The 461,373-nt window shown below is 51.0% G+C and carries 429 protein-coding genes, 2 tRNA genes, 5 pseudogenes and 1 riboswitch (2 of these 437 only partly in view); of the genes and pseudogenes, 179 read left to right on the top strand and 257 right to left on the bottom strand.

Going from position 1 to position 461,373, the window contains the following annotated elements:
* A protein-coding gene (locus tag C5610_RS05920) for an NAD(P)/FAD-dependent oxidoreductase (RefSeq protein ID WP_105306363.1) crosses the window boundary here: on the bottom strand, positions 1-1,255 show its 5' portion. It extends 29 nt beyond the left edge of the window; the window shows 1,255 of its 1,284 coding nt (coding positions 1-1,255); it begins with the start codon at positions 1,253-1,255; its stop codon lies beyond the left edge, outside the window.
* A gap of 215 nt (positions 1,256-1,470) precedes the next feature.
* Between C5610_RS05920 and C5610_RS05925 the strand changes: the two genes are divergently transcribed.
* Positions 1,471-1,953 carry a DUF2267 domain-containing protein gene (locus C5610_RS05925; protein ID WP_105307715.1) on the top strand — a complete coding sequence of 161 codons (483 nt, stop codon included), beginning with the start codon at positions 1,471-1,473 and terminating at the stop codon, positions 1,951-1,953.
* A 49-nt stretch (positions 1,954-2,002) separates the two neighbouring features.
* Here the strand turns inward: C5610_RS05925 and C5610_RS05930 are convergent, their stop codons facing one another.
* Positions 2,003-2,218: a hypothetical protein gene (locus tag C5610_RS05930; RefSeq protein ID WP_105306364.1), complete on the bottom strand. Its 216-nt coding sequence runs from the start codon at positions 2,216-2,218 to the stop codon at positions 2,003-2,005.
* 144 nt (positions 2,219-2,362) lie between these two features.
* On the opposite strand from C5610_RS05930, the gene C5610_RS05935 reads away from it, so the two are divergent.
* A complete protein-coding gene (locus C5610_RS05935; protein WP_105306365.1) occupies positions 2,363-2,806 on the top strand; it encodes a CopD family protein in 444 nt (147 codons plus the stop codon).
* Positions 2,807-2,998: 192 nt separating this feature from the next.
* On the opposite strand, the gene C5610_RS05940 is transcribed toward C5610_RS05935, so the two are convergent.
* Together C5610_RS05940 and C5610_RS05945 are read right to left on the bottom strand one after the other, a co-directional pair.
* Positions 2,999-3,673, bottom strand: a complete 675-nt coding sequence (locus C5610_RS05940) for an FAD-binding oxidoreductase (protein ID WP_105306366.1) — start codon at positions 3,671-3,673, stop codon at positions 2,999-3,001.
* A gap of 59 nt (positions 3,674-3,732) precedes the next feature.
* Entirely contained in the window at positions 3,733-4,509 is a 777-nt protein-coding gene (locus tag C5610_RS05945; protein ID WP_105306367.1) for an MBL fold metallo-hydrolase, read from the bottom strand.
* A gap of 106 nt (positions 4,510-4,615) precedes the next feature.
* Here C5610_RS05945 and C5610_RS05950 point away from each other — a divergent pair, with 106 nt between their 5' ends.
* Positions 4,616-5,602 (top strand): GlxA family transcriptional regulator, encoded by a 987-nt coding sequence (locus C5610_RS05950; RefSeq protein ID WP_105306368.1) that lies wholly within the window; start codon positions 4,616-4,618, stop codon positions 5,600-5,602.
* A 5-nt stretch (positions 5,603-5,607) separates the two neighbouring features.
* On the opposite strand, the gene C5610_RS05955 is transcribed toward C5610_RS05950, so the two are convergent.
* On the bottom strand, positions 5,608-7,299 hold the full coding sequence (locus C5610_RS05955) for a putative bifunctional diguanylate cyclase/phosphodiesterase (protein ID WP_105306369.1): 1,692 nt from the start codon (positions 7,297-7,299) through the stop codon (positions 5,608-5,610).
* A 202-nt stretch (positions 7,300-7,501) separates the two neighbouring features.
* Between C5610_RS05955 and C5610_RS05960 the strand changes: the two genes are divergently transcribed.
* Both C5610_RS05960 and C5610_RS05965 read left to right on the top strand, forming a co-directional pair.
* Complete coding sequence (locus C5610_RS05960; RefSeq protein ID WP_105306370.1) at positions 7,502-9,643, top strand: TonB-dependent siderophore receptor; 2,142 nt, start codon at positions 7,502-7,504, stop codon at positions 9,641-9,643.
* Positions 9,644-9,654: 11 nt separating this feature from the next.
* Positions 9,655-10,893: a PepSY-associated TM helix domain-containing protein gene (locus C5610_RS05965; protein WP_105306371.1), complete on the top strand. Its 1,239-nt coding sequence runs from the start codon at positions 9,655-9,657 to the stop codon at positions 10,891-10,893.
* Positions 10,894-10,959: 66 nt separating this feature from the next.
* On the opposite strand, the gene C5610_RS05970 is transcribed toward C5610_RS05965, so the two are convergent.
* From C5610_RS05970 to ycaC, 3 genes are all read right to left on the bottom strand, one after another.
* Positions 10,960-12,186, bottom strand: a complete 1,227-nt coding sequence (locus C5610_RS05970; protein ID WP_105306372.1) for a DEAD/DEAH box helicase — start codon at positions 12,184-12,186, stop codon at positions 10,960-10,962.
* 98 nt (positions 12,187-12,284) lie between these two features.
* Entirely contained in the window at positions 12,285-13,196 is a 912-nt protein-coding gene (locus C5610_RS05975; protein ID WP_105306373.1) for a pirin family protein, read from the bottom strand.
* Between the two features lie 65 nt (positions 13,197-13,261).
* A complete protein-coding gene (gene ycaC / locus C5610_RS05980) occupies positions 13,262-13,888 on the bottom strand; it encodes an isochorismate family cysteine hydrolase YcaC (RefSeq protein WP_105306374.1) in 627 nt (208 codons plus the stop codon).
* 126 nt (positions 13,889-14,014) lie between these two features.
* Between ycaC and C5610_RS05985 the strand changes: the two genes are divergently transcribed.
* Both C5610_RS05985 and C5610_RS05990 read left to right on the top strand, forming a co-directional pair.
* Complete coding sequence (locus C5610_RS05985; RefSeq protein WP_105306375.1) at positions 14,015-14,920, top strand: LysR family transcriptional regulator; 906 nt, start codon at positions 14,015-14,017, stop codon at positions 14,918-14,920.
* A gap of 95 nt (positions 14,921-15,015) precedes the next feature.
* Positions 15,016-16,263: an amidohydrolase family protein gene (locus tag C5610_RS05990; protein WP_105306376.1), complete on the top strand. Its 1,248-nt coding sequence runs from the start codon at positions 15,016-15,018 to the stop codon at positions 16,261-16,263.
* Between the two features lie 3 nt (positions 16,264-16,266).
* On the opposite strand, the gene C5610_RS05995 is transcribed toward C5610_RS05990, so the two are convergent.
* The 6 genes from C5610_RS05995 to C5610_RS06020 all read right to left on the bottom strand — a co-directional run bounded on the left by C5610_RS05995 (position 16,267) and on the right by C5610_RS06020 (position 21,626).
* On the bottom strand, positions 16,267-16,656 hold the full coding sequence (locus tag C5610_RS05995; RefSeq protein WP_262340054.1) for a YdbL family protein: 390 nt from the start codon (positions 16,654-16,656) through the stop codon (positions 16,267-16,269).
* Positions 16,657-16,673: 17 nt separating this feature from the next.
* Complete coding sequence (locus C5610_RS06000) at positions 16,674-16,844, bottom strand: YnbE family lipoprotein (protein WP_105307717.1); 171 nt, start codon at positions 16,842-16,844, stop codon at positions 16,674-16,676.
* Positions 16,845-16,886: 42 nt separating this feature from the next.
* On the bottom strand, positions 16,887-19,190 hold the full coding sequence (locus C5610_RS06005; protein WP_105306377.1) for a YdbH domain-containing protein: 2,304 nt from the start codon (positions 19,188-19,190) through the stop codon (positions 16,887-16,889).
* 2 nt (positions 19,191-19,192) lie between these two features.
* Positions 19,193-19,984, bottom strand: a complete 792-nt coding sequence (gene dkgB, locus C5610_RS06010; protein ID WP_105306378.1) for a 2,5-didehydrogluconate reductase DkgB — start codon at positions 19,982-19,984, stop codon at positions 19,193-19,195.
* Positions 19,985-20,085: 101 nt separating this feature from the next.
* Positions 20,086-20,733, bottom strand: coding sequence for a DNA oxidative demethylase AlkB (gene alkB, locus C5610_RS06015; protein WP_105307718.1), 648 nt, complete (start codon positions 20,731-20,733; stop codon positions 20,086-20,088).
* Positions 20,734-20,738: 5 nt separating this feature from the next.
* Positions 20,739-21,626, bottom strand: coding sequence for a LysR family transcriptional regulator (locus tag C5610_RS06020; protein WP_262340055.1), 888 nt, complete (start codon positions 21,624-21,626; stop codon positions 20,739-20,741).
* 99 nt (positions 21,627-21,725) lie between these two features.
* Here C5610_RS06020 and C5610_RS06025 point away from each other — a divergent pair, with 99 nt between their 5' ends.
* Genes C5610_RS06025 through C5610_RS06035 form a run of 3 tightly spaced genes read left to right on the top strand, consistent with a single transcriptional unit; the run spans position 21,726 to position 24,102 of the window.
* Positions 21,726-22,364: a LysE family translocator gene (locus tag C5610_RS06025; protein WP_105306379.1), complete on the top strand. Its 639-nt coding sequence runs from the start codon at positions 21,726-21,728 to the stop codon at positions 22,362-22,364.
* Between the two features lie 36 nt (positions 22,365-22,400).
* Positions 22,401-23,285 (top strand): 6-carboxytetrahydropterin synthase, encoded by an 885-nt coding sequence (locus C5610_RS06030; protein ID WP_105306380.1) that lies wholly within the window; start codon positions 22,401-22,403, stop codon positions 23,283-23,285.
* Complete coding sequence (locus tag C5610_RS06035; protein WP_105306381.1) at positions 23,278-24,102, top strand: M23 family metallopeptidase; 825 nt, start codon at positions 23,278-23,280, stop codon at positions 24,100-24,102. Before C5610_RS06030 ends, C5610_RS06035 begins: the two co-directional genes overlap by 8 nt.
* A 26-nt stretch (positions 24,103-24,128) precedes the next feature.
* Here C5610_RS06035 and C5610_RS06040 read toward each other — a convergent pair whose 3' ends face one another.
* A complete protein-coding gene (locus C5610_RS06040) occupies positions 24,129-25,925 on the bottom strand; it encodes a M61 family metallopeptidase (protein ID WP_262340056.1) in 1,797 nt (598 codons plus the stop codon).
* Between the two features lie 54 nt (positions 25,926-25,979).
* Between C5610_RS06040 and C5610_RS06045 the strand changes: the two genes are divergently transcribed.
* The 4 genes from C5610_RS06045 to C5610_RS06060 are packed head-to-tail and all read left to right on the top strand — an operon-like array spanning position 25,980 to position 29,474.
* Positions 25,980-26,708 carry a flagellar brake domain-containing protein gene (locus tag C5610_RS06045; protein ID WP_105306383.1) on the top strand — a complete coding sequence of 243 codons (729 nt, stop codon included), beginning with the start codon at positions 25,980-25,982 and terminating at the stop codon, positions 26,706-26,708.
* 17 nt (positions 26,709-26,725) lie between these two features.
* Positions 26,726-27,817, top strand: coding sequence for a sensor histidine kinase (locus C5610_RS06050; RefSeq protein WP_262340057.1), 1,092 nt, complete (start codon positions 26,726-26,728; stop codon positions 27,815-27,817).
* Positions 27,814-28,641, top strand: coding sequence for a LytR/AlgR family response regulator transcription factor (locus tag C5610_RS06055; protein WP_105306384.1), 828 nt, complete (start codon positions 27,814-27,816; stop codon positions 28,639-28,641). The genes C5610_RS06050 and C5610_RS06055 overlap by 4 nt, the downstream gene beginning before the upstream one ends.
* Entirely contained in the window at positions 28,641-29,474 is an 834-nt protein-coding gene (locus C5610_RS06060; protein WP_105306385.1) for a DUF6279 family lipoprotein, read from the top strand. Before C5610_RS06055 ends, C5610_RS06060 begins: the two co-directional genes overlap by 1 nt.
* A gap of 40 nt (positions 29,475-29,514) precedes the next feature.
* Here C5610_RS06060 and pyk read toward each other — a convergent pair whose 3' ends face one another.
* Positions 29,515-30,945 (bottom strand): pyruvate kinase, encoded by a 1,431-nt coding sequence (gene pyk, locus C5610_RS06065; protein WP_105306386.1) that lies wholly within the window; start codon positions 30,943-30,945, stop codon positions 29,515-29,517.
* Between the two features lie 87 nt (positions 30,946-31,032).
* On the opposite strand from pyk, the gene msrB (C5610_RS06070) reads away from it, so the two are divergent.
* Positions 31,033-31,446 (top strand): peptide-methionine (R)-S-oxide reductase MsrB, encoded by a 414-nt coding sequence (gene msrB / locus C5610_RS06070; protein ID WP_105306387.1) that lies wholly within the window; start codon positions 31,033-31,035, stop codon positions 31,444-31,446.
* Here the strand turns inward: msrB (C5610_RS06070) and C5610_RS06075 are convergent.
* Positions 31,421-32,239, bottom strand: coding sequence for a DUF2989 domain-containing protein (locus C5610_RS06075; protein ID WP_105307721.1), 819 nt, complete (start codon positions 32,237-32,239; stop codon positions 31,421-31,423). The two genes, msrB (C5610_RS06070) and C5610_RS06075, sit on opposite strands and share 26 nt — an antisense overlap.
* A 101-nt stretch (positions 32,240-32,340) precedes the next feature.
* Between C5610_RS06075 and C5610_RS06080 the strand changes: the two genes are divergently transcribed.
* The 16 genes from C5610_RS06080 to C5610_RS06155 all read left to right on the top strand — a co-directional run bounded on the left by C5610_RS06080 (position 32,341) and on the right by C5610_RS06155 (position 53,594).
* The gene (locus tag C5610_RS06080) at positions 32,341-33,786 is read left to right on the top strand and encodes a glyceraldehyde-3-phosphate dehydrogenase (RefSeq protein WP_105306388.1); all 1,446 of its coding nucleotides are present in this window, start codon (positions 32,341-32,343) and stop codon (positions 33,784-33,786) included.
* A gap of 64 nt (positions 33,787-33,850) precedes the next feature.
* Positions 33,851-34,978, top strand: coding sequence for a M14-type cytosolic carboxypeptidase (locus tag C5610_RS06085; protein ID WP_105306389.1), 1,128 nt, complete (start codon positions 33,851-33,853; stop codon positions 34,976-34,978).
* A gap of 51 nt (positions 34,979-35,029) precedes the next feature.
* On the top strand, positions 35,030-36,706 hold the full coding sequence (locus tag C5610_RS06090) for an alanine/glycine:cation symporter family protein (protein WP_105306390.1): 1,677 nt from the start codon (positions 35,030-35,032) through the stop codon (positions 36,704-36,706).
* A 146-nt stretch (positions 36,707-36,852) separates the two neighbouring features.
* Positions 36,853-37,182, top strand: a complete 330-nt coding sequence (locus C5610_RS06095; RefSeq protein ID WP_105306391.1) for a hypothetical protein — start codon at positions 36,853-36,855, stop codon at positions 37,180-37,182.
* A gap of 10 nt (positions 37,183-37,192) precedes the next feature.
* The gene (locus C5610_RS06100) at positions 37,193-37,498 is read left to right on the top strand and encodes a YeaC family protein (protein ID WP_105306392.1); all 306 of its coding nucleotides are present in this window, start codon (positions 37,193-37,195) and stop codon (positions 37,496-37,498) included.
* 8 nt (positions 37,499-37,506) lie between these two features.
* Positions 37,507-37,977 carry a GAF domain-containing protein gene (locus C5610_RS06105; RefSeq protein WP_105306393.1) on the top strand — a complete coding sequence of 157 codons (471 nt, stop codon included), beginning with the start codon at positions 37,507-37,509 and terminating at the stop codon, positions 37,975-37,977.
* 3 nt (positions 37,978-37,980) lie between these two features.
* Positions 37,981-38,271 (top strand): hypothetical protein, encoded by a 291-nt coding sequence (locus tag C5610_RS06110; protein WP_105306394.1) that lies wholly within the window; start codon positions 37,981-37,983, stop codon positions 38,269-38,271.
* Positions 38,264-38,923: an RNA chaperone ProQ gene (gene proQ / locus C5610_RS06115; protein WP_105306395.1), complete on the top strand. Its 660-nt coding sequence runs from the start codon at positions 38,264-38,266 to the stop codon at positions 38,921-38,923. Before C5610_RS06110 ends, proQ begins: the two co-directional genes overlap by 8 nt.
* 29 nt (positions 38,924-38,952) lie before the next feature.
* Positions 38,953-41,016, top strand: coding sequence for a carboxy terminal-processing peptidase (gene prc / locus C5610_RS06120; protein ID WP_105306396.1), 2,064 nt, complete (start codon positions 38,953-38,955; stop codon positions 41,014-41,016).
* A gap of 119 nt (positions 41,017-41,135) precedes the next feature.
* Positions 41,136-42,518 carry a sodium-dependent transporter gene (locus tag C5610_RS06125; protein ID WP_105306397.1) on the top strand — a complete coding sequence of 461 codons (1,383 nt, stop codon included), beginning with the start codon at positions 41,136-41,138 and terminating at the stop codon, positions 42,516-42,518.
* A 12-nt stretch (positions 42,519-42,530) separates the two neighbouring features.
* Positions 42,531-43,991 (top strand): Na+/H+ antiporter NhaC, encoded by a 1,461-nt coding sequence (gene nhaC / locus C5610_RS06130; protein WP_105306398.1) that lies wholly within the window; start codon positions 42,531-42,533, stop codon positions 43,989-43,991.
* A gap of 13 nt (positions 43,992-44,004) precedes the next feature.
* A complete protein-coding gene (gene pepN / locus C5610_RS06135) occupies positions 44,005-46,614 on the top strand; it encodes an aminopeptidase N (protein ID WP_105306399.1) in 2,610 nt (869 codons plus the stop codon).
* A gap of 44 nt (positions 46,615-46,658) precedes the next feature.
* Complete coding sequence (locus tag C5610_RS06140; RefSeq protein ID WP_105306400.1) at positions 46,659-46,886, top strand: DUF2835 family protein; 228 nt, start codon at positions 46,659-46,661, stop codon at positions 46,884-46,886.
* 198 nt (positions 46,887-47,084) lie between these two features.
* Positions 47,085-51,929, top strand: a complete 4,845-nt coding sequence (locus tag C5610_RS06145; protein WP_105306401.1) for an NAD-glutamate dehydrogenase — start codon at positions 47,085-47,087, stop codon at positions 51,927-51,929.
* Complete coding sequence (gene pyrD, locus C5610_RS06150; RefSeq protein ID WP_187346282.1) at positions 51,929-52,945, top strand: quinone-dependent dihydroorotate dehydrogenase; 1,017 nt, start codon at positions 51,929-51,931, stop codon at positions 52,943-52,945. The genes C5610_RS06145 and pyrD overlap by 1 nt, the downstream gene beginning before the upstream one ends.
* A gap of 94 nt (positions 52,946-53,039) precedes the next feature.
* The gene (locus C5610_RS06155) at positions 53,040-53,594 is read left to right on the top strand and encodes a cell division protein ZapC domain-containing protein (RefSeq protein ID WP_105307722.1); all 555 of its coding nucleotides are present in this window, start codon (positions 53,040-53,042) and stop codon (positions 53,592-53,594) included.
* 115 nt (positions 53,595-53,709) lie between these two features.
* Here the strand turns inward: C5610_RS06155 and C5610_RS06160 are convergent.
* Positions 53,710-53,786, bottom strand: a tRNA-Met gene (locus C5610_RS06160).
* A gap of 191 nt (positions 53,787-53,977) precedes the next feature.
* Here C5610_RS06160 and rlmKL point away from each other — a divergent pair.
* From rlmKL to rmf, 5 genes are all read left to right on the top strand, one after another.
* Entirely contained in the window at positions 53,978-56,101 is a 2,124-nt protein-coding gene (gene rlmKL, locus C5610_RS06165; RefSeq protein WP_105306403.1) for a bifunctional 23S rRNA (guanine(2069)-N(7))-methyltransferase RlmK/23S rRNA (guanine(2445)-N(2))-methyltransferase RlmL, read from the top strand.
* 6 nt (positions 56,102-56,107) lie between these two features.
* Positions 56,108-56,338, top strand: a complete 231-nt coding sequence (locus C5610_RS06170; RefSeq protein WP_105306404.1) for a glutaredoxin family protein — start codon at positions 56,108-56,110, stop codon at positions 56,336-56,338.
* Positions 56,335-58,260 (top strand): ABC transporter ATP-binding protein, encoded by a 1,926-nt coding sequence (locus C5610_RS06175; RefSeq protein ID WP_105306405.1) that lies wholly within the window; start codon positions 56,335-56,337, stop codon positions 58,258-58,260. Before C5610_RS06170 ends, C5610_RS06175 begins: the two co-directional genes overlap by 4 nt.
* Before the next feature lie 3 nt (positions 58,261-58,263).
* Positions 58,264-59,994, top strand: a complete 1,731-nt coding sequence (locus C5610_RS06180) for a DUF3466 family protein (RefSeq protein ID WP_241970600.1) — start codon at positions 58,264-58,266, stop codon at positions 59,992-59,994.
* Between the two features lie 177 nt (positions 59,995-60,171).
* Positions 60,172-60,348: a ribosome modulation factor gene (gene rmf, locus C5610_RS06185; RefSeq protein ID WP_105306406.1), complete on the top strand. Its 177-nt coding sequence runs from the start codon at positions 60,172-60,174 to the stop codon at positions 60,346-60,348.
* A gap of 86 nt (positions 60,349-60,434) precedes the next feature.
* On the opposite strand, the gene fabA is transcribed toward rmf, so the two are convergent.
* The 3 genes from fabA to C5610_RS06200 all read right to left on the bottom strand — a co-directional run bounded on the left by fabA (position 60,435) and on the right by C5610_RS06200 (position 64,015).
* Entirely contained in the window at positions 60,435-60,947 is a 513-nt protein-coding gene (gene fabA / locus C5610_RS06190) for a bifunctional 3-hydroxydecanoyl-ACP dehydratase/trans-2-decenoyl-ACP isomerase (protein ID WP_105306407.1), read from the bottom strand.
* 76 nt (positions 60,948-61,023) lie between these two features.
* Positions 61,024-62,937 (bottom strand): Lon protease family protein, encoded by a 1,914-nt coding sequence (locus C5610_RS06195; RefSeq protein WP_105306408.1) that lies wholly within the window; start codon positions 62,935-62,937, stop codon positions 61,024-61,026.
* 166 nt (positions 62,938-63,103) lie between these two features.
* A complete protein-coding gene (locus tag C5610_RS06200; protein ID WP_105306409.1) occupies positions 63,104-64,015 on the bottom strand; it encodes a LysR substrate-binding domain-containing protein in 912 nt (303 codons plus the stop codon).
* A 105-nt stretch (positions 64,016-64,120) separates the two neighbouring features.
* Here C5610_RS06200 and C5610_RS06205 point away from each other — a divergent pair, with 105 nt between their 5' ends.
* From C5610_RS06205 to ttcA, 14 genes are all read left to right on the top strand, one after another.
* A complete protein-coding gene (locus C5610_RS06205; RefSeq protein WP_105306410.1) occupies positions 64,121-64,687 on the top strand; it encodes an FMN-dependent NADH-azoreductase in 567 nt (188 codons plus the stop codon).
* A 110-nt stretch (positions 64,688-64,797) separates the two neighbouring features.
* Entirely contained in the window at positions 64,798-65,874 is a 1,077-nt protein-coding gene (locus tag C5610_RS06210) for an efflux RND transporter periplasmic adaptor subunit (RefSeq protein WP_105306411.1), read from the top strand.
* Positions 65,867-68,992 (top strand): efflux RND transporter permease subunit, encoded by a 3,126-nt coding sequence (locus C5610_RS06215; protein WP_105306412.1) that lies wholly within the window; start codon positions 65,867-65,869, stop codon positions 68,990-68,992. The genes C5610_RS06210 and C5610_RS06215 overlap by 8 nt, the downstream gene beginning before the upstream one ends.
* A 135-nt stretch (positions 68,993-69,127) precedes the next feature.
* The gene (locus C5610_RS06220; protein ID WP_105306413.1) at positions 69,128-70,768 is read left to right on the top strand and encodes a methyl-accepting chemotaxis protein; all 1,641 of its coding nucleotides are present in this window, start codon (positions 69,128-69,130) and stop codon (positions 70,766-70,768) included.
* Positions 70,769-70,920: 152 nt separating this feature from the next.
* On the top strand, positions 70,921-72,357 hold the full coding sequence (gene ccoN, locus C5610_RS06225; RefSeq protein ID WP_105306414.1) for a cytochrome-c oxidase, cbb3-type subunit I: 1,437 nt from the start codon (positions 70,921-70,923) through the stop codon (positions 72,355-72,357).
* Between the two features lie 13 nt (positions 72,358-72,370).
* Complete coding sequence (gene ccoO / locus C5610_RS06230) at positions 72,371-72,982, top strand: cytochrome-c oxidase, cbb3-type subunit II (protein WP_105306415.1); 612 nt, start codon at positions 72,371-72,373, stop codon at positions 72,980-72,982.
* Positions 72,982-73,173, top strand: a complete 192-nt coding sequence (locus tag C5610_RS06235; protein ID WP_105306416.1) for a cbb3-type cytochrome oxidase subunit 3 — start codon at positions 72,982-72,984, stop codon at positions 73,171-73,173. Before ccoO ends, C5610_RS06235 begins: the two co-directional genes overlap by 1 nt.
* Positions 73,166-74,116, top strand: coding sequence for a cytochrome-c oxidase, cbb3-type subunit III (gene ccoP, locus C5610_RS06240; protein WP_105306417.1), 951 nt, complete (start codon positions 73,166-73,168; stop codon positions 74,114-74,116). Before C5610_RS06235 ends, ccoP begins: the two co-directional genes overlap by 8 nt.
* Positions 74,117-74,173: 57 nt before the next feature.
* Positions 74,174-74,671 (top strand): FixH family protein, encoded by a 498-nt coding sequence (locus tag C5610_RS06245; protein ID WP_105306418.1) that lies wholly within the window; start codon positions 74,174-74,176, stop codon positions 74,669-74,671.
* Between the two features lie 3 nt (positions 74,672-74,674).
* The gene (locus C5610_RS06250; RefSeq protein ID WP_105306419.1) at positions 74,675-77,080 is read left to right on the top strand and encodes a heavy metal translocating P-type ATPase; all 2,406 of its coding nucleotides are present in this window, start codon (positions 74,675-74,677) and stop codon (positions 77,078-77,080) included.
* Positions 77,077-77,253, top strand: coding sequence for a cbb3-type cytochrome oxidase assembly protein CcoS (gene ccoS / locus C5610_RS06255; RefSeq protein WP_105306420.1), 177 nt, complete (start codon positions 77,077-77,079; stop codon positions 77,251-77,253). Before C5610_RS06250 ends, ccoS begins: the two co-directional genes overlap by 4 nt.
* Positions 77,240-77,887, top strand: a complete 648-nt coding sequence (locus C5610_RS06260; protein WP_262340058.1) for a sulfite exporter TauE/SafE family protein — start codon at positions 77,240-77,242, stop codon at positions 77,885-77,887. The genes ccoS and C5610_RS06260 overlap by 14 nt, the downstream gene beginning before the upstream one ends.
* A gap of 75 nt (positions 77,888-77,962) precedes the next feature.
* Complete coding sequence (uspE, locus tag C5610_RS06265) at positions 77,963-78,889, top strand: universal stress protein UspE (RefSeq protein ID WP_105306421.1); 927 nt, start codon at positions 77,963-77,965, stop codon at positions 78,887-78,889.
* Between the two features lie 57 nt (positions 78,890-78,946).
* Positions 78,947-79,861 carry a tRNA 2-thiocytidine(32) synthetase TtcA gene (gene ttcA, locus C5610_RS06270; protein ID WP_187346283.1) on the top strand — a complete coding sequence of 305 codons (915 nt, stop codon included), beginning with the start codon at positions 78,947-78,949 and terminating at the stop codon, positions 79,859-79,861.
* Here the strand turns inward: ttcA and C5610_RS06275 are convergent.
* Positions 79,858-80,706 (bottom strand): glucosaminidase domain-containing protein, encoded by an 849-nt coding sequence (locus C5610_RS06275; protein WP_105306423.1) that lies wholly within the window; start codon positions 80,704-80,706, stop codon positions 79,858-79,860. The two genes, ttcA and C5610_RS06275, sit on opposite strands and share 4 nt — an antisense overlap.
* A 14-nt stretch (positions 80,707-80,720) precedes the next feature.
* Entirely contained in the window at positions 80,721-81,527 is an 807-nt protein-coding gene (locus C5610_RS06280; RefSeq protein WP_105306424.1) for a hypothetical protein, read from the bottom strand.
* A 79-nt stretch (positions 81,528-81,606) separates the two neighbouring features.
* Here C5610_RS06280 and C5610_RS06285 point away from each other — a divergent pair, with 79 nt between their 5' ends.
* The 6 genes from C5610_RS06285 (at position 81,607) to C5610_RS06310 (ending at position 87,774) form a co-directional block, all read left to right on the top strand.
* Entirely contained in the window at positions 81,607-82,200 is a 594-nt protein-coding gene (locus tag C5610_RS06285; RefSeq protein WP_105306425.1) for a pseudouridine synthase, read from the top strand.
* 46 nt (positions 82,201-82,246) lie between these two features.
* Positions 82,247-83,389: a tRNA 2-thiouridine(34) synthase MnmA gene (gene mnmA, locus C5610_RS06290; protein WP_105306426.1), complete on the top strand. Its 1,143-nt coding sequence runs from the start codon at positions 82,247-82,249 to the stop codon at positions 83,387-83,389.
* The gene (gene hflD / locus C5610_RS06295; protein WP_105306427.1) at positions 83,386-84,006 is read left to right on the top strand and encodes a high frequency lysogenization protein HflD; all 621 of its coding nucleotides are present in this window, start codon (positions 83,386-83,388) and stop codon (positions 84,004-84,006) included. The genes mnmA and hflD overlap by 4 nt, the downstream gene beginning before the upstream one ends.
* 62 nt (positions 84,007-84,068) lie before the next feature.
* On the top strand, positions 84,069-85,439 hold the full coding sequence (purB, locus tag C5610_RS06300; protein ID WP_105307725.1) for an adenylosuccinate lyase: 1,371 nt from the start codon (positions 84,069-84,071) through the stop codon (positions 85,437-85,439).
* Positions 85,436-86,599, top strand: a complete 1,164-nt coding sequence (locus C5610_RS06305) for a cupin domain-containing protein (protein ID WP_105306428.1) — start codon at positions 85,436-85,438, stop codon at positions 86,597-86,599. The genes purB and C5610_RS06305 overlap by 4 nt, the downstream gene beginning before the upstream one ends.
* 137 nt (positions 86,600-86,736) lie before the next feature.
* Positions 86,737-87,774: a Glu/Leu/Phe/Val family dehydrogenase gene (locus C5610_RS06310; RefSeq protein WP_105306429.1), complete on the top strand. Its 1,038-nt coding sequence runs from the start codon at positions 86,737-86,739 to the stop codon at positions 87,772-87,774.
* A gap of 17 nt (positions 87,775-87,791) precedes the next feature.
* Here the strand turns inward: C5610_RS06310 and C5610_RS06315 are convergent, their stop codons facing one another.
* Entirely contained in the window at positions 87,792-90,827 is a 3,036-nt protein-coding gene (locus tag C5610_RS06315; RefSeq protein WP_105306430.1) for an FAD-binding and (Fe-S)-binding domain-containing protein, read from the bottom strand.
* A gap of 39 nt (positions 90,828-90,866) precedes the next feature.
* The gene (gene ppsA / locus C5610_RS06320; protein ID WP_105306431.1) at positions 90,867-93,233 is read right to left on the bottom strand and encodes a phosphoenolpyruvate synthase; all 2,367 of its coding nucleotides are present in this window, start codon (positions 93,231-93,233) and stop codon (positions 90,867-90,869) included.
* 111 nt (positions 93,234-93,344) lie between these two features.
* On the opposite strand from ppsA, the gene C5610_RS06325 reads away from it, so the two are divergent.
* Positions 93,345-94,154: a pyruvate, water dikinase regulatory protein gene (locus tag C5610_RS06325; RefSeq protein WP_105306432.1), complete on the top strand. Its 810-nt coding sequence runs from the start codon at positions 93,345-93,347 to the stop codon at positions 94,152-94,154.
* Positions 94,155-94,186: 32 nt separating this feature from the next.
* Here C5610_RS06325 and C5610_RS06330 read toward each other — a convergent pair whose 3' ends face one another.
* From C5610_RS06330 to bioB, 7 genes are all read right to left on the bottom strand, one after another.
* Complete coding sequence (locus tag C5610_RS06330) at positions 94,187-94,984, bottom strand: DUF1338 domain-containing protein (RefSeq protein WP_105306433.1); 798 nt, start codon at positions 94,982-94,984, stop codon at positions 94,187-94,189.
* Between the two features lie 33 nt (positions 94,985-95,017).
* A complete protein-coding gene (locus C5610_RS06335; RefSeq protein WP_105306434.1) occupies positions 95,018-96,376 on the bottom strand; it encodes a class II 3-deoxy-7-phosphoheptulonate synthase in 1,359 nt (452 codons plus the stop codon).
* A gap of 91 nt (positions 96,377-96,467) precedes the next feature.
* On the bottom strand, positions 96,468-97,352 hold the full coding sequence (htpX, locus tag C5610_RS06340; protein WP_105306435.1) for a protease HtpX: 885 nt from the start codon (positions 97,350-97,352) through the stop codon (positions 96,468-96,470).
* A 71-nt stretch (positions 97,353-97,423) separates the two neighbouring features.
* Positions 97,424-98,122: a dethiobiotin synthase gene (gene bioD, locus C5610_RS06345; RefSeq protein WP_105306436.1), complete on the bottom strand. Its 699-nt coding sequence runs from the start codon at positions 98,120-98,122 to the stop codon at positions 97,424-97,426.
* A 24-nt stretch (positions 98,123-98,146) separates the two neighbouring features.
* Positions 98,147-98,947: a methyltransferase domain-containing protein gene (locus C5610_RS06350; protein WP_105306437.1), complete on the bottom strand. Its 801-nt coding sequence runs from the start codon at positions 98,945-98,947 to the stop codon at positions 98,147-98,149.
* A complete protein-coding gene (locus C5610_RS06355) occupies positions 98,944-100,095 on the bottom strand; it encodes an aminotransferase class I/II-fold pyridoxal phosphate-dependent enzyme (RefSeq protein WP_105306438.1) in 1,152 nt (383 codons plus the stop codon). The genes C5610_RS06350 and C5610_RS06355 overlap by 4 nt, the downstream gene beginning before the upstream one ends.
* Positions 100,082-101,131, bottom strand: coding sequence for a biotin synthase BioB (gene bioB, locus C5610_RS06360; protein WP_105306439.1), 1,050 nt, complete (start codon positions 101,129-101,131; stop codon positions 100,082-100,084). The genes C5610_RS06355 and bioB overlap by 14 nt, the downstream gene beginning before the upstream one ends.
* A gap of 108 nt (positions 101,132-101,239) precedes the next feature.
* Here bioB and bioA point away from each other — a divergent pair, with 108 nt between their 5' ends.
* Positions 101,240-102,550, top strand: coding sequence for an adenosylmethionine--8-amino-7-oxononanoate transaminase (bioA, locus tag C5610_RS06365; protein ID WP_105307726.1), 1,311 nt, complete (start codon positions 101,240-101,242; stop codon positions 102,548-102,550).
* 15 nt (positions 102,551-102,565) lie between these two features.
* Here bioA and C5610_RS06370 read toward each other — a convergent pair whose 3' ends face one another.
* Positions 102,566-102,931, bottom strand: a complete 366-nt coding sequence (locus C5610_RS06370) for a hypothetical protein (protein WP_262340059.1) — start codon at positions 102,929-102,931, stop codon at positions 102,566-102,568.
* 122 nt (positions 102,932-103,053) lie between these two features.
* Between C5610_RS06370 and asnS the strand changes: the two genes are divergently transcribed.
* Positions 103,054-104,454, top strand: a complete 1,401-nt coding sequence (gene asnS / locus C5610_RS06375) for an asparagine--tRNA ligase (protein ID WP_105306440.1) — start codon at positions 103,054-103,056, stop codon at positions 104,452-104,454.
* 72 nt (positions 104,455-104,526) lie between these two features.
* Here asnS and C5610_RS06380 read toward each other — a convergent pair whose 3' ends face one another.
* Positions 104,527-105,093 carry a nitroreductase family protein gene (locus C5610_RS06380; RefSeq protein WP_105306441.1) on the bottom strand — a complete coding sequence of 189 codons (567 nt, stop codon included), beginning with the start codon at positions 105,091-105,093 and terminating at the stop codon, positions 104,527-104,529.
* A gap of 112 nt (positions 105,094-105,205) precedes the next feature.
* Here C5610_RS06380 and sppA point away from each other — a divergent pair, with 112 nt between their 5' ends.
* The 3 genes from sppA to C5610_RS06395 are packed head-to-tail and all read left to right on the top strand — an operon-like array spanning position 105,206 to position 109,517.
* Positions 105,206-107,071: a signal peptide peptidase SppA gene (sppA, locus tag C5610_RS06385; protein ID WP_187346284.1), complete on the top strand. Its 1,866-nt coding sequence runs from the start codon at positions 105,206-105,208 to the stop codon at positions 107,069-107,071.
* Between the two features lie 37 nt (positions 107,072-107,108).
* Positions 107,109-108,137 (top strand): asparaginase, encoded by a 1,029-nt coding sequence (gene ansA / locus C5610_RS06390; RefSeq protein ID WP_105306442.1) that lies wholly within the window; start codon positions 107,109-107,111, stop codon positions 108,135-108,137.
* 36 nt (positions 108,138-108,173) lie between these two features.
* Positions 108,174-109,517: a sodium-dependent transporter gene (locus C5610_RS06395; protein WP_105306443.1), complete on the top strand. Its 1,344-nt coding sequence runs from the start codon at positions 108,174-108,176 to the stop codon at positions 109,515-109,517.
* Between the two features lie 9 nt (positions 109,518-109,526).
* Here C5610_RS06395 and C5610_RS06400 read toward each other — a convergent pair whose 3' ends face one another.
* The 17 genes from C5610_RS06400 to rluC all read right to left on the bottom strand — a co-directional run bounded on the left by C5610_RS06400 (position 109,527) and on the right by rluC (position 122,877).
* Positions 109,527-111,011: a bifunctional 2-methylcitrate dehydratase/aconitate hydratase gene (locus C5610_RS06400; RefSeq protein WP_105306444.1), complete on the bottom strand. Its 1,485-nt coding sequence runs from the start codon at positions 111,009-111,011 to the stop codon at positions 109,527-109,529.
* Between the two features lie 271 nt (positions 111,012-111,282).
* Positions 111,283-112,074 carry a TatD family hydrolase gene (locus C5610_RS06405; RefSeq protein WP_105306445.1) on the bottom strand — a complete coding sequence of 264 codons (792 nt, stop codon included), beginning with the start codon at positions 112,072-112,074 and terminating at the stop codon, positions 111,283-111,285.
* 33 nt (positions 112,075-112,107) lie between these two features.
* Positions 112,108-112,464, bottom strand: a complete 357-nt coding sequence (locus tag C5610_RS06410; RefSeq protein WP_105306446.1) for a hypothetical protein — start codon at positions 112,462-112,464, stop codon at positions 112,108-112,110.
* The gene (locus C5610_RS06415) at positions 112,430-113,308 is read right to left on the bottom strand and encodes a DNA polymerase III subunit delta' C-terminal domain-containing protein (protein ID WP_105306447.1); all 879 of its coding nucleotides are present in this window, start codon (positions 113,306-113,308) and stop codon (positions 112,430-112,432) included. The genes C5610_RS06410 and C5610_RS06415 overlap by 35 nt, the downstream gene beginning before the upstream one ends.
* Positions 113,305-113,925 carry a dTMP kinase gene (tmk, locus tag C5610_RS06420; RefSeq protein ID WP_105306448.1) on the bottom strand — a complete coding sequence of 207 codons (621 nt, stop codon included), beginning with the start codon at positions 113,923-113,925 and terminating at the stop codon, positions 113,305-113,307. Before tmk ends, C5610_RS06415 begins: the two co-directional genes overlap by 4 nt.
* Entirely contained in the window at positions 113,922-114,947 is a 1,026-nt protein-coding gene (mltG, locus tag C5610_RS06425; RefSeq protein WP_105306449.1) for an endolytic transglycosylase MltG, read from the bottom strand. Before mltG ends, tmk begins: the two co-directional genes overlap by 4 nt.
* Positions 114,944-115,720, bottom strand: coding sequence for an aminodeoxychorismate lyase (pabC, locus tag C5610_RS06430; protein WP_105306450.1), 777 nt, complete (start codon positions 115,718-115,720; stop codon positions 114,944-114,946). The genes mltG and pabC overlap by 4 nt, the downstream gene beginning before the upstream one ends.
* Before the next feature lie 87 nt (positions 115,721-115,807).
* Positions 115,808-116,047, bottom strand: a complete 240-nt coding sequence (acpP, locus tag C5610_RS06435; RefSeq protein ID WP_105306451.1) for an acyl carrier protein — start codon at positions 116,045-116,047, stop codon at positions 115,808-115,810.
* Between the two features lie 140 nt (positions 116,048-116,187).
* On the bottom strand, positions 116,188-116,925 hold the full coding sequence (gene fabG, locus C5610_RS06440; RefSeq protein WP_105306452.1) for a 3-oxoacyl-ACP reductase FabG: 738 nt from the start codon (positions 116,923-116,925) through the stop codon (positions 116,188-116,190).
* Between the two features lie 15 nt (positions 116,926-116,940).
* On the bottom strand, positions 116,941-117,861 hold the full coding sequence (fabD, locus tag C5610_RS06445; RefSeq protein WP_105306453.1) for an ACP S-malonyltransferase: 921 nt from the start codon (positions 117,859-117,861) through the stop codon (positions 116,941-116,943).
* A 9-nt stretch (positions 117,862-117,870) separates the two neighbouring features.
* Positions 117,871-118,848 (bottom strand): beta-ketoacyl-ACP synthase III, encoded by a 978-nt coding sequence (locus C5610_RS06450; protein WP_105306454.1) that lies wholly within the window; start codon positions 118,846-118,848, stop codon positions 117,871-117,873.
* 8 nt (positions 118,849-118,856) lie between these two features.
* Complete coding sequence (plsX, locus tag C5610_RS06455) at positions 118,857-119,882, bottom strand: phosphate acyltransferase PlsX (protein WP_105306455.1); 1,026 nt, start codon at positions 119,880-119,882, stop codon at positions 118,857-118,859.
* A 10-nt stretch (positions 119,883-119,892) separates the two neighbouring features.
* Positions 119,893-120,063 carry a 50S ribosomal protein L32 gene (rpmF, locus tag C5610_RS06460; protein WP_006955319.1) on the bottom strand — a complete coding sequence of 57 codons (171 nt, stop codon included), beginning with the start codon at positions 120,061-120,063 and terminating at the stop codon, positions 119,893-119,895.
* 16 nt (positions 120,064-120,079) lie between these two features.
* Entirely contained in the window at positions 120,080-120,610 is a 531-nt protein-coding gene (gene yceD, locus C5610_RS06465; protein WP_105306456.1) for a 23S rRNA accumulation protein YceD, read from the bottom strand.
* Between the two features lie 30 nt (positions 120,611-120,640).
* A complete protein-coding gene (locus C5610_RS06470) occupies positions 120,641-121,255 on the bottom strand; it encodes a Maf family protein (protein WP_105306457.1) in 615 nt (204 codons plus the stop codon).
* Complete coding sequence (locus C5610_RS06475) at positions 121,248-121,907, bottom strand: HAD family hydrolase (RefSeq protein ID WP_262340060.1); 660 nt, start codon at positions 121,905-121,907, stop codon at positions 121,248-121,250. The genes C5610_RS06470 and C5610_RS06475 overlap by 8 nt, the downstream gene beginning before the upstream one ends.
* Positions 121,908-121,929: 22 nt before the next feature.
* Positions 121,930-122,877, bottom strand: a complete 948-nt coding sequence (rluC, locus tag C5610_RS06480; protein ID WP_105307729.1) for a 23S rRNA pseudouridine(955/2504/2580) synthase RluC — start codon at positions 122,875-122,877, stop codon at positions 121,930-121,932.
* Between the two features lie 511 nt (positions 122,878-123,388).
* On the opposite strand from rluC, the gene rne reads away from it, so the two are divergent.
* Positions 123,389-126,382, top strand: coding sequence for a ribonuclease E (gene rne / locus C5610_RS06485; protein WP_105306459.1), 2,994 nt, complete (start codon positions 123,389-123,391; stop codon positions 126,380-126,382).
* A gap of 66 nt (positions 126,383-126,448) precedes the next feature.
* On the opposite strand, the gene C5610_RS06490 is transcribed toward rne, so the two are convergent.
* From C5610_RS06490 to gyrA, 11 genes are all read right to left on the bottom strand, one after another.
* Positions 126,449-126,790 (bottom strand): ComEA family DNA-binding protein, encoded by a 342-nt coding sequence (locus C5610_RS06490; protein WP_241970596.1) that lies wholly within the window; start codon positions 126,788-126,790, stop codon positions 126,449-126,451.
* Between the two features lie 81 nt (positions 126,791-126,871).
* The gene (pyrF, locus tag C5610_RS06495; protein ID WP_105307731.1) at positions 126,872-127,570 is read right to left on the bottom strand and encodes an orotidine-5'-phosphate decarboxylase; all 699 of its coding nucleotides are present in this window, start codon (positions 127,568-127,570) and stop codon (positions 126,872-126,874) included.
* A gap of 4 nt (positions 127,571-127,574) precedes the next feature.
* On the bottom strand, positions 127,575-128,729 hold the full coding sequence (lapB, locus tag C5610_RS06500) for a lipopolysaccharide assembly protein LapB (RefSeq protein WP_105306460.1): 1,155 nt from the start codon (positions 128,727-128,729) through the stop codon (positions 127,575-127,577).
* Between the two features lie 6 nt (positions 128,730-128,735).
* The gene (locus tag C5610_RS06505) at positions 128,736-129,017 is read right to left on the bottom strand and encodes a lipopolysaccharide assembly protein LapA domain-containing protein (protein WP_105306461.1); all 282 of its coding nucleotides are present in this window, start codon (positions 129,015-129,017) and stop codon (positions 128,736-128,738) included.
* A gap of 93 nt (positions 129,018-129,110) precedes the next feature.
* Positions 129,111-129,395 (bottom strand): integration host factor subunit beta, encoded by a 285-nt coding sequence (locus C5610_RS06510; RefSeq protein WP_105306462.1) that lies wholly within the window; start codon positions 129,393-129,395, stop codon positions 129,111-129,113.
* Between the two features lie 58 nt (positions 129,396-129,453).
* Positions 129,454-131,130 (bottom strand): 30S ribosomal protein S1, encoded by a 1,677-nt coding sequence (gene rpsA, locus C5610_RS06515; RefSeq protein WP_105306463.1) that lies wholly within the window; start codon positions 131,128-131,130, stop codon positions 129,454-129,456.
* A gap of 129 nt (positions 131,131-131,259) precedes the next feature.
* On the bottom strand, positions 131,260-131,949 hold the full coding sequence (cmk, locus tag C5610_RS06520) for a (d)CMP kinase (protein ID WP_105306464.1): 690 nt from the start codon (positions 131,947-131,949) through the stop codon (positions 131,260-131,262).
* 107 nt (positions 131,950-132,056) lie between these two features.
* The gene (aroA, locus tag C5610_RS06525) at positions 132,057-133,367 is read right to left on the bottom strand and encodes a 3-phosphoshikimate 1-carboxyvinyltransferase (protein ID WP_105307732.1); all 1,311 of its coding nucleotides are present in this window, start codon (positions 133,365-133,367) and stop codon (positions 132,057-132,059) included.
* 15 nt (positions 133,368-133,382) lie between these two features.
* Positions 133,383-134,483: a histidinol-phosphate transaminase gene (gene hisC, locus C5610_RS06530; protein WP_105306465.1), complete on the bottom strand. Its 1,101-nt coding sequence runs from the start codon at positions 134,481-134,483 to the stop codon at positions 133,383-133,385.
* A gap of 51 nt (positions 134,484-134,534) precedes the next feature.
* A complete protein-coding gene (gene serC, locus C5610_RS06535) occupies positions 134,535-135,623 on the bottom strand; it encodes a 3-phosphoserine/phosphohydroxythreonine transaminase (protein WP_105307733.1) in 1,089 nt (362 codons plus the stop codon).
* Positions 135,616-138,237 (bottom strand): DNA gyrase subunit A, encoded by a 2,622-nt coding sequence (gyrA, locus tag C5610_RS06540; RefSeq protein ID WP_105306466.1) that lies wholly within the window; start codon positions 138,235-138,237, stop codon positions 135,616-135,618. Before gyrA ends, serC begins: the two co-directional genes overlap by 8 nt.
* Before the next feature lie 213 nt (positions 138,238-138,450).
* Between gyrA and ubiG the strand changes: the two genes are divergently transcribed.
* The 6 genes from ubiG to C5610_RS06570 all read left to right on the top strand — a co-directional run bounded on the left by ubiG (position 138,451) and on the right by C5610_RS06570 (position 144,341).
* Complete coding sequence (gene ubiG / locus C5610_RS06545; RefSeq protein ID WP_105306467.1) at positions 138,451-139,200, top strand: bifunctional 2-polyprenyl-6-hydroxyphenol methylase/3-demethylubiquinol 3-O-methyltransferase UbiG; 750 nt, start codon at positions 138,451-138,453, stop codon at positions 139,198-139,200.
* The gene (locus C5610_RS06550; RefSeq protein ID WP_105306468.1) at positions 139,193-139,900 is read left to right on the top strand and encodes an HAD family hydrolase; all 708 of its coding nucleotides are present in this window, start codon (positions 139,193-139,195) and stop codon (positions 139,898-139,900) included. The genes ubiG and C5610_RS06550 overlap by 8 nt, the downstream gene beginning before the upstream one ends.
* A 283-nt stretch (positions 139,901-140,183) precedes the next feature.
* Positions 140,184-142,520, top strand: coding sequence for a class 1a ribonucleoside-diphosphate reductase subunit alpha (gene nrdA, locus C5610_RS06555; protein ID WP_105306469.1), 2,337 nt, complete (start codon positions 140,184-140,186; stop codon positions 142,518-142,520).
* 17 nt (positions 142,521-142,537) lie between these two features.
* Positions 142,538-143,671, top strand: coding sequence for a class Ia ribonucleoside-diphosphate reductase subunit beta (nrdB, locus tag C5610_RS06560; protein WP_105306470.1), 1,134 nt, complete (start codon positions 142,538-142,540; stop codon positions 143,669-143,671).
* A gap of 5 nt (positions 143,672-143,676) precedes the next feature.
* On the top strand, positions 143,677-143,940 hold the full coding sequence (gene yfaE, locus C5610_RS06565; RefSeq protein ID WP_105306471.1) for a class I ribonucleotide reductase maintenance protein YfaE: 264 nt from the start codon (positions 143,677-143,679) through the stop codon (positions 143,938-143,940).
* A 134-nt stretch (positions 143,941-144,074) separates the two neighbouring features.
* A complete protein-coding gene (locus tag C5610_RS06570; protein ID WP_105306472.1) occupies positions 144,075-144,341 on the top strand; it encodes a GrxA family glutaredoxin in 267 nt (88 codons plus the stop codon).
* A gap of 21 nt (positions 144,342-144,362) precedes the next feature.
* On the opposite strand, the gene hrpA is transcribed toward C5610_RS06570, so the two are convergent.
* The gene (gene hrpA, locus C5610_RS06575; protein ID WP_105306473.1) at positions 144,363-148,256 is read right to left on the bottom strand and encodes an ATP-dependent RNA helicase HrpA; all 3,894 of its coding nucleotides are present in this window, start codon (positions 148,254-148,256) and stop codon (positions 144,363-144,365) included.
* Between the two features lie 11 nt (positions 148,257-148,267).
* Positions 148,268-149,302 (bottom strand): isoaspartyl peptidase/L-asparaginase family protein, encoded by a 1,035-nt coding sequence (locus C5610_RS06580; RefSeq protein WP_105306474.1) that lies wholly within the window; start codon positions 149,300-149,302, stop codon positions 148,268-148,270.
* Positions 149,303-149,391: 89 nt separating this feature from the next.
* On the opposite strand from C5610_RS06580, the gene C5610_RS06585 reads away from it, so the two are divergent.
* The 3 genes from C5610_RS06585 (at position 149,392) to C5610_RS06595 (ending at position 152,938) form a co-directional block, all read left to right on the top strand.
* Complete coding sequence (locus tag C5610_RS06585) at positions 149,392-149,631, top strand: hypothetical protein (RefSeq protein ID WP_105306475.1); 240 nt, start codon at positions 149,392-149,394, stop codon at positions 149,629-149,631.
* A 211-nt stretch (positions 149,632-149,842) separates the two neighbouring features.
* Complete coding sequence (gene sbcB / locus C5610_RS06590) at positions 149,843-151,279, top strand: exodeoxyribonuclease I (protein ID WP_105306476.1); 1,437 nt, start codon at positions 149,843-149,845, stop codon at positions 151,277-151,279.
* Positions 151,280-151,321: 42 nt separating this feature from the next.
* A complete protein-coding gene (locus C5610_RS06595) occupies positions 151,322-152,938 on the top strand; it encodes a GMC family oxidoreductase (RefSeq protein ID WP_105306477.1) in 1,617 nt (538 codons plus the stop codon).
* A gap of 18 nt (positions 152,939-152,956) precedes the next feature.
* Here the strand turns inward: C5610_RS06595 and C5610_RS06600 are convergent, their stop codons facing one another.
* Entirely contained in the window at positions 152,957-155,290 is a 2,334-nt protein-coding gene (locus tag C5610_RS06600; protein WP_105306478.1) for an efflux RND transporter permease subunit, read from the bottom strand.
* A 1-nt stretch (position 155,291) separates the two neighbouring features.
* Entirely contained in the window at positions 155,292-156,473 is a 1,182-nt protein-coding gene (locus C5610_RS06605; protein ID WP_105306479.1) for a WD40/YVTN/BNR-like repeat-containing protein, read from the bottom strand.
* Positions 156,474-156,635: 162 nt separating this feature from the next.
* On the opposite strand from C5610_RS06605, the gene C5610_RS06610 reads away from it, so the two are divergent.
* Positions 156,636-157,988: a DUF1329 domain-containing protein gene (locus C5610_RS06610; protein ID WP_105306480.1), complete on the top strand. Its 1,353-nt coding sequence runs from the start codon at positions 156,636-156,638 to the stop codon at positions 157,986-157,988.
* Between the two features lie 109 nt (positions 157,989-158,097).
* Here C5610_RS06610 and C5610_RS06615 read toward each other — a convergent pair whose 3' ends face one another.
* From C5610_RS06615 to C5610_RS06630, 4 genes are read right to left on the bottom strand one after another with little or no spacing between them, the layout of a single operon-like run.
* On the bottom strand, positions 158,098-158,982 hold the full coding sequence (locus C5610_RS06615; protein WP_105306481.1) for an NAD(P)-dependent oxidoreductase: 885 nt from the start codon (positions 158,980-158,982) through the stop codon (positions 158,098-158,100).
* Positions 158,983-159,026: 44 nt separating this feature from the next.
* Positions 159,027-159,875: a diacylglycerol/lipid kinase family protein gene (locus C5610_RS06620; RefSeq protein ID WP_157982923.1), complete on the bottom strand. Its 849-nt coding sequence runs from the start codon at positions 159,873-159,875 to the stop codon at positions 159,027-159,029.
* 10 nt (positions 159,876-159,885) lie between these two features.
* Entirely contained in the window at positions 159,886-160,665 is a 780-nt protein-coding gene (locus C5610_RS06625; protein WP_105306483.1) for a methyltransferase domain-containing protein, read from the bottom strand.
* A complete protein-coding gene (locus C5610_RS06630; RefSeq protein WP_105306484.1) occupies positions 160,662-161,420 on the bottom strand; it encodes a Nif3-like dinuclear metal center hexameric protein in 759 nt (252 codons plus the stop codon). Before C5610_RS06630 ends, C5610_RS06625 begins: the two co-directional genes overlap by 4 nt.
* Before the next feature lie 146 nt (positions 161,421-161,566).
* Between C5610_RS06630 and C5610_RS06635 the strand changes: the two genes are divergently transcribed.
* Positions 161,567-161,935 (top strand): hypothetical protein, encoded by a 369-nt coding sequence (locus tag C5610_RS06635; protein ID WP_105306485.1) that lies wholly within the window; start codon positions 161,567-161,569, stop codon positions 161,933-161,935.
* A gap of 63 nt (positions 161,936-161,998) precedes the next feature.
* On the opposite strand, the gene C5610_RS06640 is transcribed toward C5610_RS06635, so the two are convergent.
* From C5610_RS06640 to C5610_RS06690, 11 genes are all read right to left on the bottom strand, one after another.
* Positions 161,999-162,253 (bottom strand): DUF3912 family protein, encoded by a 255-nt coding sequence (locus C5610_RS06640; RefSeq protein ID WP_241970610.1) that lies wholly within the window; start codon positions 162,251-162,253, stop codon positions 161,999-162,001.
* A gap of 93 nt (positions 162,254-162,346) precedes the next feature.
* The gene (locus C5610_RS06645; RefSeq protein ID WP_262340061.1) at positions 162,347-162,889 is read right to left on the bottom strand and encodes a DUF3833 domain-containing protein; all 543 of its coding nucleotides are present in this window, start codon (positions 162,887-162,889) and stop codon (positions 162,347-162,349) included.
* On the bottom strand, positions 162,886-163,428 hold the full coding sequence (locus C5610_RS06650; protein ID WP_105306487.1) for a chalcone isomerase family protein: 543 nt from the start codon (positions 163,426-163,428) through the stop codon (positions 162,886-162,888). Before C5610_RS06650 ends, C5610_RS06645 begins: the two co-directional genes overlap by 4 nt.
* Positions 163,425-163,934 carry a DUF2878 domain-containing protein gene (locus C5610_RS06655; protein WP_105306488.1) on the bottom strand — a complete coding sequence of 170 codons (510 nt, stop codon included), beginning with the start codon at positions 163,932-163,934 and terminating at the stop codon, positions 163,425-163,427. The genes C5610_RS06650 and C5610_RS06655 overlap by 4 nt, the downstream gene beginning before the upstream one ends.
* Complete coding sequence (locus tag C5610_RS06660) at positions 163,927-165,165, bottom strand: SAM-dependent methyltransferase (RefSeq protein ID WP_105306489.1); 1,239 nt, start codon at positions 165,163-165,165, stop codon at positions 163,927-163,929. The genes C5610_RS06655 and C5610_RS06660 overlap by 8 nt, the downstream gene beginning before the upstream one ends.
* A 33-nt stretch (positions 165,166-165,198) precedes the next feature.
* Positions 165,199-165,924, bottom strand: a complete 726-nt coding sequence (locus C5610_RS06665) for a DUF1365 domain-containing protein (protein WP_105306490.1) — start codon at positions 165,922-165,924, stop codon at positions 165,199-165,201.
* A 5-nt stretch (positions 165,925-165,929) separates the two neighbouring features.
* On the bottom strand, positions 165,930-167,204 hold the full coding sequence (locus tag C5610_RS06670) for an NAD(P)/FAD-dependent oxidoreductase (protein WP_105306491.1): 1,275 nt from the start codon (positions 167,202-167,204) through the stop codon (positions 165,930-165,932).
* 3 nt (positions 167,205-167,207) lie between these two features.
* Positions 167,208-167,936, bottom strand: a complete 729-nt coding sequence (locus tag C5610_RS06675) for an SDR family NAD(P)-dependent oxidoreductase (RefSeq protein ID WP_105306492.1) — start codon at positions 167,934-167,936, stop codon at positions 167,208-167,210.
* Complete coding sequence (locus C5610_RS06680; protein ID WP_105306493.1) at positions 167,933-168,370, bottom strand: nuclear transport factor 2 family protein; 438 nt, start codon at positions 168,368-168,370, stop codon at positions 167,933-167,935. Before C5610_RS06680 ends, C5610_RS06675 begins: the two co-directional genes overlap by 4 nt.
* Positions 168,363-169,781 carry a deoxyribodipyrimidine photo-lyase gene (gene phrB, locus C5610_RS06685; protein WP_105306494.1) on the bottom strand — a complete coding sequence of 473 codons (1,419 nt, stop codon included), beginning with the start codon at positions 169,779-169,781 and terminating at the stop codon, positions 168,363-168,365. The genes C5610_RS06680 and phrB overlap by 8 nt, the downstream gene beginning before the upstream one ends.
* A 23-nt stretch (positions 169,782-169,804) precedes the next feature.
* Positions 169,805-170,749 carry a YbgA family protein gene (locus C5610_RS06690; RefSeq protein ID WP_105306495.1) on the bottom strand — a complete coding sequence of 315 codons (945 nt, stop codon included), beginning with the start codon at positions 170,747-170,749 and terminating at the stop codon, positions 169,805-169,807.
* A 146-nt stretch (positions 170,750-170,895) separates the two neighbouring features.
* On the opposite strand from C5610_RS06690, the gene C5610_RS06695 reads away from it, so the two are divergent.
* The 3 genes from C5610_RS06695 to C5610_RS06705 all read left to right on the top strand — a co-directional run bounded on the left by C5610_RS06695 (position 170,896) and on the right by C5610_RS06705 (position 172,862).
* Positions 170,896-171,474 carry an LON peptidase substrate-binding domain-containing protein gene (locus tag C5610_RS06695; RefSeq protein WP_105306496.1) on the top strand — a complete coding sequence of 193 codons (579 nt, stop codon included), beginning with the start codon at positions 170,896-170,898 and terminating at the stop codon, positions 171,472-171,474.
* Between the two features lie 124 nt (positions 171,475-171,598).
* Complete coding sequence (locus tag C5610_RS06700) at positions 171,599-172,180, top strand: sigma-70 family RNA polymerase sigma factor (protein ID WP_241970594.1); 582 nt, start codon at positions 171,599-171,601, stop codon at positions 172,178-172,180.
* The gene (locus tag C5610_RS06705) at positions 172,173-172,862 is read left to right on the top strand and encodes a ChrR family anti-sigma-E factor (RefSeq protein ID WP_105306498.1); all 690 of its coding nucleotides are present in this window, start codon (positions 172,173-172,175) and stop codon (positions 172,860-172,862) included. Before C5610_RS06700 ends, C5610_RS06705 begins: the two co-directional genes overlap by 8 nt.
* A gap of 38 nt (positions 172,863-172,900) precedes the next feature.
* Here the strand turns inward: C5610_RS06705 and C5610_RS06710 are convergent, their stop codons facing one another.
* The 7 genes from C5610_RS06710 to thrS all read right to left on the bottom strand — a co-directional run bounded on the left by C5610_RS06710 (position 172,901) and on the right by thrS (position 179,849).
* A complete protein-coding gene (locus C5610_RS06710; protein WP_105306499.1) occupies positions 172,901-173,197 on the bottom strand; it encodes an integration host factor subunit alpha in 297 nt (98 codons plus the stop codon).
* Positions 173,198-173,200: 3 nt separating this feature from the next.
* Positions 173,201-175,588 carry a phenylalanine--tRNA ligase subunit beta gene (pheT, locus tag C5610_RS06715; RefSeq protein ID WP_105306500.1) on the bottom strand — a complete coding sequence of 796 codons (2,388 nt, stop codon included), beginning with the start codon at positions 175,586-175,588 and terminating at the stop codon, positions 173,201-173,203.
* A 24-nt stretch (positions 175,589-175,612) separates the two neighbouring features.
* Positions 175,613-176,593, bottom strand: a complete 981-nt coding sequence (gene pheS / locus C5610_RS06720; protein WP_105306501.1) for a phenylalanine--tRNA ligase subunit alpha — start codon at positions 176,591-176,593, stop codon at positions 175,613-175,615.
* A 134-nt stretch (positions 176,594-176,727) separates the two neighbouring features.
* On the bottom strand, positions 176,728-177,081 hold the full coding sequence (gene rplT, locus C5610_RS06725; RefSeq protein WP_053953835.1) for a 50S ribosomal protein L20: 354 nt from the start codon (positions 177,079-177,081) through the stop codon (positions 176,728-176,730).
* A 14-nt stretch (positions 177,082-177,095) separates the two neighbouring features.
* On the bottom strand, positions 177,096-177,293 hold the full coding sequence (gene rpmI / locus C5610_RS06730) for a 50S ribosomal protein L35 (protein WP_053953836.1): 198 nt from the start codon (positions 177,291-177,293) through the stop codon (positions 177,096-177,098).
* A gap of 74 nt (positions 177,294-177,367) precedes the next feature.
* Positions 177,368-177,913, bottom strand: a complete 546-nt coding sequence (gene infC / locus C5610_RS06735) for a translation initiation factor IF-3 (protein WP_105306502.1) — start codon at positions 177,911-177,913, stop codon at positions 177,368-177,370.
* Between the two features lie 22 nt (positions 177,914-177,935).
* Positions 177,936-179,849 carry a threonine--tRNA ligase gene (thrS, locus tag C5610_RS06740; protein WP_105306503.1) on the bottom strand — a complete coding sequence of 638 codons (1,914 nt, stop codon included), beginning with the start codon at positions 179,847-179,849 and terminating at the stop codon, positions 177,936-177,938.
* 171 nt (positions 179,850-180,020) lie between these two features.
* Here thrS and C5610_RS06745 point away from each other — a divergent pair, with 171 nt between their 5' ends.
* Together C5610_RS06745 and C5610_RS06750 are read left to right on the top strand one after the other, a co-directional pair.
* On the top strand, positions 180,021-180,899 hold the full coding sequence (locus tag C5610_RS06745; RefSeq protein ID WP_105306504.1) for a DMT family transporter: 879 nt from the start codon (positions 180,021-180,023) through the stop codon (positions 180,897-180,899).
* A gap of 199 nt (positions 180,900-181,098) precedes the next feature.
* Complete coding sequence (locus C5610_RS06750; protein WP_105306505.1) at positions 181,099-181,308, top strand: CPXCG motif-containing cysteine-rich protein; 210 nt, start codon at positions 181,099-181,101, stop codon at positions 181,306-181,308.
* Here the strand turns inward: C5610_RS06750 and C5610_RS06755 are convergent.
* A complete protein-coding gene (locus C5610_RS06755; protein ID WP_105306506.1) occupies positions 181,305-181,925 on the bottom strand; it encodes a riboflavin synthase subunit alpha in 621 nt (206 codons plus the stop codon). The two genes, C5610_RS06750 and C5610_RS06755, sit on opposite strands and share 4 nt — an antisense overlap.
* Before the next feature lie 30 nt (positions 181,926-181,955).
* Here C5610_RS06755 and C5610_RS06760 point away from each other — a divergent pair, with 30 nt between their 5' ends.
* From C5610_RS06760 to C5610_RS06770, 3 genes are all read left to right on the top strand, one after another.
* Complete coding sequence (locus C5610_RS06760) at positions 181,956-183,023, top strand: DUF3080 family protein (RefSeq protein ID WP_105306507.1); 1,068 nt, start codon at positions 181,956-181,958, stop codon at positions 183,021-183,023.
* A 41-nt stretch (positions 183,024-183,064) separates the two neighbouring features.
* Complete coding sequence (locus C5610_RS06765; protein ID WP_105306508.1) at positions 183,065-184,735, top strand: isovaleryl-CoA dehydrogenase; 1,671 nt, start codon at positions 183,065-183,067, stop codon at positions 184,733-184,735.
* 127 nt (positions 184,736-184,862) lie between these two features.
* Positions 184,863-184,939: transfer RNA gene (locus C5610_RS06770), tRNA-Val, on the top strand.
* A gap of 28 nt (positions 184,940-184,967) precedes the next feature.
* On the opposite strand, the gene C5610_RS06775 is transcribed toward C5610_RS06770, so the two are convergent.
* The 3 genes from C5610_RS06775 to C5610_RS06785 form a co-directional block, all read right to left on the bottom strand.
* Positions 184,968-186,428: a trehalase family glycosidase gene (locus tag C5610_RS06775; protein ID WP_105306509.1), complete on the bottom strand. Its 1,461-nt coding sequence runs from the start codon at positions 186,426-186,428 to the stop codon at positions 184,968-184,970.
* Complete coding sequence (locus C5610_RS06780) at positions 186,425-187,663, bottom strand: MFS transporter (protein ID WP_187346257.1); 1,239 nt, start codon at positions 187,661-187,663, stop codon at positions 186,425-186,427. The genes C5610_RS06775 and C5610_RS06780 overlap by 4 nt, the downstream gene beginning before the upstream one ends.
* Before the next feature lie 79 nt (positions 187,664-187,742).
* Entirely contained in the window at positions 187,743-188,765 is a 1,023-nt protein-coding gene (locus C5610_RS06785) for a LacI family DNA-binding transcriptional regulator (RefSeq protein ID WP_105306510.1), read from the bottom strand.
* 290 nt (positions 188,766-189,055) lie between these two features.
* Here C5610_RS06785 and C5610_RS06790 point away from each other — a divergent pair, with 290 nt between their 5' ends.
* Positions 189,056-191,341, top strand: coding sequence for a TonB-dependent receptor (locus tag C5610_RS06790; RefSeq protein WP_105306511.1), 2,286 nt, complete (start codon positions 189,056-189,058; stop codon positions 191,339-191,341).
* A 77-nt stretch (positions 191,342-191,418) separates the two neighbouring features.
* Here the strand turns inward: C5610_RS06790 and C5610_RS06795 are convergent, their stop codons facing one another.
* Both C5610_RS06795 and C5610_RS06800 read right to left on the bottom strand, forming a co-directional pair.
* Positions 191,419-191,742, bottom strand: coding sequence for a helix-turn-helix domain-containing protein (locus tag C5610_RS06795; RefSeq protein ID WP_105306512.1), 324 nt, complete (start codon positions 191,740-191,742; stop codon positions 191,419-191,421).
* Positions 191,743-191,745: 3 nt separating this feature from the next.
* Positions 191,746-192,141 carry a hypothetical protein gene (locus tag C5610_RS06800; protein ID WP_105306513.1) on the bottom strand — a complete coding sequence of 132 codons (396 nt, stop codon included), beginning with the start codon at positions 192,139-192,141 and terminating at the stop codon, positions 191,746-191,748.
* A 187-nt stretch (positions 192,142-192,328) separates the two neighbouring features.
* Between C5610_RS06800 and C5610_RS06805 the strand changes: the two genes are divergently transcribed.
* The 3 genes from C5610_RS06805 to C5610_RS06815 all read left to right on the top strand — a co-directional run bounded on the left by C5610_RS06805 (position 192,329) and on the right by C5610_RS06815 (position 193,851).
* A complete protein-coding gene (locus C5610_RS06805; RefSeq protein WP_105306514.1) occupies positions 192,329-193,327 on the top strand; it encodes an NADP-dependent oxidoreductase in 999 nt (332 codons plus the stop codon).
* Between the two features lie 79 nt (positions 193,328-193,406).
* The gene (locus C5610_RS06810) at positions 193,407-193,652 is read left to right on the top strand and encodes a helix-turn-helix transcriptional regulator (protein ID WP_105306515.1); all 246 of its coding nucleotides are present in this window, start codon (positions 193,407-193,409) and stop codon (positions 193,650-193,652) included.
* On the top strand, positions 193,642-193,851 hold the full coding sequence (locus C5610_RS06815) for a HipA N-terminal domain-containing protein (protein WP_158682669.1): 210 nt from the start codon (positions 193,642-193,644) through the stop codon (positions 193,849-193,851). The genes C5610_RS06810 and C5610_RS06815 overlap by 11 nt, the downstream gene beginning before the upstream one ends.
* Before the next feature lie 79 nt (positions 193,852-193,930).
* Here C5610_RS06815 and C5610_RS06820 read toward each other — a convergent pair whose 3' ends face one another.
* The 4 genes from C5610_RS06820 to C5610_RS06835 are packed head-to-tail and all read right to left on the bottom strand — an operon-like array spanning position 193,931 to position 196,264.
* Complete coding sequence (locus C5610_RS06820) at positions 193,931-194,614, bottom strand: DUF799 domain-containing protein (protein ID WP_105306517.1); 684 nt, start codon at positions 194,612-194,614, stop codon at positions 193,931-193,933.
* The gene (locus C5610_RS06825) at positions 194,614-194,967 is read right to left on the bottom strand and encodes a DUF4810 domain-containing protein (RefSeq protein WP_105306518.1); all 354 of its coding nucleotides are present in this window, start codon (positions 194,965-194,967) and stop codon (positions 194,614-194,616) included. The genes C5610_RS06820 and C5610_RS06825 overlap by 1 nt, the downstream gene beginning before the upstream one ends.
* Positions 194,964-195,290, bottom strand: coding sequence for a hypothetical protein (locus C5610_RS06830; RefSeq protein WP_105306519.1), 327 nt, complete (start codon positions 195,288-195,290; stop codon positions 194,964-194,966). Before C5610_RS06830 ends, C5610_RS06825 begins: the two co-directional genes overlap by 4 nt.
* Positions 195,291-195,292: 2 nt before the next feature.
* Entirely contained in the window at positions 195,293-196,264 is a 972-nt protein-coding gene (locus C5610_RS06835; RefSeq protein ID WP_105306520.1) for a CsgG/HfaB family protein, read from the bottom strand.
* Positions 196,265-196,527: 263 nt separating this feature from the next.
* Between C5610_RS06835 and C5610_RS06840 the strand changes: the two genes are divergently transcribed.
* Entirely contained in the window at positions 196,528-197,130 is a 603-nt protein-coding gene (locus C5610_RS06840; RefSeq protein WP_105306521.1) for an outer membrane beta-barrel protein, read from the top strand.
* A 45-nt stretch (positions 197,131-197,175) separates the two neighbouring features.
* Here the strand turns inward: C5610_RS06840 and C5610_RS06845 are convergent, their stop codons facing one another.
* The 4 genes from C5610_RS06845 to C5610_RS06860 all read right to left on the bottom strand — a co-directional run bounded on the left by C5610_RS06845 (position 197,176) and on the right by C5610_RS06860 (position 201,592).
* A complete protein-coding gene (locus C5610_RS06845) occupies positions 197,176-198,552 on the bottom strand; it encodes a HipA domain-containing protein (protein ID WP_105307736.1) in 1,377 nt (458 codons plus the stop codon).
* Positions 198,536-198,847 carry a helix-turn-helix domain-containing protein gene (locus C5610_RS06850; RefSeq protein WP_262339787.1) on the bottom strand — a complete coding sequence of 104 codons (312 nt, stop codon included), beginning with the start codon at positions 198,845-198,847 and terminating at the stop codon, positions 198,536-198,538. Before C5610_RS06850 ends, C5610_RS06845 begins: the two co-directional genes overlap by 17 nt.
* A 137-nt stretch (positions 198,848-198,984) precedes the next feature.
* On the bottom strand, positions 198,985-200,679 hold the full coding sequence (locus C5610_RS06855) for a methyltransferase domain-containing protein (protein WP_105306523.1): 1,695 nt from the start codon (positions 200,677-200,679) through the stop codon (positions 198,985-198,987).
* A 43-nt stretch (positions 200,680-200,722) separates the two neighbouring features.
* Positions 200,723-201,592 (bottom strand): WYL domain-containing protein, encoded by an 870-nt coding sequence (locus C5610_RS06860; protein WP_105307737.1) that lies wholly within the window; start codon positions 201,590-201,592, stop codon positions 200,723-200,725.
* 191 nt (positions 201,593-201,783) lie between these two features.
* On the opposite strand from C5610_RS06860, the gene C5610_RS06865 reads away from it, so the two are divergent.
* Positions 201,784-202,053 (top strand): hypothetical protein, encoded by a 270-nt coding sequence (locus C5610_RS06865; protein ID WP_126820027.1) that lies wholly within the window; start codon positions 201,784-201,786, stop codon positions 202,051-202,053.
* A 106-nt stretch (positions 202,054-202,159) separates the two neighbouring features.
* Here C5610_RS06865 and ssb read toward each other — a convergent pair.
* Both ssb and C5610_RS06875 read right to left on the bottom strand, forming a co-directional pair.
* Positions 202,160-202,501 (bottom strand): annotated as a pseudogene (ssb, locus tag C5610_RS06870) (single-stranded DNA-binding protein); the annotation flags it as partial.
* A gap of 234 nt (positions 202,502-202,735) precedes the next feature.
* Entirely contained in the window at positions 202,736-203,752 is a 1,017-nt protein-coding gene (locus C5610_RS06875; RefSeq protein ID WP_158682670.1) for a helix-turn-helix transcriptional regulator, read from the bottom strand.
* Positions 203,753-203,926: 174 nt separating this feature from the next.
* Between C5610_RS06875 and C5610_RS06880 the strand changes: the two genes are divergently transcribed.
* On the top strand, positions 203,927-205,330 hold the full coding sequence (locus C5610_RS06880; protein ID WP_158682671.1) for a purple acid phosphatase family protein: 1,404 nt from the start codon (positions 203,927-203,929) through the stop codon (positions 205,328-205,330).
* A 68-nt stretch (positions 205,331-205,398) separates the two neighbouring features.
* Here the strand turns inward: C5610_RS06880 and C5610_RS06885 are convergent, their stop codons facing one another.
* Positions 205,399-207,204 carry a phytase gene (locus C5610_RS06885; protein ID WP_262339790.1) on the bottom strand — a complete coding sequence of 602 codons (1,806 nt, stop codon included), beginning with the start codon at positions 207,202-207,204 and terminating at the stop codon, positions 205,399-205,401.
* A gap of 36 nt (positions 207,205-207,240) precedes the next feature.
* Positions 207,241-209,781: a TonB-dependent receptor gene (locus C5610_RS06890; RefSeq protein WP_262339791.1), complete on the bottom strand. Its 2,541-nt coding sequence runs from the start codon at positions 209,779-209,781 to the stop codon at positions 207,241-207,243.
* A gap of 199 nt (positions 209,782-209,980) precedes the next feature.
* On the opposite strand from C5610_RS06890, the gene C5610_RS06895 reads away from it, so the two are divergent.
* Positions 209,981-210,916, top strand: a complete 936-nt coding sequence (locus tag C5610_RS06895) for a GGDEF domain-containing protein (protein ID WP_262339792.1) — start codon at positions 209,981-209,983, stop codon at positions 210,914-210,916.
* Positions 210,837-211,925, top strand: a complete 1,089-nt coding sequence (locus C5610_RS06900; RefSeq protein ID WP_105306529.1) for a helix-turn-helix domain-containing protein — start codon at positions 210,837-210,839, stop codon at positions 211,923-211,925. Before C5610_RS06895 ends, C5610_RS06900 begins: the two co-directional genes overlap by 80 nt.
* Here the strand turns inward: C5610_RS06900 and C5610_RS06905 are convergent.
* Genes C5610_RS06905 through C5610_RS06935 form a run of 7 tightly spaced genes read right to left on the bottom strand, consistent with a single transcriptional unit; the run spans position 211,922 to position 221,269 of the window.
* The gene (locus C5610_RS06905) at positions 211,922-213,568 is read right to left on the bottom strand and encodes a sensor domain-containing diguanylate cyclase (RefSeq protein WP_105306530.1); all 1,647 of its coding nucleotides are present in this window, start codon (positions 213,566-213,568) and stop codon (positions 211,922-211,924) included. The two genes, C5610_RS06900 and C5610_RS06905, sit on opposite strands and share 4 nt — an antisense overlap.
* 33 nt (positions 213,569-213,601) lie before the next feature.
* Positions 213,602-214,306: a dUTPase gene (locus C5610_RS06910; RefSeq protein ID WP_105306531.1), complete on the bottom strand. Its 705-nt coding sequence runs from the start codon at positions 214,304-214,306 to the stop codon at positions 213,602-213,604.
* 41 nt (positions 214,307-214,347) lie between these two features.
* Positions 214,348-214,815: a DUF411 domain-containing protein gene (locus tag C5610_RS06915; RefSeq protein WP_105306532.1), complete on the bottom strand. Its 468-nt coding sequence runs from the start codon at positions 214,813-214,815 to the stop codon at positions 214,348-214,350.
* Between the two features lie 31 nt (positions 214,816-214,846).
* Positions 214,847-215,674 (bottom strand): Wadjet anti-phage system protein JetD domain-containing protein, encoded by an 828-nt coding sequence (locus C5610_RS06920; protein WP_105306533.1) that lies wholly within the window; start codon positions 215,672-215,674, stop codon positions 214,847-214,849.
* 34 nt (positions 215,675-215,708) lie between these two features.
* Positions 215,709-216,962 (bottom strand): hypothetical protein, encoded by a 1,254-nt coding sequence (locus C5610_RS06925; RefSeq protein WP_105306534.1) that lies wholly within the window; start codon positions 216,960-216,962, stop codon positions 215,709-215,711.
* Positions 216,963-217,589 carry a condensin complex protein MksE gene (locus tag C5610_RS06930; RefSeq protein WP_105306535.1) on the bottom strand — a complete coding sequence of 209 codons (627 nt, stop codon included), beginning with the start codon at positions 217,587-217,589 and terminating at the stop codon, positions 216,963-216,965. It abuts the gene before it with no gap.
* The gene (locus tag C5610_RS06935; RefSeq protein ID WP_105306536.1) at positions 217,586-221,269 is read right to left on the bottom strand and encodes an ATP-binding protein; all 3,684 of its coding nucleotides are present in this window, start codon (positions 221,267-221,269) and stop codon (positions 217,586-217,588) included. The genes C5610_RS06930 and C5610_RS06935 overlap by 4 nt, the downstream gene beginning before the upstream one ends.
* Before the next feature lie 197 nt (positions 221,270-221,466).
* Between C5610_RS06935 and C5610_RS06940 the strand changes: the two genes are divergently transcribed.
* Complete coding sequence (locus tag C5610_RS06940; RefSeq protein ID WP_105306537.1) at positions 221,467-222,336, top strand: DMT family transporter; 870 nt, start codon at positions 221,467-221,469, stop codon at positions 222,334-222,336.
* Here the strand turns inward: C5610_RS06940 and C5610_RS06945 are convergent.
* Positions 222,333-222,719 (bottom strand): thiol-disulfide oxidoreductase DCC family protein, encoded by a 387-nt coding sequence (locus C5610_RS06945; RefSeq protein ID WP_105306538.1) that lies wholly within the window; start codon positions 222,717-222,719, stop codon positions 222,333-222,335. The two genes, C5610_RS06940 and C5610_RS06945, sit on opposite strands and share 4 nt — an antisense overlap.
* Before the next feature lie 104 nt (positions 222,720-222,823).
* Here C5610_RS06945 and C5610_RS06950 point away from each other — a divergent pair, with 104 nt between their 5' ends.
* Complete coding sequence (locus C5610_RS06950) at positions 222,824-224,125, top strand: serine hydrolase domain-containing protein (protein ID WP_105306539.1); 1,302 nt, start codon at positions 222,824-222,826, stop codon at positions 224,123-224,125.
* Between the two features lie 47 nt (positions 224,126-224,172).
* Positions 224,173-225,564 (top strand): ATP-dependent RNA helicase DbpA, encoded by a 1,392-nt coding sequence (gene dbpA / locus C5610_RS06955; RefSeq protein ID WP_105306540.1) that lies wholly within the window; start codon positions 224,173-224,175, stop codon positions 225,562-225,564.
* A gap of 12 nt (positions 225,565-225,576) precedes the next feature.
* Here dbpA and C5610_RS06960 read toward each other — a convergent pair whose 3' ends face one another.
* Positions 225,577-226,470 carry a LysR substrate-binding domain-containing protein gene (locus C5610_RS06960; RefSeq protein ID WP_105306541.1) on the bottom strand — a complete coding sequence of 298 codons (894 nt, stop codon included), beginning with the start codon at positions 226,468-226,470 and terminating at the stop codon, positions 225,577-225,579.
* A gap of 113 nt (positions 226,471-226,583) precedes the next feature.
* On the opposite strand from C5610_RS06960, the gene C5610_RS06965 reads away from it, so the two are divergent.
* Positions 226,584-227,423 carry a DMT family transporter gene (locus C5610_RS06965; protein ID WP_105306542.1) on the top strand — a complete coding sequence of 280 codons (840 nt, stop codon included), beginning with the start codon at positions 226,584-226,586 and terminating at the stop codon, positions 227,421-227,423.
* Between the two features lie 61 nt (positions 227,424-227,484).
* Here the strand turns inward: C5610_RS06965 and eda are convergent, their stop codons facing one another.
* From eda to zwf, 5 genes are read right to left on the bottom strand one after another with little or no spacing between them, the layout of a single operon-like run.
* Entirely contained in the window at positions 227,485-228,039 is a 555-nt protein-coding gene (gene eda, locus C5610_RS06970; RefSeq protein WP_105306543.1) for a bifunctional 4-hydroxy-2-oxoglutarate aldolase/2-dehydro-3-deoxy-phosphogluconate aldolase, read from the bottom strand.
* A 13-nt stretch (positions 228,040-228,052) separates the two neighbouring features.
* Positions 228,053-229,057 carry a glucokinase gene (glk, locus tag C5610_RS06975; RefSeq protein WP_105306544.1) on the bottom strand — a complete coding sequence of 335 codons (1,005 nt, stop codon included), beginning with the start codon at positions 229,055-229,057 and terminating at the stop codon, positions 228,053-228,055.
* Positions 229,044-230,882, bottom strand: coding sequence for a phosphogluconate dehydratase (gene edd, locus C5610_RS06980; protein WP_105306545.1), 1,839 nt, complete (start codon positions 230,880-230,882; stop codon positions 229,044-229,046). The genes glk and edd overlap by 14 nt, the downstream gene beginning before the upstream one ends.
* A gap of 9 nt (positions 230,883-230,891) precedes the next feature.
* The gene (gene pgl, locus C5610_RS06985) at positions 230,892-231,569 is read right to left on the bottom strand and encodes a 6-phosphogluconolactonase (RefSeq protein ID WP_158682672.1); all 678 of its coding nucleotides are present in this window, start codon (positions 231,567-231,569) and stop codon (positions 230,892-230,894) included.
* 13 nt (positions 231,570-231,582) lie between these two features.
* Positions 231,583-233,037 (bottom strand): glucose-6-phosphate dehydrogenase, encoded by a 1,455-nt coding sequence (zwf, locus tag C5610_RS06990; RefSeq protein WP_262339795.1) that lies wholly within the window; start codon positions 233,035-233,037, stop codon positions 231,583-231,585.
* 161 nt (positions 233,038-233,198) lie between these two features.
* On the opposite strand from zwf, the gene hexR reads away from it, so the two are divergent.
* From hexR to C5610_RS07010, 4 genes are all read left to right on the top strand, one after another.
* A complete protein-coding gene (gene hexR / locus C5610_RS06995) occupies positions 233,199-234,059 on the top strand; it encodes a transcriptional regulator HexR (protein ID WP_105306548.1) in 861 nt (286 codons plus the stop codon).
* A 13-nt stretch (positions 234,060-234,072) separates the two neighbouring features.
* Positions 234,073-235,089 (top strand): type I glyceraldehyde-3-phosphate dehydrogenase, encoded by a 1,017-nt coding sequence (gap, locus tag C5610_RS07000; protein WP_105306549.1) that lies wholly within the window; start codon positions 234,073-234,075, stop codon positions 235,087-235,089.
* Between the two features lie 150 nt (positions 235,090-235,239).
* Entirely contained in the window at positions 235,240-237,882 is a 2,643-nt protein-coding gene (locus tag C5610_RS07005; protein ID WP_105306550.1) for a glycoside hydrolase family 16 protein, read from the top strand.
* A 30-nt stretch (positions 237,883-237,912) separates the two neighbouring features.
* Positions 237,913-240,894: a TonB-dependent receptor gene (locus tag C5610_RS07010; RefSeq protein ID WP_105306551.1), complete on the top strand. Its 2,982-nt coding sequence runs from the start codon at positions 237,913-237,915 to the stop codon at positions 240,892-240,894.
* A gap of 103 nt (positions 240,895-240,997) precedes the next feature.
* Here the strand turns inward: C5610_RS07010 and C5610_RS07015 are convergent, their stop codons facing one another.
* Both C5610_RS07015 and C5610_RS07020 read right to left on the bottom strand, forming a co-directional pair.
* Complete coding sequence (locus C5610_RS07015) at positions 240,998-243,529, bottom strand: glycoside hydrolase family 3 protein (protein WP_105306552.1); 2,532 nt, start codon at positions 243,527-243,529, stop codon at positions 240,998-241,000.
* Positions 243,529-244,800, bottom strand: a complete 1,272-nt coding sequence (locus C5610_RS07020; protein ID WP_105306553.1) for a sugar MFS transporter — start codon at positions 244,798-244,800, stop codon at positions 243,529-243,531. The genes C5610_RS07015 and C5610_RS07020 overlap by 1 nt, the downstream gene beginning before the upstream one ends.
* 129 nt (positions 244,801-244,929) lie before the next feature.
* Between C5610_RS07020 and C5610_RS07025 the strand changes: the two genes are divergently transcribed.
* Genes C5610_RS07025 through C5610_RS07035 form a run of 3 tightly spaced genes read left to right on the top strand, consistent with a single transcriptional unit; the run spans position 244,930 to position 248,647 of the window.
* Complete coding sequence (locus C5610_RS07025) at positions 244,930-246,303, top strand: GH1 family beta-glucosidase (protein ID WP_105307740.1); 1,374 nt, start codon at positions 244,930-244,932, stop codon at positions 246,301-246,303.
* Positions 246,297-247,634, top strand: a complete 1,338-nt coding sequence (locus tag C5610_RS07030; RefSeq protein ID WP_105306554.1) for a glycoside-pentoside-hexuronide (GPH):cation symporter — start codon at positions 246,297-246,299, stop codon at positions 247,632-247,634. Before C5610_RS07025 ends, C5610_RS07030 begins: the two co-directional genes overlap by 7 nt.
* Before the next feature lie 2 nt (positions 247,635-247,636).
* Positions 247,637-248,647, top strand: a complete 1,011-nt coding sequence (locus C5610_RS07035) for a LacI family DNA-binding transcriptional regulator (RefSeq protein WP_105306555.1) — start codon at positions 247,637-247,639, stop codon at positions 248,645-248,647.
* Between the two features lie 24 nt (positions 248,648-248,671).
* On the opposite strand, the gene katG is transcribed toward C5610_RS07035, so the two are convergent.
* Positions 248,672-250,837, bottom strand: a complete 2,166-nt coding sequence (gene katG, locus C5610_RS07040; RefSeq protein ID WP_105306556.1) for a catalase/peroxidase HPI — start codon at positions 250,835-250,837, stop codon at positions 248,672-248,674.
* 140 nt (positions 250,838-250,977) lie between these two features.
* The gene (locus tag C5610_RS07045) at positions 250,978-251,403 is read right to left on the bottom strand and encodes a DUF3293 domain-containing protein (protein ID WP_105306557.1); all 426 of its coding nucleotides are present in this window, start codon (positions 251,401-251,403) and stop codon (positions 250,978-250,980) included.
* A gap of 140 nt (positions 251,404-251,543) precedes the next feature.
* On the opposite strand from C5610_RS07045, the gene C5610_RS07050 reads away from it, so the two are divergent.
* The 6 genes from C5610_RS07050 to C5610_RS07075 all read left to right on the top strand — a co-directional run bounded on the left by C5610_RS07050 (position 251,544) and on the right by C5610_RS07075 (position 259,134).
* Complete coding sequence (locus C5610_RS07050; RefSeq protein ID WP_105306558.1) at positions 251,544-251,861, top strand: hypothetical protein; 318 nt, start codon at positions 251,544-251,546, stop codon at positions 251,859-251,861.
* 203 nt (positions 251,862-252,064) lie between these two features.
* Positions 252,065-253,684, top strand: a complete 1,620-nt coding sequence (locus C5610_RS07055; protein ID WP_262340066.1) for a BCCT family transporter — start codon at positions 252,065-252,067, stop codon at positions 253,682-253,684.
* Between the two features lie 51 nt (positions 253,685-253,735).
* A complete protein-coding gene (locus C5610_RS07060; RefSeq protein ID WP_105306560.1) occupies positions 253,736-255,592 on the top strand; it encodes a DUF294 nucleotidyltransferase-like domain-containing protein in 1,857 nt (618 codons plus the stop codon).
* 1 nt (position 255,593) lies between these two features.
* Positions 255,594-256,331 carry a 3'-5' exonuclease gene (locus C5610_RS07065; protein ID WP_105306561.1) on the top strand — a complete coding sequence of 246 codons (738 nt, stop codon included), beginning with the start codon at positions 255,594-255,596 and terminating at the stop codon, positions 256,329-256,331.
* A gap of 100 nt (positions 256,332-256,431) precedes the next feature.
* Complete coding sequence (locus C5610_RS07070; RefSeq protein WP_105306562.1) at positions 256,432-258,429, top strand: methyl-accepting chemotaxis protein; 1,998 nt, start codon at positions 256,432-256,434, stop codon at positions 258,427-258,429.
* A 96-nt stretch (positions 258,430-258,525) separates the two neighbouring features.
* The gene (locus tag C5610_RS07075; protein ID WP_410054406.1) at positions 258,526-259,134 is read left to right on the top strand and encodes a hypothetical protein; all 609 of its coding nucleotides are present in this window, start codon (positions 258,526-258,528) and stop codon (positions 259,132-259,134) included.
* A 13-nt stretch (positions 259,135-259,147) separates the two neighbouring features.
* Here C5610_RS07075 and C5610_RS07080 read toward each other — a convergent pair whose 3' ends face one another.
* The 6 genes from C5610_RS07080 to C5610_RS07105 form a co-directional block, all read right to left on the bottom strand.
* The gene (locus C5610_RS07080) at positions 259,148-259,405 is read right to left on the bottom strand and encodes a hypothetical protein (protein ID WP_105306564.1); all 258 of its coding nucleotides are present in this window, start codon (positions 259,403-259,405) and stop codon (positions 259,148-259,150) included.
* A 43-nt stretch (positions 259,406-259,448) separates the two neighbouring features.
* Positions 259,449-260,627, bottom strand: coding sequence for a 2-methylaconitate cis-trans isomerase PrpF (prpF, locus tag C5610_RS07085; protein ID WP_105306565.1), 1,179 nt, complete (start codon positions 260,625-260,627; stop codon positions 259,449-259,451).
* 11 nt (positions 260,628-260,638) lie between these two features.
* Positions 260,639-263,236 carry a Fe/S-dependent 2-methylisocitrate dehydratase AcnD gene (gene acnD / locus C5610_RS07090; protein WP_105306566.1) on the bottom strand — a complete coding sequence of 866 codons (2,598 nt, stop codon included), beginning with the start codon at positions 263,234-263,236 and terminating at the stop codon, positions 260,639-260,641.
* Between the two features lie 28 nt (positions 263,237-263,264).
* The gene (gene prpC / locus C5610_RS07095) at positions 263,265-264,389 is read right to left on the bottom strand and encodes a 2-methylcitrate synthase (RefSeq protein WP_105306567.1); all 1,125 of its coding nucleotides are present in this window, start codon (positions 264,387-264,389) and stop codon (positions 263,265-263,267) included.
* 110 nt (positions 264,390-264,499) lie between these two features.
* The gene (gene prpB, locus C5610_RS07100) at positions 264,500-265,378 is read right to left on the bottom strand and encodes a methylisocitrate lyase (RefSeq protein WP_105306568.1); all 879 of its coding nucleotides are present in this window, start codon (positions 265,376-265,378) and stop codon (positions 264,500-264,502) included.
* Complete coding sequence (locus C5610_RS07105; RefSeq protein WP_105306569.1) at positions 265,375-266,073, bottom strand: GntR family transcriptional regulator; 699 nt, start codon at positions 266,071-266,073, stop codon at positions 265,375-265,377. The genes prpB and C5610_RS07105 overlap by 4 nt, the downstream gene beginning before the upstream one ends.
* A 199-nt stretch (positions 266,074-266,272) precedes the next feature.
* On the opposite strand from C5610_RS07105, the gene C5610_RS07110 reads away from it, so the two are divergent.
* Entirely contained in the window at positions 266,273-267,043 is a 771-nt protein-coding gene (locus C5610_RS07110) for a TerC family protein (protein WP_105306570.1), read from the top strand.
* Positions 267,044-267,175: 132 nt separating this feature from the next.
* The gene (locus C5610_RS07115) at positions 267,176-268,729 is read left to right on the top strand and encodes a peptide MFS transporter (RefSeq protein WP_105306571.1); all 1,554 of its coding nucleotides are present in this window, start codon (positions 267,176-267,178) and stop codon (positions 268,727-268,729) included.
* Positions 268,730-268,808: 79 nt separating this feature from the next.
* Here the strand turns inward: C5610_RS07115 and C5610_RS07120 are convergent, their stop codons facing one another.
* The 5 genes from C5610_RS07120 to C5610_RS07140 form a co-directional block, all read right to left on the bottom strand.
* Complete coding sequence (locus C5610_RS07120; protein ID WP_105306572.1) at positions 268,809-269,270, bottom strand: hotdog fold domain-containing protein; 462 nt, start codon at positions 269,268-269,270, stop codon at positions 268,809-268,811.
* A 10-nt stretch (positions 269,271-269,280) separates the two neighbouring features.
* Entirely contained in the window at positions 269,281-271,089 is a 1,809-nt protein-coding gene (locus C5610_RS07125; RefSeq protein ID WP_158682673.1) for a tetratricopeptide repeat protein, read from the bottom strand.
* Positions 271,090-271,197: 108 nt separating this feature from the next.
* Positions 271,198-273,423, bottom strand: a complete 2,226-nt coding sequence (locus tag C5610_RS07130) for an NADP-dependent isocitrate dehydrogenase (protein WP_105306574.1) — start codon at positions 273,421-273,423, stop codon at positions 271,198-271,200.
* Between the two features lie 74 nt (positions 273,424-273,497).
* Complete coding sequence (gene gloA / locus C5610_RS07135; protein WP_105306575.1) at positions 273,498-273,938, bottom strand: lactoylglutathione lyase; 441 nt, start codon at positions 273,936-273,938, stop codon at positions 273,498-273,500.
* A 3-nt stretch (positions 273,939-273,941) separates the two neighbouring features.
* On the bottom strand, positions 273,942-274,418 hold the full coding sequence (locus tag C5610_RS07140) for a low molecular weight protein-tyrosine-phosphatase (RefSeq protein ID WP_262339801.1): 477 nt from the start codon (positions 274,416-274,418) through the stop codon (positions 273,942-273,944).
* A 77-nt stretch (positions 274,419-274,495) separates the two neighbouring features.
* Here C5610_RS07140 and C5610_RS07145 point away from each other — a divergent pair, with 77 nt between their 5' ends.
* Complete coding sequence (locus C5610_RS07145; RefSeq protein ID WP_105307741.1) at positions 274,496-274,717, top strand: hypothetical protein; 222 nt, start codon at positions 274,496-274,498, stop codon at positions 274,715-274,717.
* Here the strand turns inward: C5610_RS07145 and C5610_RS07150 are convergent.
* From C5610_RS07150 to C5610_RS07185, 8 genes are all read right to left on the bottom strand, one after another.
* Positions 274,714-276,468: a thiamine pyrophosphate-binding protein gene (locus C5610_RS07150; protein ID WP_105306577.1), complete on the bottom strand. Its 1,755-nt coding sequence runs from the start codon at positions 276,466-276,468 to the stop codon at positions 274,714-274,716. The genes C5610_RS07145 and C5610_RS07150 overlap by 4 nt on opposite strands.
* The gene (locus C5610_RS07155) at positions 276,465-277,649 is read right to left on the bottom strand and encodes an L-lactate dehydrogenase (protein WP_105306578.1); all 1,185 of its coding nucleotides are present in this window, start codon (positions 277,647-277,649) and stop codon (positions 276,465-276,467) included. The genes C5610_RS07150 and C5610_RS07155 overlap by 4 nt, the downstream gene beginning before the upstream one ends.
* Positions 277,642-278,319, bottom strand: coding sequence for a M48 family metallopeptidase (locus tag C5610_RS07160; protein ID WP_105306579.1), 678 nt, complete (start codon positions 278,317-278,319; stop codon positions 277,642-277,644). Before C5610_RS07160 ends, C5610_RS07155 begins: the two co-directional genes overlap by 8 nt.
* An 8-nt stretch (positions 278,320-278,327) precedes the next feature.
* Positions 278,328-279,158 carry an ion transporter gene (locus tag C5610_RS07165; RefSeq protein ID WP_105306580.1) on the bottom strand — a complete coding sequence of 277 codons (831 nt, stop codon included), beginning with the start codon at positions 279,156-279,158 and terminating at the stop codon, positions 278,328-278,330.
* A gap of 13 nt (positions 279,159-279,171) precedes the next feature.
* Positions 279,172-279,969 carry an undecaprenyl-diphosphate phosphatase gene (locus C5610_RS07170; RefSeq protein ID WP_105306581.1) on the bottom strand — a complete coding sequence of 266 codons (798 nt, stop codon included), beginning with the start codon at positions 279,967-279,969 and terminating at the stop codon, positions 279,172-279,174.
* A 70-nt stretch (positions 279,970-280,039) separates the two neighbouring features.
* On the bottom strand, positions 280,040-281,392 hold the full coding sequence (gene lysC / locus C5610_RS07175; RefSeq protein ID WP_105306582.1) for a lysine-sensitive aspartokinase 3: 1,353 nt from the start codon (positions 281,390-281,392) through the stop codon (positions 280,040-280,042).
* 51 nt (positions 281,393-281,443) lie between these two features.
* Positions 281,444-281,608: riboswitch (Lysine riboswitch) on the bottom strand.
* Between the two features lie 28 nt (positions 281,609-281,636).
* The gene (locus tag C5610_RS07180) at positions 281,637-282,698 is read right to left on the bottom strand and encodes a GGDEF domain-containing protein (RefSeq protein WP_105306583.1); all 1,062 of its coding nucleotides are present in this window, start codon (positions 282,696-282,698) and stop codon (positions 281,637-281,639) included.
* 67 nt (positions 282,699-282,765) lie between these two features.
* On the bottom strand, positions 282,766-283,815 hold the full coding sequence (locus C5610_RS07185) for an NAD(P)-dependent alcohol dehydrogenase (protein WP_105306584.1): 1,050 nt from the start codon (positions 283,813-283,815) through the stop codon (positions 282,766-282,768).
* A gap of 199 nt (positions 283,816-284,014) precedes the next feature.
* Between C5610_RS07185 and C5610_RS07190 the strand changes: the two genes are divergently transcribed.
* Together C5610_RS07190 and C5610_RS07195 are read left to right on the top strand one after the other, a co-directional pair.
* Entirely contained in the window at positions 284,015-286,864 is a 2,850-nt protein-coding gene (locus C5610_RS07190) for a ligand-binding sensor domain-containing diguanylate cyclase (RefSeq protein WP_158682674.1), read from the top strand.
* Complete coding sequence (locus C5610_RS07195) at positions 286,864-288,690, top strand: DUF885 domain-containing protein (RefSeq protein WP_105306586.1); 1,827 nt, start codon at positions 286,864-286,866, stop codon at positions 288,688-288,690. The genes C5610_RS07190 and C5610_RS07195 overlap by 1 nt, the downstream gene beginning before the upstream one ends.
* A gap of 13 nt (positions 288,691-288,703) precedes the next feature.
* Here C5610_RS07195 and C5610_RS07200 read toward each other — a convergent pair whose 3' ends face one another.
* The 4 genes from C5610_RS07200 to C5610_RS07215 are packed head-to-tail and all read right to left on the bottom strand — an operon-like array spanning position 288,704 to position 294,017.
* Complete coding sequence (locus C5610_RS07200) at positions 288,704-290,074, bottom strand: phospholipase D family protein (RefSeq protein WP_105306587.1); 1,371 nt, start codon at positions 290,072-290,074, stop codon at positions 288,704-288,706.
* A complete protein-coding gene (locus C5610_RS07205) occupies positions 290,074-291,243 on the bottom strand; it encodes a vWA domain-containing protein (RefSeq protein ID WP_105307742.1) in 1,170 nt (389 codons plus the stop codon). The genes C5610_RS07200 and C5610_RS07205 overlap by 1 nt, the downstream gene beginning before the upstream one ends.
* Positions 291,233-292,063, bottom strand: a complete 831-nt coding sequence (locus tag C5610_RS07210; RefSeq protein ID WP_105306588.1) for an AAA family ATPase — start codon at positions 292,061-292,063, stop codon at positions 291,233-291,235. The genes C5610_RS07205 and C5610_RS07210 overlap by 11 nt, the downstream gene beginning before the upstream one ends.
* Positions 292,053-294,017: a PAS domain-containing sensor histidine kinase gene (locus tag C5610_RS07215; protein ID WP_105306589.1), complete on the bottom strand. Its 1,965-nt coding sequence runs from the start codon at positions 294,015-294,017 to the stop codon at positions 292,053-292,055. The genes C5610_RS07210 and C5610_RS07215 overlap by 11 nt, the downstream gene beginning before the upstream one ends.
* Positions 294,018-294,108: 91 nt before the next feature.
* On the opposite strand from C5610_RS07215, the gene C5610_RS07220 reads away from it, so the two are divergent.
* Entirely contained in the window at positions 294,109-294,582 is a 474-nt protein-coding gene (locus tag C5610_RS07220) for a hypothetical protein (RefSeq protein ID WP_105306590.1), read from the top strand.
* 5 nt (positions 294,583-294,587) lie between these two features.
* Here the strand turns inward: C5610_RS07220 and C5610_RS07225 are convergent, their stop codons facing one another.
* Both C5610_RS07225 and C5610_RS07230 read right to left on the bottom strand, forming a co-directional pair.
* Positions 294,588-295,655: an alpha/beta hydrolase gene (locus C5610_RS07225; RefSeq protein ID WP_105306591.1), complete on the bottom strand. Its 1,068-nt coding sequence runs from the start codon at positions 295,653-295,655 to the stop codon at positions 294,588-294,590.
* Positions 295,656-295,662: 7 nt separating this feature from the next.
* Positions 295,663-295,986 (bottom strand): DUF3392 family protein, encoded by a 324-nt coding sequence (locus C5610_RS07230; RefSeq protein ID WP_105306592.1) that lies wholly within the window; start codon positions 295,984-295,986, stop codon positions 295,663-295,665.
* 159 nt (positions 295,987-296,145) lie between these two features.
* Between C5610_RS07230 and xthA the strand changes: the two genes are divergently transcribed.
* Both xthA and C5610_RS07240 read left to right on the top strand, forming a co-directional pair.
* The gene (gene xthA / locus C5610_RS07235; protein WP_105306593.1) at positions 296,146-296,958 is read left to right on the top strand and encodes an exodeoxyribonuclease III; all 813 of its coding nucleotides are present in this window, start codon (positions 296,146-296,148) and stop codon (positions 296,956-296,958) included.
* Between the two features lie 18 nt (positions 296,959-296,976).
* Positions 296,977-297,612, top strand: a complete 636-nt coding sequence (locus tag C5610_RS07240) for an energy-coupling factor ABC transporter permease (RefSeq protein ID WP_105306594.1) — start codon at positions 296,977-296,979, stop codon at positions 297,610-297,612.
* Here the strand turns inward: C5610_RS07240 and yfbV are convergent, their stop codons facing one another.
* Positions 297,613-298,047, bottom strand: coding sequence for a terminus macrodomain insulation protein YfbV (yfbV, locus tag C5610_RS07245; protein ID WP_105306595.1), 435 nt, complete (start codon positions 298,045-298,047; stop codon positions 297,613-297,615).
* Between the two features lie 199 nt (positions 298,048-298,246).
* Here yfbV and C5610_RS07250 point away from each other — a divergent pair, with 199 nt between their 5' ends.
* From C5610_RS07250 to C5610_RS07270, 5 genes are read left to right on the top strand one after another with little or no spacing between them, the layout of a single operon-like run.
* Positions 298,247-298,738: a PTS glucose transporter subunit IIA gene (locus C5610_RS07250; protein WP_105306596.1), complete on the top strand. Its 492-nt coding sequence runs from the start codon at positions 298,247-298,249 to the stop codon at positions 298,736-298,738.
* On the top strand, positions 298,735-299,079 hold the full coding sequence (locus C5610_RS07255; RefSeq protein ID WP_105306597.1) for an arsenate reductase: 345 nt from the start codon (positions 298,735-298,737) through the stop codon (positions 299,077-299,079). The genes C5610_RS07250 and C5610_RS07255 overlap by 4 nt, the downstream gene beginning before the upstream one ends.
* Position 299,080: 1 nt before the next feature.
* On the top strand, positions 299,081-300,229 hold the full coding sequence (dapE, locus tag C5610_RS07260; protein WP_105306598.1) for a succinyl-diaminopimelate desuccinylase: 1,149 nt from the start codon (positions 299,081-299,083) through the stop codon (positions 300,227-300,229).
* Positions 300,214-300,945, top strand: coding sequence for a M15 family metallopeptidase (locus C5610_RS07265; protein WP_105306599.1), 732 nt, complete (start codon positions 300,214-300,216; stop codon positions 300,943-300,945). Before dapE ends, C5610_RS07265 begins: the two co-directional genes overlap by 16 nt.
* Positions 300,909-301,118, top strand: coding sequence for a DUF2897 family protein (locus C5610_RS07270; RefSeq protein ID WP_105306600.1), 210 nt, complete (start codon positions 300,909-300,911; stop codon positions 301,116-301,118). The genes C5610_RS07265 and C5610_RS07270 overlap by 37 nt, the downstream gene beginning before the upstream one ends.
* A gap of 14 nt (positions 301,119-301,132) precedes the next feature.
* Here the strand turns inward: C5610_RS07270 and purC are convergent, their stop codons facing one another.
* The 3 genes from purC to dapA are packed head-to-tail and all read right to left on the bottom strand — an operon-like array spanning position 301,133 to position 303,847.
* Positions 301,133-301,846: a phosphoribosylaminoimidazolesuccinocarboxamide synthase gene (gene purC / locus C5610_RS07275; protein ID WP_105306601.1), complete on the bottom strand. Its 714-nt coding sequence runs from the start codon at positions 301,844-301,846 to the stop codon at positions 301,133-301,135.
* Between the two features lie 19 nt (positions 301,847-301,865).
* Positions 301,866-302,957, bottom strand: coding sequence for an outer membrane protein assembly factor BamC (bamC, locus tag C5610_RS07280; protein WP_105306602.1), 1,092 nt, complete (start codon positions 302,955-302,957; stop codon positions 301,866-301,868).
* Positions 302,957-303,847, bottom strand: a complete 891-nt coding sequence (gene dapA / locus C5610_RS07285; protein ID WP_105306603.1) for a 4-hydroxy-tetrahydrodipicolinate synthase — start codon at positions 303,845-303,847, stop codon at positions 302,957-302,959. Before dapA ends, bamC begins: the two co-directional genes overlap by 1 nt.
* Positions 303,848-304,014: 167 nt before the next feature.
* On the opposite strand from dapA, the gene bcp reads away from it, so the two are divergent.
* On the top strand, positions 304,015-304,488 hold the full coding sequence (gene bcp, locus C5610_RS07290; RefSeq protein WP_105306604.1) for a thioredoxin-dependent thiol peroxidase: 474 nt from the start codon (positions 304,015-304,017) through the stop codon (positions 304,486-304,488).
* On the opposite strand, the gene C5610_RS07295 is transcribed toward bcp, so the two are convergent.
* A complete protein-coding gene (locus C5610_RS07295; protein WP_105306605.1) occupies positions 304,485-305,555 on the bottom strand; it encodes an AI-2E family transporter in 1,071 nt (356 codons plus the stop codon). The two genes, bcp and C5610_RS07295, sit on opposite strands and share 4 nt — an antisense overlap.
* Before the next feature lie 135 nt (positions 305,556-305,690).
* Between C5610_RS07295 and C5610_RS07300 the strand changes: the two genes are divergently transcribed.
* Complete coding sequence (locus C5610_RS07300; RefSeq protein WP_105306606.1) at positions 305,691-307,139, top strand: M48 family metalloprotease; 1,449 nt, start codon at positions 305,691-305,693, stop codon at positions 307,137-307,139.
* Here the strand turns inward: C5610_RS07300 and C5610_RS07305 are convergent.
* Entirely contained in the window at positions 307,131-307,586 is a 456-nt protein-coding gene (locus C5610_RS07305; RefSeq protein ID WP_105306607.1) for a TlpA family protein disulfide reductase, read from the bottom strand. The genes C5610_RS07300 and C5610_RS07305 overlap by 9 nt on opposite strands.
* A gap of 97 nt (positions 307,587-307,683) precedes the next feature.
* Here C5610_RS07305 and arsC point away from each other — a divergent pair, with 97 nt between their 5' ends.
* From arsC to C5610_RS07320, 3 genes are read left to right on the top strand one after another with little or no spacing between them, the layout of a single operon-like run.
* Positions 307,684-308,031 carry an arsenate reductase (glutaredoxin) gene (gene arsC, locus C5610_RS07310; protein WP_105306608.1) on the top strand — a complete coding sequence of 116 codons (348 nt, stop codon included), beginning with the start codon at positions 307,684-307,686 and terminating at the stop codon, positions 308,029-308,031.
* On the top strand, positions 308,028-308,612 hold the full coding sequence (locus C5610_RS07315; RefSeq protein WP_105306609.1) for a flavodoxin domain-containing protein: 585 nt from the start codon (positions 308,028-308,030) through the stop codon (positions 308,610-308,612). The genes arsC and C5610_RS07315 overlap by 4 nt, the downstream gene beginning before the upstream one ends.
* A 6-nt stretch (positions 308,613-308,618) precedes the next feature.
* Positions 308,619-309,011, top strand: coding sequence for a DUF2069 domain-containing protein (locus C5610_RS07320; RefSeq protein WP_198678817.1), 393 nt, complete (start codon positions 308,619-308,621; stop codon positions 309,009-309,011).
* On the opposite strand, the gene hda is transcribed toward C5610_RS07320, so the two are convergent.
* The gene (hda, locus tag C5610_RS07325; protein WP_262339802.1) at positions 309,008-309,742 is read right to left on the bottom strand and encodes a DnaA regulatory inactivator Hda; all 735 of its coding nucleotides are present in this window, start codon (positions 309,740-309,742) and stop codon (positions 309,008-309,010) included. The genes C5610_RS07320 and hda overlap by 4 nt on opposite strands.
* Positions 309,742-310,830: a DUF2066 domain-containing protein gene (locus C5610_RS07330; protein WP_105306610.1), complete on the bottom strand. Its 1,089-nt coding sequence runs from the start codon at positions 310,828-310,830 to the stop codon at positions 309,742-309,744. Before C5610_RS07330 ends, hda begins: the two co-directional genes overlap by 1 nt.
* A gap of 162 nt (positions 310,831-310,992) precedes the next feature.
* Here C5610_RS07330 and C5610_RS07335 point away from each other — a divergent pair, with 162 nt between their 5' ends.
* A complete protein-coding gene (locus tag C5610_RS07335) occupies positions 310,993-312,282 on the top strand; it encodes an MFS transporter (protein WP_105306611.1) in 1,290 nt (429 codons plus the stop codon).
* Between the two features lies 1 nt (position 312,283).
* Here C5610_RS07335 and pgm read toward each other — a convergent pair whose 3' ends face one another.
* Both pgm and seqA read right to left on the bottom strand, forming a co-directional pair.
* Positions 312,284-313,924: a phosphoglucomutase (alpha-D-glucose-1,6-bisphosphate-dependent) gene (gene pgm / locus C5610_RS07340; protein ID WP_105306612.1), complete on the bottom strand. Its 1,641-nt coding sequence runs from the start codon at positions 313,922-313,924 to the stop codon at positions 312,284-312,286.
* Entirely contained in the window at positions 313,924-314,409 is a 486-nt protein-coding gene (seqA, locus tag C5610_RS07345; RefSeq protein WP_105306613.1) for a replication initiation negative regulator SeqA, read from the bottom strand. Before seqA ends, pgm begins: the two co-directional genes overlap by 1 nt.
* Before the next feature lie 113 nt (positions 314,410-314,522).
* On the opposite strand from seqA, the gene C5610_RS07350 reads away from it, so the two are divergent.
* From C5610_RS07350 to C5610_RS07380, 7 genes and pseudogenes are all read left to right on the top strand, one after another.
* On the top strand, positions 314,523-315,299 hold the full coding sequence (locus C5610_RS07350; protein WP_105307745.1) for an alpha/beta fold hydrolase: 777 nt from the start codon (positions 314,523-314,525) through the stop codon (positions 315,297-315,299).
* A gap of 77 nt (positions 315,300-315,376) precedes the next feature.
* The gene (locus C5610_RS07355; protein WP_105306614.1) at positions 315,377-315,592 is read left to right on the top strand and encodes a DUF2788 domain-containing protein; all 216 of its coding nucleotides are present in this window, start codon (positions 315,377-315,379) and stop codon (positions 315,590-315,592) included.
* A gap of 32 nt (positions 315,593-315,624) precedes the next feature.
* Positions 315,625-315,948, top strand: coding sequence for a LexA regulated protein (gene ybfE / locus C5610_RS07360; protein WP_105306615.1), 324 nt, complete (start codon positions 315,625-315,627; stop codon positions 315,946-315,948).
* A 3-nt stretch (positions 315,949-315,951) separates the two neighbouring features.
* Positions 315,952-316,482: a flavodoxin FldA gene (fldA, locus tag C5610_RS07365; RefSeq protein WP_105306616.1), complete on the top strand. Its 531-nt coding sequence runs from the start codon at positions 315,952-315,954 to the stop codon at positions 316,480-316,482.
* A 60-nt stretch (positions 316,483-316,542) separates the two neighbouring features.
* Complete coding sequence (fur, locus tag C5610_RS07370; RefSeq protein ID WP_105306617.1) at positions 316,543-316,989, top strand: ferric iron uptake transcriptional regulator; 447 nt, start codon at positions 316,543-316,545, stop codon at positions 316,987-316,989.
* 1 nt (position 316,990) lies between these two features.
* The gene (locus C5610_RS07375; RefSeq protein ID WP_105306618.1) at positions 316,991-318,031 is read left to right on the top strand and encodes a saccharopine dehydrogenase family protein; all 1,041 of its coding nucleotides are present in this window, start codon (positions 316,991-316,993) and stop codon (positions 318,029-318,031) included.
* Positions 318,032-318,147: 116 nt separating this feature from the next.
* Positions 318,148-318,750 (top strand): annotated as a pseudogene (locus tag C5610_RS07380) (IS4 family transposase); the annotation flags it as partial.
* 21 nt (positions 318,751-318,771) lie between these two features.
* Here C5610_RS07380 and C5610_RS07385 read toward each other — a convergent pair.
* A pseudogene (locus C5610_RS07385) lies at positions 318,772-319,595 on the bottom strand (ISAs1 family transposase).
* A gap of 117 nt (positions 319,596-319,712) precedes the next feature.
* Here C5610_RS07385 and C5610_RS07390 point away from each other — a divergent pair.
* Together C5610_RS07390 and C5610_RS07395 are read left to right on the top strand one after the other, a co-directional pair.
* Complete coding sequence (locus C5610_RS07390; RefSeq protein WP_105306620.1) at positions 319,713-321,245, top strand: integrase catalytic domain-containing protein; 1,533 nt, start codon at positions 319,713-319,715, stop codon at positions 321,243-321,245.
* Between the two features lie 344 nt (positions 321,246-321,589).
* Positions 321,590-321,907 carry a hypothetical protein gene (locus C5610_RS07395; protein ID WP_105306621.1) on the top strand — a complete coding sequence of 106 codons (318 nt, stop codon included), beginning with the start codon at positions 321,590-321,592 and terminating at the stop codon, positions 321,905-321,907.
* A 256-nt stretch (positions 321,908-322,163) separates the two neighbouring features.
* On the opposite strand, the gene C5610_RS07405 is transcribed toward C5610_RS07395, so the two are convergent.
* The 3 genes from C5610_RS07405 to C5610_RS07415 are packed head-to-tail and all read right to left on the bottom strand — an operon-like array spanning position 322,164 to position 326,996.
* Positions 322,164-322,487, bottom strand: a complete 324-nt coding sequence (locus C5610_RS07405) for a hypothetical protein (protein ID WP_105306622.1) — start codon at positions 322,485-322,487, stop codon at positions 322,164-322,166.
* Positions 322,487-326,485, bottom strand: a complete 3,999-nt coding sequence (locus C5610_RS07410; protein WP_105306623.1) for an RHS repeat domain-containing protein — start codon at positions 326,483-326,485, stop codon at positions 322,487-322,489. Before C5610_RS07410 ends, C5610_RS07405 begins: the two co-directional genes overlap by 1 nt.
* A 34-nt stretch (positions 326,486-326,519) precedes the next feature.
* Complete coding sequence (locus C5610_RS07415; protein ID WP_158682676.1) at positions 326,520-326,996, bottom strand: hypothetical protein; 477 nt, start codon at positions 326,994-326,996, stop codon at positions 326,520-326,522.
* A gap of 407 nt (positions 326,997-327,403) precedes the next feature.
* On the opposite strand from C5610_RS07415, the pseudogene C5610_RS07420 reads away from it, so the two are divergent.
* A pseudogene (locus tag C5610_RS07420) lies at positions 327,404-328,227 on the top strand (ISAs1 family transposase).
* A 24-nt stretch (positions 328,228-328,251) separates the two neighbouring features.
* Positions 328,252-328,503: pseudogene (locus C5610_RS13865) on the top strand (IS4 family transposase); the annotation flags it as partial.
* A 39-nt stretch (positions 328,504-328,542) separates the two neighbouring features.
* Here the strand turns inward: C5610_RS13865 and glnS are convergent.
* The 6 genes from glnS to C5610_RS07455 form a co-directional block, all read right to left on the bottom strand.
* Entirely contained in the window at positions 328,543-330,234 is a 1,692-nt protein-coding gene (glnS, locus tag C5610_RS07430) for a glutamine--tRNA ligase (RefSeq protein WP_105306625.1), read from the bottom strand.
* A 65-nt stretch (positions 330,235-330,299) separates the two neighbouring features.
* Complete coding sequence (locus C5610_RS07435) at positions 330,300-331,238, bottom strand: biotin-dependent carboxyltransferase family protein (RefSeq protein ID WP_105306626.1); 939 nt, start codon at positions 331,236-331,238, stop codon at positions 330,300-330,302.
* Positions 331,231-331,938 (bottom strand): 5-oxoprolinase subunit PxpB, encoded by a 708-nt coding sequence (gene pxpB, locus C5610_RS07440; RefSeq protein ID WP_105306627.1) that lies wholly within the window; start codon positions 331,936-331,938, stop codon positions 331,231-331,233. The genes C5610_RS07435 and pxpB overlap by 8 nt, the downstream gene beginning before the upstream one ends.
* A 1-nt stretch (position 331,939) precedes the next feature.
* Positions 331,940-332,719, bottom strand: coding sequence for a 5-oxoprolinase subunit PxpA (locus C5610_RS07445; RefSeq protein WP_187346258.1), 780 nt, complete (start codon positions 332,717-332,719; stop codon positions 331,940-331,942).
* 20 nt (positions 332,720-332,739) lie between these two features.
* Positions 332,740-333,135 (bottom strand): hypothetical protein, encoded by a 396-nt coding sequence (locus tag C5610_RS07450; RefSeq protein WP_105306628.1) that lies wholly within the window; start codon positions 333,133-333,135, stop codon positions 332,740-332,742.
* Positions 333,136-333,148: 13 nt separating this feature from the next.
* Positions 333,149-333,409, bottom strand: a complete 261-nt coding sequence (locus C5610_RS07455; protein WP_105306629.1) for a hypothetical protein — start codon at positions 333,407-333,409, stop codon at positions 333,149-333,151.
* A gap of 80 nt (positions 333,410-333,489) precedes the next feature.
* Between C5610_RS07455 and C5610_RS07460 the strand changes: the two genes are divergently transcribed.
* Complete coding sequence (locus tag C5610_RS07460) at positions 333,490-333,948, top strand: hypothetical protein (protein WP_105306630.1); 459 nt, start codon at positions 333,490-333,492, stop codon at positions 333,946-333,948.
* Here C5610_RS07460 and C5610_RS07465 read toward each other — a convergent pair.
* The 13 genes from C5610_RS07465 to sdhC form a co-directional block, all read right to left on the bottom strand.
* A complete protein-coding gene (locus tag C5610_RS07465; RefSeq protein ID WP_105306631.1) occupies positions 333,945-334,715 on the bottom strand; it encodes an SDR family oxidoreductase in 771 nt (256 codons plus the stop codon). The genes C5610_RS07460 and C5610_RS07465 overlap by 4 nt on opposite strands.
* Before the next feature lie 27 nt (positions 334,716-334,742).
* The gene (locus C5610_RS07470; RefSeq protein WP_105306632.1) at positions 334,743-335,825 is read right to left on the bottom strand and encodes a phosphotransferase family protein; all 1,083 of its coding nucleotides are present in this window, start codon (positions 335,823-335,825) and stop codon (positions 334,743-334,745) included.
* A complete protein-coding gene (locus C5610_RS07475) occupies positions 335,815-337,053 on the bottom strand; it encodes an acyl-CoA dehydrogenase family protein (RefSeq protein ID WP_105306633.1) in 1,239 nt (412 codons plus the stop codon). The genes C5610_RS07470 and C5610_RS07475 overlap by 11 nt, the downstream gene beginning before the upstream one ends.
* A gap of 96 nt (positions 337,054-337,149) precedes the next feature.
* A complete protein-coding gene (locus tag C5610_RS07480; RefSeq protein ID WP_105306634.1) occupies positions 337,150-338,115 on the bottom strand; it encodes a GGDEF domain-containing protein in 966 nt (321 codons plus the stop codon).
* Positions 338,108-339,103 carry a response regulator gene (locus C5610_RS07485; RefSeq protein WP_105306635.1) on the bottom strand — a complete coding sequence of 332 codons (996 nt, stop codon included), beginning with the start codon at positions 339,101-339,103 and terminating at the stop codon, positions 338,108-338,110. Before C5610_RS07485 ends, C5610_RS07480 begins: the two co-directional genes overlap by 8 nt.
* Before the next feature lie 181 nt (positions 339,104-339,284).
* A complete protein-coding gene (gene sucD / locus C5610_RS07490; protein ID WP_105306636.1) occupies positions 339,285-340,157 on the bottom strand; it encodes a succinate--CoA ligase subunit alpha in 873 nt (290 codons plus the stop codon).
* Positions 340,157-341,323 carry an ADP-forming succinate--CoA ligase subunit beta gene (gene sucC, locus C5610_RS07495; RefSeq protein ID WP_105306637.1) on the bottom strand — a complete coding sequence of 389 codons (1,167 nt, stop codon included), beginning with the start codon at positions 341,321-341,323 and terminating at the stop codon, positions 340,157-340,159. Before sucC ends, sucD begins: the two co-directional genes overlap by 1 nt.
* Before the next feature lie 138 nt (positions 341,324-341,461).
* A complete protein-coding gene (odhB, locus tag C5610_RS07500) occupies positions 341,462-342,997 on the bottom strand; it encodes a 2-oxoglutarate dehydrogenase complex dihydrolipoyllysine-residue succinyltransferase (RefSeq protein ID WP_105306638.1) in 1,536 nt (511 codons plus the stop codon).
* A gap of 13 nt (positions 342,998-343,010) precedes the next feature.
* Positions 343,011-345,815, bottom strand: a complete 2,805-nt coding sequence (locus C5610_RS07505) for a 2-oxoglutarate dehydrogenase E1 component (protein ID WP_105306639.1) — start codon at positions 345,813-345,815, stop codon at positions 343,011-343,013.
* A gap of 91 nt (positions 345,816-345,906) precedes the next feature.
* Positions 345,907-346,620: a succinate dehydrogenase iron-sulfur subunit gene (locus C5610_RS07510; protein ID WP_105306640.1), complete on the bottom strand. Its 714-nt coding sequence runs from the start codon at positions 346,618-346,620 to the stop codon at positions 345,907-345,909.
* Between the two features lie 13 nt (positions 346,621-346,633).
* A complete protein-coding gene (gene sdhA, locus C5610_RS07515) occupies positions 346,634-348,343 on the bottom strand; it encodes a succinate dehydrogenase flavoprotein subunit (RefSeq protein ID WP_410054416.1) in 1,710 nt (569 codons plus the stop codon).
* A 57-nt stretch (positions 348,344-348,400) separates the two neighbouring features.
* The gene (gene sdhD, locus C5610_RS07520; protein WP_105306642.1) at positions 348,401-348,748 is read right to left on the bottom strand and encodes a succinate dehydrogenase, hydrophobic membrane anchor protein; all 348 of its coding nucleotides are present in this window, start codon (positions 348,746-348,748) and stop codon (positions 348,401-348,403) included.
* Entirely contained in the window at positions 348,742-349,116 is a 375-nt protein-coding gene (gene sdhC / locus C5610_RS07525) for a succinate dehydrogenase, cytochrome b556 subunit (RefSeq protein WP_105306643.1), read from the bottom strand. Before sdhC ends, sdhD begins: the two co-directional genes overlap by 7 nt.
* Before the next feature lie 346 nt (positions 349,117-349,462).
* Between sdhC and gltA the strand changes: the two genes are divergently transcribed.
* Together gltA and C5610_RS07535 are read left to right on the top strand one after the other, a co-directional pair.
* Positions 349,463-350,743, top strand: a complete 1,281-nt coding sequence (gene gltA / locus C5610_RS07530; protein ID WP_105306644.1) for a citrate synthase — start codon at positions 349,463-349,465, stop codon at positions 350,741-350,743.
* A gap of 253 nt (positions 350,744-350,996) precedes the next feature.
* Positions 350,997-352,343, top strand: a complete 1,347-nt coding sequence (locus C5610_RS07535; protein WP_105306645.1) for a KamA family radical SAM protein — start codon at positions 350,997-350,999, stop codon at positions 352,341-352,343.
* 21 nt (positions 352,344-352,364) lie between these two features.
* On the opposite strand, the gene kdsB is transcribed toward C5610_RS07535, so the two are convergent.
* The 5 genes from kdsB to C5610_RS07560 are packed head-to-tail and all read right to left on the bottom strand — an operon-like array spanning position 352,365 to position 358,400.
* Positions 352,365-353,120, bottom strand: coding sequence for a 3-deoxy-manno-octulosonate cytidylyltransferase (gene kdsB / locus C5610_RS07540; RefSeq protein WP_105306646.1), 756 nt, complete (start codon positions 353,118-353,120; stop codon positions 352,365-352,367).
* Entirely contained in the window at positions 353,117-353,314 is a 198-nt protein-coding gene (locus C5610_RS07545; protein WP_105307747.1) for a Trm112 family protein, read from the bottom strand. The genes kdsB and C5610_RS07545 overlap by 4 nt, the downstream gene beginning before the upstream one ends.
* Before the next feature lie 10 nt (positions 353,315-353,324).
* Complete coding sequence (gene lpxK, locus C5610_RS07550) at positions 353,325-354,302, bottom strand: tetraacyldisaccharide 4'-kinase (protein ID WP_105306647.1); 978 nt, start codon at positions 354,300-354,302, stop codon at positions 353,325-353,327.
* Positions 354,303-354,304: 2 nt separating this feature from the next.
* On the bottom strand, positions 354,305-356,050 hold the full coding sequence (msbA, locus tag C5610_RS07555) for a lipid A export permease/ATP-binding protein MsbA (protein WP_105306648.1): 1,746 nt from the start codon (positions 356,048-356,050) through the stop codon (positions 354,305-354,307).
* Positions 356,051-356,108: 58 nt separating this feature from the next.
* The gene (locus C5610_RS07560) at positions 356,109-358,400 is read right to left on the bottom strand and encodes a DNA internalization-related competence protein ComEC/Rec2 (protein WP_105306649.1); all 2,292 of its coding nucleotides are present in this window, start codon (positions 358,398-358,400) and stop codon (positions 356,109-356,111) included.
* Between the two features lie 44 nt (positions 358,401-358,444).
* Here C5610_RS07560 and C5610_RS07565 point away from each other — a divergent pair, with 44 nt between their 5' ends.
* Positions 358,445-358,969: a DUF2062 domain-containing protein gene (locus tag C5610_RS07565; protein ID WP_105306650.1), complete on the top strand. Its 525-nt coding sequence runs from the start codon at positions 358,445-358,447 to the stop codon at positions 358,967-358,969.
* 7 nt (positions 358,970-358,976) lie between these two features.
* On the opposite strand, the gene C5610_RS07570 is transcribed toward C5610_RS07565, so the two are convergent.
* From C5610_RS07570 to C5610_RS07580, 3 genes are read right to left on the bottom strand one after another with little or no spacing between them, the layout of a single operon-like run.
* On the bottom strand, positions 358,977-360,206 hold the full coding sequence (locus tag C5610_RS07570; RefSeq protein WP_105306651.1) for a lipoprotein-releasing ABC transporter permease subunit: 1,230 nt from the start codon (positions 360,204-360,206) through the stop codon (positions 358,977-358,979).
* Complete coding sequence (lolD, locus tag C5610_RS07575; RefSeq protein ID WP_105306652.1) at positions 360,200-360,892, bottom strand: lipoprotein-releasing ABC transporter ATP-binding protein LolD; 693 nt, start codon at positions 360,890-360,892, stop codon at positions 360,200-360,202. The genes C5610_RS07570 and lolD overlap by 7 nt, the downstream gene beginning before the upstream one ends.
* On the bottom strand, positions 360,885-362,111 hold the full coding sequence (locus C5610_RS07580; protein ID WP_105306653.1) for a lipoprotein-releasing ABC transporter permease subunit: 1,227 nt from the start codon (positions 362,109-362,111) through the stop codon (positions 360,885-360,887). The genes lolD and C5610_RS07580 overlap by 8 nt, the downstream gene beginning before the upstream one ends.
* An 84-nt stretch (positions 362,112-362,195) precedes the next feature.
* On the opposite strand from C5610_RS07580, the gene C5610_RS07585 reads away from it, so the two are divergent.
* From C5610_RS07585 to C5610_RS07605, 5 genes are all read left to right on the top strand, one after another.
* A complete protein-coding gene (locus C5610_RS07585; RefSeq protein ID WP_105306654.1) occupies positions 362,196-362,819 on the top strand; it encodes a PilZ domain-containing protein in 624 nt (207 codons plus the stop codon).
* A 96-nt stretch (positions 362,820-362,915) separates the two neighbouring features.
* Positions 362,916-366,401 carry a transcription-repair coupling factor gene (gene mfd, locus C5610_RS07590; RefSeq protein WP_105306655.1) on the top strand — a complete coding sequence of 1,162 codons (3,486 nt, stop codon included), beginning with the start codon at positions 362,916-362,918 and terminating at the stop codon, positions 366,399-366,401.
* Positions 366,398-367,498: a CsiV family protein gene (locus C5610_RS07595; protein ID WP_105306656.1), complete on the top strand. Its 1,101-nt coding sequence runs from the start codon at positions 366,398-366,400 to the stop codon at positions 367,496-367,498. Before mfd ends, C5610_RS07595 begins: the two co-directional genes overlap by 4 nt.
* Before the next feature lie 32 nt (positions 367,499-367,530).
* Entirely contained in the window at positions 367,531-368,016 is a 486-nt protein-coding gene (locus tag C5610_RS07600; RefSeq protein WP_105306657.1) for a MarR family winged helix-turn-helix transcriptional regulator, read from the top strand.
* Positions 368,013-369,761: an ExeM/NucH family extracellular endonuclease gene (locus C5610_RS07605; RefSeq protein ID WP_105306658.1), complete on the top strand. Its 1,749-nt coding sequence runs from the start codon at positions 368,013-368,015 to the stop codon at positions 369,759-369,761. Before C5610_RS07600 ends, C5610_RS07605 begins: the two co-directional genes overlap by 4 nt.
* Here C5610_RS07605 and C5610_RS07610 read toward each other — a convergent pair.
* Positions 369,716-370,741, bottom strand: a complete 1,026-nt coding sequence (locus tag C5610_RS07610; RefSeq protein ID WP_187346259.1) for a hypothetical protein — start codon at positions 370,739-370,741, stop codon at positions 369,716-369,718. The two genes, C5610_RS07605 and C5610_RS07610, sit on opposite strands and share 46 nt — an antisense overlap.
* 47 nt (positions 370,742-370,788) lie before the next feature.
* On the opposite strand from C5610_RS07610, the gene msrB (C5610_RS07615) reads away from it, so the two are divergent.
* The gene (gene msrB / locus C5610_RS07615; RefSeq protein WP_105306659.1) at positions 370,789-371,931 is read left to right on the top strand and encodes a peptide-methionine (R)-S-oxide reductase MsrB; all 1,143 of its coding nucleotides are present in this window, start codon (positions 370,789-370,791) and stop codon (positions 371,929-371,931) included.
* Here msrB (C5610_RS07615) and asnB read toward each other — a convergent pair.
* The 5 genes from asnB to C5610_RS07635 are packed head-to-tail and all read right to left on the bottom strand — an operon-like array spanning position 371,928 to position 377,049.
* The gene (asnB, locus tag C5610_RS07620) at positions 371,928-373,943 is read right to left on the bottom strand and encodes an asparagine synthase (glutamine-hydrolyzing) (RefSeq protein WP_105306660.1); all 2,016 of its coding nucleotides are present in this window, start codon (positions 373,941-373,943) and stop codon (positions 371,928-371,930) included. The two genes, msrB (C5610_RS07615) and asnB, sit on opposite strands and share 4 nt — an antisense overlap.
* Positions 373,944-373,961: 18 nt before the next feature.
* On the bottom strand, positions 373,962-375,029 hold the full coding sequence (locus C5610_RS07625) for an aspartate carbamoyltransferase (protein WP_105306661.1): 1,068 nt from the start codon (positions 375,027-375,029) through the stop codon (positions 373,962-373,964).
* A gap of 4 nt (positions 375,030-375,033) precedes the next feature.
* Complete coding sequence (locus C5610_RS13685; RefSeq protein WP_262339803.1) at positions 375,034-375,156, bottom strand: hypothetical protein; 123 nt, start codon at positions 375,154-375,156, stop codon at positions 375,034-375,036.
* A 2-nt stretch (positions 375,157-375,158) separates the two neighbouring features.
* Positions 375,159-376,577, bottom strand: coding sequence for a sodium:solute symporter family protein (locus C5610_RS07630; RefSeq protein WP_105306662.1), 1,419 nt, complete (start codon positions 376,575-376,577; stop codon positions 375,159-375,161).
* Positions 376,570-377,049 carry a hypothetical protein gene (locus C5610_RS07635; protein ID WP_105306663.1) on the bottom strand — a complete coding sequence of 160 codons (480 nt, stop codon included), beginning with the start codon at positions 377,047-377,049 and terminating at the stop codon, positions 376,570-376,572. The genes C5610_RS07630 and C5610_RS07635 overlap by 8 nt, the downstream gene beginning before the upstream one ends.
* 228 nt (positions 377,050-377,277) lie before the next feature.
* On the opposite strand from C5610_RS07635, the gene C5610_RS07640 reads away from it, so the two are divergent.
* A complete protein-coding gene (locus C5610_RS07640) occupies positions 377,278-377,649 on the top strand; it encodes a 2-amino-4-hydroxy-6-hydroxymethyldihydropteridine diphosphokinase (RefSeq protein WP_105306664.1) in 372 nt (123 codons plus the stop codon).
* Positions 377,646-378,353 (top strand): SDR family NAD(P)-dependent oxidoreductase, encoded by a 708-nt coding sequence (locus C5610_RS07645; RefSeq protein ID WP_105306665.1) that lies wholly within the window; start codon positions 377,646-377,648, stop codon positions 378,351-378,353. Before C5610_RS07640 ends, C5610_RS07645 begins: the two co-directional genes overlap by 4 nt.
* A gap of 81 nt (positions 378,354-378,434) precedes the next feature.
* On the opposite strand, the gene acnA is transcribed toward C5610_RS07645, so the two are convergent.
* Positions 378,435-381,107 (bottom strand): aconitate hydratase AcnA, encoded by a 2,673-nt coding sequence (gene acnA, locus C5610_RS07650; protein ID WP_105306666.1) that lies wholly within the window; start codon positions 381,105-381,107, stop codon positions 378,435-378,437.
* 277 nt (positions 381,108-381,384) lie between these two features.
* Between acnA and tesB the strand changes: the two genes are divergently transcribed.
* Entirely contained in the window at positions 381,385-382,245 is an 861-nt protein-coding gene (gene tesB / locus C5610_RS07655) for an acyl-CoA thioesterase II (RefSeq protein ID WP_105306667.1), read from the top strand.
* Positions 382,246-382,467: 222 nt separating this feature from the next.
* Here tesB and C5610_RS07660 read toward each other — a convergent pair whose 3' ends face one another.
* Both C5610_RS07660 and udk read right to left on the bottom strand, forming a co-directional pair.
* Positions 382,468-383,676, bottom strand: a complete 1,209-nt coding sequence (locus C5610_RS07660; protein WP_105306668.1) for a NupC/NupG family nucleoside CNT transporter — start codon at positions 383,674-383,676, stop codon at positions 382,468-382,470.
* A gap of 11 nt (positions 383,677-383,687) precedes the next feature.
* Complete coding sequence (gene udk / locus C5610_RS07665; protein WP_105306669.1) at positions 383,688-384,320, bottom strand: uridine kinase; 633 nt, start codon at positions 384,318-384,320, stop codon at positions 383,688-383,690.
* Between the two features lie 193 nt (positions 384,321-384,513).
* On the opposite strand from udk, the gene C5610_RS07670 reads away from it, so the two are divergent.
* A complete protein-coding gene (locus tag C5610_RS07670) occupies positions 384,514-387,294 on the top strand; it encodes a M16 family metallopeptidase (protein WP_105306670.1) in 2,781 nt (926 codons plus the stop codon).
* Positions 387,295-387,368: 74 nt separating this feature from the next.
* Here the strand turns inward: C5610_RS07670 and C5610_RS07675 are convergent, their stop codons facing one another.
* Positions 387,369-387,824, bottom strand: a complete 456-nt coding sequence (locus C5610_RS07675) for a DUF3429 domain-containing protein (protein WP_105306671.1) — start codon at positions 387,822-387,824, stop codon at positions 387,369-387,371.
* 68 nt (positions 387,825-387,892) lie between these two features.
* Between C5610_RS07675 and C5610_RS07680 the strand changes: the two genes are divergently transcribed.
* Entirely contained in the window at positions 387,893-389,212 is a 1,320-nt protein-coding gene (locus C5610_RS07680) for a DASH family cryptochrome (protein ID WP_105306672.1), read from the top strand.
* Here C5610_RS07680 and C5610_RS07685 read toward each other — a convergent pair.
* The 4 genes from C5610_RS07685 to C5610_RS07700 form a co-directional block, all read right to left on the bottom strand.
* On the bottom strand, positions 389,209-390,120 hold the full coding sequence (locus C5610_RS07685; RefSeq protein ID WP_105306673.1) for a sensor domain-containing diguanylate cyclase: 912 nt from the start codon (positions 390,118-390,120) through the stop codon (positions 389,209-389,211). The two genes, C5610_RS07680 and C5610_RS07685, sit on opposite strands and share 4 nt — an antisense overlap.
* A gap of 26 nt (positions 390,121-390,146) precedes the next feature.
* Complete coding sequence (locus tag C5610_RS07690; RefSeq protein WP_105306674.1) at positions 390,147-391,736, bottom strand: EAL domain-containing protein; 1,590 nt, start codon at positions 391,734-391,736, stop codon at positions 390,147-390,149.
* Between the two features lie 62 nt (positions 391,737-391,798).
* Positions 391,799-392,416, bottom strand: a complete 618-nt coding sequence (locus tag C5610_RS07695; protein ID WP_105306675.1) for a DUF6436 domain-containing protein — start codon at positions 392,414-392,416, stop codon at positions 391,799-391,801.
* Entirely contained in the window at positions 392,343-393,827 is a 1,485-nt protein-coding gene (locus tag C5610_RS07700) for a methyl-accepting chemotaxis protein (RefSeq protein WP_105306676.1), read from the bottom strand. Before C5610_RS07700 ends, C5610_RS07695 begins: the two co-directional genes overlap by 74 nt.
* A 78-nt stretch (positions 393,828-393,905) precedes the next feature.
* On the opposite strand from C5610_RS07700, the gene C5610_RS07705 reads away from it, so the two are divergent.
* Complete coding sequence (locus C5610_RS07705; RefSeq protein WP_241970586.1) at positions 393,906-394,652, top strand: DUF5020 family protein; 747 nt, start codon at positions 393,906-393,908, stop codon at positions 394,650-394,652.
* A 6-nt stretch (positions 394,653-394,658) separates the two neighbouring features.
* Here the strand turns inward: C5610_RS07705 and C5610_RS07710 are convergent, their stop codons facing one another.
* The 4 genes from C5610_RS07710 to C5610_RS07725 all read right to left on the bottom strand — a co-directional run bounded on the left by C5610_RS07710 (position 394,659) and on the right by C5610_RS07725 (position 398,552).
* Positions 394,659-395,204 carry a porin family protein gene (locus C5610_RS07710; protein ID WP_105306677.1) on the bottom strand — a complete coding sequence of 182 codons (546 nt, stop codon included), beginning with the start codon at positions 395,202-395,204 and terminating at the stop codon, positions 394,659-394,661.
* Between the two features lie 107 nt (positions 395,205-395,311).
* Complete coding sequence (locus C5610_RS07715; RefSeq protein ID WP_105306678.1) at positions 395,312-396,670, bottom strand: MBL fold metallo-hydrolase RNA specificity domain-containing protein; 1,359 nt, start codon at positions 396,668-396,670, stop codon at positions 395,312-395,314.
* Positions 396,671-396,678: 8 nt separating this feature from the next.
* Positions 396,679-397,569 (bottom strand): aspartyl protease family protein, encoded by an 891-nt coding sequence (locus C5610_RS07720; RefSeq protein ID WP_105306679.1) that lies wholly within the window; start codon positions 397,567-397,569, stop codon positions 396,679-396,681.
* Positions 397,570-397,637: 68 nt separating this feature from the next.
* Positions 397,638-398,552, bottom strand: coding sequence for a M14 family metallocarboxypeptidase (locus tag C5610_RS07725; RefSeq protein WP_105307749.1), 915 nt, complete (start codon positions 398,550-398,552; stop codon positions 397,638-397,640).
* A 134-nt stretch (positions 398,553-398,686) separates the two neighbouring features.
* Here C5610_RS07725 and C5610_RS07730 point away from each other — a divergent pair, with 134 nt between their 5' ends.
* Positions 398,687-399,868 carry an MFS transporter gene (locus C5610_RS07730; protein ID WP_105306680.1) on the top strand — a complete coding sequence of 394 codons (1,182 nt, stop codon included), beginning with the start codon at positions 398,687-398,689 and terminating at the stop codon, positions 399,866-399,868.
* 82 nt (positions 399,869-399,950) lie between these two features.
* Positions 399,951-401,726, top strand: coding sequence for a diguanylate cyclase (locus C5610_RS07735; RefSeq protein WP_105306681.1), 1,776 nt, complete (start codon positions 399,951-399,953; stop codon positions 401,724-401,726).
* On the opposite strand, the gene C5610_RS07740 is transcribed toward C5610_RS07735, so the two are convergent.
* On the bottom strand, positions 401,723-401,863 hold the full coding sequence (locus C5610_RS07740) for a DUF3149 domain-containing protein (protein ID WP_105306682.1): 141 nt from the start codon (positions 401,861-401,863) through the stop codon (positions 401,723-401,725). The genes C5610_RS07735 and C5610_RS07740 overlap by 4 nt on opposite strands.
* Before the next feature lie 77 nt (positions 401,864-401,940).
* Between C5610_RS07740 and C5610_RS07745 the strand changes: the two genes are divergently transcribed.
* Positions 401,941-402,132, top strand: a complete 192-nt coding sequence (locus tag C5610_RS07745; protein WP_105306683.1) for a hypothetical protein — start codon at positions 401,941-401,943, stop codon at positions 402,130-402,132.
* Here C5610_RS07745 and C5610_RS07750 read toward each other — a convergent pair.
* Positions 402,129-402,992, bottom strand: coding sequence for a mechanosensitive ion channel domain-containing protein (locus tag C5610_RS07750; RefSeq protein WP_105306684.1), 864 nt, complete (start codon positions 402,990-402,992; stop codon positions 402,129-402,131). The two genes, C5610_RS07745 and C5610_RS07750, sit on opposite strands and share 4 nt — an antisense overlap.
* A gap of 91 nt (positions 402,993-403,083) precedes the next feature.
* On the opposite strand from C5610_RS07750, the gene C5610_RS07755 reads away from it, so the two are divergent.
* Positions 403,084-403,473, top strand: coding sequence for a BON domain-containing protein (locus C5610_RS07755; protein ID WP_105306685.1), 390 nt, complete (start codon positions 403,084-403,086; stop codon positions 403,471-403,473).
* A 22-nt stretch (positions 403,474-403,495) separates the two neighbouring features.
* Here the strand turns inward: C5610_RS07755 and C5610_RS07760 are convergent, their stop codons facing one another.
* Positions 403,496-404,008 (bottom strand): protein disulfide oxidoreductase, encoded by a 513-nt coding sequence (locus C5610_RS07760; RefSeq protein ID WP_157982917.1) that lies wholly within the window; start codon positions 404,006-404,008, stop codon positions 403,496-403,498.
* A gap of 38 nt (positions 404,009-404,046) precedes the next feature.
* A complete protein-coding gene (locus C5610_RS07765; protein ID WP_105306687.1) occupies positions 404,047-405,066 on the bottom strand; it encodes a zinc-dependent alcohol dehydrogenase family protein in 1,020 nt (339 codons plus the stop codon).
* A 185-nt stretch (positions 405,067-405,251) separates the two neighbouring features.
* Here C5610_RS07765 and C5610_RS07770 point away from each other — a divergent pair, with 185 nt between their 5' ends.
* Positions 405,252-406,121, top strand: a complete 870-nt coding sequence (locus C5610_RS07770; protein ID WP_262339804.1) for a LysR family transcriptional regulator — start codon at positions 405,252-405,254, stop codon at positions 406,119-406,121.
* Here C5610_RS07770 and C5610_RS07775 read toward each other — a convergent pair.
* On the bottom strand, positions 406,118-406,432 hold the full coding sequence (locus C5610_RS07775; protein ID WP_105307750.1) for an antibiotic biosynthesis monooxygenase family protein: 315 nt from the start codon (positions 406,430-406,432) through the stop codon (positions 406,118-406,120). The two genes, C5610_RS07770 and C5610_RS07775, sit on opposite strands and share 4 nt — an antisense overlap.
* A 72-nt stretch (positions 406,433-406,504) precedes the next feature.
* On the opposite strand from C5610_RS07775, the gene C5610_RS07780 reads away from it, so the two are divergent.
* Positions 406,505-407,962: an FAD-binding domain-containing protein gene (locus C5610_RS07780; protein WP_105306689.1), complete on the top strand. Its 1,458-nt coding sequence runs from the start codon at positions 406,505-406,507 to the stop codon at positions 407,960-407,962.
* Complete coding sequence (locus C5610_RS07785; protein WP_105306690.1) at positions 407,931-408,083, top strand: DUF2256 domain-containing protein; 153 nt, start codon at positions 407,931-407,933, stop codon at positions 408,081-408,083. Before C5610_RS07780 ends, C5610_RS07785 begins: the two co-directional genes overlap by 32 nt.
* Here C5610_RS07785 and C5610_RS07790 read toward each other — a convergent pair.
* The 9 genes from C5610_RS07790 to C5610_RS07830 form a co-directional block, all read right to left on the bottom strand.
* Positions 408,080-408,523 (bottom strand): GNAT family N-acetyltransferase, encoded by a 444-nt coding sequence (locus C5610_RS07790; protein ID WP_105306691.1) that lies wholly within the window; start codon positions 408,521-408,523, stop codon positions 408,080-408,082. The two genes, C5610_RS07785 and C5610_RS07790, sit on opposite strands and share 4 nt — an antisense overlap.
* Entirely contained in the window at positions 408,520-409,149 is a 630-nt protein-coding gene (locus C5610_RS07795) for an OmpA family protein (RefSeq protein WP_105306692.1), read from the bottom strand. Before C5610_RS07795 ends, C5610_RS07790 begins: the two co-directional genes overlap by 4 nt.
* Positions 409,150-409,238: 89 nt before the next feature.
* On the bottom strand, positions 409,239-409,808 hold the full coding sequence (locus tag C5610_RS07800) for a LemA family protein (RefSeq protein ID WP_105306693.1): 570 nt from the start codon (positions 409,806-409,808) through the stop codon (positions 409,239-409,241).
* 11 nt (positions 409,809-409,819) lie between these two features.
* Positions 409,820-410,851 (bottom strand): hypothetical protein, encoded by a 1,032-nt coding sequence (locus C5610_RS07805; RefSeq protein WP_105306694.1) that lies wholly within the window; start codon positions 410,849-410,851, stop codon positions 409,820-409,822.
* 56 nt (positions 410,852-410,907) lie between these two features.
* Positions 410,908-412,440, bottom strand: coding sequence for a histidine ammonia-lyase (gene hutH / locus C5610_RS07810; protein ID WP_105306695.1), 1,533 nt, complete (start codon positions 412,438-412,440; stop codon positions 410,908-410,910).
* The gene (locus tag C5610_RS07815) at positions 412,440-413,696 is read right to left on the bottom strand and encodes an AMP-binding protein (RefSeq protein ID WP_105306696.1); all 1,257 of its coding nucleotides are present in this window, start codon (positions 413,694-413,696) and stop codon (positions 412,440-412,442) included. Before C5610_RS07815 ends, hutH begins: the two co-directional genes overlap by 1 nt.
* A 102-nt stretch (positions 413,697-413,798) precedes the next feature.
* Positions 413,799-414,077: a PAS domain-containing protein gene (locus C5610_RS07820; protein WP_262339805.1), complete on the bottom strand. Its 279-nt coding sequence runs from the start codon at positions 414,075-414,077 to the stop codon at positions 413,799-413,801.
* A gap of 125 nt (positions 414,078-414,202) precedes the next feature.
* Positions 414,203-416,329 carry a S8 family peptidase gene (locus C5610_RS07825; protein WP_105306697.1) on the bottom strand — a complete coding sequence of 709 codons (2,127 nt, stop codon included), beginning with the start codon at positions 416,327-416,329 and terminating at the stop codon, positions 414,203-414,205.
* A gap of 220 nt (positions 416,330-416,549) precedes the next feature.
* The gene (locus C5610_RS07830) at positions 416,550-417,158 is read right to left on the bottom strand and encodes a DUF502 domain-containing protein (RefSeq protein WP_105306698.1); all 609 of its coding nucleotides are present in this window, start codon (positions 417,156-417,158) and stop codon (positions 416,550-416,552) included.
* A gap of 63 nt (positions 417,159-417,221) precedes the next feature.
* Here C5610_RS07830 and C5610_RS07835 point away from each other — a divergent pair, with 63 nt between their 5' ends.
* Together C5610_RS07835 and C5610_RS07840 are read left to right on the top strand one after the other, a co-directional pair.
* Positions 417,222-417,662, top strand: a complete 441-nt coding sequence (locus C5610_RS07835; RefSeq protein WP_105306699.1) for a YqaA family protein — start codon at positions 417,222-417,224, stop codon at positions 417,660-417,662.
* Positions 417,663-417,673: 11 nt separating this feature from the next.
* Positions 417,674-418,633: a D-2-hydroxyacid dehydrogenase gene (locus C5610_RS07840; RefSeq protein WP_105306700.1), complete on the top strand. Its 960-nt coding sequence runs from the start codon at positions 417,674-417,676 to the stop codon at positions 418,631-418,633.
* Here the strand turns inward: C5610_RS07840 and C5610_RS07845 are convergent.
* From C5610_RS07845 to C5610_RS07860, 4 genes are all read right to left on the bottom strand, one after another.
* Entirely contained in the window at positions 418,608-419,102 is a 495-nt protein-coding gene (locus tag C5610_RS07845; RefSeq protein WP_105306701.1) for a cytochrome b, read from the bottom strand. The genes C5610_RS07840 and C5610_RS07845 overlap by 26 nt on opposite strands.
* Before the next feature lie 86 nt (positions 419,103-419,188).
* The gene (locus C5610_RS07850) at positions 419,189-420,544 is read right to left on the bottom strand and encodes a histidine kinase dimerization/phospho-acceptor domain-containing protein (protein WP_262339806.1); all 1,356 of its coding nucleotides are present in this window, start codon (positions 420,542-420,544) and stop codon (positions 419,189-419,191) included.
* The gene (locus tag C5610_RS07855) at positions 420,535-421,197 is read right to left on the bottom strand and encodes a response regulator transcription factor (protein ID WP_105306702.1); all 663 of its coding nucleotides are present in this window, start codon (positions 421,195-421,197) and stop codon (positions 420,535-420,537) included. The genes C5610_RS07850 and C5610_RS07855 overlap by 10 nt, the downstream gene beginning before the upstream one ends.
* 14 nt (positions 421,198-421,211) lie before the next feature.
* On the bottom strand, positions 421,212-421,634 hold the full coding sequence (locus C5610_RS07860) for a tetratricopeptide repeat protein (protein ID WP_262339807.1): 423 nt from the start codon (positions 421,632-421,634) through the stop codon (positions 421,212-421,214).
* Positions 421,635-421,697: 63 nt separating this feature from the next.
* Between C5610_RS07860 and C5610_RS07865 the strand changes: the two genes are divergently transcribed.
* Positions 421,698-422,840: an RNA-guided endonuclease InsQ/TnpB family protein gene (locus C5610_RS07865; protein WP_105306703.1), complete on the top strand. Its 1,143-nt coding sequence runs from the start codon at positions 421,698-421,700 to the stop codon at positions 422,838-422,840.
* A 23-nt stretch (positions 422,841-422,863) separates the two neighbouring features.
* Here the strand turns inward: C5610_RS07865 and C5610_RS07870 are convergent, their stop codons facing one another.
* The 3 genes from C5610_RS07870 to C5610_RS07880 form a co-directional block, all read right to left on the bottom strand.
* Positions 422,864-423,379: a thermostable hemolysin gene (locus tag C5610_RS07870; protein ID WP_187346260.1), complete on the bottom strand. Its 516-nt coding sequence runs from the start codon at positions 423,377-423,379 to the stop codon at positions 422,864-422,866.
* A gap of 147 nt (positions 423,380-423,526) precedes the next feature.
* Positions 423,527-423,886 (bottom strand): diacylglycerol kinase, encoded by a 360-nt coding sequence (locus C5610_RS07875; RefSeq protein ID WP_105306704.1) that lies wholly within the window; start codon positions 423,884-423,886, stop codon positions 423,527-423,529.
* A gap of 27 nt (positions 423,887-423,913) precedes the next feature.
* Positions 423,914-425,809: a GGDEF domain-containing protein gene (locus C5610_RS07880; protein ID WP_105306705.1), complete on the bottom strand. Its 1,896-nt coding sequence runs from the start codon at positions 425,807-425,809 to the stop codon at positions 423,914-423,916.
* A 93-nt stretch (positions 425,810-425,902) separates the two neighbouring features.
* On the opposite strand from C5610_RS07880, the gene C5610_RS07885 reads away from it, so the two are divergent.
* Complete coding sequence (locus C5610_RS07885; RefSeq protein ID WP_105306706.1) at positions 425,903-426,367, top strand: DUF4199 domain-containing protein; 465 nt, start codon at positions 425,903-425,905, stop codon at positions 426,365-426,367.
* 40 nt (positions 426,368-426,407) lie between these two features.
* On the opposite strand, the gene C5610_RS07890 is transcribed toward C5610_RS07885, so the two are convergent.
* From C5610_RS07890 to C5610_RS07920, 7 genes are all read right to left on the bottom strand, one after another.
* Positions 426,408-428,789: a TonB-dependent receptor domain-containing protein gene (locus C5610_RS07890; protein WP_262339808.1), complete on the bottom strand. Its 2,382-nt coding sequence runs from the start codon at positions 428,787-428,789 to the stop codon at positions 426,408-426,410.
* 132 nt (positions 428,790-428,921) lie between these two features.
* A complete protein-coding gene (locus C5610_RS07895) occupies positions 428,922-429,485 on the bottom strand; it encodes a manganese efflux pump MntP family protein (RefSeq protein ID WP_105306707.1) in 564 nt (187 codons plus the stop codon).
* 55 nt (positions 429,486-429,540) lie between these two features.
* Entirely contained in the window at positions 429,541-429,927 is a 387-nt protein-coding gene (locus C5610_RS07900; protein ID WP_105306708.1) for a YchJ family protein, read from the bottom strand.
* A gap of 57 nt (positions 429,928-429,984) precedes the next feature.
* Positions 429,985-430,221, bottom strand: coding sequence for a helix-turn-helix transcriptional regulator (locus C5610_RS07905; RefSeq protein WP_316042200.1), 237 nt, complete (start codon positions 430,219-430,221; stop codon positions 429,985-429,987).
* A gap of 277 nt (positions 430,222-430,498) precedes the next feature.
* Entirely contained in the window at positions 430,499-431,269 is a 771-nt protein-coding gene (locus tag C5610_RS07910; protein ID WP_105306709.1) for an SDR family NAD(P)-dependent oxidoreductase, read from the bottom strand.
* A 95-nt stretch (positions 431,270-431,364) separates the two neighbouring features.
* Positions 431,365-433,005 carry a PepSY domain-containing protein gene (locus tag C5610_RS07915; protein ID WP_105306710.1) on the bottom strand — a complete coding sequence of 547 codons (1,641 nt, stop codon included), beginning with the start codon at positions 433,003-433,005 and terminating at the stop codon, positions 431,365-431,367.
* Positions 433,002-433,730 carry a PepSY domain-containing protein gene (locus C5610_RS07920; protein WP_105306711.1) on the bottom strand — a complete coding sequence of 243 codons (729 nt, stop codon included), beginning with the start codon at positions 433,728-433,730 and terminating at the stop codon, positions 433,002-433,004. The genes C5610_RS07915 and C5610_RS07920 overlap by 4 nt, the downstream gene beginning before the upstream one ends.
* 200 nt (positions 433,731-433,930) lie before the next feature.
* On the opposite strand from C5610_RS07920, the gene C5610_RS07925 reads away from it, so the two are divergent.
* The 4 genes from C5610_RS07925 to C5610_RS07940 all read left to right on the top strand — a co-directional run bounded on the left by C5610_RS07925 (position 433,931) and on the right by C5610_RS07940 (position 436,741).
* The gene (locus tag C5610_RS07925) at positions 433,931-434,143 is read left to right on the top strand and encodes a hypothetical protein (protein ID WP_105306712.1); all 213 of its coding nucleotides are present in this window, start codon (positions 433,931-433,933) and stop codon (positions 434,141-434,143) included.
* Between the two features lie 111 nt (positions 434,144-434,254).
* On the top strand, positions 434,255-434,764 hold the full coding sequence (locus tag C5610_RS07930) for an activator of HSP90 ATPase (protein WP_105306713.1): 510 nt from the start codon (positions 434,255-434,257) through the stop codon (positions 434,762-434,764).
* 24 nt (positions 434,765-434,788) lie between these two features.
* A complete protein-coding gene (locus C5610_RS07935; RefSeq protein WP_105306714.1) occupies positions 434,789-435,457 on the top strand; it encodes a hypothetical protein in 669 nt (222 codons plus the stop codon).
* Positions 435,458-435,499: 42 nt separating this feature from the next.
* Complete coding sequence (locus tag C5610_RS07940) at positions 435,500-436,741, top strand: SLC13 family permease (protein ID WP_105306715.1); 1,242 nt, start codon at positions 435,500-435,502, stop codon at positions 436,739-436,741.
* Here the strand turns inward: C5610_RS07940 and C5610_RS07945 are convergent.
* From C5610_RS07945 to C5610_RS07965, 5 genes are read right to left on the bottom strand one after another with little or no spacing between them, the layout of a single operon-like run.
* Positions 436,693-437,775 carry an MBL fold metallo-hydrolase gene (locus C5610_RS07945; protein WP_105306716.1) on the bottom strand — a complete coding sequence of 361 codons (1,083 nt, stop codon included), beginning with the start codon at positions 437,773-437,775 and terminating at the stop codon, positions 436,693-436,695. The two genes, C5610_RS07940 and C5610_RS07945, sit on opposite strands and share 49 nt — an antisense overlap.
* A gap of 29 nt (positions 437,776-437,804) precedes the next feature.
* A complete protein-coding gene (locus tag C5610_RS07950) occupies positions 437,805-438,158 on the bottom strand; it encodes a hypothetical protein (protein WP_126819921.1) in 354 nt (117 codons plus the stop codon).
* 47 nt (positions 438,159-438,205) lie between these two features.
* A complete protein-coding gene (gene arfB / locus C5610_RS07955; protein WP_105306718.1) occupies positions 438,206-438,616 on the bottom strand; it encodes an alternative ribosome rescue aminoacyl-tRNA hydrolase ArfB in 411 nt (136 codons plus the stop codon).
* Between the two features lie 18 nt (positions 438,617-438,634).
* Complete coding sequence (locus C5610_RS07960; RefSeq protein WP_187346261.1) at positions 438,635-439,153, bottom strand: DUF1543 domain-containing protein; 519 nt, start codon at positions 439,151-439,153, stop codon at positions 438,635-438,637.
* A 9-nt stretch (positions 439,154-439,162) separates the two neighbouring features.
* Positions 439,163-439,375, bottom strand: coding sequence for a DUF1653 domain-containing protein (locus C5610_RS07965; protein WP_105307755.1), 213 nt, complete (start codon positions 439,373-439,375; stop codon positions 439,163-439,165).
* Between the two features lie 78 nt (positions 439,376-439,453).
* Here C5610_RS07965 and C5610_RS07970 point away from each other — a divergent pair, with 78 nt between their 5' ends.
* Positions 439,454-440,254: an NAD-dependent protein deacetylase gene (locus C5610_RS07970; protein WP_105306720.1), complete on the top strand. Its 801-nt coding sequence runs from the start codon at positions 439,454-439,456 to the stop codon at positions 440,252-440,254.
* Between the two features lie 103 nt (positions 440,255-440,357).
* Here the strand turns inward: C5610_RS07970 and C5610_RS07975 are convergent, their stop codons facing one another.
* The 4 genes from C5610_RS07975 to C5610_RS07990 form a co-directional block, all read right to left on the bottom strand.
* Positions 440,358-441,368 (bottom strand): alpha/beta hydrolase family protein, encoded by a 1,011-nt coding sequence (locus C5610_RS07975; RefSeq protein ID WP_157982915.1) that lies wholly within the window; start codon positions 441,366-441,368, stop codon positions 440,358-440,360.
* A gap of 160 nt (positions 441,369-441,528) precedes the next feature.
* Positions 441,529-442,377 (bottom strand): acyl-CoA thioester hydrolase/BAAT C-terminal domain-containing protein, encoded by an 849-nt coding sequence (locus C5610_RS07980; RefSeq protein ID WP_105306722.1) that lies wholly within the window; start codon positions 442,375-442,377, stop codon positions 441,529-441,531.
* A gap of 29 nt (positions 442,378-442,406) precedes the next feature.
* A complete protein-coding gene (locus C5610_RS07985; RefSeq protein ID WP_158682677.1) occupies positions 442,407-443,120 on the bottom strand; it encodes a LytR/AlgR family response regulator transcription factor in 714 nt (237 codons plus the stop codon).
* Positions 443,113-444,120, bottom strand: a complete 1,008-nt coding sequence (locus C5610_RS07990; protein ID WP_105306724.1) for a sensor histidine kinase — start codon at positions 444,118-444,120, stop codon at positions 443,113-443,115. The genes C5610_RS07985 and C5610_RS07990 overlap by 8 nt, the downstream gene beginning before the upstream one ends.
* A 230-nt stretch (positions 444,121-444,350) precedes the next feature.
* On the opposite strand from C5610_RS07990, the gene C5610_RS07995 reads away from it, so the two are divergent.
* Complete coding sequence (locus C5610_RS07995) at positions 444,351-444,536, top strand: carbon storage regulator (RefSeq protein ID WP_105306725.1); 186 nt, start codon at positions 444,351-444,353, stop codon at positions 444,534-444,536.
* A 15-nt stretch (positions 444,537-444,551) separates the two neighbouring features.
* Here C5610_RS07995 and C5610_RS08000 read toward each other — a convergent pair whose 3' ends face one another.
* From C5610_RS08000 to C5610_RS08010, 3 genes are all read right to left on the bottom strand, one after another.
* A complete protein-coding gene (locus C5610_RS08000; RefSeq protein ID WP_105306726.1) occupies positions 444,552-444,893 on the bottom strand; it encodes a LytR/AlgR family response regulator transcription factor in 342 nt (113 codons plus the stop codon).
* Positions 444,894-444,895: 2 nt separating this feature from the next.
* Positions 444,896-445,273, bottom strand: coding sequence for a hypothetical protein (locus C5610_RS08005; RefSeq protein WP_105306727.1), 378 nt, complete (start codon positions 445,271-445,273; stop codon positions 444,896-444,898).
* Between the two features lie 122 nt (positions 445,274-445,395).
* Positions 445,396-445,956: a tyrosine-type recombinase/integrase gene (locus C5610_RS08010; protein ID WP_011234868.1), complete on the bottom strand. Its 561-nt coding sequence runs from the start codon at positions 445,954-445,956 to the stop codon at positions 445,396-445,398.
* Between the two features lie 658 nt (positions 445,957-446,614).
* Here C5610_RS08010 and C5610_RS08015 point away from each other — a divergent pair.
* From C5610_RS08015 to C5610_RS08035, 5 genes are all read left to right on the top strand, one after another.
* Positions 446,615-447,865 carry a TolC family protein gene (locus C5610_RS08015; RefSeq protein WP_006956205.1) on the top strand — a complete coding sequence of 417 codons (1,251 nt, stop codon included), beginning with the start codon at positions 446,615-446,617 and terminating at the stop codon, positions 447,863-447,865.
* Positions 447,866-447,868: 3 nt separating this feature from the next.
* Complete coding sequence (locus tag C5610_RS08020) at positions 447,869-448,981, top strand: efflux RND transporter periplasmic adaptor subunit (protein ID WP_105306728.1); 1,113 nt, start codon at positions 447,869-447,871, stop codon at positions 448,979-448,981.
* An 11-nt stretch (positions 448,982-448,992) separates the two neighbouring features.
* A complete protein-coding gene (locus C5610_RS08025; protein WP_105306729.1) occupies positions 448,993-452,190 on the top strand; it encodes an efflux RND transporter permease subunit in 3,198 nt (1,065 codons plus the stop codon).
* 62 nt (positions 452,191-452,252) lie between these two features.
* Complete coding sequence (locus C5610_RS08030) at positions 452,253-453,140, top strand: cation diffusion facilitator family transporter (protein WP_105306730.1); 888 nt, start codon at positions 452,253-452,255, stop codon at positions 453,138-453,140.
* A gap of 2 nt (positions 453,141-453,142) precedes the next feature.
* Positions 453,143-453,478 carry a YnfA family protein gene (locus tag C5610_RS08035; protein ID WP_053954052.1) on the top strand — a complete coding sequence of 112 codons (336 nt, stop codon included), beginning with the start codon at positions 453,143-453,145 and terminating at the stop codon, positions 453,476-453,478.
* 51 nt (positions 453,479-453,529) lie between these two features.
* On the opposite strand, the gene merR is transcribed toward C5610_RS08035, so the two are convergent.
* The gene (gene merR / locus C5610_RS08040; protein ID WP_011234880.1) at positions 453,530-453,973 is read right to left on the bottom strand and encodes an Hg(II)-responsive transcriptional regulator; all 444 of its coding nucleotides are present in this window, start codon (positions 453,971-453,973) and stop codon (positions 453,530-453,532) included.
* Between the two features lie 74 nt (positions 453,974-454,047).
* On the opposite strand from merR, the gene merT reads away from it, so the two are divergent.
* Genes merT through merA form a run of 3 tightly spaced genes read left to right on the top strand, consistent with a single transcriptional unit; the run spans position 454,048 to position 456,170 of the window.
* Entirely contained in the window at positions 454,048-454,398 is a 351-nt protein-coding gene (merT, locus tag C5610_RS08045; RefSeq protein WP_011234881.1) for a mercuric ion transporter MerT, read from the top strand.
* Between the two features lie 13 nt (positions 454,399-454,411).
* On the top strand, positions 454,412-454,711 hold the full coding sequence (gene merP, locus C5610_RS08050; RefSeq protein ID WP_034818174.1) for a mercury resistance system periplasmic binding protein MerP: 300 nt from the start codon (positions 454,412-454,414) through the stop codon (positions 454,709-454,711).
* 55 nt (positions 454,712-454,766) lie between these two features.
* On the top strand, positions 454,767-456,170 hold the full coding sequence (merA, locus tag C5610_RS08055; RefSeq protein WP_034818177.1) for a mercury(II) reductase: 1,404 nt from the start codon (positions 454,767-454,769) through the stop codon (positions 456,168-456,170).
* 142 nt (positions 456,171-456,312) lie between these two features.
* Here merA and C5610_RS13810 read toward each other — a convergent pair whose 3' ends face one another.
* The 8 genes from C5610_RS13810 to C5610_RS08095 form a co-directional block, all read right to left on the bottom strand.
* The gene (locus C5610_RS13810) at positions 456,313-456,453 is read right to left on the bottom strand and encodes a cupredoxin domain-containing protein (RefSeq protein WP_153849795.1); all 141 of its coding nucleotides are present in this window, start codon (positions 456,451-456,453) and stop codon (positions 456,313-456,315) included.
* Positions 456,454-456,498: 45 nt separating this feature from the next.
* Complete coding sequence (locus C5610_RS08065; RefSeq protein ID WP_034818180.1) at positions 456,499-456,765, bottom strand: DUF5676 family membrane protein; 267 nt, start codon at positions 456,763-456,765, stop codon at positions 456,499-456,501.
* Between the two features lie 103 nt (positions 456,766-456,868).
* A complete protein-coding gene (locus C5610_RS08070; protein ID WP_241970580.1) occupies positions 456,869-457,309 on the bottom strand; it encodes a hypothetical protein in 441 nt (146 codons plus the stop codon).
* Between the two features lie 214 nt (positions 457,310-457,523).
* Entirely contained in the window at positions 457,524-457,877 is a 354-nt protein-coding gene (locus tag C5610_RS08075; protein ID WP_105306732.1) for a cupredoxin domain-containing protein, read from the bottom strand.
* A 37-nt stretch (positions 457,878-457,914) separates the two neighbouring features.
* Positions 457,915-460,176 (bottom strand): heavy metal translocating P-type ATPase, encoded by a 2,262-nt coding sequence (locus C5610_RS08080; RefSeq protein ID WP_105306733.1) that lies wholly within the window; start codon positions 460,174-460,176, stop codon positions 457,915-457,917.
* 79 nt (positions 460,177-460,255) lie between these two features.
* The gene (locus tag C5610_RS08085) at positions 460,256-460,714 is read right to left on the bottom strand and encodes an ATPase (protein ID WP_092841979.1); all 459 of its coding nucleotides are present in this window, start codon (positions 460,712-460,714) and stop codon (positions 460,256-460,258) included.
* 27 nt (positions 460,715-460,741) lie between these two features.
* Positions 460,742-461,113 (bottom strand): cation transporter, encoded by a 372-nt coding sequence (locus C5610_RS08090; RefSeq protein ID WP_105306734.1) that lies wholly within the window; start codon positions 461,111-461,113, stop codon positions 460,742-460,744.
* Between the two features lie 57 nt (positions 461,114-461,170).
* Positions 461,171-461,373 carry the 3' portion of a P-II family nitrogen regulator gene (locus C5610_RS08095; RefSeq protein WP_006956222.1) on the bottom strand. Its footprint extends 136 nt past the window's final position, so only the last 203 of its 339 coding nucleotides appear in the window; its start codon lies beyond the right edge, outside the window; it ends in the stop codon at positions 461,171-461,173.

The following is a 461,373-nucleotide window of genomic DNA, read 5'->3' on the forward strand; positions in this document are numbered from 1 at the left end:
CCCCAATCATGTGCATACCGACCCGCTCGTAAACCGGTTCGCTGGTACCGCGGCGCACTTTATGGAAGAAGTACTTTTCAAAACCGACTTTAGCCCAGTGCACCCAACGGCCTGAGCCGGTCCAGTTCTGGTTGCGCGGCGGGTTTTGCGGTATCGCCAAAAACGCGATGCCGGTGTTGCCCATGTCTGCAAGGCAAAGCGCACTTAATGTCGGCTCTGCGGTTGCCGGTTCATGGTCTAAGGTGGCTTTGATGTTGGCGACGATGGCCGACGTCATGGATTCAATCATCAGCCCGGTTTTCGGCGCGCCGACGGGCACCGGCGTTTCCTCAATAGGGGGGATGGCGACACAAACACCGGCTGCGTATATTTCAGGATAAGCCAGTGAGCGCTGATGCGTGTCGGTTTTGACGAAGCCTTTCGGGTTGCATAAATCCGGCACTTCGGCGACGGCAGGTGAGCCTTTAAAGGCCGGTAAAAACATCGCCAGTTGAAACGGCAGTTGTTGGCTGCCTTTGCTGCTGCCGTCCTCGTTAAGTACGTCGAAGGATGCCTGATTGCTGGAAAACTCGGTCACCTTGGCGTTACAGATCCATTTTATGCCATGTTCACGGAATTTATGCTCCATTAAGCCTTTAGAGTCACCGACTCCGCCTAGCCCCATATGGCCGATGTACGGTTCGGGTGTGACAAAGGTGATGGGCACACGGTCACGAATTTTGCGTTTTCTCAGTTCATATTCCAGCGACAGCACGTACTCGTAGGCCGGCCCGAAGCAACTGGCGCCGGGCAGGGCGCCTACCAGTACGGGGCCTGGATTGTCGAGTAACTGTTGAAATGCCTGGTGCGCTTTTACGGCGTGGTCGGCGGTGCAAATGGACTGGGTGTATCCGCCTTCAGGTCCCGCTCCCGGAATCTGCTCAAAGGCCAGTTTGGGGCCGGTGCAGATCACCAAAAAATCGTAGCTTTTCTGAGAACCGTCACCGAGCGTCAGCTTACGGGCTTTTGCGTCAATGTGCTTGATGCCTGAGCTGTTAAAACCAATGTCATGCTTCTCAAAGATCGGCCCTATTGGCATCACCACTTGATCACGCATTCGGGAACCGAGCGCGACCCAGGGGTTGGAGGGAACAAAGTTAAACTCTTCGCCCTCATGAACCACGTCGACATCGACCGTGTCCGGCAACATTTCGCGAAGTTCAAAAGCGGCGGAAACACCGCCAAGCCCGGCACCGGCAACAATGACCCTACTCATCTCGAGACCCTTACCCAATCGTTATTTGTGTGTCTCATGACTATGTGCGACGGTTAAAAAATAGTCAATTTGTAATCTGTAAACGATTAATAAATAAACAGATTATTTGAGCGAGATCATCGGCGGCTTGTTGTCTGGTTTATTTTAGTTTAAAAATAAACTGCGATTAGGGTGCCGCTTAGTTTATGCGATAAATGATAAATAATGGAGAAACGATGCCTGTACCTCCCGAGTATTATCACGCGACAGAGCAGTTTAACCAGTTCATGGTAGACGCAAGAGATGCCTCTAATCTTGAGACAACCAATATGGCATGGAATATGGTCGTAGGTGTGTTTCAGGCATTTCGGCGACGCCTAACGATCGGTGACGCGTTGTGCTTTGCCAATTTTCTTCCCCCCGGTATTAGGGCGGTATTCGTCGCCGACTGGGACGCAAATGAAAAACGGGTGGCTTTTGGATCGGATGAGGAGTTGCTTAAAGAAATTAAAAGTGTGCGGCAGCAACATAACTTTTCGCCCAGCAATGCCAGAAGCGCTGTCGCTATTGCATTACGTCGTAACGTTGATGTTCAGGCATTAGAGCGTTTATTAAGAGATATCAGCGACCAAGCCTTTGAATTTTGGAAAGTTTCCGAACAGGAATTGCGTAATGCTGAAACTAACCGTAGTTTAAAAATCCAATTGAAAGACTTTTGATAATACAGCGCTGCTACGACGCAATGCAAAGCCATTGCGTAATCGCGCTTTAATTATTGACCTTATCCTGCCGTTTTAACACCTTCCGCACCTGAAAAATCACTGCGACGATGAACGCGATGATAAAGACGAAGAGGTTGTCGTCGCGAAAGGTCAGTTCGCCATTGATTATCGAGCGCATGATGCTACTACCTACGATAAAGCCACCGGCGATGAACAGTGTGCTGAAGAGGGTTTCTGTAATGTCTTTTTTATAAATTTTCATGGGCGAACTTATTATTGAGCTTATCGTTATTTTTAATAACGAAACTGTAGCAGAGTCGACGGATGAGTTTAAGGCTTAATAATCCGCTCATATTTTCTGTCACATAGTGGTACAGTTTAGCGGTGCAAAGCCAGAGAGGTCGCCATGTACGGTTTACTGTTATTGCTTCATATCCTTGCTGCCACCATCTGGACAGGAGGGCATATTGTTCTGTCTGTGGTGGTGCTGCCTAATGTACTGAAACAGCGTTCGCCAGAGTTGTTGCTAAGCTTTGAATCGGTCTATGAAAAGATTGGTATGCCGGCGCTGATTATTCAGATCATCACCGGCGTTATGCTGGCGCACCGGCTGTTGCCGGATGTCAGTCAGTGGTTTGATTTAAGTAACCCGGTCGCTTATCCCATCATGCTCAAACTCGGCTTGCTCGCACTTACCGCTGGTTTTGCGATAAACGCTAGGTTTCGTGTAATACCGAATCTTTCACCGTCAAACCTCAATGTGATGGCGTGGCACATTGTGTCGGTTACCGTCATTTCGGTGTTGTTTGTTGTTGTCGGCGTGTCATTCCGTACCGGTTGGTTTTATTGAGCGTCGTCGGAAACAGAGCCAGATGAAAGAATCCCCGGCCGAAGCCGGGGATAAACGTTGCGCTTTCTGGGAGAGGAAAGGCAATAGACCTGTAAATTGAAACTTGACGTTGAATTAAGTTTCGATACAGATCATAATGAGAATTGTTCCTATTTGCAACCCTCTTTTTAAAACTTTTTTGTTGTGGTTGATTTATTTCTCAAACACCAACGAATCTGGATCGGCACCGAGTTGCTTGAGCGCATCCATGATGCTGTTGTTAAAAGGCTCGGGGCCGCAGACGTAAAAGGCCTGGTTAACGTCTTTGATGTGTGTTGCCAGAAAGTCTTTATCAATATGACCGTTTAAAAACATCAAATCATCGGAGGGTTGCTGTTCGGTGATTACGTTAACGAACTGGTCGCCGAGCATACGCTCAAACTCTTCTCTCAGGATAATGTCCTGCTCGGTCTTATTGGAAAAAACCAGACGGTTGTTGCCAATCTCACCCTTGTTATGCAGGTCACGCAAAATCGAGATGAAGGGCGTTACGCCGGCGCCGCCGGCGAGGAACGTCCCTTCGCCTTTGTAGTTGATGGCCCCCCAGGGGTCGTCAATGATCAGCGCATCGCCTTTACCCAACGCACCGATTTGCTCGGTAACGCCGTCATGGTCAGGGTAGACTTTGATGATGAATTCGAGCCACGGGTCGCTATTTATGGAGGTGAAGGTAAAAGGGCGTTTTTCTTCTCGCCAACCGTCCCGGTCAATGGCTACTTCGGTGGCTTGCCCGGGGGTAAATTGGTAGCCATCGGGCTTGGGCAGACGGATCCGCTTAACGTCGTGCGTAACATCGCTGATGTCCTGAATTTCCAGTGTATAGCTCATGCTTTTCCCTTCCTTTTCGGTTGCTGTTTTTTTGTACACGGTGAGATCAGGGGAAAAGATCAAAAAACCTCCGAAATTGTTTCACCGTCGGCAGGTACATGAACTCGGTCAGCCCATGGTTGGTTGGCTACGGCGGCTTTTAATTGCTGCCGGGTAACCGGGCAATGATCCAGTGCTTCTAGGTGGTTAGCAATAATATGGCCGGTACTTAAGGCGCCAACTTCCAGTACATCGTCGACGCCCATAATGATGGGGCCACCAATATCAAATTGTGCGCCACCAGCGGGTAAGACGATGCAGTCCGGCTGTTGTAAGCTAATGCAACGGCGTACATCGTCCGTTAATAAGGTGTCGCCGGTGATGTATAAGCTCGGTCCGTTGGCTTGTTTAATGAGGTACCCAAAACCGTGCTCCATTAGCCGACCCACAATGCCGTCACCATGTACACAGGGGATAAGTTCGATACTGCCTTGAAAAAACGGGTTGCTGCGCGAGCAACTGAGCGGTTTTACGTTGAGCCCTTTCTTGGTGAGAAAAGGAGCGTCTTTCTCTGCGCAATAGGTTGGTATCTGACGTGCTCTGAGCCATTTGGTGGCTGCTCTGTCGAGGTGATCAAAATGGCCCTTTTGACAATGGGTGATTAAGCACGCGGTAACGCTATTCAGCAGGTTGTCGGCATTACTGGGCAGTGGAGCGGTTGGGTTTCGTACGCGTTTACTGGTGAGGTATTTAAGCGCTGGAATGGCGCCTTGGGGGGCTAACATGGGATCAACCAAGATAACCTCGTTGTTGTAATGAACGATGATGGTGGCGTTTCTAAGCTGAGTGATGGTCATGTTGGGTGCTCCGTGATTGATGATAATCCCATTGTATTTTTATTGAGCAGTGACCATAATGGCTGTTTATGACATTAATCATGCAATATCAGCCATGTGGTGACGAATGAAAGTGGGTCTGTTGGTTTATCCCGGCTGCATGGCATCTGGGTTGCTGGCGTTTGCAGAACTGCTGCAAGCCGCAAATAAACGCGCCGGAGCAGCAAGGTTTGATGTGGTATGGGCGGGGGTGAATACACCCTCCCTAAACCAACCTGTAGAGCTTCAGATAACCGATAACGGTGTCTGCGTGTCGGTTACGCCGACACTGTCGATGACCGATGATTCGTTGGATGCGATACTCGTGCCGGGATTCTGGACCGATGGTGAAGCCAATATCAGTCGGCTGTTGCAGAACTACAGTGACCTTGTTGACCAGCTTAAGCGCGTGCAGCCAAACATTCAGTTATGGGCCTACTGTTCGGCGGTCGGCTTGCTCGTCGATGCTGGCGTTTTGACGGGCAAGAAGGCGACGTCGACGTGGTGGCTGACGGACTTTCTTAGCGCCCGGAACCCTCAGATAATGTGGCGGTTTTCTCAGACTTTTGTGGCCGATGACGCTATCATGACCGCTTCAGGGGTTAATGGGTATTTGCCTATCGCCCAGGCGATTATCGAGCAGGAGCTGGGTCACAATCTGTTGCGGGACATTATTGACGTTATGGTGGTGCCTAAGCCTGAGAGTCGGGTAACGCCATTGCAGGCGGTTAATGTGATGGCCTTTGACGATCCGTTAATTCGGCAGATTTACGCATGGGTTGAGGAAACGCCTGCCAGTGCGCTGATGGTGTCTTTGCTGGCGAAGGTACTGAACACCACTGAACGGACTCTGGCCAGAAAGACCAAAGCGATAACCGGACTGCCGTGCGCGCATCTCATGCGGCTTGTGAAGATGCGGCAGGCCTCGGATTACCTTATCTACAGTTCCCAGGCCGTTAACCAAATCAGTGACTGCTTAGGTTTTACTGACGAAACATCGTTTCGACGGACATTTAAGAGCGTTACCGGCTACACACCGTCGGCGTACCGCCGGCAATTCGGGCGGTTTAGCTAGGGCGTTTAAAACTCATCCGGTTCAATTCGCGGCTTACCAAACAAATAGCCCTGGAAATATTCACACCCCATTGCCTGCAAGCGTTTGAATTGCTCCTGTGTTTCGACGCCCTCGGCGATCACGGCTAAGTTCATGCTGCGGCCGAGGCTAATAATGGTCTCGGTGAGTAACTCGCCTTTGCTGTGTTTATCGAGATCATTGACGAAGGCGCGATCAATTTTCAGCTCATCGAGCGGCAACTGTGTCAGGTAGGCCAAGGAAGCGTAGCCGGTGCCGAAGTCATCCAGCGAAATGGACAAGCCCAGAGCGCGTAGGGCTTCCATTTGCGCGACGATAAAGTCAATGTCGTCGGCAATCAGGCTTTCGGTTAGCTCAAAACGAAGATGATTCGGATTTGCGCCGGTGTGCTCGAGGATGTGTTGCACGCGCGAGAGAAAGTCGCCGCGGCGAAACTGCACGGAACTTACGTTGACCGATATTGTTAGGCTTTTGCGACCGGTTTGCTGCCATTGAACAAGCTTTTCACAACATTGTTGCAGCACCCAATCACCGATTTCGACAATCGATCCGGACGCTTCCGCAATCGCAATAAAGCGGCTGGGCGAGACCGAACCAAACTTAGGATGTTGCCAGCGTAGCAGCGCCTCAAAACCGATGACCTGTTGTTGTGTATCAACTTGCGGTTGCAGAGCCAGTGCAAGTTCCTGGTTTTCAACGGCGTGGTTGAGCGCCTGTGACAGCTGCAAGCGCTCTTTTACGATAGCCTCCATTTTTTGATCGAAAAAGCTGATTGCGGTGGTGTTGGATTGTTTTGCCGTTTTCAGCGCAATATCGGCCTGGCGTACCAGCTCATCCCCGGCTTGGTTGCCGGGGTGATGAAACAACGTGATGCCAATGCAGGCTTTAAATTGGTGCGTGTTCCCCTCGAGCATTAACGGGGTTTTTAGCTTATCAAGCAATTGAGCGGCCAGTCGCTCAGCTTCCGCGGCGGCAGCATCAAAGGTGGATGCCGAGTAGGGCAGTAAAACAACAAATTCATCTTTACCGAGGCGGGCAAGGTCATCGGCTGAGGCGATAAAACGTTGCAAACACGTTGCGCAGTGCACAAGTACGCGATCGCCACTGCTGTAACCCAGACTTTCATTGATACTGTGAAAATTATCGATATCGACAATCAGTAGCGCGGCCACCGAACGCTCGTTGTTGCCGTTGCGCATCATACTGGCGATGCGTTCAAGTAACAGACGTCGGTTAGGTAGATTTGTTAAAGGGTCATAGTATGAAAGGCGTTGTACCTCAGCTTCGGCTATTTCCAGCGCTCGCATATCAGCGTCCATACAAAACATGATCGGTTCATCGCCCGGCAAGGCCACGACCGTATGGCTGGAGTACACCGGGACGGTGCTGCCGTCTTTGTGTTTCAGGTTAAGCCGTGCCGGCGGGATGCCTTGTTTGTGCTCGAACATCCAGGCCACGGCCTGCTGAACTTCAGTGCGCTGGTCGTGGGGAATGATGAGATCGTACAGACTGTTACCCAACGCTTCGCTCGATGAGTAACCGTAGATTTTTTCTGACGCAGCGTTCCAATAGACCACCGTACCATCGGCGCGATAGCCTTGAATGGACATCGCTTGTGTGTCGTCAAACAGCCTGTGAAACCGAGCTTCACTCAGTTGCTTATCGCGGTTATGGATCATGAGCGTTTGCCGTTGTTTAAGATAAGACTAATGGGTAATGCTTTACGTAAGTGTAGAATATAATTAAGAAAACCGTTAACTGACCACAGCCATCGATGCGTTAGGCCCAATTTATGAATCTTGGATGAATACTCAATAATTGCACTTGTAATGCAAATCATTCTTATTTATGATCCTGCCAAATTTTCACAGGGGATAAAAAATGAGACTGAACAAGTGTTTTATTGCGCTGGCGTTGGCGGGTATGACGGCCACGCCGGTTTTGGCTCAGCAAAGCCAGCAGGACTCGGATAATAAGCAAACAGCCGAAGCCATGGAGCGTATTAATGTAAAAGGGCGTGCGCAAACGCTGTATCGACAAAATGAGAGCAGTGTTGCTACTCGCACCAATACGCCGATTGAGGAAATCCCGCAAAGTGTTCAGGTGCTTACCGAAGAGCTCATTAACGATCAGGCCGCGCGCCAAATCACCGACTTATACCGCAGTATCAGTGGTGTAAACGCATTCAGCTATTCCGGTGTTACCTTCCGTGGTTTCCGTCAGGATGAGATCTTATACGATGGCGTTCGCGGTGACCCGTTTAACGGTTTCTCGGTTCCGCAGCTGTTTAATATCGAACAAATTCAGGTGTTGAAAGGGCCAAGCGGAGCGATGTTCGGTAGCGGCCAGCCCGGCGGTATCATCAACTATGTGACTAAAAAACCAACGGCGACGGCTCAGCGTTCGGTTGAGCTGGCGCTCGGTAATTACGACTATCGCCGCGGTTCGGTCGAGCTTAGCGGGCCGCTGACCGACGACGCCAGTCAACGCTATCGCGCTGCGTACTACTACGACAATGAACAGCCGTTTCGTTACAACACCGAACAAACCAACGAAGTATTGGACCTTGGTTATGCCTTTGATTTGGGGCAAAGCAGTGAAATCATTCTGCAATTGACGGATTATCAGCAAGACTTTCAGGGCGCGCGTTTACGGGGTGTTCCGGTTGATGATAACGGCAACTTTGTCACTGAGCGTGAATGGAACCACAACGAAGCGAGTGATTTTCAGGACTTAGAAGCCACGGTTTATCAGGCGCGCATTAACCATGAGTTTTCGCTGAACTGGCGGGGCGATTTAACCGTTCGTCATTATGATAATACCGAGATTCAAAACTACCACGAACCCCGTGGCCTGGTGGATGCTGAGTACAATCCGGTCAGCAATCCGGCCGACGCGGTCTACACGGCACGTCAGTTCCGTAATCAGTATCGTGAAAATCAAGCGACCAGTGTGACTGCCAACCTGATCGGTGATCTGCGTCTGGGTGGTTTAGAGCACAAGTTGCTGATGGGCGCCGAAACCTACACCGCTGAAAATACCTTTATTGGCTCCTATGCTAACCCGGGTGAAGTCCCGTATCTGGAAATCAATCATCCGCAATACGGCTTGACGTCGGGGCCTTACTCAACGGATCTTGCCGCCGCCACGCCGAGCGAGTCGGAAAGTCAGCGGGACGGCTTCTATGTGCAGGATCAAATTACGTTCAATGACAAAGCCAACCTGTTGCTGGGCCTTCGTTACGATCAGTTCGACGACCAGTCTGGCGCTACGGCGTTTGATGATGGCGATTTAACTTACCGTGTCGGCGGCACGTATGAGTTTAGTGATTGGGTTCGGGCTTACGCACTCTATGGTACGGGCTTTTTGCCACAATCGGCCGGTAATCAGGATGCCGAAGTGGGTGGTCCGTTTGATCCGGAAGAGTCCGACATTGTTGAGCTTGGTGCCCGTTGGTCGCTGATGGATGATGCCATTCGGGTGAATACTGCCGTGTATGAGATTAACCGCGAGAATATTTTACAGGCAACGGATCGCGTCAGCGACGACGGCCGCACCATTTTGGGTAACGTCGGTAAAGTACGCAGCCGTGGGTTTGAAATCGATGTACTGGGCGATCTGACGGATAACTGGGTGTTGAACACCAACTATGCCTATAACGATGCGCGGGTGGCCGAAACATCGCCAAACGGCAGCATTACCAACTCGGTTGGTGATCGTTTTGTGAATGCGCCATTGCACCAGTTGGGAGTCTGGACACGCTATGACCTGCCGTTTATCGACTCGGCAATCAGTGGTGGTCTTGATTATGTCAGCGAACAGGTCAGCTTCTCCGGTCAGCGCGTGAAGCCTTACACGGTATTTGATATCAGCTGGCAGACCGAGTTTGATCAATGGTTGCTACAGGTCAATGTCAAAAACCTGTTTGACAAAGAGTATGCGTCGAGCGGTTTCTTAAGTCGTACCGGTCATTTCCCGGGTGAACCGCGTCGGGTTTACGCAAGCATTAAGTACCGCTTCTAACGGGATAGGCTATGACGAACCGTCAATGGTTTACATTGCATTCGTGGGCCGGCTTTGCCTTTGCCGGCCTACTGTTTCTGGTCTGTTTGACCGGGGTGCTGGCCACGCTCAGTTACGAAATTCAGTATCTGAGCGATGACAAATACCGTGCACTGGAAGCACGGGACGGTGCAGTTGCCTGGGCGCAGTTGGAGGCAAACCTGGCCAGGAATTACCCCGACAGCCATTTGCTGGGCGGTAAAGTGCATCAGCAACCGTATCTTGCGGGTGAAGCACGGTTAATGACGCCTGAAGGTTTTCGCTTTGTGTTTTTCGATCCCGCCAGCGGCAAAGTGCTGGGAGAAGGGCAGTGGGGTCAATTGTCCCGTTACTTGCGTGATATTCATATGTACTTGTCGATGGGAAGTATCGGTAAGTACCTTGTGACCCTGACCAGTGTGTTGCTGTTGATCTCCTTGGTCTCGAGCTTTTTTGTCTACCGAAAATGGTGGCGAGGGTTTTTAACGAAGCCCGGCAAACTGAGTTGGAAAAAGCGAACCGATTGGTCGTCTTGGCACAAATGGATGGGGCTGTGGGCCTGGTGGTTAATCGCAGTGATGGCGGTAACCGGTGCCTGGTACCTTGTCGAACGCATTATGTTTGATACCGGCGTGGACCACTATCCGTCAGCGCCGACGATTACGCATACTGAGGTTCAACGGCAGCAGCGTGCTCAGTCGCTGGCAGTGTTGGTTGAGGCTGCCCGGCAGGCTCGGCCTGATATGGATATTACCGGTTTTTATTATCCACACAATTATGATCAGGTGATGGCTTTTGTTGGCCAAAACGGCTCGACTCTGGTTCGGGATCGCGCTAATCGGGTGTACCTTGACCCGATCACGGCCGAGGTTGTAAGCACCCAATATGCCAGCGAGCTGGATCTGGTGGCGCGCATCGCTGATACCGCTGATCCCCTGCATTTTGGCAACTTTGCCAGCGGCAATTTGTCCGGTGTTACGGTGAAACTGGTCTACGCCTTGTTTGGCTTGATGCTGACCGGCTTGGTTGTTGGCGGTATGCGGATGCATTATCTGCGCACGCAAAGGCGTGATCCGAATACCGCGAAATGGCTTGGAATTACCGGCAGTTTCTCGATTGCGCTGAGCATTGCCGCGCTGATTTATACCACGATGGTATTTGATGAGTACGGAAACACATCGACGTCATTATCACCGCGTCTGGGTGATTTAATGCAGCAACATCAGCACTAGTTCTACCTTTCCACTCCCTGGAACGGTACTTGTTGCCCCGACATTCACGTGTCGGGGCTTTTTTCTTTACCGATTGCCGCGTGGTGACTTATTGCTAGCGTTGCGCGGTTTACGCGGTGGACGCTGCGTTTTCTTTGGGGGTGGCGTTTTACCGGTAAGTTCGACGTTGCTAAAACCTTCCAGTTTGCAACGTTCGATGGGCTGGCCGATGAGTTTTTCGATCGCTTTGAGAGTCTTAAATTCTTCGTCCATGACCAAAGAAATGGCGTGACCTACCTGACCGGCGCGGCCGGTCCGGCCAATACGGTGGACGTAATCTTCGGCAACTTGCGGCAGATCATAATTGATCACATAGGGCAGTTTTTCGATATCCAGGCCGCGAGCGGCAATATCGGTAGCAACCAGCACCTGTATTTTGCCGGCCTTAAAGTCGCTCAGTGCTTTGGTGCGTGCGCCCTGACTTTTGTTACCGTGAATGGCTGCCGCCAGAAAGCCGCCGCTGTCGAGTTGTTTCACCAGACGGTTGGCACCGTGTTTGGTGCGTGAAAAAACAATCACCTGAGGCAAGTTAAGGTCACGCAGTATTTGCATCAGCATGCGAGGCTTTTCGCTCTTTTCTGCGGCGTACATGGTCTGCTCAATCCGCTCGGCGGTGGAATTTGGCGGCGCCACAGAAACTTCGACCGGGTTATTGACCAGGCTTTTGGCCAACGCACGGATGTCGTCAGAAAAGGTCGCCGAAAACATTAACGTCTGGCGCTTTGTTGGTAACAGTTTGATGATTTTTTTAATGTCATGAATGAAGCCCATGTCCAACATGCGGTCGGCTTCGTCCAGTACCAACACTTCCAACTTTGGAAAGCGAATGGCGTTTTGCTGGTAAAGATCGAGCAGGCGGCCCGGGGTTGCGACCAAAATATCAACGCCTTTACGCAGTTTCATCATTTGTGGGTTGATTTTTACCCCACCAAAGACAACGGCATAATTTAGCGGCAGTCCGGCGCCATAGGTTGCAACACTTTCACCCACCTGCGCTGCTAGCTCGCGGGTGGGGGTAAGGATCAGCACACGCGCGGTATTGGCTTTAGCGCGTTCGTTGTCCTTTAACATTTCCAAAATCGGTAAGGTAAAACCGGCGGTTTTACCGGTCCCTGTTTGTGCCGCGGCCATTACGTCGTTACCGGCAAGTACCGGAGGAATCGCTTGTGCCTGGATCGGCGTTGGTTCTGTGTACCCCTGGCGTGTAAGGGCGGTAAGAATTTCAGGGCAAAGTCCGAGATCAGAAAAAGTCATGTATAAATGTGCAACTCAGTAGTGATAAGAACGGGTATTCTACCTCAGAGCAGCGCTCACCGCATTTTATTTCAGGTTTTGGCCGGCTGTAAGCCGCTTTAGGGCAACGGAATAAAGTCATCGGCGTCGCCCGGAATGCTCGGAAACTGCTGTTGCTGCCAACGTTGTTTGGCAGTTTCGATCAGGTTCTTGTCGGTTGCAACGAAGTTCCAATCGATGTACCGCGGGCCTAAGGAAGCGCCGCCGATAATGACCAGCCGGGTGTCGGATTGAGCGGTAACCGTTAGGATTTTATCGTTACTGAATACCGCCATGTGGTGATCGGCCATCGTAATGTTTGCAATCGCCAGATCACCCTGCACGATATAGAGCGCGAGTTCTTCAACATCAGGTAACTGCAGGCTTGCGCCCTGGTTAAGTTGGATTTCCGCATAGAGCGTTTCTGAGAAGGTGATGACTGGTGAGGATTGGCCAAAGGCGCTGCCAATCAGTATTTTTGCCTGGCCACCGTCAAAATTGATGTTCGGTAGACTCGTGCTGTCGTAATGGTGAAATGCCGGTTCACACTGTTCATGAGACTGGGGTAGCGCCAGCCACAATTGTAAGCCGTGAACGTGGTGAGGCTGTTTTGTCACTGCTGTGGTCTGTCGTTCTGAGTGGACGATACCATGGCCGGCAACCATCAGGTTAATGTCTCCCGGTAACACCGCGACATCCGTACCGAGTGAATCTTTATGTTGTATTTGCCCCTCGAATAAATAGGTGACCGTAGCCAGCCCAATGTGAGGGTGGGGTCTGACGTTGATACCGTCGCCGGCGGCAAATGTCGCTGGCCCCATGTGATCGAAAAATACCCATGGGCCGACGGCTTTCATGCCGCGTGACGGCAGAATGCGCTTAACCGAAAAACCACCTAGGTCACGGGCTTTGGGGCTGATGATCTGCCTTAGTGCATCACATCCGGATACCATCCGACATTCACTTTCTAACGATTTCGCCAAGTTGCTCATGCAGTGCTCCCTCGATAAATGCCGGAGAGGTGCTCCCCTCCGGCGGATTGGTTTCGACTGACCGCTTACTCGCCCTGGGTTAAGGTCGAGTAGCTTGAAATCAGGTTGCGATAATCTGGAATATGATTTGAGAATAGCTCACCCAGCCCCTCAATGTCATTGCGCCAGTCGCGGTGCAGTTCGCAGGCGGTGCCGAACCATGTCATTAACTGAGCGCCGGCCTGTGACATACGATCCCAGGCGGCATCGCGAGTTAATGGGTTAAAAGTGCCAGAAGCGTCGGTGACAACAAATACTTCAAAACCTTCTTCCAGCGCGGATAATACCGGGAAAGAAACACAGACTTCGGTAACAACGCCGGCAACGATGAGTTGCTTTTTGCCGGTGGCTTTAACGGCTTTGACGAAGTCTTCGTTATCCCACGCATTGATTTGTCCCGGGCGGGCAATGTATGGCGCATCCGGGAACATCTCTTTTAACTCCGGCACCAGCGGACCGTTGGGGCCGGTTTCAAAACTGGTGGTTAAGATGGTTGGTAAATTGAAGTATTTGGCCAGGTCGCCCAGCGCCAACACGTTATTTTTAAACTTGTCGGGATCGATGTCCCGTACCAGTGACAACAATCCTGCCTGGTGATCAACCAGCAGTACCGCAGCGTCGTCTTTGTTCAATCGATGATAAGTGAAGCTCATTTTGTATACCCTCTCGGTTAATAAACAGGTTTAGCTGAAATCCATTTCCATTAAATGATAGAACTGATACGCTGAATGAGTAGATGGCAAAAATAAGAAAGATTGTTCTAAAAATGGAACGCCAGTATGCAAGACCTCAATGACCTGTATTACTTTGTGAAAGTGGTGGATTACGGCGGCTTTGCACCGGCCGGGCGGGCGCTCGGTATACCCAAATCCAAACTTAGCCGCCGCATTGCGCGGCTTGAAGAAAACCTTAATGCGACATTGATTTACCGTTCGACCCGCAGTTTTCACCTAACCGAGGTGGGTCAAACCTACTTGCAGCACTGCCGCGCTATGCTGGTTGAAGCCGAGTCCGCACAGGAAGCCATTGACTCGTTACGCTCGGAACCGCGCGGCATCATAAAACTTACCTGTCCCATCGCTCTGTTGAACGCGCACATTGGCTGCATGCTGGCGGAATTCATGAACCGATACCCTGAGGTCGAAATCCAGTTGGAAGCTTCGAATCGCCGGGTGGATGTCATCGCCGAAGGTGTTGATATTGCCATCCGTGTACGCCCGCCGCCGCTGGAAGACAGTGATTTGGTGATGAAGGTGTTGTCAGAACGGACCTTATGCCTTGTCGCCAGCCCGGATCTGGTCAATCGGTTGGGGCGGCCTAAACACTTGCAGGACCTGGCGCAGTGGCCGAGCCTGGGGTTGGGAACACCACAAAAGCACTTTACCTGGTGCTGGACGTCGCCGACCGGAGAAGCGTTCGAGGTGCCGTTTAAGCCGCGATTTATCACCACCAATATGGTGGCGCTGAGGGATTCGGCGCTGGCCGGAGTCGGCGTTGTGCAGTTGCCAAAGCTGGTGGTTGCTCATCAGCTTAACGACGGTTCACTGGTTGAACTGTTACCGGACTGGAAGGCTCCGCCGGAAATCATTCATGTGGTATTTCCGTCGCGTCGGGGTCTGTTGCCGGCTGTCCGAACATTGATTGACTTTCTCGCCGAACGTTATCGCTCGTTTGATGAAGAGTAGCGGCAGCATACATAGCATTACAGTCTGTAACAGAATGAAGCACTCAGCTGGCGAGCAATTCTTTACAATAGCGCGACAACCAAAAGGAGTCGTGTATGTTTAAAGTATTTGCTTGCGTCACAGCTCTGCTGTTTACCGGCACCGCATATTCGCAAACCCATTACGTCAACGGACATTGGTGGGATGGTGATAAATTCAACCAGCAAGATTGGTACGAAGTCGATGGAAAGCTCACTCGCCATGCGCCAGAAAAGCTCGATAATCGTATTGATTTGCGTGGTGGCTTTGTCATCCCGCCTTTTGCTGAGGGACACAACCACAACCTTCAGTCGCCCTGGCTTGCTGAGAATTATTCCAAACACTACATCAACAGTGGCATTCTTTACGGCTTGATGATGTGTGGCAGCGCCACACCAGCAACCGCTCAAAAAACACGCACTGTTTTGCGGCAGCAACCCTTGAATATTGATTTGGTCAGTGCGTGCATTACAAGCTCAGATGGGCACCCGGTAAGAATGGCATTACAGCCGGACCCAAGCACGGGCAAAACTCGGCCGCTAGACGATATCTATGATAAGTCATTGATCATCATGGACGAGGTGGAAGACATTCGTGCAAAACTACCGCTGATAACCGCATCAGGTACGCGCACCGTCAAGATCATTTTGGTACATCATGAGGACGCCGGGCGCCGCAACAATGAAGAATATTTTGGCGTAAATGGTCTTAACAAGGAAGTTGTGCACGCGTTGGTGCCAACATTAAAGCAGGCCGGCTTGCGCGTGGCGGCACATGTTGAGTCCGCCGCGGATTTTGCCCTGGCGGTGAGTGCTGGCGTTGACATTATCGCCCATTTACCGGGTTATCATTTTTGGGAGGGGTATGAGCCATCAGCTTACCGGTTAACGGATGAGAGTATTCAGCAAGCCGCGCGGAAGGGCATACACGTGATCACAACCGCAAGCACGGCACGGCTGATCTATGGCGAGCCCAAAAACATCCCGGCGGGTGTGATTGAGAATCAACGGAAGAACTTAACAAAACTGCGTAGTAACGGCGTTTCTATCATCCTTGGTTCGGACAACTTTGCCGGTAATATTTTAACGGAGTATGACTATATAAAAGGCTTAGACGTATTTGGCGACCAGCAATTGCTTAACCTACTGACGCGCGATACCGCCCAAGCGCTCTTTCAGGATCTGAAAATTGGTGAGTTACGAGAAGGCTATGATGCCAGTTTTCTCGTCCTTAAGCGCAATCCTTTGCTGGATGCTGAAGCGCTGAGACAACCCTCAAGGGTTGTCTATCAGGGCGCGGTGTTAGTGACAAACGAAGGTGACTGAGCGCTAAGGTTTTTTCTTCCATTGCCCGTCGATTTTAATGTAGTGGCCGGATTGGGTGCGTTCGATGGCACGCTTTCCGGCCAACAGCTCTACGTCGGCAACGGCGATGTCGTTTTCGTCCGCAATGCGGGCGTATTCTTTGCGCCGAGCTTCATTGATCTGCTCAACAATCTGCCGTGCCTGCGCAGAATCCCGCACCACACCTAAATAGCCATTAGGCTGTTCGCCAACCCAGCCGTCTGCCTTGACCTGATGTAACTGATCCATTGCCTGTTGCAGGGTCAACTGTTGCAGTGCCACTGCTGGCTCGGAATAAGACAGACCCGACAGCGTAAGCAGGGCGATAAAAGCGGGCGTTGCAAGTTTTGGAAACATCTTCATGACGGATTTCATGTCACAATCCTTTGAAATTAAAATAAACCACTGGATTCGGAAATTACATCGTCGAGCGCTTTGTCCACCCGAACATAAATTTCATGTTCAATTTTGACGTTCAAATTGATCGTTATCGGCTCTTTCGGCGCAGCAACTTGCACGGTTGGTGTACAGGCTGTAAGCGTCAGGGCGGCGACAACGACCATGAGACCGTTGCTGAGTTGTATGCGTGTCATATCATCCTCTGATCAATTAACCTTCTGTTGGATACGTTTACGGATTGTGTCGCTGACGCTGTTGCTCAGCTGCAACCCTTTTATTAGCGCTGCTAAATCTTCTTCGAGGCGAATGTTGAGATTTACCTCGCGGCCATTTTCGACCTCTGGGTTATAGCCTTTTAAGCGTAACCCCAGGATGACGTTACCTTTTTCATCATAGTCGATCTCGCTGCTTAATTCCTCATAGTAAAAATTTTCCAACACGCTGGCGAGTGTACGCAGGCTTGGATTGCTGCCGACCGCTGAGCGCAATGCTGAGGAATCGACCGTCAAATGTCCCCCCGGCGCCACGGCGCTGAGGTAACCTTTGTCGACGGTTAATTGATTAGAGTGCCAAACCAGTGGCAAGGTTCCGGATACTTTGCCATCGATATCAATTCGGTCACTCGGGTATTGGCGCATCAGTTCGCCCAGATTGATTTGCTCGAACACCACCGGAATAAACAGTTGCTGATCCATTCGGTATGCTTGCTCCGGTAGTGACACTGAACCACCAAAGGCGTTGATTTGGTGCTGTGATAATACCATGACGGCCTGCGTCGGTTGCTGCAACGGCACGTCGGCGGTAAAGCTGGCCTGGATCGGACCGATCGCGAAACCTTGTTGAATACTGCCGAGATTGAGCGTCGCGGCGCTCAATTGCAGGTGTTTTGGGTTAAGCGTGAATGGCGAGCTCAGGTCGGTAGCGGCCAGGGCCACGGTATCGTAGATGAGATCGACATCCGTGATCGCCAGTTCGCCTTGCTTGGCAGCCCATTGTTGCGTTGTCAGATCCACCTCTAACGTTGCGGACGCCGCTGCTTTACCTTTGCTGAGTTCAAGCAACGGCGCGTAGTGATGGATCAGCCGTTGCCACCGGCGTTGAGCATTTGCCGCGTCAGGCCAGCTAAAGTCAGCTTGCCATTGCGAGCGCAACTGTTGTTGGGTATCGACTTGGGTGTTATGGCGAAGCGTCAAATCGTTAGCGACGGTTATTGCGCCGTCGGCATTAAGCTGTTGATTGGCGTAGTGAGCGTGCAGCGATGTCTTTACCGGAAAGTCCCGAAATGGCGTTAAGTTGACGCTATCGGTATCAATATTGAGCTTAACATCGGCCTGCGTCGCCAACGGCTGTTTAATGTTTATGGTGGCGTTTAATGCCGGCGAGTTAATCTTAAAAATGCCAAACTCTGTTGCTAATTGCGCCGATAATGTTCCATTGTGGTCAATGATAAGTGTCTCTGGAAACACTTTGAGATCCGCGTCAAGCTGTAACTGGCTGTCAGCGTTGCTCTCAATCTGTACGGCGGCGGTTACCGGCCAATGGGCTTTTGCGAACAACTGTTGGTGGTCCAGTAACGCTACGGACAGCTCATCACGACTGTACAGTTGCCAGTTTACCCGCTCGATGGTCTGCTGTTGCATGGGGGCCGGCAGTGGTTCGGGTACTATCGGCCAGGCGGTTAGTTGGCCCTGGCTGGTTAGCGTATAAGCGTGGACGATACCGTCTTCGATGGTCAGAGTTGCGTTGGCAGTCAGCTCGCTGGTAGCGATTGTGTTAACGCTAATGGTGGCTGGTTCGGTTACGCTCAATGACACTTGTGCCGACAGCGCGGATAGCAGTGCTGGCAGACTATCGGGCACGGTATCGGGGTTAAGTGTGCCGGTTAGGGTGACGTTGGGGCGGGTCGCGGACAACGAGCCGGTATCGACGGCGATCGCCGGCAGTGACAGCTGTCCGCCGGCACTTAGCGCACCGGTGTCAACCTGGTAACTCAGGCTGCTGTCGATGAAATCGTGTTTAAGCGACAAATCGACGCTATTTCCCTGACGTTTAATGACAATAGCGGCTTTTTCCGGTGCGTTAAGATTTGCCTTTAAGGTTACTTGTTGTTGCTCTTGGGTCCATTGCAACCGCGCTGTGATAGCACCGATTGCGCTGACGGCAGGGCCGTTAATGTGCAACGAGCGGATGGTGATGTGTTGCGGCAACCAGGTCGGTAACTTGGTTGTGAGCAGTGCTCCGAGCGTTGGTGGTTGCGTGCTGGTGGTGCCTGCCTGCGCTGGCTGGGTGAGTGTCAGCGACAACTGATCGATGATGACGCGCTGTTGTGACAGCTCAGCGACACGAATGGACCAGTCGCTGATGCCAGCGGCTGCCGCTCGTTGATTAACGTAAATATAAGCTACCGCAGCAGCGGTACTGACGATTAACAGCAATGTCAGTAACACGCTGCCGATGGCAGGCAAAAACCGTGTTGCAATCAGACGCCCGCCCAGACGCCACCACTTCATGGCTAATCCCAGTCAGGAGCAAAGCTGGGGTCGATGAGACGATCGCGCTGATCCAGTGCCTCAATATCGGCCATGTTTTCGTCGGTCAACTGCAATTGTTGTGCGTCGAAGTTACTGCGCAAATGCGACACCTTGGTGGTCGACGGAATGCTCACGTAGCCTTTATGCAACTCCCAGGCAATGGCAACCTGCGCCGGGCTGGCATCGTGCTCGACGGCAATCCGTTGTAAGGTGCTGTTGTCCATCACCGCGCCTTTCGCCAATGGCAGGTACGCTGTAACCTTGATGCCGTGTTCGGCACAGGCTTTGGTGACTTTGCGGTTTTGCATAAACGGATGTACTTCGATCTGATTGGTCAGAAGGTTATCGGCACCAACGTGATTTACCGCCCGGTTGAGCAGATCAACGGTAAAGTTGGACACGCCAAAATGCTTAATCAGTCCACGCTCCCGGGCTTCGGTGAGAGCATCGAGGGTTTCTTCCAATGGCACTTCGTCGTGGGGTGATGGCCAGTGAATAAGGGCTAAATCGATGCAATCCCGTTGCAGTTTGGAGGAGCTTTCTTTTAGGCTATCCAATACCTGTTGGTACTTCAGGCGTTCGTACCACACTTTGGTGGTGACAAAGACATCGCTGCTGTCGGTTTGTGCAAGTGCTTTACCCACATCAGCCTCGTTGTCGTAAAATTGCGCGGTATCGACGTGACGGTAGCCGATGTCGATGGCTTCTGTAACCAGGTCAGTCAGTGCCGGTCCGCTTAAGCGAAAGGTACCCATGCCAAAGTTCGGTAACATAAAAACTCCTTATTTTTCTCGCTGTTAATAAGGTAATACCCAATAACCCGAGAAAAAGTGCAATCCGTGTTGTATCACTATAGTTAGCGCCGTTACCGGCATCAAGATTGGGCCATGCGAAAGGTCAGATTTATCCGCACATTACCGGTGGCGGGGTGCTGGCCGTCGGCCAGTTTGGCGACGCCATGGTAGCGCAAGCGATCCTCGCCGCCCCACACCAGAACATCGCTGTGTTGCAATTCTATCCGTTGTGGTGAGCCGCCACGGGTGGTGTTGCCCCATAAAAAGGTCACCGGAAGGCCAAACGAGAAGGACACAATCGGCTGGCTAAAATCCGCTTCGTCTTTGTCCTGATGCAGCCCCATCGCCGCTCCCGGACGATAAACATTGATCAAACACACGTCTGGCGCAAACCCTTGAAAGCCGCACAACGTCGCCGCCTGGCGAGCCTTTGCCGCCAGCTGTGGAGGCATTTCAGGCCAGGTTTTTTGCGTAATGGGGTCGGTACGTTGATAGCGATAACCCTGTCGATCCGCAACCCAACCGTAGTGGCCGCAGTTGCTGCTGAGCACGGACATCGACTTCCCCCCGGGCGTGGTAAAGTGGCGCAGTGGTGATAGCCGCACGCAGTTACGCACCTCGTCAATCAGCTGGGTGGCTTGCGGCAGCAGCCATTGCTTGAGTAAGAAGCCGGCGCTGCTAAACTGCATGGGTTCGCTGGCCGGGCTGTCGAATAAATCGTTTTGCATAACGGTTATTTGCTGATCAGTTGCAACCATTTGGTGAAGGCGACTAACGCCACCGACTGTTGCCGCCGTTTGTGATAAAACACCGCCAGTTCGGGTTTGGTGGTTGCGGCAAACTGCGGGAACAAGGTCAACGACGGAAAGTGCGGCGATTGGCTATAGCGTTGGTCAACTAACGCAACCCGCGGCTGTGACTGGGTTAACTCCAGCGCCATCAACGTATCGTTGCTGTGAATCACCGGCGTTGCCCGCAAGTTGCTGGCGTAATGCTTCAAATAAGCGCTCTGATTGGGGCTGTCGCGGTTAACCAACCAGGGCGTCTGCCACAACCGCTGTTCGTCTTGTTCGTTAGAGCAGGGCACGAGCGTGATTTCGCCGAGCGGATGACGGCCAATGTGCTGATCACGGATCTGGGCTGCTGCAATCACTAAATCGAGGCTGTCGTGCGTGAGATTGGCGGTGAGCTCTGCCGTTTCGGCCGCATCCGGCGACTCGCTGCAGCCGACAAAATTCAGTTGAATGTGCGGATAAAGCGACTGAAAATCGGCCAATTGCTGATTGAGCCAAAATTTAAGCCGTGCCGTGGCAATGGCGACGGTTAACGTGGTCGTGTTATTATCGCTTAATTGGCGCGCTCTATCGAGGGTTTGATCCAATTGCTTAAAAATCGATTCCAGTTGCGGGGCAAGCTCAAGTCCGGCCGGTGTCAGTGAATGCACCCGGTTATCACGATGGAACAGGGTCATCTCCAACTGTTGCTCCAGTGCCTGAATTTGGCGAGTGACCGCCGCTTGGGTGACGCCGAGTTGTTGTGCCGCTTGCTTGAAACTGGCGCAGCGTGCAGCAACGTCAAACACACGCAATGCATTGAGCGACGGAGAAGGTTTTTTCGCCATATTGAGCCTCTAATCGCTGTTTTTCAGCGGCTTGCTATTAATAGTAAAGCGTAATTGTAATTAACTAAAAGTAAACTAACTTGCAGGGAGTCGCAAGCTTTGTCTTATTGGGGTGAATTTTTAACGATTGCTTTGGTGCATCTGCTGGCGGTTGCCAGCCCGGGGCCGGACTTTGCCGTGGTATCGCGTTATGCGCTCAGTTTTGGCCGCAAAGCGGGTTACTGGGTGAGCCTTGGCATTGCCGTTGGCATTATCATTCATGTCACTTACTCGTTGATTGGTGTTGCCGTTATCATCCACCAGAATGAGTGGGTGTATTTAAGCTTATTGATGCTCGGTGCACTTTATCTTGGTTACATTGGGCTCGGCGCTATTACCGCCAAACCTCGTGGCAGTGTCGGTGACGACGCCGATAGCGTAAGTTTACCGAGAAAGCGTAAAGCCTTTAGTGTGGGTTTTTTAACCAATGGTCTGAATGTTAAAGCGACGCTGTTTTTTCTCACCCTGTTTACCACGGTCATCAGCCCGGCAACGCCGTTTGCCGTAAAACTGGGTTATGGTATCTACCTGACCGTTGCGACCGGTGCCTGGTTTGTGTTTTTAACCTGGTTACTGACGCAACCGAAGGTGTTTAAAAAGTTGTGGCCGTACAGCCATTGGGTTGACCGCTTAATGGGTGCGATTTTAATTGCGCTGTCGTTGAGTTTGTTATGGGAGTGGCTGCAGTTAGTGCTATAATGCGGCTCAAAATACGGGTTTAGGTAGAACGTTTTAATGCAGTTATTTGTTAATGATCTTACGGTTATCGATTGCTCTTATTTGTGCCCGCAACGGGGCATCGTCGGCGAAAGCTGGATTGTCGATATTATTCTCGACGGTGCGCTAAACGAGCAGTCGATGGTGCTGGACTTCGGTCGCGTGAAAAAGCAGATTAAGCGCATCATCGATGATTCCGTTGACCATAAGCTGGTAGTACCGGCGGGTCACGCGTACACCAAGGTAACGCACACCGATGATGAAAGCTCGCACTGGGTTGACTTTATGCGACCTAACGGCAAGTCAATTCACCTTTACTGCCCGGCGGATGCTTTTGCTTATATCGATGCCGAAGAGGTTACTGCACTGACGGTGACCGATTATCTGCGCGCGGTGATAAAACGTGAGCTGCCGGGGAACGTTGAGGGCTTAACCTTGAGCTTGAGACCCGAGGCCATTGACGGTTTTTACTACCACTATACCCACGGTTTGAAAAAACACGATGGTAACTGTCAGCGTATCGCGCACGGTCACCGCTCAAAACTGCAAATCTTCCTGGACAATATGCGCCAGCCGGTGCTGGAAAAGCAATGGTCGGATCGCTGGGCCGACATCTATCTGGGTTCAACCGATGACCTCTGTGACGTCACCCAGATGCTGCGCTCTGCCGATGCCCGTCAGGCAGCAACCTCGGCCACTCATGTCGGGTACAGTTACACAGCGGATCAGGGCTTGTTCGAGCTCTGTGTTCCGAAAGCAGAAAACTATGTCATTGATACCGATTCAACGGTGGAGTGCATTGCTCAGTATCTGGCGGATACCATCAAGCAGCAGGTACCGCAGCAGGCGGTGCAGGTGCGGGCGTACGAAGGCGTTGGTAAGGGGGCGATAGCTTATGCGTAGTCTGATTGCCGGTGTGTTGACGTTGGTTGCCAGTGCACTGACGGGTGTGCCGGCTTTAGCGAACGACATTCCGTTAGCGTTGTCCGGTGAACGCACTCAGGGCGCGTTACTGCTCGGTAAAACTCATCCTGAGGCCGAAGTTCGTCTGAACGATAAGGACGTGGCGGTTACCCCGGACGGTTATTTTGTGATTGGTTTTGCCCGCAAAGCGGACTTACAGCAGACCGTAACGGTGACGCTGAACGGTCAGCAGCGCAGCGAGACGCTGACTCTGAGCGAGCGCGAATACAATATTGAGCGGGTGGATGGGGTGCCACAACGTACCGTTACTCCGGATCCTGAGCAGGTTAAGCGCACCAAGCGTGAAGCCGCAAAAGTCTGGCGGGCGCGTCAGCACCGCTCTGACCGGACAGATTTTTTAGCGCCGCTGATCAAGCCGGCGGAAGGCCGCATCAGTGGCTATTATGGTTCGCAGCGGATACTAAACGGTGAACCCCGCAATCCTCATTACGGCGAAGATATCGCCGCACCAACCGGCACGCCGGTAAAAGCCCCGTGGTCTGGCGTGGTGACTCTGGCGGAACCGGATCTGTTTTACTCCGGCGGCACCATCATTATTGATCACGGCTATCGGGTGAATACCACCTATTTGCACTTAAACTCGGTTGATGTCGAAGTCGGACAGACGATTGAGCAGGGCGATGTGATTGGTACCATCGGCGCGACAGGCCGCGCGACGGGACCTCATTTAGACTGGCGTGTTAACTGGGGCCAGGAACGCCTCGACCCCAGTTTGCTGTACAGTCTGTACGAATGACCTGTACGAATGATCAATCTGGTTGGTTACGCCCAGCGTAACCAACCGTTCAGATGTTCCGGCTTTTGCACACTGAGATGATAACTGGTCGCTTTGGGTTGTGCGAACGTCAGTTTAAGCGTCAGTAATTCATCCCGGCGGAATGCGTGCACGGTAACCGTATCACCGGGCACAAAACGGCTGAGTAGGGTATTGATGTTACTGTCAGTGGCCTGAATATTATCAATGGCGATGATGCGATCACCGGCGGACAGGCCCGCGTGGTAAGCGTTTTCGTCGTGATAGACCGACAGCAGTTCAAGCCCGTTGGCGTTGCCTTTATAACGCGCGCCCAAATTCACCGATGCCGGCTTTTCTACCGCTTTGCCGTTACTGCTGTTGTCATCAGCCGGCACAAAGCGGCGCGTGGTCACGCCAAAATTCTGCAACAACGATTCAACCGGCAGGCTTTCTTTACCGTACAGCGCCTGCTGCAAAAAGTCGCTGACATCGACGCCGGCGTACTGTTTTAAAAACTCTACGACGGTGTCATCGGCGGTACCGACGGCGGTTTTACCGTAAGTGTGCCAGAGATCCTTCATCACCTGCGCCAGGGTCAGCTGATGATCGGTTTGCAGACGCAGGGTCAAATCCAGACACAGGCCAATCAGCGCGCCTTTGGCGTAATAGCTGACGATGCTGTTCGGTGCGTTTTCGTTCTGCTGGTAAAACTTCGTCCAGGCCAGAAAACTCGACTCAGTCACCGATTGCTGGTATTGGCCAACGCCGCGCTCGACCCGTGCTAAGGTGTTGCCCAGCACTTTTAAATAGCGGTCGGCGTCAATGATGCCGGCGGCATGGGTGATGTAATCGTCAAAATACGAGGTCATGCCCTCGTAGAACCACAATTGTTCGGTGTAGCTCTCGCGATCCAGCTGATAGGGTAAAAACGCCTTAGGTTTTAAGGTCTTAACGTTCCAGCTGTGAAAGTACTCGTGACAGCACAGGCTGAGGAAGGTTTGATAATCGTCGGTCAGCGCGTGCTGCGCCTTGCTGATCAGGCTCTTCCGGCTGCATAGCAAGGCGGTCGAATTACGGTGTTCAAGTCCGCCAAAGCCGTCGCCGACCACCATGGTCAAAAAGGTGTAGGACGTAAACGGGGCTTCGCCGAACAGTTTGATCTGGTGCTCGCAGATGCGGGCCAAATCGGACGTGATCCGTGACATATCGGCGTAATGGCGTCCGCTCAGTACCAGTGAGTGTTTGATGCCGTGGGCAATAAACTCCTCAATGCTGAGCTCACCCAGCAGAAACGGGTAGTCGATCAGGGCGTCGTAATTTTCCGCTTCGAACGCTCCAAAACCGTGCGCGCTGCCCGACTTTCTCGGCATACCGGTGGCCAGTTTCCAGTCGGGCCGTTCATCCGGTGCGCTGACGCTGAGGGTCACCGGCTGTTGTTCCTGCCCGGCAACGGCAAGACAGAGGCTGGTGTTGTTGAAAAAGCCTTGTTGTTGGTCCAGGTAGGCAGCACGGACAGAAAGGTCCCAGGCGTAAACCTGATAATGCACGGTTACTGCGGTGCCGCTGTCGTCAGTGTCCAACACCCATTCGTTTTTGCTCTGTTGGTCTACACCAACGGACTCTTTGCCGCGTTCCGCGTACAAGCCGATGATGTGTTTGCTAAAATCGCGGATCAGATAACTGCCGGGGATCCAGTTGGGCAGCCATAACCGCTGCTGAGCGGCGGGGGTATCGATGGTGAGCGTTACTTCGAACAGATGGCCCTTAAGATCCATCGGGCTGACGTGGTAGTGAATCAATGTCGACTCCTTTTCTTGACACATGCTGACAACTAGCGATCATAGTAGCATACGTATCGAGCTCACCAAGAGGACTTCATGAGCGGAAAAATACAACAATTGACCGTCGGTCAGCGTGTTGAGATTCAAATATCCGGACTCAATGTACCTGCGCGCTTTCAGACCGACTTTATTGGTGTGATAAAAGGACGTTGGTTTATTGTCGCCATGCCGGATGCCAAGCGCTATGGCGAACTGCGTGAGCACCTGCACGAAGGGGTGCCGCTGATCGTGCGTTTTGTATTAGAAAACGAGAACGGTGAAATTTGTGCGTTTCGAACGGATATTGACTTTGTCGTCAGTCATCCGACAAAAATGCTGTTTTTGGATTGGCCCAGCAACGTTGAAAGTCGCGTTATTCGCCAGGGTCGCCGCTTTGATGCGTACCTGCCGACCAGTGTCGCGCGGTTAAATGAAGATAACAAGGCAGACATGAGCGTTGACGGCGTGATTCTTGATGTGTCGGAAACCGGCTGTCGGGTTAAGCATCAGTATTCAGCCCCTGAGGGTGATGACAACAACGCGACTGACGACGCTGACAGCCCCAACGAAGGGCATGGTTGGGAAAGTGGCCAGCGGGTGCAGTTGAACGTTCAACAAAAAGGCAACGGTGAATTGAAACTGGGCTGTATCGTCCGCCAAATCAAATGCAAAGACGGTGTTTGCGAGCTTGGTTTACAGTTTAATTCGAATCAGAAAGAAGCCATTAACTCACTCTTTTCCGGCAGCCTGGTCGATATTGACGCACTCGCCCGTGCGGGTGAATAGGAGCCTATGACAGCACCATGACGTTTATTGATCGGTTGATGGCAGGTCCGTTGTTTGAGCACCGTGACCGGTCGTTCTGGGTTTTGCAAATAGGCGGTTGGGCCGGGTATGCGCTGGTCAACTACATTGGCTCGCTGATGCACGAAATGCGCGACATCTACACCGTTGTGCTGTTGCTGGGGGCTTATGCCGGCTTTCTGTTAACCATTCCGCTGCGGTATTTGTATCAGCGCATCTGGGAATTGCATCCGGTGTTGCTGATGCTGGTAGTGATTACCGCGTCGTATGTCTGCGCCTCAATCTGGGCGGTTATCGACAATGCTACGTATTGGGAAATCTATAAATTCGGTTTTCGGCCGGACAGTCCGTTCTTTTATTTTAAGAACAACCTCGCTAAATTTTACATCGTGCTGAGCTGGAGTGGCCTTTATTTTGGCATCAAGTATTATCAGATGCTTCAGGGTGAACGCCAGAAAGCGCTGATGGCGTCTTCGCGCGCGCATCAGGCACAGTTAAAAATGCTCCGTTATCAGCTCAATCCTCACTTTTTATTTAACAGTTTGAATGCCATTTCGACGCTGATCATGGTAAAAGAGAACGATGTTGCCAATAAAATGGTGAACAAGCTGAGCCACTTTTTGCGCTTTTCGCTGGATAACGATCCGATTAAGAAAATTACCCTGCAAAAAGAAATTGACGCGCTGATGCTGTATCTGGATATCGAAAAGGTACGTTTTGATGAGCGCTTGGACATTCGTGTGTCGATTACCGACGAGGCCAAGCTGGCGTTGGTGCCAAGCTTGTTGTTACAACCGTTGATCGAAAACGCCATTAAATACGCTATTGCCAAGGTTGAAGACGTAGGTATTCTGCAATTGCAGGCGTATGTCGAGCAACGGCGTCTCGTCATTTTGATGTGTGATAATGGGCCGGATGCCCCGGATAAACCGCAGGCGCTGCTGAACAACACAGGGGTCGGTTTGCAAAACACCCAGGAACGTCTGCAGGCGCTGTACGGAAAGCAATTCAGCTTTACCCTTAAGCCTAATCAGCCGCAGGGGTTGTGTGTCGAAATCATCTTGCCTTATGAAACTCTGGAGAATCCATGAAGTCTTCTTTAACTGCTTATATCGTTGATGATGAATCACTCGCTCGTAAAGGTTTGGCGTTACGACTGCAGCCTTTTACCCAGGTAGAGCTGGTTGGTGAATCGGGAAGCAGTCGTCAGGCCCTAGAAGAGATTATCCAGTTGCGCCCCGACGTTGTTTTTATCGATATTCAGATGCCGGGCCTGAACGGTTTTGAACTGCTTCGTGAGTTGCAGCAACGGCTGGAAGAGCTGCCGGTGGTGGTGTTTGTGACCGCTTTCGATCAATACGCCATTAAGGCGTTTGAAGTCAGGGCGCTCGACTATTTGCTGAAACCGGTGGACGAAGAGCGGCTAAAAGAAACCCTGGAACGTGTTGAGCAGGAACGTCAGCCCAGTGAATATGAAAAGACACAGCAGAAATTGGTGGACTTGGTTTCTGAAGTCACCGGTCAGAAGGGCGATGCGATTTTAGAACGTCTGGCGGCCGGAGCCGATGTGTCGGATCTGAACCGTTATCCGGAGCATCTGGCGATCAAGGACAGCGGCGAAATCACCCGCGTCCCGGTTAATCAAATTGAGTGGGTTGATGCCGCCGGCGATTACATGTGCATCCATGCCGCCGGCGAAACCTTTATTTTACGCCGCACCATGAAAGAACTGGAGCAGGAGCTTAACCCGAATCGTTTTCAGCGAGTGCACCGGTCGGCGATTGTTAATATCGATCAGGTGGAAAAACTCTGTACTCGCCATAACGGTGAGTACCATCTGGTTCTGAAAAATGGTCAAAATCTTAAAGTCAGCCGTAGTTATAAGGACCGCATTAAACAACTGATATTGAGCTGATGAAAAAACTGCTGTGCTGCCTTACTGTTTTATTGCTGACAGGCTGCTCTGCACAACTGGGGTATCGCTACGCGGATACGCTGGTGGAGTGGCAACTGGATGATTATGTGGCGCTTACCGATGACCAGCAACAGCGGGTTTCGGTAACAATCGATGAGCTACACCTCTGGCACGCACAACAGGAGCTGCCAAAATACCGCACCGCGTTGGCCGAACTGCGCGAAAAAATCGCCGCTAAGCAACTGCAGTACGATGACATTGATCGTACCGAAAACCAGTTGTGGCAGTTCTGGGCCAATGTTCAAAACCGACTGCTGGACGAAGTGGCGCTGCTACAGGACTTGTCCATGGCGCAACGCCGCGAGTTACTGAATAATCTGCAGGATAAGATTGATGAGCAGCGTGAGGAGCAGGCGGAGGACAACGACAGCCCAATCCTGGCGCAGATTGACCGGGTGAACCGGCGCGAAGAGCGGTTAAAAGAATGGACTGGTGACGTCACCGACGAGCAACAAGTGCTGATCCGCAAATGGGTACGTGAGCGCCCCGAAGGGGAATTTTGGCTGGATTATCGCCAGCGTTGGCACGACGCCTTTGCCGATGCGTTGTTGCAGCAGCCACCGGACATGGCGGCGTTACAGGCATTAATTACCGAGCCGCGGGCATTGCGTTCCGCAGAACATAAAGCGTACACCGAACAACGTACCGCTGTGCGTCATAAATACTTATGGTTACTGTATGAGTCGCTGACTGATGCGCAACGACAGAAGCTGTTAGAACAGGCGGATGAGTATTTGCAGTTATTGGATGAGCTGATTGCTGATTTTAAGTAAGCGCCGCAAGTGCGGCGCTTATGGGTTGGTATCAGAGCGGTTAACGGACTTCAATCACCTTACAGGTGTTGCTCGAACCGACGGTCTCCATCACATCACCGTGGGTTAAAATCACCAGATCGCCTTTGCTGACGTGTCCCAGCGACTTAATTAACTCAACCGCGTCAAGTATCGGTTGCTTACTGCTGGTTGAGTCAAAATCGACCGGGTAGACGCCGCGATAAAGTGCGCATTTGTTGCGGCTCTGTGGGTGGCGTGACAACGAGAAGATCGGCAAATGCGATGTGATGCGCGACATCAGTTTAGCGGTAAAGCCCGACTCGGTCAGCGCAATGATCGCTTTTACGCCGGTGAGGTGGGTAGCGGCGTACATCGCCGACATGGCCGCAGCTTCTGAGATGCTGGAAAAGCTTTCTTCGAGGTCATCGTGACGCAAATGCGCGCTCGGGTGCGTTTCCGCGCCCAGACAGATTTCAGCCATGGCTTTAACGGTCTCGACCGGGAACTTACCGGCCGCGGTTTCAGCCGATAGCATCACGGCGTCGGTACCGTCCAATACCGCATTAGCAACGTCCATGACTTCGGCACGGGTCGGCATTGGATTCTCGATCATTGATTCCATCATCTGGGTTGCGGTGATCACGACTTTATTCAGCTGACGGGCGCGCGAGATGATTTGTTTTTGCTTACCGACCAGTTGTGCGTCGCCGATTTCGACACCCAAATCGCCGCGGGCAACCATTACCGCGTCGGAGGCGCGAATTACGTCGTCAAGAGCGTGCTCGCTGGCGACCGCCTCAGCACGTTCGATTTTCGCACAGATAACGCCTTTGCCACCGGCCTGGCGCAGGAGTTGACGCGCCTCGTTCAGATCTTCGCCACAACGTGGGAACGACACGGCCAAATAATCCACACCAATTTCTGCCGCCGTTTTGATGTCGCGGTGGTCTTTTTCGGTCAGCGCCTTGGCCGACAAACCACCGCCGAGACGGTTAATGCCTTTGTTGTTGGACAGGGTGCCGGCAACGATCACTTTCGTGTGTACCGCGCTGCCTTCGATGTAGTCGACCTGTAAGCGGATACGGCCATCGTCCAGCAACAGAATATCGCCGCTGCCAACGTCATGCGGTAGCTCTTTATAGTCCAGCCCGACCACCGAGTCGTCCCCGTTTTGCGGATCAAACTCTGCATCCAGGGTAAATTCCTGTCCCGGTTTTAACTGTACTTTGCCGTCGCGGAAGCGGGCGATACGAATTTTCGGCCCTTGCAAGTCACCAAGAATAGCAACGTGCGCGTTCAGCCGTTTTGCGATGGCGCGAACGTTTTCTGCGCGTTGTTTTTGTTCATCGGCGGTGCCGTGTGAAAAGTTAAGACGCACGACGTTGGCGCCTGCTAAGATAAGTTGTTCCAGAACATCGGGTTGATCGGTCGCAGGACCTAACGTCGTAACTATTTTAGTGCGGCGCAGCATGCAAAACTCCAGCAAGCAAAAAATTATGTGTTATTACAAAAGTCTAGCACAGTGTCCGTTACAGAAGTAAGTCAAACCGGAGTGAATATGGCAAAAGACATAAAACAACAGCAGTGGCGCTCGTTATCCGAGCAAGAATGGCGCGAACGGCTGTCAGACGAGGCCTACCGAGTGCTGCGGCAGCACGGTACTGAACGGCCGTTTAGCGGCAAGTACCTGACCTTGGACAAGCAGGGCAACTATCTGTGTGCCGGCTGTGGCCAGGAAATTTTCAGTGCCGCCAGTCAATATGATGCCCACTGCGGCTGGCCAAGTTTTGATCGTGCGCTCGAGGGCGCCATTGAGTATCGTCAGGACACCAGTCACGGTATGGTACGTACGGAAATTCTGTGCAGTCGCTGCCACGGTCATCTTGGCCATGTGTTTGATGATGGCCCCACCGAAACCGGGCAGCGTTATTGTGTTAATTCAGTCGCTATGACGCATCAGGACGACGTTTAAACTGGCCGTCCTGTAATTCGTCGACGATGTCCTCGGCTTGCTCCTGCCACTGTTCGTACTCTTCGTCAGTGGCATTAACGATGGTACGGATTTGTTGTTCGTTCATTGTTTCGGAGCCGAAGGCGATGGCGACGCGCGCCCAAATGTATGCCTGACGGGTGTCTTGCTGACCGAGGTAGTAGGTCACCAATGACTCGGGGATTTCAACATTAAAGCGTTGATCCTTTTTGTACAGTCTGAGCGCGTTATACAAATGCGTTAACACCTTGCGTTGGTCTTCTTTGGCGTAGTACGTGGCCAACGCAAACTGCAGTTCGTGCGTTTGCAATGCTTTGCTGCCTTCCATCGCCAGCAGCTGATCGAGCGCCTCGTTATCGCTTCGATTAGCCCAGTGCCAGTACAACAGCAACGGCGCGTCACTGTCGGCCGTTTCTCGTGCCAGCTTATTGATGGCTTTGAGACTGTTTAAGTACGCTTCGATGCGATGAGACTGTTTGAGCTTCAGTTTGCGGTGTTCAATGCCTGACGCCAATTCGATGCATTGCGAATATTTTTGTAAGTCTTTCAGCAAATAGTATTTGTGGTCAGGTTTATCGTCCTGCGCGTTTAAATAACGCGAAATGATCAATTGGCGACGTTCGGCGCGACACCAGTTGTCTTCGTTCAGGTCCGAGCAAAAACCAGGTTCCTGCTCACACATTTCTCTGACGGTGGGCATCCGTTCCCCACATGCGGTCAGGCCCAATCCGGCGATTAGGCTGAAAACCAGCGTGTTAAATGTCCTTTTTGGCATGTTACGACTCATAAAGTTAGTTTCGATTGGCTAATAACTCCGCTTTTCAGTACAATAGCGCGGAATTTTCCTAAGCTTACCACAGAACGAGGACAGAGCTAATGAACTCAACTCAGCAAGATCCAACGCTGTCGAGCTGGCAAGAACGGCAGGAATATGCCGAGTTAATGCAGCCATTAATTGGTAAATTATATCGTAATTTTGGTGTCGAGATTCTGGTTTACGGACGTTCGCTACTGAACGTTGATACCATTAACATCATCAAAGCGCATCGTTTGATCCGTCGTTACGAAGGTCAAAAAGTTCGTTTGCGTGAGAGTTTCCCATTCCTGGAAGCGATGGCGAAAATGCAATTAGCGCCGGGCCGCGTGGATTTGGGTAAATTGGCTTATGGTTACTTGTTCGCTGGTAAAGACGACGGTCTGTCGGTAGAAGATTACATCCGCCGCGAGCTGAGTGACATTGTCGACGTAGAAGACAGCATCGAGCCGCGTGACGTGGTGTTGTACGGTTTTGGCCGTATTGGCCGATTGTTGGCGCGGTTGCTGATCGAGCGTAACGGTGCCAATAACAAAATGCGTCTGCGCGCTATTGTGGTACGTGGTGGTCGTGATGGCGATCTGGAAAAGCGTGCAAGCTTGCTGCGTCGTGACTCAATTCACGGCCAATTCAACGGTTCTATTACCGTTGATAAAGAAAACAACAGCATCAAAGCAAACGGCACCAGCATCCGGGTGATTTATTCTGATGGTCCTGATCAGGTGGATTACACCCAATACGGTATTGATAACGCCATTGTTATCGACAACACCGGTATCTGGAAAGACGAAGAGGGCCTGGGCTTACACCTTAAGTCGAAAGGGGTTGCTAAGGTGTTGCTGACGGCACCGTCAAAAGGCGACATTAAAAACATCGTATTTGGTGTTAACGATAAAGACATCACCGACGGCGATCGCATCGTCTCGGCAGCGTCTTGCACCACCAATGCCATCACGCCGGTACTAAAAGCGATTAATGACCAGTTTGGTATCAATAACGGTCACGTCGAGACGGTGCATTCGTACACCAACGATCAGAACCTGATTGACAACTATCACAAAGCGGAGCGTCGTGGTCGTTCAGCGCCGTTGAACATGGTGATTACCTCGACCGGTGCGGCGAAAGCCGTTTCTAAAGCGCTGCCGGAGCTGAAAGGCAAGCTGACCGGTAACGCCATCCGGGTTCCTACGCCTAACGTTTCAATGGCGATCATGAACCTGAATCTGGCCAAATCAACCAGCCGTGACGAGTTAAATGCTTACCTGCGTGACACGGCGTTGCATTCCGAGCTGGAAAGCCAGATTGACTATACCGCGTCGACTGAAATCGTGTCATCGGACTTGGTTGGTTCACGTTATGCTGGCATTGTAGACTCACAGGCAACCATCGTTGAAGATGACCGCGCTGTCCTGTATGTCTGGTATGACAACGAGTTTGGCTACAGCTGTCAGGTTGTGCGAGTGGCAGAAGCCATGGCTGGCCTGAAAGTGCCGAGCCTGCCTCGCTAAACTGATCAAAAAAAGCGCCGTAATGGCGCTTTTTTTACACAATATTGAGTAAAAAAGGAACACTATGCATATTAACGCAGCGTTTGACAGTGGCAATATCGACGTGATCAAGGCCGAGTCGCCTGATGATATTCGCCTGGCGATTCGTAAAGACCATCAGTCGGACTTTTACCAGTGGTTTCATTTTAAGCTTTTCGCAGAAGCGGGTGCCGAACACGTGATGACCATCGAGAATGCCGGCAATGCCGCGTACCCCGATGGCTGGAAGGATTATCAGGCGTTAGCGTCTTATGACCGCGAAACCTGGTTCCGGGTACCGACCGAATACAATGGTAAAGAGCTGACCATTCGTCACACACCGGAGCAAGAGTCGGTGTTTTACGCATACTTCATTCCTTATTCGTACGAACGTCATCAGGATCTGATCCAGTCGGCGCAACAGTCGGTCGACTGCTATCACGAGCTGTTGGGTGAAACCCTTGACGGGCGCGAGCTGAACCTGTTGATTGTCGGTGAACCGGCGGAACATAAAAACACCATCTGGGTAACCGCACGCCAGCATCCGGGCGAGAGCATGGCCGAGTGGTTCATGGAAGGTTTTATCGCGCGCCTGCTGGACGATGAAGACGGTGTGGCACGCAAGTTACTGGAAGATAATGTATTTTATCTGGTTCCTAACATGAATCCGGACGGCAGTGTGCGCGGCCATTTACGCACCAATGCGGTCGGTACCAACCTGAACCGCGAGTGGGCAGAGCCTAGCCTGGAAAAAAGTCCGGAAGTGTTTTACGTGTTAAAACGCATGCAGGAAACCGGCGTCGATATGTTCCTCGATGTGCACGGTGATGAAGCGCTGCCGTATAACTTTGTCGCTGGCTGTGAAGGCATTCCGTCCTACGACGAGCGTCATGAGATGCTGGAAGAAACCTTTAAAGCCGCGCTACTGGCAGCCACGCCGGAATTCCAAACCAAATTCGGTTACGAGCGGGATGAGCCGGGCAAAGCGAACATGACGGTTGCTAATTCGGCCGTGGGTGAGCGCTTTAAGTGCCTGTCTTATACGCTGGAAATGCCATTTAAGGACAACGCCGATTTGCCGGATGAAGATTTTGGCTGGTCAACGGCGCGCTGTCAGCGTTTGGGTGAAGACGTTTTGACGGCAATATTGGCAGTCTCACCGAAATTGCGTTAATAATAGACAAATAACCAACAGCAACAATAACAATAATTAGGGGAGCGAACGTTGGAAACGCTTAATAATTTTCTACTATGGATTGACGGGTTTTTAGGCTCTGCCGCCTATTTCCCGTTTCTTTTACTTGGGGTGGGTTTGTTTTTTACCCTGTATCTTGGATTTCCGCAGGTGCGCTACTTTCGCCACGCCTGGAAAGTGCTTGGCGGTAAGTTTGATAAGAAAGACTCACAAGGTGATACCAGCCACTTTCAGGCCTTATCAACGGCGCTGTCCGGTACCGTCGGTACCGGTAACATCGGTGGTGTTGCGCTCGCGATCTTCTTAGGTGGCCCGGCCGCCATCTTCTGGATGTGGATGACGGCGTTTATGGGTATGACCACTAAGTTTGTGGAAGTGACCTTATCGCATAAATACCGCGTTAAAACCGAAGACGGCACCATGGCCGGTGGTCCGATGTACTATATGGACCGTCGCCTGAACATGAAGTGGTTGGCGGTGATTTTCGCCATTGCCACCATCATCAGCTCCTTCGGTACCGGCAACATGCCGCAAATCAACAACATTGCTCAGTCGATGGAACAGACCTTCCAGATCGACCCGGTGATTACCGGTGCGGTGCTGTCGATTCTGCTGGCGATGGTTATCATCGGTGGTATCAAGCGGATTGCAGCCGTAACCTCTAAGATCGTACCGATCATGGGTTTCCTGTATGTGGTCGGTTCACTGAGTGTGATCCTGTTCAACATCGATAACATTGGCGAATCGTTCGTGTCGATTTTCCGCGATGCCTTTACCGGTTCCGCGGCGGCAGGCGGCTTCCTTGGTGCAAGCTTTGCGTATGCCTTTAACCGTGGCGTTAACCGTGGCTTGTTCTCGAACGAAGCGGGTCAGGGTTCGGCACCTATTGCACACGCTTCCGCACGTGCTAAAGATCCGGTCTCTGAAGGTCTGGTGTCGATTCTGGAACCGTTCCTGGACACCATTTTGATTTGTACCTTAACGGGTCTGGTGATCCTGTCGTCGGGCGTTTGGACGCAGAAGTTTGAAAACAACTTTGCCCGCAGTGACCTCGACTTTATTGTCGGTGAATACACCGATACTGAGCAGGCCGACCGTGAGGCGCTGTACGCCTATCTGAACCAGACCTCGGATAATGACATTGAGCGTTACACCGGGACCGTCGAAGTGGTCAACGGCGAAGCGCAAACCAACGGTCAGTTTACGATTCTGCACGCGCGTTCGGTTGCTGAAGACGTGCGCTTTATCGTTGCCGGTGAAGACGCCTACAGCGGTACCGTTCGTGTCGAAAACGGCAACCTGATCAAAGAAGACATCGAAGTGGTCGGTAAGTCACTGGTGCACTCAGCGGCACTTACGTCATTGGCTTTTGCTAACGGTTATTTTGGTGATTACGGCCAATACATCATTCCGTTAACGCTGCTGATGTTTGCGTTCTCGACCGCGATTGCCTGGTCCTATTACGGCGACCGTGCGGTGGTCTATCTGGTTGGCCAGAAAGGGGTGATGCCTTACCGCATTATTTACGTTGCCGGCTTCTTCTGGGCGTCGTTTGCCGATACCACCCTGGTATGGACAGCGTCGGCCGTTGCCATCGTGTTAATGACGCTGCCGAACTTACTCGGCATGATTTTATTGCACAAAGAAATGAAGAGTACGGTTAAATCCTACTGGCAGGATTTTAATAAGGAAAACAAATCAAAATAACGATTTGTGATGATGCAGAAACGGCCGGTCTTTGACCGGTCGTTTTTTTATCCTGGGCTGAACCTTGAAATTATGGTGAAAAGCCTTATATTGCAAGGATTGCGCGAAATAACCCTGGATTTTAAAAAGCGGGAATTAATAACGTTATGGCTTTAGCTGAATGTCCGTCGTGCCGAAAGCGCGTGTCATCGAAAGCAAAAGAATGCCCCCATTGCCAATTTGTGTTTGCGGGTCAGTCGGAACAGGATCTTGAACGCGAGTTTGTTCGCATCCAGCAGGAAAAACGCGATAAACTGGTGTCGCGGTCAATGTTGGCCTTGTTGTTGGCCATCGCCGGGTTTGTCTATTTGTTTCTGCAACAACCATTGCCCGAGACCTGGCAGTACAACGTCGCCATCGGCGTGTTGATTGTCGGTTTATTGTGGTTTGTTATTAATCGAGTGCAACTTCTCTTTATTAAGCGAAAACGGCGATAGGTGATACCCAGTGCAGTTTGATGATTTAATCAATTCAATGAGTCGTGAGACTTACGATCGCTTAGTCAGCGCAGTAGAAACCGGGCGTTGGCCAGACGGCAATAAACTGACCGACGAGCAGCGCGAAAATTCGTTACAGTTGGTGATGGCCTATCAAGCCCGTTTCATTCCTTCGGATCAGCACATGACGCTGAGCAAAGACGGCACCATGCTGATGAAAAGCAAACGCGAACTTAAACAGCAGTTCAGTGACAACGCGGAGCAGCCGATTGCGCGCTTCTCATTGAATGCGGCAAGCGACGAAACCAATCAATAAGGATTTCCATGTTTGATCTTAACAGTAACAGTGACTTGCTGTTGCAGTGCAAAGCGGTTACCGCTGACGAACCCGATTTAATCGCTAACCTGGCTAATATCAGTGCTATTATTTTTGATGGTATGGCCGATATTAACTGGGCAGGCTTTTATTTTGCGCGCAAGCCGGATGAATTGGTGCTGGGGCCGTTTCAGGGCAAAGTCGCTTGTGTACGCATTCCCTTTGGTAAAGGGGTTTGTGGTACTGCGGCTGCAGAAAAACAGTTGCAGCACGTTGACGACGTGCATCAGTTTAGCGGTCACATCGCCTGTGATGCGGCGTCAAACAGCGAAGTAGTGGCTCCTATCATCGTTAACGGCGAGGTCGTGGCGGTGCTGGATATCGACAGTCCGTCGGTGGCGCGCTTTAGCAAAGAAGATGCCCAACAAATTGGCTTGATTGCGGACTATTGTGCGCAGTTAGACTGGACGCAGCTGTAATTTATGTTGGATAAATTTGACGTTCATTTGTATTTGGTGAGCCACAACGACACCTGGTTTTTTGAGGACCAGAGCGAGTTAGCGGCTGATAATATCAATGAAATGTTGCATTTAATTAACCAGTACCAACTGGAATCTGATACGTTAGAGCAGTTGGAAGAGGCCGTGCGCAGAACATTATTTGACTGGATTGAAGCGCCTGCTTTACTGGATTTAGAATTCGAAGAAATGGACGATTATGTACGTTCCGTTTTAAAAGTTGTTCGAGAACAGGAAGAAGATTGGAATGAATGAACCGGCTAAGCTCACTAAGAGCAAAGATGTTATCGCGTATTTGGCAGAACAGTTTCCGCAGTGCTTTTCGCTAAAAGGAGACGCCAAACCGCTTAAAATTGGCATCTTTGACGATCTAGCCAAGCGCCTTGAAAACGACCCGATGGTCAGTAAAACCCGTTTGCGTACGGCATTGCGCCATTACACCAACAGTTGGCGCTATCTGCACAGTGTCAAACAGGGTGAACAGCGCATTGATCTGGATGGTAACGCTGTCGAGCCGGTTACTGAAGAGCATCAACAACACGCGCAAGAATCGTTGAAAGAATCGAAAGCGAAAGTGGCGGCGAAGAAAAAAGAGCGCCAGGCAGAAGCCGGTGAAGGCGATGCTAAGAAACCTCAGGGTAAACGTGCGGAACGTGCCAAAGTTCCTCCGAAAGCGGCTAAACCTTCTGCGAAAAAACCACGTAAGAATGTTCATAAACCAGCGCCAAAACTGGATGACGTGGAACTTAATGCCTTGTCTATCGGTCAACAGGTTCAGGTAAAAGCCGGTCATCAACCGATGCCGGCTACGGTCACCGAGATTGATAAGGATGATATTCAAGTTCGTCTGGATAACGGCTTGAGTATGAAAGTAAAAATTGCGAATCTATTCGTAAAAGCAGAATAACGTTTTCGTTAAGAAGTAGGAGTCGCCCAATGAAGTATCCGTGGTTTAAAAAGAGCGCTCTGGCACTGTTGCTGGTGTCGCCGTCACTGCTGGCGATTCCTCCCAGTCATGAGGTTTCGGAACTGCCGCAGCTTGAGCAGGAGAGCCATCACGATACCGCTGCTGAACGCGCAACGGCGTATTTCACGCGTTATCACTTTTCGCAGCCAACGCTGAATGATCAGCTGTCAGAGCAAATTCACGAACGCTATCTGAAACTGCTGGATTTCAACAAGATGTTTTTGTTGCAGTCCGACATTGACGCTTCGGAAGAGTACGCACAGCTGTTCGACGATATGTTGGAGAGCGGTGAACTGGATGTTGCCTACGATCTGTATCAGACCAGTTTAAAAAGACGTTTTGAACGCTATGAATACGCGCTGTCGCTGCTCGATGAAGAAAAGCCAATGGACTTCACCGTTGAAGGCGACAAGTATTATTACGATCGCGAAGAAGAGCCGTGGGCGAAATCACGCGAAGAGTTAGACGATCTGTGGTATTCACGGGTTAAATACGACGCGCTGAATTTGAAACTGGCCGGTAAAGAGTGGCCGGAAATCGTCGAAACGCTTGGTAAACGCTATAACAGCGCGCTCAACCGGTTAACCAAATCAAAAAGTGAAGATGTGTTTCAAACCTTGATGAACGCCTTTGCGCGTTCGGTTGAAGCGCACACCAGCTATTTGTCACCGCAAAACTCCGAACGCTTCCGCCAGAACATGAATCTGGAATTGGAAGGCATTGGTGCGGTGTTGCAGTCGGAATACGATTACACCGTCATTCGCAGTCTGGTGCCCGGCGGTCCGGCAGATAAAACCGACCAACTTTCACCGGAAGATAAAATCATCGCGGTCGGCCAGGGTACTGGTGACGACGCGGAAGACTTTGTTGATGTGATCGGTATGCGACTGGACGATGTGGTCGATATGATCAAAGGTCCTAAGGGTACCGTTGTACGGTTGCAGGTGCTGGAAGCATCGCAGGGTGCCGGTGGCACACCCAAGGTCGTTGAAATTACCCGCGACAAGGTAAAACTTGAAGACCGTGCAGCTAAGCTGGACGTGAAAACCATGGACGACGGGCCTTATCAAGGCCGCAAAATGGGCGTTATCGAAATTCCTGGGTTTTACAATAACCTGACGGATGATGTCCGTAAGCTGATTGATGAACTGGACGATAAATCCGTTGAGGGCTTGATTGTTGACTTACGCGGTAACGGCGGCGGGTCACTGGCGGAAGCCATCAACCTGAGCGGACTCTTTATCGACCAGGGACCTATCGTACAGGTTAGTGACGGCCGTGGTCAGGTCGACGTCAGCGCGGATCGTGACGGCAAAACTTATTACGATGGCCCATTGGTGGTGATGGTTGACCGCTACAGTGCGTCGGCCTCGGAGATTTTTGCGGCGGCCATGCAGGATTACGAGCGCGCTCTTATCGTTGGTGAAAACACCTTTGGTAAAGGCACCGTGCAGCAACACCGTGGCCTGACCCGTCGTTTTGACTTCTTTGATAAGCCACTGGGTAGCGTGCAATACACCATTGCGAAGTTCTATCGGATTGACGGCGGCAGCACCCAGTTAAAAGGGGTTCAGCCTGATATCGTATTGCCTTCCTATGTGGAAGCGTCAGAGTGGGGCGAAAGCAAAGAAGACAACGCGTTACCGTGGGATAAGGTCGATAAAGCGCCGTATCGTGCGGTCAATAAGGTTAACCGCAGCGAGTTGCCCGAGCTGCAAAGCGCAGCCAACCAACGGATTGAGCAAGATCCGGAGTTTGATTACATTTTCGATGAAATCAAACGTCTGCGCGAAGAGCAGGACAAGACCTGGGTAAGCCTCGATATTAATGCCCGCAAGGCGGAGCAGGAAGAGCAAAAGGCACTGCGTCTGCAACGCATCAACGACCGCTTAAAACGCATGGGCAAAGAGCCGGTCGAGGAAATTGATGAGGTTGACGACGAGGTGTTGGAAATAGATCCTTACCTGCAACAGGCATTAGCCATCGGTTTTGATTACATTGACGATACCCAGTTAGTGCAAAACAAAGGCTAATGGCCACCGCTAGTCTGTATAAAAAACCGCCGGTCACGGCGGTTTTTTATTGTTTGCGTGGCAAATAAGGGCGTTTTGTGGTCAACTATTCCGTTATAAAAAATTGACCTAAAGCAACAATGAAAATAACAAATACAATATCCAGCCGTTGGTCAAGCCGACTGTCTTTCGTTTTAGCTTCCGCAGCTGCGGCCGTGGGCCTTGGTAACATTTGGAAGTTCCCTTACGTTATGGGTGAGAACGGCGGGGGCGCCTTTGTCCTTGTCTATCTGCTCTGCATTGCGTTTATTGGTTTACCGATCATGATGGCCGAAGTGGTCATCGGTCGGCGTGGCCGTCACTCACCGGGCTATGCCGCCAAGGCGGTGGCCGAAGAGTCCGAAAGAAGCTCAGGCTGGCAAGTGGCCGGCTGGCTGGGCATGCTAACCGGTTACCTGGTGCTCAGTTTTTATGCCGTGATTGCCGGCTGGGGCCTGGCCTACGTGGTAAAAGCCGCGCAGGGCGCCTTTACCGGTGCCAGTCCTGACCAGATTGCCGCCAGTTTTGGTGATTTACTGGCATCGCCCGGGCAGTTAACGCTGTGGCATACGCTGATTATTGCCGCTACCGTCATTGTGGTTGGTAACGGTGTTAATAAAGGCCTGGAGCGCTCCGTACGGTTCCTGTTGCCGGCGATGATCCTGCTGTTGGTGGGTATTGCCATCTACTCCGGTGTTATCGGTGATTTTTGGCAAGCGTTCCACTTTATGTTCGATCCGGATTTTAGCAAGTTGTCGGTCAACGGCGTCATGATCGCCTTGGGACATTCTTTCTTTACGCTGGGTCTGGCTTCCGGTGTGGTGATCATGTACGGCGCCTACTTGCCCAAAGAAACCTCCATTGTGCAAACCAGTATTTGGATTGCGGTGTTGGATACCTTTGTCGCGTTGTTAGCCGGGCTGGCCATCTTCCCGTTGGTGTTTGGTTTCGGCCTAACTCCCAGCGAGGGGCCGGGACTTATTTTTACCACGTTACCGATTGCCTTCAGTGAAATGCCGGCCGGTGCCGCGATTGGTACGGTGTTTTTCGTGATGCTGGTGATTGCGGCCTTTACCTCGGCGATCGCGATGATTGAGTCGTCGGTGGCGTTTGTGTCCGAGAAGTTTAACCTTGGCCGCTGGGCGGCGACGCTGGTTAGTGGGGCGGTGTTGTGGCTGTTGGGTCAGTTAACCGTGCACTCGTTCGCCGGTGCCGGCTGGACGAAGCTGGATCTGTCCTTCTTTGGTAAGCAACTGGGCAGTATTTTTGATCTGATCGACGCACTGACGTCCAGCCTGTTGTTACCTCTTGGCGGACTATTGCTGGCGATATTGGCCGGCTGGGTCATGCAACGACAATATTCTGAAGATGAACTGGATAGTACCAAAGGCCTTTACGATATTTGGCTGTTGTGCCTGAAATATGTCGCGCCAATTGCTATTATCATCATCTTTTTGCAGTTAATCGGTGTAATTAAACTTTAGGTTGCTCATAAAATGACACAAACAACAAAACAACCGTCGTTGCTACAGGCGTTGATCCCGCTGTTAGCACTGATTGTGATGCTCGCTTCGTCGGTCTACTTTTTTGGCGAAGATTCCTCCTACGGCCCCAACCAGATCGCGCTTTGGGTCGCATCGGGTATTGCCATTCTGGTCGGCTTTCGTAATGGCTTTAGCTGGGCGCAAATCGAAGAGGGCATCACCGAGGGGATTTCCGTTGCGCTGGGAGCGATGCTGATCATCCTTGCGGTTGGTTCTCTGATTGGTACCTGGTTACTCTCCGGTACGGTGCCGACATTGATTTATTTTGGCCTGGAGCTGCTTAACCCGAGCCTGTTTTACGCCGCCAGCTGCATCATTTGTGGCGTTGTTGCACTGTCCATTGGCAGTTCCTGGACGACCGCCGCCACCATCGGTGTGGCCTTGATGGGTGTCGCTTCCGGGATGGGGCTGGAGCCGGCGATTGCGGCCGGCGCGATTGTCTCCGGTGCGTATTTTGGTGACAAAATGTCACCGTTATCGGACACCACTAACCTGGCGCCGGCCGTCAGTGGTACGGACTTGTTCTCGCACATCCGCTACATGGGCTATACCGCCGGTCCGGCGTTCATTATTTCAGTGATTATTTTCCTGTTCCTGGGCTTAAACGCTGAGACCAATGTCAGTCTGGCGCGCCTTGAGCAAATGCAACAGCAACTGGTCGGTACCTTTAATATCGGCTGGGAAATGTTGGTACCGTTATTGGTGTTGCTGTATCTTGCCGCAACGCGTAAGCCGGCGTTACCAACGGTGTTTTTCGGGGCCTTGTTAGGCGGTCTCTGGGCGCTGATCTTCCAGCCTGATATCGTTGAGCAGATGGCAGGGGATGACAGCCTGCTGGCCGGCATTAAAGTGGTGTGGCTGGCAATGTCCGACGGCACCACCGTCAGTACCGGTAGCACCAACCTCGACTCGCTGTTGAGTGGTGGCGGTATGGTCAGTATGCTGAACACCTTATGGTTGATCCTCAGTGCCATGACGTTTGGCGCGATCATGGAAAAACTGGGCCTGCTGAAACGCTTTATTCAGGGCATGCTGAAGTCGGCGAAGACCGTCGGCTCGTTGATTACCGGCACCATTTTTACCTGTTTTGGCGCCAACGTCCTGACGGCCGATCAGTACATGGCGATTGTCCTGCCGGGACGGATGTTTAAAGAAGAATACGCGCGTCGCAACCTTGATCCGCGGGTGCTGTCTCGTACGTTAGAAGACAGTGGTACCATCACGTCGGCGCTGATCCCATGGAATACCTGTGGTGCTTATATGTTCAGCGTGTTGGCGGTCAGCCCGTTTGAATACGGCATCTATGCGTTCTTTAACTATCTGACGCCGCTGATTGCCATTTTGTTCGCCTATACCGGCTGGACCATTTTGTACCTGAAACCCGGCAGCGACGCACAAACACAAACGCAGTAAATAGTGGAAGGTTATGTCACAGAAAACAGCGAAGTATCGTAAAGATTATCAGGCACCTGCATTCACCATCGAACAGGTCGACCTGACCTTTGAGCTGGACCCGCAGCAAACCCGTGTTACCAACACCATGGTGGTGACACGGCAGGGGACTCATGACGAGCCGCTGGTGCTTGACGGTGAAGCGCTGACGTTAATTTCTTTGACGCTGGACGGCGATCCGGTGAGCGCCGACGACTATTCGGTGACCGATCAGCAATTAACCCTGAACACGGATAAGTCGCGGTTTACCTTGACCGTCGTTAACGACATTAACCCAAGCGAAAATAAAGCGTTGGAAGGTCTGTACCTGGCACAGAATACCTACTGCACTCAATGCGAAGCGGAAGGCTTTCGGCGCATTACCTATTACCTTGACCGGCCGGATGTGCTGGCAAAATTCACCACCACCGTTATTGCCGATAAGCAGCAATACCCGTTCCTGTTATCAAACGGTAATTTGATCAAACGCGACCAACAGGGCGATAAACACATCGCGGTGTGGCAGGATCCTTTCCCTAAACCGAGCTATTTGTTTGCCTTGGTAGCGGGTGATTTCGATGTACTGCGCGATACCTTCACGACTTGTGAAGGCCGCACCGTTGAGCTGGAATTGTTTGTCGATAAGGGTAACCTTGATCGCGCCGAGCATGCCATGACCTCGTTAAAGAATGCCATGCGCTGGGATGAACAGCGTTTTGGTCTGGTCTACGACCTGGATATCTACATGATCGTGGCGGTTGATTTCTTCAACATGGGCGCGATGGAAAACAAAGGCCTGAACGTCTTTAACGCGAAATATGTGCTGGCAAATCCGGCAACGGCAACCGACCAGGATTTTCTGAATGTGGAATCGGTGATCGGTCATGAATATTTTCATAACTGGACCGGCAACCGCATTACCTGCCGCGACTGGTTCCAACTGAGCCTGAAAGAAGGTCTGACGGTTTTCCGTGACCAGGAATTCAGCTCTGATCTGGGATCTCGGGCGGTCAACCGTATTCAGGACGTCAAAGTGATCCGGTCGCATCAATTTACCGAAGATGCCGGGCCGATGGCGCACCCGATCCGTCCGGATAAAGTGCTGGAAATGAATAACTTTTACACCGTCACTGTGTACAACAAGGGTGCGGAAGTGATTCGTATGATCCACAGCTTGCTTGGCGAAGCGGGCTTCCAGAAGGGCATGAAGCTGTACGTTGAGCGTCACGACGGTCAGGCGGTTACCTGTGAAGATTTTGTCACGGCGATGGAAGACGCCAACGGCGTTGATTTTACCCAGTTCCGCAATTGGTACGCGCAGGCGGGCACACCGCAGGTAAAAGCGGATGTGGCTTACGACCGCGCCAAACAGCAGGTGCGACTGACGCTGCGCCAACACACACCGGCGACCCCCGGACAGGATCACAAAGACCCGTTTCATATTCCGGTCAAAGTGTCGGCACTGGCTCCGTCAGGCGCCGTGATTGAATTGTCCGAGTCGTTACTGGAACTGACGGAAAAAGAGCAGACCTTCGTACTCAACGGCGATTTTGCCAATAAATTAGCGGCCGATGAACAGCCGGTGCTGTCGTTATTTGATGACTTTTCCGCACCGGTTAAAGTCGAACGTGACATCCGTCAACAGGACCTGCTGGTACTGATGGCGCACGCGCCCGATCCGGTCAGCCGCTGGGATGCGTCACAGCAATTGTTTGCGTCGTTAATCCATCGAGCCATTGCTGCGCAGACGACAGTGAAGCTGGACGATGATACGGTCGCAGCCTGCGGTGCGTTGTTGCAGTCAGACTCGGATCCGGCGTTGATTGCGCTGGCGTTGACGTTGCCTAATGCAGCGACGCTTGCCGACAGTTATGACGAAATTCCGGTTGAGCAACTGCGGCATAACCTGCAACAACTGAAACGCCAATTGGCCGCAGCGCTGGCTGAGCCGATGCAAGCCCGCTATGACGAACTGACTGAGCAACTGCGCAGTCATTCTTACCAATTAGAAGGCCGTGATATCGCGATGCGCCAGTTGCGCAACACCTTGCTGCTGTATCTTGCCGAAGTGAATACCGAGGCAGACTGGTTTGTTGAACAATATCAGCTGACCGACAACATGACCGATACGCTGGCGGTGTTACAGGCAACGGCCTGGACTCAACACCCGGCGGCAGAGGATTTGCTGCAACGCTTCGACCAGCGTTGGCAGGGTGAAAAACTGGTGATGGATAAATGGTTCCAGACCCAGGCGCTGGCCGACCATGAGCGTACCGTTGAGCGTGTGCAACAACTGATGCAACACAGCGACTTCAGTATCGATAACCCGAACCGGGTGTACTCGTTACTGGCGGCGTTTACCCAGAATCTGGCGCAGTTCCATCGTGCCGATGGCGCCGGTTACCGACTGGTGGGTGAGGTCATCGAACGGCTTAACAACAGCAACCCGCAAGTGGCTTCGCGGTTACTCAGTGCCTTTATGTCATGGAAACGTTATGACCCGGCACGACAGGCATTGATGAAGCAACAACTGGAACAATTGCAGGCGTTGCCGAAGCTCGCCAGTGACTTGCAAGAAAAAGTAGAAAATAGTCTTTCTGCATAACTATTTAGCCGTTTAATCAGTAACACTCTGGCGTCACCGAAAAAATGAATACAGCGTACGAATTTTCGCTCGCAATGAGCTACCAGGAATTCACCGAAATCTATTACGGCGGTGGCGCTCAACAATTAGTTGTTACCTCTACAAACGGCACCCGTGTTGCTATTCCGGCCGGTCGTATGGTGCCTTTTGTCGACTCTCGCGGCGTCCGTGGACTGTTTCGGTTGACCGTTGATCAGAACCATAAATTCGTCGCGCTGGAGCGCTTGCGCTGAGCGAATTCTCATAATTATGTTGTTTAACGTCATAACCTGCAGTGACTGCTGGTCTAAAGAGTGAACTATTCGGCGAAATAGCGTTGAAAGCCCGCGGTAAATGTTCGACAATAACATCCATCATAGATTATCGGGCCGTGGGTCGCTGTTCGGCTTACCTACGACGTTTCACTAATAAAGCTCAAGGACACTGCAATTATGTCGTTGGTCGATGGTCAAACTCCAGTTTTACTGGAGAAAGTTTTTGATCTAATCAAGAACAAAGTCCCTTCTTCTCAGTCTCAACTGGTACAGGAGTTTACTAAACGTCTGTATCGCAACATTGCCTCTGATGACCTCAGTCACCGAAACGACAGCGATATGTATGGCGCTGTGTTAGGTTTATGGCATAGCTTTAACGAATACAAACCCGGTGATAAGGCACTGATCAAAGTGTATAACCCTGACGTTCCAAACGACGGCTGGGAATCACCGCACACCATCATCGAGATCATCCAGAGCGACATGCCGTTTATGGTCGACTCGGTACGGATGGCCTTGCAACGTATGGGCATCACCACGCACCTGCTGTTGCACATGCCAATCAGCCATAACCGTGATGACAACAACCAGGTCACCGAGATGCTGAAGCCGGGTACTCGTGGTGAGAACCATGTGGACACGGTGTTCTTAATCGAAATCGACCGTCAAACCAGCAAAGATGAAATCAAGGCGATTCGCAAAGAACTGATTTCGGTGATGGAAGAAATCAGCCTGGCGGTCAGCGACTGGCAGCCAATGCGCGAACGCCTGAAAGACGTTTCAAACGAAGTGTTGGATGAACGTTACCCGGGTAGCAAGCAACACAAAAAAGAGATCCAGCGTTTCTTGAGTTGGCTGGCAGACGATAATTTTACCCTGATTGGTTATCGTGCGTATGACCTGCAGCCGATTAAGGGTGACCACGAGCTGAAACAAGTCTCCGGCAGCTCATTGGGACTTATGCGCAATTCCATCAGCGATAAAGGCCGGTTGATTTCAACTCTGCCGGAAGATGGCCGCGAAATCAGTCATGATGACCGTATTTTGCTGTTGACCAAGACCAATTCTAAGTCGCGCGTACACCGTCCGGCGTATTTCGACTATATCGGCATCAAACGCTTTAACGATGACGGCGAAGTGATTGGTGAAGAACGTTTCATCGGTCTGTACTCAGCGCATTTCTATAACGACAGTGCCCGTGATATTCCGTTGGTGAGTGAGAAGATCAAACGGGTGCTCGACAGTTCTGGTTTTGCACCGCAGTCACACGCGGCGAAAGCACTGCTGAATATTCTTGAGACCTACCCACGCGACGAAATTGTGCAGGCGGACGAAAACGACCTGCTGGAAGTTGGCTTGGGCGTGCTGCAAATGCAGGAACGTGATATGACGCGGGTATTTGTCCGTCGTGACATCTTTGGCCGTTTTGTATCGGTAATGGTGTATGTTCCGAAAGAGCGTTACAACACCATTTTACGCCAACGCACCCAGCAGATCCTGCAGCGTACCCTCAACACCGACTACGATGTTGACTTTACTACCTATTTTTCAGAGAGCTCGCTTGCTCGCACGCATTACACCGTTCGCTTACGCGAAGAACAACAGGACGTGAATGTGAAAGAATTGGAACAGAATCTTATTGAAGCCGCCCGTACCTGGGAAGATAACTTTGAACGTATCGTTCAGTCGTCGTTTGGCGAAGCTAAAGCCACACAGTTATTGAAGCGTTACGGTAGCGCTTTCCCACGCGCCTATAAAGAAGAAGTGCTGCCGTCGGTTGCGATCTCTGACCTGAAACAACTCGAGTCGCTGGATGACGAGCATAAGCTGGGTATGGTGCTGTACCGTGCGCAGGAGGAAAAAGACGACAGCGTTCATTTGCGTCTGAAGTTGTTCCATAAAGATCAGCCAATCCATTTGTCGGACGTATTGCCGATGCTGGAAAACTTCGGCCTGCGAGTTATCGGTGAAAGCCCGTACCCGATCAAAACCGCCGATGGCGTAACTTACTGGGTACTGGACTTCCAGATGATCCACACCGGTGGTCCGTTGGAGCTGGAAGTTACCCGCGAGCTGTTCCAGGATGCCTTTGCGAAAGTCTGGAAGGGCGAGCTGGAAGACGACGGCTTTAACCGCTTAGTGTTGGGTGCCGGCATGACCGGTCGTCAGGTGACCATTTTACGGATGTTCGCGAAGTACATGCGTCAAATCGGTACTACCTTCAGCCAAAACTACATCGAAAGCACCTTCAGCAAGTATCCGTTACTGGCTAAGCTGGTGGTGAAAATGTTCTTTACCCGCTTCCAGCCGGGCACCAAAGATGCCAAGAAGAAACTGGAATCGCTGCATACCCGCATCAACAGCGAGTTGGATAATGTGGCCAACCTTGACGATGACCGTATCATCCGTCGCTATGTGGAATTAATTGATGCGGCGTTACGCACCAACTTCTTCCAGCAGGATGCGGAAGGTAACGACAAGCCTTACATCTCGGTTAAGTTCCTGCCGGAACTGGTGCCGGAAATGCCGTTGCCATTGCCGAAGTTCGAAATTTTTGTGTATTCACCGCGCGTTGAAGGTGTTCACCTGCGTGGCGGTAAAGTTGCCCGTGGTGGCCTGCGTTGGTCTGACCGCCGGGAAGACTTCCGTACCGAAATTCTTGGCCTGGTCAAAGCACAGCAGGTTAAGAACACCGTGATTGTTCCGGTTGGCGCGAAAGGCGGCTTTATCTGTAAAGCACTGCCGGAAGACCGTGAAGGCATGATTGCGGAAGGTCAGGCGTGTTACAAGACCTTTATCCGTGCGTTGCTGGATATTACCGACAACATCGTCGAAGGCGAAATCGTTGCGCCGGAAAATGTGGTCCGTCATGACGAAGATGACCCGTACCTGGTGGTTGCGGCCGATAAAGGTACTGCGACCTTCTCGGATATCGCCAACGGCATTTCAGCGGAATACAATTTCTGGCTGGGTGATGCGTTCGCGTCTGGTGGTTCGGTTGGTTACGACCATAAGAAAATGGGCATCACCGCCCGCGGTGCCTGGGAGTCGGTAAAACGCCACTTCCGTGAGATGGGCATCGACTGTCAAACCACCGACTTTACCTGCGTGGCCATCGGTGACATGGGCGGCGACGTATTTGGTAACGGTATGTTGTTGTCAAAACACATCCGGTTGCAGGCGGCGTTTAACCATCTGCACATCTTTATTGACCCGAACCCGGATGCTGCCAGCTCCTGGAAGGAGCGCGAACGCCTGTTTAAGATGCCGCGTTCAAGCTGGGAAGACTACAATAAAGAGCTGATTTCGAAAGGCGGCGGTATTTTCAACCGCAGCGCCAAGGCCATTGAACTGAGCCCTGAAATGAAGCAAATGCTTGGTTCACAGAAGAAATCGATGACCCCGAATGAGCTGATCAAAGCCTGTCTGACCATGAAGGTCGACCTGATTTGGAATGGTGGTATCGGTACTTATGTGAAGGGCAAACAGGAAACCGATTCGGATGTCGGCGACCGCGCCAATGACGCGTTGCGTGTTAACGGCTCTGAGCTCAATGCCAAAGTTGTGGGCGAGGGCGGTAACCTTGGCTTTACCCAATTAGGCCGGATTGAGTTCGCACAGAAGGGCGGCCGCATCAATACCGACTTCGTTGATAACGTGGGTGGTGTTGACTGCTCGGATAACGAGGTCAACATTAAGATCCTGCTGAATGGTTTGGTCAACAGCGGCGACTTAACCAAGAAGCAGCGTGACCAATTACTTTATGACATGACCGAAGAAGTGGCTGAAATTGTACTGGATGACTGTAACCGTCAGACTCAGTCGATTTCGGTTACCGCTCTGCGTGGCGCGGATCAGATCAAAGAGCTGCAGCGCTTTATTCATGAGCTGGAGCGTCAGGGTTCGTTGAACCGTTCGCTGGAGTTTTTACCCAGTGACGATGAACTGGCAGAACGTCAGGCGGCCAACAAAGGCTTAACGCGTCCGGAGCTGTCGGTAATCACCGCGTACGGCAAGATGGTCTTGAAAGAACAGTTAATCACGGACGAGATCACAGAAGATCCTTATCACTCGCGTGAACTGTTCGATTCGTTCCCGAAACCATTGCGTGAACGCTTTGCCGAGGCAATGGAGTCGCACCCACTGAAAGGTCAGATCATCGCCACCAAACTGGCGAACAATATCGTTAACGATATGGGACCAAACTTCGTGCTGCGTAAGCAGGAAGCAACCGGTGCAACGGTTGCTGAAATTGCCACCGCTTACGTGGTCGCGCGCGAGTGCTTCCGGGTCGAAGAACTGTGGGAGCAGATCGAAGCGCTGAACAACAAGGTGCCGGCCGAATCTCAGAACGAGATTTTATTCCAGCTGCGCCGTATGGTTCGTCGCGCCACGCGCTGGTTCCTGCGCCACCGCAATCCATCGTTGCACAGCATTCAGGAACACTTAGCGTTCTACATGCCGGCGTTTGATGACTTGCGTGAAAATTGCCTGAACTACATGACCGACGACGAAGCCAATGTGCTGCGTGAAACCGCCAGCAAATACGAAGAGCTTGGTTATCCGGCCAAGATCGCGAAGCAAGTTGCTTGTCTGAGCACGGTCTTCTCGGCCATGGACGTGGCGGAGATTGCCCATGACACCGAGCAAGCCTTTGATACGGTAGGTCGCTTGTACTTCTTCCTGGGTGCGAAGTTGAATCTGCACTGGTTCCTGAACCAAATCAACGCGCAGCCGGTGGCCAACCATTGGCAGGCACTGGCTCGGGCGGCGTTCCGCGAAGAGCTGGACTGGCAGCAGCGTTCATTGACGCTGGTGGTGTTGAAATCGACCTCACAGGACAGTGCACCGGAAGCTCGTTTACAAGAGTGGATGGAGCAGAACGAAGTGCTGTTGCAACGCTGGCAGAGCATGCTGTCAGATTTCCGTACCACGAAGAGCCATGAGTTCGCTAAGTTCTCAGTGGCACTGCGGGAACTGATGCTGTTAAGTCATAACTGCGCGCCTAAGGTGATCGGATAGTGTATTCGGTCATCAGAAGCTGGTTATTTAAGCAAGACGCAGAGCGCTCGCACGATTTAATTCTGGGCGCGCTGCGGCGCTTTAGCCGTACTCCGTTGTCGCTGTTCTGGCGGCAACGGTTGCCGTCGAAACCGGTCACGGTAATGGGGCTAACCTTTGATAATCCGGTCGGGCTTGCCGCTGGCTTAGACAAGAATGCGCGTTGTATCCATGCCTTTAGCCAAATGGGCTTTGGCTTTATCGAAGTGGGGACGGTAACACCGCGACCACAGCCCGGTAATCCGAAACCTCGTTTGTTCCGGCTGACGGCGGATGAAGCCATCATCAACCGCATGGGCTTTAACAACGACGGTGTTGAAGCGCTGGTCGAGCAGGTACAGGCCGCGCGCGCTAAGGGTTTTAACGGTGTGCTTGGCATCAATATCGGTAAAAACAAAACCACCGAAGAAGCGGACGCGCTGGACGACTATCTGCAGTGTCTGGACAAGGTGTATGCACTGGCGGACTATGTCACCATCAACATTTCCTCACCAAACACACCGGGACTGCGTAACTTCCAGCACGGCGATGCACTGAATTCGCTGTTGGCAGGACTCAAGCAGCGCCAGTCTGAATTGTCGGAAGTTCACGGGAACTATGTTCCTATCGTGGTGAAGATCGCACCGGATCTGAGTGACGAAGAGGTCATCACCATGGCCGAAGCGTTTAATCAGCAAGGCATTGACGGTGTGATAGCAACCAATACCACGCTTTCGCGGGATGGTTTACAGGATCAGAAACTCGCTCAGGAAGCGGGCGGTTTGAGTGGTCCTCCGGTAAAATCAGCCAGTACCCGGGTGATTAAGTTACTGCGTCAACATCTACGCGATGAACTGCCAATCATTGGTGTCGGCGGTATTGATTCGGCCGCTGCGGCAAAAGAGAAGCTGGCAGCCGGTGCGAACCTGGTGCAGGTTTATACCGGGTTTATCTATCACGGACCGAAGCTGGTTAAAGAGATTGTTGAACAGTTGTGAGCGCGTATTACAATTAACACTTGTAAGCGCGCCGCGCTTTTAGTATTTTATCTGACCAATTCTAACTCTAACAATAATTAACAAAGGATTGATTTTGCGAGATTCAGCGCAGTGGTTCTGGTGTTATAACCCGGAACAAAAACAGTTGGCAATCGACACCGGCGACGGTGAGCCGCTGGTGCTGCCGTATAAACCGCAACAACTGGTTAATATCGGTTTTTCGCAACAGGGCTTTGACGTTGAAGACGCCAATGCCTATCAACAGGTGTTAGAGTTTCTGCAGTCCTATCATCAGGACGCTTTACCGGTAGAACCCCACAAAGCGGCATTGTGTGCCTTGGGTTTTTGTCGTTTTGGCTGTCCGCAAATGCCACAAAGCTGGCACTTCCAAAAATCTGATCTGGAACAGTGGCCACAACAACGACAGTTGTGTGAGCTAAACTCAGGCTTTGATCAAGGCTTGTTTTTAATTCTCGAGATGGATGACGAGTTTGCCAGCTGTATGCTGTTGAGTAAGCGCATGCAGGTATCGGCGATTAAAACCTTGCGCCAGTTTCAGGTGATGAAAGTGCTGAATAACCGCTTATTGCCTGCCACCATCGATCTTGCCACCGCGGCACAAAAGCAGTGGAATACCAAACTGGCATAAGTGACACGAGCCGGTTTATAGTTCACAGACGCTAAGTATTCAAGAAGCAACGGTTTTGTGATTAAAAGGTCAATTTGAATGTTTAACAGGAAGTCTTCTTTGAAGGTCTCGGAAGTGGTTGCGGGGGCAGGATTTGAACCTACGACCTTCGGGTTATGAGCCCGACGAGCTACCAGACTGCTCCACCCCGCGTCCGAGTGAGATGCATACTAAGGGCGTTTGAGCCTTTACGCAAGTATTATTTCACGATTATGACGCGTTTGCTTAAATAGCAAACAAATCGTCTACTTCCTCAACAAAGGTGGATGAATACAGACACCACCGCCGCCATTCTGTATAATCACAAGCGATTTATTCCTAAGAAAAGAGATTAGCTAATTTTGATGCAAACCTATTTTATTGCGTGTGCCAAAGGCATAGAACCACTGTTGTTTGACGAGTTACAGAGGCTCGGCATTGAGGACGTAAAACAAACCATGGCCGGTTGTCAGATAACAGCATCGCTGCAACAGGCGTACACTGTGGCGCTCTGGTCGCGGTTAGCAAGCCGCGTGCTGTTGCAACTGGGCAAAGCCGAGGTCACAACGGCTGCCGATATTCAGGCCGTGATAACGCAATATGACTGGCAGCAAGTCATGACGTCCTCAGCCACGCTGGTGGTCGACTTTAACGGTCACAGTGATGAAATCCGCCACAGTCAGTTTGGTGCGCAGGTGGTGAAGGACGGCATCGTCGATTACTTTAAAGCGCGCGGACTGGGTCGTCCTAACGTTGATAAACAGCACCCGGATATTCGCATTGCAGCACGGTTGCACAAAGGCGAACTGGTGTGGTCACTGGATTTTAGTGGTGACAGCCTGCATCGACGCGGTTACCGTCAGCAGCAGGGGGAGGCACCGTTGCGTGAAAACCTCGCGGCTGCTGTGCTGTACCGTGCTGGTATTAGCGAGCAATTGCAGCAGCCGACGTTCAATTTTTATGACCCGTTTTGTGGTTCCGGTACCTTAGTGATCGAAGCGGCGCTGATGGCGTTGGATTGTGCTCCGGGACTGGGCCGCGCTCATTGGGGCTTTCTGCACTGGCAGGGGCATCAGCCATCGCTCTGGCACGAATTGTTGGAGCAGGCAGAACAACGCTTTAAACAAGCTCGGGCGAGTTTTACCGGGGTCATCAAAGGCACTGACAGTAACCCGCGGTTGATTGATGCCGCGCGCGGTAATGCCAAGCGAGCGCTGCTCAATCAGATCGTCGAGTTTGAAGCCTGCGATGCGCTGGACGCAGAGGCTCCCGCAGAGGCCGGGTTACTGGTGACCAATCCACCGTATGGTGAACGGTTGGGTGAAGAAGTCGAAACGCTGCTGTTATATCGTCGTTTCGGACGCCAGTTAAAAGCCCATTTTAGCGGCTGGCAGGTGGGCATTTTAGCCGGTGACGAAAGCCTCTTGAAGCGTCTTAAACTGCGCAGCAGTAAAAAATATAAATTACTTAATGGTGCTTTGGATGTCACTTTAGCCAACTATGACTTAACCAAAGAGCAACCAGAATTTACCGAAAATCAGGGTAACGACATTGCCAACCGGCTTAAAAAGAACCACCAGAAGCTGAGTAAATGGGCGGCCAAAGAGGGCGTTGAAGGCTGGCGTTTGTACGATGCTGACTTACCCGATTATAACGCCGCAATTGACGTGTACGGAGACTACCTGGTGGTGCAGGAATACGCACCACCAAAGACCATTCCGGAAGGCGTCGCCCGCGACCGACTTTGGCACTTACTGGAAACCATCAGTGATGTGCTGCCGTTTGCTGAAGAAAACATCATTTTAAAGGTGCGCCAACGTCAGGCTGGCAGTCAGCAGTACCAAAAGCGTAATGAACGCAGTGAAAGCGTGACCCTGTCGATACGCGAGTATCAGGCCTTGTTCGAAGTGAACCTGACGGACTACCTGGATACCGGGCTGTTTCTTGATCACCGTCTGGTGCGCAAAGAGTTGTTTGATAAGTGTCAGGGGCTGGATGTGCTGAACCTGTTTGCTTACACCTGCTCAGCATCGGTGCAGGCGGCGTTAGGCGGCGCTAATCGAGTGGTGTCGGTGGATATGTCGAAAACCTATCTGCAGTGGGGTAAGCGCAACTTTGACCTGAACGGTCTGCGCGGCCGACAGCATCAGTTTATTCAGGCCGATTGCTTTAACTGGTTGCGGGACAACCGCGACATCGAGCCGTTTGATGTGATTTTTCTGGATCCGCCGACCTTTAGTAACTCAAAACGAATGGAAGGTACACTGGACATTCAGCGCGATCATGTCGGTTTAATTAAGACCGCAGCGCGGCTGTTAACCGAAGACGGTGTTATCCTGTTTTCCAATAATCGCCGCAAGTTTGTCATCGACGAGGCTGGCCTGGAAAAGGCTGGCTTCAGCGTCAACGACCAGACACAGGCGTCGATTCCGGAAGACTTTAAGCGCCATAAAGGCATTCATCATTACTTTATTATTTCGCGTATTTAACCGCTTATGTATTACCTACTGACAAAGTCACATTGTCCGTTGTGCACTCAGGCCCTGCAATTATTGTATGGGCTGGATATTGACGAACCACTGGAGTTAACAGTGGTGGATATCGAATCGGATGCGGATCTGCAACAGGAATATGGCTGGCTGGTGCCAGTTCTTAAAGACCAACAGGATAATGAGTTGCGCTGGCCGTTTGATCAGCAGCAACTGCTGGAGTTTATCAATTTATGAATTTATTACGGGTTCAGGACGCACAGCTAGCGTTCGGCGCCGACGCGATATTGGATCACGTTAATTTTGTACTGGAGCCGGGTGAGCGGGTGTGTCTGGTAGGACGCAACGGCGCTGGCAAATCAACCTTATTAAAAGTGATCGACCAACAAGTGGCACTGGACGATGGTCAGGTGCAATACGTTGGCGATACGGTAGTCACCCGATTGCCTCAGGACCCGCCGGCACAGTCGCCGCAGCGGGTCTATGACTATGTAGCCGAAGCGCTGGCGGAAAGCGGCCGCTTGTTGGCCCGTTATCACGAGCTGTCACAGCAAATGGGTGCCAATACCTCGGATGCGTTGCTGAACGAAATGGACGTCTTGCAGGCGAAGATTGATGCGCTTAACGGCTGGCAAATGGAAACCCGCATCGAGCAGGTTCTGACCAAACTCTCGCTACCGGCGGATACCTCGATGGCCGAGCTTTCCGGCGGTTGGTTACGACGCGTGGCATTGGCGCGGGCGCTGGTGGTTGATCCGGATGTGTTGCTGCTGGACGAGCCGACCAACCACCTTGATATCGATATGGTGCGCTGGCTGGAAGAGCAAATTAAAGACTTTAAGGGGGCGGTGTTATTCATCAGTCACGACCGTGCCTTCATCCGCCATCTGGCAACCCGTATTATCGATCTTGATCGCGGCCAGCTGCACAGCTACCCGGGCGATTATGACCGTTATTTGCAGAAAAAACAGGAGCTGCTGGAGGTTGAAGCGGCGCAAAATGCCGAGTTCGACAAAAAGCTCGCGGCCGAGGAAGTCTGGATCCGGCAGGGCATTAAAGCCCGCCGTACCCGTAATGAAGGACGGGTGCGGGCGTTACAGGATTTGCGTAAGCAACGTCAGCAACGACGCGAATTGCAAGGCCAGGCAAACTTGCGGGTTAACGAAGCAGGGCGCTCGGGTAAGCGGGTGTTCGAAGGCGAGGGCATGAACCTGAGCTTTGCTGAGAAATGCGTGATTAACAACCTAGACCTGCTGTTGCAGCGCGGTGACAAAGTCGCCTTTGTTGGCCCGAACGGCTGCGGCAAAAGTACGCTGATAAAAGTCATTTTGGGAGAGCAGACGGTCGACAGCGGTAACGTTAAGTTAGGCACCAACCTCGAGGTGGCGTATTTCGATCAGCACCGCTCGCAGTTGGATCCGAACAAGTCAGTGATGGACAACGTTGGTGACGGTAAACAGGACATCGTGTTCCAGGGCCGGCCACGGCATATTTTAAGTTACCTGCAGGACTTTCTGTTTTCACCGAAGCAGGCGCGGACGCCGGTTTCGGCGTTGTCCGGCGGCGAGCGTAACCGGGCCTTACTGGCCAAGATTATGCTGAAACCCAGCAACCTGCTGGTATTGGACGAACCGACCAACGATCTGGACATTGAAACCCTCGAATTGCTTGAGCAGATCATCGCCGAGTACCAGGGCACAGTATTGTTGGTCAGTCACGACCGTGAATTCGTTGACAATACAGCCACCTCCGTGTTGCTGTTTGAAGGTAGCGGTAAGATCACTGAAATCATTGGTGGTTTCACCGAGCTGGAACATTATCTTGCGGCGCAATCGACAACAAAATCGACCGCGGAAGGAACCAAACCGACCCCAAAACAGTCACAAAGCACAAGTTTGGCTGATAAGGGTTCTGCAAAACGTCAGAAAAAGTTATCCTACAAACTGCAACGAGAGCTGGACGGTTTGCCGGCGGCGATCGAAGAAAAAGAACAACAGCTAGAACACGTTCAACAACAACTGAATGATCCGGAGTTCTTTAATCAGCCCATCGAGGTGACAGAGCCTGTGATGCAACAAGCAGCCGAGTTAGAAGAAACCATCATGGCTTTGCTTGAGCGCTGGGAAGAGCTTGAAAACTTATCAAAACAGAGTAGTTAGTTAATGATGAAACAATTTGCACTTAAAGGGTTAAGCGCAGCAATTTTGGCGTCGATGAGTATGGCCGCGCAGGCCGACTTATTCCAGATTGAAGAGCTTCCGACTGCGGAAAATTATCGCGGCAGCTTTCCAAAGGCAATGAACGAGCAGGGCTTTGTGGTGGGTATTTCGCGGTTTCCGACCGCAGTCGATATCGATCTCAGTCAGGTTTCAGCCTCAGTGCTGGCGAACGCAGGCATTACCGATATCGATGAGGTGGATACCTTAACGCCGGAACAATATGAGTACATCATTAACAACGTTGCGGTGAATGCCAACAATAACCTGCAACAAATTCAAATCGGTTTAAACGCCGCCTATCTTTATGATGGAGTTACTCAAACGGTGCCGTTACTTGGTGATACGCAGGACCTGAGCACCGACAGCTTTTTGTATGACATCAATAGCAGCAATGCGGCGGTAGGCAGTAGCACCGGATCATTCTCACCGACCGAATACACCTTCACCGATTCTGAAGGCGAGGAAGTGACCTTAACGTTTTACCTGCGCGACTTTATCAGTCGTGGTGTTTGGCTGCGTGATGGCCAACGCAGCATTATCGAGCCGCCAGAAACGGCGGAACTCGGTGGTGAAAGCGCGATTATGGACGTTAACGACTCAGGTCTGGCGGCCGGTTATGCCAGCGTCGCGCTCAGCCCTTTTGCTGAAGAGCGAATTGCTTCTTGTACCCCAGAGGATCCGGACACGGTCGTAACCCGTCCGACCAAGGCCTGTGCACACGGGATTTGGCTGGAACTCTACAATCAGCGCGCAAACAACATTGCCCCGTCATTTTATTCAAACAGCAATTATGCCGCGCGCCGCTCAATTTACGACATTCGTGGTTACCTCTGGCAGTTGGATAACAACGGTGAAGTGATCAGTGCCACCGAACTGGGTACCTTACAGGAGCGCGACGAAGAAGATCAGCGCGACTTCTCCAGTTACGCACTGGCCGTTAATAACAACGGCATCGCGGTAGGACAAAGCTGGACTTATCACCCTGAGCGCGGCGCCATCCGTATGCCGGCTATTTTTGAAAACAGCGAAGCCTTGCCGGTTACCGAAAGTGCTGACTATTTCTGGGGTGCGGCAACGGACATCAATGACAGCAATAAAGCCATCGGTTATCTGGTTGAAAACCGCGCCGGTAATCTGCGCAACACGGCCTTTGTCTACGATCTGGAAGCGACTGACGATGAACCGTTGACGTTATTGCCCGGCTTTTTCTCCGGCTCGTCAACCGTACCGAATGCCATTAATGAAAACGGCATCGTTGTCGGCACCGGTGAAATCGAAGCGACCTTATCAACCGTGCGCCGTCGGGTTGGCTTTTGGTATGACACAACGGCAGAAAACCCTGAGTTCATTAACCTGAACGACGCGGTGTCCTGTGACAGCCAGTACTTTATCGTTGAAGCCAATGATGTAACCGACTCAGGTGAGGTGCTGGCAACGGCACTGAAGACCGAAGAGTACGTCGACGGCGACGGTGAAACGCAAACGCGCGAAGTGGCGGTAGCGATCAAACTCAACCCAATTGACGGTGAGTTGAATAACTGTCGTGAAGAGGAAAATAAGATTGAGCGTAGTGGCGCGGCCTTTGGTAGTGGCTCATTGGGTGTGCTCGCATTGTTGGGCTCGCTTATAACCTTTAGCCGCCGTAAGACGGCTCAAAAGATCAAAAAATCATAATAAAATCATCATAAAAAAGTAACACAGTTTCAACTCTTTATCGTTTTTCAAGTTGGCTGTGTTACTTTTTTCGATTGAACTCTCCGCCAATCAGACTATCAATAGTAATGAGGGCAACAAAAACGCTCTCCGATAATCTTAAAATAATCTGTGAACAACAGGCGAAGGGGTAGTTCTATGAAAAGACAAAAGCGTGATCGCTTTGAAAGAGCCCACACTCAAGGCTATAAAGCCGGATTATCTGGACGTTCGAAAGATAACTGTCCGTATCAAACCCAAGATGACATTCGCTCCCAGTGGCTAGGAGGATGGCGTGATGCAATGGAGGCACGAAATACCGGCTTGTTCCGCTGATTTGTCACATATCATATTAGCTAGCTAATGAATAAAAAAACGCCGGCAACCCAACAGGGTTCCGGCGTTTTCTCGTAAGGCGTCGATTAAAACGTGGTGGTGTCCGTAAACAATCCGACTTTCAAATCTTTCGCTGTGTAAATAGGGCGGCCATCAACCTCAACACGGCCATTGCCGACGCCCATAAACAATTTGCGCTTGATAACACGGGTCATGTCAATGTAATAGCTGACCTTTTTGTGCTCCGGTAAGATTTGTCCGGTAAATTTAACTTCACCAACACCCAGTGCACGACCGCGGCCAGGACCACCGGACCAACCCAGGTAAAAACCGACCAACTGCCACATCGCGTCCAGTCCGAGACAGCCAGGCATCACCGGGTCGCCTTTAAAATGGCAATCGAAGAACCACAAATCTGGATTGATATCGAGCTCGGCGTGAATAAAACCTTTACCAAACTCGCCACCATCGGCGGTGATATTAACGATGCGGTCCATCATTAACATGTTAGGAGCGGGCAGACGACTGTTGCCTTCGCCAAAGAGTTTACCTTCGCTGCAATCAATTAAGTCTTGACGCGAAAAACTGGATTGATTCATAACAACCTTTTTGGTTAGTGAGTACGAAATTGACTGCAGGGAGTTTAGCGTACAGCTGTACGCCAAACAACTCCGATTAGTCAAACAATCGCTTCCACCAAGGCTTTCTTTGCTGCTCGTCAGGATCGTGAATGTGTCCGCGCACGCGGTCAAACAATTCGTTTTTACTGACCCCGGTTAACAGCTCCAGTGCTTCTTCGACGTGTTCAACGGTGTGAACGGAGAATTTGCCGTGCTCAACCGCTTCGATGATTTCCGGTGCCAGGTTGAGCTGCGCCTGGTTTGAGGCCGGAATGATCACACCATGCTCACCGGTTAAACCGCGTTCCTTGCAGAGTGCGAAATAGCCTTCGATTTTTTCGTTAACTGCACCAATGGCTTGCACGTTACCGAACTGATCCATCGCGCCGGTAATCGCCAGCGATTGCGTCAACGGGGTTTCGGCTAGTGCTGAAATTAAGCAACACAGTTCCGCCATGGAGGCGCTGTCGCCGTCCACCTCAAAATAGGACTGCTCAAACACCACCGTTGCGGATACCGACATGGGTTCATGGCGGGCAAACTGATGGGCGAGGTAGGCGCTTAGGATCATCACCCCTTTGGTGTGGATGTTGCCAGACATCTCAGACTTACGTTCGATGTCGATGATGTCGCCGTCGCCGTAATGAATGGTGGCGGTAATGCGTGACGGTTCGCCGAACTCAGTACCGCCGACGGTAATCACGGTAAGGCCGTTTACCTGGCCAACCACTTCGCCGTCGGTATCAATTCGTACTTGTTTTTCGATGATGCTACGGCGGCTCATTTCGGCCAGTTGACCTTCACGAGTGCGCTGACGTTCCAGCACCTGTTCGATGGAGTGCTCGTCGATTTGCGTTTTAGCATTTTGCGCAGCGATGTCGTTGGCTTCACGCAGCAGTTGTAACAGATAGATGGTGTCGAGGCTCAACTCCTGCTGAAATTCGGTACGCCGGGCACTGGCTCGTAGTACCGCGGCATAGCCGGAGTCGGCCAGCGGTAACACATCGGCTTGCTGCCAGACAAATTGCAGGTAACGGAAGTAATCCGTAACTGGTTCGCGATATAACGGAAAATCACGGTGAAAATCCGCTAAAAATGGAAACAGATGGTCAAAATCCTCGTCGTAATCCCGCAACTGACCGTACTCATTACGGTTGCCAAGCAGCACAATTTTAATATCGATAGGTACCGGCTGAGGCCGATAAAAATAAGCCGTACCGCTGTCTGGTGACGGTTGTGGCCACTCAAACACACCGCTCAACAGAATGTTTTTTAAGCGTCGCCACAATTCCAGATTTTCCAGCAACTGATGAACTTCCAGCGCCAACACGCCGCCATTGGCCTGATGAATTAAGCCGGCTTCGATAAGGTGCAGATCGGAACGCACGGTGCCTTCTATCGACTGTGCACCGATTTGCCCAAACAAACGGGTTTCTGTCACCCGATCACACAAATAAAACGGAGCAGGGTGCTGATGTCCAACAATCACGGAGGCCAGTTGATCACTACCGAAATCGTCTGCGGTTTTATCGGCAATACGTTGCATGTAATCGCGCAGTTTCGGCGTATCAAACTGACTGATGATTTTCGCATGTAACGCCTCGCGTTCAGCAACCTCGGTTTGAATGTACTGCAGAATCGCCTGCATCACTTCAGCCGCGCTACCGGACGGAACATTCACACATAACGGCCGTAACGCATCCGCCGGATCGGCCAGATACAACCAGTCATACCAACGGCTGTGTTGCCACTGATGGTCGTGGAAATATTCGTCCAGTACGTACTGCTTTTGTAATCCCGCAGGGATAACCGCAAACACGTTGGCGTAACAGCCACGCTGACGCATCGATTGTGTGAGCGCATCCAGTGCGCGTTGTTGGCCGACTAATAAACGTTCTTCACATTCAGCCGGTCGTTGTTGTAGCCATACCTCAGTGTCTGGGCGCAGCGCCTGCGGCGATAGTTGCATATTGGTTTGGTTCCTAAAATCGATAGTCCATAAATCACTATAGGTCGCATTCTACCAGAAATCGGCAGAACACCGACCAAATCCTTCTAAAACCTAATTGCGTATAATGTATATTATGTTAAATACGAGGTATAAATGATTATTGAGAGCTGTTAGCACTCACAATTTAAAACGCGCGCTGTGCAACTTCCGGGAGTTTTTCGGCCAGAAAATCAATCAATACGCGTACGGCCGGCTTTAATCCGCGTCGGTGTGGATACGTCATGTGCATGATGCCGATCGGTAATTGCCACTCAGGTAATAGCTGTTGTAACTGACCTTCCGCCACCGCTTGTTGGCACAGATAATTGGGTAACGCGACAATACCCTGCGCCTGAATAGCGGCTTCTCGTAATAAAATCATGTCGTCGCTGATGAGTTTGGGTTGAAACGACAACTGTCGAGTTGCACCGTCTGCATGCGTCAGTTCGTAGCGGTAACGTCCACTGGTGTAATGCAGGCTCAGTTGTGGATGCTGAAGCAAGTCATCGGGTGTCTCTACCGATGCTGCCGCCAACAGGCGCGGTGCCGCAAATAAGGTTGATGGCGCATGGCTCAATGGTCGCGCAATCAGTGACGAATCTTCGATCTGTGGCCTTACCCGCAACGCCAGATCCACGTTTTCATCCAGTAAATTAACGGGACGATTGGTCACCATCAGGTTCAGTTGAATTTCCGGGTACAGGGTCATGAATTGCGGCAACACCTGTACCAGCAGACTTTGACTGATCGCATAAGGGGCACTGACGTTGACCCGGCCACGGGGCTTTTCCAGTAAGCGTTGGGTGACCTGCTGTGCAGACTCCGCGGCATCCACCAGCGCCTCGCAGTGCACCAAAAACGCTTCACCGACATCGGTTAGCCGTAACCCCTGCCGACCGCGGTTAACCAGCCGTACGCCCTGCTCCTCCTCGAGCTGTGTCAGCCGTCGGCTGATGGTTGATTTTGGCAACTCCAGTTCACGAGAGGCTTCATTGATGCTGCCTGCACGTACGGTTTTGGCAAACAGGTAGTAATTGGCGATATCCGGCAGTGACATAATGATAGACGTTCTAAATATGGAACATAGGTTCCCATAATAGCTACTTTTTATTGTTTACGGAACAAATATACTGACAACGTCTATCAATTTCGGAGGTTTACCATGAAGGTTTTACACTTAGATTCCGGTATTTTTATTGAACAGTCGGTCAGCCGTCAGCTGAGCAAGGACATCGTCGCCAAATTAACGCAACAAGGCGATGACGTCGAAGTAACCTATCGCGATTTAGTCAGTAACCCGGTACCTCATTTGCAGGCCGAAGAATTGCAGGCAGAAGATAAGCCACTGATCAACGAACTGGTGGCAGAACTGCAGGCCGCGGACGTCGTGGTGATTGGTGCTCCGATGTACAATTTTACCATTCCAACTCAACTGAAAGCATGGCTGGACCGCGTGTTGCAGGCCGGCATGACGTTCCGTTATACCGAGAACGGTCCTGAAGGTTTATTAACCGGTAAAAAGGTGTACCTGGCGTCAGGACGCGGCGGTGTTTATTCGCAAGGTGAAGCGGCAGCGCTGGATCACCAAGAAGCGTATCTGAAAACAGCTCTGGGCTTTATCGGCATTACCGACGTAGAAGTGGTTCGCGCCGAAGGCTTGAACATGGGTGACGAAGCCCGTGCTCAGGGTCTCTCACAAGCGCAGGCACAAATCGCGGAACTTGCATAACACCCCCCGTAGACGCGCCGTTGGTTATAGTTAAGCGAATAACAGAATAAACCAACGGCGCAATGATTGCGTAAGAATCACTCAGTTAGTCCTTAACCGAAGTCTTTTTTATGCAAAACTTTTGTCGTTTTCTGATGCTGTCTGCCGTTCTGGGTACCCTGCTCGCTGCGCCCAATACCGCTGCGCAGACCAAGGTCGATGTGATAAAGGCTAAGCGCCAACACAGTATCCAGGCGTTGTCCGTTCCTGCTACCGTCAATGCCCGTAACATCAGTGATATCAGTTTTGGTACCAGTGGCCGGTTACAGCAGTTTCAGCTCGATGTCGGCGCCCAGGTGCGCGCCGGCGACGTGATAGCCCGCTTAGACAGTCGGCAGATCAATGCCGCCATTAAATCATTGGAAGCTCAGCGTGACGCCGCCGAGGCCACTGTGGCTGATGAACAGCAACAAGTAGCCGAACTGGAGTCGCTGGCCGAAACTCAGTTTGTTGCTCAGAGTGAATTACGCCGCGCGCGTGCTGCATTGGCAGTGGCCCGCGCTAATTTGGCCGAGTACCAGGCGTTACTGAGCGAGCGAGAAGTAGAGCGAGACTACCATCAACTGCGTGCACCGTTTTCGGGCGTCGTGGCTGAACGGCACGTTGACCAAGGTGAATGGGTCAATCAGGATCAGGTCGCCTTTCGCTTGGTCGAAACGGATGAAGTCTATGTAGACGCTTACCTTGCCCAGCGCTATCTCGAGCAAATTGATGACAGCACGGAAGTCGCTGTGCGTTACGGCTCGGATCAGCCTATGGCTGCAACCATTGCGACCAAGGTCCCCTATTTGTCGGATAACGCCCGTACCTTCTTGCTCCGCCTTACGCCGGAGCGCACTGAACCACTGACCGTTGGTGCGGCTGTCACGGCCGACGTGGCGATTCGTAGTAAAAACCCGCACCTAACTGTGCCTCAGGATGCGGTAATCCGCTACAGCGACGGCCGTACTTCGGTTTGGATTGCCCGCCGTGAAGACCAACAATGGCTTGCCCGCGAACAGCTGGTTGAACTCGGTGAACGCTTTAACGGCTGGGTTGTTGTCCGCGCCGACGGCTTGTCGGCTGATACCCGCGTGGTGGTGCGCGGTAATGAATCGTTAACCGACGGCGAAGTGCTGCAGCTGACGGAGAGCAACGACTATGATTGAAGCCTTGATCCGGCACAAGCACGTTACCATCGTGGCGGTATTGATCCTGTGCTTGATGGGCCTTGCTGCAGCATTGAAAATCCCGGTGCAGATGATACCGGACTTGGAAGTCAGAACCATCTCGGTACAAACGTCCTGGCCGGGGGCAACCCCGCAGGATATCGAAAAAGAAATCCTGGTTGAGCAGGAAGAGTATCTGCGCACCGTACCCAACCTGCAGCGCATGGAAAGCAGTGCCAGTAATGGTCAGGCGTCCATCGAACTGGATTTTCCGTTCGGAATTGACGTTACAGAAACATTAATACTAGTTAACAATGCATTAAGTCAGGTTCCAAATTATCCTGACAATGTCGACCAACCGAGAATTTATGCCGCTTCCTTTTCCAGCAACGCGTTTATGTACTTTCGGGTCGCTCCCCTACCCGGTAATCCCAAAAATATCGACATGGTACGGATGCGTGATTACATCGAAGACAATGTGCGGCCACGCATGTCCTCAGTTGCCGGGGTGTCGCAGGTGGAAGTCAGCGGCGGTGCCCAACGACAGGTTCGTATTCAACTGGATCGACAAGCGCTCAGCAATCATGGTTTGACCGTTTCCGACGTGCAACGGGCATTGCAGACCCGTAATGCGGATACATCGGCCGGCGAGCTGGAACAAAATAAACGTCGTTATCTGCTGCGAACCGTTGGTCGTTTTGACACCATTGAAGAGATGCAGCAAACCATTATCGCCCGCGACGGTGACAAACTGGTGCGGCTGGATGATATCGCCCGCATCGATCTCAATCATTTCGAAACCAACAGCGAGTCGTGGTTTAAAGACGAACAGGTGTTGAGCCTGCAGGTAAAGCGGGAGTCCGGCTCCAACGTCATTGATATTAAGTACGCCATGTTGGCTGAAGTTGAGCGCATCAATGAAGAGCTGTTAAAGCCCGCTGGTATGCACATCGTGCTCAATTCCGATGACGTGCGTTACGTTGAAGCTTCCATTCAGAACGTGTTGTTTAACCTCGCCCTGGGTGCGGTGTTTGCCACCTTAGTAATGTACGGGCTAATGCGCTCCGGACGGGCAACAGCCATTGCCGTGGTGGGGATTCCCATCTGTACCCTGGCCGGTTTTATTGGCCTGCTGTTACTGGACCGTACCATTAATGTTATCTCCCTCGCGGGCATTGCCTTTGCTATTGGCATGACCCTCGATAACACCATTGTGGTGCTGGAAAGCATCGAACTGGAACGGCAAAAAGGCGCCAAGCCAAAACAGGCCGCGGTATTGGGTGTACAACGCGTATGGACAGCGGTGCTGGCGTCGACACTGACCACCGTGATGGTGTTTTTACCGATTTTATTTATTGTGCAGGAAGCCGGTCAGTTGTACTCCGACATTGCGATAGCCATTTCCTCGGCCATCATTGCGTCGATGTTGGTGTCGGTTACCCTGGTGCCGCTGCTGTCGGCTTATTTCCCGGCGCGGGCTAAAACCAAGGTCACCGATCGGTTGTTGTCCGGTGTCGGTAAGCTCGCCGATCGCACGCTCGCCAGCCGTAAACGTCAGGTTGTTACCGTCGCCGGTACCTTTGCGTTGGTGGTCGGGGTCTGGTGGCTACTGACACCGCCGGCCGAATACCTGCCCGAAGGAGAAGAAGCCAAGACCTTTGCGTCAATGAACGCGCCGCCGGGTTACAACCTACAAACCATGTCGGCGATCGGCGACGAGATCCGCGCGATTTTTGATCCGGCCTTAACCACCGAACAGCAACAGGTCACCAGCCCCGACGGGTTAACCATACCGGCGTTAAAGACGATCAGTTACAGCGTGTCGCCGACCAATTTGCGGATCATCGCTGAAACCCGTGATGCCGATCGGATTGAAGAGCTCATGAATGCGATAACCGAGGTTTATGAGCGTTATCCGGGTATGCGCGCCTTCGCCACCAAAGGCTCCATCATCAGCAGCAATGACGGCGGTACCCGCAGTATTAATGTTGATGTCGGTGGCACGGATTTGGCGGAGGTTTATAACGCAGCCCGAGCCATTTATACCCGCGCTGAAGCGGTGTTTGACAACCCCCGGATTCAGAGTTCGCCAGGTTCGCTGACGCTGCAGCAGCCACTGCTGGAAATACACCCTGATTTCGCCCGTTTGGCAGAACTGGATTTGGACGCACAGAGTCTGGGTTACGCGGTCGCGGCATTAACCGACGGTGCCTTTGTGGGTGAGTTTTTCCAGGGCGACGATAAGATTGATATGTACTTATTTAGCCAAGACGGTACCGACACAAAACCGGACGCCCTCGACGCCATGCCGGTGTATCAATATCAGGGCCGCGCGCTGCCGCTGTCCGCGCTGGCGACCGTGACAGAAACGGTCGATACCAGTACCGTCCGACGCGTGAACAGTCGTCGTACCGTAACGCTTAATATCATTCCGCCCGACTCGGTGGCGCTGGAATCCGGTGTCGCTCAGGTGCGTAATGATGTGATAGAGCATCTGCGCGAACGTGGTGTGATTGATAAAGACATCAGTACTGAGCTATCCGGCGCGGCCGATCAACTGGCGGAAACGCAGGCCGCATTAAGTCAAAATTATCTGCTTTCTGTCGCCATCGTCTATTTGCTGATGGTCGCGATATTCTCGCACTGGGGCTATCCCTTGTTGATCATGCTCACCATTCCGATGGGCATCAGCGCGGGCATACTGGGGCTAGCATTAATGAATGGCGTTGGCGAATTGCTGCCCTTACTGGGTATGAAACCGCTCAACCAACCCTTTGATATGATCACCATGCTGGGTTTCCTGATCCTGATGGGGACGGTCATTAACAACCCGATTCTGGTGGTTGAGCGTGCCGTTTATCTGCGCGATAAAGACGGCTACCCGTTGATTGATGCCATTAAGGAAGGCTTGTTATCACGCGTACGCCCTATCACCATTACCACCCTCACGACCTTGTGCGGTATTGCGCCATTGGTGTTTATCCCTGGTGAAGGTACCGAATTATACCGTGGGGTCGGTATTATCGTGATGTTCGGGCTGATAGGTGCTGCCGTGGTTACCATACTGACGTTGCCTGCATTGTCAGCGTTGATGCTGCGGGGCACGACAAAACAGTAACGCTTTTACTTTAGTTAAATTCATTAAGGTCGATACAAGATCGACACCGTCTTTGACTATGGTCTACTTTCTTTATTGTAAAGAGAGCGTAAAGTAGAGCGATAAACGAATTATTACTGTTTTTGAGGGATCAACATGGGTTTCATTCAACGTTTTAGTATTACCCGTCGGCTTGTAGCGTTATTAGGTATTGCTGCCTTCGGTACCGCCCTGATGGTTGCCTTCATGATGTTCATTCTTAACGGGCTGCTTATCCAGGAGGAAAAGCGCAAACTCGACGCGGTATTGGACGCGGCTCATACGATGGTCAGTTATTATCATGAACAGGCCAGTAACGGCGAGATCAGTGAAGAGCAGGCTCGTGCTCAAGCGTTTGCCCGACTTGACGAGATACGTTACGAGGGTTCTGAATACATTTTCACCCTCAACCGTCAGGGCGAAATGGTACAGCACCCTTTCACCAAAGCGCTGGTCGGTAAAAACGTACTCTCCTACGAAGATCCGCAAGGGACAAAACTGTTTGAAGAAATGGTCAACAAGGCTCGCAATGCGGATCGCGCTACGGTCGAGTATATCTGGCAAAAAGGCAGCGACAGCAGCAACCTGGTACCCAAAATCAGCCGCATCCGGGTATTCCAGCCCTGGAACTTAATCATTGGTACCGGTCAGTACACAGATAACATCGCCTCAATGCTGTGGCAGGAATTCTTTAAACTGGTCGGCCTTGCCGTGGTTTTATCAGTACCACTGCTTTTGTTGTTCGTGTTGATCATTCGCAGCATAACCCGTCCGCTTAAACGCATTAATGCCGCGATGGTAGACATTGCTCAGGGTGAAGGCGACCTGACCCGCCGGTTAAATGCCGATGGCGGTGACGAACTGGCACAACTGGCCGCATCTTTTAACGAATTTGTCAGTAAAATTCAGCAATTGGTAAAAAGTGTGCAAAACAGTGCGCAGGAAGAAGAACGTGCTGCCGAACGTTTGGCGGCACTGAGCAGTCAAAGCAGCGAACAGAGTGACGAGCTGCGGTCGCAGACCGATTCCGTTGCGACCGCCATCAACGAGCTCTCCTCTTCCGCCGGCGAAGTCGCAGAACATGCCCGGACAGCCGCAGAATCGGCCAATACTGCCGATGAGGAAGCCGGTCGTTCGGCGGTAATTGTGCGCGAAGCGGTAAATAATATTGAAGCACTTACCGCGCAACTGCGGAAAGCCGGCGAACAGGCGCGCCTGTTACAGGACGGTTCCGATAAAATTGGCAACATTCTTGGCGTCATCGTCGCCATTGCTGAACAAACCAACCTACTGGCGTTGAACGCAGCGATTGAGGCGGCTCGTGCCGGTGAAGCGGGTCGTGGTTTTGCCGTAGTTGCCGACGAAGTACGCACACTGGCTACGCGCACACAGCAATCAACCGATGAAATATCGACCATTGTCGACAGTATTCAGGGCGCGATTAAGGACGTTACTCACATCATTTCTGATGTCGAACAGCGTTCTCAAACCACCAATGAAGGCGCCCTCAAAGCGGAACAGGCGATCAGTCAGATTCAGGAAGCGGTTGCCAACATTTCCTCGATGAACGTTCAAATTGCCTCAGCCACTGACGAGCAAAGCCGCGTGACTCGTGACTTAAGCGAAAATGTCACCGGCATCAGTGACCTCTCCGGTGATAACCAAAGTGCCAACCAACAGGTGGCCGAAGTGAGTCAAAAACTCACCAAAAACAGTATTGATTTAAGTCAATTAGTATCACGATTCAAAACCGAATAGCCTTTATTATTATGGGGATATTAGTATTATCCCCTCTGTACCTTTAGGTACATAAGGTGTAAAATTCGCGTACTTTTACAAGGAAGCTGACTTTTGGTTAAGCGGGTAAAAGTCACCATTTTTCCTGATCTCAATCACCGCGGAATATAAAGATGAGTCAAACAATTCCACAACAACCGATCGAATATAATATGAAGGTCGTTCGGCAGTTTACTGTCATGACCATTATTTGGGGTATCGTCGGCATGGCGTTGGGTGTTTTGATTGCGGCCCAGCTGGTCTGGCCGGAGTTAAACTTCAACACGCCTTGGCTAACTTACTCTCGTCTTCGTCCGTTGCATACCAATGCGGTTATTTTTGCATTCGGTACCAGCGCACTGTTCGCCACGTCTTATTATGTGGTGCAAAAAACCTGTCGTACACGTTTGTTCTCGGACAAACTGGCTGCGTTTACCTTCTGGGGTTGGCAAGCCGTTATCTTGTCGGCTGTTATTACCCTGCCTCTTGGGATCACCAGCACCAAGGAATACGCTGAACTTGAGTGGCCAATCGATATCTTGATTGCGGTGACCTGGATTGCCTATGCCATCGTGTTCTTCGGCACCCTGGCGATTCGTAAAACCTCGCACATTTATGTGGCTAACTGGTTCTATGGTGGCTTTATTGTGGTTATTGCCATGCTGCACATTGTTAACAGTATGGCGGTGCCGGTAAGCTTCATGAAGTCTTACTCAATGTACTCAGGTGCAGTCGACGCCATGATTCAATGGTGGTACGGCCACAACGCGGTTGGCTTCCTGCTGACAGCCGGCTTCCTGGGTATGATGTACTACTTCGTACCGAAGCAGGCTGAACGTCCGGTTTACTCGTACCGTCTGTCGGTTGTCCACTTCTGGGCGCTGATTTCGCTGTACATCTGGGCCGGTCCTCACCATTTACACTACACTGCCCTGCCGGACTGGACTCAGTCTCTGGGTATGGTGATGTCAGTGATTCTGTTCGTACCTTCATGGGGCGGCATGATCAACGGTATCATGACCCTGTCAGGTGCCTGGCACAAGCTGCGTACTGACCCGATCCTGCGCTTCCTGATCGTGTCACTGTCTTTCTATGGTATGTCGACGTTCGAAGGTCCAATGATGGCCATCAAGTCAGTAAACGCCTTGTCGCACTACACTGACTGGACCGTCGGTCACGTTCACTCCGGCGCACTGGGCTGGGTTGCGATGATCACCATCGGTTCTATGTACTATCTGGTACCACGTCTGTTTAACCAGAAACAATTGCACAGCATTAAGCTGGTCAACGTACACTTCTGGCTGCACACCATCGGCGTTGTGTTCTACATCGTTTCGATGTGGATCTCAGGCGTCATGCAAGGTCTGATGTGGCGCGCGACGAACGCTGACGGTACGCTGACCTACAGCTTCGTAGAAAGTGTACAAGCATCTTACCCATTCTGGGCAGGTCGCTTCGTTGGCGGTGTGTTCATTGTCGTCGGTATGCTGATTATGGCGTACAACTGTTATCAAACCATCCAGGCGGGCCGTCGTGAGACAGCTGCTGGTAACGTCGTACAAACCGCCTAAGGGAGATTGACAGATGAAACACGAATTTGTTGAAAAGCACCTCGGGTGGTTATCGGTTCTGATGATTCTCGCGGTGTCCATTGGTGGTATCGTTCAGATTACCCCATTGCTGTTCCAAAGCCAGGTGCAAGAGCCGATTAAAGGTTTGCAGCCTTACACGGCACTGGAACTTGAAGGTCGCGATATCTACATGCGCGAAGGCTGTGTGCAATGTCACAGCCAGATGATTCGTCCGTTCCGTGCAGAAACCGAGCGTTACGGTCACTACTCGCTGGCGGGCGAACACGTATGGGAATTCCCATTCCTGTGGGGTTCTAAGCGTACCGGTCCTGACCTTGCGCGCGTTGGCGGACGTTACAGTGACGAGTGGCACTATGTGCACTTAATGAACCCACGTAACGTTGTTCCAGAATCGAACATGCCGGCCTTCCCTTGGTTAGCGGAAAATACCCTAACGGGCGAAGATACTGCGAAGAAAATGCAGGTAATGAAACAATTGGGTGTACCTTACACCGAAGAAGACATTGCCGGCGCTAAACAAGCAGTTCAGGGCAAAACCGAAATGGAAGCGCTCATTGCGTATTTGCAGTCCCTGGGTACAGCACTATCACGGGCTGATAAGTAATGGGTTTTGGTGAATGGCACGGCATTTGGACGATCATCATACTGGTCTTATTTTTGGCCATTGTAGGCTGGTCGTTCTTTAGCCGACGCGCAAAAAAACAATTCGATGAAGCAGCCAATTCTATCTTTGAAGAAGATAAGGCTTCATCGGTAAAGGAAAGCGACAAACCGGAGTCGAAGAAAGATGAGTAGCTTCTGGAGTGCATGGATAATTGTTCTTACGCTGGCAACCTTGGTTGCGTTGATTTGGTTGTTGCGCTGGAACATGAAGAACTACACCCACATCGAAGAAGGTCAGGAAATGGACCACGAATTCGATGGGATCGTAGAAATTAACAACCCCTTACCGAAGTGGTGGACGTACTTATTCTGGGCGTGTTTTGCCTGGGGCTTCCTGTACCTGGCGCTCTACCCTGGCCTGGGCAACTTCCAGGGTTTGCTGGGCTGGAAGAGCTCTAACCAGGACGTGCAATCGTTAGAAGAGTCACGTCAGGCCATGGAAGAAGCGCAAGAGCAAGGCTTGATTGTTGAGTACGACCGTGCGGTACGTGATGCCGAAGAAAAATACGGTCCGATCTTCGAAGCTTTTGCCGAGCAGTCTATTCCTGAACTGGCGAAGAACGAAGACGCATTGGATGTCGGTCAGCGCCTGTTCCTGCAAAACTGTGCTCAATGTCACGGTTCAAACGCGATGGGCGGCCCGGGCTTCCCTAACCTGACCGATGATGACTGGTTGTACGGTGGTGAGCCACACGACATCAAAACGTCGTTGTTGCAAGGCCGTCAGGGCAACATGCCTGCTTTTGGTGAGCAGTTTACGGATCAGCAAATCACTGAATTGGCTAACTACGTTGCCAGCCTCAGTGGTCGTAATGTGGATCCGAAGTTGGCCGAAGCCGGTAAACAGAATTATGCGGTTTGTGCTGCATGTCACGGTCAGGACGGTAAAGGTAACCAGCAACTGGGCGCACCTAACCTAACGGATAACGTGTGGCTGTACGGTGGTTCAATTAATAAAATTGAAGAAACCCTGCACTATGGCCGTAACGGCGTCATGCCAGCATGGAAAGATATCCTCGGAGAGGATAAAATCCACGTGGTGTCGGCGTACATTTACAGCTTGTCGAATGACTAAGCGACTTTCTTAGTAAAACCCCGCCACGGCGGGGTTTTTTGTATGAGGTAATAGATTATGGTGAAGCCTTGGTATAAGCAGTTCTGGCCTTGGTTCCTCATTTCAGTTCCGGTGCTGGTGATGATTGTCTGTGCGATCATCATTTATCTGGCCGTAACCCAGGGTAATTTTTCGATGGTTGTAGACGATTACTACAAACGCGGAAAGACCATCAATGCGGTTATTGAGCACGTTGAAAAGGCTCAGGAACTGAACATCAGTTTTGAATTTACCGCCAACAACGGTGAATTTGCACTGCGCTACAAGTCAGGTGCGCCCGAGCAGCTTAGTGCCCTCAACGTCAAGTTTGTGCACGCAACCAATGCCGAAAAAGATTTTTCTCGTCGCGTCACTGTCGCGGCTGACGGCGTCTACCGCGCTGACATTCCTGAAGCCATTGATGGTCGTTGGACCGTTACTGTGGAACCCTTTGACCGGCACTGGAAGGTGAGTCAAAAATACACCTTGCCAGCCGCCCAGTGGACCCTGATTGAGCCTTTGTTGTACGGCGTTTAAGCAATGACCGAAAAAAACGATCCCAAGCCCTGTTTTCATTGTCTGCAGCCCATTCCTAAGGGCGTTGATTTAACGGTAACCTTCGATGGGACCCCTCAACCGGTATGTTGTGCCGGTTGTCAGGCGGTCGCGGAAACCATCATCGAGCACGGCCTAAGCGCGTATTACAAACACCGTGATTTGGATAAGCCACAGCAAACGCCAATCTTGCCCGATGAACTCAAAAACCTGGAGGTTTATGACCATCCGGATGTGCAAAAAGAGTTTGTCCGCGAGCTGGAAGGCGATCTGCAACAGGCGGCTTTGACCATTTCGAACATCACCTGCTCGGCCTGTGCCTGGCTTATTGAACGCGAGCTACAGGCCACGCCCGGCGTGACTAAAGCCATCGTTAATTTGTCCAGCCAACGTCTGCAGGTAACCTGGGATCCTCGTCAGGTCGGCATCAGTGACATGATCAAGCGGTTAGCCGCGATTGGTTATCAGGCCCGTCCGTTTCAGCCTAACCAGCAGGAACAGCAATTCAGTCGGCAGCGTAAAGGCTTTATTCGCCGGCTGGGGTTAGCGGGATTGGCGACCATGCAGGTCATGATGCTGGCATTCGCGCTCTACTTCGGGGTCGTCAGCGATCTTGATGACACCACACGTCAGTACATTTGGTCGGTGAGCCTGATTTTTGCCACTCCGGTTATTCTGTACAGTGCGCAGCCCTTTTACATCGGTGCGTTGCGAGCGTTGCAGGCAAAAACGCTGAATATGGATGTGCCGGTCAGTATTGCCTTGCTCGGCGCATACACGGCCAGCGTCTACGCCGTCACACAAGGCAGTGGCGAGGTGTATTTTGAATCGATCTCGATGTTTACCTTTTTCCTATTGTCGGGACGGTATCTGGAGCTGTTAGCAAAAGAAAAGGCGCTGCGGTTCGCCACCAATCGCTTAACACTAATGCCGCAACTGGCCCAACGCGAAACCAGCGACGGCCTTGAGTCGGTAGCGGTAAAGCAGTTGCATGTTGGTGATGTGATTGTGGTTAATCCGGGCGATACACTGGCCGCCGACGGTCAGTTGTTGTCGGACGAAGCCTGGCTGGATGAGAGTCTGCTCAGTGGTGAAAGCGTACCGAATCGCAAAATTAAAGGCCAAACCGTGGTCGCCGGTAGCATCAACCAGCAGTCCGCGATTCGCATCCGCGTTACCGCCGCTGCCCAACAGACGGTACTGGCCGGTATCGTTGCGATGCAGGACTCAGCGTTGGCAGAAAAACCCAAAGTGCAGCAGGTCATCGATAAAGTGGCCAGTTATTTTGTCAGCAGCATTCTGGTTATTGCCACCCTCACCTTTTTGGTGTGGTGGTGGATTGAACCTGAACACGCATTATGGGTTACCCTGGCCGTATTGGTGGCGACCTGCCCCTGTGCGCTGTCGCTGGCGGCACCAACGGCGATCACCGGCACCATTCATCGGCTTAACCGCAAAGGCATTTTGGTAAAAGGCTCGCAAGTACTGGAATCGGTGAAGCAACTGGATGTCATTTGCTTTGATAAAACCGGTACGCTGACCGAAGGTAAGTTCAGTATTACCGAGCGCAGAGACTTTATTGAGCCAGAGCAGATCAACCAGCTGGTGGCCGGCATGGAAGCCTATTCCGAGCACCCTCTGGCGTTACCGTTGAAGCAATTATCGGCAACACCGCGTCCGTTTAAAGAACAGGTACGAATGGTGGCAGGCTCCGGGCTCGAAGTCGTTACCGAACAAGGCGAACACTATCGCTTGGGCAGCCCCGCGTTTATCGCCGAATGGCACCCGCAGGCGGCCGCCGAGACGCGTTTTAATGTGGTTCTGGCCAGTAAGCAGCAGTTGTTGGCACAGTTTACCATTGAGGATAATCTGCGCGATGATGCCAAACAGACCCTCGACACTCTGCAGCGTCAGGGCATTCGTACCCTGCTGGTCAGTGGCGATGATAACGGTCGGGTTGCGGCCACCGCCAGTCAACTGAACATGACCGAGTATTACGGCGAGTACAAACCGCAGCAAAAACTGGATTTGATCAAATCATTGCAACAAAGCGGCAACACCGTATGGATGATCGGTGATGGGCTTAATGATGGTCCGGTGTTGGCTCAGGCTCACCTTTCCATGACCTTTGCCAACGCTTCGGATCTGGCCAAAACCGCCGCTGATGTGGTGATTTTGTCGGATCAACTGAACAGCGTCGAAGAGGTGATTCGAAGTGCCCGCAAGTCTCGTGTTATCATGCGCCAGAACTTTACCTGGGCGGTGGCCTATAATGTGTCCATTCTGCCCGTTGCAGCACTGGGCATTATTGCGCCCTGGGTGGCCGCGTTGGGAATGTCATTAAGTTCCCTGTTGGTTATTGCAAACTCGTTGAGGTTATACCGCGAATGAGTGTTATCTATGCGTTGATTCCCGTCGCCATTATTTTTGTCGTGATCGCTGTTATCGTGTTTTTCTGGGCGGTACGCTCTAATCAGTTCGAAGACATCGAGCGTGAAGGTTCACGCATTCTGCTCGATGACGACGAAGAGCAGGAAAACCGGAACGACCGTGAACAACGTTGATATTGTTACCGCATTTATTATGGGACTGGCCGGTGCCGGACATTGCTTAGCCATGTGCGGCGGCATTGCCAGCGCCATTGGTGTACAGACACGCTGGTCCAATATTGTGCTGTACAATGTTGGCCGCATGGCCTCCTATGTGCTGCTCGGCGCTATTGTTGGTGGCGCGGTTGCTTTGATCGCGCCCGACTCCCCTCACACCACTAAGGTCCTGCGCTGGCTGGCGGTGCTGTTTTTACTGGCACTGGGGTTGTACTTTACCGGCTGGTGGCCAATCCTGAATAAACTTGAGCAGGCGGCCAAGCCACTATGGAATCGTGTCAAAGGTCTTGCTCCAGCGCAAACCGGTGGCCGACTGACGGTGTTTCTGGCCGGCGCGGTTTGGGGCTGGCTACCCTGTGGGCTGGTGTACAGTGCACTGAGCTACGCTGCGGTCAGCGGTGACGCGCTGCAAGGTGGCCTGTTAATGGCGGCGTTTGCGATCGGTACGTTTCCGGCGATGGTTGGCGCCGGTTACTTCAGTCAGGCCATGCGCAGTATCTTACAGGCACAAGGCTTCCGCCTGGCCATCGGTGTGTTACTGATGATTTACGCGCTGTGGACCGCACTGACGCTGATCCGTCCGCATTTTTGATCGACAGACTAGGTACTTCGTTTTATCTGCGCTAACCTTAATGGTAGATTCTTTACATGATTAAGGTGGTGAAAAATGGACGCGTTTCGTCACATACTGGTTGTTGTCGATCCGGCCGATGAGCAACACAAAGCCATAAATCGTGCGATGCACATGGCTAAACTCAGTGATGCCCGATTAACTCTGTTCCTCTCGATTTATGACTTTTCCTACGAAATGACGACCATGTTGTCGCGCGAGGAACGCGACACCATGCGCGCGAATCTGATCGCTGACCGCAAAGCCTGGCTGACCGACCTCTTGACTCATTACGATACCACCGAAGTGCGTCTGGACATCCAGGTGGTTTGGCACAACCGTCCGTTCGAGGCGATTATTGAAACCGCGCTCAAAGAGCAGCACGATCTCATCATCAAAGCGTCGCACGTAACGTCGAGCCTGCAAAACCTGTTGTTTACACCGACCGACTGGCATTTGCTGCGCAAAGCGCCCTGCGCCGTACTGATGGTGAAAGAACATGCCTGGCCGCAGCACGGACAGATCATCGCCGCCGTCCACAGCGGTTCCGAAGAAGCGCACCATGAATCACTGAACACCCGCATCGTTGAACATGCCGAAGCGATGAGCCACATCCTCAACGCCAGTGTTCACCTGGTCAATGCGTATCCCGGCGCACCGGTCAATGTGGCCGTGGAAATTCCCGAATTTGACGTCACCCAATACACCGAAGAGCTACAGACTCATCATCAGAACAAGATGCGAGAGCTTGGCCGTCGCTTCAACATTCCTGAACCACAGCAACACGTTGCCCAGGGTTTGCCGGAGCAAGTGATCCCTGAATTTTCTGAAAAGCTGGATGCCGAACTGGTGGTCATGGGCACCATCGGCCGCACCGGCATCACCGCCGCGTTGCTGGGCAATACCGCCGAACACGTGCTGGAGCAGCTCAACTGTGATGTGCTGGCCGTTAAGCCTGAGGATTTTGTCAGTCCATTGGCGTAATGACGACAGTCAGGTATAATCGCGCGCTTGCAAGCAGTCAGTTAAATAGGTGTCATTGTGGCAGTAACAGCGGATAGTAAGTACGGTTTCAATAAATTGCAAAAGCGCATCCGTCGCGAGACCGGTAAGGCCATCGAGCAATTTGGCATGATCGAAGCCAATGACAAGGTGATGGTGTGTTTGTCAGGCGGCAAGGACAGCTACACGCTGTTGGATACCCTGCTCTATTTGCAACGTGTAGCGCCGATTCGGTTCGAGTTGGTTGCCGTTAACCTGGATCAGAAGCAGCCGGGTTTCCCTGAGCACGTGTTGCCGGAGTACCTACAGCAGCTTGGCGTTGATTACGAAATCGTCGAAGAAGACACCTACAGTATCGTCAAAGACAAAATTCCTGAAGGCAAAACCACCTGTTCACTGTGTTCACGCCTGCGCCGCGGTATTTTGTACAAAACCGCGAAACGTCTGGGGGCTACCAAAATTGCACTGGGCCACCACCGCGATGACATGATCGAAACTTTGTTTTTGAACATGTTCCATGGTGGCAAACTGAAGTCGATGCCGCCCAAACTCGTCAGCGACAATGGTGAGCACGTGGTTATCCGACCGTTGGCGTTTTGCCGCGAAAAGGATATTGCCCGTTATGCCGAGGCGATGGCGTTTCCGATCATCCCCTGTAATCTGTGTGGCTCGCAGGAGAACCTCCAGCGTAAGCAGATTAAGGCCATGCTGAGCGAGTGGGACAAGCGTTTTCCGGGACGCATCGAGAGCCTATTCACGGCCATGCAGAACGTCACGCCATCGCACTTAGTTGACGCTAATTTGTTCGATTTCCGAGCTGTTACCGCCACGGGTGAAGCCGACGAAAACGGTGACTGGGCCTTTGATGCGCCGCCGCTGAGTCATGAGCAGACGCAACAAAAAGGGCCGCCGAGCGACCCTGCTAACGCGATTAAAATAACGCAGATTGCTTAATTTGCCGTCTGCGGCTTATCGCCTAATTGCGCCGCCATCTGTTGTTTTACTTCCATAACCAACGGGCGATTGACGCGAATCATTGATTGTAGTTCTTCAATGTACTCATCGCCCCGCTCTGAGTAGCTACCCAGCCCCTCAACCAATTCGATGGCGCGCAATTCTTCATCACGGGCGCGCTTACGCTCGCGCAGCAAGCGCAAATCCATGTACGGTGGATGGGTGTTAATGTTGCGCATATAGCTGCGAACCGACTGGTTGACCGAGTCGAATTTAGCCACTTCATACACCTGTCCTTCCGGCCGCTGGTTAGGAACTATGCCGCAGCCTTCGCGGTAACACCACTGACCAAACAGGTTCAAACCGCGGCGGGCAAAACGTGACGTGCCCCAGGCCGATTCATTGGCCGCCTGCATCAGCACCATCATCTCAGGCACCACATCGACTCGACGCTTGAGCACGGCAAACACCTGTTCGTTGCTTAAACTGGGGTCCACTTCGTAATAATCCATTAACTGTGCCAGTTGCCGGCGATCGGCATCGTTGAGCATATTGGCTTTAAAGTTCTCCTCGATTTCCAGCAACTTGGACCGCGAGTGCAAAATACGCAGGTTCTCGGCTTCGATCAGCGGTAACAAATAGCTGAAAAACTCGAGTTTTTTCTCGTTCACATCGGTAAACTGAGAAAAGTCCGGTAATTCATCGTAAACGCCAATTTTGGGCACCGGCGGCAGCCCGGTGGTTTCACTGTATTCCGTTTCCGCAGGCTCGAAAGTCACGGTGAACGGCAGCAGCAACGCCAGTAAACTGACAGCAACAAAAAATACGATAAAAAGAAAACGCATGTTATTCCTCATAATCAGGCGGTCCACGGCGAATCGTCGTCACCCTGCGGTTGGGGCTTGTCGAGCTTGATGGTGACCCCAACGGTTTCTTTGTAAACGACACCAACCAGGTTGAAGATCAGTGGCACCACAAAAATCAACGGCAGAAAGAACATAAACGAACTGAGTATTACCAGCCCGGTGACCACAAATAGCAACAAAATGAACTGTGGTAATTTGTAATGCACAATTCGTAGCGAATAATAAATGGCATTCAATGGCGTGATGCCGCGTTCCACCACCAGCGGTAACGCGTAAGCAAATACCACGCTAAAATAAATCTGCGCAAGGACACTTAGCCCCCAGTGCAACTGGCCGGTCAGGATTAAACCGAGTTGAGTGATGATACTGGTGGCCAGTAACGTTGCAATCAGCGGGCCTGCGCGCGAAAAGCCGTCAAAGATGTCGGCGGCTTTGGTCGGAATATCCACGCTGTGACGGATACCCATTAAAATCAACCCACCCCAGAACGGCGCGCCCACAGCCGAGCCAATCAGTGATAAGATCATCAATGCGTTCTGGGAAACCGGTTGCCCTGCCTGTTGCGGCACGACTTGATCGACCCATTGCTCAGGCAGCACACTAAAGGCCACCAGGGTCAGTACCAATAAAATGCCCAGAAACGCCAAAAAACCGAGGAACAGCGAAACCCAGTGGCTCCGTGTAGCGGCCAACGTGTAGCGGAAAATTTCGCCAAGGTTCAGTGCATACTGACCGCGTAGTGCGTCAGTGAGGTTGCCACCGATGATCATTTGCTGTTGTTCGTCGTTATTTGTTTGCATGGGTTACCATAGTACTTGAAACAAGAGCCCCCTATAGTAGAGGATCTTCCCCCTCGTTCACAATCAAAAGGAAACCTTGATGCAACGACGTCACGCAAAACGTACTTCGCGTCCACGCCCGGCAAACCCGAAGCTGGTGTTGTTTAACAAGCCCTACGGTGTGCTCTCGCAGTTTTCCGGCGAAGCCGGAGATGCCACGCTAAAAGACTGGGTGCCGCACAAGGACGTTTACCCTGCAGGACGCCTCGATAAAGACAGCGAAGGGCTGATGCTGTTAACCAATGACGGCGTCTATCAGGCGCGCCTGTCAAATCCGAAATACAAGGTCTGGAAGACCTACTGGGTGCAGGTTGAGGGTGAACCGACCACCGAACAGCTGCGGCAGTTGCAGCAAGGCGTTGAACTCAACGACGGTAAAACCAAACCGGCAGAAGCCTTTGTCATGGACGAACCACACGCCTTATGGCCGCGTAATCCACCGGTGCGGGAGCGCAAAAGTGTGCCCGACAGCTGGCTTTGCATCAAAATCCGCGAAGGCAAAAACCGTCAGGTACGACGGATGACGGCACACGTTGGTTTACCAACGCTACGCTTGATTCGCGCCCAAATCGGGCCTTATAAACTGGCCGGATTAGCCCCCGGAGAATGGCGCGAAGAGCCGCCAGTGTGGTAGAATGCGCGCCCAATAGCTTAAGTAACCGAATAGGTAGTGTGATCGAATGAGTGACGTCGCCACGAAGCCCGTAACTAACAATGCCAACAAGAAAGTCATCGTCGGAATGTCCGGCGGTGTGGATTCGTCCGTATCAGCCTACTTGCTGTTGCAGCAGGGCTTCCAGGTTGAAGGCTTGTTTATGAAAAACTGGGAAGAAGACGACTCGGACGAATACTGTGCCGCAGCAGAGGATCTCGCTGACGCCGAAAAAGTTTGCGAAACCCTGGGCATTGAGCTGCACACGGTCAATTTCGCGGCGGAATACTGGGACAATGTGTTCGAACATTTCCTCGACGAGTATAAAGCCGGGCGCACTCCCAACCCGGACATTATGTGCAACAAAGAAATTAAGTTTAAAGCGTTTCTGGAGTTTGCCGCAGAAGCCCTGGGGGCCGATTACATTGCGACCGGCCACTATGTCCGCCGTGCCTATGACGGCAAGCAGTGGCAATTACTGCGTGGCGTTGATAACAACAAAGATCAGAGTTATTTCCTCTATACGCTGAGCCACGAACACGTCGCTCAGACCCTGTTCCCGGTCGGCGAACTGGAAAAACCCGAAGTTCGCCGGATCGCCGAGCAGCAGGGTTTGGTTACCGCCGGTAAAAAAGACTCTACCGGGATTTGTTTTATCGGTGAACGGAAATTTAAAGACTTTTTGCAGCAGTACCTGCCGGCGCAGCCAGGAACCATTGAATCGGTTGATGGCGAAGAGCTTGGTCAACACGAAGGACTGATGTACCACACCATTGGTCAGCGTAAAGGGCTGCACATCGGCGGCTTGGCCGATGCGTCTGACGATCCTTGGTATGTGGTGGATAAAGACATTGAGCGAAACGTATTAATCGTCGCTCAGGGTAAGCATCATCCGCGTTTGTATTCAAAAGGACTGGTTGCCGGCCAATTGCACTGGATTGATCGTAAGCCACTACAACAGCCATTACGTTGCGCGGTGAAAACGCGTTATCGACAGCAGGACATTCCCTGCCAGGTGACGCCATTGGGTGACGACCAGGTTGAAGTGATTTTTGATGAGCCGGTAGCGGCGGTAACCCCGGGTCAGTCGGCGGTCTTCTACCTTGATGAGGTTTGCCTTGGCGGCGGTATTATCGAACAACGTTTGACCGACTTTGAGGTCAAGCTATGAATGATTGGCAACAACGGGTACTGGCGCTGTCGGGCATGGCGCTGAGTGCGGCCGCGGTACAACAATTGGCGCGTTCCGGTCAGGTGCTGCACGATACCGTTACCGACACGCTGATCAACAGTGTGCTGAACCTGGAACCGGAATCCACGCTGGCCGTTTACGGTTCGCTGGAAGCCATGCGCCCCGGCTTTAATACGCTGTTGCAGCAAATGGGCAACGGCACGCAAAAAGACCTTGAATTAACGCGTTATATGGTCGGCATGATCCACCTTTCGCGACGTCTGTTGAACGATAAAAAGGCCTTGGCCGAACTCGGCCGGCAGTTAGAGCAAGTCAGCCGCCAGTACCATGAGTTTGGTTTCGAACGTTATCGTATTCTGCAAAGTCTGGCGTCGATTTATCGCGAGCTCATCAGCCCGCTGGGACAACCCATCCGCATCAACGGCAATCCGACACATTTAAAAAATGAAGCGAATCAGCATCATATTCGGGCGTTGTTACTCGCGGGTGTGCGCAGTGCCGTACTGTGGCAACAAGTGGGCGGCAAACGCCGGCACTTTTTATTTTCGCGCAAACGTATGCTGGATACTGCAAAGCAGTTATTGCAGTCCGCCTGAAGCGTGCACAATTTATTGATACTTTAATTAACTACTATTGACCTCTGGAGAACATCAACATGCTGCCTTTTTCAACCCTAACCGCCCTATCACCGGTCGACGGTCGCTATGCCAGCAAAGTAGAAGCGTTACGTCCTATTTTTAGTGAGTATGGTTTGATTAAGTTCCGTGTCACTGTTGAAGTTCGCTGGTTGCAGCAACTGGCAGAGGTTAACGGTATTGATGAAGTGCCGGCGCTGAGCGCTGAGGCTATGCAAGTATTGGATGACATCGTTAATAACTTTAGTGTTGAAGACGCTGAGCGGGTGAAAACCATTGAGCGTACCACCAACCATGACGTTAAAGCGGTTGAGTACCTGTTAAAAGAAAAAGTCGCTGACCACAGCGAGTTGGCCAAGATCTCTGAGTTCATTCATTTTGCCTGCACCTCAGAAGACATCAACAACTTGTCTCATGGCCTGATGCTGGCAACCGCCCGTGATGAGGTTTTGGTGCCACTGATGCAGGAACTGGTCGATACGGTTAAAGCCAAAGCCAAAGAATACAAGTCGGTTGCGATGATGGCGCGTACGCATGGCCAGCCGGCAACACCAACCACCATGGGTAAAGAGTTTGCCAATGTCGCCATTCGCCTGCAGCGCCAGTTAGAGCAAGTTAAAGCGGTTCGCCTGATGGGCAAAATTAATGGCGCGGTCGGTAACTACAATGCGCACCTTGCCGCCTACCCTAACGTCGACTGGCATCAGGTGTCAGAGCAATTCGTCCGTTCGCTGGGTCTGGATTGGAACGCCTATACCACACAGATTGAACCGCACGACTACGTGGCTGAGCTGTTTGATGCGGTATCGCGCTTTAACACCGTACTGATCGACTTTGACCGTGATCTCTGGGGCTACATCGCGCTCAACCACTTTAAACAAAAAACCGTCGCCGGCGAAGTCGGTTCTTCGACCATGCCGCATAAAGTAAACCCGATTGATTTTGAAAACTCTGAAGGCAACCTGGGTATCGCCAATGCGGTGATGTCACACCTGGCGCAAAAGCTGCCGATCTCGCGCTGGCAGCGCGATCTGACCGACTCAACAGTGTTGCGTAATCTGGGTGTCGGTATCGCCCACGCGGTCATCGCTTATCATGCCAGCCTAAAAGGGCTGAGCAAACTGGAAGTTAACGCCGACGTATTGAGTAAAGAGCTGGACGCGAATTGGGAATTGCTGGCAGAGCCGGTGCAGACGGTAATGCGTCGCTACGGCATTGAAAAGCCTTACGAAAAACTGAAAGAACTGACCCGTGGTAAACGGATTACGCCAAGTGACCTGGCGGCCTTTATCGACGCGCTGGAACTGCCGCAGGCGGCCAAAGATGAAATGAAAGCGTTAACGCCGGCAACCTATATCGGCCGTGCTGAAGCCTTCGTGGATGAATTGTCGTGAAATTGAACGCCGACGTTTTTAACCGAGCCGAATTTCTTAGCGGCACCTGGCAGCAGCAACCGCGGTTGCTGCGTGCCGGTTTTCCGGCCTTTGAAGACCCGGTCGAAGCAGAAATTCTGGCCGGTCTGGCAATGGAAGACGGTGTCGACTCACGCATTGTGCAATGCCGTTATGATGCCGATGGTAAGCCCACCGACTGGCACGTAGAGCACGGTCCGTTCAGCGATTACGAAAGCTATGGTGAAAACAACTGGACCTTGCTGGTGCAGTCGGTCAATGAATGGTTGCCGCAAGTCGGTTCATTGCTCAGTGCGTTTGAATTTTTACCGGAATGGCGTCTCGACGACGTGATGGTCAGTTTTTCCTGCGAAGGCGGTGGTGTCGGCCCTCACCTTGATCAGTATGATGTGTTCATCATTCAGGGCAGCGGACGCCGGCGTTGGCGTGTCGGGCAGCGGCAGACCATGACCAGCTATCAGCCGTGTACCGACCTGACGCTGGTGGAAGAGCCGTTCGACGCGGTGATTGATGAAGTGCTGGAACCTGGCGATGTGCTCTATATCCCGGCCGGTTGCCCCCATGACGGCGTGGCGCTGGAGCCAAGCTTAAACTATTCGGTTGGCTTTCGCGCCCCGTCGCAAGCGGAGTGGTTATTGCAACTTGGCGATCAGGCCCTGCAGCACGATGTGCTCAACCGGCGCTATCAGGATCCACAACTGCAGCCTGACACCGCAACACACGAAGTCAGCGACATTCAGTTAGCACAGTGTAAGCAGTTGTTGGCGGATGCGTTACAGGGCAACGGTGCCGATGACCTGCTGATGCGCATCATGTCCCAAAGCAAACGTGAGTTGGTCGAGCCGGAACTGCCCTACGTGGCTGAACAAATTCCTGAGTTGTTGCAGCAACAAGGCGCTATCATTGCCCGCGCTCCCGGTGCACGTTGGTTGTACAGCGCCTCCTTGCAGTCCTATTACAGCGGCGGCGAACGCTTTCAACTGAACCGCGCGATTCAGCCACTGGCTGAGGCTCTGGCGGGTTTACGTCAGGAAGCAGCAGCCGAGCCATGGTTAGCCTTGGTTAATAACGACAACGCGTGTCAGTTGCTGGCCGACTTATTGAATTTAGGCACTTTTGTGCTTTTTTTGGAGACCGATTAGCAGTTTACGTTAACTGTAAACAAGAGTTGCTAAACAGGCGTTTGAATTCGTTTTTTTATTTCGTGGATTAAGTAGCGCAGACCCTGTCTTGATGGTAATGTGCGCGCAATTTCGAGAACCAATGAGGAAGGAAATTCATGTCTCTATTCGAGCATCCTGAATTTGATCATCATGAAGAAGTGGCATTTTGCCATGACGAAGAATCTGGCCTGAAGGCCATCATCGCTGTTCATGATACAACGCTCGGCCCAAGCCTTGGTGGTACACGGCTTTGGAATTACAGCTCATCAGCCGAAGCATTAACCGACGTATTGCGTTTGTCACGCGGTATGACCTACAAAAGTGCCATGGCCGGTTTGCCGCTGGGTGGCGGTAAAGCCGTTATTATTGGTGACGCAAAAACCATCAAGAGCGAGCAGCTGTTCCGTGCGTATGGCCGTTTCATCAATAGCCTGGGTGGTAAATACATCACTGCGGAAGACGTCAACATCCGCACCAGCGATATTGACATTGTGGCACAGGAAACTCAGCACGTTGCCGGTACCGCGGATAAAGCCGGTGACCCTTCCCCACACACCGCACTGGGCACCTATTTAGGTCTTAAAGCCGCGGCCAAGCATCGCTTGGGCAGTGAAGATCTGAATGGCGTTAAAATCGCGGTTCAGGGTCTGGGTGCAGTTGGTTATGACTTTGCCAAGTACTGTCGCGAAGACGGCGCTGAGCTGATCGTTACCGACATCAACGAAGAAGCACTGGAGCGCGCGAAGAACGAATTGGGCGCAACCGTTGTCGGCTTAGATGAAATCTACTCGGTTGACGCTGACATTTATGCGCCATGCGCGCTGGGTGCGACCATCAACGATGAAACACTGAAGCAATTGAAGTGCAAAATCATTGCCGGTAGTGCGAACAACCAGTTGGCCAATCCTAAGCATGACAAGATGGTCAAAGACATGGGCATTCTTTACGCACCGGATTATGTCATTAATGCCGGCGGCGTTATCCACGTTTGTTCAGAAGCGGCTAACATGTCGTTGGAAGAGACCGACAAACGGGTACGTGATATCTACAATACCCTGGATAAGCTATTTACCCGTGCTAAAGAAGAAGATCGTCCGACCGGAGAACTGGCTGACGAAATGGCGCGCGAAATCATCGCTAACGCCAAAAAGTAAACGGTGTTACTCGCGTGCTAGTCAAAGCACGCGAGTACAACTTCCAGCGGGTGCCTCACCCGCTTGTTTTCCATCCGTTTAACCTGTGAACGACAGGAAAACCCGGTGGCGACAATGCCGCTGGTTCCGTACGCATCAATCGCCTGTTGCCAGCCCATTTGATACAGCGCCTTGCTGTCCTGCTGATGTTGTTTTTCGTGGCCAAAGGTACCGGCCATACCGCAACAACCAACGTTCACTACATCCAGTTGCAGACCAAACGCCCGAAACAGCTGTTGCCAGTGTTTCGCTGACTCCGGAATAAAACTCTGCTCTGTACAATGTAACAGTAATCCATAGGTGCGGTTGGTGGTCTCCGCCATCGGTGACAGTGGCTTACCTTCAAACCACTCAACCACCGTTTTCACTTGCAGCTTAGCCGCGATCTCATCGCCCAGAGCCTGCCGGTATTCGTCGCGGAATACCAGTGCCGTTGAACTGTCGACGCCGACCAATTCAATGCCACGTTCACATAACGGCAGCAGTTGCTCAGCCACGGTTGCCGCCGTTTGTTTAAACTCACTGAGATAGCCTTTTACGTGTTGCGCTTTACCATGGCCTTTAAACGGCAACAACACCGGCGTGTAGCCCAGTCGTTTAACCACCATCGCAAAGGCTTCGACCACACCCGCCTCATAGAAACTGGTAAACGGGTCCTGCACAATAACGACAAAGTTTTCGCGTTCGGCGTCATCACAGGCCAAAATGTCGCTCGTATCCATGCTCGGCAATTGCAGCTTTCGCCAGCGTTGCGACAGACTGGGTACTGAAAACTCCGGCGTATCGACGTAACCGACCACTGATTCCAGTACCGTTCGCGACACCGAGTTATTAGTCAGCGCGTTGCTTAGACGCGGCGCCTTAGCCCCCCAGCGTGCGGTGGTTTCCACATTTTTAACCAGCCAGTCTTTTAGCGGCCTGGCGTAGCGACTGTAATAATGTTCTAAAAAGCGCGCTCGGAATGTCGGAACGTCAACGCTGACCGGGCATTGGTTGGTACAGGCTTTACACGCCAGGCATTTATCCATCGATGCCCGCACCTCGTGACTGAAGTCGTCGCGGTGCAACCAACGATTGAGCATTTTCTTCGGCCACGGCAGTGGCTGTTGCGGTGACTGCGCCGCATCGAAGCCTGCCGCTGCCCCCAGTCGCAACCATTCGCGCATCAATGACGAACGCCCTTTCGGAGAATAGCGGCGATCACCACTGACTTTATAGCTCGGGCACATAACCGCACTGGTGTCGTAGTTAAAACAAAGCCCGTTACCATTACAGTCCATGGCATTGCGGAAGCTGTCGCGGGTCGCTACCGGAATTTGCCGGTCATAATAACCGCGCTTAGTTGCATCAACGGACACCAATTGGTGTTCGCCTTCAAGCGGTGTGCAGATTTTTCCCGGATTCAGTTGGTTGTTGGGGTCGACGGCCGTTTTTATCTTGCGTAATTCGGTAAATAATTGCTCACCAAAAAACGCCGGCGCGTATTCCGAACGATAACCTTTACCGTGTTCACCCCACATTAACCCGCCGTATTTTGCGGTTAAGGCGGCCACCTTGTCACTGATTTCGCGCAGCACCTTTTCGTCATTGGGCTCGGTTAAATCCAGTGCCGGGCGTACGTGCAGCACCCCGGCATCGGCATGACCGAACATGCCATAGTGCAAACCGGCGTTATCCAGTAACTGGCGGAATTCCATAATAAAATCGGCCAGCTTTTCCGGCGGCACTGCGGTATCTTCAGCAAAGGCCACGGGCTTACGACGACCTTTGGTAGCTCCCAGCAATCCGACCGATTTCTTGCGCATGGCGTAAATGGTTTGAATGCTTGGCAGGTCGTCACAGATTTGATACCCGATCACACCTTTTGCGTCTTTGCTGTTGATCAGCTTATCCAGCCGTTCACACAACGACGACACTTTACTGCGGTTTTCCTCTTCGTCGGTACTGGCAAACTCCACCATGTTAATACCGTTCATGGTGTGCCCTTCGACATCGGTCAGCAACGGTTCAACCGAATGCCAGATGATGTCTTCACGGGCCAGGTTGAGCACTTTACTGTCGATGGTTTCAACCGAGGTGGCATTGGCCTGCACCAAAAACGGCGCGTTATTCAGAGCCGCCTGAAAATCGCTGTATTTAACATTAACTAAGGTGCGGTATTTCGGGATTGGGGTGATGTTAAGTTTGGCTTCTGCGACAAAACCCAGGGTGCCCTCAGAGCCAGCGATCAGCCGTGAAACATCCAGGGTGTTGTGCTCAGGATCATAGGTGTGCTTGAGATCATAGCCGGTTAAAAAGCGGTTTAACGGTGGAAACTTGGCGTCGATATCATCACGAAAGCCAACGCAGGTATCCAGAGCCTGACGATACAAGCGTCCTACCACGGTCGCTTTTTCACTGATGGCTTGTGCCTGCTGCAGCGAGACCGGACCACTTTCCAGCTTTTCGCCACCCATTAACACGGTACTCAACGCAAGAATGTGATCACTGGTTTTCCCGTACACCAGTGAACCTTGCCCGGAGGCATCGGTGTTGATCATGCCACCTAAGGTGGCACGATTACTGGTCGATAAATCCGGTGAAAAGAAATAACCGTAGGGGCGCAGTGCGTCGTTCAGTTGATCTTTCACCACACCGGCCTGCACACGAACCCAGCCCTGCTCCACGTTCACTTCGAGTACGCGGTTCATGTGACGACTGAGATCGACCACCAAGCCGGGCGTTAACGATTGGCCGTTCGTGCCGGTGCCGCCGCCACGTGGCGAAAATTGCACGTCCGCAAAGCGTTGCTCGGCCGCCAGCGAGGTGATGATCTGCAGATCAATGACGCTCTTGGGATAAAGTACGCCCTGCGGTAGCTGCTGATAAACACTGTTATCGGTGGCGGCAATAAGCCGCCCCGAATAACTGACATCCACATCTCCGCTGTAACTGGTTTTTGCAAGCGCCTGTAAAAACGTTTGGTACACTTGCGGTAAGCCGCGTTCGGCGACCAGCTTAGGAAGTTGCGTCATGTTCGTGTGTTATCCTCGTGTTCAGTCAATCGTAACAAGTTATAGGTTTTCAGCCAGGTACATCCAGGTTTCAACCACGGTATCAGGGTTCAGTGACACCGAGTCGATGCCGTGCTCGACCAACCACGCCGCCAAATCAGGATGATCGGATGGCCCCTGACCACAAATACCCACGTATTTGCCACGTTTTTTAGCGGTGGTGATGGCCATCGCCAACAACCGTTTAACCGCCTCATTTCGTTCGTCAAACAGGTGCGCGATGACGCCGGAGTCGCGATCCAGACCGAGGGTTAGCTGAGTTAAATCGTTTGAACCAATGGAGAAACCATCAAAGATATCGAGGAACTCGTCGGCTAACAACGCGTTTGACGGCAATTCACACATCATGATGACGCGCAGACCGTTTTCACCCTGTTTAAGCCCCTGCTCTTCGAGCAGCTCAATCACTTTACGGCCTTCTTCCAGCGTACGTACGAATGGGATCATGATTTCGACGTTGGTCAGTCCCATGTCGTTACGAACCCGTTTAATCGCCTCACACTCAAGCGCAAAACAGTCGCGGAATTCTTCTGAGATATAACGTGACGCACCGCGGAAACCCAGCATGGGGTTTTCTTCGTCCGGTTCATACTGACTGCCGCCGATCAGGTTAGCGTACTCGTTCGACTTAAAGTCACTCATACGCACGATAACCCGTTCCGGCGAGAACGCCGCACCCAAGGTGGCGATGCCCTCGGCCAACTTGGCAATGTAGTATTCACGCGGGCTGGAGTAGCCGGCGATCATGCCACGGATGGTTGCCTGTAGCTCTTCGCTTTGCTCGTCAAAATTAAGCAACGCTTTAGGGTGTACGCCAATCATGCGGTTGATGATGAATTCCAGTCGCGCCAAACCAATACCGGCGTGCGGTAAACGGGCAAAATCAAAGGCGCGATCCGGGTTACCGACGTTCATCATAATTTTCATCGGCAAGTTTGGCATTTTATCCACGGCGGTAGAGGTAACATCAAACTCCAGTTCGCCATCGTAGATGTAGCCGGTGTCGCCTTCGGCACAAGAAACCGTTACTTTGCGGCCGTTGCTGATCAGCTCATCGGCATTACCACAGCCGACCACCGCCGGAATGCCCAATTCGCGGGCAATGATGGCGGCGTGACACGTACGGCCACCGCGGTTGGTTACAATGGCGGCTGCACGCTTCATGATCGGTTCCCAATCCGGGTCGGTCATGTCGGTAACCAGTACGTCACCCGGTTGCACTTTATCCATCTCGCTGATGTCGTTAAGCACTTTCGCGACACCGGAGCCGATGCGTTGACCGATGGCGCGGCCTTCACAAATGACGTCACTTTTGTTTTTCAGCGCAAAACGCTCGATGGCCTGACCTTTCTGATTGGAACGGACCGTTTCCGGACGTGCCTGGACGATGTAGAGCTTGCCATCAACGCCGTCTTTGGCCCATTCGATGTCCATCGGACGGCCGTAATGTTGTTCGATAATGACCGCCTGGCGCGCCAGTTCTTCGACTTCCTCGTCGCTCACCGAGAAGGTCATGGATTTCGCCGGCTCGATGTCTTCGATCAGTGTTTGCTTGCCGTGGTCACGATCCTCAGAAAACACCATTTGGATCTGCTTGCTGCCAAGGTTACGGCGTAATACCGCCGGCCGCCCCGCTTTCAGCGTTGGCTTATGAACATAAAATTCGTCGGGGTTAACCGCCCCTTGCACCACCATCTCGCCTAAACCGAACGAAGACGTGATAAAGACCACGTCCTCAAAGCCGGATTCAGTATCAATGGTAAACATGACGCCCGATGACGCGATATCACTGCGCACCATCCGTTGTACCCCGGCTGATAACGCCACACCACGGTGGTCGTAGCCCTGGTGCACACGATACGAAATGGCGCGGTCATTAAACAATGACGCAAAAACGTGTTTTATCGCTTCCATTACCGCGTCAAGACCGCGCACGTTGAGGAAGGTTTCCTGCTGACCGGCAAAGGAGGCATCCGGCATGTCTTCGGCGGTAGCGGAACTGCGTACCGCAAAGCTGAATTCGTCGTTGTCTTCGCTGAGTTCTGAGAAGGCGGTTTTTATGGCTTGTTCAAATTCAGGCTGGAATGGTGTGTCGATAATCCACTGACGGATTTGCTGACCGGCTTTGCTCAATTCATTGACGTCATCGACATCGAGGGTATCGAGGAGCTGATGGATTTTATCGTTAAGCCCGCTTTGGTCAAGAAACTGATTATAGGCGTCTGCGGTGGTGGCAAAACCACCTGGGACTTCAACTCCGGCGCCGGCTAGGTTGCTGATCATTTCGCCTAAGGAGGCATTCTTTCCGCCTACCCGATTAACGTCCTGCATGCCGAGTTGCTGGTACCACAATACGTATTCTTGCACGTCACTGTCCTCAAATTTTTGTCGATGGAGGTGAAAGTGCTCAGCATTTTACACTTTGCAGCACAACAAGTTAATATCTGTCCACACATTATTAAAATAAGAACTGTAAATATGCGCACCGCGTTTTATATCTCTGATGGCACCGCATTAACCGCGGAGGCCTTTGGTCATGCTTTGTTATCGATGTTTCCGGTTGAGTTTCAACACAAAACGCTACCCTTTGTCGACACTCAGGATAAAGCCGAAAAAATCTGCCGCCAAATCCGCCAGTCGCTGAAGGAAGACGGTGAACCACCGCTGATTTTTCATACCTTTGTAAACGAAAAATTGAAAACTAAGATCACCAACTGCGGCGGTATATCCTACGATTTCCTGGAGCAATTTAAGGGCTCAGTAGAACAGGAATTGAAGGTAAAAGCCGAACCGAAAACGCACCGTACACACGGGGTACATAAAAATTATAATTTTCGCGTCGATGCCATTAACTACGCGCTGGATAACGACGATGGGAAACGCCTTAATCAGCTTGATGAGGCAGACATCATTTTGGTTGGCGTGTCACGTACCGGTAAGACACCGACCAGTTTGTATCTGGCCCTGCAGTACGGCATCAAGGCGGCAAATTATCCGCTCACCGAAGACGACGATTTCGAACACCTGGATTTACCCAAGGAACTTAAGCAACAACGCCACAAGCTGTTTGGACTAACGCTGAATGCGCAACGCTTGCATGAAATTCGCAGTCAGCGTCGGCATGGTAGCCAGTACGCATCGATGCAACAATGTCGGTTTGAATTACAGGAAGTGGAAAAGCTGTATCGCCGCGAGGCCATACCGTTTATCAATTCGACGCATTTTTCAGTGGAAGAAATTGCCGCTAAGATTTTAGCCAAAACCAATCTGCAACGGCGCCGTTATTAACGACGCCATTGCCAAATGGCTGACCTACATATTTAGGCGGCGTTGGTGCTTTCGAAGATTTTGTCAGCGGATGCTGCCACAAAACCACTGTACAGCTTGCCGTCTTCAACTTCGTAACGTTTCGCAAACTCGTAAAAACACGATGGAATTTCAACGGTTTGATCGGAAAACGCCACAGGGTGACGGTTGGCCATGGTCGAGGACTGCTCTAAATAAACCTCAGGTGAGCCTTTAATCTCACCGCCCGAGGTATTCAGCGTAAAGCCGGCCTGTTTCAGTGTTTCATTAACCTGCTCGAGCGAATCAAAGCCAGGCAGGTAATTAACGCTAACGGTAAAGTGGTTGGCGCAGAAACCGAACGCCGACATCCACGCTGCGTATTCACTCTCTTCCAGCAGCTCCAGATAATCGGCGTGGCTGACCTGCCAGTGCGTTCCTGAATACAAAAAGTCGTCTTTGCTGACTGCGTCCGCGTCAACCTGTGCCACCATGGCTTTAACTTTTTGCTGCAGACTGTCGCTGAACTCTGCGGTCATCAGCTCGCTGATAAACACTTTTGGCAGCGTCGGATCGTCGTGCTCATAATGCTTGGCGCGAAGCTTTTTCTCTTCAAAGTGATAATCGCCACCTTCTTTATAGCCTAACGCTAAAAAGTGTTGAGCCAAGGCTTCCAACCGCACCGGCGCAATGTCAAAGGTACGGAAAGCAACGTGATCGTTAACGATCGGATGACCTTTACCCAACACTTCATGCACTTTTGGTGCTGATGGCGTACGCGAAATATAGTCTTGCCATAAACGCTCAAATAATTGCTCAACTTGCTGAGACATGACAATAAGATCCTTTACAACTGTAATGAGAATTTAACCGTGTCCGTTACGTGCTGAACGTAACGACTCAGCCACTAAAAACGCCAATTCTAACACTTGGTCAGCATTAAGTCTTGGGTCACATTGTGTACGATAGCGGCTGGACAAATCCGACTCACTGATTTGATAGGCGCCACCGGTGCACTCAGTAACATCCTCACCGGTCATTTCCAGGTGAATACCGCCGGCATAGGTGCCCTCGGCCTGATGTACCGCGAAAAACTGGCGTAATTCCTTGTGGATCGCATCAAAATTACGCGTTTTCAAACCATTGTCGGCTTTCGTGGTATTGCCATGCATTGGGTCACTCGACCACACCACATGACGGCCTTCAGCCTTGACGCGACGCACCAGCTTCGGCAGGTTATCGGCCAAATTGTCCGCACCCATACGGCTAATGAGCGTAATTCGTCCGGCTTCGTTACCCGGGTTGAGAATATCCAACAACTCGATCAGTTCGTCTTCCGGCATGGTTGGACCGACTTTAACGCCAATCGGATTATGAATGCCGCGCATGAATTCGACGTGCGCGTGGTCCAACTGGCGGGTACGCTCACCGATCCAAATCATGTGCGCCGAACAGTCGTAAGGCAACCCAGTCAGCGTGTCTGTACGAGTCAACGCTTGTTCATAAGGTAATAACAGCGCTTCGTGTGACGTAAACAGCTGTGTCTCGTGCAGGGTTGCGTTGGTCTCAGTGTTGATGCCCAACACTTCCATAAACTGCAACGCCGACTGAATTTGCTCGGCAATTTGCTGATAACGTTCTTTTAGCGGGTTGGTGGCTAAGAAGCCGAGGTTCCACTTATGCACTTTGTGCAAGTTCGCCAGACCACCCTGAGCAAAAGCACGCAACAGGTTAAGGGTCGCCGCTGAATGGTGATAAGCCTTCAGCATTCGTTGCGGGTCCGGCTGCCGCGCCGCCTCGGTAAAATCAATCCCGTTGATGATATCACCGCGATAACTCGGCAGGCTGACACCATCAATGGTTTCCAGATCGCTCGACCGTGGTTTCGCGTACTGTCCCGCCATGCGGGCAACCTTGGTGACAGGACAATTGCCGGCAAAGGTCATCACGATGGCCATTTGCAGGATCACTTTAAAGGTATCGCGAATTTTCGGCGCGTTGAAATCGCTAAAAGATTCGGCGCAGTCGCCGCCTTGCAACAAAAAGCCACGACCGTGACAAACGTCCGTTAACTGTGTGCGTAAGGCACGGATTTCTTCAGCAAACACCAACGGTGGGTATTGGCTTAATTCCTGCTCAACCTGTTTTAGCTGTTCAGCGCTTTGGTAATTCGGCTGTTGTTTGATGGGCTTATCGCGCCAACTACGTGCATGCCACTGGCTCATAACTGCATACCCAGTTTGTAAATGATTCGGAACCCTCAAATCTAACGGGGATAGCGCCTAAAAGCAACGCTATCCCCGTGATATTAAGCGGTTATTTTGCGGCGCGTTGACGTAACGCGTGAATTCGTTCATCCAAGGACGGATGACTCATGAATAATTTGCTTAAGCCGCTGCGTTTGCCGTTGATACCAAACGCCAGCATGGTGCCATCAAGGCGTGATTCCTGCGCGCGTTTTAAGCGCTCCAGCGCTGCGATCATTTTGTGCGGACCGACCAACGCCGCTGAACCCGCATCGGCACGGAACTCACGCTGCCGCGAGAACCACATGACGATGATGCTGGCCAGCACCCCAAACACCACTTCCAGCAGCATCACGATGCCAAAGTAAGCGAAGCTACCCAGTCCACCGCCCTGCTGATTGTTGCCGCGGGTGGCGTTATCAATAACGGAAGCAATGATGCGCGCAAAGAACATCACAAAGGTGTTCACCACCCCCTGGATCAGGGTTAAAGTCACCATATCGCCATTCGCAATGTGGCTGACCTCGTGCGCGAGCACCGCTTCGACTTCGTCCTGGCTCATGGCATCAAGCAGTCCGGTTGACACCGCCACCAGCGATTCTTTTTTACTGCGACCGGTGGCGAAGGCGTTCGGCTCAGGCGACTGATAGATAGCCACCTGCGGCATCGGCAGTCCAGCCTGTTGTGCCTGACGTCTGACCGTCTGCACTAACCACTGCTCGGCGCTGCTGCGCGGTGTCTCAATGACCCGCGCGCCGGTTGCGCGCAGTGCCATCCAACGTGACAACCACAGCGACACAAAGGCACCGCCAAAACCGAACAAGGCACAGAAAATCAACAACCCGCCGGCATTATTTAAACTGTAACCGGTGGCGTTACTGATCAAATTATAAATAAAACTGACCACCAGAATAATGGCCAGGTTCGTGGCAAGAAAAAGCGCAATTCTTTGCATAAGTTCCTCGGAAAAAAACCGCCTTAACTGACTGCGATATGGGTATTAGATGACGTTTTTACAAGTTCATTTTAGGCGTTTTTCAGCAAAATATTTTTTACCCCGGGTAAATACTGGCTCAAATTGCGTTGCTGCCAGTCCGGCGTATGCGGGATCTCGCCTAAACACGGCGCCTTAAGGCGCTGTCGCAGGGTGTCGATGTTTTGCTGGCGAAACGGCATCGGCTCGGCGCCGGTATCAACGGCTATCCAACCGGCCAACTTACAACCGTCGGCGGTAATGGCGCGGGCTGATAACACCGCATGGTTTAAACAGCCAAGTTTCATGCCCACCACCAGGATAACTTCAGCGCCGCTGGTTTGGACAAACTCTGGCATGGTGTAGGTACGGCTGAGCGGTAATTCCCAACCGCCGGCGCCTTCAATCACTAAGGCGTCCGGCTGCAGAGCAAGCACTTCGGTTAGACTTTGTTGCAACCGCTCCGGAGTAATTTCAATGGCAGCCAGTTGTGCCGCAATGTGGGGGGCGATTGCGGGTTCGAATGCCAGCGGGTTGGTCAATGGGTAGTCGCACTCCATCGACATCGCTGCCCGCAAAACACGAGCATCGGCATTCATCCAACGATCCTGTTGCCATTCACAGCCTGAAGCAACGGGCTTCATCGCCAGCGTCTGTAGTTGCTGCTGATTTAAGGCGTCGAGTAAAGCTTTAGCAGCCACGGTCTTGCCCGCATCGGTATCGGTTCCGGTGATAAAATAGCGTTTTGTCATCTTTTCTTGATTAATTATGATTAACTAATTGTTAATTTGCTTGTTGAATTTAATGGACATAATAACCCAGGTTAATGGTAACCCTTGATCAGTCCGGAAACGTTCGTAGTGTTTGGAAAAGTTCGCAAACCGACGCGGTGTCATCAGCCCCGGCTGTTGCGAGCGCTCAACAAAACTGGCACCAACCCCTTTAATACTTTGCAGTAATGCACGGGTATCGACAAAATATTGCGTGTGCGTGGCCAGCTCAACGTCATAATCGTTGACCCCGGCCCGCGCTAAACAATCGGCGACGTCATCGACGGTTTTAAAAGATTGCGTATGCGGGTGCTGATCAACCGTCTCCCAACTGCGTTTAAGCTCAGCAAAGGTGCCGGCCACCGGCAGATTGAACAGTGCCTGGCCGTTGCCTTTCAATACCCGCTGCATTTCGGCGATGGCGGACTCGAGCCGTGCGCACCATTGCAGCGACAGGTTGGCAAAACACGCATCAAACTGATCGGCCGCAAACGGCAAGCGTTCCGCACTGCCCTGCAGCAGAGGTACCGTTACCGGGGTCTGCCGACGAGCCTGTTCAAGCATCCCCGCCGCCACATCGACGCCATAGTACTGAGCGGCCAAAGCGCTTAATTGCGGATAAAACGACGCCGGCCCACAGCCAATGTCCAATAACCGCCCCGCAACCGGCTGCAGGCGCTCGAGCAACTGTCCGCCGACGGTTTGCTGAATGGCGTGGTGACGAGTATAGTCGGCGGCCGCTTTGGAAAAATAGTGAGCGATACGGTTAGCCGTCGATGTTTCACTGATGGTGTTTACCTGGCTCATTCTGCAACGCCTTGGCTCGGAGTCTGATTCGGAGCATGGTTCAGAACATGGCTTGGCAATTGCTGCGCCACTTTATCAAGTGCTTGAGTCAGCGCCTTCAGGTGTTGTTCGGTATGACCACTTTGCAGGCTGATACGAATACGTGAGGTACCGGCCGGTACCGTCGGTGGACGCACCGCACTGACCCAAATGCCCTGTTCGCGCAGTAACTGTGCCGCCGTCATCACCGCCTCGTCGTCACCAATGACCCAGGTCTGTATGGGCGAATCGGAATCGATGGTCGCCAGGCCGGCTTGCCGCATATAGCTTTTGAAGCGATCGATGTGCTGTGCCAGCTGTTGTCGCCTGCGTTCCCCTTCGTCGCTGCGAATGATCGCCAGCGAAGCCCTTATGGCAGCCGCCTGGGACGGTGGAAACGCCGTTGAATAGATGTATTCACGGCAAAACTGCACAAGTGTTTCGATATCATCGTCATTGCCGGCAACGAAGGCGCCGGCGACACCAAAGGCTTTACCAAAGGTACCGGTCAATAGTCGCGTCTGTTTATTTAACGACGCAAAACTGCCCAGCCCGGCAGAGTTCCAGACGCCCAACCCATGCGCATCGTCCAGTATCAGGTTGAGCTTTTGCTCAGCAACGGTCGTTGCTAATGCGGCTGCCGGCGCCCGATCGCCGTCCATACTAAAGGTGCCTTCGGTCACCAGCCAATCGCCCGGGTTGGCATTGAGCTCGTGCAAGGCGTTGTGATGAAACCGTTTAAAGCGCTTTTTGCTGTGCCGGATGCCGTCAATTAACGACGCGTGACTCAGTCGATCAAAATGAATCGTGCCGCTTTCAGGCAAGGTGGTCAGCACCCCGTGGTTGGCGGCAAAACCGCTGTTAAATAATAAGGTTCGTTGAACCCCTAACCATTCAGCCAGTTCTTGCTCCAGCGCCTGGTGCTGCAGACAATAGCCACTCAGTAACGGTGAGCCGCTACTGCCGGCCCCCCAATCGTTCAGCGCCTGCTGGGCCGCTGCAATCACCTCAGGGTGCTGGCTCAGCGACAAATAGTCGTTACCGGCGAACATGCCGTTTAAGGTGTTGCTTTGGCGTGGCAGCCGACGCCGAAACAGCGACGACTGCCGGCGTTGATTAAGACGCGTCATAATAGCGGACTGGCTGCTCCTGTTCTTGCAACGCGTCTCCAATCACCGCTTCGTGAATCTCATCGTCATAACCGTGATGCGGTTCCGGCTCGAGACCTAGGCGCTCGAACAAGCGCAAATCTTTGTCTGCCTGCGGGTTAGCCGTCGTCAGTAGCTTCTCGCCGTAGAAAATCGAGTTTGCACCGGCGAGGAAACACAACGCCTGCATTTCGTCGGACATATCTTCACGACCGGCGGATAAGCGCACATGGGATTGCGGCATTAAAATACGTGCCACCGCGATGGTACGCACAAACTCCAGCGGATCCAGATCCTCCAACGCTTCGAACGGCGTGCCCTGAACTTTGACCAGCATGTTAATGGGTACACTCTCCGGGTGTTTCGGCAAATTGGCCAATTGCACCAACAGCGCCGCCCGGTCTCTGACCGACTCGCCCATGCCTACGATGCCCCCGGCACAGACTTTCATGCCGGCATCACGGACATTTTTTAAGGTCTGCAAACGGTCCTCATAGGTACGGGTGGTAATGATGTCACCATAAAACTCCGGCGAAGTATCCAGGTTGTGGTTGTAATAATCTAATCCGGATTGCTGCAACAGCTTCGCCTGTGGCTCACTCAGCATCCCCAGTGTCATACAGGTTTCCAGGCCGAGTGCCTTAACGCCCTTAATCATCTCGATAAGGTATGGCATATCGCGATCTTTTGGGTTACGCCAGGCCGCGCCCATGCAAAAACGGCTGGCGCCTTTGGCTTTAGCCGCCTCGGCCTCGGCCAGTACTTTCTGCACTTCCATTAAGCGCTCGCGATCAAGACCGGTGTGATAATGCGCGCTTTGCGGACAGTATTTACAGTCTTCCGGGCAGGCGCCGGTTTTGATTGAGAGCAGCGTGCTGACCTGAACTTGGTTGGGGTTAAAGTGCCTGCGGTGCGTGCTTTGAGCATCAAAAAGCAGGTCATTGAATGGTTTGGTCAGTAGCGCTTCCACTTCTTCAACGCGCCAGTTGTTTCTTATTGTTTGCGGGGTTGTTTGCATAACTTAATCCGGTTTGACGTCAACAAATGTCGACTAGGGTATGCGAGAACGGTAGACTGTCAACGAAAAGGCAACTATTAAACTTTACTAGTGGTTAATTATTATACTATGACACCCTCTTTAACAACCCGCTCCTGGCAACAGCAACTGGATTTCGACCAACGTCACCTATGGCACCCTTACACGTCGATGACGGATCCGTTGCCCTGTTACCACGTCAAAACGGCCAATGGCTGCGACATCGAACTTTCCAGCGGTGAGCGCCTGGTGGATGGCATGTCGTCCTGGTGGGCGGCCATTCATGGCTATAATCATCCGCGCCTGAATGCGGCCGCGCATCAGCAAATCGATCGTTTGTCTCACGTCATGTTCGGAGGGCTCACTCATGAACCGGCCGTCACCCTGGCAGAACGACTCATCAAACTGACGCCGGCCGGCCTCGACCGGGTGTTTATCGCTGATTCCGGTTCGGTCAGTGTTGAGGTGGCCATCAAAATGGCGTTGCAATACTGGGTGGGTCGTGAACAACCGCAGAAAAACCAGCTGCTGACGGTGCGCGGTGGCTATCATGGCGATACCTTCGCCGCGATGTCAGTATGCGACCCGGTCAACGGTATGCATCATTTATTTAAGCACGCACTGTGTAATCAACAATTTGTCGATAAACCCCGACTCAGTTTCTGGCAAGACTGGGACCCTGCAGAAGAACACCAATTACGGCAGGTGTTTGAGCAACAGCACCAGCGCTTAGCCGCGGTCATTCTCGAACCTGTGGTGCAGGGAGCCGGCGGGATGCGGATGTATCACCCCAATTATCTTCGGGTGCTGCGTTCACTGTGTGATGAGTTTGGTTTATTGCTGATTTGCGATGAAATTGCCACCGGCTTTGGCCGCAGCGGCAAACTGTTTGCGTCGGAGTTTGCCGACATCACACCGGATATTCTGTGTGTGGGTAAGGCACTCACCAGTGGCTATATGACCTTGGCCGCTGTCGTCACCAACGCCGATGTGGCAACCGCTGTCAGTGCTGAACAAGCCGGTGGCGCACTGATGCATGGCCCTACCTTTATGGGCAATCCACTGGCGTGTGCGGTGGCGGCCGAATCGCTGGCAATGATCGCCGAAGGTCACTGGCAACAGCAGGTGGCACAGATAGAACAGCAATTGCAACAGCAACTGAATCCGTTGCAACAACTCGCCGGCGTTAATGAGGTACGAGTGTTGGGCGCCATTGGCGTGGTCGAAATGCAGCAGCCGATTGATGTGGCCGCAGCACAACAGTTATTCATTCAACGCGGGGTGTGGATCCGACCGTTTGGCCGCTTGTTATACATTATGCCGCCCTACCTTATCGAGCCAGAACAGCTCAGTCGGGTGACCGCGGCCATGGCGGAATACGCCCGCTCGGTGTCCGCTTAAGCCGGTGGCATCGGCTCAAAACCCAAACAGGTAGAGTGCGATGCCGCCCAACAACGTAAAAATCAGGATCAGGTTGTTGATCCAGATATGCTGGCGGTGGCGACTGAATAACATCAGATTGATGGTAAAGGTTATCAGGCTGATCAACAGCCCAAAGAGCAACAGTATGATAAACAGGTCGCCCAGCGTAATGTGCCAGTGTGTGCGCACGTCAACGCCAAAGATTTCGGTCAGCAGGGTCTCGTGTTCGGGACGGGCGTAATGATAAACAATCAGTGCCGCAACAAAGATGCACCAGCCAACGATCGACAGCCAGCCGAGTACCCGACTCCAGAAAGACAGTTTTTTCAGTTCATCGATGCTGCCGACACGCATGGACATTTCCCGCAATTCGTGGACAAATAAGCTAATGTTACTCTTGAGTCTGCGCCAAAGCGCGGTAACATAGCAACCTTTATCGAAAATTTTGTATTACACACCAGTATTTCGGAGATCAATAACTCATGTCGTACGCTTCGGTAGTTGATGTTTTGGCAGGTAAAGTAGCGGTTGATGATACCGTTACCGTGCGCGGCTGGGTGCGTACCCGGCGCGATTCAAAAGCAGGTATTTCCTTTATCAACGTCCATGATGGCTCGTGCTTTGACGCTATTCAGGCGGTCGTTCCTGCTGAGCTGCCGAATTATCAGTCAGAAGTGTTAAAGCTGACCACCGGCTGCTCGGTCGCAATTACCGGCATCGTGGTTGAATCTCAGGGTAAAGGTCAGTCCTACGAGCTGCAGGCGACCGGCGTTAAAGTGTACGGCTGGGTTGAAGATCCGGACACCTATCCGATGGCACCGAAACGTCACAGCATGGAATACTTACGGGAATACGCGCATCTGCGTCCGCGCACAAACGTAACCGGTGCAGTCATGCGGGTTCGCAATACCCTGTCGCAGGCGATCCACCGCTTTTTCCATGAGCACGGTTATCTGTGGGTCAGCACCCCTATCATTACCACCTCTGACTGTGAAGGTGCCGGTGAAATGTTCCGGGTATCGACGCTGGATTTGTTAAACGTACCGAAGACCGAAACCGGTGAAGTGGATTTCAGTGAAGACTTTTTTGGTAAAGAAGCCTTTTTAACCGTATCCGGACAGTTGAACGTCGAGTCCTATGCCTGTTCACTCAGCAAGGTGTATACCTTCGGACCGACCTTCCGCGCCGAAAACTCCAACACCAGTCGTCACCTGTCTGAGTTTTGGATGGTGGAGCCGGAAGTTGCCTTTGCTGACTTAAACGACATCGCGCACCTGGCTGAAGATATGCTGAAGTACGTGTTTAAAGCCGTGCTTGAAGAACGCCCGGACGATATGGCGTTTTTCCAACAACGCATTAATTCAGAGGTTATCGAGCGGCTGGAAAAAATGGTCGACGCTGATTTTGTGCACATGGATTACACCGACGCGATTGAGATCCTGCAAAACTGCGGCAAGAAATTTGAGTACCCGGTGGAATGGGGTGTCGATTTACAATCCGAACACGAACGGTACCTGGCCGAAGAACACGTCGGCGCACCAATCATTCTGAAGAACTACCCACGCGACATTAAAGCGTTTTATATGCGTCAGAATGACGATGGCAAAACCGTTGCCGCAATGGACGTGCTGGCACCGGGCATCGGCGAAATCATTGGTGGCAGCGCACGGGAAGAACGTCTCGACGTGCTCGATAAGCGCATCGAAGAGATGAATCTGCCGGCCGAAGAATATGGTTTCTACCGCGATTTACGCCGTTACGGCAGTGTCCCTCACGCCGGTTTTGGGCTTGGCTTTGAACGTCTGGTCGCCTACGTAACTGGGATGCAGAACATTCGCGACGTGATTCCGTTCCCACGGGCACCAAAATCTGCGCAGTTCTGATTGCTATAAACACGATGAATCACAAAAAAGCCGGCAGTTGCCGGCTTTTTTATGGGATCTTGATCATCGTCATCAGGCGATAACTATATCGGTGGCTTTTTGGAAGAACGCCGAGGGATCCTGCGCTGGTTTAATCGGGGTTGGTACCGCCGGTGTGCCAATATAAAGAAAGCCGACAATTTCATCGTCTGGCCCGCAACCGAGTTGCTCACGAACGTAGTCATCTTCAGCCAGCCAGCCGGTGCGCCAAATTGCGCCCAGACCTTGTGCAAAACACGCTTGTTGCATTGCCATGGTGGCGCAGGCCACGCTGGCAAATTGTTCGTGCCGCGGCACTTTATCGTTATCGACATAGCGCAGACAACTGGCAATGATCAGTGGCGCGCGAAACGGGATTTGACCCGCCTGCTCGACCCGCTCGTCGGAAAAATCATTGAATCGTGCCGCCTGCTGGTAGATGTCTGCCAGAATTTTACGATCCGCACCGAGAAACTCAATAAAACGGTACGGCGATAAATTCATATGATCGGGCACCCGAATGGCTGCTTGGCGAATAATATCAAGTTGTATAGGGGTCGGAGCCGGCTCAATCAGCCGCGGCATTGACGAGCGAGTTGTTAATAGGTCCAATGCGTCCATGAGTATCCTCTGACTGTTACAAATTTGTCACGCTTCGTTACATAATTACTGTGGTTTCTCGACCTTGGATTGTATAAGCTAAAAAATAATAAATAGTAAGAAGCGAGAAGTTATGCGGTATATAGGCTCAATGTTCCGGTATTTGTGGCGTTTTATCAACGGCATTCGCGTTATTTTATTGAATGTCATCTTTTTTGCGCTGTTGATTGGTTTTTTTGCATTAATGTTGCAGGAAGAGGAACCCGTTGAGGTCCCTGAAAATGGCATCTTAGTGCTCAATCCACAGGGGATCCTGGTAGAAGAAGAAACCTACATCGATCCGGTTGACCAGTTCTTCAATAAAGCACTGGGCGCCGACGATCAGATTCCTGAAGTATTGTTAACGGACGTTGTTAAGGCGCTGGAAAAAGCCAAAAACGACGATCGCATAGGCGCCGTATTCCTCGATTTATCCGGGTTGTACCCCAGCGGTATCAATAAACTGCAACGCGTTGCGGCCGCCATTAATGACTTCAAAACCACCAATAAACCGGTCATTACCGCTGCCGATTACTATGCTCAGCATCAATATTATCTCGCTGCGCACGCTGACACGGTTTATCTGAACCCATTAGGTTCCGTTGCTTTCGACGGGTTTGAGTACGGTCAGATTTACTTTAAAGGGCTGTTGGAAAAGCTCAAGCTTAAGCCACACGTGTTTAAAGTGGGCGAATACAAATCTGCGGTTGAGCCGTTCATCCGTGACAACATGTCTGACGAAGCGCGCGAAGCCAATGCGTTCTTGTACAACGATTTATGGCAACAGTTTAAACGCGATGTCACTCATCAGCGTGATCTAGGCGACGCCTTCGTTAAAGGCGAGCTGGCGCCTTATATGGAAGCCTTTGAACAAGCCGATGCCGATATGGCACAGATGGCGCTGCAGGCGAATCTGGTTGATGCATTGAAAACGCGGGCTGAAGTGCGCAACGAACTGATTAACCTGGCCGGTTATGACGAAGATAAAGAAACCTATCGCCACGTTGCGTTTGCCAATTACCTGGCGGAGCGCAACGGTGAAGAAGACGTTGCCCTGCCCGGTCAGGAACGTCCGCAAATTGCGGTTGTGGTTGCCCGTGGGCAAATCGTCAATGGCAGTCGCCGTGCCGGTATGATTGGTGGTGACAGTACCGCCGAGCTGATCCGCAAGGCGCGTGAAGACGACAACACCAAAGCCATTGTTTTACGTATCGACAGCCCCGGCGGCAGTGGTTTTGCGTCAGAAATTATTCGCCAGGAAATTCTAGAAGCGAAGAAGCAAGGGATTCCTGTGATCGCGTCAATGAGTACCGTGGCCGCGTCCGGAGGTTACTGGATTGCTGCCGATGCTGACCAGATTTGGGCCGCACCAAGCACCATTACCGGTTCGATTGGTGTTTTTGGCCTGATGATCACGGCCGAAGACAGTGCCAACGCCATCGGTATTAACAGCGACTCTTACAGCACCACCGAATTGCCGTCCATCAATACCCTTGAGGGCATTACCGACGCGCAGAAAACCCTGTTGCAACGCTCAACCGAAAGCTTTTACGACTACTTCCTGGAGGTTGTTGCAAACGCGCGCGGTATGACCAAAACCGAAGTGGATGCCGTTGCGCAAGGCCGCATCTGGACCGGTAGCCAGGCACAGGAACGCGGCCTGGTGGACTTCCTGGGTGACTTTGATGATGCCGTAACGGCGGCAGCTGAAGCGGCTGGCATTGAAGATTACCGAGTAAAAACCATCGAGCAGAGCCTGACACCACAGCAACAATTTTTTGCTGAGTTATTGGGCGACGCCGCCGTACAAAGCGTACTGTCAACCACGGTCGACAATGACGCGCAACATTGGTTAATGGGAACGGTGAATAACGTCCTGCAACAGAGCAAATCGTTGCAGAACTTTAATGACCCGAAAAATATTTATTCCTACTGTGCACTGTGTCCGCAACCGCGATAAACTATTGGCCATGATTCAGCAGTAAAACGGATAGATCATGGCCAATAAGCGTAAACGCATTTATGTTGCCTACACCGGCGGTACCATAGGAATGCAAAAATCGGCTCAGGGATACGTGCCAGTGGCAGGTCACCTGAGCCAATGTGTTGAACGGATGCCGGAATTTTTCCGCGAGGAAATGCCCGAATTTACCATCCACGAATACCAACCGCTGATGGATTCGTCAGACATGTCGCCGGCGGACTGGGTCATGATCGCCCGCGATATCGAATCCCACTACAACGATTACGATGGTTTTGTCATTCTGCATGGCACCGACACCATGGCGTATACCGCCTCTGCGCTGTCGTTTATGCTGCAGAATCTGGCCAAACCGGTGATAGTGACCGGTTCTCAGATACCGCTTTCTGCGCTGCGCAGCGACGGTCAGACCAACTTGCTCAATTCCCTGTATATTGCCGCCAATTACCCCATCCACGAGGTCGGCTTATTTTTTAATAACACCCTCTACCGCGGTAACCGCTCGACCAAAGCTGACGCCAACGGCTTTAATGCCTTTGCTTCGCCGAATTTTCCGCCGTTGCTGGAGGCAGGCATCGAAATTAAGGTTAACGCTGGTAAGTTAAGGGAAGTCCAGCAGAATCAGCTCAAAGTCGTTGAAATGACACCGCAGCCGATTGGTGTGGTGATGTTGTACCCGGGCATTTCCGCCGAGCTTATCGACAATCAGCTAAAACAACCGGTCAAAGCAATGATCATACAAAGCTACGGCGTTGGTAATGCCCCTCAGGACAAACGTTTATTAGACAGCTTTAAGCGTGGTATCGAGCAAGGCATTACCATTGTTAATTGTACCCAGTGCTTTCGTGGTCGCGTTAACATGGGCGGTTATGCCACCGGCAATGCGCTGGCGGAGCTGGGCGTAGTCTCGGGATCCGACATGACCATTGAAGCGGCGCTCACAAAGTTGCATTATTTACTGTCACAAAATCTCTCTGCCGAGGTTATTGCCGAACGTTTGGTCGATAATTTACGCGGCGAGCTCACTGTCGACGTTGCGCAGTAGTCGACTGAACTTCATCCTAACGATAATAATAACAATATGACACAAAGTTCACCGGCATTTGCCACCCGAATCGGTTTTATCCTGGCTGCAGCGGGCTCCGCTGTCGGCGTTGGTAATATTTGGGGCTTCCCTACTCAGGCCGCCAGTAATGGCGGTGGTGCCTTTCTGCTCGTGTATTTGGTGATGATTGCCGTACTGGCCTACCCAATGCTGGTTGCCGAAGTCACCATTGGCCGTATTCGTCGACAGAATCCCATCGAGGCATTACGCAATTTATCCGAGCGTCCTTTCTGGCGAGGCTTTGGTTTGCTCAGCGGCATCGTCGGACTGGTCGTGTTAAGCCTGATTTTGAGTTTCTATGCGATTGTTTCCGGCTGGTTGATCGCCTACATGTTGGCACCGTTAATGGAATTACTGGGGCTGGCTGCAACCGCGGAATGGCTTTTGACGTTCTCGCTGGAACGAAACCTCATTACCATGCTGTTTTTTATGCTACTGACCATTTATGTGGTGCGTTCGGGGGTTAATGACGGTATCGAGCGCTGGTCACGCCGGTTAATGCCATTATTGTTCGTATTACTGGTGGGTATGGCAGCGTACATTTTGACGCTTGACGGCGCCATTGAGGGCTTAAAGATGTATCTGGTACCGGACTTTTCCGCGGTATCGGATCCGAACTTGATCATTCGTGCTATGGGACAGGCCTTTTTCTCGCTGTCGCTCGGTGTTTGCGTAATGATGACCTACGGCGCCTATCTGTCAGAGCAAGAGAATATTCCTAAGACCGCAGCCTGGGTGGCCGGCATTGATACCTCGGTGGCCTTTTTGGCCGGGTTGTTGATATTGCCAGCGATGTTTGTGGCGCAAAATAACGGGGTCGCGATTTACGCCGACGATGGGTCGCTGTTGTCTGCTGATACCCTGGTGTTTACGGTGTTACCGGCGATGTTCGATACCTTGGGAACGGCCGGCCCTTTTGTGGCGATTGGCTTCTTCCTGTTGATGGTGATCGCTGCCATTACCTCGTCCATATCCATGCTCGAAGCACCGGTTAACGCATTGCGCGAGGAAACCCGTTGTGATCGCCATGCCGGCGTTTGGGTGGTCGCCTTGCTGGTAACCGTGCTGTCCACCGTCATCATCTATCACTTCGAGCAGTTATTCAGCGCGGTGATTACCCTCAGTACCGTGTACATGCAACCCATCATGGCGCTGGTGTTTGGCGTTATGTTGACCTGGGTATTACGGCAAAACCGGTTGCTTAAGGCGTTGCAGCAAGGGTCACCGGACATCGGCCAGAGTTGGTTCTGGAAAATCTGGCCGTGGTATGTAAAGTTTGTATGTCCGGTGTTGATTTTATTGGTGATTTGGCGCGGTTAAGCGACCACGCTAAATCACCAGCAGATCCATAAATTCGTGTACCGGAGTGCGGCGAAGGTCTTCAGCATTGCGGTACAGCGCCATGATTTTGGCGACCCGTTGACGCGGAAAACGTGTTGCTAAATTACGCTCAAACTTCTCTGCCAGTACCTTGAATCCCTCCTCACGACGACGGCGGTGACCAATAGGGTATTCCACTTCGACTTTGTCGGTATGGCTACCGTCGTTGAAAAATACCTGCACGGCGTTAGCGATGGACCGTTTTTCAGGCTCGTGATAATCACGACTGTAACGCTCATCTTCAATCACCACCATTTTCTCGCGTAGTTCATCAATCTCAGGGTGACGCTGATGAAACTCGTCCTCGTAATGATCCGCGGTTAATTCACCAAACAACAATGGTACTGCGGTCATATATTGCAAACAGTGGTCGCGATCGGCAGGATTCGCCAATGCCCCCTCTTTCGAGATGATGCGAATCGCTGACTCGTGCGTGATTAACTCAATGCGTTCAATCTCATTGATGCGGTCGACGACCTGCGGATGTAAGGTAACCGCGGCTTCGCAGGCGGTTTGTGCATGAAACTCAGCGGGAAACGACAGCTTGAACAGAATGTTTTCCATAACATAGCTGCCGTATTGGCGCTGAAAGGTAAATTTCCGCTGCGTCTCCGGTTTCAATTTCTGGTCTTTATTGGTCTTACTGAAAAGAACATCATAAAAGCCCCACTGTGGCGCCGACAACGCACCCGGGATACCCATTTCTCCACGCAGGCTGATATCGGCCAGCCGCACGGCGCGCGAGGTCGCATCACCGGCCGCCCAGGATTTGCGAGAACCGGCGTTCGGCGCATGTCGATAGGTTCGCAATGCCTGACCATCGACCCAGGCCTGCGAAATCGCTGCCATGATCTGTTCGCGGTTGCCGCCCCACAGCCAGGTCGCTACCGCCGTGGAGGCAACCTTAACCAACACCACATGATCGAGACCAACGCGGTTAAAGCTGTTTTCGATGGCCAAGTTGCCCTGGATTTCATGGGCTTTGATCATAGCTTCTAATACCACAGCCATAGTCAGAGGCTGTTGTCCCTTTCTGACCCGCTGTTGCGAAATGAAATCGGCCAACGCCAGAATGGCTCCGAGGTTATCCGATGGATGTCCCCACTCGGCTGCCAGCCAGGTGTCGTTAAAGTCCAGCCAACGCACGATACAGCCGATGTCCCAGGCCGCTTTTACTGGGTCAAGCCGAAACGAAGTTCCGGGTACCCGCGCGCCATCAGGAACCTGAGTGCCTTCTACCAGCGGACCCAGGTGCTTAGTACACTCGGGAAAACGTAATGCCAGCAAACCACAGCCGATGGTATCGGCGAGGCAATGACGTGCGGTTTGCCAGGCTTCTTCGGATTCTACCCGGTAATTGAGGACATAATCGGCAATCGCCTGAATTTCTTCGTCGTAATCGGGTCTTTCGTTGCGTTCAACCGTTGAACTCATACTCGGACTCCCTGTTATCTGATGCATGATCGTCTTTATTTTACTTACGAAAACTGAGCACGATCCGATCGATAGATAAAAAAAACCCGGAACCAATCCAAATTGTTCCGGGTATAGGGGAATGGCTCATGGGATGAGCCGTGCGCTAACTCATTAATCTGTTCATTTTTTAGTCTAGACAAAAATCTAAAAAAACCACAACTTTTTTTACATTTTTTTAACGCAATGAAAAATAACCAAAGAAACCAGTAATGCCCAGGTTATCCACAGCTTAAACAGAGCCTTTAAACAGCTTATAGTAATTGGCCGTGGTGGTTTCAGCGACCTGTTGCAGGGTAATACCCTTCACATCCGCTACACACTTCGCCACGTCCACAACATAGGCCGGCTGGTTCTGTTTGCCGCGATGGGGAACCGGTGCCAACCAAGGGCTGTCGGTTTCAATCAGTAAATGTTCCAGTGGCAACGCTTTCACCACCTCACGCAGTTCTTTGGCGTTGGCAAAGGACGCAATACCGGAAATCGAGATGTAGAAACCCAACTCGTCAATGGCACGTTTTGCCATCTCTAATGACTCGGTAAAGCAATGCAAAACACCACCAGCTTGCTCTGCCCGCCCCTCTTTAAGCAGGGCTAAGGTGTCTTCTCTGGCATCGCGGGTGTGGATGATTAACGGTTTATCAAGTTCTTGCGCCACCTGAATGTGCTCGGCAAAATGTTGCTGTTGCAGTTGCTTGCTTTCCGGATGATAGAAATAGTCCAAACCGGTTTCGCCAATCGCAACCACCGAGGGTTGCTGGGCCAGCTCACGCAGCCGCTTGCCGACGTCATTGACCGGCGTCTGGCTGTCTTGCACATACAACGGATGCACACCACAGGAAATCGACACATCAGAGTACTCCGCTACGGCGTTTCGCATAGCGTCAAAGTCTTCCAGCGTGACACAGACACAGAGCATATGCTCGACCTGACGTTCGCGCGCATTACTGATGATCTGTGGTAACTCTGCTCCAATCTTTGCAGGGTCGATTTTATCGAGGTGGCAATGCGAATCAACGTACATCCGGACTCCTGAAATTAACGTTTAATGACACAGTTAACGAAATATTGAGCCGATCAGTTTACCATACTCAGTTTGGTAGTCATGGGTAAGCCGCCGAATTCGTGCTTCGATGTCGTTATCATTGTCTTCATGGATCAGCAGTCCCAGCCAGCGATTGTCCGGATTATTGCGCGGGTTCAACCAGCAACAGACCTGTGCGGTCACGGTCGATGACGGTGTCGAGCAATCCGGCAGCGTTAACGTTAACGACAGCCGGGTCCCCATTGCCGGTACCTGATGACCCGGGCTGAGCGGCACAAAAATAACAAGTTGTTCAAACCGGTGTAGCGTGCTTTGTGCCAGTGTTTGTGGATCGTTAAAGCGATGAGCCAGATGGAGAGGAGAAGTCATGTTGAGCCCATTGTTGCCAATAAAGACTTAACAATAGACCCAAGTTGAGGCCTTTGGCCTGCTGAAATCGCTGACGTAATTGTCGGCATTCATGGACGGCGTGCAGCAAGGCATTCGGGTCGACCCGATATTGCTGCTGCCAGCTACGGTAACGTTGTTGCAGCGAGCTAAAGTGCATGCGCGAAGCCGCGACACCCTGCTGCGTCGCCAGCAAGTCGAGTAACAGATGTTCACTGATATCAAGCCACTGTTGCGCGTCATCCTTAGTTTTGATGACCGGCGGCAGTGCCCCTTCAAACCAACTGGTGTATAGGCTCGCGGCCAATTCGTCGTGGCCATCGTCGGCCTTCGCCGGCAGTGCCAGATTGATCCACTGCATGCGACTGCGCAGTGTCGGCAGTAAATGCTCCGGCTGCTCAACCGCCAACAGCCAGAACATTCCGGCCGGAGGCTCTTCCAGCACTTTCAAAATCGCATTACTGGCCTGCTCGGTCAGTTTATCGGCCGGTCGCAACACCGCGACCCGGGCGCCACCCTGGTTGGCCGTCTGCACCAGCTTGCGCTGTAACTGTCTGACCTCATCGATACCAATGCTGTTCTCGTCGGTTGCGTCAATTTGCCAGAAGTCCGGATGATTACCGGCTTTAAACAACAAACAGGATTTACACTGACCACAGGCGTTTTTGCCCGGCTGCCGGCACAACAAATAATTGGCCAGGGTCAGTAAAAACTGTTCACTGCCCAGTTGCGGCTGATGGCGCATATAATAGGCGTGCGCCAAGCGCTGTTGCTCGGCACTTTTTAACAGCTTCAACCAAGGTTCACGCAGCCACGGGAAACTCATGTAAACAAGTTCTCCTCAATGGCACGCAAAATATCCTGATGCACTTGCTGCATCGCTTGACCCGCGTCGATGGTTACCACACGAGGATTGGTGGCTGCCAATTGACGATAGCGTAGTCGTGTGCGCTCGAAAAACGCCAGGTCTTCCTGTTCAAAGCGATCCAGTTCGCCGCGGCCTCTGGCACGCTGCAGGCCCTGTTGCGCATCAATATCAAGGTACAGGGTTAAATCCGGTTCAAAGTCACCCAGCGTCAATTGCTTTAAGGATTTTAGCGTTTCCGCACCCAGTTGCCGGCCGCCGCCCTGATAGGCCTGCGACGACAGATCATGGCGGTCGCCGATCACCCAGCGGTTTTTCTGTAAGGCCGGTTTTATCACATTATCAACCAGTTGCACCCGGCTTGCGTACATCAGCAATAGCTCAGTCATCGAGCTGACGTTTTCTTGCCATTCCTGTTTGACCAGTTCTCGCAACGCCTCAGCCAGCGGTGTTCCGCCCGGTTCACGGACAGTCTCGGCGCGTATGCCCTTGGCCTGTAAATGGCTTACAATGCTTGCAATCGCCGTGCTTTTGCCGGCGCCCTCAAGCCCTTCAATAACAATAAATTTACCGCTCATTGTTCTCCCTGAGAATCGTCCGTTGCTGTGTTCAGCTGATATTTTCGCACCGCTTTGTTATGTTCTTCGAGCGTTTTTGAAAACACATGACCGCCCTCACCGTTGGCGACAAAATAAAAATAGTCGGATTGCGCCGGATCAGCGGCAGCCCTTAGTGAGGCCTCTGACACCATGGCAATTGGTGTTGGTGGTAAGCCGTCAATACGATAGGTATTGTATGCGGTTTTTTCACGTAAATGGGCGCGGGTCAGGTTGCCGTCAAACGCTTCAATGCCATAGATGGTGGTTGGATCCGACTGCAATCGCATACCGGTCGCCATGCGGTTGGCAAACACACTCGCCACCATAGCTCGTTCACCGTCGATGCCGGTTTCCTTTTCGATGATGGAGGCTAAGATCAACAACTCATAAGGCGTATCGACCGGACAGTCGGCGCTACGCTGCTGCCAGATTTCATCAAGTTTTTGCTGCATCGCCTGATAGGCGCGGCGTAAAATGTCTTTATCCGTTTTATCTGCGCGATAATGATAGGTTTCCGGCAGAAACAGACCTTCGGCGTTTGTATAACCGTCAATAAAGTCGAGCTGTTCAATCAGGTTATCCGGCCGCAGTGTGGCTTTCAAAAAGGGCTGCGCCTGCAAATGCTTTAACCATTGTTCAATTCGCAGCCCTTCCACCAGGGTGACGCTAAATTGCATTTCATCACCGCGCTCAAGCTTCTGCCAGAGCGTTTGCCAACTGTCCGTCGGACTCACCTGGTAGACCCCGGCCTGTAACCGGTCAATACCGATCAACAACTGACTCAGTCGATAATCGATGCGATCACTGTCGCGTTTTAGGTGGTCATTAATCTGCGCAATGATATGGCGCGCACTGTCTCCTCGCTGAACCCGCAACATTAACGGTTCCGAGAACGTGGTGCGGCTGACAAACGGGGTCTGCAGATATTCCAGCGCGAACCAGCGGCCGCCAACGATGGCTGCAGCGATTAGGATAAGCGCAATGACAATGAATTTTTTCATTCGATCAACAGGTTGAGTTGCTCTGGTAAATCGGAGGTACTTAAGACTTTATCATTTAATCGCACAATTGGCACGACTCCACGCACGGAATTACAGGTAAAGACTTGTTCCGCAGCCAGCACATCATCCAGCTCAAACTCGCCCTGTATGACCTCTCCTAACCAGTTATGCTCACAAATCACTTGTCGTGCGACACCGGCCACGCCCGCCATTGTCAGCGATGGTGTATACCAACGCTTGCCATGCCGCCAAAATAGATTGCCCTGACAGGTCTCCACCACATAATTTTGTTGATCGAGCACCAATAAATCCTGGTAGCCGCGCTGCTGCCGTTCATTAGCGAGCATTACCTGCTCCAACCGGTTGAGCGTTTTTAAACCGGCGAAACACGGTTGTCGTGCCAGCTTCAGCTCCGCAATACCCACCTCGCTCAGCGATGACGGCAACGCCGGTAATGTTGAGGTGCTGATATACACCGTCGGTTCAGCATCCGCTGCCGGCTGATAGCCACGCCCGCCCTGGCCACGGGTAATGATGATTTTAGCGACATCGGCGGGTGTTGCAGCCAATGCCTGTTGCAGCCAAGTTTCGATCTGTTGCATATCCGGCACCGGCATAGCTAACCGTTGACAAGCGGTGATCAACCGTTGCTGATGATGGCCCCACCAAAGGGGTTTTTGCTTGCTGATACGCAGCGTTGTAAAGTGGCCGTCGCCAAATTGCAGCCCACGATCCAGGCCGCCGGTATGCGCTTCACCATTTTGCCAGAACATTGTGTTTCGCGCCCTCTTCTCGGTTTATGCTACAGATACAAAAAAGGCAGCCCCAATGGACTGCCTTTTGCAAACGCTGTGCGTTGATTAGTCGTCTGAATGAGCAGACACGTAATCGATAGCCGCTTGAACGGTTTTGATTTTCTCTGCTTCTTCATCAGGAATCTCAGTTTCGAACTCTTCTTCCAGAGCCATTACCAGCTCAACGGTGTCAAGAGAGTCAGCACCCAGATCGTTTTCGAATGAAGCTTCAGGCTTTACTTCTTCTTCTTTAACGCCCAGTTGTTCAACGATGATTTTTTTTACGCGTTCTTCAATAGTGCTCATGATAGTAAAATCCTTCAATAGTCGTCACGAGTGTGAAAATTGGCTGTAGTGTAGTGAAACCAGCCTCAATAATAAAGCAAAAATTCGTTAAAAGTTAAGAGGTCGTACCCCTGACCGATAAAATGTCAGTGAACGCGCTCTTATACCATCGCCATACCACCGTTAACGTGAATCGTTTCGCCGGTGATGTAAGCGGCGCCCGGAGAAGCCAGGAAGCTAACCGCAGCGGCAACTTCTTCCGGTTTACCCAAGCGTTCTGCCGGAATATTGGCAAAGATCGCTTGTTTCTGATCATCCGTCAACGCTTTGGTCATGTCCGTATCAATAAAGCCCGGCGCCACACAATTGACGGTGATGCCGCGCGCAGCGACTTCCTTAGCAAGCGACTTACTGAAACCGACCAAACCGGCTTTGGCCGCACAATAGTTTACCTGACCCGGGTTACCTGTGGTACCCACGACAGAACTGATGTTGATGATGCGACCGCTGCGACGCTTCATCATGCCGCGGATAACCGCCTTACAAACCCGGAATACCGCTGATAAGTTGGTGTTGATGACCGCTTCCCACTCATCGTCTTTCATGCGCATCATCAGGTTATCACGGGTGATGCCGGCATTGTTGACCAGAATATCAATTTTACCGTACTCTTTTTCAAGTCCCTTGATGGTGTCAGTAAGCTGCTCGGTATCAGTAACATTCAATGCAATGCCTTTACCGTTGTCGCCTAAGTACTCATCAATGGCAGCGGCACCTTGCTCGGATGTGGCGGTGCCGATGACAAAGGCGCCCTGCGCCACGAGTGATTCGGCGATGGCACGGCCGATACCACGACTGGCACCGGTTACCAGTGCAACCTGTTCTGTCAGTGACTGCATGATGTCCCCTCTTTATTATGGCGTTGCTATCGTATCCGCGCTGTTCAGCGCAGTACACGAAAAAGATTTTGTGATTCGTTTATTCAAGCCGGTCAGTACTTTTCCCGGCCCCACTTCGTAGGCTTTCTCGATACCCATTTGCGCCAACGTCTCAACCGTTTCGGTCCAGCGTACCGGATAATACAACTGTCGCACCAGTGCGTCTTTAATGGCCTCTTCATCGCTGTTGGCACTGACATCGACGTTATTGATGACCGCCACCGATGGTTTGTGGAAAACCACCTCTTTCAGCGCTGCTCGCAGCTGCTCTGCAGCGGGTTTCATCAGTTCGCAATGCGACGGCACACTGACCGGTAATGGCAACACCCGCTTCGCCCCGGCTTCTTTCAGTGCCTCGGCAGCACGCGCAACGGCGTCTTTATGACCGGCAATAACCACCTGTCCCGGTGAGTTGTAATTAACCGGTGTGACCACTTCATCACCAGCCTGCTGTTGGCAGATCTCTGCAATGGTATCGTCGTCCAGGCCAATCACCGCAGCCATGGCACCGACTCCCGGCGCTACCGCACTCTGCATGGCCTCGCCCCGCAACGCAACCAGCCGCACGGCGTCTTTAAAGTCAATACAACCGGCACAAACCAGCGCTGAGTATTCGCCTAAGCTATGGCCGGCCATGGCGCTAACGTCAGTAAGACCATTGGCCCGTGCAACCCGGTACAGCGCAACGCTGGCAGTAAGCAACGCCGGCTGTGTCTTGCGGGTGTCGTTCAGCTGCTGTTCCGGACCGTTTTGCACCAATTGCCATAGGTCATAGCCCAGCACTTCGCTGGCTTCAGCGAAGGTTTCTTCGATTTGCGGATAATCCGCTGCCAGGTCAGCTAACATGCCGACCGTTTGCGAGCCCTGACCCGGAAAGAGTAATGCGGTTTGTGTCATGTTGTCCTCTTAATACTTAACTAATGCGGAACCCCAGGCGAAACCTCCGCCAAAAGCTTCCAATAATAAGGTCTGACCGCGTTTAATGCGACCGTCTCGTACCGCCCAATCCAGCGCAATAGGCACCGACGCGGCCGAGGTATTACCTGTTTGATCCAACGTCACGACAACTTGTTCCATCGGCATGGCCAATTTTTTTGCTGTCGCTTTAATAATGCGTAAATTCGCCTGATGCGGTATCAGCCAATCGAGGTCCTGGGCACTCATGTCGTTAGCTTTTAGTGTTTGGGTAACCAGCTCACTCAACTTGGCCACCGCCACTCGAAACACCTCATTGCCTTTCATGTACATCCAACTGCTTTCCGGTGTACCTTCGGCGGTCAGTCCGCGAGCGTTGCGTACCGGCTGTTTTGCACCTAACAAGTGACCATATTCACCGGCACTGTATAAATGGGTCGACAGGATACCAGGCTGACTATCGGCCTCAATCACCACCGCTCCGGCACCATCACCGAACAATACGATGGTATTACGATCCTGCGGATCACACAATCGTGCCAGTACGTCGGTACCGACCACCAGAATACGTTGATGTTGACCGCTGCGGATAAACTGATCGGCAACGCTCAGTGCATAAATAAAACCAGAACAGGCTGCACCGACATCAAACGCCGGGATCGAGCTGACACCGAGCATTTTTTGGATCTCACACGCGGCGCTGGGAAAGGCATGTTCCGCTGAGGTTGTGGCAACCACAATCATGTCCAGATCGGCGGCTTGCCAACCGGCGGCATCTAGCGCCTGTTTCGCGGCTTCGTAGCCAAGTGTCGCGGCTGACTCAGTGGCTGATGCCAGGCGCCGTTCTTTAATACCAGTGCGCTCGGTTATCCATTCATCAGACGTGTCAACGCGACGAGATAAATCGTCATTTGTAAGTCGCTGTTGCGGCAAGTAATGGCCCGTTCCAGCGATTTTTGAATAGCTCATAAAGGTGCTTAATGTTGTTCTAATAGGACCGACTCAACCCGATCTTTAATTCGTTCGGGGAGTTGCGCTTGCGCTTCGATTATCGCTTGTCGTATGGCACTGCCAAAGGCTTTGGCATTAGCACTACCATGACTTTTGATAACCACTCCACGCAATCCTATCAAACTGGCACCGTTATAGTGGTCGGGCTTCAGGCGTTCCCAGGATTTTTGGGTACGTTTTTGCAGAAAACGGAAGAACCAGCGATACATCCAGTGTGACATCAACGCTGATTTTAGTTGCTCGACAATCAGGGTCGCCAGGCCTTCGCAACTTTTTAGGGCGATATTACCGACAAAACCATCGCACACGATAACGTCGGCTTTGCCGCTGAATAAGTGATTGCCTTCGACAAAACCCTGATAATTTACATGCTCGGATTCGGTCAGCCGCAGCGCCGCATTTTTCACCACGTCGTTGCCTTTAATCTCTTCCTCACCCATGTTCAATAACGCAACTTTCGGGCTCGGTGCATTTTCCAGCACTTGTGCGGCTACGCTGCCCATCACCCCAAATTGAAATAAGGTTTCGGAGTCACAGCTGGCGTTTGCGCCTAAATCCAATAAGTACGACCGCCCGCCCTGTTGGTTCGGTAGCGCAGCCATCAATGCCGGGCGTAACACGCCGGGCAGGGTTTTTAACTGGAAATAGGCTTTCGCCATGAGCGCACCGGTATTACCACCGCTGATGACCGCATCGGCCTCGCCTTTACTGAGCAGTTCCAGCGCAACACTCATCGAGGAGTTCGGTTTTGATCGCAGTGCCTGACCGGGTTTGTCGTCCATGTGCACGACTTGTTCGGCATTGATCAGGGTAACTTGGGGGTGTTCGTGCAGACCATGCTGTTGCAGCAGTGGCGTTAAACTATCGCTTTGTCCGACGACAAAAAAATGATGTGAGGAACATTCATGAAGCTGCTGAGCCAGTGCTTCAATTACAATAGAGGGGCCGTTGTCGCCCCCCATTGCATCAATCGCTAACTTAATTTCAGGCATGGCCTGAGAATTACTTGTTAACGACCTTACGACCTTTGTAGTAACCATCAGCTGTTACGTGGTGGCGACGATGAGTCTCACCAGAGGTAGAGTCAACCGACAGTGTAGGGCCGCTGAGTGCATCGTGTGAACGACGCATGTCGCGCTTTGAACGACTTTTACGATTCTGTTGAACAGCCATTTACGCTATCTCCTAGTTATTTACGCTTTAATTCTTGCAACACTGAGAACGGGTTCTCCGAGTCGTCTTTCGATTCCTCTTCGATTTCACCCCAACTCATTGCGTCGCGGTCAACCTGACAATTCTTAGGGTCGTGTTTAGCAACCAAAGGCATTGCCAGAATTAATTCATCTTCGATAAGTCCGTGCAGGTTGACTTCACCAAACTCATTAACCTCGATCGCTTCATAGCGTTCTGGTAACTCATCCGTGCCCTGCCGAGAAGAAACAGGAGCATACGCAAATTGCGCGGCGATATCAACCGCAAAAGGCATATTACAACGTTGACACGTCAATTTAACCGCAGTGGTCGCAGAACCGGCAAAATAACTGATGCCCTGCTCATCGATGCCAAATTCAACCTTGACTTCGGGATCACTGTCGCAGACTTCGGCCAGTAAACCTTGAAAACGCGAGAGCGTTTTGGCCGGTACCAAGCCATCAAACGTTTGCTTTTTGTTCGCACTTTTGACGGGATCAACCGTCACTGGGATTCTAACCTTTTGCATAGCGGGCGCAGTCTACCTTAGTGATGGGCTCTAAGCAAGCGAATTATCGCCTGCCAGCGGGTTTATATGAAGGCGCCGCAGCATACGTAATAATTCGATACTGGGCAAGCCAATTAAGGTGTTGGGGTCGTCACCCTGCAACGATTTAAACAGACTGATACCCAGCCCTTCGCTTTTAAAACTGCCGGCACAATTCAGCGGCTGTTCCAATTCAACGTAACGGCGGAGTTCAGCGTCGCTGAGATCGTCTCGGAAGTGCACGTAGAACGGCACACAGACTACATCGCAGCTGTCGTTGGCGGCATCATACACACACAAGCCCGTTAAAAAGGTCACCGTTTTACCGACGAAACGTTGTAGCTGTGCAACCGCGTTAGTTTCATTGTGTGGTTTACCCAGGATCTCGTTATCGCACAATGCCACCTGGTCAGAACCAATCACCACCGCGTCGGCAAATTGCGGCTGTCGTTGCACGACAGCTTTGGCTTTTTCAGTGGCCAGTCGCTTAACCAACTGTTCGGCGGTTTCCTGTGGTCGGGCTTGCTCATCAATTTCCGGTTTGCACACCTGGTAATTTAAATGCAGTTTGTCCAGTATCGCTCGGCGATACGGCGACGAGGAAGCCAACACGAGCGTTCTAGGCATATGATGCTCCTATGATATTCGGCAGTTCAGACAAACGACTGATCACGTGATCGGCGCCGGCTGCTTTTAATCGCTGCGCATCGTGTACGCCGAAATCGACACCAATGGCCCCGACGCCTGCCGCTTTAGCCATCTTAATGTCGTGCACGGAATCACCGACCATAACGGTTTGCTGAGGCAGGTAACCAAGTTCCGTCATCAATTCATGGAGCATTTGTGGGTCCGGCTTGCCTTTGGATTCATCAGCACAACGAGAGCCATCAAACAAATGACCGACTTGCGTTTCCAGCCAAACGCGATCAAGACCGCGACGCGCTTTTCCGGTCGCTACGGCCACACCATACTGCCGTTGACGGAGTTGTTCAATGACCGCAATCGCGTCATCAAATAACGGCGTCGGGGTGGTATTCAAATCAACGTACTCATCCCGATAGCGGGCCAAAAACTGTTGATGCTGTGCCGTTGGTAAGCGACCGAACAACAGCTCGATAGCGGGTTCTAAACTGAGTCCAATAATGTCTTTTACTGCCTGCTCGGTCGGTACCGATAAACGCAGGTGCTGCGCAGTCGCCCGCATTGCCGAAACAATGCGGCCAATGGAATCCATTAAGGTTCCGTCCCAGTCAAAAATCACCAGTTGTGAATGGGTCACCAGCTACTCCGTATTGCCATCATCAAATTGCAGTCAGTCGTTGCAGCACCTGCTTTAACGACTCTTCCAGCGGCGCTTCCAGATGCATGGACTGCTCGGTTTTCGGGTGTGTAAAGGTCAACTGCCAGGCGTGCAGGAACAAACGCTTCAGCCCGCACTGCTGCATCAGTTGATCAAATTCACTGTCCCCATACTTAGGATCGCCGGCTATCGGGTGTCCTGCATGCAGCGTATGCACGCGAATTTGATGGGTGCGCCCGGTCACCGGCGAGGCTTCTATCAGGGTCGCCTGCTGATAACGTTGATTAATGCGAAAACGCGTATGCGACGGCTTGCCTTCAGCGTCTACGCGCACCATCCGTTCGCCCGACTGCAGCGTGTTCTTTTGCAGCGGTGCCTCGACATTGCGGCAGCTCTTCTGCCACTGACCACGGACTAATGCCAGATACTGCTTATTGATGGTCTTTTCACGCAGTTGCTCATGCAGTGCTTTTAATACTGAGCGCTTTTTCGCAATCATCAATAGCCCACTGGTATCGCGATCCAGTCGATGCACCAACTCGAGGTGTTTATCGTTAGGACGCAGTGCCCGTAACGCCTCGATTAAGCCAAATTTAAGACCCGAGCCCCCGTGCACCGCCATCCCGGCCGGCTTGTTGACGACCATCAATGCGTCATCTTCAAAAATAATGGCCGCTTCTAATGCCTGCACCTGCTCCAGCTTTGCTGACGGTAAATCCGGTCGTTCCGACAGTTTCACCGGCGGAATCCGAATCACGTCACCCGCTTTGAGTTTGTAATCCGGTTTGATGCGTTTTTTGTTGGCGCGCACTTCGCCTTTGCGCACAATGCGGTACACCAACGACTTCGGCACTCCCTTCAACTTAGTCATGAGGAAGTTATCGACACGCTGGCCCTGCTCTTCTGTGCTCACCTCGTGAAAGGTGACTTCTTGTTGGATCATTTTCATGGCGCGGATTTTACCACTAAGCTCAACAACATGCATCGAAATTGTCGCTTGTATTGATGGTTGCACTTATGAAATAATGAACTGTCAAAAAATATCCTGCTGTGGGACAAGATGGTAGCGAAAGAGCCAGATGAGCTGGCCGCCCGACAGGTAAAAGAGACACAACGAATAGATACACGTGCAATTGAGGCATTTTGCTTGGATACTCCACGTCTTCATACGGTTCGCCGAGATGAAGAATGCACGGAGCGAACATTAGGAAAGCAAAATGACGATTCAGTTGCTGATTACGTTTAATCGCGACAGTATGACACGTAATATTGGCCATGCCGCCAAGTTACACGCACAGTCAAACCAATTTTTGTTACACGTTGCAGTTCAACGGGTAACGCAGAGGCAGGAAAACCCTATAATTTTCATGTCAATCTGCAAACAAACAATTTAACGATAGTGCATTGGCGCTGCCATTCAGCGTGTCATGCTGTGGCCTAAGCAAGATTGAGTCACAGTAATGAAAAGAATGTTAATTAATGCCACGCAACTGGAAGAGTTGCGTGTCGCACTGGTCGACGGCCAGCGCTTATACGACCTGGATATTGAAAGTCCTGGCCACGAACAAAAGAAAGCGAACATTTATAAGGGTAAAATCACACGGATTGAACCCAGCCTAGAAGCCGCTTTCGTTGACTATGGTGCAGAGCGCCACGGATTCCTCCCCCTTAAAGAAATTGCCAAAACTTACTTCCCAGAAGGTTATACGTTCCAAGGCCGCCCGAACATCAAGGACGTGGTTAAGGAAGGCCAGGAAGTTATCGTACAAATTGATAAAGAAGAACGCGGTCAAAAAGGCGCTGCGTTAACCACCTTTATCTCATTGGCGGGCAGCTACCTGGTACTGATGCCAAACAACCCGCGTGCCGGTGGCATTTCTCGTCGCATCGAAGGTGATGAGCGCTCGGCCTTAAAAGAGGCACTCAGCGACCTTAACGTTCCCAAGGAAATGGGTCTGATCGTACGTACCGCCGGCGTTGGTAAGTCTAAAGAAGAGTTGGAGTGGGATCTTAATGTTCTGCTGCATCATTGGGAAGCCATCAGTAAAGCGGCCAACGAACGCCCTGCTCCGTTCCTGATCCATCAGGAAAGCAACGTTATTTTCCGGGCGTTACGTGATTACTTACGCCGTGATATCGGTGAAGTACTGATCGACAGCAAAAAAGTGTTCGAACAGGTTCGCAACCACATTCAGTTGATCCGCCCGGACTTCCTTAACCGCGTCAAGCTGTACGAAGGCGATGTGCCGCTGTTCAGTCATTATCAGATTGAAAGCCAAATTGAATCGGCATTCCAGCGCGAAGTGCGACTGCCGTCCGGTGGTTCCATCGTCATTGACCCGACTGAAGCACTGACGTCAATCGATATTAACTCATCGCGCGCCACCAAAGGCGGCGATATCGAAGAAACGGCCCTGCAAACCAACCTTGAAGCCGCGGAAGAAATTGCCCGTCAGTTACGTTTACGTGACCTCGGTGGTCTGGTGGTCATCGACTTTATCGACATGACTCCGGCTCGTCACCAGCGTGAAGTGGAAAACCGTCTGCGCGACAGCCTGGCACATGATCGCGCTCGCATTCAGGTGGCGCGCATTTCTCGCTTCGGCTTGTTGGAAATGTCCCGGCAGCGCCTGCGTCCATCGTTGGGTGAATCAGCTAACGGCGTTTGCCCTCGTTGTAATGGACAAGGCACCATTCGTTCCAGTGAATCGTTGGCATTGTCCATTTTGCGTTTGATCGAAGAAGAAGCGATCAAGGACAACACGGTACAGGTACAGGCTCAGGTGCCGGTATCCGTTGCCACCTATTTGCTGAACGAAAAGCGCTCGGCCGTTAATAAAATCGAAGAACGCCATGACGTTAAAGCGGTGATCATTCCGAATCACCACTTAGAAACACCACACTTCGAAGTTATCCGTATTCGCGACGACGAAGTGCCGGAAGCGGCCAGTTTCCAGTTGGTTTCTAAACCTGAACAAGATCAGTCTGTGGCGATTACGCTGACTAAGGATCGCCAACAAATTGAAGAGCCGGCGTTAAAAGGCTTGCAAGCACCTACGGCACCACCTCCGGCAGCGCCTGCTGCTGCACCGGCTGCGGCTGCGGCGGCACCTGCAGCCGCGCCTTCGTTAATTCAACGACTGGGTAACTGGTTGGCCGGTTTGTTCGGCAGTTCGGAAGAAACGGATAAAGAAAGCAAGCAGGAACAGAATAACAAGCAGCAGCAACGCGGTAACCAGCGTCGCGGCGGACGTAATCAACGGGGCGGAAACCGTCGTTCACGGCAGCGCCCACGCAACGACGATAACCGCAACAAAGCGGCGCAGAGCGATGCGGAGGACAACACTGCAGCGGACAATAAACGTCAGGACGAACGTCAGGACAACCGTTCCGGTAATGGCCGCCGTAATAATCGTCGGGGTCGTGGCCGTGGTCGTAATCAAAATCAGTCTCAAGCACAAGGCCAGCCAAACAACCGTAAAGCTGAACAAGATCAGCAAACTGCTCCTGTTCCGGCTCCGGAACAACAGGCTACCGAGAAAGCACCGAAGCCAGACGCTGATCAGCAGCCGCGGACGCCGAAAAAGCGCCGCCCGCAGAAGAAACTTGAACGTTCTGTACGGGTAACTGATAAAACGACGGCGTCACAACCTGAAGTGCAACCAGAGGCTAAGCAGGAACCGCAGCAACAGGCTGGGCAAAAGCAGCCGGAAGCCGCTAAGCAACAGCCTTCTTCCGCACCTGAAAAGTCGGCAACGGGTGAGCGTGAACCACGTCAGCCTTCGCCTAAAGTACTGGCTTCAAAAGTGAATGATCCTCGTCTTCAGGCCGCCGCCGAACTGGTTGAAGCAGAGCAACATACAGCTGCTGCCCCGGCCGACGAACAGCCGGTAGCTGATGTGAACAAAGCAGAACCTGTTAACGCCGAGAAACCAGAAACGCAGCAACAGGAACAGCAACCGCAACAGCCGCAAGAAGCGGATTCGGAAGCTGCGGAAACGCCGGTAGCCTCTGAGCCGAGCACTGAAGCTGCTGAGCCGGTTAACGACGCACAGCAATCTCAAGCGGCCGACGCAGAAGCACAAACGCCTTCGGCTCCGGTCGAGCAAGAGCCTGCCGCAGCGAGCGAAGACGAGAAGCCGGCGAAGTCGGAGCGTAACCGTTCACGCCGCTCACCTCGCCATCAACGCGCAGCCGGACAAAAGCGTAAGCGCGATAAAGAAGCGGCAAATGCGATTGCCGTGCAGCCGGTTTATCCAAGCCGGGTGAAAAGTAAAGCATTTGCGGACATGACCAAAGCCAGCGCTACGCTGCGTGAAGGTGAATTCTCGCCGTTCCCGGTGGCTGCAGCGACCGCGCGCTCGGAATTTGTTAAGTCCGACAAGACCGCAGCAATTGAGCAGTCGACCTCGCGGGCGCAGGCTGACATGGCGAAATGTTCTCCGTCATCCTGAGTTAACGCGTAAGCGAATAAAAAGCCCCGTTTGCATCACTGCAACGGGGCTTTTTTTATCAGTTATCTAATCGAGCCGTATCAAGCCTTGGTTTTTTTCCAATGTTTTAAGGCCAATGCCTTTCACATCCAATAACTGCTCCAACTCGGTAAAACCACCCAACTGCTCCCGCAATTTGATGATTTGCTCAGCACGCTTTAGACCAACGCCAATCATCACCGCCGATAGCTCCTGAGCACTTGCCGTATTGATGTTTAACCGATTGGTTTTATCGGCATCCTCAGCATTGGCTTCCTGAGTCAGCGGCGCAATAGGCATGACCGGTGCAGCGACCGACGCCGTAGCCGTCATTGACGACAATAATGCAGCCATCAACGACGCGGTAAGACAGGTTTTCCGTAACGTCATAAGGTTTCCTTGTTGTTTCACTGTTTAACACAGCGCTACAAGCATAGATACCTTATGCCGTGGGTTTTAATGAATACGACATTAACCCTGTTGTAATTCGGCCAATATCTCAAGCACGGCTTGATGCGGATTGTCAGCCTGGGTCACCGGTCGTCCAATAACCATAAAATCAACGCCGGCCTGCTTCGCCTGCAACGGCGTCAACGTGCGTTTCTGATCATCCTTTTGAGCACTAGCTGGTCGAATGCCCGGTGTCATGAGTTTGAACTCGTCACCCAATTCGCGTTTTAGCAATGGCGCTTCCTGAGCTGAGCAAACAACGCCGTCTAAGCCAGCTTGCTGCGTCAGTTTTGCCAGTCTCAGTACCTGCTCTTCCACCGGCACGGTAATGCCGATGTCAGCTAAATCCGACGCGTCCATCGATGTCAGTACGGTTACGGCAATCAACAGCGGAGGTCGTTCGGACGCCTCAAGAGCCTGGCGCGCTGCCTGCATCATTTTTAATCCGCCGCTGGCATGGACATTAACGACATCAACGTTCAGTCGTGCCGCTGCCGCTACCGCTTTAGCGACCGTGTTGGGAATGTCATGAAATTTGAGGTCGAGGAAAATCGAAAAGCCTTTTTCAACTTGTTCAGTAACCCAGTCCGGCCCCTCGGTAGTGAATAATTCTTTACCAATTTTTAATCCCACTTTCGTAGGATCCAATTGCGACACCATCGCGTCAGCTTGAATTCGATTGTGATAATCCAGTGCAATATAGATTTGAGGTAAGCTCATCGTGTTATTCACCATCCAGTCCGATAATGGGTTTTGTTGTGCTCCAGCTTTTGCAGCTTGGGCATTGCCAATATAACGTGTTGCCGGCAAAGCCGCAGTGGCGACAACTGTATCTTGGCCGTTGCTTAATATGCTCGGCGACCATCGCCTGCAAAATTTTAAGGCTCTCGCGGGCGTTGCCGACGTCCGCAGCGCGAATATGAAAATCCATCAGTTGATGAAAACCACGCATGGTTGGGTGATCTTCCATGGTGGCGCGAATGAACTGTTCAGCCGCGTCGCCACCCTGATGTTTGAAAATATACTCTGACAGCGCGATAACGGCACTGGTGCCGGCTCGGCGCTCAACACAAGCGTGTAAAAACTCGATGTAGGGCGTCGTGTCACCGAGTGCCTGGTAATTATGTTCAAGCTCAGTCAGTACTTCGCTGACAAACGCAGGGTCCTGTGCCAGCACCTGCTGAAAATAATCACAGGAGGTTTTTAACTGTTTCTGATCGCGGTATAAACGGCCCAATGCAATGCTGGCTCGTACGCAGTTTTCGTCGTGCTTAAGGGCTTTTTTATAATGTTTAATGGCTTCTGCGGCCGACTCCTGCTCAGCCAGTTCACAGTAGAGCTGTGCCACCACCCGTTCGATTTGAGCATCGTCTTTCGTCAACCGCAACGCCACTTTAATGGCTTTATCCCACTCATGGGTTGCCTGATAGAGTTCAAGCAGGTTTTTGCGGCTGCGTTCGCGGAAATTGCGTTGCCGCTGCAGACCGGAAAACATTTGTTCAGCCCGATCATAGATGCCCGCGGCAAGATAATCTTTGCCAAGTTCGTACATCGCCAGCATCCGGTCGTGCTCGGTAATGTTTGGCCGTGATGTGAGGTTCTGATGAATTTTTATCGCGCGTTCAACTTCGCCGCGACGGCGAAACAGCTTGCCCAGTGTCCAGTGGGTCTCGAGGGTGTCACTGTCAACATCAAGCAGTTCAACAAAAAGGTCGACCGCTTTATCGGGCTGATCGGACAGTAACAAATTGAGGCCGGTGGCATATTGCTTTGAAAACCGCTGTTGCTCTTTCCGTTCTTCACTGCGCACACTGTTACGCCCCATGAACCAACCATAGGCGGCGGCAACAGGCAGTAACAGAAACAACAGCTCAAGCATTACCGGCTATTCCTTCGTGTTCGATTCCGGCGCCCTGCTCTCAAGTGCGCTGAACTTTTTCGACAGCCGGCGGTAGCGGAGCTTCCAGCGCAGTGTCGACAGGAAATAAAAAATAACGGAGATAAAAAAACCAACCCCCAAAAAAATGCCGGCGACCGCAGCGACAGACAACTGCGCCTTAAACAGCAAAAAGTTTACCGTTACCTCGGTTGCGTTTTGCGCACCAAAGGCCAGAGCAATAAAAAAGATAACCAGTATGGGGACAATGATCAGTAGTTTTTTTAACATGTGTGTCCTTACCTGCCCAGAGTGACTGATTGACAGCCATAAAAAAACGGCATGCCAGTATAGCATGCCGTTTTTATCATTCGAGTACAAAGATCAACTAAAATTGTCAACGCGCTCTCGCAGTTCTTTACCCGCTTTAAAGTGAGGAACGTATTTCGCGTCCAACTCAACTTTTTCGCCCGTTTTCGGATTACGTCCGATCCGAGGCGCACGGTAATGCAATGAAAAGCTACCAAAGCCACGAATTTCAATACGTTTCCCGTGAGCCAGGCTCTGCACCATTTGCTCCAGGATATCTTTGACACTCGCCTCAACAACCGTAGGAGGTAAATCCTGATACTTTAAGGCTAACCGTTCAATCAATTCTGATTTGGTCATAATACCTCCAGTTTACGATGTCGCGTGCGCCAGAGGCGCACGCTACGTCATCGAACTATTAGTCGTCGGTTTTAGCCGCTTTAAAGGCGTCAGCCATTGCGCTGTTGATGCCAGAGCTGTCTTGCTGCTTGTTAACCTGCTCAACCGCTTCTTTCTCTTCCGCTTCGTCTTTACCACGAATAGACAAGCTCAGAGTACGGTTTTTGCGGTCAACGCCCATGAAGCGTGCTTCGATGGTATCACCAACAGACAGTTCAGTTGATGCATCTTCAACACGGTCACGAGAGATGTCTGCAGCACGAACGTAACCTTCTACGCTGTCAGCCAGTTCTACTTTTGCACCTTTCGCGTCAACTTCAGTAACGGTACCAGAAACAATAGAACCTTTTTTGTTGGCTGCCAAGTAGTTGTTAAACGGATCTTCTTCCAGTTGCTTGATGCCCAGAGAGATACGCTCACGCTCTGCGTCAACTTGCATGACAACAGCAGTCACTTCTTCGCCTTTCTTATAATCACGAACGGCTTCTTCGCCTGTTGCGTTCCAGCTGATGTCTGACAAGTGAACCAGACCATCAATGCCGCCGTCCAAGCCGATGAAGATACCGAAGTCAGTGATTGACTTGATCTTACCAGTAACTTTCTCGCCCTTGTTGTGGTTCTTAGCGAACTCTTCCCAAGGGTTAGGTTTGCACTGCTTAAGACCCAGAGAAATACGACGACGTTCTTCGTCGATTTCCAGAACCATAACTTCAACGGTGTCGTCCAGGTTAACAACCTTAGATGGGTGAACGTTTTTGTTCGTCCAGTCCATTTCAGATACGTGTACCAGACCTTCAACGCCTTCTTCGATTTCAACGAAACAGCCGTAATCAGTCAGGTTCGTAACACGACCGGTCAGGCGAGTGCCTTCTGGATAACGGTTCGCGATATCTGCCCACGGATCTTCACCCAGTTGCTTAAGACCCAGTGATACACGAGTGCGCTCACGGTCGAACTTAAGTACTTTGACAGTAATTTCGTCGCCAACGTTAACGATTTCGCTTGGGTGCTTAACGCGTTTCCAAGCCATATCAGTGATGTGTAACAGACCGTCAACACCACCCAAATCAACGAATGCACCGTAATCAGTAAGGTTCTTAACGATACCTTGAACTTCTTGACCTTCCTGCAGGTTCTCAAGCAGCTCTTCGCGTTCTGCACTGTTTTCTTTCTCGATAACAGCACGACGAGAAACAACAACGTTGTTGCGCTTCTGATCCAGCTTGATAACTTTGAATTCGAGATCTTTGTTTTCCAGGTGAGCTGTTTCGCGTACTGGACGTACGTCAACCAATGAACCTGGCAAGAAGGCACGAACGCCGCCCAGATCCACGGTGAAGCCACCTTTAACTTTACCGGAGATAATACCGGTAACTGTTGCGTTGTCTTCGTAAGCTTTTTCCAGCTGCAGCCAAGCTTCATAACGCTTAGCTTTTTCGCGTGAAAGAATCGTTTCACCGAAGCCGTCTTCAACCGCGTCCAGTGCTACGTCGATTTCATCACCAACGCTCACTTCCAGTTCGCCGTCCGCATTACGGAACTGCTCTGCCGGGATAGCACTTTCAGACTTAAGGCCGGCATCGACTAAGACCAAGTCTTTTTCGATAGCAACGATAGTACCTTTAACGATCGAGCCCGGGCGAGTTTCTACTTCTTTCAGGCTTTCTTCAAACAGCTGTGCAAAATTTTCTGACATATTAAATATCTTCGCTTTTAGATGACGTCCACTGAACTTCCTGTACAGCGGGGTTATGAATAACGTCTGCGTGTATCCTTACGGCAGACACCTAAATAACTCGCGAAGCCACCGGGCTCAGCGAGTTAGCTAGTCCTTCGACAGTTTGCTGTGTGCAAACGTCAGAATTTCTTCCAGTACCTGATCGATGCTTAAATCGGTGCTGTCCACATACAGCGCATCATCGGCTGGTTTTAGCGGCGCCACGGAACGATTGGTATCGCGTTCGTCACGCTCTTCAATTTCGGTTATTAATTGGTCAATATTAGCATCAAAGCCCTTTTCGAGCAATTGCTTATAACGACGTTGCGCACGTTCTTCCGCCGACGCCGTTAAAAATACCTTAGCATCGGCATCAGTGAACACCACGGTGCCCATGTCGCGGCCATCGGCGACCAAGCCCGGCAGTTCTTTAAAACCCCGCTGGCGGCGCAATAAGGCTTCGCGAACCCGCGGCAATGCTGCAATTTTTGAGGCCATATTACCGACTTGTTCAGTGCGGATGGTCAGTGTCACATCCTCACCTTCGAGAATGATATGGGTAATACCATCGTCTTCCTCTGCCTCAAACTTAACGTCAAGATTCGCTGCCAGGGCAACCAAGCTCTCTTCGTCGTCGGCACTGAAGTCATGATGTAACGCCGCAAGCGCTAACACACGGTAAATCGCACCGCTGTCTAACAGATGCCATCCCAGCTTCTCAGCCAACAGCCGGCTGATGGTTCCTTTACCCGAGCCACTTGGTCCATCAATGGTTATAACGGGGGTATGTGTTGCCATAAAATCCTCAAATTGCCCTGCCTAATCGCAGTATTTAGCCGCGCAATTATACGCATTTGGTAAGTTTTTGCATCCTTAAATACGCCCCGGCCAACGCCGGGACGCGCTTAAGCTACTGGAGGTAAGTTACAGAGGCGTGAAAATTCACTAAAAAACTGCGGATACGTTTTTGCACAACAACCGGGGTCATTAATGGTGACGCCCGCCGTTGAGAAGCCTGCAAGGGCGAAGCACATGGCAATGCGGTGGTCGTCATAGGTATCGATGTGCGCGTGTTGCCAAATTTGAGGCGGATCAATAACCAGGTAATCTTTACCCTCTTTTACACTGGCGCCGGTTTTGCGTAACTCCGTCGCCATCGCTGCCAGCCGATCCGTTTCTTTAACGCGCCAATTTGCGACGTTCCGAATGATGGTGGTTCCGCGCGCAAACAATGCCAGCGGCGCAATGGTCATGGCGGCATCAGGTATTTGATTGCCGTCAAAATCAATGCCTTGCAATGCACCACGGCCACGAACCGTGACTTGATTGGTGCCCCAACTGACGTCTGCGCCCATGGCTTCAACCACCTCGGCGAAGGCAATGTCACCCTGAATCGATGACTGCCCGACACCGTGGATGGTAATCGGTCCGCCGCCCAGAGCGGCTGCCGCCATCCAGTAACTGGCGCCACTGGCGTCACCTTCAACAAAGTAATTCTGAGGCGAACGATAAGCCTGCTGACCCGGAATACGGAATTGATGATCGGTAACCGTAATGATGTCGATGCCAAAGTCACGCAGCATCGCCAGAGTCAGGTCAATATAGGGTCGTGACACCACCTCACCGCTCAATGTCAGCGTAGAGTCCGCAGGCAATAGCGGCAATGCCATCAACAGCGCGCTGATGTATTGACTGGAAACACTGCCGTCAATGACAAAATCACCGGGCTGCAGTCCGCCGGCGATGCCCAGCGGCGGATAGCCAGGGTCACCGAGGTAATCAATCGGCGCCTGCTGGGCACGAAGGCTTTCCACCAGATCTTTGATGGGTCGCTCGCGCATACGCGCATCGCCGTCCAGAACGATACGCTGGTGCGGCTCCAGTGTTGCTGCGAGCACCGCCACCAGCGGACGCATGGCGGTGCCGGCATTCCCCAGCATCAGTCGCTGGGTGGTGTTACGCCAGTGACCGCCGCAGCCATGCACCACCAGCGTGGTTGCATCCTGTTCGTTAATGCTGACGCCGAGTGCCGTCAGCGCCTCCAGCATACGCGCGGTATCATCACTGCGCAGTACATTGTGCAGCACTACCGGTTCCGCACACAATGCGGCAATCAGTAACGCGCGGTTGGCAATGCTCTTCGAGCCAGGCAGAGTAACCTCACCCTGACAGTGACTCAGGTCAGTTAATGTCAGTGTTGCAGGAAGACGACTCAACAACCCACTCCTTGTTTAACGAATGTTGCGCATGGCATCAATGAAGGCTTGGTTTTCTTCGGGCAGCCCAATACTGACGCGCAGATGATTTGGCAGCTCATAACCGGCGACAGGACGCACAATGACGCCTTCGTGCAACAAACGCTGATAAATGTCAGCGGCATTGGCTCCCACTTCGATGGTCAGGAAGTTGCCATGAGACGGGATGAAGTTGAAGCCTTCACTGCGGCAGAACTCGACCAGTTGTTGCATACCCTGCGCATTAACCTCGATTGCGCGTTGCAGATAATCGTGGTCATCCAGTACCACTTCGGCCGCCTTAAGCGATAACGAGTTGACGTTAAATGGCTGACGAATGCGGTTCAGCAGATTCGCGATATCGGCACTGCTGACTGCATAGCCGGCACGCAATCCGGCCAATCCATAGGCTTTCGAGAACGTCCGTGAGACGACCAAATTAGGATAGTGCTGCAACCACTCTACCGATGGCGCGCGATCCGCCTCAGGAACGTACTCATAATAGGCTTCGTCGAGCACCACAATGACGTGTTCCGGCACCTTATCCAGAAACGCTTTAATCTCTGCCGTGCTGAGGAAGGTACCGGTCGGGTTGTTCGGGTTAGCAATAAACACCATCTTAGTGCGTTCATTGATGGCCGCTGCCATGGCGTCCAAATCGTGGCCATAGTCTTTGGCCGGCACCGACACACCCTTAGCGCCAATGGCCTGCGTTACCAACGGATAAACAACAAAGGCGTGTTGTGAGAACACCACTTCATGTTCTGCGCTGACAAAGGTTCTTGCCAGAATTTCCAGCACATCATTAGAACCGTTGCCCAGCGTAATTTGGTCGCTGCCAACCTGATGCAACTCCGCCAGTTTGCTTTTTAAGTAAAAGCCGTTAGCGTCCGGATAACGGATCAAATCGGATAGCTCGCCCTGCAGCGCGGTGCGCACTTTTTCACTCAGGCCGAGCGGATTTTCGTTAGAAGCTAACTTAACCACATGCGACAACCCCAACTCCCGTTGCAGTTCGTCCATGGGCTTGCCTGCCTGATAAGGCTGTAACTTTCTGACTCCAGGATTTGCGGCTGCGGTTGCGTCGAAACTTGCCATGATAACTACCTTTTGTTGTTCTACGTCGTTATTTTTATTGTTATTTCGTGCTTATGCGTTGCGCTGGAACTCATCCATAAAATCGATCAGCGCATTCACCCCTTCCAGCGGCATCGCATTATAAATACTGGCTCGCATGCCACCGACAAAACGATGGCCTTTCAGCCCCATCAGACCAGCGTCCTTTGCCTGCAGCAGGAAGCGCTCATCAAGCCGTTCATCGGCTAGCTGAAACGGCACATTCATGATCGAACGATTGGCCGGGTGAACGCTGTTGCGATAAAAATCGGATTGATCAATATAGTCGTAAAGGGTTTTTGCTTTACGATGGTTCTGCTCACCCATCGCCGCTAAACCGCCCTGCTCTTTGATCCACTGAAACACCAGACCCGCCAAATACCAGGCGAAGGTATTGGGCGTGTTGTACATCGAGCCGTCTTTGGCCTGCAACTGGTAATCCATGATCGAGCTTAACTCGGGTTGGGGATGACCCAGCAGATCCTTGCGCACTATGGCAATGGCAAAGCCAGACGGGCCGATGTTTTTCTGCGCCCCGGCATAAATGACGCCAAAACGGCTGACATCAAGCGGCTCGGATAAAATGTTAGACGACATATCGGCGACAATCGGCGCCTGGATATCGGCGGGGATTTCATGCAACGCGATGCCATCCACCGTTTCGTTCGGGCAATAATGAAAATACGCCGCATTGTCGGACAACTGCCAGTCGCTGCGCGGGGCTATCGCCTTACCATTGCCGGTTTCTACCGTTCCAGCAGCAACATTGACCTCGCGCACGTATTTCTGAGCTTCGCGGATGGCGTAGCCGGACCAGATACCGGTGTCGAGGTAGTCAACCGTAGCCGTCTTCGCCGCAATATTTTGTGGGACGGCCGAGAACTGACCCCGGCCTCCACCTTGCAGAAACAATACTTCGTAGTCGTCCGGCACCGCCAACAAATCGCGTAAATCCTGCTCGGCTTGACGGGCCATTTTGACGTACGCCGGATCCCGGTGAGAAAATTCCATCACCGAGACGCCGGTATTGTTCCAGTTCAACAGCTCTTCCTGAGCCTGCCGCATCACCGCCTTCGGTAACATTGCAGGCCCCGCAGAAAAGTTAAACGGTGCGTTACTCATTGCTTTCGCCTTCATTGGTTTCGCTGCTTGCACTGTTTTCAGCGTCAAGCTCGCCGTCCAGTTCGTCGTCAACGTCCATCTCATCAATGCGTTGCAAACCGACCACCTGCTCATCATCACCGGTACGGATCAAGCGCACACCCTGAGTATTACGGCCAACCACTGATACTTCGTTAACACGGGTGCGCACCAGCGTACCCTTGTTACTGATCAGCATGATTTCGTTGCCGTCGATCACTTCCATAGCGCCGACCACACTGCCGTTACGCTCACTGACTTTGATCGAAACAACGCCCTTGGTTGCCCGGGATTTGGTTGGGTAATCGCCCACCGGAGTACGTTTACCATAGCCATTTTCGGTGACAGTCAGGATAGCGGCTTCCTGATCTTCGTAGCTACGCGGTACAATCAGAGACACCACGCGTTGCCCTTCTTCCAGGCGTATACCACGTACACCGGTGGCGGTACGACCCATTGAACGGACCTGATCCTCTCTAAAGCGAACCACTTTGCCGGCGTCTGAGAACAGCATAATTTCCTGTTCACCGTCGGTAATATCAACACCGATCAGCTCATCACCTTCGTTCAGATTAAGCGCGATGATACCGCCGTTACGTGGGCGTGAATACTCAGGTAACGGGGTTTTCTTAACGGTGCCGTTTTTGGTCGCCATAATGACGAACTTGTCTTCCGGATAGTCTCGTGTCGGCAAAATCGCGGTAATGCGTTCATCGGACTCCAGCGGCAGCAAGTTTACAATGGGCTTACCACGGGACGCACGGCTGGCCAGCGGCAACTGATAAACCTTCATCCAGTAAATTCGGCCATACGTTGAGAAACAGAGGATGGTGTCGTGGGTATTCGCCACCCACAGTCGCTCTATAAAGTCCTCGTCCTTCATCTTCGTGGCCGCCTTGCCTTTACCGCCACGACGCTGCGCTTCATACTCGGTTAACGGCTGGTATTTCACATAGCCTTCGTGCGACAGTGTCAACACCACGTCTTCTTCATTAATCAGGTCTTCCATGCTGATGTCATGCGTGGCTGCGGTGATTTCGGTACGACGTTCGTCACCGAAATTATTGCGAATCTCAATCAGCTCCTCACAAATCACTTCCATCAGACGCTCAGATGAACGCAAAATATGAAGCAATTCAGCGATTTGATCGAGAATGCCTTTATATTCTTCCAGAATTTTTTCGTGTTCGAGGCCAGTCAGCTTATGCAGGCGCAAATCCAGGATCGCCTGGGCCTGCTCTTCGGTCAGGTAATAGTTGCCGTCACGAATACCATACTCTTCCGGCAAGTGATCCGGACGTGCTGCATCAACACCAGTGGCTTCCAGCATTGACGCGACATTGCCCAACTGCCAACTGCGTGAGGTAAGTCCCGCTTTTGCCTCAGCCGGTGTTGGCGAGCGGCGGATCAGTTCGATCACTTCGTCGATATTGGCCAGCGCAATCGCCAGGCCTTCTAAGATGTGTGCACGCTCACGCGCTTTACGCAATTCATACACCGAGCGACGGGTTACCACTTCGCGACGGTGACGAACAAACGCGTTGAGCATGTCATATAAGTTGAACAGGCGCGGCTGACCTTTATCCAGCGCCACCATGTTAATCCCGAACACCACCTGCATCTGGGTGTTGGCGTATAAGTGGTTTAATACCACTTCAGCGACATCGCCGCGGCGGATTTCAATCACAATCCGCATACCGTCTTTGTCCGACTCATCGCGCAATCCGCTGATGCCCTCAAGGCGTTTTTCTTTGACCAGCTCGGCAATTTTTTCGATCAGCCGTGCTTTATTCACCTGGTAAGGAATTTCCGTCACAATGATGCTTTCACGGCCGGATTTTTCATCCACCTCAACTTCGGCTTTAGCGCGCAAGTGAATACGCCCACGACCGGTTTTATAAGCTTCTATGATGCCCGAACGACCAGAAATGCTTGCTGCCGTCGGGAAATCAGGCCCCGGAATGTACTCCATCAGTTCATCGATGGTGATGTCCGGGTTTTCGATCAACGCCAGGGTACCGTTGATGACTTCGTTCAGGTTGTGCGGCGGAATGTTGGTCGCCATACCGACGGCGATACCGGACGAGCCATTGACCAGCAAGTTCGGTACACGGGTTGGTAACACGTCCGGAATACGCTCGGTGCCGTCGTAGTTATCGACAAAATCGACGGTTTCCTTATCCAAATCGGCCAGCAACTGGTGGGCGATTTTTTCCATGCGGATTTCGGTGTAACGCATAGCGGCTGCGGAATCACCGTCCACAGAACCAAAGTTACCCTGACCATCAACCAGGGTGTAACGTAATGAGAATGGCTGCGCCATACGGACGATGGTGTCGTAAACAGCAGAATCACCGTGTGGGTGATATTTACCGATAACGTCACCGACCACACGCGCTGATTTTTTATATGGTTTGTTAAAGTCGTTGCGCAATTCGTTCATCGCGAACAACACGCGACGGTGAACCGGTTTTAAGCCGTCGCGTACATCCGGTAACGCACGGCCGACAATCACACTCATCGCGTAGTCAAGGTAGGAGCTCTTAAGCTCATCCTCAATATTGACGGGTGATACTTCTCTGGCAAGATCGCTCATAGTTAGATCCCTAAATCCCTAACACATTGCCCAACGGTCATTTTTTGATGCACATCGATGCGGCATCAAAAAACTACGCTAGTTCGTTGTTATAATGATCTGGTCATTGTACCCATACCAATTCATTCTCGCACCCTCTTTTTAACAATCCAGCGCTGCGGTATGCTATGCACCATGATTCGATGCATAAGGTAGCGCTCAGCGCTTGCACTCATGACCCAAAACGACCATTTTTCAAACACTCAGAATGTTGACCCTGGCGAAATCGATAAGTTTTCTGCGCTTGCATCGCGCTGGTGGGATCCGGAGGGTGAATTTAAACCACTGCACAAAATCAACCCGTTACGGTTGGACTTTATCGAGCAGCACGTCAACGGGCTGTTTGCTAAGAAGGTCGTCGACGTTGGCTGTGGCGGTGGCTTACTGACCGAGGGCATGGCGCAACGCGGTGCTAACGCCCAGGGCATTGACCTGGCTGAGCAATCACTGGAAGTAGCACGCCTGCATGCGCTTGAGAGTCAATTAAACATAGACTATCAATGCATTTCAGCAGAGCAATTCGCCAGCCAGCATCCCCAGCACTTTGACGTTGTCACCTGCCTGGAAATGCTTGAACACGTGCCCGACCCGGGCTCGATTGTGAAAGCCTGTGCAGCCATGGTAAAACCGGGGGGCACGGTGTTTTTCTCAACCCTAAACCGTAACGTAAAAAGCTGGTTGCTGGGTATTGTAGCTGCCGAGCATATACTGCGCTGGGTGCCAAAAGGCACCCATGATCATCAACGCTTTATTAAGCCGTCGGAACTCCTGGCAATGACCGATGCAGCAGGACTGCAGGCGCAGGCCATGAACGGTATCGTCTATCATCCGTTACAAGGTTTTAAACTCAGTGCTCAGGATGTTGATGTCAACTACATTATTGCCTTAACAAAACCTACGCTGACGGTGGGCAACCATGCGTAACCAGGACAACAAACCGGTAGCCGCGGTATTATTCGACCTCGACGGTACGCTGCTGGATACAGCACCAGATCTCGGTGCGGCGTTAAATCATGTCTGTCATTTGCATCAACGTCCGGCGGTGCCGGCTGAGCGGTTTACGCCGTATGCCTCGCACGGCTCCCGCGGGCTGCTGAATTTAGTCTTTGCCGACGACATTGCCGCCTCGCAGGAGCAGTTGCTGCCGCAACTACGGCAACAGTTTTTAAGCTATTATCACGACAACATTGCCACCCATACCCGCCCTTACGACGGTATTGCGGAACTGCTGGCCGCCCTGCAGGAGGCCGATATTAAAGTGGCGATAGTCACCAACAAGCCGATTGCACTAACCCACAGGTTGCTGCCTCACTACCCGGAATTCGCTCACATTGAGGTGGTGGTCGGCGGCGATACGTTACCGGTAGCCAAGCCTTCTCCGGAACCCCTGCTGCATGCGGCCGAACAATTAGGTGTTCATGCTCACAGTTGCCTGTACGTCGGCGACGCCGAACGTGACATTCAAGCAGGCGTAAATGCGGGCATGGCAACGGTACTTGCTGCCTATGGTTACATCAGTGATGAAGACCAACCGCAGCGTTGGGGTGCCGATTACACCATTGAAACGCCGCAGCAATTATTACGCATACTTTCCGTCGCTGACGCATTGACACAATCGCTATAGAATTGCTGCGACTAAGAAAGCAAATTTACAGACAAAAAAATTATATGCCACTGTCCCCGGCGCAAACGCAAGTAGCTTAAGCGTTGTGAGAATCTATCGCATTTTGCAACATAAATTTCTTATTATTTTGACGTAAATTGACTTGATCACAGGGGACGTTACTTCTAGCATACTGAGTAATCCTTCACCCCTAGATATTGTGTTCATTCGTTAATCAGAAGGTTTTTTACACAATATCTTGTGGCTACACTTATATAACAAATAGATAAGAGTCGGCGCTAAAATGAACGATCAACTATTCGTCACCAAACGCAGTGGTCAACGCGAACCTTTAAACCTCGATAAGATCCACCGTGTCATCATGTGGGCAGCAGAAGGCCTTCATAATGTGTCTGCATCTCAAGTCGAAATTAAGTCCCATATTCAGTTTTACGACGGCATCAAGACTGAGGACATTCACGAAACTATCATTAAAGCAGCGGCGGATTTGATCTCCGAAGAGGCGCCGGACTACCAATATATGGCGGCTCGGCTGGCCATCTTCCACCTGCGTAAACGTGCGTATGGCAAATTTGAGCCACCGCGCCTGTATGATCACGTCAAAAAAATGGTTGCGGAACACCGCTACGACGAGCACTTGCTGGACGATTACAGCGAGCAGGAGTTCGACCAGATGGATGAGATCATTGATCACTGGCGTGACATGAACTTTTCCTACGCCGCGGTGAAGCAGTTGGAAAACAAGTACCTGGTGCAGAACCGTGTTACCGGTGACATCTACGAGAGCGCTCAGTTCCTCTATATTCTGGTCGCCGCATGCTTGTTTGCCAACTACCCTAAAGCAACGCGGATGGAGTACATCAAGCGTTTTTACGACGCTACGTCGACCTTTAAGATTTCGTTACCGACGCCCATCATGTCAGGTGTTCGTACTCCAACACGGCAATTCTCATCGTGCGTTCTGATTGAAACCGGCGACAGCCTCGACTCCATTAACGCGACGGCCAGTGCCATCGTTAAATACGTTTCACAGCGCGCCGGTATTGGTATTAACGCCGGTCGTATCCGCGCTCTGGGTAGCCCAATTCGCAATGGCGAAGCCTTTCACACCGGTTGTATTCCGTTTTATAAGTACTTCCAGACAGCGGTTAAAAGCTGCTCTCAAGGCGGTGTTCGCGGTGGTGCCGCCACCCTGTTCTACCCACTTTGGCACCTCGAAGTGGAAAGTCTGCTGGTACTGAAAAACAACCGTGGTGTTGAAGAAAACCGTGTTCGTCACCTGGACTATGGCGTACAGTTTAACCGTCTGATGTATCAGCGCTTGATCAAAGACGATTACATCACGCTGTTCAGCCCATCCGATGTTCCGGGTCTGTACGATGCCTTCTTCGAAGATCAGGATCAGTTTGAGCGCCTGTACGTGCAATATGAGCAGGACGAAAGCATTCGTAAGAAGCGCATTAAAGCGATTGAGTTATTCAGTCTCTTTATGCAGGAGCGCGCCAGTACCGGCCGCATTTACGTGCAAAACGTTGACCACTGCAACACGCACAGTCCATTCGACTCGAAAGTGGCGCCGGTGCGTCAAAGCAATTTATGCCTGGAAATCGCACTGCCGACTAAGCCTTTACGTCACGTTAATGACGAAGAAGGTGAAATCGCACTGTGTACCCTGTCTGCCTTTAACCTGGGTAAGATCGAAAAGCTCGAAGATTTTGAAGAGCTGGCTGACCTCGCCGTACGAGCTCTCGACAGCCTGTTGGACTATCAGGAATACCCGGTGCCGGCAGCCTACAATGCCACCATGAACCGTCGTACGCTGGGTATTGGTGTCATTAACTTCGCCTACTACCTCGCCAAGCACGGTGTCAGATATTCCGACGGTTCAGCCAACGCGCTGGTGCACAGAACCTTTGAAGCGATGCAGTTCTACTTGATGAAGGCGTCGATGAACCTGGCAAAAGAAAAAGGTCAGTGTCCGAAGTTCAACGAAACCACCTATGCAAAAGGCATTATGCCGATCGATACCTATAAAAAGGATCTCGACGCCATATGCAACGAGCCGCTACAGCTGGACTGGGCGCAATTGCGCAAAGACATTCAGCAGTACGGTATGCGTAACTCAACCTTGTCGGCGCTGATGCCGTCGGAGACCTCTTCGCAGATTTCCAACGCCACTAACGGTATTGAACCACCGCGTGGGTTCGTCAGCGTGAAAGCGTCAAAAGACGGTGTTACCAAGCAGGTGGTTCCGGATTACGAGAATCTGAAAGATAAATACGAGCTGTTGTGGCAAATCCCGAATAACAAAGGCTATCTGCAACTGGTCGGTATCATGCAGAAATTTATCGACCAGACCATTTCGGCCAACACCAACTATGACCCGAGCAAGTTTGACGCCGGTCGTGTACCGATGAAGCAACTGCTGCAGGATCTACTGACGGCTTACAAGATGGGTGTTAAAACGCTTTATTATCACAACACTCGCGATGGTGCAGCCGACAATCAGGCCGATATTGGCGAGGCGCGCAAACAGGCGAATAAACCGCAGGCACAAAGCCCGGCAGAAGTTGTTATCGAAGAAGATGACGATTGCGCCGGCGGTGCTTGTAAGATTTAAGCGAAGGAGTTTGCTCAGTGTCTTATTCAACGTTTAACCAAACGCAGACTAACCCGTTAGCCGAGCCCATGTTTTTTGGTAACTCGGTTAACGTGGCGCGTTATGATCAACAAAAACACAGTATTTTCGAAAAACTGATCGAAAAGCAGATCAGTTTTTTCTGGCGCCCGGAAGAAGTTGACGTCAGCCGCGACCGTGTTGACTTTAACAAGCTAACCGCCAGCGAGAAGCACGTCTTTATTTCGAACCTGAAATACCAGACGCTGCTCGACTCCATCCAGGGCCGTAGCCCGAATATCGCATTGCTACCGATTGTGTCTATTCCTGAGCTCGAGACCTGGATCGAAACCTGGTCGTTCTTTGAAACCATCCACTCGCGCTCCTACACGCACATTCTGCGTAATTTGTTCAGCGATCCGAGTGAAGTATTTGAAGACATCGTCATTAACGAGCAAATTAAAATGCGCGCTAATGACATTTCTCAATACTATGACGACCTGATTTTCTACACACAGTTGTGGCAAACCCACGGCGAAGGCGAAGTCGAAGTGGATGGCAAAGTTCATAATGTCACCATGCGCGAACTGAAAAAGAAATTGTTCCTGTGCATTAACTCAGTCAATGCCCTTGAAGCGGTTCGTTTCTATGTCAGCTTTGCCTGTACGTTCGCCTTTGCAGAACGCGAATTAATGGAAGGTAATGCTAAGATCATCCGCTTGATTGCCCGGGACGAAAACGTTCACCTGACGTCAACCCAGCACATGATTAACCTGTGGCAGTACGGTGAAGACGATCCGGAGATGCAGGAAATTGCGGAAGAACTGCGCGACGATGCCTACAACATCTTCATGACCGCGGTGAAGCAAGAAAAGCAATGGGCGCATTACTTATTTAAAGACGGTTCCATGATCGGTCTTAACGAAAGTATGCTGTGCCAGTACGTTGAGTACATTGCCAATCTGCGCATGCAAGCCATTGGTTTTGACGCCCCCTTCCCTGAACAGCGCTCTAACCCGCTGCCATGGATGAACAAATACCTGGTGTCAGACAACGTTCAGGTCGCGCCGCAGGAAGCCGAAATCAGTTCTTATCTGGTGGGTCAAATAGACAGCAGCGTGGATGCCTCCGATCTGGGTGATTTTGATCTCTAGCGCCTATGAGCCAAACGGTCTTTAAGGTGACAGTGAACGGTGAGCATGAGCTCACCGTTGACGCATCTGAAGGAACACTTCTGGAAGCGCTTGAAGCTCATCAGCTCGAGGTGCACTACCACTGTAAAAGTGGTTTTTGTGGTGCCTGCCGCTCGACCTTGAAAAGCGGCAGCGTGCGCTACATTAATGAGCCGCTGGCCTATGTGCGCAAAGGCGATATTCTGCCCTGCTGCTGCGTCCCGACCAGTGATCTGGATCTTGACCACTGACCCGATTTGTTTTTTCGATAACCCTTATCGTATCCATTTATTGTTAATCTGACATAAAAAATGGATAATATGACCAAGTTTTGAACATTCTCAACCGTTTTAAATTCTAACTATTGCAGTAAAGAGGGATTACTATGTTTACCGTTATTTTCGGCCGTCCTGGCTGCCCATTCTGTGTCCGTGCTAAAGACGTTGCTGACCAGTTAAAAGCAGACCGTGACGACTTTGACTACCGTTATGTTGATATTCAAGCGGAAGGCATTACCAAAGCGGATTTGGAAAAAACCGTCGGCAAACCGGTACACACCGTACCGCAAATCTTTGTTGATGAAACACACGTCGGTGGCTTCACAGAATTCGAAGCCTACGCGAAAGAGCATTTAGGTCTTTACGCCGCTTAATGAGTTGAGGTAACTCGCGCCTCAGGCGCGGGTTACCTCATCCATAGCACTCCTTACCCGCTTCTCTGACACCGGATACTTAGTACCCAACGTCTGCGCAAACAACGATACCCGTAACTCCTGCAGCATCCAGTAGATTTCAGCAACTTGCTGCGGTACCACTTTGGTATACTTTTTCAATAGCTTTTTATAATCCTGTTCAAGCTTGTCCAGCGTCAAGGTGTGTAATCGATCCTTGTTCGGATCAACCGGCAGCTTCTCCAGGCGCTTTTGCAGTGCTTTTAAATAACGCTCCACGTCCGCTAACCGCGCCGCCCCAAGTTGACTGACAAACCCCTTAAAAATGAGTTCATCCAACTGCTTTTGCACATCGCCGCGGGACTGTATCTGATCCAATGGTATCTTGCCTTTCAGTTGTTTACGCAGTTGTTGACTGAGCAGCAGACAGCGCTCAACCAAACCGGCTATTACTTCAACCCGCTCATTCAACTCGCCGCGCACCTGTTCTTTCAAGGCCTGAAACGCCTGTTCATCGCGAATCGAGTTACCCTGCTGGCGGTGCTCAGCAATGATTTCATCAACAGCCGCTGCGATACAGTCCTGGATCAGGCTGTCGACCTTACCCCAGGGGTTAAAGTACATTGCCAGCTTGGCTTTATTGGAAAGGCTTTTTTGCAAGTGTTTGACCGGTGACGGCACCTGTTTCAACACCAACTCACGAACGCCGCGCAAGTGCTTAGCTTCGGCTTCGTCGGCGTTGTCATACATTTGTACCGACAGTTTGCCATTATCAGCAGTCAGCGCCGGATAAGCCTTAATCTCAAATCCGTGTTGTTTTTCCGTGACCACCTGCGGTAACACATCAAAATCCCAGTCTTCGACTTCGCTACGCTTGACCTCGTCACCGGCTGATTTGTCCAGGCGCTGTTGCACCCGTCCGGACAACTGTTGCTTTAACACCGACAAATCCCGCCCCTGCTGCACCGTTTTTTTGCCATCCAGAATTTTGAAGTTGATGCGCAGATGAGCCGGTACCGCCTCCTCGTTCCAGGCATCGGGGTCTACGGTTACGCCACTCATGCGACGCAATTTATCCGTCATCGCCTCTAATAAGGAGCCTTGCATGGGCTCAATGTCCGCCATCACCGCACTGGCGTAATTGGGTGCCGGTACAAAATTGCGGCGTATCGGCTTCGGCAGAGACTTAATTAACGCCGCAATACGTTCTTCCCGCAATGCCGGAATGTGCCAGTCGAAACCCTCTTCGGACACCTGATTGAGAATGGCCAGCTGAATATTAACACTGACACCATCGTCCTCCGCGGTCGGTTCAAAGTGATAAGTTAACGGCAGCCGCAGATTGCCCTGACGCCAAAACTCCGGGTACTCCTGTTCGGTAATGTGCGAGGTATCCGCACCGATCAGATCCTCGCGTTCAAAGAACAACAGCTTGGGGTCTTTTTTACTGGCTTTATGCCACCAGCCCGCCAACAGTTTTTCCGTAAAAATACCGGCCGGAATATGACGGTCGTAGGCGTCGAACAGTTCTTCTTCATCCACCAAAATATCGCGCCGGCGCGATTTTGCTTCCAGCTCCTGCACGCTCTCAATTAACTTAATATTATGCTTAATAAACGGTAACTGACGTTTAATCTGTCCCTGCACCAGCGCCTCGCGAATAAACAACTCGCGCGCTTTAACCGGTGCCACCGGGCCATATTGAACACGGCGACGACCCACCAGAATCAAACCGAGTAACGTGACTTGCTCGTCGGCAACAACTGATCCCTGTTTGGCCTCGAAGTGCGGCTCCAGATACTGACGTTTCACCAGATGTTGCGCCGCATCTTCGATCCACTCCGGTTCCACCGCCGCATTTACCCGGCCAAACAGGCGTGAGGTTTCAACCAACTCGGCACTGACGACCCACTTAGGCGGTTTGCCAAATAAATGAGAGCCGGGGAAGATATGAAAGCGCGTTTGCCGAGTACCCTGATATTCGTGTTTTTGATCTTTCAAGCCAACCTGCGATACCAGTCCGCTCAGGATCGCGCGATGCACTTGTTCGAATGTTGCCGCTTCATCATTAATGCGCAGTCCCATCTCGCGAACGCTTTGACGACTCTGGGTGTAAATGTCCTGCCATTCACGAATGCGCATAAAATGCAAAAATTCGCGGCTAATTTGCTTTCGGAATTGATTGCCGCTCAGCGCTTTCTGCTTTTCCTGCACATAGTTCCAGAGGTTCAGGTACGCATTAAAATCAGAGCTTTTATCGGCAAAGCGTTGATGCCATTCATCGGCTTTTTGTTTCGCTTCATGGGGACGCTCGCGGGGATCCTGAATACTCAGTGCGGCGGTGATGATCAGCATTTCGCGCACGCAACCATGCTGCTGCCCTGCCAGCACCATGCGTGCTAAACGCGGGTCGAGCGGCAGTCGCGAAAGCTGTCGACCAATCTCGGTCAGACGTGGCTGTTGCTGTTTACGCCCGGCGTCAATGGCATGAATTTCTTCCAATAAGTTTAGACCGTCTTTGACAAAACGTTCGTCGGGCTTTTGTACAAACGGAAATTCGCGAATATCGCCCAGCCGCAGTGCGGACATCTGCAGAATGACGGCGGCCAGATTCGTGCGTAAGATTTCCGGGTCGGTATATTCCGGCCGGCTCATAAAATCTTCTTCACTGTACAGACGAATGCAAATGCCCGGCCCAATTCGGCCACAGCGACCTTTACGTTGGTTGGCGCTGGCCTGCGATATCGGTTCAATCGGCAGCCGTTGCACCTTGGTACGGTAGGAATAACGGCTGATGCGCACCGTACCCGGATCAATCACATAACGAATGCCCGGAACCGTCAGCGAGGTTTCAGCAACATTGGTGGCGATCACAATACGACGGCCGCCGTGGGGATGAAACACGCGGTTTTGTTCGTGCGACGACAGTCGTGCGTACAACGGCAACACCTCAGTGTCGCGCAGCTGCAAATCGTTTATGGCATCGGCGTAATCACGTATTTCACGTTCACCGCTGGCAAAAATCAGGATATCACCCGGCCCTTCTGCCTGTAATTCCTGTACCGCGTCCAACAGCCCCTGCAAAACATCGGTTTCCGAGCTTTTGCCATCAGTCGGCGGCCGGTAACGTACTTCAACGGGATAGGTTCGGCCACTAACGGTAAGCACCGGCGCATCATTAAAGTGTTTGGAAAAACGTTCAGTTTCGATGGTCGCCGAGGTAATGATGACCTTAAGATCCCGGCGTTTGGGCAGTAACTGATGCAGTACCCCCAACAAAAAGTCGATATTAAGACTACGTTCATGGGCCTCGTCAATCACGATGGCGTCGTACTGCAGCAGTAACGGATCATTTTGTAACTCTGACAACAGCATACCATCGGTCATCAGCTTTATTGCCGTGGTTTCTGCGGTTTTATCCTGAAACCGGATTTTATAACCGACCTGCTGATTTTGCGTATCCTTCAACTCTTCACCGATACGCGCGGCGACGCTGCGCGCGGCTAGCCTGCGCGGTTGCGTGTGCCCAATCACACCACGCCGGCCGTACCCCAACTCCAGCAACATTTTTGGCAGCTGTGTGGTTTTGCCCGAACCTGTTTCACCCGCAACCACCACGACCTGATGCTCGCGAATGGCTTTTTTGATGTCGTCCCGTTGCTGTGCGACCGGTAATTGGTCCGGGTACTCAATATGAAAACGTTGCTCGCTGCGGGCCAGATAAGCCAGTTGAGCCGCTTCGATATCCGCTTTGATTTTGTCCAGGATCTGTTGTTGACGTTCTGGCTTTTTGACTTTGTGCAGTCCACGTAAACGGCCGCGCAGTTGCGCGGCCTGTTGAAGTGTGCATTGTTCCAGTTCGGTCTGATACTGCTTAATCAGCGCTTTAGGATCCATAAACTCCCGACTTAGTTATCCTCGCGGTATATCGCAATATGCGCTTTGCCGTCACCTTTCATGTACCCGCGGTACATGCCTTCGGTATTAAATGGCATCGCAACATTGCCGTCCGCATCTATAATGATGACACCACCGGTGCCCCCGGCCTTTTCAAGCACACCGTGAATCACTTCATCGCCGGCTTCAGCCACGGTCTTACCCTGATATTTCACCCGCGAGCAAATATCAGCTGCAACGTGATAACGAATAAAGTATTCACCATGGCCCGTCGCTGATACCGCACAACTGTCATTATCAGCCCAGGTACCGGCTCCGATGATTGGTGAGTCACCTATTCTACCATAACGTTTCGCGGTCATGCCGCCCGTAGACGTCCCCGCACTGATGTTACCGTCTTTATCAACCGCTACCGCACCAACGGTGCCGTATTTATAGTCTAAATCCAGGTACTCCCACGCTTGTTGTTCCGGCTGTTCACTGGCTTTGATCGTTTCTTTTGCCCGTAACAGCTGCTGATAACGGCGATCGGTATTAAAATAACTGTTATCGACCAGTTCCAGGCCCTGCTTCTTAGCAAAGGTTTCAGCGCCCGCACCACTTAACATCACGTGTACCGACTGCTCCATAACCTCGCGCGCTAATGCAATTGGGCTTTTCACCGTTTTAACCCCGGCTACCGCACCGGCATTGCCGTTCTTACCTTCCATCAGTGACGCATCCAACTCATGCTCACCATCCCACGTGTAAACCGCGCCAACACCGGAATTAAATAACGGTGACGCTTCCATGATCTGAATGGCCGCAATCACCGCACTGGTGCTGTCACCGCCCTCGTTAAGTACCTCATAGCCCGCCTGCAGCGCTTCCTCGAGTTTATCTTTGTAGGCTTGCTCCTGTTCGGCGGTTAAATTCGCGCGGGTAATGGTACCGGCACCACCATGAATGGCAATCGCGATATCGTTCATTTTATGGTCATCAGCCAACGCCGGCGCTGATCCCATCACCGCTGCGGCGAGTACCGATAATAAGAGTTTTGATTTCATTATAAGAATCCCCTGTGTTTTGCTGTCATTGTTCTAACCTTATTAGAGGGGATAAACGCGCATTTAGCAATGCGACTTATGGAGGGATTATGCCTACTTATCGTGTAACCTACGAGCACATTGGCTCTAAAGCGGACATCACGGTGGAAGTCCCCACCGATGCCGCAGCAGGCGACCAACGTCAACTGGAAGACGCCATCGCCCGGCGCGTCGGCGAACGTGTCCTGCCCCACGCCGAGCTGGCCTTTCGCCACGAGGACAACCGTACCCTGACCGAGAAATTAGCGAAGGCTTACGATCTGGTCATCGAAGACTACCAGCGTTTGTAATCCTGGTACGGGCAGCGTGGCTAAAAGGCCGGCGATAAGGTGATGGCTTCAGTTGCTTTTCAAGAGTGTCTGGCGCCATGGATGGGTTTACGGGCGTCTCTTGAAAAGCAACTGTCAATCACCCAGCCGGCTTTCTTAGCCACGCTACCCGCCTGCCCCAAAGATTCGCTGACGTGTTATACTCGAGCGAAAATAATGATCACGGAATGCTATGGACGCTTCAACGCCGACCTTCTACTTTCACGATTACGAAACCTGGGGTGCGAATCCGCACATTGATCGCCCGGCACAGTTTGCCGGTATCCGCACCGATGCGGAGTTAAATCCGGTTGGACGTGCACTTAAGCTGTACGCACAGCCTACCCCCGACTTTCTGCCCAATCCTGAGGCGGTACTGGTTACTGGCATTACGCCCCAGTTAGCGTTGAATCAGGGCGTGAACGAAGCCGATTTTGCCCGCGCTATTCATCAGGAATTTGCCCAGCCAAACACAACGGTGATCGGGTATAACAATGTTCGCTTTGACGATGAAGTATCCCGCACGCTGTTTTATCGCAATTTTTATGACCCTTACGAATACGCCTGGCAAAACGGTAATTCCCGCTGGGACCTGATTGATGTGACGCGAGCCTGCTATGCGCTTCGACCCGACGGTATTGAATGGCCGAATAACGACGACGGCCGGGTGAGTCTTAAGCTGGAGCACCTCTCCAAAGCCAATGGCATCGATCACGGTCAGGCTCACGATGCCATGTCTGACGTGTATGCGACCATTGGTCTGGCGAAGCTGATTAAAGAGCAACAGCCGAAATTGTGGCAGTGGGCGTTTAAAATTCGGCGCAAAGCCGCACTGCTGGATCTGTTCAATTGGCAGCAGCCTCAACCGCTGGCTCATGTCAGTGGTTTTTATGGCAGCGATAACCGTTATTTAAGTGCCGTGCTGCCAATTGCCTTTCATCCGCGCCAGAACAATGCGGTCATCGTATGGGATTTACGCTGTGACCCCGCCGTACTGGATGGTTTGACGACGGAGCAAATCATCGAACACACCTACGCCAGCAAGCAGCAACGCGAGGCTCAGGGGTTGCCAAAACTTGGGCTACAACTGATTAACCTGAGCCGCTGTCCGTTCCTGGCGCCGATAAACACCATTTCCTCCGCGGCAGCGGCCGCGGCGGATTTGGATGTTGATGCCATCAATCAGCGGGTGCAATATTTGAGTTCGGCGGCGGATCAACGTGACCAATTGGTTGCGGTGTACGAACAGGAACGTCCGTTTGTTACGGCGGACGACGTCGACTTGCAAATTTATCAGGGCTTTTTCAGTGATCAGGATCGCAATAACATGGCCATGATCCGGGACGCCAGCCCGCAGCAACTGGCGGGGCTGGAGCTGAATACCGCCGACAAACGTTTACCGGAGTTATTGTTCCGCTATCGCGCGCGTAATTTCCCGGCAACCCTGACCGACAAAGAGCTCGAGCGTTGGCGTCAGTTTTGTCAGCAGCGGATGCTGGCACCGCCGGCAGGCTTTTTATCCGCTGAAGCCTTTATGCAGCGACTGGAGCAACTCGCGCAGGTGCACAACGAAAATACCCATAACTTACGGCTGTTAAAATCGTTGTACGACTATGCGGCTTCGCTGTGATGTGATACAAAATTGTTATGGTTAAAATAACATCATAACAACATGACCTCTGCCTATCGCCAGCATCATTACGACTACATTATTGTCGGTGCTGGCTCTGCCGGTTGCGTACTGGCAAACCGTTTATCCGCTGATGGCCGACACCGCGTGCTGCTGCTGGAAGCAGGCCCCGGTGCTGGTGGCTTTTTTTCGTCCATGCCATCGGGTTTCGCACGCTTTATGCATTCGCGTAAGTTCAACTGGTTGTATCGCAGTCATCCTGATCGTGCATTACGCGACGGCCAGGGACTCTATACTCCGCGCGGAAAAATGCTCGGTGGCAGCAGCGGCATCAACGCGATGATCTACACTCGTGGGCTGGCCTCGGATTATGACCGGTGGGCGGCCAATGGCTGTAGCGGTTGGTCCTACAATGACCTCTTGCCCTATTTTAAAAAAGCCGAGGGTAATCAGCGCGGCAAGGACTGTTATCACAATGATGAAGGCCCGTTACGAGTGTCTGATGTGGCTCCCTGGTACCCGGTTTCTAAGCAGTTTCTGGCGGCCTGTGGCGAATACGGGTTGCCTTACAATGCGGATTTTAACGGCGCGCAACTGGAAGGCTATGGTGCTTATCAATTTACCATCGCCGACGGCAAACGTTGTGGTGCCTATGATGCGTATTTAAAGCCGGCACTCAAGCGCGCTAATCTGGTGGTACTGAATGAATGCCTGACCGAACGTGTGCTGTTTTCCAAACGCACCGCTAACGGTGTCTGCTATCGGCGCGGTGGCCATCGCTATGTGGCCACCGCCGGTAAAGAAGTGATTTTAGCCAGTGGTGCCTTTAATTCTCCGCAGATCCTCCTGCGCTCGGGGATTGGCCCCGCGGCCGAGTTGCAACAATCAGGGATTGAGCTAATCGCGGACAGCCCCGATGTCGGCAATAACTTGCAGGAACACGTCGACATATCCATTCACGTTAAAAACGCTCGTCGCGACGGCATGACACTCACCCCCTTTGGGCTACTAAAGCTAACCCCGGCGCTGATTCGTTACTTGCTGACAAAAGATGGGCAACTGGCACATTCACTGGCCGAAGTGGGTGCCTTTTACCGATCCTCGGCGGCGGTGGCTGAACCGGACATCCAATTGCACCTTCTACCGGTGATGTTTAATGACAGCGGTTACGACTGGTGGCCGACGTTAAAACACGGGTTCACCTGTCATGTCTGTCTACTGCGTCCCCGCTCGCGCGGTAAGGTCAGGTTAAATCCCCAGGATCCTTTAGGTTCACCACGCATTGATTACGGCTTTTTAACCGACTCGGCGGATCAGCAGGATTTACTCAACGGCATTCGCAAAGCCTTAGACATTCTGCAACAACCGAGTCTGCAACATCATAACGGCGGTATTTTATTTCCACGCCCGGCCGATGATGACGCCGAGTTACTTGCTCAGGTTCGGCAACAATGTGGATTGATCTACCATCCAACCAGCACCTGTCGTATGGGCGCTGACAGCCGTTCGGTTGTGGATGAATGTTTGCGAGTTCGGGGAGTGAGTCAGTTGCGAGTGATTGATGCGTCGATTATGCCGACGGTCATCAGTGGCAATACCAATGCGCCTACCATCGCTATTGCTGAAAAAGGCGCCGACCTGGTTAAGGCCGACGCCTAACACGCTAAGGTTTCGTGATTAGGATTGGTGCACGTTACCCACGCGCAGCAGCCTTGCCAACGCCGGGATCAGGATCAACGCGCCCAACATATTCCACAGGAACATGAAGGTTAGCAGGATGCCCATATCAGCCTGGAACTTAATCGGAGAGAAGATCCAGGTGGCGACACCGATGGCCAACGTAATACCCGTAAAGGCTACCGCCTTGCCGGTGTTTTCCAGTGCATAGTGATAGGTTTGTTGCAGATTCATACCCTGCTCCAGACCTTCTTTCACCTTACTGTAGATGTAAATACCGTAATCAACACCGATACCAACACCCAACGCGATCACCGGCAGTGTGGCTACTTTGATACCAATGCCAAGCACGGCCATCAAACCCTGACTCATGATGGTTGTTAACATCAACGGCAGTACGATACACGCTACCGTGCGCAAACTGCGGAAGGTAATCAGACACAAGGCGATAACCACACCGTAAACCCACAGCAACATCTTCGTCTGCGCACCCTCAATAACCGAGTTGGTTGCCGCTTCGATGCCGGAGTTACCCGCTGCCATCAATAAGTCCAGCCCCTCCTGCTGATACTGGCTGTTGAACTCATTCACAGAGGCAACCACATTTTTCAGCGTTTCCGCTTTATGGTCATCAAGGTAAATGATGATCGGCGCCATCGAACAGTCGTTATTGATCAAACCATCAGGAATACGGCTTAGCGACGCATTGGTGACAAACTGATTGCGGTTCAGACTGAACCATTTCAGATTACCCTCGTTGATCGCAAACATACCCATCTTGGATACATACACGATGGACTTAACGTCCTGCACGCCGGCGGTATTTTCCATGTGCCAGCTAAAGCGTTCCATCAACTCCAGGTTCTGATAAGCAATACACTGCTGAGGTTCTGTGGCCGCCATCACCACAAAGATGTCGGTGCTGGAACTGTAGTTATCAACGATGTAGGCGTTGTCTTTATTGTAGCGGCTGTCGGGACGCAGTTCCGGTGCTCCTTTATCAAGGTCACCGATTTGCAATTGCTGGCCTTGATACAGCCCCCAGCTCAGCATCACTAACGCCACCACCAGCGCCGTGTAAGCCCATTTCGGACGAGCAAACTGCTCAAAGAAGTGGACAATCGGATGTTTGGTTTGTTGCGCCTTTTTCTGGTAAGCAATGCCGTTGTCCGACACGCCGAAATAAGACATTAGGATCGGCAACAGACCAAGGTTAGTCAGTACCACGACCGCGACACCGATACTGGCAGCAATCGCCAGCTCTTTGATGACCTCAATGTCGATGACCATCAACGTGGTGAAACCGATCGCATCACTGGCCAGCGCCGTTAAACCTGCAATGTACAAACCGCGGAACGCCAGTCGGGCAGACTCCATTTTATCAAAGCCATGGGTGCGGTTATAACTAATGGCATTGATGATTTGTACACCGTGTGAAACGCCGATGGCAAACACCAAAAACGGCACCAGCATCGAGTAAGGGTTAATGCCACTACCGATAAGGTCAATGATGCCCAACTGCCAGATAACGGCAATGATAGAGCACGCCAATACCGTAAACGTACTTCGCCAGCAGCGGCTGTAGACGTACAACATCACCAAGGTAATGGCTATCGCCAGCAGGAAGAACAAGCCAACCTGATAGGCACCTTCAATCAAATCACCGATCAACTTGGCAAAGCCGGTGATATGGATTTTGACCGAATCGGACTGGTATTTGTCGCGTACTAACTCTTCGAGCTTTTGTGAAAAGTCGGCGTAATCCAGTTTCTCGCCGGTGTCCGGGTTAACTTCATCCAACGGCACGTAAATAATCGTCGATTCAAAGTTATTGGCCACCAGGTTACCAACTTCGCCGGAGCGCAACACGTTTTCCCGCAGTTGCGCAATCGACTCGTCGGAGCCGTCGTACCCATCCGGTATCACCGGGCCACCGACAAAGCCCTCTTCGGTAACTTCCATCCAGCGTACATTTGGCGTCCACAGGCTGCGCAGCCCGGAACGGTTTACGCCCGGAATAAAGAAAACTTCATCGGTAATATTTTTGACAGTTTCCTGAAATTCAGCGTCGAAAATATCGCCTTCAGTATGTTCAACCGCAACACGCACCACGTTACCCAAACTGGACAAATCGCGTTGATAGTCAAAATAATTTTGAATAAACGGATGCTGGGTCGGGATCATCTTGGTAAACGATGCATCCGGGCGTACTTGTGCCGCGCTGTACCCTAAAAATACCGTTAGTAAGGCAAAAATAATCAGCCACGGCAGGCGAAAGTTAAACAGGAACTTTTCCAGCCAGGCTGGTTTTTTCTCATAAACTTTTTTATCCACGTTACTGCGCTCCCTGTGCGGCTAACTCGGCACTGTCTTCACTGATACGGGCTGGCCAATACATCAAACCACTGCGGCCGGTAAGAATTTTCTCATCACCATCGGCAATGATGTCCGTTATCACTGAGTTACTGGGGTGCGAATGTTGCTTGGTGTTTAACTGCGGATCAATTTCGACAATGGCTCCGGAGTTACCTACCAACCATTGATGACCATTTGCGTCACTGAAACCACCGGAAAGGTTATCGTTTGCCGGACTGTCGATCGCTTGATAACGGTCGCCAAGATCATCGGAATAATAAATATTGCCACGCAAACCATACAGCCACACGCGGCCGTTAGCGTCAAAGTGCGTGCCAAAAAATGAACCCGGGTATGGCGGCGGTACCGCTTGCCAGGTTTCACCTAAATCGGTGCTTCGGTACGCGGTACCGGCTTCACCGGCAATAAACAGCGCATCGCCGAACTGACTGATGGCGTTCAAATGGAAGCCGTCAGGGTTATCGAGCCGGTCGTTCAGTAACTGCCAAGTTGCACCGCCATCTTCCGTTTTTACCAAGGTGCCATAGGCGCCGATGGCAAACGCTGTCTCCGCATCCAGCGCGACCAGATCGAGAAAAGGCTTGCTCGGGCCGCTTTCCTGCAGCGCTTGTTGTGCGTTTTCGAGCTGAAACTTTGCCGTGTCCAGATCCCATTCCAGATCACCGACATCGGCGCTATCGGCCGTTTCAATGGCCGCTTCCAGTTCAGCAACCTGTTGTTGATAAAAGGCAATTTCCCGCTCCAGTAGCGTAAAACCGTCCAGTACGGTTTGCCAACGCTTACCGCCATCGGTGGTTTTAATGATGACGCCATGATGACCGGTCGCCCAGCCTGTCTGTGCGTCACTGAAATCAATACTGGTTAGCAACACGCTGGTCGGAACAGCTGCCTGCTGCCATGTGTTATCATCGCCAGACTGGTAAATAATGTTACCGTGCGCGCCAACCGCAACAAGGCGGTCGCCTGCCCGGGCCACTTCGATCAGTACCGAATCTTTAATTTTATTTGATGTTATTGCCGGTGCTTCAATCACTTCGTACTCGGCGGCAGCTGTTGAGTCCGTACTGCCTTCCTGTGCGATTGCATTCATGCTCAGCGTGCCTGCGAGCAACAACCCGACATGGGTTGGGGACAAACGCATGGAACCTCCTGCTTACCTAAAATGTCATAGGATTGTATAAGGTTAAGATTATTTGAAAACCTTTTTTGTCCATTTTCCTGCTTTTTTTAACGAAACTATTGCCTGACAGGTCTAACCTCTGGCAAAGTGGTGAACGAAAGTAGAACAACAAGGAAAAATACAATGAACAAACTGATGCTCAAAGCTGGTGTTTTTGCCCTATCGGTCATTTCCGCTAGCGTTGCCGCAAAGGTGAGTCCGGAACAAGCAGCTCGTTTAGGCCAAGACCTAACGCCAATTGGCGCAGAAAAAGCGGGTAATGCTGACGGCTCGATTCCGGCATGGAGTGGTGGCTTTTCAGATAAAAGCGTTGACGAGGTTCGTGGTACTAACCCATTCGCTGACGATGAAATCCTCTTCACCATCACCAGCGAAAACCTGAACGAGTACCGCGACAACCTGACGCCTGGGCAAGTCGCGATGTTCGAAAAGTACCCTGACTACAAAATGAACGTTTACCAAACACGTCGTACCGCCACCTATCCGGATTCGTTGTGGCCGCAAATTCAGAAAAACGCGGAAAACGCGGAGCTGGTTGCCGGCGGTAATGGTATTCAAAACTATGAAACCACGACCATTCCGTTCCCAATCCCGCAAAACGGTGTGGAAGCGGTATGGAACCACATCACTCGTTTCCGGGGTGGCGCGGTGACCCGTAATGTGGCCCAGTTCCCGGTGTTGTCAAATGGTGACTATGTTCCAGTGGAACTGAAAGAAACCTTGGTATTCCCGGAATACCTGGCAACGGGTCGTGAAGAAGCGGACGATAACGTTCTGTTTTACTTCCTACAGGAAGTTGAGGCGCCGGCTCGCTTGACCGGTACGGTACTGTTGGTTCACGAAACCATCAACCAGGTTAAAGAAGGCCGTCGTGCATGGATTTATAACGCCGGTCAGCGTCGTGTCCGTCGCGCGCCGAACGTTGCCTATGATGGCCCGGGTACGGCAGCTGATGGCCTGCGTACGTCCGATAACCTGGACATGTACAACGGTGCGCCGGATAAGTACAACTGGGAGCTGAAAGGCAAAAAAGAAATTTATATCCCTTACAACAACTACGAAATCATGAATCCGGAACTGGATTATGATGACATCATCAAAGCCGGTCATATGAATCAAGACTTGATTCGTTATGAAAAACACCGTGTTTGGGTTGTTGAAGGTACCCTAAAAGACGGCGAGCGTCATATCTACTCTAAGCGTACTATGTACCTGGACGAAGATACCTGGACGGCGTCGCTGGTTGACCACTACGATGGTCGTGGCGAACTGTGGCGTGTCGGTGAAGCACTGAACACTCAGTTCTACCACGTTGATGTGCCGTGGATGGCCGCTGAAGCTCTGTATGACCTGGATTCCGGTCGCTACATTTCACTGGGCCTCGGTAACGAAGAAAGTGAATACATGGACTGGGATATTAAGCCAGAACGTGAAGACTTCAGCACCAACGCTCTGCGTCGTGCGGGTATTCGTTAACCGTCATACCCTTAGCATTAGACCAAAAAAGGCCTCTTTCGAGGCCTTTTTTCTTGCGCCAAAGGCGCAAGCTACACGTAGGTCGCGCCTTTGGCGCGACGTTTTACGGTTAATCCTTCCAATCACCCGCAAGCTTATCCAGTCGTGCCATTAAGCTGGAGGTGTCCCAACGGCCACCACCCATGGCCTGTACTTCTCCGTAAAACTGGTCAAGTAAAGCGGTTACCGGCAGTGCCGCACCACGGCGCTGCGCCTCATTCAAGGCAATGCCTAAATCCTTACGCATCCAGTCGACGGCAAAGCCATGCTCGTACTCCTGATCCCACATGGTGCGGTAGCGATTCACCAACTGCCACGAGCCTGCCGAACCGGCACTGACCGCTTCAACCAATTTATCGGGGTCAAGCCCGACTTTACGCGCCAGGTGCAAGCCCTCGGCGACCCCCTGTACAGCATTAGCGATACAAATCTGATTCACCATCTTCGCCAATTGACCACTGCCGGCCGGCCCCATCAACACACGAGTTTTGGCATAACATTCAAGCACCTGTTGCGCTTTATCAAAGGTTTCCTGCTCACCGCCAACCATCGTCGTCATGATGCCCTTCTCGGCTCCCGCCTGACCGCCGGAAACTGGTGCATCCAGGAAAGCGCCGCCGTTAGCCCGAACCGCTTCATCCAGCTCCTTGGCCAGCTCCGCCGATGCGGTGGTGTGATCAATCACCACGGCACCGGGTTTTAATTGCGCCAACAAACCGTCGTCACCATAAAATACGCTACGTACATCATCGTCATTGCCGACACAGACCATGACAAAATCACTGTCTTTACTTGCTTCAGCCGGGGTACTGCCATAGCGTCCCTGATACTCGCTTACCCAACGCTCCGCTTTGCTGGCAGTGCGGTTATAAACACAAACGTCAAAGCCGGCGTGTTTTAAGTGGCGTGCCATCGGGTAGCCCATCACGCCAAGACCAATAAATGTGCATTTCATACTGTTGACTCCTTTATTGACCGTCCGCAGACGGTATTCGCTCGTTATCGTCGTGCAACTCTTACTGTAATAAAGCCCCGTAATACATTAGCGGCTCCAGCGATGGGGTCCGCATAATATTCACCATCAATTTCCAGCGCTGAAGCCTGGAGCAAGAATTCTTGCTGTTGTTCAATTCGCACCAACGGATGAGCTGCGTGCCGACCACGCAACACAGCCCATAACACGCCCAACAACTGACGTCGCGGTGCAGCACTGACAGTAACCCGTGTCAGCAACCCATGACGCCGATCAGCCTGTGGTGCCAGACACAAACCACCACCCAGAAAGCGCCCGACCAGCAGTGACTGTAACACCGGCGTATTCGCTTGGTGCGGCTGATACTGATATCGCATCCACCAGGCCAATACCCCCAACACATAGCTGACGCGCCCGAACCAAAGCTTACTCCGCACGCCTTGTCGCTGCACCAAATCCGCAGCCAAACCACGGCTCGCGGCATTCACAAAGCGAGTGCCGTGCAACTCGCCAATATCAACGGACGCCAACGTCAGTTGCTCGTCCTCCCGCATACGCCAGTCCGCTCGCAGCAGACCCAGATCGCGCGCAAAGTCGTTACCGGTACCACAAGGAATGGGCGATAGGATCAGCCGTTGCGCCTGCGCTTCAGTCAGTTGATTCACGAGCCAGTGTAAGGTCCCGTCACCGGCCAATATCAGCACTTCGTTGGCCCGTTCCAGATAGCGGTGCAGGGTAAGAATATCGTTATCCTGTGTCGCGCCCGTAGTGAGTTGCAACACCGTTTGTCGGCGCTTCTCAAACCAGCGCTGATAACGATCTCTCCAGCGTTGTGCCGTTGCGCTTGCGCCATGGGTAATAAGCAATACCGTCATAACCGCGCTGCTAATCCTTTGGTTTTTCGATAAGCCAGTGCTGATAACGCCCCAGCTCGCGGAACGGCGACGTACGGTTATACTGCAGTTCCAGCTCCAATAACTCATCAAAACGTTGTTGGTCAGAGACATCGCGCAGATAGTCGTGGAAGCAGCGGACGCCGGTCTGTTGTTTGATGTGCAGACCGCAGTCGCTCAGCCACTGGCTGACGGCCGCAGGATCATGGGGGGTCTGTGGGCTAAGTCGCACGGTTTTCTTAACTTTAAGGCCACGCGCAATGTAATCAAAGTTACCGTACACCGCATTCGCCATTAACTTGGCGTTACGGTTGTAAAACATCAGCGACAGCGTGCCGCCGGGCTTTAATAACTGGCCCAGTTGCTCAATCGCAGCTTTGCCATCATCCACCCACTCCAGCATCGCATGACATAAAATCAGACTAAACTGTTGGTCAGGCAGTTGCTCCGGCAATTGCGCCAACGGCGCCACCAGATATTGTGCAAACCGGTTCAACCCAAGCTGTTGATGACGTTGCTGGGCTTCCTCAACCATTTCGGCAGACACGTCCGAGTGAATCACGTGGTGACCCTTAGCAAGAAACCATTCGTTAACCTGACCCAGACCGGCACCGACATCCAGTACTGTGCGCTTGTTGCCGTTGATAAACGGCTCCAGATCACGCTTCAGCACCGCCATGCGCAACCGACCTTTGGTGCTGTCGTAGATGTTACGGGCAAATTTCTTACTGATACCGGTAAAATCGCCGCGCGGCGCACGCTGCTGCTTCACGCGGGATTATCCATGTCAACAAATTGCACATCCAGCCCAAACTGCTGTTGCAGATGTTCGCCAAGCGCTTTGGCACCATAACGTTCGGTGTCGTGATGTCCGGCAGCGAAGAAAGCAATGTCCTGTTCACGCGCACTGTGTACGGTCTGCTCTGACACTTCACCGGTGATAAAGGCATCCACACCCAACGCGGCCGCCTGGTCAATAAAGCCCTGACCACCGCCGGTGCACCAGGCCAGTCGTTTAATCGGCCGTTGCACCGGGACATAACAGCTAAGCTCGCGTTCAAGCCGTTGTTGCAGTTGCTGTGCCAGCTCGTCACTGGCGATCGCATCGCAATGGCCAAGCATCAACGCACAGGCTGGATCGTGCGGTTCTGCGGGACCGGCTACCTGCCAATTCATTAGCGCCGCTAACTGGGCGTTGTTGCCCCAACGCGGATGAACATCCAGCGGCAAATGATAAGCAAACAAATTAACATCGTTAGCCAGTAGCGCTTTGATACGCCGCTGTTTCATGCCCACAATCGGCGCCGCCTCGTTTTTCCAGAAGTAGCCATGATGCACCAGCAAAGCATCCGCCTGCTGCTCAATGGCATGATCAATCAAGGCCTGGCTGGCGGTAACCCCGGTCACCACTTTTTGGATCGATGCTTTACCCTGCACCTGGAGGCCGTTGGGACAAAAATCACGAATGTTTGCAACATTAAGTTGTTCGTTCAGATAGGCTAAAAGCTCATCACGTGAGACTGTCATGCGGTTACTCCATACAATTCATTGTCGTTATTATCAGGATTCTACCCGAAATTAGACAATAATCCGAAAAAACGGTATAAACAGAAATGTAGCGTAAATTTTGCACGAAAATGTTAGTTAATCTGATACCGAATAGGAATCGTTGAATGAGCAAACTGGACAAAGAAAAAGTACTTGCTGAGTACGAACAGGCTTACCAAAAAGCACACGGCAAAAAACCGACCATCGAAGCCAGCAACGGTTGGTACAGTGTTGACGGCGGCAAGAATGTACGTCTGGCACAATTGGCAGAAGAAGCCGAAGCACTAGGTTCAGCGGCCGCAGGTTCGTCCAAGCCTAAAGCGGAGAAAAAGCCGGCAGCGAAAACCTCGGCGGCCAAAAAACCCGCGGCGAAAAAAAGCACCACGAAAAAAGCCAGTTCGGCAAGCGCTGGCGGCCTTACTGCGAAAGAATTGTGGCGTAAAAAGCTGGAACAGGATGCAACCCAGTGTCGCCTGCCCCGCGGCTCATTTTAACCGCATAAATAGCAAAAAAGCCGTCTGTTGCTGCAACAGACGGCTTTTTTATTATGAATCCGGTTATAGCATTTCTGGATTTTTACCCGCGACCTTATCAATGGGTACGCGTATTTTGCGGTAACGATAGACCAAAAACTCACTGCGCTTTAGCGTCACTTTCTCATCGCCAAAATCTGCTTGCGATACTACAAAGCGTTCACCGTCCAGGGTCTGCTTGACGATGCCCAATTTGCCGGCGTGCTCGCCACGCTTAACAAAAATGGTTTGGCCATTGATTCTGGGGTTGTTATAAGAAAACGTTGGACCGTTCATCATCACTGCTAAATCCTCACTGCACAGACTGCCGCATTATACGCAGGTTATCGGCGGATAACAGAGAATCTTAATGGTACAGGGCGTTTTGTTGTATTACTCCTGACGCTTACCGATGTACAAGGTGATCTCGCCTACCGGAATGCCAAATTTATACATACTGGTACGATTAATCATGTTGTCGCTGTCTATCAGGTACATCCAGTCATCCAAACTCAACGCCATGGTACTGCCGTCGTCCATTTTTACGTTCAGCACGTATTGCCAGTTCAAAGCATTGCCGGCGGTGGTTCCCACGGCCGTGCCTTCGACATCACTGGCGCGTCCCTCGTAGGTATTCGGACCCGTTTTGGTGAGATACCAGATACGCTCCTGAGTACTGCCGTCGGCATAGTAAAACTGTTCTTCCAGCTTACCTTCGTTGCCGTCCCAGCGACCAACCATTTCCACCCGGAAACGCTGAATCACATCATCGGAATAATCCTGTACGGTGCCGTACGCGACCAGTTTGCCATTGAAAAATTCTTCCAATTTAAGGGCCGGTTCACGTCCTTCATAGTCCTCGATACTTGTCGAACAGGCGGCCAAAAACAGCACGCTGACCAGCGCCAGCAACCCCGCTTTAATCCATTGCATCATGATGACTCTCCAACCAGTTCTTCACGCTCATCGTCAAAACGCGACTCGGGCGATAACCAAATGGCCAGAAAATACTCGGTGAAGGTTTTATCCTTTATCGTTCCGAGTAATTTTTCGCCCTGATAAAACTCAGCATAACCTTCTTTGGTTTCGACCAGCGCCAAACAATCACCTTCGTTAATGTCCGGCCACATAGCTTGCAGTTGCTCCAACCACTGCTGTTGATCGGCATGATCAAATTTCAGTCGTTGCCATTCTTCACCCGTCGTCTCAACCAAATCTTTCGCCTTGATATCGCGCAGGTAATCCAGTACCAGAACTTTATTCAGGGACGCTTTGCGCGACCATTCAAATTCACCGGAGTCAGTAAACAGTCGGGCATCATACACGTCCCAAAACATCACGCTGAGACGGGTTTTGCCGACTAATTGGTGTTGTTGTGGTACTGCTGCGTCACACTGAGACGCAGCAGCAGCAGGCACTACTAAGGCGGCTGCCAGCAGTGCACCAGCAACGCCTGACATTAAGCGATGTTTCATAGGATTAACCTCTCGTCCTGACGCGCCTTAAAAGCGCGGCAGAAAAACAACATAAACAATGCCCAGACAATGGCATAGGTAACCACCAGTTGCAGCACCGACCCACTCTCACCGGCTCCCAGACCAATCCCTACCCAGTAACTGAACGGCCCGGAGATAGCACCGGCCAGCGCCGCAATGGTGGGCTTTTCAGTAAGCCAGTCCAGTGCCACCGGCGCCATTGCTGCAAAGCCGATCCACAACAAAGCCAGCCACAACGGGAACAAGCCGCCGGTAAAGTCGATGGTGCCAAGACCGGTTGCGATGGCTTCCAGTAATAGCCCAACAGCCAGCAATTGCAGGATCAGACGCAGCTTAATTTTAGCCACCCAAAGACTATAGCCGACCTGGGCAACGACCAGCGCCAGGGTCAACCAGATGTACTGTTCACGCCCTGCAACGGCGGACAGCCACAAAACGTTAAACAGCACAAAACTGGCAATCTTGTGTTTTACCGAATCACTCATAACGTGCTTTGGTCGCGGTCAGTTGAACCACCGACACAGACTCCTCTAAAAAGCCACCCTGGCAGTAACTAAAGTAATAATTCCATAAGCGGGAAAAACGTTCGTCATAACCCAGTGGCTCAAGCTCTTCACGCTTAGCATTGAAAGCCTGTTGCCAGCGCTTCAGGGTTTCTGCATAGCTTTTACCCATATCATGGATGTTACGAACCACCATCTGCGTTTTCGATTTGTACAGCTCGGTCATTGAATGAACCGATGGTAGAAACCCGCCCGGGAAAATGTGCTTCTGTATGAAGTCGACCGACCGTGCATAACTACTGTAACGTTGATCGGCAATGGTGATGGCCTGTAACGCCATGACACCGCCTGGTTTTAAACGGTCATTACAGGTTTTAAAGAAGGTGGGCAAATACTGTTTACCAACCGCTTCAATCATCTCCACCGAAACCAATTTATCGTACTGTCCGGTCAGATCCCGATAATCCTCTTTCAACAGCGTAATCCGGTCTTCCAGACCTTCCGTTTTAATGCGCTGCTCGGCGTAGCGGTATTGCTCTTCGGAGATGGTCGTGGTGGTAACATGGCAACCATAATGTTTGGCTGCGTAGACCGCGAGACCACCCCAGCCGGTACCAATTTCCAGCAGATGGTCAGTTGGTTTCAAATCGAGCTGCTGACACAGACGATCCATCTTATTGACCTGCGCTTGCTCTAATGATTCCGTTGCCGAGTGAAATAATGCACTGGAGTATTGCATGTGCGGGTCGAGGAAGCGTGAATACAGCTCATTACCCAGGTCGTAGTGCGCTGAGATATTGCGCTTTGCCTGTTGTTTATGATTTCGATTAGCCCAGTGATTGTATTTATTGATCGGAAAGGTAAGCCAGGCGACCCGCGACTCCAGTTTATCCAGCGCGGGCAGATTACGGGCAAAGATTTGTATCACCGCGGTCAGGTCGTTGGTTTCCCATACCTTGTCAATGTACAGTTCTGCTGCACCGATACTGCCACCGACCAGCAGGCCTCGATAAAAGTTAGGCTTTTTAACATCAATATCCGCTCGCAGTTCACTGCTTTTGTCACCGAACTGGCCAACCAGACGTCCTTGTTCTGTTAAGGTCAGGCAGCCGTGTTGCAAGTGATCCAACAGTTTCATCGCCAACGACCGAAACATCTTATCGAGTCCTTTAAACTCGAACGGTGCCGCTAACGCACTTTCACCATTTGCCATGGTACTTTTCCCTCTTGTATAACTGTTATTTTTTTATGGATGACCGTAAAAAGGTGTGCGTTTTACAAACAACTTCAACGCTTGCCAATAAATACCACCGATGATTTTTAGGGCCATCACTGGTGTTGTTTTTAATACGCGCCAAATGCCCGCTCGGTTTAACGGTCCCCGGGATAATTTCATCCCGGCGATAAAGTCTTTTTTTTCCGTTGCGGCGGCAAGTTGTATAAAGACGTCATCGGACGGCACCTTAATGCTCCAATGGTAAGTCATATCGAGCGGATTAAAGGGAGAGACATGAAAGGCTTTTTGCGTCGTTGGGTGTGGTTCGGCCAAATCAACCAGATAATAGTGGCGCTCCAACCAAGGCGTGTTACTCACTTCGGCCAGCATATGGGTATACTGCCCCTGCTGTTGCAGGAAGTAAAAGTTTACCGGACTGAAAAACAGCCCAAAGGTGCGGAGGTTACCCATAAAGAACACCCGCCCCTCGAGCCTTTCGCCAGCCAACTCTGACATTTTTGCTAACGCGGCCTGCTGCAAGTTGCCGCTGTGGTCCCGCAGATAGTCTTTGCGGCGAAACCAAAGCGGTGCAAAACCTTTGGTGGAAAACCAACGGGAGGTTTTATGCAGCGTTTCCAGTTCGTCCAATGCAATAAACCACTGCATAAAACGATAGCTGAAGCTATGTTGCGTTGGCCGCAGTCGACGGTGATAGACCTCTCCCCAATACAGTGCGCTGTCATGTGGTGTTTGCATAACGACTACTCGTTCGGCACGTTAAGCGTTGGGTCGATGCGATTAACTACATCAATAGCGCTACGCACACCGTCTTCGTGGAAGCCGTTATACCAATAGGCTCCACAGTAATGGGTGCTGAGGTTGCCACAGATGCGGTCGCGTTGCTGACGTGCCCGCAACGACGGAATAGAATACTGCGGGTGGTCGTAACGAAAGCGCTGAATCACTTTAGCCGGATCGATAGCCGCGGTGTTGTTTAATGTGACGCAAAGAGGCTGCTCAGTGCGCAAACCCTGCAAAATGTTCATGTTGTAGGTGACCGAACTTGGTTTCAACTCCGCATCGCCCTCTTTGCGCAACAGATAGTTCCAGCTTGCCCAGGCCCGGCGGCTTTTTGGTAACAGCCCGGCGTCGGTGTGCAGAACCACGTCGTTCGGCTGGTATTCAATCGCCCCCAGAATCTCACGTTCGTCGTCAGTGGCATCACCCAGCAGTTGCAGTGCCTGGTCACTGTGTGTCGCGATAATGACTTCGTCAAAGTACTCGATTTTGCCGTCGCTGAAGTGCAACTGAACCTGATCCTGCTGGCGTCGTAATTCGGTAATTTCACTGTTCAAATACAGGCGTTCCTGAAACGGCCTTACCAACGGTGGAATATAGGATTTTGAACCACCGTTAATGGTGTGCCATTGCGGCCGATCGGCGATGTTTAGCAAGCCATGGTTTTCAAAGAAGCGCAGAAAGAAACCCAGTGGGAACTGCTCAGCATCGGCGATACTCGACGACCAAATGGCCGAAATCATCGGCAACAAATACAGCCGTGCGACATCGTCTGATAACTGAAGCTCACCGAGAAATTCGCCTAACGTCTTCTGATCAACGTCTTCGCCATTGGTCAACGCCGCTTTCGCCGCATTGTTGAATTTTACGATGCCGTTTAACAGGCGATAAAATTTGGGTCGAAACAGATTGCTCCGCTGCGCAAATAAGGTATTCAGGGTATGACCGTTATATTCTAATCCGGAAATCGGGTCGGTCACACTGAAGCTCATTTCGGTATCGCGCCAGTTAACTTGTAATTCGCGCAACAGGCGCTTAAACCGTGGGTAGGTTTTGTCGTTAAAAACGATAAACCCGGTGTCTACGGCCAGCGTCTGATTACCCAGTTTTACGTCGACCGTTGCGGTATGTCCGCCAATGTAGTCGTTTTTTTCGAACACCGATACCTGGTGTTTTTTACTTAAATAATAAGCGGCCGTCAGGCCAGAGATACCACTACCAATTACCGCAATTTTCATTCTTTATGAGTTCCTTGCCATACGTCGCGATAAAGCAACCTGCATTCCCTGCGGCAGTAACGACATCACGCGTAACATACCACTGAATAATTTTGGAAAACCAATATCCCGCCGACCTTTCGCGATACCCTTGCGAATGGCCTGCGAAGCAAACTCCACCGACACCCGCATCGGCATTTCAAAATCGTTCGCATCGGTCATGGGTGTTTTAACAAACCCAGGCGATACCGCCAATACATCGATGCCATAAGTTTCTTTCAGATCAACTTCTAACGAACGGGTGATGTAGTGGATGGCAGCTTTGGAGCCGCCATAGGCCTGCGCTTTGGTAAAGGGTAATAAGCGCGCAAGACTACCGACAATCACCAGTTTGCTACCGCGATTCAGGTTTGGCAACAACGCCTCGACCGTGTTCATCGTGCCGAACACATTCACCCGGAATACGCGTTCGAACATGTCGGCGTCAAAATGTTTTACGTCCAGATATTCGCACACACCAGCGCTTAAAATCGCGATATCAATCGGCTCCTGTGTAGCCAGTGCAGACAGAGTTTCACTCTTATCCGTAATATCAAACCGCAGCGTTTTAATCTGATCCGGATAGGCACTGGCTAAGGTGTCCAGGGCGTCCTGTTTGCGCCCACAGGCGACCACCGTGTGACCATCTTTGGCGTAATCCAGGGCCAATTGATGACCAATACCCGACGTCGCGCCGGTAATAAGAACGTTCATGAGTCTGCCACCAAACGTTGTTTGATTTTATCGATTACATAACCGACCAAAGGAACATGTTCATAGAGCATGGCCCCCAGGTCATAATGATCCTGCTGTTCGCGGATCTTGCCATCCTCAAAACTGAGGTAGGTAACCCCCGGCAGCACAATCTCCATACCATTACCCAGCTTAGGATGAGAAAAACGCATCTGCCACATTAAAAAGGCTTTATCGTCGCCGACCAGCTCGTGGTCAAAGGCGAAGTGGCAGTATTCAACATTTTCCATGGTATGTTTGAAATAAGCTTGTAAATCTTTTAAGCCGACGACCTGATGAATTGGATCAGTAAAACTCACGTCCTCGTGATACATTTCTTCCAGTTGATCAAGATTGTCGGCTTTAAACTCGTCATAGAACGATTTAAGCGCATCGACCAATTCTTGGTTATCCATTTTTCACCTGCTTGAATGTTGTTAAAAACCGCTCGCGTGCGACGCTGTGATCAACCATGGGTTTGGCATAATTGTCGTCACCCCGCTGCTTCAACCACGCGTGCGGCCAGTGAATGTGTTTTGTCGGAACATCCTTCAACTCATTAACCCATTTACGAATATAGCTGCCTTCGGGATCAAACTTTTCACTCTGCCGAATCGGGTTGAAAACGCGGAAGTACGGCACCGCGTCAGTGCCGACCGATGCGCTCCATTGCCAACCCCCGTTGTTGGCCGGAAAACTGCCATCGATCAGGTTTTCCATGAAATAGCGCTCACCCTTACGCCAGTCGATCAACAAATCCTTAACCAGAAAGTTGGCGGTAATCATACGCAGCCGGTTATGCATCCAACCGGTTTCATTCAGCTCGCGCATACCGGCATCAACAATCGGATAACCGGTACGTCCTTCGCACCAACGCTGAAACCCTTCTTCATCGTCTCGCCACGGCAAGCCCTGAGTTTGTTGTTGGTAATTCTCACCGCGGCTGAGGCGCGGTTCGTGATACATCAGGTGCTGATAAAACTCACGCCAGGCCAGTTCAGTCAACCAGGTATCCGGCCCCTGTTCCAGGCCATGGGGGAACGACGGTGACAATGACTGTAAATTGCGCGCCAACGTTTTAGGCGCAACCACCCCGAGCTCAAGATAGGCGGATAACTTCGATGTACCGGCCACCGCAGGCAGGTCACGAAGTCGCTGATAATCCTTTAGGCTGTGTCCAACGAACTGGCCAAATTTACTCAATACTGCCTGCTCACCGACTGGCCAGTCAGCACTGGTATCGATCCGTGGAAGAGGACATTCCGGTAACGGCTGCGGATCTTGAGTCACCGGTTTTCTCACCTCAACCGCCGTTGGCTGCCACGACGTTTGCTGAGCCAACTGCTGCCGCCAGGCTTTGTTGAACGGCGTGAAAACTTTATAGTAATCACCCTGTTGAGTCTTCACCTGATCCGGCGCGACCAACAACAAGCCGTGGTACACTCGGCTGTCGATATCGTGCTGCCTAAGGGCAGACCGTACCGCCCCGTCGCGTTTACTTTCGTGTACCGGATATTCTACGTTAAAATAAACGCAATCAGCACTTACCTCTTTTGCAACCCCTGAAATAATTGCGCCAGATTCAGCAAAGGTGTCATGCACCTTAACCTTTAGTAATATACCTTTAGCGTGTAAATCCGCCTGAAATTCGCTCAGGTGACGCCACAATAGGTCGGCCTTACGCGGTGACCAGAAGTGCGCGTCCGCAAAGGTCTGCTGCGGCAACAAATACACCGCATGGACTTCATCGTGTTCAGCACAGGCGCTTGCCAATGCCGGGTTATCCTGAATTCGTAAATCGTGCCGAAACCAAACCAACGCCGTCATTATTGATGTCCTTGTATCATGCTCTATAAGCCATAACGCAGTTTTAAATCTTCGGGGTACGGTTGGATGTACCACTGCTTAGCCAGATAACTGTTCGGGAACTGTCGCAAATAGTGGCGAACCAGTGTTAGCGGTGCCATCAGTGGCAGAATGCCATCATGGTATTGCATGATCATGTCACTGAATTCTTGTTTCTGATCGGCACTCAACTGCCCTTTAAAGTACCCTTGAATGTGCTGCAACACGTTGGTGTTATTGCGACGCGACGCGGGCTCTGATAACGCATCCATCAATTCGATGATGTAGCTTTTAGCAAACGCATCATCGATGGTATTGACGTCTGCGAGCCGTTTACCCAGCGTTCGATAGATGGGCTGGTTGTGAGCCAACAACAACAATTTGCAGCGTGTATGAAATTCCAGTACCGCCGCTTTTGTCAGCGGCCGTGGCAGTTGCTGCCAATGGCCATACACCCATACTCGTAGAATAAAGTTTTCGCGCAGATGCGGGTCGTTCAAGCGACCATCCTCTTCCAGCGGCAACGCTGGGTTGAGCTCCTGCAAACGACGTGCAAAAATCCCCATCGCCTCCTTGCGCGCATGGCCGGTCTTGGCATCATACAACTTTACCCTTTCCATGCCGCAGCTGGGTGACTTGGCACACAACACATAACCGCTCAGTTGCTCTGCTTTTATCTGTATTTTGTCGGCAAAGTCGCTTAACTCGCGGGTGACGTCACCACCTGTCTTTGGGATCACCGCACGTATTTGTTCGCCGTGTTGTTCCAGCCGAATGGTCGGCCGTGGAATCGGCAGGCCAATACCAACTTCCGGGCAAAAGCGAACGAATTCGACGTGTCTGGATAACTCGTTATCACAAAATGTCGAGCGTTTATGACCCCCGTCAAAACGCACTTCATCACCGAGTAAACAGGCGCTGATCCCAACTTTCAATTGTTTCGATTCCATTGATTCGTTACCACTCCGTTTTAGTTGTTACTTATAACGTACAACAACGCGTAAAAGTTTGCTGTCAAACAAATTTTTCAGATCCATCTTTTGCCGCTCTGCGTAATCATCAACAACTCAATCAATAACAACGGCAGTTAGGTGATATGACGCAGTACGAAGAACTTCCGCTATTTCCTTTGACAGCTCATGTGCTGCCCGAAGGTCGTTTACGTTTGCGCATTTTCGAGCCACGCTACACACGGCTGGTCAAGCATTGTATGTCTGCGCAGACCGACTTTGTCATTTGTATGTTTGATCCCAACGAAAGTAAAGATTCAAACAACTACATACTGCCTTTCGGCACTGCGGTTAGCATTATTGATTTCGAAATGCTCGATGATGGTTTTTTGGGTATCACTGTGGAAGGTAAAGACCGTGTTCAAATTCACGCTCATCACTGTGAACGCGACGGACTCAACATGGGGCGCATCGAACGTCTGCCCCCGTGGCCGGATAAATCGCTGTCGTCGGATAAAATCATTTTACGAGAGCGCTTACAGGAAATTTTTCAGGTTTATCCAGAGCTTGGCAACTTGTATGAGGATGAACGTTTTGACGAGTTAAGCTGGTTATGCCAACGCTGGCTGGAAATTCTGCCGTTGGATGTGCACGCAAAACAGCAGTTGATCAAGCAAGATAATCCTCTTGAGGTTTCTGAATATCTGCTACAATTAGTGTCGTAGTTAACACTTTTTTCTGGCAACTGTGATCCACTGACTACAGGATCACGTTCATAGTAAGACAACGAGCAATAAAGCAGGTCTAATTATGCAAGTGACGTCAGAGAGAACTTCGCAACGGGGAGTTATGAATACAACCCAGCAAGACACTGCCGATAAGGCAGCTGAGCTTCTCGCTAAGATAGCAGAGTCGCGCAGTAGAGCTGCGTTCAGCGAGTTGTTCAGTCATTTTGCTCCTAAATTGCAAGCTTATGGCACACGGCAATTTGGTAATGAGCAAACTGCAATGGATTTGGTTCAGGAGACCATGACCAACGTTTGGCACAAGGCGCACTTGTTTAAGCCCGATCGTGGTTCACCGTCAACCTGGATCTTTACGATTGCGCGTAATATTCGCTTTGACTTATTGCGCAAAAACAAAAAACGCAAGGATGACATCAGCGCCGACGAGCTCTGGCCGATCCTGGCGGAACAAAATGATAATCTTGATGACGGTTATGCCTTAGATAATGACGTACTAATGCAAGAAATCGCTCATTACTACGGTCAACTGCCGGACGCTCAGCGTGAGGTGGTTGAAAAAATTTACATTGAAGGCAAATCACAGCAAGAAGTATCGGATTCCCTCGGTATTCCGTTAGGTACTGTGAAGTCTCGTACCCGACTGGCATTAAAGAAGTTAAAAGAGTTGATAGTTGAGCATGATTAAATCACATCCTAGCGAAGCCATCCTGTATCAATACGCGGCAGGCGATCTCAGTGCGTCAATGACGTTGGTTGTTGGCACGCACATTGATATGTGCCCTGTTTGTCAGCAGACAGTGTGTGACATCGAATCGGACTTGTGCCAAAAGCACCTGGACACGGTTGTTGAAACCTTAACGACGCCGACAGCAGCTTTCAGCGGCATGAGCAAAGCCACCTGCGATAAAATGCTGGAGGAAATTTTCTCCTCCGAAGCCAAGCCGTCCATTCAGCCCGAAGAGCTGATATGCCTCGAGGGTCGCCGCTTTGTGCTGCCGCGTACGCTGGCCTGTAATCACAGTCGCATTGGTGAATGGACCAATTTGGTCGGCAAGCTTTGGCGCGCCCCGGTTAATGTTGGTGAGCGTGGTCACACCAGTCTGATTTACATGGAGCCGGGCACTCAGGTTCCTGAGCATACGCACAAGGGACAGGAAGCAACGTTAGTCATTGATGGCGTGTTTAATGATGAAAACGATGTCTATTACGATGGCGACTTTATCTTATTGGACGCCGATCGTACCCACACGCCGCAGACGTCTGAAAACGATTGTTTAACGTTGGCGACGCTGGATGCACCACTCTATTTTACTTCCGGTATCAGCCGGTTACTGAACCCGTTTAGTAGCTTGTTTTTCCGAGTATAGAGTCACTCAACGCTCAATCATGATAAAAAAACCCGAGGTTAATCCTCGGGTTTTGCGTTTTCAACTCGGCTTTTAAATTTCTGGCCGGGTTTAAAGGTAACCACCCGGCGAGCTTTGATAGGAATATCCTCACCGGTTTTAGGATTGCGGCCGGGGCGCTGATTTTTAGTTCGCAACTCAAAATTACCAAAGCCTGATAATTTCACCTGCTCGCCAGTTTCTAAAACAGCTCGGATCTCCTCGAAAAAATCTTCTACCAAAGTTTTTGCATCCTGCTTGTTGATGCCGTGCTTCTCAAAGAGCATTTCCGCTAATTCTGCTTTAGTCAGCGCCATGGTTTAATCCCTCAAGGTTGCATTAAACTCGTCTTTTAGCTTACTTACGAAGCGGTCCATCAACTCGTTGACTTCGGCTTCTTCCAGCGTCTTATCGGTATCCTGTAAGGTGATACTTAACGCCAGGCTGCGTTTGCCGGCAGGCAAATTTTCGCCTTGGTAAACATCAAACAAGTTTAGGCCAACTAACTGTTTTACGCCAACATTTTCCAGTTCAGCCAACACTTCACCAGCGGCAATTGACTCGTCCAGAACCAGCGCTAAGTCACGGCGAATGCTGGGGTAACGGGATATTGGCTGAGCCACAGGAATGCGACGAACAGCAATCGCATCAAGCTCAATCTCAAACACAAACGCCCGTTGGTTTAACCCCAATGCTTTTTCGTGCTGAGGATGTAAGGCGCCAATGAAGCCGACTTTGCGTTCACCTTTGTAAATCGCCGCCGACTGCCCCGGATGTAAGGCATCGTGCTGGTCAGCAACAAAGCGGAACAAATGCGCTTCGCCGGTTTTCTCCAACAACGCCTCGACATCACCTTTAACGTCATAAAAATCAATCGCACGATCGCCTTCTGACCAATGCTCAACGTGTGCTTTACCCGCACGGATACCGCCCAACACCGGCTCCTGACGAACGCCGTTCTCAGCTTTTTCATCCGGAATAAAGCGCAAACCCGTTTCAACGAAAGCCAGCACCGCCTGCTGACGCTTTTGGTTGTGCGCAACGGCTCCGGCAAGACCGGGCCATAGGCTCACGCGCATCGATGACATTTCGATCGAAATCGGGTGCGGTAAGGTCAACGCGGCGGCCTCGTTAAACAACATGGCTTGATGCTTCGGATCAACAAAGCTGTAGGTAATGGCTTCCTGATACCCGCGCTCCACCAGCGCATTTACCAGCGTGTGACGACTGATTTGTGCTTCTTTGCGGTCGGTCATGCGCAACTGTGCAGCCGGGGCTGCGGCTTGGATCGCGTTATAACCGTATACCCGTGCCACTTCTTCGATAAGATCTTCTTCAATGGCAATGTCAAAACGATACGACGGCACCTGAACCTGCCATGCGCCGTTCGCAAAGCTGACTTCAAGCCCCAGACGCTGGAGGATTTCGGTTACCTCATTATCGGCAATCTGTACGCCCAGGACCTTGGCCAAACGCGAGCTGCGTAAGGTTACACTGGCGCGCGCGGGTAAATGCTGCTCGGATACCGCTTCGGTAATGGGACCCGCTTCACCACCGCAAATCGCCAACAGTAATTCCGTTGCGCGCTCCATCGCCGTGCGTTGTAACTGTGGGTCAACACCGCGCTCATAACGGTGTGACGCGTCGGTGTGCAGACCATAGCGACGGGCTTTACCCAAAATCGCATCCGGTGCAAAAAACGCGCTTTCTAAGAAAATGTTTTTGCTGTCTAATGTCACGCCACTGTCTTTACCGCCATAAACGCCGGCCATAGCCAGTGCTTTTTGCTCATCAGCAATCACCAGGACATCGTCATCCAGCGTGACTTCCTCACCGTCCAGTAACGTCAGCTTTTCCTGCTTTGCCGCAAGACGAACAGTAATGTCACCCTGCAGGGTGTCCAGGTCGAACGCGTGCATCGGATGACCGAGCTCTAACAACACATAATTCGTTACGTCAACGACCGGATCGATGCTGCGAATACCACTGCGGCGTAATTTTTCGCTCATCCAGATCGGCGTTGGGCGGCTGACGTCAATGCCTTTAATCACCCGACCCAAGTAGCGAGGACACTGCTCAGGAGCGGCCAAGGTAATCGCTTTTTGATCGCTGATGGAGGCTTCAACGGCGCTGATTTGCGGTTGCTTAACATCCATACGATTGAGCACACCCACCTCACGGGCGATACCGCGAATGCTTAAACAATCACCACGGTTCGGGGTCAAATCAATATCAATGCTGTTGTCGTCAAGGCCAAGGTATTCGCGGTAGTCCTTACCGACCGGTGCATCCGCCGGTAACTCAATGATGCCTTCGTGATCATCAATCAAGCCCAGCTCTTTGAATGAGCACAACATACCGTGCGACGGCTGGCCACGCAGTTTCGCTTTTTTAATCTTGAAATCACCCGGCAACACCGCGCCAACTTTGGCTACCACAACTTTTAAGCCCTGCCGGCAATTGGGTGCGCCACAAACAATATCCAGCAACTCGCCGTCGTTAGTATCGACTTTTGTCACCTGCAACTTATCGGCGTCCGGATGCGGACCGCACTCGACCACCTCGCCGACCACCACCGTATGGAAGTCGGCTGCAACCGGCTCAACACCGTCAACCTCAAGGCCAGCCATGCTCAGCTGTTCGCTAAGCTCATTGCTGTCGATGGCCGGGTTAACCCACTCACGTAACCACTGTTCGCTAAATTTCATAGTGCCACTGCCCTTTTGGTTGAATTAGTTGAATTGTTTTAAGAAACGCAGGTCGTTTTCGAAAAACGCGCGTAAGTCGGTTACGCCGTAGCGCAACATGGTCAGGCGCTCAACGCCCATCCCAAAGGCAAAACCGGTGTACTTCTCCGGGTCAATACCTACGGCTTTCAACACGTTCGGGTGGACCATGCCACAACCCAACACTTCCAACCATTTGCCGTCTTTACCCATAACATCGACTTCTGCCGATGGCTCTGTGAACGGGAAATACGACGGGCGGAAGCGCACTTGCAATGACTCTTCAAAAAAGTGCGTCAGGAAATCTTCTAAAATGCCTTTTAACTGGGTAAAAGACACACCGGTGTCAACCATCAGGCCTTCGACCTGGTGGAACATCGGCGTATGGGTCTGATCGTAGTCGTTACGATAGACGCGTCCCGGGGAAATAATCCGCAACGGCGGTTGTTCAACTTCCATGGTACGGATCTGTACACCCGATGTTTGCGTACGCAGCATCGTTGAGGGAGTAAAATAAAAGGTGTCGTGATCCGCACGTGCCGGGTGATTAGCCGGAATATTCAGCGCATCAAAGTTATGAAAGCCGTCCTCGACTTCGGGACCTTCTTTAACGCTAAAACCGAGGTCACCAAAAAACTGTTCAATACGACGAATGGTCTGGGTCACCGGATGTACACCACCCACCGCGGCATTACGACCCGGCAGGGTAACATCAAGTCGCTCGGCTTCAAGTTTCGCTTTCAGCTCTTCAGCTTTCAGCAACTCTTTGCGGGCATTGATGCTGGTCTGTACCTGCTGCTTTGCTTCGTTGATCTGCTGCCCCGCTTCGCGGCGCTCAGACGGATCCAGCTTACCTAAGCCTTTCAGCAATTCGGTCAACTGACCCTTTTTACCCATGTATTGAACCCGAACATCGTCCAACGCTTGCGGATTATCCGCATTGGCGATGGCCGCTTCGGCTTGTGCGACGATTTCCTGTAATTGCATTGTTTCCCTCAACACTGACAATAGGCTGTTATAGCGTAATTTTTAAAGCCGCTATTCTAGCAGAAAATGGATCAAAAAAGGGAGCCAATTGGCTCCCTTTGAAATCTGTTTTAACAAACCGAAACGGCCGTTATTTACAGTGCGCCTTTCGCTTTCTCAACCAAAGCAGCAAAGCCGTTTTGATCGTGAACTGCGATATCAGCAAGGATCTTGCGATCGATTTCTACTGATGCTTTTTTCAGGCCGTTGATAAAGCGGCTGTATGACAGACCGTTTTGACGTGCCGCAGCGTTGATACGAACAATCCACAGTTGACGGAATTGACGTTTCTTGTTGCGACGGTCACGGTATGCGTATTGACCCGCTTTAGTGACTGCCTGTACCGCAACGCGATAAACGCGACTACGGGCACCATAATAACCTTTCGCCTGCTTCAGGACTTTCTTGTGACGCGCTCTCGCGATTACACCACGTTTTACTCGTGCCATTTGCTAATCTCCCCTTATGCGTACGGTAACATACGATCGACTAATTTAATGTCCGCTTCGTGGACCATGCTCTTAGCACGCAGCTGACGCTTACGCTTAGGAGTTTTCTTAGTCAGAATGTGACGCAAGTGAGATTGCTTGCACTTGTAACCGCCTGAAGCAGTCTTTTTAAAGCGCTTTGAAGCGCCTTTGTTTGATTTCATTTTTGGCATGAAATTAAACTCCGCATTGTTGATTAAAAGTGTGAAAGGGTGAGACAGCTACGCTGCCTACTTGTGTACCACGATCACTTCTTAGATGGCGCCAGAACCATAATCATCTGACGACCTTCAGCCCTTCTAGGGAACGACTCAACAGTTGAAACATCTTCTAAATCGTTTTTAACGCGATTCAGCAATTCGATGCCCAACTCCTGGTGTGCCATTTCCCGGCCACGGAAACGAATAGTGACTTTAGTTTTGTCACCTCCCTCGAGGAAACGACGCAGGTTGCGCAGTTTTACCTGGTAGTCGCCCTCATCAGTGCCAGGTCGGAACTTAACTTCCTTAACCTGAATCTGTTTCTGCTTTTTCTTCTGTTCTTTCTGTTCTTTACTCTTCTCGAAGAGGAACTTACCGTAATCCATCAAGCGGCAGACCGGTGGCTCCGCATTAGGGCTCATCTCCACCAAATCGACACCAGCTTCCGCTGCTGCGTCAAGAGCCTCGTTTATACTGACGACACCAATTTGTTCACCATCGGTTCCGATTAAGCGAACTTCATCAACGTTGGTAATCTGTTCGTTGATACGGTTTTTATCTGCAGCTTTCTGAGTTCTTTTTCCGCCTTTAATGGTTTATTCCTCCATCCAATTATTAAATCTTGCGAGTCCGTACTTCGTCTTCGATGCGTGCAACGAAATCTTCCAGCGGGAACTTACCTAAGTCTTCACCGCCACGGGTACGAACCGCAACCTCGCCTGCTTCGACTTCTTTATCGCCGACAACAAGCAAATAAGGGACTCGTTTAAGAGTATGCTCTCGGATTTTAAAGCCAATCTTCTCATTTCTCAAGTCGGCTGTTGCTCGAATTCCCTTTTCATTCAAAGATTTTACCACCTTTTTGACATAATCGCTCTGATTATCGGTGATATTCATCAAAACAACCTGCGTTGGCGCTAACCAAACCGGGAAGTGACCGGCGTATTCTTCGATCAGAATACCCATAAAGCGCTCCAGCGAGCCCAGAATCGCACGGTGGATCATCACCGGCGTATGACGGTCATTGTCTTCACCGACATAGGTCGCACCCAGACGTCCCGGTAACGCAAAGTCTAACTGAATAGTACCGCACTGCCAGGCACGGCCAAGACAGTCAAACAGGGTAAATTCAATCTTAGGACCGTAGAAAGCCCCCTCACCCGGTAAATAATCAAACTCGATGTCGTGCGCTTTGAGTGCATCCGCCAGTGCTTTTTCACTGCGATCCCAGGTCGCGTCATCGCCAAGACGTTTTTCCGGACGCGTTGACAACTTCACATCGATCTTATCAAAACCGAAGGTTTCGTACGTTTCGTAGACCATCTTAATGCAAGCGGCGACTTCTGACTGCACTTGTTCTTCGGTACAAAAAACGTGAGCGTCGTCCTGCGTAAAGCCCCGCACCCGCATCAGGCCGTGTAACGCACCGGACGGCTCATTACGGTGACAGGAACCAAACTCGGCCATACGCAACGGTAAGTCACGGTATGACTTAAGCCCTTGGTTGAAGATCTGCACGTGGCCCGGACAGTTCATCGGTTTAACCGCATATTCACGATTCTCCGAAGCAGTAGTGAACATCAGTTCGGAAAACTTCTCCCAGTGCCCGGATTTTTCCCACAGCACGCGGTCCATCATCATCGGACCTTTAACTTCCTGGTAGTCGTATTCGCGCAGTTTTTCTCGAATAAAGGTTTCTAGCTCGCGGAAAATGGTCCAGCCGTTGTGATGCCAGAACACCATACCCGGAGCTTCTTCCTGCCAGTGGAACAAATCCTGGTTCTTACCAATTTTACGGTGATCGCGTTTTTCTGCCTCTTCCAGGCGCTTCAAATAAGCTTTTAGTTGTTTTTTATCCGCCCATGCGGTGCCGTAGATGCGTTGCAGCATCTTGTTATCTGAATCACCACGCCAGTACGCACCCGCCATTTTCATCACTTTAAAATGCTGGCAGAACTTCATGTTCGGTACGTGCGGCCCACGGCACATATCGATGTATTCCTGGTGATGATACAAACCCGGCTTAGCGTCGGTCGGGATATCTTCGTCTAAAATTTCAACTTTATACGGCTCATGGCGGTCGACAAAGGTTTCACGCGCTTCTTTCCAACTGACTTTTTTCTTAATGACCTCATACTCGGTCTTTGCCAGTTCCTTCATCCGTTTTTCAAGTTTTTCTAAATCTTCCTGGGTGAAGGTGTGGTCAACATCGATGTCATAATAAAAGCCGTTATCAATCACCGGACCAATCGCCATTTTCGCGTCAGGCCACAACTGCTTAACCGCATGGCCAAGCAAATGCGCACACGAGTGACGGATGATGTGTACCCCATCGTCATCTTTGGGCGTTACAATCTCGACCTTCGCATCGTGCTCAATCACATCACAGGCATCGACCAACTCGCCGTCGATACGACCCGCAACGGTCGCTTTCGCCAGACCTGGCCCGATATCCATAGCGATATCCATGATTGAGACCGGTTTATCAAATTCGCGTTGACTTCCGTCAGGGAGAGTAATTACAGGCATGAAATATCCTTTCCAACCAGTGGTGACACCTACCAAGTGCCACGTGCTCTATTTTGGCTCAGCTGAACATCGCAGCCGAACCCTACGAAACGTGTTGCGTTCGGTACCATCGAACGCGCATCGCTACTATAATCGACCGCTTACATTTGAGCAACCACAGAGCCTGTTTTGATGTCAGAGATGATCGGTCAGTTCGCCGCCTTGTTAGCCGCCAGTTTTTGGGCGGTTGCCACGCTTTTATACCATCGCGCCGGCAGTCACTTTTCACCGTTGCAGATGAATCTGGTGAAAGGCGTTATTGCCACCCCGTTATTATTTTTAGTGAGTTTATTACTCGGCACTTCATTGCAGCTAAGCGCCGGTGTGGTGATCCTGGCCCTGAGTGGAGTCATTGGTATCACCATTGGTGACAGTTGCCACTTCGCTACGCTGAGGCGGCTCGGCCCCTGGCATGCCATGCTGCTGGAATACCTGGCACCGCCGTTAGCGGCATTTATGGCTTGGGTCTTTTTAAGTGACCGATTATCCATCATCGAGATCACCGGCGCCGTGGTGACCTTAAGCGGCGTCTTGTTTGTGGTCACCGAAAAGGCACCGGACAACCAACCGGCGCTCTCGCTGTCGGGCATTTTATTCGGCAGCGGCGCGGCGCTGTGTCAGGCCACTGGACTGGTCATGGCATTTTCGGTTTTGCAAACCGAGTCGATCCATGCCATCGACGCCGCCTTTGTCCGGTTAGCCGCGGGGTCGGTGTTACTTGCGGTCATCGTCGGCTTGTCAAAACGCAACGCTTACGCCGCGATTATTCGCCAGTTTAAATCGATTAACCCTCTGCCATTACTCGGCGCCATCGTCTTTGGTACCTTCCTGGCGATCTGGTTGCAACAGGTTTCCATTGCGAACATTAACCCCGGCCTCACCCAAACGCTGCTCTCGACCGCACCGCTTTTTCTTATTCCAATTTCTTTATTGAAAAAACAAAAGATTACACCACGTTCCGTCATCGGCGCCTGCATTTCATTGGGCGGAATCGGCATTCTTTTTCTATAGTTTGAGTAAGCGTGCAAGGCGTAACGGTGTCGTTCGCCTGGAGCTCGGTGGGGCTGACGCAGACACGCTACAAGTTCATCCATGAACGCTTATCTCAGGCCATCCCTGGCCTTCGATAGCCTGCGTCAGCCCCCACCGAACTCCTGTGCGAGAACGGCACCGCTAGGCTTTGCGGAAACATCTTTCCAGAGGAACTCTCATGCACGAAGAAGATCTTAACAGCGTTGTGGTTCGTTGCCCGCATTGCGGGCAGACAACACAACTGGATATTGATACCTCAGCGGGCAATCAGGATTATCAGGACGAATGCGCTGCCTGCGGCGATTTAATTCACGTGCAATTGCAGGTTGACGAAATGAATCAAAAAACCCGCGTACGCATTGACGGCAACGACGAGCAGTTTTATTAGTTCGCCGACTCGCCGCGCTGTTTTAGGATACGCTCTACCGTTTCAACAATGGTAATGGTTTGCTGATCAAACTCGATATTAAGCTGGGTTCCTGGCTGTGCCTGCGATAAATTGGTGAGCCGCAGGGTTTCGGGTATTAAGTGCAGACTAAAACGGTTGTCTTCGACGGTGCCGATCGTCAGACTGGCGCCGTTCACGGCAATAAAACCTTTGGCAAACAGGTAAGGGGTAAACGGCTCGGGCACTTCAACCCAGCCTGCCCAGTTGGTATCGCTTTGTTCCACTTCCAGCAATGTTCCCTGACAATGGATGTGTCCCGATACATGGTGACCGCCAATTTCATCACCCACTTTCAACGAGCGCTCCAGATTAACCAGGCTACCTTTGCCAAGGTCACCCAAATTGGTCAGTCGCAACGTCTCGTCGATAACGTCAAACTCAACCGTATCTTCGGTATAGTGAACCACCGTTAAACAGCAGCCGTTTATAGCAATACTGGCACCTATCTCTAAATCGCGCAGAAACTGCGGTTCGACCCGCAGCGTTAAGTGACGAAAGTCGTCATTGTCTTTAATATGGGCAACTTGTGCTTGTGTCTGAACAATACCAGTAAACATAAAACACCTAAGCATAGTAAGGATTAAGCAATGCGTGGCAGTGTACTGAGGATTGGCAAAAGTTACCAGCGTTTGCGGGCATTTCAGGCCGGTTTATTGATCGTTGCCGGACTGGTCGTTGGTGCCTGTTCGCGTCCTCAGACAGTGGTCGACTCGGTACATACGCTCAATCAACGAATTGCCAACACGCTCTCCTCGGAAGCGGCACAACTGAGCTACCAGCCGCGCCCGGCCCCCATGCCGACGATACGTTCATTGAAACCCGTTGGCGAGCCAGCGGCGATGAATTTTTTAACCAGCCTGCGACTGGGTCATTGCGAGGCCGGACAACTGATCGCTCAACGTAACAGCTCACTGGGTCGACTGGAGGACGGGCTGATGCGCTATCACGATGACGTGCAGCTATTGAGCGCATTAAGAACGTGCGCGCAGCACCCGCAGTCTGAAACCATCAAAGCAGAGTTACAACGCGCCATAGCCGACAAACACGCGCAACTGAGCTTCGATAAGGCACACGCGATCGCCACCGACAAAGCACTGCGCCACGTCCTGAGCATCGGAGCCAAAAGCCTAGCAACCCTTGATGACGACGTTTTTAACCACCAGTTAAACGCCCTCCTGCAACTGGTCGAATGGCTTGCTCAGGCTCCACAGCAGCCAGCGCCTGCCGAAACTAGCTTAGCCCGCTGGCGACAACAGCTCGCACAAGCGGATTACCTACCACGATTGCTGCGCAGTACCATCGAGATGCGGTTGCTGCTGACTCAGTTACAGCAACAGTTGCCCCCGTTGACCGCAGCTGCGGGCTGCGACGGCAAAGGAGTGCCTGAGCGGGCTAAGGTTCTGCAACGGGTGTTTATGCGATTTTTTATTGACGCAACGCAGTCAAAGCTGGCGCAATTAACCACTCAGTACCAGCAACTACAACCGGTGTTACTGACGCTGGCCGAAGCGGTGCCGCAGCCGGCGCTGCAAGACTACTTACGCGAGCTGAGCCGGCAGGGAGAAAAGCTGAACCAAACCAGTAAAGCGTTTGTACAACCATGGCAACAGTTGTTTATGGACTGTGGCTTTACACCCGGCCAAAACTCGTTCTAAGCTTAGGTTATCCAAACAGGTCAGACCGGAGCGTCAACCTAATGAGTAAGCAACAGCACAACTATTATGCCCAAACCCACGAGGTGACCAATCAGCCGCCGGCACTGGAGAACTATAACCTTTATGCCGAGGACAAGGCGTTGCAGGAGGCCGTGCAGCGCGAGGGAGCAGCCTGGGCTGAACAGGATATTGCCCGGTTTGGCGCGGAATGCGGACTCAGTGAGCGGATTAAACTGGGGTTTGACGCCAATGCCAACAAACCACAGCTACAGACTCACGACCGTTTTGGTCATCGCATCGATCAGATCGACTTTCACCCCAGTTATCACCAACTCATGGATATCGCCATCAGCGAGGGTCTACACGCCAGTCCTTGGCGCAATCCCCGCAGCGGCGCGCAGGTAGCGCGAGCCGCTAAATATTACTTGCACACTCAGGTTGAAGCGGCGCATGGATGTCCGATCACCATGACCTTTGCGGCCGTCCCGGCACTGAAACATCAGCCGCAACTGTTTGAGCAGTTTGGTCACAAGATCCTGGCGCCCTACTACGACCCCGAAAATATTCCCGACACGCGTAAAAACGGCCTCACGGTTGGTATGGCTATGACCGAAAAACAAGGTGGTTCTGATGTCCGAACAAACAGTACTGTAGCACACCCGGTCGGTGCCGAAGGTCCGGCGCAAGTCTACGAGCTGGTGGGTCACAAATGGTTTGTCTCGGCCCCCATGTGTGATTTGTTTCTGGTGCTGGCACAAGCTCCGGGCGGGCTTTCCTGTTTTCTGGTGCCGCGCTGGCGACCTGACGGTAGCAAAAACCCGCTGCAGATCCAGCAACTGAAAAATAAAATGGGCAATGTCGCCAATGCCTCCAGCGAATGTGAACTGCGTGGTGCACTCGGTTGGATGGTTGGCGAAGAAGGACGTGGCATACGTACCATCATTGAAATGGTCGCCATGACCCGTTATGACTGTATGATTGGCTCCTCGTCGGGAATGCGCCAGGCCAGCGCTCAGGCGCTGCATCACTGCCACTACCGTCAGGCCTTTGGCGCGCGGCTCAGCGAACAACCACTGATGCAGAACCTGTTAGCCGATCTGGCACTGGAAAGCGAGGCGGCGATGACGCTGACTCTGCGTATGGCGCGCGCGTTCGATAACCAGGATGACGAACATGAGCAACTGTTAGCCCGAATCGCCACCCCCATCGGCAAATATTGGATCTGCAAACGCACACCCAACCATGCGTACGAGGCAATGGAGGTGATCGGTGGTATGGGGCTGATGGAAAACACCATCATGCCAAGGTTGTTGCGCGAATCTCCGGTAAACGCTATTTGGGAAGGCAGTGGTAATGTCCAGTGTCTGGATATTCTGCGGGCGATACAAAAGGAACCTCGGGTATTAGACGCGTATTTTAGCGAAATCAGCAAAGCCAGCGGCCGTGATAAACGACTGGATGACTTTGCCAATGCGTTAAAGCGTGACTTCAAGCAGACGCCCCGCGACCACTGGCCGTATCAGGCTCGCCAGTTTGCCGACCGCATGGCATTGGCATTGCAGGCCGCACTGCTGTTACAACATGCGCCGGATTTTGTCAGCGAAGCGTTTTGTGCCGGTCGCCTAGCGCCACGAACCCACATGAACTATGGCGGACTGCCGGCCAATGCTAACGTTGTTGGCCTCATCAACCGGGCAACGCCGTCGCTTTAATGAGCAACACAGCACCATCTGTCTGAAAACTAGCCATTTGAATCACTGACGCTGAAAAAAGTCTTGCGTCAGTGATTCGAAATGAATAATATAGCGCCCGTCTTCACGACACAGCACTTCAAAATGTGCGTCCTTAGCTCAGTTGGTTAGAGCGCTGCCTTGACATGGCAGAGGTCGGTAGTTCGAGTCTACTAGGACGCACCACTTTTTCTTCCCCTGTTATCAACGACTACTACTCAAGCTGCTCACGAAAGGCGCGGTATACGCCATTGCTCCACCCAAAGCCCAGTTGTACTTCATATTCGCCACCAGTTGCCGCTTTACGGGGATCACACACGTCATACTTCTCCAACACGACGTGATTGGCGTCATAATAATCAGCAACCAAATTAACCCAACGTTGTTTGATATCCTGCGCTAGCGCATTAACACCGTAATGTTCTAATCCTTTAACGGCAAACCACTGCAACGGCGCCCAGCCATTCGGCGAGTCCCATTGCTGCTGCGTTGACGTTAAGGTGGTAACCAAACCACCCGGGCGCAAAAATTTGGTGAGGTTATCGGCCACCGCATCGGCTTGATGTTGGCTCGCTAATTGAGTGAATAACGGCACCACCGCTGCCAGCGACCATATCGGCGTCTGCCGTTGTTGTTGATGGTCGTAGTCAAAATAAAACCCCTGTTCGGCGTTATAACAATACTGATTAAGCGCCTGCTGACGCTGTGCCGCGGCTTCGGCATAAGCTTGCTGCTGCGAACTGTCGTCAACCAGTTGGCTTAATCGGAACTCCAAACGATACAACAGTGCATTTAAATCAACCGGCACAATATCGGTGGTTTTAATGCTGGTAAAATCATTGGCATCAGCAAACCAGCGAGAACTGAAATCCCACCCGGATTCACAAGCGGCACGGATATGGCGCATAAACTCATGAGCCCGGGTGTCATTTAATCCACTCACTGCATTCAAATCTTCGCGATAGGATTCCGGGCGCGGAGTCGCGTCATTATCGTAGTAGCGATTTAACAGGCTACCGTCGGCTAGTCTCAGCGCTCGGTTTTGCATCCAAAACTGATGTTCTGCCTGCAACCCTTTAATCGCCCGCGCCCGCTGAACCTCATTTAACTGGTGTTGAACCAAATCAAAAATGAGCACCAGCACCGGCGGCTGACTGCGGGTGTGGTAATAAGCACGATTACCGTTGGGGATACAGCCGACCTGCTCCTGAATATCCAGGAAGTTTTCCAGCATACTGACCACCACATCACTGTGGCCGTCGCACAGCAGGCCTTCGGCAGTGAAATAGCTGTCCCAGTAATAAATTTCACGGAACCGCCCACCGGGTACCAAATACCGGTGTTGCAGCGGAATTAAGCTATCATGCTGGCGCTGATCCGGCGCTCGCTGCAATACCGACCACATGGCCGCGATGTACTCATCGACATCATCACACTGAAGCGCGCTAAGGTCCGGTTCAGCCGGCAGTTCGAAGTGCTGTTCAACAAACGCCGCCAACTCAAAACCCGGTTGCTGGCATTGCTGTCGGTAGTGTTCACAAATGCTCGCTAAGGGTTGTTTACCAATGGCATCAGCAAAGGTTTTGCTGTCCTTAAACAACCCCGCCATCTGCACATCATGAAACAGCTCGCTGTTAAATAATGTCAGTGCTTCGGTCCATGCGCTGGTGGTCATGCCAGTTCCCCCTTCGCCTTAACCTGCAGCGATGAACGACGGAAGAAAAACAGCGTCACCATGATCAACGCAATCGGCACCAACAATAAGTAGAACGCCTGCTGACCGCCCATGGCATCAAAAATCAGTCCGGTAACAATGGACCCGGTGGTGCCACCCAGCGCGGAAAACACCACGATCAAGCCAGTCATTGGCGCATGTTGGCTTTTCGGCAACGAACTTAGCATCACCGAGTTGATGACCGGGTAAATCGGCGCCATAGTTAGGCCGATCAATGGCACCAGAAATGCCGCCAGCGGCGCGTCCAGCCAGGACGCAATTGGCGTGTCGCCAACGTGCTGTGCCAACGGCAGACTCAGTAACATGGTTGCGCCCATCGCGATCAGGCACAACATTAAAAACGGATACCAGTTCATCCGTGCCAGCACCGCACCCGCAGCCAGCCGCCCAATCGCCAGCGATACCGCAAAAATGCTGGTGATCTGCACACTGACATTCACCGGCAGCCCCAACACCTCACGATTAAACGTCGGTAACCAGGAACCGATGCCCTGCTCGATTAAGACGTAAAGGAACACCGACAGAATGAAAATCAGTACCAACGGCTGATAAACCATCTTCAACATGGTCACGAATTCCAGCATCGCCTTAGCTGGCTCGGCACGGGGTTTTTCTACCGGTGCAATTAACACCAATATAAAGGTTACCGCCACCACGGCAGCCAGCAAATAATACACATTAAGCCAGCTCAGCGACGCTGGGTTAGCCTCGTCTATAAACGCTGCAAACACCCAATAGCCGGACAACACCCCGAGCATGAAAATGCCTTCGATGACATTCATCAATGACGAGTGTGAGCGCGTATCCGGGGACAACTGTCCGATGATGGCGTAAACCGACACCTTTACCAGCGCAAACGCGGTACCGACACCGGCAAACAACAACTTCACGGACCAGAATTCCGCAATACCCGGCGTTATCGCACACAGCACCGCAACCAGCCCCAGTCCGCAGAGCAGCGCCAGTTTATAGCCGACCCGCGGGATAAAAGATGCAACCAAAAAAGACACTATCGCAATTGAGAGATCTTTAAAGCCTTCTAAGGTGCTGGCCTGAGGCTTCGATACCTCAAAACTGGTGATCGATTGTAAGATGACCGTTCCCACACTGTTCAACAGAATGGCAAACACATAATAGCTCGCTGCAATCGCAGCAATAATCAACAATCTGGACATTAGAAAGTAACACTTTGTTAACGATAATCGCTGAGTCTATCTTTCGGCATGAAAAAATGCAAACGATTGCATAATCCATTTACTGAGCGGTTGAGCGACGCACAATCAAACGAGTTTCGACCACTTGCGATGCTGCACTCTGCCCTTCCAGCTGTTTGATCAGTTCGTTAACCATCATCTCAGCAGCCTGTTGGGTATTCTGCCTTACGGTGGTTAACGAGGGATGCATCAGCTCTGCTAGCGCAATGTCGTCATACCCAACAATGCTGACGTCCTGCGGAATACCGACATAGCGTTCCTTTAGGGCTTTAAGTGCGCCCAACGCCACCATGTCACTGACACAGACAATGCCGTCAAAGTTAAGGCCGTGCTCGCGAATGTGTTGATTAATAAAATCATAAGCGGCGGTTGAGGTAATATCGATGCTGGCCGTGAGTGCCGGGTCGGGCTCAATGCCATGCTCTGTTAATGCGTTGAGGTAGCCTTGATGACGGTGACGCATTTCCGCATGCTCGGGGTCGCCAAGAAACAAAATACGGCGGCAACCATGGTTAAGCAGATACCAGGTACTCTCGTGACCGCCAAATAAGTTATCACCGCCAACCACCGGATAGCGCGCCGCCGTTTTCGGTTCACCCCAGACCACCAGTGGCACCCCGGCGTCCGCGGCCGCATCAATTTTGGCGCTGGTTTTACCCTGACCGATAACAATGATGCCATCGGCACGCTGACTTCCGATAAAATAGTTGGCCCAGTCGTCGGTAGCCATAAACGAGTTCGACAGCAACAACTCGTAGCCGCGCGCGTTAAGCGCCATATTCAGATCGCCGACAATCTTCAGCAAGAACGGATCGGTAACGCTCTGTTCAGTATGTTCGATAAGGTTAAGAATTACGGCAATAACGTGAGTTTTACGCGTGCGCAAGCGGCTGGCCGCTGTATTGATACTAAAGTTATGCTGGCGTGCCAGCGCCTTAACTTTGTCACGGGTCTGTTGTTTGATCAGTGGATTGTCTTTGAGCGCCCGCGAGGCGGTAGAGGTAGACACCCCTGCCAGCTCAGCGAGCTTCGCCAACGTCAGTCTTGATTGCTTTTTGGCCATTCGTCTTTATCGTTGTTTTTTCTTCACTATAGCGGTTTAATCCCGCTGTTCCTAGCCTGCACGGCTAGATTCGCGCAGCAGCCCGGCTCGGTTATAATTTCATCAACCTATGTAAACGATAGTTAACAACATTGAAACAAAAAAGATGCAATCGTTTGCATTTTTGTTCTTGCAAACGATTGCAAGGCATTCTATGTTGGCCTCACGGTCAAGGTGGGCGACCAAAAATTAAGCAGATAAACGCCACCAAACAGAATAACAACTAAACGAATTCGAGTCAGGAGCACACCATGAAGACGATGTTCTCAAAAGGTTTACTTGCGACCGCAGTCTCTGTCGCGCTCGCAGGTACTGCAACCGCCCAGGACACTAGCTCAAACCAAACCGATAACGGCAGCAATAATCAGGCTGAAAAGCCTGAAGTCATCGTCGTTAGCGGTACTCCCGGCGGCGCCGGCATCCGTAAGATCGATGCCAGTTTTGCCGTTACCAACATCGACAGCGTCGATATCGACAAGATTTCCCCTAAATCGACCGCTGACCTGTTAAAAGCTATCCCCGGTGTCTGGGTGGAAAGCTCGGGCGGCGAGTCGGGTGCTAACGTCTGGGTGCGGGGCTTTCCCGGTGGCGGTGATGCGCCGTTCCTGACCATCGCGCTGGAAGGTTCACCGGTCTACCCACCCTCTACACTGTCGTTCTTAGAAAACTCGCAAATATTCCGCATTGACGAAACCATTGAAATGGTCGAAGGCCTGCGCGGTGGGCCTAACCCTATCGTCAGCAACGGACAACCCGGCTTAACCACCAACTTCCGTTTGAAACGTGGCAGTGACATGACCGAAGCCGTGGCTAAATACTCGGTTTCTGACTATGGGCTTAACCGCCTCGATCTGGTGATGAGCGGCGAGCTCGCTGACGACCTGTATTACATGGTCGGTGGCTACGTGAAAAGCTCAGAAGGCATTCGTGAAGCCGGTTTTAACAGCGAAGAAGGTAATCAATTTACCCTTAACCTGACCAAGAAATTCGATAAAGGCGAACTGAATGTTTATACCCGCCAAACCGATGACCACGGCACCTGGTACCTTCCCACTCCGCTAAACATTGATGGCATCGATGCCAGCTACACGCAAATCGGTCCGCTAAATCGCCAGGCCAATATCAGTTACGGCCCCGATAACGGCACCACCGAAATGTTCGACTTTGGCAACGGTCGTGGCTGGGACGGTCACATCAGCGGCGGTAGCCTGAAACTGGAATTACCGAACGGCTGGCGTTTGATTGATCGCTTTAATCTCACCAAGGGTGAAGCCAATACCTACGGCCTGGTGCCGGCGGGCGGCGCAACCACCGTCGCTGCGGTTGCCGATAATGGCGCCACCGCAACCGGCACCGTCACTGGTAATGAGTACGCCGGCGACACCGCGGTGCAGCAAATTGGTCGCTGGGTGGTATTGAAAGACATCCAGTCGTTTACGAACGACTTGGCTATCTCTAAACGCTTTGACTTATTCGATGTGTCTTTTGGTCTTTATACCGCCAACACCAAAGCCGACGATTGGTGGAGTATTGGTAACGAAGCCTACTACGTATTGCAACCCGGTGGCGAAATGCTGAGTGGCATTGCCTGTAATGACGACCCGACGGTAAGTTGCGGTTTTGACTACGACATCAGCTCGGTTGGTGACGCCGACACCACCGCTTATTACGCAACCGGTTCTTGGTTTGCCACCGACGATCTGACCATCGATGCCGGCCTGCGTCGCGAAAACCACCAAGTTAATTACACCGTTGATGAAGGACTGGACGGCAGCATCAACAAGCCGGTTGAATACGATGAAGACAAAACCTCCTGGACGGTCGGTGCTAATTACGCACTGAACGACTTCAGTGGCGTATTCATTCGCGCCAACCGCGGTTACAAAATGCCATATTTTGACGACTTCCGTGATAATTACGGCGCTTACAGCGACGGTAACCCGTTGATCAAAGAAGTCACTCAGGGTGAATTCGGTTATAAATTTATGAACGATGACATTCGCTTCTTCGCGACCGCCTTTACCAACGAAGTCAAAGGCGATACCTTCGTTCGTCGTCCGGGTGTGCCGGCCGAGATTCTGACCAATGAGGCCTATGGGATCGAGCTGGACGGCCGTTATGATCATCGTTCGGGTTTCTCGTTAGCGCTTAACGCGACCATTCAGGAAACTGAAATCACAGAAAGCCCAACCAATGAAGGCAATGAAGCACAGCGCCAACCGGGCTGGCAACTGCGTGTAACGCCGAGCTACGCGTTTGATTTAGCCGATATGCCATCATCGGTTTATGCCACACTGACTGCCGTTGATGACCGCTACGGTAACAACGAAAACACGGTAGTGCTGGAAGGTTACGAGAAAATCGATTTCGGTTTGATGGTTGAGCCGACTGACGCACTGCGCCTGCAATTGGCGGTTGATAACCTGACCGACGAACTCGGTGTTACCGAAGGCGATCCGCGCAACCCTGATGCGCCAAACGGACGTTACATCATGCCTCGCAGCATCAAACTCAGTCTGTCGTATCAGTTTATGTAAACGGGGTTAGGTAGCTTGCGCCTTTGGCGCAAGTTACTTTTTTATCCTTTCTCGCTTGCGCCCGAGGCGCAAGCGAGTTACTGAGACATCACAACCACGGCCAAAAGCGCCCCCAAAAAGATACCGGTCACCAACGCCACCATTAACGGCAACGCCTGTAACCACAGCGGCTTATCGTTACCCACATGGGTTGTTTTTTCCGCAGCAATCACCTCATCACGTTGCCTTAGCTCAATCGCCAACACCGCATTTAATGCCTGCACGGTTTCATTCGACGCTTGTCCGTCACGCTCTACGCGTTGAATGGTACGCAAGCTGACCCCGCAGGCATCGGCTAAATGCTGCTGCGTCCAATTGCGACGTTTTCGCTCATCAGTAATTAGGGTTTGATCAACTTGCATCGGCTACCCCATAACCATCAGGACGGCTTTGGCGGCAAAAAAGCCGCTTATCAATCCCAAACCAAACAGCAACGCCACCATTTTAATCAGGTCGCTTTTCGTCTCGATCGAGCGTAAATGTTGCGAATCAATCACTTCACCGTTTTTGATCAGCTCACAGGTCACTTCACAAAAAAATGACCCGGTGACGATAAAGCGGATTTTATACTCCACGCCATCCAACTCAAAGTTATGCTCACTGCGTTTCGCGATAACCCGCTGCTCACTCATCTGGTTACCGTCGACACACACGACTTCGTTACCGGTCATGCTATTGCCTGACGCGGTGATGGTGTGTCCGTTGTGCTCAAAACGAAAATTAAATCGAAAAGTCAGTTGTTCTAACGTGCTACGTTTCATTGTTTTCTCTCGCTGGTGAATGTCGGCAAAACATTACCAAGCAGATGGTAGCGTTGATACGACAGTTTTGCGACTGTCAGGTGGCAGGCGGCTTTGACAGGTGAGTTGTGCTTAGAACGCAAGCTACCCACGCGTTCAATCACACGTTATGCTAACGGCACACAATAATGACGTTATAAGGAACAACATGACAACTTATAAAGCGATTAATCTGGTTAAGCGCCCGGAGCCGGGTCCGGTGAGTGCCGATATTTTTGAAGTGGTGGAAAAAGAGCTACCAACGGTTAACGACGGTCAGTTTTTAATTAAGCAAACTCACATGTCGTTAGACCCGGCCATGTTTGGCTGGATGAGTCCCGATACCGAAAGCTATATTCCGCCGGTTGAGCTGAATACCGTGATGCGCAGCTCCGGGGTTGGCGAAGTCGTGGAAAGCAAGCATCCCGACTTTGCCAAAGGCGACCGCGTCATGGGCATGATGGGCTGGCAAGAATACGCGCTAAGCGATGGTCAGGGCATCAATAAAGTCCAGGCTGATGTGCCTGACGAGATGGTGCTGTCGGTATTTGCCCTACCCGGCTTAACGGCCACCCAGGGTTTGTTTAATGTCGGCGAACCAAAATCTGGTGAAACCCTGGTAGTCACCGGTGCCGCAGGTTCCGTCGGCTCTATCGTCGGCCAATTGGCTAAAGCTGATGGCCTGCGGGTAATCGGTGTGGTCGGCAGCGATGAAAAAGCCAATTGGATAACCAGTGAATTAGGCTTTGATGGCGCGATTAACTACAAAACCGACGACTTAAGCGCCAAATTAAACGAACTCACACCCGATGGCATCGATTTGTATTTTGAAAATACCGGCGGCCCCATTCAGCATCATGTGATGCAGCACATGAACGCGCATGGTCGAATCGTTGTTTGCGGCATGATCGCCGACTATGACAAGGCCGAACCCGCACCCGGACCAAGCTGGATCCCGATTATTAAAAAGCGCCTGAAGATCCAGGGCTTCACCATGCCGGATCATTTCCACGAGGTGCCTAGCCTGCTGGAGAAACTCACGCCTTACGTGATGTCCGGCAACATCAAATACCGCGCGCACACGTTAGAAGGGCTGGAATCCGCCATTGACGGACTGAACCTGTTCTTTAGTGGCGATAATAAAGGTAAGTTGTTGGTTAAGCTTTAAGGCATTATCGAAAATAGCTGCGACATCAAATGTCGTAGCTATTATTTTTTACGTTCGCATAAATTAATGAGCGGTTCGTATGCTGGTAAGGGTTACATCTACACAAGAAATTGGGGCGTGGGCGCGAAAAACACGCAAAGCACAGCATCTTGATCAGGCCACTGCTGGCTCTCTAGCGGGCAACGGGCTGACTTTTGTCAGCCACTTTGAAAACGGCAAGCCCACCGTGCAGCTGGAAAAAGCATTGCACATGTTAGAAACGCTGGGGCTACATGTTTACCTGGATGTGCCCGCTGATATTGCTGAGACTGAAGATGATCAGTAATACAGCAACACGCCAGCTTCAAGTATTTATCAACGCTGAAAATATTGGATTGCTACGCGAGAATAACGGGCTTTGGCAGTTTGAGTATGCACAACGTTGGTTACAGCAGTCTCAAGCGTTTACATTAGCGCCATACTTGCCGCTGCAAGCCGAGCCACGCCAAATCACTGCTACCCGGTTGGGGCGGGATTTGGTTTAGTTTGGCTTAAGTAGTGTGGGTCAGCAATTTATTAAATAAATTGTACCTTGCGCCTTTGGCGCAAGGTACACAGAAGTTACTACTGCGCATTTAACTGTTTGTAATACTCGTCATATGCGGGGCTGTATGGGCCTGGCGGTAAGCCACGTTGCAGGTTGTAAAAGGTCTGGAAATTAGCGGTGCGGGTTAACGGCAGATAATTAGGAGCTGCCCGTTCAATCGCCGCGGTTACTGCCATGCTAATCAAATCCGCCAACGGATTACCGGTACTGTTTTGATTGTTAGGGTTATAGCTTAACTCTTTACGTGCGCGCCATAACTCGGTGCCATCGGCATTAACCAAACGGTATTCAAAATCGACCGTGGTGGTGGTCGAGATTAGCATGTATTGCGATGTCCATTCATGTATCGTCACATACAACACCGTGTCGGCACCGAACATCGACGCCAGGCTTTCTGGTGGCGCTGCATGTACTTCGGCCGGCTCGTAATAGCCCTCGTTTTCAAGCAAGGTTTTAACCGTGTTCACCGGGAACACATAATAGCCCCGCTCACCTAAAACCATCGGCAAGGTCGCCAGTACTGAAGTTGGTGCCTGCACGTCGATGGTTTCGTTGTTAACCGGCACCACCAAAATCGAGCGCGGTTTTTGCTCGTGTAATGGTTGTAAAAACACTTTGTCCGGACCCGGTGCTGCACAGCCCGCTAATGCAATAACAAACACGGTGCTGGCAACTGCACGAAAAACTCCTTTTAATGACATCACTGGGTACGCTCCTTCAGGTTATTAATCAGCGTGGTCATTAACGCCTCACTTTCAGGCCAATGTTTGCGCTCTAACTTGTAAAAGGCAATCGCCTCTTCGGCTTTACCTCGATTAAGCATGAAAGTGCCCGCCTCAGCGTAAAGACCCGGGGCAATGGTCTGCTTGCCCGGCTCGTATTCGCGCACAAACGCCAAATAATTATCCAGCATTTCTTCTTTTACCGCCGGTTCGTGATAATTAACAAACAATGCTTCTTCGTAATTACCCCATTGATACAAACCGTTGTTACTCGCACAACCACTTAACAGAGCGACCAAGCCAAGCGCCGTGAATAGCTTACGTTGAATCATTCACTCACCTCCAGTTTGTAGCTGATGCTCTCACCAAAATAATCACGCTTCGAATACAACACAGTATTGCCATGGCGCACTTCAATAACGTGCTCACCAATCAGCACCGGCACCGAATTTGCTGGATAAGCGAATTCAGCTACCGTGCCAAAACGTTGGCCGTCGACATACACCTCGGCCTGCTCAGCGTCAATAGTATCGTATTGCCAAACAAAGCTGATTTGCGGACGGTCATCAACAACTTGTGTTTCTTGATGCGGTTGATAAGCGCACGCGGTGGTCAGTAAGGACAGTGACGCCGCAAATAACAGTGCTTTTTTCATGGTTACTCTCCCATCTCGACGACTTCCAGTTCACTAACCTCATAGCCGTCAATACTGCCTTCGGTCAACACCCCAAACGCACCCTGATCAAGCTCGGTACGGCCAAAGGTATCAGCAATTTCCAGTACGGCAACTTGCTTACCCGGTAAAGTGATAGTACTACCCGTGGTGCTGGATTTGACCTTTTTGCCTTTGGTCATCACCGCAAAGGTCTGGCCTTTTTTAACGCCTTGCGCTTCGCCACCACTAATAAACACCTGACCATTTTCAACGGCCAGTACATCGGCAGACCACGGGTTGTCTAACAGCAGCTTGGCCATTTTGGCGACCGCCGCATTAACCGCCGCTCCAATAGCTTTGTCGTTGAGCGAGCCGTCGTAACCGGATACTGAACCAAAACCCATGGTGCGTGACTGCTCGGTTGAAGAACTGCCGGTGCCAGTAACCGAGGCAACTACCTGACCGGTGCTGACATCCACTAACCGAATATCAACGGTAGCGGTGGCCTCCTGTTTGGCACTGCTTGATAAGAAACCGCGCTCACCGGTGGTGGCGCGACCAAATTCTGTCAGCGATCCAATAACCAAGGTGTCGACACCAACCATTTCGTCAGGCTTGTTTTGCAACTGGGTTTCGTTTTTCAGTAAACCCAGATCCTGGCGTTCAAAGATCAAGAAGTTGTTGGTGTTCACGATGGCCTGACTGAACATGTCCGCAATTTTTTTATCGAACTTGCCTTCGTCGGCACCACGCAACAGCGAGCGGCCATAATTGGTTTCGTTGGTTAGGCGCCCGACGGCAATTTTGCGTTTTAGGGTAACCGCTTCCGGCGCTTGATTTTGCATTTGTTGTTGTGCGGCAGCTTGTGCAGGCTCATTAACAGCCGGCTTAGCGGGGTTTGGGGTGGGTGACTGTGACGCACAGCCGGCCATCAATACCGCTGAAATCGCCAGCGGCAACATTTTCAATTTCATAACAACTCCGTTTTGTGGAAATTCCGTTGGAATTTAGAAGATTCTACCATGCGTGTTAACATCTTGTTAATTATAAATATTATTTTTATCATAAACTTTGATGCTGATGTGCTAATTTTTAGTAACTAAATAAGATTATTAGGTTGGCGCGTCATTTTGGGTCGTAATCAGGTTAACTGGCTACGACCCAAAATGACGCACCACGATGTTTTCATATAGGGATTCACCACGATGGTGATAGTTGGTCAATAAGGAGATATTTAATGAAAAAGTCTATCTTAGCGGTTGCATTAATCATGGCTTCAGGAGCGGCAATGGCGCAGTCGCCTAATTGGAACAAAGTCGATATTTCGTACCTGGATACCGATATCGATATCGGCTTTGGCGAGGCGTCTTTTGACGGCTTTGGCCTGAATGGCTCGGTTGCGCTTAGCGACAACTGGATGCTGTTTGGCGATTACAAAGCGGTATCGGAAGATGCCAATGGTGCCAGTGCCGATTTAGACATGTTCAGTGCAGGTGCCGGCTTTTACCAAAGTGTATCGGGTAACACCGATATGTTTGCAACGGTATCGGTGGAGCGACTGGAAGTATCAGGTTCCGGCGGCGGTATTTCTGCCTCTGACGGTGAAACCGGCTTTGGTTTGGGCGTTGGTGTTCGCTCGATGTTAACATCGTCATTCGAGTTAGGTGGCAAGGTGGACTATGTGAATATCGATAGCGAAGACATTGTGCGTGCCCAGGTCAACGCATTTTACTACTTCACCGACAATATCTCGGTCGGTGTGGGTTACGAAATGTACCGCCTCAGCGACGCTGATTTGGACATCGACACCTTAAACGCGTCACTCCGCTACGCGTTTTAAGTTACTAGCCTCATAAAACATTTAGCCCGCAACTATTGCGGGCTTTTACAAGCGTTTGGCCATCTCCGGAATTAACGCAATCTGCTCGGTTAACTGGGCACTGGCCTGCTGAATAATAGTGATACAATGATCAACATGCGCCAACTCTGCTGTCGAGATATCCTGATCCACCGTCGCTGCATGCGCGGCTGTAATCGCTTTATGTACCGCGTCAATGGTTTGTTGAGCCAGTAACTGCATGCGAGCCGGCGAAAAGCCAAATTCTTCTGCCACGTCGGCTAGCATATAGGCGGTAAAGGGATCGGAAAAATTCCCCGCTGTTCCGCTCTCATACTCACCTATCGACATGGCGTAATGCTGGTCAATGGGAGCATCCTGTTGGCGTTTTTCGATTTCATCGATAATGGCCTTAATATTGACCAAATCGTAGAACGGCGCCAATGTCAGACCGTTTTTACCGACATAAAAACTGATATTTTTGCCATGTGCATCGTAGTTGCGCACTAAAACATTAAAAATCATCCAACGGATCAGTTGTGTGCGGTAATGTGCTTGATTAGCGGTTTGAATGGCGAAGAGTTTCGGGAAAGAGACGCCATCGCGAATGTACCGCCCATCGCCCTCGTCGCCATGCTGACGTTCATATTTATAAGAAGGAGGTAAGTTAGTCGCCTGGCACCCATCAATCACATGACGCCGAAAAACCCGCTGACTACTGGTATCAAGCTTTCGGTCAAATCGTTCAACAACCAAGGTTCTGACACCACCATAGGTGCGCAGCTCAGTTGTGGGTACCGGCAAGCCAGCGTGCTGTGCCAAATTCAGGATAAAGAACTCGTTGACGGCAATAAACGGTGCCCGCCCGGATTCAAATTTAAAAATTTTAGTTGAACACAGGTCTCCCTCGCCAAAGCCCATTTGTCCTTCAATTTCCAATAGGTTAAGTTTGTCCTGAACCCCTGCTACCGATAACCGCATACGGCCATCCCAATAGGCTATTGACTCACCTGTCAGGCGATATCTTTCCAGTCGCTTGTTCATTTCATCTTTTGTGATCAGGCGAAAGTCTGTTTTGGTATTTTCTTGGGTATCGCTAATAAATGACAGTGCGCCGGAGGTGTCAGTACCAATAACTTTGATAAGGCCAAAGGTATTATTACGCGAGATGGTCGTATTGCTGGTGAGCTCTTCCAGGCCTTTACCTTCGGGCAACATATTCTGTAAAAAATGACGAACCGCACTGCTATCGAAATTACCGGATAACGGCAAATGTGGCGATATTGCAAAACCGTCAATAACCCAATCGGGCTCATAGGTTAACATCAGCTCAGTTTCAGAGCCTACCGGCAACGTCAGTGTTGCTATTACCCTTTGGTTGCCTAAAAGGACCTTGAGATGATGCGTATTAGAACCACTCGTCATCTGCATATCCTTCGTTTGCGCTGTGTTCTATGTCGTCAGACACCACGGCAAACGTCAAACCGAGGTATTCCATCACCTGAAGCAATGTAGAAAGCTTTACGTTGGTATCCGCCTTTTCTATTCTTATTAACGTGGGCTTAGAAATCGACAAGGCATCCGCAACTGCCTCCAGCGACAATTTCATTTTAGTGCGCTTGGCTCGGATCGCGGATGCTAATTGCTGCGGCGAAAACTGCTGTTCTAAGTTAGGCATCGCTGTCGCTTTGACGCTACGCCCGGTAGGTTGCTTAGACATAATGGTTAACTTTAGTTTACTTTTAGCAAGAAAGTTTAGACGAAATTACCTAAAAGTCAAACATATATTACTTTTAGTTGTTAATTATTAATTCTCTCTTTAAAAGTAAATAATAGCTTACCTTAAGGGAGATGCGTCTACCCCCACTCCGCCAACTGCTGGATATCTTTAATGCGGTCGCGTTGCAGCGCAAAGGCTTCGAATACGTCGTCAAAGCTTTGATTACTGTGGTGTAAGTTGGGCAATGCCAAATTGGCTTGCGTAAAAAACTCTCGGCGGTTGTCACTCCAGCCTTGTTGCCACCAATGCAGGATGAGCTCGCGCGACGACAACAGTTTGTCGCTGCTTGGCAGGCGGTCAGATTTGTTCGCGTTTACCGCTTTGCGGGTGGGCAGTAAATTCCATAAGTCGTTATTCGGCCAGCGGGCAAACGGGAATGCATGATCCACGGCGTAGTCGCTGGGTTTGATGTGTTTGCCGGACCAACAACAGGCGACGTCATCGCTGGCGAGCAGTTCGTTAACCCGATGACGAACGCGGTTGGTGCTGCGGGTATCGTCTTTCCAGTCCAGCGCCTCTAAATAATCATTACGGTTAAATTGTTGTCGATTGACGTCGTAACTGTGCATCAACGCCGCCCATTCGTTCACCAGCGCCGGCTCTATCCACACGCTAAAGCGGGTTAACGAGTCCCAAATGTGTTTGGGCACATAAAAGGTGCCGAGTGAGGCTAAAAACGGCCGATCCAGGGTCAGCCCGGCGGTTGGTTTGGTGGTGCGATTAAGCTCAACCTCAAATACGGCGGTATTGCTACCGGGCAAAGTGGTGTAAGTCGCCGGATTCTTTTTAATGGTCGCGGCAATGTCTTTGAGTGTCTGATACAGCGCTTGTGCCTGCTCTGCGCCACTGTAGTACGCGCCAATAGCGTAATCGGCGGCCGTGGTATGTTGTAATAACCGCCATCCTCGCGACTGCACAAAGCCCAGTCCGGCCGACGTATTATTGTTCTGGTGCATGCCATAATGATCCACCAGAGGCTTATAAAGCTTTAGCCAATACAGCGCCACCAGCCCCATCGGCAGTGCGACGTGATCCTCGGTTTGATCCAACACCGCGCCGGGGTGCCCTTCGGCGATGCGCAGCAGACTTCGCAGCAAGGCAACTTTGTAGGTGGAGGTCTTTCTGTCATTAACGACGATGTTGCGCAGCAGCGGAAAGGCACCGGTGCCGTCGTCGGGTAAGGTCAGCAGCACGGTTTGCCAACTGACATCGCCGCGGCCGAGTTCGTCGGTTTGTTGTTCGGGCGTCAGTAACTGATAGGTTAAGCCAAAGCGGCTGGCTAATTGCGCCAGTTCGTCGGCAGAAACTTCGTACATCGTGCGTTCGTCGTGGCAGGCACCGTGACGCAGCGAAATCACCAACTTACCGTTGGGTTTTAACAGAGAGCTTAACTTGCGCAGGCTGCGCTCGCGTTGTGACGGCGGGATGTGCATCCATACAGCGCTTAATAAAATAAGATCAAACTTGGTTTGCAGTGCAAACACCTGGCTGAGATCGGGCAGGCTGTCGTTAAGCCAATGCACCGGCTTGCCGACGGTGTAGCCTTGTGCGACTTCACGAATACCCTCGGCAGGCTCTACGGCCACGACGTTTAAACCCTTGGCGGCCATAAAACGGGCATCGCGCCCGGATCCGGCGCCGACATCCAGCACCATGCCCTCTGTTGGCAACTCGTGCAGCCAATCTTTATGCACTGACTCAAACGGCACACTGTTGTAATTGTCCGCCAGGGTTTCGGCGTTTTTGGAGTAGTAGGTGATGTTTGTGGACATAATCCTTTTCCCGTTTACCCGTGGCTTGCGCCTAAGGCGCAAGTTACGTCACCTTATACCCCGGTGCGATGGCCAGGTTACTGGTATTCATTAAACTGGTGCGGTTGCGCAGCCAAAGTTGGTATTCGGGGCCATTGAGACTGGCATCTTCGGTACAGTCGACGTTCCAACGTCGCAGCAAATAGCCGGCCATGGCGGCGCGCACGTCGATGGTCAGCACACCGTCGGTCATACCATAGTCCATCTCAATGGCTTTGCTGTGGGTCACATTATGCGGATGAGCAACCAATTGTAACGGGATCTTCCGATGCCATTCATGATCACTTTCACTGCCTTCCTCAACACCGGCGTTATCGGTAATTTCCGCCTCGCTGATGCGAGTCAGCACAAAGTCACGGAAGCTTTCGGTTTTGCGATCGTAACCCCGTACGTGCCAACGCTGACCGTTATCCACAATGGTATGCGGCACCACTTCGCGGCGACTTTCACCACTCGACAGCGATGTGTAACGGATCATCACAGCTTGCTGCTTAAGCATCGCCTGTACCAGCCGCGCAATCACAAAAATGTCCGGCACATTGAGGCTGGTCGGCGCTTCCACCGGAAATTGCACGTCGCCGATGGCATCGAAACCGTCGCTGATGTCGTTGGCCAGTTTCACCAGTGTGCGTTTAGGATCGTGTTCGAATACCGGCTCAAAGCTGTCGGTTTGAAAATAACGTTTTAATTGATGATCGTACACCAGATTCTGCGGAGCGACTTCTTTGTAGAGATTGAAATCGCGCGAACCGGCCGACAACCCCACCTCAAATCGCTTAATCAGATCGTTGCGATAAATTTCGCCTTTAAACAGCAAACAAAAATCGATGTAAGCCAACCGCTGGCGTTGGGCATAAGACAATTTTTCCAGCATCGACTCGTTAATGCGTGTTTTAGCAGTTTCTGACATCGTTAACTTGTTATTTTTATGTGAACTCTTGCGCTAGTGTGGTTTGTTTTGAAGTGGATGTAAAGGGGGTTAATTGCAACGAATTTACTGCGACATAAAATGACGCTCCTACCGGTAAACTGGCTTTAAATTAATAACTTGGTAGGAAGATGGAAATGCTTAAAAAGACACTAAACGGGATATTTAATCACCTCCTCGAACTACCTTGGTACGTCAACATCATAGTGGGTATTGCCTTCAAAGTTATTTTAACCCTGTATCATGCGCAATTATTCCCGCACGAGCTCTGGATTAGCGAGCTGTCGCCCTACTCGCTTAGCGAAAAATTGGCTGCGGGGGCGTTGGGTGCGGTTAATCTGCTGGTGCCGTTTGTCTTTATTTGGGCCGGCGTAATAGGTTTGATCTTTAAATTGCGTGAAAAATGACGCTGTTCCTGGAGTTAAGCATGAACCAGCCGCGCAGTGTAACGATACTGGCGGCTGAGTACATTTAGTTAACGCTATGCGTGGCAGGGCGATTTTTATCGGCACTGCTTTTGCTATCCAACATTTGCAAATTTCGCACGATAATCTCCGTGCTGTATCGGTCAGTGCCGTTATCGTCTCGCCATTTATGGGTCTGCAACTGACCTTCGATATAAACCTTACTGCCTTTATGAAGGTACTCACCGGCGACTTCCGCTAACCGCCGATACAACACGCAGCGGTGCCATTCGGTTTGCTCCCTGGTTTCGCCGGTGACTTTATCCTTCCAGGATGCAGAAGTCGCGACATTGAGATTGGCAACTGCGGTATCATTTTGCGTCTGGCGCAGTATCGGGTCTGCGCCTAAATGACCCACAATAAACACTTTATTTATGCCTTTTGATGACATCAGCTTTTTCCTTTTTTGATGAAAGTGAAAAAGCCTAGCCAAACACGGGCGCATTGCTATTAACGATGGCGCAAACAGTTGTAAGCCAACGATAACGCGCTATGTTTGCTTTTAGCGATTGTTTGTCCATATTTATATGCGCGTGGTTAATCAATGAATTATTGAAGAGCAGTATGGCCCGCTATAACACTCAATCGAGTCACAAAAAAGCAGCTAACGTTAGTGCTTGAGTTTTTATCGATACTGATAATTATCGAGTGCTTGCTGCAGGTCGTTGATGATACTGGTGCGCAGCGATGCTGGCTGCAGAATTTCAATTTGCGCTCCCATGGATTTTACCCACCAGTCCAGTTGCCACGAGTCGGCAACAGTGGCACTTAACAAGTGCTTATCCCCATCCGTGGTGATGTGCTGATCATCACTGAGCGGTGTTTCGGTTAAGTGCATGGCGAGCTTATGATCAATTCGCGCTTTAAGTTGCAGCGTATTGCCGTCAGAAAACTGCAACCCGCCTTGGTCGATATAGTGTTTTAAGGTAAAGCCCGTCGGCGTCTTTACCGATTTATCGTCGCGCGGCGTGGCTTGCTGCATACGGTGCAAGGCAAACAAGCGGGGATCATCATAGGGATCAACACAAGCCACCAGATAGGTACTGACGCCACGTTGTACCATCGCTAAAGGGTGTAACGTGTAGCTTTTCAGTGCATCCGGCTTGGCGCCCGGTTGATAGCTAACGTCGATGCATTGGTTGTGCAACAGTGCCAGTTGTACGTTGCTGAGCACCTCATCACTGAGTTTCGGGGTTTGCTGTTGCAATGTGGCCGGCACGTAAGCCACTTTATTTTGCCAGTCGCCGAATGACGCCCCTTGCTGCAGCTTCGTCAGTTTGTCCTTAGCCTGGTTTAAACGCGGTGCCATCGATTTCAGCACGGTCGTCGGAACCAGTGGTTTTAACACTTTTTCGACCATCGTCAATGACAGCGCTTCGGCTGCGGATATTGCCGGCACGTCAGCGCCCGCGCCTTCCATCCAATGCCAGCCGTAGGGCTTGCCTTTGTCGTTACAGATCAGTGCGAAGGAATGCGACAACTGCTCAAGGTCACGCTCAACCTGTCGTTTAGAAACTTGAAAGCCTTCGTCATTGAGCTGCTGACAAATGTCTTTAGCGGTCATTCCCGGTGGCCGGGTAGGCAATAGCTTTAGCATTTCCCACTGCCGAACTAATGTTTGTCGTGAACCCTGTGAGGACATAGCAAACTCCTTTTGCGTGTTTCTTCTGACAACCATGACAGCTTATCAGATGGGTACAGAATAATACCATTGTTTGCAGCGCGTGCTCCGATCAGCTAAGTCTGGCCGTTATGCGCAACATCGATGTCACTGCCGCAGTATAAGCTGAATCTTTTATCCGCAAAAGGAACCTTTATGCATCTGTCACCCTTAACCAAAGTCGCTTGCGCTATGGCGCTGATCTTAACGACCAGCGACACCATGAGTGCGGTTGAGACTCAGCCCGCCAATACCTCAGTACCTGAAGGCGAAATGCGTTATGAGGTATCGGCGTTTCCTGATCGCGTGGCGCTGATTGCGACGGCCGCCCCCGCCCACAGTCAGACTTTCAGTTGGCGTACCCGGGTAATGTCCGAACCTGCGCTTTTACAAATTACCGCGGCGACGCCCTCGCCCGGCTTGCATCTTAAGGCAACGGAATACAGCGCGGAACACGTTCGTCTAACCAGCGCTAACGGCAAAGCACAGCACCACCGTGTCACCGTTGACGGATTAACGCCGGATACTTTGTACGCTTATCGTGTCAGCGGCGACGGTACCTGGAGTGATTGGTACCAGTTCCGAACCCCAGCGGCAACGTTCAGCCCTTACACCGCGCTGTATTTTGGCGACGCGCAAAATGCGGTTTATTCTCATTTTTCACGGACCGTAAGAGAAAGTCTGCGCACCGCGCCTCGGGCCAAGGTCATGTTATACGCCGGTGATTTGGTGAACTCCCGTGATGGCATTCACGATGACGAATGGGGCGAGTGGTTCGCAGCCGTGGACTGGATGGCAGCTACCGTTAACCAGCTACCGGCAGCCGGCAATCACGAATTCAGCAGTGATGATGACAATCCGATTCGTCACCTGCTGCCAAACTGGACAGCACACTATCCGGTGGCGGGTAACGGTCCAGACGCGTTATCTGACACCGTTTATTTCAGCGACGTCCAGGGCGTGCGATACATAGCACTGGATTCCACCGAAGCGTTACAAGATGAAGCACACGCCAAGCGTCAGGCTGAGTGGCTGCAGAACGTATTAGCCGACAACCCCAACCGCTGGACCGTGGTGTTTCATCACCACCCCATTCAATCGGTATCGAAAGGTCGTGATAATCCGCCTTTACGTAAATACTGGCAGCCCATTTACGAACAATTCGATGTCGATTTTGTCTTGCAGGGACATGACCATACGTACGGACGCCACAGTCAATTGTCCGACCATTCGGGGCCTGTTTACGTGGTTTCGGTTGCCGGACCGAAAATGTATTTGGTCAGCGATGAAGCACAACGGGTGATGCACCGTACCGCGGAAGACACGCAATTGTTCCAGACGCTGGCGTTTTCCGAGCAACAGGTAGCGTACCGTTCTTACACCGCCACCGGAGAGCTGTACGATGCTTTTGTATTGCATAAGCGCGCTGACGGCTCCAAGCGCCTGACGGATCAGGTGCCGGATACGGCTGAACGTCGCTGTCAGAACCCAGCGCCAGCACGTGACGATCGCTGCTGGAACGGCACCGACGTTATCTACGCACAACCGATTAAAAAATAGCGCGTTCGAAACCCCACAAAAAAACCGGCTCGAAGCCGGTTTTTTTATGCCGAACCAATAACACCGGCTCAGAGCAGATCGGTGATCGCTTGCAGCGGCACCAGCTTCAGGTTTTGCCCGGCTTCCGGCATCCGGTTGCGACCGTCCTGAACAATGAACGCGCCCTGTTCAAAACCCGCGCCTAATGAGTGTGTGGTTACCTCGATTCCGTCGGTTTCCGAAGCGCCGTCCAAGCCCAACTCAACGTTAGTGCGGATGCGATAATGGGCGCGCTGCGCCCACGGCGCCTGCGCATCGAATACCATATAACTGTCATTACCCTGACTGGACACAAACAGCATGGGCTCTCCGTTAATACGGGCAAAGGCGAGGCCTTCGATGTCATCCACCAGTTGCGGATGATCCGCTACCCGAATAACGATGTCACCGTCGCTGCCGCCGTCGGGTTTAGCATCGAACAACCAGACCGCCACATCTTCCTCACCAACAAACAAACGCTGGCTGGCGTCATCGACCACACAACCTTCCGGTTGCGTCGGCACCTGCATTTCTCGCGCTAACTGCAAACTGCCGTCGGCATTAACCAGGTATTGCTGAATGCGACCGGATTTACCGTTGATGTAAACGGACGCTTGCTCAGTGTTACTGTCATAACCCATGCACAGCCCATAGATTTCTTCGATGTCCGTGGTTTGGTTAGCGGCAGGTGTCAGCACGCCGTCGTCGCTGATGGAAAATAACTGAATGCTGTTGTCATCTCGCAATGTCGCAGCGGCCAGGTTGCCACGCACATCAACGTTGTTTAAACGGCCGACGGCCAACTCCTGCACAATGTTACCCTGCATATCATACACATACAGGCCGGTGCGTTTATCGGTGCCCAATATCCGGCTCGCCGCGGGCTTATTGGGGTGTACCCATACCGCTGGATCATCAATCGCATCACCACGGCGCGGTGATGGCTGCGTTTCCAGCGTCGCCGCAACCTGGGCGACCGGCTGTTGCGACCGCGGCTCTGTCGCAGCCGCAACGTCGATCTGCACAGTCTGCATCGCATTCAGGTTTTCTTCGGTTAGCAACACATCACCATCAGCCGTCAGCGAAATATCGGTAAGCGCGTTAATCCCGTCAAAGCTCATCGCGCGCTCAAATTGATAGCCATTATCGTCGGCACGATAAAGCAACAGCCGCGGTGCTTCTTCTTCCAATGCCAGCAGACTGCCATCGGACATCAATTCCAGCGCTTTCAATTCGGCTTGAATGTCACCGAACGGCGCTTTGGCCGCGATTAAGTCACGTCCTTCGTCGACCTCGGGTTCAGCATTGTATGCCCAGATGGCCTGATCGGCTTCAGCCACATAGAGTTTACCCTGTTCTTGCGATACGGCGCAGGCCGTGCTGTCAAAAGGGACATTCATGGCGCGAATGGTCAGCGGCTGTGGCAGCCATTGACCGTCCTGTTGCAGTAAGCGCTGCTCAGCACCGCCACGGCCACCGAGCAAAAATACCGACAGTTGCCGATTTTCACGACTCTCGTAAAAACACAAGTCTTCAACCACACGAGTAGTAATTTCGCCCTGCCATAACGGCTCTGCTTTGCCGTCTTTAGCCTGCCACAGATGCAACTGCTGATCGTTACCCTCAACGGCCGCAAACACAGTCGCCCCGGACGTTAATTGCAGCGCTTTTAAGTGGAAGAAATCTCCCTCTACCAGTTGTTGCTCGCCGTAATAAACACCGGTATTCGTCGCCACCACGGTGCTATCCCCGACCACAGCCTGATGACGAATCGGTGTCTGTCCGGCATTAGAAGCGCAGGCGGATGTCAGCATCAGCGCCGATAAAACGGCGCCGGTTATCGTATTAAGTTTCACGGTTTTTCCTAATCGGTTTGTCATAATGTCGTTCATTTACCAGTTGATCAGTTGAATACCCAGGGTGTAGCTGCGGCCATAGCGCTCGTATTGCGCGTTATAACGACGCTGGCCGGTGTACACATAGAAAGGTTCGTCGGTCAGGTTGTTGGCCGCGAAGCTGACATTCAGGTTGTCATTGATGACCCATTTCGCCGAGAAGTCGACGGTCAGGTTATCGTCTTCCATGATGTCGTAGCGGCTGTCCTCAACGTCGCCCAGCTCCGCCAGGTACTCCGACTTATAGTTTGCGGCCAGACGCAGGCTTAGGCGATTGGTTTCATAACCCAGTGCCAGGTTGGCGGTGGTGTCTGACTGACTGGGTAACGCAATGTCACGGGTTTGCAGTTGCCCGTCATCCAGCCAGTCGACCGTGGCTTCCGAGTCGGTCAGGGTGACGTTGCTGCTGATGAGGACGTTATCCAGCCATTTATTGAAGCCCGATAATTGGTGCACCACGTTCAGCTCCAGGCCATACAGATAAGCGTCATCGCCATTGATGAAGGTCACCGCTTCGTCGAAGTTTTCATAACCCGGACGACCTGCCAGATCCGCCTCATAAACGAAATTCTCAATGTCCTTATAAAACGCCATCAGCGATACCACACCCAATGACTCATCATAATGCTCGACACCCAGATCAAGGTTTTGCGAGGTCAGCGGTTGCAGTGCCGGGTTACCAAACTCAGACTTTAAGTCGCCGTCGTCGTTTTCCAGGAAGTAACTTGGCCGTACCTGTTCGAAGTTTGGACGCACCAGGCCGGTGCTGTAGGCCATACGCAGGATAGTGGCATCAGTTACGTCATAGCGTGTAACCAGGCTCGGTAGCCAGTTGGCGTCACTGAATTCTGCGTATTCCGGGGTAAAGGTTTCGGTTTCATCGTTATAACGGCTGCCGTTTGCGCTGCGCTTTTCATGTTCATAGCGCGCACCGGCGATGATCTGCCAACGATCAACTCCGATATCAAACATAAAATAACCGGCACTGATGTCTTCTTCGATGCCATAACTGGCAATACGCGATTCTACCTCGTCGAAGAATTCATCCCGCTCCAGCGGTTCCAACATCTGCCACAAAGCACCGGCATTGATACCCGGCCCAAAGCGATCGAGCCCGTAATCAACCTCACCCGTCTGATAATCCGCGAGAGTTAACCCACTCACCCCTAAGTCCGCAAAGTCCTCGTAGATGTATATGTCTTCACGGGCGGTTTTTTCCCGTTGGCTGACTTTTACCCCGGCTTTAAAAGTCGCCTGATAGCTTGGCTGCATCCAGTCGTAAGCAATGTCCACTTTCGCATTGCTTTCGGTTTCCTCAGTATAGGCGTCGCTAACTTCAACTTCGTCTATGTCATAACCGCCGGTCTGATAAGCCGTATCCGGTGCCAGCAACTGCAGTTTTTTCACCCCACGATAGCCGAGGCCGTCGTCAAACTCCTGCACAAACTGAGCGCCACCGATGGCAAAGGGCTGTGACTCGCTGGCTTCACTGGTGCCCGCTTCCACCGTCAGTTGCCAGTCACCCATGCGTTGTTCCGTACCCAGTACATAGGCCTGAATTTTCTGGGTTTCTGTGCGGTCCTTCAGTTCACGCACCACCTCACCGGCCCCGGTTGAGCCTTCCACCAGAGGCTCAGCAAATTCAGTAATGATGCCTTGGCGGATTTCAGTGTCAGCAAACTCGCTGTAGAGCGTGCGCAGGTAATACTCGGCATTTTCAGTTGGCCGATAGTCGAGGTTAAGGGCTAAGCCTGTCCGTTCACGAGTGACGGCATAGGCACGTTGTTCAAACTCTTCCAGACCCGGTTCATCAAAGTCCCAGTTACCGCCGGTTTCGACATTATCCGTGGTAAACGAGCGTTCCTGATGGCTACCGGCAAAGGCAACCCCAAAGCTGTCGTCGTTACCGCCGATATCGAACGTATTGCTGATTACACCGGAAACTTTAGGGTTGGTTTCTGACGACTGCTGGTTGTAACCCAGATCCGCGCCCAATGAGTAGAACGCTCCGTCACGATCAAAGGCGGTCATGCTTTTCAGTTCGATGTTGCCACCGAGGCTACCGGCAGCAATGTCCGGCGTCAGCGTTTTATTCACCACCACCGATTCCAGTAAGTCCGACGGGATAACATCTAACGCTACCGCACGGCGACCGGCCTCAGGCGCAGCCAAAACGGTGCCATTGTAGGATACCGAGTTAAGATCCGGCGCCAGGCCACGAATGCGGATGAAGCGGCCTTCGCCTTGATCGCGCTCCACCGATAAACCGGGAATGCGCTGCAAGGCGTCACTGACGCTGTCATCCTGCAGTTTTCCCATGTCGTCCTTTTTCAGCACGTTAATGATTCCGCCTGATTCGCGCTGCTGCTGAACGGCCCGCTTAACCGAGTCTCGGTAACCTATGGTCACCACCTCTTCCAGCACCTTCTGCTCGGCTTCGGAGCTTTGTTGTGTTTCGTTTTGCTGCATAGCGGCCTGCGCGGTTCCTGTCGCTGCACAGGACACGGCAATGGCATAGGCCAAATACGACGTTTTCATGATCATCCTCACCTGAGTTGTTTGGGTTAACGCTTGCTACCCTAGGCGGCTTTCATGACACTACAACGGTTGCCGGTTAGCCATTCCGAGCTGTTCTGATTCGGGTCGTATTAGCTCAATCCTGCCATCAGGGTGTCACCGCTTTGTCATTAACGCAGGTTATGGTTACAGCAGTTTTGCACGGTTAACGGAGCCCGAGGTGTATACGAAACAACCATCATGGATAACACAGTTGGGTCACTGGAGAGTGGCATTAATGGTTCTGGTGATGGCTCTGGCGGTGTTGATCAGCTATCAGTTAGGTAGCGCCAAAGCGCTGGTAATCATTGATTTTTATGATGTGCTCGGTGAAGCATCAACCCTGATACTTGCGGTGCTTGGTTTGCTATTGATGGTATCAACACGCCCGCAGGGGCGGGTGACGGATCATTTTTACAGCGGCGGCCTCATTCTGGTATTTTCCCTGAGTCTTGACCTACTTGATGAATTTGTTCACTACCCCGACGATTTACGCCTGGTAAGCTGGCTCGAATCGCTGCCTCAGCCGCTGGGCCTGATGTTAATCGCCATCGGCGCACTGGAATGGCGCAAAGAACACCTGCTGGTTACTCGGCAACTGGCAACACGGGAAAAAGTGTTGCGCGAACACCAATGGCTGGACCCACTGACGACGCTGTATACCGCACGCTATTTCCATTATTTACTGCAACGCGAAATCTCTCATGCCGCAGAATCGGCACAACCATTGTGTATCGCTCACGTTAACCTGACCTGTTTTTCTCGCTTTAATCAAAGCTATGGCAGCCACGCCGGTGATAAGCTGTTGCATCACGTCAGCGAATTGATTTCATTGTTGCTGCGGCCCAGCGATTGCGTCTGCCGCGAACACAGCGACCGCTTTCTGATTCTGTTGCCAAATACCGATTACGCACACGCTCGCCAACTGCTGGCGGGGTTACCTAACGCCATTACCAGTGAACTGAATACGCCCGCTTATCTGGGTTGTCAGGTTACTTTGCACGAAGTAAAAGAACACAGCGCAGAACAGGCTCTTAATGCGCTTACTGAAGCCGCCGCACACACCAGTGCCGACGTCCAGCGAGGGATTACACGTGCAGCCCGGGCGCGCGCTTAACGCACCGCTGCTGTACGCTAAACCGTGGCTGGCAGCTCTGCAGCCGCTGCTGCGGCAGCGGGGTATCAACACTCATGAGTTGCTACGGGACTTACCTCCCTATTACGACGACATAAAAACGGCTGACTACCGCATTTCCCATTACCAGTTGCAACAATTACTGGGGCAGGTTGAATGCCGGGTTAATGAGCCACAGATATGGCAATTGTTGGCCGAGACCTTTTGTCAGACGGCGCTCAACCCACTGGTGGAGTTGAGTTTGCAGGCCGCCAGTCTTGCTGATGCGCTTAAATACGGTTATCGCTACCGCGATCTGGTGCTCCCCAACGTAGTGGTGTTACCGCATCGGCGGATGGACGATCTTGTCCTCGACATCATTCCCTTTTCGGGAAGCCGTAACAAAATGACGGCGGCGGCGCGGCGTGCCAGCATAAAACTGACCATTGCCTTGATGGTGTCCATTGCCAAGCTGCGTGGTCATGATCTTCATCATTGGTGTTTGCACCTACCGCCGGATATCTCTCCCCTGCCGGTGTGGCAAAAGTGGCGAGTACAGACCCATGTGCGCGAGATCCCCCGTCTGGTAATCCCCCGCCAACAATTGAATCAGAGCCGAACGGTGCAGCCCGGGCAACTAAAACAAGCCCGCTATTTCTGTCAAATACAACGGCTGTCTTTAGCAGCTCCCGCACAATTTGAACGTATTTTTCGCTACGTGTTGTTGCGGCTGAACCGCTCAGAGGATGTCTCATTAAGCGAGTTGTCAATGGCCATGGGGCTTAGCGTATCATCCTGCAAACGCCTATTCGCCAGTTTTGGTCAGTCGTATCAGGTGTTTTATGATCAAGTGCGGTTGTATAAACTGCTGGATTTGTTGCAGCAACCCGGTGGCACCAACAGCGAACTTGCGCAGCAACTCGGTTACAGTAACCCCAACAATTTTCGGCGCGCCTGTAAACGCTGGCTTGGGCTGGCGCCGGACCAATTACGCCAACGCCTGCTCAGTTAACGGTGCACCCGGTTACGGCCGGATTGTTTACCGCGATAAAGTGCTTTATCGGCGCGCCCAAGCAACTGGGTCCAACTATCGCCGGCTTCAGCGGTGGCGATACCAGCCGTAACCGTTATCGATAACGACTGCCCTCCTTGCACGGCGATCGGGGTTTGTTCGATGTTAGCACGCAACTGCTCGGCTATTTGCTCTGCCTGCGATAACGTTGTCTCCGGTAGCAGAATCGCGAACTCTTCGCCGCCGATACGGGCGCAACAATCACTGACCCGGGTTCCGCGTTTCAGCAGTTGAGCCATCGCAATGATGACGTCATCGCCCGTCGGGTGGCCATAGGTATCGTTAACCCGCTTAAAGTAGTCGATATCGACCATAATCAGGGACAACGGTGTACCGTGCCGTTTGGCATCGGCTAAGGCTCGCTCTACCTGATCCGAGAAAAAGCGCCGGTTAAACAACCCGGTCATATCGTCGGTAGCCACCAACTTTCTTAGTTTAAGTTCGAGTGCTTTTTGCTCGCTGATATCTCGCACCGCGCCAATTAAGGTAACGCCATCGGCCTGCGGTGTGGCGTATTCCTCAACCCAGATATAGTGACCGTCGGCATGTCGAATACGGTGCTGGTAACCTTGCACACCCTCTTCAATGGCGGTCTTTTCATGGTGCAAAACCGTGTCCAGATCGTCCGGGTGTACCAGCTCATTAAACAGTTCAACGCAGGGGGAAACCTTATTTGGGTCCAATCCAAGAATCTGATAAATCATGTCAGACCACATCAGCTCACCGGTTTCGACGTTTTGCTTCCAGTGTCCAACACGCCCAACCTCCTGTGCCAGGCGCAGGTCATCGTAGGCCTGCTGCATTTCTTTTTCGATGGTCTTGCGTTGTGTCGCGTCGGTCAGTATTCCGTACCAAGAGCTGACATCAGTGAGATGTTGCTCGGCGGCGGCATGCATCGACAGCCATTTGATCTGGCCACCGACTTCCACCCGGAACTCACACACAATGGTTTGCGCTGAGGTGCTTGCATCAGCAAAGCTCTGCAACAAGCTTTTGGCATCGTCCGCATGCACTCTCTCGAGCAATACCGCACCCTCTTCTTTTAACTGCAAGGGGCTAAGCTCAAGCAGTTCATTCACCTGATGACTGACGTAGGGAAAATAGAACTCTGTCGGCGAGACAATTTGCAGTTGAAAGAACGCTCCCGGAGCCACCTCAGTAAGGTGCTGTATGCGTGAGCGGGCTTTTACTTCAGCATCAATGACAACCAGGATACCGACGTAAAACTGCACGGATTGAGACACCGCATGTTGCTGGCGAAGGCTATCTTCGACCCATAAATAGCCGCCATTCTGATGCCGAAAACGATACTCTCGACGCAGTACGCCGTCAGCACCGTTTTCATACCATACTTGAAACTTTTTTAACGCAAGCTCACGGTCAACCGGATGGATATTGTCAAACCACCACTGTTCCAGATCATCCAGTTCAGTCGGGTTGTAACCCAATGTGCGCTGCACGTCTGCCGATATCGAAGCGCCGAGACTGGGGTGCCCAAACGCCAGGCGATAAACAATGGCAGGAATGTCATGAACCAATTCATTGAGTTCTGACGCAGAGTCCGTTGCAACCTGCTTCTCCATGGTTTACCGCCTTAGGTCATAACATTGTGCCGTCTAACGCGCCACGTGGCTGTCGTAGTGTGCCAATAATAGTGCGACAGCGTCATCCAATGGCGATTGACTGTTTAATATCGAATCACTGTTCAATAATAACCGCACCATCACCTCGTTGTCTTCTTCATTTTGCCACATTTTGATGTAGGTACCGTCTTTGTAGCCACGCTGCTGACGCACATGGTTCAATGCGTTTTTGCCAACGTAACTGACATAGACCGCTTCGGCACTGCCGTAGGCTTGGTAAAGCATGCTCAGCAGTTGCGCCAAAGACTCGTTGCCAAAGCACAACGGACGATCAAGTTCGGGACGTCCCTCAAGCGCCGTATGACGTAACAGCCACTTGGCGTTACGGGCGTGCTCCGCATTGGCCTTAACGCTGGCTTCAAGCAGCTTTTCAGCGGCTCGCTCCAGCGGGTTGTCACTGCCTTCCTGCGCCAGCACTTCGATAACGTCGGACAACGCAAAATGCAGGACGTCGATGAGTTCCATATTGGCTTGTTCATGATCCGGCGTCTGTTTTTTCCACCATTTATAACCGAGGTGATCATAGCGCTCGCCCAACTCAACAATGACCGCCGCCATATCATCTCGGGGCAATGTCGGTGCGTGCGGCCAATTAGCGTCAAGTCCCTGGTTAAACTGCGTTTGCAACCTGACGATTTGCTGGGCCTGATTCGGCGAAAACTGCGTGTCTTGTGACATCCATACATCCTTTATTCGTTGTTATCGTGTTTGAGATGGCGTTAACGCCACTGGGCTTGTGTTTCTTTTGAATCGATCTCGGCATAAACCCGACCGCTGCCGTCTTCCAGTAATTCATAAACCACGTAGGGCTGGAAGCGCTCGTCATAATCCATACCGACCGAACCGATCGGCATAGCCGGCACCACCAGGCCTTTGCCATTGGCACTGCGCTCGCCGCCGGCATAGGCTTCAACCAGTTTCGGCGGCACGTGGCCTTCGTATACAAAACCCTTGTCATCAACTGCGGTATGGCATGATGCAGCCTGCTGCGGTATGCCATACTCGGCCTTGACAGGGCTCATGTCCTGATGATTTTGCTCGGTGATGGTTACCCCATCGTGAAAACTTTCAATCCACTTAACGCAGCAGCCACAGGTCGGGCTTTTGTGCACCGTCAGTGATAATCCGGTGGCCATCGCCATACCCGGTAGCAACGCCAGCGCTGCCATCAACGTTTGTTTTTTCATACTGACCTCTCGTTAAAACCTTGCGGTTATCTTACCCGTTCGTTTCGACCCACAGCAATGGCACGCCTTGTAACCATTGTTGCAGCAATGCCCGCTGTTCATGCAACACCTTGTGATAGCGGCCGGCTTCTCCCTTTGTTTCCAGCGCCTTTAAAAGGTTCGCCTGGTCAATGTTAAACGCCTGCACTGATGCCTGCTGCGCAAACCAACTCAATGCCGGTGCAGCGATATGCGAAAACCCTTCGCTTTGGGCAATATGGAAGCCTTTAATATCCAGATCCCCAAAATATTTTAATGGCTTACCGCTTTTCCGCCATTGTGATAATAAGGCAGCCCGTCCTTTACCGTAGACGCTGTCCCCCCGGTAAACAATCAAAGACTGTGCGGTAATGGGCAGTTCAAAGTCGTTGAGCTGGTAAAAGCAGTCCAGGTTTTCAACCACGATGATTTCGCGATATTGCTGCGGCTCAACTGAACGGTAGTCCAGATCAATAATCTGCCAATACGAGCCGACACGTTGCGCCGTCAGAATACGATTCGCACGAGGTTGCTGACGAATGGACTTAACCTCAGCACCGCCCTGCTGTGCTTGTTGCAGACTACTGACGCTCTGATCCGCGGTAAAAGGCGCAACACCGAGTTGCGCTAACCGATTGTTGATTTGTTTCAACAACATGTTTGTGTAAACAAATACCGGCGCCTCTGCCGCGGCGGCGCTAATGAGGTCCTGTTCCACACACCACGATAGCAGTTCCTTATCCGTTGCATTAAGTCGGCATGTCAGTTCCATGCTGTAACGCAATTTATCATTGATGGTGCGCAGCCGTTGTCGTTGTTTCGGCGTTAGGTTATCACTCATCGCGATCGCTCCATATTTGCGCCAAGGGGGCAAGCTAGGTGTTAAAACTCAGGGTGATGTCTTCGATGACGATGACCTGATTATAACGACTTAGCGGCTGTTCGCTGCGCTCGATGTTAAAGAGCTTTTGTTCGTGGCGCGGCAAGCTGTTGTATTCACCAATCACCTGGAACAGCCAGGCCTCGGCAGGCCATTCAAGTGACTGCTGGTACAGATAGTCCAGCGCCGAGAGCGGTGCTTCGCTGTCACAAACGGCAATAAAATACTGCATGGCGTCGTGTTTGAGTTGCTGTTGTCGCGCCTCGACCGCTTGCTGTTGCTCACGGTTATCCACCGCTTGAGTGTTTGAATCAGCGTCATTGGTTTTGGCTCTTATGGCCAGTTCTTTATAAAGGCCATGTACCATAGACGCAATATCAGTGTGCTGATCGCGACGATCCAATGCTACGGCTGCGGCCGGAATAATAGCGGTAGCCTGGTTTATCAGCGTTGGCACCCGGCTACGGTAGGCATAGTCGCCGACGGTAAAGCCCGGATGCTCACGCAAAAAGCCCGCCATACGCGTCACCAGTAAGCTGCGTTCCTGTTGCTCACGAAACCGTGTCATCAGCTCCACCAGACGCTTTTGTACTTCTAATAAGCTGCCATGATGGCCGTTTATCTGCGCTTGCAACTTAGTCACCAGGAGCTTACGCAGGGTCGGATTGCCCTCGGCCAATTCGATCAATTCATCAAAGTCGATCAACGACAAACCTTCGATCAAGCGTCTTATTTGCTGTTGCGCCCGGCTATTTTCGCGGATTTTATCGCTTAAATTACTGACAAAGCCAAAGTTCGAATTCAGTCGATGCCAGAGGCTGAAGATCGCTTCTTCAAACTGTGACGTCAGATCGTAGACGGCCTCTTCGGTACGTTGTAGCTGGTTATCGGCGCGTATCACATCACCACTGCGCTGAGCTTCGCGAAACCCCTGCACAAAACCGCGAATGCTTTGCAATTTATCAGCGATGTCGGCATTCACCTGACGTCGGCTTTCGTCGGTAACCAGCGCTGCGATAAGTTGTGTTACCGGGTGGCGCAACTTGAGTTCATGGCTGTCGTCGGGCTGATAAATGACCCGGGCGTTAATGAGTTTTTTAAGCGCTTGCTCACTCAAAGCCGAGGCCTCAATGCCACCGCTCAAATACCCCTGCATTAACACTTGGGCGTGGTTGCCGATCAGTTTAAGGCGTTCAACACCGACGTCGAACACATTGCTTAACAGCTGTTCGTCGTTTGTCTGGGCCATTTACAGCAGCTCCGCCTGGCTTGTGGTTTCATCGAGCGGAATGTTTTCTTCATCTTTGATAAAGCGAACCAATTCCAGCAGGTAATCGATCTTTCCGGTGACGATAAAATAAAGCCGGTTAGTGTGCGGTTGCAACAAATAGCCGTGCTCGACAAGGCGTTTAGCGACTTGTTTAGCCTGGCCGTCAACAGCGTCCGACTGTGAGTTAAAAAAGCGGTCATTAGCGAGGCTTTGCAGCCGTTGTCGCAGACTTGGGTTGTCCTCGGTTTTTACCGTCAGTTCCTGCAGTTTAAGGGTGTCGCCGGCGGTTAAAATGCCGTCACTACCCATGGCTTCCTGAATATAGGTTAACCATTCAAGCAAGGGGAGCATCGAGCCCATTACCACACTGAGCTGTTGTTTGAGGCGCTCGCGGGCATCGTCATCAAGGTCGCGATAGGCGAGAAAATACACACTGCCCTCATCATTCGCTGCCAGTCGCCGGTTTAATGGTTTCAGATAGGCGTCTATGTTGTCACGGGTTTGCTCATCCTGCAGTTTGGTAAAATGCGCCTCGTCGGTAATCGCACAAATAAATTCGCCAGCCAACAGCTTTTCGATTAACGGTCCGTATACCGGTGAAATCATGCGTTAACCTCCTTGGTTTGCTGTTGCAGCGACTGCAGTTTCTGGCTCAATTCTGATATCCGCGGTTTAATGCGCTTAAGTTGGCCTTTATTGGCAAATTCCTTGTGCGGCTCAATCAAGTAACGGTGTTTAAAGAGCAGCAGCACATCCGATTCCGGATTTGGAAATGCGCCGACGATATCGATATTGTTGTGATCACAGGCCACAAAAAGCTTTTCCACATTGTGGTACGCCAGTGTGCCTATCTCGTCAATCGGCCAATGGATAGTGACGCCCGCTTGGTCGGGGCGCAGCAAGCGGGTAAAGGCTAACAGAAATTTACACAGAATCAGGTACGCCATGCCATGGCTGGACGAATCCGTCAGTTGCCGATCGTTTCGGATAACCACAGGCTCACCGTTTTCAACCAAGTTCAACTGCAACTTAATCAACGACTCAATACTGTATTCTTGATTGGCTTTTAACAACTCGGCGACATCGGTGAGATGCTCGATATACTCGTTCGGCGGCGTTAGTTCACCTGACTCAATCCATTGTCGATAATGCTGAGTCATCTGTTTCAACGGCTGCCAGAAACTCAGTTCGTCGATGGTAGAACTGATTTTGACTTCGGCTTTGTCAATGCCATCCAGTGTTAATTCATCAGTAACCGCTTGTGTTAAACGGCGACTATAATCCCCCACGCGTTTGTGAATGTCGTTAAACACCGTGAAGAACTTAAACAAACCATTACCAATGGTTTTACCCTGATCAATGGTTTGCTCCCGTTTACCCTCTAACACTTTCAGCAACTCACTGAGGGTATTCACCTGCACGTGCAGGTCCGGCGCTTCGCCTTGCTGCGCTAAAGACTGGTCAATAAAACGCAAAAACTGGGGGTCGGCGTCGGCGCGTAAATGGGTTTGTAACGCCGCAATGTCAGCTTCTAAACGTTTGTCGAGCTTTGTTAAGTCATCCAGTAACTTATAGCTACGGCCTAAATGTTCGCTGACGTCACCCTGAGCGGCAATGTCAGGCGCTGGCGGGTTTACTGCTGCGGGCAAGTCGACCATACGCTGCACCAGCGACTGCAAGTCAAGAACCACTTTTTCAGTGTTCTCGAATTTGTCCTTTAACGCCTGTAAGTTGGTTTTTAACCGCTGTTGCCGCGTTTTAAACTGACTTTCGTGTTGCTCAAGTTGACGGCTGACTTGGCGCAGTTCAGCCTTTGCCTGCTGCTCCTGCTCGAGCCACTGCGGCCGTTGTTTCTCCCAAGTTACTCGCATAAAGGTTTGGTATTCACTGTACTCATCACGACGACCGTCAGTATCACGAATGTGTTTTTGTAACTGAGATATCTGCTGTTTAATCTCGCGCAGTTTATTTTCATCAACCCCTTTATCTGCGAGTTTCTCACTGAACGCCTGCTCCAGTTGCTTAATTTTTTGCTGGGCGGCGTCCTGTTTGCGACCAAGCTCAGCATTAAGATCATCGATGGCTTCCTGCAGTAATTGCGCTTTTTCCTGAAACTCAGCAGTGACTTCGAGCACACGAGCGTTGTGATCCGCTTGTAACTCGGCCAGTGTTTCGCTGCGCTGTGCTTTGGTTTGTTCAAGCTCGCGCTCCAATTCCTCAATACGCTGGCGTAGTTGTTGTTTGCGTTGTTGTTCAAGCTTTTGCTGAGTATGTGCCAAGCGCGCCTTGTTATCTCGGGCGTAGTCAACGTCGCTGCTTAATTGGCGTTGTTGTTGCTTAGCAGCATCTAACGCCTGTTGCTGCGCTTTGGCGTGTTCAACGGCATCAGTAAAGGCTTTATCGGCTTTTTTCAGTTGCTCTTGCTGTTGTTGCCATTGTTCGGTCGCCAGTTCCAACTGCTCGCGTAAACGCTCTTCGCTGGCTGCATATTCAGGCAGTTCGATGGCGTGCAAATCAATCTCAATGCCAAACAACTGTTGACGATTATCGTCTGACACCCGTCTTGGCATTAAATCGGTGCGTTGCAGCAACGGTTCCGCCATCACGCGGCCAAAGGACTGTTCCCACTGTTCAACATGTTGCGTTAAAAACTGCCGCAAACTGCCGGCAGCCGGTTGCAAGCGTTGCTGCAGTTTTTCGATCTGTTGTTCGGCTTGGGCAACCTGCGTGCGAGCCTCTTTTAACTGACTATCAAGCCGTTCCCGCTCACGCAGTGCAACGTTCAACAACTCTTGTTGTTGGCTAACAACCTGCTGATGCGCGTTCAGTTTTTGCTGGGCTTGATCAACTCGCTCTTCCGCGATGCGCCTGTCATTGCGCTCATTGTCACTGAGGGTTGATAACTCACGTTGCGCCCGTTTCGTGGCTAATTCATTTTGTTGTTGTTCAAGTTGTGCTTCGTACTGTTCGCGAACCGCCTGCTGTTGTTGTTGCAACTGCTGATTCAGCTGTTTCGAGGCATCAAGCTCTTGCTGCATCACCGCGGTTTTCTGGGCGGTCTTTTGTTCAATTTTTTCGCGCAGTTTCGCGCCAAGTTGCTCAAGTTCTTCTTTAATGGCCAGTTTGTGACTTTGCAGCTTTTGCTCTTCATCCTTATGCGCATCCATCATCGTGGCGTGATGCTGCTCCAGCCCCTGTAACTCATTGCGGCGCTCAGGCAAGGCTTCAAGCTCACGTCCGAGACGCTCGATATCGTTATCGCGGTAGTTGTCATACTGTTGCTGAGCGTCATTAAGCTGTTCTTCACATTTTTTCAGATCGGATTCGGCATCACTCTTACGCTCGCGCAGCTCAGTACGCACGCTCTCATAAGCCACCTGCGCGTCGTTAATGTCGCGCTTCAGCGTGTGAATTGCCGCTTCGGTATCCGCCTTTAGCCGTTTTTGTTCGCTAAAGTCCTTCTCGACAACCGCTTTTAAATGCCACAGCTGTTCCAGTGTGTGCGTGCGTTCGCCACTGAGCCGCTCGATGTCTGCAAGACTTTTTTGTAGCCCTTCCACTTTTAAAAACTGCTTCATGTCGCGCAGCCAGGCGCGGATCTTTTCGCCGGTAAAGGTATTGTCCGGGCGCCCGTAACCGTCCTCTTCCAAAATGGCCGCGAGCATACTTTTGAGGGTATCCATTTTGCCTTCTTTGGCGTGTACGGCAGACACCAGCTTCTCAATATGACGTAAACGAAAGCCGTCGTTGGCCAGCCCGTAACGTGCCGCCAACTGGCGGTATTTAAGGCTGTCACTGCGGTTACTGCGATCGTTTTTAATGTCGTTGAGGATGATATTGCGGTACTCGGTGGTGCTGGAAATTTTGGCGCTGATATCGATGCCGCGGCCACGCATCTCCTGCGCCCAGTCGTTGTATTCCCGCGCGACCATACCGTCCTGTTTCTCATACAGGTAGTGTTCTGCCTGATAGCCGCAATCCACAAAACGATAATCAACGCCGTCAGCGCGTTTGCTCAGTACCACCTGCGCCAGTCCGTTAGTGGGGCGCTGGTATTCATAAATCACATAGCTGTTTTTATACGGTAGATAGTATTTATCGAAGTTGAGCCGGGTTTTCGGCACTACCCGATTGGGTAATTCGCCATAGAACACCGGTATCATCCGCTGCAACGTGGTTTTACCCGATGCGTTACTGCCGCAAATGTTGGTATGACCATCAAGTTCAAGCTCGACCACCCCGGGCAAATGGCCGTTAATCATGATAATTTTCAGCAGTTTCGCCATGTGATTCCCTATTGTTCTTATCGTTTCCACCAGCAACGAACAAGTATAACCTAATCGTTCCGGCGAGGCATCCGCCGGAACGCTGACGTATGTCGCGCTGCGAAGCTTGAGTAACCGCGTTTGTGCTACTACCGTTTGAGGTACACACACTGATACACGACAACGCGTATGGCTAATACGCGCTACCGAGGTGTTGTATGGGCATCAAGCTGGTCGCGCTGGCGGCGCTGTTTTGGGGAATTTCCGGTGGTATTGCCGGGATACTTACCGGCAATGGCTGGGATCCACTGGTGGTGTCGTTTTATCGCGGCGCCATCGGACTGGTGTTTATCCTCGGCTGGCTTTGTCTTCGCCCCCGTTATTCCGGTTTACGTAAATCTCGGCTATGGTTCTGGGGAGTGCTGGCCGGGTTGGGCATCGCCGGCAACTTCGCCTTTTATTTTTACAGTATCGTCGAAAGCAGTGTCGCCGTTGCCTCAACCTTGATGTACTGCGCACCTATTTTTGTCTACCTGCTCTCATTTCTGTTAGGCATTGAACGCCCTACAACGGTTAAATACGGTGCGATTCTGCTGGTACTGTTAGGTGTCGTGCTATTGACCCGCGTTTACGATGTCGGCGGCAGCGGTGTCACGCTCTGGGGAACCGCTGCCGGCTTATTATCGGGGCTGTCATTGGCACTGTTTATCTTTGGTTTTAAATACGCCGTACCCCATGGCAGTGCGCCCGCTATACTTACTATCGCTTTTGTTACCCTGGTAACGGTACTGGCCATTGCCAGCGATGCGTTGCAATTGGGCGAGGTATTAACCTCCAGTGACGGGTGGCTGTTTGCGTTACTGGGCACCTTCGGTGGCGGGGTTGCCTTTGTGGTCTACCTGACCGGGCTAAAACGCACGCCGCCGGCGCTGGCCTCGATCATCGCCACCATTGAGCCGGTCAGCGCCGCTCTATTTGGCGTTGTGCTGTTGGGCGAGAGTTTACGCCCTATTCAAATTGCCGGGATGGGCTTGATCCTGTTCACCGTCACAGCGCTTGGGATCTACGCCAGTCGCAGTCGACATTAGTCGATGCGACATTGCGAACAACGTGACTGTCCGGTTAACAACCGGGAAATGCGATTGCGGTGCCTGGCGAAGCCCAGATAGACTTTATCCGCAAGCCAGCGAATTCCCGGCCAGCGCAACGGCGCTATCAGCCAACCTTTGCCAACCTCACGCCAGGCTGCGTGTGTCACATCCAGCCCATAAATCATGCGGCCATCGGCCAATTGCCCATGTAAGTAGGCATTGGCATCGTCAACGTTAACGTGCGGAAAGCGCTCAGCAAAGTCCGCTTCATTGATGTTTTCAAACTGAATGTGATTGCGTTCGTCGAGCTTTTTTAAATGGCGCATTTCTTTCACACACAGTGGGCAGCCGCCATCGTAAAATATAATCAGTTGTGTCATTGGTTGGTCTGTTACTCCGCAAGTTACTGACAAATGTTGTTCACTTTCTAGTACGTAAGTTTTTGCTATAGTTATCACCAGAATAATAAAAAAGGCGAACCTTTATGCAAAAGCAACACATCGCTGCCCTGTTGTTGATGATACCAACGGCATTGGCAGCACAGGACATCGCAGAACCATACCGGCACCAACAATATCAGGGCGAGTTAGTGCTCAACGCTTCCGCCTCGTTGCCGCTGCAACTGAATTTGGGCGAGGATAAAGCCACTCTCGACAGCCCGGCGCAAGGCGCCTTTGGTATTCCCATTGATGAGGTCAATATCAACGCCGAGCAGTTGTCATTCAGCTCCGCCACCATTCAGGCTTCCTATAACGGTAAACGCGACGAGAATGCGTGTTACGCCGGCGAATTTACCCAGGGTGCGACGTACCAGTTAACCTTATGCCCCGCGCAGCAACAAGCCGTAAAAACGCCACAGCAAGCGTTAGCGGAATTGCCGGTAGCGGTTGCCATTGTCTCCTACACGGATGGTCAATGGCAGGTTGACAAAGACGCGTTTAATATCGAAGCCGGTAAGCAATTTGAGATTGGTTCCGTCAGCAAAACACTGGTTGCCTGGCTACTGGCGGATGCCCTCAGCAAGGACCTGATAACCGAAGATACCCGCCTGAAGGCTTATTGGCCAGAGGCCAATGAACAGGTTGCTGATATTCGTCTTGTCGACCTTGCCACGCATCATTCCGGCTTACCGCGATTACCGGAAAACCTGACCCTGACCAATATCAACGACCCTTACGTTGATTTTGGCATGGCCGACCTCAAACAAGCGGTTGCGGATGCATCGGTGTCGCTACCGGCGAACTATCAATATTCCAATTTTGGCTACGGTCTGTTGGCCGAAACACTGGCTAAGGTTTACGACACCACCTTTGCGGATCTGATGCAGGATAAGCTGTTTACCGAACTCGGTCTGTCTCAAAGTTACCTGGCGCTCGAGCCAGTGGATAACCCGCAATTAATAGCGGGCACCCGCATCGACGGTAAACCGGTGCCTCATTGGCATTTTGACGCGATGGCCGGTGCTGGTGCGGTGGTGTCCACTCTGGACGACATGGTGCGCTACGTGCAGGCGGTAATGCGGCCGGCGGAGCAACATCGCGAACTGATACAACAGTTGCTCAAGCCGCGCGAAACGCTCGGCGAAAACAGCCAGCAAGCGCTGGGTTGGCTGATTGACCAGCAGGACGGCCAGCAGCTAATCTGGCACAACGGCCAGACCGCCGGTTTTGCCAGCTTTGTCGGCTTCAATGAAAAGGGCACGCGAGCCGTCGTGATCCTAAACAGTCGTGCGCGCAGCGTCACGGAAATGGGTAAATCGCTGCTAACGTCGGATTTATCGCTGTAATACTGATACAATAGGGGTCGTTTCCTTCCTTATATACGCGATCTAACATGTCCGAACAGACCCCTGAATCAATCGGCTTTAACCAGCTAAGCTTAGCGCCGGCGTTGTTGTCCCAACTGGACGACATTGGCTACCACTCCATGACCCCTGTGCAGGCGCTAAGTTTACCGGTCACTCTGGCGAACACCGATGCGGTGGTACAAGCCAGTACCGGCTCAGGTAAAACCACCGCATTTGCCCTTACGTTACTGAACAAACTGGATGTCAAAAATTTTTCGCCGCAGGCTCTGGTGCTCTGCCCTACTCGCGAACTGGCGCATCAGGTCGGTGATGAGATTCGTCGTCTCGCCAAGGGCATGGCCAACGTTAAATTGCTCAGTTTGTGCGGCGGCGAGCCGGCGCGGGTGCAGATCAACTCGCTGGCCTCCGGTGCCCATATTCTGGTCGGCACGCCCGGTCGTGTACTCGATCACCTTCAACAGCAGCACCTGGAACTGAACGCGCTAACGACGCTGGTGCTGGACGAAGCTGACCGGATGTTGGAAATGGGCTTTCAGGACAGTCTCAACGCCATTGTTGAACAACTTCCAAGGGCACGGCAGACGCTGTTATTCAGTGCCACCTATCCGGACAATATCGCCGCCCTGGCACGCCGGGTCACCCACCGCTCCGTCACCATTAATGCGTTACAGCAACAGACCCGGCCGGACATTGAACAACGCTTTTATTCGCTCACCACTGAAGCAGATGCCGATGTTGCCGTGATGGCGTTGCTGAGCCACCATCGGCCGCAAAACTGTCTGGTTTTTTGTAATACCAAAAAGCAGGTAAATGCCATTTACGACGAGCTGAAAGCGTGTAAATTCAGTGTCCTGGCGCTGCATGGAGAGCTGGAGCAAAAGGATCGCGATCAAGCCATTGTGCAGTTTAGCAACGCTAGCGCAAGGGTGCTGGTGGCAACCGATGTCGCCGCCCGCGGACTGGATATTGCTGAACTGGATTTGGTCATCAACGTTGCTATGGCCCATGACACCGATACCCATACGCACCGTATCGGCCGCACCGGCCGCGCCGGTCACAAAGGTCTGGCGATAACTTTGGTCACTGCGCAGGATGATTACAAGTTAAGGTTGCTGGAAGACCATTTAACGGCACCGATTACACTGATGCCGCTGCCTGAGCTGAGCATGGGTAAGCCGTTGCGCGCGAACATGGCAACACTGCAGATAAGTGGCGGCAAGAAAGACAAATTGCGCCCGGGTGATATTGTCGGCGCCCTGACTAAGGACAATGTATTACAAGCAACCGATATTGGTCGCATAAAGGTCGCCAGTACCTTTGCCTTTGTCGCCGTTAACACAGCCCTTGCATCACAGGCGCTTGAGCTTATCGCTAATAATAAGATCAAAGGCCGACGTTTTCGCGCAAAACGGCTGTGAGCAGAAGCGCTCTCAGCGGTTTTTGCACAACGCCACCAGCCAGTCGCCGAGTGCCCGTAAGCCTGGGTGTTTACCACTGGCTGAAGCGTACACAAAGTAAAAACTATCGTCGGTCCGAATACCATGAAACGGCAACTCGAAAAGGCTTTCTGCGCGCTCCTGTCGGGTTGTCATAAACTCATTGAGCAGCGCAATACCCTGTCCGTACTTAGCCGCTTCAGCCGCGAGCAGCAAATGACTAAAGTGATGAACTTTTGCGGTGCGCGGTAACCTCACTCCCGCTTTTTCAAACCAGCGCTCCCAGTCAGTTCCGGGCTGACCACTGGCAAAGGCGGAAATCGCTGACAGCAGCGGGAAACGCGTTAGCTCGGCGACCTCTGTCAGGCGACTGGCCTCGTTCCAAAGCGCCTTGGAACAATAAGGCTTTAGCGTTTCATCGTATAAATGGTAACGGACAAAACCAGAACCCGGCGGCATTGTTGTGATAAAACAATCCGCCCACTGAGTGTCAAAATGACCATCCTGAGTAAGCATTTGCAGCGTCAGCTCGACATTCGGGTAACGTTCACGAAAATCGTCAAGGGCTGGAATCAGCCATTTTACCGCCAGCGAACCATGCACCGCCAGACGCAACTGGCGTGAGTCGTCCTGCTTAAGATTGCGGGTTGCGTGTTCGATGCTGTTCATCGCGTTAGCGACGTCGTTAAAATAACTTTCCCCCACCGCCGAGAGCAATATTTGCCGCCCTCGCCGGACAAACAACTCGGCCCCTAACTGTTGCTCCAACAAGCGTACCTGATGGCTTACTGCACTCTGCGAAACATGGAGCCGCGCTGCCGCTTTCGAAAAACTCTCGCAACGCGCAACTTCCACAAAATAATGAATGGCTCTGAGGGGTAAACTCATCTATCTAAATACCTCATGCATTAATGATTATATATCATTTTAGTTAATAACTAGGCTGACCTAAAATACCGGTCCATGCAAGAGCTAGTGAGTGCAGTCAAGGAGGTAAGGCTATGGATCGTTCATTGGTGTGGGCTATTTTGCTGTTAGTGCTGGGCAATAACGTGGTGATTCTATCGGACTCGTTGATCAAATTATTGGACGGTTTTGAAGCCCCCTTTCAATTTGTGCTGTACCGCCAGTTAAGTGCCACATTGATGCTGTTACCGGTCATGCTGTTTTTCAAGCGCCCTTTGTTGCCCAAAAAGTTACGTTGGCACGCAACGCGCGCGCATATTTTTCTGCTGGGCACGGTTTTTATGGTGATTTCCCTGACCACGTTGCCGCTTGCGACGGCTAACGCCATTTTCTACGCGGCGCCGGTCATTACCGTGGTGTTGGCGCGGTGGCTGTTCAAGGAAAAGGTGACGGTGCTATCGCTGGCGACCGCCGCGCTTGGCATGGTGGGTGTTCTGGTCATCATTAATCCCACCTCGGCGAATATTTTTGCATTAGCGGCATTGATCGCGGCAACCACGTTAGCGTTGAATAACCTGCTGATTAAAAAGCTGCCGATCGAACACGGCATTATCGATACCTTATACCTAACCAATTTGTTGGGTGTCCCGACCGCTACTGTGTTAGCGATCGTTGAGGGCGCTGCGTTTGATCGGAATACCTTTATGATTGCGATAGGCTCAAGTCTGTTCGCCATGATCTATGCAGGGACTTGCGTTTACGCCTATCGGGCAGCGGAGAGCAATAAGGTAACCAGTGCTGAATACACCGGCTTGATAGGAGCAGTGCTGCTCGGTATGTTGTTCTTCGCCGAACAGCCTGACGCCCGTTTTTACATCGGCAGCCTGCTGATTGTGGTACCGCTGACTTTGCTGACGCTTAAGTCGCGAGCCTAACGTGCGCCGGAGGCGCACGCTAACAGCCGGATTGTAGCGTGCGCCTTCGGCGCACGCAGTGTCAGATGATCCAGCTGCCGCCGACGCAGGCTACGTTCGGCAACGCGAGGTAGTCTTTATAGTTGGCTTCGTTGATGCCACCGGTGGGGCAGAAAGTGATGTCTGCGAGCGGTGCGCTGATAGCCTTTAGCAATTTAACACCGCCAACGGCTTCGGCCGGGAACAACTTGAATTCTGTGTAGCCATACTGCATACCGTTCATAGCCTCGGACACCGTCGCCACGCCCGGGATCAATGGGATGTCTGCAGTAGCTCCTGCTTTTAGCAAGGCATCAGTAGCCCCTGGGCTAATCGCAAATTGCGCGCCGGCGGCAATCACCGATTGCAGTTGCTCGTCGTTAAGCACCGTGCCGGCCCCCACCAGCGCGTGAGGCAATTCGCGACGCATTTCTTCGATGGCATGAATTGCCGCCGACGTCCGCAACGTTACCTCGAGCACTTCAAAGCCCTGTTTGTAAAGCTTGCGGCCAAGCTCTACCGCACTCTCCACGTTGTCCACGGTCATCACTGGAATGATGGTTGCGCGCGCAAAAATATCTTTAGCCGTTAATGTCATCTGTTTTACTTTCCTATGATTTTTGACGTTGCTGTAAGCGTTGTTTTAAATACTGCGCAACACCGCGCATACCGGCATGCTCTGCGGTAATCACATAACATGGGATGGACTCGGCGAGGTTACAGAACCGCCCTTTTTGTTCAAATCGCGCACGAAACTCAGACGCCGCCATCAATGGCAACAACTTAGGCACCACACCACCAGCGATGTAAACGCCACCGCGGGTATTCAGCGTCAGTGCAAGATTGCCGGCAAAGCTGCCTAAACTGGCAAAAAATTGCTCGACCGCCTCGACAGCAATCGCGTCACAGGCACTGAGTGCACGAGCGCCAATGGTTTTTGCCCGCAACGGCGGAACCGCGCGGTCGTGATACGCCGCAATGGCCTGGTACAGATTCTCCAGCCCTGGCCCGGACAACACCCGCTCCGCCGATACCCGACCGTCAAAACGACGCGACAGAAACTCGTATATTGCCCATTCTTTATCGTTAATCGGTGCCCAGTCGGCATGCCCACCCTCGCCCGGTAATGGCATTACATCGCCACCGGGGAGTGTGATCAAATGCCCGACACCCAGCCCGGTACCAGCACCCAAAACCGCTTTCGGCGCATCGTCCTGCTTAGCACCGCCACCAATTTTTTTCTGCTCGCTTTTATCCAGCGTCACCAGGCTCATGGCGGCGGCCGCAAAATCATTTAACACAATAAAGCTTTTCAACCCCAGTGCGCGTTTGGTGCCCTCAACCGAAAATTGCCAGTGATGATTGGTCATCTGAATCGCATCGCCTTCAGCCGGACAGGCGATGGCAATGGCTACATGCTCCAACGCCACTTGTTGCTGCTCGCGGTAGGCGATCATCGCATCGGTCAGGTTCAGGTATTCCGCACAAGGGAATACCTGAATCCGGTCCATCTCAAAGGTACTTAAACAAATGCGTCCAAAGCGGGCGTTGGTACCACCGATATCCGCTACTACCGCAAAGCCCTCGCTTGGAGGCGTATGTTCACTGCTCACCATATTCTGAATCTTCCTTAAATAAGACACTGGCGCCCTGTTCTGCACCGCTGAAACTGGCGCGTAGGTTACCAAAAAGTTCGCGTCCCATGCCAAAATGGCTGTCGCTTAAATCAATACTTTCTGGTTCACGTTGTGCCAATTCCTGCTCATCGACTAATAACGACAGTTCGCCGGTAAGGAAGTCCACCTTCACTCTATCACCGTCGCGTACTTTCGCGATAAGCCCACCGTCGACCGCTTCCGGGGTAACGTGAATGGCCGCAGGCACTTTACCCGATGCACCGGACATACGTCCATCCGTAACCAGCGCCACTTTATAGCCACGCTGTTGCAGGACGCTCAGTGGCGGCGTCAGTTTATGCAGTTCAGGCATGCCGATGGCTTTAGGTCCCTGATACTTCACCACGACCACACAGTCCTTATCGAGTTTGCCCGCTTTAAACGCCGCATCGAGATCATGCTGGTCGGTAAACACCACCGCCGGTGCCGTTACCGGCTCAATGTCTTCCGGCAAGGATGAGGTTTTGATCACCGCGCGGCCTAAATTGCCGTCCAGCACTTTGAGGCCGCCGTGATCACTGAACGGTCGGCTACAAGGCCGAAGCACGTCGTCATCGAGCGACTCCTGACCCACTTCTACCCAGGTTAATTTCCCGTCATCGTCCAAGGTCGGTCGTTTGGTGTACATATCAAGACCACGACCTACAACCGTTTCAACGTCGTTGTGTAACAACCCGGCATCGCGCAGTTCGCGAGTAAGAAATGCCATACCACCCGCACGCTGGAAATAGTTGATGTCAGCCTGCCCGTTCGGATAAATACGCGTCAACATCGGTGTTACCGAGGACAATTCCTCGAAGTCACTCCAGTTAATCAAATAGCCGGCAGCTCGGGCGATGGCAATGATGTGCATGGTGTGATTGGTTGAGCCGCCGGTTGCCAGCAAGCCGACGATGCCATTGACCAGACTTTTTGCGGTCACGATTTCGCTGATTGGGCGATAATCACTGCCCAGATCCGTAATACGTGTTACATGTTGTGCGGCCGCGCGAGTCAGTTGCTCGCGCAGTTCACTGCCCGGATTGACAAAGGATGAGCCCGGCAGGTGCAGCCCCATTAATTCGACCACTAACTGGTTAGAGTTCGCCGTGCCATAGAAGGTGCAGGTACCGGCACTGTGATATGACGCCGCTTCTGCGTCCAACAACTGATCTTTACCCACTTTGCCTTCGGCGTAAAGTTCGCGAATGCGCGCTTTTTCTTTGTTAGGAATACCGGACGGCATCGGCCCTGCCGGAACGAAAATAAACGGCAGATGACCAAAACTCAACGCCGAAATCAACAAGCCCGGTACGATTTTGTCACAGATCCCCAGCATCAGGCCGCCGTCGAACATGTTATGTGACAAACTCACGGCACTGGCCATGGCAATGACATCACGGCTGAGCAGGCTTAAATCCATGCCGGGTTGGCCCTGAGTCACACCGTCACACATTGCCGGCACGCCGCCGGCCACTTGCGCAACGCTGCCAACCTCTCGAATCGCTTGCTTAATTTTATCCGGGTAATCGTGGTACGGCTGGTGCGCCGATAACATGTCGTTATACGCAGTAACAATGCCGATATTGGCTTTGATCAGACTGCGCAGTTCCTGTTTTTCCTCTTTGCCACACGCGGCAAAGCCGTGGGCCAGGTTACCGCAAGACAAGGCTCCGCGGTGCGGCCCTTTTTTGCGCGCGGCAGCCATGCGCGCCAGATAGTCACGGCGCGTCGCGGCACTGCGCTGTTCGATTCGTTGCGTTACGGCTTCAACCGTTGGGTTCATCATAACCTCCTAAGCAGCGCTGTAATAAACTTCCGTAGGGACAGCCTGTTGCTGTACAAATTCCCCTAACGGCAACGCCGGCTGTTGGTTTGCTTCAATTTGTTTAAACACCTGCAGTTTTTTCTCACCGCAGAAGTGTACATAAATATGCTGACTGTTGAGCAGTCGCGATTTGGTCAGGCTGACACGGGCATAGGGCGCACGGGTTGGGTGCGTTGCGATAACGGCTTCATCCGTGTGCAGCCCCTGTTCCAGTTCAGCGCAGTCCGGAAACAACGAGGCCGTATGTCCATCATCGCCCATGCCCAAAATGACTACGTCAAACCGTGGCAGCTCTGCCAACTGTTTTGACAGCACCGGCGCAGCATTTTCAGCTTGCTCATGGCCGGTGAATAAAGTGATGTAATTGGCCTTGGCGGCTTTATTCTTTAACAATACGGTTTTGATCAGTTTGTCGTTACTGTCGTTCGAGTCGGGCAATACCCAGCGTTCGTCAGCCAGCAAAACCGTGACATGCTTCCAGTCAATGTCAGTATGCGACAGACGCTGAAATAATGGTTTGGGTGTATTACCGCCGGAAACCACTAAATACGCATGACCCCGCTCGGCAATGGCGTCGCTCAACTGGCGGCTCACCTGCTTACAGAGGGTTTCAGACAGTTGCTCGTTGCTCTCAAAAGTTTTCACAGACATATCCTCGTTATTCATCCCATTCTCTGCCGTCTTGTGCTAATAAAGATACCGCTGCCACTGGCCCCCAGCTACCAGCCGGATACGGCTTCGGCGTTGCTTCCGTAGTTTCCCAGGCGGCGATGATGCTATCGACCCAATCCCATGCGTGTTCGACTTCCTGGCGATGCACAAACAGGTACTGGTTGCCGTGCATAACTTCTAGCAGCAGTCGTTCATAAGCGTCGGCAATACGTTTCTTTTTAAAGGTCTCGTCAAAACTTAAGTCGAGCGTGGTCGCCTTAAGTTGCATGCGTTTACCCAAACCCGGGATCTTATTCAGCATTTGCACCTCAACGCCTTCGTCGGGCTGCAAGCGAATGATCAATTTGTTCGGGGGAAGATCCGGCAAGGTTTCGTGGAAAATATTGTGCGGCTGTTTTTTGAAGGTGATCACGACTTCACTTCGCTTTTCCGGCATTCGCTTTCCGGTACGTAAATAAAACGGTACCCCCGCCCAACGCCAGTTATCGATATGAGCCTTTAACGCGACAAAGGTTTCGGTACTGCTGTTCTCGCGCGCGTTCGGCTCGTCTAAATAACCCGGTACCTTTTTGTCACCGGCAAAGCCGCTGGTGTACTGACCACGCACCGTTAACTGTTGACTGTTGCTGTGGTTAATCGGTCGCAGCGATTTCAGCACCTTTAACTTCTCGTCACGAATGCTCTCCGCATCCAGTCGCGACGGTGGCTCCATCGCAATTAATGACAACACCTGCAATAAGTGATTTTGCACCATGTCCCGTAGCTGACCGGCGTCGTCGTAGTAACTCCAGCGCCCTTCAACACCAACTTGCTCTGCCGCCGTGATCTGCACGTGATCCACCGCATTGTGATCCCAGTTATTGGAAAACAGTGAGTTGGCAAAGCGCAGTGCAAGTAGGTTGAGTACCGTTTCCTTACCCAGATAATGATCAATACGATAGATTTGTGACTCGTTAAAGTGCGCACCCACGTGCTCGTTGATTTCCTTTGACGAGGCAAGGTTATGACCAATGGGTTTTTCCAGGATGATACGTGCGGGTTCGGCGTTCAGGCCGACCTCACTCAGCCCGGCACAAATTGCGGAATACAGTGCCGGCGGTGTCGCCAGGTAGTAAATCCGCTGGCGTTTTTGCTCAGTTGCGGCCTGCGTATTCAGTACAGTAGCCAGATTCTGATAACTTTCGGTATCGGTAAAATCCAGCGCGACAAAATGAAAGCGTTTACAAAAGCGCGCCAAACTATCGGTTTCAATGGCATCGGCAGCAACAAACTGCCGTACGATATCCTCAACCTTCTGATTAACTTTTGAGGCTTCGAACGATTCGCGGGCTACGCCAACAATACGACTGTCAGCCGCGATCAGTCCCGCTTTCTCCAGTTGATAGAGTGCAGGTATCAGTTTGCGTCGGGCGAGGTCGCCTAACGCACCAAAAAGCACCATGTCACAACACTTTGGGCAGTCTTTTGTCATTGGTTTATCCACTCGGGCTATGGCTTTTTTGTAATTTTACTACATTTCTATTCACACTTTAGCAACTTTTGCGTTAGGATGGCAAACATTAATGTAATTAAATTACAAATCGTATTTCAGGAATTGTGTCCATGAACATAGTGCAAACGGTGCGTGAACGCCTACCGGATTTAAGCAAAAATGAATACAAAGTCGCTCAGGTGGTACTGAATGATCCCGAGGCCATCATTCATACCTCGACAGCGACCCTGGCACAGACCGCCGCCGTCAGTGAGCCGACCATCAATCGGTTCTGCCGCCGCATTGGCTGCAAAGGTTTCCCTGACTTTAAGTTGCAGTTGGCTCAGCAACTCGCTAAAGGCACCTCTTACGTCAACTCACAGATCAATGACGACGATTCGGTGGCCGACGTCACCGATAAAATTTTTGCGGCCACACAATCAGCATTGGCCACAGCCCGCGAAAAAATAGACCGCGACGCAGTAGAGGCCACCATAAATTGCCTGGTCGAGGCGCGCAAAATCTCCTTTTTCGGTTATGGCGCATCGGCATCGGTCGCCCATGATGCCCAGAACAAATTTGCCCGCTTCACAACACCGGCCATTTATTCCGATGACCATTTGGTACAAAAGGTCGCCGCGATTAACAGCCTGCCCGGTGATGTGGTGCTTTGCTTTAGTCATACCGGACGCACCAAGATGTTGTGCGAGATTGCGCAACTTGCGCATGAAAATGGCGCGACAGTGATCGGCATCACCGCCAAAGACAGTCCGCTGGCTAAATTCTGTCATATCGTCGTCAGCACTGAGGTTCCGGAAGACACTGATCACTACATGCCAATGGCATCCCGTATCGCCCAAATGGTGCTCATCGATGCCATCGTTGCCGGTTTCGCCCTGGCTCACGGCGACGATATGAAACAACGTTTAGCTCGAGTTAAGGCTGGCTTGAAAGATTCGCGCTACCCAGCCAATCCATCAAATAACAAATAAGTAAGGACATCCCATGACAATTAAAGTTGCGATTAATGGTTTTGGCCGTATTGGTAAAAATATTGCCCGTGCCATTTTTGAAGGTGGTTTACAGGATCAGTTCGAATTGGTTGCCATTAACGACCTGGGTGATCCGAAAACCCTCGCTCACCTGCTGAAGTTCGACACCGTACACGGTCAATTTGCTGCTGACATCAGTGCGACCGACGACAGCCTATCGATTAATCAACATCAAGTGCGCGTTTTCTCGGAGCGTGATCCGGCACAATTACCATGGCAACAGCTGGACATTGATGTGGTTTTGGAATGTACCGGGTTGTTTACCAACCGCGCCGGTGCCGAAAAACACCTCACAGCGGGTGCCAAAAAGGTATTGATTTCAGCTCCGGCAAAAGACGTCGACGGATTGTTTGTTTACGGTGTGAACCATCAGGATATGACCGCTGATATGCGCATTATCTCGAACGCCTCTTGCACCACCAACTGTCTGGCACCAATCGCAAAACCCCTGAACCAAGCTCTCGGCATCGACAATGCGCTGATGACCACTGTGCACGCCTACACCAATGATCAGTGTTTGCTGGACGCCTACCACAGCGATCTGCAACGCGCCCGCGCCGCAGCACAGTCTATGATTCCGTCGAAAACCGGCGCAGCCGCTGCCATTGGCCTGGTGATCCCGGAACTTGCCGGTAAATTTGACGGGCTGGCCGTACGCGTACCAACACCGAATGTGTCACTGGTTGATTTAAGTTTTATCGCCGGTCGCGACACCAGTGTCGACGAAGTGAATGACATCATCCGTCAGGCTGCCGCACAAAGTCCATTATCTGAGGTGCTAAGCATCAATGAATTACCACTGGTTTCCAGTGACTTTAACCACTCACCCTATTCCAGTGTTTTTGATGTTAAACAGACCCGTGTTAATGGTCGCTTGGTAAAAGTCATGGCCTGGTACGATAACGAATGGGGCTTTAGCCAACGCATGCTGGACAATGCGAGGTACTTGATCGGCATCAGTCGTAAATAATTTGATGCAATCTTTTTGCAATAATTTGGCTGCATTGATTGACGATGTTATTTTCTTGTTCTATTTTGTGAAAGCGCTTACATTAAATGTTTAAAAAACGCACAAAGCATCACTAAACAAGAACAAGAATGACTAACCAGGAATTCAGTTATGAAGCCAACAAATCTAACACGCACCCCACTGGCGCTCGCTTTTGTAGCGCTTGGTCTAGCCGGCTGTGGTGGCGACAGTGTTGAAACAAACACGCAGTATACGCAAATTGATACAACCGCCCCGGTCGATGAGTGGGAGCTGGTCTGGAGTGATGACTTCGAAGGCAATGCCATTGACGAAAACAAATGGAACTTTGAAGTCAACTGCCAGGGCGGCGGAAACAACGAACAGCAGTGTTACACCGACTCGTCGGAAAACGCTTATGTCTCGGATGGTACGCTAAAAATTGTCGCGTTGCCTGCCGGCGAAGATGCGGAAGGCAATTTGCCTTACACTTCGGCGCGCTTGAACAGCAAGAACAAAGGCGACTTCAAATACGGTCGCATTGAAGTGCGTGCTAAACTGCCGGAAGGACAAGGCTCCTGGCCGGCGGTTTGGATGATGCCGACAGATTCTGTTTACGGCGGTTGGCCGAAATCCGGTGAAATCGATATTGTCGAAGCGGTTAACCTAAAAACCGTTGACGAAGAAGGCAACGTTGAAAACAACGTACACGGTACCCTGCACTATGGTCGGGACTGGCCTAACAACGCCTCTTCTGGCAAAGCTTATCAACTGCCTGACGGCGTAAACCCAGCCGACGATTTCCATACCTATGCGATCGAGTGGCAAGAAGGCGAAATTCGTTGGTATGTCGATGGCTATTTGTATCAAACACAACGCGACTCTCAGGTTCGTTATAACAGCAAGGGTGAAGCCATTGGTCTGAACCACCAAGGCTGGTTTACGGAGTATTACGATCAGTCCACCGGTGAATTAAAAGTGGACTATGGCCCTGCTCCCTATGATCAGCGTTTTTATGTGATCATGAACTTAGCGGTCGGCGGCGACTGGCCGGAAAATACCAATAACCTGGGTATTAATGAAAGCGCTTTCGCTGAAGGCCAGACGTTAGAAATTGATTACATTAATGTCTACCAGTGTAATCAAAACCCGGATACCGGCAAAGGCTGTGAAACCCTCCGTGCTGGCTATGACGACGAAGAAACCCTCGTTACCGGTAAAGCTCCTATCCCTTCTCCACCCTCCACTACCGTAGAAAACCTGACCATTTTTGATGGCACACCGAATCCAAATTGGCCGGCGTGGGATTGCTGTGGTGGTTCTACCCCAGCGCTGATTGACGATGCCGATAAGGGTCAGGTCTATCAGTTTGTGGTTAACGACACGCCGACGGTAAACGGTTTTATTTCCCGTGAAGAGTTCATCACGGACGAAAACGGACAGCCGCAACCCTTTGACGCTAGCGGCATGATCGAGTCAGGTAGCATCAGCTTTGACATGAAGGTAACTTCTGCGCCCAGCGACGGTTCCGCAAGCTGGTTGTTCAAGGTTGAAAGTGACCGCGCCGCAACCTTTGCTGAATTGCCGATTACCGAGAGCGCCGAGGGCGTTGCTCCGGTCGTTGGTGAATGGCAGACCTATACCTTCCCACTGCAACAACTGGTTGATGCCGGCCTCGAGCCATCGGCCATTGATGCGTTCATGGTATTCCCGTCCTGGGGGTTGGGCGCAGGTGCTGAGTACCTGATGACCAACGTTGAAATCACTTCACCGGAAGCTGAATCACCGGAACTGGTGCTGTTCGACGACCAGCAAAATCCGGACTGGCCACTGTGGGACTGCTGTGGTGGAACCACGCCACAAGAGGTCGTGGATGAAGAACGCGGTGTTGTTGGCGAATTTGAGATTGGTGCCACTCCAACGGTAGTCGGCTTTAAGCCAGCGGATGGTTCAGGCATTCAGTTTGATGCATCGGCGCTGCTCGTCGAGGGTGTTATCCAATTTGATATGAAAGTGGTTTCCAGCCCGAATGATCCAAACTCAGTATGGATGTTTAAGGTTGAGTCGAACGGCGCTGAAACCTTCGCCGAAGTTGAGCTGGCCAGCGGTAATGGCGGTCAGGCACCCACCACCGGCGAATGGCAAACTTACACCTTCCCGCTGCAACAACTGGCGGACGAAGGACTGGATGTGTCAGCCATCGACGTAATCATGATGTTCCCTGCCTGGGGTACCGGCGAAGGCGCGGTATTCCGTGTTGATGAAGCGCGCATTTACGATCCGAGCGCAGGTTCTGATGAAATCACCATCTTTGACGAAGAAGTGAACGCAGACTGGACACTGTGGGACTGCTGTGCCGGTTCAACGCCACAAGTTGTTGAAGCCGAAGCGCCCTACAACAACGTTGCCCAGTTCGAAATTCTCGGCTCTCCGGAAACTGTGTTAGGCTTCCTCGCCAATGACGGCGCCACCTTTGATGCATCGGCATTGCTCGCCAACGGCGCCATCAGTTTTGATATGCGTGTCGTCGATCAACCCAGCGGTGCTGACGCGCAGTGGTTAGTAAAAGTCGAATCGTCTGGTGCAGCGACAGCGGTGGAGGTGCCGTTATCATCCGGTAACTATGGCGAAGAGCCCGTTGCTGGTGAATGGGCAACCTACAACTTTACCCTGCAGTCGTTATTCGATGCCGGTCTGGATATCAGCGACATCAGCGTGATCATGATTTTCCCAACCTGGGGTCAATCATCAGGCGCTGTGTATCAAGTTGATAACCTGAGCATCGAAAACTTTTAATCGGTACGACAAACAGAAATGGACAAGATAATGAAAAAACCACTTATGTTTAGCAAAAGCCCAGTCGCGGCAGCCGTCTCAGTCGTACTGAGTGCCGGTCTGATCTTTCCTACGTTTGCACAAGAGCAGGCGGCAGAATCTGCAGAAACCGCACAAACAGAGCAACAACTGCAGGAACGTGAACAAAATGCGATGGAAGTCATCAACGTTCAGGGTATACGCGGCAGTTTGTCGCGTTCTACGGCCTTTAAACGCCAGTCCTCTGGCGTTGTTGACGGCATTTCCGCTGAAGAAATGGGTAAATTCCCGGATACCAACCTAGCGGAATCGCTGCAGCGTATTACCGGTGTATCGATCAGCCGTAACGACGGTGAAGGCAGCCAAATCACCGTGCGTGGTTTTGGCCCCGAGTTTAACCTGGTAACCCTGAACGGCCGACAAATGCCATCCACCGGTTACTCGCGCTCGTACAACATGGAGGCATTGTCCTCCGAAAACGTCACCGCGCTGGAAGTTTATAAAACTGCGCGCGCAGCGATGCCAACCGGTGGCCTGGGAGCGACCGTGAATATCGTAACGACTCGGCCTTTCCAGCAGTCAGAAGGTCAGTTTGTGGTCATGGGCAAAGCCCTGCACGACAGTTCCGTTGACACCGGCGACTCAGTAACCCCTGAGTTGGCGGCGATTTACAGTGACACCTTTGCTGATGATATGTTTGGCGTGGCTCTGTCATTGTCTCAGCACCGTCGTGACTTCCAACAACAGTATGCCAACATCCAGGGCTGGCAGGCGAACGTCGGCTTGCCCGATCTTGAAGAGGGTGAGTTTACCGACCCCCGCCCTATCGGTGAAGACGGCGAGCGCATTGGCAACCACTTCTTCCCGAAAGACATGAACTATGGTTTTACCGATGTTCAGAACGAACGTACTAATGGCCAGTTGACGCTGCAATTCGCGCCGACTGACAGCATGGTATTGACCGCAGATTACACGGGATCGCGCCGTACCTCGGGTCGAGTGGGTTACGGCTGGGGTATCTGGAATGAGTTTGGTGGCAACATCAATTCTTACATTCTGGATGAAAACGGTACCGCGGTGTATGCCGATATCGCCGGTAACGATGCCTCGTTTACCGCGAACTGGGACACCACGGAAATCGAAGCCGACTCTATCGGTCTTAACCTGAGTTGGGATCTTACCCCCGACTTAAACCTTTGGGTTGACGTACACGACTCCAGTAACAAAATTGACAATGGCGCCGATAAGGGCATTAACTCAACCGGCCAAATCATTCTTGGTTCGGATCAGTTGCGCACCAAAATCTACGATTATCGTACTGGCGAAATCCCGCAGGCAAGCGTGCTTTGGAACAACGGTACCAATGTGCTGGCACCAGGCGAAATCGACTCTAACTTCAGCCAGTTTTTGCGTAACCCAGGCGAAACCAACATCAAGCAATACCAAGTGGAAGCCACCTGGTACAACTCTGCCTGGAGCATTCCGCTGGTATCGATTAAAGGTGGTTTGAGCCGTACCGACCAAGATATGCAAGGCGCCAGCTATTGGAGTGGTTTGGTTGGTGGTCCGGGCTTTAACCCAAGCTATACGCACATTTTCCCGGACGGTATGTTCGAATATCACACCACTGACGGCTTTTTGGATGAGTTTGTCGGCGGCGGTAGTGATTTAGCGCAAAACTATTACTACACCTACGACATCGCAGAAGCGCTGGCTCGTCAGGCAAACTTCATCACCGATGGTGATAATGCCTTTATTGTCGGTTTGCCACCGGGCTCATTGGATGGCCTGACCGGCTTGAACGAAACCACCGACGCGGCGTTTATTCAATCCCAGTGGGAGTTTGACCTTGCCGGCTTCTTTACACAGGTGAATTTTGGCGTTCGTTACGAGCAGACCGATGTCACCAGTGTGGTTCGCCAATTGGTTGAACAGCAAGTTAACTGGACCAGCCCATCCGAATGGATCATGCAATACGAGGGTGGTGAACCACGGCTGTTAACACAGACGGGTGAGCACGACGTATTCCTGCCGATGTTCGATGTAAAGATGGACTTGACGGAAGACCTGGTCGGCCGTTTCTCTACCGGTAAAACCATCGCCCGTGCGCCGCTTGGCAAACTGGCAGGAGCTCGTAGCCTGAGCGGAAGTCCTAAACCGGGGGCTCGCAGCGGCAGCAATGGTAACCCTAACCTATTGCCGTTTGAGTCACTGAACTTCGACTTATCGCTTGAATATTACTATGGCGAAGGCAGTTACGCGTCCATTGGCTACTTCAAGAAGAAAGTCGATAACTACATTCAGGACACCATTACTGAGACCACCATAGAAGGTCTGCGTGACATTTTCGAAGGTCCGCGCTACCAACAAGCGATTGCTGATATTGAGGCGCGTGGTGAACAAGCGACTTCAACGGCTATCTTTGAACAGATGCTGGCCAATGGTCATGGCAACGAAAACGGTGTAATCGAGCCGAATGCCGATGATCCGCTGATGGTCTGGAACATCAGCCAACCAACCAACACTCGGGAAAAGTCAGTTGATGGTTTTGAAGTTGCCGTACAACACCTATTTGGTGAATCTGGCTTTGGTTTTGGCGCAAACGCCACCGTAGTTGATGGCGACGTTGGTTTTAACAATGAAAGCCTCGAGCAACAGGCACCGCTGGTCGGTCTCAGTGACTCGGCCAACCTGCAGTTATTCTATGAAAACTATGGTTGGTCTGTACGGGCGACTTACGCGTGGCGTGACAGCTACTTATTGGGTGTCGGTCAAGCGCAGGGCTCTTCTGATGCACCACCGCAATACGCGCGTGCCTTTGGCCAGTGGGATCTGAGCGTTAACTACGACGTAACCGAACAACTGACAGTGTTCTTTGAAGGTATCAACCTGAACAACGAAACCGAGCAAGGCTACGGTCGTTATGAAGAGCAATTCCTGTTTGCTCGTCAGTACGGTCCTCGCTATGCATTAGGTGCACGTTACACCTTCTAAGACAACAAGCACTAAGGCGCTGCCTTTTCCCTGGGGGTAGCGCCCATTAAAAAGGGCCGACATCCAAAGATGTCGGCCCTTTTTTATTGCCTTTAGGGAGAAACTAGTTCCCCAAACAAATAACGTCCTGTTGTGGCTGTGCCTGCGTCATGCGAATGTCGCGAATGCGTACTTCGGCTTGTCCAGCCGTTTGCAGACGGAAGATCTCGCCAAGTTTGGCCACATCAACACCGTCATCGGCCAGACAGGAAACCGAAAAATCGAGCTGCTGCCACTCGGTTTGCTGCGGGTTAATACCATCTTCAGCCAGGTATTGACGAATATTGTATTGTCCCTGACAAGCATCAGCACCACAATTAAAGGCAAGATCTAATGCCTCGTCATCGGCAAAGCTTGCGTCAAGCGTTACCGACAGCACCCCTTGGTCGTTGGCAAAAGCCCGTAAATCACGCGGGAACGGACTGACAAAGGTGAAAAAGCCCGGCTGTTGCCCGTCAAAACGGAATAACCTTGCGTCTTCCTGCACACGATCATCGAAGGTTTCGGTGGTCACACCGTTCAATGACTGAATGCTGCTGGTGACTTCAGTGCGGCCTTCAGCGTGGCCAATATGCAAGCTCCACGGATCTTGCGGAGCGCGTTCAAACACCACCGCATCAGCCTGCGCTACGGCATCACCAAAATCCGTCGGCAAGGTATCTGAAACCTCAGTGCTGTCGTCGTAGCTCAAACCATAACCCAGCTTAAACAGCGGATCATAGGGTTGCTGGTCGGCATTCAGGCGCCCTTGTGCTGGTGTTTTTGGCCAGGAGAACGGTAATTTTCCACGCACCGGATAACGGGCTTCGCCGTTTTCATCGGCAATAATCACGTCCGCGACACCCTGCCCTTCGGAGCCCGGTAACCAAGCCGCAACGAACGCATCTGACGCATTAAGTTCTGGATTAACGTACATCGGACGACCGCTGATGAACACCGAAACCACAGGGATCCCCTGCGCCTTCAATTGTTCCAGCAGCGCTTGGTCGGTTGGGTTACCGCGTTGATAATCAACGTTATCGATATCACCGTTACCTTCCGCGTACGGCGTTTCACCGTAAACGACCACCGCGACGTCAGGCTTTTGCTGGTACTCGCCATCCACGGCCAACTCTACCGAACCGCCCATACCAGTGACCGCATCGGCGATGCCCTGATAAATGGAAGTGCCGCCCGGAAAGTCATCGTTGCTGTTACCAGTACCCTGCCAACTGATGGTCCAGCCACCGGACTGCTGACCGATATTATCGGCTGCCGGGCCGGCCACCAAAATGCGCTGATTGGGATTGAGCGGCAACAAGTTTTCGTTATTTTTCAACAGTACTAACGACTCGCGAACGGCTTGACGCGCGATTGCTCGATGTTCTTCTGCACCAATTAACTCGGTTTTTCCGGACAACGGACGTTGCGCCGGACTTGGCTTATCAAATAAACCAGCGCGAATTTTAACCCGCAGGATACGGCGCACCGCATCGTCAACCCGAGCTTCGCTAATCGTACCGTCTTTAACCTGAGCAATCAGGTTCTCGTACAGCGGCTTCCACGCTTGGGTTGGCACCATGTACATATCCAGACCGGCATTTGCCGCCTGTGGACAGTTGTCATTGCGACAACCCTCAATTTGGCCATGACCGTTCCAGTCGCCAACGACGAAACCGTCAAAGCCCATTTTTTCTTTAAGTACGTCCGTTAACAGGTACTCATCACCATGAATTTTTTCGCCATTCCAACTGTTAAAGCTGGCCATGACCGTTTGTGCGCCGGCCTGCAAACCGCCGACGTAACCTTGTGCATGGTAATCGAACAACTCCTGTTCCGAAATCTCGGTGTTGCCCTGGTCGATACCGTCGGTGGTGCCGCCATCGCCAATAAAGTGCTTAACGGTACTGATGACATGGCGTTCATCAAGAAAGTTTTTACCGACCTCGCCTTGCAACCCTTTGACGATTGCTGCCGAATAATCGTGCACGATTTGTGGATCTTCCGAGTAGCTCTCGTAGGTGCGCCCCCAACGTACATCACGGGCAACGGCAACCGTCGGCGCAAACACCCAATCGATACCGGTTACCATCACTTCGGTTGCGGTGACACCGGCAATGTCTTCAATAAGATCCGGGTTGTTCGCAGCCCCTAAACCGATATTGTGCGGAAAAATCGTTGCGCCAATTACGTTATTATGGCCGTGAACCGCATCGGTGCCCCACATGGTCGGAATATCGATACCGTCAACGCTGTCATCGACCGACGCCTGATACATGGATTCAGCCAGTGCAATCCAATCTTGCGGTGTCGCGTACTTGTCGTTGTTCGGGAACGCTCCACCACCGTTAAGATAGGAACCAAAGCCATACTTACGCATGTCCTCGACCGTGATGTCACGGATCTCTGGCTGGATCATCTGCGCCACTTTTTGTTCCAGTGTCATTTTAGCCAGCATCTCATCGATGCGTTGTTCGACCGTTGGCTCTTGAGCAACCGGTAACTTAAGCTGCGGCCAAATGTCGTTGCCGGCGCTTTGGGTGTTGGTCGCGTCTGAGCAGCCGGCCACTGCCGTCGTTGCCAGGGCAATGGCCGTGTAAAGATACGAAAGCTTCATTAAGCCGTCTCCTTTTCATCCAGCATACGTTTGAAGGCACCCGGTCGATGGCCACGAAAACCGTAAAACGCAATGTAGACATAACACAGCAATGGCAGAATGAAGGCGAATTGGACACTGGTCATGTCCGCCAGCACACCCTGCAACAACGGCACAATGGCACCACCGACAATGGCCAGACACAAAATGCCGGAGCCCTGACTGGTGCTTTCTTTCAAGTTATGTAGCGCAAGACTGAAAATGGTCGGGAACATAATGGAGTTACACAAACCGACGAACAACAACGACCACATCGCCAGTGCACCGGAACTGTTCATGCTGATGGCAACCAATGCAACCGCGCAACTGGCGTTAAACAGCAGTACCCGATTACCGGCAAACTTCTGCATCACCGCAGCACCGATAAATCGGCCCACCATAGCGCCACCGAAATACCAGGAAATGTAATGCGATGCTTGTGAACTGGACATATTGCCGATATCTGACTGCGACAGGTAGATCGCCAGGAAGCTGCCGATACCGACTTCGGCACCGACATAAACAAAGATACCAATGGCTCCCAGCACCAAGTGCTTTTGTCCCCAGGCGCCGCCTTTTGTTGGTAACGCCGCGGCTTGGTCAACTTTGCCCATCTCCGGCAATTTTAATTTTACAAACACGATGGCCATCAATACCAGTGTCGCTGCCAGAATGAAGTACGGCAGGGATACCGTGTCCTTGCTAACGCCGGATACTTCCGGATCAGCAACACCACCAAAAATTAACCAGGCGCCAAAAAACGGTGCCACGGTGGTGCCCAGCGAGTTGAATGCCTGCGTCATGGTCAGGCGACTGGACGAGGTCTTTTCCGGCCCCAGTCGGGTCACGTATGGGTTTGCCGCAACTTGCAGAATGGTCACGCCGGAGGCGAGAATAAACAGCGCCAATAAAAACAGGCCATAAATTTCCAACATCGCAGCAGGATAAAACAGTACGCAGCCTGCACCGGCAATTAACAGCCCGGTGACAATCCCCATCTTATAACCAATTTTTCCGACCATTAACCCGGCCGGAATTGAAATAATGAAATAGGCTCCGAAGAAACAGAACTGGATCAACATCGACTGCGTGTAGTTCAGGTCGAACAATAAACGCAGGTATGGAATCAGAATATCATTGAGACAGGTAATGAATCCCCAAATAAAAAATAGCGAAGTGAGCGCAGTCAGAGCAAAACGATAGTTGTTATCGCTGCCCTCGCCTACTAGCGCCGAGGTTTGCGGCGTTGTCATAATTCCCTCTTAATATTATTTTATTTTTTTGACGATGGTTAAAACACCATCTACTATGATGTAAGCGCTTTCATGTATAGCATATTTGATTCGTTTCGCAATGAAAACCCGTTTATTTCGCAGGTGAATATGAAAAAAATAACGATTAATGATCGATCCCCCTTATTAACGTCCGATTTTGTGTTTGGGGTGGCTACGTCTTCCTTTCAAATCGAAGGCGACAGCGACGGGCGAGCCACCTGCATTTGGGATACCTTTTGTCGCCAGACCGGCACAATCAAAGACAACAGTAACGGTGATCACGCCTGCGAACACGTCAAATACTGGCAACAGGATGTCGAACTGATTGCCAGCCTCGGTGTCGATGCGTATCGCTTATCGATTGCCTGGGGACGAGTTATCAACGAAGATGAAAGCATAAATCAACAGGGGCTGCAATTCTATCGCAAGCTTGTACAAGCACTGGCCAGCCGCGGTATCAAAACCCACGTTACCCTATACCACTGGGACTTACCGCAGTATTTAGAGGATAGAGGCGGCTGGCTTAATCGCGAAACGGCTTATCGCTTTGCCGAATACGCCGAGGCGGTCGCACAAGCGCTTGGTAACTCGGTGGCCAGTTACGCCACCATCAACGAACCTTTTTGCAGTGCTTACCTGGGCTATGAAGCCGGTATTCATGCGCCGGGACCACAGCCCGGTAACCGTCGCAAGAATGGCCGCCAGGCGGCGCACCATATTCTGCTGGCACACGGCCTGGCCCTGCCCAAACTCCGTCAACACGCACCACAGGCGCAACACGGTATTGTGCTGAATTTCAGCCCCTGTCATGCGGCTTCCGCTGCTGAGCAGGATAAACGTGCCGCCAAACAGGCACACGCCTACCATAACCTTTGGTATCTACAACCGCTGTTACAGGGCAGCTACCCGGACCTGTTACAACAGTTACAGCCCGAAGAGCGACCTGAAATTATCGACGGTGATATGGCGGTGATCGCCAGGCCGATCGATTTCCTCGGCGTTAACTATTACACCCGCACTACCTTCAAAGGCACCGAAAATGGCTGGTTCAAAGACATCCCGCCGAGCGGTGATGGACTTACCACCATGGGCTGGGAGGTCTATCCGCAGGGCTTGACAGAGATCCTGACAGAGCTTACAAAGACCTATGCGAATCTGCCTCCGATTTACATCACAGAAAACGGTGCGGCTTACCCGGATCCGGTCATCGATGGCAACATTCATGACCCACAGCGCATCGACTATTTCCAGCAGCATTTGACGGCAGTCGAGCAAAGTATGCAGCAAGGGGTTGATATTCGTGGCTACTTCATTTGGAGCCTGATGGACAATTTTGAATGGGCCGAGGGTTACACCCAGCGCTTTGGCATCGTGCATGTTGATTTTAAAACGCAACAACGACGCCTTAAAGACAGTGCAAAAGCCTGGCAACAACTCTTACTTGAGAGAAAACATAAGATGATTGCAACGGAACCATGTTAACGCGCCGCGAAAAAGTAGCCTACGGATTAGGCGACACTGCCAGCAACATCATCTTCCAGACGGTTATGTTGTTTCTGGCTTTTTTTTACACGGATGTTTTTGGTATCCCGGCGGCGGCCGTTGGAACCATGTTTTTGCTGGTACGGCTACTGGACGCCGTCACTGATCCGTTAATGGGGCTGATTACCGACCGTACCCGTTCTCGCCATGGCCAATTTCGTCCTTACCTATTGTGGATGGCCTTACCTTTTGCTTTTTTCAGTGTACTCGCGTTTACCACACCCGACTTTTCCACCAACGGCAAAATTGTCTATGCCTACGCCACCTATGGGTTGTTAATGCTGGCTTATACCGCCATTAATATCCCTTACTCGGCGTTAGGCGGCGTTTTAACCGCTGACCCACTGGAACGCGTTTCGGTGCAGTCGTATCGATTTGTGTTCGGTATGCTGGGGGGATTACTGGTGACAACCACCACCCTGCCGTTGGTCGAATGGCTGGGCGCCGGCGACAATGTCAGTGGTTATCAGCTGACCATTGCCGTACTCAGCGCACTGGGCGTGGTGCTCTTTATTCTGTGCTTTGCCGGTACCAAAGAACGGTTAACCGCGCGCCATACCGGCAATATGAAATTAACGGAAGGGCTGGCACTACTCTGGCACAACCCACAGTGGCGCCGCTTATCACTGGCAGCACTGTTGGTGCTGACCGGCATTGCACTAAAAAACACGCTGGCCATTTATTACGTCAAGTACTACCTGTTACGCGAAGACATGGTGACGATGTTTGTAAGTATTGGCATGGTCGGCAACATTTTAGGCTGCGCCAGTGCCCAATGGATAACCCGATACATTGACAAAGTGACAGCTTATATCAGCATTCAGGTTGTTTCCGCCATCATCTGCGCAGCCGCCTTCTGGGTACCGGCAGAGCAGTTCGTGCTGGCTACCGCACTGTACTTCTTCTGGGGCTTTTTCCTGCAAATGGGGACACCAATGCTGTGGGCCAAAATGGCTGACGTGGTTGATTACGGTTTCTGGAAATTTGGCGTCCGCGCCACCGGTATGGTGTATTCGTCGGTTATTTTCTTTATCAAACTCGGTCTGGCACTCGGTGGCGCCATTGCCGGCTGGTGGCTAGCCTTTTATAACTACGTACCCGATCAGCTACAACCCGTTGCCACGCAACAGGGTATTCTGATCGCCTTTGCCTTATTGCCGGCCTTAGCCTCGCTGCTTGTCGCTTATGTGATGCGCGGGTACACTCTTACCCAACCCAAGGTTCAGGAAATTAACCGAGTTCTGGATCTCAATGCAGGGGAGCAAAACTGAACATGGCGACCATTTACGAAGTATCCAAACTTGCCGGCGTATCACTCGCCACAGTATCGCGTGTGCTGAACAAAAACACGCCAGTACGCGAGGAAACACGACTCAAAGTATTAGCGGCGGTCGAGAAGCTAGGCTATCAGCCAAATTCAGTGGCACAGTCACTGGCCTCAAATCGCTCAAACAGTATTGGTATTGTCGTACCTGAACTCAATGGTCCGTTTTTCGGTACCCTGCTCAGCGATATCGAGAACCGTTTTCGACAGGCGGGCAAACACGTCATTATTGCCGCCGGCCACAGTGACGAAAAACTCGAAAAGGACAGTATCGCGTTTTTACAAAGCCGTAACTGTGATGCCCTTATTCTGCATGTTGAGGCAGTCAGCGACGACTACTTGGTTGAATTAATGCAAAAGAAGGTGCGTTTTGTCTTGATTAACCGCTTTGTAGCTCCGCTTTACGATCGCTGTATTACCTTAAATAACCAACACGGCGGTTATCTCGCAACACGGCATATCCTCGAGCACGGTCACCGGCACATTGGTTATATTTCGGGGCCTATGTGGAAGCACGACGCCGACCAGCGTTACAAGGGGCATATTCGAGCCTTGACAGAGTTCGGCTTAGAACCCTCCGAACAACGGTTTTATGAGGGCGACTACCATGAGAAAAGCGGTGAAACCGGCGCCCGTATCCTGTTAGAGAATGATCCGTCAATTACCGCATTGGTTTGTGCCAACGACGAAATGGCGGCCGGTGCGCTGACAGCGGCACGCGAGCTTGGCCGTGAGTTACCGGCGGATTTGTCGATTATGGGTTTTGATAACGTGAACTTTTCACACTATACCCATCCAAAACTGACGACTGTAAATTATCCGGTCGGAGGTATGGGGGAAATGGCGGCGCAGTTAATCCTAAAACGCGTTTATGACCAAAAAGTAGACGCGATTCAAACGGTGTTTGAACCGCGTGTGATTGAGCGTTGTTCGGTAGGCCCCGCTCCAGACGAGGCCTAACCGTTGGTGGCTGTTTAAAGTGCCTTAAACATCAAAGCGATCGGCATCCATTACTTTCACCCAGGCTTTGACGAAGTCTTTTACAAACTTCTCCTGGTTGTCGTCCTGCGCGTACAGTTCCGAATACGAGCGCAGAATTGAGTTGGAACCGAACACCAGATCCACCCGTGACGCCGTCCACTTAACCTTGCCGGTCTTACGGTCGCGTACTTCATAATGATCACCCGCTTTTTTCCAAACGTTATTCATGTCGGTTAAGTTAACAAAGAAATCATTGGTTAACACACCAACACGATCGGTAAACACGCCCTGTTTGGATTCACCGTAATTCGCGCCCAACGCGCGCATACCACCAATCAGCACGGTCATCTCCGGCGCCGTCAAGCCCATCAACTGAGTGCGATCGAGCAGCAGCTCTTCAGCCGGCACCTGATAGTCCTTCTGCAGGTAGTTACGATAACCGTCATGCAATGGCTCCAGCGGTGCAAAACTCTCGGCATCGGTCATCTCATCGGTTGCATCACCGCGTCCCGGCGTGAACGGTACTCTAATATCGTAACCGGCATCTTTAGCGGCTTTTTCCACCGCCGCCGTGCCACCGAGCACGATCAAATCAGCAATGCTGACGTCTTTATCGAGCGACTGGCGAACCTCTTCCAGTACCTGCAATACTCGTTGCAGTTTCTCCGGCTCATTACCGTGCCAGTCTTTCTGTGGTGCCAAACGAATACGTGCACCGTTAGCGCCGCCACGATAATCTGAACCGCGGAAGGTACGCGCGCTGTCCCAGGCCGTAGAGATCAATTCATATGAGCTGAGGCCACTGTCAAGCAACTGCTGTTTAATACCATCAACCTCGGTGTCGCTCAACTGATAATCGACTTTTGGAATCGGGTCCTGCCAGATTAAATCTTCCGCCGGCACATCCGGCCCCAAATAACGATCTTTGGGTCCCAAATCGCGGTGCGTTAACTTGAACCAGGCACGCGCAAACACATCAGCAAAGTAATCCGGATCGTTATAAAACTTCTCGGCTATTTTGCGATACGCCGGATCCACCTTCATTGCCATGTCGGCATCGGTCATGATCGGGTTATGCCGAATAGACGGATCTTCGACATCAACGGGCTTATCTTCTTCCTTAATGTCGATGGGTTCCCATTGCCAGGCTCCCGCTGGGCTTTTCTTCAACTCCCACTCGTAATTAAACAGCAAGTAGAAGTAGCCGTTATCCCATTGGGTTGGGTTGGTGGTCCACGCGCCTTCGATGCCGCTGGTCACGGTATCACGGCCCATACCTTTACCGCCGCTGTTGCGCCACCCGAAACCTTGCTCTTCGACATCGGCAGCTTCCGGTTCTGGTCCCAGATTTTCTTCCTTGCCGTTACCGTGACATTTACCGACGGTATGCCCCCCGGCCGTTAAGGCAACGGTTTCTTCGTCGTTCATGGCCATACGGGCAAAGGTCTCACGGACATCCTGAGCGGTTCTCATCGGATCCGGATTACCGTCAACGCCCTCAGGGTTCACGTAAATAAGCCCCATTTGCACGGCCGCTAATGGATTTTCCAGCGATTCACGTTGTTCATCCGAGCTGTAGCGATTTTTGGTTTCAGCCAACCATTCTTTCTCGCTGCCCCAGTAAATATCTTCTTCGGGATGCCAAATGTCCTCACGCCCACCGGCAAATCCAAAGGTTTTCAAACCCATCGACTCATACGCCATGTTACCGGCTAAAATAAACAAGTCGGCCCATGACAATTTGTTGCCGTACTTTTTCTTGATCGGCCACAGTAACCGCCGCGCTTTGTCGAGGCTGACGTTGTCCGGCCAACTGTTCAACGGCGCAAAGCGTTGGTTGCCGGTACCGCCGCCACCGCGGCCATCGGCCAATCGATAAGAGCCTGCCGAGTGCCAGGCCATACGAATCATTAGACCGCCGTAGTGACCCCAGTCAGCCGGCCACCAGTCCTGGCTGTCTGTCATCAGGTCTTTAAGGTCTTGCTTTAATTCTTCCAGATCGATTTTTTTAAATTCTTCAGCGTAATTAAAATCCTCGTCCATTGGATTTGCTTTTCTGTCGTGCTGCCGCAGAATTTCCAGTTTTAGCGCGTTCGGCCACCAATGGGTATTGCTTTTGCCTTCATTGGTCATGCTCCCGTGCATGATTGGGCATTTACCTGCACTCATATGATTCCTTCCTTTGTTGTTTAAATCGTTGTCTAAAATTCGTTGATGCTGACGATTAGCTACGTCAGTAAACCGTAATTAGATTTATAACAGCTGCTAAGCAATTGACCAAAGTAATTAAAGCGGTCGTTTTAATCGACTCAAGCGATGAATGAGTCAACGACAACGACTTCAGCGATGAACTCCGGCGCTGGCATCCACACGACCGCATGCTGATCAAACCCTCTGGCCAACATACTTAACGCCTCCATCGATAAATTAGCAACCAAAAACCCTATTTCATCGGGCCATTGTTGATTTGGATCCTGTGCCACACTGGTCGCCATGATGTCAGCGCCGGGCACCGCATGGATTGCCGTTCGCAGGCGTTGGTGTGCAGCGGCATTAACCGCGTCGGAAACCCTATGACTGCGCGGGTTATAACCGGTAATGATACTGAGCGACCGAATAGCTGTTGCGCTTTTAAGTAGCGCACGCGCCGACTGACCGATGCGAACCGTAACCGGCGGTTGAGTGTCGATAACATAGTTGGTGGCTTGATAAGCCTGCATCAGCTGTTTATCCATTACCTATAACTCCGAACATTTATCACCGTTAGTTCGGTGATTATTTGTAAAAAATCGGTAAGACTCATTGGACAACGCCCACTTTCGCCTAAACTCAATGAGGCATAGCGGTAAAGTGTCATCCTTAAATAAGGCGAAACATGCGCGTTCAACAACGGTCAATCATTGTACTTTTTGTGCTCTCCTTGAGCTCGTGCGAGTTTCCGCGCGCGGCCGAGGATTATCTGCATAAGCTTGAGCAACTGGCAAACAAAATTGAACAACTGGCCGACCAGCAGCGCATCTGTATGAGTGCCATTACCAAACTTGAACAACGCTACGATTATCTGGCTCCGGGCAAAAACAGTTACCTCGAATTTGACTTTACCGATCAGGAAGCGGAACGCTTCGAGCAGCTCAACCGCCGCATCGAACAGGCCAATCGGAAAATTGTTCAAAAAGGCAACGCTGACTGTTAAATGGGCTAGCGCTTTGTAAAAAATTCATTGAGATCTATCGGTCCCCCTCTATACTGAATTTGTAAACCTATGTAATCTATTTAGAATAGTTTGCGTAGTATTGTTTACACTTATTACAAAGGGGATAAGGAATGACCAAAAAAGAAGAAGAAGTGCTCGCCGGAGAAAAAGATCTGGAGCGCGAGCGCCAGGCAAATGACCCCATGATTCCGGACGGTGAGGTCAATCCCATCAACACCGACTACCAAGTAGGACAAGACAACGTGGTGATGAAAATCGGTCCGTTTGGACTGGACTTTCATAACCGAGTTTTCGCCATTTCTGGTTTAGCGATTGTCGCGTTCGTGTTGCTGACACTGATGTTTCAGAACAGCGCCGAACCGATGTTTACCGGCATGCGCAACTGGTTAACCGGTAACCTTGACTGGTTCTTTATTATTGCCGCCAATATTTTTGTCATCCTCGCTATCGTATTGATATTTACACCGCTAGGACGCGTGCGATTGGGTGGTACTGAAGCGACGCCGGACTTCTCATACCTTGGCTGGTTCTCGATGCTGTTTGCCGCCGGTATGGGTATTGGCCTGATGTTTTACGGTGTCTCCGAACCAATGTCGCATTTTAGTACGGCATTGGGTGGCACCAGTATGGAAGACGGTGTGCGCACCGACTGGGCGCCACTTGGCGGTGCCGGCGGTAATGAAGCCGAAGCAATGCGCCTGGGCATGGCGGCCACCATTTTCCACTGGGCACTGCACCCGTGGGCCATTTATGCCATTTTGGCATTGGGACTGGCATTGTTCTCGTTCAACAAAGGCCTGCCGCTGACCATCCGCTCAATTTTTTATCCGATTCTGGGTGAGCGTGTATGGGGCTGGCCTGGTCACATCGTTGACATCATTGCCATCTTAGCAACGCTGTTTGGCCTCGCGACATCGCTTGGTTTGGGGGCATCGCAAGCCGCCGCCGGTCTTAACTTCCTGTTTGACCTGCCAAAAGGTGAAACCACTCAGGTATTACTGGTTATTGGTATTACCGCGGTTGCACTGATGTCTGTATTGGCTGGTCTTGAAGCCGGTGTTCAGCGTCTGTCGCAAGCCAACATGCTATTGGCGGCGCTACTGATGTTGTTCGTCATCATTGTCGGCCCTACCGTTGCTATTTTCACGGGCTTCTTTAACAACCTGGGCGCGTATTTAGTCGAGTTGCCGGCACTGTCAAACCCATTCGGCCGGGAAGATAAGAACTTTGTCACCGGTTGGACGGCCTTCTATTGGGCGTGGTGGATTGCATGGTCACCGTTTGTCGGTATGTTTATCGCGCGGGTTTCACGTGGTCGTACCGTGCGTGAGTTCCTGATATCGGTGTTGATCATTCCATCGGTTGCCTGTGTCTTCTGGATGACCGTGTTCGGTACCGCAGCCATGGATCAATTCCTGGCCGGCGCGAAAGAAATTGCTGATGCAGAACTGGCATTGCAATTGTTCGTCATGCTCGAGGGATTACCGTGGACCGGTATTACGTCGTTCATCGGTATCATTCTGGTCATGGTGTTCTTTATCACCTCGTCGGATTCTGGTTCACTGGTGATTGATACCATCAGTGCCGGTGGTAAAGTTGAAGCACCGGTACCACAACGCGTGTTCTGGTGTACTTTTGAAGGTCTGGTAGCCATTGCCCTCATCCTCGGTGGCGGACTGGTTGCCTTACAAGCCATGGCCGTGTCAGCGGGCTTGCCATTCACTATTGTGCTATTGGCCTCCTGTTTTGCGGTTGTTCAGGGCTTGCGTTCTGAACCGCGAGTTGGTAAAACCAGCAAATAATCGAAAAAGCGACACCCAGCGTTGGGTGTCGCACCTACTTAAGGTGCTTATATGGAAGCTGAGCACGTCGAAATCCTCAATTTTCTACGCCGATTTCCACCCTTTAATGAACTGCCCGAAGAAGAACTCAGCATTGTCGCTCAGCACACCAGCGTCGGCTACTTCAAAGCAGGAACACAGATACTGGAGTTCAATCAGCTGATTGACTCTTTGCATGTGATTCGCAGCGGTTCCATCGAAACCTATCAACGCAATGGCGAGTTATTTAACCGACTCACCGAGGGCGGTTTTTTTGGTGAAGCCGGGCTACTGCGTAAAGGGCGTGTCCGCTATCCGGTGAAAACCATTGAAGACACGTTAATCTACTACATTCCCGGCGAGCTGTTTAATCGCCTATACGACCAATACGATGCCTTTGCCGATGCCGTCGAGGTGGAAGAGCACCGTCGTGTCAGCCATGCCGTAAAAGAGCGTGAAAGCCGCAACAGTTTGCTGTCTGCCCGTGTCGAAAAGCTCATTGGTCGTGAACCGGTAGCGATCGATAAAAGTGCCTCTATTCGCGAAGCCGCTGTCAAAATGACCGACGAAAAAGTGTCATCACTGCTCATCTACGATGAGACTCAGCGCGATAAGCCGGTAGGTATCATTACCGACAAAGATCTGCGCAAACGCGTGCTTGCCAGTGACAAGGATCCTGCCGCGCCAGTCGCTGACATTATGTCCAGCGATTTGGTTTTCGTACAGCACGACCAACGGGTATTTGAAGCCCTGTTGACCATGCTGCGCACTAACTTACACCATTTACCGGTGCTTAACCGCAGCAAGGTCGCTGGGGTTATCGCCTTGTCCGACGTTGCCCGGCATGAATCGCAAAGCAGTCTATTTGTGGTATCCAGTATCTTCAAACAAAACAGTATTGAAGAGCTGTCGCAACTGGTTCCGGACGTGCACAGAAGTTTTGTGCGGATGGTCGAGGAAGATGCCAATTCGCGCATGATCGGCTCTGCCATGGCAACCATTGGCCGTAGTTTTAAACAACGCCTGCTGGAACTGGCGGAGCAGGAATACGGCCCTCCGCCGGTGCCCTACTGTTTTCTCGCGTTAGGTTCAATGGCCCGCGATGAACAAACGGTGGTGACCGATCAGGACAACGCCATGATTCTGGACGACCGGTTCGATCCCATCGAGCATGACGAGTATTTCCTGAATATCGCACAGTTCGTCTCCGACGGCCTCAATGCCTGCGGCTACACTTATTGTACCGGTGATATCATGGCGACCAACCGTGAATGGCGGCAGCCGCTCTCTCATTGGAAGCGTTATTTCACGGATTGGATTGAGAATCCGTCGCCGAAGAAGTTATTGCATTCTTCAATTTTCTTTGACTTAGACGGCGTCCATGGTGAAACCCAGTTCGCTGATGCATTAAACCGTTTAATTCGAGAGAAAGCACCGCGCAACAAACGTTTCCTCGGCTCAATGGCGAGAAACGCATTGAACCGTACCCCACCCCTCGGCTTTTTCAAAGATTTTGTCATGGAAAAGGACGGTAAACACCGCGACAGCATCAACACCAAACGTCGTGGAACCGGCCCGGTCGCGGATTTGATTCGGGTGCATGCACTGGCGATTGGCTCAGCCCAGCGCAACTCGTTCGCTCGTCTCGAAGACATTGTGAAAGCCAATATTTTACCCAAAGGCCGTGGCCCGGATTTGCGCGATGCGCTGGAGTTAATTTCTATGGTACGCATTCGCCATCAGGCGCTGGCACTTGAAGCCGGTGAGATTCCCGACAATAACGTCGCACCGGAAGACCTGTCCGATTTTGAGCGGAAAAACCTCAAGGACGCCTTCCAAATTCTCAGTAATGCGCAAAAATACCTGCGTTATCGCTATTCGGGAAACTAATATGCTGTATTTAGCCCCACAAAAGGACAAACAGCATGACCGCCAGCCGTTTAATTGGCCTAAACGCTTCGCTGATCTGGCTCAGCGCGCCAAACATCCGGCCTTAAAACGGTTTTATCAACAGGGTATCGCAGCCGCTGAAACACCGATCAAAGAGGTGCCAATGGTTGCGGTGGATTTCGAAACCACCGGTCTTGATCCCAGACAGCACGGCATCATCAGTATTGCCGTTATCCCAATGACGCAACAACGTATACACCTCAATGAGGCCCAACAATGGATTGTTAAACCGCGTCGTAGCCTTACCGAAGAGTCCATTACCATCCACGGTATTACCCACAGCGCCATTGCCGAAGCACCGGATCTCTCAAACATTATTGAACCGTTGCTGGAAGCCGTAGCCGGTAAAGTCTGGGTGGTGCATTACGCGGGCATCGAACGGCCATTTTTACAGGATGCTTTTGTCGAGCGCCTTAAGGAGACGATTCATTTCCCCGTCATCGACACCATGGCGATCGAAGCACGGTTTCACCGGACCCGGCGCAGCCTGTGGGATAAGATCACTGGTAAAAAGCCCGCCTCTATTCGACTGGCCGACAGCCGTGACCGTTATAACCTGCCATTTTACGCGCCACACGACGCCCTGACTGATGCCTTAGCCTGTGGCGAATTATTGCAGGCACAAATTGCCCACCATTACGACGCCGACACCCCACTCGGCCAGATTTGGTTACCCTAGTCTATACCTCCCTGGGGTTACCCACGAAACCTAAGTGACGCATTGAGATACCCTGTTGTATCCTATGGGGTCATTTAGTAACGCCAGAGCAAGAGGGACTATGAACTGGTTACGAAATCTTTCCATGCGCAATAAACTGCTACTGTTGGTATTGCCCACCCTGTTGCTTATGATCATTCTGGCCGCAAGCAATGTACTAACCACTTACAACCGTTACCAGGAAGCACAAACCGTCGAGCGCTTTGCCGATCTTACGGTGGCCAGCGCACCGGTGATTACCGCATTACAACGCGAGCGCGGCTTAAGCGCATTGACCATGGCGTCCGGCTTTGCCAGTGATAACGTCCAACAGTTGCGACAGCAACGCCAGCAGACTCGCGACGCCATCCAGCAGTTTATCGCCAGTGCACGACAAATAGCGCAGACGCTGGACTTAACCCCACAAACCCAGGCGCGTATCGATAAGTTACAAACCATCGCCCTTGATGACTGGCGCCGTCAAATCGACAGTGGTTCCATGCAACGCTCTGCCATGCTGCGTAACTACACTCAGCTGATCAGTTCCGTCATGGGTCTGATTGATGACGTTGTCAGCGCGTCAACGGACGCTCAGGTCGTCCGCCAACTGAGTATTTATTCGTTAATTGCCAACGCTGCCGAATCAGCCGGCCGGGAGCGCGCCAGTATTGCTGCGTACCTGGCGGCAAAACAATTTACCATTGACCACCTGACCGATTTGCAACACTATGCCGGTCAACAACAGGCGCTCATCGATAATGCCTATTACATCGCGAACGCCGAGTTACAGCAGACGATTGATGCACTGAGAACGTCGGCAGAACTTAACGCCGTGAATCAGCTCCGCGCGCAGCTCACCGATCGTCAGGTTTTTGAGCGTGTCGACAGCCGCCAGTGGTTTGACGCCAGCACCCGTTATATTTCGTTAATACACAGCAAAAATCAGCAGGTTCTCGCCAGTGTCAGCGCTCAGGTCAAGCAAACCGGCGAACAGACGCTGCAGTCATTGGTGATTATGTCGCTGCTGACTATCACCGTCATCCTGGTGATTATTGCGCTAACGGTATTAATTCTGCGTGGTATCTACAGCCAGGTGTCGGAACTACTGCGCGGTATCGATTTCGTCATGACTCACAAGGATTTGCGTCGTCGCGTGGAAAGTAAAAGCGCAGACGAGCTCGGCCGGATCGGTAAAGCATTTAACGAGTTGCTGGCTAAATTCAGCGATTCGCTGCAGAAAATTGACCAAATGAGTGTTCAGCTTGCCACCGCGACCGAGGAAACCAGTTCGACAGCGGAACAAAATGCCGAACAAATTGGCAAACAGCAAAAGCAGATTGAACAGGTTGCGACCGCGACCGAAGAAATGAGTACGACAGCAGAAGAGATCAGTGAACACATCCAACGCGTTGCTGATGCGGCGGACAATTCACTGCAGAGTAAAGAAAAAGGCGCTGCCGCAGTGCGCGAAAGCATCACATCAGTACGCGCGCTGGCACAGGCCATCGGCCATGTCGGAGAGGTCATTACGCAATTACAAACCCGTAGCGTTGATATCAACCGCGTCATCGATGTGATTAACAATGTGGCTGAACAAACCAATCTACTGGCCCTCAATGCGGCCATTGAAGCGGCCCGAGCCGGTGAACATGGTCGTGGTTTTGCGGTCGTTGCGGACGAAGTACGACAGTTAGCCAGCCAGACCCGTAACTCAACCAACGAGATTGCTGAGATGTTAGCAAGCTTCCGTTCACTGTCGGACAACGCTTATGACAGCGTTAACCAAAGCCAGTCAATTGCACAGGCAACCGAGGAGCAGGCGCGCGAACTGGATAATGCGTTCCAGATTATTGCTGCCGACATCACCAGTATTTCCGAGATGTCCACGCAGATCGCAACAGCCTCGGAAGAGCAAGTTGCGGTCACTAAAGACATTGCCAATAACATGGAATCGGTCAATGAGGTGTCGTTACTGACCTTAACCGGCTCTCAGGAAATCCAGGCAGTCACCCAGGATCAGGCCAAAGCAGCCCGCACCCTGCAGGATTTGGCGATGGAGTTTAAAACGGCCGACGCTTAAGCAAATAATCCGTAAAAAAACTGGTCAGGTGCACGTGTTCATGTCAGCGTTAAACCGGTAACATGATTCAATCTACGATCAGCTATTGGGTTAAACATGAACAAATTGATATTGATGGCGTCTGCTTTGATTACTTGCGCGAGTCTGCCGGTCGCAGCTCAACAGGTGGTAAAACCGGCTCCGCGAGTGACGACTCAGGCTCAGGCCGATTTTTTTGCGGCGATTAATCAACATTGTGGTAAAGCATTTGCCGGCGAAGTGACGGTCGATACGCCGGCCAGTGACGGCTTTGAAGGCCCGCTCATTATGCACGTGCGCAAATGTGGTGACCAACGCATTGAAATTCCGTTTCACGTTGGTGATGATCATTCGCGCACCTGGATCCTCACGCAAACCGGTTCCGGCATCAGTCTAAAGCACGACCACCGTCGGCCCGACGGTAATTACGATCCGCTGACCATGTACGGGGGTCATACGGTTGACCGCGGCTACGCAAGCGCTCAATCGTTCCCGGCTGATGCCTATTCAAAAGAGCTGTTTATTGAACTGGGCGCACCGGAATCCAACCGTAATATTTGGCAAATGTACATTGCAGAAGATACCTTCACCTATCGGCTGATCCGTGAAGGGCGGGAATTCCGGGTCGATTTTGATTTGACCTCACCGGTCGACACACCACCTACGCCATGGGGTTACGCTGACTGAACATTATGGTGGGTTACTTTATTCTATCCTGCCAATGCGTATTTTTATTATCACGCTCCTCGCGTTCCATCAGCAGCAGTGTGAGATAAATTTTTGTCGGTAGCGAGAGAATAATCCCGACCGCATTCATAGCAGCACCCAGAATGTAACCACGAAAATCAATGTTGTCATTGCCAAACGTGACAATAAGAACAACATGACCCAGTAAAATCAGAGTGATACCGGTAATCATTGCTGTTTTCAGTAGTTTTATCTGGGTGCTTTGTTGCATTATTTTTTCATCAATACTCCGAATGGTCGCGCCAGAGCGCGACCTAGAGTACGTCACCGGGTATGCGCACATGGCCTTCCATCAATACCCGCGCGCTGCGGCTCATGATGGCTTTAACGGCTGTCCACTGCCCGTTTACCTGTTTACATTCCGCGCCAACCTGCAGCGTGCCCGACGGATGACCAAAATTAACCAGGGTACGATCGCCACCACCGGCGGCCAGATTAACCGTGGTTCCGGGAATTGCTGCGGCTGTGCCAATGGCTACAGCAGCGGTGCCCATCATCGCATGATGCAATTTGCCCATCGACATGGCACGCACCAGTAAGTCAATTTCGTTCGCTTCGACGACCTTGCCACTGGATGCGGCATAGCCTTTCGGTGGTGCGACAAAGGCCACTTTCGGTGTGTGCTGCCGCGCCGCTGCCTCACTGACGTCGTTAATCAGCCCCATTTTAACCGCGCCATAAGCGCGAATGGTTTCAAAACGCTCCAGCGCAGCCTCATCACCATTAATGGCTTCCTGCAACTCAGTACCGCTGTAACCAATATCCTCGGCATTCAGGAAGATGGTCGGAATACCGGCATTAATCAGGGTCGCTTTGAGCTTACCGACACCCGGAACGTCCAACTCGTCGATCAAATTGCCGGTCGGAAACATCGACTCGCCGTCTGCTGACGGAACCATAAATTCAACCGCAATCTCGGCTGCCGGAAAGGTAACGCCGTCCAGTTCGAAATCGCCGGTTTCCTGAACTTCACCGTTGCTGATCGGAACCTTATTGACGATGGTTTTACCGATATTGGCCTGCCAGATACGAACCTCACAGATACCGTTTTGAGGGATTTTATCCGCATCAATCAAACCGTTTGCAATGGCGAAAGGCCCCACTGCTGACGACAGATTGCCGCAGTTACCACTCCAGTCAACAAAGGGTTTATCAATGGATACCTGACCAAACAGATAGTCCACATCGTGTCCGGGTTGAGTGCTTTTTGAAACAATCACCGTTTTACTGGTGCTTGAGGTGGCTCCGCCCATGCCATCGGTGTGCTTAGCGTAAGGATCCGGACTGCCGATCACCCGCAACAACACCGCATCACGGGCCGCACCCGGTTGCTGCGCTGCTTCGGGAAGATCCTGCAGCCGAAAGAATACGCCCTTGGAAGTACCGCCACGCATATAGGTGGCGGGAATCTTAATTTGCGGTTTATGTGCCATACGACGACTCCTTAAACAGCCTCGGCTTCTAAAAAGTCCTGGGCAAAGCGCTGCAGAACACCACCGGCTTCGTAGATAGAAACCTCTTCTTTGGTGTCCAGACGGCATTGAACCGGCACCTCCAACTGCTCGCCATTGGCACGATGAATAACCAAGGTCAATTCGGCACCGGCGGCAGGCGTGCCTTTCACATCAAAGGTTTCGGTTCCGTCGATGTTCAGCGTTTTACGCGTGGTACCCGCTTCGAACTGCAACGGTAGAACGCCCATACCAATCAGGTTGGTACGATGGATCCGTTCGAAGCCTTCCGCCACAATCACCTCGACGCCGGCCAGGCGTACACCTTTCGCCGCCCAGTCCCGTGAGGAACCCTGGCCATAATCGGCACCGGCAACAATGATCAGCGGTTGCTTCTTCTCCATATAGTGCTCAATGGCTTCCCACATACGCACAACTTGGCCTTCCGGCTCGATCCGCGCCAGCGAGCCCTGTATCACCTCGCCGTTCTCATCGCGAACCATTTCGTTAAACAGCTTCGGATTCGCGAAGGTTGCGCGCTGTGCGGTCAAGTGATCGCCACGGTGGGTGGCGTAGGAGTTAAAGTCTTCTTCCGGCACACCCATTTTCGCCAGGTACTCTCCGGCGGCGCTGTCGGCCATGATGGCATTCGACGGCGACAAGTGATCGGTGGTGATATTATCACCCAGTACCGCTAACGGTCTCAGTCCTTTCAGCGTGTTCTCACTGACAAATTCACCTTCCCAGTATGGCGGCCGGCGAATATAGGTGCTCATTGGACGCCAGTCGTACAGTGGGTTGGTCTTATCACCGTAGTCCACGCTCAGGTTAAACATCGGGTCATAAACTTTGCGGAACTGCTCCGGCTTAACGCTTTGTTTGACGATTTGGTCAATTTCTTCATCGCTTGGCCAAATATCTTTCAGCGTCACCGGATTGCCATCGGGATCATAGCCCAGAACGTCTTTTTCGATATCAAAGCGAATGGTTCCGGCAATGGCGTAGGCGACCACCAAGGGTGGTGAAGCCAGGAAAGCCTGTTTGGCATACGGGTGAATACGGCCGTCAAAGTTCCGGTTACCCGACAGCACCGCCGTCGAGAACAAGTCACGGTCGATGATTTCCTGTTGGATGTTCGGATCCAACGCCCCACTCATACCATTACACGTGGTACAGGCAAACGCGACCACGCCAAAGCCCAGACTCTCCAGCTCTGGTAGCAGCTCCGCTTCTTCCAGGTACATTTTTACGGTTTTCGAACCCGGTGCTAACGAGGATTTTACCCACGGTTTACGGGTTAGTCCCAGCTTATTGGCGTTGCGGGCAATAAGGCCAGCCGCAATCATGTTACGGGGGTTACTGGTATTGGTACAGCTTGTGATCGCCGCAATGATAACGGCACCATCAGGCATTTTGCCGTCTTCGGGCTGCTCAATGTGCTTGGCTACGCCACGAGCACTTAATTCAGCCGCCGGCAACAACGCGTGCGGGTTCGACGGTCCGGCCAGATTACGTTCAACCTTCGACAGGTCAAAACGCAGCACACGTTCGTACTCAACATGCTTCAGGCTGTCACTCCACAGACCCGTTTCTTTCGCAAATTTCTCAACCAGCGCAACCTGGTCATCATCACGACCCGTCAGTTTCAGGTAATCAATGGTCTGCTCGTCGATATAGAACATCGCCGCCGTTGCACCGTACTCCGGAGTCATATTGGAGATGGTTGCACGATCACCAACCGTCAGTGCGTCAGCACCCTCTCCAAAGAATTCCAGGTAGGCACCCACCACGCGCTCGCGGCGCAAGAACTCCGTTAATGCCAATACCAAGTCGGTACCGGTGATGCCCGGACGTAACTTGCCGGTTAATTCGACACCGACGATGTCCGGCAGGCGCATGTAGGATGCGCGGCCAAGCATCACGCTTTCAGCTTCTAAGCCGCCAACACCGACCGAAATCACGCCCAGCGCGTCCACCATCGGGGTGTGACTGTCTGTACCAACACAGGTGTCGACAAACGCGACGTTATCGCGAACTTGCACCACCGGCGACATCTTCTCCAGGTTGATCTGGTGCATGATGCCGTTACCGGGCGGAATAACATCCACGTTTTTAAACGCGGTTTTAGTCCAGTTAATAAAATGAAAACGGTCGTCGTTACGGCGGTCTTCGATCGCACGGTTCTTTTCAAAGGCGTCTTTTTCAAAACCGGCGTGTTCAACCGCGAGCGAGTGGTCGACGATCAACTGCGTCGGTACTACCGGGTTCACTTTGGCCGGATCACCGCCCTTCTCAGCGATGGCATCACGCAGACCGGCCAAATCCACCAACGCCGTCTGACCCAAAATGTCATGACAAACAACGCGTGCCGGAAACCATGGAAAATCATGTTCGCGTTTACGATAAATTAACTGCTCGAGGGATTGTGTCAAAATTTCCGGTGGACAACGACGCACCAGATTTTCTGCTAACACCCGCGACGTATAAGGCAATTTATCGTAGGCGCCGGGTTCAATCGCTTCAACGGCTGCCCGAGTATCGAAATACTCGAGCGTGGTACCGTTTAGCGTTTTACGGTATTCAGAATTCATACAACTCTACCTGTTTGTTAACAGCAAATTAGCGATCGCCGATGGCCGGCACCGGACGGGCTTCTGGACCCGTGTAGTCCGCTGATGGACGGATGATACGGTTGTTGGCGCGCTGTTCTTTTACGTGCGCGGTCCAGCCGGTCACTCGTGACATAACAAAGATAGGGGTAAACAGTTTGGTTGGAATGCCCATGTAGTTGTAGGCTGAGGCATGGAAGAAATCCGCATTCGGGAACAGTTTCTTCTCGCGCCACATCACTTCTTCACAACGCACAGACACATCGTACAGGCGGCTGTCGCCAACTTCTTCAGACAGTTTCTTCGACCACGCTTTTATGATGTCATTGCGAGGGTCGAATTCACGGTAGATGGCATGACCGAAGCCCATGATTTTTTCTTTACGCTCCAGCATCCCCATCAGGGTTTTTTCAGCATCGTCAGCATCTTTCATGTTTTCGATCAGTTCCATCGCGGCTTCGTTTGCACCACCGTGCAAAGGTCCACGCAAGGAACCGATGGCACCGGTCACACAAGAATGGATATCCGATAGCGTTGATGCACATACGCGCGCGGTAAAGGTTGATGCATTAAACTCATGCTCTGCATAAAGAATCAACGAGGTATTCATGACGTCGGCGTGCAACTGAGACGGTGCTTTGTCGTGCAACAGACGCAGGAAATGTGCGCCAATAGAATCTTCTTCTGAGTCAGTGTCGATACGTACGCCGTCGTGGGTAAAACGGTACCAATACAGGACGATGCCAGGGAACGTCGCCAGCATGCGTTCAATATGGTCATCCGCCTGATCGAAGCTGGTTTCGGTTTCTAAGTTACCCAGCATCGAGCAACCGGTACGCATGACGTCCATCGGGTGGGCTGTTTTCGGAATCCGCTCAAGCACGTCTTTCACTTCTTGCGGTAACACACGCAGCGATTTCAAACGCTTGCGGTATTCATCTAACTGTGACTGAGTCGGCAGTTCGCCTTTGGCCAGAAGATAAGCAACTTCTTCAAAGCTGACCTTTTCTGCCAGTTCTTTGATGTCGTAACCACGGTAGGTTAAGCCCGAGCCGGTTTTACCGACGGTACATAATGCGGTTTCGCCTGCTGATTGTCCGCGCAAACCTGCGCCACTGAGTTTTTTATCTGCCATGATTTGATTCCTTCTTAATTTGTTATTGATGCTTGCGCCAAAGGCGCAAGCTACGTAACTTTTCTATGACTTGCGCCATAGGCGCAAGCTACACTAGCTTATCGGGTGACTTATTTTTTAAATAACTGGTCGAGTTTTTGCTCGAAGTCATGATAGTTCAAGAAGTCGTAAAGTTCGGCACGCGTCTGCATGTCGTCCACCACGGCTTTCTGATCGCCGTGCTCTAAAATACTATTGTAGACATTCAGCGCGGCTTTGTTCATCGCGCGGAAAGCACTCAGCGGATACAACACGATTTCGACACCGACCTCTGCCAATTCCTGTTTATTAAACAGCGGCGTTGCACCAAATTCTGTAATGTTAGCAAGCACCGGCACATCCAGTGCGTCGGTGAAGGCTTTATACTGATCCAGCGTATGCACCGCTTCCGCAAAAATGGCGTCAGCCCCGGCTTCGACACAAGCTTGTGCACGTTCAATAGCTGCTTCAAGGCCTTGTTGTTGTAACGCGTCGGTACGCGCCATGATCAAAAACTGATCATCAATACGGGCATCCACCGCCGCTTTGACGCGATCAACCATTTCTTCTTGAGTTACGATTTCTTTGTTCGGGCGGTGACCGCAACGCTTCTGCGCGACCTGGTCTTCAATATGGAAACCCGCAGCACCGGCTCGTGTCATTTCTTTCACCGTGCGGGCAATATTAAACGCACCACCCCAGCCGGTGTCAGCATCAACTAACAACGGTAAATCACTGGCTCCGGTGATACGACGAATGTCTTCACACACATCGTTCAATGAAGTCATCCCCAGATCCGGTAAGCCGAAAGACGCATTGGCAACACCGGCACCGGACAGATAAAGCGCCTTATGACCGACTTTTTCTGCCATCATCGCTGTGTACGCGTTGATGGTACCAACGATCTGCAATGGCTTCTCATCGGCGATAGCGTGGCGCAATTTGGCGCCTGGACTGTGTAGTTGAGTCATGATACTTCCTTATGTGCTGATAGTTTTTGTTCAATGTTTTTACGTGACGCGCTAATGTGTCGGCGCATCAATAAATCGGCAAGCTCGCCATCTCGGTTGGCGATGGCGTTAATGATCGCTTTGTGCTCATCAAAGGCTCGTGACACACGTGGCCCATTCATGCCCAGTTGTACCCGGTACATACGCACCAAAAAATACAACTCATCACAGAGCATGTTGATGAGGTACTGATTCTTGCTCGCTAAGATGACGCGATAATGAAAATCGACATCACCCGCTTCCTGATAATAACTTTCACCCTCACGCACTCGCTGACTGGCCAGATGTTGCTCGAGTAATTTGGACAACGCCTCAATTTCTTCGTCCGCCATCCGCTCCGCGGCCAAACGACAGGCTAACCCTTCCAGTTCTTCACGTATTTGATAAAGCGCAATTAAGCCGTCATACGTTAGCGTAACAACACGGGCTCCGGCATTGGGTGTGCGTTCTACCAGGTGGCAGCGTTCCAGTCGCGCAAGCGCTTCTCGTAACGGCGCGCGGCTGACGTTAAACTGCTTGGCCAGTCCGGTTTCGGTAATTTTACTCCCGGCCGGCAGTTCGCCTTCTACGATAGCCTGTTGCACCGCGAGTAATACGCGATCGGCCGATGTCACCGGCTGATTCAGGTGGTGTTGTGGATCGTATACGAGATTCATGTTTGACGTCTGCCACCTTGCTTGTCGACAATAAGTATAAAGAATAGCCTTAATGACGGTTGATTTCAATCGCACTCCACAAGATTGTCGACAATTAAGAAGAATTGTCAGTATCAAACAACACGCCGCTTGTCGAACCCGCCGTTCAGTCGCATAGTATGCAACATCATCATTGGTTAACCACTTGTTAGGGATCGTTATGTTTGAATGGATTTATATGCCGGAGGCGTGGATTGCCCTTGCCACCCTGACCGCACTGGAAATCGTATTGGGTATCGATAACATTATTTTTATCTCCATTTTGGTTGGCCGTTTGCCGGAGTCGCAGCGTGACCGCGCCCGCACCATTGGCTTAACCCTGGCGATGGTATCGCGACTGTTGTTGCTGTTCTCACTGACCTGGATTATGACGCTGACACAACCCTTGTTCAGCGTGCTCGAACACGATATTTCCGGCCGCGATCTGATCTTGTTGTTGGGTGGTTTGTTCTTGTTGGCAAAGAGTACGCTCGAAATCCATCACGCCCTGGAAGGTCCGGAAGACAACAAACAATCGGTTGTGGGCGCATCCTTTGTGTCAATACTGCTACAAATCACGCTACTGGATATTGTCTTTTCACTGGATTCGGTCATTACCGCCGTTGGCCTCGCTGACCATTTAAGCGTGATGGTGATTGCTGTTGTCATTTCGGTAGCCATCATGTTGTTGGCTGCTAAGTCGGTTAGCCAATTTGTCGAACGCCACCCGACCATAAAAATGCTCGCGCTCAGCTTTCTTATCTTAATCGGTATGACGCTGGTCGGCGAAGGGCTCGGCTTTCATGTACCTAAAGGCTATGTGTATTTTGCCATGGCGTTTTCACTGGCTGTCGAAATGCTCAATATTAATGTGCGTAAGCGCCGTAAAGACGAGCAACCGGTGCACTTACGGAAAGCAATACCCGGTGACAAACAACTCAAAAACGATTGATTTCGTCGTTTCCGGTTCCAAAATCCGGCGCTGGCTAGTAAAGTAAGGCGTCATTTTTCGGCTCCTACTTTAGTCGAATACATTGCTAGTTAGTTAAATAGTTGTTTTTAAATAACAAATTGGATAACAAGAATGGATCCTAAAAATATCGTTGATAAGGATGCAAGTTTCTTCGGTCAGCCGGGCGGCTTGCAAACCTTGTTTTTCACGGAGATGTGGGAGCGCATGAGTTATTACGGCATGCGCGCGCTGTTAGTACTATTCATGACGGCAAGCCTGCAGGAAGGTGGTTTAGCCTTAACGGTTGCTTCTGCGACCGCTATTTACGGTTTATACACCGGTGCTGTTTACTTTATGGGGCTGCCGGGCGGCTGGATTGCTGACCGTTTGTTGGGTGGTCAACGAGCTACCTGGTATGGCGGCATCATCATCATGCTGGGTCACATCGTACTGGCGATTCCAAGCGAAGCCGGCTTTTTTATCGGTATGATCCTGGTGGTACTGGGTACCGGTCTGCTTAAGCCCAACATCACCGCGATGGTCGGCCAGCTATACAGCTCCGATGACGATCGTCGTGATGGCGGTTACACCCTGTACTACATGGGCATCAACATCGGCTCAATCATCGGTTACTTTGTTACCGGTTACCTACAGGAAACTGCCGGTTACCACTGGGGCTTTGGTGCAGCAGCCGTCGGTATGGCACTGGGTCTGATCCAGTACAAATTGACCCAACCAAAACTGAAAGGGGTTGGTGCCGAGCCACCGAAACCGTTGAGCCCTGCCGCCGCCAAACGCAGTTGGGGCATCATCGTTTCGTTGTTGATCATGCTTGCCGTGGTCACTTTCATGGCGCTGACTGATGCCATCGTGATCGACCCAACCGCGGTCGCTGAAAACGTTGCCATTATCTTTACGGTTATTTTCTTTGCCTATTACCTGAGCATTTTCGTGTTCGGCAAACTGACGCGCAGCGAGATGAAGCGTCTCGGAGCCTTGTTTTTGGTGTGTATTGCCTCAACCATGTTCTGGGCCGGTTTTGAGCAGGCAGGCTCTTCCTTTAACCTGTTCGCCCGTGATTTAACCGACCGCATGATTGGCGATTTTGAGATCCCGACGACTTGGTTCCAATCGCTTAACTCAATCTTCCTGGTCACCCTTTCGCCGTTCTTCGCAGCGCTTTGGATTAACTTAAGCAAGCGCATGATCAACCCGTCTTACGGCTTCAAGAGTGCCCTGGGTCTGATCATTATGGCAACGGGCTTTATCGTGATGTTTTTCGCGTCACAAGCGGCTGCCAGTGGCCTCAAGGTTGCGCCCTACTGGCTGGTTGCGGTTTACTTTATCCACACCGTGGGTGAATTATGCTTAAGCCCAGTTGCACTAAGTGCGGTCAGCAAACTGTCACCGAAACGGATGGCCGGTCAGCTGATGGGTGTGTTTGTGTTAACCTACGCCATGGGCAACGTCATTGCCGGTTTGTTGGCGGGTGGCCTCGACCCTGAAAACCCTCAGGCAATGCCTGAACTGTACTGGACCATTTTTGTGTTCGGAGTCAGTGTCGGTGCGGTGGTCTTTGTATTGGCGCTGTTTACCCGTAAATGGGAAAAACTGGCACCGGACGATGGTGAAGATGACCATCCGGGCGCCGTCATTGACGCGAATGAACCGGTCGGCAAACCTTAACGAGTTGACTCTCATCACGCAAAAGGCCAGCATCATGCTGGCCTTTTTTGTGCGTCGTTGATGCCGCCGGCTAGCGCGGTTACTTTTTAGCCGAAATATAAATAATGATCTGACCTTTAGCCACCAAGGTGCCGTCATCTCGACGTGCTTCTACCGTAATCGGTTGATCCCCGACTTGCCAGGTAGCAGGGGTGGCTGTCGCTTCCACCGTTACATCGGAAGTGGTTTTTGCCAGATACTCGACATTCATCCCCTTCGGCAACCAGCGTAACGAGGCAGGAATCGATGCTTCTGCCAGCGCCCCCATTGCCATTTCCATGCCATTACACACCGCAATGGCATGCACGGTACCAATATGATTTTGTACCGCTCGGCGTTTTTTAAAGGTCAATCGGCAATAATTGGGCCGTAACTCCTCGATATAGGGTTTAATCGACGCGAAGTACGGTGCTTTGCGCGCAAACATAACCGAAAACAACCATTTACCCGCCGGGTATTTGGTGCACTTGTGGTACAGCTTTAGCAAATAGTTATCGCTCATTGTTGCTCCATCACGACGGCATAATGTCGCAGGGTATGGTCATACGTTCATCGTCGCTTTCAAACGGGATGGTTCCGTGCCAGCAAAAGCTCGGAAAAATCACACACATTCCCGGTTGCGGACAAACCGCCAGATCAATCGATTCTTCATCCCCCAGGTTAAGTGACGTCTGGCCAAACTTAATCCAGCCTTTGCGCTCGGGATCATCCTCACGAACGTCGTTGGGCACCGTCAGATAGGTACACATCGACAGCCAGCCCTGCGGATGAACGTGGTTGGTATGAAAGCCCTGACTCGATAACTTCACCGACCAGCTTCCACTGAAATGATAGCGACCGGTATGCCGGGCAGTCACCGGATGTTTGGTATCCGCAGGAAGGTTAGCGAGGTAATCATCAATGAACTGTTGCAAGCTCTCTTTATAGGCCTGAATAACCGGATCCTTCATCGACAATAACGCGCCGACCGTCTGCGTTCCCCCGCGAACCGATTGATCCAGCGGCTGATGTTCGGTTTTATGCAAAGCCTTAATGCGAGCGACCAGTCGTTCCCAAAACTGCTCCAGTGAATCATAGCCCGGCGGTGTTGGTAACTGCCCCACTTTGATGTAAGTGTCATAGTCATTTAAATAACCGGCTTTTTCGGTGTCCCCTTTTAGTTTCCAGCATAACCCTTTGAAGGCGTGCACTTCCTGATCCAACGGGCGATTTTCATGCGCCCGGTCCAGCAACGCCAACGCCTCATCGTAGCGCGCCTGACGCAGATACACATTGGCCAGGTCGATCAGATAACGAGGGTGTCGTGGTTGTTGTTGCACAGCCTGCTCTAGTTGCTCCTCAGCAGCTTTCAGATCGCCCGCTCGCAAGGCCATCGATCCTCGCATATGGATAAGACTGTGGGTGTTACCAAACTGATCCAAATAATCGTTTAGCAAGCTATCGGCTTCTGATGTACGTTCTGCCCGGTAAAGATGTGAAAGATACGAATAGACTAAAGCAAGTGACTGTGGCTGTTTTGCCAACGACTGCTTAAACGAGCTTAGAAACTGAGCTTGCCGACCATGTTCCCAATAAAGCTTATTCAGCGCCTCGTGCGCCGGGACAAAGTCATTCTGCTGTTCAATCGCCTGCTGCATCAATTGTTCGGCATCATCAAGCTGTTCTTCGTCATAGGCAAGACAGCCAAGCTGAAATAACCGCTGCGCTTCGTTAAACTTCCCTTTCAGCGCTTGTTGGATGCTACGTGCCTGGTCAACCTCTTCGGCGTAACGATGCACCAGTGCCTTGTTGAAAAGTAACGTCGGTTCATCAGGCCACTGCCGCAGCGCCTCCGTGAACGTCTGCTGCGCTTGCGGATAGAGCTTGTACTCAAGTTCGGCGCGACCTTTTAGAATCCATGCCTTCAGATAGTCGCTTTTCAGCGCTAATGCCTTAGCTGCGGCATGTTTGGCCGCTAAATAATCCTGGCATTGATAGTGAACGGAAGCCAGGTTATACCAAGCGTCGATCAAACCGTCATTAAGTTTTAGCGCGCGCAGATAATATTGCTTAGCTGCCCTCAACTGCTGACTCGACTGCAAAAAGTTTGCAAAATTGGACAACACAGACGGTTGATTAGGGTTAATTGCCAGGCTGCGCTCGAAGTAATCCAGCGCCCGACCCGGATCGGACTGTTTCGTCGCTAGCGCGAGTAAATGCAAAATATCAGGGTGATTGGGTGACTGTTGATCCAGCTGCGAAGCAATGCGTTCAGCTTGTGCAAATTGCATCTGTTGCAGCGCAGCAACGGCTTGTTGAAACTGCTGTGCTAATTGAGACATAGAGAAATTGTTATCGTTGTCGTGACTTCTTGTTAACAATAACATAATTTCTACAAAAAAAGGGGCAGTAAAACTGCCCCTCTTGTTACGTCATTTTCGGCAACCCAGTTACAGGCTCGCCAACGCCTCGTTCAATACCTTACAAGGACGCATTGCAGCCGATACTTTTTCCGGGTTTGGCTGGTAGTAACCACCGATATCGACTTTAACGCCCTGAACACCATTCAGCTCGTCGATGATCGCCTGCTCGTTAGCGGCTAACTGATCAAACAATTTACCGAATCGTTCTTTCAGCTCGGCATCATCATTTTGATTCGCCAACGCTTCAGCCCAATACATCGCCAGATAGAAGTGCGAACCACGGTTATCAATCTCACCCACCTTACGAGACGGTGATTTGTTCTCTTCCAGGAACTTCGCCGTAGCTACATCAAGACTGTCTGCCAGAATTTGCGCACGTTGATTATCAAACGTACGGCTTAGGTGCTCCAGCGATGCCGCCAATGCCAGGAATTCACCCAGTGAATCCCAACGCAGGTGATTCTCTTCAACAAACTGTTGCACGTGCTTCGGTGCTGAACCGCCGGCACCCGTTTCGAACAGACCACCACCGTTCATTAACGGCACAATCGATAACATTTTAGCCGAGGTACCCAGCTCTAAAATCGGGAACAAATCGGTCAGGTAATCACGCAGTACGTTACCGGTAACAGAAATGGTGTCTTTACCCTCTTTCACGCGTTGCAGTGTATGACGCGTGGCTTCAACCGGAGCCATAATCTGGATATCCAGGCCATCGGTATCGTGCTCTTTCAGATAAGCTTCAACTTTCTTGATCAACTGAGCATCGTGAGCGCGATTGCTGTCCAACCAGAATACCGCAGGCATACCGCTTAAGCGTGAACGGTTAACCGCCAGCTTAACCCAGTCGCGAATCGGTGCGTCTTTCACCTGACACATACGCCAGATATCACCCTGACTTACATTGTGTTCAAACACCACGTCGCCAGCCTGGTTTAGGACTTTCACCACACCGTCAGCAGGAATTTCAAAGGTCTTATCGTGCGAACCGTATTCTTCGGCTTTTTGCGCCATCAAACCAACGTTCGGTACCGTGCCCATGGTCGCTGGATCAAACGCACCGTGTTCTTTACAGAAATTGATGGTTTCCTGATAAACACCGGCATAGCAACGATCAGGAATCATGGCTTTAGCGTCTTTCTGACCGCCGTCGGTGTCCCACATCTTACCTGAATCACGGATCATCGCCGGCATCGATGCGTCGATGATGATGTCACTTGGAACGTGCAGGTTGGTGATACCTTTGTCTGAGTTGACCATCGCCAGTTCTGGCTGTTTTGCGTACACGGCATTTAAGTCAGCTTCGACAGCATCACGTTGTTCCGGCGTCAGTTTGTCCAGTTTGTTGTACAAATCGCCAATGCCGTTGCTTGGATCAAACTCGATGTCTTTCATCAAGTCAGCATGCTTTTCCAGTACGTCTTTAAAGTAAACACGAACCGCATGACCAAACATGATCGGATCAGATACTTTCATCATGGTTGCTTTTAAGTGCAACGACAACAGCACGCCCTGCTCTTTCGCCGCAGCCGTTTCTTTTTCAAAAAACGCCTGTAATTGCTTTTTGCTCATGACAGCAGCGTCAACCACTTCGCCGGCCAATACCGGCACCGCATCCTTCAATACCTGCTGTTGACCATTGGCTTCCAGCACGATCTTAAAGGTATCGTCCTTAGCTGAGGTCAGCGACTGTTCACTGCTATAAAAATCACCATCGTTCATGTGTGCGACGTGAGACTGCGAGTCCTTTGACCAAGCGCCCATACGATGCGGGTGTTTTTTCGCATAGTTTTTAACCGCAGCTGGCGCACGGCGATCAGAATTACCTTCACGTAAAACTGGATTTACCGCGCTGCCTTTCACTTTGTCGTAACGCGCACGAATGTCTTTTTCTTCGTCAGTTTGCGGGTCAAACGGGAAGTCTGGCAGTTTATAACCTTGTGCCTGTAACTCTTTGATGCAGGCTGTCATTTGCGGGATTGACGCACTGATGTTTGGCAGCTTGATGATGTTCGCTTCTGCGGTTTTCGCCATTTCGCCTAATTCCGCCAACGCGTCTGACTGACGTTGTTCTTCGGTCAGGTACTCGGGAAACTGCGAAATAATACGACCTGCCAAAGAAATATCACGGGTCTCTACGGCAACGCCGGCTGCCTTGGTGAAGGCTTTAATAACGGGCAACAGCGAGTAAGTTGCCAGGCGGGGTGCCTCGTCCGTTTCGGTATAAATAATCTTTGCTTTATCAGTCGACATAGTCATTCCTATTGATTGGACCAAAGTAAAAATCGTAAAAAAGTGGCGCAAATTATAGAGGATTTAAGGGTTAATTACCATTCACCCGTATTTTCCATCGACGCCCAAGGCTCTTGTGGCGCAAGATGTTCACCTTCTTGCAGCAGCTCGATCGAGATATTATCCGGCGAGCGCACAAACGCCATATGACCGTCACGCGGCGGGCGATTAATGACCACGCCATTGTCCATCAGCCGTTGACACAGCTCATAAATATTCTCTACCCGAAAAGCTAAATGGCCAAAGTTGCGACCGCCATCATAGGTTTCCGGATCCCAGTTATAGGTCAGTTCGAGCAGCGGAGACTTGGTCTTCTCAGCCCGCTCTGCATCGTCGGGAGCGGCCAGAAAAACCAAAGTAAAACGGCCTTTCTCGTTATCTTTACGGTACATTTCTTTCAAACCGAGCAGATCACAATAAAAATGCAACGACTGCTCTAAGTCGTGAACGCGTACCATCGTGTGTAAATAACGCACAGTTTACTCCTTAAATTGTTCAATTCGCTTTACAGCTCCGCGTTGAATAAGATCAACACAAGCCTCAAATCCCGCTTGTCCGCCAAAATACGGATCCGGCACCTCTTCAGGTTCACTTCGATTATCGCGATGTAACGTCTGTAAAAACAATTCGACTTTATGCGCATGCTCAGGTGCGCATTGTTCTGCCAGTGACGTTAAGTGAGCGAAGTTTGACCCGTCCATCGCATAAATGTGATCAAACCGCTCGAAGTCGGCGGCGTTTACCTGTCGCCCCCTAAGCGCACTGATATCAATTCCCCGACTGAGCATTACCTGTTGCATGCGCGGATCTGGTGCTTCGCCGATGTGATAATCAGACGTCCCGGCCGAGTCCACATCAATCGGCAACCGGTGTTCCTTTATCAAGTGCCGGAAAAAGCCCTCGGCCGCCGGCGAGCGGCAAATGTTACCCAGGCAGACCATTAATACGTTCTTCAACTTATTCGCCTTTTATTGATCTGAATTAAAAATGCATTTAAGATGAACCTATTAAACATACATATGGAATGTTTATTATGAAATCTCATACATTATTGCGTGCCTCAAATACATCAATGGTGGTGTTTTTGTTGCTTTCAATCATTGTTTTTTATTTGGCCTGGTTTCAAGAGCAAAATTTACCGCTAATGCTACTGGTCTTCTTGCATTTGTCGCAGGTCATTCTCGCCGGTTTATTTAAGGTGGCTTATGTATTCCGCCTAATTGCCCAAAGCCAGTTGGGCCAAGAGCTGCGCTAACGCAACTTGCGCATGACCGCACGCGCGCCGATACGAAGCTTCTGACCCAACGGAAAACGTTTGAAGGTTGATTTCGCCGTACCGGAGGTAAAGGCCGTTTGTTTGCTGTAATCAATGGCAACGTCGACAATCACCGGCTGTCCCTTGTTGGCGTATTTTATCGCCTGCTCAATGCCGTCATTAAGCGCCTCATCTGACGAGATCGCGACGTACTGAGCGCCAACCCCCTTTGCGATACCCTCAAAATCGGCTTTGCCGAGCGTGGTGCAGGGTTTGCGGTTGTATGGCATTGCCTGTGCTTGCGCGATTTGCGAAAGCTCACCGTCGTTAAAGACAAAATACATCACACCGAGCTGGTGTTTGGCGGCGGTCAGAATTTCCATACAGGTCATCATAAAACAACCATCGCCAACGATAGCAAACACTTGTTTGTGCGGCTGCGTAAACTTCGCACCAATCGCAGCTGGCACGGCATAGCCCATCGCATTAAAATCCGTTGGCGTTAGCAGCGTGGCAGGCTCGGCCAGTGGATAAAGTTCCGCCGTCAGAAAGGTGTGGTTACCGTCATCCAGCACGGTCACGGCATCATCGTCCATATGCTGGCGTAGATGACTGAAAAAACGCGCCGGATTGACGCGGCCTTTACTGTCATGCTGCAACCATTGCTGCAAATAGTCCGCTTTGCGCTTTTCGATACCGCTGATCAAGCTGGTATTTCTGGGCCGATCCGGTTTCTCCTCTAATTGCGCCAGCAACTCATCCATAAAGACTTCGGCATCTGCCGCAATGGCAACTTTTGCCGGATAGTTTTGATTGAATACGCTGCCGTCAATGTCGACATGAATGAGCTTGTCGGGTACCTCAGCACTGTAACTGCCGGTGGGAATTTCTGAAAACCGGGTGCCTATCGCCAGCAGCACATCACAATCGTCAAACGCGTACTGTGCGGCAGGTACCGCTGAGGGACTAAAACCAAAACCGGCGTGCAGATGATGTTGATGAGGAAAGGATGATAAGCCCTGCAAGGTTGTCGCTACCGGCATTTGCAGTTTTTCGGCCAGCTGGATCAATTGCGGTTTCGCTGCACGGGCTCCCCAGCCGACGAATAACGCGGGACGTTTCGCCGAATCCAGCAGCTCGACCACTTGTGCCACCAGCTGCGCTAATCCTTCATCTTCTTCGACCGGCTGCTGTTCAAGATAATCCGCATAGGGTAATGGTGTCGGGACCACATCGGTAAACAATTGCAAATTGACGGGAATCTCCACCAACACCGGTCCCGGTTTACCCGTTGTTGCTTTTTGATAAGCGCGATAAATGGTTTCCACCACTTCATTTTGATGACCAACCCGGTACGCCGCTTTGGTCAAAGGTTTCGCAAGATCCAACTGATCAATACCATGCAATTGAAAGCGGTTATTGGTGTCGGTACGGACGCCGCCGGACAGGATCAGCATCGGAATCCCATCAAGGAACGCCTCACCGATACCACTCGCCGCATGAGTAAAGCCGGCTGCGGGAACAATCGCCAATACACCAATTTCGCCACTATGTCGTCTTACCGAGCGGCTTACCCCATCGGCCATGAAGGCGCCTCCGCCTTCATGGGTAACCAAAATCGGCTCGATGACTTCACTGTTATTGAGTGCGTCATACAACTCGGTATTATGGACACCCGGAATGCCAAACGTGTGACGAATACCCAGTTGTTCTAATGCATATACGGCCAATTCCGCAGCATTTTTCTTCATAGGTTATGCTCCCAGCTGTCCAAATTATCGGTTCCCAGTTCGCTCAGCCGGGTAACCCCCATCAGTGCCATCGCTACCGTCAATTCATTCTTAAGCCGCGCTAACAACTCGCGCACGCCCCGCTCGCCACGGGCCGCTAAAGCAAACGCCCAAGCTCTGCCGAGTAAACAGCCGTCCGCTCCCAGAGCCATAGCCTTGGCGACATCTAAGCCACTGCGAACGCCACCGTCAAGCCAGATTTCTGGCGGCGTTTTGGTCTGCTCATCAACCACCTTTCGAATCTCGGCGAGCTTAGTGATGCTTGGCGCAACACTATCAAGTTGCCGTCCGCCGTGGTTAGAAACGATAATACCATCGACATCACAGGCCACTGCCCGCTTTGCGTCGTCAGCATCCATTACGCCCTTAATAAATAACCGGCCCTGCCACTGCTGACGCAGCCAGCCAAGGGTTTGCCAGTTGACTGACGCATCGAACTGACCATCAACCCACTGCTTAAAGTCCGGCAAGCTACTTGCATCCGGCACCGCTTCACTCAGGTTTCCAAAAACCAGCGGTTTACCCTTAACAGCAACATCCCAAACCCAACCCGGATGGCTGGCAATGTCTTTAATACGTGCCCAACGTTTTGCCAGTGACTGTGGTCCATCAAAGCCGTTCCGAATATCCCGGTAACGGCTGCCTAAACGAGCGAGATCGACGGTTACCACCAGCGTTTCTACACCACTGTCAGAAGCCCTTTGCAACAGTCGTTTAACGTAGTCACGATCTTTCATTAAATATAACTGAAACCATGGCGGTCGTTGCGGATGAGCCCGGGCTATTTCTTCAACGCTGCACAAAGATACCGTCGATGCACAAAAACTGATGCCTTTTGACGCCGCAGCGCGATGAGCCTGCACTTCGCCACGTCGAGCCATCAATCCGGCTAACCCGACCGGGCCGAGCGCGATGGGCAAAGCAAAGGGTTGCCCGGCACGCTGACAACTCAGATCAATCGAACTAACATCGGTTAACACACGCTGTCGCAGCCGAATGGCCGCAAATGCCGACTCATTATTAAACCGCGTCAACTCCTGATAAGAGCCTCCATCAAGGTAATCGAAGATTTGACGCGGCAGGCGCCGACGAGCGAGCTCACGGTAATCCTCGGCCGTTGCCGGTTCAATAAACTTACTCATAATGATTCAGGCGCTTGCGTCGCACTCTCCAGTCTGGCAGAAATTTATCCATCAAAGCATAAAATCGCGCATTGTGGTAGCGCTCGTAAAGATGGGTTAACTCGTGGACGACAACGTATTCGAGGCTTTGGGGCGACTTTTTAATTAAGTCAAAATTAAGCCAGATTTTTCCGGTACGGGTATTACAGCTGCCCCAACGGGTCTTCATTTTGCGCACGCCAAAGTCACTGGCTGCTACGTTCATGACCGGCTGCCAGACCTGCAATAACTGCTGGATGCGTTGTTTCAACTGGGTGCGGTACCAGCTGTCCAGTAGCTTAATAGCGGCATTTATATCGTCGGGTTGAGGTAACTTTAGTTCGATGCAGGCGCCTTTCAGGCTTGCGTTACGGCGCCCTGTCGTCTGGGTTAATACCACGGTGTAAGGTCTGCCCTCGAAGGGAATGCGGGTACCGTTTTTAAATGACGCGGGTTGAGGCTGTGGTTTGGTGGCCAGTTTCTGTTGTTGCTCAGTGATCCAGTCGCTGCGTTCAGCAACGATGCTACGAATGTGGTGTTCTGGCCAGTGTCGAGGTGCAGACACCTCGACCTGATGCGCAGATTTAACCCGTAAATACAAATGCTTGATGGATTTTCGGGTTACCACAACCTTGTGTTTACCCACTTGCATAGCGACTCCTAGTGTCGTTGGTCGCGCTGATTTGACGCCTGCAGTAACTGTTTTAATTCGGCAATTTGGCGCTGCAAATCGGCCAGTGAGGGTTGCGGTTCCTGCTCTGCTTCTAACTCATCGCGCAACCGCTCAGCTTCCTTGCGGCTCTCCTTATCCATCACATTAACGACAATGCCGATCACCATATTCAGGAACGCAAAAGCGGTCAGGAAAATAAAGGTCATATAGAACAACCAGCTCCACGGATAGACTTCCATGGTTTCGTACTGAATATCGGTCCAGTCTTCGAAAGTCATCACCCTGAACAGCGTTAACATGGAGGTGGCGATGTTATCCCATAAAAACGGGTTGATTTCAGCGAACAAATAACTGCCAATGGCCGCATAGATGTAGAAGATAATAAACATCAGCAACACCACATAACCCATTTGTGGCAAGGCCTTAAGCAACGACGTAATTAACGTGCGTAACTCAGGAATGATCGAGATCATCCGCAACACCCGGAATATTCTGACCAGACGCGCCAGCAACGCCAATTCCGAATCGTTAACTGGGACCAGACTGACCACGACCACCAAGGTATCGAACACGTTCCAGCCGTTCTTAAAAAAGCGACGTTTATCGTCGTCAGCAATGTAGCGAATGCTGATTTCGACAACAAAAAATAACGTAATAAACCAGTCCAGGCCAACCAACAGCTGGTTTATGACACCCGGCAATTCGTAGGTCTTCGCACCAATTTCCAGCGCCGATATAATAATGACACTGATCACCGCAAATTCGAAAATACGATTACTCTTTAACGCGAACAGACGTTGTTTAAGCGTTTCGTACATAGCCTAGCGATCCTTAAAAGAACATCCAGTACAACACCACAGCCAACACCAGTCGGTAGATAACATAAGGCCACATACCAAACTGATTAAGCCATTTTAAAAACAGATGGATGGCGGTTATCGCGGTGATGAATGACGCAACGCCGCCAATCGCAAAACCCAACCAGTCGACGCTGATACCGTCATTCCATATGCTCAATAGCTTTAACGATGCGGCAGCCAGCGTAATCGGGATAGCCATGTAAAAAGAGAACTTTGACGCCGTTTCACGATCCAGCCCGAGAAACAAGCCAGCGGTTATGGTGGCTCCTGAACGCGAGGTTCCGGGGATCAGTGCCAGCGCCTGAGCTATACCGACAATGATTGCATCGACGATGCCGATATCCGTGAGTTGCCGACGCCCCCGCCCCCAGCGGTCAGCGGCGGCCAACAGTACGGCAAATACCACGGTCGTCGTGATAATCACCCCCACCGCGCGCAATGCCGAGTCGATGTAATCCAGCAATAATACGCCAGCGATACAGGCAGGAATCGTTGCCACCACAATTGACCAGCTAAGCTTGCTCTGACCAACAGACTGACCCGCAGGAATGCTTTTAAGTCCATCGATCAGCAACCCGGCAACATCCTTACGGAAGTAAATTATCACCGCCAGCAGGGTGCCCACATGAACGGATAAATCAAAGCCAACGCCCTGGTCACTCCAACCGGTTAGCGCTGGCATCAGAATCAGGTGAGCAGAACTTGAAATGGGAAGAAATTCCGTGATGCCCTGCACTATCCCTAAAATGATCGCTTGCCATAAATCCATTGCACGACTCTTTTATGTCATTAACCCACTAAAATAAGCCGAGCATTATAGACTGATTTACCGCTCTGCGTCACAGCTTTGCATGGAGTTTTTTAACGATGTTATCGGCGTCGTCATCCGCCACCAGAAAACAAAGATTATGACGGCTGGCACCCTGACAAATCATGCGAATGGTTGCTGGTGATGCGGATTCCAGTACCTTGGGCGAAATATCACCAAAATGGCCAATATCATTACCGATCACCGCGACCAGTGTCAGTCCTTGCTCGATATTAACTTTGGCAAAGGCACTTAACTCTTCCAACATAGCGGCCGGCAACAGCGATTGACCATTCGCCTGCGAGCCTTCCTCATCCAGCGTCAGAGCAATACTCACCTCGGACGTGGTGACTAAATCGACGCTGATATCGTAACGCGCAAGAATATCGAACAGCCGCGCCAGGAACCCTGTTGCATGAAGCATGTCGATACTGTTAACCGTCAATAACGTTTGGTTGCGTCGCAGCGCGATGGCTCGTATCGACGGCCGCTGCTGTGGTTTGGCCGAAACCAGTGTGCCCCCCAGTTGCGGCTTACGGCTGTGCCCGACAAACACATCAATACCATGTTCAATCGCTGGCTTAAGGCTTTTGGGGTGTAACACTTTGGCGCCAAATGTGGCTAACTCAGCCGCTTCTGCAAAACTGATTTCCTGTAACGGTCGAGCATCATCACAAACCCGGGGGTCGGTGGTGTAGATACCGGCAACATCAGTCCATATATTCAATCGCTCAGCCTGCAACGCGGCTGCGAATAAGGCTGCACTGTAGTCACTACCGCCCCGTCCCAGAGTGGTTGTGTAACCTTGCGGACAAGCACCGATAAAGCCTTGAGTCACTAATTTTTCGCCGGCCTGCAGTCGTTCACCGAGTGCTTTGCAAAGGTTGGCGGTCTGAACGAAATCCGGTTCAGCCTGACCATATCGATCATTAGTCTGTAAAAACGAACGAGCATCGACCACGCTGGCATCGTCATGATGATGACGCCAGAAAAAACTGAACAACAGACTTGAGCAACGCTCACCAAAACTGACGATCTGGTCACGACGGCGAGCTCGCTCAGCTAAGGAGCTTGGGATATCGCTGTCTACGACTTGCCATAATTGCTGATGGAGCTCATCAAGCTGTTGCAAGCAAACCTCGGCTGCGGTGGTCGCTCTGGCGATGCCATTATGTTTGTCTTTAATTTCTGTAAACAAGCGCTGTTTTTCGACCGACGTCTGCGAATCAGCAAGACGGATAAGTAGGTTGGTAACGCCGGCACAGGCACTCACCACAACCAGAGTCGGGTTTTGTGTCTGTTCAACGACTTGAACACAGGCTTGAATGGCGTCGGCGTCGGCCATACTGGTGCCGCCGAATTTAGCTACATGAATGGGTGTCATAGATTCCCCTGAACTTAACACTACAACGTTCAGAGAGCTTAAATAGGATTGGACTCCAGAAGCTCTCCACCTGACGGTGACAGCCGCGGGTGTTCAAACCCTACGGCCGATAACAGCCATACCATGCACTGTTATCTCGGCAATGACTCCCCTGATTCAGCCCCTGGGTAGGTTTAATTAGCTGAACGACCTGAGTATTGCGCCTCTTCCTGGAACGAAGTTAACCACAGTTTGGCCGTAAAAATCAATCTTCACTTTGAACGATGGTATTGCGCCCCTGCGTTTTTGCCCGATACAACGCCCGATCTGCTGTCCCCAGCAGCTCTTCTCCGGAACAGCCGGGACGCCAGCCGGAAAGGCCACCACTGATGGTTACTGAATGGCCGCACAGATTCGCGTCTGCTACCTTCTTTCGCAGTCGTTCTGCCAGTGTCATGGCCGTCGTTATCGGCGTAGCTGGCATCAAAACCGCAAACTCTTCGCCTCCCCAACGCGCAATAACATCGTGACTGCGCAGGTTGGTCGACAACAAGCTGGCAAGTTCTTTTAAAACGCGGTCGCCGAATAAATGCCCATGCTCGTCATTAATGCGTTTGAAATGATCAACATCCAGCAGTAATAAGGTCAATGGCCGCCGAGTCGTTTGAGCATCGCTGACCTGCGCCATTAACTCACGGTCAAATTGCTGACGGTTATTAATGCCGGTCAGTTTATCGGTGCTAGCCAGCCGTTGCAGCTTTGCTCTGCTCGCCTGCAGTTCGGCCATGGCGTCGGCTCGGGTACGATCATAAAAACGAAACAGCATGATTTGCGCGATCAGCACTTCGACCACATTGAGAATGCCTCCCAGTGACAACTGATAGCGCACGCCTGCTTGTACGTGGCCGTAGACAATATAAGTGGCATAACTGAAAAACACGATTGATAGCAATGTTCCAACGCTTCGGCCTAATAAAAAGAACGCTATGGGCGGTATCACCGTGGCCCAGATGATGCCGAAATTATTGCCGCCCCAGACACTTAAATAAGCACTCAGAACGGCAATAAATATCAATGTCACCGCCCAACCGGCAACCGCAACGTTACCGCTGTGTCGAAAATAAAAATAGATACCCAGTGCCAGGAAAAAGCCAATCGCATCAATAACGGCTATTAAGCCGGCATTTAATAAAAAGAAATTCAGTGCCGTGACAACACCAGCGAGCACACAAACAAACAACAGCAGGTGATAAATTAACTGAACTCGATGAAAGTCTGGGTGATGGACGGGAATGTGGGAAAAATTTTTGTACCAAAATTTAAACATGGGATGTTGGCATCGATCTGCGATACCAACATCTTTTCCTGTTTTGGTGATTAAGTCAACGCTCTATCTAGCGCTGTTTTAGTGATTGCATATCAATCACAAACCGATACTTAACATCACCCTGTTTCATCCGTTCATAAGCTTCATTGATGTTTTTGATGTCCAGCATTTCGACATCACAATGAATATCATGTTCGGCACAGAAGTCGAGCATCTCCTGAGTTTCCGGCAAGCCACCAATCAATGAGCCCGCCAACACGCGCCGCTTCATCACTAATGCACCGGCTTCCAGCGCCGGTTCAACCGGTTCTAATAAGCCCACGATAATGTGCGTACCATCGTATTTTAGACAGTTTAAATAAGGGTTTAGGTCATGTTTTACCGGGACCGTATCCAGCATAAAGTCAAACGTCTCGGCAACCGCTTGCATTTGCTCGGCATCGGTAGAGATCACCACATGGTCGGCGCCTTGTTTTTTCGCTTCTTTCACTTTCGCTTCCGAACGGGTAAAAATGGTCACTTCGGCACCCAACGCTTTGGCAAATTTAACGCCCATGTGACCGAGTCCACCCATACCGATGACCCCCACTTTGTCGCCTTTCTTGACACCATAATGACGCAGCGGTGAATAAGTGGTGATACCGGCGCACAGTAACGGAGCCGCCTTGGCCGGATCGAGGGCATCCGGTACTTTGACCACAAAACGGTCACTGACCACAATACGCTCTGAGTAACCACCATAAGTGATACTGCCGTCGTGGCGATCCTCACCGTTGTAGGTTGGCACCATGCCGTTCAGGCAATACTGTTCAAGCCCCTCATCACAGGCAGAACAACTGCGGCAGGAATCAACCAGACAACCGACACCCACCACATCGCCGGGCTTATACTTGCTTACCTTAGGGCCTACTTCGGTTACTCGCCCAATAATTTCGTGCCCCGGAACCACCGGATAAACGGTGCCCCCCCAATCGTTCTCAACATAATGAATGTCGGTATGGCAGACGCCACAATATTCAATATCGATGGCGACATCATCATCCCTTAACGTGCGTCGTTCGATGGCATGCTCAGCCAGTCCTGATGTTGCTGACTTTGCTGCGTAGGCTTTAACCATTAGTCGCTCTCCTGTTTCACGAATTAAGATAGTTTGGAACGTAACAAGGTTTACTCTGCAATAACGAATTTGGATCCGTCCGAAGCAAGCGTTGCATCTACCGTTTTGCCAGCATACTATTGAACTTATAACAAAATCCCAACGGGCACTGTACTATATGCGTCGCTTTTTGCTCCATCTCTGTACAATTATCGGGTTTGTGATACTCAGCCCGGCTGCAACTGCAGCATCAGATACCCTGCCGAACATAAAACAAGCCAATTCACTGCGCCACTTTGTCCGTGAAATCTGGACCACCCGGGAAGGTTTACCGCATAACTCAGTCAACGCCATGGCTCAGGATCAAAATGGGTATCTTTGGCTGGGAACCTGGCAAGGCCCCACCCGTTTCAATGGCCGCGAATTCGAAATTTTTGACGATGTCCGGGTAACGGGTCTGCCAGACATTGGCATCTACACGGTGGCGTTGAACCCTTGCAATGGCAGCCTATACGTCGGCGGGGCACGAGGCGGCATCAGTCGGTACGATGACGGACACTGGCTCGAGTTACAACCGGCACCGCCGTTTATTAACCAATTGTCGGTCGACAAGCAATGTAATCTTTGGGTGGCCACTAGTGAAGAAGGGTTGTTGTTTTACGAAAATGATCAGCGTGTTGCAACCTTTACCACCCAACATGGGTTACCGTCGAATGCGGTCTATCAAAGTCTGGTCGATAACGACGGTCACTTGTGGGTAGCAACCAATAAAGGCCTGGCGGTTAAACGCGCTGACAATACCCGATTTGAGCGCATTGACAGCGTGCCCGGCCACCTCATTCGTGAATTAAAACTCACACCTGACGGCAAGCTCATCATCGGCACGCAACAGGGTCTTTATATTCAGACCGATGACGGCCAGTTCGAGCGTTACTTAACAGAACTTGAAGCCAGCATCAGCACCATCCACTACACGCCGGATGGCGATTTATGGCTGGGCACCTTCCGTCAAGGAGTTTGGCGCTATACCGGCAACCGCTTCGAATCATTAACCGTTGCGACAGGCCTGCCCAACAACCATGTGCTTGATATCCAACACGATCATGAGGGTAGCATCTGGGTATCAACGCACGGCGGGCTGGTACAATTCCGTGATGCGCTGTTTAAAACCTACACCACCGAGCATGGCCTAAGCGGCAATTATGTCCGCAGTGTCTATCAATGGAATGGCGCAATCTACGTAGGCTCCAGTAATGGCGTGACCCGTATTGATATCAACGGTGTCGAGACGGTCGGTGCCAACACACCGCTAGCGGAACAGTCGGTACTCTCGTTTGCGGAATACCAGGGTAACCTTGTCATAGGCACTTATACGGGCGGCGCCTTCGTCTGGGATGGTGAGCAAATTGTTAAGCAGTACAACCAAAGCAATGGCTTATCCGGTGATGAAGTCAGACAAATTGCCGTACACCCGACGTTCGGGTTATTTCTTGGTGGCCCCGGCGGTATCACGCATATTGCCGCTGATGAAACGAATTATTTAACCGCCGCCGACGGTCTGAAAAACAACTACACCACGGCCCTGGCATTCGATGATGACGATACCTTATGGGCAGCGTCCGTTAGTGGCCTGGTTGCAATTAAGGTCAAGTCAACGCGGTCCGGGTTCTCCTATGACATCCGCGACATCGATCTGTCCGGACTGAATGACGCCGAGTTGATATTTCAAATCCAGCACTACAACGATTATTTGTGGTTCGCCAGCGACAGAGGACTTATCGCGCATCATTTACCGAGCAAGAGCTGGCGTATTTTTAACCGTGATCAAGGTTTACCCTTTGATAACTTTTTATCGGTCGAATTTGATGGTGAAGCGAACCTGTGGCTGGGTTCGAACCGCGGTGCTATTTTTATCGCGCATGATGCCATCACCGAAGCCTTAAAAAGGCCTGAACAGCCGTTATCTTTCCAACGCTACACTGAAGTTGACGGCATGAGCAACTCACAGGTCAACAGCGGTGGACCGGCCTTATTCCAATCCAGCGCCGGCAATGTCTGGTTTGCTACCGCCAGCGGGGTTTCCGTGATTGACCCCAATGCACTGACGTCTATGGCGGCAACGCCTCCGCCGACCGTCATTGCGGCGGTCACCGCGGATGGCAACGCACTTGAGTACGGCCAGGAAGTTGCCGCTGACACACAACGTATTGCGTTCGATTATGCAGGGTTGGGCTATTTAATGTCTGACCATATCCAATATCAAGTGCGGCTCGTTGGCTTTGACGAACACTGGGTGGACAAAGGCAAATTTACGACCGCCGAGTATACAGCACTCCCGGCTAACGATTACTTGTTCCAGGTGAGAGCCTCCTATCCGGGGGGCGAATGGAGTGAGCCGGCCAACTTTGCCTTCAGTCGATCTGAGCATTTTTGGCAACAGCCAAGTACCTGGTTGTTCATTCTCATCGCGCTCGCATTAACGGCATTTTTGCTGGTGCGTGCACGTATTCGTTTCTTAAAAAACCGCAGCCGCCGGCAACTGGAAAAAATGGTCAGCGAAAAAACCGCCGAATTGGAAACCATCGCTCGTCAGGATCCGTTAACCGGACTGGGTAACCGCAGAGCATTTGATGAACGCCTCCGACTCGAGATGAAACGCAGCAGTCGCTCTGGCGCTGATTTGTCATTGGCCATTATCGATGTGGACTTTTTCAAGCAAATCAATGACGAATTTCTCCACACCGTGGGCGACCAAGTGTTGGTGGAGTTGTCGAAACTGTTACGCCGGGTGCTACGAGATATCGACTATGCCGCCCGCTGGGGGGGTGAAGAATTTGCTATTTTATTACCTGATACCGACCTGGAGCAGGCAATTGATGCCGCAGAAAGAATGCGGGTGGCGGTTGAAAACCATGATTTCTCAGCCTTACTGGGTGATACCGGACTCACCATCAGTATCGGCGTTGCCAATAATCAATACTATCCTGACCACAGCAGCCTGCTGGTTGCTGCGGATCAAGCACTGTACCAGGCAAAAGAGCATGGCCGTAACCGAACGGAGCATAAATAATGATCAAACCGACACTTATTGCACTAACGATCACCGCGTTGCTGACAGCTTGCAGCGATAACCCGAAAACCGGCAATCAACAAAACACGGCCGACCGCGAACGCGTTGCCATAACGCAAGTATCACCGAGTGAAAAACTTGAGCAGATTTATACCGACTTTTTTCAACAGCAGTTGCAACTCGACCCGTTATTAGCAACCTATATTGGCCGTAACGACTATAACGACCAATTGCCCAACTTCCTCTCCCCTGACTACCTGAAGCAGTTGCGAGCGTTTGAACAGAGCTATCTGGACAAGGTAAATGCTATTGACGTTTCCGGGTTAACCGACTCCGCGCTGATGAGTTATAAGATCTTCAAGCGTGACCGTGAAATGGCACTACGAGGACTGTCTTTCCCGGAGCACTTGATACCCATTAACCAGTTTTACAACATTGCCAGTCAGTTTGCGATGTTGGGTTCGGGGACATCAGCACAACCCTTTAACTCCGTTGAAGATTATAAAAATTGGGCAGCCCGCATGCAGCGGATTCCAGTGATCTTTCAACAGGCTCGCGAGAACATGCGTAAAGGCGTTGATCAGGGCATCGTGCAGCCCCGTGTTTTGATTGAAAAAGCCATTCCACAAATCGAGGCCCACCTTGTCGACAACGTCGAAGACAGTATTTTTTGGCGACCAATAAGCTCTATGCCCGACGCTATTTCAGCGACAGAACAGCGGGCCTTAAAGGAACAATACCGCGATCTTATCAGCAATACGGTACTGCCGGCGTACCAACAATTACGTGATTATCTGGCCAATGATTATTTACCACACACGCGCGCCGACTCGTTCGGGATTGGCCAGTTACCGGGTGGTCGCGAGTGGTATCAATACCGAATTGAGGCCAATACCTCGACCACATTGACGGCTGATGAGATCCACCGTATTGGCAAGTCCGAGGTTGCCCGTATTCATGATGAAATGCGCGACATCATTGAACAAACCGACTTTGACGGTAGCTTGGCGGAGTTTTTCGATTTTATGACCAACGATCCGCAGTTCATTTATCCCAGTCGCGACGCCATGCTCGACGATTACCGGGCGTTGCGCAGCACCGTTGATGAACGGGTACCGCGATTGTTTGACGTCTTTCCGCAAGCGGATTACGAAGTGCGTAAAGTCGAGGCCTTTCGTGAGCAGTCTGCCAGTTCAGGGTCTTATCAGGCGGCACCGACCGACAATTCCCGACCCGCTGTCTTTTACTTAAATACGTATGATTTAGCGTCACGTCCGACCTGGGCTAAAACCGCACTGTTTTTACATGAAGCAGCCCCCGGGCACCATTTCCAAATTTCAATTCAGCAAGAGCTTGATGACTTACCGGAGTTTAGAAAATTTGGTCGCGAAACCGCCTACACCGAGGGCTGGGGCTTGTACGCAGAATCCTTAGGCCACGATCTGGGATTGTATGACGACCCCTATCAATATTTTGGTGCACTGGCAGCGGAATTATGGCGTTCAATCCGATTGGTGACTGACACCGGTATTCACAGCAAAGGCTGGAGCCGCCAGCAAGTGCTCGATTATATGTACGACAATGCGCCGGTTGCTCAGGCTCGCGCCGTATCGGAAGCGGAACGTTTTATGGCCCTACCGGGACAAGCGTTGGCCTACAAAATAGGTCAGTTAAAAATCGCTGAGCTACGTCGCGAAGCGGAGAAGAAATTGGGTGATAAATTCAATATTAAGGCGTTTCACCGGGTCGTACTGGAAGACGGCGCTGTGCCATTAATTTTATTGGAGCAAAAGGTGAAGCGCTGGATCATCGAGCGGCGCTCATAGTCACAACAAATAATCACAGCAAATGTTCGACCGGCAGGCGCGCCGTTAACCAGACAATGATCCGGCGCGCCAGACCTGCGTTTGGTTCCTTGTACAGACGACGGGCCGGCACTTTGCTTTTATCCAGCCAATACAGTTTGTAAAAGCGATTAAGCCTTGGCTGATAGCTTTTTAGCGGCAGTTCATGTTCGAATATCGCATTGATGCGCTTGGCAATTTGCGGTGAGTCGATGATCAACCCCGCCTCAGTATTAATTTGAGCTGAGCGCGGATCAAAATTAAACGAACCGACAAATACGCGAGCCTCATCCACAGTGATGGTTTTCGCATGTAAGCTGGTTGCTGATCGGCGAAAATAAGGGCGAACCGCTTTTTGTTCCGTGGTGTCCTCAAGCCGGCGTAATTCGAACAATTTCACTCCGGCCATGAGTAAACGCCGTCTGCTGCGCTGATAGCCCGCATGTACAGCCGGAACGTCAGTCGCCGCCAGAGAGTTGGTCAGTACCTGCACATCGACGCCCTTTTCAGTGAGTTGTTCCAACTCGCGGACACCGTTAGACGTTGGCACAAAATAAGGCGACACCATACGCACCTGCTGCTGCGCACGGCCCAGAATACGAGTCATCTGTTGTGTCATAAGCCGTTGAGGCTTGCGGGAAACACTGGCTTTTTGCGGATCATCACTGATCCAAACCGCTTTTGCCGTTATCCAGTCCTCTTCTGAATGTTCCGTTTTTATCGGCTCTTTGATGACATAATCACGCAGTTGCTGAACCTGTTCCTGTTGTTGCTGCCGTCGCCAGCGTTGAATAAAAGCTTCGGTCGGGCTGCGCCCACGAATATGGCTCAACTCAACCGCCAGTTCACAATTCCAGTAGCTTAGCCAGTCGCGGTTAATTTCGTTGACCAATTCACCACTGACCGCCACGTCTAGGTCTGAGAACAGTTCCCCGGCATGAGTGCCAAAATATTCATCACCGACGTTACGACCTCCGACAATGGCGATGCGATTATCCACAATCATCGCTTTATTGTGCATACGCCGGTTAACGCGTTTAAAATCAAGAAAGTAGTTAAGCCAGCGTAAACGCCGATGGCGCAGCGGGTTAAACAGCTTAATGGAGAAGTTCGCCCGCCGTTGTAAATCTCGGAGCAACAGCTCGACGCTTCGACTTTGGAAGTCATCCAGCAGCAACTTAACCTGCACGCCCCGACGGCTGGCTTTGACCAGCTCGTTCATCAGTGTCAGACCACTGATGTCGTCACGCCAAATATAATATTGTAAATGGATGCATTGCTGCGCCTGACGGCAAAGCTTAATGCGCTCGAGTAAGCTATCGTGAGCTTCTTCAAGTAACAGAAACTTAGCCGTCGTTGCGTTCATTATTTGATCACCTCAATCGCTTGCTGCAGACCGCTTAATGTCAATGGCTGCATCCGCTCTGAGAGAATTTCCTGAATCATGCCAACGGACGGGTAGTAGCGCCAATGCGCCTGCGGTTGCGGGTTAAGCCACACCGCCTTCGGAAATTTACGCAATAATCGCTGCAACCAAACTTGCCCCGGCTCTTGATTCCAGTGTTCGACGCTGCCGCCTGGATAGGCAATCTCATAAGGCCCCATGGTGGCATCACCGACAAAAATCAATTTGTAGTCCTCACCGTAGGTCTGGATCACCTGTTCGGTCGGGATCTGCTCAGTACGACGGCGACGGTTACTCCGCCAAAGCCCCTCATACGGACAGTTGTGAAAGTAATACAGCTCCAGATGCCGAAACTCTCCTTTGAGCGCGGTAAATAGCTGCTCTACTTGATAAATATGATCATCCATCGAGCCACCAACATCCAGCAACAAGAGGATTTTTATGGCGTTGTGTCGCTCTGGTTGCCATTGTAGGTCGAGCAGCCCTCCCTGACGCGCCGTTGCCGTGAGCGTCGCATCCATATCAAGTTCAGTGGCTGCTCCTGTGCGCGCAAACTGACGGAGATTACGCAACGCAATCTGGAAACCGCGCTGTTCGAGCCTGGCGTCATCATCCAAATCGGCAAACTCGCGCTTATCCCAAACTTTCGCCGCACTGCGGTTGCGATTACCGTGCTGGCCAATGCGAATACCACCGGGATGATACCCGTAGGCGCCAAACGGGGAAGTACCGCCGGTACCAATCCACTTGGAGCCCCCTTGATGGCGTTCCTGCTGCTCTCGCAGGCGTTCCTGAAAGGTTTTCAATAGCTCTTCAAGGCTACCCAATTGCTTGATACGGGCTTTGTCTTGCTCTGAAAGCTCGCGTTTTAACGCATTTTCCAGCCATTCTTTAGGAATTTTGTCCGCGACATCGGTCGCTGCAACACGCTCGACATACTGTGCAAACGCACGATCAAAGCGGTCATAAAGGCTTTCATCTTTTACCAGAATCATTCGGCTGAGATAATAAAACTCATCGACATCGGCAAAAATCACTCGTTGCTTAAGCGCTTCCAGTAAATCCAGCCACTCAGTGATGGTGGTCTTAACGCCCTGCTCACGCAGCAACTGAAAAAACTCAATTAACACGGCGTAACCTTTCAACCAGCTCGATGTCCTGCTCGTGTTTTAGTAGCGCCCCGGTCAGCGGAATGGCGCTGTTGCGTTGGCGTGATTGCTGCAATTGTTCGGCACTGATGTCTTCTGCCACCAACAGGCGAATCCAGTCCAACAGCTCCGAGGTTGACGGCTTTTTCTTAAGACCCGGCGTGTGGCGTAAATCAAAGAACAATTCCAATGCCTGTTCCAGCAGTTGCTGATGCAAATTCGGATAGTGTACCTGCGCAATTTGCGCCAGCGTTTCCGCATCAGGAAACTGAATAAAATGAAAAAAACAGCGACGCAAAAACGCATCCGGTAAGGCTTTTTCATTATTCGACGTAATGATCACAATGGGTCGTTGTCGAGCCTCTATGTGCTCACCGGTTTCGTAGACATGAAACGCCATTTGATCAAGCTCATGCAGCAAGTCATTAGGAAACTCAATGTCGGCTTTATCGATTTCATCGATCAACAGTACGGGTCGTTTTTCGGCCGTAAACGCTTGCCACAGCTTACCGGGTTTTATGTAATTACTGATGTCATGAACTTTGTCACTGCCAAGCTGACTGTCACGCAAACGCGACACGGCATCGTACTCATAAAGTCCCTGCTGAGCTTTGGTGGTGGACTTTATCGACCACTGCAGCAGCTCGGTATTTAATGAGTCTGCCAACTCCTGCGCCAGCCGTGTTTTGCCGGTGCCCGGTTCGCCTTTTATCAGCAGTGGTTTTTGCAGCGTTACAGCGGCGTTTACCGCGCTTGCCAGTTGTTCTGATACGATATAGCTATCAGTGCTATTAAATGCCATGTTTCTTCCTTTGTGTTTTCACATTAATGCGATTAAGTACACGTGCCAAATCTTCTTTAACAAACGGCTTCGTCACGTAATCGTCCATACCGGAACGCAGCGCCTGCGTGCGAGTTTCCGGGAACGCGTTAGCGGTCAGAGCAATGATATAGGGTTGCTTGATGGCACTATCCTGGCGGATCTGTTTGGTGGTTTCCATACCATCCATGCCCGGCATATGCAGATCCATAAATACAGCGTCAAATAATGATTGTTGCAGCGCTTCCAACGCCTTTTGGCCACTGGTCACCGACTCTACCTGCTGGCCCAGACTCAACAGCATTTCTGTCACGATCATCTGGTTAATGCTGTTATCGTCGACCACCAGTACGCGGTGTTGACCAAGTTCCGGCAGTGGCAGTTCGGACAGTTCTTCATCACTCGGGGCATTGCCGGTATGCACGGTCATCGGTAAGCAAACGGTAAAACAGGAGCCTTCGCCCATTTCACTGTCTACCTGAATGGTACCACTGAGCAGTTGCACCAAGTTTCTGACAATAGCAAGCCCCAAACCACTGCCTTGCTGCGAGCGCGTCAGTCCGTCATCTTCCTGCTCAAACAGTTGCCAGATGCGCTGCGTATCACGGATACCGGCACCACTGTCAGTCACGCTGATTTCAAGCTCGCCTTTGCGTTCATTCTCTGCCAACCAACGGGCTTTCACCTGAATCTTACCGTGTTGGGTAAACTTTATCGCATTGCTCACTAAGTTACTGACGACTTGTATCACCCGCGAATGATCCATGATGACTTGTCGTGGGAGGTCATCCGCAATATCAAACTCGAACGCCAGGCCTTTTTCTTCCGCCCGTTGTTCAAACAAAGAATGGATGTGCTCAAGAATATGCACAATGCTGTGCGTGCCCAGTTTTATTTTCAGTTGACCTTCTTCGGCACGGGTAAGATCAAGCAGATCATTCAGTGTATTTAACAGATAGTCACCGCTGTTTTTGATCGTTCTTAGCAGCCGTTTCTGATAATCACTGACGTCGGTGTTCTCGAGTACCGACGCTAAACCGAGAATACCATGCAACGGTGTGCGGATTTCGTGGGACATATTGGCTAAAAACACATTTTTAGCGTGTGCCGCTCGACGAGCATCAAGTTCTGCCTGTTTCTGCTCCGTTACATCCGTTACTGTGCCCGCATAGCGGGTTGCTCGACCTTGAGCATCACGTTCGATGATTCGTCCGCGGTCCAGCACATAAACCCAGCGACCAGAACGGTGCAAAATTCGGTGTTCGCTCTCGTAAAAAGGTGTTACCCCATCGAGGTGGTCCTTTATCGCCTGCCAGGCCTTGTCATAATCGTCAGGGTGCAAACGGCTTGACCAGGTTTCGACATTATCTTCAAGTTCGCCCGGCTCATAACCGAACATCCTCGCCCAACGCTCGTTAAAAGACGTTTTATTGGTTTGCGGATTCCACTCCCAGGTTCCCAGTCGTGTTGCATCTAACAACAGACTCAGGCGGTTGCGCTCAGTTTCAAGCTTAAGTTCCAGCTCTTTGCGCTCGGTGATGTCGATCAGATAACCGAACAACAAATTCACACCGGTTTTTTCGTCGTACTTAACGACCGTGGTATCTGTCACCCAAACGTAATGACCGTCTTTGTGACGTACCCGGTAGTCCTGATGCGTCAGCCGATAACCGGTTTTGCCGGATTTCAGCAGCTCTACCTCGTCGTTTACGCGCGCCGTATCGTCCTCGTGGATAAGGAACTTGTAGTGCACTTCGCGACGAATGAATTCCTCTTTCGTGAAACCAAAAACCGCAGCGACATTGTCGGATACATAACGAACGGGCCATAGCTCGGAATCTTCCCAGACAAATAAGGTAAGCCCGGTGCCGGCATTAATCAGCTGTTCGAGGTTACTGTTGGTTACTGCTTCTGGCTTTACATCGGGTGTTGTCATAAGTGATTTGTTACTTTACTCAACCGTTGAGCTAAGGGTACACTCAGATTAACAATAAAAATAATTTTCATACAGCGTACGGCTTAATTTCATGGCGACGGATGTCAATCAGTGGCAAAGTCGGCTGCTTGAGCAGGTCGATAAGCTCATTGCAGTCGCACAACAACAACTCCTGCAAGCTGAGCAACCGGGTGATGCTAAAATTCGCGGGCCGGAATACTGGCAGCGCTACGCTAAGCATCACTACGTTAAGGCAGCCGAGCTTATTAAGCACACTCCATTTGAAGCAGCCAAGCATTTTCGTCGCGCGGCGCTGTTCGGACATGGCAAAGCCATGTTGTATCTGGGCCAGATGTTTTTGCAAGGTAAGCACTTACCTGCCAGTAGCTTTCACGCCTGTTGCTGGTTAACGCTGGCAGAAAAAGCCGGCCAGTCGCAGGCCACCGAACTGTTACAACAGTTACAGCCGCAACTTACTGCGCATGAAATTAACCTTGCCCGGCGGCTGGCGGCTGAACGTTTCGAGCAACTTTGTGATGCCAGTTTCAGCCAAAGCTCCCGATAACCTCATTACTGCCACAAGCTAACCCGCTCACGAATCGCTCCTGACTCAATCACTTCGCGCAACTCATCTCCCATGCGTTGACCCGCCGCGATGGCCTTACGCCAATACTCAATCCGTTCCTTTGCCGGTAGTTTCTGAAAATCAGTACGATCGGGGATTTTGCCATAGGGTAATGACTTCACAAACTGTTCCGACGGCGACACAAACACCACGTTGGGCCAGTCACTACCGGTTGTCCGGCGACGCTTCATGCGTTTATCAAACCAGCCGGGGATCACTTCCTGGTGAAAGTGCGGGTACAGTACCAAGCCATCGACTTTCGATAGATCAACGTCGAAGTGATAGTCCGTGATACCGCCGTCACGATACATACCAGGCGGAGCACCGGGAATGTCGCGAACGCCTTCCAGTACCATTGGGATTGAACCGGTTGCCAATAACGCCGGAGCAAAGTTCGAACGGTCCAACTCTACAAAACGAGTCGGCAAGTCATGCCAATGACGGCAAAAGGATAACGACGAGTGCGGATGATGAAACATCACACGTTCATAATAGCGTCCTAAGTTCGCTCGGTTTAATGAATTAGCAAATGCCGATGATAATAAGCCCAACACCTGACGTTTATTTTCTGCCGCCGTGCTACGCAGACAGCGCGCTACGATAAAATGATGGTGCACCCTATCCTGCGTGAGTATTTGTTCGATGGCGGTTGCCGGCACATAGCGCTCCAGCAGTTTCTTCGCTTCGCGGGTAATTTCATGCCGATCAGGATGCTCACTGTAGGTTTGCGTGCTGTACAGGCGCGCAAACAATTCACTGGCCGCAACCGGGTCGTCCTGTCCCAGGGCGGCAAATCGCCACGCACCGGCTGAGGTTCCCAGGGTATTCAACGGCTGACTCTTGCTACTCAGGAAGTCCCCAAACAAGTAACGATCCATGCCTTGCAACACAAACCATTTAGGTCCGCCTGAAGCGCCCAGTAACAAATCAACATCGTCCGCCCGTAAGCCCTGCTCACGAACCTGTTGGTAGGCAGTAGCGCCCGCTTTAATAGTTAGCAACGAAGTGGTCATAATGTCCTTATAATTGTTTTTTCCGTTCCGCCAATAAACCTAGCACCATTACGATCACCAGTGTTGCCGGGGCAATTAAATGCAGTGGAATTTGATGCAACCAGGATGACAGGATGGGCGTAAAACCAACCAACAAATAACCATAACCAAACGCACAGACCAATACGAAAATGATCGCGCGCAACAAAAAATGCAAACCGGCGATTTGTCGCCGAATGAGCTGATTGAGCTCATTACCATATATGACCAGCAAGGTAGCCACAATCATGGTCGCGATTTGATAAATATGCGGGCGAACCATCAGCCCAAGTTCGTTAAGCAACTGCAACACTCGACACCTATGTTATGTTTATTGTTTTGGCCAAGGCCCATGATAACCCGTGAGTATACGGATTTTCACGCGCTATCGCACCCCTATCCTGTCGCGCCGTGCGGTCGACTTTGGTATGATGGTGTTCATCAAACGCTAACTCAATAACACAGCAACGCTATGAAATTTATCTCTTTCAATATAAATGGTATTCGCGCACGACTTCATCAATTGCAAGCATTGATTGACAAGCATCAACCGGACGTGATCGGGTTGCAGGAAACCAAAGTGCATGACGATCAGTTTCCAAAAGCTGACGTTGAGGCGATGGGCTATCACGTCATTTATCATGGTCAAAAAGGCCATTACGGCGTGGCGCTGCTCAGCAAAGTGCCATTAACGAACCCACAGTTTGGTTTTCCAACCGACGACGAAGACGCTCAACGCCGTATGATTATGGGTGACTATCCGATGCCCAATGGGCAAACGGTGCGGGTTCTGAATGGTTACTTTCCCCAGGGCGAGAGTCGCGACCACCCGGTTAAGTTCCCCGCCAAGGAAAAGTTTTATCAGGACTTGATGAACTATGTTGAGAACGAACTGAGTCCATCGGATCCGGTCGTCATCATGGGTGACATGAATATTTCTCATCAGGACATCGATATCGGTATCGGCGAACAGAATGCCAAACGCTGGCTGCGCACGGGTAAATGCAGTTTCCTGCCCGAAGAGCGGGACTGGTTAAACCGTTTATTGGACTGGGGACTGCTGGACACCTATCGACAACAACATCCGGAAGCGACCAACGAATACAGCTGGTTTGACTATCGTTCACGCGGTTTTGATGATAACCGCGGTCTGCGCATCGATTTGATACTGGCCACTAAGCCATTAGCGGACCACTGCGTTGATAGTGGCATCGATTACGAACTGCGTGGCATTGAAAAACCGTCAGATCACGCGCCGATCTGGAGCGCGTTCAAACCACAGTAAGGCAGCAATGGTGGGTTCATGAATCTCATGTTACATACGGCAGCACTGTTGGTGTTGCTGCTGTGTATCCAGCAGACAGACTGGAAGCTGTTCCGGCAAAGCACACTGCTCCAGCATTTAAGTTTGGGCGGTATCGCGGTACTGACCTTCATCTGGAGTCTGTCGGCAAAACTTGATTATGGCCTCAGCATTCATTTTCTTGGCATTACCACACTCACACTGATGCTCGGCTTACGCCGGGCTTTGCTGGCCGGCGCGGTGGTGGTGTTGCTCAATCAATTCATTAACGACTACGACGCTTACATGGTGTCGACATTGTACTTAAGTCACGTTGTCGTGCCGGCGCTACTGACCTTCATCAGTTATGCCGTTATTTATCATCGCCTGCCACGGCATCCGTTTGTCTATATTTTCGTCAACGCGTTTTTAACCGGCGCGCTGGCTATTGCTTTCACACACCTTGCACACGGCAGTTGGGCGTTACTCAGCGGCTATCTTAGTTGGGACAATATCTGGCAAAACTACGGTGTGATTACGCCACTATTGATGTTTCCTGAAGCGTTGTTAAACGGCATGGCTGTCACGTTAATGGTGGTGTACCGGCCGCACTGGCTGAAAACCTTCAGTGATGAAGTATACCTGGATAACAGTTAATCAGTGCTGGTGTGGCGGCAGTGTATCCAGAGCCTGCCGAACAATAACCGCAAGATCATAATAATCAGGGCCTGACGTTCCCTGTGGGTAACAGGGTTTGCCACTCGCCTTGAGTTTGTCTTGTAGCTCTTTATACCAAGCCCGTAACCGCGGGGACAGTGGCTGTCTGGCTCGCCAACCCAACCAGTAGAGCCCCTGCAGCGGCAATGACAACATGATCAGTGACAACAACATCCCCTGCGCCAGTTGTTCGGTGGGCATAAACTGATAAAACAATGCTGCATTAAGCACCGCGATAGCCGGCGTCCAGCGCTCACCCAGACGCGTGACCGGAATGACCCGCGACTCGGTAAAGGCTGCTGTCACCGAATGGTGCGGCCAGGTCTTCGCGTACTCCCTGCCCTCACTGATGACTTTTAAAAAATTACGCCGCATAACATCTCCACTTCCGTCTGTTGCTATTATAACCAATTACGGGCTTGTTGTACGTTTACTGTCCAAACAGCTTTTTCATTATATTTCAATAACATAATGAGTTACATCCGTGTAGTGCACAAAGATATCCACAGATAATGTGGATACAGTTGCATGAGTTAACAAGGTTTGCCAAGATACACCTATTCCCAGACATTGAGTGTTAACCGTCGTGTCCGATTTATTCCCAATTAGTGCCCCGGCAAGCGGCCGCCTCTGTTGTTTAGACGATCAACACCCAGCATTTGTTCATAACAGGATCTTCGGCAATGGTCCCTTACTTGACGTTGCCGGTAACCAAATTGTTGCCCCCTTTAGTGCTGTCGTCGACGACATCAGCGCCAGTGGCGATTATATTCGGTTGCGCCACCCCTCAGCCAGTGTCCTCACGTTGATATTGGGTGATGGTCGCTGCTTTCAGCAACACCCCGCACTGGTGCGTCAGGTAAAGCGGCATCAACAGGTACAAAAGGGTGACGTATTACTCAACCTTAATCAATCGTTGTTGCGCGCCTCTGACCCTCAACAACGGCGCTTAGCGGTACTGCTTGAGCCCGCGCCGACACTACCGGATAGCTTTCACTGGGCTGAATCAGGCGCCATCAGTCTGTTAGATTCTATTATTTTTGACGATAAACAGGAAAATTCATGATTACCGTTCACGGCATTAGTAATTGCGATACTGTAAAAAAAGCGCTGCGCTGGTTGCAGCAACAGAATATAGCGTTTGAATTTCGCGATGTGCGCAAACAACCGCTAAACGAAGCCGAGGTGGTGCACTGGCTGCAACAGCTTGGTGCCGAAAAGCTGATCAATAAACGCAGTACCAGCTGGCGTCAGTTGGATGAGCAGCAAAAGCAGCTACAGGACGATGCGGCCATTGCCGAGCTGATTGTTACCCAGCCAACCTTATTCAAACGGCCGTTGGTGGAAGATACGCAGGGCGTTCATGTCGGTTTTAACGAAAGCACCTGGCATCAACGGTACCTTTGATATGAGCAGCGAAACATTATCTTTAGCCAAACAGCTGATTTCACGCCCGTCCATTACGCCGGCCGACGAAGGTTGCCAGCAATTATTAGGTGAGCGTCTGGCGGCACTCGGTTTCGAGCTGGAAACGCTGGTGTTTGAGGACACCACCAATTTATGGGCGCGGCTGGGCCGTGGCAAACCGGTCTTCTGTTTTGCTGGCCATACCGATGTGGTGCCGCCGGGCGATCCCAGTGACTGGTCATCACCACCGTTTGAGCCGACCATTAAGGATGGCTACCTGGTCGGCCGGGGCGCAGCGGATATGAAAGGCAGTCTGGCGGCCATGATCGTTGCTGTGGAAGCGTTTTTAGAGCACAACCCGCAACCACTGCCCTTTGATCTGGCGTTTCTTATCACCAGTGACGAGGAAGGCCCTTTTATTAACGGAACCAAACGCGTCATCGAAACCCTCGAGGCACGTGACGAAAAAATCACCTGGTGTATCGTCGGCGAGCCGTCCAGTACCGAGCGCTTGGGTGATGTGGTGAAAAACGGCCGCCGTGGCAGCCTTACCGGCGACCTTGCCGTGCATGGTGTCCAGGGGCATGTTGCCTACCCACACCTGGCTAAGAATCCGGTCCACGACGCTGCCGCAGCGTTGCATCAGTTAGCTCAGCAGCGCTGGGACGATGGCAATGAGTATTTTCCGCCGACCACCTTTCAAATCTCTAATATCCATGCCGGCACCGGCGCCGGTAACGTTATTCCGGGACGGCTCGATGTGCAATTTAACTTCCGTTTCTCAACCGAACTTACGGCGCAACAACTCAAACAGCAAGTAGAGGCCATTCTTACCGAGCATAACTTGGATTATCATCTAAACTGGACATTAAACGGGCCGCCTTTCCTAACCGAACCGGATATTTTGGTTGACGCGGTGCAAACGGCCCTGACACGCTACTGTGGTGAACCGGCGCAGTTGTCCACTGCCGGTGGTACGTCTGATGGACGCTTCATTGCTCCGACCGGCGCTCAGGTGATCGAACTCGGTCCGGTCAATGCCACCATTCATAAGGTTAATGAGTGCGTACGAGTCAGCGACTTGGAGCAACTGACTGAGGTTTACCAAGCAACATTAGAGGAGTTGCTGAGTTTATGCCAGAGCAACTGAGTATTGCTCAACTGACCGGCCAAACGGACAGCCACTTAACCACGCTGGCGGGCGAGCAGGCGAAGCTTCACCCGCTGGCTGCTGAGGCTTACCTGAAAATGCGCGCGGCAGCAGAAGACGCGGGCATTTCGCTGGCAATTGCCTCGGGGTTTCGTTCGCTGCAACGGCAATTGTCGATCTGGAACCGTAAATGGCAAGGCCAGCAAAGCGTACTGGATAAAAACGGTCAGCCCCTGACGGTCACGGCCTTAGAGCCCGCCGCACTGATGCATGCCATTTTACATTGGTCCGCCCTGCCCGGCGCCAGCCGTCATCACTGGGGAAGTGATTTTGACCTGTTCGACCCGCGACCGTTTCGCGATGGCAGCAACACGTTACAACTGGTGCCGTCGGAATACTGCGATCCCAGTGGCCCTTGTTTTCATGTCTGGCAATGGCTTACAGAGCACGCACACGAGTTTGGCTTTTTCTTTCCTTACGCACGTTATCAAGGTGGCGTTGCACAGGAACCATGGCATCTGAGCTATCGTCCGCTGGCAACTCAGTTACAACAGCAGTTAAGCTTAACGGTGCTCACGGAGTTACTGCAATCACTGCCGTTAGAGGGCAAAACGACGGTGTTGGAACAGTTGCCGCACATCCAAAAACAGTACATCAACAACATAAGCGAGGATAACGGATGGACCAACACTTGGTGTGGCTACTCATCCTTTTAGTGATCGGTGTCGTGGTCAGTAATTTAATGGTGCTGAAATACACCAGCAAATTCAAATGGCCAACCAACAAGGACACCAACGAGGACAATAGTACCGACAAAAAAACACCGGACAATGAAACATCATCCGGTGCGGAGAACAACAAACCTTCGGCGTCGGATCGCTCGCAGTAGCGAGCGAGACCTCATCAGGACAGCTGCACACCTAAGCGTTGTGCGACTTCGCGATAGGCCTCAACCACACCGCCTAAGCCTTGACGGAAGCGGTCCTTATCGAGTTTCTCACGGGTCTTAGCGTCCCATAAGCGACAACCATCTGGGGTAAATTCATCGCCCAGTACCAATTCGCCGTCGCAGACACCAAACTCCAGTTTGTAATCAACCAAGATCAGACCCGCCTGCTCAAACAACGACTTGAGTACGGCATTAACCTTGAAGGTCAGGGTTTTCATTTGCTCAATTTGTTCTTTGGTCGCCCAGCCAAAGGCTTGAATGTGATATTCGTTAACCATTGGGTCATGCAATGCATCATTCTTCAGGAAAAACTCAAAGGTCGGCGGATTTAACGCTTTCCCTTCTTCAACGCCCAGACGGCGCACCAGCGAGCCTGCAGCAACGTTGCGAACCACACATTCTACCGGGATCATATCGAGCTTCTTAACCAGCGATTCGTTGTCACTGAGCAAACGATCCAACTGGGTTGGAATGCCAGCCTCTTCCAGCCGTGTCATGATGAAGTGGTTAAAACGATTGTTAACCATACCTTTATCATCTAACTGCTCGACTTTTTCACCATCAAAGGCAGACGTATCGTTACGAAACTCAAGTATCAGCCGATTAGGATCATCGGTTTGATAAACGGTTTTCGCTTTACCGCGGTACAACTCACTGCGTTTTTCCATGACTGGGCAAACCCTTATATTAACGTTGATTTTGCTCTTGCAAGGCGTCTGCAAAAGCGTTTTCGATGGCTTTTAACCAAGCTTCACTAACCACTTCGCCGTCGCGTAATACGGTCATTGAGGTGTCATCATTATACTCGACCAAACGGACTTCGTATTCCCCTTCTTCAATATCAAGCGCCTCATAATCATCGCCGCCCATGAATAGGAAGCCACTGTCAGGCTTGCTGTACTCAACAAAATAAGTACCAGCGTCACGGTTAAGATCGTCGACAATCAGACCAATTTGATCCAGCGCCAGACCCGTCAATGGCCACGCATTCTCAAACGACATACCGATAATAAAGGCAGGCTGCTGCTTGTTGTTCGTTGCCAGGGTCAACGGTACCACTTGGTTACCCTCCGCAATAACACCCTCCTGCTGCAGACGGTTAACTTCGGAGATCACCGCATTGAGTAACGCCACCTCAGTGTTGGTTTGCAACAACTCCGACATTGGTTGAGCCTTGCCGTCGCGCTTTTCTGTTACATCTTTAAGGTCGATGGTTAACGAGGTGGTGCGGCCATGAGACGCAGGGTCCTGGCTTAACTGATAACGATAGCTGCGTTCCAGGCGACGTGTGCTGTTTTCACCAAAATCCCAAAAACTGCTGTCTTCAGCTTCCAGTTCCATCGCACGCGTTACCGGCTCGCTCAACCAGGTAGTTTGATCAACTTGTTGCCACTGAATGTTTCGACGTTGCAGGACATTCTCTGCCGCACGCCAAACAAAATCGACAACCGCTCCACCCATACCGTCAACCACATCAAAATAAACCGTGGTCTGCTGTTCATTTTCCAGTACTCGACTGCCCAGCGCAACGGGACGTACCAGCCGCGGTGACATGACATTGACGTCAGCCCCAACGTTTCCGGCCGCGATCTGATTGGCTGGCACCTCGTAATCACTTTCGGTTTCCGGCGCTTCAAGTTCTGAAGGCACGACCAATGCGGAAGGCTGGTTCATCTGCGCGTAGTCAAAATCTCCACTGGCCTGCTCTTTCGGCCCGCTGGAACATGCCGACAAGGCGGTGGCTGCGGCTACCACTGTAGCAACGCGAGTTAATTTCATTACGACTCCTGAGAATTTAATAAATCCAGTTCGGCTAACACCGCTTCGATTTTTTCTTGATGATGAAGTTCCGGCGGGGTTAACGGTAACCGATAATTTGCACTGCACCAACCCATCAACGCCAATGCCCATTTTACCGGGATAGGGTTTGACTCAATAAACAACACCTGGTGCAACGCCTCTAGTTGCTTGTCAATCGCTTCAGCTTCTGCGCGCAGACCTTGAGTAGCTGCTTCAACGAGCGCTTTCATCTGTGCCGGTACAACGTTAGCGGTAACACTGATCACGCCATCACCGCCGGCCAGCATAAACTCCCGGGCGGTCGGGTCATCACCACTTAACAGGATGAAATCATCACCGCAACGACGCCTCAAATCCGCGACGCGGCTAATGTCGCCGGTTGCTTCTTTGATACCAATAATTCCGTCAATGGCCGCCAATTGCTCAATCACATCCGGGGTCATATCCAGTGCGGTGCGACCTGGCACGTTATAAAGAATTTGAGGTATGTCACTGACTTCAGCGCAGGCTTTGTAGTGAGCAATAAGGCCTGCCAGCGAGGGTTTGTTGTAGTAGGGGGTAACGTTGAGGAAACCGTCGACACCGAGGTGACTCATTTTTTCGGTCAACTGCACCGCTTCACTGGTTGAATTTGAACCGTTACCACCAATCACACCTATGCGGCCATCCGCCAATTCCACCATCGCACTGACAACGTCAATGTGCTCCTCATGGCTAAGTGTGGTAGATTCGCCCGTGGTTCCTACCGCGACGATAGCGTCAGTTCCAGCCTCTACGTGACGGTTAACCAAATACTCTAATTCGCTATAATCGATATTGCCGTATTTGGTAAAAGGCGTAACTAACGCAACAATACTACCCTTTAGCATATCTACTCCGTATAAAAAATTGCGGCTTACAATGGTAATGGCACACCAATATAAAGACAAGACTAGGAACATAGTTGCGTGCAATGGTTCCATCAATTTTTAATCCAAACCGCACTAAGGTATTCTATAACTCATTAGCTTTCATCAAATCATCAAGGGAGATCCGAATGGAACGTTTACAAGCTGGCGATAAAGCCCCTATGTTTGAACTGGCTGACGCCAATGAAAATACCGTTAAACTGGCCGAGTTACTGCAGCAACACCGGGTGCTGGTCTATTTTTATCCAAAAGCAATGACCCCGGGTTGTACGGTACAGGCGCAAAACTTGCGGGACCAAAAAGATAAGCTGGCCGAGCACAACGTCATCTCAGTTGGCATCAGCCCGGACGCACCTAAGCGTTTGGCTAAGTTCACCGAGCGCGACGAATTAAACTTCACACTGTTGAGTGACGAGGATCACCAGGTCGCCGATCAATTTGGCGTCTGGGGACCGAAAAAATTCATGGGTAAAGAATACGACGGCATTCACCGCATCAGCTTTTTAATCGAGCAGGACGGCACCATCAGCCAGGTATTTGATAAGTTCAAAACCAAGAACCACCATGAGGTGGTCCTCGACGCTCTGAATGATAACGACTAACCGGCGTTAGTTTGTTGTTCAACCCCACTGGACCAGGCGGTTAATACGGCTTTGACCAGACTGGCCAGTGGGATTGCGAAAAACACCCCCCAAAAGCCCCAGATACCACCAAAAACCACCACTGCAGCAATGATATAAACGGGATTTAAACTGACCGCCTCCGAAAACAAAATCGGCACCAGCAAGTTACCGTCCAACGCCTGAATAATAAAGTAGGCAACCGCTATCCAGGCGAAGGTTGAGGTTGGACCGAATTGAAAAAAGGCCACCAACAACACCGGGATGGTCACAACAGCCGCACCAATATAAGGAATTAATACGGAAAAACCGACCATAATCGACAACAACGCCGCGTACCGCAGGTCGAACGCAAAGAAAGTGATAAAACTGACGACCGCCACCACCACCACTTCAATCGCTTTACCGCGAATGTAGTTCATGATTTGTAGGTTCATTTCCTGGCCAACCTGACTGATTAATTGGCGGTTAGACGGCAGCACGCGATTCAGGTGCGACATCAGCTCATCGCGATCTTTCAACATAAAGAACACCAGCAGAGGCACCACAATCAGATACACCATAATGGCCATCACGTTGGCAATCGAGCTCAATGACAACGTCAGCAATTGTTCGCCCATGGCAACCGCACGACGGCGCAGGCTGTGCATCAGTTCGTTGATCTGTGCCTGATCGATAATGTTAGGGAACAGTTCGGGTAGCTTGTGCAGCCAAATCTGCACATTCGTCAACATTTCCGGCAGTTCCGTAACCAGTGTCGTGCTTTGCTGCCAGATAACCGGCACCAGTGTTACCACCAGGATAAGCGCCAGCGCCACAAACAGCGTAAAAGTAACAATACTTGCCAACAGCCGTGATAAACCGAGGTGCATCAGTCGGGTAACCGGCCAGTCCAACAAGTAGGCCAGCGCGACAGCAATAAGGATGGGCGCCAGTAAATTGCCAAAAAAGACGATCAGAGATACCCCAAATACCAGCAACAAAAATAGTGTTACGGCGTTAGGGTCAGAAAACTTACGGTTATACCATTGTTTTAGGTAATCCAGCATGTCGTTAATACCTCGGAGCTACTGCTATCATCATATCAGCCCTTGCAATCTTTCCATAACCCCATAGAGTAAAAAGGAACTATTTTTTAATTACTAACTCATAGCAACAGCAGGTTGTTAACTCAAGAGCCGTACATGCCATCCTTTCGTCATACATTAATCACAATTTGTAGTGTTGCCCTGCTAACCGGGGTAAGTTCGGTATCTGTGGCGCAAGATCATTCGCGTCTGCCACAAATGGGAACCACCGGGGCCGGCTTTATGAGCGTCGAACGGGAACGACTGATTGGCGATTATTATATGCGTCAGGTACGAGCCCAGGCACCCATTATTGCCGATCCGGCACTGGACAGTTATTTAGCCGAACTCGGCAACAGCTTAGTGCGCCACGCCGACAGTGTTCGTTACCCGTTTAATTTTTTCTGGATCAATAATCCCGAAATTAATGCCTTTGCGTTTTTCGGAGGCTATGTTGGTGTGCATACCGGGCTGATCCAGGAAGCCCGTAACGAATCGGAACTTGCGGCCGTACTCGGCCACGAGATTGCTCACGTAACCCAGCGTCATATCGTGCGCCGAATGCAGGAACAGCAACGCAGTATGCCGATGACCATCGCCGGACTGGTGGGTTCGATCTTGCTCGGCATGGCCAATGCCGAAGCCGGTGCCGCCGGGCTGTATGCCACCATGGGTATGTCGCAGCAATCACAAATCAATTATACCCGTTTGTACGAACAAGAAGCTGACCGAATTGGTATGGGCGTATTGGCCAATGCGGGCTACGATCCGGCCGGAGCGCCTAACTTTTTTGGTCGCTTGGCGGAAAAATATCGGTATGTCAGCAAGCCGCCGGAGATGCTAATGACGCACCCGCTGCCAGAATCCCGTATCGCCGATACCCGCGCTCGGGCAGAAAGTATGCAACGCCGCAACGTCGCACCCAGCCTCGATTTTCATTTAGCCAAGGCGCGAGTGGATGCCCGTTATACACGGTCCAGCACCGAATCTGAACTGCAGGCGCTCAGCAACAGCACTGACCCGTTCGCGCGTCAATATGGCTTGTACGCCCTAGCTATAAGGGCTTTGGACGATGGCAATGCCGAGCGCGCCGCTGAACATCTGGCGCCGTTGTTAGCCCAGGCTCCACGCAACCGTTTTTATCTCGACGTGCAAACGGATATTTTGCTGCAGCAACAACGCTACGACGAAGCACTCAACCTGCTGAGAGATGCCTACCAACGCTCACCCAATGAGCCGGTGGTAACCCTTAACTTTGCCAACGCAGCCATCGAAGCCGGTGAGATTTCACTTGCCATCGACCTGTTGCGCCACTTCTTACTGGAAAATAACCATCATATATTGGCGCTGGATCTGCTCACCAACGCCTATGAACGCAGTGCCAACCGTGCCGCGATGTACGAAACACGCGCTGAGGCATTAGCGTTGCGCGGTAACTTCAAACTGGCCATTGACCAGTTGCATACCGCACACAATCACACCAATAACGACGTAACCTTAAAGCGCCTGAACGCCCGTATCGACCAATTAAGGGCGCAACTGGAACAGGCACAAAACCTAATGTGACTCCGACACCGCTGCGCGCAGTGAAGTCAGCGTTTGCTCTCCCATCATCGGCCCTTTCACCCGGCCGTCAGGGAACACGACATAAGTTGCCGGCAACATTTTCGGACGTTCGAACGGATAATTTGCCGGTGGTTGTGCCAACGCTAATGGGTAGTCGATGCCATGCCGTTGGGCCAGAGCCCTTATCTGCTCATTATCAAGCGGATCAAAGCTCACCCCTATCAACTTAAGCTCGGGGTTGTTGGCCACATCCTGATGATAAAACTCATTCAACTCAGGCAATTCGCGAAGGCAAGGGGCACACCATTCAGCGAAATAATTAATTACGACGGTGGCGTCTTGCTGTTGCCAACTGACGTTGTCATCGGTGGTTGTGGTAATGTCAGGTTGTGGCGAGCACGCGCCGAGCAGCAGCACGGCTAGCCATGACAAATATCTATGTTTCATTTTTATTGTCCTGTTTTTATCGAGATTTTTGCCTTCATTTAACGCTTTGCGGTAACATGAGGCTACCTTTATCGAATATCACGCAAGAGTCAATCGCATGAGTGAATTAACCATCTATCATAACCCCCGCTGTTCAAAATCTCGCCAAACACTGGCGCTTATCGAAGAACGTGGCGCTCAGCCTACTGTGGTTGAATACTTAAAAACGCCACCGAACGCCGCTGAATTAACGCGCATTCTGGAATTATTACAATTACAGCCAAAACAACTGATGCGCACCAAAGAAGACCTGTATAAAGAACTGGGTCTGGCGGACGTCGATGATAACGATACCTTGATTACCGCCATGGTTAATAATCCCAAACTGATTGAACGACCGATCGTGATTAACGGCGATAAAGCAGTGATTGGCCGTCCTCCGGAAAACGTACTCGATATCCTATGACAACGTCCTCTACTCAGGTCATTATTTTGTATTTTAGCCGTGGCGGCGCCACTCAACGGCTCGCTGATGCCATTGCTGAAGGTGTAACCGCCGCCGGGGGGGAAGCGCTGTTGCGCACGGTTAACAGCGATGCTGACGCAGCCAGCGCCCGCGATATGGTGATTGAACGCGACGAACTGACGCGATGCGATGCGCTGTTGTTGGGTAGCCCAACCCGCTTTGGTCACATGGCGTCGGCGTTGCAAAAGTTTTGGGAAAGCACCAGTAACGACTGGCTTAAAGGTGTCTTGATCAACAAGCCCGGCGCGGTGTTTACCTCGACCTCATCATTGCATGGCGGTCAGGAAACCACCCTACTGTCCCTGGCACTGCCACTGCTTCACCACGGTATGTTGTTAACCGGTGTGCCTTACTCACAGCCCAGTGTGCATGGTCGCGATGGTGGAGGCTCTCCTTATGGTGCCAGTTTTTTGAATGATCGCACCAGCCTGACCAGCAGCGAACAACAAACCGCTTTTGCGCTCGGTCGCCGGGTCTGTCAAATTGCAACCGCCTGCCGTCACGCAACCATTGAGGACTGAACCGTCATGATGCCCAGACAACCGCGTTTCTATCGCGTTTTAACCCAGCTTTGCTACTGGCCTTTACTGCTTTTTGTGGTGCTTTGGCACACACTTTTGCAGGATCCCGACAGTGTCAGCTTACCCTTACCTCTAGCGTTACTGTTTTGGGTACTGCCGCTGTTATTCCCGTTACCGGGTCTGGTAAAAGGTAAAGCCTATACCCACGCCTGGTTCAACTTTATTCTCATGTTTTACTTTTTGCACGCACTGACCACACTGTATACCCATCCGAGCGAATTCTGGTTGGCGCTGGTGGAATTACTGTTAACCAGCGGTGCGTTTGTCGGCGCGACCGGCTATGCCCGTTATCAGGGACGCGCTCAAGGACTTGGCTTAAAGAAACAACGGCAGGATTAAATCGACAGCGTTTGTTTAACAAAGGGAATGGTTAAACGACGCTGTTGCGCCATCGACGCCGTATCAAGTTCATTTAAATAACGTAATAGCTCGCGCATATCGCGCCCCAGCCGGTGCAACATAAATTGTGCGACATCAGCCGGCAGTTGCAGACCTCGCCAACCCGCTCGCAACGACAGCGCCTTGGCTTTATCAGCGTCATCCAGCGGCGTTAACTGGTAAGCCGTTGACCATTGCAGGCGCGACTTTAAGTCAGGCAGCGTAACCTCGGTTTGCGCTGCCGCCTGGGACGCGGTCATCACCATGCGCACGGTCTTTTCATCGGTTATCCGGTTTATCAGCGCAAACAGCTCAAAACACCAGTCCGCGCGATCTAATACCGCATCCACATCGTCAATACACAACAGATCAAAGTGATGCATTCCCTCAAGCACAGCGGCCGCATCTTCGATGCGTTGCAGTTCATTAAACGGCAGATACATCACCTTTTTATTGGCGTGATTGGCCGCTGCTAAGGTTGCATGCAACAAGTGGCTTTTGCCGCTGGCGGCAGGCCCGGAAATCCAGGTAAAGCGGTCGGTTTTGCCCGGCCCCTCATGACGTTGCGCCATTTGCGTCAGCCAATCAACGGCTTCACTGTTCTGTCCGCGATAAAACGTCGCAAACAGTTCGTCATCCGGTAATTGTACCTGTAAGGGCAGTTGCTGAGGCATCGGTTGTTGCTGTGGCATTAATTGGCTACCCAACGATAAACGCTTTGTTGCTGACGCTTAGGTTCAATAAACGGGCTGACGTCCTGAGAAACCAGGCGACCGTCTAGCTGAATGGTTTGCAATAAATGATCCTCACTACCACGCACCACCACAGTAAACTGCGCGCGTTCGGTGCTGTATTGTTGTAGTCGCACCGACTCTACCGATGCCACTGAACTGAGAAACTGCTCCAGCGCCAGCACATCCTGCCAACGTTGCAACTGCTGCACTTCCAGCGCTACCTCGATTAACTCCTGCTGATCCGAGCTCACCACGCTGTAAGTTTTCGCCAACTGTTGCAGTAAATCATTAACAAAAGGTTCTGCTAACCAATCCTCACTTTGTGCGTACACCACGCCATTCAGGCGTCGAGACTCGACATCAACAGACCAGTCAAGACGGTAGGTCTGATCCGGGCTCTCAGGATTTTCAAGGCGGGTAATACGTGCCATCAGGTACCCATCGGACGCATAGCGACGGCTCGCCTTGGCAACGGGTTGCGTGAAGCGCCCCCAGACATCGGTGGGGCTAACGGTCATCGCATCGGTTAAGTCCAATAACGGTAACTGAATAGGAATACCGGAAGCGCGGGCAAAGGTTCGTAATTGTTGAGTAAAGATCGACTCATCGCCGCTGCCAATCAACTGACGGCGGTTGTTATCCTGTTCATGGGCAATCCACAATAACAATTCCGGTCGGCGGCTTCCCCAGTAAGGCAATTCATTATCCGCCAACAACTGCCTCAGTTTACGCCCGTCAAAGGTCGCTTCCAGTCGTTGTTGCGAACCCTGCCGCTGGTAACCATATTGCAGCAAATAATCGTTAACATTCCGACGCGCTGATTGCACCGCCTGGTGTTCCAACAGTGCCGACTGACCGGTGACCTTAATGATCACCTGATCAAACGCGGCACGGATTGCCTGCTGACGTTGCTGACTGGCCTGAGAACTTACATCGACTCGCGCGCTGTAAAGATCCTCGATCAATTTAGCCGCCGTCGAACCGCTCCACGACAATGCAACCATGCAGATGATCATCAGTGCAACTAAACGAGTTTTACAATTCATGCTGCTGCTTCGTTTTTAAGGTGTTGTGTGCATCTTAAACAGCCGTATTCGTAACAGCAAGTGACAACTTGTGGATAAGCCTGTGGGAATCGTAAAAGCCTGCTAGTCAAACCGACTTATGACCGCTAGAATAGCGGAAAATTCTAGCAATCAGGGTCGGCCATGCTTAAAAAGCAACTTCGAGGGATCAGTTCACTTTTATCCAGCATCAGTTTGATTGGTGTTTGTGTGGGCATGACCAGTACCCTACTCAGTTTACGCGCAACCATCGAAGATTTCGGTACCCTGGTCACCGGTTTTATCATGTCAGCCTATTTTATTGGCTACCTGTTCGGTTCAACCCGCGCGCCCAAAGACATTCGCCGAGTCGGCTACATCCGATCCTTCGGCGGCCTCGCGGCATTGGCCGCATTCAGTGTGTTGGTGCAAGCCATCTGGGTTGATCCCATTGTCTGGTTTGTGATGCGCTTTATTACCGGTTTTGCGATTTCCGGCATCTTCGTGATCGCCGAGAGCTGGCTTAATACCATGGCCGATAACCGCAGCCGCGGCACGCTGCTGTCCGTCTATCTGGTTATTATTTATACCGGCCTGATCGCCGGCCAGCTGATTTTGGGGGTTGCCGACCCGGCTGGCTTTATTGGCTTTGCCATTGTCGCGTTATTAATCAACCTGTCACTGATCCCTATTTTGGTCAGTGTTACGGTCGAGCCAACCACCCACGAAAACAAAAAAGTACCGATTAAAATGTTGTTCAAAACCGTGCCGTTAGGCGTGGTGAATGCCTTTATCATGCAAGCGTGCTATGCGATGTTCTATGGCATTGGTCCAATGTACGCGTCATACATCGGTTTGAGTGTGGTACAGATCACCTTCTTTATGTCGGCGTTTATCGTTGGCGGGCTTCTGTCTCAGGCACCGTTTGGCTTGCTGTCTGACCGCATCGACCGTCGTTTTGTGATCACCATTTGTGCCGGTGGCGGCGCCGTCAGTGCCATCATCCTGTCACAACTCGGTGCCGGTAATGCCTTGTTGATTTATCTGGCGGTCGCGGTATTGGGTGCTTTTATTCTGCCACTGTATTCACTGGGCATGGCTCACACCAACGATTATCTGGAACGTGATCAGATGGTCGGCGCTACCGGTGCCATCATTAAAATTGGTGGTGCGGGCTCCATCATCGGTGCGCCAGCGGTTGCGGCACTGATGCAATTTGGCGCGATTAACTTTTTCTTCTTACTGTTGGGCGGACTGACGGCGTTTGTGGGGCTTTATTCCCTGTACCGTATTACTCGTCGTGCCAAGGCCGAAGACCAGTTGCACAGTAGCTTTGCGGTATTGGCACCATCACAGACATCGGATGAACTACTGACATCAATGGCGGAAGAATTGCCGGAAGATGAAGAGCAACAGAGCGACGACGTTGATGGCAACGCCGTCCTCAAACGTTAATTTACTCGTTGCTGAGAAGCCCGGAAACCCATTGCTGGGCTTCTTCAATGATGGCGGTAAGATGCTCATCACTGTTAAAGCTTTCGGCGTATATTTTATAAACGGGTTCGGTGCCTGACGGTCGCGCAGCAAACCAGCCATTAGCGGTGGTCACTTTAATACCACCAAACTGAGCGTCATTACCTGGTGCTTTCGTAGCGATTGAGGTCACCGCTTCGCCAGCCAATTGTGGCAATTTCACCTTATAAGCGCGGATACCGGCAAAGGCTTTGTTCTGTTCCGTAGAAGACGCTGTATCCACTCGGCGATAATACGACGTGCCATGTTGCAGACACAGTTGGTCGTAGTATTGACCCGGGTTTTTACCCGTCTTGGCAAGTATTTCTGCCGCCAGCAGTACCATCACAATCCCGTCTTTATCGGTCGTCCAGACCTCGCCGTTACGATCCAACAAGGTTGCACCAGCGCTTTCCTCGCCGGCAAAGCCGATAGTCTGCGCGGCGAGGCCCGGAGCAAACCATTTGAAGCCAACCGGAACTTCCAGTAACGGTCGTCCGTTATGAGCAACAACACGGTCGATCATGGCACTGGACACCACTGTTTTACCAATTGCCACTTGCTCGTTCCACTGACGCGTCTGGCACAGATAGTCAATGGCAACCGCTAAGTAATGATTGGGGTTAAGTAGACCGTGCGTTGGCGTGACAATGCCGTGGCGATCGTAATCCGGATCATTGCCACCGGCCAAATCATACTGGTCTTTGTATTGCAGCAGACCGGCCATCGCGGCCGGTGACGAACAGTCCATACGGATCTGGCCGTCTTTGTCCAGCGTCATAAAGCCAAAAGCAGGATCCACGTGTGCGTTGTGCACGGTGATGTCCAACCGGTAGTGCTCGGCAATCTGCTGCCAGTATTTTGCACCAGAACCACCCATCGCATCGATACCAAGTTTGAGCTTGGCGGCGGCAATCGCGTCCATATCGATCACTCGAGTGAGGCTCTCGATGTAGTCGCGACGCCAGTCGCAAAAGACTAACGCTGGATGCTCCAGGACGTCTTCTGATTCACAGGTGTTAACCCCCTGCAAACCGGAGGAAAGCAGCGCATTAGCGTATTTTTCAATGGTTTTGGTGGCGTCGCTGTCGGCCGGCCCACCGTGTGGCGGGTTGTATTTAAAGCCGCCGTCCTGGGGAGGGTTATGCGACGGCGTAATCACGACCCCATCGCAAACATCCTCATGCTCCTTGTTGTAGGTTAAAATGGCGTGTGATATCGCCGGTGTCGGGGTGTAATCGTGCTCCGTTTGCACCCGCACTTCCAGCCCATTACCTAAGAACACATCCAGCGCACTCAGATACGCCGATTCGGATAACGCGTGAGTATCCTTGCCAACCAGGATCGGTCCGCGGATACCCTGCTCTTCGCGGTAGGCACAAATCGCTTGCGCGATCGCCAGAATATGCGCTTCGTTAAAGCTACGCTTGAGCGCGCTGCCGCGATGACCCGAGGTACCAAAACTCACTTTCTGGGCCGGATTGCGCGGATCCGGCTCATAAACATAATAAGCACTGGTCAGTTGCGCAATATTGATCAAATCCGCAGGTGTCGCCTCCTGCCCGGCACGTTCATGCATGGCCATTATAAAAAGTCCCTTATTTTTTCCGCTTCGGCAGCACTGTACCCCAATTGCTCAGCAACTTGCGTCAGCATGGATTTTTTCTTAGTCGTATTGTTGTTGGTTACTACCCAGTAAGGCGAACCCGGGATGGCTTTCGGGTTGGTGCTATTACCGCTGGTGAGCAGTGCCTCCTCGGAGCGGGCAAAATACTGGCGATCACGCCCGCGAATGGTCAGTACTTGCTCAAATTGTTGCGGATGCGATCGATGCAACATGCTGAGAATGTACAGAAACCGTGCGACCACGCTTTTTTGCACATTAACATCCTGCTGGTTGAGGCGGTTAAAGACACTTTCGGTCGCTTTTTCCGGACTCTGTTCAGCGGTTTCGGTGGCAGCGTCCAGCCCGAGCAGACGGCGCAAAATATCCGATGCGCTCTCGCCTATTTGCTGGGTGTGACTTGCTATGTATGCGTACAAATCGTCTTCTACTTCAATTCGTTTCATGAATGGTATTACCTCATCGCCCCTGGTTTTGACCAATGGTTTGCCTAATTCGCTTGCAAGGCAGGCATAAACTCCCGAAAATGATGGCAAAGTTTACCATTAAAGGCATCCAGATGGCAGAGTCAGTAACATTGGAATATCAAACCCTTGGCCAACAGCAACACCCGACGGTGGTGCTCATCCATGGTTTGTTTGGTGACAAAGACAACTTAAAAAGCCTCGCCAGAGCGCTGGAAGACGCGTATTACTGTGTCATGATTGACGCCCGCAACCACGGCGATTCGCCGCACTGCGAGCACATGAGTTACGGTGAAATGGCCGCCGACGTCATCGCCACCTGCGACAGTCTGGGCATCGACGACTTTGCAGTCGTCGGACACTCGATGGGCGGCAAAATTGCGATGCAACTGGCGATGGATTACCCGCAGCGGGTCACTCGTGCCGTGTTTGCTGATATCGCGCCTGCTCAGTATGACGGCACTCATGACGACATTTTAACGGCATTGAAAAACCTCGATCTCAGTCAGATCAATAGCCGCAGTGATGCCGACAGCGAACTGGCAAACACCGTCAAAAATAAGGGTGTGCGCCAGTTTTTGCTGAAGAATCTGCGGAAGAGCGACGACGGTTACAGTTGGCGACTCAATATTGATGCCTTAATTGCCAACTACACGACACTGGCCGGTAACGTCAGTGAGGGCCATTACGCAGGTCCGGTGCTGTTTATCAAGGGCGGCGACTCCAATTATTTAACCGAGGCGCATCGCGACCAAATAAATCAGCGTTTTGATGACGTCGAGGTTAAAGTTATCGAAGGCACAGGGCATTGGTTACATGCAGAAAAGCCGCGTATTTTTAACCGCTTGGTGCGCGAATTCTTAAACCCTTGAGCGACACAGGGTCGTCAGCCGAAGCGCGCTATGGTAGACTATGCGCGATATTAACCAGCCTGAGGTGTACATAATTCATGTTGGCTGAATACTACGAACAAATCGAGATACTGGCGACCAACATTACGCTTGGCATCTTATTTTTATTAATAGGCCTTGCTATTCGCGATGTGTTAAAGCGATCGGAAGTGCCCAAATTCGGCCGTTTCATCGTCTGGCTGGTGTTGTTTCTTGGCTGTTTTGGATTTATCGCCAAGGGCATTATCCAGGTGTATTGGGAATCGGGACTTTGATAAAAGCACCTGCATAGCAATTCACAACACACATGGCAAAAGCAAACAACGATAAAGTAACCATCGACTTATTTGTCGATCAGCCCCGGCGCGGACGTCCCCGCACGAACCCGTTGCCGCGCAGTGAACAGTTGCGCATCAATAAACGTAAACAATTGCTGCGTGACAAACAGCAGGGCAAAAAACGTATTGAGTTAAAAACCGATCGGCAGCTACACCAACAATTAACCGATTTGGCGGAGTCTTTGAACTGTAGCCGAGGGGAATTGGTCGAAGCTGTTGTTAAAGTCGCGTTGGCACGAGAAGACATCTTCCTGCCAGCAGTCATTAACCTTATCAAATCAGGTGAAAATTGATTTATGGCAACCGTAGGAATTTTCTTTGGTAGTGATACAGGCAATACCGAAGCTGTCGCACAAATGATCCAGAAAGAACTGGGTAAAAAGTTAGTCGATGTTAAAGACATCGCAAAGTCCAGTAAAGAAGATATTGCCGGCTATGATTTGTTGCTTTTCGGTATTCCAACCTGGTACTACGGCGAAGCGCAATGCGATTGGGATGACTTTTTCCCAGAACTTGAAGAAATCGACTTCACCGATAAATTGGTCGCTATTTTTGGCTGCGGTGATCAGGAAGATTACGCCGAGTACTTCTTGGATGCGATGGGTATGGTGCGTGACATTGTTGAAGCACGCGGTGCTGTGATTGTGGGTCACTGGCCGACCGAGGGCTATCATTTCGAAGCCTCGAAAGGATTGGTTGATGAAAACCACTTTGTCGGGCTGGGTATTGATGAAGATCGTCAACCTGAACTGACCAAAGAACGTGTGACTAAGTGGTGTCAGCAAGTTTACCAGGAAATGTGCCTGGCGGAGCTGGCAAACGACTAGTAGTTCAGGGTATGCTGAACCCTTGAACTTAATTACGATAACTGATTGGCGACTGATATTATGGCAACAAACGACGAGCAGTTAAAAAAAGCGGGCTTAAAAGTCACTTCCCCGCGCATGAAGATTCTGGAAATTCTGAAAAAACCGGAAAATCAGCATATCAGCGCGGAAGATGTCTACAAGATCCTGCTTGAGCAGAAAGACGAAATTGGTTTAGCAACCGTTTATCGGGTTCTTAATCAGTTTGATGACGCCGGTATCATCACTCGCCATCATTTTGAAGGCGGCCGTTCGGTATTTGAGCTGAGTGCAAAAGAACATCATGACCATCTGGTGTGCTTAACCTGTGGGCATGTGTTTGAGTTTGAAGATGACATCATCGAAGAGCGTCAAGTTCGCATCGCAGAACAGAACAAAATCAAACTGACCAACCACAGCCTATACCTTTACGGTGAATGTCAGCGCGGTGACAACTGCGAGTATAAGCTCGCTGCTGAGGCCGATTAGCATGGCATTGCGCTGGATGATATACGGCGCATACGGGTACTCGGGCAAGTTAATTGCCCGACAAGCCAAAAAGCGTGGTTATTCTCCTATTCTGGCCGGCCGAAACGGCGTTACTCTGGCCGAGTTTGCCCGACATCTGGAATTGCCTTTTCGCGAGTTTTCGTTGCAGGACGTCAACAGCATTAAGCAACAATTAGCGGATGTCGACCTGGTGGTCAATTGCGCCGGCCCTTTCAGCCACACCGCAGCCCCCCTCATGCATGCCTGCATTGCCAGTAAAACCCATTACCTGGACATTACCGGCGAAATTGATGTGTTTGAATACGCTCACAGTCTCTCTGCCAAAGCGGCTGAGGCGGGCATCGTTTTGTGTCCCGGAGTTGGCTTTGACGTTATTCCGACTGACTGTGTGGCTGCGCGACTAAACGCGCAAATGCCCGATGCAACACACCTGGCACTGGGTTTTGATTCGGCCTCACGAATGAGCCGCGGCACTGCCAAGACCAGCGTAGAACGGCTGGGTCAGGGTGGCGCAGCGCGCATTAACGGTACCATAGAAACGGTGCCATTGGCCTGGAAAGCTCGCGAAATCGACTTTGGGGCGGGTAAAAAAATGGCCATGACCATTCCCTGGGGCGATGTTGCGACGGCCTACTACACCACAGAAATACCGAATATCGAAGTCTATATCCCGGCCAGTCCGCGCTTGGTAAAACGCTTACGGCGACTTAACCCATTTCGACGCGTGTTTAACTGGCAGTGGGTACAACGCAAACTGAAAGCAAAAATTGACGCCAACAGCGAAGGCCCGGACAGCAAGGATCGCGATCGCAATCCAACCTATGTTTGGGGAGAAATTCGCAATGCGCGTGGCGAACATCGAGAGATGCGGGTAAAAGTGAAGAATGGATATTCACTGACCGCCGAAGGCGCGGTAGAACTGGCTGTTTATACGCTGGAGCATCCGCACCCCGGCGGCTTTTATACACCTTCGCGCCTTTACGGCGCGAAGCTACTCGACAAATACATCATCAAATCATAACAAAGCGGCCTAACTGGCTAACACCGATCAGTTAAGAAATATTTTACCGATCGGTTGACCGATCATTGGGCTGGTTCACAATACCCTCATCACCATTAGGTTATGAGGGTATTTTTTTGCTCAGTCACTGGTTACTCGACACGGATTCATTTGCGAGCCCAGAGTCGCTATCGACGTTTCAACAATCTATTCCGCTCGAATGGATAGAGAAGGCCTTAGCAGATACCGATAAAGTCAGTATTCGTCGGCGTAAACTTCCGGCCGAGTTGGTCGTATGGCTTGTTGTTGCGATGGGCTTATTTCGAGATCGATCTATTGCTGAAATTGTAGCTAAGCTTGATTTAAGTATGCAAAACAAAGCAGGCGAAACCGTTGCGTCCAGTGCGATCCCGCAGGCCCGCCAACGACTGACTCATGAGCCATTAGCTAAACTGTTTGAAATAACCGCTTCCCACTGGGTTAAAACCGAAGATCGCAACGATACATGGCAGGGACTGAGGCTGTACTCAATTGACGGCACGCAGTTTAGAACAGCAGATACCTCCGAGCTTACAGAGCATTTTGGTCGTATAAAACATAACGCAACGCGCTCTACTGAATACCCTATTGTACGTCTTTGTGCGCTAAGTTCGTTACGCAGTCGACTTATACGTGGTGTTGCTTTTGGTCCGAGCCATCACGGTGAAGTAACTTATGGTAAACAGTTAGTTGGTCAAGCAGGGCGAGAGAGTGAACGTTTTTTAAGCATTCACGATTAAGTCCAGCACCTCTTCGCTCATTGTTGCCATCTTCTGTTTGCGATTGACGCTCACTTTTATTGTCTTCTCGCGGCGTATTTGGTTCAGCGCAACATGGCGGAAGCATGCCAGGTTATCTGCGGCATGGCCGCGACTAATGGGGCAGTCATCTTCTCGCATTGTCACATCGAGAATCCAATGCAGGCGGTTTTCAACGCCCCAGTGGGCGCGCACTGTGCTGGCAAACTGCTCAGCAGATAAGCATGCTGAGCTGATATAATAACGATACTGTAGCTGCTCCTTGCCATTTGCTAATCGATAATAGGTGGCGCGGCCAATGGTTTCGAGCGCTGACCAGGCTGAACGTATGCTTTCAGGCAATTCCAATGCGGATAAAACATCATAGGCGCGATATTCAACACGACCATGCTTTTGCTCAATATGTCCAGGTTCGTTGCTGTCACTAAGCTCGAAAGCATCCTGAAGCGTCTGATATAGCGACTTTTCATCGGTTCGTCGCTGGCCTAGAGCAACACCGTTTTTAGTCGCAAAGGCACTTATCATGTGCAGTGCGGATTGCCTGTCGTTGCGCTTGTACGAGCGACGTAGCGTCTTACCATCAACAGCAACGACTTCTTTATCCGTGAGTTTTTCAGCCATTCGAGCCGAAGATGGCCAAAGTCCTCGATTTCTTCCCAGCCCTCTGCGCCTGAGATGACCACGGTCAGCGTTAAAAACAGAACATCAAATAGCTCATAGGTTACTTTCGATGCTTGCCTTGGGTCTTCAATATCGGCAAAGTGGTCACTCAGCAAGGTCAGGCTCATTGGGTATTGAGCGACAATTACGGTGGCCGGTCCGCATTGACTCACTAAGAATCAAACCTAGCAAGCTCGGTTGCCTCATCTAAAATCAAACTTTACGGGAATGATATTAGGTGATTTATGACGACTACTATGAGCCTTGCCGCTCGCCGCGAAATGTTATTAAGCATCCGGCAGCGGTACTTAGCAGCAAAACGCCCAGAAAAAACCAAGATCCTCGATGGCTTTGTGGCGGCAACCGGTTACGACAGAAAATATGCGCTCGTTCTATTGTGCAAAAAGAGTTCACCAATCGACATCGTATCGCTAAAACCTAAATCCCGACCCGGGGCTCAGGTTTATGATGATCAGTTTCGCCACGTGCTCATTAAAGTCTGGAATACCGCGAATCAAGTGTGCTCAAAGCGCTTTGTTCCTTTTATACCTGATTTGGTTGCGGCGATGGAGCGACACGGCCACTTGCGAATATCAGACGACATACGAAAAAAACTTATGACAGTGAGCGCTGCCACTGTTGATCGAATACTTCAACCTGAACGCTCTCGACAAGTTCAGGGACTGAGCCAAACCAAAGCAGGAGCCCTTTTAAAGAGTAAAATTCAGGTGCGAACTTTCGCTGACTGGAATGACATAGTACCCGGGTTTTATGAAGTTGATTTAGTTGCCCATTGTGGAGATGATGCAAATGGCACGTTTCTTAACTCGCTAGTGATGGTAGACGTAAGCACCGGTTGGCTTGAATGCATGCCGTTGTTAAGAAAAAGTGCGGCGGATGTCATCAACGGCGTTAGCGTTGCTCGCTCTCTTATGCCGTTTCCGTTGTTGGGACTTGATACAGACGGCGGCTCAGAATTTATTAATTACGAAGTTTTGGATTACTGTGAGTCAAACAAAATCACATTTACTCGTTCACGGGCTTATAAAAAGAATGACCAGGCTTTTGTAGAAGAGAAAAACGGCTCTGTTGTTCGGCGCTTAGTCGGTTACGACCGCTTCGAGGGCCCTAAAGCGTGGGCAGCTCTCGCGAAGTTCTATCGTGTGTTACGGAAATACGTAAACTTCTTTCAGCCGTCAGTAAAGCTACTTAAAAAAACACGTACCGGTGCCAAAGTGGCGAAACAGTATGACAAAGCATTGACCCCTTACCAACGTATTTTAAATAGTCCGCACGTAAAGCAAGGCGTCAAAGATGATTTGACCGCAATGTACTTACAACTCGATCCGGTGACGTTAATGTCTGAGTTAAAAGTGTTGCAAAATAACCTAATGACCTTTGCCTGGAATATTAACGGCACAGCCAAAACCGAGCAGTATGCTGATAAGCCGGCTGAACTGAATCAGAGTCATACAGCACCCACAGAGTCAGACGTTCTCGATTACTTTCGTTTTGAAAAGCCAAAAGACAAACGGAGCCTTCCGAGAACCTGGCGGACTCGCAAAGACCCGTTTGAACACGCCTGGGATGATATAAAATTTAAACTCCAACTAGAGCCTCACTGCACAGCCCCTGAAATTATTGAATGGCTCTCAGTTCGTTATCCTGACCGCCACGATATGGGGCAAGTTAGGACCCTGCAAAGACGTATTTCAGCGTTGCGTTTACGTGACCAGACTTATCAGTCTAAACTAACCGAATTAATGCAAGCAGAATGATTTTAGACTGAAATAACCGAACGATTGGCAAAGTGTTATTTTTTAATGAGGCAATACGAACCGGCCAAGGTAATTGACGCTACATACATTGGGGCTCTCCGCAAAAGAGAGTATATGATCACGACTAGAACTGATCGTCAAATCGATCGATTATTTAGTAGCTCGACTGGTCAATAAATGTTCACGATCTCACCCTGAAAGTTCACCTGAACTCATCAAATGTTCCAGTGTGACTCGTTAGTACGTTCCACCTCGCTCTCAAAATGTTCCAAAGCCTGCGTCTATTATCCGACAAGTAATGTCATTTGCTATACTTATGGCTCAGCAACTCAAGAGCCAGTGATATGCCTTATTGCCACACCATATTCCAGACAGTAAAGCCGGAGCAAGTTGAAAACGTGCTGTCGAAGTTTGCCCAAGAGTGCTTCGTCGGGGGACAAGCAGCGTATCGGCTAGACGACGGATCTTTTTCTATTGATGCGGGAGAAAATGATATTCGGGCAATCTATGATGAATCCGATACGGTCATCAGATTTTTTTGCCGTTATAAACGCGATGCGGACTTTTACGATAGCAAGCTTCAAACTTTTGCCGCCAAGCATGGCATTACTTCGGAACTCACAGTAGCGAGTAGACTAGGAACCGATGGGAGCAGAATATGACTAGTCAATTTGATGTGCTCACCTTATCTGAAACGGTTTCGCGTGACAGCCAATCTGGGAAATTAAGCCGTGACTTGCTAGGTCAGGGGCAAACGCTTTATGGAAAAAAATACAGACTTTCCAGATTACCTCGAACGCACCACACCTGATGGTAAAAAATCTCTCGGCCATTGGAGCAATGGAAAATTTCAACAAGTCATCAGCCTCCTGTAAAAACAAAGCCCCGCAAGAGCGAGGCTTTGGATTCAAATTAACTTTACCACCAACCTGATAATTCATCCCCGATAACTTTGCCTCGTTCCTTGGGTGAAAGTGCATAAAACTTCTCTTCGTCATCCTTAGTTTTAAGAGAAAGTTTATGCATCGTGAAACAAAGACAAAAATAAGGTATGAACAAGCAAATTGAAATTGCTATGAAAAAGGTAGCTTTTTCAATACCAGTGCCATCCACACCAAAAATAACAATAGGTAAACCTATACCAACCAAGGGCCAAAGCAGGTTCTTATACGCGGTAAACAACGCTGACATTAGCACCTGCTTGTTCAAAAGGTTCCTTGAAAAATAGCTACCTTCGCTCATCAACAGCTTCCATCTTTTTTAGTACATGTGCTATTACTTTGAGTACTTTCAGATTGTTGGTTCAAATACTCCATACCTTTTTGAGCCATTGTTCCTGCTGGTACTGGACTAGTAACACTATCAACGACTTTAACAGCAGCTCCTTCGGTCATACTCTCTCCTTTTCGGCCAGCTTGGATTGCTCCAACTGCTGCGACTTTAGTTGCTCCATCAGCACCAGCAATAACTCTTTCTGTCTTTGTAGTTAAGTTTACAGTTTCCTTACCTACCTTGATCGCACCAGTTACACCACCTTTCACAAGCTGAGTGCCCATTGCACCAACAGAGCTTAAAGCTGCTGAAGTTGCAACACTTCCGTAATCAGCATTAGCCAACGCTTCTCCAAGACTAGCACCATCACTCATAGAGTTGTAAACCTGTGCAGCCAAATCAATACCGCCTCCTATCGCAGCTCCAACTAAAAAGTTAAGGAATTTGCCCGTTGGATCAGTGTGGTTAATTGGATCATTAGCAACATAAGCATACAGGTTCATCTGGTCTTCATAACCCACCGGGTCAGTTTGCAGGAATCGGCCTAGCTTTGGATGATAAATCCGTGCTTTGTAGTAATATAGCTCAGTTCCTGGGATCAATATCTGCCCGGTATAGCGAAACCGTGCATTGCTCCCGTTAATAGGCTGACCAAAAGGCCCGTATTGATGCCTTGCCAGAATACTCCCTGAAGCGGTTGTTTCAGCGATTATTGTCCCCCGTTCATCACGGTGTAAATAACGGCGACTCGAAGTGCCGCCGCCGTCATACCGGATAACCGGGTCATCGATACCTGAACCATGGATATATCTGCGCAGCAACGTGCCACTACCATTATACTCAGCAACCAACTCATCGCCATCATAGAGATATTCAATCTTACTGCCATTGTGAGTCGTTGAACTTAAATGTCCCAGCGCATCATACGTCAGGTTGACGGTTGTTCCTGACTTGGTCGCCTTTTTAAGCCTATTCTGGTTGGTGTACTGGTAGCTCCAACCGTCATATGACGTCATATTTCCGGCAGTCGAATAAGTGAGTGACTTATTTATCCCACCCGCTGTCACTTTCGTATACTGGTTGAGGTTATTAACCGAATAGCTTTCAGTGCTGAGTGTCGGAATGGCTATCTGATGTGTGTCATTACTGACCGCTCTTGATGCTAATTGATTCGACGGTGTATAGCTAAAGCTAATATCAGTTATCCCACTATGGTTGTATTGGGAAATCCGATCCATGCGGTCATACTGAATACTGGACGTTACGCCTGCTGCACGGTTTATCGTCTTAATACGACCTATCCGGTCATAGCTATAAGACAGAACGGTGCTGCTTCCATTTTGCAGTATACTGACTAACTCGCCCCGGTGGTCATGGTTAAATGTTACATAGAACCCATCCGGAAACGTTAACCGTTTTCGCTCGTTAGCTTGAGTGTAAGCATAGCTCAGAGCTCTGCCATTCGTTATCGACTTGGCCAAACGCCCTAAATTATCGTATTGGTACGTTATTACACTCAGGCCCCGGGAAACCTCTGAACGCCGTCCCATCCCATCGTACTGATAGTAAACTGTCGATTCATTCGGAACAGCTAAGCTGACGGGCTGGTTTCTCGAGTTATAAGCGTAAGTAAGGACAACACCATCTCGCTTTCTTAAGGTAAGAATGTTGTCATTTAAATCATACGTGTTTTTCTCATACGTGCTGTTTGGAAATGTTGTACGCTGAAGCCGGTCATGCCCGTCAAAGGAATATGATGTCGTGTTTCCATTTCCATCGGTAACAGATATCAGATTACCGTTTGCAGAGTAACTATTTATTCTTTCGACTGATTCAATCGGCGTCCCGACAGCCGTTGTAATACTTGTCGTTCTTGACACTTTATCGTATGTTATCCGTTTGACTCTGTCAGGGCCAAAGAGACCCTCAGTACCTAGAGTGCAAGCCGAGCTCGGTAGCTGTGAAAATGCGCCGCTATTCATCCTAACCGCCTCACATATTACACGCCCCCGTGAGTCATGGCTATACTGCCAGACTTGTTTAGGCGTCGTTGGGGCTGCTAACTCTTTTTTGATGACATTATTGTCACTATTTAAAAACTCCGTGACCGTCACGTCTACTGTCAGGCCCGTACTCGTCCTGGAAGAGATGGTTCCCCGCTCGGTCACGCGTTTTCGGCTGCTAGCAGTGGGGTAACTAATTCTCTCTGCAGCAAAGTAGCCCGCTGCATTTTTTTCGTTTGCTTGCCAGATCTGTCTACCTGAGTCGTCGTAACCAAAATATACAGCGTCATCGACCCCGCCAAGAGGACCATCCTCTATCAGTAGGCGTCCGGCATCATCATACGTATAAGTGGTCTGCTGAGCAGGCGTCCCATTACCATTTGTTCGTGTTTCTGTTTTTATAAGGCCTGTATTCTGCCAGTATGTATAATTCGTCACTTGAGCCTGTGCTCCGCCACACTGACCAACCACACAAACCGTTTGCTTTGTTAATCGATAAACTCCATTAATTTGCGAATAGTCATTTATCGTTTTCCTGCGAAAGCCATTCGCATCGGCAGGCTCAGTTTTAGTAAGCAGACCGCCATGAATCGATGAAAAAGTATAGTCCGTTCTATTGCCGTTGGCATCAACAGTGTAAATCGGTCGATAGCAGGTGAGCTCTGTGCATGTACTTGGATAAACGGCTCGCTCTAACTTATCCGGTAGACTAAAACCTGGCTTAGCGATGCTTCGTTTACTCGTAATATTGCCATGGGAATCATAAGTAAATTTAACTTTATTTCCCTCAGGAAAAGTTACCGTTTCAACCCGTTTATCGGTTGTGTACGTGTAGCTTGTTTTATTTCCCAGCGAGTCTGTATCTGACTTAACCAATTGGCGTTTCTCTGCACCGCCCCACACAAAATACTCGACTGTTCTTCGGTAGCTTTCAGGACCCGTTATAATAAGTTTCGAGAACTGTTTCCTTGGATCTGAGCCAGAGCCAGAGGCGGCTGTATAGCTATATTGGTAGCTCTGACCGTTACGCGTAACTGAGGTTACAAAGTTATTGTGGAATATCCCTGCATAGCTTCTGGTTGCACTTGATAAAGACAGTCTATTCTTCGTATCTGCAGGCCCTTTTAGGGTAAAGCTCCTCGCGAAATCACTGGCTCCAAGCGCATTACTGAATCCAGAAAACTGCCACTGAAGCCCGCCTAAATCCGTGAAATTACCTGTTGAACTGTAATTAACTTCAGCCAATACATCAGAGGGACTAGATATTTTGGCGATGTGAGCTCTTTTAAGTTTACTCCACCCCAGTGAACCTGTCGAAATATCGTTCGAAAAATAATTTAAGATAAGCTGATAACCAACATCAGAGGTTACCTTTACAGGCCGGTGATAGGTAACGCCTGACTGAGTCACTTTATCGTAATAGATCTGCAACGACTCTCCATCAGGATAATTAACATTCGTCGCGTAATAAGTTGTTTGTGCACTAATGGAGGCATAGGGGTCACCTGAATAATCGAAATAAGACGATTTGGATGCATAAACAACTTTTATTCCTGTCTTCCCTTGTATGTAGCGAAAACTTGAGCCTCCAACCCTACCCACAAACATCGATCCCGTATTACCTTGAGGTTCACAGTCGCTGGATTCACAGTCAAAGTATTCTGATGTTTTCGCTCCAAATGTAAGAGAAAAGCTTTCCTGACGCTGGGTTGTTCGTGGGTATAACTTACCGATCACCTTACTATCAAACTGTTGCAAGGTATTTAACGTTAACCTTGGTGCTGCGGGAATGGAGAGTTCAGGTAAATTAGGGTAAAAACGGCCACTTAACAAATCGACATTGTTGATGTCGGGTTCAATATCGAGTGGTTTAATGTTGTATTGTTCGTTCTCTGCTTTTACTAAAGTTGTAAAAAGCAATACCAATACGCCGCATAAGGCCAGACTCTTCCTTGATGGTTTCATTCTTTATATCTCTGAATAATTATGTATATGGTACTTAAAACGGCATTATCACATAGCCAGCTTCGTGTCTTATGTAATCACTTTCCTGAACTGTTCCACTACCGTTAAAGCACGTTAAAAAGACGGCTCCTGACGTATAAACTTCTATTGGCTTTGAACCAGCGGTGGGTAAGTTTTCGTAAGTGTTAACTTGATTTTCAAATGATATTTCACAATAACTGGCCCCTGTAGAGTTCCAGTTTGCACTGGCATTTAGGCCATAATCGTAGGCAATATTTGGGACATTAAATTCAGTAATAATTAGCGAAGAACCGCCGGATAGTCGTTCATTACCAACAGCTTGCCGGTTTCCAGCGCTATCGTATGTGTATTCAATAAAATCTGCACCTTTATCAACCCCTATCAACCGCCCTTTGGCATCATATTTTAACTCAACAGTGCTTTGGGCATATGTTAGGAAAGTAAGCCCGCAGCTCACCAGAAATACGATCGATGATCTAAAATGAATCAACTTAATAACTCCCAAAGTTCCTTATTAGGACAGCCTATGCACTTAACCCAACTCGCACTAAAATCAAGATGAGAACGAACACAGGATATATATCCTTATGTATAGCAATATGTTTGAATGTTGTTATACTCGTTCCTCTATTTAAAAGTCAAGATTTTCTTCTTTCACTTTGTGTACCATGACTCAACAAAAGAGTCTTAAGCCTATGCTTTTTAGCTTACGTTTTGACACTGTTATAGTTGAAAGCCAGGCACTAAAAGAACTTAGGGATTAACAAAGACGCAAGGCGCCCCTAAAGTCAGGGTGAGATCGTGAACATTTATTGACCAGTCGAGCTACTAAATAATCGATCGATTTGACGATCAGTTCTAGTCGTGATCATATACTCTCTTTTGCGGAGAGCCCCAATGAGCCTGACCTTGCTGAGTGACCACTTTGCCGATATTGAAGACCCAAGGCAAGCATCGAAAGTAACCTATGAGCTATTTGATGTTCTGTTTTTAACGCTGACCGCGGTCATCTCAGGCGCAGAGGGCTGGGAAGAAATCGAGGACTTTGGCCATCTTCGGCTCGAATGGCTGAAAAACTCACGGATAAAGAAGTCGTTGCTGTTGATGGTAAGACGCTACGTCGCTCGTACAAGCGCAACGACAGGCAATCCACACTGCACATGATAAGTGCCTTTGCGACTAAAAACGGTGTTGTTCTAGGCCAGCGACGAACCGATGAAAAGTCGCTATATCAGACGCTTCAGGATGCTTTCGAGCTTAGTGACAGCAACGAACCTGGACATATTGAGCAAAAGCATGGTCGTGTTGAATATCGCGCCTATGATGTTTTATCCGCATTGGAATTGCCTGAAAGCATACGTTCAGCCTGGTCAGCGCTCGAAACCATTGGCCGCGCCACCTATTATCGATTAGCAAATGGCAAGGAGCAGCTACAGTATCGTTATTATATCAGCTCAGCATGCTTATCTGCTGAGTAGTTTGCCAGCACAGTGCGCGCCCACTGGGGCGTTGAAAACCGCCTGCATTGGATTCTCGATGTGACAATGCGAGAAGATGACTGCCCCATTAGTCGCGGCCATGCCGCAGATAACCTGGCATGCTTCCGCCATGTTGCGCTGAACCAAATACGCCGCGAGAAGACAATAAAAGTGAGCGTCAATCGCAAACAGAAGATGGCAACAATGAGCGAAGAGGTGCTGGACTTAATCGTGAATGCTTAAAAAACGTTCACGCTCTCGCCCTGCGGTGAGATCAAGCACCAAATGCTGGAAGATAGCATATTACTTCGTAGCCAGTCCGTAGATGGTGTTACCCAGGAAATTTGGGGAATTTTGCTTGCTTACAATCTCGTTCGAGTGGAGATCAGCCGTATTGCGGCTCCAGGCACCATTCCCAAAAAATTAAAAGCGCTTCGGGCGAGGATTAAGCGTTATATACTACCTAAAGAAAGAAAACGGCCCAAAAATCGGACCGTTCGTATATCAAAAACCAGATAAACCATTCAGTCGAAATACTCTTAACTGAATGGTGTTAGCCTAACTGGGCGCTTTGTCGTCTTGTTGTTGTTCGATTTTAGCCCAACTGTCGCGCAGACCAACCGTCTGGTTAAAGATCAAACGCCCTTCTTGCTCGGCGTCCTGATCCAGACAGTAATAGCCTAAACGTTCAAACTGATAGGCTTGTTGCACCTTTGCTTGTGCCAGGTTCGCTTCGACAAAGCCATTTTTGATAACCAATGACTCCGGATTAAGAGCGGCAAACAGATCCTCTTCCGCAGCCGGGTTAGGCACCTGGAACAACCGGTCGTAGACACGGAACTCAGCAGGCACAGCGGTTGCTGCTGAAACCCAGTGAATCACACCTTTGACTTTACGGCCATCGGCAGGATCTTTACCCAAGGTATCCGCATCATAACTGCAGTACACGGTGGTGATATTGCCGTCCGCATCTTTTTCAACACGATCCGCACGCACCACGTAAGCGTTACGCAAACGGACTTCTTTATCCAACACCAAACGCTTGAACTTTTTATTAGCCGATTCACGGAAGTCCTCACGTTCAATGTACAACGTTTTACTGAAGGTCACCTGACGAGTTCCCATCTCGGGTTTGTTCGGGTGATTTGGCGCTTCTAACGATTCTGTTGCATCATCCGGGTAGTTTTCAATCACCAGCTTAATCGGATCCATTACCGCCATTGCACGCGGTGCATTCTCGTTTAAGTCATCACGGATACAGGCCTCGAGCATACTCATTTCGACCTGGTTATCCATCTTAGTGACACCGATACGGCGACAAAACTCACGGATAGAAGCCGGTGTATAACCACGGCGACGTAAACCGGCAATGCTCGGTACGCGCGGATCATCCCAGCCACTGACTTTGTGCTCTTCCACCAGCGTATTGATGATGCGTTTACTCATCACCGCATACTGCAGATTCAGACGCGAAAACTCAATTTGCTGTGGATGACAGTCAATGCTGATGTTATCCAGCACCCAGTCGTACAAACGGCGGTTATCCTGGAACTCCAACGTGCACAGTGAGTGGGTAATACCTTCCAGCGCATCCGAGATACAATGAGTAAAGTCATACATCGGATAAACACACCATTTATCACCGGTTTGGTGATGATGAGCAAAGCGCACACGGTAAATCACCGGATCGCGCATACACATGAACGGCGAGCTCATATCAATTTTTGCCCGTAACGAACATTCGCCTTCTTTAAATTCACCGGCGGTCATGCGCTGGAACAATGCCAGGTTCTCCGCCGCAGGCGTGTCCCGATAAGGGCTGTTTTTGCCCGGCTCTTTCAGTGTGCCACGCATTTCGCGCATGGTTTCTTGATCAGAGAAGTCAACGTAGGCTAAGCCTTTCTCAATCAACTCAACCGCATAGGCGTGCAACTGGTCAAAGTAATTGGATGAGTACTTAGGCTCACCATCCCACTCGTAACCTAACCAGGCAACGTCTTTTTTGATCGACTCGACATAGTCGACCTTCTCTTTCAGCGGATTGGTATCATCAAACCGTAAATTACAGGTACCGTTATAGTCTTCAGCAATACCGAAATTCAGGACAATCGACTTTGCATGACCGATATGCAAAAAGCCGTTCGGCTCAGGGGGAAAACGTGTTTTCACCGAGTCATGCTTACCCGAAGCCAAATCTTTATCAATAATTTGACGAATAAAATTACTCGGCCGGTGTTCGGTATCTGCCATTAGATTAGAATCTCCAACTACAAGCTACATTCAGAATGATAAGTATCGCGCTATGATCGCAGTTTCTAGGCGTTCTGACAAGCTAGCTGCACATCAAAAAAGCGGTAGTAACGCGCTAATTGTTGTTGCACCTGCTCTATCGTCACGCGGGTGAAGCGCACCTGATCGCCGGGCCGACATTGCGCCAACCGGCTGACATCCAGTGGACTGATGGTACCAAGCTTGGGATAGCCGCCGAGCGTCTGACGATCACATAACATAATGATCGGTTCGCCGTTGGGCGGTACTTGCACAGAGCCGATGTTAATGCCCTCGGACACAATGCCTTTGCCCTGATAGCTTAAGCTATGGCCTTTCAGTCGCACGCCCATGCGATTACTGCTGCTGTCTACGGTAAAATCGTTATAACAAAACGCCTCACGAACGGTATCCGGAAACTGCTCATACTGATTGCCGGGAATCAGTCCCAACGTTGGTGTTTTCGAATAGTCGGGACGATACTGCCAAGGCACCCGCCGATCAATATCCGCCGTGCTCTTTTCGGTGTTCAAGGTTGCGCCGGATCCAAGTGGCTGGCCATTTTGGTGAATGCCGCCGATTTTCTCCCGTGCCACGGTTGCGACACTGCCCCACTGCCGTTCCGCCTGAAACCCGCCGGCAACCGCCAGATAAATCCGCAATCCCGCCTGTGCCTGCCCGATGTGCAGAGTTTGACCAGCGGTTGCGCTGTGACTTTGCCAGCTATTAAGCGGTTGTTCGTCCAGGCTTAGTTTGGCATCGGCACCGCAAACCGAAAAATGCGTTGGCTCAGTAAAGCGTATGCGGGCGCCGCCCAGGGTGATCTCCAGTTGTGCCGCGTCAAAGCGGTTACCCACCAATTTGTTGGCCCATAAAAACGCGTGTTCATCGGCCGGCCCGCCACGGGTCAAGCCTTTGCTGAGATACCCGAAGCGACCAAAATCCTGCAGCGTCATGTACAGACCGGGTTCAATCACTTCAATCATGCAGCGCCTCCGGATTTCCCCCCTGCTCAATAAACTGCTGTCGGGATATCGCTCGAAACTGCACGTAGTCACCAACCTCGAAGGCACTCAAAATACCTTGTTCCGGTTGATACAAGGGGGTTGCTGTGCGGCCGATGATGTTCCAGCCACCGGGCGAGTCGACCGGATAAACGGCGGTTTGCTGCTCGGCCACAGCGACGCTGCCCGCCGGTATTTTTTCACGTGGACGTTGCAACCTCGGAGTCACCAAAGCCTCAGGAAGAATGCCCATGTAACCGAACCCCGGCGCGAACCCGAGTGCAAACACCCGGAACGGCTGAGCGGTGTGTTTTTCGATCAATTCCTGTTTGCTAAGATGATGTGAATCCATCACCCGCTGCCAGTCCGGACCAACGTCATCCCCATAATAAACGTCCAGAGTGTGCAGGCTGCCCTCCGCGCTTGGCGCGTCGTTGACATCCTGCAACATGGGTTCGAGCGCTTGGCGTAGCGCCGCTTCTGACAGCTGTGTCACATCATAGTACAGCATCAGGGTCGAGTAAGCCGGCACCATATCGGTTAGCGGTAACGCACTGTGCAGTAATTGTTGCTGCAATGCCGTTACCCGCTCATTCGCGGCCTCTTCGATACGATCACTGAAGCAAACCATTACCGCGTCAGCACCGGCGTTCAATACCTTAGGGTAAGACGACTCAGTCATGTCAACCGCGCTCCTGTGACTCGTCTCCGTGAATCAGTGTGCGAAGTTTTTCGATGGTGGTAATGGCGCTCGGATTATCCCCATGCACGCACAACGAATCGATGCGGATGTTGAGGGGTTTACCGGTGATGCTGACGATAGCTTCACCTTGGCTAAAACGCCGTCCCTGCTCCAAAATTTGCTCATCATTTTGATACACGGCATCACTGAACTGGCGTGAACGCAAGCGTCCGTTATCGTCATAAGCGCGATCCGCAAAGCCCTCAAAAATCAGCGTAATTCCCTGAGTCTCTGCCCGTTGTTGCCACGCATGATTCTCCGGTGTTGCCATGATCATCAGTGGCAGCGGTTCGCTGCGCTGTTGCTGTAAGGCTGCAACGGCGGTGCAGACGGCATCAAAAGTCTGTCCGTCACTCAGCATGTCGTTATACAGCGCACCGTGGGGTTTGACGTAGTCAACCGTGGTCCCCTGACCGGCCGCTATCGCTTGCAACGCGCCTACCTGGTATTGCACCATGGCGGTAACTTCATCGGGCTTGCAGGCCATATGCCGCCGTCCGAAGCCGACCAAATCCGGATACGCCGGGTGCGCGCCAATGACCACCTCGTGCTGTTTCGCCAGCTTAACCGTATTGAGCATGGTCAGCGGATCGGACGCGTGAAAACCACAGGCGATATTGGCCCAGTCAATGTGTGGCATGAGTAAATCATCAGCGCCCATTTGCCAGGCGCCGAAACTTTCACCAATGTCGGCGTTTAACGCAATCTTTGTCGTATTCATGTCAGCCAGTCTAGCACAAATCAAGAGCCTTTTTTACGCGCTTCGACATCGCCGAACAGGCGCGTAAAACTGACACAAAACAGGTACAGACCGATACCGATGGTGGCAATTTGCAACGATGGTAGCATCAACACCAACAACTGGTGCTTGGCGAAAATGGCTGCCGCACCGGTCAGTCCCATCGTCGTAATGCCCTGCGCAACCAAGGTTATGGGTCCAAGCCAGGATTCCAGCCGCTGCAACTTTAATAAGGCAAATAAGCCCCCCAACACCAATCCCCAGGCGATGGGTACGCCAAGCTTATACCAACCCAGTTGATAGTCGGCGATAGAGGCCACCAACTGATCCTGTGTGGCGGTGTAAAAAAACAGGCCGACAGCGCCGGCTAATATCACAATACGTTTCGATAGATTCATTGTAAGCTGGGTCCTACAGTGCCAAGCTGATTAAAAATAAAACAATAGCGATGATCGGGAGCCACAATAACGGTGATTGATACCAACGCAGCGGCGGGATATCCCCCGAATGCTGTTTGGAAGGCAGTGGTTGTCGATATAACCAGATAACACCTGCCAACATAATCACCGCACCGATAATTCGGATGCTCGAGTCGTTTTCACTGACTACGCCCAATACGGCCATCAGTAAGCCAATGATGGTAATTAAGATGGCGGATACACGTTGCCACATAAAGACTCCTTGTTGTTATTGTTCTTTGGTCGTAGCATTACGATAGCGTCTTTTCCATTACCATAAAAGTTTTACAACACATGAGCCTGATAAAAAAAGTTGCCCTAATTTTGCTCGCTGCCGGTGCAACCTTTGCACTTATCGTGACCAGCGTCATCGTATACCAGTACACGGCGATGGAACCGCCGCTGCCCAACGACACCGACTGCAGTATGCAACGCTTGCTGCAAACCGAGGAAAACGCGGCCGAAATTCATCACTATTATTGTCAGCGAGGCAGCAACAAAAGCTGGCAGGGACATGAGCTTTGGCTGGTTGAACCGGCGTCGGATCGCTGGCAACGAATGCTGACCACCACCTCACCGCAGTGCCTGCAACTGACGTTAGAGCGGCAGACACTGCATGTGGCACACGATGGTGATAAGGGCGAAATGAATTTGGCCGAGCCGGTCTTTATTTACAAAGACCTGAATGGCCAAAGCCAGACACTGGCGGTCGATATTGACAACCAACCCAACGCCAGCTGCCGCAGCGATTAAGTCAGTTTTAGCACCCACTTAAGCGGCAGCCGCTTCATTAAAAAGGCCATCAACGCCCATGGCCAGCGCGGCACATAGGCTTTAACCGGTTCCTTATTAATGGCCGCAGCCAGCAGTCGGCAACCGGTTTCGGTGTCGACCATGAAGGGTGTGTTTTTCACCTTTTCATTGATTTCCGAACGAATGTAGCCCGGATAAATGGTACTCACTTTGATTGGGCTGTTACTGCCATAACTTTTCATCAAGTCTGCCCGAATGCCTTCGGTCAGTGACGCCAGTCCGGCTTTGGTCGCGGCATAAACGGTCATAGCCCGCGGCATACCTCGAAACGCGCTCATCGAAGAAATGGTGACTAAGTGCCCCTGCTGCTGGTCCCGCAGTATGCTCATAGCGGCTTCGCATTGTGCCAAGGCGGCAACAAAATTGGTTTCTGCGGTTGCCTTATTGGCCTGAAAGTAACCGGTTCCGAGCGCCGCCCCCTTGCCCATTCCGGCATTGATGATAAAACGGTCAATTTGACCAAATTCCTGTTTAAATTCATCAAACACACGAAACACGTCGTCGTGTTGATTCACATCCAGCACCTTTATCCCGACCTTGATGGCAGGATAGCTCTGCTGCAGTTCAGTTTGCAGTTGTTGCAGACGGTCAATGCGGCGCGCGCACAGGCACAGATTTTTTCCCTGTTTGGCGAATTCCCGCGCCATGCCCTCGCCCAACCCCGAACTGGCTCCGGTAATCAAAATGGTGTTACGCTGTTGTTCCATATCAGTCCATGTCTCTTGTAATTGTTATTATTTTGGCTGTTGTGCAATCCGTCGACGACACCGCCACAGCAAGTAATTCACTAAAAACCAAAAGTTTTTAAAGGTTTTGTTGCGAGTCTGTTTGTGGTGGTAACGGTAATAGATCTGCTGTGCAATGACCGCTAAACGAAACAGTCCGAAGACTTCATAAAACGCGAAATCATCAACGTTAACCCCGGTTTTCTCGCAATAGTATTCAATGATTTGCTGACGAGTCAGCATGCCGGGATAATCACTTGGCTGACGTTTTGTCGCCCGTGCGATACGATCGTCACCGGCCTCAATCCAGTACGCAAGCGCATTACCAAGATCCATCAAGGGGTTGCCCAGAGTTGCCAGCTCCCAGTCAAGAATACCGATGATGGCAGTGGGCTGCTGTGGATCCAAAATCAGGTTGTCTAAACGAAAATCATTGTGAGTCAGACAAATGGTCTCCGTCGCCGGCTTGTTGTCCTGCAACCAGCGCATAACCGGCCCGGCGCCAAACACATTCCAGGTTTTCGCTTTTTGATAGCGTCCGCACCAGCCATTAATTTGTCGTTCGGTGTATCCAGCCCCTTTCGCAATACTACGCAATCCGGTGCTGTCTAAGTCAACCTGATGCAATTCAATCAGCTTATCCAGCGCGTTCAGATTTAACTGTCTGGCCTGCTCCGGCGACAACTCAAGACCCTTTGGGAAGCGCCGGCGCGGGATAATGCCACTGACGTGTTCCATCACGTAGAATTCGGCTCCAATCACCGACTCATCGGTACAATGCGCCAACATGTTCGGCACATAAGGGAAGGCCGGACGCAATTTTTTCTGCAATCGATATTCGCGCCCCATGTCATGGGCTGATTTTGCCTTGGTACCGGCCGGCGGGCGTCGTAACACCAACGCCAGTCCATCATAGTCAAGCCGGTAGGTCCAGTTCGATGCACCGCCTGTGTATTGAGTAACCTTCAGCTCACCGCGCTGTTGCGGCAACTCGTCCTTGATATGTTCTACCAGCCAGGCATCCAGTGCCGCCACCGGCAGTGTTTCCTCGTCTCTGACTTCGCTGGCTTTGTCCAATACATCAACTGTCATGTTGTCGTCCCTGCCATTGTTTCAGTTCGGCTTTGGCGATGGTTGCCCGATGCACCGCATCCGGGCCGTCGGCAATACGCAACGATTTCGCCACCGCCAGCAGTCCGGGTAATGGCGTATCGTGGCACATCGACGCACCGCCATACAGTTGCATGGTTTCATCCACCACCTTTTGCAGTACCGAAGGTGCAATCAATTTAATCGCCGAAATCTCCTTAATCGCTTTTAGTGCGCCGATATTGTCGATTTGCCAGGCGGCATAAAGTGTCATTAAACGAGCCTGATCGATAGCTACCCGTAAATCGGCCAAACGCTCCGTGTTGCCGCCCAGTTTTAACAGCGGTTGACCAAAGGCGATGCGTGACACGCCCCGCTCAATAAACAATTGCAATGCCCGTTCGGCGGCGCCAAGCGCTCGCATGCAATGGTGGATGCGACCCGGACCAAGGCGCCCTTGAGCAATTTTGAAACCAGCGCCGGGGCCAACAATGATGTTATCTTTTGGTACTCTGACCTGATCAAATACCACCTCACCATGGCCGTAGGGGGCGTCGTATTCGCCCAATGCCGGTAACATACGTTCAATGGTGACGCCGCTGCTGTTGAGCGGTACCAAAATCATAGAATGACGCTGGTGCTTATCCGCCTCTTCGTCGGTTAACCCCATGACGATGGCGATCTCTGCGTTAGGATGCCCCAGGCCGGTGCTCCACCACTTACGCCCGTTAATCACCCACTCGTCACCATCAGCGACGATGGTGGTCTGCATATTGGTGGCATCCGACGACGCCACATCCGGCTCGGTCATACAAAATACTGACCGTATTTCGCCGTCAAGTAGAGGTTGTAACCAGCGTTTTTGCTGCGCTTTATTACCAAAGTGATAAAGCACTTCCATATTGCCGGTATCGGGTGCATTACAGTTAAAAATTTCAGGTGCCAGCAGGCTGCCGCCCATGCGTTCTGCCAGCGGCGCGTATTCCAAGGTTGACAGCCCGGCACCCAGTTTTTCGTCCGGCAGAAACAAATTCCAGAGCCCTTGCTCGCGGGCCATTTGTTTGAGTTCTTCAACCCGTGGGGGAACTTGCCAATCGCGCCAGTTTGACGAGGCATTTAAGCGGTAGTTTTCTTTTTGATACTGACTTTCATAAGGCTCTACAAACTCGCGCATGAAGCGGTCGAGTCGTTGCAGATAATCTTTGGTTTTCTGACTGTAGGAAAAATCCATGATGCTGATCCCAATGAGTAACGATAACCCATTCTAGACAGCTAATTGGATTTCAAACAAGTGTTTAATCGGCTTTCCCCCACCATTCGTCGTCTGTTACTGACCATGATCAGGGGCGACCGCTTTGCGCACCTGGTTTCTGCCACTTTCCTTAGCCTCGTAGAGTGCCTTGTCGGCCGCCTCCAGCCATTGTTCAGGATCTTTGTATGCACGGCTGAATTCAGCAACCCCAAGGCTAATGGTCACGGACAGACTTCCCTGCTCACCGTCCACCTCGTACTCAAAGGTGGTTTGCTCTACCCGTTGGCGTAACCGTTCGGCAACCGAGCAGGCATCATCAATCGTTGTATGCGGTAACAAGATGGCAAACTCCTCACCCCCATATCGTCCACACAAATCTGTTTCACGGTAGGTTTCACGAATCTGCTGGGCAATCAGCTGAATTGCCTTATCGCCAACCGGGTGCCCATAGTTATCATTCACCGCCTTAAAGTGGTCGATGTCCAATAGAATAATGGCTGCCTTGTCGTTATAACGACGACAGCGAGCGTACTCCTGCTCGAACAAGCTTTGCCAGTGGCCACGATTAAACAGTTCCGTTAACGCATCGGTACGGCTTAATGACTGTAACTGCAACATATTGGTTGCTTCTTCGCTCACGTCATAAATCACCGCACATACCCGCTCGACCTCTTTATCGGAGGAAAACAGCGGAAACAGGGTGATGTTCTGGAACATCAATTCTGACTGCGACGTGAATGGGCGAATATGCGCGAACCCCATACTATGCGGCTCCTGCTGCCAATTGCAGTGTGCCTGCACGCCCAGCTTGAAAACCGATTCGGTTTTATAGCTGAACCAGGTTCTGGGTAACGCCGGAAGTAGCTCAAACAGCGTTACGCCTTTGGCTTTACTGCTGCTGATACCACTGTGGTTTTCCATAAAGCCATTCCAGACTTCGACGCGGTAGTCACGGTCGAACACCACCAAACCGACTTCGATGTTCTGCAGAATCTGTAAGATCCAGTGTAAATTGTTGACGGACAGCTCGGTTTTACGCATCAATTAAATACCCCGCTCGCTCTTCCAGTACAGCCCCCGAAGCCTCACTAAAGATAACCAGCAAGTCGCAACTGAATTCATAGGCCGGGATGTGATAGTCGATATCGATGAACAGCACCCGTTTATCTTTGACGGACGCCTTAAACACGTCATAAAGTGGGCAATTCAGTGCGACAATCGCCGGCTGACTGGTATTCAGTTCGAGATCCAACTGCAACGAGAAGCGTTGTAAAAAACCGGCGATCATTAACGAGGCTGCATCAAGCAGTAAACTCTGGTATTCGTCGCTAAAACGGTGTTGATGATAGTCAGCCAACTTTTCCGGTAACTGATGGTAGGTGCGGTTATTAACGAACAGTATCGCTTCGCCGGCGATGGCATTGCCAACAAAGCCTTCGGATACCGCATTGACCCGGGCTTGCGCGTTCATGCCTAAATTTTGCAACAGTTCGCTGTAGTCACTGAACGCCACCTTGGGCACCGGCAGTTCGACTTCAGTACCAAGCATTTCTGACAACAGGCTACCGGCTTCGCCTAACGCCACGTTAGACACTTCACTGATAACATCAAGCGCATCCAATCGCTGCGTAGCTTTTAATTCGCGGGCGTGGCCCTCGCCAAGTAACTCCTGAATGAGGCCATATTCCGTCAGTAGCGCGGTCAATTCACTGGCATTAATGGGCTTTTTGATGAATCCCAGCGCCCCCAATTGTCTCACTCGTTGACGTGAACTCGCCTGCACATCGCCTGACACCACAATGGTTAAACAATTAAAATCGTTATCACGAATGGCTTCAAGCACGGCGAAGCCGTCCATCACCGGCATGGTTAAATCCAACAATAATAATTCGCACAGACCCTGCTCGATCAGTTGCAGCGCCTCAGCTCCGTTCTCAGCAAAGCGAATATCCACATCCCAGTTATCCGGCAGCGCCCGCTCGAGGCTTTTGCGTGCTAACTTGGAGTCATCACATATAACGAGTTTCATGACCGTTCTTTGTTTTAAAAATGAGCATCTTGGGGTGGCTAAAATAGCATTATTTACAGCATCTTAACACTTTTACGTTGCATGAATTTTGATCTTCTTGAGGAACTCTCGCAGCATCCTGATGAGCAGCCAATAAAAAACCCGGCGTAAACGCCGGGTTTTTAGTACTCTGAATGAGTGCTTACCAACCGGTTTTTTCTGCAACCGCTTTACCGATATCGGCAAGGCTACGTACCGTTTTAACGCCTGCCGCTTCAAGCGCAGCAAACTTCTCGTCTGCCGTACCTTTACCGCCAGCAATGATGGCACCAGCGTGGCCCATACGTTTGCCCGGAGGTGCAGTAACACCAGCGATGTAAGACACAACCGGCTTAGTAACGTGGTTTTTGATGTACTCAGCCGCTTCTTCTTCCGCAGTACCGCCGATCTCACCGATCATCACGATAGCTTCAGTTTCTGGATCTTTTTCGAACAGTTCCAGAATATCGATGAAGTTTGAACCAGGGATCGGGTCACCACCGATACCAACACAGGTAGACTGGCCAAAACCAGCGTCAGTCGTCTGCTTAACTGCTTCGTACGTCAATGTACCTGAACGTGACACGATACCCACTTTACCTTTCTTGTGGATGTGGCCAGGCATGATACCGATTTTGCACTCGTCCGGCGTGATAACACCCGGGCAGTTTGGACCGATCATGCGCACGCCTTTGTGCGTCAGGTATTCTTTAACGTACAGCATATCCAACGTAGGGATACCTTCGGTAATACAAACAATCAATTCGATACCAGCGTCGGCGGCTTCGATGATTGAATCTTTACAGAACGGTGCCGGTACGTAGATAACTGATGCCGTTGCGCCAGTTGCCGCTACCGCTTCTTTTACGGTGTTGAATACAGGCAGGCCTAAGTGCTCTTGACCGCCTTTACCCGGTGTTACACCGCCAACCATTTGCGTACCGTAAGCAATTGCTTGCTCAGAGTGGAACGTACCCTGACCGCCAGTGAAACCCTGGCAGATTACTTTGGTGTTTTTATCGATCAAAATGCTCATTATTGACCTCCTGCCGCAGCAACCACTTTATCAGCAGCGTCAGACAAGCTTTCTGCCGCGATAATGTTAAGGCCACTTTCGTTCAATTTCTGTGTACCCAGTTCCGCGTTGTTACCTTCAAGGCGAACAACTACTGGTACTTTAACGCCGACTTCTTCAACCGCGCCGATGATACCTTCTGCGATCATATCGCAACGTACGATACCACCGAAGATGTTAACCAATACGGCTTTCACAGAGCTGTCAGACAGGATGATTTTGAACGCTTCAGAAACACGTTCTTTGGTCGCACCGCCACCAACGTCAAGGAAGTTAGCAGGCTCGCCACCGCTCAGCTTAACGATGTCCATGGTACCCATTGCCAGGCCGGCACCGTTAACCATACAGCCGATGTTGCCATCAAGTGCTACGTAGTTCAGTTCCCATTTCGCCGCTTCAGCTTCACGCGCGTCGTCCTGTGAAGGATCGTGCATTTCGCGGATCTTAGGCTGACGATACAGCGCGTTGCTGTCGATTCCGACTTTCGCGTCCAGACAGTGCAGGTTGCCTTCGTCCGTGATAACCAATGGGTTGATTTCTAACAACGCCAGGTCGTATTTTTCGAACATTTCAGCAAGACCCAGGAAGATCTTCGTGAACTGCTTCACTTGATCCGGGGTCAGGCCCAGTTTAAAGCCCAGTTCACGACCTTGGTAAGGCTGTGCGCCTACGGTTGGGTCGATTTCCGCTTTAAGAATTTTTTCCGGCGTTTCTTCTGCAACTTTCTCGATTTCTACGCCGCCTTCTGTTGACGCCATGAACACGATTTTACGTGAACCACGGTCAACCACTGCACCCAGGTACAGTTCGTCAGCGATGTCGGTGCAGCTTTCAACTAAAATCTTAGCAACCGGCTGACCTTTTTCGTCGGTCTGGAAAGTTACTAAGTTTTTACCTAACCACTGCTCTGCAAACGCACGTACGTCATCCAGGCTCTTAACCAACTTCACGCCGCCCGCTTTACCACGGCCACCTGCGTGAACCTGACATTTTACAACCCAAGTGTCACCGCCAATACGCTTTGCTGCTTCGACAGCTTCATCAGCTGTGTCACAGGCAAAACCTTCAGATACTGGCAAACCAAACTCTTTAAAGAGTTGCTTACCCTGATACTCATGCAAATTCATGATGCTCTTCCGATTCGTTGAAACAACAAAAGCAGCTTACCTGCTGCTTACCCGAATACCGCGCCGAATTTTAACGAAAACGGCACAAAAATAACAGCCGCAAGTCAAAATTGACGTTGCGGCTGCGGCTCAGCGTCTTTAGATATCCAGGATAAGACGTTGAGGATCTTCTAGTAGCTCTTTAACGGTGACCAGGAAGCCTACCGATTCTTTACCGTCGATAATACGATGGTCATAAGACAGAGCTAAGTACATCATTGGCAAGATTTCAATCTTACCGTCCACCACCATTGGACGCTCCTGGATTTTATGCATACCCAGAATCGCGCTTTGTGGTGGGTTAAGAATAGGTGTCGACAACAGTGAGCCAAACACACCACCGTTAGTGATGGTGAAGTTACCGCCTTGCATTTCTTCCAGCGTCAACTTACCGTCACGGCCTTTAATGGCCAGATCGCGAATACCGTTTTCCATGTCCGCAATGGACATTTTGTCGGTGTCGCGCAATACCGGCGTTACCAGGCCACGTGGCGTTGATACCGCAATACTGACGTCAAAGTAGTTGTGGTATACGATGTCGTCACCGTCAATGGATGCGTTAACGTCAGGGAAGCGTTTCAGTGCTTCGGTTACCGCTTTCACGTAAAAGCCCATAAAGCCAAGACGCGTACCGTGTGTTTCTTCAAACACGTCTTTGTACTTTTTACGTAAGTCCATGATCGGCTTCATGTTGATCTCGTTAAAGGTCGTCAACATGGCGGTGTCGTTCTTAGCTTGCAATAATCGCTCAGCAATCCGCTTACGCAAACGCGTCATTGGTACACGTTTTTGATCACGATCACCGGCTGTCGCAGGCTGTGCCTGTGGCTTGCTGCTTTGCTCTGATTTAGCCGACTGACCTTTGATGTGTTTTTCAACATCTTCTTTGGTCACACGACCACCTTTGCCCGTGCCCTTAACGTCACTTGGCTTAAGTCCGTGCTCACCCAATAAACGGCGTACTGCCGGACCGGCAACTTCGCTGTCGCCTTCGTCAGCGTCTTTATTGTCCGCTGATGTGTCCGCTTTCGCGTCCGCTTTGCTGTCAGCGCTGGCTCCCGCTTCAACGATACCAATAACATCATCAGCGCCAACGGTTGCGCCTTCATCGTGTTTGATTTCGACCAATACGCCGTCAGCGGGTGCAACCACTTCCAGCACCACTTTATCGGTTTCAATATCAACCAGATTCTGATCACGTTTAACCGCATCGCCTTCTTTCACATGCCATGCAGAGATGGTCGCGTCGGAAACCGATTCCGGCAACTGAGGTACGGTTACGTTCAGCTTCTCGCCACTGCCTTTGTTGTCGGAGCCGCTGTCAGTTTTGCTGTCTTGCTGTGCCGATTTTTCGTCTGATTTAGCGTCAGACTTAGACTCTTCGGCAGCAGCTGCGTCGCCTTCTTCAATTTTACCAATCACTTCCTCTGCCGTCACCGTGGTGCCTTCGTCGGCAATAATTTCGCCTAACACACCGTCAGCTTCTGCAACAACTTCCAGCACTACCTTGTCGGTTTCGATGTCAACCAGATTCTGGTCACGCGACACTTTATCGCCAGGTTTTACGTGCCATGTTGCGATGGTGGCATCGGCAACAGATTCGGGTAATTGAGGAACTTTAATATCAATCGCCATGGTTCATCTTCACCTATTTAATGGTTAGCGCTTCGTCAACGAGTTTTTGTTGTTGCTTGTTGTGCTCGGATAAGTAACCGACAGCCGGTGCCGCAGATGCTTCACGACCTCGGTAAGTTAATTGAGCACCAGACGGAATGGCCGCCCAGAAATGATGCTGGCTGCTATACCAGGCACCCTGGTTCTGAGGCTCTTCCTGACACCAAACAAAATCTTTGACGTGCTGATAATCTTTCATGATCTCGGCCACTTCTTCAGCCGGGAACGGATACAGTTGTTCAATACGGATAATGGCAACATCATCCTGTTCGCGATTACGACGCTCTTGCAACAGATCGTAGTACACCTTACCTGCACACATCACAACGCGTTTTACCTTCTTCGGATCTAAATCGTCGATCTCGGCGATGGCGTTCTGGAAGCCGGTATTTGCCAAATCATCCATTTCAGAAATCGCTAATGGATGACGCAACAAGGATTTCGGTGTCATCACAACCAACGGACGACGTACCGGCCGTAACTGCTGACGACGAATCATGTGGAATACCTGTGCCGGCGTTGTCGGCACACAAACAGACCAGTTATGATCCGCAGACAACTGCAGGAATCGCTCCAACCGCGCGGACGAGTGCTCAGGTCCTTGACCTTCATAGCCATGTGGCAACAATAACGTTAAACCACACAAACGTCCCCACTTTTGCTCACCGGAGCTCAGGAATTGGTCGATAACCACCTGGGCGCCATTGGCGAAGTCACCAAACTGTGCTTCCCACATGATCAGTGATTTCGGTTCCGCGGTTGCATATCCGTATTCAAACGCCAATACCGCCGCTTCTGACAGTACTGAATCGTAAATTTCAATTTTGCCCTGATCGTCTTTGATGTGATTCAGCGGCATATAAGTACTGGCATCGTCTTGGTTGTGCAACACCGCGTGACGATGGAAGAACGTACCACGCCCCGAGTCCTGACCGGTCAAACGAATATGAATGTTGTCATTCACCAGTGTCGCGTAGGCAAGACTCTCAGCAAAGCCCCAGTCCATTGGCTTTTCGCCTTTGGCCATTTTTTGGCGTTCCTGATAAACCTTCGCCACGCGCGAGTTCAGCTTGTGTTCCTGCGGGTACGACGCGATTTTCTCGCCTAATTGCTTGAGCGTGTCGCTATCAACTTTGTAGTCGTACTCAACATCCCAGTCATTACCGATGTATGGCGTCCAATCAACCGAGTGCTGACGCATTGGGCGATGCTCGTCAACCACCACTTCGCCTTTATCTAAGGCATCACGGTAATCCTGAACCCACTGCTTAGCATCGTCTTGAGAAACAGCGTTACTCGACGCCAGTTTTTCCGCGTACAATTCGCGCGCAACCGGGTGTTTCTTAACTTTGGCGTACATCAATGGCTGTGTTGCGCTTGGCTCATCAGCCTCGTTGTGACCATGACGGCGGTAACAGACCAAGTCAATCACAACGTCACGTTTAAAGGTGTTGCGATAATCCAAAGCCAATTGCGTAACAAACACAACCGCTTCGGGGTCATCAGCATTAACGTGGAAAATTGGCGCCTGCACCATTTTCGCAATATCCGTACAATACTGCGTCGAACGCGCATCTTCGCGTTTCGAGGTGGTGAAACCAACCTGGTTATTGATGACGATTCGAACCGAGCCACCGACCTGATACGCACGGGTCTGTGACATGTTAAAGGTTTCCTGCACCACACCCTGTCCGGCAATGGCGGAATCGCCGTGGATGGTAATCGGCAGGACTTTCTTGCCCTCTGGATCCTGTAACCGATCCATACGCGCTCGCACCGAACCCATTACTACCGGGTTAACAATTTCCAGATGCGACGGGTTAAAAGCAAGAGCCAAGTGGACATCGCCGCCCGGCGTTTCAAAGTCAGACGAGAAGCCCATGTGATACTTAACATCACCCGAGCCTTTGTTATTGCTGTGTTTACCGGCAAATTCGTCAAACAGATCCTGTGGCTTTTTACCCAGCACGTTAACCAATACGTTGAGGCGACCACGGTGTGCCATACCAATGACAACTTCCTTTGCGCCCTGCTCGCCCGAACGGGTAATCAGAGCTTTAAGCAACGGCACCAGGCTATCGCCACCTTCCAGTGAAAAACGTTTCGCGCCCGGGAATTTAGAACCGAGGTATTTTTCCAGACCATCGGCAGAAATCAGTTCGCGAAGAATTTTTACCTGTTGATCTTTGCTGAATTTAGGCTGTCCACGCACACCTTCTAGGCGTTGTTGAATCCAGCGCTTCTCTTCGGTCGATACAATGTGCATGTATTCGGCACCGACAGAACCACAGTAGATTGACTCCAGCGCGCTGTGGATGTCTTTCAACTTCATGGTTTCGCTGCCAACGGCCAACGACCCCACGTTAAATTCGCGTTCCAGATCGTCTTTGGTCAAACCATGAAAATCAAGCGACAAATCAGGAACATTGTCTTGCTTCCACAATCCAAGCGGGTCGAGATTTGCGTGTTGATGACCGCGGAAACGATACGCGTTTATCAGCTGCAGGACTTTGACTTGTTTTTGATCGGCTGAAGCACTGCCAGTGCCTGTTTGCTTAAGCTTGTTTTTCGCAAGTGTTCGAAACTCATCACGAACATCACTCAGCTTAACATCAACTGCACTGTCAGTTTTTGGTAACGAATCAAACAGTTTACGCCACTCATCACTCACTGCAGTTGGATCATCGAGGTACGCCTCGAACAGTTGTTCGATATAAGCGACGTTGCCTCCGGCTAGATGCGAAGATTCTAGCCATTCACGCATTACACCCTCTTGCATTGCGTTTCCTTTCCACTCATTCTGCTCAAACTATGAAAGAATAGCCACCCGACTTGGGATGGCTATTCACAACATCAATCGTTTGTTCCTGTTAAACCGCTCGGCTCAGCAACATCGATTTGATGTGACCGATCGCCTTGGTTGGGTTAAGACCTTTAGGACAAACATTGACACAGTTCATGATACCGTGACAACGGAAGACGCTAAAGGCATCGTCCAATTCATCGAGGCGCTCTTCAGTAGCCGTATCACGACTGTCGATCAAGAATCGATAAGCGTGTAGTAGGCCGGCCGGACCTACGAATTTATCCGGATTCCACCAGAACGATGGGCATGAGGTTGAACAACATGCACACAGGATACATTCATACAGTCCATCAAGCTTAGCACGGTCTTCCGGTGACTGCAGACGCTCACGCGCAGGTGGCGTTTTGTCATCGTTGATCAAATACGGCTTAATCTTCTCGTACTGCTTGTAGAACTGGCTCATGTCCACGATTAGGTCACGAATAACCGGTAACCCTGGTAATGGACGGATAACGATCTTATTCGATTTCAACTCGGACAGATGCGTAATACAAGCCAGGCCATTTTTACCGTTAATGTTCATACCGTCAGAGCCGCATACGCCCTCACGGCAAGAACGACGGAAGGCTAACGTCGGATCTTGCTCTTTTAATTTGATCAGTGCTTCAAGCACCATCAAATCCTGATTATCTTCAACTTCCAACGTGTACTCCTTCATATGAGGAGCGTTATCGACGTCAGGGTTGTAGCGATAAATTGAAAATGTATACGTTTTCATATCACCCTCCAACTTAGTAGGTACGAGCTTTCGGAGGGAAAGCCTCACGCAACTTCGGTGCCATATTGACTTCGCGAGTCACCATGTCTTCTTTTTCCGGACGATAAATGGTGTGAACCAACCAGTTCTCATCATCACGATCCGGATAATCAGCACGGCTGTGTGCGCCACGACTTTCAGTACGGAAGCTTGCAGCCACGGCGGTTGAGTAAGCCGTTTCCATCAGGTTATCCAGCTCTAAGCACTCAACGCGTTGCGTGTTGAATTCTTTCGACGTGTCATCCAGACGTGCATTTTTCAGACGCTCACGGATTTCACGTAGCTCGGTTAAGCCCTCTTTCATCGCTTCGCCTTCACGGAATACCGAGAAGTTCATCTGCATGCACTGCTGCAAATCTTTCTTGATTTGTGCCGGGTCTTCACCTTTCTGCGTGTTTTCCCAACGGTTGAAACGTGCGAGTGCTGCATCGACATCGTCGGCACTGGCTTCGCGGGCTTCAACATTCGCCGCCAGGTTTTCACCCAGGTGCATACCGGTAGAACGACCGAATACCACCAGGTCCAGCAACGAGTTACCGCCAAGCCGGTTAGCGCCGTGTACTGATACACAGGCGATTTCACCGCAGGCAAACAAGCCTTTCACGTGTGAGGTCTGGCCGTTATCATCCACCGTCAGTACCTGACCGTGGATATCCGTTGGAATACCACCCATCATGTAGTGACAGGTTGGAATAACCGGAATCGGTTCTTTCACTGGGTCAACGTGTGCAAACGTACGTGACAGGTCACACACGCCCGGTAGACGGCTTTCTAAAGTTTCTTTACCTAAGTGATCCAGCTTCAGTTTAATGTGCGTGCCCCACGGGCCTTCACAACCACGGCCTTCGCGGATCTCGGTCATCATTGCACGCGAAACAACGTCACGTGACGCCAAATCTTTTGCGTTCGGCGCATAACGCTCCATGAAGCGTTCGCCGTCTTTGTTCAGCAAATAGCCACCTTCGCCACGGCAACCTTCGGTTACCAGAGAGCCCGCACCGGCGATACCGGTTGGGTGGAACTGCCACATTTCCATATCTTGCACCGGAACCCCGGCACGCAACGCCATACCAACACCGTCGCCGGTATTGATGTGCGCGTTAGTGGTCGACGCATAAATACGACCGGCACCACCGGTTGCCAGAACGACCGCTTTGGCTTTTACGAAGTAGACTTCACCCGATTCTATATCCATTGTGGTTACACCAACAACGGCACCGTCCTGGTTTTTAACGATATCCAGTGCATACCACTCAGAGAAAACGGTGGTTTTGTTTTTTACGTTTTGCTGATAGAGCAAGTGCAGCAACGCATGGCCGGTACGGTCAGCGGCAGCTGCAGTACGTGCCGCCTGCTCGCCACCGAATTCTTTCGATTGGCCGCCAAACGGACGCTGGTAAATTTTACCGTTTTCAAAACGAGAGAACGGTAAGCCCAGGTTTTCCATTTCCAGGATGGCTTCAGGACCCGCTTTACACATATACTCGATGGCATCTTGGTCACCGATATAGTCTGAACCTTTGACGGTATCAAACATGTGCCACTGCCAGTCGTCTTCGTGCGCGTTACCCAGCGCAACCGTAATACCACCCTGCGCAGAAACGGTGTGAGAGCGCGTTGGAAACACTTTCGACATCAACGCACAGCTCAAACCTTCTTGTGAAATTTGCAGCGCTGCACGCATGCCAGCACCGCCGGCACCGATCACCACTGCATCAAATTCTAAAGTTTTAACGTTCACTTAAGCACCCCACAGTACAAACAAGCCAGTGAGCCAAACGACGATCAAACCGACGCTGAACACGAATTGAATGAAAGCACGTACGCCTGACGCCTTAACGTAGTCGGTCAGTACCTGCCAAATTCCAATCCAACCATGGATCAGCACCGCCGTCAGGGTTAACAAGGTGAACACTTTCATCCACACATTGGCAAACAATCCACTCCAGTTTTCGTAAGTGACGTCCGCGGTAGCAGCGAAAAAGCCAACCATGAACAGAGTGAATAGAAAAATAATGATCGAAGAAGCGCGCAACAAGATGTAGTCATGCGAGCCGCTACGTCCAAAAGTTCCAGCTGCTTTTACCATAACCAAACTCCTACCAGTACAGCCCAGATGATCGACAGAACGATGAAAATATTGGCGCTGGCACGGCCTGACTCAAGCTCTTCCCAGTGACCTAAATCCATCACCCAGTGGCGAACACCGATGATTAGGTGGAATCCTAACGCTGTCAAAATACCCCAGCCAATGAACTTAGCGACAAAGCTGGTCATCAGGCTTTCGACGTGTGCAAAACCTTCGGGGCCAGATAAAGATGTAGCAAAAGCCCAAATCAGGAAGGCCAGTGCAATCAACATAACCACACCAGAAACACGGTGAATAATGGATGCTTTGGCAGCGGCAGGAAGTTGAATGGTTGATAAATCTAAATTTACAGGTCTTTCTTTTTTCACGATAGATTGCCTTTTAATAAAGCACTAAAGAAATGTAAAAGATTGCTCGGGGCATTTGCAGTATACTTCAATGCCACCTCGACGGCAGTGAGTATATCTAGCCTGATGAGCAATTACAATGACAAAACAAGGAACGTAAACGCACAAGTTTTGGATTTATTGAGGTAAATAAGACTAAAGTCTAACTTGGTTAATTTTCCCACGGTAACTGTAATCTTGTTTTCATGTCTGCACCGTATAAAGGTTGTCTATTTGATCTAACCGCCTTTACAAAAATTGACATTTGGCACCAGTTTCGAGTTAAATTAGCGCACTTTTTCAAAAGTAGAAGCAAGGAGAATTCCTTATGGCTGATCGTAAAGCCACCTTACAGATTGATGGACAGTCAATCGAACTGCCGGTGTTATCACCTACTGCCGGTAAAGATGTAGTCGATGTCCGCACTCTTGGAAAACATGGTTATTTCACCTTTGATCCAGGCTTTCTGGCAACAGGCTCTTGCGAGTCGGCTATCACCTATATCGACGGCGAACAAGGCATGTTGTTACACCGCGGCTACCCAATCGGTGAGCTGGCAACAAAAGCAGATTACCTGGAAGTCTGCTACATGTTGTTACACGGTGAAGCGCCAACCTCAGACGAATACCAGAAGTTTAAAAAGACCATCACCAAGCACACCATGGTGCATCAGGGCTTACACAACTTCTTTAACGGTTTCCGCCGCGATGCGCACCCAATGGCAATGTTATGTGCGGTTACTGGCGCATTGTCATCGTTCTATCACGATGATCTGGACATTCATGATGCGGACCAACGCCTGCGCAGTGCTTACCGCCTGATCGCAAAAATCCCGACGATTGCTGCGATGGCTTACAAGTTCAGCATCGGTCAACCGTTTGTTTACCCACGTAACGACCTGGGCTACGCCGAGAACTTCCTTAACATGATGTTCTCAGTACCGGCTGAAGACTATGAAATCAGCCCAGCCGTTGCCAAGGCCATGGATCGTATCTTCATCTTGCATGCTGATCACGAACAAAACGCGTCAACCTCGACCGTTCGTTTGGCCGGCTCTTCAGGCGCTAACCCTTACGCGTGTATCGCCGCTGGGGTGGCATCACTGTGGGGACCAGCTCACGGTGGCGCTAACGAAGCCTGCCTGCGTATGCTGGCAGAAATCGGCTCGGTTGAAAACATTCCGAAGTACATTGAGAAAGCCAAAGACAAGAACGACCCGTTCCGTCTAATGGGCTTCGGTCACCGTGTTTACAAAAACATGGATCCGCGTGCAACGGTTATGCGCGAGTCATGCCACGAAGTACTGAAAGAACTGAACCGCGACGATCCATTGTTGGACGTAGCCATGGAACTGGAGCGCATCGCGCTGGAAGACGACTACTTCGTCGAGAAGAAATTGTTCCCGAACGTCGACTTCTACTCAGGCATCGTGCTGAAAGCGATTGGTATCCCAACCAACATGTTCACGGTAATCTTCGCATTATCGCGTACCGTCGGCTGGGTATCACACTGGCACGAGATGATGAGCGAAGAAAGCCAGAAAATCGGCCGTCCTCGTCAGTTGTATACCGGTCATACCGAACGCACGTTCAACCCAATCAAAAAGTAATCTGCTGAGATTGCCAAAAAGCGCCCCTGCGGGCGCTTTTTTTATGTCCTTTTTTCATGCCGGCGGTAGAAACGATATGGCGATAAGGGGATTTGATGGCTCTGTTTGAGAAAGTGTCTGGCGCCATGCTAACCGGTCATCACGCCCCTACTCGTTCGACCTCGAACGATTATATTCCTTTGTTTTCGTGCAATATCGACTCAATTTAATTATAATACAGCGCAATTTTCGCGAACAACGAACAGAGAGGCTTATGCAGCAAGTAGTCAACGTACAAGAACCCGTCATTACTCCGCGCCGCTTCAAAGTTTACCAACATCGCCAGTTGGACAAGATTGAAGCGCTGAACCGAGTCCCTGAAGACATGCGCTTCGAAATGAAAGTGGTGGCTAATGTGCTGCCCTTCCGTGTGAACGAATATGTCTTCAACGAACTGATTGACTGGGAAAATGTGCCAAACGATCCGCTGTTTCAGCTAACATTCCCACAAAAAGATATGTTGGATCCGAGTGCCTTTCAGCGTATGGCGGATTTGATGTCCGGCAAGCACACCACCAACGAAGTATTTGATCTGGCCACTCAGTTGCGGCAAGAAATGAACCCGCATCCGGCCGGACAAATGCAGATGAACGTGCCTCACGTTGACGGCGAGCCACTGCCCGGCATGCAGCATAAGTACCGCGAAACGGTCTTGTTTTTCCCGGCTCAGGGTCAATATTGTCACTCGTACTGCACGTTCTGCTTCCGCTGGGCGCAGTTTGTCGGCAAGGCAACGCGTTTCAACTCTAATGACGCCGATCAATTACATCGTTACCTGGCTCAGCACAAAGAAGTGACGGACTTGCTGGTTACCGGCGGTGACCCTATGGTGATGCGTACGCGCAAGTTGCAGCACTATCTTGAGAACCTGTTGAAGCCGGAGTTTGATCACATTAAAACCATTCGTATCGGCACAAAATCACTGACCTTCTGGCCGTATCGCTTTATCACCGATCCGGACGCCGATGACTTACTGCGTTTACTGGAAAAACTGGTGGATGGCGGTAAACACGTTTCGATCATGGCGCACCTCAATCACCACAATGAGCTGCGCACGGAAGTTTGCCAGGAAGCCATTCGTCGATTGCGCAGTACGGGTGTTCAAATTCGTTGCCAGGCGCCATTATTACGCCACATTAACGACGATCCGGATGTCTGGGCAACCATGTGGCAGAAACAAGTCAGCCTGGGCATGATTCCTTACTATATGTTCGTTGAACGTGACACAGGAGCTAAGCGCTACTTTGAGGTGCCCTTGGAACGCACCTGGGAGATTTTCCGTCAAGCTTATCAACAGGTGTCAGGTATCGCTCGAACCGTTCGTGGTCCGTCAATGAGTGCCGGTCCGGGTAAGGTAGAAGTTCAGGGGGTTACTGAGATCGCCGGTGAGAAGGTGTTTGTCCTGCGCTTTATTCAGGGTCGCAATCCGGACTGGGTACAACGCCCGTTTTTCGCTAAATATGACCCGGATGCAACCTGGTTACATCAACTGAAACCGGCGTTCGGCGAAGAGAAGTTCTTTTTCGAAGACGAATACGCACAGATGGCAGCGATGGACTAACGTCCATCACTGCGTCGTCACTTACACCCGACGCCGGGCGGCGGCTAAGTCGTCTGGCGTATCAATACCTGCCATAGGTGTCTTAATCGCTTCAGCCACGTGAATGCGTTCGCCGTGCCACAACACCCGCAGTTGTTCCAATGATTCCAGTTGCTCCAGCGGCGATACCGGCCAATCAACATAACGCCGCACAAAGCCGGCACGGTAAGCATAAAGTCCGATATGGCGATGATACACGTCGCTGCGTATGACAGCATTGGTACGTTGCGCATTAAAATTGTCACGATCCCAGGGAATCGCAGCACGGCTAAAGTACAACGCATAGCCGGCAGCATCACGCACGACCTTAACCACGTTGGGATTAAAAATGTCCTCATCTTCGTCAATTGGCACGGATAGCGTTGCCATCGGCGCCTGCCGCTGATTGGCAAGGTTATCCGCCACCTGACGAATGATTTCGGGCGGGATAAAGGGTTCATCACCCTGCACGTTAACAACGATCTCATCTTCCGCCAGCGCCAGATACTCTACCACTTCGGCGAGCCGCTCCGTCCCTGATTGATGATGGGCCGCCGTCATCATTACCCGTCCACCGAAGTGTTCGACGGCCTGTTTCACGCGTTCGTCATCGGTCGCCACAATCACTTCCGCGGCACCGCTGTGTTCGGCGCGTTCGACCACGTGTTGGATCATCGGCTTACCGCCGATATCCGCTAATGGCTTACCCGGCAATCGAGATGATTGATAGCGTGCCGGAATAATGACGGTAAAACTCATGCGGTTAATTTCTCCATTTCTTCACTATCCAGCGTCCGTGCACGTTCCGCCATCAATACCGGAATACCACTATCAATGGGATAGGCAAGTCGTTCGCCGCGACAAATCAATTCATTAGCCTGTTCGGCATAGGTGAGTTTGCCCTTACAATTAGGGCAGGCGATCACTTCCAGTACACTCGGGTCAATAGTCATGGTGTTATCCTCAAGCACTCAATTTGCGCAGTTGCTGAGTCAGCTTTGCGCTCAAATCATCCGGTAGTTGTGCCGCTATTGGCTGATAAAACCAATTATCCGCTGCGAATTCCCGACATTTTGCGGCATCTTTTTCCGTCATTAGTATCGTCTTGCCGGCGGCTTCAGCAAAGTCTGCCGGCGTAAACTTATGGTGGTCAGGAAATTCAAGACAACGTTCCGGCTCGATTCCCTGTTGTCGTAAGCCATGGAAAAAACGGTGCGGATTCCCGATACCAGCAATCGCATAACAGGGTGTCGGCGGTGCCGCTACCGATTCATTGTCGATGACTCGTCGCCACGGCTGTGGCGTCACTTCAACCACATATTGGGCAAACGGATGCTGCGCATACAGTGAAAGGACCCATTCTGCCCCTTTTAACCGCCACGGGCCTTCTCGCAAGGGTCCACAGGGCAACAACCAACCATTACCGATACCGCGCTCGGCATCAATCAATATCAACTCGATATCACGGTGCATCGCATAGTGCTGGAGCCCGTCATCACTAATGATCACATCAACATCGGGGTACTGTTGTCTCAACGCCTGTATTGCTTCTACCCGGCGCGGTGATGTCACCACCGGACACTCGCACTTACGGCGCAACATCAATGGTTCATCACCCGCGGTGGCGGCATCATCATCGACGCTAACCGTATGTGGAAAGTTCGCTTGCGCGCCATAACCACGGCTAACAATACCCGGCCGGTAACCCTGTGCTTTTAAACACTCGACCAACGCTATCGTCAGCGGTGTTTTGCCGGTGCCGCCAACGCTGATATTGCCAACCACAATCACCGGCACATCGCTCTTGTGCGTGCGCAACAAACCAAAGCGGTACAGCGAGCGGCGCAGGTTGGTCAACAACCAAAATAATAACGATAATGGCGCCAACAGATACAGCAGCGGGTGCAATCTTTTATCGTACCAGCGACGCTGAAGCCACATGGCTATACCCCGCTGAATTGCAGGTTGTACAGCTGATAATAAGCGCCTTCTTGCTGCAGTAATTGCTGATGATTGCCGCGTTCGATAATACGACCATTGTCCATCACCAGAATTTCATCGGCGTTTTCGATGGTCGACAAGCGGTGCGCAATCACCAGTGACGTACGATCTTTGCGCAACGCTCCGAGCGCTTGCTGAATATGCCGTTCGGACTCCGTATCCAACGCTGAGGTTGCTTCGTCAAGAATCAATATTGGCGCATCCTGCAATAATGCCCGGGCAATCGCGATTCGCTGCCGTTGTCCACCGGAGAGCATGACGCCGTTTTCACCCACGATAGTATCCAGGCCATTTGGCATATTATCGGTGAATTCGGTCACGTACGCCTGCTCGGCCGCCTTAATGATGTCCTCCCGGGACACGTCACCGGCGGCACCATAGGCAATATTATTCGCGATGGTGTCGTTAAACAGGGTCACGTGCTGCGAAACCAGCGCATACTGGCGACGCAAACACTTCAATTTGTAATCCTGGATGTTGCGACCATCGAGCAGAATTTCACCGTCTGAAATGTCGTAAAAACGCGTCAACAAACTCGAAATTGTCGACTTACCGCTGCCCGAGCGCCCTACCAAAGCAACGGTTTTGCCTTCGTGCAGATCGAAGCTGATGTCCTGTAACGCGGGTTCATCGTGTTGATTATAGGCAAAGGTAACGTGATTAAATTTAATGTCACCGCGCGCCCGATCCACCAGTAAGGTGCCCTTGTCCACTTCGATCGGCTCGTCCAGTACCGAAAAGACACTGGCTGCTGCGGCAATACCACGCTGAAAGTCACTGTTAATATTGGTTAGCTGCTTTAACGGGCGTAGCAACATGATCATCGCGGTTAATAACGTGGTAAAGGCGCCCGGCGATAGCTTTTCCAGCATTTCCGGGAAGCTTGCCAGGATCAGTACCATCGACAAACTCAGCGAGGCAATAAACTGAATCACAGAGGTACTTATCGCGCGGGTGTTAACCAGTTTCATGTTCTGGTTACGAGTATTGTTATTAATCGCCGCGAAGCGTTTCGATTCAACCTTCTGACCTTCATGCATGACCACGACTTTATGGCCATTGATCATTTGCTCTGCGGTGGTGGTAACATTACCCATTGCGGTCTGAATGCGACTGCTGACGACACGGAAGCGCTTCGACACAATCCCAACAATTTTCGCAATGATAGGCCCCACCACCAAAAAGACCAGTGATAGCTGCCAACTTTGGTAAAACATCAAACCCAGCAGACCAATAACAAAAGCGCCGTCTTTCACTAAGACCAGCACTGCACGACTGGTTGCCTCGGCCACCTGCTGCGTGTCATAGGTAATTTTCGAGATCAGCTCACCGGTGGAATGTTGGTCGTGAAACGACACCGGTACTTTCATTAAATGGTCAAACAGTTGTTGACGCATCCGTGTGACCACTTTAAAACCAACGTAATTCAGAAAATAATTACTGGCAACATTAAACAGTCCGCGTATGACAAAAAACACCGGTACAATCAGGCCACCGATAAACAAGATGCGGGAATTGCCCTTGCCGAGACCATCGTCAATCAAGGTCTCTATTTGCGAAAAGAACCAGGTATCGATTGCGGAAAAACCCACCATGCCCAGGATGGCAATAGCGAAGGTCAGCTTGTAGGGCTTAATGTAGCCAAGTAAACGTCTAAACGTTTTTTTCTTTAAACTCGGAGAGTCCATGCAGTCTCGATAAGTTGCTAAATACCCGCGCATTCTACCTGTTTTATACCGCGTATGGCTAGTCACCCAAATGATAGAGTTTACGCAGTCGCTTTTGCGCCATAGGTAACAGCAGTTGCCAGCCTTGGCCGTCACTGACCACCGACAGTTGACCGTGATCCTTAGTATTAAACCAGCGCCGCTGCAGATGCCGATAGCGTTGCGTTGTGTAACGGTGCGGAAAGTTAAACCCTTTATGCTCACCATTGCTGATCAGAATCAATGACGGCCGCACCTGCTTCAACATCAACCAACCACTGGATGTTTTACTGCCATGGTGGGGTGCAACCATAACGTCGGCCGGTCGAAAGCCGTTTGCCTCGGCGATGTGGCGCTCAGCACCGAATTCAATGTCGCCAGGCAATAAAAACGTGAATTGACCGTATTGGAACCACAGTACACACGACGCATTGTTGCTACTGGTATGTTGTGGTGCCACTCGCGGTGGCCATAATACCTTCCAGTTTATCTGGTTCCAGCGCCCTTCCATACCCTCCTCACAGGGTGTCGGCGTCAACGCACCAAACCAACTGATGTGCGGGTATTTTCGTTGCAGATAGCTTACCCCGCCGCTGTGATCGCGATCGCGGTGACTCACCCACACGGCTTCAAGTTGCAGTTGCCGGCTTTGTAGGAAGGGTTCAATCACCGTTGCCGCCAGATTGTAGCCGGAATCATAGCCCATCGCGGTATCCACCAACCAGGCGCGGCCAGCACGTTCGATCACCAACGCTTGCGACTGCCCGACATCAAGCACGTGCAGGTAAAGATCATCCGCGCGCGGCCGGCTGACCTGCCAGGCACTGAGCGCCAGCGGCACCGTCAATAACAAAACCGCTTTCAACAGTCGCTGCGAGAGCGGTAACAACACTACCAGCATCACGGCCAATAACGCCGTCAATGGCAACTTGAAGGGCGGCTGCCACCAACTCCAGGAAAACTCAGCTGTCCAGCTCAAAAACGGCGCGATAACATGCATGGGCAACGCGGCCAGATACCAAAGGTTATCAGCAAAAGTATGTGCGTAGCTCAGTTCGGCCACCACACCCAATAAGGTCAGCGGTAGCAACCACAGACTGATGACCGGCAGTACCAGCACATTAATCGCCGGGGCTATGACTGACACACCGCCAAACCAATGCAACGACAACGGCGCCATCACCGCCAAAAACATACCCTGTAGCCTGAGCAACCCTTGCCACTTGCCGACAGCACCTTTGCTACGCCAGCGCCATAAGGTCGTGAAGATGGTCACTAGTGCTGTAACTGACAGCCAGAATCCCGCATCCAATAACGCCAGCGGGTCGAGCAACAGCAACACCGCAACGGTGCGTAATAGCAGTTGCCAGGCGCTGACATTCAACGCCAACACGCGATGCACAACAATAACAGCGAACATAATTAAGGCACGCAGGGTCGCTATCGAAAAATCGGCGAGCCAGGCATACCCGAACGCGATACTTAACGCCACCAACAAACTTAACGGGTGAATGCTTCGCTGCTCTAGGCCCGCATTTGAGCAACGTTGACCCAACAACCTTGCCACCAATACCCGACCAATCATCAATCCGGCCCAGCCAACCAGGCTTAAATGCAACCCCGATATCGCCAACGCATGGGTGAGACCATTGTGCTGCCAATCACGCTGTTGTTCGGCACTGAGCAACTCTCGCACACCGATGCCCAGTGCCGCCAGTATGCCCTGATGACCATCGTCGCGCTGTTCAAACACCCGCACCAACCGCGCCCGTAAACCGTTTTTTTCAGCCAATAAGTGACCTTGACTGACCGTTCCCCGGGCGACAATGCCCCGCCGTTGCATGGTCGCAAGATAATCACGACTGCCCTCGTTCCAGTAGTTGCGAAACCCCTTCAGTGCAACTTCAGCCCGCCAGCGCTGTCCAAGTTGTATCTGTTCAGCATCATCGCCATACCAGGACAATTGCAGTTTAGGTTGTGCCAGCACGGCGGGGAAAAATCCGTTCTGCGGTACTTCGATGGATGCAATAAAACGCGTGTGGTGGGAGAAAACCTGTGGAATTTCAACCACGGTAACATCAAGCCATTGCTTGGTGCCTGAGTTGAGCAGGCGCTCAGCCTGTGTTGCCTGCCAATTTAGTGTTGCAGTTGTCACGCTAATCCCGCAAAATATCGCCACAACAGCGGTAGCAACGGCTCGCGCTCGCGGTACCCAATAGCCGACCAGCACGGCCCAGGCACTGATGCTCAATAGGATCAGGTTGTCGTTGGTGATCGGTAGCAACAAACTGATACCGATTCCCACAATAAAAGAGAGTAAACAACGGTCCATCGTTGCTCCTGACCAGGGGTCATAATCAATTAGCAGGTAGTTTTATGGCGCGACGTGTCATTAAAAAGTTGATGCCGGATCACGACAAAATTAAGCAAACTCGGCTTATACGGCTGTTCGGCAGTTTATTGCACGACGCAAATCTTTGGCATTTAAACCGCCGCTCCGCTTCGGGAGCATTCGCTGTTGGCCTGTTTACCGCCTTTATTCCGGTTCCTTTTCAGATGGCGCTGGCGGCCGCTGCAGCTATTCCATTTCGGGTAAATTTGCCGCTCTCCGTTGGACTGGTCTGGGTTTCCAACCCCATCACCATGCCCCCCATGTTTTACCTGTGTTACCGAGTCGGCAACTGGTTGCTCTCGGCGCCGCCACAGCCGTTCAGCTTTGAACTCAGCTGGGACTGGCTGTTCAGCAGTATTTCAACCATTGGTCCGTCATTGATTACCGGTTGCCTGGTACTGGGTACCGTGGCCAGTATTATCGGCTATCTCGGCATTCGATTTTTATGGCGGCGCTCCGTGGTTAAGGCCTGGCGCCGGCGTCCCGGTTCACGCCACCACAACAAATAAGCAGCAACTAATGCGAGCCGTGCAATGCACGCGCCGGTTCAACCCGGGTCGCCCGCCAGGCCGGATAAAGTGTGGCCAATAAACTCATGCTCAAGGCGACCGAACACACCAGGGTCACGTCCTGCCAACGTAAGGTCGAGGGAATACGGCTGACAAAGTAGATATCGTCATTAAGTACCTGCACGGCAAACAACGCCTCCAGCGCCGCTATGGCATCCGGCAGCAACCACGCTAAGCCCATGCCGGCAAGCGCGCCCCAAAAGACACCTAATAAGCCGTTTTGCAGACCTTGCCAAACGAACACCAGGATGATCTTCCAGTCCGCCAAGCCCATGGTTTTCAGCATTGCGATCTGTGCCTGCTTTTTTGTCACCGTCAACACCAGCGTCGAGACAATGTTGAAACAGGCCACCGCCATAACCAGGACTAACACCAGATAGATCACCGTACGCACCAACTCAATATCGCGGTACAAATGCCCGTGGGTGCGCATCCAGTGGTTAACATAAACCAGATTTGGCAGTTGATTACCGACTCGTTGTGCCACTGCATCCGCGCTAAAAACATTGCGAACACTCAGTTGGATACCGGTTACGCCACTTTCGATGCCGGCCAATGCGCGCGCCGTAGCCAACGACGTGTAAGCGTTCTGGTGATCAATTTCACCACCAAATTCAAATAATCCGACGACCTTCAGACGATGCCGCTTAGGTGCCTGAAAGGCATCCTCACCCCGTTCGGCAATCAACAGCGTAACCGTATCACCAACCGTTACCGCCAAGTCTTCTGCCAAACCGGCACCAAGCACTACGGTGTTACTGCCCTGCTGTAATTGCTGCAACGCATCGGCGGCGATAAAATCAAACACGTCATTACCGTCAGCCTGCGTGGCAATCCCCTGCAGCAGCACGCCTTTGAATTCAGCGCCGGCCTGCACCATTGCCGTTTGCTTTATCACCGGCCGCACAGAGCTAACGGCTTCATCTCGATAGGCAATTTCTGCAATCGCCTGCCAATCATCGAAGGTTCCGTCAACCCGCTGATACTCAACATGGGGAACCACGCGCAACAACTGATTTTGCAACGCTCCCTGAAAGCCGTTCATCATCGACAGTGCCACGATCAATACCGCGCACCCCAATACGATACCCAACGTCGATGACGCCGAAATAAAGCTCAAGAAGCCGGTGTGACCACGTTGCCGGCGAAATCGTCTGGCAATACTCCAGGTCAACACGAGCCGCTACTCCCCTGCAAATGTCCCCGTTGCAGTCGCTCGGTTCGTTGCAACTGAGCCGCCAAATGTTCGTCATGGGTGACAATAATAAACGCGGTTTGTTGTTCGCGGTTCAGTTCCAGCATTAGCTGATAAACGGATTCGGCGGTTTCGCCATCGAGATTCCCCGTTGGCTCATCCGCTATGATCAATTTGGGCTGGTTAGCGAAAGCTCGGGCAATAGCAACCCGCTGACGTTCGCCACCGGACAGTTGTGCCGGACGATGGTGCATACGCTGTTCCAGCCCAACCCGCCGCAACAGCTCGGTTGCACGGCGGCTGGCAGTGGCTTTATCACAACCGCTAATCAGTAACGGCATCGCCACATTTTCTAGCGCGTTGAATTCGGGTAACAAATGGTGGAATTGATAGACAAAACCCAGGTTTTGATTGCGCCATTGTGCCAGTTTGCTCGCTGACCAACCGGTAATATCTTCACCGTTAAACAACACCTTGCCCTGGGTTGGCCGATCCAACCCGGCAAGTAAATGCATTAACGTACTTTTACCCGAACCGGACGCGCCGACAATAGCCACCATTTCCGCGGGTGCCACGCTAAAATCTACGGCATCGAGCACGGTAACCTGGCCACTGCCATCATCGTACACTTTACTGAGCTGCTGCCCCTGCAACAATGGCTTAGTCATAACGTAAGGCCTCCGAAGGTTGTGTTTTTGCTGCCATTAGGGCCGGATATACGGTGGCGACCAGGCATAATATCAGTGATGCAAGAGCAACCAGAATCACCTGCCCAGCGTCGATCAACACCGGCAGTCCAGCCGGACTTATCGCCATCAGATTGACGCCCAACAGGGATAACAACGGGTTCAAAAAGAGACTGATCAGCAATCCCGCCAACACCCCGACAGCCGTGCCGATAATGCCGTTATAGCTGCCCTGTAATAAGAACACTCTGCGGATTTGCGGCTGCGTCAGGCCGATGGTTTGCAAAATGGCAATATCATGACGCTTCTCATTAATCACCATTACCAGTGCCGACAGGGTATTAAAGGCGGCCACCGCAATGATCAGAGCCAGCATTAGCCACATCATGCGTTTTTCCATCGCTACCGCATTAAACAGTTGACCAAATTGCTGCCGCCAGTCATCCACCTGATAATCGGTTTGCTCACGATAGGCTGCCGCTACCCGCGGTGCGTCAAAGGCATCGGTCAATTGCAACTGGAACCCCTGAATGGATGCCGCCGGCTGCCGCATCAATCGATTGAGATCCGCCGCGGCGGTAACAACCAGGCCGCTGTCAATTTCCGATTCCAGCGCAAAAATCCCCACCACGTCAAAGCGTCGCTGCGCCGGTACCATGCCAAAGGGCGTATAGACCGCGCCCGCCGCAGTAATCATTCGCACCGAGTCGCCCACCGTAACGCCGAGCCGCTGCGCGACAGCCTGCCCCAGTATCACCCGAAACGTACCCTCATTAAGTAGCTGCCATTGGCCAACCCGCAAGGCATCACGCAAACGTGGCGGTAAACCATCACTGCTATCATGGCTAACCCGACCACGCGCCATCGCCACCACCATTTCGTCACGTCCCTGAATAACCGCTTGGCTTTGCACTAACGGCAGTGTAGCTGCGACTGCCGGATGCTCGGGCAGTTCCATCAACTGCTGTTGCCAGTCGCTGAGTGGTTGCTTCGCGGTCAGCGTCACCTGGGGCACAGCACCAAGAATGCGTTGTTTCAGTTCGTGCTCAAAGCCATTCATCACCGACATCACCACGATCAATGCCATGATTCCCAGCGCGATACCGCCCAACGCGAACCGATTAATGAAACGCGTGAAGGCAGAACTTTTTTGTGCACGGCCATAACGTATGGCAATGAACAGCGTAACGGGTTGAAACATTACCCTCTCAAAAACTAATGTTGCTAATTAATAACCAGCAAGGATAATGAGTTGTGACAGGCCTGACAACTAAAAGGGCGGAATATGGCGGATTCCCCAATATCTCAGACACAACAAATCGGCGATTTCTTTACCGTTGCTGAGCAATTTCCGGTTAATCTGGAAGTGCTTGCTGACGATTTTGAGGTGCCCGACCGGTTTGATTTCGAGCAGGAAATGCCGGAACTCTTCAAAGTCGCGTCGAACATGGTCGGCAGCGACCAGGATCTGCTGCAAAAATTAAAGATGGACAGCCAGCATTCGCCGGTTCTGGTGACATTACTTGAGCAGATGAACCAACGTATGGTGATGATGCTCGGTTACCTATTGCGTTATGAAGACGACCCGCAGCAACGTTATGATGGTATTGAATATGGCGGTGGCGGCTTACGCGTGCTATCAAACCGACCCTTTGAGGCCGGCCAGTTATTTCGGGCGAAATTATTTTTTAAGGAAGAATCACTGGCGGTTTACTGTTATTTGCGCTGCGACAGCTGTGATTATGATGACGAACGTCAGCAACAGATACTGACCCTGGCATTTGCGCAAATTCTTGAACAGGATCAGGAACACCTCATCCGTGCCAGCTTGCATGCGCAAAGCCGCCAATTAAAGCGCCGGGCGCAACAACGCCAACAGCAGTCAAAGCCAACCACAGACGACGCATAAACGGACAAAAGCGCACAAGATTAACCGCATAAGTCATCCAAATCCGTTGCCAAATCGGTATAATGCCCACGTCTTTTAATGGGTAGTTGGATCCTCATGGCTGAAGTATCTGTTTTACAACCTCCGTTCCCGACCACAAGTGAACGTGACATCAGTTGGGTTAATCTGCGTGGTAGTGCCGAAGCGCTGGCCTTGGCAAAACTTATCGATCGCACGCCCGGCCGAGTGTTAATCGTTACTGCCGACGCCAATCAAGCGCATAGGCTGGAGCAAGAAGTTCGCTACTTTGCCGGCGAACACACTGAGTATCATGACGACATTACCTTGTTTCCCGACTGGGAAACGCTACCCTATGACAGCTTTTCACCGCATCAGGACATCATCTCTGAGCGTTTGAGCGTACTGGCGCGATTGCCAAGTGCCAAACGCGGGGCACTGATTGTCAGCGTCAATACGCTGATGCAGCGTATTGCCCCCACTCATTTTGTAAAAAGCCAGGCGATGTCTTTCCGGGTCGGTCAGCAATTGGATCATCTGGCGCTCCGTACCGAACTCGAACAGGCTGGTTACCGCTCCGTCAACCAAGTCATGGAACACGGCGAGTTTAGTGCCCGCGGTTCCATCCTCGACTTATTCCCGATGGGCAGCAACAGCCCCTATCGACTGGACTTTTTTGATGATGAACTGGACAGCATTCGACCCTTTGATCCGGAAACACAGCTATCACAGGATCCGGTTGAGGAAATCCGCCTGCTGCCGGCACATGAGTTTCCGCTAACCAAAGCCGGTATTGACCGTTTTCGTGCACAATTCCGGGAACGTTTTGACATCACCACCGAACGCGATTCCGTCTATCAGCAGGTCAGTAAATCTCAGTTACCCGGCGGCATCGAGTATTACCTGCCGTTATTCTTTGAGCAGACTGCAACGCTGTTTGACTACCTTCCTGACGACACCGTACTGGTCAGTTTCGGTGATATTCAGGGGGCGCTCGAACGGCTCTGGACTGACATTAATCACCGCTATGAACAGCGCCGTCACGACACGCTACGGCCACTGTTACACCCCAATGAACTGTTTTTACCGGCCAACGAAATTCACTCCGGCTTTAAACAGTTGCGCCGCATCCGCACGGCAATCCCCGCGGATAAACCGACGCCAGGAGCGGTAACGTTCGACACCGAAATCGTGACCGATATTGCCGCCGATCACCACAGTAAGAACCCCTTTGCAAAACTGGCGCGGCGCATCGATGAAGCGCTGAGTAACGGCGAACGGGTGCTGTTTTCTGCAGAGAGTGCCGGGCGCAAGGAGACGTTGCGGGAATTGACTGCGCGGCTGGGCTGGCAGTTAACGCCGGTTCGCAGTCTGGACGATTTTCTGAACCGTTCTGAGCCACTGGGGCTACTGGTCAGCCCGGTGGTTAATTCGTTTCATTTGCTGAATGAAAAGCTCTGGTTTATCACTGAAACCGAATTGTTTGGTAACAAGGTGGCCCAGCGCCGGCGGCGCGAACAAAAAGCAACCGTCAGTCCGGACACGCTGATTAGAAACCTGGCGGAACTGCAAATTGGCCAGCCGGTGGTGCATATTGAACATGGCGTCGGCCGTTACCAGGGATTAACCACCCTCGATGCCGGTAATGTCACTACGGAATTCGTTACCATCGAGTACGCGGGTGGCTCCAAGCTTTATGTACCGGTTGCCTCACTCGACGTATTAAGCCGTTACAGCGGTGGCGAAGACAATCACGCGCCGTTGCACAAGCTCGGCAACGACACCTGGGAAAAAGCCAAAAAACGAGCCGCGGAAAAAATTCGCGATGTCGCGGCCGAACTGCTGGATGTCTACGCGCGCCGGGAAGCCAAGCCCGGCTATCCTTTCACCATCGTCGAAGAGGATTATCAACGCTTTGCCGACGGTTTTCCGTTTGAAGAAACCATCGACCAACAACAGGCCATCGCTGCAGTGACTGCTGATATGCGAGCTCCGCGGGCAATGGATCGGTTGGTTTGCGGTGACGTTGGCTTCGGCAAAACCGAAGTGGCCATGCGCGCGGCCTTTATCGCGGTCAACGACGGCAAGCAGGTAATGGTGCTGGTGCCCACCACGCTGTTGGCACAACAACATTATGAAAACTTTAAAGACCGCTTTGCCGATTGGCCGGTGCGGGTTGAGGTACTGTCGCGCTTTAAAACCGCAAAGCAGTCCAAACAAATTTTGCAGGATCTGGAAAACGGTCAGGTTGATATCATTATCGGTACCCACAAACTGTTGCAGGAGAACATTAAGTGCAACGATCTGGGGCTGTTGATTGTTGATGAAGAACACCGTTTTGGCGTGCGTCAAAAAGAAACCATTAAGCGTATGCGCGCCGACGTGGATATCCTGACCCTGACGGCGACACCAATACCGCGCACGTTGAATATGGCGATGAATAACATTCGTGATCTGTCCATTATTGCAACCCCTCCGGCCAAGCGGCTGGCGGTTAAAACCTTCGTCCGCCAGTACGATGACGCCACCGTGCGGGAAGCTATTTTGCGGGAGATTCTGCGGGGTGGACAGGTGTATTTTCTGCACAACAACGTTGACACCATCGAGAAAACCGCGCGCGACATTGAACAACTGGTACCGGAAGCGCGTATCACCGTCGCTCATGGTCAAATGCGCGAACGCGAGCTGGAACGCATCATGTCCGACTTTTATCACCAGCGCTTTAATGTGCTGGTGTGTACCACCATCATCGAAACCGGCATCGATGTCCCCAGCGCTAACACCATTATTATGGATCGTGCCGATCACCTCGGACTGGCACAAATGCATCAGCTTCGCGGCCGGGTCGGACGTTCGCATCACCAGGCCTACGCCTACTTGCTGACCCCTCACCCGAAGCGGATGACCAAAGATGCGCTAAAACGTCTGGAAGCGATCGCTCAATTAGAAGATCTTGGCGCTGGCTTCATGCTAGCTACCCACGATCTGGAAATTCGTGGTGCCGGCGAACTGTTGGGTGATGAACAAAGCGGACAGATAGAAAGTATCGGCTTTTCATTGTACATGGATATGCTGGAGCAGGCGGTGCAGGCTCTGAAAGACGGCAAAGAACCGTCGCTGGAAGGATTAACCCGCTCACGGGCTGAAGTCGACTTACGCATACCGGCACTCCTACCGGACGATTACATCCCGGATATCAATAATCGCTTGAGTCTATACAAACGCATTGCCAGCAGTGACAGCGAACAACAGCTACAGGACATCCAGGTCGAACTGATCGATCGCTTTGGCTTGTTACCGGATGCGGCGAAAAACTTAATCCGTCAAACAGCGCTTCGCAATCAGGCCGAACGGTTAGGAATTCGAAAAATCGATATGGGAAATCAAGGCGGTGTGCTTGAATTCGCAGATGACACTAAGGTAAAACCCGAGGCTATTATTCGTCTGATGCAAACAGCACCAAGTCACTATAAGCTCGACGGGCCAAATCGATTGCGTATCAGTCAGTCGCTTGAGGATACTCAAAGCCGTCTAAAACTGATAGAGTCGTTACTAACTGATTTTTCTCAGGAGTTGACCGAATGACGCTACGGCGTACAGTATATGCGGGCTTAATCAGTGTGTTAAGTTGGCTAGCCATTATGCCGGTACAGGCAAAGTTACCCGATCGCGCCTACTGGCGGTGGTTTGAAGTCGAAGTATTGCTGTTTAAACACACGGTTGAGCAGGATATCAACGAGACCTTTCCAGCGTCGGTAACGCCGATTCCCGTGGCCGGCAGTTATGATTTGCTAACGCCCTACATCAACCGCGACTTCCCGGCACTGGTTGCCGGACTTGAGCCTTGTCCGCAATGGCCGTTACCGGGGGCAGACGCTACCCGCGCGGAGCCGTTGACGCTGCAGATTGACTGTCAATTTGACCACGAACGCGAGTTGATTCCTATTCCCGGCAACCCATTGGCGCCACAACCGCGCATCGCCACAATCGAACAGACCGACGTCGTCATCGACGGTAACGGCGGCGACATTCATAGCGCCCGTGCGCCGTTTTTACTGCCCAAATCCACTCATGTGCTTAGCGAAACTCGTCGTGAACTGGAGCGCAAAGGATTAGCCAAACCCTTGCTGCATGTGGCCTGGCGACAGCCAGTGTTTGGTAAACGTCAGAATTACACCATCCGCCTGTTCGGTGGCCAGCAATTCAGCGATGCCTTTCGCTACGATGGCTTTGCGGTTGACGAGCCGTCAGCCGAGGCATCAGCGACTGAGTTAGCGTTGCTTGATCGTGTTGAGCAATTACTGGACGCGGTTAACAGCGGCAACGGTGAATTCTCCGCCGGCGAACAGCAACGGCCTCAGCCTTTAACCGACAACAACCAGCCTGAGCGTGTGTGGGAACTGGATGGCCTGCTGCATGTGTTCCTTATCGGTAACTACTTACACATTGATAATACATTTAATTTGCGCGACGTCGACATGTTGGATTTAACCCCTGCGGATCTGGAGCAGCAGGCGGAGTGGATATTGCAGGATAAAGACACTCGGCAGCCCTTTTTACGCGCTTATTTGTTTGATCAACTGCGCCGGGTAATCAGCCACGAAACCCACTATTTTGACCACCCCAACGTCGGTATGGTCATACAAATTCGGCGCACGGACTTGTCCGCCCGCCGGTACTGATAACTACCGTTTTTCAGCAAAAGGATTGGACTATGGAAAAGTACGAAGAACTGCTACTGGCCTTACGCAAGGTCATTCGTGCCATCGATCTGTATTCCAAACAATTAAACAAATACTCCGGTTTAACGGCACCACAGTTGCTGATCTTGCGCGAGATTGTTGCCCGTGATGGTATAACGGCCAGCGAAGTGGCTCAGAACATCACCCTGAGCCCGGCAACCGTTTCCAATGTCATTGAACGGATGGAGCACCGGCAACTCATTCATCGTCGCCGCAGTCACACCGATAAACGCCGGGTGCTGCTTTATCTGACTGAGGAAGGACGCTCACTGCTGAACAAAGCACCGCAGCCGTTACAGGAAGACTTCATCGAAAAGTTTCAAGCACTCGATGACTGGGAACAGTCATTGTTGTTGTCGTCAATGCAGCGCATTGCGGCAATGATGGACGCTGAACGTTTGGACGCCGCCCCGGTACTTGAAGTGGGCAGTTATCATAAAATGGAATCAGGAAAATGAAAAAAACGCTTCTGTCGCTCTCGGCACTTTTCTTCGCCCTACCCGGCGCGGCACAAAACTGCGACTCCGATGCCGGACTGACACCTATTGCACAGATTCAAGGCTCGGCAACCCAATCACCCAAACTCGGTGAGCAAATAACGACCATTGGCGTGGTTACTCAAAACTGGAGCGCCAAGGAGCAACTTGGCGGACTGTTTTTACAATCCACGCAACAGCAACAGGACAATGACAGCAACACTTCCGAAGGGTTGTTTATCAAGGCCTCAGGTAAGGTTTATCAAGACATTAAAGCAGGTACGCTGTTGAAAGTGACCGGTACTGTCAATGAAACCGACGGTCTTACCATGCTAACCAATACCACGGCGGTGTTTGAATGTGGCCAGGCGGAGGCCGTTAGCCCAGTCGAACTGACATTGCCGTTTACCAGCGAGCAACAGGCTGAAGCCCACGAAGGGATGTTAGTGACCATTAGCGCCGACCAACCCTTAACGATATCCGGCCATTACCCATTGGCCCGTCACGGTTATTTTGATGTCTCAGCCGGCCGTTTATGGACACCAACCCAGATCGCGAAACCCGGGGCTGCGGCGCAGGCCTTGGCCAAAAGCAATCAGCTGAATCGTCTACAGATTGACGACAATAGCCAGACACAGCCACAGCAGCTGCCACACCAACAGCTGTTTCATGGCCCTCAGAACAGTCTTCGCAGTGGCGCTACAATAAAGCCGGTCACCGGTATATTGTCGCAATTTCGTGACGATTATCGCCTCCAACCTACCACCGCCCCACAACTTGACCAACGCTCACAAATCACCGCGATTGTGCCCAAACTCAGCGATAATATCCGCATCGCCAGTTTTAATATGCTCAACTACTTTAATGGTGATGGTCAGGGCAACGGCTTTCCGACCGAGCGGGGTGCGCGCTCTCCGGCGCAATTGCAACGTCAGCAGGATAAGCTGGTTGCCGCCATTACAGCGCTTAAGGCCGATGTCGTTGGTCTGATGGAAGTTGAAAACGATGGTTTTGAACAGCACAGTGCCATCCGCGAACTGGTTGATGCGATTAACGACGCCAGCCGTATCGATTATGCCATTGCCCAGCCCCGCTCCACCCGGGTTGGCACTGACCAGATCAGTGTAGGCATCATTTACAATCCACAACGGCTAACCCCGGTATCACACGCCGCAACGCTTGAACAAGGGCCATTTCGCCGCGGTAGCCGGGTGCCATTAGCGCAGACCTTTAAGGTAGAGGGTGTTGAGCAGCCATTAACCGTGGTAGTGAATCATTTTAAATCCAAAGGCAGCTGTCCCGATGACGGTATTAATGCGAATCAGAACGATGGCCAAGCTTGCTGGAATGCGTTGCGCGTAGAGTCCGCTCAGGAATTGCTAAGCTGGATCGAACAGCAACAACTACCGAACCCAGTGCTACTGGGCGATTTTAACGCCTATTATCAGGAAGATCCGATTCAGTACTTTATTGAAAACGGCTACCCCAATGTGTCGGACGCAAAAGAATACTCCTACGTCTACGACAGTCAGGCAGGTTCGTTGGATCATATTTTTGTGCACCAATCACTGGTGCCCAAAGTCAGCCATACTCAGCATGTTAATTTTAATGCTGATGAACCGGTCAGTTACGATTACCGGGACGCGGATTATTATCAGCCGGGTCCCTACCGCTCGTCGGATCATGATCCCTTGTTATTGGACTTATCCTGGTCGGAAGACGATTGAGACCGCTGTGGCAAATAGGCGTTGGTCGTGCCAAAGTGAATTTCCAGCTCCAGCCCCAGCATCCAATGGCCCTCGCGTTGCTCATACAATTGCTCGCGGGGCCAGTGGTAACCCAGCCAGGTTTCCACAAATAACCATTCGCGCAGGTAGCGTTGCCGGTTAAGTAACCGCAGACCATAGTCGTTTACCGGTACGGCAAAATCCGTTTGCCCCTCCACCCAGGTCTCCACGGCAATGGCTTTATCTTCACCGTAGAGCTTATAGGCGCGTAGGGTGCTACTCCAGCGCAGTCCCTCAGTTTCTTGTGCGTAAGTGCCCAGTGACGACCAGCGCGCCAACACCGTTTCGGTTAAGCTGGCTTCCAGATCGACGCGTTGGGCAACGCCGAAACCATCGCTGTCACGCCAAAACGCAGAGCTTTGGAAGCGCGCCAAAACCGATTCACTCAACACCATATCGGTCATATAACGACCGCGTACATAAGTATCGAAATCAAGCCCGCCGCGAACGCCAATGCTGTAGGAAACCCGGTGTTGCTCATTCATGCTGGGCTCAAATCCCAGCCCCACCAGCCATTCTTCATCCGAGCTGGGAGAGCGAATGATTGACGGCCGGCCGGCGGAACCTTCATCCAGAAATTCATCACTGTCGACACGACCGATAAACGCGGAGAACTGCTCTTTCGCGTGTGGGAGATTAACTCGCGCCCGAAAACGTGATTTAACCTCGAAGCCGTCATAACCGCTCCACTGCGGCGCTATTGATAAGCGCCCATAGGAACCATAAGATTCTTCAAACCGATCTTCCGCAAAAAAACTGTCTACCCAGCGGGCTGTGGCATCAACGGAGGTGGTCAGCCCCTCACGAAAGCTGTCGTACCAGGCTTTTTCCACCGCCTTAGAAGTCTGCGCGTCAGCCTCCTGCGCCACCACCGGCGCAGCGGTTAATAAATAAATAGCCAATGCAGAGAACTTTTTCACCCAATCCCACCTATAAGCTATTAGCAGCCATGTCATCTGGAGGTTATATGCGCTTCACCATAATGTTAGGCTTTTGCTTGCTGCTGACCAGCACTCTCAGCATCGCACAAAATTCGTCAACAGAAAAGCAACAAAACGAGGCCGTGGCGACACTGGCAGGCGGTTGCTTTTGGTGTGTCGAAGAGGCCTTTGAGCAACTTGACGGTGTCCGCGAGGTGGTTTCAGGGTATACCGGAGGCACAGAACCCAATCCGAGTTATGAACAGGTTTCCGCCGGCAACACAGGTCACACCGAAGCAGTGCAAATTTACTACGATCCCAAGGTCATCAGTTACGCCGGTTTACTGCAAAAATTCTGGCGAATCATGGATCCGACCGACGCCGACGGCCAGTTTGTCGACCGAGGCAAGCAGTACCGTCCGGAAATTTTTGTACATAATGACGAACAACGCCGGGTCGCTGAACAGTCTAAGCAGTGGTTGAGTGAAAACGGGCCCTTTTCACAACCGATTGTGGTTCCAATCACCGACTTTACGCAGTTTTATCGTGCCGAAACCTATCACCAGGATTATTACGATAAAAACCCGATCCGCTATAAAGTCTACACCTATAACTCAGGCCGCTATGATTTTGTCGAGAAACACTGGGGTGACACGCCTCAGGTCGATTACTATGGCTTTAGCAATGACAACCCGGGCGGTGAGCCGTCAACCGATACCCAATACCCCTGGCAGTCGTTCAACAAGCCTTCCAAACAGCAGTTACGGCAACAACTCAGTGCCATTGAGTTTGCGGTAACACAGCAGGATGAAACGGAGGAACCCTTTAATAATCGCTACTGGGATAACAAAAAGCCAGGCATTTACGTCGATGTCGTCAGTGGTGAGCCCTTATTTTCATCACGACATAAATACAAGTCCGGCACCGGCTGGCCGAGCTTTACGCAACCGATACAAGCCGACGCCGTGGTTGAAAAAGAAGACAACAGCTGGTTTTTCACCCGTACCGAGGTGCGTAGCCGCTACGCCGACTCCCATCTAGGGCATGTTTTCGAGGATGGTCCGCAGCCGACCGGCTTACGCTACTGCATGAACTCGGCCGCGTTGGAATTCATTCCACTGGCGGAAATGAAACAACGCGGCTATGCGGACTTTATTCAGTACGTAGAACCGAAAAACGGTCAGCGTTAGGCAACCCAGCCCAGCTCTTTTGCCCTTTGTGCCGCTTGTTGCGGCACATCGGTTGCGACGAAATGGTGGTGCAGCACCTGTACACCCAGCATGTGATTAATCACCGCATCCAATTGTACTTGTTCTTCGGCCGGTACATTCGGATCCTGATGGCGTTCAAAGGTTCGTACCACTTCCTCGTAATCCAATAAACCGGCGGCTTCTACCGCGCGCTGATTTAAGAACTGTTCCGCCAGTTTTTCAACCGCTTTCCATTTTTCCGGATCGGTATGCGCCGGCGGTGCCATAAAGGCAAACTTCTCACGTTTGTAGAGCGTTTCCGGTAATAAGCCTTTCATGGCCTCCCGCAATACGTATTTTTCTTTATTACCTTTAATACGCAGATGCGGCGGTACAGTAAATGCGTACTCTGCCAAGTGATGGTCCAAAAACGCCGGCCGCGCCTCCATCGAGTTAGCCATATCAACGCGGTCACCACCCCAGGTGAGGATTTGTCCTTCAAGCATGGTTTTTATCCACACGTATTGTGCGCGATCCAATGGATGCCGCCCCTCCAGCATGGTCTCATCCAGGGTATCCGCAATCGCCTTACTCGGGTCATAATCCGTCACCCGCTCCCGCAGTTCAGCTGACATCAATGGCAAGGCGACACTGCTGCATGACAACCATGGCTGCACACAGCTTGGGGTAAAGCCCATTTTTTGGTTAAAGGCTTCGCTGACGAACTCTTCCCTTGCCAGCATCGCTCCTTTAAACAACTTATTGTTCTTCTCCAGCAATTGCTGCCATTCCAGTCGTTCAATTTCCGGCAGATGATCCAACCCGTGCAAGAACATATCCTTGCGGAACGCGGGATAGCCGGCAAACAGCTCATCGGAGCCCTCGCCTGTCATTACGACCTTATAGCCGGCTTCGTGCACCTGCTGGCTCATCAGGTACTTGGCCACCCCGAGGGTGTTATAGATGGTTCGCTCCGTGTGCCACAAGGTTTTTACAAAGTGGTCATACAGGTCGTTGGCTTTCAACGCCATAATATGATGGTCTGCCTGGGTGGCCTCTGCCATTTCCCGTGCTATCGGTGTTTCATCATAGTCGTCAGAATCAAAACCAATGGTAAAGGCTTTCACGGAGGTCTGCGTTGACGCCGAGGCCAAACCGAGAATTGAGCAGGAGTCGATGCCGCCGGACAAGTAACAACCCACCGGTACATCCGCGGTCATACGGTGTTGTACCGCCTCCAATAACTGCGCACGAACGCCCTCGATGTATTGTTCTTCGTCGACATCGTCGCCCGGATAATCGTGTTCATTGGGAAAGTTAACGTCCCAATATTTGTGTTCGCTGACCGTAAGACGACCATGCTCACGTTTTACCTTGACCACATAGCCCGGCTGCACTTGATTAATACCGGCAAAGGCGGTCGAACCCGGAACCATCACCTGAATCAACTGATGGTACAAACCCTCAGCGGAGAACTCTCGCTTAACGTCCGGGTGAGCGAACAGCACCTTAAGTTCCGAACCAAACACGACGCCGTGTTCGGTTTCTGTCCAGTACAGGGGTTTGATGCCAAAGCGGTCGCGAACCAGGTACAGGCTCTGATCTTTTTCGTCATACAGACCAAACGCAAATTCGCCACGCAACTCTTTCAGCGTCGCATCAAGGCCGTAGCGTTCAAACAGATGCAACACGATTTCCGAGTCACTTTTACTGCGGAAACGTGCGCCACGTGCGGTTAAATCAGCACGAATCCGTTTAAAATCATAAAACTCCCCATTATGCGTCAGCATTAACCGTTGGTCTGCCGACATAAACGGCTGGCGACCACGCTGTTCGTTCAGGTCGATAATGGAAAGACGTGCATGGCTAAAGCCTACGCCCTGCTCTGGTTTAATCTGATAACCATAACCATCAGGCCCACGGTGATGCATTATCGCTGCCATGTTAACTAAGGTTTGGGCGTCTATTGAACGATCCGTTTGATGATGAAAAACTCCAGCAATTCCGCACATTCTTTGCTTTTCCTTTTGTTAGACGACATCGATAACGCGCTCGGCGCGTTGTACCATACACGTAAGTAACGCCATTCTTAAAAACACAGCCCCGCGCGCCTGGCTGAAATACCAGTTGTGCGGCGTGTGGTCGAGATCCGTACTCAGTTCGGCTCCACGGGCGAGTGGATGCAGAATGATCGCCCCCTCTTTTAACGGCGACTGTGCATTCAGTGCAAACGACGTACCGTAGGTATTAAAGGTTTCACCCTCCCAGGAGATGGCATTGATGTAAATAACATCCAGCTCCGGTAATACCGCATTAAGATCGTTCGAGGTGCGGATACGAATCCCCGCCTGTTCGATTTGCTCACGTTGTTGCTGTCCAAACAGTTCCGCGCTGGCACTTTCATCATGAATAATAACCAACTCGGCCACCGCATCGGGAAACTTACACAGCGACTTGATCAGACTGCGCACGGTGCGCATTTTATTGGGCACACCAATGACCCCAATCTTCACCGCATGCTGGCTCGCTTGCTCGGTTGCTAACTGCGGACGCCATTTAAACATCGCGTAGAGATCGGCGAGCGCCTGCGTGGGGTGTTCATCGCTGCCGTTACCGGCGTTAATGATGGGAATTCGCAGTGAATCGATCATCTCCTCGAGCGAGCTCTCATTATTGTCCCGCAGCACCACACAATCACCGTAGTTATTGAACATTTCCGCCACGTCGGCCAGACATTCCCCTTTGGCAATACCGGTTGTCGACCGATCAGTGATCGACATGATGTCGCCACCCAGCCGGTGCCAGGCACTTTCGAACGACAGCCGCGTGCGGGTACTCGGCTCATAGAATGCTGAAATCAGGATTTTGCCCTGTAATGACGTGCTAAAACGACGTGGGTTGGCTTCATACTTGGCCGCCAACCGGAACAGTTGCAACATTCCGTTTTGGGTAAACTGATCGGACGAAACAATGTGTTGATTCGCAAGTTTTAAAAGGTAGTCACCGTCTTCCTGAATCGCTCTTAACAGTGCTTTCGGGTGCGCGTCGCCACAGACATCCGGACGTTCCCGGTCAAACGACACATCTTTTATGTTCATAGGGTTACCATAATGTTTTAGAAAAATAATCTTTTACGAACAGCACCAGCAAAATGATCGGCGTTAAGCAGGTCAATGCCAATGCAACAATAATCAACACGGTAAAAGCCAGTTCCGGGAGTTGCATGATTAACGCTCCTCTTGTAATCGCTGCCAGTCAAACTGTTCCTGACTGCGCCACACACCGACACCACAAAGCAGGCCGGAAACCGCGCAGGACGTCAACGCAGCGACATAAAAGCCAACCAAAAAATAGGCCGCGAGACCGGCTGCCGTACCCAGCGCCATTGCCAGTGCGGCATAGCCACCGGTTAAACGGCGAAAATATAAGCCCAGCACGATCGGCCAAATGGTGCTGGCGACAAAGGCACCGGCGAAATTCAATAACGCCCCGAGGGTGGCAATACGCGGTAAACAAAACAGCCAGGTCACGATGCCCAGCGCCAGAATGCAATACCGATTAAAGCGCATCAGCGTTCTATCCGAGGCATTGGGTTTTAATTTTTTATGGAATAAGTCTTGGGTGACCAGATCTGAGGTTGCTGCCAGCAAAGAATCCAGACTCGATGCCAGCGCCGAGAAAATCACGATAAATACGATCACGGCACCGGTGGTACCCAATACCGCCGCCGCAACGGTTGGTCCGATCATGTCCGCACTGGGTGGGAATATCCCCAACTGCGGTGCTGCTAACGCGATGAATCCGGTAACGATTGGAATGGGTAACCACATCAGCCCGCCGGTCAGGTAGGCTTTGTAGGCCACTCCCTGCTTAAACGACAACGCCCTTGACCACCAGACGTTTGAATGAAATATCTCCCCCAGACCGAAAAAGATATTGTTAAACAAAAACATCACAGCAGCAGGAAACAACACATCCAGTAACTGCGGATGCGCCTGCGAGAGATTGCTATGAATGCTTTGCAGGCCCACATTATCGACCAACCACCAGGCAATCAGACTGACACCGACGATGATGATCAGCGCCTGAATAAAGTCGGTCGCGATGACCGCTCGCAGGCCGCCAAATAACGTGTAACCGACGCAAATGATCAATATCGCTGTCATGCCGATGTGGTAATCAAGACCGCTGAGCGATTCCAGCAAAATACCACCGGCCATGCCCAGACTGATGAGCCAGCCAAATGCATAAACCACGGAAATGATGATGAACACCCACCAGGCCGCCTGACCATAACGCAGGCGCACAAAGTCACCGGAGGTATACCCATTCGGCAATAAGGTTTTGATGCGTTTGGCCATCGGCGCAAACAGCAACAGTCCGAGTGCTGCGAAGGAATAACCAATCATCCCCCACAGACCAAATTGATAGGTAAGCTGAGGGGCAACCAACGTCGTGTTGCTGGTGACCCAGGTGGCCATCGCCGTTGCCGCCGCGAACGCAAAGCCGACATTACGGCCGGCCAGCGCAAAATCTTCGTGGGTTTTGTTCTTGCGGCCGAGCCAGTAGCCAAAGGCAACCCAGAGGACACCAAAAAGAATGACAATGGTGAGGCCAAGCGACGTATCCAGGGCAAATTCAGTCATTACCGGCCTCCTTTTCTACCCGTCGATGCGATCTCAACAGAATCACCACCAGCAAGGCGAAGATGATTAATCCGGTAAAAAACAGACCCAACGCCTGCCACAGCGGGTAGTGTTGTACGGTAACTTTTATCACATTGCTTGGTTCGGCAAGGTTGTCGGCGCGCGCGCGCAGATAATAAACGCCATCGCTAAAGCCGGTTAACGACAATTTGCGAAAATCGCCCAATGCCGGAAAGGTTTGCTCAACGTGGGAAAAATCGGCTTGCGTCGACACGTCGATAACCAGATTGGTAAGCGGTTCCTCGCGCTGCTCCTGCGCCACGACGGACACCGTGAAGTATCCCTCACGCACAGTAGACGAAGGTCCCTCTAATTGCAGTGACTGCGCCAGAGTTGTCGGTGCCGACAAAAACACCCAACAAAACGTTAACACAGGCAATAAACTTTTAGCGATACCGGGTAATTTCACCATTCGCTTTGTTACTCGCTTGCAACACGTGAAATTTCAGGCTATCAGCACCATCGACGGATTTCAACTTAAGTCATCGGGCACTACAACGAGCCGATACTCGTTAACAATAAAAAAACACCGACAAATCGATGTTGCAACAACAAACCGTTTGTCGCACTCTCTCGTATAGATAGGACGTTTGACTGTGTGCGACACACTCGGTGCAATTAACCAGGGACCCTAATCCTTATGAAGTATCTTTGCAGCCTCGGCTCAAATATCGAACCTGAGCTTCATTTTTCCCGCGCCAAACACTATTTGGCCAAGCTGTCAGAAAATCTCGAATTTTCGCGAGACATCAATACCCAACCGGTTGGCATGAAAACCAACCGTCCGTTTTTGAACGCATTGTTCACTCTCGACACCGCGCTCTCAGCAGAAGCATTAAAGCAAGAATTCAACCGTATCGAAGAGCTACTGGGTCGTGACCGTTCAGACCCATTGTGCAGCATTAAAGATCGTCCGATTGATATCGATATTTTAGGACCGCTCCACGAAAACCCCGAGGTGCCGGAATATCTGCAGCCGTTACAGACAGATTTACAGGGAGAAACGCAATGAAGCCAGTGGCATTAATTACCGGAGCCGGTCGGCGCTTTGGCTATGAGCTCGCTAACGATTTACTCGACAATGGCTATACCGTATTCGCTCATTACAATTCTTCAAAAGGCGGCGTTGAGAAACTGGAACAACGGGGAGCTATTGGTTTACAGGCCGATTTTAGCGATGCCAGGGCGATCGATAATATGATCGATCAAGTGATTGCGCAGACCGGCCAGTTAGATTTATTGGTTAACAACGCTTCGTGCTTTTTTGATAACCACACCGTCGATGCTTCTGATGACGCTCTGGCCGCCGTATACCAAGTTCATGCCATTGCGCCCTACAAGTTGATTACGGGGTTACAGGCCTTGCTGGCGAACGCCAACGACGGTCTGGTGATCAACATCACCGACATCTACAGCGAACGCCCGTCCACCAATTATATCGCCTACTGTGGCGCCAAAGCCGCGCTGGCAAACATGACACTGGCTTTTGCCAAAGCACTGGCACCGGACATCCGCGTCAACGCCATACAGCCCGGCCCAATCCTGTTTTTGCCGGAGCATGACAATCAACACCGTCAACAGGTGTTGGCTGAAACCCCATTAAAGGTCGAAGGCGGTCTGCAACCAATGATCGATACCGTCAAATTCTTCCGTGATAACCCATTCCTGACCGGTGAGTCGATCAAAGTCGACGGTGGCCGGGCGCTCAATATTTAATCCGGGGCTAGCATACGGATGACTCATAAAAAAACCGGCATAACTGCCGGTTTTTTTGTGCTTCTTTGTTGCAGAGCGAAGTTAGTTTTTCAGCATCTGGCGCAGTACGTAATGCAAAATACCACCGTTTTTGTAGTACTGCATTTCGTTACCGGTGTCGATGCGACACTTCACTTTAAACTTAACTTCTTCACCGTTCTTGCGCTTCGCAACAACATCCAGCATTTGACCGGGTTTTAAGTTGCCGTCAAGACCCAGAATGGAGATGGCCTCTTCACCCGTCAAACCATGAGCCTCAACGCCCTGACCGTCTTCGAACTGCAACGGCAACACGCCCATGCCAACCAGGTTAGAACGGTGAATACGCTCATAGCTCTCAGCAATGACCGCTTTCACACCCAACAGACGGGTACCCTTGGCGGCCCAGTCACGACTGGAACCGGTACCGTACTCTTTACCGGCCAACACCACTAATGGCGTGTCGTTTTCCATGTACTTCATGGCCGCGTCATATATCGCCATTTGCTCGCCGGTCGGGATGTACTTGGTAAAGCCACCTTCGACGTTATCCAGCATTTGGTTTTTGATGCGGATGTTCGCAAAGGTACCACGCATCATCACTTCGTGGTTACCACGACGAGAGCCGTAAGAGTTAAAGTCTTTCACCGCCACGCCGTGCTCTTGCAGGTATTTTCCTGCCGGTGAATCCGGCTTGATCGATCCAGCCGGCGAAATATGGTCGGTGGTGATCGAATCAGCGAATACCGCCAATACGTTAGCGTCTTTAATATCCGTCGGATCTTGCAGCGGCTGGTCAATGCCTTCGAAGAACGGCGGATTCTTCACATAGGTTGAATCTTCCTGCCAGTCGTACACTTTACCTTCGGCAACATTGATGGCGCGCCACTCATCATCACCTTTGAAGACTTCGGCGTATTCTTTACGGAACATTTCGTTATCGACGGTTTTCACCGCTTCGGCAATCTCACTGGTGGTTGGCCAGATGTCTTTCAGGTAAACGTCGTTACCGTCTTTGTCCTTGCCTAATGGATCTTTACTCAGATCGGTACGGGTGGTACCTGCCAGTGCATAAGCCACCACTAACGGTGGTGAAGCCAGCCAGTTGGCTTTCACATCAGGATGTACACGACCTTCGAAGTTACGGTTACCTGAAAGCACCGAAGATACGGTTAAGTTACCTTCATTAATGGCGTCGCTGATTTCTTCATCCAGCGGGCCTGAGTTACCAATACAGGTCGTGCAACCGTAACCTACCAGGTGGAAGCCAAGATCTTCCATATACGGGGTAAAACCGGCTTTCTTCAGGTAGTCAGTAACCACTTTCGAACCGGGTGCAAAAGACGACTTAACCCAAGGTTTACGATCCAACCCCTTTTCAATCGCTTTTTTCGCCAGTAAGCCCGCTGCCATCAACACACTCGGGTTGGAGGTGTTGGTACAGGATGTGATCGCGGCAATCACCACGTCACCGTGCTTCAGACTGTAATCTTTTCCTTTTACCGGAACCTCTTTGTCCGCTTCATTGGCCTGACCGTTGGTTTCCAGGATCAGGTCGAAGTTGCTACCCAGCTGTTCCATATTCACACGGTCTTGTGGACGTTTGGGTCCTGCAAGCGACGCGGTAACGGTACTGAGATCCAGTTCCAGTGTATCGGTGAATTCTGGTTCATTATCATTACTGCGCCACAGTCCCTGCTCTTTGCAGTATGCTTCGACCAATGCCAGCGTTTCATCGTCACGGCCGGACAGGCGCATATAATTGATGGTTTCTTCATCCACCGGGAAGAAACCACAGGTTGCACCGTACTCCGGCGCCATGTTCGAAATGGTGGCACGGTCTGCGAGCGGTAAATTATCCAGTCCCGGGCCATAGAATTCGACAAACTTACCGACCACGCCTTTTTCACGTAACATTTGCGTCACCGTCAGCACTAAGTCGGTTGCGGTTACGCCCTCCGGTAATTTGCCGGTCATACGGAAGCCGACCACTTCCGGAATCAACATCGATACTGGTTGCCCCAACATGGCGGCTTCGGCCTCAATGCCACCGACGCCCCAGCCTAATACGCCAAGTGCGTTGATCATGGTGGTGTGTGAGTCGGTACCAACCAAGGTGTCCGGGTAAGCAACCGTGCGACCGTTTTCTTCTTTGGTCCACACGCTCTTTCCTAAGTACTCGAGGTTAACCTGGTGGCATATACCTGTACCTGGCGGGACAACGCGGAAGTTTTCGAAGGCACCCTGCCCCCATTTCAGAAACTCATAACGTTCTTTGTTGCGGTCCATTTCCATCCGCACGTTTTGCTTGAACGCTTCCGGCGTTGCGTATTTATCCACCATGACCGAGTGGTCAATGACCAGATCAACGGGGGATAACGGGTTAATCACTTCGGGGTTATGGCCGGCTTTGTTAACCGCATCTCGCATGGCGGCTAAGTCAACAATACCCGGCACACCGGTGAAATCCTGCATCAGCACGCGTGCCGGACGGTACTGAATCTCACGATCAATTTTTTTCTCTTTAAGCCAGTCCACCATGGCTTTAAGATCATCACCGGTAACCGTTTCGCCATCTTCATTGCGTAATAAGTTTTCAAGCAACACTTTCATCGATGCCGGCAGCTTATCGATGTTTCCTAACGATTTGGCTGCTTTAGGCAAGCTGTAATAGTCGTAACTTTTGCCCTTAACATCCAATGTACTTAACGTATCCAGACTATTTTTGCCTGACATAGTACTCTCCCATTCGCATTGAGCGTTGATTGTGCTGAAAAGCTATTCCATTAAACTATAACGTTAATATAGTCAAAGCAATGCGGTTCAGCCACAGCTTTTAGTGTTTACAGTCAAACATAAACGATACAGACACGCCAGCGTATCTGCCCAACGCCTGACTGATAAGCGATTATTTTTACGATTAATTGTCTTTATAAAAGTAGTCGCTAAAGACGAAATCAGATCAATTCGGTACACTAATGCCACGTTGTACAGCGACACAGGGAAACGGCTAATGAGCCAGGTATTGGATAACTTATTAAACTTACTGCAGCTCGAAACCATCGAGCAGGGCATTTACCGTGGTAACAGTCAGGATCTGGGATTTGGCGCGGTATTTGGGGGGCAGGTCATCGGCCAGGCGCTGTCTGCGGCGAAGGAAACCTTACCCGCCGAACGGGGTGCGCACTCATTCCACAGTTATTTCTTACGCCCCGGTGACGCTAAAAAGCCCATCGTTTATGACGTTGAAGTAATTCGTGATGGCAACAGCATTTCGACCCGCCGGGTAAAAGCCATTCAGCATGGCAAGCCAATCTTCCATATGACCGCTTCGTTCCAGGAAGATGAAGTTGGCTTTGAACATCAGGACAGCATGCCTGATGTTCCCGGGCCAGAGGGCTTGATTTCCGATATCGATATTTATAAGGAGCATCAGGATCTGATTCCGGCTCCTATTCGCAATAAGTTCATTTGCGAAAAGCCGATTGAGATGCGTTTTGTGACCGCCTACAACCCCTTTAAGCCGGCCAAAGACGAACCCAAACGCTATGTCTGGTTAAAAGCTAATGGCCAGATGCCGGAAGATTTGCGGGTGCACAAATACCTGCTGGCCTATGCGTCGGACTTTAACTTTTTACCGACCGCGTTGCAGCCCCATGGGGTTAGCTTTGCACAACCGGACATGCAAGTTGCCACCATTGACCATGCGATGTGGTTTCATCGTGAATTCCGCATGGATGACTGGTTGCTTTATGCCATCGATAGTCCGTCGGCCAGTGGTAATCGCGGTCTGGTACGTGGTCAGATCTTCACTCGCGACGGGACGTTGGTTGCTTCGACCATTCAGGAAGGGGTGATGAGGCGCCGACGCTGAGGCGCCGACGCTGACGCGTCGGCTGCTTGGCGCTGCGTTGCAGCTTGCTTGGCAGCGCTTTGCGCTTTGCTTGGCATGGCCTTCGGCCATTTGCTTGGCGGCACCTTTGGTGCCTTGCGCGCCGTGACCTTGGGTCACGTGCGCTTTACTGACTTTTGCGCCGTGACCTTGGGTCACGTGCGCTTTGCTGATTTTTGCGCCGTGACCTTGGGTCGGATGCTATTAGGTGAGTGAGACGAAAAAGCCGGCGATGGCGGCGCTCATCATGTTGGCCATGGTTGCGGCTAGCAGTGCTCGCATGCCTAATCGGGCGATGTCGTGGCGGCGGCTTGGTGCCATACCACCTAAGCCCCCGAGCAGGATGGCGATTGATGAGAAATTGGCAAAGCCGCACAGCACAAAGGTAATGATGACTTGTGAGTGCTCACTGAGCTGATCCTTGTAATTAACAAAGTCGAGATAGGCGACGAATTCGTTAATCACCAGCTTTTGACCAATGAAACTACCGGCCAGTTGCGCTTCATCCCAGTTAACCCCCAGCACATAAGCGACCGGACGGAAGACGTAGCCAAAAATTTCCTGCATGGTCAGTTCCGGGTAGCCAAACCAACCGCCGACCCAGCCGAACAGCCCATTGACCAATGCGATGAGCGCGACGAACGCCAACAGCATAGCACCGACGTTCATGGCCAGTTGCAGGCCGCTTGATGCGCCGGACGCAGCGGCATCAATCACATTAGCGGAGGTGTCTTCAACCTCAACTTCTTCCAGATCGTTGCGCGGTTTTTCGCACTCCGGAATCATCATTTTTGCCATCAGGAAACCTGCAGGAGCCGCCATAAAGCTTGCTGCAATCAGGTATTTCAACTCGACACCCACACCAGCATAGCCGGCCAGCACTGAGCCGGACACTGAGCTCATGCCACCGACCATCACCGCAAACAACTCACTGCGGGTCATGGTACCGATAAAGGGTCTGACCATCATCGGCGCCTCGGTCTGACCGACAAAAATATTCGCCGCCGCTGACATCGATTCAGGGCGACTGGTACCCAGCAATTTTTGCAGTCCGCCACCAAGAATACGAATGACCCACTTCATGATGCCGAGATAATAAAGCACTGAAATCAGCGACGAGAAAAAGACGATGACACTGAGAACCTGGATCGCAAACACAAAGCCGAAGTCTTCTGACGCCAACGAACCAAACAAAAAGTTGATGCCGGCCTGCGTGTAGCCAATAACCGTCGATACGCCTTGGGCGAAACCGAACAGCATTTCACGGCCCAGCGGTACATAAAGAACAAAACCAGCGAGGGTTATTTGGATCGAAAGCGCACCGATAACGGTGCGCCAGCGGATGTTTTTACGGTTCGTTGAGAGCAGATAAGCAACGAATAAAATAACGGCAATGCCGAGAAAACTGTTCATAAAAGACCAACTTATTCCGCTAACAACTGGCGGATTTTTGTTTTTATAATATCAATAGCGATTTCATTTTGACCACCCCGGGTGACCACCAGGTCTGCGTACTGCTTGGACGGAAAAATATGGTCGAAAAACGCCGGCCGCACATATTGCTCGTACTGCTCAGTTACCGATTGCAAGGTTCTACCACGTTCTTCAATATCGCGCTTGATCCGGCGCAGCAGACAAACATCCAATGGCGTATCCATAAACACGGCAATGTCAAACTCCTGCCGTAAGGCGGGGTCGGTAAGCAGCAAAATACCTTCTACCATAATCACTTTTGCCGGAGCTACGCGAATACTTTCTTGTAACCGAGTATGAGTGGTATGACTGTATTGAGGCATGTCTACAGCTTTGCCCTGACGAAGTTGCTGAATGTGCTCAAGCAACAAATCATGTTCAAACGCAGACGGCTGATCATAATTGGTCAGCACGCGTTGTTCCATGGTCATGTGGCTTTGATCCCGGTAGTAGGCATCTTCTGCCAGGATAGCAATACCATCGCTGCCTAGCTCCGCAACCAATTCCTGATAAACCGTCGAGGCAAACAGACTCTTTCCTGATGCGGAGGCTCCCGCAATTGCAATAACTGTCGTATTACTCACAAGCTCGTGATATCCCTTTAGCATATTCAGACCGCGCGCAATTATCCTTGATTACTCCGACAATTAAAAGTCCAGTCGCCATTTTGGTTTTGTCTAATTTGGTTACAATTTTGTAACTCATCACTCTACAGTTAGACAAGTCATAGCGTTATAGTGTCTGGGCTTATTAAAAGTATTAAGGAATTTTACCGCAATGAAAATGATAAAAACTCTTACCGCTGTAGCGGTTACAACCGCATTACTCGGCGGTTGTCAGATGACTCAAACGGCCAATGCCGGCAGTCAGTCTGAGCAGCTTACAACTCAGCAACAATTTCCCGAAGTTAAGGTTGATTACGAGACATTTACTCTGGATAACGGCTTAACTGTCGTTGTTCATGAAGACCGTAAAGCGCCGATTGTGGCCGTTAACGTTTGGTATGCCGTAGGCTCGAAAGACGAAAAGCCCGGTAAGACAGGTTTTGCTCATTTATTTGAGCACTTGATGTTTAATGGTACCGAAAACTACGATGACGAATACTTCGGACCGTTTGAGCGTGCCGGCGCCACCGAAATGAACGGCACCACCAACAATGACCGTACCAACTACTTCCAGAATGTGCCGACGCCGGCACTGGATATGGCATTGTGGATGGAATCTGACCGCATGGGTCATTTGTTGGGTGCGGTAACACAGGAAAAACTCGACGAACAGCGTGGCGTGGTACAAAACGAAAAACGCCAGGGTGAAGCGCAGCCTTATGGCCGCGTCTGGGGATACCTCGCTGAGCAGACCTTCCCTGAAGGCCACCCTTACTCATGGTCGGTCATCGGTTCGATGGAAGATCTGAATAACGCCTCTCTTGACGATGTACACCAGTGGTTTAAAGACTACTATGGCGCGTCCAACGCCGTCTTAGTGCTGGCCGGTGACATCGATGTGGCAACCGCAAAAGAGAAAGTTGAAAAGTACTTTGGCGATATCGCACCGGGTAAACCCTTGCAAAAACTCGAAGCCTGGGTTGCCAAACGCGAAGGTACTAAACGCGCTACCATGCAGGATGATGTGCCTGCTGCCCGTATCTATCGGATTTGGAACACCGCACAACTGGGTACACAGGACCATGAATTCCTGGGTCTGTTATCGGACATTCTGGCGAACGGTAAAAATTCACGTCTGTATCAACGCCTGGTGTACGAAGAGCAATTGGCTAGCTCCGTCGGTGGCTTCCAGTTTGGTCGCGACCTTGCCGGTCAGTTCTTCATTACCGCTGACGCCAAAGCCGGTGTTGACCTTGACCAAATCGAACAAATCATTGATGAAGAGTTGACGCGTCTGCTTACCGAAGGACCAACTCAGGAAGAGTTGCAACGTACTAAGTTCAGCACCACCGCAGCTTTTGTCCGTCAGGCTGAAAAAGTCGGTGGATTCGGCGGTAAATCTGACATTCTGGCGTCGGGCGCGGTCTATCACGACAACCCAGGTTTTTATCAGCAGGAAATGGAGTGGATCAAATCGGCAACCGCAGCTGATCTTCAGGCCGCCGGCAAACGCTGGTTAACTGACGGCGACTTTATCCTGCACGTTGAGCCGCAGCCGGACTATCAGGCAGGTGAAGCACAGGCCAGCCGTGATGAGCTACCGGATGTCGGTGAGTTACCAAAACTGGACTTACCGGAACTGAACACCTTTGAACTTTCTAACGGTTTGGAAGTGTACCTTGCCGAGCGTCACGATACCCCGACTGTAGAAATGAGTCTGGTATTTGACGCCGGTTATGCCGCCGATGCGGGAGGCAAAGCCGGTACCGCCAGCTTCGCCATGTCAATGTTGAAGGAAGGCACCGAAAACTATGGTCCGATGGAACTGTCGGCCAAGCTGGAAAACCTTGGTACCAGCCTCAGCGCATACGCGTCTTTGGACACGTCTACCATTCGCATGGACAGCCTGACAGTTAACCTGGGCGAAAGTCTTGGGTTGATGAGCGAAATTCTTTTACGCCCGACCTTCCCTCAAGAAGAAATCGATCGTAAACGTTCTAACTGGATCGAAAACATCCGCAAAGAACAGGCTCGCCCACAAACGCAGGCATTGCGTGTTATGCCAGGTTTAATGTTTGGTGACGACCATGCCTACAGCCAGCCATTAACCGGTTCCGGCACCATCGATTCCATCAACGCGCTAACCCGCGACGACCTGGTCGAACATGCCAATACCTGGATGCGCCCGGATAATGCGCGATTAGTGATTGTCGGTGATACCACCGAAGCACAAATCAAGCCGTTACTGGAACAGCAACTGGCCAATTGGTCTGCGCCGGCGGAACCGAAGCCAAGCAAAGTGCTCGAGCGCCCGGCCGAACAGCAACAAGCTCGAGTGTTCCTGATCGACAAACCGGGAACGCCGCAGTCATTGATCATTGCCGGCCAACTGGCTCCATCAGGTACCGTCGACAATGCCGATACCATTGATGTGATGAACACCATCCTTGGTGGTAGCTTTACCAGTCGTCTGAACATGAACCTGCGGGAAGACAAAGGTTGGTCGTACGGAGCCCGCTCCATGTGGCTGGACAACCTTGGTCCAGGTCTGTTGATTGCTCTGGCGCCGGTACAAACCGATAAGACTCAGGAATCGATTCAAGAAATCGTCAAAGAGTTCACGCAGTACGAAGGTGAAAAGCCGGCAACTGCTGACGAACTGGCGAAGGTACAGGCAAACAAAACCGCCAAGTTACCAGGTGCTTACGAAACCAAAGGCCAGCTGATCGGGGCATTAACCGATACGCTGAACAAAGGTAAGGACATGGAATACCTGGAAGCCTACGCACAGCGCGTTTCAAATATTGATTTGAACAGCGTTAAAGCAACGGCTGATGAGGTTCTGCGTCCTGATGCGATGACTTGGGTTATCGTGGGTGACCTTGAACAAATCGAAGAGAAAGTGCGCGCGCTTAACTTAGGCGAAGTGACCATTCTTGACGATGTAGAATAAACCTTATCATCCCCTGAAGCCAAACCGCGCGGGTTGTTCCTGCGCGGTTTTTTTATGGCAACGTTACTGATCACTTAAAATAAGTGATTTCCCAACACCAGCAACTGACAGACAATAACACCGGTGGTTAGAATCAGTCGCATCGGGTAATAACTGGATTGACTTGTCATCAGCGTTCCTCTTGCCAGCCCCCGTTCAAATGCCAGCAACAGTGCGAAACCCAGCATTTGCAGCAACAACGACCAAAACACGCTGTTCAACAGCAATGTTAGCCATGCCAATAACGCAAACGCATTACTGAGGATCAATAACAGGTTCGTTGGTTCACTGTCAGCCCGGTGCATGGCTCGTCCCCACAAGGTCCCGGCAAGGAAGCTCAAAATGATGGCGCCATAAGTCAGTAACAGCGTCATTGGTTCAACCGGTACCGGCAATTCCAGTGCCATCAATTCGGCCAGTGCGGCCAGCAAAAATGGGATCAACCCGCCATACCCGAGAATTTGCATCAATTTTGTTTTTGTCGAATTCATTAGCAAACGTCCATTTTTAAATTTATTACGTAATTTATAACGAAATATCCATTACTTAAGTTTAGTCCATGACAAAAAGATACGCCCGCAGTCTCTACTGGTTTACCCATGACTTGAGGCTCAACGATAATCCGGCCTTAACAGCGGCGCAAGACAGTTCTGCTGCCATCACCTTTTGCTACGTACTCGATAAAGCAAGCCTGACGCGAGGACGCTATGGTATGCCGGCGCTTGGCCAGCACCGGCTAAGCTTCATCCTGCAATCTCTACACGATTTGCAGCGACAGTTGCAGGCACAAGGCCACACACTCACTGTTCGTGTCGGTGAGCCGTTGGATGAGATGGCACAACTGATCAGTACGCTGCAGGTAGACGCTGTTTTTGGCGCACTGCAGGCGGGCGTCTACGAACGACGTCGCTGGCAACAATTGCAACAACGATTTCGTTTCCTTGATTTTCATCAACTGCCGAACAGCACGTTACTTAGTGAGGACGACCTACCCGGCGGGCTACAACAGTTAGCGGCAAGCTTCAGTCAGTTTCGTAAGCCGTTAGAGCCGTTGGCTGAGCGCTTCACAAAACAGGCCTTAGCGGCACCTAACTGGCAACACCGGGCGCTGTCGGTCAACGCGTCAGCCGACCTGCCTGAGGCTGGAGAAAGCTGGCTTGCCGGTGGTGAAACAGCCGCGTTACAACACCTGCAACGCTACTTTTCGTCAGCAGCGCCCGGACGTTATAAGGAAACTCGTAATGCCCTGGACGGCTTTGATCAGTCAACCAAGTTATCAGCGTACCTTGCCCACGGTAATCTCTCGCCGCAGCAGGTGATCAACGCACTCAGAGACTACGAGCAACAGCACGGCGAAAACGAGTCAACCTACTGGATCGCTTTTGAACTATTGTGGCGGGACTATTTTTTTTGGTATTTACTGCGCTATCAAGAGCAAGTGTTTGCCTTTACCGGCGTTGCCGGGCGTAAGCCGCAAACCACCTTTTATCCAACCCGTTTTAAGCAATGGTGCGCCGGACAAACGCCCTACCCGTTAGTCAACGCTTGCATGCATCAACTTAACCAGACCGGTTATCTGTCCAATCGGGGTCGTCAAATCGTCGCCAGTTGTCTGGTCAACGAGATGGCCGTCGACTGGCGCTACGGTGCCGCCTATTTTGAGCAACAGTTACTGGATTATGATATCGGTTCAAACTGGGGCAATTGGCAGTACATTGCCGGTGTTGGCGCTGATCCTCGCGGTGGTCGCCATTTTAATATTGATAAGCAAACCGCCCAATTTGATCCAGACGGCCACTATATCGAACGCTGGAAAGGCCAGCAGACAAGGCAACTTGATGTGAATGATGCCGCCGACTGGCCGATAACGGCCAATTAATCCATATAGCGGGCAAGCACCACTGCGTTCTTGCCCTCTTTTTTAGCCCGATACATGGCTTTATCGGCCATTTCCACGATGTGCTCGACGGACTCGCATAACGATGGGTCGTCGCACTGCATCAAACCAATCGACAGAGTAACGGGAATATGCTCGGATTCAATACCGGACACCAGCTTAGCGCGCAAACGCTCCATCATCTGCAAGGCGTTTTCAGCAGAAATCATCGGATGAATGGTGGCAAACTCATCTCCACCAATACGCGCCACATGGTCGGAATGGCGACTGCAGCCGCTGATCATGCGGGCGATGCTTTGTAACACTTGATCACCGTACTGATGGCCAAAACGATCATTCACCTCTTTAAAGTCATCAAGGTCAATAAAGCCGACAGCGAACGGCGTGCCATGTTCGGCGAGCTGTTCCAGCTCTTCATTCAGTTGTCCGACAAAGGCACGACGATTCATCACGCCGGTTAAATGATCGGTCAAAGCCTGACGCTTTTCATACTCAAGTTCGCGACGTATTTTTTCTTCGGTCTGTTGTTGTAACGTATAGTCTCTCACAATCGCGACACCGAACAGGTCGCCGTCAACGTCCATTTGATTGAGCATAATATCAACGTAAAACTGCAACCCCGATTGTTTAACCGCAGGAAAACGCAGGCCATTACCCATTGAGCGTTTACCAGGATGCGCAAAAAATTTGGCCAGGTGCTCGGCATGATTCTGCCGAAATTCCGGCGGCAACAAATTATCTAACGGCAGTCCAATCAGTACCTCGCGCGAGTACTCGAACATCGAGGCGGCTGCGGCATTAGCGGCAACAATGATGCCGCCGCTATTGATGACCAAAGCTCCGTCGGGGATGATTTCTAAAAACTCGCGAAACGTTTTTGCTACTTCCATTACGGCCCTACAGCTTGGTCACAAAATTAGTTAAGCCACTTGGATAAATACGGTGATGGTTTACCAATATAATACCCTTGCAAATACTCGATTTGCTGTTGTGTTAAATAGCCATTAATGGCTTCGTTCTCAACGAACTCGGCAACCATTGGGATCTCTAATTCACGGCAAATACTGATCATACCGTTTAAGATACTGGCGTTGCTTTTATCATTAAGAATGTTACGAATAATACTGCCGTCGATTTTTAAATAATCGGGGTGTAATTGAATTAAACGAGAGAAATTTGAATAACCAACGCCAAAGTCATCGATGGCGATTTTACCGCCCCGTTGTCGCACCTCAAACGCAAACTCCTCAACGGCGGTAAAGTCTTCCGTTGATTCCGTTTCCGTAATTTCAAAAATAAGCTGCGCCAGCGGGTGCTGTTCCAGCGTGTTAAGAATGAATTCAACGGTGTTCGAGTGAAGAATATCTTCAATCGAGATATTGACCGAAATAGCAACCCCATGTTGCTCTGATTGTACCACGGCCTGCTCAACGACCGAACGGGTGATTTGACTGTAATAACGGGTCGTCTTCGCTTTATCCAAAAATAAGCCCGGGGGTAAGTCCGTACTGCCATCGCGGAGTCGAACCAAAGCTTCATAATAGTCTACATGTTTGCCATTACTGCTTTTTATCGGCTGGTAGTAGTTCACAAAATTTTTGTTATCCAGCGCAGACTGTATTTTTGGCATCCAATTAACTTGATGACTGTGAGTAAAGTCGCGCTCTTTGACACACTCAATGCGATCACCGGAGAATACCTTTTTAGCTCGTGCCAGTGCGCTCTCTGCAAGTTGAATCAATTTTTTACGCCCAACGCCCATTCCCATCGCAATATCAACAGCCACTTCACCACCGTTAATGGTAAATTGCGTGGCCGACAGCGCCTGGTAAAAATGTTTCAAGTGCGCTTCAAACACACTGGGGATCATTCTAAAATCGGCGGCTATGGCAAATTTGTCGCCATACAGGCGGTATAGATACAAATGGTGTTGAGACAAATAGTGAGCGGACCAATCACTGAACGCCCGCAGTAACTGATCGCCAAACTCAATCCCGTAAAAATCAGCAAATGAGCGAAACTTCCTGATGTCCAGAATCGCCAGACACTGCGCTCTTGTGTTCTTTAAGTCATTCAGTAAATCAACGCGTGTGGCTAATCCAGTCACAGCATCAAAACGCGTTTCATTGAGCAGCTCATCGAGGTAAACCTCGCGGGATATGTCCTGCAACAACAGCACAATTTCAGCAAGTTTCTGGTCGTTATATAAAGGAATCGTCAGACAACGAAACCACGCCCCCTGCTCTTGTTGCGTCGCCAGGCGAATGATCCCATTCCAGCTTTGCTGGTGCTCTACGGTGTAGCTGATTCGGTCTGCAAGTGCCTCGCGGTGTTGCGGATCGATATACTGCTTAAAGCCCTTGCCGACCACAGGTTGGTCGGTATTCAGCCGGTTTTTTAGCGAATCGCTGATAAAAATCACTTGTCCCTGTGCATTGAGCCGCACGCACAAAGCGGACGACTCTAACGCAGTAACATATTGTGACAGCAAGTGATGATTACGCACTCATCGATCCCTCAAGTTGATTTGTTATTTTTGTTATTATCCATACTGTAACCTGACCATCGTTAAATTGCGACAGCACAATAACAACCTTTTGCAACCGTATTTATCCAACCGCCCTTTGGTGCTGCGGTCCCGGCCGACAGCTGCGGCAATAACGCCTCGACGAAACTGCTCTCCGTATTACAAAAGGCACCGTCTGCATAAGGACCCAAATAGATCAGCTGCTCGTTGTCATCAAAAATTATGACCGCCGGTGTCGATGGGATATAGGCCTTTAACGCCTCATGCTGATCAATATCAAGTTCAACATTGCGACCTGCCCGCTCAGTTACTCTGCGTTGAATCAATTGTTGATGCGAGCGCGTTCGCCAGTTGCACGGGCAATCTTCAGAGAACACATGCACGACGACGGCAGACAGGTCACCAACCGTGCGTTCTAACAGCGGCTTTAGTCGCTCTTCAACCTCACCGTGGGATACTTGTTGCTGCAGCCGGCCTTGATTATCGAACCAACTCAGGCGGGCATCCAGCAACCAAAATAACGCCACCAGTACGCTCGCAAACCAAAGGATCACGATGCCCCAGAGCAGCCGTTGACGCCCGCTTTTAGACCGCAAACTTTTCAATTTGATGCCGTAACCGTTCAGCGTCCTCAGCCAGTTGCCGAGTTTTTTCGTCATTGTTTTTGACGAACTCATACTCTTGTTCAGACACCGCTTTTAAATCCTTCGCGGACGAAGACATATCAGCAGTAGCATTCGACTGTTGCTCGGTAGCAAAGGCAACTTGCTCGATGGTTTCCGCCATGGTACGAACTTTGGTTGCCACTGACTCGATCATTTGCTTCAGCTCAACCGACATTTTAGAGCCATCGTCAATAACCTGCGTCGCTTGTTCTACAATCGTCACCGACTGGGTAACCTCATCGATAATCTGCTGGGAAATATCGCTTATCTCAGCCGCATTTCGTTCTGTCGTTGATGCCAGACTCCTTACTTCGTCTGCCACAACCGCAAAACCACGCCCCTGCTCCCCCGCCCGCGCTGCTTCGATGGCCGCATTCAAGGCAAGTAGGTTGGTCTGCTTGGTAATATCGTTAATCGCTGCCACCACGGTACTGATACGGCTGCTTTTCTGCTCCAGTGATTTAATATGTTCCAACGCTTCGGCGACGGTTTCTTTTACCGACAGAATGGCACCATTGACCTGCACCGTGTAGTCGGCAGCGTTACTGGTGTCGCTCAGTGCAGTATTTGCCGCCTCACGAGCACGTTGAGACTCATCGCTGATAGCGTTCACCGTGCCGACCATCTGCTCTATCCCATGGACGATACGCGACAACTCCGTTGCCGACTGCTGTCGTCTGCTGGTCAACGCCTGAGTATTACCAGCCAGCTCCTCAGATTGCTGTTCAACACTGTCCACCAGCAACTCCGTTTCAGCAACACTGGTTCGCATCGCTTCAATCAGCTGATTAAACCGTTGTATTTGTTCATTATCCGCATCCAATGAAACCGCCAGATTGATGCCTTTATCGTTACCGACAATATCTTCGATCGCCGAGTTAATTCGCAACGCCGTCTGTGCTTCGATAAACGTACGGTGCGCGATAAAAGCCAAAATGGCACCTTCAGCAACGGCGAAACTGGCGTGAATGGTTAAAATGCCGAAATTCACATAATCCGCCGCAAAGATGTACACACCAGCGTCGTTCAATTGCAGGAAGAAGAACAACACGTGATGAACGGCAACAACCAAGACGCTGGTAACAATCACTTTCCAGTCACGGTAATAAACGAGAACAGCCAACACCGCGAAGATCTCAAAGTGCAGTTCAACCAACCCCATGGTTTGATCAATGTGCAAAGCCGTCAACAATTGCGTCGCCGCCGCTACGGTATGACGTGTTAACGGGTTAGCCGGCGCCAGCAAAATTAGCGCCAGCGGTAAGCCGGCAATAAACAGCGATAACGCAACAGGTATCAGCCACTCGCCGGTATAAAAACTGATCAGCAGCGTAATAACCACTTGCACAAATAAGACACCGGTAAAGACGCGGTGAGCGGAAAGAATCCATGGGAAGGTCGGCATGCTTTACCTCTATGACAAAAAAGCAAACCTTGTACGTAAATACAGCCACGACTGGATTAATCGCCAAGGATAAATATAATGTCGCTTTTTTACTCACACGGCCAGCTTTTTATGTTGAATCATTCAAACTATCCAGGCTTGTTCCTTAGCCTTTCTACCCTTCTCTTTACCGCGTCGTCGTCGGCAGAGCAATATTGGTCAGACACAAGTTTGACTTATCTCAATGGTAATCAATACGAGGTGGGAGACACTGACCGACAAGTCGTGACCCTCGAATATGTTTCCGGTTACAGCTGGGGCAAATTATTCAGTTTTGCCGATCGGTTAGAGTCGAGTAACGGCGATACCGAAACCTATATCGAAGTATCTCCGGAATTTTATTTAGCGGAATTCAGCGACTCCTGGATTGCCAATTACAGTGTTACCACAACCGCAGAAGTTGGTGATGGCTTTACCCATTATCTCTACGGTTTGGGGGTCGCATTTAACGCACCGGGCTTTGACTACCTCGAATTGGATGCTTACCGCCGCAACAACGATAATCTGCCAAATAATTATCAACTGACTGCAACCTGGGCAACATCGTTTCAGCTTGCCGGAACACAATGGCTGTACGATGGCTTTATCGATTACGCGTCCGGAATAGCAGGTGTCGGCCCTGCCAACCTTAATTTCACCTCGCAACTGAAGTTGGACCTTGCCCCCTATTTAGAACTAAAAAGCCCACTGTACGTGGGCGTTGAGTATGTTTATTGGCGCAATAAGTTCTACATTGACGGAGTGCATGAACACAACCCGAACCTATTGCTCAAATGGCATTTTTAATCCCCCTTAAAAACGATAGGTGAACCCCAGGTTAATGGATGACAGTGCCACCCCCTCTTCATCCATTAGCCTTAGCCAATCCAGATAAACATCCAGCTGTGGTGCCGGCTGCAATGCAAACCCGGCACCATAACTGAGACCGCTGTCGGCGCCAGAACCACCCGCCGTACTCAGTTCACTGCGAGACCAGCCCGCCAGTGCATAAACGGAAACCGAGTCGCTCACACGCGCCTGTGGTTTTGCCAGAATACTCACCGCGTAATCCAGCTCGATATCGGTTTCGGCTGTGGTCGTGTCGTTTGGCTGATAGCGAATGGTATCGTCGGCTACGCCAAAACCCAGTCGAGCTTCAACCGCAAAATTTGGATGCACCTGTTCTCCTACCGTGAGCGTCAACCCAACCGGCTTCGCGGTCGAAAAGTCAGGACCAGAGTCAATATTGAACTGACTAACCTGCATCCCGAGGTAATAATCATCCCAGGACATGCTTTGTTGTGCGCTTGCGGTAGTTGAGAGCAGAAGTAGTGAACACAATGACAGAGCTTTTTTCATAATACCTCATTCCTTAAGGTTGAAAATGTGTGGATAGATTAGCAACTCATGAACGAGAAGCCAGAGATTATCGCTGACAAAACTGTCAGCGATAAGCGACAATAATACTAAAGATGATAAACGCCCTGGTAATCAGCAATATCCACATCAAACTGAGTTTGCTGGTGCAAGTGATCGCGAAAGCTTTCCATCGCATCCGGTTCGCCATGAATCAATTGAATGGGGGTTTTGGGACGTAGCTTGGAAGCCTGCAGCCAGGAGGTTAACTCCACATAATCGGCATGCCCGGAAAGACCGTCTAACGAGCGCACCCGCGCTTTCACCGGTAGCCACTCTCCGTGCAACTTGATCGACTCGACGCCCTGCAGCATTTTCGCGCCCCGTGTTCCGCCGGCCTGATGGCCACTGAACAGCACCGTCGCTCGGTGATCCCCCAACCAGCGTTTAAAGTGGTGCAGAATACGGCCGCCGGTTGCCATACCGCTGCCGGCAATAATAATATGCGGCCCGCTTTGCGATGCAATGGCTTTCGACTCATCCACACTGCGGGTATATATCACGGTGTCAAACGCTCGTTGACAGTCATGGTCAGTTAGCCGGTGTAATTTATGGTGACGACGATAGATTTCCGAGACGTTGATGGCCATGGGCGAATCGAGGAATATGGGTTGCCTGGGTATGCGTCCCTCGTCCATCAGTTTAACCAGCAGATGTTGCATTAGCTGTGCACGCCCAACTGAGAATGCCGGGATCATCACCACCCCGCCGCCGGCGGAGCATTCATTAACCACCTCGGCGAGCTGTTCCTCAGCCCGCTCGGTTTTTTCATGCCGACGGTCACCGTAAGTTGACTCCAACAGCAGTAAATCTACCTCCGGCAAAGGTTCCGGCGGGTACATCATGATGTCCTCCGGACGACCGATATCACCGGAAAAAGCCACTTTTTTGCCCTCCGCCTCGATGATCACAGAGGCAGCACCGAGAATATGCCCGGCAGGCTGCAACATCACCTGAATATCGCCGACCTGGAACGGTTGCCGAAACGCCACGCTCTCAAACAGTCTCATACTGGCTTTGCCGGTGTTTTCATCGTAAAGCGGCTGTGGGTTTTCGTGTTTACTGAGGCCATGGCGGCCGAGGTATTTTGCGTCTTCTTCCTGAATTCGGCCACTGTCAGCAAACATGATATGGCATAACTCAGTGGTCGCTTGATGCGCATAGACAGGGCCCCGGTAGCCTTCTTTGAACAACACGGGAATAAAGCCGGAATGATCGAGGTGAGCGTGGGTTAACACCACCGCATCGACCTTATTAATGCCCATAGGTATGGGTTGCCAGTTGCGCTTACGCAGCCACTTATAGCCCTGAAACAAACCACAATCGACAAGCAACCGGGTTCGCTCCGTTTCAACCAGAAATTTCGAGCCGGTAACGGTTTCGGTTCCGCCCAGAAAGATAATTTTCATTACGACCCCTATGGTTTAGACAGTTCAATACTGCCAGAACGGTAGTCAAGCATTAGCCGAAAGTGTTTGAGCGCTTCGTACCCCAGTATTCCTTCTACTTTACGGCCTCGAATACGAGAATGCTCTTGTTGATACTGACTGGTCAAGTGCTTAATTTTATAATTATCCGGTACCGCTACCTCAATTTTTTCTACCTCAAAAGAACCAATACTGATCTTAGGTAGTGTCAACGTATTATGGTAACCCATGCCATTCACGCCTTTCACCAACACGGCGCGGGAGCGAAAACGACGGAACCAGTCATTTTGGGTGACAACGCTTTTTTCCACCAATACACCGCCACTATGTCCTGTATCCAGTACGACCCAGCGTTTATCCTCGTCATTTAAACCGACTAGAACGATCGGATAACCTGTTTGGCGTTGCTTTCTCAGCGTAACGTTATTATTGACGGTTGCCTCCTCACGATTAGGAAAAAAACGAATTTTTTTATTGGGGTAGTCAATTTCAAGAACAACGTTAGATAAAAAATCGGTGCCGAGTAAAATCGCATTTCGTGGCGGGCCGAAACTAACTTCCAGAAAGTTTTGCTGGTAGTTGGTTCCATTCATCAAAAAACTGACACCCTTATAACGGGGGCGGCGTTTGTCGCCGAATATGCCAGTAACCTTCGCATAATTTAAAATATCTTTTTCTAGACCATGATGAGTAATAAAGGCTTTATTGATAGTGCTTTGCATCGCTCCAGTATCAATAATTGCATAACCTTCTTTTTCCTCGAGAGTTATCGGAACTTTTACTAAACCATCTTCTAACAAGAAAGGTTGCCAGTGAGACTCGCTTGCCTGTACCAGGAAAGAACAGGCCAACATTAATAAAGTGGTGATGACGTATTTCATATCATCCTTCGCTCGTTACTAAGACTCAAGCTGACAACCTATCAAATACTCGCGTTTCCTTATGAAACTTATTGTAAGTATTTTATACAACCAATCACGGCAGCAACCTGCGCCCGATTACATTCTTCCGGTGTAGCACGTGGACTGTCCGGATAGACTTCCGTAGTGGTCGCGTACATGGCATTGGTGAGGCTGATGCACAGCCCCAACTGTTTGACCGGAAAGCTGATCAGTCCTTCGCGATCGACCGGCGCTCCAATCAGTTGATTGTGCTCGTCAGCCGCAGCAATGTGTGTGACCTTTTCCACTTCGGCCAAGATCGCTGCATGAAAATCGATTTGCAGGTTTTCCGAGTTACCCACCAGATAAAAGCCATCCGGAATATTCCAGTTGGTATTTACCTCGCCGTCACGCGCTGCTTTTGCCGGGCGGAACTCTGAGTTATCCGAGTCAGTCGTTTCATGCAAGTCGACATGTGCGAGGAAATCAACCCCCAAATCACTCAGATAATCCATCACCAGCGCACATTCCTGCGCCGGACTGTCAGCAACAAACGAACGGTTTGGATCGACAGCGTCAGGGTTCCAGCGGTTGATGGTTTCATAGCCCCAGGGACTCAAGCACGGGAACACCACGAAATTAAAATCGTCCGTGTAATGTTCCAGCTCTGCATCGATAAACAATAAAGCGCCCTGGACACCACTGGTTTCATAACCATGAACGCCGCCGGTCACCAGAATGGTCGGATTTTCCGGGTTCCAGTTTTTATTCCGCACGACGTACAAGGGGTAGTCGCCGGCCGTATAATTCAATTCGCCGTACTGCTCAATGTTGAAGCGGTCATTCATCGCTTCAAGTTTAGCCACTACCTGTTGCTGATAAGAACGTTTTTTGGTCTGCGCAGCCAGCCACTGCGATTTTTCTGCCTCACCCCAAGGTTTACCAGGGGTTCCAATTGGGTAAATTGTTGTTTGTTCAGTCATAAACATCCTATGTGATCGGTCACTAAACCTGATCAACAGCCTAACATAATTACGTTTTAAGATAGCGATAATTGGTGGTCTGGGTTACCATCTGAGGCCATTGCCTTCTGTTTTAAGCTAAAACGTTTATCACCATGTCTTACTCCAAACTGCAAGTGGCTGTCGCGATCTTCGCCATGGCTATTGGTACCTTCGCAATCGGTATCGGCGAATTTGTCATGATGGGGCTGTTACCCAATGTTGGCTCTGAATTTGGTACCAGCTCTCAACAAACCGGCCACTTAATCAGCCTGTATGCGCTCGGCGTCGTCATTGGTGCGCCGCTCATTACCATCGTATTTGCCCGCGCCAACAAAAAGTCTCTGCTACTCGCCCTGATGGGTCTGTACGCCGTAACCAATATCGCCAGTGCCGAGGCCGATAGCTTTCAGCAGTTGCAATGGCTACGTTTTATTAGCGGTCTTCCCCACGGCGCCTATGGCGGCATTGTCTGTCTACTGGCGGCGGCGATGGTACGTAAGAACCAGCGAGGCAAAGCGGTAACCTTAGTGATGATGGGGCTGACGCTCGCCATCTTAATCGGTAATCCGCTTGCCACTTGGTTTGGCCAGATGCTGGACTGGCGCTGGGTTTATCGTGGCGTCGGCATCACCGCGTTAAGCGCGGTGCTGTTAATCGCTATTGCCGTACCAGCTATCCGGCAACAACAGCACAGCCGCACACGCACCGAGCTGTCAGCCCTTAAGAACAAACAAGTTCTGCTGACGCTGGCCATCGGCAGTATTGGTTTTGGCGGTATGTTCGCGGTACTGAGTTATCTGGCGCCAACCTTGTTAGAGGCAACACAAGTGAGCCAGGGCTGGATACCTATCGCCTTGCTGATTTATGGCGTGGGTTCTTTTATCGGAAGCTTAGTCGGTGGCTGGGCGACCGACGTCAACATGAAATGGGCGATCGGTGGTGCACTGGCCTGGGCCACACTGGTTCTGTTTGTGTTTCCGTTTAGTATTGATAACTTAGTCAGCATCTTGCCGATGGTATTTTTATTGGGGTCAACCGCCGCATTAGTACCGACCTTACAAGTGCGACTGATGGATGTCGCGGGCGAAGCACAAACCTTAGCGGCATCACTTAATCATGCGGCATTTAATATTGCTAACGGCATCGGTGCTTATCTTGGCGGCCTCGCTATTGTCTCACCCTGGCAGTGGCAGGGCACCGGATGGGTCGGCTGTTTGCTGGCCGGTAGCGGGCTTATTATTTTCTTTATCACCAAAAACCACAGCCGCAAGGTCAATTATGCTGAAAGCTTGTAGGCTGGTCGCAGGGCGATGTTTTTATCAGCAGTTTTGTTCTATCATGGGATGATAACTACAATAATCAATTCGAAATTGACGCGTGCCACACTTTCTGTCGACCATAACCCTGATTCTTTTGGCTTTTCTCGCGCCAGCGACATTAGCGTCATCACCGAGCCTGTATGTCGATGGGCAGACTGATGACATCAAACTGATTTTCTACACAGAACGTTACCTCGATCCTACCGGTGAGACAGATTTTCGCTCGATTGAGCAACGGCAGTTGTTTGAGCCTGTGCTGGATCCCGGGCAGTTGCATTTAGGTTACTACGACGGCACCCTCTGGTTAAAAAACGTCATCACGAATACGACCGATAACAGCCTGTTAAAGGTATTCTCCTTTGACTACGCGAACCTTGATCGCGTTGATGTTTATGTTGTTGATGAGCGAGGTGAATTACGTCAGCAATTTCGTTCCGGAAGTCACATCACGAAAGAACAACGGCCATTGAACAACCGCCATGCCTCATTTCCGATCGCCTTTCCGGCAAACACCGCAATGACTCTTTACACACGTATCCAAAGTAACGGCAGCTTAACCGCTTTTCAGCGCTTGTACTCCCCCACGCATTACGACAACAGCTACAGTAACGAACTGTTCTGGCTATCGCTGTACTGCGGTATGCTACTGGCGTTAAGCCTTTATAATCTGTTGCTGTTTACGGCGTTAAAACAGTCGGTTTTTTTGCGCTATTCGCTGTTTGTCGGTAGTTTTCTGGCGGGCACGCTGGCAATGAACGGGTTAGGCCCGCAGTTGTTTTGGGATCATGACACGCTCGATGTTAACCGCGTAATGGCGTTTAGTTTTTCTGCGGCAGGCTTTACCGCAACCTTGTTTGCGCGCAAGTTTCTGGCGCTAAAAACGCACAGTCGCTGGTGGTACCGGGTGACACTGATTCCGCTAACGGTGTCGTTTTTGGGGATGCTGAGTGCCTTTATTGCCTCTCCGCAAACGGCATTACAGCTCAGTGATATCAACGGTTTAACCGCGGGGCTGGTGTTATTGAGTTGTGGCGTCGCCTGTGCGATACGCAAGGTTCCCGGCGCAAATCTGTTTGTCATCGCCTGGACGTTGTTATTAACCGGTGCCTTCGTTCACGCCCTTCGCAATTTAGGTGTCGTGCCGACCAATTTTTTCAGTTTGTACGGCATGCAAATTGGCTCAGCGATAGAAATGTTACTGCTGTCGTTTGCTATCGCCGCGAAATTCAATCAATTGAAAAACGAAAAACAGCGGGCTCAGGAAGAAGCACTGACCACCTTAAAAACGCACGAAGCAAAACTTGAGCAAAAAGTCGCCCAACGAACTTACGAACTGGAGCAAATGGCTCATCATGACGGCTTAACCGGTTTGTTGAATCGTAATGGCCTTAATCAGGCATTGCGGGATACGATGCAACGATGTCGGCAATCTGGCACGCCGTTAACACTGGTCATGCTCGATCTCGATGCATTTAAACCCATTAATGACGAATATGGCCATACCGCCGGTGACAGGGTGTTGAAAATTGTGGCCGAACGCCTACTCGGTTGCACCGTTGATGGTGATGCAGTTGCCCGCTTTGGTGGTGATGAGTTTCTTGTCGTCAGCGACCGTTTTGCCAATAACCTCGAAGTTTCAGCCTTCATCGACCAGATTCGCCGCGAAATTCAACAACCGATGGTGGCCGGTGTTTCGCAGCCGTTAACCATTTCAGCCAGCGTCGGCTTCCATCAAACCGCTTTACCGCGTTCGGTTAATGAGCTACTTAAAGAAGCCGACAAAGCCATGTATCAGGTAAAATACCGGCAACGCGGCAAACCTTTAAGCCACTAGTTGTTATGTTGCTCAGCGTTAACCATCTTCTTGTAGAAAAAGATAGCGTAAAAAACACACAGCCCGATGACGATGCCCAAACCAATAAATGAGATAAAAATAACCGGATCATTAAAAAACGCTTTCCATAAACTCATGGCACTTTCTCCCTACTCAGTATATGGTTTTAGTGTATTAAAGAGCCCGGTAAAGCAATTTGATATGGATCAATCTTATGAATCAACAATCAAAACCCAGTGAAAATAATCCGATGGGCGTTGCCATCGGTGTTGGCGTTGCGGTCGGAACCGCCATCGGTGTGGTTATGGATCAGTTAGCCTTGGGCGTTGCTTTGGGTCTGGCCTTCGGCGTTGCGTACGGAGCCAGTCTCAAACGCAAGCAGGAGCGCAGCAAGCCCGACGACTAAGCGTCCGGCTTGCGACTGAAGTCATTGGCACTGAACACGTCACTCAGAATGGTTTGCTCGAGCCAGTTGCGGCCCTCGGTACGGGTAGGAATTCGCACCACCAGGGTAATGTCTTCGGGATCTTCCACTTGCAAAGTCACCCGCGGTTCTACCGAAGGTGACTCCAGTCCGGTACGGTAGCTCATTCGATCAAAATGCCGCTTTACTTCCGCCATGTAATCGCGGCAATACTCCTGTGCTACCCGCAATAGCTCTTGCTGTGCCAAACGCCAGTTATCGGTGCGTTTAAACGGCACGGTAAAGGTATGCAAGACATAGTCTTTACTGTAACTCTCATTAATTACCGGCTCGGTCGCGAATAATGAGTTTGGTAACACAACCATACGGCCACTGCGTTGTTGCATATTCTTGCCGGGCCCTACTTCCAAAATGGTTGTCGTTAACAGGTTTTGATCAATAACATCACCGCGGTAATCTTTGATTTGAATCCGGTCGCCGAGGTGAAACGCATGCGCCCCACTTTTTATCAGTGTACCGCTGATACAGATGATCAGTTCTTTAGTGGCAATCACCAAGGCCACAGCAATCGCGACCAAAGACAGCGCAAAGGTACGTAGTTCGTTACCCCAAATCATGAACAGACCAAACAGCAGCACCAGCAACAGGCCATTGCGCAGTTGAACCAGCCAACGTCGGCGTAAATCGCTGGAATTAATGTTGCGGCGGATATAGCGCCGCAGTACCCATCGTGCAAAAAACACAATAGTAACCAGAACAATGGTGCTGATGGTCAGTCGCAACAACGAGTCTGATGCCTGAAGTTGCTCGACAAAGCCGTTTAGTAATTGCTGTAAGTTCATGACTCTCTAAGTAAATCGTCGTAAAGACACTGGCGAAAAGGATTATTTGCACTATAGTTTTTTACAGGTTTCAAGGAAAGGGGAATTTACAATGAAAAAGATGACATTAGCGACAGCAACCTTATTAGGTTTGTTTACTCTTGCCGGCTGTAGCCAGGAATCAGCCGACAGTAAAACCGAAGATGCAATGGAGTCAGCTGAACAAACGGCTGATGAAATGGGTGAAGCGGCCGAAGCTCAAATGAATGAAGCGGGCGAATACATCAGTGATGCGACCATCACCGCCAAGGTGAAAACCGCATTATTTGATAACGGCGGTCTCAACAGTGCCAACATTTCGGTGGAAACCCGCGATGGCGTGGTTTATCTCTCCGGTACCGTCAGCAGTGATGTTGACGCCGAAACCGCCGGGCAACTTGCCGCTGGCGTTGAGGGTGTTGAAGATGTCGAAAACGACCTTGTCGTTTCCGAAAATAACTAACGCCAGCATCACCCGTTGCCTATCAGCGAGCCAGTTCCAATCTGGCTCGCATTCCCATTGATGACGTTAATCCCGTCGTTACTGACACCACCTTGCCCTGGCGTATGACCAGCAGAGTGGGTGTTACTGTCACGCCCCAGCGTTTAGCCAACACACCCGTTTGATCGTTAACGGTATCGAATTGATAGCCGTGTTCAGTGATAAATTGCGTCACTTCTGCATCTGTACCTGACGAAAAGGCAACTGACAGCACCTTATTATCCGCGGCAACGCTGTCCACCATTGGCGATACCACCTTACAGTAGGGACACCAGGTCGCCCAAAAATACAGCAATACCGGTTGTTGCTGAGAAGCACCGATAATATCCACTCTATCTCCCTGGAGCGTTAGCACATTGGCACTTTGCTCAGGTACCTGTTGTTCGATATCACTCGCACGATACCAATCAACCGCTGTTATTACCGCCACCGCTGCCACAACATAGCCAGCAACGCTCAACAAACGTTTTATCCACGGATTAGAAAACACTGCCACAAACGACTCCCTTATTACGGCTTAGCGACAGTGTACCATCAAAGCGTCACGCAGATTTTACCAAAGTGTTTTCCGGCTTCTTCATAACGAAACGCATCGGCTAACTGATCCAGCGTAAAGGTTTTATCCACAACCGGCGTTATGCCATTGACATTCAGCGCCCGAACCAAGGCTTTTTGATCGTCCCGGCTACCGACGATCAAACCCTGCAGACGTGCTTGTTTCGCCATCAGCCGAGTGGTTGGAATCATGCCTTCGTTACCGGTCAGCACGCCAATCAACGCAATATGTCCGCCGATTGCAACCGCATTAATGGATTGCGGTAACGTGCCTGGACCTCCCACTTCGATAACGTGATCTACGCCACGACCGTCGGTCAGCTTATTCACCGTGGTGCCCCACTCCGGATCGCTTTTGTAGTTAATGCAATGATCCGCACCTAAGGCTTTATACTGCGCCAATTTTGCATCCGAAGACGACGTCGCTATCACCGTCGCGCCAAGACTTTTGGCCAGCTGACAAGCGAAAACCGACACACCACCACTTCCCAGTACCAGCACCGAATGACCAGGCTGAATATTGCCATCGACAACCAGCGCACGCCATGCGGTTAAACCAGCAGTGGTTAGCGTTGCTGACTGCTCATGCGTGTAACCTTGTGGCTGCCGGGTGAAAAAATGCGCCGGACAAACCACGACCTCACGCGCATAGCCGTCGACCCCATCACCGGGCGTAGTACGAAAATCGGCGATAGGGGCCGGCCCGCTGAGCCAATGCGGAAAAAACGTCGAGACCACCGCATCTCCTACCTTGAATTCATCAACGCCTTCGCCGACGGCTTCAACCACACCGGCGCCATCGGCAAGTGGAATGCGTCCGTCCTCGGTAGGAATGTAACCGGCAGCAACGGCATAATCGTGGAAGTTTAGGGAACTTGCTTTAATACGAACTCGAACTTCACCCGCTGCCGGCATGCCGGGATCCGCTATCTCGGTAACACGAATATTGTCGAGTCCAAACGGCTGTTGCAGACGCAGCGCTTTTATGGTTTTCGTCATGCTTAATCACTCCCGCAGTAATAAATATCCTGATTAACTATAACTTAATGGCCTTCAATTAGATCACCACACAATCGCTCAATGTTGACATTTTTAGACATTCTGGATAAATTATTAATGAGAATTATTATTATTTTCATTATAGGAACCTTTCACGGATGAACCAACGGCTTCTCAGATCAATCATGGTGTTCAATCAAACCGTACGCACCGGCAGTATGAGTCAGGCCGCTCGCGAGTTGAATATGACCGTTTCGGCAGTAAGTCAGCAGTTGCACAAGCTTGAAGAAGAAATTGGTTTATCCTTGTTCATCCGAAACACACGTTCAATGACTCTAACCGAGGCTGGTGAACTGTATTATCAAACCACCCAGCGCATTGCCGAAGAAGCTGAATTAATGCAGTCCAAGTTGGCGCTGTTAAAACAACAACCACAGGGCGTCATTAAACTGATCGCCCCAGCTGGCTTTGGCGGGGGCTTGCTGAGCGCACCACTAAAACAATTAATGGAAGAATTCCCGGAAATGGGCGTACATCTGACACTCACCGATGAGCCCTGTAATTTAGTTCGTCACGGCGCCGATCTTGGTCTCTGTATTGGTCCTCTGAACGACTCTCAAATGATCGCCAGACAGCTTGCTGAATGGTCGATGTGCCTGTGTGTCGCCGCTAGCCATCCGTTGGCAACTGCTAACCCACAACACCCATCGGCACTGGCAACGCACTGCTACGTCAGCCACATACGCGAACAAAATTTCGTCAGCACACTGACTCATCCTGAGCAGCCTGCCTTTGCGTTGCAGCAACGCCGGCTGATGGTGAACAATATGCAATCACTGATTCAACTGGTAAAGGACGGTGTCGGTTTTGGCTTATTACCCACTATCGAAGTGGAAGATGAACTTGCTCGGGGAGAGCTGGTTGCACTGCTGCCGGAATGGCAAATCCCAAGCTATACGGTACACGCGGTAACCCCACAGCGCGACTTTATACCGGCCAAAACACAAACGGCTATCGAGCTGCTCAAGCAACACTTTGATCAACTCGGCAGCTAACGCGCTGGCGGCCTTACAACCCACTCGGGTTCTTCAAACTCTCCCAGTGGCGTAATATCAACGAATGGTGCAGCACGCTTTATGATCGCTGCCACTTCCTCATTGTGTTGATGTTCCATCGCATCACGCTCGGCTTTGCTGCGCCAGTGGGCAATCGCAATTAAGCTGCGATCGTCACCGATTTTTCGGTGCAGCTCAGTACCTAACGCACCGGGCGCCTGTTGAATAATGCGACTCGCCTGTACCCAGGCCTTGGCATAATCTTCAGCGGTATAACCGTCTTTGATGTTAACTAGAAAAAGATATTTCACGGGCACCTCCCGATTGATCTGCTCTTTCCGCTTTTGCGTTATAGAGTCAGTATCACACATTGCCCGGTTACCATGCCAATATCTGTTGTTTGGTTAAAGCGCGATTTGCGCCTCCATGATCATAAACCCTTGCGGCAAGCCATCGCTGCCGGTCACCCGTTGTTATTGCTGTACGTTTTTGAACCGGCAATGGAAGCAGACCAACACCTCGGTTTACGGCATTTCCGTTTTATCGTCGAAAGCCTGGCTGACCTTAAACGCCAGCATCCTGCCCTGAGCTTGCTGGTGCGGCGGGCGCCTGTCATCGACGTACTTGAGCACTTGCACGCCGAAGCCACTATCGACGCGTTATACAGTCATCAAGAAATCGGTCTGCGCTATACCCATCAACGCGACATTGCCGTCCAACGTTGGTGCAACGACCATCAGATTGACTGGCACGAATCCCCCAGCGGAGCCGTTATCCGTGGTCTTAGCCAACGTCAACACTGGGACAAGCATTGGCACAAGGTGATGCGAGCCAAAGCCGATAACCCGCCGCTTGAGCAGGCACAATGGTTTGTTTCCGAGTGTCCGTCCGACCCATTACCGGCAGCCTGGCAACAACCGGATGATCGATTTCAACACGGTGGCGCCACCCAGGCCTGGGCAACACTGAACGACTTTTATGCGGGGCGGGGTCAGTTTTATTATCGGCAACTATCCAGCCCGCTCAGTGCACAACATGCCTGCTCCCGATTGTCCCCTTACCTGGCTTGGGGCAATATCAGTCTACGGCAGGTTTATCATACCGTATTACGTTCCTGGCAACGGCCGGGATGGCGGCGGACGCTAACCGCATTTGCGTCGCGACTGCACTGGCACTGCCATTTTATCCAGAAGTTTGAAAGCGAATCACGGATGGAATTTGAGCATTTAAACCCCGGTTACAATGACATGCCGATGACTACCGGTGGTCAGGCCGACGAGTACCTGCGCGCATGGCAAGCAGGTCAAACCGGTATCCCCATGGTCGATGCCTGTATGCGTTGTCTGCACCAGACCGGATACATTAACTTTAGAATGCGTGCCATGCTGGTCAGTTTTCTCACCCATCACTTGGCCGTCGACTGGCGCCGCGGCGTGACGCATCTGGCCAGCCTGTTTCTCGACTTTGAACCTGGCATTCACTACGCTCAGTTTCAAATGCAGGCGGGGGTCACCGGCATCAATACCATACGTTTGTATAACCCTGTAAAACAGGGGCAGGAGAAAGACCCCGACGGCGACTTTATAAAACAATGGTGTCCGGAGCTGAGTACGTTACCGGTTGCCTTTATCCACCAGCCCTGGGAGCTAACGCCTATGGAACAACAACTCTATGGCATGGAACTGGGTAACGATTACCCTGCTCCCATTATTGATCTTAAAGCCGCTGCAAAAACTGCGCGTGACCGACTGTGGTCATGGCGTCAAAAAGCCGAAGTGAAAGCCCACAAACAACGGATACTCGCCCGCCATGTCGCACCGAAAACCTCATTTACCAAGTAAAATTTGCAGCGTATGTCAGCGCCCGTTCAACTGGCGCAAGAAGTGGAAAGATTGTTGGCAGGACGTAAAGTACTGTTCCGAACGCTGCCGTCGGCAGCGTTCCGGAAAAAACCAACGCTAAAGAGCGCGCTGCATGATCAAACGGTGTTCACCCGGGCCAAGATAATCCGGAACGTCGTCACAGATAACGAAGCCTGACTTTTGGTACAGATTTATCGCTTTGTCATTCTGTGGCGATACACTCAGTTCCATCTCGCCAAACCCATACTCAGCAGCCACCTGTAAGCTGTGTAACAACAGCAGCCGACCAATCCCCAGTTGCCGGTAATCACTGGCAACCAATAACGACATCAGGCTTACCCGTTGCTGTGGCAGCGGTGCCATCATGCTGTAGCCGGACACCGTATCGTCGCTTTGCGCGACCAATAGCAACTGTGGCCACTGCCGCAGAGCCTGATAAAACAGTAACTCGGGATACCCTTCGGCACCGTATAGCTGCCGCTCATACAGTGCCAATTTATGCAGATCTCCGGCTGTGGCCGCTCTTACGATGGTTGTCATTGCTGAGTATTGGGGATGATTTTTAACTCAACGCGACGATTCTGCTCACGTCCGCTGGCGGTATTATTGTCGGCAATCGGCTGACTTTCACCATAGCCATAGGTGGTTAAACGCCGTTGATCCACACCGTTGCCTACCAGATAATTGCGAACCGCTATGGCGCGGTTTAACGACAGCTGTTGATTGTATTCAGCCGATCCAGTGCTGTCGGTATGCCCTTCTACCATCATCGTGGTCTTTTCATACTTGGTTAATACGCGCGCGACATCATTAAGTACCGGGTAAAAGTTTTGCGAAATACTGGCACTGTCTGTCGCAAACGTGATGTTGCCAGGCATTTGCAAGCGAATATTGTCACCCTCACGAATCACCTGCACACCACTGCCTGAAAGTTCATCACGAAACTCTTGTTCCTGTTTGTCCATGTAGTTGCCAATCGCACTACCGGCAAGCGCACCAACTGCCGCTCCCCATAAATAACGGCTTTTATCATGGTCACCGGTGCCTTTACCAATCAATGCCCCGGCAACCGCGCCAATGGCCGCACCTTTCTGGGTGTTGTTCATATTGGCACAGCCAGCAACCACAAAAGACGACAACGCAGTGACTAAAATCAGCTTTTTCATACCTTTGCTTCCTTATTTCCGATCACTGCCTAAACTCTAGCACAGCCGGCGATAAGCGCCTGCTATGTTTACCTTTCCTTTACAACAACTTAAAAATTTGGCTTGTAGTCAAATCCTTCCTGAGCCTCACTATCACTGAACGTTTTGATTTTAACTTTCTTGTTCAGCAACCCATTAACCCATGAATTCGGGAACGTCTCGATGCCATTATTAAAATCCTCGACATTTTGGTTAAAAATGCGAATCGCGGCACCGATATTATCCTGCTGGTCGGTGATTTCTTTCATTAATTTTTGATAACTTTCTGATGCTTTCAGCTCCGGGTAATTTTCCACGGTAATATTCAGGCTTTTCAACAACTGACCGGTACGCGCTTCGGTTTTTTCCAACTGCGCGGTATCAATTTTATTGGCATCCAGTCCCTGCAAAGCTGAGCGCAATTCCGTCACCTGAGTCAGGGTGCTTTGCTCGAACGCTTTGTAATCCTTCACCACGTCTTCGAGGTGTGGGATGATTTTATTCTTTTGTCGCTCCTGGGTTATGACGTTGGCCCAGGCACGTTCGGCAGCGTTCGCGCGACTAATAATACCGTTATAGATTGCAATAACCGTCACCAGCAGCACGATGGCTATCGCAATGACTACCCATAATTCTGTCACGCCCTATCTCCTTAAAAATTGTTATCCAGCTTGGTCATTAGATAATGGATTGACTGCAGAGTTCGTTGCAGTTTCGCAAAGCTTTGTTGGCCTTCGATGGCTTCGATAAAAGCCGTAAAATCTGACAGTGTTACCTTACTCGGCGTTTTAATCATGTCATTGTCGGCAAAGGAAAGGCACAAATCCGCGCTACCATTAAACTCAAGGTTAGGCTTACTCAAAAGCTCACCAACCTCCTCCAATGCCACGACCACGGCCGGTTTCATGGTTTTAGCGGCAGTCAATTCATCGCCGGCGATGACCCGAAACCGTTCATTGAACCGGTTCGATGCGGGCTTGTAGGTACTGCCGCTGAGCAGACTGTTGGCAAAGCTAACCACCGCGACATCGCGGACGAACTGAAACGGCATAATCAATGCGTAACGATCATAATGATCATAAACCTTACGCCGCCGGGTTCTCACTTGCCCTTTGCTGTTGGTGTAGGTTTCAATCACGATCCGTTCATCGACGTAGTGAAAATGCAGGTAGCGATAATCAAACGCGTATTCGTCGCCGTCGAAGCGTCCCTGATAAAGCGCTTTCACTTCGCGCCGGTAGTTACCTCGGTGAAATTCATTAAAACGACTCAATAGTTCGCGCGTTAAGGCTGGCGAATGAAAACTGACTGGTTTAATGCCGTTATCCAGCAACGCATCCTGTTGCAGCAGGCGAGCAGAAACGGAACGTAACAACTGCCAGGGATAAATCATCAATCCCAGCACCAACAGCAGTGCGGCAACGCACACGGCAACCAACAGCCAGCTCGATCCCTGCATGTGTTGAAGCCGCTGCCAGTCATAAAATGTCAGCGCCGCGCCGACCATCGCAATCATCGCTAAGCTTACCCAGTAGCTGCGATAATGAAACTGGTACGAACCGGGAAACTGCTTTACGCTATCCATCAGCCGTTCAAAGCCACTGATATCACTAACCGACGCTGACTCGTGCTGTAACCGTTTCAATTGCGTTATCAGCGCTTGGTTGTTACCTCGATAAAACACGCGGTTGCCTTATTGATTACATTGATTCCTCATTGTCAGCAACTTACCGAGAATAATCAATGGCTATCGTATAACGCCCAATCGCGTTGTCGGATTTGCGTAAACAGTGTCCGCAATTCTCTTTCCAGAGGACGGTCTGAGGTCAACAATGGATGCTCTGCAACGATGGTCTTAGCAAAGTCACCACATTCCTTAACCAACGGCAAAGGATGGCTTTCCGCCCGCAACATCACTCCCTGTGCCGAGGCTAACAGCGCCGCAGCAGTGACCTGCTGTGTCAGCATCAGTACCCGCCGGCAGTCCCTTGCGGCAATCGTGCCCATGCTGACCTTATCCTGATTATGACATTCGGTCGAACGTGAAAACACACTCGCCGGCATGGTTAGCTTTAGCGCCTCTGCGGTCCATGCCGAGCAGCCGATCTGGACCGCTTTAAAACCATGACTTATTGCTCTCTGCTCGCCTTTGGCGGCGCTCAGATTGGCCGGCAAACCATGATTACTTTTGCTGTCGAGCAACAACGCCATCTGCCGGTCGTGTAAATCAGCAAGGTTAGCAACCTGTGTCTTCAGCAAATCCATGGCCATCGCAATATGGCCGCCGTAAAAATGACCGCCGTGATGAATACGCTGTGTTTCCGCATCCACAACCGGGTTGTCATTGGTGCTGTTAAGTTCATTGTCGATGGTTTGCTGCAAAAACGGCAGACAGTCTCGCAACACACCAATAATATGCGGCGTGCAGCGAATTGAGTAACGATCCTGGAGCCGCGTCTGCTGCGGCAGTGGTTCATTTAGCCGGGTATCCGACGCAATCCAGGCTGCAACCTGTTGCTGTCCACTGTGGGGTTTAACGCGATGCAAATCCGCATCAAAATGGTAGGGGTTACCGGCAACTGCCGCCAGCATGAGACTACTGACGCGACTGCTAAGCCGGGTCAGATACTCCGCCTGTCCGTAATTGAGACAGGCAAGCGCCGTCATCACCGCCGTACCATTCATTAGCGCCAGCCCCTCTTTGGGGCGCAGCCGATAGGGTTGCAATTGCAGTTGCTCAAACACGTCAGCGCTGTTTTTAACCTCACCCTGATAACGCACGTCGCGCTCACCGATTATCGCCCCGGCAATATAGGACAAGGGGGTTAAGTCACCACTGGCGCCCACACTTCCCTCTTCCGGAATAAGCGGCAGAATATCGTAATCGATCATCAACGCCAGCCGTTCCAACAGCGCATAACTGACGCCGGAATAGCCCTGGCATAACGACTGTAACCGCACCACCATAATGGCGCGCGTTTCTTCAGCGCTGAAATGTTCGCCCAGCCCACAACCGTGGAAGCGGGTCAGGTTAATCGGCAGCGCATTAACCTGTGCCAGCGGCACTGCTGTCCCGACGCTGTCGCCATAGCCGGTGGTTACCCCATACACCTTGCCCTGCTGATCCAGTAGTTTTTCAATCAGTTCGGCGCCCCGGTCAATGCGCGAGCGAAACTCGGTCGTCGTGCTCAATTGCACACGTGCCTGTCGCTGGCTTAACCGTATTACCTGATCGATGCTAATGGCTGCGCCATCAAACCTAACCGTTTCCATCACGATGTTATTGACTCATCCTTTATCGGCTGCTGTTCCCAATCAACTTCCTTACCCATCTCGTTGACCGGCACCGACGCTGCAACATGAAAACGTCGTGGCATTTCGGCATCAGTAACTTGTTGTGCCAACCAATGCCGCAATGGCTCAATGACGTCTTCCGCCGACAACGATGTCGCCGCCGCCGAAGGAATCAGTAAAGCGGTTAAACCACCCCCCTGCTCGGCCGCCAGCGGACGTACGCGGGCATCGGCAATCGTCGGATGAGTCGCAATCAGTTGAGCAATACGTGTCGGATAAACATTATAGCCATTCACCTGCACGGCCTTATCGCGTCGTGCCAAGGGTTTAAAATGTCGTTCGTCCTGCCATTCCAGCCGATCCGGCAACGCCATCACCTGCGCCGTTTCGATGTCTGCCACATGCGCTAAGTCCTGTCGTTGCCAGCGCGGTAACAGTTCATACCAACCCCCTGGCAAGGTGCGAAAACCCAACCCAGAAGTTTCGCTGCTACCATAGACTTCCAGCACGCTATGCAATCCCCGAGACAGCAGTTGCTGCAATACCTCAGCCGCAACCGGTCCGGTCGAACACACGGCCATAGCCTGTCGTGGGAAGTTAAGCGGACGCTTCGCCAACTGTTGATACCAGTGCGGAAAACCAATCAACAAGTCTCCGTCTTGCAAACGTTGCCCCTGTACAGCAGAAAATGCCGCCAACCCGCGTAATACAGGCAGTTCCAGTGCTTCCGCAAGCAATACAGAAAAAATAAAGCCATAAATATGATGAGGCGGTACCGCGCTCACCACTCGTTCAAACGGAATGGAGGTACCGTTCAGGTAATCACTGAAAAATGCAACTTCGCGCTCAAGCTCACGCCAACGGTGCTGGTATTTCTGCGGTTTAGCGGTCGACCCGGAGCTACAGAAGGTGATGTCTTTACTGCCGTGCTCACGGCTGGCCATTACCACATCAGCCCATTCTCCGAGCCGCGAGACTCGTAATAAATAATCCTCCAGACCTGAGCTGTGGATGTGAAAAAAATCGACCACGCGACTGGCGATCGACATCCACTCAAAAGAATCCACTAACAACTCATTGTCTGTGCCTTTTGCGTGCCGCGATGTCGTTATTACTGAATCAGCCTGCCATTGCCGGCCTTTCCAAAGCTGCGCATCGGTTCGTCTTAAGGCTGCCAATTCATCGGCGGCCAGCGCGCCGATGATGGCAATAATTGAGGACCGCGAAAGATTCATGCTCACAGGCGTTTTACGAATACCCAGTAACTGTCACCTGACAACGCTTTTTTCATATGAACCTTAACTTTGGTGGGCTGCATTTCGTAGTCAAAGGTGTACTCAAACATGGTGTTGAGGTCGCCGTTTTTTTACCCCTTCATCAAATTTACCTTTAAACTCAGGGCTGTTGGTACAAGGCGCCACATCGTTAAAAAAGTTCTTGCCGACCACCGTGGACGGATCACGCCCGGTAATATCACCTTCAGCCGCGTTGTACTGAATAATATTGCCGTTAGCATCAAGCTGAATGGCACCAAAAGCGACCTTATCAAGTTGTTCTTTATTCATCGATGACAGCTTATTTTCGATGTCATTCGAACCAAATTGAACGATTTCCATAACATGCTCCTAAAATTATTGTCGATTCCAATTGTTTTAAGAGAATGCCTTTGATTTGGATCATAAGAGATTTATCGCGCTCATGAAAAAGCCCGCCGAAGCGGGCTGAGCATATACCGTACAAATTAAGGCTGGTAATACGACTCTAACGTCACGCCAGAGAACGACTGATAGGCTCTGACACCAATGTGATAGGTGCCAGCCTGCGGATTACTGACCGAACACGACTCGGTATTACCGGTACGGTAAGGACGACAATCGTAGCTCGACGTGGTTGGCTGGCTGCCAAAGCGCAAATACAAATCAGCATCCCCGGTACCGCCGGAAATGTCGACATCCAGACTGCTCATTCCGGCAGGTACGTCGATGGTGTAGCGAACCCATTCACCGGTAGCTGCTGACAGATCCGTTACGGTACCGCCACCACCAGAACCTGAGCCGCCGCTACCTTCGCTGTACTGACCGGTCAGCGACACACCACTGTAAGCTGAATAGCCCTGAATCATCACGTGGTAAGTCCCTGCCTGCACATTACTGATGTCACAGGTTTCTTCGTTACCCCCGACAAAAGGTCGGCAATCGTAAGTACTGGTCGTTGGCTGTGAGCCGAAGCGAACGTACAAGTCGGCATCACCACTACCACCGGTCATGGTAAACGACAGATCCGTCGCGCCAGCCGGCACCTCAAGGGTAAAGTACTGTTCACTGTCTTGCGCACCGGACAAGTTGGTTTCGGCAACACCGTTTCGCAGTTCATTGCCGGTACCACCACCGCCAGAACCACCGCCCAGTGCCTGTTGCACTGCGGCATTGGCATCAACAATACCGGTACCACAGCCATTGCAGGTAGCCGGGAACGTACGGGTGGTCTGTTTTAGAATCGACTCAATGTCATCAGGGCTGGCCGTCGGCAACGCTTCTTTAACCAGAGCCGCTACCCCAGCTACGTGCGGTGCCGCCATCGACGTGCCCTGACTGAAACCATAGCTGTCAGAACCGGGCGTTGTAGCGCCAGAGTTGTATGTTGATAACACACCATTCGGATCATTGGCATAAGACATTGCGCCGCCGGGAGCCGCCACATCGACATTACTGCCATAATTTGAATAGTAAGCACGGCCACCATCGCGGTCAGTAGACGCGACGTTCACCACGCCGCTGCAATTGCCGGGATTAAAATTGGTTGAATCAGAATTGCTGTTACCCGATGCAATCACCAAGGTTGAACCGTTGCCACGAGCAATGTTGATCGCTTGCTGTGTGGTTGATGAACAGCTGCCCTGTCCACCGAGGCTCATATTGATGACATCCGCCGGATTACTGTTGCTTGGTGCACCGGAAACACTGCCACCGGAAGCCCAAATGATACCATCTGCAATATCCGCGGTCGTACCACCACAGCGACCCAGTACCCGCACCGGTACCACCTGCGCATTATACGCCACACCCGCAACGCCGGTTCCGTTGTTGCTCACCGCAGCAATGGTGCCGGCAACATGGGTACCGTGCCAGCTAGAGTCACGATCCTGCTCTGGATAACCATTGCCACACTGCCCTGCAGTCGTCCAGTCACCGGGATCACGGGCATCGTTATCGCGACCGTCGCCGTCGTTACCAATAAAGCTATCGGAAATCATGTCATAACCGGGCAGAATATTTGCGGCTAAGTCAGTATGAGGGCGATAGCCAGTATCCAGCACCGCTACAACGGTGCCATTACCGGTCGCATTGTCCCATGCTAACGGAGCATTCAAACCACCGGTAGACTCATAATAATGCCACTGCTCGGTATAACGGTTGTCATTCGGGGTTGCCAAAGGCTGTAACAGTTGGTTAGGTTCAATGAAAGCCACATCGGGGTGAGACTTCAATAACTTCAGCAGTTTTTTCGCCTGCCCGGGAGGCATCCGCTTGTCGGCATCAAAGACATAATAACCCGGCATTGCCAGCGGTCGGTTAAATTTGAAATCCATGTTCGCGCTGGCCGAGAATTCCTGCGCAACCCGGCTAGCTGCATTAGCCACTTCAGCAGCACGTGTCTGCCCCTTATTGGCGGCCTGCATAACGCTGGATTCTTTTTTAAATTTAACGATAAAGCCCGTGGAAAGTTCACTTAAGGCAACGTGACCTTTTGCTTTACCATTACCCTGTCCTGGTGCAGCTACAGCATCCGGCATCGCCACAGACGTGCCTAAAACGGCTGTCAGCGCCAGTGCCAGTGCATGTTTTTTATTATTTGCTTTGTTAAACATAAAAATCCTAATTGTTGTTATTTAATCAGTCTGTCGAATAATCGACCTAGTTATGCTTAACAAATGTGAACAAATTGTAAACGTCAATTGACGTCAATTTTATGTAAAGATTGAAATGGCATTTAATTTCAATCAATTACTCGTGAGGAAATAAGCGGTGTCTGGAGGGATCCATAGTCATTTAGTTATTATTAATTGTTATAATATATAATAATTTAAACTAAGAATCGGCGTTATGATTGCGGTTTTTTCCCAGTCCTGCACTAATGGTCATCTGCAGAGCATCGGCAGGTTTCATATCAATCGACTGCACACAATCTTTCGGTACCATAATCATATAACCGCCGACGTTGTAGCTCATCGGTAAAAACACCGCGACTTGATCAGCGCCAAGCATTTTCGATAACCGATCACCATTATCACCACTTTTCTTGGTAACGATGCCGATAAGACGAATATCGCTGTTTGGCAATGTCACCAACACCACCGATTCATCGGCGAAGTCTTTGCCGGACATCATTTCAAATACATCATTCACGGTGCCGTAGAGGCTTCGCAGTAACGGCAGTTTATTCATCATTACGCCGGGAAGCTGCCATAACCAATTCATGAATCGCCAGCGGGTGCTAAAACCAATCACAACCGCTAATACAACAAAGCTAATAAACGCTAAGCCAGGAAAGTAGTAGGTCTCACCCAACAGCGCTTTCCAGATAGGAGACAGCCAATCCTCTATCGTTACCAATAACCATTGCACTAAAAATACCGTCACAATGATCGGCAATAAAATGGCAAGACCCTTTAAGAACGATTGAATAATAGGTTTCATAACAGCAACGCCCGCTCGAAAATGAGATACTGTGCAAAGTTAGCACCCTCGTTAGGCATTTGCATGGAATTTACGGAATTTATCAATTCACTGGGTTACCTTGGCCTGTTCATATCGGCGTTACTGGCGGCAACGGTCTTGCCGTTTAGCTCTGAGGCCGTCATGCTGGGTCTGTTGCAACAGCAGTGGAACCCGTTGTTACTGGTGCTGGTCGCCGGTAGCGGCAACACCCTCGGCTCGGTCATCAATTATGCACTGGGTTACTGGGCAAATGATGGTTTTTTGCAGCGGCAATCGGCACAACATCAACGACGCCTGGCACGTGCTGAGCGATTTTTTGATCGCTACGGCAGTTGGTCAATGCTGTTTGCCTGGGTACCGGTGATCGGCGATCCATTGACGTTACTGGCGGGTCTGTTGAGACTCCGGTTTGTGGTATTTTTGGTGCTGGTCGCGCTCGGTAAATTTGGCCGTTATGCGGTACTCGCCTACACATTTTCATAAAGGAGAAAATCATGAAGGCAGTTATCCTGGATGCAGACACACTCGGCAATGACATCGATCTGTCTCTAATCGATACACAGGTAACAGACCTGACAAGCTACCCTGCTACCGATGCCGGGCATGTTCAGCAGCGCATTCAAGACGCTGACATTGTGATCACCAACAAAGTGGTCATTGATGCGAATACCCTGCAACGGGCCGCGTCACTGAAACTCATTTGTGTATTAGCAACCGGAATGAATAACATCGATGTGGCCGCGGCCGAACAGCTTGGCATTAAGGTAAAGAATGTCGAAGCCTATGGCACCGCCAGTGTGGTTCAACATACCCTGATGATGATGCTTTCGCTGGCAGCCCAACAGTCCATCATGCAAAAACGAGTCGCTGCCGGTGCTTGGCAAAAGTCGTCTATGTTTTGTTTACTGGAACCCTCGATCCTGCAATTGCAGGGCAAGCAACTGGTCATTGTGGGCTCCGGCGAACTCGGCCAGGCGGTCGCAAAACAGGCAACCGCATTGGGCATGCAGGTTACCTTCAGTGCCCGTCCGGGAAAAACAGATGATGAGCGCCCCAGCTTACATGACCTGCTCCCGGAAGCTGACGTCATTTCCTTTCATTGCCCACTGACGGATGCCACCCGGGGATTGCTCAATCGCGACAATCTCCGCCGCTGTCAGCAACATGCTCTCATCATCAATAACGCCCGTGGCGGTGTTGTAAACGAAGAAGACGTATTGACAGCACTGCGCGAGGGCATCATTGGCGGCTTCGCCACTGATGTTTTACCGCAAGAACCGCCAGCAGCAGGTCATCCTCTGCTCGAGGCCCTTAACGAATCGCTGAACTTAATCATCACGCCGCACAATGCCTGGACATCACGGGAAGCACGGCAGCGTATTATCGAGTTAACGGCAGAAAATATCCGTCAGTTTCAACACGCTCAGTCTAACGACGTTGATAAAACTGTTTGATCCCGCCGAGGATGTGAATGCCGAGTAACACCGGCAACACGTAAATGCCCAGTAATTTATGAATTTCCTCCGCGGGTTCATGCAGGCTGTGCAGGCTACTGAGATCGATCGCGACCGTAAACCAGCCAAACACATTCAGCGGCTCGCCCTCCGTGAACAAATACAGGGGGCCGCTGAACACCAGCACCAGCATCACCGCCAGCAGCAGATAATGTACCGTCCGTGACAGCCACCGCCAAGGCTCTGGCCTTGCCGGGTTTGGAAAGCCCTGCTGCAGGCGATATATCACCCGCCAGAGGACAATCCAGAAAACGAAAAAGCCAACGCCGATGTGAGCAGCTTCGGTAAATTGCTTTACCGCCCGCTCTTCGGCAAATAGCATCATATAGCCAAGGGTCAGTATTACGACAATAGCCAGTGCACTGAGCCAATGGGTGGTGCGCGCTAACGGGCTGTAATGATTATCCATACGGCTTACTCTCTTTAACAGGGGTAGCAGCAATCTACCGAGCGCAGATTAAGATAATCTTAAGGTTCTATGAACAGCCGCCGACATCAAAGCGTTTGTTGATCAGTATCAAAGTGCAGGCGCGCTATGAAACGTTGTTGGTGCCGTTCAAAACGGATCGTTAACTGTAACTGTTGCGCTAACTGTTTAACGATGCTCAAACCCAACCCGGAACCATCAACATCCAGTTGTTGGCCTCGATAGAAGCGTTCGGTGAGTCGTTCCGTATCGATCTGATGAACCCCATCAACTTCATTACTGATCAGTAGCTCACCTTGTTGCACAGACATCTCAATAACACTTCCCGGCGGAGCATATTTTACGGCATTATCGATTAGGTTAGTGAGTAACATCGACAGATAAGCCTCATCACTCAGCCATTCCAACCGTTGTGGTAACTGTACCTGGTACTGCAGCCCTTTTGCTTCTAACTTGTGGTAATAATCAGCCATCACCTGACGGGCAATGCTTGCGACATTAAGCGCTTGCATCGGCTCCGGTGGCATTTCAGTTCGCGCTAGCAATAGCAAGCTTTCAACCAGTTTCACCAAGCGTTCGGTACTGGTCAACAAACCGTTCAATTGCTGCTTTTGTTCATCGTTGTCCGCCCGTCGTATCAGGTTCTGCAACTGCGCTTTCAAACTCGCCAACGGCGTACGCAGTTCATGCGCAGCATCCGCCGAGAACCTTCGTTCACGCAGAAAGCTTTGTTCGATTCGGTGCAGATAGTGGTTCAGCGCGCGTTTCACCAACGCCACTTCCTCCGGATCATTAGCTTCGGTAAACGGCTGATAGTCGGTCGAACGTTTCCGCCGCAGCGCATTCGCCAGACGGGTGAAACTGGCAAAATTTCGGTTGATGGTCCACCAGCCCAACCACAACATCAACGGTAGCAGAGTTAGCACCGGAATCACCGTATCTGTTGTCAGATCGGTGCGGATCTCCGCGCGAAATTCATCCTCCTGTAACAACAAGATTCGATAGCGCTGATCGGCCGATGATACGCCAAACGTGTGCCACACCTCTTGCCCGATTTGTTGAATCGAAAAACCCTCGCGGAAGTCGATGCGGCTCAAGTCCATACTACCGCGTGTCTGCATCACGACGTTGCCATCATGTTGCTCGATTCGGTAAGATAATTTGCCTTCATAGGAATGCGCGTTTAACGGATCTATGGTGAGCTGTTGCGCTGGCAGTTGTTCGACAATGCTCACCAGCGCCAATAAGGTTTTGGCCTGTTGCACCATCTCGGCATCAAAGAGCTCATCCACTTCGTGGCTGATTTCCTGATGGATCCAAACCGCGGAAACCGCCGAACTCAATAGGTAAACCAAGGACACGGCAATAAGAATGCGCCGCCGAATGGAATGTAGCTTGCGCTGGAATCGCCGTATCAGTTGCATGCTAAGCGATATCCCACACCGCGAATGGTTTGAATCCATTCTTTATTGCCCAGCTTTTTGCGTAAATTGTGCACGTGCACTTCAAGCGCGTTACTCTCGACTTGCTGTTCATTACAAAACACCAGGTTTTCAAGTTTATCGCGACTGTGGACACGATCCGGCGCCGCCATTAATGCTTTTAGCAGTTCAAACTCTCGTCTGGACAGGGTAATGTCCTGATTGTGCACCCGCACCTGATGATTGATATCATCTAAAGTCAACGGGCCAACCTGTAACTGCTGTGACGCATAACCCCGCTGACGCCTGACCAAGGCGCGCAGACGCGCGGCCAGCTCGTTCATATCGAACGGCTTAACCATGTAGTCATCGGCCCCCAGGTCAAGCAATTTAACGACCTCACGGCTGTCATCACGTGCTGTTAATATCAATACCGGTAACGGTTGGCCTTTTTTGCGCAGCGATGCCAGCACCCGACTGCCATCAAGGTCCGGCAGTCCGAGATCCAACACCGCCACATCGTAAGGTTGACGATTGAGTTCACTGATTGCCGCAGCCCCGGTTCGCACCCACTGCACCACAAATTGCCGCTCAGACAAGCCCAGTTCAACCGCTTGTCCGAGCATAGCGTCATCTTCTATTAACAGCAGTTCCATCGCTTGCCGCGCTCCTATTTTTTGCGCTCGATTTTTTGCAACAAAGCGGCTATTTCTTTGCGCCGTTCTGCATCCGCCAGGGGGCGTTGTGGCCGTGGCGCAGCCTGCAACGCCTTATTGGCATACTTGGCCGCTTGCTGATAATCCCCTTGCTCATACCAATAGTCGGCGTAAAAGTAGTTAGGGTCAATGCCATCGGGATTAATTGCCAGCGCTTTTTCCAACAGCTGTCGGGCTTTGCCATCATCGCCAAAACCAAAGGGCCAGCCCGGCACCTTATAATACAGTGTCCCCAGTGACGCATACGCCGAACCATCCAGCGCCGTTGCATCCAGTTGTAACGCCGTTTCCAGCGCTTTTCTGGCTTCTTTAGCAATTTCGCCGTAAACCCTCGCCCAATCGGGCGGGGATATAAGGCGATTGAGGCGAAGCCTCAACGTCCTTGACAAGCAAAGTTATATCAGGAGAATACTGGTTATCTATACAGTTGCATGATTTAAATGTTAAGAGCGACAAAAGTACGCATTTACCCAACTCAAGAGCAGGCTGAGTTTTTAATAGCTCAGTTTGGCGCTGTGCGTTTCGCGTACAACAAGGCTCTGCATTTAAAGTCTCATATGTATCGCAAGCGCAGGGTTACGCTGAACCCCAAAAAAGACATAAAACCGCTGCTTGCCGTTGCTAAGACATCACGAAAATACCACTGGTTGAAACAATATGATTCAATCGCCTTACAGCAGGCGGTCATCAACCTTCACCAAGCCTTTGACAACTTCTTCAACCCGAAGTTAAAAGCCAAATTCCCGCAATTTAAACGCAAGCACGGCAAACAGTCGAGTTACCACTGTGTGGGTGTTAAAGTGCTGGATGGGGCTGTTAAATTGCCCAAAATGCAGCCTGTAAAGGCAAATATTCATCGTGAAATTACGGGTGCAGTAAAAAGCATTACTGTCAGTTTGAGTAAAACAGGTAAGTTTTACGCATCAATTCTTGTGGATGATGGAGTCGAAGCGCCTGCATTACTTCACACGGTAAGCAAGGTTACAGGTGTTGATTTGGGGCTGTCTCACTTCACCATCGAATCAAACGGCAGAAAGACTGCCAACCCTCGATTTGTAAAACGCGCTGAGAAAAATCTCAGACGTAAGCAGCGCCAGTTGTCTCGTAAGGCTAAAGGGAGCGCCAACCGAGCAAAGGCTCGTTTGTTGGTTGCTAAATGCCACGAAAAAGCAGCAAACGCTCGTGCCGACTTTCAACACAAACGCTCTCGAACTCTCGTTGACGAAAACCAAGCGGTGATAGTTGAGACATTGAAATCGGCCAATATGATGAAAAACCGTAAACTGGCAAAACACATAGCCGATGCCGCATGGCATAGCTTTGTTGCTAAACTGGAATACAAACTGAAAGAGCAAGGCAAATACCTAGTCAAGCTCGACCAGTGGTACGCCAGTTCTAAGACATGCCATTGTTGCGGTCATAAAATGGAAGAAATGCCCTTGTCTGTTCGCAAGTGGGATTGCCTGTCTTGCGGAACGACGGATATAGATCGGGATTTAAATGCCGCCCTTAATATTCGTGATAAAGGCATTCTGGAATTAAAGGCGGCTGGACGGTCGTCTCTGCTTATGGAAGCTGCGTAAGCCTCGATACTATCGAGCAACGGCTAATGAAGTAAGAAGCATCGCCCGATAGGGCGGTGAGAAGTCACATTGGTCTCAATAACGGCTTCAATGTCCTCTGCTGTAGCATCCGCAAACAGACCCTCGTGGGTAACAGCGGCATTATTGATAAGGCCGGTTAGTGGCGTCGGCAAAGCCTGTACGCATTCTTGTAACCGCTGTCGGCCGGCTTCGGTGGTTAAATCAGCCGCCACTGCCGCCATAGAGCCGACCTCGGCGAGCTGTCCATAGCCGGGCAATGGCCGTCCATCGATACAATAATGTTGAGGGCTTCGATCCAGATAAGCCTGCGAAAACAACACCTGCTGGTCAGCAAATTGAATGCCGCAAGCCGCTACCAGCTCTCCATCGAGGTTATCCGTTTGTTCATCAAATACAGCCAGCAGATGGCTTGGTAATTGCCGTAAACAGGCTTTAAAATTTAACCAGTAGCGCTCGCAAATGAAGGCCTCTACCTGCGAACGTAACGGATGGTCAGGCATAATCCAGTGGTGACGCATGATGAACACTCCTTAACTTAGCGGAGATTGCCGCTAACATCATTCATGTCGCCACTTTATTAAGACAGACTTAAGGAAACCTTAAACTGATTGGGGTGTTACTGGTTGGTATGATCGTTAGAAAGTTCCCGGGTTTCGGTTTTTTTATTAAAAAAACAACACTGCAACCCAAACCACCGCCATAAACAGCAAGGCAAAGAACACGGCTGCTGAGGCAATGTCTTTGGCTCGTCCGCTCAACTCATGAAACTCTGCGCCAACCCGGTCGACAACCGCTTCTATGGCCGAGTTGAGCAACTCAGTGATGAGCAAAATAAACAGACTGGCAAACAACAATAAGCGCTCCGCAAGGGTTGCCTCAACCAGCAACGCGACGGGCACTAACACCAGACACATCAGGCTTTCCTGACGAAATGCAGCCTCGTAACACCAGGCATTTTTAATGCCCCGTAGTGAATTAAAGGTTGCTTTCCAAACTCGTTTAATGCCCGTGTAGCCTGGCTTCATCGAATGCTCCATTGTGCAAATCGTAATTTAGGAACTGACACAAACCCGGTTGCGGCCCTGATGTTTGGCGTGATAAAGCTGCCGGTCGGCGCGACGAATGTTCTCTTCATTACTCTGCTGCGGATTGATGGGCGCTGCGCCCATACTCAGGGTTAATACCGCCAGTTCCGCCTGCTTGTAATGATGCGGTATCGCCAATTCGACCACGCCTTCACGTAATTTCTCCAGCTCGTTATGTACCTGTTCGCCGGAGTCTGCCGGCATGATCAGCGCGAGCTCCTCGCCGCCATAGCGATAGACGTTGGCTGATGTCTCGCCCACCAGTCGGGCAGCTATCTTTTTAAGTGCCTGATCACCGGCCTCATGACCATAATTGTCATTATAGGGTTTGAACTCATCAATATCCGCCATGATTAAATAATGACCTTGCGTGCTATTTTTGACAGCCGCCAAGTCACGGTCAAAGGCACGTCGGTTCAGCAGTCCCGTTAAACCATCCAGGTATGCCATGGCATCCAATTGTTTATTCGCTTCAGCCAGTTCAGCGGTGCGCGCCTCAACCTGCTGCTCCAAGTCATTCTGCGCCGCTAAAAATCGTGTGGCCATGGTTTTAAAGGCATCCAGAGCCTGCTTCACTTCTCCACGCGCTTTAATATCATCGGCCTGTCGCGCCAATGCATCATGATAATTGCGTTGCCCCATCAGTGAAGCTACCGTCGCCACCTCCTGCAACGGCTTACTCACTTCCCGACGCACCAGTAAATAGGTCATCAGCAAGGTTAGCAACACCAGTCCGATACCTGCGGCGACCAGTCGTAATGGCAACACCATTGCTTGCTTACGAATTTCTGCCAGCGGGTACACGGTTACGTGCCACCAGTCAGGACCCGCGATTTTATCGATGATCATCAGTTGTTCACTGCGGTCACTTTCGATCACTGCCGGGTTCTCGGTAAAGGCGTTGTCGGCAATCACATCATTGACCGCCTGAAATAGTGGCTCCTGGTAATTGTCAGCAGTTAACGTTGCTTGATCCTGCATCTGTTCTGTCGACAAATTGGAGGCCGCAATGAGATCGCCGCGTGCATTCAGCACCATGTGCTCAGAGTTTGGGCGTTTTCGCTGGGTTAAATCCGTTAACAGACTACCAAGCTCAATATCAAAGCTGGCGTTTGCCAGATGCTGCCCCTTCCGATCAATAGGCCGTTGGTAGGTGATGGTCCAGACATCCGCTGAAATATCATGATACAAGCCAGTCCAGTTTGGCGCACGTTGGGGGTTCTCACTCTGCAGCGTCGACTTGACCACGGAAAAATCGGTAATGACCAAATCTTTATCCGCCAGCAACCCCCAGGGAGACTCTGGTGAATACAGAATGAGGACATTTTCAGGCATAGAAAAATGTGTGTTGCCGACCACATTTTGCCAAGCCGGACCCAACGCGTTCAGCGTATATTGAGCGGCGATAACGCGAGTTTTCAGTTCGTCGGTCAGAGGTTGTTCTCGGGGACCAAGAAACGCACTCAAGTGTTGAAAATGGCTTTGCTCAACCGCAATGCCGCGATTGAACTCCGGCTTTAAACGCACCACCCCGGGCGAGGTTTCTTCATACCATTGATTAAAGTGTTGTAACGGTTGGTGTGCGCCGTTTAGCAACTGATACCGTTGTAGAAACTGCTCAGTCAGAATTTCGCCGTGCTGCTCAATGCGCCGGAACAACGCCTGATTGAGTTCAAGGGTTGGCTTTAAATCCTGTTGTAACAGTTCGATGACGCGTTTGCGGGCATCGTTGTAGGTGGTAATAAAAGTAATCGCTGACGCCACCACCACAATTGAAATAGCCCAAATACTGATTTTCAGCAATAACGCGGTGGTAAGGCGCTCGCGTCGTTGCAACCGTCGTTGTTGTTGTCTTCGTTCCATGACCAGAAAATGTTTTATTTAACCCAACAACTAGTCTACACAAATGCTAATATTAGGCATACTAATAACAACAATAAACTGCCGAGAAACGTTATGAAAGAAATAAAATGGGGGTTAGTGTTTGCCGTCGCCATCATCATCTGGATGCTGATTGAGCGGGCTAGCGGGCTACATTCCGATAATATCGAGTACCATGCAATTGTCACCAACCTATTCGCGGTTGTTGCCATTGTTATTTATATCTTGGCGTTACGCGACAAACGTTCCTCCTTGCCTGACGGAAAAATGTCATGGCGGCAGGGGTTTGTCAGTGGTTTGAAAATCTCGGTCGTCGTCGCGGTTTTATCGCCCTTAGTGCAACTGCTGGTACACTCGGTGATATCACCGGAATTTTTTCCTAATATGCGGGAATACGCAGTGACATCGGGGATGATGAGTGAAACCCGGGCTAATCAATATTTCAGCCTGCTGACTTACTCATTTCAGTCTGCGGTGTGGGCGTTAGGGATGGGCGTCATTACCAGTGCCATAGTGGCAGTCTTTCTAAAACGCCAGTAACCCGCGCCGGTGGCGCAGGTTACTGGTAATAATCAACGGCTCAGAAGTTTACCGTTACCCCAACCCACAGGTTACGGGCTTTGTCTTTAACGTTGTAATCATCCGTAAAAACAACCTCACTGACAGCGCCCCGACCGGTGACATACTCGTAGTCACCGTCACCGTCAAGGTCGGTGTATGTGGTTGAATAGGTGGTAAAATCGCGATCCAGCAGGTTATTGATGCGTACGTTTATCTGCGTGTACGGATTGAGTTGATAACTGGCGCCTAAATTCAACAAACTGTAGTTTTCAAAGTACTGTTGCTGTTCAGTCACGTTATCGTAGCCACGGTATCGATCCGACCGCAGTTCGCCTTGCAAGTACACACGCAACGGCTCACTGGCACGCCACTCTAGCCACATATTGGCCATGTGTTCGGCGGTATTGGTCAGCGGCTGCCCGGCCTGAGCGCCGGTCACCTGCTCGCTGTCTGTCCAGGTGTAATTACCGCGCAAACTCCAGCTGTTACTCAACGCATAGCGGCCGGCAACTTCAACCCCCTGCACGTCAACGCGATCAATGTTAATCACCTGACTGAAACTGTCGTAGCCCAATTGCTGATACTGACCCAAGTTGACACAAGGTCGCTCTCCCGCCGTCACCTCGCAACTTGGAACCGTATCGCCACGGGCAATTTTGTCATCAAAACGGGTGTTAAAATAAGTTATATTAACGTTGTGGTCAGCGTCCGCTGCGTTCCAGTAAAGCGCTAACTCTGAGTTGACGCTGGTTTCTGGCTCAAGTTCTGGATTACCGGCAAAGGGAATCGTGCCCTGTCCGCCAAAACCGGTGATACCGTCATACAAGTCAGTGGTCTTTGGCGTTTTGTAGCCGGTGCTGACACCGCCTTTTAACGTCCACTCAGAGGACAGGTTGTAGACACCATAGAGCCGGGGCGAAACCTGGCTGCCAAACACATCATGATGATCGTAACGAACCCCTGCGGTCAGCGTAAAATCCGCCACCGGCATCCAGTTGTCTTCCGCAAACAGCGAGTACATCTGTTGCTCCTGAACCGCGCCGGCCATGCCTTGCTCGAGTCCAAATACGCCATCTTTCAATTCGCCGTCAATTAGCTGCCCGCCCAACACCAGGTTATGGTGACCGGCAAGGTTTTCCAGCGGAATATCAACCCGCACATCAACGGTGTATTGGCTGCTTTGCAACGGCCGCGCAGGACGTGGCAAGAACGTTTGCTCGGCAAGTTGGCGGCGTTGCGGTTCGCTCAAACCACGGTAGTCACCGGTACCATCGTACATCTGTTGTAACAGCAAACGTTCGGCAACACTGAGCGGCAACGTGCGTCCATTATTCTCAGTATCGACATAAGACAACGCCATCCTGGTCGAAGCCATCGACCAATCCGCATCATAAATCAGCGACCACCAACGGCGGTCATAACTTTGATCTTCGGCATAGCCTGCCCGCGGCGCTACCGTTCCGCCCCGTGCCTGCCAGATTGACTCAATGCTGTCCTTGGTACCCAGCGGATAGGTGATGGTATCGGTTTCAAGGTCATAGCTTGGGCTGTTATCGTACGACTGATGGGAATCATCGTAGTTAAACTTAATGTGCTGATTGGCGACGGGTGTATAAGAAAGAGAGAAACCGTAGTGTTCGTCACTGTTATCGACCGTACGACCACCACTACCAAAGCCCAACTGCCGCGCATGCACGACACCATTAGGGTCAACCGCCGGTTCAAATTCAGGGCTGGCCGCCTGTTGATCATACAAGCTACCACGCAACCCCAACGTGAGCTTATCCTTAATCAACGGCCCACTTACGCTGAAATCGGAGGTAAAATCATCGCCGAAATCATCATTGCTTTGTACACTGCGGCCAAAACTGACGGACCCTGTCCACTCATTGGTGTGTTTTTTGGTGATCACGTTGATGACACCACCGAGCGCATCCGCGCCATATAAGGTTGAAGCCGGACCACGGATCACCTCAATACGATCGATAGCTGCCAGAGGCGGGATATGATTAAACGCGTTACCGCCAAAGTTGTTGGGATAGATATCACCGTGATTATTTTGCCGTACGCCGTCCACCAGAATCAGCGTATATTCGCCGGTTAAACCGCGCATACTGATACTGCCCTGACCGGTTTTATCCCGTGATGTACCAATATCGATGCCTTCCTGAAATTTGACCGCATCCAACAGTGAAGTAAACGCGCGTAATCGGATTTCCTCATTGGTAATGACCGAAATACTGGCCGGTGCTTCCGTTAACTTTTGCTCAAACCCGGACGCGGTGACCACCATTCGTTCCATCTCCTGGCTGTCGATAGTGCCGTCATCTGCCACAACCGTCGTCGCTACAAAATTGGCCGCTAACGCCAGTGTCAGAGCACTGGGCATAAAGTGTTTCATTGGTTCAATCCCTTTGTCGTTATGATAGTGAGCGACATTCTACTGGGAGAACAAAATAACGTAAATGCGAATTATTCTTATTTGTATTGATATTTTTTAACAGCTGTTTTTATGAATACTTAACACTAAGCTCTAGAGGGTATGGCTGTATAACACCCACACACCAATAACGATCAATGTCAAACCACCACCAATCTCGGCACGGTGGCCCAACCATCGACTGACGACCCGGCCGACCAATACACCGATGGTGACCATAATGGTGGTAGCCGCACCAATCAGTCCGGCGGCAAGCCAAATATTGACGTCCATAAAGGCGAGCGTAATACCGACCGTCAACGCATCAATGCTGGTGCCAATGGCGGTGAGTATCAATTTAAACAGCGGCGTGGCGGGCGCGTTATCAGGGTCATTATCAGGCCCTGGTTTACACCCTTCGTAGATCATATGCAGACCAAGGAGTGTCAGCAACGCAAACGCCAGCCAATGATCCCAGGCTTGCACATAACCTTTAGCGGAGTAGCCAATCAGCCAGCCGATCAATGGCGTTGTTCCTTCAATCACACCGAACAACACACCAATTTTCAGCGCCTGACTGAACTTCGGCTTGCGTAACGCAGCCCCCTTTCCAATTGCCGCGGCAAAGGCGTCAGTGGACATGGCAAAAGCAAGTAAGATAAGCGCAACAGAGCTCATGAGGATTTATTCCACCCAATAAAAACGCGTCGTATTCTAGCACAAACGGCTGTACTTAACGGATATCACCTTTCAGGTAATACCAAGCCCCCTCGTGGTTGACGAAGTCAGAGTGTTCTTCCATAAAACCAACCTCGCCCTGTTCGCGGTAAAATGCTCTGAAATGTACTTTGCCGGTTGTCGATAATTGTGATGCGGACACAACCTGAAGCTTTATCCATTGAGGGTTGTCCGATAAATCCAGTGTCGCAGGACGGGTACGGGGATGCCAGGTGGCGAGCAAATAATCAGTGAGGGCTAGCACAAACGCACTGTAGCGCGAGCGCATCAGTCGCTCAGGGCTGGCTGCTTGCACACGACCATTGTGCAGCGGCTGACAACATTGCCGATAAGGCAATTCTGACCCACAATAACAGTGCAGTTGGGGTGAAATTTCAGGCATAAAATGACAAACCGTGGAAAAACTTCGCCACAGTTTGCCAGTTAGTGGCGGCTTTTTCTACCTATCCTGCAGGTAAGCCTCGGCCCGCAACCACAGTTCTGAAGGTAAACACTTTAGTGTATCGGCGATCTTCATGACCGAGGAAACCGAAGGATTCGCTGTCCCGCGCTCGACTCGGGAAATAAACGAGCGAGCCATGTCAGCCCCGTTTGCGAGCTGTTCTTGCGAAAGCCTGCACTCCACTCGCTTCACTTTTACCGCCATACCAAACGCTGTTTTAATATCAATGCCCATAAGGTTTTTTCAGCCGACAATAAACAGGGGTTATGTTGCCATTGGCACGAAATCGAGGGAACGCTCAATACGACACCGCATGACTCATTTAGGTACCAAAGACCAAAAACTGAGTTTAACCAATGCAAAAAATCGAATAAAACGATCTTTACAGCTAAAATAGCCGCTTAGCATCTATTATTAACAAAAAATAATCAATTCTTTTTTCAAAATGATAAGGCTCAGACCGAACAAATTGACCACTTAAAGGTTCGGTCTGAGTTGTAAAGGCAGCGCCTCATCGAGCCGTATAACCACCATCAATCACCAGCTCAGCGCCGGTCACAAATTTGGACTCGTCCGACGCCAGATACACGATACCGTGGGCAATATCGTCCGGTTCACCGACATGCCCCAGTGGATGCAACGTATCCAGATGTGCTCTAAAGGCCTGTTCACCCTCCGCCGAGGCTTGTGCCAGTTTTTGCACCAACGGCGTCCAGATAAAACCAGGATGCACGGAATTGACCCGAATTTTATCCTTGGCATAAAGTAACGCGTCGTTCTTACTCATCAAAGTAACGGCCCCTTTTGAGGCATGATACGGTGGCAGGTCAGCAGCACCGACAATGCCGTATATCGACGATAGATTGATGATACTACCACCCCCCGCTTTCTTCATCGCTGGGATCACATGCTTGGTGCAGAAGAAAACGCCGTGAACATTGATGTCCATAACGTGATCCCATTCATCTTTGGTAATTTCATGGGTGGGTTTATTAACCCCGGCAATACCCGCGTTATTTACCAATATATCGATGCGCCCAAAGGCTGCAGCAATATCCGCAAACACACGATTGACACTTTTCTCGTCCGCCGTGTCCAAATGCCAGTAACCGGCCTTGCCACCTTCGGCTTCAATTTCCTTAACCAGCTTTTTACCGTCATCATCAGCTATGTCCGTAACGGCAACTTGTGCGCCTTCTCGGGCAAGTGCCAGACAGGTAGCACGGCCAATACCTAAGCTACCACCGGTAACGATAGCGACTTTATTCTCAACCCTTTTCATCCTCCGTCTCCTCTCGGTCAACAACCGAATTGAGTATGGCTGAGAATCTCAAAATTAGGCAAGCATGTACCCGGTATCGGAGCAATCTTTATTCGTTAAATACCAAAGTCATCGAAGCGAATACGGTTACGCGGTACACCAAGTTCGGCCAACCCGGTGAGCGTTGCTTTTAACATCGCCGGCGGTCCACAGACATAAACATCAACACGATTTAGGTCTTCCTCAGCAAGCCACTGCAGCGCAACATCATGCACATAGCCAACCGCCCCATCCCATTCATCGCCTTCCTCGGCCTCAGACAGCACCGGTGTATAAGACAACCCTGCGGTCATTTCAAACGATTCCCGATAGCACAGTTCACGTACGTTGCGCGCTCCATAAAAAAACACGCAACGGCGCGGTTGCTCGCTGGCAAGTTCCGTTTGCATCAGCGCGCGTAATGGAGCCACACCCGCGCCGCCGCCAATAAACAATTGCGTACGGTCATTCGCCTCGGTCAGCAGGAAGTCGCCGAAAGGTCCCAGCGCCTCGATTTCTGCTCCCACGCCTAAACCACACAGGTAGTTAGAACCGACACCCGGCGGTATACCGTCACCCGGAGCATCAATCCTACGTACCGTAAACACCAGTTGCTTGCCGTCAGGGCGATTCGCCATGGAGTAATAGCGCGTTATGACATCATTACGGTGAGGAATTTGAAACTGCACAAACTGACCGGCCGCATACTCCAACGCCACCGAACTGACGAACGTCAACTCCGTCATCGTCGGTGTCAGTTCCCGGCGTCGTTCTAACCTCAGCGTCACTGACCTAACCGACGGCTGCCGTGGCGCCGCGTCGTATGCTGTTGAAACCTTGTGTTGACAAGACAAACGCACACCGTCAGCCAGCTCATTGGGCCGCAATAACGCTCGCTCAGCGGCGGTCGCGACCGGTAAATCATCACCCCGCAGGTTCACTTTGCACAACCCACAGGTACCGCCCCCTCCGCAATCACTGGCAACTGGCTGTTGTTGCTGCTGAAAATAGTCCAACCAGGTGCGGTTCCGGCGCGGATTAAAATCGCCCTTTGCAATATTTCTGCCGAGTAACAGTAAGCCCGACAACGAGAACCAAAGCGCCAGCAGACCCGCCGTCCAAATCAACAAATGGTTAAAGCTGCGGCCGCCACTGTAATCCATAAAATGCAGACGAAAGGCCCAGTCGGCGATGGCCCACGGCGTATTGCGATGCTCGACGACGCGCGCGGACGCGGCATCAACATAGATTCGAGTATTTAAATCGTCCGCCATGTCGACGCGAAAACCAGCCCCCTGCCAGCCCTTCACTTCGTCACTGCCGCTAACCGCCGACACACGCTTCAACTGACCGGGGCCGTCATAACTGCTCAATGCCAGCTCGGTTGCCAATGTCGTGTCGGTCTCCCAAGGTTGACCCGTGTTGGCATCGATAAACAGCCTCTGTTCGGCCAACGTCACCTGATACTGCCCTTTACCTGAGACATTCACCAGTTTAATTGAATGAGCAGAAGGAAACCGGTCGTGCATCTCAGTAAAGTCAATCGCCACTTCGGCTTGATTCAGCCGCTCAGAGACAGCGCCGGTCTTGTATTGATGACCCGACATCGCGTGGTGCCCCATGAAACTGAAGAACAACCCGCTCACCAGCCACAGCAACACCTGCAATACCAGGATTAAGCTCACCCAACGGTGCAACCACTGCATAAAACGCATCATTGGGGGCCTCCGGCGGGCTTTGTTTTAAAACGAACTGTATAAACCAACAACACAGTACCCGTTATCAGCAAAATAAAGGTGCCGATAATAAAGGCTTTTAGCCACCAGGTTTCAATATCCACCCGCTCGTCGTAATCCATGATGTGCAACATCCAGAAGACGTCGAAACCCCGCCAGAACGTATGTCGCTTTACCAGTAACTCACCGGTGGTGTCCGACAAATACAGACTGGTGTTACCAAAATCATCATAATTGACCTGCCAAACCGGCAATAAACGAGGGCTAATTTCTGCAGGTGGGTTATCCGTTAGATAGGCCACGGACTCAATGGGTGACTGGCTCTGCGCATAATAACGATTCGCAAGTGCGCGGATATCCCGCTCGGAAATGTCGATAACCGCTAAGGACTCAGCATCGATCAATAATTGGCCGCTTGTTGTGTCAATGCTGTAAACCTTGCGCAGGCGATCATTAAGCCAACGGGTTTCCAACGCCATTGATTGTGCATCCGGATAACGCGCTAACACCTTATCCAAACTCGCAACCTTGCCCTCGCGCGGCAAGGATTCACGGATATCTCTGACCAAATGATCGCCGTGAATAAAGTCTAAATCAAAAAAGACCATGTAGGCCCCGCTGATAGCCCAGATGACCATCTGCAAACCAAAAATTAACGATAGCCAGCGGTGCCAGACCCGCCAACGGCTTGCTCGTGTGTTTTGCACGCTGTTATTCCTCAAACGACAAATAAAAAGGCTGTCGCCTCACGACAGAAGCGACAGCCAATCGGTTTATCAGAAGCTGTAACGTACTTTAAGATACTATTGAAATTATAACAAATCGCGTAACGCCACTCTGTTCTTTGCAAAAGCGTCGATTACCGACTAACGTCAGTTAAGTGTATCGCAAATTGGGAGACAGACTTATGATGGGTCATGAAATGTTTGCAGGCATCGGTTTCTTATGGATGCTGGTTGTTGGCATTATTTTCGTCATTCCCGCCTGGAAACTGTGTCAGCGTATTGGCTATCCCGGCCCGCTCGGCTTACTGATTCTGGTGCCCTTCGCTAATATCGTGTTACTGTACTTTATTGCCTTTGGTCCCTGGAAAGCGGGAACAGCGTCGGTAGACGATTAAGAGGATTCGACTTAACGGACGATAAGCACAGCGTATTTTTTTCTGATTACTCTTTTGTCTACGCAAACCTTTTGTATACTGAACCTCGTTTGTAACAAACAGGACTGCAAAATGACAATAACCCTAAAAATCGCTCTTGCCAGTTGCGTTGTGCTTTTTTCTACTACCAGCAACGCCGATGTGCTTTCATCCTCCGAATACGGCTTTCAGATAAAAATCGAAGAGTCGTTTAACGGTTCGGCAGCCGATGGTTACACCCGCTTTGTTGATGAAATTAATCAATGGTGGCTTAACGATCACACGTGGTTTGGTGATGCCGGTAAGCTTTCGATAGATGCCACTGCAGGCGGCTGTTTTTGCGAGCTCAAGGGTGACCAGCAAGCATTGCACATGCAAGTAAGTTACGTTGACCCAGGCAAAGCACTGCGCCTTACCGGCGGCTTAGGTCCGCTGCAGTCACTGGGTATGAGCGGAACCATGACGATAACCTTCGCCGACAATAAAGCAACGCTGGATTATATTGTCGGTGGCTACCCAACCACCGATTTCACCAAACTGGCCCCCATCGTTGATGGCGTGCTGAAACAACAGCTGGCGTCCTTCGCGCGCGTTTCCGAATAAGCTAACGGCACCTGGCTGGGTAACATGAAATGGCTACTAACGTTCATCCCGCTGGTATTACTCGGTTGCTCCAAGTCGCCGGGAATTTATCTCAATGAGCGTTATTTAACCGATGAAAACACCGCCTCACTTCGCCAAGCTATGGCTGAGCGGGGCTTTGACGTGACATCGGTAAACATTCCCTTTCCGGCAAACGTAGAACGTTCTACTGTTATGTACAGCCCGTTGCTACTCGATGACCGCGCGTTAGATACCGTCGTAAAAACGCTCGAACAAGAAGGTTACTCCGCCTTACAACTGATTCCGTTGAAGCAAGGTAAACATTGGTATAAACAAAACAGTCTCGGTTTATACCTGCTACCACCCGGCGCGGCATCGCTTGCGTCATCCGCGCTAAGGTACGCTCAGCATTACCAAACTGAGCGCTGCGATAGCCATGCGTCATTGACATTGAGTGACGACAAGCACTTTACCTATCGACAGAATGGTCGCCAGCTTAGCGGACGCTGGGAAATTCCTGATACACCGTATCTGCGGTTACACAACCAACAACCATACGTCAATTTCTATTATCGTATTGCGCGTGAAACTCGCTCTGATAATTTAGGTAAAATCGACGTGATAACGTTAACCCCGATGAGCGATGATAACGCCATTGCTGACTGCAGGATGGTGGTTGGTACCCGCCGTTAACCCATCCGATTGCCGCTAGCCCACTGACGAGAAGCCTTGCTAATGACCACTGTAACCATCGTGTTTCTGATCACCTATCTGGTAATGGCACTAGGTAGACTGCCAGGCACCCGCATCAACCGCACCGGGATAGCACTCATCGGGGCTATGGTATTGCTGGGTGGCGGTATCGTGCCGTTGCAGAATGTCGAAAAGCTGGTCGAGCTGCCGGTTCTGCTGACGCTGTTCTCATTGATGATCATCGGTGCGCATTTGCAACATGCCCAAGCCTTCAGTGTATTCACCGCACGCATGACCCACCCACAAGTATCGCCGAAACGGATGTTGCTGGTCAGCTTAGCGTTAAGCAGTGGGTTTTCACTGGTGTTAGTGAACGATATTGTGGTATTTGCCCTGGCGCCGTTACTGTGTGAAATCTGTGCCGCAAAGAAAATAAACCCAAAACCGCATCTGCTGGGGTTGGCATTTGCCGCTAACGCCGGCTCGTCGGCCAGTTTAATTGGCAACCCGCAGAACATCCTGCTTGCCGACGTTGGCCAACTCTCGCTTATCAACTATGCGCTGTTTGCAGGTCTGCCCGCTCTGACCACAGTGGTCATCATCTACGCCGTGTTGCAATGGGTTTATCGCGATGCGCTGGTACCGACGCCCGACAAACAGAACACCTTCAGCAACAGCCATGCTGTTGATCGATTCACCACCATTTTATCACTGGGGGCACTCGTGGTTGTGGTTGGCGGCTTCATCGTTGCGCCCGGGCACGGCTATCAAGTCGCGTTAACAGCGGCCGCCGGCTTGAGCATTTTGGGTCGTATGCACACAGCCACTTTGCTGAAAGACGTTGATATCAACTTGCTGATCATGATGACGGGACTGTTTATTGTCACGGGAGCTTTTGCCAACGCGCCTGCCGTAACGGAGCTGGTTGCCAGCTTCAGCGAGGCCGGCTGGTTGCCGACCACACAATGGAGTGCTGCGTTGTTTTCTCTTCTCAGTAGCAATACCATTGGCAACGTTCCCGCCGTTATGCTGTTACTAAAACTGGTCGATACTCTGCCGCAAATCGTTTTTCAGTGGCTGGCACTGTTCACCACCCTCGCCGGTAACCTGCTGATTACCGGCAGTCTGGCCAACATCATTACTGCGGAACGAGCCGCTCAGCAGCGCGTGTTTCTGACCTTCAACGACTTTGCCCGCGTAGGGATTCCTATCACCCTGTTGAGCATGGCGGCCGCTTATTTATGGTTGTGGCTTTTTTCATCCAGTATCACGACCTTAGTCTGAACCTCAGTCTGTTCCAGCATCGCCAGAAAGCGCAACAAAGGCGCGTGAGACGACTTGTCTCCCATACCCCAACTGGCGTTGCCGTATCCCCATGGAATGATCACTTTGCAACGCAAATCCTTGGCAGCCGTCACAGCATCTTCCGGCGTCATGTGGACGTAGCGATACCATTTAGGATGATCGTCACTGTGATAAGACGCGATCGGCATCAGACACACGTCAATTGCGCCATACTGTTGAAAAATATCGCTAAAATGCTTCGAGTAGCCGGTATCTCCTGCAAAAAACAACGTCTTGCCCGCGCTTTTCAATAACCACCCGTTCCAGGATGTCCGGTTGCTGTCGTCGTAAATAAAGGGAATAAAAGTTCTACTGCTGAAGTGATGCGCCGGCAGCGCAACGACTTCCGTGTTTTTATACGCTTTGCTCGAAAACCAGCCCATCTCGTTAACCGATGCACCCATCGCCGGTATATGAGGAGCAACATTAAGCGGCACAAAATACTCCTTATTACTACCCAGCGATTTAATGTCACTTTTATTGAAGTGATCATAGTGCACATGCGAATACAGCACAGCGTCAGTGGCTTGTCGATTATCTTGATTAAATTGCGGATAATGCGATCGATAGTCTCCATTAAACCAGGCATGCAGCCAGTTTATCGGCCAGTCAAACTCTTCAAACACTGGGTCAATCAGAAACCGTTCACCAGAGGGCGTCGCAACAACAAACTGCGCATGGCCAAACCATTGCACAATAAAAGCGCCTTCGTACTGCGCTGCTGAGTAATTTCCCTGATACTGACACACGCCTTCACGACAAGTGAGTTCCTCTCGCGGAGCGTAGCAATCATCACGACAGGTTAGCGGATAGTCCTTTTCGCCAACATACAAATTGCTAAATTGGCGAGTCTGCTGATCGTACGGCTGCTTACCGTTGTCATGAATCGTCACCGAGTTACTTGAGCAGCCCGACACCAGGAAAACCAGCAGGAAAGTCAGCCCGTAAACAAGCGACAAATCGATTCGTTGCATGGGGTATGTCCTTTGTAAAGATGATGTAATTAGGTGATGTTCACTAAGTACCAGACAACCCCCAAATGAAAGAGCATGAAGCCAGCTAATCCAGCCTGTGCAATGGTTACTGCCAGTCTGGCCTCGCTAATCGACAACAAACCAAAACGAGTGACAACATTGCCGGTCATCAGGCTAATAATAAGCAGCGTAGCAAAAAAACAGGCGCCCAGAATAGTCGACTCGATTGTGGCATCGGCCAGCGCCTTGCGAAACGCGGTCGGCTGTTGGCTCACCTTATAAAAATAATACAGGATGGCGAACAACGCGCCGAAACCGTGCACAATCAGCAAATGTTTGACGGTCGTGGGTGAATCCTGCATTCCGTAGGATGGTTCTGACATTTTCTGGCTTGATTCTGATGTTTTTTTCATAAGGCACGATGTTGATGTTAAAAGTCTTTCTTGCGCAGCGCTTTTTTCTGTCCCTGCTGTTTTTTACTTTGCAGGCGCTTTTCCTTAGCTGCCCTACTGGGCCGAGTGGCAATGCGCTTTTTCTGCACCCGCGCAACGCTGCGGATAAGCTCGATCAGCTGCTCCAGAGCCAGCTCACGATTACGCGCCTGACTGCGAGTTTCCTGGCATTTGATAATGATCTTACCGCTTTGCGTAATGCGGTGGTCAGCGAGCCTAAGTAGCCGTTGCTTATAAAAGTCCGGTAGTGACGAAGACTGAATATCGAAAATCAATTGCGCGGCCGTCGCAACTTTATTAACGTTCTGGCCGCCGGCGCCACTGGAACGGATGAACTGCCACTCAATTTCATGTTCAGCGATTTCGACCCGCTGAGAAATGTTAATCATGTCCGCGTCTAGCCTCTTTTAAGGTAGTGGCTGATAGCCCTTCCAGTCGGGAACGAGCGCTTGCTGCTGGCCATCGTAATGTAAGTGAATGTGATGGTTGTCAATAAGATCCACACACAGACAGTCATCAACGGCGATTAAATCGTCTTTATGAACCTGTTCGGCGCCCGCCAGCCCGCGCTTAAGCACTTGCGCTTTAGCCAACGCTTTTGCGGCCTGAGCCGAATCGGCAACGACTAACGTAAAATCATGAAACTCCGCCAACTTACCGTCGAAATAGCCGCCAAAATTAACAAAAAACAGCTTTTTGGCTGAATCCTGCGGTGCCTCCTGCGACAATTCAATGCGATAGCCATCAACGTGATGCAACTGCACGTAACTGTCGAGGTGAAGGCCTTTTTGGGTGCCAAACCAGCCGGCGCGAATCGCCGGATACGTTTGTTCCATGCTCTCGCCAACAACAAAACGGACATCGTGCAATTCAATATTAGCGCCGGGAGCGGTGCCACCAATGTAGGTTAAAAAAAGTTTTTGCATGCCGCTCAATTACTCCTCGATAAAACGAAACCGCGCAACCGTGCGTCCATCAATAGTGACTGACTCAGTAAACATCGCATAGGGTCTAACCCATAATTTCTGCTCACCATAAAGGGGTTGATAGAGTACCAGAAGTTCTTCTGTTTCGCTGTGCGTCACCGTATCAATCACCCGATAGCGGTTGCCTTTATAATGTTCGTAAATACCCGCTGTTATTGTCATATCTTTCGCGCATCCGGTTCCTTTGTTTTTCATGATCATATAGGCTTTCGTTCTGACGATAAATCGCTATTTAAACCAATGATATCGAACAAACAACAACTGCTGGATTTCTTACATCAAAATCAACCGGTAACCGTATTAACCGGGGCCGGGATAAGCACGGCTTCGGGCATCCCTGATTACCGTGACCACAATGGCAACTGGAAAAGCTCGCCGCCCATACAGCACCGCGACTTTATGACCAACGAATTGCTCCGCAAGCGTTACTGGGCGCGTGCATTGCATGGCTGGCCAGTGCTTTTTCATGCTCAGCCCAATGCGTCTCACCGGGCATTGGCTAAGATGCAACAGGCAGGATTGATCGGTACCATCATTACGCAAAATGTCGACGGTTTACACCAAAAAGCCGGCGCTACCGACGTTATCAATCTGCACGGTTATGCCAATGATATGGTGTGTATGAGTTGCGGAGCACAATCACCGCGGCTTGATATGCATGAGCGCTGCCTGGCACTTAACCCCGAATTTGCCGACATGGACGCCACGGCTCTACCGGACGGTGACGCGGACATTGAAACCGATTTTTCAAAATTCCAAATTGCTGATTGCCTGAATTGCGGAGGCATTTTAAAACCCGACGTTGTTTATTTTGGCGATACCGTTCCCAAAACCCGCGTTGCGGCGGCGAAACAAGCGTTAACGGACAGCGGTGGCTTATTGGTTATTGGCTCGTCATTAATGGTTTTCTCCGGTTACCGCTTCGCCCGCCAGGCCAATGAATGCCATCAGCCTCTCGCCATTTTAACCCGCGGTAAAACCCGCGCCGATGACATCGCCACCGTTAAAATCGATGACGATATTGAACGTGTGTTGGTGTAGCAAGGTAATGCGATAAGCACCTGGCGGAGATGAATTTTTAACAAATCATTCATCTCCCGCCGAGTTGGTTCAACCTCGGCCAACCCTCGCCGTTGTTAACGGATCAGTCCCAGTGTTGTTTAAACCACGAGATCATTTCTGCGACTATTTGCTTTCGTTTGGGGGCTGACTGATGACCAAGACCTTCATAAACCGAAAGCTTATGTTTAAAGCCCTCCGCTTCCAGAACCTTATTCAACGCGATACTTGAATCAACCAAAACCCGCTGATCCTGTTCGCCATGAATGAGCAAAACCGGAATATCCTTATCAATTTCACCAACCCAGTGGATTGCTGACCGCTTTTTCAACGCCTCTGCTTTGTTCTCTTCATAATTCGGAATTCTGGCTCTATACACCTTTTCCATTTCCGGTCGATGTTTCAGTGCTTCCACAAAGTCATATTGTCCGGCAAACAATACCGCAGCATCGGCTTGCAGGCCCTGCTTTAATGCCAATAGTGATTGCATACCACCACGACTTTCTCCATATACTGCAACCTTCTCTGGATTTACGGCGGGAAATTCGCTAAACAACTGAGGCAACGCCAGCACATCTTTAACGTCTTCACCACCAAACTCATCGTTACCAGGTAATGTTGGAAAAACACCACGGTAATTCGTCGCAAAAATCGCAACATTATGCTCTTTTGCTATATCAAACAGCCGCAGATAAACATTCCCAAATATCCAAGCGCCATAAGTTGCGTTGCCACCCCGATTATAAATTACGACCGGTAAGTCTGATTGATCTGATGGCGCAATATAAAAACCGTCGACGATGGCATCGTCGACTTTGTAGATCATGGTGCGGCAATCTATCGTTTCTCGATAATTTTCAAACTGCTCCTTTTTGTAAAAGGCGGTATTTCTCGTTAATCGTTCTTCAAAGTCCTCGGCTTTTTCACGGCTTCCGCCGGAAATTACATTCATCCAGCGTTCATAACTGGAAAAAGGCCCCGTAAAGCAGGTATCCGATTTTAGTAAAGAAACCTCATCCTGAGCGTTCGAAGACAGGGGAAACGTCAATATTCCGATGGCTGCAGCCACAACAAGAAGATACGTTTTTCTTAACATTTTCATGTCCTTATGATTGCTATTAAAAGTAGACCGTTAATGAAATACATTATCAGCAATTGACGGGTCTTTCGATAGCTCGTTCTGGTTTAAACTCGATAACCGTTCCATTAGGATTTATTCTTAGTCAGTGCAAGCCAGCAAACACGCTGGCTTATACTTAGTTACATTCCGAACCCATGACACGTTTTAGATGAGTCAAGACAGTATCCATTGTTTCTTTGTTATAACTGTAATGGTCTCCATCCAAATCGATATGCAGCACGGGGTTCTCATAGCTATTATCTGACAACCTTTGTTCAATTTTATTAGCCATTTCGAATGAAGGCCAAATTTGGTCTTGCCTTGCTGAGACCAGCGTAACCGAGCCTTTAATCTTCTCGACAGGAATTGCAGCATCGTTTAACTCTTTTGGGGAAGCTTCCGATAAAGCGTCAGTAAAGGCATTTCGGTACTCACCGGTAAAAATTCCGGATAGCATGTCAAAAGATAATAAAGGGGCCTCAATGTAAGGTAGTGGCTGTCCGTCGATGCTCCAGCTTGAATAGCTCATTGGTGTTTTCACTGCATTCCAGACAACATGACTCGGGTATGCAGCAACAATGTGATTAACCGTATTAAAATGGCTGCCAAGCAACAAAGATAATTCCGCACCTTTTGAGAAACCGAGAAGTGCAACACACTGACCTTTAATGCTCGAGTCTTCAGTTATTGCCTTAATACGCGCGTCAATTTCGTTTAAAGACAGCTCAATAGGGCTATCGGGCGTTCCCAACGTATCAAAGTAACCCATTGATGCAACAGAGAATCCATAATCGTGATATCTATCCATCAACGGCTTCATATTTGGATTGGCAAAGTAATTACCACCGTCACTTCCTCCTACCAAAATGACTAACGGGTGTGCTTCTCCGTCGCTAATGTAATTGGTGTATAAATCAGGTGCTGGTGCGTTTTCGCAGGACGCAAGAGCCCCCACCAGTAAAAATGGTGTTATTAATTTTTTCATTATTTTTCCTTATTTTTTAGGGTTAAGCACTACATCGTTAAGTGCCTTTTTAGTTGGCGTGCGCCATTTCGGCTGGTTAATACTTCCAGCTCGGAGTGAATAAATCTTAAGAGCAAGCGCCCATTAAGCCAGCGCTCGGCTTCGCTCAATCGAAGCCGATTAATGATTGCGCCACGATGGACACGGAGAAAGTGTGCTGGCAGTTGTTGCTCCAGCTCAGTTAATGTCTTGTCTAAAGGGTAAGTCTGCGAACCGCAATGGGCCACTTGCGTCCCGTTGTCGATAATAATGGCATCGATATCCTCAATTCCTACGTTTTTCATACGTTGCCCCACCTGACTAATCAATGTTTGTGGCAGCGTTTGGGCTCGTTTTAGTCGCAGCCGCTCAGCGACTCGTTCAAGTGCGAGCTGAAGTCGTTGTAGGCTAATCGGTTTGAGAACGTAATCAGCGGCGGCACCGTTGAAGGCTTCAACGGCATAACGGCTGTGTGCCGTTGTGAAGATAACTTCGCTATTGCAGTGTTGCCGGTTTAATTGCGACAGCACATCGATTCCATTCAGTCCTGGCATATTAATATCGAGTAAAATGACATCGGGTTGTGACTCTGAAAGACGCTGAAAAAGCTCCTCTCCGGACCTTAGCTTGGCTTCAATACGCCACTCGGGTAATGCACTTATAAGCTGATTCAGCTTCAGTCTACTTGCGTATTCATCGTCAACGATAAAAAGGGTATTAATCATGATTGGACTCCAAGCTGATGTTGACAACCGCTCCCTTAGACTCTGGGTTATTCGACAGCTGGATATTGGCATGGCGCATAAGACCAATCCGTCGGATTGTCGTGCTCAAACCGAGTCCCGAATGCTTTAAGTTTTCAAGTTGAGTAGCCAGAACTGTGTCAGGAAAACCGGGACCATTGTCGCGGATAATAACCTGCAAAGCACTGCCACGAGCTCTACACGCTAACGTTAATTCAATTGGAAGCCGCGTGGCATGTTTAATTGAGTTTTCCAGTATTGGTTGCAACAAAAACGGGGGAATCTGCACATCTAGAGTTGCTTCATCAATGTCTATATCGATTTTCAAATCATCACCGAGCCTAGCACGCTCTATATTCAGCCACTTTTGTAGGATCATTAATTCATGTTTGAGGCTGATGGTATCGACATTATTCGTATCTAGGATATGTCGCAACACGGACGCTAAATCGTGAGTCAGCAGCTCTGCCTTTTTCGGATTCGACGTAATGAAAGCCGTTAACGTATTAAGGCTGTTAAACAAGAAATGAGGATGCAAGGAGTGCTTGAGTTGATTCAACTCAGCATGCTGGCGCAGCAAACGTTCGGTTTGTAATGCTTTGTAGGCTCTGTAGGCACGATAAAGAATATACGTTCCAATAGCCCAGGGAATTGACATGAAAAAGACGTCAAGCCAACCAAATTCAACACCTGGATAAATGCCTGCTAGAGCAAAGCCCCAGATTCGATAGCCGATATAAAAGCAGCCAAACCATAGAAGCAGCTCATAGAAAATATTGTTGATGCCGAGCCTTTTGATAGCGAATACAGCCGAAGAAATAGGTACCCAAAATAGGAAGACAATCGCAACAGCCCCAGCTAACAGAGCGTCATTGGTTCCTGCCTGCCCTCGTTGCCACCAGTCGAGAAAGGTAATCGTGGCACTGATAAAACTTAACCCGAGTAATGCAATAAACAGTTCTTTTTTAGTGATTTCTGGCATCGGTATGTCCGCTGCTTTTGGTTATGCAGACATTATTAAAGCCCTGAAGCTGAGTGTCACTGTGTTTCTGACTGAATGGTTGAATTAACGTGTTGAACTGTCGCTAGGGTTCGTCCGCTTTGAGCGAACAGCGGACTCAATAGAAATCCGATTTTTCGACTTGTAGTACGCTTATACGTAAATATGGTTACTCTATAAGTTCGAAATCAACCATTGAAAAGGATTTCAATATGCTTATTCTCAGCCGCCGTTTATCCGAGAAGGTAACAATAGGTCATGACATAACCGTCACTGTTTGTAGGGTCAAAGATGGCCAGGTAAAGCTTGGTATCGATGCACCAGCAGACGTCGTCGTTATGCGCGACGATGCTGTCACGCAGGCACCTAAGACAAAAAATAAGCCCAGGGTGACTTAACCCTGAGCCTATCCCTTACAATCCAAGCTCTATCATTAGCTGGCGCTTATAGTTGCCACCAAGCGGAAGCACTGTTTCGTCAGCTAATTCGACTTCCTGATATCGATCCAGCTCGGATAGAAGCTTTCGAAGGTGCTCGCGTTTTACAATATGGCTTCGGTGGATTCGAATGAATCTATCGTCCAGTATTTCTTCCATATCCGATAGCGTTGCTCGATGCATTACCCGCTCGTTGCCAAAGTAAATCTTCACATAATTACCACACGCTTCTACACGCTCGATAGAAGCAACCGCAACAAAACGAACCTCACCAGGACGCGTTTTAACGGCAATTATGTTTCGTCTCATGCTAGCCATACCTAGTCCCTCTCCATAACCAGGTCGGCATCGATGCTATTACCACCAGCCAGTCGAATCGACGTTCGCCCTTTTATTGAATAGTCATTGTAAATAGCAAACAGCAACGTTGTGCTAAGCCCTATCGCCACTATGGCGGTGATCAGTGAGCCAGTAGATAAGGTCCCGATAATACCTGAGCCCCATCCCAGCGGATTCCAGAAGTTGGTGGCAAAGACTCCAGCTGAGCCAACAGCTAGCGCAAAAGCACCAGACGATGCTGACTTCAATGTTTTCACGTCATCAGCCAACGACGCGCTTTTTACGGCTATCGTTTTGTCTTGCCTTTCGATAGCTCGCTCTAGCTCTGACTTGGTGTATACGACCGTTACGTTCGGCATAAATGTTCTCCTAATTGACAGTTAATTAACTGCAGCCGTAACTGCCATTAGGTGATATAGGTTTTAATTTCGCTTGGTTGTTACTCTAGGTATACGAAACAAAAAATAGGGGCACTCAGCCCCTATAGCTCTAATTCAGCAAAGTCCCGGTCAACATCTTCCTGAGTAATGCCAATATAACGCAGCGTCACAGCCTCAGAGCTATGACGTAGCATCTTCATTACCCTGGCGATGTCGTTTGTGTTCTTATAAAGGTGATAGCCTCGGGTCTTTCTCATTGAATGAGTTCCAAGTTTAATGCCAACCTCCTCCCCTATCGCCGCGAACGCCCGCGAAACGTAACGGCGGCTAATCGGGGCCTCGTCCAAACCTTTGGACCATTGGTTCCGGTAAGACTGAAACAGGTAGATATGCTCGGGATGCTCTTCTTTAATGCGACCAATAATAGACCGTGCTTTGTCGTTCAATTTAATAGTCGCTTGTTTTGACGTCTTTCCCTCAACCAAGGTCAGACGCTCATCGTGTATATTTTCAAACTTGATGGATAGCAGATCCGAGATCCGTAATGCCAGGTTCAAGCCTACATCCCAAACGTCCGCAATTTGCTGACCATAAGTTCGTTTGAGAAGGTAGCTAATCAGCTTCACGGTATCCAGATCTTTAACCGCTTGTACTTCGGCCATGATCGAGTTCCTTTTTTGCTGTAAAACGTGATTTTGAGTACTTAAGAGGGTATAAAGGGGTAAATAGCCCGTTTTTAGTGGGTTTGCTTGTTCCCAATTCCTTATTTTAGGAACTTAGTAGTAATCAAAACAGAACCACTCTTTTTGATGATATATCTTTTAAATTATGGGAAGTTCAAGCTTTGATTGAGAACGACTTTTAATTAATGTACCGTAGTGACGTCTTTTTAAACCGTAGGTAATGATGCTTAGACTGGGATTTTTATTACTAGTGATTGCTGCCGTTCTGACTCAAATCAGTCAGTCGGTTGCTGACGTGCATCAATCTCACCAGTCATCTTCTGAGCAACACCTCAATTTTGAGCATGACGAATCGCACATCGATAAGCGAAACCTACCTAAAAGTGGCGAAATCAGCTTTGACTGCCATCATTGCTGTCACTGCCATGGTTCATTTCATTTATATGCCATGAAGGCTGAAAAAACTCTCGCGTTACCACGAATGGGCACAATACGTCCTGGGTATACTGAGTTTTACACTAACCCTCTATCATCTCCGCTGTTCCGGCCTCCCATCTCCTCATAACTGCCTAATAAGCTGCGTTAGCAGCGCAAGAAATCATTATTTTACGCAGTAATATGACTGAGGAGTCTATCTATGGGTCCGTTTTCGACACATAGCAAACGCTTGTTTGTTGCCGTAAGTCTGGCAATAAGTTCAAGCTACGCCAATGCACAACAGTTGCCCGAGCAATGGCAAAAAACTGTGCAGCAACACCCCAGTGTTGAAGCCGCTCAACAGCAGGCTGAAGCGCTGATCCAACAGGGCAAACAATTAAATCAGCCTTTGTACAACCCTAGCTTATCGTCACGCTTAGAGCGCGAGGGTGACATCAATAATTACGCTGTTGGTCTAAGCCAGACGCTGGACTGGAGCACTCGCAATGAAGCAAGGGCCAGTCAGAGTGACGCCATGACGGCTATGGCAGTGAGTATTTATCGCCAGTCGGCGACATCGCATGCTAAAACTTTGTTGAATGCCTATGTGCAATGGCTGGACGCAAAACAGCGTTACGCACTGGCTGAGCAGCAAGAGAAAATCGTTAAACAGGCGATAAGCCTGGTTGCCGAACGACGTAAAGCCGGTGACTTAGGTGCCGTCGACGAACAACTGACGGTACTCGCGCTAAGTCGGCAACTGCAACAAACGGCAGCGGCTTATCAACAACTGCAATCCGCTGAAGCAGAGTTAAACGCTCTGCTAACAACGTCTGATGTCGGTCAACTCTCCATTAATGAGGAGCTATTTAACGTTGAACCTGCGTTAACGGCTCGTTGGCAACAACATCCAGCGTTAAAAGCCGCTTACCTGCAATGGCAATTAAAGCGCGCCGATGTCGACTGGAAACGCTCGTTAACCACCGCCAACCCAACCGTAGGCGTCGAAGCGGGCGAGAGCGATAACGAAACAGTAATTGGCTTATCATTCAGCATTCCACTACAGGTTCGCAATAACTACAGCGATGCGGTGCGCGCAGCCAATAGCGAAGCTGTTGCTGAAGAAAAACGTTTGATTGCGCTACGCCAACAATGGCAAGCAGCACTGAAATCGTCCCTTAACAACTACCGCTTTGTTAAAAAACAATGGCAAAGCTGGCAAAGAGACTTCCAATCTCGGCAGGATGAGTCGATGCAGGTGATTGAGCAGTCCTGGCTCGCCGGTGACCTATCCACCACAGACTACCTCACCGCTGTGCAACAGCAGCTCGATAGCCAATTTGCAGGGATAGCGCTGCAAACACAATATCGGTTGGCCGCCATTGAATGGTTGTACCGTTCGGGCGAACTCAGTAAAGCACTGACGTTATCGCCGTTAAGCCAGCCAACAAACGCAGAGATTGGAGAGTAAACGATGTCAGTAAAACCTTTATACGCAGCAATAGCACTTGCGCTGAGCTTTTCGGTTATGGCGCAGGATGAACACGGACACGACGAAAAAGAAACTACCCACAAGGAAAGTGCAGGCGTGGAGCTATCCAGCAAGCAGCTGTCCATGGCAGATATCACCACGCGAACCTTGCAAACTCAAGTCATTGAATACCCGGTTTATGCCCCGGGCGAGGTGGTTGCTAACGACTTTAACAGCTATATCGTGAGTCCGCGCATCGACTCGACCGTGCTCAAACGTTTTGTCAGTATTGGCGACCACGTCGAAAAAGGTGAGCCGCTGGCAACCCTCTTCAGCGCGACCATGGCGGAGGCGCAAAGTCAGTATTTGGTCACACTTAACGAGTGGCAACGCGTGCAGTCACTCGGCGAGTCAACGGTGGGTGAAAAACGCTTTGTCGAAGCGAAAAACGCCTTTACCTCAGCGCAAGCGCAACTCAAAGCATTTGGTATGTCAGCCAGCGACATTAAGCGTTTAAGTAAAGCTAACTACCCTATCGGCGAATACCAACTGACCTCAGAAATTGGCGGGATTGTGGTTAGCGATAACTTCAAGCAAGGCCAGCAAGTTAATGCCGGTAATCACTTGGTTGAAGTGCTGCAAGAAGAAACCTTGTGGGTTAATGCTCGTCTACCAGGCTCAGCTGACCTTAGTGTGCAGTTTGGTGATCCTGTTACAGTGAGTGTCGACAATCAGCGCTTTGCGGCAAAAGTCATTCAGGAAGGCCACACAATAGACCATAAAACCCGCACCCGAACGGTACGACTTGCGGTAAATAACGAAAAGGACCAATTACACCCTGGTTTATTTGCGGATGTTTATTTCTCAGTCAAGTCGGATGGACCGGTGCTTGCAGTTAAGGACTCAGCCTTAATGCGGGCCCCTGATGGTGACTGGCAGATATTCATTGAGCACGAACCCGGAAAGTTTGAACCGAAGAAAGTCGAATTGGTTGATGAAAAGGGTCCGTGGAAAGTTATTCGAGGCGTTAAGGAAGGCACAAAATACGTAGACAACGGCGCGTTTTTCGTTCGCTCACAAATCGCTAAAGGCGGTTTTGACCCACATAACCACTAACAGGAGGTTGTATGTTTCAGCGCATTATTCAGTTTGCTGTCGCCAATCGCCTGTTATTGGTATTGGCTTTATTCAGCATCAGCATTGCGTCATTTTTTATTATTCCCAAACTTAATCTGGATGCCTTTCCCGATGTTACCAACGTTCAGGTAACGGTAAATACGGAAGCACCCGGATTAGCAGCGACCGAAGTCGAGCAGCTGATTACCTATCCGATAGAGTCGGTGATGTATGCCCTGCCCGACGTCAAAGAAGTTCGGTCAATCTCAAAAACAGGTTTATCGGGCATTACCGTGGTATTTGACGAGAGTGTCGATATCTACTTTGCCCGGCAACTGGTATTCGAGCGGCTGCAAGCGGCAAAGGAATTGATTCCAGAGGGAGTCGGCACGCCCGAAATGGGCCCTAACTCTTCCGGTCTCGGCCAGGTTTATCAGTATCTGCTACTTGCCGAGCCGGGCTCTGATGTCAGTAGCATGGAGCTACGCAGTCTTAACGACTATGTGGTTAAACTGCTACTGATGCCCGTTGAGGGAATTACCGAAGTCTTGTCCTTTGGCGGTGAAGTTAAGCAATATCAGGTTAACCTCAATCCCGCCAAGCTGCTGTCTTACGACCTTACCCAGCAAGACGTCATGGGCGCGGTCAACAAGAATAACGGTAACGTTGGTGGTTGGTATATGCCCCGCGGTCAGGAGCAGTTGGTTATTCGCGGCACCGGCTGGCTGGAAAGCGGTAAAAAAGGTCTACAGCAGATACAACAAATACCGCTCAAAACCGTTGACGGCGTTTCCGTAACACTGGGCCAGGTTGCCGACGTCGAAATCGGCAGTGAAATTCGCCAGGGAGCGGTCTCAATGTCGCGTAAAGTCGACGGCGAGGTCAACCAGCTGGGCGAAGTGGTGTCGGGTATTGTGCTCAAACGCATGGGCTCGAATACCAAAGCCACCATCGACGGTATTAAAAAGCGCATTCCGCTTATTCAGCAAGCATTACCCGAGGGTGTCACCTTTGAGCCGTATTATGATCAGGCCGATTTAATACAAAAAGCCGTATCTACGGTCGCATATTCACTGCTCATTGCCTTTGTCTTTATTATCGCAGTATTAGCACTGTTTTTGCTCAACATACGCGCTACTTTTTTAGTGTTACTGTCCATTCCCGTTTCTATCGCCATTGCCCTGATGGTAATGTCCGCGATGGGCATGTCAGCTAACCTGATGTCGCTGGGCGGGATTGCTGTTGCCATTGGTATGCTGGTCGACGGCTCCGTGGTGATGGTTGAAAACATCTTTAAGCACTTAAGTCGTCCGGATAGTGAACACCAAGGCGACGCCGAGCAACGCACAGAGCACCGCGACCCGGATCCTCAGGCAGCCAAACTCGATAGCCATGGTATCAAGCTGCGAGTTAAGGAAGCGGCTAACGAAGTGGCACGACCGGTATTCTTTGCCGCCATGATTATCTTGGTGGTCTTTATGCCACTGTTTAGTTTTCAGGGTGTTGAAGCTAAATTATTTGAGCCCATGGCGATCAGTATTATGTTGGCCATTATCTCCGCGGTTTTTGTGGCCATTATGGTTGTCCCGGCATTAGCCAGTTACTTTTTCAGTCGGGGTATTAAGCCTCGTGAAAATAAACTGCTTAAACCACTAGATAATGGTTATAAAAGACTATTATCGGTGGCGTTACGCAGTAAAAAGGCTGTTATTACCCTGGCCGGTGTGCTGTTTGTCGGCGCTTTGGTGTTAGTGCCTCGTCTCGGCACAGAATTTGCGCCCGAATTGGAAGAAGGCACGATTAATATTCGCGTGACATTAGCCCCCTCCTCTAACCTTGAAACGGCCTTAGAGGTGGCTCCGAAGCTTGAAAAAATCCTGATGTCGTTCCCGGAAACCACCTACGCACTCAGCCGCATTGGACGAGCTGAAGTGGGTGGTGACCCAGAGCCTATCAGCAACATCGAGATATACGTGGGTCTCAAGCCGCAGTCTGAATGGACAACAGCATCGGATCGCTACGCCTTACAAGAAAAAATGGAGGCAAAACTCGACGCTCACCCAGGCTTGTTGTTTAATTTTTCACAACCTATCGCAACACGGGTTGATGAACTGCTCTCAGGTGTAAAATCGCAGCTAGCCATCAAACTATTTGGACCCGAGCTTGACGTGTTGGCCCGTAAAGGCCAGGAAATAGAAAGTGCCGTCAAGCAAGTTGACGGGGCCGTTGCAGTAGCGATGGAGCAAATAAAAGGTGAAGCACAACTCGTGGTTTCGCCGAAACGCCAACAACTCTCACGCTACGGCTTAAATGTCTCCGATGTACTGAGCGTTGTCGACAATGGCTTGGGTGGCGCTTCGGCAGGCCAGATCATTCGCGGTAATGAGCGCTATGATATTTACGTGCGGCTGGCCAAGCAATTCCGCGATACGCCGGAGTCTATTCGCTCGTTACGCTTGTTAACTCCTTCGGGAGCCTGGGTAACCGTAGGCGAAGTCGCCCACGTCGCAATTGAATCAGGACCACCGCAAATCCGTCGTGATGATGTACAGCGTCGCGTTGTGATTCAATCGAACGTTCAGGGTCGTGACATGGGTAGCGTGGTTGCCGATATTCGGAAGGCGATTGACGAGAAGGTGGATTTACCAACCGGTTACTCAGTCGATATTGGTGGCCAGTTCGAAAGTCAACAACGAGCACAGGAGCGCTTGTCCATTGTCGTTCCCATATCGCTGGCACTCATCGCCCTGCTGCTTTATTTTGCTTTCGGCACCATGGGTCAAGCCATGTTGATTTTGGTGAATGTACCATTGGCTGTCATCGGCGGTATTGTGGCTCTCTATGTGTCAGGACAGTACTTATCGGTGCCCAGCGCCGTGGGTTTCATCACGCTGTTTGGTGTGGCGGTACTAAACGGTGTAGTTCTGGTCGAGAGTATTAACCAGAGAATAACCGATGGGCATGCGGTTAATGATGCCGTGTTTGATGGCGCATGGTCGCGACTCCGCCCAGTATTGATGACTGCAATAACCTCAGCGTTAGGACTCATTCCCATGCTGTTTGCAACCGGTGCAGGGGCTGAAATTCAACGCCCACTGGCTACCGTCATTGTTGGTGGTTTGGTATCAGCTACTCTGCTGACATTGGTTATCTTACCCGTGCTCTATCCTTGGTTTTCGAAACAAAAAATTAAGGATTTAAGCCGTTAGGGTTCAATAGCATTTAAGGGGGCGGTTATTGTCGCCCCCTTTTATTAAAAGAGGAACGTATTATGGGACATCACCATAACCATGATCACTCAAAGGACATGCCGTCCAACCGATTAGGTTGGGCATTTCTGCTTAACTTTGTTTTTACCATTATTGAGTTCATTGGTGGTTTTCTTACCAACAGTACCGCCATTTTAGCTGATGCCGTTCATGATCTTGGCGATAGCCTGTCGTTAGGTCTCGCGTGGATACTAAATAAACTTGGCAAAAAACAGGCTAACCAACACTTTACCTACGGTTATAAGAGACTGAATCTTGCCGGTGCATTTATTAATGCCGTTGTGTTAATCGCAGGCTCTGCCTGGGTACTTGTGGAAGCAATTCCCAGACTCTGGAACCCTCTGATGCCCGTCGCTGATGGCATGATTGCTTTAGCCGTCGTTGGCATTACAGTTAATGGATTTGCTGCTTACAAATTGTCAGAGGGCAAAACGTTAAACGAACGCGTTATTAACTGGCACTTGCTGGAGGATGTTCTCGGCTGGGTCGCTGTACTTATCGTTGGTATTGTTTTGCTGTTTGTGGATTGGCCAATTCTCGATCCGCTACTGTCGATTGGTTTTACTCTATTTATTTTAGTGAATGTGCTGCGCAACCTGTGGGCAACGCTGAAACTCTTCATACAAGCAACTCCGGACAAAGAAACCTACAGACAAGTCGCGGACGCTTTACTGGAGCTACCTCATGTTGCTGACCTACACCATTTGCATTTTTGGTCACTAGACGGCGAGGAGCATGTATTAACCGTTCATTTGGTGTTAACTAAGAACCTTGATATTGAGGCTCGTAGCGACTTAAAACAGCGCATCGATAACGTCCTTGCGCCCTATGCTTTAAGCCATACAACAGTAGAATTAGAAGATCCTGATGAAGCGTGTAGGGACAACTGATAATGAGTGCATTATTTTTATTGAAAACGCTCGGGTTATTTATTGCAACCGCAATTGCCGAAATTGTCGGTTGCTATTTACCCTACCTATGGCTCAAAGAGGGCCATTCCGTTTGGTTGCTCATTCCGGCAGCAATAAGCTTAGCTTTATTTGCTTACTTATTAACACTTCATCCAGCGGAAAGCGGGCGGGTCTACGCAGCTTATGGTGGTATTTACGTGTTAACTGCCATAGTCTGGCTGCGAATTGTCGATAAATCGCCACTATCCAATTTCGACCTGATTGGCACGGCGTTTGTGCTAACCGGTATGGGGATTCTTGTGTATGGCTGGCGTTAGCTATAAAGCAATTCAGTTAAAGAACTCCGCTCAAAAGTTTTACTACACAGACTAACGCACCTTATGTTTGTCCGTGGTAGCGTCCTCAACCCCGTCATTAAGCGAGGCCATCAGTGGACAATAGACATCTCCGTGTCCGGCGCTGCATTTTTGCACCAGCTCATTCAACGCTCGTTCAATTTGCTGTAAGTGCGATATCTTTCGACGAACACTGGTGAGCTTTTGCTCCCCAAGCTCCCGTGCCTCATCGCAATGAGCGCCATCTTGCAGAGTTAATAGCTCACCAATTTCATCCAGACTAAATCCAAGCCATTGAGACGCGCGAATAAAATGAAGCCGAGCAAGCGCTTGTTCGTCGTAATGTCGGATCCCCCCATACGGCTTTTCCGGCTCGCTCATTAGCCCTCGGCGCTGATAATAGCGCACCGTTTCCACGCCCACGCCGGCTGTTTTGGCCAGCGTGCCAATTGTCATTACGTTGCGTTTTTTTAACATAGCTATTGCTTCCGTAGTGAGGTACGGGTTTAAGATTAACACATTAAAGCAAAATGCCCGAAGGAGTTACTCTTATGTCAAATTCAAAATCTGGTCGGGGCTCTCTTCTCGCGGGAGGGATCGCAGCGACTCTGGCATCTGCGTGTTGTCTGGGTCCCCTCATATTACTTGCACTCGGTGTATCCGGGGCCTGGATTGGGAGCCTCACAGCACTTGAGCCTTATCGACCCATTTTTATTACCATTGCATTGATTGCCATATTCTTTGCCTGGCGTCGAATATACCGGCGTGCTGATGACTGCAACCCTGATAACACCTGCGCAACGCCAAATGCTCGTAAGAGCTACAAAGTGATGTTTTGGCTCGTTGCGGTGCTTACTTTAACAGCATTGGCTTACCCCTATGTTGTTCCTTTGTTTTACTAGGAGGCAATACACGATGAAAAAAACAATGATAACAACCATTTTATTTTTACTGTTTAGCATGCCCGCATTGGCGGTTGAGAAAACGGTTACGCTATCAGTACCCGGTATGACATGCGTCACCTGCCCAATTACTGTCAAAGCTGCACTTGGCCAAGTTGCAGGTGTGAGCGCCGTCGATGTCCGTTTTGAAGAGCGGGATGCAACCGTGACATTCGACGACGAAAAAACGTCAGTTAAGCAGCTCACTGAAGCAACGACAAATGCAGGATACCCATCAACACTGAAAGCAACGGCACCAAAAAATCAGTCATGAAACATCACAATGCCTTATAGCTGCTGTAAAACTGAAAGACCAAGGAGTAACCGTTATGAGTAATAACAATTTACACATTGCTGTCATTGGTAGCGGCGGCAGTGCGATGGCTGCGGCACTCAAAGCGACCGAGGGAGGTGCCCGAGTGACGCTCATTGAGAGAGGTACTATTGGCGGAACTTGTGTCAATATTGGCTGTGTCCCGTCTAAAATCATGATCCGAGCGGCTCATATCGCCCAACTGCGGCGAGAAAGCCCTTTTGATAAAGGCTTAAGTACCCATACTCTTAAGGTAAATCGATCAGCTCTCCTCGAGCAACAACAGGCTCGGGTAGAAGAACTCCGTGAATCCAAATACCAGAGTATTCTTAGAGAGAATTCCGCCATTACCGTTATTAACGGCGAAGCCCGCTTTATAAACGATGAAACTCTTTCCGTATCACTTTGCGATGGCGGTGAGCAAACGGTTCACTTTGACCGTGCTTTTATCGGCACCGGGGCCCGACCCGCACAACCACCCATCCCCGGCTTAGCTGAAACCCCTTACCTTACTTCGACAAGCGCATTAGGGCTAAGTAACATTCCTAAGCGCCTCGCTATTATTGGAGCCTCGGTCGTTGCTCTTGAATTAGCACAGGCCTTCGCGCGTCTCGGTAGTGAAGTTACTGTTTTGGCTCGCAGTCGGGTGTTATCCCAAGACGAGCCTGCCATTGGTGAGGCAATAGCCACTGTTTTTTATCACGAAGGCATCAATGTGCTTGAGCATACAGAAGCCAGCGAAGTGCGTTACGACGGACAACACTTCATTCTCAAAACCAATGCCGGAACATTAAAAGCAGAACAACTGCTCGTGGCCACAGGCCGCACGCCCAATACGGAAAACCTCGATTTAGAAACCATCGCCGTACAAACCGAGCGCGGTGCCATAACGATTAACGATCGCATGCAAACCTCTAACTCAAGAGTATATGCGGCAGGCGACTGTACGAATCAGCCGAAGTTTGTCTATGTCGCCGCCGCAGGCGGCAGCCGAGCCGCTATTAACATGACGGGCGGTGATGCGCATCTTGATCTCAGTGCCATGCCCGAGGTTATCTTTACTGATCCACAAGTCGCCACGGTGGGTTTATCAGAAGCTGATGCTAAAACTGGTGGTTACGTCACCGAAAGCCGCACGTTGGGCCTTGAAAATGTCCCACGGGCATTGGTTAACTTCGATACCCAAGGGTTTATAAAAATTGTCGCAGAAAGTGGCAGCGGCCGGCTGCTCGGTGTTCAAGTCGTCGCAGGAGAAGCTGGTGAGTTGATTCAAGCTGCTGTAATGGCGATAAGAGCAGGAATGACAGTCAATGAGTTGGCTGATGAGCTCTTCCCATACCTTACGATGGTAGAAGGCTTAAAATTATGCGCTCAAACGTTTACTAAAGATGTTAGCCAATTATCTTGCTGCGCTGGGTGAGATAACCTAGCTTAACTTCACTGGACAGTTACCAATATTTCGGGTTTAGCTGCTGGTTGGTGATAGGTTAAGCTAGTTCAGGAGTGATAATAGTTGTTATAAGCACTTTTTTTTCATTCATATTAGCTCTTATTTGTCTCACTTATTTGACAATAAGTTTTCCTAGATACCTTTGCATCTGACAATGAAAATCGTATTCTCCGGTCTTTAATACTGGCAATTCGATCAACTTTAACTTATTGGTCGGTAAAGTATCGCTGATCCCCAGATCAGGAATAAGCAAAGTTTCAGAGCAACAGATTTAAAGGCTTCCAGTTTGACAACAATCTCATTTAGCCGTTTTCATTTGTTTATTATATAACGTTACAATTAGCCAGCCAGTAATCATAGCTCCCAAGGACCACCCGAATAATCCCGTAACAAATCCACTAAAACTCAAATGCCACTCGAAACCAGAGAGTTTTCCGTGAACCATGCCTTCTGTTAAAGCCATCATGCTAGAGGGCATAATAAGCACTAGCAAGCTACAAACTCCCCATAAAACTGCGAAAGCACCGCCAGCTGCTAAGCCAAATTTCTTTGCATTAAGTTTCATAACTTCCTCCTTAAAAATACCGTTGTAAATTAGATATATTGAAAAAGTACCGCTACTTGCACACTGCAAGTAGCGGCATTTCCAACGGAGAGCTTAATCTCTACTACATTTCCTTTTTTTCTTCACTCTGATGTTCCATAATCTGCTCCATCATCATTTGCATCATATCCATTCTATGCTCCATCATTTTCATTTTATTCATCATATTCTCTTTGCCCATTTGCTCTGCTTTGTCTCCCTTTTTATGTTCTCCTTTGTTCATGCCTTTATCCATCCCATGGTTCATCATTTGCATTCCCTTCTGCATTGACTTCATGTGTTCTTCCATTAGTTTTTTACGTTTCTTGGGATCGGATTCGCTTTTTATTTTTTCCATAGCTTCGCGCATTTCTTGCATGTGCTCATTCATTGATGTCATTTTTTCATGGTGCATCATTCCACTCATTGAACCTTTTTTATCATCGGCATGTTTATGCTGAGCATCAGCAAAGACAGGAGAGGCCATTAAAGCTGTGATAGTTAAAGCTGAAAGTACTTTTTTCATTCTATTACCCTCTTGATTATGACCAAATTGTATTGGTTTCATTAATTTGACGTTATTTCACTATAGTTAAATCTTGGAACCCACGCTGACGTAGATCCCATATAACGGCAGTATTCATCGCCGAATTCTTCAATGCCTTCGATGAAATTGAATTTCATTGAATCTAGCGGAAAACTTTTAAAATTCTCATTGTGACCTGCCCGTTTTGAGCAATTTAACCAGCAACAATTTTTCCCCGATACATTTGCATCTGGCAGTGAAAGTCGTACTCTCCGGGTTCTAGTGCTGGTATTTGAATTAGCTTTAATTTGTTAGAAGGTAGCGTTTCACTGATTTCCAGCTTCGGAATGAGCAAAGTTTCAGAACAAGGCGATTGATCCTTCCGCAGGAACTTAAGTTCAACCGGTTTACCTTCAGGTATTTTTATTCTCGAAGGTGAGTAGGTACCGTTTTCGACGACAATCACCAAATCTCCTTCTCCCAGCTTCATCTGCTGGGGCGTGTAAAGCCAAAACCACCAGACGATCAGTGCTATCAAAGCAATACCAGCAATATTAATAAATAACATGTTTATTCTCCTGAAAGCGCCAGTGTTAGAAGGTGCATTAATGTTTCTTGGCTTTGAAAAAGCGCAACCGATTCGCGTTGCTCACTACCGTAAGCGAAGAAAAAGCCATGGCGGCGCCCGCAATAACCGGGCTCAACAGCATTCCAAAAAACGGATACAGAACGCCTGCGGCAAAAGGAATACCTGCTACGTTGTAAATAAAAGCACCAAATAAGTTTTGCTTAATGTTGCGCAGTGTCGCCTTGCTCACCGCAACCGCATCGGCAAGCCCGTGCAACGACCCACGCATCAATGTAATATCGGCACTTTCAATAGCAACGTCCGTCCCAGTGCCAATAGCGAAACCTACATTGGCAATAGCTAGTGCTGGCGCATCATTAATACCATCTCCCGTCATGCCAACGATTTCGCCTTCCATCTGCAGCTCCTGAACCTTTTTTGATTTTTCTTCCGGCAGAACTTCAGCGAAAAATTCTTTAATTCCTACTTTTTCAGCAACTGCTTCTGCTGTCGCGCGATTATCACCAGTAAGCATCACTACTCGCACACCGTTATCTTGCAAACGTTTAATGGCGGCTACGGAGTCGTCTTTTATCGGGTCGGCAACTGCAATAATTGCAGCTAACTCATTATCAACGGCAAAGTACATAGGCGTCTTAGCTTCAGCAGCTAAGCCTTGGGCTTTTTCAACAAAGTTACCGAGCTCAACTTGACGTTCACGCAACAGCTTTTCATTACCGAAAAGGAGGGACTTCCCGTCAACTTCTGCCTCCACGCCATGACCAGCGATGGCGTTGAAGTTCGAGACCTTACTTGTCTTAATCCCTCTTTCCCTGGCTGACTCAACTATCGCCTGTGCTAGCGGATGTTCAGAGCCAGACTCAAGTGTCGCTGCAAGTTGCAGTACGGTTTGCTCATCGTACTCACTCGCTACTAATACGTCGGTGACTTTAGGAGAACCAAGTGTAATGGTGCCCGTTTTATCCAGGATCATAGCCGATACTTTCGACGCTGTTTGCAATGCTTCGCCATTGCGAATCAGCACACCTGCCTCTGCGGCTTTTCCTACACCCACCATTACCGACATAGGCGTCGCCAGGCCTAATGCGCAAGGGCAAGCAATAATCAAGACAGTGGTCGCTGATACCACAGCAAAGGCCAGTGCCGGCTCAGGCCCAAAGTTAAGCCAAGCTAGAGCACTGATAACAGCGATAATCATAACGACTGGCACAAAGTAAGCTGAAATAATATCGGCAAGACGACCGATTGGGGGCTTAGAGTTTTGCGCCCGTTTCACCATGTTAATAATTTGAGCAAGTGCTGTATCTTTTCCGACTCTTGTCGCTTGAAACAAAAAGGAACCACTTTTATTTATCGTGCCCGCCACAACGTCATCACCAACTGATTTTTCCACGGGCATGGGTTCACCCGTTAGCATAGATTCATCAACGGTGGTACTTCCCTCTATAACTTTTCCATCAACAGGGATTTTTTCTCCGGGACGAACACGTACTACGTCCTCCTCGAGTACGTCTTCGATAGCGATATCCAATTGTTTATCGTCACGAATCACCCTTGCGGTTTTCGCCTGCAAACCAATGAGACGTTTTATGGCTTCGGACGTGCGCCCACGAGCTTTCAGTTCAAGTGCCAGCCCCAAATTGATCAAACCGATAATCATTGCGGTCGCTTCAAAGTATACGTGACGCGCCATTTCCGGAACCAGGTGCGGAACCAATACAACCACCATGGAATACAACCAGGCGGTACCAGTACCAAGTGCGATCAGCGTATCCATATTAGCGGAATGATTTTTCAAAGATTGCCAGGCACCGACGAAGAAGTGTTTGCCCGAAAAGTAAAGTACACCTAACGTTAGAATACCTACGACTAACCATGTCACACGCTCTGTGGCAGTGGTCACCGTCATTTCACCAACAAAAAGGCTATAAATCATGAGAGGTACACCTAACGACAGCGCAACGGTCATCTCCCGCATCAGCCGCTTGTAATAAGCCCAGTCGGCTTGCTCTTTTTCTGCCAACGCATCACCGTCACTTTCGGACGTGGCTACTTTAGCGCTATACCCCGCCCTCTCTACTGCTTTCACTAAAGCGCTCGGATTTGCTGTTCCAGTCACACTGACCGTTCGCTGGGCAAAGTTCATCTCTGCATTTTCCACGCCGGATACAGACTTTAATGCATTTTCGATTTTGCCAACACAACTCGCGCAACCGGCTCCCTCGATAATGAGTTCCTCAATGGAACGACTACGAACGTCCTCAGTTTTTACACCCATACTAGTGCTCCTTATTGACGGGAAACGAGCCAAGCAACAGCTATTTCCCGCAAAGTACCAACGATAAAACCGTCACTCACTACATATCCGAAAATCGATTCGCAGTTTGCACCATTCGTTTAATTTCATTTTCTTCAACGTTCTTTACCGTTTCTAGCAGCTCTTTTGCGCTATCTATATCAACACGGGAATATAGGTGTTCATACAGTTCTATGACTTGCTCATGATGGTTTACAACCTTCTCCATAATGTGATCGGTATCTAACTCTTTAAAAGGCGAATCGCAGTGCCCATGCTCAACGATGGGATGTTTCCCAATATAGTCATAACACCAAGTGTCTAATGCATTTCGGTTTGCTGTACTCAAAAAACCTTCGACCATTCGCTCTAAGCTAGCCTCATGACCCGACACGTAGTTTAGAATCATCCGAGCTCGTTCATCTTGGTTTTGTTTAGAGCAGTGAGTAACACACTCCTTCAGGTTTTTGTGGAAATCAACGGTCCAACTCAGCACATCTTTGATTGTTTCTATTTGCATTTTTTACTCCTTACCTATAATTAATCGTTACTTTCGTTTGCTTTTGTTAACTGGCGGACTTCTGTGACAACTCCACGGTGTATGTTCCGAATTATCTTTAATATTTTGGTCAATAAACTTGTAGTACTCTTCTTTCAGATGAGTCCACCACCCACTATTTATTTCAACACCAAACTTCCTGAGCTTTTCCTCTATAACATTGAGATCCACTTTAGAGGCATCATAAGCTACCAATAACAAGTTACGCTCAGAGTCATAGGCAACGCTATCAAGACCAACCAAGCGATCGATTTCGTTAATCGCTTCGCGAACTTTTTTCACACTCTCAGTGTTTAGCTTTAATGTGCGATTGACTAAGTTAATTTCCCGCACTCCGGCTCTATGATCGTTAGTTGACATCAGTACTGTCCTGTTAATTAAAACTACCAATACGTTTCAGGCAACATTTGCTCGGTGTTAACTTTGTAACGAAAGCTCTTTATTAGTGGCTGCTCGTTTATCGTGAACCCAGAACAATTCATCGATTGGCGAGATAGAAACTAATCCCTCGTTAGATACCCCAGTATGGGCCGCTTCAACTACCAAGAGGGCAACATCACGCGCATCATCACTGTTCACATAAACTTCAAGCTGTACGTGATCAACTAAGTGATCATCGT

It is taken from the genome of Idiomarina sp. OT37-5b (assembly GCF_002968395.1).
In the GTDB taxonomy this organism is placed as follows: Bacteria; Pseudomonadota; Gammaproteobacteria; order Enterobacterales; family Alteromonadaceae; genus Idiomarina; species Idiomarina aquatica.

What these genes read in the sequence shown, in the direction of transcription:
- C5610_RS07505 (WP_105306639.1), bottom strand. Translation starts at nt 345,815, where the DNA reads ATGCAAGAGGGTGTAATGCGTGAATGGCTAGAATCTTCGCATCTAGCC.
- lolD (WP_105306652.1), bottom strand. Translation starts at nt 360,892, where the DNA reads ATGACTAAGCCATTGTTGCAGGGGCAGCAGCTCAGTAAAGTGTACGAT.
- C5610_RS07740 (WP_105306682.1), bottom strand. Translation starts at nt 401,863, where the DNA reads ATGAGTTTATGGAAAGCGTTTTTTAATGATCCGGTTATTTTTATCTCA.
- C5610_RS06675 (WP_105306492.1), bottom strand. Translation starts at nt 167,936, where the DNA reads ATGAACGTTCTTATTACCGGCGCGACGTCGGGTATTGGTCATCAATTG.
- C5610_RS06910 (WP_105306531.1), bottom strand. Translation starts at nt 214,306, where the DNA reads ATGTCACAAGACACGCAGTTTTCGCCGAATCAGGCCCAGCAAATCGTC.
- yfaE (WP_105306471.1), top strand. Translation starts at nt 143,677, where the DNA reads ATGAGCCAAACGGTCTTTAAGGTGACAGTGAACGGTGAGCATGAGCTC.
- C5610_RS06920 (WP_105306533.1), bottom strand. Translation starts at nt 215,674, where the DNA reads ATGAGTGATAACCTAACGCCGAAACAACGACAACGGCTGCGCACCATC.
- C5610_RS07795 (WP_105306692.1), bottom strand. Translation starts at nt 409,149, where the DNA reads ATGAAAAAGCTGATTTTAGTCACTGCGTTGTCGTCTTTTGTGGTTGCT.
- C5610_RS05985 (WP_105306375.1), top strand. Translation starts at nt 14,015, where the DNA reads ATGCAAGACCTCAATGACCTGTATTACTTTGTGAAAGTGGTGGATTAC.
- C5610_RS06220 (WP_105306413.1), top strand. Translation starts at nt 69,128, where the DNA reads ATGGGTTTCATTCAACGTTTTAGTATTACCCGTCGGCTTGTAGCGTTA.
- C5610_RS07115 (WP_105306571.1), top strand. Translation starts at nt 267,176, where the DNA reads ATGGATCCTAAAAATATCGTTGATAAGGATGCAAGTTTCTTCGGTCAG.
- C5610_RS07160 (WP_105306579.1), bottom strand. Translation starts at nt 278,319, where the DNA reads ATGCAAGTGGGTAAACACAAGGTTGTGGTAACCCGAAAATCCATCAAG.
- C5610_RS06700 (WP_241970594.1), top strand. Translation starts at nt 171,599, where the DNA reads ATGAATACAACCCAGCAAGACACTGCCGATAAGGCAGCTGAGCTTCTC.
- rpsA (WP_105306463.1), bottom strand. Translation starts at nt 131,130, where the DNA reads ATGTCAGAAAATTTTGCACAGCTGTTTGAAGAAAGCCTGAAAGAAGTA.
- C5610_RS07150 (WP_105306577.1), bottom strand. Translation starts at nt 276,468, where the DNA reads ATGAAGAAAAATGCTGCGGAATTGGCCGTATATGCATTAGAACAACTG.
- C5610_RS06930 (WP_105306535.1), bottom strand. Translation starts at nt 217,589, where the DNA reads ATGATTTCACCGGTATACGGACCGTTAATCGAAAAGCTGTTGGCTGGC.
- proQ (WP_105306395.1), top strand. Translation starts at nt 38,264, where the DNA reads ATGAATGAACCGGCTAAGCTCACTAAGAGCAAAGATGTTATCGCGTAT.
- hisC (WP_105306465.1), bottom strand. Translation starts at nt 134,483, where the DNA reads ATGGCAAGTTTCGACGCAACCGCAGCCGCAAATCCTGGAGTCAGAAAG.
- C5610_RS06755 (WP_105306506.1), bottom strand. Translation starts at nt 181,925, where the DNA reads ATGTTTACTGGTATTGTTCAGACACAAGCACAAGTTGCCCATATTAAA.
- C5610_RS06840 (WP_105306521.1), top strand. Translation starts at nt 196,528, where the DNA reads ATGAAAAAGTCTATCTTAGCGGTTGCATTAATCATGGCTTCAGGAGCG.
- C5610_RS06875 (WP_158682670.1), bottom strand. Translation starts at nt 203,752, where the DNA reads ATGTCCTCACAGGGTTCACGACAAACATTAGTTCGGCAGTGGGAAATG.
- C5610_RS07155 (WP_105306578.1), bottom strand. Translation starts at nt 277,649, where the DNA reads ATGAGTAAGTTTATTGAACCGGCAACGGCCGAGGATTACCGTGAGCTC.
- C5610_RS06415 (WP_105306447.1), bottom strand. Translation starts at nt 113,308, where the DNA reads ATGAGTTTCCCGTGGCTGCGTGAACCTTGGTTGAAGCTGTTAAAAAGT.
- C5610_RS06020 (WP_262340055.1), bottom strand. Translation starts at nt 21,626, where the DNA reads ATGGCGAAAAAACCTTCTCCGTCGCTCAATGCATTGCGTGTGTTTGAC.
- C5610_RS07185 (WP_105306584.1), bottom strand. Translation starts at nt 283,815, where the DNA reads ATGGTTAAAGCCTACGCAGCAAAGTCAGCAACATCAGGACTGGCTGAG.
- C5610_RS07105 (WP_105306569.1), bottom strand. Translation starts at nt 266,073, where the DNA reads ATGAATCTCGTATACGATCCACAACACCACCTGAATCAGCCGGTGACA.
- C5610_RS07545 (WP_105307747.1), bottom strand. Translation starts at nt 353,314, where the DNA reads ATGACTATTGACCCGAGTGTACTGGAAGTGATCGCCTGCCCTAATTGT.
- C5610_RS07790 (WP_105306691.1), bottom strand. Translation starts at nt 408,523, where the DNA reads ATGACAACCATCGTAAGAGCGGCCACAGCCGGAGATCTGCATAAATTG.
- C5610_RS07535 (WP_105306645.1), top strand. Translation starts at nt 350,997, where the DNA reads ATGCAGCAAGTAGTCAACGTACAAGAACCCGTCATTACTCCGCGCCGC.
- C5610_RS07270 (WP_105306600.1), top strand. Translation starts at nt 300,909, where the DNA reads ATGGACCAACACTTGGTGTGGCTACTCATCCTTTTAGTGATCGGTGTC.
- acnD (WP_105306566.1), bottom strand. Translation starts at nt 263,236, where the DNA reads ATGAATTCTGAATACCGTAAAACGCTAAACGGTACCACGCTCGAGTAT.
- C5610_RS06040 (WP_262340056.1), bottom strand. Translation starts at nt 25,925, where the DNA reads ATGTGTCAAGAAAAGGAGTCGACATTGATTCACTACCACGTCAGCCCG.
- C5610_RS05975 (WP_105306373.1), bottom strand. Translation starts at nt 13,196, where the DNA reads ATGAGCAACTTGGCGAAATCGTTAGAAAGTGAATGTCGGATGGTATCC.
- htpX (WP_105306435.1), bottom strand. Translation starts at nt 97,352, where the DNA reads ATGCAAAGAATTGCGCTTTTTCTTGCCACGAACCTGGCCATTATTCTG.
- bcp (WP_105306604.1), top strand. Translation starts at nt 304,015, where the DNA reads ATGGAACGTTTACAAGCTGGCGATAAAGCCCCTATGTTTGAACTGGCT.
- C5610_RS07835 (WP_105306699.1), top strand. Translation starts at nt 417,222, where the DNA reads ATGGAATTTACGGAATTTATCAATTCACTGGGTTACCTTGGCCTGTTC.
- rplT (WP_053953835.1), bottom strand. Translation starts at nt 177,081, where the DNA reads ATGGCACGAGTAAAACGTGGTGTAATCGCGAGAGCGCGTCACAAGAAA.
- hutH (WP_105306695.1), bottom strand. Translation starts at nt 412,440, where the DNA reads ATGGAAACGGTTAGGTTTGATGGCGCAGCCATTAGCATCGATCAGGTA.
- C5610_RS06110 (WP_105306394.1), top strand. Translation starts at nt 37,981, where the DNA reads ATGTTGGATAAATTTGACGTTCATTTGTATTTGGTGAGCCACAACGAC.
- hda (WP_262339802.1), bottom strand. Translation starts at nt 309,742, where the DNA reads ATGCCACAGCAACAACCGATGCCTCAGCAACTGCCCTTACAGGTACAA.
- C5610_RS07850 (WP_262339806.1), bottom strand. Translation starts at nt 420,544, where the DNA reads ATGCAACTGATACGGCGATTCCAGCGCAAGCTACATTCCATTCGGCGG.
- merT (WP_011234881.1), top strand. Translation starts at nt 454,048, where the DNA reads ATGTCAAATTCAAAATCTGGTCGGGGCTCTCTTCTCGCGGGAGGGATC.
- C5610_RS06055 (WP_105306384.1), top strand. Translation starts at nt 27,814, where the DNA reads ATGAAGTCTTCTTTAACTGCTTATATCGTTGATGATGAATCACTCGCT.
- C5610_RS07255 (WP_105306597.1), top strand. Translation starts at nt 298,735, where the DNA reads ATGATTACCGTTCACGGCATTAGTAATTGCGATACTGTAAAAAAAGCG.
- seqA (WP_105306613.1), bottom strand. Translation starts at nt 314,409, where the DNA reads ATGAAACGAATTGAAGTAGAAGACGATTTGTACGCATACATAGCAAGT.
- bioA (WP_105307726.1), top strand. Translation starts at nt 101,240, where the DNA reads ATGACACCCTCTTTAACAACCCGCTCCTGGCAACAGCAACTGGATTTC.
- C5610_RS07075 (WP_410054406.1), top strand. Translation starts at nt 258,526, where the DNA reads ATGAACAAATTGATATTGATGGCGTCTGCTTTGATTACTTGCGCGAGT.
- C5610_RS07220 (WP_105306590.1), top strand. Translation starts at nt 294,109, where the DNA reads ATGGCGACGGATGTCAATCAGTGGCAAAGTCGGCTGCTTGAGCAGGTC.
- C5610_RS08005 (WP_105306727.1), bottom strand. Translation starts at nt 445,273, where the DNA reads ATGCCGAACGTAACGGTCGTATACACCAAGTCAGAGCTAGAGCGAGCT.
- C5610_RS06665 (WP_105306490.1), bottom strand. Translation starts at nt 165,924, where the DNA reads ATGCAAACACCACATGACAGCGCACTGTATTGGGGAGAGGTCTATCAC.
- C5610_RS07720 (WP_105306679.1), bottom strand. Translation starts at nt 397,569, where the DNA reads ATGAAATACGTCATCACCACTTTATTAATGTTGGCCTGTTCTTTCCTG.
- C5610_RS07050 (WP_105306558.1), top strand. Translation starts at nt 251,544, where the DNA reads ATGCGCGTTCAACAACGGTCAATCATTGTACTTTTTGTGCTCTCCTTG.
- C5610_RS06690 (WP_105306495.1), bottom strand. Translation starts at nt 170,749, where the DNA reads ATGGAATCGAAACAATTGAAAGTTGGGATCAGCGCCTGTTTACTCGGT.
- sdhA (WP_410054416.1), bottom strand. Translation starts at nt 348,343, where the DNA reads ATGCGTGCAGCGCTGCAAATTTCACAAGAAGGTTTGAGCTGTGCGTTG.
- C5610_RS06215 (WP_105306412.1), top strand. Translation starts at nt 65,867, where the DNA reads ATGATTGAAGCCTTGATCCGGCACAAGCACGTTACCATCGTGGCGGTA.
- alkB (WP_105307718.1), bottom strand. Translation starts at nt 20,733, where the DNA reads ATGCAAAACGATTTATTCGACAGCCCGGCCAGCGAACCCATGCAGTTT.
- C5610_RS06745 (WP_105306504.1), top strand. Translation starts at nt 180,021, where the DNA reads ATGTCAGAGATGATCGGTCAGTTCGCCGCCTTGTTAGCCGCCAGTTTT.
- C5610_RS06865 (WP_126820027.1), top strand. Translation starts at nt 201,784, where the DNA reads ATGCTTAAAAAGACACTAAACGGGATATTTAATCACCTCCTCGAACTA.
- C5610_RS06200 (WP_105306409.1), bottom strand. Translation starts at nt 64,015, where the DNA reads ATGTCACTGCCGGATATCGCCAATTACTACCTGTTTGCCAAAACCGTA.
- C5610_RS06620 (WP_157982923.1), bottom strand. Translation starts at nt 159,875, where the DNA reads ATGACGGTATTGCTTATTACCCATGGCGCAAGCGCAACGGCACAACGC.
- eda (WP_105306543.1), bottom strand. Translation starts at nt 228,039, where the DNA reads ATGACATTAACGGCTAAAGATATTTTTGCGCGCGCAACCATCATTCCA.
- tmk (WP_105306448.1), bottom strand. Translation starts at nt 113,925, where the DNA reads ATGAGCGGTAAATTTATTGTTATTGAAGGGCTTGAGGGCGCCGGCAAA.
- C5610_RS07895 (WP_105306707.1), bottom strand. Translation starts at nt 429,485, where the DNA reads ATGAGCTCTGTTGCGCTTATCTTACTTGCTTTTGCCATGTCCACTGAC.
- C5610_RS06380 (WP_105306441.1), bottom strand. Translation starts at nt 105,093, where the DNA reads ATGGACGCATTGGACCTATTAACAACTCGCTCGTCAATGCCGCGGCTG.
- C5610_RS06900 (WP_105306529.1), top strand. Translation starts at nt 210,837, where the DNA reads ATGCGCTTACTGAAGCCGCCGCACACACCAGTGCCGACGTCCAGCGAG.
- hrpA (WP_105306473.1), bottom strand. Translation starts at nt 148,256, where the DNA reads ATGGATCCTAAAGCGCTGATTAAGCAGTATCAGACCGAACTGGAACAA.
- C5610_RS06145 (WP_105306401.1), top strand. Translation starts at nt 47,085, where the DNA reads ATGTCGTTGGTCGATGGTCAAACTCCAGTTTTACTGGAGAAAGTTTTT.
- C5610_RS07630 (WP_105306662.1), bottom strand. Translation starts at nt 376,577, where the DNA reads ATGACTGAATTTGCCCTGGATACGTCGCTTGGCCTCACCATTGTCATT.
- gap (WP_105306549.1), top strand. Translation starts at nt 234,073, where the DNA reads ATGACAATTAAAGTTGCGATTAATGGTTTTGGCCGTATTGGTAAAAAT.
- sppA (WP_187346284.1), top strand. Translation starts at nt 105,206, where the DNA reads ATGCGGTATATAGGCTCAATGTTCCGGTATTTGTGGCGTTTTATCAAC.
- C5610_RS07890 (WP_262339808.1), bottom strand. Translation starts at nt 428,789, where the DNA reads ATGAAACACTTTATGCCCAGTGCTCTGACACTGGCGTTAGCGGCCAAT.
- C5610_RS06045 (WP_105306383.1), top strand. Translation starts at nt 25,980, where the DNA reads ATGAGCGGAAAAATACAACAATTGACCGTCGGTCAGCGTGTTGAGATT.
- C5610_RS07945 (WP_105306716.1), bottom strand. Translation starts at nt 437,775, where the DNA reads ATGCAACGAATCGATTTGTCGCTTGTTTACGGGCTGACTTTCCTGCTG.
- glnS (WP_105306625.1), bottom strand. Translation starts at nt 330,234, where the DNA reads ATGGCAGATACCGAACACCGGCCGAGTAATTTTATTCGTCAAATTATT.
- C5610_RS07450 (WP_105306628.1), bottom strand. Translation starts at nt 333,135, where the DNA reads ATGAATCTATCGAAACGTATTGTGATATTAGCCGGCGCTGTCGGCCTG.
- C5610_RS07990 (WP_105306724.1), bottom strand. Translation starts at nt 444,120, where the DNA reads ATGCCAGAAATCACTAAAAAAGAACTGTTTATTGCATTACTCGGGTTA.
- C5610_RS06570 (WP_105306472.1), top strand. Translation starts at nt 144,075, where the DNA reads ATGTTTACCGTTATTTTCGGCCGTCCTGGCTGCCCATTCTGTGTCCGT.
- cmk (WP_105306464.1), bottom strand. Translation starts at nt 131,949, where the DNA reads ATGGCAACACATACCCCCGTTATAACCATTGATGGACCAAGTGGCTCG.
- C5610_RS06235 (WP_105306416.1), top strand. Translation starts at nt 72,982, where the DNA reads ATGGGTTTTGGTGAATGGCACGGCATTTGGACGATCATCATACTGGTC.
- C5610_RS07240 (WP_105306594.1), top strand. Translation starts at nt 296,977, where the DNA reads ATGAATCTCATGTTACATACGGCAGCACTGTTGGTGTTGCTGCTGTGT.
- C5610_RS07595 (WP_105306656.1), top strand. Translation starts at nt 366,398, where the DNA reads ATGACGCTACGGCGTACAGTATATGCGGGCTTAATCAGTGTGTTAAGT.
- C5610_RS07460 (WP_105306630.1), top strand. Translation starts at nt 333,490, where the DNA reads ATGAGCCTGATAAAAAAAGTTGCCCTAATTTTGCTCGCTGCCGGTGCA.
- C5610_RS06315 (WP_105306430.1), bottom strand. Translation starts at nt 90,827, where the DNA reads ATGACGCAACTTCCTAAGCTGGTCGCCGAACGCGGCTTACCGCAAGTG.
- mfd (WP_105306655.1), top strand. Translation starts at nt 362,916, where the DNA reads ATGGCTGAAGTATCTGTTTTACAACCTCCGTTCCCGACCACAAGTGAA.
- C5610_RS07670 (WP_105306670.1), top strand. Translation starts at nt 384,514, where the DNA reads ATGAAAATGATAAAAACTCTTACCGCTGTAGCGGTTACAACCGCATTA.
- C5610_RS06170 (WP_105306404.1), top strand. Translation starts at nt 56,108, where the DNA reads ATGTATTACCTACTGACAAAGTCACATTGTCCGTTGTGCACTCAGGCC.
- C5610_RS05970 (WP_105306372.1), bottom strand. Translation starts at nt 12,186, where the DNA reads ATGACTTTTTCTGATCTCGGACTTTGCCCTGAAATTCTTACCGCCCTT.
- C5610_RS06680 (WP_105306493.1), bottom strand. Translation starts at nt 168,370, where the DNA reads ATGGATAACCAAGAATTGGTCGATGCGCTTAAATCGTTCTATGACGAG.
- prc (WP_105306396.1), top strand. Translation starts at nt 38,953, where the DNA reads ATGAAGTATCCGTGGTTTAAAAAGAGCGCTCTGGCACTGTTGCTGGTG.
- C5610_RS07210 (WP_105306588.1), bottom strand. Translation starts at nt 292,063, where the DNA reads ATGGCATTTAATAGCACTGATAGCTATATCGTATCAGAACAACTGGCA.
- rmf (WP_105306406.1), top strand. Translation starts at nt 60,172, where the DNA reads ATGAAAAGACAAAAGCGTGATCGCTTTGAAAGAGCCCACACTCAAGGC.
- C5610_RS06945 (WP_105306538.1), bottom strand. Translation starts at nt 222,719, where the DNA reads ATGACACAACTGATTATATTTTACGATGGCGGCTGCCCACTGTGTGTG.
- C5610_RS06705 (WP_105306498.1), top strand. Translation starts at nt 172,173, where the DNA reads ATGATTAAATCACATCCTAGCGAAGCCATCCTGTATCAATACGCGGCA.
- C5610_RS07695 (WP_105306675.1), bottom strand. Translation starts at nt 392,416, where the DNA reads ATGACGAAAAAACTCGGCAACTGGCTGAGGACGCTGAACGGTTACGGC.
- C5610_RS06615 (WP_105306481.1), bottom strand. Translation starts at nt 158,982, where the DNA reads ATGAAATGCACATTTATTGGTCTTGGCGTGATGGGCTACCCGATGGCA.
- uspE (WP_105306421.1), top strand. Translation starts at nt 77,963, where the DNA reads ATGGACGCGTTTCGTCACATACTGGTTGTTGTCGATCCGGCCGATGAG.
- C5610_RS06805 (WP_105306514.1), top strand. Translation starts at nt 192,329, where the DNA reads ATGACAACTTATAAAGCGATTAATCTGGTTAAGCGCCCGGAGCCGGGT.
- C5610_RS07195 (WP_105306586.1), top strand. Translation starts at nt 286,864, where the DNA reads ATGATCAAACCGACACTTATTGCACTAACGATCACCGCGTTGCTGACA.
- C5610_RS07715 (WP_105306678.1), bottom strand. Translation starts at nt 396,670, where the DNA reads ATGAAAATTATCTTTCTGGGCGGAACCGAAACCGTTACCGGCTCGAAA.
- lysC (WP_105306582.1), bottom strand. Translation starts at nt 281,392, where the DNA reads ATGACACCCATTCATGTAGCTAAATTCGGCGGCACCAGTATGGCCGAC.
- pabC (WP_105306450.1), bottom strand. Translation starts at nt 115,720, where the DNA reads ATGTTCTGGCAAAATGGTGAAGCGCATACCGGCGGCCTGGATCGTGGG.
- C5610_RS07060 (WP_105306560.1), top strand. Translation starts at nt 253,736, where the DNA reads ATGGAAGCTGAGCACGTCGAAATCCTCAATTTTCTACGCCGATTTCCA.
- C5610_RS07660 (WP_105306668.1), bottom strand. Translation starts at nt 383,676, where the DNA reads ATGAACAGTTTTCTCGGCATTGCCGTTATTTTATTCGTTGCTTATCTG.
- C5610_RS06795 (WP_105306512.1), bottom strand. Translation starts at nt 191,742, where the DNA reads ATGCAAGTTGATCAAACCCTAATTACTGATGAGCGAAAACGTCGCAAT.
- C5610_RS06095 (WP_105306391.1), top strand. Translation starts at nt 36,853, where the DNA reads ATGGCTTTAGCTGAATGTCCGTCGTGCCGAAAGCGCGTGTCATCGAAA.
- bioB (WP_105306439.1), bottom strand. Translation starts at nt 101,131, where the DNA reads ATGCAAACAACCCCGCAAACAATAAGAAACAACTGGCGCGTTGAAGAA.
- C5610_RS06470 (WP_105306457.1), bottom strand. Translation starts at nt 121,255, where the DNA reads ATGCCTAGAACGCTCGTGTTGGCTTCCTCGTCGCCGTATCGCCGAGCG.
- nrdA (WP_105306469.1), top strand. Translation starts at nt 140,184, where the DNA reads ATGAACGATCAACTATTCGTCACCAAACGCAGTGGTCAACGCGAACCT.
- ybfE (WP_105306615.1), top strand. Translation starts at nt 315,625, where the DNA reads ATGGCAAAAGCAAACAACGATAAAGTAACCATCGACTTATTTGTCGAT.
- C5610_RS06205 (WP_105306410.1), top strand. Translation starts at nt 64,121, where the DNA reads ATGAAGGTTTTACACTTAGATTCCGGTATTTTTATTGAACAGTCGGTC.
- C5610_RS06775 (WP_105306509.1), bottom strand. Translation starts at nt 186,428, where the DNA reads ATGACCACCAGCGCATGGACCGAAGCACTGACATTATTTAACAGCGAG.
- ccoS (WP_105306420.1), top strand. Translation starts at nt 77,077, where the DNA reads ATGAGTGTTATCTATGCGTTGATTCCCGTCGCCATTATTTTTGTCGTG.
- prpF (WP_105306565.1), bottom strand. Translation starts at nt 260,627, where the DNA reads ATGGCACATAAACCGCAAATTAAGATTCCCGCCACCTATATGCGTGGC.
- C5610_RS07905 (WP_316042200.1), bottom strand. Translation starts at nt 430,221, where the DNA reads ATGGGCATTGATATTAAAACAGCGTTTGGTATGGCGGTAAAAGTGAAG.
- lapB (WP_105306460.1), bottom strand. Translation starts at nt 128,729, where the DNA reads ATGCTTGAGCTGTTGTTTCTGTTACTGCCTGTTGCCGCCGCCTATGGT.
- C5610_RS07900 (WP_105306708.1), bottom strand. Translation starts at nt 429,927, where the DNA reads ATGCCTGAAATTTCACCCCAACTGCACTGTTATTGTGGGTCAGAATTG.
- C5610_RS06905 (WP_105306530.1), bottom strand. Translation starts at nt 213,568, where the DNA reads ATGGAGAAGCAGGTTGCAACGGACTCTGCGTCAGAACTCAATGAATTG.
- C5610_RS07995 (WP_105306725.1), top strand. Translation starts at nt 444,351, where the DNA reads ATGCTTATTCTCAGCCGCCGTTTATCCGAGAAGGTAACAATAGGTCAT.
- C5610_RS05940 (WP_105306366.1), bottom strand. Translation starts at nt 3,673, where the DNA reads ATGAGCTATACACTGGAAATTCAGGACATCAGCGATGTTACGCACGAC.
- C5610_RS06610 (WP_105306480.1), top strand. Translation starts at nt 156,636, where the DNA reads ATGAACAAACTGATGCTCAAAGCTGGTGTTTTTGCCCTATCGGTCATT.
- C5610_RS07125 (WP_158682673.1), bottom strand. Translation starts at nt 271,089, where the DNA reads ATGTCTCAATTAGCACAGCAGTTTCAACAAGCCGTTGCTGCGCTGCAA.
- C5610_RS06780 (WP_187346257.1), bottom strand. Translation starts at nt 187,663, where the DNA reads ATGTCCAGATTGTTGATTATTGCTGCGATTGCAGCGAGCTATTATGTG.
- C5610_RS06195 (WP_105306408.1), bottom strand. Translation starts at nt 62,937, where the DNA reads ATGCAACTATCGCCGCAGGCGCTGCGCCCAGACACTGAGGTATGGCTA.
- pepN (WP_105306399.1), top strand. Translation starts at nt 44,005, where the DNA reads ATGTCACAGAAAACAGCGAAGTATCGTAAAGATTATCAGGCACCTGCA.
- fabA (WP_105306407.1), bottom strand. Translation starts at nt 60,947, where the DNA reads ATGAATCAATCCAGTTTTTCGCGTCAAGACTTAATTGATTGCAGCGAA.
- yceD (WP_105306456.1), bottom strand. Translation starts at nt 120,610, where the DNA reads ATGCAAAAGGTTAGAATCCCAGTGACGGTTGATCCCGTCAAAAGTGCG.
- C5610_RS07625 (WP_105306661.1), bottom strand. Translation starts at nt 375,029, where the DNA reads ATGAACATAAAAGATGTGTCGTTTGACCGGGAACGTCCGGATGTCTGT.
- C5610_RS07335 (WP_105306611.1), top strand. Translation starts at nt 310,993, where the DNA reads ATGCTTAAAAAGCAACTTCGAGGGATCAGTTCACTTTTATCCAGCATC.
- C5610_RS07020 (WP_105306553.1), bottom strand. Translation starts at nt 244,800, where the DNA reads ATGACAACGCCGCAAACCTCGGCGCTAGTAGGCGAGGGCAGCGATAAC.
- merA (WP_034818177.1), top strand. Translation starts at nt 454,767, where the DNA reads ATGAGTAATAACAATTTACACATTGCTGTCATTGGTAGCGGCGGCAGT.
- C5610_RS07700 (WP_105306676.1), bottom strand. Translation starts at nt 393,827, where the DNA reads ATGCCGACCTTCCCATGGATTCTTTCCGCTCACCGCGTCTTTACCGGT.
- glk (WP_105306544.1), bottom strand. Translation starts at nt 229,057, where the DNA reads ATGGTGAGCAGTGAACATACGCCTCCAAGCGAGGGCTTTGCGGTAGTA.
- C5610_RS06585 (WP_105306475.1), top strand. Translation starts at nt 149,392, where the DNA reads ATGCCTACTTATCGTGTAACCTACGAGCACATTGGCTCTAAAGCGGAC.
- C5610_RS06330 (WP_105306433.1), bottom strand. Translation starts at nt 94,984, where the DNA reads ATGTCTCAGCAAGTTGAGCAATTATTTGAGCGTTTATGGCAAGACTAT.
- C5610_RS06855 (WP_105306523.1), bottom strand. Translation starts at nt 200,679, where the DNA reads ATGTCCACAAACATCACCTACTACTCCAAAAACGCCGAAACCCTGGCG.
- fldA (WP_105306616.1), top strand. Translation starts at nt 315,952, where the DNA reads ATGGCAACCGTAGGAATTTTCTTTGGTAGTGATACAGGCAATACCGAA.
- merR (WP_011234880.1), bottom strand. Translation starts at nt 453,973, where the DNA reads ATGTTAAAAAAACGCAACGTAATGACAATTGGCACGCTGGCCAAAACA.
- C5610_RS07815 (WP_105306696.1), bottom strand. Translation starts at nt 413,696, where the DNA reads ATGAATCTTTCGCGGTCCTCAATTATTGCCATCATCGGCGCGCTGGCC.
- C5610_RS07080 (WP_105306564.1), bottom strand. Translation starts at nt 259,405, where the DNA reads ATGCAACAAAGCACCCAGATAAAACTACTGAAAACAGCAATGATTACC.
- bamC (WP_105306602.1), bottom strand. Translation starts at nt 302,957, where the DNA reads ATGAAATTAACTCGCGTTGCTACAGTGGTAGCCGCAGCCACCGCCTTG.
- C5610_RS07035 (WP_105306555.1), top strand. Translation starts at nt 247,637, where the DNA reads ATGGCGACCATTTACGAAGTATCCAAACTTGCCGGCGTATCACTCGCC.
- msrB (WP_105306387.1), top strand. Translation starts at nt 31,033, where the DNA reads ATGGCAAAAGACATAAAACAACAGCAGTGGCGCTCGTTATCCGAGCAA.
- C5610_RS07355 (WP_105306614.1), top strand. Translation starts at nt 315,377, where the DNA reads ATGTTGGCTGAATACTACGAACAAATCGAGATACTGGCGACCAACATT.
- ccoP (WP_105306417.1), top strand. Translation starts at nt 73,166, where the DNA reads ATGAGTAGCTTCTGGAGTGCATGGATAATTGTTCTTACGCTGGCAACC.
- C5610_RS08080 (WP_105306733.1), bottom strand. Translation starts at nt 460,176, where the DNA reads ATGGGTGTAAAAACTGAGGACGTTCGTAGTCGTTCCATTGAGGAACTC.
- C5610_RS07825 (WP_105306697.1), bottom strand. Translation starts at nt 416,329, where the DNA reads ATGTTTAACAAAGCAAATAATAAAAAACATGCACTGGCACTGGCGCTG.
- dkgB (WP_105306378.1), bottom strand. Translation starts at nt 19,984, where the DNA reads ATGTTACCGAACTTTGGCATGGGTACCTTTCGCTTAAGCGGACCGGCA.
- C5610_RS06405 (WP_105306445.1), bottom strand. Translation starts at nt 112,074, where the DNA reads ATGTACGTTGATTCGCATTGCCACCTCGATAAAATCGACCCTGCAAAG.
- C5610_RS07840 (WP_105306700.1), top strand. Translation starts at nt 417,674, where the DNA reads ATGAAGGCAGTTATCCTGGATGCAGACACACTCGGCAATGACATCGAT.
- C5610_RS06350 (WP_105306437.1), bottom strand. Translation starts at nt 98,947, where the DNA reads ATGAGCCAGGTAAACACCATCAGTGAAACATCGACGGCTAACCGTATC.
- fur (WP_105306617.1), top strand. Translation starts at nt 316,543, where the DNA reads ATGGCAACAAACGACGAGCAGTTAAAAAAAGCGGGCTTAAAAGTCACT.
- C5610_RS07855 (WP_105306702.1), bottom strand. Translation starts at nt 421,197, where the DNA reads ATGGAACTGCTGTTAATAGAAGATGACGCTATGCTCGGACAAGCGGTT.
- zwf (WP_262339795.1), bottom strand. Translation starts at nt 233,037, where the DNA reads ATGGTGCTTTTTGGTGCGTTAGGCGACCTCGCCCGACGCAAACTGATA.
- gltA (WP_105306644.1), top strand. Translation starts at nt 349,463, where the DNA reads ATGGCTGATCGTAAAGCCACCTTACAGATTGATGGACAGTCAATCGAA.
- kdsB (WP_105306646.1), bottom strand. Translation starts at nt 353,120, where the DNA reads ATGAGTTTTACCGTCATTATTCCGGCACGCTATCAATCATCTCGATTG.
- C5610_RS07265 (WP_105306599.1), top strand. Translation starts at nt 300,214, where the DNA reads ATGCCAGAGCAACTGAGTATTGCTCAACTGACCGGCCAAACGGACAGC.
- C5610_RS06935 (WP_105306536.1), bottom strand. Translation starts at nt 221,269, where the DNA reads ATGGCGAAACTGCTGAAAATTATCATGATTAACGGCCATTTGCCCGGG.
- C5610_RS08065 (WP_034818180.1), bottom strand. Translation starts at nt 456,765, where the DNA reads ATGAAACTTAATGCAAAGAAATTTGGCTTAGCAGCTGGCGGTGCTTTC.
- C5610_RS06835 (WP_105306520.1), bottom strand. Translation starts at nt 196,264, where the DNA reads ATGAAATTGAAAATGTTGCCGCTGGCGATTTCAGCGGTATTGATGGCC.
- C5610_RS06280 (WP_105306424.1), bottom strand. Translation starts at nt 81,527, where the DNA reads ATGCAAACAAATAACGACGAACAACAGCAAATGATCATCGGTGGCAAC.
- C5610_RS07470 (WP_105306632.1), bottom strand. Translation starts at nt 335,825, where the DNA reads ATGACAGTTGATGTATTGGACAAAGCCAGCGAAGTCAGAGACGAGGAA.
- C5610_RS07305 (WP_105306607.1), bottom strand. Translation starts at nt 307,586, where the DNA reads ATGAAACATAGATATTTGTCATGGCTAGCCGTGCTGCTGCTCGGCGCG.
- C5610_RS05930 (WP_105306364.1), bottom strand. Translation starts at nt 2,218, where the DNA reads ATGAAAATTTATAAAAAAGACATTACAGAAACCCTCTTCAGCACACTG.
- C5610_RS06760 (WP_105306507.1), top strand. Translation starts at nt 181,956, where the DNA reads ATGCGTGGCAGTGTACTGAGGATTGGCAAAAGTTACCAGCGTTTGCGG.
- C5610_RS07915 (WP_105306710.1), bottom strand. Translation starts at nt 433,005, where the DNA reads ATGATGCGTTTTATGCAGTGGTTGCACCGTTGGGTGAGCTTAATCCTG.
- C5610_RS07215 (WP_105306589.1), bottom strand. Translation starts at nt 294,017, where the DNA reads ATGACAACACCCGATGTAAAGCCAGAAGCAGTAACCAACAGTAACCTC.
- fabD (WP_105306453.1), bottom strand. Translation starts at nt 117,861, where the DNA reads ATGACACAAACCGCATTACTCTTTCCGGGTCAGGGCTCGCAAACGGTC.
- C5610_RS06000 (WP_105307717.1), bottom strand. Translation starts at nt 16,844, where the DNA reads ATGGTCGTTGTCGCCGCCCTGACGCTTACAGCCTGTACACCAACCGTG.
- C5610_RS07225 (WP_105306591.1), bottom strand. Translation starts at nt 295,655, where the DNA reads ATGACCACTTCGTTGCTAACTATTAAAGCGGGCGCTACTGCCTACCAA.
- C5610_RS07010 (WP_105306551.1), top strand. Translation starts at nt 237,913, where the DNA reads ATGAAAAAACCACTTATGTTTAGCAAAAGCCCAGTCGCGGCAGCCGTC.
- C5610_RS07980 (WP_105306722.1), bottom strand. Translation starts at nt 442,377, where the DNA reads ATGAAAAAATTAATAACACCATTTTTACTGGTGGGGGCTCTTGCGTCC.
- arsC (WP_105306608.1), top strand. Translation starts at nt 307,684, where the DNA reads ATGAGTGAATTAACCATCTATCATAACCCCCGCTGTTCAAAATCTCGC.
- C5610_RS07770 (WP_262339804.1), top strand. Translation starts at nt 405,252, where the DNA reads ATGGTGTTCAATCAAACCGTACGCACCGGCAGTATGAGTCAGGCCGCT.
- C5610_RS06670 (WP_105306491.1), bottom strand. Translation starts at nt 167,204, where the DNA reads ATGAAAATTGCGGTAATTGGTAGTGGTATCTCTGGCCTGACGGCCGCT.
- C5610_RS07910 (WP_105306709.1), bottom strand. Translation starts at nt 431,269, where the DNA reads ATGAAAAGGGTTGAGAATAAAGTCGCTATCGTTACCGGTGGTAGCTTA.
- C5610_RS06250 (WP_105306419.1), top strand. Translation starts at nt 74,675, where the DNA reads ATGACCGAAAAAAACGATCCCAAGCCCTGTTTTCATTGTCTGCAGCCC.
- dapA (WP_105306603.1), bottom strand. Translation starts at nt 303,847, where the DNA reads ATGCTAAAGGGTAGTATTGTTGCGTTAGTTACGCCTTTTACCAAATAC.
- odhB (WP_105306638.1), bottom strand. Translation starts at nt 342,997, where the DNA reads ATGGCGATTGATATTAAAGTTCCTCAATTACCCGAATCTGTTGCCGAT.
- C5610_RS07395 (WP_105306621.1), top strand. Translation starts at nt 321,590, where the DNA reads ATGCCTTATTGCCACACCATATTCCAGACAGTAAAGCCGGAGCAAGTT.
- C5610_RS07755 (WP_105306685.1), top strand. Translation starts at nt 403,084, where the DNA reads ATGAAAAAGATGACATTAGCGACAGCAACCTTATTAGGTTTGTTTACT.
- rpmI (WP_053953836.1), bottom strand. Translation starts at nt 177,293, where the DNA reads ATGCCAAAAATGAAATCAAACAAAGGCGCTTCAAAGCGCTTTAAAAAG.
- C5610_RS07435 (WP_105306626.1), bottom strand. Translation starts at nt 331,238, where the DNA reads ATGATTGAAGTGATTGAACCCGGTCTGTACATGACGCTGCAGGATTTT.
- C5610_RS06005 (WP_105306377.1), bottom strand. Translation starts at nt 19,190, where the DNA reads ATGAAGTGGTGGCGTCTGGGCGGGCGTCTGATTGCAACACGGTTTTTG.
- C5610_RS06765 (WP_105306508.1), top strand. Translation starts at nt 183,065, where the DNA reads ATGAGTAAGCAACAGCACAACTATTATGCCCAAACCCACGAGGTGACC.
- C5610_RS06960 (WP_105306541.1), bottom strand. Translation starts at nt 226,470, where the DNA reads ATGAGTTTACCCCTCAGAGCCATTCATTATTTTGTGGAAGTTGCGCGT.
- rluC (WP_105307729.1), bottom strand. Translation starts at nt 122,877, where the DNA reads ATGAAAATGATCCAACAAGAAGTCACCTTTCACGAGGTGAGCACAGAA.
- C5610_RS05945 (WP_105306367.1), bottom strand. Translation starts at nt 4,509, where the DNA reads ATGACCATCACTCAGCTTAGAAACGCCACCATCATCGTTCATTACAAC.
- C5610_RS07030 (WP_105306554.1), top strand. Translation starts at nt 246,297, where the DNA reads ATGTTAACGCGCCGCGAAAAAGTAGCCTACGGATTAGGCGACACTGCC.
- C5610_RS07165 (WP_105306580.1), bottom strand. Translation starts at nt 279,158, where the DNA reads ATGTACGAAACGCTTAAACAACGTCTGTTCGCGTTAAAGAGTAATCGT.
- C5610_RS05950 (WP_105306368.1), top strand. Translation starts at nt 4,616, where the DNA reads ATGAAAGTGGGTCTGTTGGTTTATCCCGGCTGCATGGCATCTGGGTTG.
- C5610_RS05995 (WP_262340054.1), bottom strand. Translation starts at nt 16,656, where the DNA reads ATGAAATCCGTCATGAAGATGTTTCCAAAACTTGCAACGCCCGCTTTT.
- C5610_RS07405 (WP_105306622.1), bottom strand. Translation starts at nt 322,487, where the DNA reads ATGAGCGAAGGTAGCTATTTTTCAAGGAACCTTTTGAACAAGCAGGTG.
- C5610_RS07170 (WP_105306581.1), bottom strand. Translation starts at nt 279,969, where the DNA reads ATGGATTTATGGCAAGCGATCATTTTAGGGATAGTGCAGGGCATCACG.
- ccoO (WP_105306415.1), top strand. Translation starts at nt 72,371, where the DNA reads ATGAAACACGAATTTGTTGAAAAGCACCTCGGGTGGTTATCGGTTCTG.
- C5610_RS06125 (WP_105306397.1), top strand. Translation starts at nt 41,136, where the DNA reads ATGAAAATAACAAATACAATATCCAGCCGTTGGTCAAGCCGACTGTCT.
- C5610_RS07975 (WP_157982915.1), bottom strand. Translation starts at nt 441,368, where the DNA reads ATGTTAAGAAAAACGTATCTTCTTGTTGTGGCTGCAGCCATCGGAATA.
- C5610_RS06085 (WP_105306389.1), top strand. Translation starts at nt 33,851, where the DNA reads ATGCATATTAACGCAGCGTTTGACAGTGGCAATATCGACGTGATCAAG.
- C5610_RS06395 (WP_105306443.1), top strand. Translation starts at nt 108,174, where the DNA reads ATGACACAAAGTTCACCGGCATTTGCCACCCGAATCGGTTTTATCCTG.
- C5610_RS07320 (WP_198678817.1), top strand. Translation starts at nt 308,619, where the DNA reads ATGATGCCCAGACAACCGCGTTTCTATCGCGTTTTAACCCAGCTTTGC.
- C5610_RS07640 (WP_105306664.1), top strand. Translation starts at nt 377,278, where the DNA reads ATGAAGTATCTTTGCAGCCTCGGCTCAAATATCGAACCTGAGCTTCAT.
- C5610_RS06580 (WP_105306474.1), bottom strand. Translation starts at nt 149,302, where the DNA reads ATGAAATCAAAACTCTTATTATCGGTACTCGCCGCAGCGGTGATGGGA.
- C5610_RS08070 (WP_241970580.1), bottom strand. Translation starts at nt 457,309, where the DNA reads ATGAAAAAAGTACTTTCAGCTTTAACTATCACAGCTTTAATGGCCTCT.
- C5610_RS06075 (WP_105307721.1), bottom strand. Translation starts at nt 32,239, where the DNA reads ATGCCAAAAAGGACATTTAACACGCTGGTTTTCAGCCTAATCGCCGGA.
- C5610_RS07845 (WP_105306701.1), bottom strand. Translation starts at nt 419,102, where the DNA reads ATGGATAATCATTACAGCCCGTTAGCGCGCACCACCCATTGGCTCAGT.
- C5610_RS07925 (WP_105306712.1), top strand. Translation starts at nt 433,931, where the DNA reads ATGATGGGTCATGAAATGTTTGCAGGCATCGGTTTCTTATGGATGCTG.
- C5610_RS07865 (WP_105306703.1), top strand. Translation starts at nt 421,698, where the DNA reads ATGTTAAGAGCGACAAAAGTACGCATTTACCCAACTCAAGAGCAGGCT.
- C5610_RS06660 (WP_105306489.1), bottom strand. Translation starts at nt 165,165, where the DNA reads ATGGCAAATGGTGAAAGTGCGTTAGCGGCACCGTTCGAGTTTAAAGGA.
- C5610_RS06790 (WP_105306511.1), top strand. Translation starts at nt 189,056, where the DNA reads ATGAAGACGATGTTCTCAAAAGGTTTACTTGCGACCGCAGTCTCTGTC.
- C5610_RS08000 (WP_105306726.1), bottom strand. Translation starts at nt 444,893, where the DNA reads ATGGCTAGCATGAGACGAAACATAATTGCCGTTAAAACGCGTCCTGGT.
- merP (WP_034818174.1), top strand. Translation starts at nt 454,412, where the DNA reads ATGAAAAAAACAATGATAACAACCATTTTATTTTTACTGTTTAGCATG.
- C5610_RS07070 (WP_105306562.1), top strand. Translation starts at nt 256,432, where the DNA reads ATGAACTGGTTACGAAATCTTTCCATGCGCAATAAACTGCTACTGTTG.
- C5610_RS07885 (WP_105306706.1), top strand. Translation starts at nt 425,903, where the DNA reads ATGAAAGAAATAAAATGGGGGTTAGTGTTTGCCGTCGCCATCATCATC.
- purC (WP_105306601.1), bottom strand. Translation starts at nt 301,846, where the DNA reads ATGGAAAAACGCAGTGAGTTGTACCGCGGTAAAGCGAAAACCGTTTAT.
- C5610_RS06710 (WP_105306499.1), bottom strand. Translation starts at nt 173,197, where the DNA reads ATGGCGCTGACTAAAGCAGAATTAGCGGAAATGCTCTTTGAGAAGCAC.
- C5610_RS07390 (WP_105306620.1), top strand. Translation starts at nt 319,713, where the DNA reads ATGACGACTACTATGAGCCTTGCCGCTCGCCGCGAAATGTTATTAAGC.
- C5610_RS06925 (WP_105306534.1), bottom strand. Translation starts at nt 216,962, where the DNA reads ATGGCCCAGACAAACGACGAACAGCTGTTAAGCAATGTGTTCGACGTC.
- C5610_RS07875 (WP_105306704.1), bottom strand. Translation starts at nt 423,886, where the DNA reads ATGAAGCCAGGCTACACGGGCATTAAACGAGTTTGGAAAGCAACCTTT.
- dapE (WP_105306598.1), top strand. Translation starts at nt 299,081, where the DNA reads ATGAGCAGCGAAACATTATCTTTAGCCAAACAGCTGATTTCACGCCCG.
- C5610_RS06595 (WP_105306477.1), top strand. Translation starts at nt 151,322, where the DNA reads ATGACCTCTGCCTATCGCCAGCATCATTACGACTACATTATTGTCGGT.
- C5610_RS06640 (WP_241970610.1), bottom strand. Translation starts at nt 162,253, where the DNA reads ATGATGAACGGTCCAACGTTTTCTTATAACAACCCCAGAATCAATGGC.
- C5610_RS06815 (WP_158682669.1), top strand. Translation starts at nt 193,642, where the DNA reads ATGATCAGTAATACAGCAACACGCCAGCTTCAAGTATTTATCAACGCT.
- C5610_RS06645 (WP_262340061.1), bottom strand. Translation starts at nt 162,889, where the DNA reads ATGATGCAATGGATTAAAGCGGGGTTGCTGGCGCTGGTCAGCGTGCTG.
- prpC (WP_105306567.1), bottom strand. Translation starts at nt 264,389, where the DNA reads ATGGCAGATAAAAAACTCAGTGGCGCAGGTTTGCGCGGACAATCAGCA.
- C5610_RS07970 (WP_105306720.1), top strand. Translation starts at nt 439,454, where the DNA reads ATGATATCGAACAAACAACAACTGCTGGATTTCTTACATCAAAATCAA.
- C5610_RS07685 (WP_105306673.1), bottom strand. Translation starts at nt 390,120, where the DNA reads ATGGAAGTAGCAAAAACGTTTCGCGAGTTTTTAGAAATCATCCCCGAC.
- C5610_RS07120 (WP_105306572.1), bottom strand. Translation starts at nt 269,270, where the DNA reads ATGAGCGATAACTATTTGCTAAAGCTGTACCACAAGTGCACCAAATAC.
- C5610_RS07645 (WP_105306665.1), top strand. Translation starts at nt 377,646, where the DNA reads ATGAAGCCAGTGGCATTAATTACCGGAGCCGGTCGGCGCTTTGGCTAT.
- C5610_RS07065 (WP_105306561.1), top strand. Translation starts at nt 255,594, where the DNA reads ATGCTGTATTTAGCCCCACAAAAGGACAAACAGCATGACCGCCAGCCG.
- C5610_RS07025 (WP_105307740.1), top strand. Translation starts at nt 244,930, where the DNA reads ATGAAAAAAATAACGATTAATGATCGATCCCCCTTATTAACGTCCGAT.
- C5610_RS07870 (WP_187346260.1), bottom strand. Translation starts at nt 423,379, where the DNA reads ATGCGTCACCACTGGATTATGCCTGACCATCCGTTACGTTCGCAGGTA.
- C5610_RS08085 (WP_092841979.1), bottom strand. Translation starts at nt 460,714, where the DNA reads ATGCAAATAGAAACAATCAAAGATGTGCTGAGTTGGACCGTTGATTTC.
- C5610_RS07930 (WP_105306713.1), top strand. Translation starts at nt 434,255, where the DNA reads ATGACAATAACCCTAAAAATCGCTCTTGCCAGTTGCGTTGTGCTTTTT.
- prpB (WP_105306568.1), bottom strand. Translation starts at nt 265,378, where the DNA reads ATGACTCAACTACACAGTCCAGGCGCCAAATTGCGCCACGCTATCGCC.
- C5610_RS06080 (WP_105306388.1), top strand. Translation starts at nt 32,341, where the DNA reads ATGAACTCAACTCAGCAAGATCCAACGCTGTCGAGCTGGCAAGAACGG.
- sbcB (WP_105306476.1), top strand. Translation starts at nt 149,843, where the DNA reads ATGGACGCTTCAACGCCGACCTTCTACTTTCACGATTACGAAACCTGG.
- C5610_RS06140 (WP_105306400.1), top strand. Translation starts at nt 46,659, where the DNA reads ATGAATACAGCGTACGAATTTTCGCTCGCAATGAGCTACCAGGAATTC.
- C5610_RS06800 (WP_105306513.1), bottom strand. Translation starts at nt 192,141, where the DNA reads ATGAAACGTAGCACGTTAGAACAACTGACTTTTCGATTTAATTTTCGT.
- C5610_RS06335 (WP_105306434.1), bottom strand. Translation starts at nt 96,376, where the DNA reads ATGAGCCAGTGGCATGCACGTAGTTGGCGCGATAAGCCCATCAAACAA.
- C5610_RS05935 (WP_105306365.1), top strand. Translation starts at nt 2,363, where the DNA reads ATGTACGGTTTACTGTTATTGCTTCATATCCTTGCTGCCACCATCTGG.
- dbpA (WP_105306540.1), top strand. Translation starts at nt 224,173, where the DNA reads ATGTCCGAACAGACCCCTGAATCAATCGGCTTTAACCAGCTAAGCTTA.
- C5610_RS06310 (WP_105306429.1), top strand. Translation starts at nt 86,737, where the DNA reads ATGTCTCTATTCGAGCATCCTGAATTTGATCATCATGAAGAAGTGGCA.
- pheS (WP_105306501.1), bottom strand. Translation starts at nt 176,593, where the DNA reads ATGCAATTACAGGAAATCGTCGCACAAGCCGAAGCGGCCATCGCCAAT.
- C5610_RS06030 (WP_105306380.1), top strand. Translation starts at nt 22,401, where the DNA reads ATGCAGTTATTTGTTAATGATCTTACGGTTATCGATTGCTCTTATTTG.
- plsX (WP_105306455.1), bottom strand. Translation starts at nt 119,882, where the DNA reads ATGCCTGAAATTAAGTTAGCGATTGATGCAATGGGGGGCGACAACGGC.
- C5610_RS06950 (WP_105306539.1), top strand. Translation starts at nt 222,824, where the DNA reads ATGCAAAAGCAACACATCGCTGCCCTGTTGTTGATGATACCAACGGCA.
- C5610_RS07480 (WP_105306634.1), bottom strand. Translation starts at nt 338,115, where the DNA reads ATGCGTAAAACCGAGCTGTCCGTCAACAATTTACACTGGATCTTACAG.
- C5610_RS08075 (WP_105306732.1), bottom strand. Translation starts at nt 457,877, where the DNA reads ATGTTATTTATTAATATTGCTGGTATTGCTTTGATAGCACTGATCGTC.
- pyk (WP_105306386.1), bottom strand. Translation starts at nt 30,945, where the DNA reads ATGCTGCGCCGCACTAAAATAGTTACGACGTTAGGTCCTGCGACCGAT.
- C5610_RS07045 (WP_105306557.1), bottom strand. Translation starts at nt 251,403, where the DNA reads ATGGATAAACAGCTGATGCAGGCTTATCAAGCCACCAACTATGTTATC.
- katG (WP_105306556.1), bottom strand. Translation starts at nt 250,837, where the DNA reads ATGAGTGCAGGTAAATGCCCAATCATGCACGGGAGCATGACCAATGAA.
- C5610_RS06490 (WP_241970596.1), bottom strand. Translation starts at nt 126,790, where the DNA reads ATGACGTTACGGAAAACCTGTCTTACCGCGTCGTTGATGGCTGCATTA.
- gyrA (WP_105306466.1), bottom strand. Translation starts at nt 138,237, where the DNA reads ATGAGCGATCTTGCCAGAGAAGTATCACCCGTCAATATTGAGGATGAG.
- C5610_RS06890 (WP_262339791.1), bottom strand. Translation starts at nt 209,781, where the DNA reads ATGAAAACGTCGTATTTGGCCTATGCCATTGCCGTGTCCTGTGCAGCG.
- thrS (WP_105306503.1), bottom strand. Translation starts at nt 179,849, where the DNA reads ATGCCTGTAATTACTCTCCCTGACGGAAGTCAACGCGAATTTGATAAA.
- C5610_RS05955 (WP_105306369.1), bottom strand. Translation starts at nt 7,299, where the DNA reads ATGATCCATAACCGCGATAAGCAACTGAGTGAAGCTCGGTTTCACAGG.
- C5610_RS07880 (WP_105306705.1), bottom strand. Translation starts at nt 425,809, where the DNA reads ATGGAACGAAGACAACAACAACGACGGTTGCAACGACGCGAGCGCCTT.
- mnmA (WP_105306426.1), top strand. Translation starts at nt 82,247, where the DNA reads ATGAGTGACGTCGCCACGAAGCCCGTAACTAACAATGCCAACAAGAAA.
- C5610_RS07055 (WP_262340066.1), top strand. Translation starts at nt 252,065, where the DNA reads ATGATTCCGGACGGTGAGGTCAATCCCATCAACACCGACTACCAAGTA.
- C5610_RS06175 (WP_105306405.1), top strand. Translation starts at nt 56,335, where the DNA reads ATGAATTTATTACGGGTTCAGGACGCACAGCTAGCGTTCGGCGCCGAC.
- C5610_RS07935 (WP_105306714.1), top strand. Translation starts at nt 434,789, where the DNA reads ATGAAATGGCTACTAACGTTCATCCCGCTGGTATTACTCGGTTGCTCC.
- hexR (WP_105306548.1), top strand. Translation starts at nt 233,199, where the DNA reads ATGAACATAGTGCAAACGGTGCGTGAACGCCTACCGGATTTAAGCAAA.
- C5610_RS07180 (WP_105306583.1), bottom strand. Translation starts at nt 282,698, where the DNA reads ATGTTTAAATTTTGGTACAAAAATTTTTCCCACATTCCCGTCCATCAC.
- C5610_RS08025 (WP_105306729.1), top strand. Translation starts at nt 448,993, where the DNA reads ATGTTTCAGCGCATTATTCAGTTTGCTGTCGCCAATCGCCTGTTATTG.
- C5610_RS07410 (WP_105306623.1), bottom strand. Translation starts at nt 326,485, where the DNA reads ATGAAACCATCAAGGAAGAGTCTGGCCTTATGCGGCGTATTGGTATTG.
- acpP (WP_105306451.1), bottom strand. Translation starts at nt 116,047, where the DNA reads ATGAGCACTATTGAAGAACGCGTAAAAAAAATCATCGTTGAACAACTG.
- C5610_RS07315 (WP_105306609.1), top strand. Translation starts at nt 308,028, where the DNA reads ATGACAACGTCCTCTACTCAGGTCATTATTTTGTATTTTAGCCGTGGC.
- C5610_RS07730 (WP_105306680.1), top strand. Translation starts at nt 398,687, where the DNA reads ATGTCTTACTCCAAACTGCAAGTGGCTGTCGCGATCTTCGCCATGGCT.
- acnA (WP_105306666.1), bottom strand. Translation starts at nt 381,107, where the DNA reads ATGTCAGGCAAAAATAGTCTGGATACGTTAAGTACATTGGATGTTAAG.
- C5610_RS06180 (WP_241970600.1), top strand. Translation starts at nt 58,264, where the DNA reads ATGATGAAACAATTTGCACTTAAAGGGTTAAGCGCAGCAATTTTGGCG.
- C5610_RS07960 (WP_187346261.1), bottom strand. Translation starts at nt 439,153, where the DNA reads ATGCAAAAACTTTTTTTAACCTACATTGGTGGCACCGCTCCCGGCGCT.
- rne (WP_105306459.1), top strand. Translation starts at nt 123,389, where the DNA reads ATGAAAAGAATGTTAATTAATGCCACGCAACTGGAAGAGTTGCGTGTC.
- C5610_RS08030 (WP_105306730.1), top strand. Translation starts at nt 452,253, where the DNA reads ATGGGACATCACCATAACCATGATCACTCAAAGGACATGCCGTCCAAC.
- msrB (WP_105306659.1), top strand. Translation starts at nt 370,789, where the DNA reads ATGCGCTTCACCATAATGTTAGGCTTTTGCTTGCTGCTGACCAGCACT.
- C5610_RS07350 (WP_105307745.1), top strand. Translation starts at nt 314,523, where the DNA reads ATGGCAGAGTCAGTAACATTGGAATATCAAACCCTTGGCCAACAGCAA.
- pgm (WP_105306612.1), bottom strand. Translation starts at nt 313,924, where the DNA reads ATGGCCATGCATGAACGTGCCGGGCAGGAGGCGACACCTGCGGATTTG.
- C5610_RS06830 (WP_105306519.1), bottom strand. Translation starts at nt 195,290, where the DNA reads ATGAAAAAAGCACTGTTATTTGCGGCGTCACTGTCCTTACTGACCACC.
- asnB (WP_105306660.1), bottom strand. Translation starts at nt 373,943, where the DNA reads ATGTGCGGAATTGCTGGAGTTTTTCATCATCAAACGGATCGTTCAATA.
- C5610_RS07300 (WP_105306606.1), top strand. Translation starts at nt 305,691, where the DNA reads ATGCCATCCTTTCGTCATACATTAATCACAATTTGTAGTGTTGCCCTG.
- C5610_RS05965 (WP_105306371.1), top strand. Translation starts at nt 9,655, where the DNA reads ATGACGAACCGTCAATGGTTTACATTGCATTCGTGGGCCGGCTTTGCC.
- C5610_RS08035 (WP_053954052.1), top strand. Translation starts at nt 453,143, where the DNA reads ATGAGTGCATTATTTTTATTGAAAACGCTCGGGTTATTTATTGCAACC.
- C5610_RS06325 (WP_105306432.1), top strand. Translation starts at nt 93,345, where the DNA reads ATGCGCACCGCGTTTTATATCTCTGATGGCACCGCATTAACCGCGGAG.
- arfB (WP_105306718.1), bottom strand. Translation starts at nt 438,616, where the DNA reads ATGATTAACATTTCTCAGCGGGTCGAAATCGCTGAACATGAAATTGAG.
- C5610_RS07330 (WP_105306610.1), bottom strand. Translation starts at nt 310,830, where the DNA reads ATGAATTGTAAAACTCGTTTAGTTGCACTGATGATCATCTGCATGGTT.
- sucC (WP_105306637.1), bottom strand. Translation starts at nt 341,323, where the DNA reads ATGAATTTGCATGAGTATCAGGGTAAGCAACTCTTTAAAGAGTTTGGT.
- serC (WP_105307733.1), bottom strand. Translation starts at nt 135,623, where the DNA reads ATGAGTAACGCACCGTTTAACTTTTCTGCGGGGCCTGCAATGTTACCG.
- C5610_RS06650 (WP_105306487.1), bottom strand. Translation starts at nt 163,428, where the DNA reads ATGAAACATCGCTTAATGTCAGGCGTTGCTGGTGCACTGCTGGCAGCC.
- C5610_RS07585 (WP_105306654.1), top strand. Translation starts at nt 362,196, where the DNA reads ATGGCGGATTCCCCAATATCTCAGACACAACAAATCGGCGATTTCTTT.
- C5610_RS13685 (WP_262339803.1), bottom strand. Translation starts at nt 375,156, where the DNA reads ATGCAACTCCCGGAACTGGCTTTTACCGTGTTGATTATTGTTGCATTG.
- C5610_RS06510 (WP_105306462.1), bottom strand. Translation starts at nt 129,395, where the DNA reads ATGACCAAATCAGAATTGATTGAACGGTTAGCCTTAAAGTATCAGGAT.
- phrB (WP_105306494.1), bottom strand. Translation starts at nt 169,781, where the DNA reads ATGACGGCGTTGGTTTGGTTTCGGCACGATTTACGAATTCAGGATAAC.
- C5610_RS06785 (WP_105306510.1), bottom strand. Translation starts at nt 188,765, where the DNA reads ATGGCCAAAAAGCAATCAAGACTGACGTTGGCGAAGCTCGCTGAGCTG.
- pyrF (WP_105307731.1), bottom strand. Translation starts at nt 127,570, where the DNA reads ATGAGCTTACCTCAAATCTATATTGCACTGGATTATCACAATCGAATT.
- C5610_RS07485 (WP_105306635.1), bottom strand. Translation starts at nt 339,103, where the DNA reads ATGAAACTCGTTATATGTGATGACTCCAAGTTAGCACGCAAAAGCCTC.
- C5610_RS08010 (WP_011234868.1), bottom strand. Translation starts at nt 445,956, where the DNA reads ATGGCCGAAGTACAAGCGGTTAAAGATCTGGATACCGTGAAGCTGATT.
- msbA (WP_105306648.1), bottom strand. Translation starts at nt 356,050, where the DNA reads ATGGACTCTCCGAGTTTAAAGAAAAAAACGTTTAGACGTTTACTTGGC.
- nhaC (WP_105306398.1), top strand. Translation starts at nt 42,531, where the DNA reads ATGACACAAACAACAAAACAACCGTCGTTGCTACAGGCGTTGATCCCG.
- C5610_RS07560 (WP_105306649.1), bottom strand. Translation starts at nt 358,400, where the DNA reads ATGGACCGTTGTTTACTCTCTTTTATTGTGGGAATCGGTATCAGTTTG.
- C5610_RS07635 (WP_105306663.1), bottom strand. Translation starts at nt 377,049, where the DNA reads ATGGTGAAATTACCCGGTATCGCTAAAAGTTTATTGCCTGTGTTAACG.
- C5610_RS08090 (WP_105306734.1), bottom strand. Translation starts at nt 461,113, where the DNA reads ATGTCAACTAACGATCATAGAGCCGGAGTGCGGGAAATTAACTTAGTC.
- C5610_RS06050 (WP_262340057.1), top strand. Translation starts at nt 26,726, where the DNA reads ATGACGTTTATTGATCGGTTGATGGCAGGTCCGTTGTTTGAGCACCGT.
- C5610_RS06105 (WP_105306393.1), top strand. Translation starts at nt 37,507, where the DNA reads ATGTTTGATCTTAACAGTAACAGTGACTTGCTGTTGCAGTGCAAAGCG.
- lpxK (WP_105306647.1), bottom strand. Translation starts at nt 354,302, where the DNA reads ATGTGGCTTCAGCGTCGCTGGTACGATAAAAGATTGCACCCGCTGCTG.
- C5610_RS06820 (WP_105306517.1), bottom strand. Translation starts at nt 194,614, where the DNA reads ATGTCATTAAAAGGAGTTTTTCGTGCAGTTGCCAGCACCGTGTTTGTT.
- C5610_RS06695 (WP_105306496.1), top strand. Translation starts at nt 170,896, where the DNA reads ATGACGCAGTACGAAGAACTTCCGCTATTTCCTTTGACAGCTCATGTG.
- C5610_RS06505 (WP_105306461.1), bottom strand. Translation starts at nt 129,017, where the DNA reads ATGTTAAAAAAACTACTGATCATTGTCCCCATACTGGTTATCTTTTTT.
- C5610_RS06275 (WP_105306423.1), bottom strand. Translation starts at nt 80,706, where the DNA reads ATGCGTTTTCTTTTTATCGTATTTTTTGTTGCTGTCAGTTTACTGGCG.
- sucD (WP_105306636.1), bottom strand. Translation starts at nt 340,157, where the DNA reads ATGAGCATTTTGATCGATAAAAACACCAAAGTAATCTGCCAGGGTTTC.
- C5610_RS07005 (WP_105306550.1), top strand. Translation starts at nt 235,240, where the DNA reads ATGAAGCCAACAAATCTAACACGCACCCCACTGGCGCTCGCTTTTGTA.
- asnS (WP_105306440.1), top strand. Translation starts at nt 103,054, where the DNA reads ATGTCGTACGCTTCGGTAGTTGATGTTTTGGCAGGTAAAGTAGCGGTT.
- C5610_RS06370 (WP_262340059.1), bottom strand. Translation starts at nt 102,931, where the DNA reads ATGTCCATGCGTGTCGGCAGCATCGATGAACTGAAAAAACTGTCTTTC.
- C5610_RS07680 (WP_105306672.1), top strand. Translation starts at nt 387,893, where the DNA reads ATGACAAAAAGATACGCCCGCAGTCTCTACTGGTTTACCCATGACTTG.
- C5610_RS07110 (WP_105306570.1), top strand. Translation starts at nt 266,273, where the DNA reads ATGTTTGAATGGATTTATATGCCGGAGGCGTGGATTGCCCTTGCCACC.
- C5610_RS07510 (WP_105306640.1), bottom strand. Translation starts at nt 346,620, where the DNA reads ATGAAAACGTATACATTTTCAATTTATCGCTACAACCCTGACGTCGAT.
- C5610_RS06630 (WP_105306484.1), bottom strand. Translation starts at nt 161,420, where the DNA reads ATGACAGTCTCACGTGATGAGCTTTTAGCCTATCTGAACGAACAACTT.
- rlmKL (WP_105306403.1), top strand. Translation starts at nt 53,978, where the DNA reads ATGCAAACCTATTTTATTGCGTGTGCCAAAGGCATAGAACCACTGTTG.
- C5610_RS06845 (WP_105307736.1), bottom strand. Translation starts at nt 198,552, where the DNA reads ATGACGAGTGGTTCTAATACGCATCATCTCAAGGTCCTTTTAGGCAAC.
- C5610_RS06355 (WP_105306438.1), bottom strand. Translation starts at nt 100,095, where the DNA reads ATGACGCGTCTTAATCAACGCCGGCAGTCGTCGCTGTTTCGGCGTCGG.
- C5610_RS06655 (WP_105306488.1), bottom strand. Translation starts at nt 163,934, where the DNA reads ATGAGTGATTCGGTAAAACACAAGATTGCCAGTTTTGTGCTGTTTAAC.
- C5610_RS07780 (WP_105306689.1), top strand. Translation starts at nt 406,505, where the DNA reads ATGCCAATATCTGTTGTTTGGTTAAAGCGCGATTTGCGCCTCCATGAT.
- C5610_RS06210 (WP_105306411.1), top strand. Translation starts at nt 64,798, where the DNA reads ATGCAAAACTTTTGTCGTTTTCTGATGCTGTCTGCCGTTCTGGGTACC.
- C5610_RS07145 (WP_105307741.1), top strand. Translation starts at nt 274,496, where the DNA reads ATGAAATCTCATACATTATTGCGTGCCTCAAATACATCAATGGTGGTG.
- C5610_RS07820 (WP_262339805.1), bottom strand. Translation starts at nt 414,077, where the DNA reads ATGGAAATCGTTCAATTTGGTTCGAATGACATCGAAAATAAGCTGTCA.
- edd (WP_105306545.1), bottom strand. Translation starts at nt 230,882, where the DNA reads ATGAACCCAACGGTTGAAGCCGTAACGCAACGAATCGAACAGCGCAGT.
- C5610_RS06750 (WP_105306505.1), top strand. Translation starts at nt 181,099, where the DNA reads ATGCACGAAGAAGATCTTAACAGCGTTGTGGTTCGTTGCCCGCATTGC.
- C5610_RS07705 (WP_241970586.1), top strand. Translation starts at nt 393,906, where the DNA reads ATGTCGCTTTTTTACTCACACGGCCAGCTTTTTATGTTGAATCATTCA.
- C5610_RS06400 (WP_105306444.1), bottom strand. Translation starts at nt 111,011, where the DNA reads ATGAGTTCAACGGTTGAACGCAACGAAAGACCCGATTACGACGAAGAA.
- C5610_RS07130 (WP_105306574.1), bottom strand. Translation starts at nt 273,423, where the DNA reads ATGTCGACTGATAAAGCAAAGATTATTTATACCGAAACGGACGAGGCA.
- C5610_RS05990 (WP_105306376.1), top strand. Translation starts at nt 15,016, where the DNA reads ATGTTTAAAGTATTTGCTTGCGTCACAGCTCTGCTGTTTACCGGCACC.
- C5610_RS07940 (WP_105306715.1), top strand. Translation starts at nt 435,500, where the DNA reads ATGACCACTGTAACCATCGTGTTTCTGATCACCTATCTGGTAATGGCA.
- C5610_RS07200 (WP_105306587.1), bottom strand. Translation starts at nt 290,074, where the DNA reads ATGAACGCAACGACGGCTAAGTTTCTGTTACTTGAAGAAGCTCACGAT.
- ccoN (WP_105306414.1), top strand. Translation starts at nt 70,921, where the DNA reads ATGAGTCAAACAATTCCACAACAACCGATCGAATATAATATGAAGGTC.
- C5610_RS07465 (WP_105306631.1), bottom strand. Translation starts at nt 334,715, where the DNA reads ATGGAACAACAGCGTAACACCATTTTGATTACCGGAGCCAGTTCGGGG.
- C5610_RS07765 (WP_105306687.1), bottom strand. Translation starts at nt 405,066, where the DNA reads ATGACGAAAACCATAAAAGCGCTGCGTCTGCAACAGCCGTTTGGACTC.
- ycaC (WP_105306374.1), bottom strand. Translation starts at nt 13,888, where the DNA reads ATGAGCTTCACTTATCATCGATTGAACAAAGACGACGCTGCGGTACTG.
- C5610_RS07015 (WP_105306552.1), bottom strand. Translation starts at nt 243,529, where the DNA reads ATGAAGCTTTCGTATCTTTACACGGCCATTGCCCTGGCAACGACGGCA.
- C5610_RS05925 (WP_105307715.1), top strand. Translation starts at nt 1,471, where the DNA reads ATGCCTGTACCTCCCGAGTATTATCACGCGACAGAGCAGTTTAACCAG.
- ansA (WP_105306442.1), top strand. Translation starts at nt 107,109, where the DNA reads ATGGCCAATAAGCGTAAACGCATTTATGTTGCCTACACCGGCGGTACC.
- tesB (WP_105306667.1), top strand. Translation starts at nt 381,385, where the DNA reads ATGAGCCAGGTATTGGATAACTTATTAAACTTACTGCAGCTCGAAACC.
- C5610_RS07965 (WP_105307755.1), bottom strand. Translation starts at nt 439,375, where the DNA reads ATGACAATAACAGCGGGTATTTACGAACATTATAAAGGCAACCGCTAT.
- C5610_RS06410 (WP_105306446.1), bottom strand. Translation starts at nt 112,464, where the DNA reads ATGACTTCTCCTCTCCATCTGGCTCATCGCTTTAACGATCCACAAACA.
- C5610_RS07295 (WP_105306605.1), bottom strand. Translation starts at nt 305,555, where the DNA reads ATGCTGGATTACCTAAAACAATGGTATAACCGTAAGTTTTCTGACCCT.
- xthA (WP_105306593.1), top strand. Translation starts at nt 296,146, where the DNA reads ATGAAATTTATCTCTTTCAATATAAATGGTATTCGCGCACGACTTCAT.
- yfbV (WP_105306595.1), bottom strand. Translation starts at nt 298,047, where the DNA reads ATGCGGCGTAATTTTTTAAAAGTCATCAGTGAGGGCAGGGAGTACGCG.
- C5610_RS07725 (WP_105307749.1), bottom strand. Translation starts at nt 398,552, where the DNA reads ATGACTGAACAAACAACAATTTACCCAATTGGAACCCCTGGTAAACCT.
- C5610_RS06940 (WP_105306537.1), top strand. Translation starts at nt 221,467, where the DNA reads ATGGGCATCAAGCTGGTCGCGCTGGCGGCGCTGTTTTGGGGAATTTCC.
- hflD (WP_105306427.1), top strand. Translation starts at nt 83,386, where the DNA reads ATGAATGATTGGCAACAACGGGTACTGGCGCTGTCGGGCATGGCGCTG.
- pheT (WP_105306500.1), bottom strand. Translation starts at nt 175,588, where the DNA reads ATGAAATTTAGCGAACAGTGGTTACGTGAGTGGGTTAACCCGGCCATC.
- C5610_RS06915 (WP_105306532.1), bottom strand. Translation starts at nt 214,815, where the DNA reads ATGAAAAAACAAACGTTGATGGCAGCGCTGGCGTTGCTACCGGGTATG.
- C5610_RS07710 (WP_105306677.1), bottom strand. Translation starts at nt 395,204, where the DNA reads ATGAAAAAAGCTCTGTCATTGTGTTCACTACTTCTGCTCTCAACTACC.
- C5610_RS08020 (WP_105306728.1), top strand. Translation starts at nt 447,869, where the DNA reads ATGTCAGTAAAACCTTTATACGCAGCAATAGCACTTGCGCTGAGCTTT.
- C5610_RS07830 (WP_105306698.1), bottom strand. Translation starts at nt 417,158, where the DNA reads ATGAAACCTATTATTCAATCGTTCTTAAAGGGTCTTGCCATTTTATTG.
- C5610_RS06635 (WP_105306485.1), top strand. Translation starts at nt 161,567, where the DNA reads ATGAGCAAACTGGACAAAGAAAAAGTACTTGCTGAGTACGAACAGGCT.
- C5610_RS07600 (WP_105306657.1), top strand. Translation starts at nt 367,531, where the DNA reads ATGGAAAAGTACGAAGAACTGCTACTGGCCTTACGCAAGGTCATTCGT.
- fabG (WP_105306452.1), bottom strand. Translation starts at nt 116,925, where the DNA reads ATGCAGTCACTGACAGAACAGGTTGCACTGGTAACCGGTGCCAGTCGT.
- C5610_RS07375 (WP_105306618.1), top strand. Translation starts at nt 316,991, where the DNA reads ATGGCATTGCGCTGGATGATATACGGCGCATACGGGTACTCGGGCAAG.
- C5610_RS05960 (WP_105306370.1), top strand. Translation starts at nt 7,502, where the DNA reads ATGAGACTGAACAAGTGTTTTATTGCGCTGGCGTTGGCGGGTATGACG.
- C5610_RS06825 (WP_105306518.1), bottom strand. Translation starts at nt 194,967, where the DNA reads ATGATTCAACGTAAGCTATTCACGGCGCTTGGCTTGGTCGCTCTGTTA.
- sdhD (WP_105306642.1), bottom strand. Translation starts at nt 348,748, where the DNA reads ATGGTAAAAGCAGCTGGAACTTTTGGACGTAGCGGCTCGCATGACTAC.
- C5610_RS07745 (WP_105306683.1), top strand. Translation starts at nt 401,941, where the DNA reads ATGAATCAACAATCAAAACCCAGTGAAAATAATCCGATGGGCGTTGCC.
- C5610_RS07565 (WP_105306650.1), top strand. Translation starts at nt 358,445, where the DNA reads ATGGCGCGACGTGTCATTAAAAAGTTGATGCCGGATCACGACAAAATT.
- C5610_RS06245 (WP_105306418.1), top strand. Translation starts at nt 74,174, where the DNA reads ATGGTGAAGCCTTGGTATAAGCAGTTCTGGCCTTGGTTCCTCATTTCA.
- C5610_RS06605 (WP_105306479.1), bottom strand. Translation starts at nt 156,473, where the DNA reads ATGCGTTTGTCCCCAACCCATGTCGGGTTGTTGCTCGCAGGCACGCTG.
- C5610_RS06860 (WP_105307737.1), bottom strand. Translation starts at nt 201,592, where the DNA reads ATGCTGGAAAAATTGTCTTATGCCCAACGCCAGCGGTTGGCTTACATC.
- C5610_RS06965 (WP_105306542.1), top strand. Translation starts at nt 226,584, where the DNA reads ATGGATCGTTCATTGGTGTGGGCTATTTTGCTGTTAGTGCTGGGCAAT.
- C5610_RS07750 (WP_105306684.1), bottom strand. Translation starts at nt 402,992, where the DNA reads ATGAACTTACAGCAATTACTAAACGGCTTTGTCGAGCAACTTCAGGCA.
- C5610_RS07675 (WP_105306671.1), bottom strand. Translation starts at nt 387,824, where the DNA reads ATGAATTCGACAAAAACAAAATTGATGCAAATTCTCGGGTATGGCGGG.
- C5610_RS06850 (WP_262339787.1), bottom strand. Translation starts at nt 198,847, where the DNA reads ATGTCTAAGCAACCTACCGGGCGTAGCGTCAAAGCGACAGCGATGCCT.
- C5610_RS07445 (WP_187346258.1), bottom strand. Translation starts at nt 332,719, where the DNA reads ATGAATACGACAAAGATTGCGTTAAACGCCGACATTGGTGAAAGTTTC.
- C5610_RS07475 (WP_105306633.1), bottom strand. Translation starts at nt 337,053, where the DNA reads ATGGATTTTTCCTACAGTCAGAAAACCAAAGATTATCTGCAACGACTC.
- C5610_RS08015 (WP_006956205.1), top strand. Translation starts at nt 446,615, where the DNA reads ATGGGTCCGTTTTCGACACATAGCAAACGCTTGTTTGTTGCCGTAAGT.
- C5610_RS06810 (WP_105306515.1), top strand. Translation starts at nt 193,407, where the DNA reads ATGCTGGTAAGGGTTACATCTACACAAGAAATTGGGGCGTGGGCGCGA.
- C5610_RS07455 (WP_105306629.1), bottom strand. Translation starts at nt 333,409, where the DNA reads ATGTGGCAACGTGTATCCGCCATCTTAATTACCATCATTGGCTTACTG.
- C5610_RS07985 (WP_158682677.1), bottom strand. Translation starts at nt 443,120, where the DNA reads ATGATTAATACCCTTTTTATCGTTGACGATGAATACGCAAGTAGACTG.
- C5610_RS06035 (WP_105306381.1), top strand. Translation starts at nt 23,278, where the DNA reads ATGCGTAGTCTGATTGCCGGTGTGTTGACGTTGGTTGCCAGTGCACTG.
- C5610_RS06060 (WP_105306385.1), top strand. Translation starts at nt 28,641, where the DNA reads ATGAAAAAACTGCTGTGCTGCCTTACTGTTTTATTGCTGACAGGCTGC.
- mltG (WP_105306449.1), bottom strand. Translation starts at nt 114,947, where the DNA reads ATGAAAAAATTCATTGTCATTGCGCTTATCCTAATCGCTGCAGCCATC.
- ubiG (WP_105306467.1), top strand. Translation starts at nt 138,451, where the DNA reads ATGACCCAAAACGACCATTTTTCAAACACTCAGAATGTTGACCCTGGC.
- C5610_RS06450 (WP_105306454.1), bottom strand. Translation starts at nt 118,848, where the DNA reads ATGAGCTATTCAAAAATCGCTGGAACGGGCCATTACTTGCCGCAACAG.
- C5610_RS06285 (WP_105306425.1), top strand. Translation starts at nt 81,607, where the DNA reads ATGCAACGACGTCACGCAAAACGTACTTCGCGTCCACGCCCGGCAAAC.
- bioD (WP_105306436.1), bottom strand. Translation starts at nt 98,122, where the DNA reads ATGACAAAACGCTATTTTATCACCGGAACCGATACCGATGCGGGCAAG.
- C5610_RS07785 (WP_105306690.1), top strand. Translation starts at nt 407,931, where the DNA reads ATGTCGCACCGAAAACCTCATTTACCAAGTAAAATTTGCAGCGTATGT.
- C5610_RS06550 (WP_105306468.1), top strand. Translation starts at nt 139,193, where the DNA reads ATGCGTAACCAGGACAACAAACCGGTAGCCGCGGTATTATTCGACCTC.
- C5610_RS07580 (WP_105306653.1), bottom strand. Translation starts at nt 362,111, where the DNA reads ATGTTTCAACCCGTTACGCTGTTCATTGCCATACGTTATGGCCGTGCA.
- rpmF (WP_006955319.1), bottom strand. Translation starts at nt 120,063, where the DNA reads ATGGCTGTTCAACAGAATCGTAAAAGTCGTTCAAAGCGCGACATGCGT.
- C5610_RS07605 (WP_105306658.1), top strand. Translation starts at nt 368,013, where the DNA reads ATGAAAAAAACGCTTCTGTCGCTCTCGGCACTTTTCTTCGCCCTACCC.
- pxpB (WP_105306627.1), bottom strand. Translation starts at nt 331,938, where the DNA reads ATGACTGAGTCGTCTTACCCTAAGGTATTGAACGCCGGTGCTGACGCG.
- C5610_RS06880 (WP_158682671.1), top strand. Translation starts at nt 203,927, where the DNA reads ATGCATCTGTCACCCTTAACCAAAGTCGCTTGCGCTATGGCGCTGATC.
- C5610_RS07950 (WP_126819921.1), bottom strand. Translation starts at nt 438,158, where the DNA reads ATGTCAGAACCATCCTACGGAATGCAGGATTCACCCACGACCGTCAAA.